A 456,470-nucleotide genomic window follows, 5' to 3' on the forward strand; every position below is an offset into this window, starting at 1 on the left:
GGTGGTCAGCCCGCTGTCGACCAGGTGGTCGCGCAGCAGGCGGAACTTGTCCATCGGGAAGCGATGGTCCGGCGGGAATTCAGGGCTGTAGTCGTCGTGGTAGATCAGCGGCAGGGGCATGGCGGTTTCGTGAGGTGGGCCTGTGCCGATCTTGCCAGTTTTGTATTGGCAATGTGGGCCCAATCGCCGGCAAGCCGGCTCCCACAAGCATCAGTGCAGCCCTGTGGGAGCCGGCTTGCCGGCGATTGGGCCTGAAAATTCAATGCATCACTTACCGGAGGACGCCAACACCCGCTGCCAGTCCGGCTCGTTCATGCGCCCGAGGATCCTGGCCTTGCCCTCGCCGTTCACCGACACGAACAGCGCACTGGCATACCCGCTCTCGCGCTCCCCTCCCGCGACGCGTTGCTGGCGGGCGAAGTGGTCGATGCAGCCATTGTGGGTGACCAGCACCAGGTTGTGGCCGCTGCGCTTGCGTGCCAGAGCTTCGTCGGCGAACTGCTTGTCACAGGTTTCCAGCCAGTCCTGGGTGGCAGCGTCCTGGCCCAGCAGGAAGTGCGAAGTCTGCCGGGTGCGCAGCTTCGGGCTGCTGTACACGTCCGCCCCGGCCAGGCCCAGTTGCCGCAGGCCCTGGCCCACCCGGCCAGCCGCTTCGCTGCCGGCAACGGTGATACCGGTGGGGTCGTCCAGGCATGGCCCGGGGGCGCTGTCGCAGCGTTCGGCATGGCGGATCATCACCAGCACCGCGCCATCTTTCCATTGCTGCAACAGGCCGCTTTCGCTCAGCTGTTGCTCGTTGCCAAGGTCCACGATGTGCGTCCTCGTCGCCAGCCAGGTACCTACGCCGGCCACGGCCATCAACAGGCCGATGGCGGCACTGATCAGCTTGCGCGAACGTCGGCGCTTGAGGCGGGCCGCAAGGGCAGGGTCGTGCAAGGTCGTGCTGGAAAGCATGTGTCACTCCGATGGCAGTGCGGCGTCGACTGTGGCCGCTGTAATGCCAGGCATTGTGCGAAGCGGCCTGTCGGAGGCCGGTGAAGTGGATGTGAAAAAAACATCCGGCAGCGGCGGCCTGGATGAAACTTCATTCGGCGGCCTACGCTGTAAACTGCCAGACCGCGATTCCGGAGCCCCCCGATGCCCCCCATCCTCGAACTGGAAAGCGCCCGCCTGGTGTTGCGCCAATGGCAGGACGACGACCTGCGTGAGTTCGCCGCGCTGTGCGCCGACCCCCAGGTGATGCGCTATTTCCCGGCACCGATGACCCGCCTGGAGGCCGCCGCGCTGATCGGCCGGGTGCGTGGCCATTTCAATGAATTCGGCTTTGGCCTGTGGGCGCTGGAGCGCAAGGACAGCGGCGCCTTCATCGGCATGACCGGGCTGCTCAACGTCAATTTCGAGGCCCCGTTCGGCCCGGCGGTGGAGATCGGCTGGCGCCTGGCTCGGCGCCACTGGGGCCTGGGGTTCGCCAGCGAGGCGGCCTGGACCTGCCTGCGCTGTGCTTTCGCCCAATTGCACCTGGAGGAGGTGGTGTCGTTCACTACCGAGGGCAATCTGCCGTCGCAGAAAGTCATGCAGGCCATCGGCATGCAGCAGGACCTGGACGGCAGCTTCGAACACCCCCGTCTGCCCGCTGGCCACCCGCTGCGCCCCCACGTGCTGTACCGCATCGACCGGGCCCGATGGCAGGACACCCTGCGTGGCTGACGGGGATGCCCCTCGACGGGGCCGCCGACAAACCCTGTATCATTTGCCGGTATAACCGCGCCGTAATGCCTTGCCAGGAGAACCTTCCATGAGTCACGTACTGGACGACCTTGTCGACCTGTTGAGCCTAGAGTCCATCGAGGAGAACCTGTTCCGTGGCCGCAGCCAGGACCTGGGCTTCCGCCAGCTGTACGGCGGCCAGGTGCTCGGCCAGTCGCTGTCGGCGGCCAGCCAGACGGTCGAGGACGCCCGCCACGTGCATTCGCTGCACGGCTATTTCCTGCGCCCCGGTGACGCCAGCATGCCGGTGGTCTACTCGGTGGACCGCGTGCGTGACGGCGGCAGCTTCAGCACCCGGCGGGTGACGGCGATCCAGAAGGGCCAGCCGATCTTCACCTGCAGCGCGTCGTTCCAGTACGACGAAGAAGGCTTTGAACACCAGGTGCAGATGCCCGACGTGGTCGGCCCGGAGAACCTGCCCAGCGAAGTCGAACTGGCCAGCGCCATGGCCGACCAGTTGCCTGAGCGCATTCGCGACAAGGTGCTGTGCGCCAAGCCGATCGAAATCCGCCCGGTCACCGAGCGCGACCCGTTCAACCCCAAGCCGGGCGACCCGGTCAAGTACGCCTGGTTCCGCGCCGACGGCAACCTGGCGGACACCCCCGCGCTGCACAAGTACCTGCTGGCCTACGCCTCGGACTTCGGCCTGCTGACCACCGCGTTGCTGCCCCATGGCAAGTCGGTGTGGCAGAAGGACATGCAGATCGCCAGCCTCGACCACTCGCTGTGGTTCCACCGCAACCTGCGCGCCGACGAGTGGCTGCTGTACGCCACCGACAGCCCCTGGGCCGGCAATGCCCGTGGCTTCTGCCGTGGCAGCATCTTCAACCGCGCCGGGCAATTGGTGGCCTCGTCGACCCAGGAAGGCCTGATCCGTCACCGCAAGGACTGGGCATGAGCCTCGGCGATATCCGCCACTGGGTGTTCGACATGGACGGCACCCTGACCGTCGCGGTGCATGACTTTGCGGCCATTCGCGAGGCGCTCGACATCCCGGCCGAGCACGACATCCTCACCCACCTGGCCGCACTGCCGGCTACGGAGGCGCAGGCCAAGCATGCCTGGTTGCTGGAGCATGAGCGCGACCTGGCGATTGCCTCGCAAGCCTCTGAAGGCGCGGTGGAGCTGGTGCGCGAACTGGCTGGGCGCGGTTGCCGCCTGGCGATCCTGACCCGCAACGCCCGCGAGCTGGCCCATGTCACCCTGGAAGCCATCGGCCTGGCCGACTGCTTCCCGATCGAGCATGTGCTTGGCCGTGACGAGGCGACGCCCAAGCCCGACCCGGACGGGTTGTTGCAGATTGCCCGGGCATGGGCGGTGGCACCGGGCGAGATGGTGATGGTCGGCGACTATCGCTTTGACCTGGATTGCGGGCGAGCCGCCGGGACCAGGACCGTGCTGGTCAACCTGCCGGACAACCCCTGGCCGGAGCTGGCCGACTGGCATGCGGCGGATTGCCGGGCGCTGAGGGCGTTGCTGGGCTGACACCGCACCGCCCTCATCGCCGGCAAGCCGGCTCCCACAGGTGCAGCGGAGCGCGGTCATTGTGGGAGCCGGCTTGCCGGCGATAGGGCCACATTGGCCTGAAGATCTGTCTAAGCTGCTCTGCACCTTTCCCCTCGATGGAGACCCCTCGAATGAGCAGCAAGGCGATCTACGTCCTCCCCGGCGGCGGCTACGACAAGGTCCAGGTCGGCACCTGCGAGGCCGCCGCGCCCAGCGCCGGCGAAATCACCGTGCGCCTGCACGCCAGTTCCCTCAACTACCACGACTTCGCCGTGGTCAGCGGCATGTGGGGCCCGAGCGAGCGGCGCATCCCCATGGCCGATGGCGCCGGCGAGGTGACCGCGGTCGGTGCCGGGGTCACTGAGTTCAAGGTCGGCGATGCGGTGGTCAGCACCTTCTTCCCCGACTGGCTCGCCGGCCAGGCCCAGGTCGAAGGCTTCGCCAGCGTGCCCGGTGACGGCATCGACGGCTATGCCCGCGAGCAGGTGACCGCCCGCGCCACGTCCTTCACCCACGCCCCCAAAGGCTACAGCCACGCCGAGGCGGCCACCCTGACCACCGCCGGCCTCACCGCCTGGCGCGCGCTGATGAGCGACGACCACCTCAAGCCCGGCGATACCGTGCTGGTGCAGGGCACCGGCGGCGTTTCGATCTTCGCCCTGCAGTTCGCCAAGCTGGCCGGCGCCACGGTGATCGCCACCTCGTCCAGCGATGCCAAGCTCGAGCGGCTCAAGGCGCTGGGTGCTGACCACCTGATCAATTACAAGACCACCCCGGCGTGGGGCGAGCAGGTGCGCAAGCTCACCGACAACCGTGGTGTCGATCATGTGATCGAGGTGGGCGGCCCGGCCACGCTCGAGCAATCGATGATTGCCGCGCGTATTGGTGGCCATGTGTCGTTGATCGGCATTCTCACTGGCGTGGCCGGGCAGTTGCCGCTGGTTCAGGCGCTGGTGCGGCAGATTCGCCTGCAAGGGGTGCTGGTGGGCTGCCGCGAGCAGCAGCAGGCGATGGTTCGCGCTATCGATGCCAATGGCTTGCGGCCGGTTGTGGATAAGCACTTTGAGCTGGAGCAGATCGTCGAGGCGTTCAGGTATCAGGAGAGCAACAAGCATTTTGGGAAGATTTGCTTGAGTTGGTGAGCTGCAGGTCAGGGCTTTTGAGGCGGGGGCCATGTAGGTGTTCGTCATGTGATCGCATTTGGGCGAACAGGTGCAAGGCGATGGATTTGCAGCGCCCTTGAGATCGAGCGCCGCCCGCGCGGCGCATCGCTGGCAAGCCAGCTCCCACATTTGTTTCGGGCCAATTATGCCTGTGAGGGTACCGCTGCCCGCCTTGGTGCATGTCTCAAGTCAGGCGAGGCGCCAGTGGTGCCCACCTCAATACCGCGTCGTGCCAACAAGGCGTACAGCGATGAAACAACAGGAGTAACTGGCCCGAAACAGATGTGGGAGCTGGCTTGCCAGCGATGCGCCGCGCGGGCGGCGCTCGATCTCACAGGCGCTGCAGTCCTGTCGACAAACACCAGCACCCCATCACCGCCCCCAACCCTTCATGCCCCACACACCCGAGGCAAATCCACAGTAACCAGCAACCCACCCCCCAGCCGCGCCCCCAGCGTCAGCGAACCCCCATGGGCATTGGCGATACCGGCAGCAATGCTCAGCCCCAGGCCATGCCCGCCACCACTGCGCGACGGGTCAACCTGATAAAACGGCTCCAGCACCTGGCCCAGGTGCTCGCTGTCGATACCCGGCCCACGGTCACCCACCTGGATACGCAAGCGTTCCGGGCTATCGTGCACCTCGATATCCACAGGCCCCGGCGCATGCCGGTGGGCGTTGTCCAGCAGGTTCTGCAGGCAGCGGCGCAGGCCGCTGGCATAGGCGTTGAGCGGGCGGGCCTGGCCGTGCAGGCACAGTTCGCCACCGAGGTCTTCGAAGTCGGCCTGCAGGGCGCGCAGCAGCGCGTCGATATCCACAGGCTCGCGGGCATTTTCCAGCTCGCCGCTGCGCAGGAAGTCCAGGCTGGCGGCCACCATGTCCTCCATCTGCTGCAGGTCAGCGCGAAAGCGCTGGCGCAAGTTCTCCTGCCCCAGCAGTTCGGTGCGCAGGCGCAGGCGGGTGATTGGCGTACGCAGGTCGTGGGACACGGCGGCAAAGAAACGGGTGCGCTCGGCGATGCTGTCGATCAGCCGTTGCTGCATGGCGTTGAACGCCTGGGCCGCCTGGCGCACTTCCTGGGGGCCGTCGAGGTTCAGCGGCGGGCGGTGGATGTCCTGGCCCAGGGCTTCGGCGGCGGCGGCCATCTGCCTGAGCGGGCGCAGGGCGATACGCACCGCGATCAAGGCCAGCAGCACCACTACCACGGTGCGCAGCAAGTAGATGCGGAACAGGAAATCGAACACCAGCGAGCCGATCGAGGCGCTGCGCCAACCTTGGTCTTCGGTGCTTTGCAGGTACAGCACCTGGCCGTCGGGCAGGGTCAGCTCGACAACGCTGCGCACACTGGCCGGCGCCCCGCGCATCAGCAGGCCGGCGCCACCGGGCTGGTTGTCGGGGGCGAGCAGTTGCAGGTGCAGCAGGCGCAGGGGCGCCGGCGCGCCGGTGCGTTCGCTGAGCAGCCGGCGCAGCAGGGCGTCCTGCTCGGGCGGCGCCGGTGCGAACCCGGTCGGCGCTGCGGGCAATTGCTGCCAGCGCGACGATGCCATGCCTTCGAGCAACGCCGGCAACTGCGCCGGCCGCTCGCGGGCCACCTGCAACAGGTCGGCCAGGCGCCCGGCGAGCAGGCGCAGGGGGATCTCCAGCACCTGGGTCTGGCGCACTTCGTACCAGATGCTGCTGGTGAGCAGCTGCGAGGCGAGCATGCCACCGACCAGGATCAGCACCAGGCGGCCATGCAGCGAACGTGGCCAGCCGCGCTTCATTCGCTGGCCACGTCATTGGCCGTTAGCATGTAGCCCTCGTTGCGCACGGTGCGGATCAGCGCCGGGTTGCGCGGGTGGTCACCCAGGTGCTGGCGCAGGCGGCTGACGCACACATCGATGCTGCGGTCGAAGGGTTCGCGTTCGCGGTCGAACACATGGTTGAGCAAAAAATCCCGGCTCAGGGCGCGGTTGGGGTGCTGCAGGAACAGCCGCAGCAAGCGGTAGTCGGAGCTGCCCAGGCTGACCACCAGGCCAGCAGGCGAGCGCAGCTGGCGGGTGGCGGTGTCCAGGCGCCAGCCGGCGAAGCGCAGCTGGCTGGCTTCGTCCACACGGGCGCGCTCGGGGAAGCTCTGGGTACGGCGCAGCACCACCTTGATCCGCGCCAGCAGCTCGCGCGGGTCGAACGGCTTGGCCAGGTAGTCGTCGGCGCCCATCTCCAGGCCGACGATGCGGTCCACCAGGGTGCCGCGGGCGGTCAGCATGATCACCGGGATATTGCTCTGCACCCGCAGCTCGCGGCACAGAGTCAGGCCGTCTTCGCCGGGCAGCATCAGGTCCAGCACCACCAGGTCGACCAGGCGCTCGGCCAGGCAGCGGCGCATGTCGCGGCCATGGGCCGCCACCGACGTGCGCAGGCCGGCTTCTTCCAGGTAGAGGGACAGCAGCTGGCGGATCTCGGGGTCGTCATCGACGATCAGGATGTGGTCGGGCTTGGACATGGGCGGGCCTGTAGGTTGGAAGCGCAGGGCACCTTACACCGCGCTTGCTTCAGCGAATGTAACGGAATGTTTTGGGCGACCGAAGGCCTGCCGGGCCGTACATTTGCGCACACAAGATGGCGTGGGGCCGTCTTTAGAATTGCGCCACTCAAATGCGACTGATTTTCTTTAAGGACTTCACATGCCCCACGCATCCTCCCCGCGCCTCCCGGCGACCCTGGCGCCGGCCTTCGGCCTGATGCTGGGCGCCTGCGCCTTGCCAGCCCTGGCCGATACGCTCGACCTGCCCGCCACCCGGGTGGACGGCAAGCAGGACCGCTACAAGGTCGACACGGTGACCTCGAGCAAGATCACCACGCCCTTGCTGGATGCGCCGCAGAGCATCAGCGTGGTGCCGCGGGCGGTGCTGGAGGAGCAGAACGCGCAGAGCCTGCAGGAAGTGTTGCGCAATGTGCCGGGCATCACCTTCATGTCGGGTGAGGGCAACCTGGGTTGGGGCGACCTGTTCTCCATTCGCGGTTTCGCCGCCGAACAGAGCATGACCGTCGATGGCGTGCGCGACGCCGGCATGGCCAGCCGCAACGACACCTTCAACCTGGAGCAGGCCGAAGTCTACAAGGGCACCGGCTCCGTGGAGTCGGGCGTGTCGGCCGTGGGCGGCAGCGTCAACCTGGTCAGCAAGCGCGCGCACCTGGGCGATGCCGGCAAGCTCTCGGCGGGCATCGGCACAGACAACTACAAGCGCCTGACCGCCGACGTCAACCGCCAGCTCAATGACACCAGCGCCGTGCGCGTCAACCTGATGAAGCACTACAACGCGGTGGCCGAGCGCGACGAGGTGGACTACGACCGCTGGGGCCTGGCCACCTCGTTCGGTTTCGGCCTGGGCACCGACACCCGGCTGTGGCTCGACGCGTTCTACCAGAAAGACCGCAACACCCCCGATGGCGGCGTACCGATCCAGCGCGGCACCGATGGCAAGCGCATGCCGGGCGTCGACCGCGACGCCTGGTACGGCGATTCGAGCCTGTATACCCAACGCAGCGAAACCCGCTCGCTGACCGGCCTGTTCGAGCACGACTTCAGCGACGACCTGACCCTGCGCAACCAACTGCGCTGGCAGCAGACCGACAACTGGGCGGTGCTGTCGCCGGCCCGTTTCGTCGCCGCCAACGCCGATGGCAGCCGCACCTGCACCGGCACCCGCTGCGCCAGCCTGGGCTATGTCGGGCTGGGGCCGCGCAGCTCGATCAACGGCATCAGCGCCTATACCGACTACGCCAACAGTGCCAGTGGCTACGGCTACCTGCGCGGCAGCGACTTCGGCCTGTCCAAGCGCTACGAGATCGTCGACAACCAGACCGACCTGCGCTTCAACCTCGACACCGGTGGCATTCACCACGAGGCCGTGACGGGTGTCGAGCTGTACCGCGAAACCTACGGCGGCCTGCACAAGAGCATGAAGGTGCCGGACGGCTCGATGTTCTTCAACCTGTCCGACCCGGCCCACAGCTTTGCCTCGACCCGCACCGACAAGGGCTACGGCGACCCGCGCAGCGTCGTGAAGGACGCGGCCCTGTACGCCTCCGACACCCTCACCCTGGACCCGCAATGGCAACTGCTGCTGGCCCTGCGGTACGACCACTGGCAGGTCGACAGCGAGCGCTCCACCGGCAGCAGCAGTAGCCGCGACGATGCCTTTGGCGGGCGTGCGGGGGTGGTCTACAAGCCGCTGCCCAATGGCAGCATCTACCTGTCCTACAGCCAGGCCGCGCAGCCGTCGGCGGTGGGGGCCAGCACCAACAACCAGATCTACGGCGCGGCCAGCACCGAGGCCTACAAACCGGCGGTGTCGAAAACCTACGAGCTGGGCACCAAGTGGGAACTGCTCGACGAGCGCCTGAACCTGACTGCCGCGCTGTTCCGCACCGAGCTCGAAGACAGCTGGGAATACAGCGAAGGCGAGACCTCGCCGGTGCGTGCGCTGCCGGCCAAGCGGGTCGATGGCCTCGAGCTGGGCCTGCAGGGGCAGCTCAGCCAGCGCTGGTCGGCCTATGCCGGTTTCGCCGCGATGAAGAGCCGCCAGACCAAGGGCGCCAACAAGGGCGAGGAAGCCAAGAACGTCCCCGACCTGACCGCCAACCTGTGGACCACCTACGACCTCACCGACCAGCTCAGCGTGAGCTACGGGGCCGACTACGTGGGGCGGCGCCGCTACAGCGACAACAAGTACGTCGGTGGGCTGAACAACAACAGCAGCTACGCCAATGGGCCGAGCGGGGTCTACACGGTCTACACCCGCGACCATGAGAAGGCGCCGTCCTACTGGTTGCACAGCCTGGCGGCGCGCTACAAGGTCGACCGCCAGACCACGCTCAACCTGAACGTGTCGAACCTGTTCAACACCTTCTACTACAGCCGCGTCGGCGCCTCGCTCGACGGCTTCCAGCTGTACGGCGTGCCGGGGGCCGGGCGCACCCTGACCGCCAGCGTGGATTACAGCTTCTGATGCTGGTGCAGATCGAAAACCTGTTCAGCGCCGACGAACTGCGCGAACTGCGCCAGCAATTGCTGGCGCAGCCCTGGGTCGATGGCAAGGCCACGGCCGGCGTGCAGTCGGCCCAGGCCAAGCACAACCGCCAGCTGGACGAGGACGACCCGGTCGCCCGCCAGTTGGGCGGGCTGATCCTGCAGCGGCTGTCGGACAACCCGCTGTTCATGTCCGCCGCCCTGCCCAAGCGCATCTACCCGCCGCTGTTCAATCGCTACGCGGCGGGCGAGGGGTTCGGCTTTCACATCGACAACGCCATCCGCGGCATCAAGGGCGTGCGCGAGCGGGTGCGTACCGACCTGTCGGCGACCTTGTTCCTGGCTGAACCGGACAGCTACGACGGCGGTGAACTGGTGATCCGCGACACCTTCGGCGAGCGCCAGGTCAAGCTGCCGGCCGGGCACCTGGTGCTGTATCCGGGCAGCAGTGTGCACCGGGTAGCGCCTGTGACCCGGGGCGAGCGCCTGGCGGCGTTTTTCTGGATCGAAAGCCTGGTGCGCGAGGACAGCCAGCGCAGCCTGCTGCTGGACATGGACGTGGCGATCCAGCGCCTGACGGCACAACAGGCCGACGCCGGTTCGTTGCTGGAACTGACCGGCGTGTACCACAACCTGCTCCGTCGCTGGGGCGACACCTGACCTTGGGAGGTCACCCATGTTTCAAACATCTTCCTGGCGGCGCCTGCTGGCGCTGCCCTTGATGCTCGGTGCCTGGCTTGGCCTGGCGCAACCGGCCAGCGCGGTGCAGGTCACCGATGTGCTGGGGCGCACGGTCACGGTCGCGCAAACGCCGCAGCGTATCGTGCTTGGCGAGGGCCGGCTGTTCTTCGCCCTGGCCTTGCTCGACCGCGACAACCCCTTCGGGCGGGTGGTCGGCTGGCAGAACGACATGCGCCTGCTCGACCCGCACACCTATGAGGCGTACGCCAGGCGCTATCCGCAGATCGGCAAACTGCCGTTGATCGGCCAGGCCTCGGAGCAGAGCGTCAGCGCCGAGCAGATCCTGGCCTTGAAGCCGGACCTGGCGGTGTTCAGCATCGCCGGTGAGGGCCCGACCCAGCACAGCCCGGTGGCCGACCTGCTGGCCAAGGCCGGGGTCCCGGTAGTGTTCATCGACTTTCGCGTGCACCCGATCGAGAACACCCGGGTCAGCCTGCGTGCGCTCGGCACACTGCTCGACCGTGAGCAGCAGGCCGAGCAATACCTGAGCCTGTATGACCGGCACCTGAAGCAGGTCATCGACGCGGTGGCCGGGCTGCCCGACAGCCAGCGGCCGAAGGTGTTCCTCGAACTGCTGGCCGGGGTCTGGCAGGCGCCGGGGCACACCACCGGCAAGAGCGGGCTGGGCAGCCTGGTGGCGGCCGTCGGCGGGCATAACATCGGCGCCGATGTGGTCCCCGGTGCAGTGGGCGACGTGAGTGTCGAGTACGTGCTGCAGGCCGACCCCGACGTGTACATCGCCACCGGCAACCGCGCACCGGGTGTGCTGCTGGGGGCCGGCGTGGCCACCGACACCGCGCGCCAGAGCCTGGCGCGGATTACCGCCCGGCCCGAGTTCGCGCCGCTGCGGCCGATCCAGGCCGGGCAGGCTCATGGCTTGTGGCATGACTTCTACAACTCACCGTTCAACATCCTCGCCATCGAAGCCATGGCGCGCTGGATTCACCCTGAGCGCTTCAAGGACCTCGACCCGCAGGCCACCCTGGCCGAGATCAATCGCCTGTTGAACATCGGCCTGGACGGCCAGTACTGGGTCGACGCCCGGTGACCGCGTTGGCGCAGGATGGCGCAGCCCTGGCGGCCGGGCGCTACCGGCGCCTGCTGTGGCGGCGCAGCGGGCTGGTGCTGGGGTTGGCGGCGCTGTTGCTGCTGTCGGTGTTGCTGGACCTGGCCAGTGGTGCCTCGGGCATGGGCCTGGGGCAACTGCTGCACGGACTGCTCGACCCCGCGACCCTGAGCGGCACCGAGCGGGTGATCATCTGGAACGTGCGCCTGCCCTATTCGCTGATGGCGGTGTTGGTGGGGGCTGCGTTGGCCCTGGCCGGGGCCGAGATGCAGGCGATCCTCGACAACCCGCTGGCCAGCCCGTTCACCCTGGGCGTGTCGTCGGCGGCGGCACTCGGCGCGTCGCTGGCCATCGCTTATCCGCTGGGCGTGGCCTGGCTGGCGCCGGGCGTGCAGGTGACGCTGATGGCGTTCGTCTTCGCCTGCCTGTCGGTGGTGTTGCTGCAGGCCATGGCGCGGCTGCGCGGCGCCGGCGTCGAGAGCCTGGTGCTGTTCGGCATTGCCCTGGTGTTCAGCTGCAATGCGCTGGTGTCGCTGCTGCAATTGCTGGCGACCGAGGACGTGCTGCAGCAGCTGGTGTTCTGGACCCTGGGCAGCGTGGCCAGGGCCGACTGGCAGAAGCTCGGCATCCTCGCCTTGGTGCTGGCCGTGTTGTTGCCCTTCTCGCTGCGCGCAGCGCCGGCCATGACCCTGCTGCGCATGGGCGAGGAGCGGGCGCGTAGTTTTGGTGTCGACACTCGGCGCCTGCGTTTTGCCTCGCTGGTGCGCATCAGCCTGCTGTCGGCCACTGCCGTGGCCTTCGTCGGCACCATCGGTTTCGTCGGCCTGGTGGGGCCGCATATCGCCCGTTTGCTGGTGGGCGAGGATCAGCGCTTCCTGCTGCCGGCGAGCGCGCTGGTGGGTGCACTGCTGCTGTCGCTGTCGTCGATTGCCAGCAAGCTGATCCTGCCCGGGGTGATCGTGCCGGTGGGCATCGTCACCGCGCTGGTGGGGGTGCCGGTGTTCGTGGTGCTGGTGTTCCGCCGGGGGAGAAACCTGTGAGCCTGTTGATCGATCAATTGTCGGTGGCGTATGGCGCACGGCAGGTACTGCACCAGGTGACCTTGCCTGAGTTACCGGCCGGCAGCCTGGTGGCGCTGGTGGGGCCGAACGGCGCGGGCAAGTCGACCTTGCTGCGGGCGTTGGCGGGGCTTGAACCTATGCAGGGTTCGCTGACGCTGGACGGTGATCAGGTGACCCGGCTGGGCGTTGCCGAGCGCTCACGGCGGCTGGCTTACATGCCTCAGCAACTGCCCCCGGGGATCGCCCTCGGGGTGCTGGAAAGCATCATCGTCGGTTTGCGCGTGAGCGGGGCCGACAACCCGCTGGGTACGGCGTTCGAGGCGCTGCGCCGGTTGGGTATCGAGCACCTGGCCGAGCAGCCGTTGGCCAGCCTGTCCGGGGGGCAGCGGCAACTGGTGGCCCTGGCCCAGCTGCTGGCGCGCAACCCGCGAGTATTGCTGCTGGATGAGCCCACCAGCGCGCTGGACCTGCATTACCAGTTGCGGGTGATGGATGCGGTGCGTGAGCGGGTTGTCGCCCATCGCTTGTTGGCGGTGGCGGTGCTGCACGATATCAACCTGGCGGCCAGCCATGCCGACTGGCTGGTGGTGCTCAGTGCGGGGCGGGTGGTGGCCTGCGGTGCACCGGAGCAGGTGCTGGTGCCGGGGTTGCTGGCTGAGGTGTATGGCGTCGAGGCGCGGGTGGAGCGCTGTTCGCGGGGGCGTTTGCAGGTGTTGGTGGATCGGGCGTTGGGGTGAGCTGTGCGGGCCCTATCGCGGGGCAAGCCCGCTCCCACGCCATTGTGTGTGCTGGCGTGGGAGCGGGCTTGCCCCGCGATAGGGCCCGAACGGACTACACCGGTGCCTGATCCGGCACCAACCGATCCCGGCTGTTGGACAGGTGCAAACACACCGCCGCCCGCGCGGCGTCCGGGTCCTGGCGGCGGATGGCATTGAGGATCGCCTCGTGCTCCAGGTTGGCCAGGTACGCCTGCCGCGCCAGCCTGGCCCCGGCGCGGTCGGCCTGGGCCAGGCGGTTGCGCGGGATCAGCGCGCTGCCCAGGTGCGCCATCATCTCGCCGAAGTACAGGTTGCCGGTGGCCTCGGCGATCAGCAGGTGGAAGCGCCGGTCGGCCTCGATGCAACTGTCGCCGGCGGCGGCCAGGTCTTGATAGTCGTCCAGGGCCTGGCGCATCTGCGCCAGGTGCCGATCGGTGCGGCGCAAGGCGGCCAGCGCGGCAGCCTGGCCTTCCAGGCCGATGCGCAGCTCCAGCAGGTCACGCACGCTGGCGGCGCTTTCGGCGCCTACCCGCAGGCCGGCCTGGGCCTGGCGTTCGATGACGAAGGTGCCGATGCCGTGGCGCGGCTCCACCAGGCCCGAGGCCTGCAACTTGGACAGGGCTTCACGGACCACGGTGCGGCTGATGCCGTGTTCACGCACCAGAGTGTTTTCCGAGGGCAAGCGGTCGCCGGGCCTGAAGGTGCCCAGCAGGATCTGCTGGGTCAGGCTGGAGACCAGGTCGTGGGCGCGGCTGTGGCCGCGTTTGCGCGGGGTGTCTTGGGTGTCCATGCGGAGCTCGCTGATGCGCCGGCACAAGTGGCTGGCCGATCCGCCGAGCCTAGCAGGCTTGCTTGTACGACAAGTTAAAAAAATGAAAATAATTTACCCCATTAACCAGCCGCCGTTATTTGCGTGTGGGTGACTTGTTTTTATCTTTTCGCTGCTTTTAGGCGTTTTATCTACTTGTATTTTGCTTTTTGCTGCCTGTTTTCGATCTTGTCGTACAACTTTGCGGCGCCTATGATTCGCTCACCTGGATGTCAGACAACAGGGTGTTTGCCCAACGCCTGGACCTCCATCGACCCGCACAAAAACAATTAGTGGGAGATACACCTGTGAACCACACCCTCGATCCGTCCGCCGGGCGCGATGCCGTGCTGAGCAGTGCGGTGGCCAAGGTCAAGCGCCACGTCCTGCCGCTGTTCGTCATCATGTTCATCGTCAACTATCTGGACCGTGTAAATATCGGCTTCGTCCGCCCGCACCTGGAGAGTGACCTGGGTATCAGCGCGGCGGCCTATGGCTTTGGCGCCGGGCTGTTCTTCATCGGTTACGCGCTGTTCGAAGTGCCCTCGAACATGCTGCTGCAGAAGGTCGGCGCGCGCCTGTGGCTGACCCGCATCATGTTCACCTGGGGCCTGGTGGCCACGGCCATGGCCTTCGTGCAGAACGAAACCCAGTTCTACGTGCTGCGCTTTCTGCTGGGGGTCGCCGAGGCCGGGTTCTTCCCCGGGGTGATCTACTACTTCACCCGCTGGCTGCCGGCCGCAGAACGCGGCAAGGCCATCGCCATCTTCCTCAGTGGCTCGGCCGTGGCCTCGTTGATTTCGGGGCCGTTGGCCGGGGCGCTGATGCAGATCCAGGGCATGGGCCTGCACGGCTGGCAATGGATGCTGTTCATCGAAGGCATGGCCTCGGTGGCGCTGTGCTTCTTCGTGTTCTTCTGGCTCGACTCCAAACCCCATGACGCCAAGTGGCTGAGCCGCGAAGAGCAGGACGCGCTGGTGGCGGCCATCGACCAGGAACAGCGTGAGCGCGAGGCGGGCGGGGTGGTCAAGGCGTCGTCCTGGAGCCTGCTCAAGGACCGCCAGATCCTGCTGTTCTGCCTGATCTACTTCTGCATCCAGCTGACCATCTATGCCGCGACCTTCTGGCTGCCGAGCATCATCAAGCGCATGGGCGACCTCAGCGACCTGCAGGTGGGCTTCTTCAACTCCATCCCCTGGCTGATCTCGATCATCGCCATGTACAGCTTCGCTGCCTGCGCCCGGCGCTGGCGCTTCCAGCAGGCCTGGGTGGCGGCGGCGCTGCTGGTGGCGGCTACCGGCATGTTCATGTCCACCACCGGCGGGCCGGTGTTCGCCTTCGTCGCCGTGTGCTTTGCGGCCATCGGTTTCAAGGCGGCCTCGTCGCTGTTCTGGCCAATCCCCCAGGGCTACCTGGATGCACGGATCGCCGCGGCGGTGATCGCCCTGATCAACTCGGTGGGCAACCTCGGCGGCTTCGTCGCCCCCACCACCTTCGGCTTGCTGGAGCAGCAGACGGGGTCGATCCAGGGCGGGTTGTACGCCTTGGCGGTGACCTCGGTAGTGGCCGCCATTGCGGTGTTCTTCGTCCGTACCCGCGCCAAGGGCGCGCCTGCCCAAGACCTCAAGGCCGCCTCGGCCAACTGATTGCGAGAGAGACCTCATGAACATGCACAGCACCCTACAGGTTCAACACGACACCCCGGTAGTCACCGACCTGCGCGTGGTCCCGGTGGCCGGCCACGACAGCATGCTGCTCAACCTCAGCGGCGCCCATGGCCCGTACTTCACCCGCAACGTGGTGATCCTGCGCGACAGTGCCGGCAACACCGGCCTGGGCGAAGTGCCTGGCGGCGAAGCCATTCGCCAGACCCTGGAAGACGCCCGCGCGCTGGTGGTCGGCCAGCCCATCGGCCACTACCAGCGCGTGCTCAACGCCATGCGCCAGACCTTCGCCGGGCGCGATGCCGGCGGGCGTGGCCTGCAGACCTTCGACTTGCGCATCACCGTGCATGCGGTGACTGCCATCGAGTCGGCGCTGCTCGACCTGCTCGGCCAGCACCTGGGCGTGCCCATGGCCGCGCTGCTCGGCGAAGGGCAGCAACGCGAAGCGGTGAAGATGCTCGGCTATCTGTTCTACGTCGGTGACCGCAACCGGACCGACCTGGCCTATCGCAACGAGGCCGACGCCGATGACGACTGGCTGCGCCTGCGCCATGAACAGGCCATGACCCCGGAGGCGGTGGTGCGCCTGGCCGAAGCCGCCAAGGCCCGCTATGGCTTCAACGACTTCAAGCTCAAGGGCGGGGTGCTGCGCGGCGAGGAGGAGATGGAAGCCGTCACCGCACTGGCCGAACGCTTCCCCGAGGCGCGTATCACCCTCGACCCCAACGGTGCCTGGTCGCTGAAAGAGGCCATCGCTTTGTGCCGCGACAAGCACGCTGTGCTGGCCTATGCCGAAGACCCCTGTGGCGCCGAGAACGGCTACTCCGGCCGAGAGGTGATGGCCGAGTTCCGCCGTGCCACCGGCCTGCCCACCGCCACCAACATGATCGCCACCGACTGGCGGCAGATGGGCCATGCGATCCAGTCGCAGGCGGTGGACATCCCCCTGGCCGACCCGCACTTCTGGACCCTGCAGGGCTCGGTGCGGGTGGCGCAGATGTGCCACGACTGGGGCCTGACCTGGGGCTCGCATTCCAACAACCACTTCGATATTTCGCTGGCCATGTTCACCCAGGTGGCCGCCGCCGCGCCGGGCGAGATCACCGCCATCGACACCCACTGGATCTGGCAGGACGGCCAGCGCCTGACCCGCGAGCCACTGCGCATCGTCGACGGCCATGTGCGGGTGCCGGAGCGTCCGGGGTTGGGTGTGCAGCTGGATGAAGATCAGCTGGCCAAGGCCCATGAGTGCTACCGCAACATGGGGCTGGGGGCGCGTGATGACAGCGTGGCGATGCAGTACCTGGTGCCGGGGTGGGCGTTCGACAACAAGCGGCCTTGCCTGGTGCGTTGATTTCTGTGCGGGCCTCATCGCCGGCAAGCCGGCTCCCACAGGGTTTGCGCTGAACCTGTGGGAGCCGGCTTGCCGGCGATGAGGCCAGACATGACCACACAACAGTTCCCTGCTGCCATCCGACACACCGCGTGTCGATCAGGCGTAGGCAGACGCCTGTGCAGCACAGCCCCGGGAGACCGGGGCTTTTTTGTGGGCGCCTGGCCCATGTCGTTTCCAGACAAGCCAATCACGACATCTGACGGGATCGGGCACGGGGTGTCGTGATCGCGAACCTGCGGGACGTTCTCGAACAATTTCCCCGGGCCCCGCGCGGCTTAAATAACTCCCCGGATCGTTCGGTGCGTGGCTCTGCAAAAGCGTGAAGAAGTTCAACAACAGCGCCTGAGCGACGTGTCATTCTTATTGTTTTTCAAGGAGATGCTTTTTCGCCTGTACCTGCCCGTCCCTTCCTTGTGTCAGCAAAAAGAGAACAAGATCAATGAGCACCGTGGGATCTGATGGCAACCTTGCACAAGGTTTCAAGCCGCGTCATGTAACGATGCTGTCCATCGCCGGCATCATCGGCGCCGGGCTTTTCGTAGGTTCCGGGCACGCCATCGCGGCGGCCGGGCCCGCCACCATACTTTCTTATTTCGTCGCCGGCACCCTGGTGGTGCTGGTGATGCGCATGCTCGGCGAAATGGCCGTGGCACACCCCGACACTGGGTCGTTCTCCACCTACGCCGACCAGGCCATCGGCCGCTGGGCCGGCTACACCATCGGCTGGCTGTACTGGTGGTTCTGGGTGCTGGTGATCCCCATCGAGGCCCTGGCCGCGGGGCATGTGCTCAACGCCTGGTTCCCCCAGGTGGACAGCTGGATCTTCGCCCTGGCCTCGGTGCTGCTGCTGGCCTGCACCAACCTGTTCAGCGTGGCCAAGTACGGCGAGTTCGAGTTCTGGTTCGCGATCCTCAAGGTCACGGCGATCCTCGGCTTCATCGGCCTGGGCTTCGCCGCGCTGATGGGCTGGCTGCCCAACCGCGAAGTCAGCGGCTTGAGCACGTTGATGGCCGAGCATGGCGGCTTCACGCCCAAGGGCTGGTCGGCGGTGATCGGCGCCTTCATCACCGTGATGTTCAGCTTCATCGGCACCGAGGCGGTGACCATTGCCGCGTCCGAATCCAGCGACCCTGCGCGCAACATCGCCAAGGCCACCCGCTCGGTGATCTGGCGCATCAGCACCTTCTATATCCTGTCGATCTTCGTGATCATCTCGGTGGTGCCGTGGAACGACCCGCAGCTGGCGGTGGTGGGTTCGTACCAGCGTGCGCTGGAAATCATGAACATCCCCAACGCTGCGTTGATGGTCGATTTCGTGGTGCTGATCGCGGTGACCAGCTGCATGAACTCGTCGATCTACATCGCCTCGCGGATGATGTACTCGCTGGCCAAGCGCGGCGATGCCCCGGCGTTTCTCAAGGAAACCTCCAAGGTGGGCGTGCCGCGTGCGGCGGTGTTCGGCAGCACCCTGATCGGTGCGGCCATCGCCATCCTCAACTACTTCGCACCCAAGGGCGTGTTCGAGTTCCTGCTGGCCAGCTCCGGCGCCATCGCCTTGCTGGTGTACCTGGTGATCGCCATTTCGCAGCTGCGCATGCGTGGCCGCCTGGAGCGTGAAAACGCCAACCTCAAGTTCAAGATGTGGCTGTTCCCATGGCTGACCTGGGCGGTGATCATCTTCATCAGCTGTGCGCTGGGAGTGATGATGTTCACCGAGGAGCACCGGGCCGAGGTGAGCGCAACGCTGGGGCTGGCAATCGTGATTTCGTTCCTGGGGATCGTGACCACGCGGGGGCATGCGCGGGTGGTCGGGGCGCGGTCGATGGGCTGATGGCTTTGTCGTGAACGAGAGGGCGCCACTGGGCGCCCTCTTTGCGTTTTGCAACAGTTTCACCTGCGGGCGCGGGTGAGGGGCGGGGGTAGACTCTGGCGGGTTTTCACTCTTTGCCATGGAGTCGTTGCATGAATATTGAAGTCATGGGCGCGCCTGCGCCCGCTGCCAGGGATGAGCGTTTCGATGAGGTGCTGACACTGATCAAGTCGGCCCGCCAGCGCGCGGTGCAGGCCGTGAACACTCAACTGATCGAGCTCTATTGGCAGGTGGGGGCTTTCATCAGCCACAAACTGGAACGGGCCGAGTGGGGCGATGGGGTGGTCAGCCAGTTGGCAGAACATCTGGCGTTGACTCAGCCAGGCTTGCGGGGGTTCACCCGCGTCAATCTGTTCCGCATGCGGCAGTTTTACGAGGCTTACCGGGGTGACGAAATAGTCTCCCCACTGGTGAGACAATTGCCGTGGAGCCACAACATGATCGTTGTGGGGCAGTGCAAGGGGGCTGAAGAGCGGCTGTTCTACCTGCGCATGGCCATCCAGGAGAAATGGTCCAAGCGTGAACTGGAACGCCAACTCAAGGCCGCGCTGTTCGAGCGCAGCGTGACGCAACCGGCCAAGGCATCGGCCGCGCTCACCCAGGCCCATCCGGCGGCTCTGGAGGTGTTCCGCGATGCCTACATGATCGAGTTCCTCGGCCTGCCGGGCGGGCACGCCGAGGCCGACCTGCACCAGGGGTTGCTCGGCCGCCTCAAGGACTTCCTGGTGGAACTGGGCCGCGACTTCTGCTTCGTCGGCTCGCACTACCCGTTGCAAGTGGGCGGCCGTGACTTCGCCCTCGACCTGTTGTTCTTCCACCGTGGCCTCAACTGCCTGGTGGCCATTGAACTGAAGGTGGGGCGCTTTGAACCCGAGTACCTGGGCAAGCTGGATTTCTATCTCGAATCCCTCGACCGCAACGAACGCAAAGCCCACGAGAACCCCGCCATCGGCGTGCTGCTGTGCGCCAGCAAGGACGATGAGGTGGTCGAGTACGCACTGAACCGCAGCCTGTCCCCTGCGTTGATCGCCGAGTACCAGACCCGCCTGCCGGACAAGGCCCTGCTGCAGGCCAAGCTGCAGGAGTTCTACGCGCTGGATGCCGAGCGCACCGCCTCGATATAGCGGGCGACCGCCGGTGACTTCTCGAAGCGCCGGTGCAACAGGCTCAACCACGAGCTCGCCCGGCAATCCTCCACAGGCCGGTAGTTCACCTGCGGCAAGTTGATCCGCCGCACGACTGATTCCGGCACCAGCGCAACGCCCTGGCCTAGCGATACCAGGGTGATCACCGCCACCAGGCTGCCCGGCTGTGGGCCCAGGCGTGGGACGAAACCACCCTGTGCGGCGACCTCCAGGGTGCCGGAGATCTGCTCGGGGAGGATGAAGGTTTCATTGGCCAGGCGCTTGGCCGGGAGCTGCTTGAGCTCGTTCAGGCGCGAGCCGGCGGGCAGCGCCAGGACGAAGCCTTCTTCATGCAGGGGAATCGCCTCCAGCCCGTCCGGCAGTTCCATCGGCGAGCGTACGTAGGCCAGGTCCAGCTGGCCGTCGAGCACCTGCGTGGGCAGCGCATCCATGGGCGCCTCGCGGATATTCAGATGCACCCCGGGGTGGGCGTCACTGAAGCGGGTCACTTGCTGCTGCAAGGTGCCGGAGTAGGCCGCCGAAGCCACATAGCCCAGCTCGATGCGCCCACTGTCGCCACGTGCGGCGCGCTGCGCGCTGAGTTGCGCGGCGTCGAACTGGCGCACCGCCTGCTCGGCTTCCACCCGCAATGCTTCGCCCGCGGCGGTCAGGCGCACCTCGCGCTGGCTGCGCTGGAACAGCAGCACACCCAGCGCTTTCTCCATGTCCTGGATCTGCCGGCTGAGGGTGGGCGGGGCGATGCCCAGTTGCTCGGCGGCACGGGTGAAGTGGCCGTGGCGAGCGACGCTGAGAAAGTAGCGGAAGTGGCGGATTTCCATGGGGCCTCGTTAGCCGGGGGCTAATGACGCAGGACGTGGCGGCTAACAAGCCCGGCGCCCGGCGGCGTTATGGTGAGGGCAACACTACAAGGCTGGCGTCGCGGCGGCAAAGCCCGATGACCGGCCGAGCCTCAAAGCCATCGCCGGGCATCTCGTGGCCCGCGATGGCGCCCCCTGGAGCCTTGCCATGTCCACCCCCGCCTCTGCGCGTTTCACCCTGTTCACCGCCTCGGCCGTGTGCGCCCTGATCATCCTCGACACCAACATCGTCGCCGTCAGCCTGCCCAGCATCGCCCGCGACCTGTCCGGCTCATTCGCCGACATCGAATGGGTGGTCAGCGCCTACCTGCTGGCCTTCGCCGCCTGCCTGTTGCCCGCCGGCAGCCTGGCCGACCGCTTTGGCCGACGGCGCATGCTGCTGCTTGGGCTGGCACTGTTCGGCCTGGCTTCCCTGGCCTGCGGTGCTGCGCCGAACCTGCTGTGGCTTGACCTAGCCCGCGCCGGCAAAGGCGTGGGCGCCGCGCTGTTGCTCACCGCCGCCTTGGCCGCCATCGGCCACCGCTTCCATGAGCCACAGGAGCGCTTGCGCGCTTGGGCCTTCTGGGGCGCCTGCATGGGCGGGACCATCACCTTCGCACCGCTGCTTGGCGGGCTGATCGCCAGCACCTTGGGCTGGCGCTGGATCTTCTACATCAACTTGCCGCTGGTGGCGGTGCTGGCATTGATGGTACTGCGCAGTGTTGAAGAGTCCCGCGACAGCGCGGCCGCCCGGCTTGATCCGCTGGGCAGCCTGACCTTCGCTGGCAGCCTGGGCTACCTGATCTGGGCGTTGATCGACGCCAACCGGGTCGGCTGGGACAGCGCGCCTACCTTGGGGCGGTTGGTGATTGCAGCCTTTTTGTTTGGCCTGTTCGTGATGGTAGAGCGCAGCCAGGCTCGGCCTATGATCGATCTGCAATTGATGCGCAGCGGGCGGTTCATCGGCGCCTTGTTGGGCATGTTCGCTTACGCCGCTTGTGCCCAGGTGATGATGACCTTGTTGCCGCTGTACCTGCAGAACGGGTTGCAACTGTCGGCGCTTGAAGCGGGGGCGGGGATGTTGCCGTTTGCCGTCGCGATGCTGCTTACGCCGCGGTTGGGGATGCGCCTGGCGGCGAGGTTGAGTGCGGCGCAGGTGTTTGCGTTGGGGTTGGTGTTGGTGGGGGTGGGGAACCTGGCTTGTGCCTGGGCGGTTGGGGAGGGGGGGTATGGGGCTTTTGCCCTGGCCAGCTTGGTGCTGGGGGCGGGGGCAGGGTTGCTTAATGGTGATACGCAGAAAAACATCATGGCTTGCGTGCCACGTGAGCGGACTGGGATGGCATCGGGGTTGAGTACTACTACACGGTTTGGGGCGATTGTGCTGGCGATTGGGATTCTTGGTGGGGTGCTGGCGGCGCGTAGTGGGCAGTTGTTGCGTGAGGCCATGGCTGGGGTGGCGCCGGAGGCGTTGGGGAAGGTTGGGGAGATGGCGACGCGGGTGGCGGCGGGGGATTTGCAGGCGGCGTTGGCGATGCTTGAGCCGGGGGTGCGTGAGGTGGCGGCGCCGCTGGCGCGGGGGGCGTTTGTGGGTGGGTTTGAGGCGGTGTTGCTGGTTGCTGGGTGGGCGGGGTTGGGGTTTGCAGTGATTGTGGGGGTGTTGCTTGGTAGGCCGCTACCGAGTGTGGCTGTGAGATTGGCTGCAGAGTGAACTGAGGGGGCGGACCGTTCGGAGTCGTTGTCATCTTTGATGACGACTTAGGCCCGACTTAGTCCCAACTTGGTCCCGAGAGATGCCCGTTTTCCACTTGAGATCCGTGAGGAACTCTCGGTAAGTGAATTTTGACTTATTGAGTCGGCGCCGGGGTAATTTGAACTAGGTTAGTAACATTTTGATTAATCGTGAAAATTCCGGTTTATATTTTGAGCTGGAATACCGATTGGAATACTGCGAAAAGTATACTTGGCCTACCGATGGACAGATCGGTCGCCAGTTGTCGGGCGACCCCTGTTCCAAGCACAGCGGGACTGTCAGTTTTTTTGTGTTCGGGCCGGTAATGGCCTGCCGCTAGGCAGGCCCTGATTTTCACCAGGCAGGCCTGATGAACCGATCTCCGTACAGAATCGCAAATTGATTCATCGCGCTTTTCCAGTCATGGGCCGGTTTTCCCCAATTGGCTGTTATGTTGCGCAATCCCAGCCAAATCAGTTTGGTCGCTGCATCATCATTCGGGAAATGCCCGCGAGTCTTGATCACCTTACGTAGCTGGGCGTTGATGCTCTCAATGGCGTTGGTGGTGTAAATCACCTTCCTAATGGCCGGAGGGAAGACGAAAAATGGAATCACTCGATCCCAGGCGCGCCTCCAAGCAGCCACCACCGTCGGATATTTCTCGCCCCATGGCCCGTTCTCAAACTCATCGAGTGCTTGCTCAGCCGCTTCGGCATTGATGGCTTGGTAAATCGGTTTCAGCTCCTTTGCCAGAGCTCGCCGCTTGTCCCAGGCTGCGAAGTCCAGGCTGTTGCGGATCAGGTGCACAATGCACGTCTGCAACGTCGTTTCTGGAAACACGGCACTGAGGGCCTCCGGCATGCCTTTGAGGCCATCGGTCACGGCAATCAGAACATCCTCGACGCCACGTGTCTTGAGATCGTTAAACACCTTCATCCAGAACTTTGCACCCTCAGTGTTCTCGATCCAGATGCCCAAGATATCGCGCGTCCCATCGGGGAGAACGCCCAATGCCAAGTAAATGGCCTTGTTGCGCACCAAGCCTTCTTCGCGAATCTTCACTCGCAGTGCATCAAAGAAAATGACCGGGTACATCGGCTCCAGTGGCCGCTGTTGCCACGCGCCAATCTCTTCCATGACCTCGTCTGTCACCGAGCTGATGAAATCGGGTGAAACGTCGGTTCCATACTGCTCGGACAGGAAGGCCCGGATCTCTCTGACCGTCATTCCACGGGCGTACATGGCGATGATTTTGTCATCGAATCCGGTGTAACGGCGCTCATGCTTGGGGATCAGGATGGGCGAAAAACTGCCGTTACGGTCCCGAGGGATATCCAGCCGTAGCGGGCCATCGCCTGTCAGTACAGTCTTGCCACTCGTGCCATTGCGCTGGTTGGTCTCATCCTCTGGGCGCTGCGCGCCCGGTGGATAGCCCAGGTGATGACCAAGTTCGGCGTTCAGGGCTCGCTCGATCAGTGCTTTCTTGAAGGCGGCAGAGGCCTCTTCGATAGCCTCTGCGGTCATCAGTGGGGTCGCGGAAAACTGTTCAAGCAGCTCTTTCGGGACCTTCGGTAACTCTCGAAGCGGTTTCTTTTTGGTTGGCATACATGCACCTCTTACTCATGGTATGCCCGAACACAAAATTTCTGACACCCTCAGCACAGCCACTGAGCTGAAGCACTAAGCGTGCCGAGCAGGTTGACGCAGTCTCGCAGTTTATTTCGGTTGACGCTGCGAGGAGCTAAGTATTAGTACTTCATCAACCACGGCTGCAGTTCCTGGAGGTTGCTCACCACCAGTTGCTGGGCCTCAGGCAGTATTGCCATGTTGCGATGGTCGATCTGATACCGCTGCAGCACATACTTCACCAGTGCCCGGCGGCTGGAGACCACCAATTGTCCCTGCGTCATTCCGAAGTCGGTTTCGATAATTGCCTTCTGCGCCGCGTTCAACCGCCAATCAGGCTCGAAGATGATTGGCACCTCTATATTCCAATCTTCGTCCTGCTCGCGGGTGTTTGGCGACGCGTCCAGCAAGTCTGGCTGCCCCCGCAGGCGGCTTAGGACAAAGTCCCGGTACTGGCCGTTCTTTTCGCAGTAGGCCCGCACGTGCCAGCGCATTCCCGTGTACACCAGTGTGTGCGGTGCGATCAGGCGCACTTCGACGTTGGGCGTGTTGAAGGACACGTATTCGGTTTCCAGACGCAGGCCTTCACGGCAGGCCTTGAGCAAGGGGCGCAGCACCTCTGGTCGAATGGGGCGATCAGGCACTTCCAGCACCCGGGTGTGCGCATAAGCCAGTGCCAGCCCGTCGATGTGCGGGGCGCGCTCATTGTTCTGGTACAGCAGGTGCAAGTAGGCGCTAGCGCTGTTGTCGATGAACAGCGGCTCGAACTGCTCGCTCGGTACATAGCCCTTGATCTGCTTGTCATACGTCAAGTTTTTGGGCGCATGTTCGGTGATGTAGGTATTGATGTCCTTCGACGCCTGCTGGCGGCTGATGCCAAAGCTCTGCATCAGGTGGCCCGTCGTCAGCCGGCCCTCCCACCAGGTAACGGTTTCGATTAGGCGATAGCGAAGTGCCAGGTCCCAACGTACCTGCTCGATGGATTGCTTGCGTTTCATACCCTCTCCATGTGCGCGATTACTTTACCTGTATAAGTCTACATTATGGACATGTAATTTTGCATTACATATCTTTGGCTGGTCTTCGGAATACATCGAGGGCAGCAAAGGATATGAGCATGACTGTTCCGGAAGTGGTTGCGACGGGTGCATTGGTAGCGATGGGGGTCATCCTGCTGGTGCTGATTCACCAAGGGTTGAAGCTCGGCGAACTTGGGAAAAAGGTGGAGCATTGCCAGCGGGATTTGCGCTGGTTGCAGATTTGGGAGATGGAGAACCGTGAGCTGCGCTCTGCGTTGCGGGCGGAGCGGGAGCATGTTGCGCAGTTGCGGCGAAAGGTGGAGCTGCTGCAGGGGTTGGTACCGGTTGTGGAGTAATGGGGAGAGCAACGATCTATGCGTGCAAAGCTGGCCGCTGTATTTTGCGGCAGGCGCTTGAAGCGGGTCAGTTCTACCTTATGATGTTGTATCGATGAAAGGCACCGGCGCCCTGCGCTCAGTGCCTTTCTCACCTAACGGCGTATCCGAAGTCGAAGAAACTCTTCAGGTTCTGCGCCCTTGCTGAGCGCTTCATCAACGCTTTGCAAGGCATTTTGAGCCGCCTGCTTGAGTTTTTGACGAAGGGCTTCGCATTCAACTACTAACTGCTCAAGTCCCGAGATGTCAAACATCTGTTCTGATATCGGGAAGGCCCTTTCGATACGATCATGCAAGGGCGTGCCGCCAATTTCCAGCGCGTCCATTTTGAAGTCGTTGAATTCCTTCTTACGGCCTTTCAATTGCGCAATATCAGTTTTGATCGCGCGCTTGTAGGCATCGAATACTGCGTCGAGCTTAATGGACGTTTTCCCTACCACGTCCACTTTTCGGTTAATAGACCGGAGAAACTTTTCAAACGTCCGCCCTGTGGTTGGGTAGGTTCTTTGGCGCGCAGTGGATGAGTAGGCGCACATACCCGCGTACTCGATACCCGCGAACTCAAGGTCGTCGGCTACCTGCTCCATGATCTGCTCGATATCGTCCTCAGACTTAACATCAGCCTTGTTCAGCACGATGTACAACGCGTCTCCACGGAAGGGTGTGGACTCGATGAACTCAATATCGGACTGGTCGATGGTCCCGGCGGGATCAAGGCCGATGACCCATACCAGCGCAGTTGCCTGATTGACTAGAGAGGCTGCGGTGCTCCGATCAGCAGCTGAGGCACCACCCGATGTACCGGGATTGTAGCCCGGTGTATCAATGATGCACAGGTTGCCGAACAGCTGCGGATCCATGGGCACCTTGACGCTGATGAAAGGTAGGATGCGGCGAAGATCGAAGCCGAAGGCTTTGACGTATTCGTGGGACATGGATGCATACAGGCTTGGCTCCAGGTCGATGGCGCCGCCGTTGTACGAATAGCCTTTGATCTTGGTTTCTTCAGAGCACACGACATAGCTGGGTACTACGGTCACTGGGTTGATGCCGGTCGCCAGGCGCACGCTCGAGTCTTTGATGAAGCTGTTGATGAACGCAGACTTGCCGCTGCTGAAGCCTCCCGCAATGCTCAGGATGGTTTTGCCCGCAATGCTTGGGAAGTTGTTCAGCATGCGCAGTTCGGCGAGAATCGCCTGCATGTCGAGCACGGCTTGGGCTTCGCCTGCCAGCGACGACTCACGGGCTGCGAACGCCATGTAATCGTGGTTGATCAGCTCGGCGAATCGGTCCAGCTCCTCATTGACGGGAGGCTGCTGAGCTAGAACCCTACTTACCAGGGAAAACTTTTCAGTGAGCGACAGGTGTTGCTGGTTAATGTCTGCGTAGTGGTTTTCGAGGTGCTGTTTGGACGCCTTCAGTTCCTCTGTGAAGCTCTCCAGCAATTCGACATTCTGCTCTTGGGCCGACAGTTGGGCTTTGTGTTCATCCAGATAGGTCTCAAGCTCACTGATTCGCGCAAGGGTCTGCCCCCTGCGCTCTTCCAGCTCTGCAACATTGGCCTGTTCAGTATGCAACTGGGTCGACAATGACGCATTGTGCTCCACAAGCTCGCAGATGTGTGAGGTCTGCCCGGCACATTGGTCGGTCAGCGACAGGTTGGCCTCATTCACCTGTTCGAGATGCTTCTGGGTCTCGGCCATCCTGCGCTCTAGGTCCGCAAAGTCTTCCTCTTTGGCCGTCAACTCTCGGTTGAGCTCGGCCAGCCGCCTTTCAAGATTGGCGATCTCATCAACGACCTGGGCCTCTCGCTGTGCCAGATCTTCAGCCTCGGCCGTCTTCGCTTGCAGCTCATCAGTGAGCGCCTGTCTGCGTGTCTGCAGAGCGCTGATCTGTTCTGCCTGTTCCGCGCACTGAGCGGTCAACGATTGTTTGAGGCTTTCGAGCGCTTCGAGCTGCTTACGGACATCGGCCAGCGTTTGCTCAAGGTCGAGGATGTGCTGTTCTTTGTCGGCCAGCAGTTGTTTGTGCGCTGCTAGGTCTTGCTCCAGGCCGCTGATTGTAGCCAGTGCTTGTGCCTGGCGCTCTTCGAGCTCCTTGGTGTAGACCTTGGCTTGTGCCAGCGCGAGCATTGCCTTCTGTAGCTTGGCGCTTTCCTGCTCGAGCGCCCTGGTGCTAGAGACGAGCTTGCCTGTCTCGGCCTGTAGCGCTTCAGTGAGCGCGTCATTGCGCTGATTCAGGTCGTGAATGCTGTCCCTCTGGCTTGCAGATAGCCTGGACAGCGCCTGATGGCTGCTGAACAACGTGTCTAGCTGGCGTTGGGCATCTTCAAGATAGCCTTGAAGTTCCAACGCCAGTTTTTTGCGTTTGAATTGCCAGAATCGAGCGAGCGACTCCACGGCTGGTTGCGCCCGTTCATTGATGTGTGGCGGGTTGCTCACAGGGTTACCTCTTCAGCCTTGCGTATCATGCGTTCAAGCCGATCGATCGTTTGGGCGGCATTGTCGACCTGCGCTTTGAGGACATTGATCCGGTGCTGTACTTCATCAACGAAGGTGCCAGAGATCGTGCCAGGTGTATTACGCTCTACCTGCTTGAGGAATGAGCTGATCTTTGTTTTGACCTTGCTGCCGAGCGAGCCAACAAAATCATCTGCGGCATCTTTGAACTGCTCAGCTTCGTATCCCTTGAGGGTGCCTTTGCTTTTCAGGTCGTCAGGTAGGGGGATGTCCAAGTCGAAGTCGTCTTTTGGAATGGACTGGATGATGGACAGGATGGCGAGTTTGATCATCTGTGGATTGGCATCGTGCTCCAGAACGCCACGGATTTTCGGCGTCAGTGCTCTGGCTAGCGCTTCATTCAAGCCTTGGTGGGAATGGCTTACTGTGGCGCTCAATTCGTCCTGAACATCAGTCATGTAGTCTTTGAGCGTGGATACAACCTGGCTGCTGATGATCTTTGCGCGGACTTCGGTTTTTTCCGTTGTACCGCCAACCCCCAGCTTGCGCGCGAGCCAACCCAAGGCGCCGTCATTATCGACGGTATAGGTATGGCTGTAGGAGCCTTCGGCATCATCGATAGCCAACTTCGTCTCTCGAAGCAGTTGGGAAGCCTTCTTACGCATGCCTTCACGCAGGTTCTGGCGATAGTCGTCCATGGTGAACTTGAAACTGCCATCCAGCTCCAAGGCGAGATCCAGTCGCTTTGACTCCAATGACGCAAGTTGCTCGTTAAGTTCGCCGACGTTAGTACTTTTGATCTGCAACACTTGGTTTTTTGCAAGCATGATGATGTATTGCTTGAACTCATCAAGGCTCTTCTGCTTGGTCGCCAGGCGGTTGTTGATTATGTCAGTGGTGATCTTGGCTTTTTCAGTACGGACCTCTGCAAGGACGGCCTCGACCGCATGGATATTGGCCAAACTTTCCAGGCTGCCCAGGGTCAGTTCCCGATTGTCGCGGGAGAAGTAATCTGGGTAATCGATGCTCAGGTTTTCCCACGTCACCTGCTCATTCGAGTCCCAGCTTTCGGGTGCGTCGAGGCGGCGATTGAGGCTGTGGCACAAGCCCGAGCTGTGCAGGAGGTTGTGGTGCACCGAACTGATCAGTTTGTCGAACACCGAACCCACTTCGGGGCTGCTCTGCTTCATGTCCGACAGGGTACTTTGTGCCCGCGCAGAAAGCTGGGTGCGAATGGCTTCCACGGCATCGCTCAGGCGAGCGCGCTTTTCACTGCCATAGAGCTGTGTATCAATTTGGCTGGCCACTAGCACCAGCTTCTGAATGCCTTCTTTTTTAGTGATTCGGCCCATAACCTCCAGGTCTTGCTCATTGAGAAACTGGCCGGCTGGGCTGACGATGAAGACTACATCGCACGTCTTCAGCAGCTCGACCGTTCGCTCCTCGCGTGACTGTACCGGGTCGTTCATGCCAGGCGTGTCGATGATGCAGATATCCCGCAGCTCTTCCAGCGGCATGAAGACATGCACCGTCTTGGTGAACGGCATGTAAGTGCCGTTGGCTCCGACGTAATCGTGCAACCGCTGCGCCAGCTCCTTTGGGTTGCTGGCGCTGATTTCGCTTTGCGACTGTAGCGTTTTGCTATTGATGCCGGAGGCCGTCATGCGCTTGAACTGGTCGTTGGCTGCAAACAAGCCTTCTTCTCGCTGCAACTCAGTTAGCGCCCGTTTCTCTGCCATCTGTGTCAGTTGTTGCATGTCGATCGGCGTGCCCGGCGTTTGGGCGCTGCGCCGTTTCACCAGTTCTTCGAGGCAGGCATCCTTGCGCGTTGCGAGCCGCTGTTCGTACTGGTCGGACTTGAACTTGATCGACTTTATGTCAGCTTCACTGTAGAACTCGACCTTGGCGTGGAACACTTCTCCCCAGGTGATCGTGGTCAGCGCCGCCGTCATAGGCGTAGCGGCCTTTGGCAGGATCGGCTCACCGTCGAAGATCAGGGCATTGAGCAAGGATGATTTGCCAGCCTTGACGCGGCCGACGATACCAATGTTCATCAGCCGATTCTGGTCCTGCAATACTTGAAAGGACTGGGCAAGCTGTTGCGGTTCGTCGATGGCGTTCATGCGCTTGAACTGCTCGATTTCTCGCCCAAAAAGGTCCTGACTGCTCCCTGCCAGTGCATAAAGGCTTTCGCTGAACTCAACGAGTTTTTGGTAGTTCATCGGGTTGTCCGCCTTACTTGTACAGGTGTTCGTTTGCAGCCGCTTTCACGGTGCTGGCCAGGTTCTCCAAGGCTGCGGTATTCTGACCGATCTCGGCTTCGCGCTGCAGGTTTTCCTCAGCAATGGTGTCGACGACGTGCTTCTGTTTAGTGATCTGCTCTTCGAAACCGTCTCCAATCTTCTTCAGCATGGCGTTGAGTTGCTCATCAATGATCGACGGGATTTTCCCGCGCAGCTCGGCCTTGATATTCGGGAACACTTCACCGGTGAGTTTCTGGCGGAACTTCTCGCGCTCATTGCCTCCACCGTTGAGCATCCTTAGGATTTCCGGCAGGAAGATGATCGCCAGCTCGACCAACGGGTTGACCACCGATGTGGTCACGGCAAGCACGGTGGAAAGGCTGCGATAAAGCGCGACCCCTCCGGGTTTGTCGGCTTCGGCACGCGCACTCAGTCGCGTGGACCAGTCACTGAGCAGTTCGGTAGTGCGCTCCAGCGACACCTTGACCTTACCCGTCAGCTCTTCGCTCCAGTTGCCATTGATGTCCAACACGGCCATTTGGCCATTGGTAGCGTTCAAGTTGCTGGCAATGCGGTCCACCATATTGCTGGAGATATCCTGCACTTCAGATTTGATAGTGCTGGCTAGGGTGCATCGGATGATGTCGGAGATCGCGTTCGACATGGCTCCTGGGTTTTTGCTGCTACCCAGCGTCACGAGCTCTTCCAAGGCGTTATTCAGGGCGTTATCGAGGCTGCGCAGGCTTCGGTCGAGCATTTTCCCGGAGTAGCGATCCTTGAGGTCCGACTCTACATCCTTACGCTGCTCCAGCAATTTTTGCAGGGCTTGTTCAAGCGCCCGGGCAGCTTGCTCGCTTTCAGCCTTGTCTTTCTTCAACAGACTGAGCGCCAGATTTATTTGTGCCAGAATCTCGAAGTTCTGGTCTTTGAGAATATCGATGAACAGACGGGAGAACAGCGCGTCAGGCTGCAAGGCACTCAGCGCATTTTGCAGCGCTTCGCCATCGTGGTTGCCGACGGTGAGGCTACGGTGGTGATCACCGAAATACACACCCAGCTGGTCATCGACATACGCCTGCACTTCCTCCACCTGATCGGCAGCGCGCAGGTTGCATTTGCTGAGCAGGAAGGTGAAATCGGTGTTGTAGGTTTTCAGTTCGTCGAGCTTGCGCAGCATTGACTGGGTGATATTGCCGTCTTCGATGCTGGTCAGCACGACGAAGTGCACACCCCGTGGCAGGTAGTAAGCGATCGCCTTGTTGTGGTTTTCCAGCGAAGAGCCGAACCCTGGCATGTCGACCAAAACTAGCGGTGCAATGGCTTTCAAGGCATCGCTGTCCAGGTAAAGGCGCAAGTGAGAGAACTCGCTGGAGCGACGGTTGATCGAGCTCAGCGCTTCGACGGGCAGGCGCTCCTGAGCGCCGTCGGGCTTGATGGCCAGCAAGTAAGGTTCGCTTGCGTAACGCAGCTCGGTTGCCAGCTCGGTCTCTGGTGCGATACCAACGGGCAGTACTTGTTGACCCATCAATGCGTTTAACAGTGAGCTTTTGCCCGCGCTGAATGCACCGATTACCGGCACCACCAGCTCGGTCTCCATCACTTTAGGCAGCAAGGTTTGGTCGAAGGTGAAGGCCTGACCCTCGAGCAACCCCTGCATTTTTTTCAAGTACGAGGCAAAGGCTTTCTGGCTTTCGAGCATGGTGATAATCCTTTAAGTGCTGGGCTTGTTCGGAAGAGCAGGGCTAGCGCAAGGCGCTTAATGCTTGCGGATGTTCAGATGTCGGGCGGCTTTTGCCAGCAGGCTGGCAATGGCGCCGGCCCGAGATACTTTCAGTTTGGGATTGCCACATTTAGGGCAGCTGTGATGCCAGTCTCCAGGGCCCAGCGCGTCGCTAGCTGGGGCTACTGTCATGCTCCAGTTGCATTGATCACAGTGGAAGGTCATGGGACACGGAGGGATAGGCATTCACACGTCCTGTATGAGTCAGAGTGGGCGCATGATGGCACTCTGATTTCTCTTCGTAAACTGTCAATAAAACGCACTGTTTTGAGTTGAAACATGGGCTGAGAGCGGCTTTTTTGACGAGTTTCCCTAGATTATATGAGCGGATGATTTACCTGTTTATTTAGCCAGCTTTTGACTGGGCTCGTTGTTGTTGAGATTTGAAGTCACCGAAGGTGAGCTTTGCGACCCGCGCCCGCCTGGTCCTGAGTCGCCTCTGTTTATGTCTGCGACCGAGGAGCGCAAGCGGTGGCTCGAGGGCAATACATCGTCGTTTATGAGGAGATTGACGACGGTACCTGTTCGACCTCCCGAGGCAGTAGTCCATTAGTCGTTGCGAGCTTTACGACGGTTGCGGCTCAGGCTAAGGTGCTGGCATAAGGACATTATTCTCTACCATTTTGTCCACGGAAGGTTCTTGGGTCGCTGTGATACGCCCATTCCACTCCGAATTTTTAGTGCCCCAAAACTTGCTCGGCAAGGTGCTGTCGCTGTCCCCCTGTGGGATAGGTGATTGGCGCTTTCGTGTGGGTAATGCGGTCTTGCTGAACATCAAAAAATGCTCAATTGAAGGCGGAAGGTATGGATTTTTCGACGCTGCGGCACCTATGGGATGGTGCGAGCTCCGAGCAGTTGATCGCACCCTTAATGGTTGCTGGGTTTGTCGCCATTTTGTGCACCTTTTATTTTTTCCACTATTTCTACAAATCTTTCGGTCTTAGCGCCCAGCTGAAGCGTTTGATCAAAAGCTTGGAGAACGCAAAAACAGCTCTCCCGTCAGATCGGCGATCAGAGCTGGAGCGACTGTTCAAAGGCACCAATCTGGAGCATTCGTGGCGCGAATATGCGGAAACGCTGCACGACCAATACGAGTTCAAGGAAGGCGAACAGGTAATTGGCCGATCGCGAGCCACCGCAGCAGCTGCACACTTCTTTTCACCGCAAAGTGTGGTTGATACCCCGCTGGGGACCGAATTCTATAAACATCTGCCTGGCATTTTGACCGGGATCGGTATTGTCGGAACCTTCTTCGGCTTGATGCTAGGCCTCCAGCACTTTGACCCGAGCACACCCGAACAGGTTAACGCCAGCGTCGATAAACTATTGAAAGACGTGTTGTTCGCTTTCTTTGGCTCCTTCATTTCAATCATGGCCTCTATCGGTGTCACGCTCACTGAAAAGTGGCGCCTGGGACAATGCTACAAACTGCTTGAGGCACTCAACGAAACAATCGACGGCCTTTTCGACAGTGGAGTCGGTGAGGAATACTTGGCTGAGCTGGTTCGCTCCAGTGCTGAAAGCTCGGTGCAAACCCGTCAGCTGAAGGACAGCCTGGTTACTGATCTACGGGAAATGCTACAGAACCTGGTTGATACCCAGGTCCGTGAAAGCCTCAAATTGGCAGATACCTTGTCGACGACCTACCGTGACTCTGGGCAGCTGCTGGCCGACCAGGTGAGCGGCGCAATTGAGAATAGCCTCAAGTCGCCGCTTGAAGCCATCGCGGGGGCCGTGCAGGCCGCCAGTGGCGATCAGTCCGGGCAGGTACAGAACCTGCTTCAGGATGTTCTGGTGGCGTTTATGAACAAGCTGGAAGGTACATTCGGCCAGCAGTTCAATGGCCTGCACGAGTTGATGGGCCAGTCGGTTGCCGCCATGCAGTCGATGCAGCAGGGCTTCTCGACGCTGATCCAGGACATGCGTTCGGCTAGCGAGTCCTCGAATCAAAGCAGTTCGACCATGATTGCCCAGCTACTGGCCGATATGCAGGCCGGACAAAACGCCATGCAAGCGGGGATGAACGAGATGCTCGCCAATCTTCAGGCTTCGGTTGCCCGTATCGGCAACGAAGGGGAGGGGGCTGGCGCCCGAATGGCCGAGCAACTGGAGAAGCTGTTCGCTCAAAGCGAGGCTCGCCAACAGGCAATGGCTGAGAATCTCCAGGCCTTTGTCGAGTCGATCAAGCAGAGCATCGGCCAAGGCCAACAGGAAACCATGGCCAAGATTGCAGGCTCTGTTGAGGTGCTGGGTGAGCAGCTCTCTGCAGTCTTCAAGCAATTGGAACAGGGCCAGCAGCAGATGGATCAATCCACCCGCGCTGCCCAAGCAGACCTGCACCAAGGTACCCGCGATCTGGTGGGTGGCCTCGACGAGCAGGTCAAGGCATTGCTGCAGACGGTTTCCGAGCAACAGAAATCTGCCCAGGACACTGTCAATGCATTGAGCGCCCAGACAGAGCAGCATCTGCACAGCATGCAGCTAGGTGCGGACAAGATGCGGGCGGCGGCTGAACGATTTGAAACTGCCGGGCAAAGCGTTGTGCGAGCCAGTGAAACGACTGCAGGGTTGATGGGTACAGTCCAGGGCGCAGGGGCTGAACTTGCACAGGCTTCGCGAGAGCTGAATACCGTTGTCGCGGACTACCGGAACAATCGTGAAGCGCTCGCGAAAACGCTCGCTGTCATCGAAGGGGTAGTTGCCAGTGCGCAAGGGGAAGCCAGCGGTCGCAGCCAGTATCTTCAGGACCTGAAGGTTCAAAGCGAGCGGATGCAGGCGCTCAATCGCGAAGTGTATGAATACCTCGAAAACATTAGTGGTGTGCTGGGTAACGGCTTCAAGGAATTCGGTGAAGGCATGGACCGGGCGTTGAGACAAACCCTGGGCAGCCTCGACACCGAGCTCGATAAAGCAGTCAAGAGCCTCGCTGGCGGTGTGGAAGGGGTCAAGGAAAGTCTCGAAGATTTCGGCGACATCATGGAACGTATCAGGCGGTAACGGAGGCTAGTCGATGTTTGGTAAGCAAATGCCTTCGGCTGCCCGTTCAAAGGACGAGGGAGAGAAGCCTTTCTGGATTTCCTTCGCTGATTTGATGACCGCGATGATGATTCTGTTTCTCGTGGTCATGGTGGCGGCTTTGAGTTCTGTGACGCAGCGTATCAATCAGGCGGAGCAGGGGGAGAAGCAGCGTAGCAAGGACATCAGTCAGATTTGCGAGCACCTGAGCCTCAAGGCGAAGACTGCCAGCAAGACCATCGTCGTGGACTGCAAGGACAACCGGATTAGCTTCGGCGATGCTGGTCGCTTTGGGCACAACCAGTACGCGCTGAGCAACGATGGCCAATCGGCACTTCAGGAGGTCGTGCCGATGATTCTGGACGCGGCCAACAGTGAAGAGGGGCGCAAGTGGTTCAAACAGGTCGTGATCGAGGGGTCGACCGACACCGACGGTTCCTACCTCTATAACTTGCACCTGTCATTGCAGCGCTCGGAGTGGGTGATGTGCAGCCTGCTCGATAGTCGCAGCCCGCTTCAGGTCGGATTGTCGCCGGAGCACCAACAGCAGATCAGATCGATGTTTCTGGCGGGCGGCGTGTCGTTCAACAATGCAAAGGACACCAAGGAAGAAAGCCGGCGAGTGGAGTTGCGCATGCAGTTTTTTGGCTTGAAGGAGAAAGAGGGCAATCTCAAGCCTGATGTGCCGGTGTTCACTAATACTGATGTGGAAAAATGTCAGTTGGCGATGAACCGATGACAAGTTCGATCGCGAGGCTTTCCGCCGCCATTAGCCAAAGCCTGTCAGCTCATCGCACGGTGCAGGCTCCAGAACCGTTGGAGCGATTTCCCCGTCTGGCTGCTGCGGGAGTCGATCTTTACGAGCGATTCGAGCGCGCTGAAAAGGCCTTACCGCCACCCGAAGAAAAGCGCCGCGCTGCGATAAGCAAGTTTCGCAATGTACTGCCACTCAACGCTTCGGAATGGCGCCTGGTGTTCGCCGGCCTCTCAGACAAGAGTGAGCGCGTGGGGCCGATACTGGAAGATGATCAGCTTTACGCCCGGGTGCACGAAGAAGTGCATCAGCGTATCGAAAGACGAAGGCTGAGCCGCCGGGATTGGTTGGCGCTTTGCTTCAGCTACTTTGGCTACGACGCCGCCAAGCCAGCGCAGAATGCCAATTGGTGCCTGTTGCGCGAAGATGTTCAGCTCGGTTTCGAATGTGTCAGAGACCAGCAAACGCGTGTGAAGGAATGGGTGCAGATCGTTCAGCAGCATCAGGAGCTTTTTTCCGAGCAGGCAGGTGCCACGCTGGGTGACCAGATGTTCAAGGGCGAGATCAGCGACCTTTCTGCCCTGCAGACGATTGCGCAGATCCCCGACAGCAGCTGGCTGTGGCGCAGGATTTTTACCGTGCTGATTTCTCGCATTTTCATGCTGGATGACGCCGAGTTTTCTCAGCGCTTGGCCGACCTGGTCGACATCGGCCGGCAGCACCCGCGGTACATGAACGACATTCTGAGTGCATGCCTGTCGCGCTACCACTTGGCGGCTTATCGGGAGAAGCCATCGTCGCTGCTCAAACAGCTCGCGCTCGACAATTGGGGTAGTCCGCAGATCCGCTCCAGACAAAACAGCTGGCTGCAGTATGTCGATAAAGATGTCTGTGCGATGGTTGTGGCGTGGTTTGCGAAGGAGGATCTAGAGCACTTCTTCAACCTGCTCAAAGGGGAGGCAGAAGTCGATCAATCTCGGCTGCATTATTGGCTGCGTTTTGCCAACCAGATGAGTTACACCCGGATTGTCATGGGTTCGGATGCCTGGCATGACAGCGGGCGAGACTTCGTCCACTTCCGAGAGAAGAACAAGGGGCGCCTCAGCCGACTGGTAGGCGGGCCCGGCCATAACAATGCCGTCATCATGCAGATCGGAAACTACTTTTTCGTGGAATTCTCCGGTACGGGTAATGCCTGCTATGTGTATCAAGCAGACAAGTCGCCTTTCAACCCAGACAAGATGCAGCTCGAATTGGCGAGCGAGCTGAAGCAGCCTAATCGTGCACTGGATCGAATGCGGCATTCACCTGCACCCAGCCGCCCGGACCGCATAGAGGGTTGGCTCAGCAAATTCGATTATGCCCTTGAGCAATGGGGCATTCGTGTACAGAGTCAGGCCGCAGCGGCAGGTTCAGCCAAGCCGTTACCTTTTGAAGACCAGGTCCGTGACGCTCTAAAGTCGGTCAAACACAAGGTCTATGATCAGCGCGAACGCGGCGGTGCATTTCAGGTCCAGCTTGATGATCATGACCTGGCGGCAGTAACTGCACTGCAGCGCCTGGGCTTCAGGCCCGTCAATAACCAGTCACTCCGGTTCTGGAGACAGTAATGCTCAAGCGTTTTCTCAAAGGCATCGGCCTGCAGCCGAACTCGACAGCAGAAAATACTGAGCCGGTTTTTTCCATTGAAGAGCAGGGCATCTGTTATCCCCTGAGCTTGGCGGAGAGCACGGAGTCCTGGTCGCTGGCGAGTTATCTTGATCAGCTGGAAGAAGAGGAGTTCGTCTCCCAGTTGAGCGATCGCTGGCTCTTGACGTGGGATGAGCTCTACCGGCTGCTGGATGAGCCAGAGCACGAAACAAGCCTGCCACTATTGGGGTTGCCGCCGCAGACAGCCCTCATCCCTCAATTGAGCAGCCAGGGCAGCCTTGCCTCCGACGATTTCAAGGTCTCCATCAGTGGTTGGCGTGATCCGCAGTCCAATGCCAATGTGCAGGTGCAGCGAATGGGGGCCATCGTTCAACATCAGGGAGCCACAGAAATGCTGCCTGAGGCGTCCTGGAAACTGACTGGTGCTGTACGACAGCTTTATCTGGCACAACAAAATGAGCCCGGTGAAGTAACCAACCAGATCGGCTGGGCCAGCATCAGAAAGCTGGCGCGCAAGGCTGGCGCTGGTATGGATGGCTTCTTGGATAAGACCGTCGTTATCAAACCCGAGAAACTGCGGCTCAACCCACGAAAGTCGACGCTTGGCGACACACCAGTTATCGAGTTGCAACCGAGCTTTGATGGCCAGCCGGCCAACTGGCTTGAGAGCTTTGACGGTGCCAAGCAGGTTCAGGATCGGTACCGGATAACGGGTGACGATGGCTCGCTGACTCATGTTCTGATTGAGCCTGAAGTCAAATCGGTACTGGACTACGTGCGTTCGTTACCCGGGCGTCGGGTTGCTGGTGACGATGCCCTTTCATTCGTCCGTAACCCTTACAGCTCACTCGGCGAAAGTGCCGCACACGTGCTGGATGCCGAAGCCTATGAAGACGAGCTCGCGGAGGCCGGTATTTTCTTTCATCGCTTCCATCTGGAACCCAAACTGGATGAAGCGGGCCAGCGTATTGAGCAGGTAACACTGACGCTCGAGCCGATTTCTCCAACCCCGCAGGCGCCTATCGAAATTGAGTTCAAAGCGGCCCATGAATTCGCGCCGCTTGTGCATGAACTGCACCTGAAGTTGGCCGCCGGCATGCCTGCAGGCTTCTGGCAGGGCTATGAGCTGGAACTCAGCGATTTTGATTTGCGCCAGTTGGCAGGCATCAATGACCTGCTCAAGCGTTGGCAAAACGAAGCGGCCGGAATCGAGTTTGAATCGGTCCTGGACCTTTCTCTCTACGGCGACCGTGTGACAGGCATTGGTGAGGCGGAAAGAATTACTTCGCCTTTCCTGGTCAAAGAGGCGACCGAGAACTGGTTGCCGAAAGATGTGGCAGCGCTGGGCATCGACGCAGAAATCCTGGGTCGGTGGGATCCTTCCGATCGTACTCAATTTGAAGCGTTTGGGCAGCGGCTGGATGAAGCACGCGCTGCCGGTGATGACACGGTCTGTTTGCCAGAGTCCGAAACACCACTCTCGATTGCCGCAGCAGAACAACTGTTAGATGCCTGGTCGAAGAAGATTGCACCTGTCGAGGCCGGCCAAGTTGAGCAACGGGAGAAAGTTGGCCGCGCCGTACTACAAATCGGCCACAACATTGACGAGCCGACTTACGTACAGGTACGTCAAGCAGCGTTACGCGCCGCTTTGGATGCAACGCCAGAGTTGCCTGGTTTGCTCAAGCCTGAGGTCGTTCTGCGTGACCATCAGCTGCAAGGCGTGGCGTGGTTGCAGCATTTGTTCCGCTTGTCCCCCACGGACGTATCGGGTTGCTTGCTCGCTGATGACATGGGGCTTGGGAAAACGATCCAGTTGCTCACCTTCCTGGCCTGGTACTTGGAACAGTACCCAAACGATCAGCCAACACTGATCGTCGCTCCGGTTTCGTTGCTCGATAACTGGGAGCGAGAGCTTCACCGTTTCTTCTTTGCTGACGCGCTGCCTGTATTGAAGCTGTACGGCTCAGCCTTGAGTGCAGTGAAGTTCAAGAAAGATGAAATCCCAGCGGACTTGAAAGCCAAAGGCATCAAGAACCTGCTGCGTCCAGGTTGGATGGGCGATGCCCGAATCGTCCTGACGACTTACGAGACACTGCGCGATCAGGAATTTTCCCTAGCGCGCCAGCAATGGTCCATCGTCGTGTGTGACGAAGCTCAGAAGCTGAAGAACCCGGCGGCACTGGTGACTCAAGCGATCAAAGCTATCCCTGCACGCTTCCGAGTGGCGTGTACTGGTACACCAGTCGAAAATACCTTGATCGATCTCTGGTGTCTGTTCGACTTCATTCAGCCAGGATTTCTGGGCGGCTTGAACCAGTTCGGTCGCGACTATCAGCGCCCCATCGAAGCCGCACTGGAGCGTGATACGGATGCGCTGGAACGCCTGCGTGGGCTTATCGAACCGCAGACTTTGCGGCGGACCAAGCAGGACATCGCGAAGGACCTGCCGGCCAAAATCGAAGACGCAGCATGCCGTTCACTTGGCATGCATACCCTGCAGCGTAACCTGTATCTGTCCGAAATTTCCGCATACAGCCAGAAGCAGCAGATCGAAGAGCAGCTCGATCAGAAGACCTCCGGCATGCTGGGCTTGCTGCACAAGCTCAAGCTGATTTGTGCTCATCCTTACAGCGTTCAGCCAGACACGCGGTTGCGCGACAACTCGCCGAAGCTGCAGTGGTTGATGCAGACGCTCGAGTCGATCAAAAGGGCTGGCAACGGCGACAAGGTCATCCTCTTTACCGAGTTGCGAGATATTCAGCGGGAACTGCAGCACGCGATTCAGCAGCATTTCGGGTTTCGGGCGACGGTCATCAATGGTGATACCAGTACCAGCAGTCAGAGCGCCAATAGCCGGCAGAGGCTGATCGATCAATTCCAGGAGCTGCCAGGTTTCGCCGTCATCATCCTGTCCACCATCGCCGTCGGATTCGGGGTGAACGTGCAGGCCGCCAACCACGTCATTCACTTCACGCGCTGCTGGAACCCGGCCAAGGAAGATCAGGCGACCGATCGGGCCTATCGGATTGGGCAGCAGAAGGATGTGTATGTGTACTATCCGACGGTTCGAGATGCAGCGATGCCGACGTTTGAGGCGACGCTGGATGAACTTTTGAGTAAGCGACGGGCGTTGGCGCGGGATATGTTGAGTGGGGCTTCGGAGCTTCAGGCTTCGGATTTTGAGGGATTGCTGGGGGCGCGGTGAAGGCTAAGCCTTTAATTAATCAAAATCACAATCGAATTAGAACGGTGACGGCCAGCCTCGACACACTGTTAATGCCTGCCTCCCTATGCGGGGTTACTTAGCTATGTGTCAATTATGGGTGCAGGTTGTTCATTACTGCATTGGCAATTGCGGAGCTTTCAGCCGCCTGAGGGGTTTCTAACGCAGTATCGCCAGCGAGGCCTGCCTGGATTGTTTACCTGTGAGCTTGTCCAGTCTTGGCGCCGGCAGCTCAATGGCCTACGGTGCGCTGAAGTTCGCATCGTAGGTCGCATACGTCGAAGCAGCTGTGGTGTCCATGATGCCGAGTAGGTTGAGCGAAGAGCTATCCGCCTCGGACTCAGCATCGCATTCTTCGTGACGGCGGCATCGATAGCCTATTGGATTACTCGCATCCGCTGTTCTGTGGGCCCAACTGCCTTTGCTTTCTCACCGTGGGCAGCCTCCGGCAGCTTCAGGACAGACGGAAGATTGGGGTGATCCAGCGGCGTGATCCAATCGCACGGGGGAATGTGCATTTCGCCATGCGCTGGCGTCACAACGCCGCGCGAGTAGCTTGAGTGGAATACTGGTTTTACCTCTGTGCAAAAAAGCCGCGTGTTGATAGGGCGCGAGCTTTACCCATGCTGGCTGGATAGATATTGTGACGTCGTTCGCACACAGTTAGGTCAAAGAGCCATCAGGGACGTAATCAAGGGTTCTAGCGTACACTTTTACGCCGTCCCAATAATCGCCTCGCCAACCAGATATGCGAGGTCAATTCAGTTCAACGGGACGGATACATGGACAAGAATTCACTGACTGAGCGCGACATCTGCAGCAAATACATCACGCCGGCCATCACCGCAGCGGGCTGGGATTTGCACAAGCAGGTCCGTGAGGAAGTCAGCTTTACCAAGGGCCGCATCATCGTCCGTGGCAAGCTGCACAGCCGGGGCGAATCGCGCCGCGCAGACTACATCCTGTATCACCAGGCCAACCTGCCGCTGGCGGTTATCGAAGCCAAGGACAATAAGCACTCCCTCGGCGCCGGCATGCAGCAGGCGCTCGGTTATGCCGAGGCGCTGGATGTGCCGTTCGTGTTCTCCAGCAACGGTGACGGTTTTCTTTTCCATGATCGCAGTGGCACCGGCGCGCAGAAGGAAACCGAGCTGAGCCTGGAGCAGTTCCCCAGCCCCGAGGAGTTGTGGCAGCGCTACTGCCAGTGGAAGGGCCTGAGTGGCGAAAGCCAGCAGAAAGCCGAAGCCCCGTATTACGACGACGGCTCCGGGCGCATGCCGCGCTACTACCAGATGAATGCCATCAACCGCACCGTTGAGGCCGTGGCGCGTGGGCAGGATCGCATCCTGTTGGTCATGGCCACCGGCACCGGCAAGACCTACACGGCCTTCCAGATCATCTGGCGCTTGTGGAAGTCCGGGCAGAAGAAACGCATCCTCTTCCTCGCCGACCGCAACATCCTCGTCGACCAGACCAAGAACAACGACTTCAAGCCCTTCGGCCAGGCGATGACCAAGATTGCCAAACGGCAGATCGAAAAGTCCTACGAAATTTACCTGTCGCTCTATCAGGCCGTGACCGGCAACGAAGAAGAGAAGAATGTCTACAAGCAGTTTTCCCGCGACTTCTTCGACCTCGTGGTGATCGACGAATGCCACCGAGGCAGCGCCTCCGAAGACTCGGCCTGGCGCGAGATTCTCGACTACTTCTCCGGTGCCACCCACATCGGCCTAACCGCTACGCCGAAGGAGACCAAAGAGGTTTCCAGCATCACCTACTTCGGTGAGCCGGTGTACAGCTACACCCTCAAGCAAGGCATCGAAGATGGCTTCCTCGCCCCGTACAAAGTGGTGCGCATCGACTTCGACAAAGACCTGCAAGGCTGGCGCCCGCCCAAGGGCACGCGCGACAAGAACGGTGAGCTGATCGAAGATCGCGTCTATGACCTCAAGGACATGGACCGCGACCTGGTGATCGAAGCGCGCACCCAGTTGGTCGCCCGCAAGGTGACCGAATACCTGACCGCCACCGACCCCTTCCAGAAAACCATCATCTTCTGCGACGACATTGACCACGCCGAGCGCATGCGCCAGGCCCTGGTCAACCTCAACCCCAAGCGCGTTGAGGAAAACCGCAAATACGTGATGCGCATTACCGGCGACGACAAGGAAGGCAAGGCTGAGCTGGACAACTTCATCAACCCCGAGTCGCGCTACCCGGTGATCGCCACCACCAGCAAACTCATGACCACCGGCGTTGATGCCCAGACCTGCAAACTGGTGGTGCTCGACCAGCACATCAAATCCATGACCGAGTTCAAGCAAATCATCGGTCGTGGCACCCGTATCAACGAGGATTACGGCAAGTACTGGTTCACCATCATGGACTTCAAGAAAGCCACCGAACTGTTTGCCGACCCGGCCTTCGACGGTGAGCCGGTGGTGATCTACAACCCCGAGGGCGACTCCTCACCAGTGCCGCCGGAAGAAACCGAGGGCGAAGAGGGTGACGTGACCGACGGTGGTGCTGGGGCAACCGAAGGTGACGAAACCACTGGCGGCGCTGACGACGATGGCGGCAAGAAGCGCGTCAAATACGTGATCAACAACGTCGCTGTGCAAGTCATTGCAGAGCGCGTGCAGTACTATGGCCCGGACGGCAAGCTGATCACCGAATCGCTACGCGACTACACACGTACCTGCGTTAAGAAACAGTTTGCCTCGCTGGATGACTTCCTGCGCCACTGGAGCGATGCCGAACAGAAGAAGGTCATCATCGATGAGCTGGCCGCTCAAGGTGTGATGTGGGAAGCGCTGGACGACGAAGTCTCAGCCAAGCGCGGCCAGCCGCTCGATCCGTTCGACCTGATCTGCCATATCGCCTTCGACCAGCCGCCGCTCACCCGCAAGGAGCGCGCCGAGCAGGTGAAAAAGCGCAACTACTTCGCCAAATACTCCGGCGCCGCCCGCCAGGTACTGGAAGCCCTGCTCGACAAATACGCCGACACCGGCGTCGAGCACATCGAAGACATCAAGATCCTTCAGCTGGCTCCATTCAGCCAGATCGGTGCGCCGATTGAGCTGGTCAAGGCCTTTGGCGGCAAACCGGGCTATCAGCAGGCCATTCAGGAGCTTGAGCGACAGCTCTACGGATAACCGATGCCCAAACTTAATTCATTTGAAATCGCAGCTGCGCTCATCCGTAAGGGCTTTGTTCAGACCGTCAAAAATCAACATGCTAACGGGTATGAGCATCCTGATTTTAACGGTCGTGTATTCGTCAAAATGAGCAAAACGGGTGCTTCTGTTGCCAAGCAGCCCTTCCTCATTCATCCAGAACATGTCACCGCAGGTAAATGGGACTACATCAAGGCACTTTCCCCTTCGTTACCAAATACCGGGTATCGAAACACCAACATGACGGGTTATCCCGCCGTAGCTGGCTCTGACAGTAAACTAGCAATTGCATTGGATATCGCTACAGAGGCCGATCTTCATCAACTGCTTGATCTACTCGGTTATACATCCTCTGTTTCTGCCCTCCAGTCCGCGGCTGCTAAATCTTCGGTCTCAACAGAGGAATTTCTAAACGAACCCAACCTCACCGACACCGAACGCGATGCGCTGATGAAAGCGCGCATCGGCCAGAGCGGCTACCGCGACGACCTGCTTGCCTACTGGGGCGGCTGTGCGATTACTGACTGCTGCGTACCGGAGTTGTTGCGGGCCTCGCATATAAAACCCTGGCATGCTGCCAGCCCGACCGAACGGCTTGATCCGTTCAATGGGCTGTTGCTCACCCCCAATCTTGATCTGGCCTTCGACCGTGGCCTGATCAGCTTTGATGATCAGGGGCAGATTCTCCTCGGCGAGGATCTCGACCCCGACAGCGCCCGTGCGCTCAACATCACCCCTTGTCTGCGCTTGCGCCAGATCAAGCCGCAGCATCGCGGTTATCTGGCCTGGCACCGTGAACACCTTTTCAGGAAGTAAGCATGTCCATCAGCAGCACCATTAAATCCATCCAGGACATCATGCGCAAAGACGTCGGAGTCGACGGTGATGCGCAGCGTATCGGCCAGCTTGTGTGGATATTGTTCCTGAAAATTTTCGACGACCGCGAGCAGGAGTGGGAGCTGCTGGATGACGACTACCGCTCGCCGATTCCGGAGAGCTGCCGCTGGCGCACCTGGGCGGCCAACCCGGAGGGCATCACCGGTGATGCACTGAAGGATTTCATCGACAACAACCTGTTCCCGCAGCTGCAGAACCTCCACGAATACAGCACCACGCCGGCCACCTATGTGGTGCGTGGCGTGTTCGAGGATGCCTACAACTACATGAAGTCTGGCCAGTTGATCCGCCAGGTCATCAACAAGATTCAGGAAGGGGTGGACTTCAACAAGGCGCAGGAGCGCCACGCCTTTGGCGACATGTATGAGCAACTGCTGCGCGACCTGCAGAACGCCGGCAATGCTGGTGAGTTCTACACCCCGCGCCCAGTCACCGAATTCATGGTGCGCATGGTCGACCCCAAGCTGGACGAAAAGGTCTTGGACCCGGCCTGCGGCACTGGCGGCTTCCTCACCTGCAGCATCGAGCACAAGCGCAAGCGTTATGTGCAAACCGCCGAAGACGAGCGCATCCTGCAGGCGAGCATCTTCGGCGTGGAGAAAAAACCGCTGCCGCACCTGCTGGCCACCACCAACATGATCCTGCACGGCATTGAGGTGCCTAACCAGATCAAGCATGACAACACCCTGGGGCGCCCGCTGATCAGTTGGGGCCCAGCAGAGCGGGTCGACTGCATCGTCGCCAACCCGCCGTTCGGCGGCATGGAAGAAGACGGCATCGAAACCAACTTCCCGACTACTTTCCGTACCCGCGAAACCGCCGACCTGTTCCTGGTGCTGATCATGCACCTGCTCAAGGACGGCGGCCGCGCCGCCGTGGTTCTGCCCGACGGCTTCCTCTTTGGTGAAGGCATCAAGAGCCGCATCAAGGAAAAGCTGCTCACAGAATGCAACCTGCACACCATCGTCCGCCTGCCCAACGGCGTGTTCAACCCTTACACCAGCATTAAGACCAACCTGCTGTTCTTCACCAAGGGCACACCGACCAAGGACGTATGGTTCTACGAGCACCAGTACCCGGCCGGTTACAAAAGCTACACCAAGACCAGACCTATGCGCGTCGAGGAGTTCGCCGTCGAAGAAGCCTGGTGGGGCAGCGAGGCCGATGGCTTTGTCGCACGCCAGGAGAACGAGTTCGCCTGGAAAGTCAGCTTTGACGAGTTGCAAAACCGCAACTGGAACCTCGACTGCAAGAACCCTCACGTCGGCGAGCAGATTAGCCACGACCCGGACGAACTGCTGCGTGACTATGCCGCGCTGCAAGGCGAGATTGGCGTACTGCGCGACCAGCTCAAGGCCGTGCTGGCCGAGGCCTTTGCCGCACAGGCGGCGGAGCGTGAAGTATGAGCGCAGTACTGACTGACAACCTGCCGCTGCTGGCCGGCGCGCCCAATGGCATCAAAAAGCTGCGCGAACTGATTCTGGAGCTGGCGGTGCGCGGCAAGCTGGTGCCGCAAGATCCGAGTGATGAGCCGGCCAGTGAGCTGCTAAAGCGGATTGCCGAGGAAAAGGCGCGGTTGGTCGCTGAGGGGAAGATCAATAAGCAAAAGCTGCTGGCAGCGATTACTGAGGAAGAAATACCATACGATCTGCCAGATACCTGGGCGTGTGTAAGACTTCCAGAGGTCTATTACTTGGTATCGGTCAGCGGTAATAAGCTGCTGTCCTCCCAAATTAGTGAGAAAGGAATATTTCCTGTCGTCGACCAAGGGAAACGGTTTGTTGCTGGCTACACCGACGACGAGTCCCTATTGATTCGACTCCCCGGCCCAGTTGTTGTGTTTGGTGACCACACGACGGAGCGAAAATACGTTGACTTTGATTTTGTTGCTGGGGCTGATGGCGTCAAAATTCTCAGACCAGTTTTGCTAAATGAGAAGTTCTTCTGGTGGCATCTGGTTGGTTTAAAGCTAGAAGCCAGAGGGTATGCGCGGCACTTCAAGGTTTTGAATGATGCTTTCTTTGCGCTGCCTCCCAAGGCCGAACAGTCGCGCATTGTCGCCAAAGTCGATGAGCTGATGGCCCTGTGCGACCGGCTGGAAGCCCGGCAAGGCGATGCCGATAGTGCCCATGCCCAACTGGTGCAGGCGCTGCTGAACAGCCTGACTCAGTCCCGCGATGCCGGGGACTTTGCGCAAAGCTGGCAGCGCCTGGCCGAGCACTTCCACACCCTGTTCATCACCGAATCCAGCATCGACGCCCTAACGCAAACTCTGCTGCAACTGGCGGTGATGGGCAAGCTGGTGCCGCAAGATCCTGGTGATGAGCCGGCGCGGGAGTTGTGTAAGCGGATTGACGTCGCGAAACAACGCGTATTGATTGAAACCAAAGCAAGAAAACAAAAAGAGCTAGCTGTCGATACACTGTCAGTGCTCCCTTATAGCGTCCCGAATGGCTGGGAGTGGAAGACTCTAGATTCAGTTTTATATGTGACTGGTGGCGTCACGCTCGGACGTAAACTTGCAGGGCGAAAGCTGGTAATCAAGCCATATCTTCGTGTCGCGAATGTCCAGAGGGGGCACCTTGTCCTTGATCAGATCAAAGAGGTGGAAATTCCAGAGGATGAGCTCGAAAAATATCTCCTGTCGAATGGTGATTTGCTTATTACCGAAGGTGGTGATTGGGACAAGGTCGGACGCACTGCTATTTGGCGTGGAGAAATTTCGGAGTGCTTACACCAAAATCATGTGTTCCGAGCCAGAGCAGTGACAACGGAGTGGGAACCGCGCTGGGCCGAAATTTATCTGAACTCAGCTACAGCTAGAGAGTATTTCGCAGGATCGTCAAAGCAGACAACGAACCTCGCGTCGATCAACATGGCTCAGCTTCGAGCATGCGCTTTTCCGCTACCCCCTCTAGCCGAACAATACCGTATCGTCGCCAAAGTAGATCAACTGATGGCCCTCTGCGACCAACTCAAAGCCCGTCTTAACCAGGCCCGGCAGGTGCACGAGCATCTGGCCAGTGCGCTGGTCGAGCAGGCCGTGGCCTGATTTATCAAGACCACGATAAGGACATCCTATGCGTCCCGACAAGAAAGCCGTCACCGACCTGTTTACCGAGCGCGCGCAGTACCTGATCCCCTTGTTCCAGCGCGGTTACGTGTGGACGCTGAACGAGCAGGTGCAGCCACTGTGGGAAGACTTCGTTGATCGCCTGGAGGCTATCGTCCAGCATCAGGCCGATGCAGCCATGGTCGGAGCTGGCCGGCTCAGGCCGCTACGTCGGCACTTCCTCGGCACCGTGGTGATCGGGAGCCTCAAGGGCGGCAGCAGTGATGCTGTGGGCAACCGCGATGTGATCGACGGCCAGCAGCGTATCACCACCCTGCAGATTCTGTTGCTGGCGTTTCGCGACCTAGTCGCGCCGCTGAAGGACGAAGCGCTGATCTATGACCTCAAGCCGCTAACGCAGAATATCGGCCGCTACCGCCTTGCCAGCGATACCCTCAAGGTACTCCCGACCAATGTCGGTCGCGATGTGATGCAGGCACTGGCCGAGCTGGGCAGCGCCGAAAAGATCTGCGAGCGCTTCCCGGCCAAGGTCGGTCGGCAGTATCAGGAGCGTCCGGCCATGGTGCGCGCCTATCTGTTCTTCCACGCCATGCTGGCCTGCTACCTGCGCGGCCTGCGCTACGATGACGTGTTGCCGGACGCGGCTGCAGATGAAGAGCGCACTGTGGCCCATTCGGTGATTCGCTCCATCGACGCGGATATCTATCTGAAACTGCCTGGCGCCGACCTACCGCTGCAGGTTGAGCGCGCCCATGCGCTGCTGGTCACCCTGCGCGAAGGCTTCCAGATCATGTCACTGGAGCTGGAGGACGAGGACGACCCGCAGATTATCTTCGAAACCCTCAATGCCCGGGGCGCGCCGCTGTTGCCGAGTGACCTGATCCGCAACTTCATCTTCCTCCACGCCACCCGCAACGGCGAGGACGTAGATGAGCTGTATCGCCAGGGCTGGCAGCATTTCGACGAGACGGTAGACACCAGCACTGGCAAGGGCGCCAAGTTCTGGAAGCAGCAGGAGCGGCAGGGCCGCCTGAAGAACTCGCGACTGGACCTGCTGCTTTACCACTACGTGGGCATGCGCAAGTGCGAGGATCTGAAGGTGGCCCACGTATTCAACGAGTTTAAGGACTGGTGGCAGGATGAGTCGCGCGACACTCAGCGCGAGCTGGCGCGCATCACGCACCTGGCGGGGTATTTCCAGACCTTTATAGTGCCGGGGCAGGCGAGTCGCCTCGATCTGTTCTGCCGGCGTCTGAAGCTGTTGGATGTATCCACGGTGACGCCGCTTGTGCTTTATCTACTGGAGCACCATAAGCCGGATTCAGCGGAGTTCCTGCAGGCCATTGGTGATCTGGAGTCTTACTTGGTGCGCCGCTTTATCTGTGGCTACACCACCAAGAGCTACAACCGCACCTTCCTCAACCGCTTGCTGGCGGAGATGGTGCGCGAGCAGAAGACCGATGCCGCGACCCTGCGCGACAAGCTGCTGTCCCTGCAGGGCGACAGCCAATGCTGGCCGGATGACGAGGCCTTCGCTCGTAACTGGTGCCATCGCGCACTTTACCAAGGCCGCAACACTAGCAAGGTCCGTGCGGTTCTCGAGGCGCTGGAACTGTCCATGCGCGGTAGCAAGCAGGAGAGCCTGGTGCTACCTGATGGCCTGACCGTGGAGCATGTGTTGCCGCAGAAATGGCAAACGAACTGGCCGCTGGCCGAGGACACACCAGAGAACCAGGAAAGGCGCCGTCGTCTGCTGCACAGTATCGGCAACCTCACACTGGTGACCCAGGCCTTCAACTCCGCCCTGAGCAACGAACCCTTTGCCATGAAGCGGCAGGAGATCGTGACCACCAGCCTGCTGATGCTCAATATGCACTTCCAGGCGTTTGGTGAGAACGATGCCTGGGAAGAAGCACAAATCGTGTCGCGCTCCGACAAGCTGTTTTCCTATGCCCTGAGCCTCTGGCCTAGACCCTAATCCCCTCAACGTTGAGTTTTTATAGTTACGTCTTGGAGGACTTGAAATGTTGGATCTTCTAACGCTTCTCTGGCCGGATTTTTCGTTGCTGTTCTCAGCAGAAACCAATGGCGTCAGTGCCTGGTTCTGGATTACTACGGCAGCTATCTTCGCTATTTCTGTGATATTTGTCGGGCTTCACGTAGTGTCTTGGAGGCGCGATAAGCTGCTGGTCACAAAAAACGGATGGCGATCGGCACCAATTCTTTAGCATTTCGTCTTCCTTGCTGACGGCATTTTGCCCTTATGTCATTAAGGTTGAAAGAGTGGATTTTGAACAGGTTCACTCAGCAAGAGAATGTCCACGCTAAGATAGTTATAGTTGGAGGCGGACAAGAGAGCCTGGTGGACTGCCTACCCTCGATGCGAGCGTCAGATCAGCAATCCTCGGTCGCTCCCTAATCGCTTCCAGATCAATAGGGCGGTGAGTCGATAGTAATACCGGGTGGCGTCGGAATGGTCTTTCAGGTGCTGAGTGAGAAACCAGCGCACATGCTTGAGCTGCCAGTTCCAGGGATTATCGCGTTGCCATCGCTGTTGAATGGCCGCTTGCATGACTCGTGCTTGACGTAGGTGACGTTGCTGCGTGGCCTTCGAACCGGTCAATACGCCGCTCAGGAACAGCGTCATATCGAAGGGTTTGCTCATGTTCTCCCGCCAATGTAGGCCGACACCACATCGATCCGGTTATGCCCGAGCTCTAGGCTGATTTGTTGGCGCGCCTGTTGATCAAGTTCACGGTCAATGCGATAGCACTGGCCGCCATTGACCGGTGCGGCGTGGCCCGTGAGCTGCTCGTACCGTTCGCAGGCGTAGGCTGCGCGCAGTTCATGAAAACCCTTCAGTCCGTATGCATGCAGCGTTTCGCGGGCGGGGAGCACGGTTTGGTGCAGAAATATGGCGTAGCTTTCGTCTCGGGCTAGCAAGTTGCGGCTGCCGGTCGGCGATGCCTGACGAACCAACTGCATGGCCGCTTTCACTGCTTCATTGGCCACGACCCATCGCGGCGCTGATGAGCCTGAACGGCCGCCTTTGGTGCCGTCTTGGATGTTGATGCGGCCTAAGCGTTCGGCTTCGCGGTGTAAGCGTGGCAGGTCAGCCAGGATCGCTTCGCGCAGGCGCATGCCGGTTGCTCGAGCTAAAAGGACTATGGCGGCCACCCGATCGTGTTGCAGTTCGCCAAGCAGCTCAGCCAGTCGCCGCACTTGTTGGTGATCTTGGCCATCCGGCGCGCGAGTGCGTACGCTCGAGCGCCGCTGTCCCAAAGCCTGACTCGGGCTGGCGATTCTCACATCCTGATCACCGCGCAGCGCAGCAAGGGTGCGGTTGACGCTGCTCAGGCGGTTCTGCGCGGTGGCGATGCAGAGTGCATCTTGCTGGATCTGATGGCGCAGATACTCGGTGTAGTCTTGTAGCGTCTGTCTATTGATCTGGCGCGCATCGTTGTAACCGGGGCCGTGGTCTGACCGGCACCAGCGTACAAAGGCTTGCCAGCGATCGCTATGCGCTTTGACTGTGGCGAAGTGGCCGCCGCCAAACAGATCTTCCAGTGCCTGCCGCCCGGCATAGCTCAGTTGGCGACCGTAGCCAAAGTTGCGACCGTCACGCCGACCGACCAGTGCCATTGTCTTCACCTTGAACGTTGGTTTGTAGAAACCGCAGCAGGACTTTCCAGTGGGCGCTGACGCTGTCCAACTGTCCCCAGTGTGCTGGGCGGAAGAAAAGGGCATTTTCGCTGTGCAGCAGCAGAGCCCCTTCCTCTTGCAACTGCTCGATGAGCTGAGCCAGGTCGATGGGCTCAGGTGTTGCACTGGCGACAGCGGCGACACTGGCGACAACCCCTGTCGTATCTGGAATGGCACGTGGCGACAAAGTGGGGGCGGTTGTGGCGACACACCGTAGCTCAGTCGGTGAGCGATGTTGCGCTTGGTAGCGGCGCACGGCGTCATTGAGGCGGAACATGGCGCACCTCGAACATCTTTCCGTCGGTTTTCAGCCACCGATGATCAATCAATACCACCAGCAACGCGGCGGTGTGTGGGGTGCTTTTACGGGCAAAGCGAGGACCGTTGCGTGTGAGGTCGCGGATGTTGAACGGAGGCCAATTCTTCTGTACCAACCAGCGCAACAGGCAATCTGCCTCTGCGCGAAGCTTATTCAGCGGTTCCTGTTCAGTCAGTCGTTGGGTCTCGGCCAGGTAGTAATCCATCAACGTAGAGGCGCGCTGAATGTGCACCTCTTCCAACACAGTCGATTCCTCAACCAGCGCCATCACACCAGCCATGCGTAGAACGTTCGCGGCGGCTTTGCCCGCAGCAGCCTGCACATTGACCAGCTCGCCGAACTCCCCTGACTCGCATTCAATGGTGTCGTGAATGGCAATCCAGGCCTCGCGAGCGCGGGGGCTCAACTCCAGGGTTGCAGGGTTGAGGCCGCCGTCTTTATGACGTGACCAAGGCTTCTGCATCAACGCGGCAATGCGCTGCTGGTACAGGTGCACCTTTGGATCTCGGGTCAGGTCAATGGCTTTATACAGCCGCTGTCCAACCAGACGCTCTGGCCAACTGATCAGACAGCGTCCCAGGATGCCCTGGTCTCTGATATCAGCGTCCTGCAGCAAGCGGTCTGCCAGGCGGGGTTGAAGCATCAAGTGCATGCTGAGTCGGCGATCATAGGCGCGCAGACTTTCCCCAGCCATCGCGCGCGATCGATCAATCGGGCTACCGTCCCACAGCGTCGACAAGTGAGTGATCGCCTTGATCATGTTGTCCTTGCTCATGGTGCTGCCGCCCAAAAACTGTCCGCCCTCATCGCTGAACAGCCCCATGCTGGGCAAGCCGTGGCACAGGCTTTTGACCAGGCCCTCAATGGTCGGCTCAGCAGTGAGCAGTCTTGGTTGGACAGGTTCAGGTTGCGCGTCCAGCGCTAGCTGTGCTGACTTTTTCGAGGTCGGTGACTTCGCGGTGAGGCTCATTGCAGCTCGGTGCGCATTGAGCTGTTCGCCATAGGCGATCCACTGCTGTCTTTCCCAGTCGCGTACGGCCTGCAGCGCAATATGGTCCACCGCACTTTTGCGGTCACCTGAGCAAGCCACCGTCAGCAAGTACAGCGACAACGGATAGATTCGGCCATCGAGGTGAACATTGGCGTGCGCCTGGCTCGCCAAAGCTGCTGTGGCCAGCACGGATTGCGCGGCCATGGCGCAGGGCACGCCGATCACATCGGCCATGCGTTCCACGGCAGGCCCCAATAGATCGCCCAGCGCCTCGACCGGGTAGGGTAGGGGCCTAATCTGCTGTTCCAACAAGGGGCGTGGTGGCCCTTGTACTTCGCGCAGTTGCATAGCCGTCCTCCATAAATTACCAATCTCTCCCCCACGTCATCCCGCCAAGAATGCTGAGTGTTATCAGGGATCAAGGCCCCTGCGACCTGTGAGGGTGTCCACTGACGCGGGACTGGCGGCTCTTTACGACCAGGAGCAAGGGCATCTCATGATCTGGCCTCCTGAGCACCGTTACCGGTGGGCGGGTGGAGGCTGCACTGGCTGACGAGACCAGCGCCGCGAGATCCTGAGCCACAAGCAAGCAGCAATGCGATGACCGGGGCATGCCTGACTGTCAGTTAGGTGCAGTCCATTCCTTGGGCTGCGGCACCATCATCTACAGCGCTGTTGCTGGTGACATCGGCGTTTGTCACGCCGATTGTCACGAGGGGGATTGCCGCAAAGCCATGTGCGATCGGGGCTGCAGCAGTGTCAGGAGCGCCCGTCTCTTTTCTGGAAAAAGAGACGGGCGAACGGTTGGCGCAAAACGTTGGCCGAGCAGGTTCGTTGCTGCAGGGCTAAAGGGTTAGCGGGCAGCCGCACTAGGCGGATTGTTTAGAGGGCGTCCATCATTCTGGCGAATGACCGTGCGAGCCTCCGGGCGCGAATCGCACTTTGGGATGAACCACCGGGTTAGCGGCATGACCTTGAAGGCTCTGGTCATCTGGGGTGCTGCCTAAGGCAGCGCTTTGAATCTTCGTTCTATCGGTCACCGCGGCACGGGTCAATTGGTGAAGGGCACATGGAAATGCGCCAGATTCCACCTCTGGCGTGCTTTGGAAGTCGGTGGGAGTCAGTGGCAAAGTGGCCGTTTGTCGCTTTTCTAGTGTTAGCCCGTGAGCATGGGGATGCGAAGCCTCCCCATGCTCACGGGCTTAGCCGGAGAAACCAAAATCGAGGCGAGTTGGCGACTGTCGCCATCCGTTCAGACGGCAAGGATGTAGATGGCACGGGGTCTGTCGCCAGTGTCGCCGTTGTCGCCGCCCTATCGGATGGGTATTACGTTCCGATCCCTGGCCACATTCATCGCGCTGGCTGAGAGATTGCCCGTCGACGCCTTCAGAATGTGCTCGCTCCACCAAGCCATCATCGGCCGCCGTCGCTCGATGTAGTCGGCTCGATTGTAGGCACTGCGCACCTCATCCTTGTCGACGTGCGCCAACGCTACTTCGATGAGCTCCGGGTCCCACCCATGTTCATTCAATATGGTGCTGGCCATCGAGCGCATGCCGTGGCTGACCAAGCGGTCCTGGAAGCCCATGCGTTTCAATGCCATGTTGGCGGTCTGGCTATTGGCATGAGTACGAGGGTTTCGGTCTGCCGGGAAGACGTATTCCCGATGACCACTGTGGGACTTCAGTATCTCCAGCAATGACATGGCTTGATCGCTCAAGGGGATGCTGTGCGGGCGGCGCTTCTTCATCCGCTCCGGTGGGATAGTCCAGACTCGCCTTTCAAAGTCGATGTCTACCCAGCGAGTAGTTGCCGCCTCGGCGGGGCGAGTCATCGTGTGCAACTGCCACTCGATCAGGCAGCGGGTCGTGCGCTTGATACTGGCATTCGCTATTTCCAGCATGAGCTCAGGAAGCTCCTCGGGTGGTAGCGCCGCCATATTTTCTTTCTTCGGTTTCTTGAATACCGCCCGAATCCCGCTGAGCGGGTTCGCGAAAATCATTCCCGAATTGACCCCGTAGGTCATGATCTCGTTGAGGCGCTGGCTAAGCCGCTTCACCGTTTCCAAGCTGCCTTTGGCTTCGATAGGGCGAAGGATCTTTATCACCATCGGTGCGCTGACTTCCGAGATCGGAGTCGATTTCATGCTCGGGAAAACGTGCAGCGTGAGTGAGCGCCAGATGTCCTCGGCATAGGCCGGCGTAACAGAGTCCTTTTTCAGCTCGAACCAGGCGCTAGCTACTTTCTCGAACGTATGTTCCGTCTCGGCTAGCTTGGCCTGCGCGAGATCATTGCGCTGAGCTTTTGGGTCGATCCCCTGCGCAAGTACTTCCCTAGCCTCAACCGCTTTCCGCCGAGCTTGCGCCAGAGAGACCTCAGGGTAGGAGCCGAGCGCCATGTTGATTCGATTTTTGGTGACTGGATGCCTGTAGTTGAAATTCCACTGCATCGAGCGATTGACCCGGACTCGGAGCTGGAGGCCGTCGCCGTCCGTGAGGACATAGTCTTTGTCTTTGGGCTTGACCGTCTTGAGCTGGCGGTCGGAGAGGCGAGCTGTTTGAGCGCACATGGGAGAAGCTCCATGACACCTTTTGGTATTCCCAAGATTAGCCCCAGGTAGGCTGGAATACCACTGGGAATACCGGGACGGCTGGAACTCAAAAAACCGTTGTGGCCCTCAAAAGAGCAGTAAACCCTTGATTTCACTTACTTCCAGGCACAAAAAAAGACGTCCGTGGACGTCTTTGATTGATCATTTGGTGGAGCCGGGGGGATTTGAACCCCCGTCCGCCAGTACTCCGCTGTCGGTACTACATGCTTAGCCGTGTCTACTGATTTAATCCGCAGCCGCCCGACGGGCAGGGTGCTTTGGATGAGTTGGGTAAGTTTTAGTCGCTTCGCCCCCAACGTGCTGCACGACGATCCTGTTCTGTATGACAATCATTTCGGGTTTACAGGCATCCCCTGATGATTGCTGGAGCCGAAGCTACCAGGAGAGCGGGCTCAGCTGCTTACGCAGCGAGAGCGTAGCCCTCGTAGTTTTCGTCATTGGCAACTATAGAAAGTTGCAACAGTGGATTTACGAGTTCTGTTACCAACTCGGCATGCACCTAGAGTTTCGCTACCGGCGTCGAATCCTAATCGGCCCCACACTCAGCTCTAGCTGACCGTACCTTTCGGCACGTGGGACGGAGTATACGCCCTTGAGCGGGCGGCGTCGACTGTCGCCGCCCTTCGCTGGGCTCAGGCACCGCTGCCGCTGGCACCGCCACCGCCTTTTTCGGTTTTTTCCAGGCGCTCTAGCACCTTGCTGGTGATGGCGATGCATTCCTTGGTATCGCCCGAGGCCTGGGCGGCCTTGGCTTTGTCGACGTGTTCGGTGACGGCTTTGTCCATGCCTTCGGAGGTGGCGCCGGCGGTGGCCATGGCGTCGTCGATTTTCTGGAGGTTGAGGGCGCACAGGTCATCGGCGGCGAATACGGGCGAGGCCAGCAGGGTGGCGGCCGCGAACAGGGCGGATAGCGCAGTACCTTTCATGGGTGTCTCCTCGTGAGGCCTCGGGAAGGTGGGCCTGTTGGGTGGACTGTGCATGAATGAGCAGGGTTCAATCGGTTTGATAGTCAGCCATCGCGGGGCAAGCCCGCTCCCACGTTCAGGTTTGGGGGCGGGCTTGGGGCGTGGTTAGTTGCTGTGGCCCATGCCGATTTCCATGTCGTCGATCAGGGCCTTGGCCATGGCGCTGAGGATGCGGGCGGTGCCGCCGGCGATCAGGTCGCCTTCCATTTCGGCTTCGCAGGTTAGGTGGCGGATGCAGCCTAGCAATACCGACAGTTCGCTGAAGGCATGCTGGAAGGGGATGCCGGGCTGGATGCGGTAGAGCTCCAGGCAGGTGGTGGTGCCTGAGGTGGTCCAGTGGTTGGTGGGCTCGGTCATGGCTGCGCTCCTGTTTCGTGGCGGATCAGGGGGTAGAGCAGCTGGTTGAGGTAGATGCAGGTGTTCAGCAGGGTATGGCGCTGTTCTTCGCTGTTGGTGTCGAAGTACATGTCGAGGACTTCGCGCAGGCAGGCCATCAGGGAGGTGGCTTCGGCGCGGGCGGCTTCGGGGGTGAGGTCGGGGGAGATGGACAGGTAAGGGAAGAAACGGGGTGGGTCGGGGACGATCTTTTTCATGGTTAACACTCCTGCGCAATTCAAGAATGCTGCCATCCAGGCCTTTCTCACGGGACAAAGGGTGGCAGCCGTGCACGGGGTGAGAAACCGAGGCGCAAGAGAAACTCGGCCAGACCGAAGTCTGCCCGGGCACGGCTGCCATAACTGGAACGCCGACAATTACGCTACGGGTTCTCACACCCGGTCACCAAATATGGCGACCGGGTGAAGTTAGCCCTGAGGGATTTCCCCGACAACGCAGCAACTTCCGGCAGGTGCGTAGGATAGTTCCCAAGCCTTTTGGGCTGAAGCATTTGGTTGCAGGTTCGGAAATATCTTACGAGGTTGACGGCCTCATCGCGGGGCAAGCCCGCTCCCACGCTCGCAGGTGCCCGCCCAGGCAGGCGTGGGAGCGGGCTTGCCCCGCGATGGGTATTTAAATGCTGCGCGCCCGCGTCACCCGATCCACCAGATACACCAAGCCGTGATAGTCGATCCCACTATGGCTCGACAGCCCAATCTCACAGGTACGGCTGGTAGAAATCCCTTCACTGCAATACTGCACCGCATCCTTGAGCGTACGCAGCGAGTGGGCATTGAGCTCTGGCGTGGTGAATCCCTTGTCGCCAGCAAACCCACAGCAATGTATCCCTTCAGGAATAACCACATTCTTGCTGCACCGCCGCGCCAAATCGATCAGTGCCTGGCTCTCACCCAGGTGCTGGGTGCTGCAGGTCACATGCACGGCCACCGGTTCATCCTGGGGGATGAACTCCAGCTTGTTGACCAGGTGGGTACGAATGAACCGCACCGGGTCATACAGATCCAGCCGGGTTTCACCCAGGTCCTGCACCAGGCGCAAGGTGCAGGGGCTGGTGTCGCAGTAGATCGGATCAAGCCCGCCGCGGCTGGCGTGCAGCAGGGCGGTGATCAGCTCCTGGCGTTTGTGCTCGGCCTGCTCGGGGTAGCCCTTGGAGGCGAACGGCTGGCCGCAGCACAGGCTGTCGGCGTTGTCGGGGAACACCACCTGGTAACCGGCCTTTTCCAGCAGGGCGCGGGTCTTGTCCAGCAGCGAGCTTTGTTCGCGGTCGGCGTAGGCGGGGCCCATCACGCGGGAGACGCAGGCAGCCAGGTAGACGACCCGGGGGCGGGCGTCGTTGCTCGGTGCGTTGAGCGCGATGGCGCGCAGGGGCTGCGGCATGGCCGGGGTCCACTGCGGCAGGCGGCCTTTGCTGGCTTTGCTCAGGCTGGCGCTGAGGCGGGCCATGCGTGGCGCGCCCAGCAGCTTGCGGGCGCCGTTGGCGGCGGCCAGGGTCAGGCGGGCGCCGCGCAGGGTGGTGTGGAAGTGCTCGGCCAGCCAGTCGGCGGCCTTGACGTGCTCGGCAGCCTCGCCGCGCAGCTTCTTCACCAGCTCGCCAGTGTTGATGCCCACCGGGCAGCGTTGGGCGCACAGGCCGGTGGCGGCGCAAGTGTCGATGCCCTGGTACTGGTAAGTGTGCAGCAGCTCGCGGGTGTCGACACCGGCGCGCTTCTTCGCCTGGATATCGCGCCACATGACGATGCGCTGGCGGGGGCTGAGGGTGAGGCCTTTGGACGGGCACACTGGTTCGCAGAAACCGCACTCGATGCACTTGTCGACGATCTCGTCGGCGGCGGGCAGCGGCTTGAGGTTCTTCAGGTGGATGTCCGGGTCTTCGCTCAGCACCACGTCGGGGTTGAGGATGCCGTTGGGGTCGAGCAGGCGCTTGAGTTGCCACATCAGCTGGTAGGCGTCCTTGCCCCATTCCAGCTCGACGAAGGGCGCCATGTTGCGCCCGGTGCCGTGCTCGGCCTTGAGCGAGCCGCCGAACTCCACCGCCACCAGTTGCGCCACGTCGTCCATGAAGGCCTGGTAGCGGGCCACTTCCTCGGCGCTGTTGAAGCCCTGGGTGAAGACGAAGTGCAGGTTGCCTTCCAGGGCGTGGCCGAAAATGATCGCCTCGTCGTAGCGGTGCTTGTCGAACAGCTGGATCAGGCGGTTGACGCCCTCGGCCAGTTGCTCGATGGGGAAGGTGACGTCTTCGATGATCACGGTGGTGCCGGTCTGGCGCACGGCGCCGACGGCGGGGAAGGTGTCCTTGCGGATCTTCCACAGCTGGTTGTACACCGCTGGGTTTTCGCTGAACTCGACCTTCTGTTCCAGCGGGTAGTCGGCAATCGACGCCATCACCTGTTGCAGCTGCTCGTGCAGCAGGCTCTGGCTCGCGGCCCGGCACTCGATCAGCAGGGCGCATGCGTTGGCCGAGAGGTCCTTGACCCACGCCGGCATGCCCGGCATTTCCTGCACCGAGCGCAGGCTGCGGCGGTCGAGCAGTTCGACGGCGGATACCGGTTGGCGCTTGAGCACGGTCACGGCGCGGCAGCAGCTTTCCACGGTGGGGAACACCAGCAGGGCGCTGGCCTTGTGCGGGTGGTCGGGCACGGTGTCGTAGGTGACGGCGCTGATGAAGCCGAGGGTGCCTTCGGAACCGACCAGCAGGTGCTGGAGGATATCCAGCGGTTGGTCGTAGTCCACCAGGGCGTTGAGCGATAGACCGGTCGTGTTTTTCAGCCGGTACTTGTGGCGGATGCGGTCGGCCAGTTCGGTGTTGGCGCGAGTCTCGCGGCCCAGGCGAGCGAGTTCGTCGAGCAGGCTGGCGTGGCTTTGTTCGAAGGCGGCGACGCTGGCCGGGTCTTCGCTGTCCAGGCGGGTGCCGTCGGCCAGCACCAGGCGCAGGCCGGCCAGGGTGTGGTAGGTGTTCTGCGCGGTGCCGCAGCACATGCCGCTGGCGTTGTTGGCGACGATGCCGCCGATCTTGCAGGCGTTGATCGAGGCCGGGTCGGGGCCGATCTTGCGCCCGTAAGGGGCCAGCCAGGCGTTGGCCTGGGCGCCGATGACGCCGGGTTGCAGGCGGATCTGCTCGCCCTGGCCGCGAATCTCGCGGCCATTCCAGCTATCGCCGAGCACGATCAGCACCGAGTCGCTGATGGCCTGGCCAGACAGGCTGGTGCCGGCGGCGCGGAAGGTAACCGGCACGCGTTCGCGCTGGGCCAGCTTAAGCAGGCCGACCACTTCGTCTTCGGACTCCACGCGTACCACCAGCTTGGGGATCAGCCGGTAGAAGCTGGCGTCGGTGCCGAAGGCCAGGGTCGAGGTGGGGTCGTCGAAGCGGCGTTCGGCGGGGATCAGGCGCTCGGCATCACGCAGGAACGCGGCGGGCAGGCTCATGCAGTCTCCTCGCGGGGCCGCGGCGTCTGGCGCGCGGCGTGCCCCGGGTTTTCAGGCGGTAGCGGGCGCTCAGGCGCCCAGTTCGCGGACCAGCGAGTCGCGGGTGATCTCGCTGATGGACTTGGCGCCGGTCAACACCATGGCCACGCGCATTTCCTTCTCGAACAGCTCCAGCAGGTTCTTCACCCCGGCCTCGCCGTGGGTGGCCAGGGCATAGAGGAAGGCGCGGCCGATCAGCACGGTGTCGGCGCCCAGGGCAATCATGCGCACCACGTCGAGGCCGCTGCGGATACCGGAGTCGGCGAGGATCTTGATATCGCCCTTCACCGCGTCGGCGATGGCCGGCAGCGCGCGGGCGCTGGACAGCACGCCGTCGAGCTGGCGGCCGCCGTGGTTGGAGACGACGATGCCGTCGGCGCCGAACTTGACCGCGTCGCGGGCGTCATCGGCGTCGAGGATGCCCTTGATGATCATCGGGCCGTCCCAGAATTCGCGGATCCACTCCAGGTCTTTCCAGGAGATGGACGGGTCGAAGTTGTTGCCCAGCCAGCCGATGTAGTCGGCAAGGCCGGTGGGGTTGCCACGGTAGGTGGAGATGTTGCCCAGGTCGTGGGGGCGGCCCATCACGCCGACGTCCCAGGCCCATTGCGGGTGGGTCATGGCTTGCAGCACGCGGCGCAGCGGGCCGTTGGCGCCGCTCATGCCGGAGTGGGCGTCGCGGTAGCGGGCGCCGGGCACGGGCATGTCGACGGTGAACACCAGGGTTTTCACGCCGGCGGCCTTGGCGCGCTCCAGGGCGTTGCGCATGAAGCCGCGGTCCTTGAGCACGTACAGCTGGAACCACATGGGCCGGTCGATGGCCGGGGCCACTTCTTCGATCGGGCATACCGACACGGTGGACATGGTGAAGGGGATGCCGTGGGCGGCGGCGGCGCGGGCGGCCTGCACTTCGCCGCGGCGGGCGTACATGCCGGTGAGGCCGACGGGGGCCAGGGCCACGGGCATGCTCAGGGTTTCGTTGAACAGCTTGGTCTCGAGGCTGAGCTCGGACATGTTGTTCAGCACGCGCTGGCGCAGGGCGATGCTGGCCAGGTCCGAGACGTTGTGGCGCAGGGTGTGTTCGGCGTAGGCGCCGCCGTCGGCGTAGTGGAACAGGAAGGGGGGCAGCTTGCGTTGGGCCGCGGCGCGATAGTCGGTGGAGGCGGAAATGATCATGGATTCTCGCAGCGTGGGTTGAAGGAGATGCCGGGCGCTGTGGCGCGCCCGGCCCCTTTCACTTTAGTGATGAACCAGCATGCCGGTCAGCCAGTAGGCCTGGACCAGGGTGATCAGGCCGACGATGGTGGCGAAGAACAGGCTGTGCTTGACGGTGAAGCGGAACAGGTCGGATTCCTTGCCCACCAGGCCAGTGGCGGCGCAGGCCACGGCGATCGACTGCGGCGAGATCATCTTGCCGGTCACGCCGCCGCTGGTGTTGGCGGCTACCAGCAGGGTGTCGTTGACGCCGATCTGGTGCGCGGTGGTGGCCTGCAGCGAGCTGAACAGGGCGTTGGACGAGGTGTCGGAGCCGGTCAGGAACACGCCCAGCCAGCCGAGGAACGGCGAGAAGAACGGGAACGCGGCGCCGGTGCCGGCCAGTACCAGGGCCATGGTCGAAGACATGCCCGAATAGTTGGTGACGAAGGCGAAGGCCAGCACCATGCCGATGGACAGGATCGGCCAGCGCAGCTCCCAGAAGGTCTCTTTAAAAGTGGTCAGACCAGTTTTGAAGTTGATCTTCAGCACGGCCATGGAGATCAGCGCGGAGAGGAAGATCGCGGTGCCGGTGGCGGAGATCGGGTCGAGCTTGAACACCGCGGGCATGGCGGTGGGCGCGGCGACGATCGGCGCGGTCTTGATCACCAGTTGGTCGAGGTGCGGGATGGCGAAGTTGAACACGAAGTTGTACATCGCGCCGCCCGGGGCGAACGCAGCCTTGAACGGCTTGAGGGTCCAGATGGTCACCAGTACGGTGAGGATCAGGAACGGCGACCAGGCCTTGAAGATCTCGCCGAAGCTGTATGGGCTCGGCTGGCTGCCGCTCGACTGCACCACGGCGGCGCCGACGCTGCCCTTGGCTTCGCTGAACGAGCGCTTGGGCTGCCAGACCTTGAGGAACAGGGTCAGGGCGATCAGGCTGGCCAGGGCCGAGGTGATGTCGGGCAGCTCTGGGCCGATGAAGTTGGAGGTGAAGTACTGGGTGACGGCGAAGCTCAGGCCGGCGACCAGGGCGGCAGGCCAGGTTTCCTTCACGCCGCGCAGGCCGTCCATCATGAACACCAGCCAGAACGGCACGAACAGCGACAGCAGCGGCAGCTGGCGGCCGGTCATGGCGCCGATGTGGAAGGCGTCGATGCCGGTCACTTGGCCTGCGACGATGATCGGGATGCCGAGGGCGCCGAAGGCCACCGGGGCGGTGTTGGCGATCAGGCACAGGCCGGCGGCGTACAGCGGGTTGAAGCCCAGGCCCACCAGCAGCGCGGCAGTGATGGCCACGGGGGCGCCGAAGCCGGCGGCGCCTTCGAGGAAGGCACCGAAGCAGAAACCGATCAGCAGCACTTGCAGGCGCTGGTCATCGGTGATCGACAGCACCGAGCTGCGGATCACTTCGAACTGGCCGCTCTTGACCGTGAGTTTGTAGAGGAACACCGCGGCAACGATGATCCAGGCAATCGGCCAGAGGCCGTAGAGGAAGCCATAACCTGCGGCGGCGAAGGCCATGTCGACAGGCATCTGGAAGGCGAAGATCGCCACCAGGATCGACAGCGCGAGGGTGATGCTGCCGGCGACGTGGCCTTTGAGGCGGAACACGGCGAGGGCAAGGAAGAAGAACACGATAGGGATGACCGCCGCCAGTGCGGACAGACCAAGACTACCAAGCGGGCTATAGAGTTGTTGCCAGGTTTGCATATGGGGTGGCCCCTAATTTTTGTTGGTAAGGCACTGGCATTGGATAATTGGTAAGACCAATTTACAATGGCTGGTCGCTAGGTTAAAAGCGCCATTGCGGGTGTGTCAATTTGTCCCGTGCAAAACTTTGGTCGGATGCCGATGAGCGGGCGCCTGATGGGTGGCTAAAATCGCCGGCTGATGGGTGTTGGCACGGGCCGGATAGGCGCAGAATAGGCGCCCCCGGGATCCGCACGCCGGGGTTTGTGGAGAGCATGTAGATGGTTTTTGATCAGGTCCGCCAACGGCGCCTGTCCGACGACATCGTCGATCGGTTGGAAGGGATGATTCTGGAAGGCACGCTGACTTCGGGGCAGCGGCTGCCGGCCGAGCGCGCGCTGGCCGAGCAGTTCGGTGTGTCCCGCCCGTCGTTGCGCGAGGCTATCCAGAAGCTGGTGGCCAAGGGGTTGCTGGTCAGTCGCCAGGGTGGTGGCAACTATGTGGCTGAGTCGCTGGGTTCGACCTTCAGCGACCCTTTGCTGAAGCTGCTCGAAGGCAGCCCTGAGGCGCAGCGTGACCTGTTGGAGTTCCGTCACACGCTGGAGGCTTCATGCGCTTACTACGCGGCGCAGCGTGCCACAGGGCCTGACCGTGAGCGGCTGAAGGTGGCATTCGATGCCTTGCAGGATTGCTATAACCGGGTCGGTGAAGTCGACCGGGCAGAGGAGGGCGCGGCCGATGCGCGGTTCCATCTGGCGATCGCCGAGGCCAGCCACAATGCTGTGTTGCTGCATACCATCCGTGGGCTGTTCGACCTGCTCAAACGCAACGTGGTGACCAATATCGGCGGTATGTACCAGCAGCGCAGCGAGACGCGCGACATGTTGATCGGCCAGCACCGTGAGTTGTACGAGGCGATTGTCGAGGGGCGGGCCGAGGATGCGCGGGAGGTTTCCAGCCGGCACATTCTGTATGTGCAAGAGGTGCTGGAAGAGGCGCAGGAAGAGGCCCAGCGGGTGGCGCGGGCGGAGCGGCGCAGCGGGCGCTGACACCTGGGCGCCGTGGGAGCGGGCTTGCCCCGCGATTGCGCCAGCAGGGGCAACAGTGCTGCCTGGCCTGGCGCTATCGCGGGGCAAGCCCGCTCCCACGGGGTAGGTAGAGTTTTACTCTTCCTTGCCCTTGTTGCGCATGGTGCGCTGCAGCTCGCGGTTGGAATCGCGTTCGCGCACGGTGTCGCGCTTGTCGAATTCCTTCTTGCCCTTGCCGAGTGCGATCTCGCACTTGATCAGGTGCTTGCTCCAGTACAGCGACATCGCCACGCAGGTATAGCCCTTCTGCGCCACGGCCGCTTCGAGGCGCTCAAGCTCGCGCTTGTTCAGCAGCAGCTTGCGCGTGCGGATCGGGTCGGCGATGACGTGGGTGCTGGCGGTGGTCAGCGGGGTGATGTGGCTGCCGAACAGCCAGGCTTCGCCATCCTTGAGCAGCACGTAGCTGTCGGTCAGGTGCGCCTTGCCGGCCCGCAGGCTCTTTACTTCCCAACCGGACAGGACCAGCCCGGCCTCGAACTTGTGTTCGATGAAGTAATCGTGTCGCGCCTTTTTGTTTTGCGCGATGGTCCCGGTCGGATGTTTCTTTTGCTTAGCCATAGGGGCGGCATTATAGGGAGTCGCCGCGTCCTCGGCTATGGGGTTTAGGTGCGCTTGAGCCTGTTGTGTGAATCCCGGACAATACTGCCCTTGCTCTGATCAACAGAATCGTATTCGAGGCGCTATGTAGCGCTGCCGTCCCGTTTGGAAGTGACGCCTGGATGACTACCCATATTCAACGCTCCGCCCTGCTGCCTTACCCTGCCCAGGCGCTCTACGACCTGGTCAACGATGTGGCCAGCTACCCGGCGTTTTTGCCTTGGTGCTCGGCCTCGACGGTGATCGAGAGCAGCGACACGCACATGCGCGCCAGGCTGGAGGTGGCCAAAGGTGGCATCAGCCAGCACTTCGTCACGCGCAATGTGCTGGTGCCGGGGCAGTCGATCGAAATGAACCTTGAAGAGGGCCCGTTCTCCCAGTTGCATGGCTTGTGGGTGTTCAAGCCGCTTGGCGAGAAGGCCTGCAAGATCAGCCTCGATCTGTCGTTCGACTATGCCGGTGCGTTGGTGCGCGCAACCTTGGGGCCGCTGTTCAATCAGGCTGCCAATACCATGGTTGATGCGTTCTGCGAGCGTGCCAAGCAACTGAATGCCTAAGGCGTCGGCAGTCACTTAAGCCTGCCAGGCGGTCGCCCAATAAAAAGCCCGGACAGTGTCCGGGCTTTTTCGTTGTCGCCTGCGGTTATTGCGGCGAGGTGTCCAGCGGTGCTGGCGTCGGGACCGGGGTGGTCTCGATGGTGTCGATCTCTTTTTGCAGTGTCTCTTCCAGCGAGCCTGGTTTGGCCGGTTTTTCCGGTTGCTGGCTTGGCTGGTGCGCCGGGCTGACCGTGGTATCGCCGCTGCCGCCAAGGATTTCCTGGTCGCGGCTGACGCCTGGCATGAAGTCGCCGGCCAGGCTGACCAGTTGGTCGCTCTCGTTGAAGAAAATGCTCATGCGCTCTTGCTGGCGCTGACCGCCACCAGGCTGCAGGCTGTACAGGTAGTCCCACCGATTGGTGTGGAAGGGGTCCTGGATCAGCGGGTTGCCCATGATAAACCTTACTTGCCGGCGGGTCATTCCCGGGCGTAATTGGTCTATCATGTCCTGCGTGACGACATTGCCCTGCTGGATGTCGATTTTGTAAACCCCGGGAAACGAGCAACCGGCGAGTGCGAGCAGTCCCACTAGGGTGAGGCTGGTTAGCAAGAGCTTGGTGTTTTGCATCGGTGGGCGACTTCCACTATCTTGGCTGGACAACGTAAACCCCGATCATACCCGTATTAAGAGAAGCTGCGAAGCAGCATCGGCGAGAAAGCTGACCATGGTTGAAAATAGCGAATTGCGCAAAGCGGGCCTCAAGGTAACCCTGCCTCGAGTCAAGATTCTTCAGATGCTCGACTCCGCCGAGCAGCGTCACATGAGTGCGGAGGATGTCTACAAGGCACTGATGGAAGCTGGCGAAGATGTCGGCCTGGCGACCGTGTACCGCGTGCTGACTCAGTTCGAAGCGGCTGGCCTGGTGGAGCGTCACAACTTCGATGGCGGCCATGCAGTGTTCGAGTTGGCGGATGGCAAGCACCACGACCACATGGTCAACGTGGACAGCGGTGAAGTCATTGAATTCTTCGATGCCGAAATTGAGAAGCGCCAGAAAGAGATCGTTGCCGAGCACGGCTTCGAGCTGGTGGACCACAATCTGGTCCTCTATGTGCGTAAAAAGAAGTAACGATTTAGCTCGTTACTGACGACAAAGGCGACCTTCGGGTCGCCTTTGTGCTTTCTAAGAAGTGGTTGAGGGGGCGTGGGAGCAACTGTCTTATGCTGTCAGTGCTGGCCTCATCGCTGGCAAGCCAGCTCCCACAGGTACGATGCTTGCCTCGAGGTTAGCGCGGTCCATGTGGGAGCGGGCTTGCCCCGCGATGGCGTCAACTCGGCACTGTATGTTGTTCTTGCTGGCGCTATCGCGGGGCAAGCCCGCTCCCACGGATCACGCGACCTCAAGTTTTGCTGGTCACTACCATCTTGCGTGCATGAGCCAGCGATTCTTTGGTCAGGTCGATGCCGCCGAGCATCCGCGCCACTTCCTCGACCCGCTCGCGCTTGGCCAGGCTGGCCACGGCGGTGTGGGTGGTGTCGCTGTTGCGCACCTTGTGCACGAACAGGTGGTGGTGCCCCTGCGCCGCTACCTGCGGCAGGTGGGTCACGGTCAGTACCTGGCCGCGTTCACCCAGGCGGCGCAGCAACTGGCCGACGATCTCGGCGGTGGGGCCGCCGATGCCGACGTCCACTTCGTCGAACACCAGCGTGGGGATGCGCGAGGTCTGTGCGGTGATCACCTGGATCGCCAGGCTGATGCGCGACAGCTCGCCGCCCGAGGCCACCTTGGCCAAGGCTTTGAGCGGCTGCCCCGGGTTGGCGCTGACCAGCAGTTCGATCTGCTCCAGCCCGTGGGGTGAGAGGTCACCATTGTCGAAGGGGGTAAGCGCGATGCTGAAGCGCCCGCCCGGCATGCCCAAGCGTTGGATTTCCTGCTCCACAGCGGTGGCAAGCTGTTTGGCGGCCTGTTCACGCAGGGCGCTCAGTTCGCGGGCCCGCTCTTTATAGTGTTGGGCAAAGGCTGCCAGCTCTTCGCCGAGGCGTTCGATCGATTCATCGCTGGCATTCAGGCCTTCGATCTCTTCCATCAGGCGCTGCTGCAGCTGCGGCAGCTCGGTGGGGTGCACGCGGTGCTTGCGGGCGAGGGTATAGATAGTGTCGAGCCGCTCTTCGAGTGCCTGCAGGCGCAGTGGGTCGGCATCGAAGTTGTCGAGGAAGCGGTTCAGTTCACCGACGGCTTCTTCCACCTGGATTTGTGCGCTGGCGATCAGGTTGACCGCCTCGCCCAGGGCTCTGGGTGCATTGCTGACTGCGGTGAGGCGGTTGAGGCTGACGGTCAGGGCGCTGAGTACGTTGCCCGAGTCGCTTTCGCTGCACTGGTCGATAACCTGGCGGCAGATGCCGAACAGTGCCTCGGCGTTGGTCAGGTTCTTGTGTTCCTGCTCCAGCAGCTCCAGCTCGTTTTCGCCGAGCCCGAGGTTGTCCAGTTCTTCGAGCTGGTAGCTCAGCAGCTGGTGGCGTGCGCGCTGCTCGTCGCCGGAGTTGCTCAGGCGCTCGAGCTCCTGGCGGGTCTGGTTCCAGCGCTTGGCTGCAAGCTGTACCTGGCGAGCGAGGTCGATGGCGCCGGCATACTCGTCCACCAGGCGGCGGTGGGTGTCGGTTTTGAGCAGGGACTGATGTTCGTGCTGGCTGTGGATGTCGATCAGCAGCTCGCCCAGGGCCTTGAGGTCACCGAGCGGGCAGGGCGTGCCATTGATGTAGCCGCGGCTGCGGCCCTCGGCGGTGATCACTCGGCGCAGGATGCAGGGCCCGTCGCTCTCGAGGTCGCGTTCGGCGAGCCAGCCATGGGCCTCGGGGATGTCCACCAGGTCGAAGGTGGCGAGGATGTCCGCCTTATCTGCGCCTGGGCGTACCACGCCACTATCGGCACGATCGCCCAGCGCCAGGCCGAGGGCGTCGAGCATGATCGATTTGCCGGCCCCGGTTTCGCCAGTGATGACGGACATGCCGCGGGCGAGTTCGAGGTCGAGGTGTTCGACGATGGCGTAGTTGTGAATGGACAGGTGCACCAGCATGTGGGCGGCTCCCGAAGATGTTGTCTGGATATTTATACAGTGCTTTTTGCTGGTCTGACAATGCCCGGCTGATGAATGTGGATTTCCCGCGCAGCCCTTGAACCTGGTTTTTCCGACCCCATATAGCCGGCAAGACAAGGCGAGCCTGGCTCGCACAACAGAAATTGTGGAGGAGATACCCAATGGCTGACGAACAGCTGGATGAAAAGAACCTGAACCCCGAAGAGGCCGTTGCAGCTACCGCCGACGCCCGCGTTCTGGAGCTCGAGGAGCAGCTGGCCGCCGCCAAGGATCAATCCCTTCGCGTCGCTGCAGAAGCGCAGAACAGCGTTCGTCGCGCTGAGCAGGAAGTCGACAAGGCCCGCAAGTTCGCCCTGGAGAAGTTCGCCGGCGACCTGTTGCCGATCATCGACAGCCTGGAGCGTGGCCTGGAGCTGTCCAGCGCCGACGACGAGGCCATCAAGCCAATGCGCGATGGCATCGAGCTGACCCTGAAGATGTTCCAGGACACCCTCAAGCGCTACAACCTCGAAGCCATCGACCCGCACGGCCAGCCGTTCAACGCCGAGCACCATCAGGCGATGGCCATGCAGGAAAGCGCCGAGGTCGAGCCGAACAGCGTGCTGAACGTGTTCCAGAAGGGTTACCTGCTCAACGGCCGTCTGCTGCGCCCCGCCATGGTGGTGGTCAGCAAGGCGCCGGCGGCAGCTCAGCCATCTATCAACGAGAAGGCTTGAAATCCTGCTGGGCATCCCCATCTAGGTGTCAAGCACTCAAGTATTTCCGCAGTCGTCTTGTGTAGTCGCTGCGACCAAATTCAAGTTTCGGGAGAGTTAACATGGGCAAAATCATCGGTATCGACCTGGGGACCACCAACTCCTGCGTCTCCGTGCTGGAAAACGGCACCGCCAAAGTCATCGAGAACGCTGAAGGCGCGCGTACCACGCCTTCGATCATCGCCTACGCCAACGACGGCGAGATCCTGGTTGGTCAGTCGGCCAAGCGCCAGGCAGTCACCAACCCGCACAACACCCTGTTCGCGGTGAAGCGCCTGATCGGCCGCCGTTTCGACGAAGAGGTAGTACAGAAAGACATCAAGCTGGTGCCTTACAAGATCGTCAAGGCCGGCAACGGTGACGCCTGGGTTGAGGCCGCCGACAAGCAGATGGCTCCGCCGCAGATCAGCGCCGAAGTCCTGAAGAAGATGAAGAAGACCGCCGAAGACTACCTCGGCGAGGCAGTCACCGAAGCGGTCATCACCGTGCCGGCCTACTTCAACGACAGCCAGCGCCAGGCGACCAAAGACGCCGGCCGCATCGCTGGCCTGGACGTGAAACGCATCATCAACGAACCGACCGCCGCCGCGCTGGCTTATGGCATGGACAAGGCCAAGGGCGACCACACCGTCATCGTCTATGACCTGGGTGGTGGTACCTTCGACGTGTCGGTCATCGAAATCGCCGAAGTCGACGGTGAGCACCAGTTCGAAGTACTGGCCACCAACGGCGACACCTTCCTGGGTGGCGAAGACTTCGACATGCGCCTGATCGACTACCTCGTCGACGAGTTCAAGAAAGAGTCCGGCATGGACCTGAAGAACGATCCGCTGGCCCTGCAGCGCCTGAAAGAAGCCGCTGAAAAGGCCAAGATCGAGCTGTCCTCGGCTCAGTCGACCGACGTCAACCTGCCGTACATCACTGCAGATGCCACCGGTCCTAAGCACCTGAACGTGAAGATCTCCCGCGCCAAGCTGGAGTCGCTGGTCGAAGACCTGGTCAACCGTACCATCGAGCCATGCCGCATCGCTCTGAAAGACGCCGGCATCGATGCCAGCAAGATCGACGACGTGATCCTGGTCGGTGGCCAGACCCGTATGCCGATGGTGCAGAAGGCCGTTGCCGACTTCTTCGGTAAAGAAGCGCGTAAAGACGTCAACCCTGACGAAGCCGTGGCCATGGGTGCTGCCATCCAGGGCGCCGTACTGGCCGGTGACGTCAAAGACGTACTGCTGCTGGACGTCAGCCCGCTGACCCTGGGTATCGAAACCATGGGTGGCGTGATGACTGCGCTGATCGAGAAGAACACCACCATCCCGACCAAGAAGTCGCAGGTGTTCTCGACCGCCGACGACAACCAGGGCGCCGTGACCATCCACGTGCTGCAGGGTGAGCGCAAGCAAGCTTCGCAGAACAAGTCGCTGGGCAAGTTCGACCTGGCTGACATTCCGCCAGCACCACGCGGCGTGCCACAAATTGAAGTGACCTTCGACATCGACGCCAACGGCATCCTGCACGTCGGCGCCAAAGACAAGGCCACCGGCAAGGCTCAGTCGATCGTGATCAAGGCCAACTCCGGCCTGTCCGACGAAGAGATCGAGAAAATGGTGCGTGACGCCGAGGCCAATGCCGAGGAAGACCGCAAGTTCGAAGAGCTGGCCGCAGCCCGTAACCAGGGTGACGCGCTGGTTCACTCGACCCGCAAGATGGTCAATGAGGCTGGTGACAAGGTCACTGCCGAAGAGAAGACTGCCATCGAGGCTGCCGTGGTTGCCCTGGAAGCCGCCGTCAAAGGCGACGACAAGGCTGCCATCGACGCCAAGGTCGAGGAGCTGTCCAAGGTTTCCGCGCCGGTTGCTCAGAAGATGTACGCAGAGCAGGCCGAGCAGCCGCAGGGCGGCGCCCAGCAGCAGGCCGAGCCAGAAGCCAAGCACGATGACGTGGTTGACGCCGAGTTCGAAGAAGTAAAAGACAACAACAAGCAGTAATGCCTGCATGTTGTCGGCCAGCTCAGCGGCGTTTGCCGGTGAGCTGGTAGGATGTCGCCGCGCGGGGGCTTGCTCCCGCGTTGGCGTGTCTGGAACACGAGAATTATTTACAGCATCTGTCTGGGCGCATTCGCGTATGGCGGCAGGTGCTGACGGCACGACGCAATGATTGCGCACCGTGTGCCGAACGCCCACAAGAGTGCAAATGACCTATGGCAAAGCGTGATTTTTATGAGGTCCTGGGTGTCGAGCGAGGCGCCAGCGAAGGTGATCTCAAGAAGGCCTATCGCCGCCTGGCGATGAAGTACCACCCGGACCGCAACCCCGGTGATAAGGCGTCGGAAGACAGCTTCAAGGAGGCCAACGAGGCCTACGAAGTGTTGTCTGATGCCAGCAAGCGCGCGGCGTACGACCAGTACGGCCACGCCGGCGTCGACCCGAGCATGGGTGGCGGTGGTGCGGGCTTCGGCGGCGCCAACTTCTCCGACATCTTCGGCGATGTCTTCAGTGACTTCTTTGGTGGCGGCCGTGGTGGCTCGCGTGGCGGCGCTCAGCGCGGCAGCGACCTGCGCTACACCCTTGAGCTGAATCTTGAGGAAGCGGTGCGTGGCACCACGGTCAGCATTCGCGTGCCTACCCTTGTCAACTGCGCGCCGTGCGACGGTTCGGGCGCCAAGAAGGGCTCGACCCCGTCGACCTGCCCGACCTGTGGCGGTATCGGCCAGGTGCGCATGCAGCAGGGCTTCTTCTCGGTGCAGCAGACCTGCCCGCGCTGCCATGGCCAGGGCAAGATCATCACCGACCCTTGCAATTCCTGCCATGGCGAAGGCCGTGTCGAGGAATACAAGACCTTGTCGGTCAAGGTGCCGGCTGGCGTCGATACCGGCGACCGCATTCGCCTGTCCGGCGAAGGCGAGGCGGGGGCTCATGGCGGCCCGACCGGCGACCTGTACGTGGTGGTCAGCGTGCGTGAGCACGGCATCTTCCAGCGCGACGGCAAGCACCTGTACTGCGAAGTGCCGATCAGCTACACCGACGCAGCCCTGGGCGGCGAGCTGGAAGTGCCGACCCTGGACGGCCGCGTGAAGCTGAAAATCCCGGAAGGCACCCAGACCGGCAAGCAGTTCCGCCTACGCGGTAAAGGTGTGGCGCCGGTGCGTGGCGGTGCGGCGGGTGACCTGCTGTGCCGCGTGGCGGTGGAAACCCCGGTCAATCTCAGTCGTCGCCAGCGCGAGCTGCTCGAAGAGCTGCGTGCCTCCCTCGAGGGCGACAGCTCCCACTCGCCCAAGGCCAGTGGCTGGTTCGAAGGCGTGAAGCGCTTCTTCGGCGATCTCTGACAAGGAACAGGCTATGCGACGTATTGCAGTGATGGGCGCGGCAGGGCGGATGGGCAAGACCCTCGTCGAGGCGGTGCAGCAACAGGCGCCACAGGCCGGCCTGACGGCGGCGATCGATCGTCCCGACAGCTCGCTGGTCGGGGCTGATGCCGGTGAGCTGGCGGCCCTGGGCCGGATCGGCGTGACGATCTGCGACGACCTGGCCAAGGTGGTCGACGAATTCGATGTGCTGATCGACTTCACCCACCCTTCGGTGACCCTGAAGAACCTGGCGTTCTGCCGCAAGGCGGGCAAGGCCATGGTCATCGGTACCACCGGTTTCACGCCTGAAGAGAAAGAGCAACTGGCCGAGGCGGGCAGGGAGATCCCGATCGTCTTCGCCGCCAACTTCAGCGTGGGCGTCAACCTGAGCCTCAAGCTGCTGGACATGGCAGCTCGGGTGCTGGGTGATGACGTGGATATCGAGATCATCGAGGCGCACCACCGGCACAAGGTCGATGCACCTTCGGGTACTGCGCTGCGCATGGGTGAAGTGGTCGCCAATGCACTGGGGCGTGACCTGCAGGAAGTCGCGGTCTATGGTCGTGAAGGCCAGACCGGCGCCCGTGACCGCAAGACCATCGGTTTTGCCACGGTGCGTGCCGGCGACGTGGTCGGTGATCACACCGTGCTGTTCGCCGCCGAAGGTGAGCGCCTGGAGATCACCCACAAGGCGTCGAGTCGCATGACCTTCGCCAAGGGTGCGGTACGTGCCGCGCTGTGGCTGGATGGGCGTGAGCCTGGGCTGTACGACATGCAGGATGTGCTCGAGCTGCGTTGAGCCGTTAGCGCGGCATTGGTTTCTTCGCGGGTAAACCCGCTCCCACAGAGATGGCGCAGGGCTGAAGGTGCGCGGTCCCTGTGGGAGCGGGTTTACCCGCGAAGAGGTCGCCGCCGAAGTCAGCCTGTCGCATTCATGTGTTTTAGAGGCACATCTGCGGTAGACCCAAAACGCACTTTTCTGTAAGCTACAGCTTTAGTGTGTCCACTAAAAGCGCGCAGCGAATTGAATTCAGCACATGAAAGCGGGGTGACGTGTCCATACGTCACTCCGCTTTTTTGCAACCTGCGATCGCCCTTTCATGCTTGATCTACGGGAGGTCTTCTTGACAAAGCCAGCCATACTCGCCCTTGCCGACGGCAGTATTTTTCGCGGTGAAGCCATCGGTGCCGACGGTCAGACCGTTGGTGAGGTGGTGTTCAACACTGCTATGACCGGCTACCAGGAAATCCTTACAGACCCTTCCTATGCCCAGCAAATCGTTACCCTGACCTACCCGCACATCGGCAACACCGGCACCACGCCGGAAGACGCCGAGTCGAACCGCGTCTGGTCCGCCGGCCTGGTCATCCGTGACCTGCCGCTGCTGGCCAGCAACTGGCGTAACACCCAGTCGCTGCCTGACTACCTCAAGGCCAACAATGTCGTCGCCATCGCTGGCATCGACACCCGTCGCCTGACCCGTATCCTGCGTGAAAAAGGCGCTCAGAACGGCTGCATCCTCGCTGGTGACAACATCACCGAAGAGCAGGCCATCGCCGCTGCCCGCGCCTTCCCGGGCCTGAAGGGCATGGACCTGGCCAAGGTCGTTTCCACCAAAGAGCGCTACGAGTGGCGCTCCAGCGTGTGGGAGCTGAAAACCGACAGCCACCCGACCCTCGAAGCCGCCGACCTGCCGTACCACGTGGTCGCCTTCGACTACGGCGTCAAGCTGAACATCCTGCGCATGCTGGTTGCTCGCGGCTGCCGCGTGACCGTGGTGCCGGCGCAAACCCCGGCCAGCGAAGTGCTCGCGCTCAACCCCGATGGCGTGTTCCTGTCCAACGGCCCTGGCGATCCCGAGCCATGCGACTACGCCATCCAGGCGATCAAAGAGATCCTCGACACCGAGATCCCGGTGTTCGGCATCTGCCTCGGCCACCAGCTGCTGGCCCTGGCCTCCGGCGCCAAGACCGTGAAGATGGGCCACGGCCACCACGGTGCCAACCACCCGGTCCAGGACCTGGACACCGGCGTGGTCATGATCACCAGCCAGAACCACGGTTTCGCCGTTGACGAAGCCACGCTGCCGGCTAACGTACGCGCCATCCACAAGTCGCTGTTCGACGGCACCCTGCAGGGTATCGAGCGCACCGACAAGAGCGCGTTCAGCTTCCAGGGCCACCCTGAAGCGAGCCCAGGCCCGACCGACGTCGCGCCACTGTTCGATCGTTTCATCGATGCCATGGCCAAGCGCCGCTGAGCATCCTGCTGCAAGGCCCCGGGGCGGCGTGTGCCGCGCCCGGAAGCGCCTGACCCAGATTGTTCAAGACGGCTTGCCGACTGACCCGCGGATTTGAGTGACAACCATGCCAAAACGTACAGACATCAAAAGCATCCTGATTCTCGGCGCTGGCCCGATCGTGATCGGCCAGGCCTGCGAATTCGACTACTCCGGCGCCCAGGCCTGTAAGGCCCTGCGCGAGGAAGGTTTCCGCGTCATCCTGGTGAACTCCAACCCGGCCACCATCATGACCGACCCGGCCATGGCCGACGCTACCTACATCGAGCCGATCAAATGGCAGTCGGTGGCCAAGATCATCGAGAAAGAGCGCCCGGACGCGGTGCTGCCGACCATGGGTGGCCAGACTGCACTGAACTGCGCCCTGGACCTGGAGCGCCACGGCGTTCTGGAGAAGTTCGGCGTGGAGATGATCGGTGCCAACGCCGACACCATCGACAAGGCTGAAGACCGTTCGCGCTTCGACAAGGCCATGAAAGACATCGGCCTGGAGTGCCCGCGCTCCGGTATCGCCCACAGCATGGAAGAGGCCAACGCGGTGCTCGAGAAGCTTGGCTTCCCGTGCATCATTCGCCCGTCCTTCACCATGGGTGGCACCGGCGGCGGTATCGCCTACAACCGTGAAGAGTTCGAAGAAATCTGCACCCGCGGTCTGGACCTGTCGCCGACCAAAGAGCTGCTGATCGACGAATCGCTGATCGGCTGGAAAGAGTACGAGATGGAAGTGGTCCGCGACAAAAAGGACAACTGCATCATCGTCTGCTCGATCGAAAACTTCGACCCGATGGGCGTGCACACCGGTGACTCGATCACCGTTGCTCCAGCGCAGACCCTGACCGACAAGGAATACCAGATCATGCGCAACGCCTCGCTGGCGGTGCTGCGTGAGATCGGTGTTGAAACCGGCGGTTCCAACGTGCAGTTCGGTATCTGCCCGAACACTGGCCGCATGGTCGTGATCGAGATGAACCCGCGCGTATCGCGTTCGTCTGCCCTGGCTTCCAAGGCCACCGGCTTCCCGATCGCCAAGATCGCCGCCAAGCTGGCCATTGGTTACACCCTCGACGAACTGCAGAACGACATCACCGGCGGCCGCACCCCGGCTTCCTTCGAGCCGTCGATCGACTACGTCGTCACCAAGCTGCCACGCTTCGCCTTCGAGAAATTCCCGAAAGCCGACGCCCGCCTGACCACCCAGATGAAATCCGTGGGTGAAGTCATGGCCATCGGCCGTACCTTCCAGGAATCCCTGCAGAAAGCCCTGCGCGGCCTGGAAGTAGGCGCCTGCGGCCTCGACCCGAAAGTCGACCTGGCCAGCCCTGAGGCTGCCAGCATCCTCAAGCGCGAGCTGACCGTGCCGGGCGCCGAGCGTATCTGGTACGTGGCCGACGCCATGCGTTCGGGCATGACCTGCGAAGAAATCTTTGCCCTGACCGGCATCGACATGTGGTTCCTGGTGCAGATGGAAGATCTGATCAAGGAAGAAGAGAAGGTCAAGACCCTGGCCCTGTCGGCGATCGACAAGGACTACATGCTGCGCCTCAAGCGCAAGGGCTTCTCGGATCAGCGTCTGGCCGTGCTGCTGGGCATCACCGACAAGAACCTGCGCCGTCACCGCCACAAGCTGGAAGTGTTCCCGGTGTACAAGCGCGTCGACACCTGCGCCGCCGAGTTCGCCACCGACACCGCCTACCTGTACTCGACCTATGAGGAAGAGTGCGAGGCCAACCCGTCGACCCGTGACAAGATCATGATCCTCGGTGGTGGCCCTAACCGTATCGGCCAGGGCATCGAGTTCGACTACTGCTGCGTGCACGCGGCACTGGCCCTGCGTGAAGACGGTTACGAGACCATCATGGTCAACTGCAACCCGGAAACCGTCTCCACCGACTACGACACCTCCGACCGCCTGTACTTCGAGCCGCTGACCCTGGAAGACGTGCTGGAAGTCTGCCGCGTCGAGAAGCCGAAGGGCGTCATCGTCCACTACGGCGGCCAGACCCCGCTGAAACTGGCTCGCGCCCTGGAAGAAGCTGGCGTGCCGATCATCGGTACCAGCCCTGACGCCATCGACCGCGCCGAAGACCGCGAGCGCTTCCAGCAGATGGTTCAGCGCCTGAGCCTGCTGCAGCCGCCAAACGCCACCGTGCGCAGCGAAGACGAAGCCATCGTTGCCGCTGGCAAGATCGGTTACCCGCTGGTGGTGCGTCCGTCCTACGTACTGGGCGGCCGTGCCATGGAAATCGTCTACGAGCTGGACGAGCTGAAACGCTACCTGCGTGAAGCGGTGCAGGTGTCCAACGACAGCCCGGTACTGCTCGACCACTTCCTCAACTGCGCCATCGAGATGGACGTGGATGCGGTGTGCGACGGCACCGACGTGGTAATCGGCGCGATCATGCAGCACATCGAGCAGGCCGGCGTTCACTCCGGTGACTCGGCGTGCTCGCTGCCGCCGTACTCGCTGAGCCAGGACGTGCAGGACCAGGTTCGCGACCAGGTCAAGAAGATGGCCCTGGAGCTGGGCGTGGTTGGCCTGATGAACGTGCAGCTGGCCCTGCAGGGCGACAAGATCTACGTGATCGAAGTCAACCCGCGCGCTTCGCGTACCGTGCCGTTCGTTTCCAAGTGCATCGGCACTTCGCTGGCGATGATCGCCGCCCGTGTCATGGCCGGCAAAACCCTGAAAGAGCTGGGCTTCACCCAGGAAATTATCCCGAACTTCTACAGCGTCAAGGAAGCGGTATTCCCGTTCGCCAAGTTCCCAGGGGTTGACCCGATCCTCGGCCCTGAGATGAAATCGACCGGTGAAGTGATGGGCGTCGGTGACAGCTTCGGTGAAGCCTTCGCCAAGGCCCAGATGGGCGCCAGCGAAGTGCTGCCGACCGGCGGTACCGCGTTCATCAGCGTGCGTGACGACGACAAGCCACAAGTGGCTGGCGTTGCCCGCGACCTGATCGCCCTGGGCTTCGAAGTGGTCGCCACTGCTGGCACCGCGAAGATCATCGAGGCTGCTGGCCTGAAGGTGCGTCGCGTTAACAAGGTGACCGAAGGTCGTCCGCACGTGGTCGACATGATCAAGAACGACGAAGTGTCGCTGATCATCAACACCACCGAAGGCCGCCAGTCGATCGCCGACTCGTACTCGATTCGTCGCAATGCGCTGCAGCACAAGATTTACTGCACCACTACCATTGCGGCCGGTGAAGCCATCTGCGAAGCGCTGAAATTCGGCCCTGAAAAGACCGTTCGTCGCTTGCAGGATCTGCATGCAGGACTTAAAGCATGAGCATTACCAAGTACCCGATGACCGTCCAGGGCGCTCGCGCCCTGGAAGAGGAGCACCTGTTCCTGAGCAAGACCGAGCGCCCGCGCCTGAGCCAGGCGATCGGTGAAGCCCGTGAGCTGGGTGACCTCAAGGAAAACGCCGAATACCACGCCGCCCGCGAAGAGCAAGGCATGGTCGAGGCGCGTATCCGTGATATCGAAGGCCGCCTGCAGAACTCGGTGGTGATCGACGTGACCACTATCGCTCACACCGGCAAGGTGATTTTCGGGACCACCGTGGACCTGGAAAACACCGAGACCGGCGATCAGGTGACCTACCAGATCGTCGGCGAGGACGAAGCCGACATCAAGAAGGGCAAGCTCTCGGCGGGTGCGCCAATTGCCCGTGCCATCATCGGCAAGGAAGAAGGTGACATCGTCGTCGTCAAGACGCCAAGTGGCACGGTCGAGTACGAGATTGTCGAAGTCAAGCACATCTGACCGGCGCCTGCGGGCGCCATCCCTCGAGGGGATCCTCTGGCAACTGGCCCAGGTATTCTGGGTCGGTGGCCTGTGGGTTTTCCATGTGGGGCTGGTGCCGGCGCTCAAGGTCAGTGGCCTTGCGCCGCTGCTGGTGCATGATGTGGCCGGGCAGATCGACCGCTGGTTGATCGGCGTGGCGATGCTCGGGCTGTTGACCCAGCTGGCGGTATTGGCGAGGGTGGACGGCCTGGCGGCCTGGTGGCGGCAGTTCCGTGGGCAGATGTTGCTGCTTGGCTTTGCTGCCTGTGTCAGCTACTACACGCTGCGCTACGGTATTTCCGTGGGTGAACGCTGGCAGATGTTCTGCTTCTTGGTGCTGGGTTTTTCCGGCATCGTGCTGGTGGCCCAGCCAGTTCCGGTCAGGGCGCGCAAGGCGCGCCACTGATCGGCTCCACCCTTACTTGAAGCGGTGGATGTTGGACAGCTGCTTGTTCGGCTGTGGGTTCTTGCGGTAGATCAGCGCTTTCTTGCCGATGGTCTGCACCAGCTCGGCGCGGCCGACCTTGCACAGTTCGGCGATCGCGGCGGCGCGCTCTTCACGGTCTTCCGAACGGATTTCGACCTTGATCAGCTCGTGATCGGCCAGGGCGCGCTCCAGTTCGGCGGCGACGCCTTCGTTCACACCGTTGCCAGCAACGATCAGGACCGGCTTCAGGTCATGACCAATGGACTTGTATTGCTTCTTCTGCTCGTTATTGAGCGGCATAATCTGACCCTTTTCGTCTGATTCTGTAAAATTGACGGGCATTTTACCCGAGGGCCCCTGGCTCCGCCCAGTCAAACACGACGCATATCATCGAGGTGCCCCGTGGTACAACGTTCCAAAAGCAGCGCAAACTGGCTGCGCGAGCATTTCAACGACCCTTTTGTGAAACAGGCGCAGAAGGATGGCTACCGCTCGCGTGCGAGCTACAAACTGCTGGAGATCCAGGAGAAAGACCGCCTGATCCGTCCCGGCATGAGCGTGATCGACCTCGGGGCAGCGCCAGGTGGCTGGTCGCAGGTGACCAGTCGTCTGATTGGTGGCCAAGGGCGGTTGATCGCTTCGGACATCCTGGAAATGGACTCGATCCCGGACGTGACCTTCATCCAGGGTGACTTCACCCAGGACGAAGTGCTGCAGCAAATCCTGCAAGCGGTCGGCGATTCGCACGTAGACCTTGTGATTTCCGATATGGCCCCCAATATGAGTGGTACGCCCGCGGTGGACATGCCGCGCGCCATGTTCCTCTGTGAGCTGGCCCTGGATCTGGCAACCCGCGTGCTCAAGCCAGGCGGGGATTTCCTGATCAAGATCTTCCAGGGCGAAGGTTTCGACATGTACCTGAAGGACGTGCGCAGCAAGTTCGACAAGGTGCAGATGCGCAAGCCATCGTCCTCGCGGGATCGCTCCCGCGAACAGTACCTGTTGGGCAAGGGTTTCAAAGGGGCATGAAAGGCGTGCTGCGGGGTGGCCGATAGTTAATTCCAATCAGCCGCCCCGTCTGGATTGTCCGAACTTCGTGTAGTCTAGCTTTCACAAAGGGTTACAGACGGTGCCTGCGGTTGCGTAGGTAATGTAGTAAGTTAGGGCGATGAATATCATGCGAGGCACGGCTGCGTCGTGCGCCGGCCTCAGAGGGTAGCGAATTGAACGACATGGCAAAGAATCTGATCCTGTGGTTGATCATCGCCGCCGTCCTGGTGACGGTGATGAACAACTTCTCCAGCCCTAACGAGCCGCAGACCCTCAACTATTCCGACTTCATCCAGCAGGTCAAGGATGGCAAGGTCGAGCGCGTGACCGTCGACGGCTACATCATTACCGGCAAGCGCACCGACGGCGACAACTTCAAGACCGTGCGTCCGGCCATCACCGACAACGGCCTGATCGGCGATCTGGTCGACAACCACGTGACCGTCGAGGGCAAGCAGCCCGAGCAGCAGAGCATCTGGACTCAGTTGCTGGTGGCGAGCTTCCCGATCCTGGTGATCATCGCCGTGTTCATGTTCTTCATGCGCCAGATGCAGGGCGGTGCCGGCGGTAAAGGCGGCCCGATGAGCTTTGGCAAGAGCAAGGCGCGCCTGCTCTCCGAAGACCAGGTCAAGACCACGCTGGCTGACGTCGCGGGTTGCGACGAGGCCAAGGAAGAGGTCGGCGAGCTGGTCGAGTTCCTGCGCGACCCGGGCAAGTTCCAGCGCCTGGGTGGCCGTATCCCGCGTGGCGTGCTGATGGTGGGCCCACCTGGTACCGGTAAGACCCTGCTGGCCAAGGCCATCGCCGGTGAAGCCAAAGTGCCGTTCTTCACTATCTCGGGTTCCGACTTCGTTGAAATGTTCGTCGGTGTCGGTGCCAGCCGTGTGCGCGACATGTTCGAGCAGGCGAAGAAGCACGCCCCCTGCATCATCTTCATCGACGAAATCGATGCCGTCGGTCGCCACCGTGGCGCCGGCATGGGCGGCGGTCACGACGAGCGTGAGCAGACCCTCAACCAGCTGCTGGTCGAGATGGATGGCTTCGAGATGAACGATGGCATCATCGTCATCGCCGCGACCAACCGTCCGGACGTACTCGACCCGGCGCTGCTGCGCCCGGGCCGCTTCGACCGCCAGGTGGTGGTCGGCCTGCCGGACATCCGTGGCCGTGAGCAGATCCTCAAGGTCCACATGCGCAAGGTGCCGATTGGCGAGAACGTCAACCCGGCGGTCATTGCTCGCGGCACCCCTGGTTTCTCCGGTGCCGACCTGGCCAACCTGGTCAACGAGGCGTCGCTGTTCGCCGCCCGCGCCAGCAAGCGCGTGGTCGAGATGAAGGAGTTCGAGCTGGCCAAGGACAAGATCATGATGGGCGCCGAGCGCAAGACCATGGTCATGTCCGAGAAAGAGAAGCAGAACACCGCTTATCACGAAGCCGGTCACGCCATCGTTGGTCGCGTGGTACCTGAGCATGATCCTGTCTACAAAGTGTCGATCATCCCGCGTGGTCGCGCGCTGGGTGTGACCATGTTCCTGCCGGAAGAGGACCGCTACAGCCTGTCCAAGCGCGCCCTGATCAGCCAGATCTGCTCGCTGTACGGTGGCCGTATCGCCGAAGAAATGACCCTGGGCTTCGATGGCGTCACCACCGGTGCCTCCAACGACATCATGCGTGCCAGCCAGATTGCCCGGAACATGGTCACCAAGTGGGGCCTGTCCGAGAAGCTCGGGCCGCTGATGTACGCGGAAGAAGAGGGCGAAGTGTTCCTCGGCCGCAGCGCCGGCAGCCAGCACGCCAGCGTGTCGGGCGAGACCGCCAAGATGATCGACTCGGAAGTGCGCGCGATCATCGATCAGTGCTACGCCACGGCCAAGCAGATCCTCACCGACAACCGTGACAAGCTCGACGCCATGGCCGAAGCATTGATGAAGTACGAAACCATCGATGCCGACCAGATCGACGACATCATGGCGGGCCGCACTCCGCGTGAACCGCGTGACTGGGACAATGATGCCGGCACTTCCGGCAACCAGGCCTCCCAGGGTGATCGTCCGGAGTCGCCGATCGGCGGCCCAGCGGCTCAACACTAAGGGTAGCCATGAGTTCACAGCAGTACCCGACCCGGTTGCCTTGCGGCAACCGGGTTCTTGATTTGTCCCGTACCCATGTCATGGGTATCCTCAATATCACCCCCGATTCCTTCTCCGACGGCGGGCGCTTCAGCCAGCGCGACGCGGCGCTGCGTCACGCCGAGGCAATGGTGGCCGCAGGCGCGACCCTGGTCGATGTCGGCGGCGAGTCCACGCGCCCCGGTGCCCGGGCTGTTTCGCCCCTCGAGGAGCTGGAGCGCGTGGCGCCCATCGTTGAAGCGATCAGCAGCCGCCTTGATGTGATCATCTCCGTGGATACCTCGACGCCCGCAGTCATGCGCGAGTCGGCACGCGTTGGTGCCGGCCTGATCAACGACGTGCGCGCCCTGGAGCGCGACGGTGCGCTTGATGCCGCTGCCGCTACAGGGTTGCCGGTGTGCCTGATGCACATGCGCGGCGAGCCGGGCAACATGCAGGACAATCCGCATTACGAGGATGTGACCGCCGACGTCACGCGCTACCTTGAGCAGCGCATGGCGGCCTGTGCGGCGGTCGGCATCGACGCCGATCGTATCGTCCTCGATCCCGGGTTTGGGTTTGCCAAGACCCTCGAGCACAACCTGAGCCTGTTCAAACACATGGAAGCGCTTTACCGCCTCGGGCGGCCACTGTTGGTGGGCGTCTCGCGCAAGAGCATGATTGGCCTCACGCTGGATCGCCCGGTAGGTGAGCGGCTCTACGGCAGCCTGGCGCTGGCGGCACTGGCCATGACCAAGGGCGCGAGCATCCTGCGCGTTCATGATGTCGCCGAAACGGTCGATGTAGTGCGCATGATCGCCGCCGTGCAGAGCGCCGAATAAGAAAACTGGAGTCCCTATGAGCAGAAAATACTTTGGTACCGATGGTATCCGTGGTCGCGTTGGCCAGTTCCCCATCACCCCGGACTTCATGCTGAAACTCGGCTGGGCCGCGGGCATGGCCTTCCGCAAGCAGGGTCACTGCCGTGTGCTGGTCGGCAAGGACACCCGTATCTCCGGCTACATGTTCGAGTCGGCGCTCGAGGCTGGCCTTTCTGCCGCCGGTGCCGATGTGATGCTGCTCGGGCCGATGCCGACCCCGGCGATCGCCTACCTTACCCGCACCTTCCACGCCGAAGCCGGTATCGTCATCAGTGCGTCGCACAACCCGCACGACGACAATGGCATCAAGTTCTTCTCGGGCAATGGCACCAAGCTGCCGGACGAAGTCGAGTTGATGATCGAGGAGTTGCTCGACCAGCCGATGACCGTCGTCGATTCGGGCAAGCTGGGCAAGGTTTCGCGCATCAACGATGCGGCCGGCCGCTACATCGAGTTCTGCAAGAGCAGCGTGCCTACCAGCACCAGTTTCGAAGGCCTCAAGGTCGTGGTGGACTGCGCCCACGGCGCCACCTACAAAGTTGCCCCCAGCGTGTTCCGTGAGCTGGGCGCCGATGTGACGGTGCTGCATGCCGCACCGGATGGCCTGAACATCAACGAAGGCTGCGGTTCGACGCACATCGAGTCGTTGCAGGCTGCGGTACTGGTTGGGCATGCCGACCTGGGTATCGCCTTTGACGGCGATGGTGACCGGGTGCTGATGGTCGATCACACCGGCGCCATCGTCGACGGTGATGAGCTGCTGTACATCATCGGCCGCGACCTGCACGAGCGCGGCAAGCTGCAGGGTGGCGTGGTGGGTACCTTGATGAGCAACCTTGGCCTGGAGCTGGCGTTCAAGGAACTGGACATTCCGTTCGTGCGGGCGAAAGTCGGCGACCGCTATGTCATGGCCGAACTGATTGAACGCGAGTGGCTGCTGGGGGGTGAAAACTCCGGGCATGTCGTGTGCTGCAACCACACCACCACCGGTGATGCGATCATCGCCGCGCTGCAGGTGCTGATGGCCCTCAAGCGTCGCGGCGAAACCCTTGCCCAGGCGCGCCAAGGCGTGCGCAAGTGCCCTCAGGTATTGATCAATGTGCGCTTCGAAGCAGGCAAGAGCGACCCGTTGAAAAACCCGCTGGTGAAAGCCGCAAGCGACAAGGCTACCGAAGACATGGCGGGCCGCGGGCGCGTGCTGTTGCGCAAGTCCGGCACCGAGCCACTGGTGCGCGTGATGGTCGAAGGCGACGACGAAAACCAGGTGCGTGGCCATGCCGAAGCCCTGGCCAAGCTGGTCGCTGAAGTTTGTGCCTGAAGAGGCTTGCCAGCGCAGATCGGGTTGGGTAAGATCTGCGCCCACTTTGACCGACGAGGTAAAGCATGCGTCGCCCCATGGTAGCTGGTAACTGGAAGATGCACGGTACCCGCGCCAGCGTCGCTGAGCTGACTCAGGGCTTGGGCAATCTGCCCCTGCCAAGCGGTGTGGAAGTCGCGGTGTTTCCGCCATCCCTGTTCATTGATCAAGTGATCAAGGGCCTGGAAGGAAAGGGGATCACCGTCGGCGCACAGAATTCTGCTGTACAGCCTGAACAAGGCGCGCTGACCGGCGAAGTTGCACCGAGTCAGTTGGCTGAAGTTGGTTGCAAATATGTTCTGGTCGGGCATTCCGAGCGTCGCCAAATTATTGGTGAAACTAACGAAGTGCTGAATCAAAAGTTTGCAGCTGCTCAGAAAAGTGGTTTGACGCCAGTGCTCTGTATAGGGGAAACTCTCGAAGAGCGCGAGGCAGGCAAGACGCTTGAAGTTGTAGGGCGTCAACTAAGCAGTGTTATCGACGCGTTCGGTATTGCCGCTTTTGCCAACGCAGTAATTGCCTATGAGCCTGTATGGGCCATCGGTACTGGTTTGACGGCCTCGCCACAGCAAGCCCAGGATGTGCATGCAGCCATCCGTAAGCAGTTGGCGGCGAAGGACGCCGAAGTTGCAGCTAACGTGCAGCTTCTCTACGGCGGCAGCGTGAAGGCGGCCAATGCGGCCGAACTGTTCGGCATGCCGGATATCGATGGGGGGCTCATTGGTGGAGCGTCCCTGAATGCAGACGAATTCGGTGCAATTTGTCGCGCCGCAGGAAACTGAACAATGCTGGAAACAGTCGTAGTTGTTTTTCATCTGTTGGCGGCGTTGGCACTGGTAGTAATGGTGCTGCTGCAACAGGGTAAAGGTGCGGAAGCAGGTGCATCTTTCGGCGCAGGTGCTTCAAATACTGTGTTCGGAAGCCAAGGTTCCGCTACCTTTTTGAGTAAAGTTACTGCTATACTTGCCGCCACTTTCTTTTTGACTGCACTTGGGTTAGGATACTTCGCCAAGCAGCAGGCTCACCAGCTGACTCAAGCTGGTCTGCCAGATCCAGCAGTGCTGGAAGTCAAAGAGCAAAAGCCGGCAGTCAACGATGATGTACCGGTGCTCCAGCAGCAGAAGAGCGAAACCACCAACTCTGGTGATGTACCTCCTCCGGCGAAAGAGCAGCAGTAACGGGTTTCAAATGTAGTATTGCCGAGGTGGTGGAATTGGTAGACACGCAACCTTGAGGTGGTTGTGCCCATAGGGTGTAGGGGTTCGAGTCCCCTTCTCGGTACCAATTGAAGCAAGAGAGCCCGCTTTAAGCGGGCTTTCTTGTAGGTGGAGGTTGGATTGACCCTCAAGGGGGTTCGGTCTTATACTTTCGCCCCAGCTTTGTCGCGGGGTGGAGCAGCTTGGTAGCTCGTCGGGCTCATAACCCGAAGGTCGTTGGTTCAAATCCAGCCCCCGCAACCAGCTTCAGCGGAGCCCCTTTTCAGGGGCTTTTTGCTAGCCAACAGTTTTCGGCGTCGTTGTCCTACGGCGCTTTCAGGGATGGGCGCTTCGCCCATTTTTTATTTGCACAGCATGCACGAGGGGGTTCAGGTGTCGAGCAAGCTAGAACAGTTGCAGGCCTTGTTGGCCCCAGTGGTCGAGGGGCTGGGCTATCAGTGCTGGGGGATCGAATACGTCTCCCAAGGTAAGCATTCGGTACTGCGTATCTACATCGACAAGGAAGGCGGCATTCTGGTGGAGGACTGCGAAGCGGTCAGCCGTCAGGCCAGCGCCATCCTGGATGTGGAAGACCCGATCAGCAGTGAATACACCCTCGAGGTTTCCTCTCCAGGCATGGATCGCCCGCTGTTCACTCTGGAACAGTTTGCCTCGCATGCCGGCGAGCAAGTGAAGATCAAGCTGCGTACGCCCTTTGAAGGTCGTCGTAACTTCCAGGGCCTTCTCCGCGGTGTGGAGGAGCAGGATGTGGTGGTCCAGGTGGATAACCATGAGTTCCTGCTGCCGATCGACTCGATCGACAAGGCCAATATTATTCCCAGTTTTGACTGAGACGTGCCGGGCCCGGCGGAAATTTACGGGCCCAATGGCTTGCGCAAGGCGAGGCGTACGATGAGCAAAGAAGTACTGCTGGTTGTTGAATCGGTATCCAACGAAAAGGGTGTACCGCCCGGCGTCATTTTCGAGGCGCTGGAAGTGGCTCTGGCCACTGCAACCAAAAAGCGTTTTGAGGACGAAGTCGACCTGCGTGTGGAAATCAACCGCCACACCGGTAGCTACGAAACGTTCCGTCGTTGGACGGTCGTCGAGGAAGCGGATCTGGATGATCCGGCAATCGAGGTCTGGCCAGCAAAAATTCAGGAAAGTCATCCTGAAGCCAAAGTTGGCGACGTGATCGAAGAGAAGATCGAATCGATCGAGTTCGGTCGCATTGCTGCGCAAACCGCCAAGCAAGTCATCGTGCAGAAGGTTCGCGAAGCTGAGCGCGCCCAGGTGGTCGACGCCTACCGCGAACGCGTTGGCGAGATCATCTCCGGTACCGTGAAGAAGGTCACCCGCGACAACGTCATCGTCGACCTGGGCAACAACGCCGAAGCGCTGCTGGCCCGTGAAGACATCATCCCCCGTGAGACCTTCCGGGTCGGTGTGCGCCTGCGTGCACTGCTCAAGGAAATCCGCACCGAGAACCGTGGCCCGCAGCTGATCCTGTCGCGCACCGCGCCGCAGATGCTGATCGAGCTGTTCCGCATCGAAGTGCCGGAAATCGCCGAAGGCCTCATCGAAGTCATGGCCGCCTCCCGTGATCCGGGATCGCGTGCCAAGATCGCCGTCCGCTCCAAGGACAAGCGCATCGACCCACAAGGTGCCTGTATCGGCATGCGTGGTTCGCGCGTCCAAGCCGTATCCGGCGAGTTGGGTGGCGAGCGTGTGGATATCGTCCTCTGGGACGAGAACCCGGCGCAGTTCGTCATCAACGCCATGTCGCCGGCAGAGGTTGCCGCGATCATCGTTGACGAAGACGCCCATGCGATGGATATCGCCGTTGGTGCCGACAACCTGGCTCAGGCCATTGGTCGTGGCGGTCAGAACGTTCGTCTGGCCAGTCAGCTGACCGGCTGGACCCTGAACGTGATGACCGAGTCGGACATCCAGGCCAAGCAACAGGCTGAAACCGGCGACATCCTGCGTAATTTTGTTGAGGAACTGGAAGTCGACGAAGAACTGGCACAAGTGCTGGTCGACGAAGGCTTCACCAACCTTGAAGAAATTGCCTACGTACCGTTGGAAGAAATGCTCAACATCGATGGCTTTGACGAAGAAATCGTCAATGAGCTCCGCGCTCGAGCCAAGGACCGTTTGTTGACCAAGGCCATCGCTACCGAAGAAAAACTGGCAGACGCCCATCCGGCCGAAGACCTGCTCTCCCTCGAGGGCATGGACAAGGACCTGGCGGCCGAACTGGCGGTGCGCGGCGTGGTTAACCGCGAAGACCTGGCCGAGCAGTCGATCGACGATCTGCTCGACATCGACGGCATCGACGAAGAGCGTGCCGGCAAGTTGATCATGGCCGCCCGAGCCCACTGGTTCGAGTAATTAGGCGCGGCCTGAGGAGAGAAGTGCATGACGCAAGTCACGGTGAAAGAACTGGCCCAAGAGGTCGAGGCACCGGTAGAGCGCCTGCTGCAGCAGATGCGTGAGGCAGGTCTGCCGCACACCGACGCCGGTCAGGTAGTGACCGACAATGAGAAGCAGACCCTGCTGACTCATTTGAAAAGCAGCCACAAGAGCAAGGCGGAAGAGCCGCGCAAGATTACCTTGCAGCGCAAAACCACCAGCACCCTGCGTGTCGCCGGTAGCAAGAGCATCAGCGTAGAAGTACGCAAGAAGAAAGTATTCGTGCAGCGCAGCCCGGAAGAGATCCAGGCTGAGCAGAAGCGCGAGCAGGAAGAGCGCCGCGCGGCTGAAAACGCCGCTCGCGAGAAGGTCGAAGCCGAAGTGCGTCAGCGCAACGAGGAGCAGGCACGCCGTCAGGCCGCCGAAGCCCCGGCCGCTGCCCCGGTAGCCAAGGCCGAGCCTGCCGCTGTTGCTGCCCCGGTAGTGGCCAATGCGCCGGTGTCCGAAGACGCCGCCGCGCGTGCTGCCGAGCGCAAGAAAGACGAGACCCGTCGCAACGAAAGCCGCAGCCGTGATGACGATCGTCGTGGTGGTGGCCCAGCTGCTGCCGGCCGTGGCGAAGCGCCGCGCATGTCGGTCAAGGTCAAGGTCAAGGAGAAGGAAAAGGCTCCGACTCCACGCGCCGCGCCACGTACCACCGAAGAAGAAAGCGATGGTTTCCGTCGTGGCCGCGGTGGCAAGAGCAAAGGCAAGAAGCGCAACCAGCATGGCTTCCAGAGCCCGTCCGGCCCCGTCATCCGTGACGTGACCATTGGCGAGACCATCACGGTTTCGGACCTGGCCCAGCGCATGTCGGTCAAAGGTGCTGAAGTCGTCAAGTTCATGTTCAAGATGGGCACTCCGGTCACCATCAACCAGGTGCTCGACCAGGAAACCGCTCAGCTGGTAGCAGAAGAGCTGGGTCACAAGGTCACCCTGGTCAGCGATACCGCCCTGGAAGACTCCCTGGCCGAATCGCTGAAGTTCGAAGGTGAAGTCGAATCGCGCGCGCCGGTCGTTACCGTCATGGGTCACGTTGACCATGGTAAGACCTCGCTGCTCGACTACATCCGTCGTGCCAAGGTTGCTGCTGGCGAAGCCGGTGGCATCACCCAGCACATCGGTGCCTACCACGTCGAAACCGACCGTGGCATGGTCACCTTCCTCGACACCCCAGGCCACGCTGCGTTTACTCAGATGCGTGCCCGTGGTGCCAAGGCCACCGACATCGTCATCCTGGTGGTGGCGGCGGACGACGGCGTGATGCCGCAGACCCGCGAAGCCGTTCAGCATGCCAAGGCTGCTGGCGTGCCGCTGGTGGTTGCCGTGAACAAGATCGACAAGCCGGGTGCCGACCTCGATCGCATCCGCAACGAGCTGGCCGTCGAAGGCGTCACCTCCGAGGACTGGGGTGGTGACACGCCGTTCGTCAAGGTGTCGGCGAAGATGGGTACCGGTGTCGACGAACTGCTCGAAGCCGTACTGCTGCAGGCCGAGATTCTCGAACTGACCGCCACCCCGACGGCTCCAGGTCGCGGTGTCGTGGTTGAATCGCGTCTGGACAAAGGCCGTGGCCCGGTTGCCACCATCCTGGTTCAGGACGGCACCCTGCGTCAGGGCGACATGGTCCTGGTCGGCTCCAACTATGGCCGCGTGCGTGCCATGCTCGACGAGAACGGCAAGCCTGTGAAGGAAGCTGGCCCGTCGATCCCGGTCGAGATCCTCGGCCTGGATGGCACTCCGGACGCCGGTGACGAAATGTCCGTGGTGGCCGACGAGAAGAAAGCCCGTGAAGTTGCCCTGTTCCGTCAAGGCAAGTTCCGTGAGGTCAAGCTGGCTCGTGCTCACGCCGGCAAGCTGGAAAACATCTTCGAGACCATGGGTCAGGAAGAGAAGAAGACCCTCAACATCGTCCTCAAGACCGATGTGCGTGGCTCCCTGGAAGCGCTGCAGGGCTCGCTCGGCGGCCTGGGCAACGACGAAGTTCAGGTGCGTGTGATCGGTGGCGGCGTCGGTGGTATCACCGAGAGCGACGCCAACCTGGCACTGGCCTCGAACGCGGTGCTGTTCGGCTTCAACGTGCGTGCCGATGCCGGTGCGCGCCGGATCGTCGAGCAGGAAGGTCTGGATATGCGTTACTACAACGTGATCTACGACATCATCGAAGACGTCAAGAAAGCCCTGACCGGCATGCTCGGCAGCGATGTTCGCGAGAACATCCTGGGTGTCGCCGAAGTGCGTGACGTGTTCCGTTCGCCGAAGTTCGGCGCCATCGCTGGCTGTATGGTCATCGAGGGTACCGTGTACCGCAACCGTCCGATCCGCGTACTGCGCGACGACGTTGTGATCTTCGAAGGCGAGCTGGAATCGCTGCGTCGCTTCAAGGACGATGCTTCCGAAGTGCGTAACGGCATGGAGTGCGGTATTGGCGTCAAGAGCTACAACGACGTCAAGGTCGGCGACAAGATCGAAGTCTTCGAGAAAGTCCAGGTGGCTCGTACCCTTTAAGGGCGAGCCCGCTGCCAACCCCCGTCGTACGGCGGTTGGCAGCGCCTCTGCAGGTAGCGCCCGGTCAGGCTTGTGTCTGAACCGGGCGTTTGCCGCTTTAGAAACAGGTAGCAAAAATGGCAAAAGAATACAGCCGTACCCAACGTATCGGCGATCAGATGCAGCGCGAGCTGGCCGAACTGATCCGCCGCGAAGTCAAGGACCCACGCGTGGGCCTGGTGACCATCACCGCCGTCGACGTCAGCCGCGACGTGGGCCATGCCAAGGTCTTCATCACCGTCATGGGTGAAGAAACCCCGGACGCCGTGCAGCAGTCGCTCAAGGCCCTCAACAGTGCCGCCAGCTTCCTGCGCCTGCACCTGGGCCGCTCGATGCAGCTGCGCAGCGTGCCGCAACTGCATTTCCACTTCGATGAAAGCGTCAGCCGTGGCGTGCACCTGTCGGCACTGATCGAGCGGGCGGTCGCCGAAGACCGTCTGCACAAGGATGCCGACGAGCCGGGCGCCAAGGAGTAAGCGGTGGCCCAGGTCAAACGTATCCGCCGCAACGTCAGCGGCATCATCCTGCTCGACAAGCCGCTGGGGTTCACCTCCAACGCCGCGTTGCAGAAGGTCCGCTGGTTGCTCAATGCCGAGAAGGCCGGCCACACCGGCAGCCTCGACCCACTGGCCAGCGGCGTGCTGCCGCTGTGCTTCGGTGAAGCGACCAAGTTCTCGCAGTACCTGCTCGAGTCCGACAAGGGCTACGAAACGGTCATGCAGATGGGGCAGACTACCAACACCGGTGATGCCGAGGGCGAAGTCCTGCAGACCCGTGAGGTGACCGTCGGTCGCGCCGACATCGAGGCAGTGCTGCCGCGTTTTCGCGGCCCGATCAGCCAGATACCGCCGATGTACTCGGCGCTCAAGCGTGACGGCCAGCCGCTTTACAAGCTGGCACGTGCAGGAGAGGTAGTGGAGCGCGAGGCGCGTTCTGTTACTATTGGCCGCTTGGAGTTGCTCGAGTGCGAAGGCACCCGTGCACGGCTGAGCGTAGGATGCAGCAAAGGCACCTATATCCGTACCCTGGTGGAGGATATTGGCGAGGCACTTGGCTGTGGCGCCTATGTCGCCGAACTGCGCAGGACCCAGGCCGGGCCCTTTGCACTGGCACAGACCGTGACCCTCGAGGAGCTCGAACAGGCCCACGCCGAAGGTGGCAACGAAGCGCTCGATCGCTTCCTCATGCCGTCCGACAGCGGGCTGCAGGACTGGCCGCTGTTGAGCCTTTCCGAGCACAGTGCGTTCTACTGGCTGCACGGCCAGGCCGTACGTGCTCCGGATGCGCCGCAGTTCGGCATGGTCCGCGTACAGGATCACAACGGTCGCTTCATCGGTATCGGTGAAGTGAGCGAAGACGGGCGCGTGGCGCCGCGTCGGTTGATTCGGTCGGAATGACCGGAACCGCAGGCCCAGGCTTCGGCTAAAGCCTGCGGATACAAGGGTGGCTGTCAGTAGGCACGGTCACACCTTTTTTATTAATACAGGGATCAAGTCCCTGGCCTATTGGACCCCGCTTGCGGGATCCGTTTATCAGGAGAAGCCACATGGCCCTCAGCGTTGAAGAAAAAGCTCAAATCGTTGCCGACTACCAGCAAGCTGCTGGCGATACTGGTAGCCCGGAAGTTCAGGTTGCTCTGCTGACCGCGAACATCAACAAGCTGCAAGGCCACTTCAAGGCCAACGGCAAAGACCACCACTCGCGTCGTGGCCTGATCCGTATGGTTAACCAGCGTCGTAAGCTGCTGGACTACCTGAAGGGCAAAGACACCACTCGTTACAGCGCCCTGATCGGTCGCCTGGGCCTGCGTCGCTAATAGCGGCCTGGTCAGTGGTGTGCATGGCGGACTCATCGGCAACGCTGCCTGGCAGCGTTTCCGTTGGGCACGCCATGCGTATCTTCGAGGTTGGCAGCCTGGCAATGCCGAGCGGGATTTCCGCTCGGCGCCAGGCTCCCAGCCTCGTGTTGTATCTGGACGGTCAACGGGGCCGATTCCCTGTTCTGCCCAAGAATTCGCAAGAAACCAGTTCCCCCAGAGCCACTGAAAAAGGTAGGAAACCGTGAACCCGGTAATCAAGCAATTCCAGTTCGGTCAATCGACCGTTACCCTCGAAACGGGCCGCATTGCCCGTCAGGCCACCGGCGCTGTGCTGGTCACCGTCGACAACGATGTCACCGTGCTGGTGACCGTGGTCGGTGCCAAGCAGGCAGACCCGAGCAAGGGCTTCTTCCCGCTGTCCGTGCACTACCAGGAAAAGACCTACGCCGCTGGCAAGATCCCAGGTGGTTTCTTCAAGCGTGAAGGCCGCCCATCCGAAAAAGAAACCCTGACTTCGCGCCTGATCGACCGCCCGATCCGCCCGCTGTTCCCAGAAGGTTTCATGAACGAAGTGCAGGTCGTCTGCACCGTGGTTTCCACCAGCAAGAAGACCGATCCGGACATCGCTGCGATGATCGGTACCTCGGCTGCCCTGGCCATTTCCGGCATTCCGTTCGAAGGCCCGATCGGCGCCGCCCGCGTTGCCTTCCACGAAAGCACCGGCTACCTGCTGAACCCGACCTACGAGCAGCAGGCCGCTTCGAGCCTGGACATGGTCGTAGCCGGTACCGCCGATGCCGTACTGATGGTTGAATCGGAAGCCAAAGAGCTGACCGAAGACCAGATGCTGGGCGCCGTGCTGTTCGCCCACGACGAATTCCAGGCCGTGATCAAGGCTGTCAAAGAGCTGGCTGCCGAAGCCGCCAAGCCGACCTGGGACTGGAAACCGGCCGTTGCCAACACCGCGCTGTTCGACGCCATCCGCGCCGAGTTCGGCGAGGCGGTCTCCCAGGGCTACACCATCACCGTCAAGGCCGACCGTTACGCGCGCCTGGGCGAGCTGCGCGACCAGGCGGTTGCCAAGTTCTCCGGTGAAGAAGGCCAGCCATCGGCCGGCGAAGTCAAAGACATCTTCGGCGAGATCGAATACCGCACCGTTCGCGAAAACATCGTCAACGGCAAGCCACGTATCGACGGCCGCGACACCAAGACCGTGCGCCCGCTGAACATCGAAGTCGGCGTACTGCCGAAGACCCACGGTTCGGCCCTGTTCACCCGTGGCGAAACCCAGGCCCTGGTGGTTGCCACCCTCGGCACCGCGCGTGACGCCCAGCTGCTGGACACCCTCGAAGGCGAGAAGAAAGACCCCTTCATGCTGCACTACAACTTCCCACCGTTCTCGGTAGGCGAGTGTGGCCGCATGGGCGGTGCTGGCCGTCGCGAAATCGGTCACGGCCGTCTGGCCCGTCGTTCGGTCCAGGCCATGCTGCCGGCCGCTGACGTGTTCCCGTACACCATCCGCGTCGTATCGGAAATCACCGAGTCCAACGGCTCCAGCTCCATGGCTTCGGTCTGTGGCGCTTCCCTGGCCCTGATGGACGCTGGTGTGCCGATGAAAGCACCGGTGGCCGGTATCGCCATGGGCCTGGTCAAGGAAGGCGAGAAGTTCGCCATTCTGACCGACATCCTGGGTGACGAAGACCACCTGGGCGACATGGACTTCAAGGTAGCCGGTACCGCCAAAGGTGTTACCGCGCTGCAGATGGACATCAAGATCAACGGCATCACCGAAGAGATCATGGAAATCGCCCTGGGCCAGGCCCTGGAAGCGCGCCTGAACATCCTCGGCCAGATGAACCAGATCATTGGCCAGTCGCGCACCGAGCTGTCGGCCAACGCACCGACCATGATCGCGATGAAGATCGACACCGACAAGATCCGTGACGTCATCGGTAAAGGCGGCGCCACCATCCGCGGCATCTGTGAAGAAACCAAGGCTTCGATCGACATCGAAGACGACGGTTCGATCAAGATCTTCGGCGAAACCAAGGAAGCGGCTGAAGCTGCCAAGCAGCGCATCCTGGGCATTACCGCAGAAGCCGAAATCGGCAAGATCTATGTCGGTAAGGTCGAGCGTATCGTCGACTTCGGCGCCTTCGTCAACATCCTGCCGGGCAAGGACGGCCTGGTGCACATCTCCATGCTCAGCGATGCGCGTGTAGAGAAGGTCACCGACATCCTGAAGGAAGGCCAGGAAGTCGAAGTTCTGGTACTGGACGTGGACAACCGCGGCCGTATCAAGCTGTCGATCAAAGACGTTGCCGCTGCCAAGGCATCGGGCGTCTAAGCATTTCGATGCTGGAAAGAAGGACCCTTCGGGGTCCTTTTTTTATGGGTGTCGATCATGCCCGTCGAACTGCTGGAGGCTGGGCACAGCCTCTGCGGGCGAGCTTGCAAGTTGCACTCAACAATATCCCCATACTTGCAAATTGCACGATCAACCATGTCGAACGTTTTTTCTAACTAATTGATTTATAAGGATTAATTAAAATACAAAAACCTGGCACAGCCCCTGCAACATCACTCCTACCTGACGCCAGGAACCACGGCGCAGACCTTTCGAAAAACAGGAGTGACCCTCATGAAGAAGTTCGCCATTGCTGCCGCTACTGCTACCGCTCTGACCCTGACCATGGCTAACGCGGCGTTTGCTGCCCAGTCCACCCAGGCCCCGATGACGCTTGCGGCCGGTGAGGTGACCAAAGCCAAGGAAGCTACCTCCGATACCTGGATCACCACCAAGGTGAAGGCTGACCTGATGACCGAGAAAGGCGTGCCGGGCAGCGATATCAAGGTCGAAACCAACAAAGGCGTTGTGTCGTTGTCGTCCGAGACGGCAATTACCGATGCGCAAAAAGAGATGGCGATCGCCATCGCCAAGAAAATCAAGGGTGTACAGGCCGTCTCGGCTGATGGCCTGAAGTCCGAATAAGGGATGTCCCGTCGGCCAAAGGGAATTGGCCACCTTTCACGCAAAAGCCCCGGCACCTGCCGGGGCTTTTGCTTATGCATCAGACCCCGGGATTACGGGCGATCACATCACTCTCGAAGCACACCTGTTCCAGGATCAACGGCTCCACCAATGGCCGGCTGTCGCGAAAGTGCGCGGTCTGGGTATGGGCCTCGTAGGCCGCGTCGTCGTTGTAGATCTCGTACAGGTAGATCACCTGCGGGTCTTCGCGGTCCACCGACACATCGAACACCAGGCAGCCTGGCTCGGTAGCGACCGAGGCAGCCGCATTGGCTTTGATGGCGCTGAGAAAGGCTTCGGTCGTACCGGGCTTCACGCGCGTCTTGATAAACAGGCTATACACAGGCGCTTCCTTTTGTTTTAAATTCGCACTCGAATTGTATACAAAAATGGAGTCCTGACCATGACCGATCTACCTGCCCGCCCGGGCCGACTCAACGGCCTGCGCCACATTGCCCTGCTGGTGCCCAATCTGGAGGAGTGCGAGCGCTTCTATGTCGATGTGCTGGGTATGGAAGTACTCAATCGCGCCAACGAGGACCTGGTCTATCTCACCTGCGGTAACGACAACCTCTCGTTGGGGCGCGGCGCAGGCGCTGCCAATGGCCTGCAAACCCTGGATCACTATGGCTTCATCGTCGACAGCGTGGAGGAGCTGGAGGCCTGGTACCAGTACTTCAAGGCCCAAGGCGTGACCTTGCTTGACCGCCCGTTCAACCATGGCGACGGTGCGCGCAGCTTCCATTTGCTGGACCCGGCGGGGAACAAGGTACAGCCGCTGTATCACCCTTCGGTGTCGGGGCAGCGGTTGGTTTGAGTGTTTGATTTATGGCGATCGCAGGTGTGGCTGATCCTGCGCCGCTGGGAGCGACTTACCTGTGCTGTGGCTGTCGGCCTCATCGTCGGCAAGCCGGCTCCCACAGGTACGGCGCTGACCTTGACGATCACGCGATCCCTGTGGGAGCTGGCTTGTCGTGGCGACGAACCGCAGCGATGAGCTCAGCACAGGCCTCATCAAGCGGTATGGGCGTATGCCAAGTTACTCGGCATCCAGATGCAGCGGCGTTACCACCCGGCCATCGCTCTCGGCCTGGCCGAGGGATGCGTCGATGAAGTACACCCGGTCATCTTCGAGCTGCCCTTTGTCCACCAGGTAGTCCTTGATGCTGCTGGCCCGTTCCTGGCCGAGGGTACGCAGCAGCGGGGCACTCTCGGCCCAGGACTTGATCACCGCCTCGCGCAGCTTGGTGGTGCGCTCTTCACGACCGAGCTTTTCCCACTCGGCGGGCGGTTGCTGCTTCAGCCGGGTGCGGTAGATACCTTCGAGCATGGGCGGCTTGTCGCTGTCATCAACCACCAGCAGGGACGGGTTGGCCGGCACCTTGTCGCCACGGCGCTGCAGTACCTTGTACCAGGTGGCCTGGTATTCGCGCTCCAGGCGCTGCTGGGCGATCAGCGGGCCATCGCTGCCCTGGGCGGCGGTACCTTCGATCTCCAGGCGCAGCTCCGGGCGCGACTTGAGCGCAGAGGCCAGTTTGTCCAGCGAGGCCTGGGCGTCGCTGCTGAGCTCGCTTGAACCTGCGGCGAACGAGACATTGCCCAGATCTTCCGCACCACCGCCAGAGACCAACCCGCCGATGAACTTGAACGGCGCCTGGGCGGCGCGCAGCACCAGGTTGCGCAGGGTCTGCCAGACGATCGGCATCACGCTGAACTGCGGGTTGTTGAGGTCGCCGGAGATCGGCAGTTCGATGGAGATCTTGCCCTCGGTATCCTTGAGCAGCGCCACTGCCAGGCGGATCGGCAGGTCCACCGCGTCCGGGCTGTCGACCTTCTCGCCCAGTTGCAGTTGCTCGACCACCAGCTTGTTCTCGGCTTTCAGCTGGCCGTTGGTGATCAGGTAATGCAGGTCAAGGTTCAGGCGCCCCTTGCGGATGCGGAAGCCCGCGAACTTGCCCGAGTAGGGGGTCAGGGTGGTCAGTTCGACGCGCTTGAAGCTGGTGGCGATATCCAGGCTGGCCAGCGGGTTGAACGGGTTGAGCGCGCCCTTGATGGTCACCGGCGCGTAACGGTCGACCTTGCCTTTGATGTCCACCTTGGCCGGTTGCGGCTTGCGGTTGTCGAGGGTGCCGACCTGGCCGTTGAGCTGTTGCACGGCGGTGGCGAAGTTGGGGGTCAGGGTCAGGTCGGCGAAGTTGGCCGAGCCGTCGTTGATGCTGATCTGGCCGATGCGGATGCCCAGCGGCTTGCTGCTGCCGGCAGTGGCAGGCTTGCTCTGGGAAGCCGCAGGTGCCCCAGCGGGTTGCGGGATCAGCAGGTCACTGACGTTGGTGGTGCGGTCTTCGTTGATGATGAAGCGCGCATAGGGTTGCAGCAGGGTCACCTTGTCGATCGACAGGGCGTCGCCATGCACATAGGACAGGCCATCGACGTTGACCTGCTGCCATTTGACGAAGTCACGGTTCTTGATGGTGTCCAGGGTGTGCAGCTGGTTGACCTGGGCCTTGCCGCCAACGTCGAACGCCAGCGGCTCGGTGCTCTTCAGGTTCACTTTTAGGTCGCTGGACAACATGCCGCTGCGCAGTTCCAGGCGAATGAACGGGCTGATATAGGCCTGGGCCACGCGCAGGTCGATGTCGCGGGTGGCCACATCGAGCTTGGCGGTGATCGGTGCAAGGTTGACCTCGCCTGCGGCCTGCAGTTTGCCCTGCTTGCCCACGCCGGTATCGAGCTTGAGGGTGAAGGGCGACTGGTTGAGGCTGTCGAAGTTCTGCAGGTCGAGGTTGAGCGGGCCGACGTCCAGGGCCACAGGTTCCTTCTGGCTGCGGTCGGCCAGATGGATCATGTAGTTGCGCGCCTGTACGTCCTTGAGCAATACCTGCCAGGGCTTGCTCGGCGCCTTGGCGGCCTTTTCCTTGTCGGTGGGTTCGGCGGCAGCAGGCTCGGCTTTTTCCTTGGGGGTAGCCTTGGCCGGCTGGCTGGCGAACAGCTTCTGCCAGTCGAGCTGGCCATCCTTCTCCAGCGCCGCCCAGGTTTCGAGTTTTTCGCTGCGGATCTTGCCGACGGTCACCAACTGCTTGGCCAGGTCGATGGACGTTTCGCTGACCTCCAGGCTGGCCAGGCGCGCCAGCGGTCGGCCGTCGGGGGCCTTGATGGCGAACGGCGCAATGCGCACGGCGGTCTGGTCCAGCAACAGCTCGGTCTCTTTGGCCAGGCTGAGCTTGTAATGGGTGTCGAGGTTGATGACGCCATCTTCCAGCACCAGGGGCACAGCGTCGCGTACGTAGGGCCAGAACGCTTTCATCTTGCCGTCGGTGACTTTCAGCGTGCCTTCGGAGGCGATCGGCGCGAGGCTCAGGGTACCGCTCCAATCGATGCGCCCGCCGTTGGGGCCGTTGGCCACCAGGGTCATGTCGGCGTTGTCGTCAGGCAGGGTACTGAGGTTCTTGAGCTCCAGGTTCATCGAGTCGTAGATGAACTCGATCGGCTCGCTGGGGCGCTGGTCCTCGAAGTGCAGGTAGCCTTCGCTGAGCTTGATGCTGCCGATGCGCAGCGGGAATGGGTCGCTGGGTGGCTCTTCGGCTTTTGGCTCACTGGGTGGCAGCTTGAACAGCTGGGTCAGGTTGAGGCTGCCATCCTTGGCGAACAGCAGCTCGGTGCGCGGCTTGTCCAGCTCAACGGCTTCCAGGTGCAGGGCCTTGGTCCACAGGCTGTCGAGTGCCAGGTTGGCGTACAGCCGTTCGAAACCGACCTGCTCCTTGCCGGGCTCACCAATCTGCAGGCCCCACAGCGTCAGCTCGAGGCTGAACGGGTTGAGTTCGATGCGCTGCAGGTGCGCCGGCACGGTGGCGTGCTGCGCCAACTGCTGGTTGGCAATGCGCAGTGCGATGCCGGGGAGAATAAGGAAGCCGAGCAGGCTGTACAGGGCCACCAGGGCCAGCAATGCGCCGAAGGCGCGAGTCAATCCTTTGTGCATGTGTCGCTTCGTCTGTAGCAGGCTGGAGTGCTTGGAGTATGGCACGTTCAACAGGTTCCGCCGGGGTCGGAAAACACCTCATTCAATCCCCATGCGCCGCCTTGCGCGGTGCGCCGAACCGTCGCGCATGGCCCAGCGCAGCACCGGGGCGGTGTTGGCCAGGCCCAGGCGGATCAGGCGCCTGGCCAGCAGGCCTTGCTGCAGGCCTAGCATCTGCTGGGCCCAGCCTGGCAGCAGGTCCGCTCCCGCTTTAAGCATCAGTTTGCCCACCGGCTCGGCCATGCGGCTGGGTGCCGGCGCCTTGAACAGGATGTCGATCACTTCCAGGCTGCGGGCATCACAGAGCAGCTGTGGGCGCATGCGTTGCAGGTAGTCCTCGACCTGGCTGCAGGAGCGCGGCACGTCGCGGGCGCCCAGGCGCTCGGCGATCAGGGCGATCTCGTTGTAGTAGGCGTCCTGATCGGCACGGGGCAGGTCGGGGTTGCGGTAGCGCAGATGGGCGGCGAGAAAGCTGCTCACTTCGGCCACATGCACCCAGGTCAACAGGTCGGGGTCGCTGGCGGCATAAGGGCGCCCGTCCGCGGCGGTGCCGACCACCTTGAGATGGATGGTGCGTACCTTGTCGATGAGCCACTCGGCGTCGCGGGTCGAGCCGAACGTGGTGCCGGAGATGAACTGGCTGGTACGGCGCAGGCGGCCGAGCAGGTCTTCGCGAAAGTTCGAATGGTCCCACACGCCAGCCAGTGCCAGTGGGTGCAGCAACTGCAACATCAACGCACTGATGCCACCCACCAGCATGCTCGGGAAGTCGCCGTGCACCTGCCAGCTGATGCTCTGAGGGCCGAACAGCCCTGGGTCGCCTTTGGGCGATTCCAGGTCGAGCTGGCCGAGGGCCAGCCCGGTAAGGCTCATGACCTGGGTTTCGATGCGGCGGCGTAGGGCTTCCATGGCGACCTTGCGGGCAGGGCAGCCCTGCCCGGGCCGCGGGTTACTGGTTGAGACGCTTGTCGATCAGGCCCTGGACCACGCTCGGGTCGGCGAGGGTGGAGGTATCTCCCAGGTTGTCCAGTTCGTTGCAGGCGATCTTGCGCAGTATACGCCGCATGATCTTGCCTGAGCGGGTCTTGGGCAGGGCCGGGGCCCACTGGATCAACTCCGGCTTGGCGAAACTGCCGATCTCCTTGCTGACCAGCGCCAGTAACTCGGCCTTGAGCGCATCGTCCGGGGTGACACCGTTCATGGGGGTGACGAAGGCATACACGCCCTGGCCTTTGAGGTCGTGGGGGTAACCCACCACCGCAGCTTCGGCGACACTGTCGTGCAGCACCAGCGCGCTCTCGACCTCGGCGGTGCCGATGCGGTGGCCGGAAACATTGATCACATCGTCGATGCGCCCGGTGATCCAGTAGTCGCCATCGGCGTCGCGGCGGGCGCCGTCGCCGGTGAAGTAATAGCCGGGCAGGGGTTTGAAGTAGGTGTCGACCATGCGCTGATGGTCGCCATAGACACTGCGGATCTGCCCTGGCCAACTGGCCTTGATCGCCAGCAGCCCGGCGCCGGGGCCTTCGATGAGCTTGCCTTTTTCGTCCAGTAATACAGGTTGCACGCCGAACATGGGCTGGGTGGCGCAGCCGGGCTTGAGGCGCTGGGTGCCGGGGAGAGGGGTGAGCATGATGCCGCCAGTCTCGGTCTGCCACCAGGTGTCGACGATGGGGCAGCGCTGCTGCCCGACCGCCTCGAAATACCACTCCCAGGCTTCGGGGTTGATCGGTTCGCCGACGCTGCCGAGCAGGCGCAGGCTCTGGCGCGAGGTGCCTTGCAAGGGGCCTGAGCCTTCGCGCATCAAGGCGCGCAGGGCGGTGGGCGCGGTATAGAAGATATTCACCCGGTGCTTGTCCACCACCTGCCAGAAGCGCGAGGTGTCGGGGTAGTTGGGCACGCCCTCGAACATCAGCGAGATCGCCCCGTTGGCCAGCGGGCCGTAGACGATGTAGCTGTGGCCGGTTACCCAGCCGACATCGGCGGTGCACCAGAACACCTCGCCGTCGCGGTAATCGAACACCAGCTTGAAGGTCATCGTGGCCTGCAGCAGGTAGCCGGCGGTGCTGTGCAGCACGCCCTTGGGTTTGCCGGTGCTGCCGGAGGTGTAGAGGATGAACAGCGGGTCTTCGGCCGTCATGGGTTCGGGCGGGCAGTCATCGCCGGCCTTTTCGGTGGCCTCGTGGTACCAGAGGTCGCGGCCGTCGCTCCAGGCCACATCGCCCCCGGTGCGGCGCACCACCAGCACGCTGCTGACATTGGGGCAGTTGGCCAGGGCTTTGTCGACGTTCTGTTTGAGCGGTATGCGTTTGCCGCCACGCACCCCTTCGTCGGCCGTGATCACGGTGCGGCAGTCGGCGTCGAGGATGCGGTCACGCAGGGCGTCGGGCGAGAAACCGCCGAACACCACCGAGTGGATGGCGCCGATGCGTGTGCAGGCGAGCATGGCGTAGGCGGCTTCGGGGATCATCGGCATGTACAGGCACACGCGGTCGCCTTTCTTTACCCCGCGTGCTTTGAGCGCATTGGCCAGGCGGCAAACCTGGCGGTGCAGTTCGCGGTAGCTGATGGCCTTGCTGTCGTTCGGGTCGTCGCCTTCCCACAGCAAAGCCGTCTGCTCGCCGCGCTGGGCCAGGTGGCGATCGATGCAGTTGTAGGAGACGTTGAGCTGGCCGCCGTCGAACCAGCGCGCCGTGCCGGTTTTCAGGTCGCATTGCTGCACGCTGGCCCAGGGCTTGATCCAGTCCAGGCGTTTGGCCTGTTCGGCCCAGAAAGTGTCGGGGTTTTCCACCGACTGGCGGTAGAGGCGGCGGTAGTCGTCGTCGGTCAATTCGGCGGCCTGGCAGACGGCCAGGGCCTGGGGGTAGTTGCGGATATCGAACATGGCGGGTGGTCCTGCTCTTGTTGGGGAGTGGGACTGCGGCGGCTATTCGATGGACAGTGTAGAAGGTGGGGGTGTTCCTGGAGGCGCGGAAATCGTGCGATCTGTGGGAGCGGCTTTAGCCGCGAAGCAGGCGGCGCGGTGGATGGCACCGGCTTCGCCGGTGTTCGCGGCTGAAGCCGCTCCCACAGGCCCGTGCAAATCCGCGAGTTATTTGCAGGCCTGTGAGAGCGGTCGTATATCAGCTAGACATCAACCGCGATGACGGCCGCGGAAGTAGTTGATCAGACCCTGGGTAGAGCCATCCTCGGCGCTTTCTTCGAGGCTGCCGACCAGGCGCTGATACACGCCCTTGCCCAGCTCCTTGCCCAGCTCCACGCCCCACTGGTCGAAGGCGTTGATACCCCAGATCACGCTCTGCACGAAGACCTTGTGCTCGTACATGGCCACCAGCGCGCCAAGCCGGCGCGGGCTGATGCGCTCGACCACCAGGGTATTGCTCGGGCGGTTGCCCGGGATCACCTTGTGCGGGGCGAGCTTGGCGATGTCGGCTTCGTTGAGGCCCTTGGCGCGCAGTTCGGCTTCGGCTTCCTCGCGGGTCTTGCCGAGCATCAGCGCCTGGCTCTGCGACAGGCAGTTGGCATACAGCCACTGGTGATGGTCGGCCACCGGATTGAAGCTCACCACCGGCACGATGAAGTCGGCCGGGATCATCTGGGTGCCCTGGTGCAGCAACTGGTGGTAGGCGTGCTGGCCGTTGCAGCCCACGCCGCCCCAGATCACCGGGCCGGTATCGGTTTTCACCGGGGTGCCGTCGGTCAGCACGCTCTTGCCGTTGGACTCCATGTCCAGCTGCTGCAGGTGCTTGGTGATGTTGCGCAGGTAGTGGTCGTACGGCAGGATCGCGTGGCTCTTGGCGCCCCAGAAGTTGCCGTACCACACGCCCAGCAGGGCCAGCAGCACCGGCATGTTCTTGTCGAACGGCGCGGTCTGGAAGTGCTGGTCCATGGTGTAGGCGCCGGACAGCAGCTCCTTGAAGTTGGCGGTGCCGATGGCCAGGGCAATCGGCAGGCCGATGGCCGACCACAGCGAGTAACGCCCGCCGACCCAGTCCCACATCGGGAAGATGTTCTCTTCGCGGATGCCAAAGGCCACGGCGGCGGCCTTGTTGCTCGACACGGCGATGAAGTGGCGGTAAAGCTCGGCTTCCGAACCACCCTGGGCCAGGTACCAGGTGCGGGCGGCCATGGCGTTCTTCAGGGTTTCGAGGGTGTTGAACGACTTCGACGAGACGATGAACAGGGTGGTTTCGGCGCGCAGGTTGGCCGACAGTTCATGGAATTCGCTGCCGTCGATGTTGGCCAGGTAGTGGCAACGGACACCGCGCTGGGCATAGGGCAGCAGGGCTTCGGAGACCAGTTCCGGGCCGAGGAACGAGCCGCCGATGCCGATGTTGACCACGTCGGTGATCGGTTTTTCGCTGTAGCCGCGCCACAGGCCGTCGTGGATGCGGCCGACCAGCTCGGTGATCTGGTTCAGCACTTTGTGCACTTCCGGCATCACGTTGGCGCCGTTGACGCTGAGCTTGTCACCGACCGGGCGGCGCAGCGCGGTGTGCAGCACCGGGCGGCCTTCCGAGCCGTTGATGATTTCGCCGCTGAACATCGACTTGATGGCGTCGCCCAGTTCGACTTCGTTGGCCAGGTTCACCAGCAGTTCGCGGGTCTGCTCGTTGATGAGGTTCTTCGAGTAGTCGAGGAACAACCCGCAACAGCTCAGGGAAAACTGTTCGAAGCGCTTGCCGTCGGCGGCGAAGGCTTCGCGCATGCTGAAGCCCTGCATGGCGTCGCGGTGTTGCTGAAGCGCCTGCCAGGCGGGCAGCGCCGTCACATCGTGGGGAGTACGGTAATACGCCATTGCGGATGGTTTCCTTGGTGCATGGTCAGGCTATGACACTGGCGATCTTTGCCAGTTGCAAGCTGCTCATTATAGGCATTGGTCGCAAAGCGGGAATGGGGGGGCGGGGGGCGGTGAATGAAATATTCTGGTTCCGTGGGAGCGGGCTTGCCCCGCGATACCGGCGCAGCCGGTGCCATCCATCGCGGGGCAAGCCCGCTCCCACGGAACCTCTATAAATCAATTGGTTAAAGCTGGGTCAGGCGGTCGTCGCTTCCAGGTGCAGGTACAGGTTGTCGATCAACCGGGTGTTACCCATGTACGCCGCCGCAATCACTACCAGGTCACGGTCATCGACCTGTGCCGGGCGCAGGGTCAGTGCATGGCGTACTTCCAGGTAGTCCTTACGGAACCCCGCCGCTTCGAGTTGCGCCTGCCCTTCAGCGATCAGCGCCGCGAAATCACGCTGGCCACGGCGAATGGCCTCTGCCATGCCGCTAAGGGTGCGATACAGCGCAGGTGCCGCCGCGCGCTGCTCGGCGCTGAGGTAACCATTGCGCGACGACAGCGCCAGGCCATCCTCGGCGCGCACGGTCGGCTCGCCAAGGATCTGGATCGGCATGTTCAGGTCGCGAACCATGGCGCGGATCACCGCCAGTTGCTGGAAGTCCTTCTCACCGAATACGGCAAGGTCGGGCTGGACCATGTTGAACAGCTTGCTGACCACGGTCGCCACGCCTTCGAAGTGCCCGGGGCGGCTGGCACCGCACAGGCCTTCGGACAACTGCGGCACGCTGACCCGGGTCTGCACGGCCATGCCATCGGGGTACATCTCCTCGACGGTGGGGGTGAACAGCAGGTGGCAGCCCGCTTGGAGCAGTTTTTCCTGATCGGCGGCGAGGGTGCGGGGGTATTTGTCCAGGTCTTCGCCGGCACCGAACTGCAGTGGGTTGACGAAGATGCTGGCAACCACGAAGTCGGCGCGCTGGGCGGCCTTGGTCACCAGCGCGGCGTGGCCGCTGTGCAGGTTGCCCATGGTCGGCACGAACGCGATGCGCTTGCCCTCGCCACGGGCACGGGCCACGGCGGCGCGCAGTTCAAGGACGGTCTTGACGGTATTCATGCGCTGAACCCATGTTCACTGGCGGGGAAACTGACATCTTTCACGGCTTGCACATAGGCTTTGAACGCGCTGTCGATGTCCGGCTGGCCGGCCATGAAGTTCTTCACGAACTTCGGCACGCGGCCGCTGAGGGACAGGCCGAGCATGTCGTGCAGCACCAGCACCTGGCCATCGGTGGCGCTACCGGCACCGATACCGATCACCGGAATGGCCACTGCCTGGGTGATCTCTGCGGCCAGCTCGCTGGGCACGCACTCGAGCAGCAGCATGGCGGCGCCGGCTTGCTCCAGGGCGATGGCATCGGCGCGCATCTGCCGCGCCTGGGCTTCCTGGCGGCCTTGGACCTTGTAGCCGCCGAGCACGTTGACGGTCTGTGGCGTGAGGCCCATGTGCGCGCACACCGGCACGCCGCGTTCGGCCAGCAGGCGGATGGTCTCGGCCAGCCAGGCGGCGCCTTCGATCTTGACCATGTGGGCGCCGGCGCGCATCAACTGGGCGGCGTTGCTGAACGCCAGCTCAGGGGTGGCATGGGCCATGAAGGGCAGGTCGCTGAGGATCAGCGCGCCGTCGTTGCCGCGTTTGACGCAGGCGGTGTGGTAGGCCATGTCGTCGTTGCTGACGGGCAGGGTGCTGTCATGCCCTTGCAGGACCATTCCCAGGGAGTCGCCCACCAGCAGGATTTCCACGCCGGCCTGGCTTGCGGCCTTGGCGAAGGTTGCGTCATAGCAGGTCAGCATGGTGATTTTTTCACCCTTGGCCTTCAGGCCATGCAGGGTGGTCAGGGTTACTTCAGGCATGTAGGGGCATCCTCGTTCAGGCGCTGTGAAAGACAACTGCGTACAACGCGTGTATTCATCAAGCGGAGCGGCACATCATCGTCTGTGATGTTCGGGCACAGGTCCGTCCGGGCCTAAATGGGTGATTGCGGCATAGTGGCGCCGCGGGACGCCTATAGTCGTGAGCGGGGTGGGGGAAGTCAATGACCCGTGTTACCGCATTGTTACGCGGTGGGTGTTACTGGCGTTACCGCCGTCTGAAACGCCCGTTTTACAGGCGTTCCAGGCCGACGAACGGGCAATCCTGAAGCATTTGCTGCAGGCTGCGGCCATCGGCGAGGCGGAAGTCGGCGTCGACCAGCTCGGCGAGCGGGTAGAGCACGAAGGGGCGGGCGTGCATGTGGTAATGCGGTACTTTCAGGCGCGGCACGTCGATGAGCTGGTCACCGAACAGCAGCACGTCCAGGTCGAGGGTGCGCGGCCCCCAGCGTTCCTGGCGGACCCGGCCCTGGTCGTTCTCGATGGCTTGCAGGGCGTCGAGCAGGTCAAGCGGCGCCAGCCGGGTATCGATGGCCGCCACGGCATTGGTGTAGCGCGGCTGGCCGGGCAGCAGCGAGTCGCTGGTGTACAGCGCCGAAGCCGCTGCCAGGCGAGTGTCGGCCAGCACATCCAGCGCCTGCAGGGCGCTGCGCAGCTGCTCGGCGGGCTCGTCGAGGTTGCTGCCCAGGCCGATGTAGGCGCGGGTATTCATGCTCAGTCCCACGCCTGGTCGTCGTCACGCTTGCGTTTGCTGGGGCTGCGCTTGCGTTTGCGCGGGCCTGCGCCTGTGCTGGCACCGTCGTCGCGGTTGCCCAGTTCGCGAATCATGTCGCGGCGCTGGCTGTCATTGGCGTCCTGGTAGTCGGTCCACCATTGGCCCAGGTCATCGGTTTCCTCGCCTGCGCTTTCACGCAGCAGCAGGAAATCGTAGCCGGCGCGGAAACGCGGGTTGTCGAGCAGCATGTCGGCGCGTTTGCCGCTACGCCGTGGCAAGCGCTCCTGCATGTCCCAGATCTCGCGGATCGGCAGGGTGAAACGCTTGGGGATGGCAATGCGTTGGCACTGCTCGGCGATCAGGTCGTGGGCCGCGCCATTCATGGCTGGGATCGGCGGCACGCCTTGGCTCTGCAGGTGCAGCGCGCGGCCTGGCAGGGCTGGCCAGAGCAGGGCGGCGAAGAGGAACGCAGGCGTGACCGGCTTGCCCTGCTTGACGCGCAGGTCGGTGTTGGCCAGGGCCTGGCTGATCAGTGTGTGGGTGTAGGTCGGGCGCTCTTCCAGGGCATGGGCACTGGCAGGGAACAACGGCTCGAACAACTCCAGGTCGACCAGCATCTCGAAGGCCAATGCGCCCTGGCCGTTGAGGAACAGCTTGAGGGTTTCTTCGAACAAACGTGCCGGCGGGATCTCGCGCAGCAGCTTGGCCAGCTGGCGGATCGGTTGCACGGTGTGCTTTTCGATGCCGAAGTTCAGCTTGGCGGCGAAGCGCACGGCGCGCAGCATGCGCACCGGGTCTTCCTGGTAGCGGTGCGTTGGGTCGCCGATCAGGCGCAGCAGGCGGTTGCGCACATCGTGCACGCCGTTGGCGTAATCGAGCACGCGCTCGTTGACCGGGTCGTAGTACAGGGCGTTGATGGTGAAGTCGCGGCGTTGCGCGTCTTCCTCAAGGGTGCCGTACACGTTGTCGCGCAGGATGCGGCCGCTGGCATTGTGCGAGGAGCGGTGGCTGTCGGCCTGGTCCTCGTCCGAGTGCGGGGCACGGAAGGTGGCGACTTCGATGATCTCGCGACCGAAATGCACGTGAACCAGCTTGAAGCGCCGGCCAATGATGCGGGCGTTGCGGAACTCGGCGCGCACCTGTTCGGGGGTGGCGCTGGTGGCGACGTCGAAGTCCTTGGGCGTGATGCCCAGCATCAGGTCGCGCACGCAGCCACCGACCAGATAGGCCTGGTAGCCGGCCGCCTGCAGGCGCTCGACGATGCTCACGGCATGGCGGCTGAACTGGCTGCGCTGCAGCGAGTGCTGGCTCTTGTTGATCACTTCAGGCGTGGTGCGCCTGTGGTGCTGGCCGGGGACCGGCGGGCGGAACGACTGGAACAGCTTCTTCAGCATGGGATGCACTGTTTGAAGGAATGTTCGGCCAAGGATAGGAGAATGGCCGCATGATGGGCGGGGATTCTAGCATTTACTGGGGGAATGGTGTAGGCGGCGTGCCAAGGGGCGTGGCAGACGCCCAGAAACGACAATGGGGAGCCGAAGCTCCCCACCAAGTCGTTGTGTGCTCTTATTGTTTTTTTGCTGGGCTTCTTGTTTTTGTTGAGTGCCCTGTTCACAAATCTCGAAGCTTGTGAACGACCCCTAAACCAGGGGTGAAGAGCAAACGGATTGCTTTGGTCGCCGAGTTGATGCTGATCTTTCGATCCAATCAGTTCAGGTGCTGCTTTTGAGTGCAGTTTTTGTTGTTCTCTGTCTGATCGTGGGGCAAGCCCCAAACACAGCTCCTCTCCAAAAGAATCAGTTAGCTGCGCCTCCGCCGTCTTGTTTTTATTGTGCGTGAGCCGTTTCGTCTTGTTCTTATTCTGAGTTGCAGTGCTTGTTATTGTTCTTGTACCAGACATATAGCAGATGCCGTGCCAACTTTTGAAAAGCCAATGAATCCGGGGTTTTTGGCCATTTCGACGGCTGTCCGCGCCGGGCAAATGTGGAAATTTCGTTACCGTACGCCTCGTGGGCTGTTACGCCGAAGGGCAGAGGTAACAGATTTTTGCGGGAACTGATCTGTTACCGCGCTTCCCTCAAAAGCATCGCGGGCGGTGCGGCGGTCCGACAAGCCCGCTCCCACGCCAGCTGCTCCAGATGGGGCGTCAAGCGTGGGAGCGGGCTTGTCGGGACGCCGCACCGCCCGCGATAGGTATGACGGTGTATCAGTTGTCGCTGGTGGCGTTGCTCTTGCGCCGCGGAATGCCCAGGCGCTGGCGACGCTCCCACAGGCACTTGCGGCTGACGCCCAGCTTGCGCGCCAGTTCCGTCTCGGTCATGTGGTCCTGGTGTTCAAGGACGAAGTGCTGGAAGTAGTCCTCCAGCGACAGGTCTTCGGTGGGCTCGTGGCTGGCGTTGCTGGCGGCGTTGCTGACCAGGGAGGGCAGGTGGGCCAGGCCATCGACCTCTTCGAGGTCGCTGAGCTCGATGTCGATGCCCAGCAGGTCTGCGGAAATCTCCGCGCTCTCGCTCAGGATCACCGCGCGCTCCACGGCGTTCTCCAGCTCGCGCACGTTGCCCGGCCAGCTGTAGTGACGGATGGCCTGTTCGGCTTCGTGGGAGAAGTGCAGGTCGTCGCGGCCGATGCGCGCGCTCTGGCGGGCGAGGAAGGTGTCGGCGATTTCGTTGACGTCGCTGCCGCGCTCGCGCAGGGCGGGCAGCTTGAGCGCAATCACGTGCAGGCGGTAATACAGGTCTTCACGGAACTGGCCGGCCTTGGCCAGGTTCTTCAGGTCACGGTGGGTCGCTGCGATCAGGCGCACATCGACTTTTTGCGACTGTACCGAGCCGACCCGGCGGATCTCGCCTTCCTGCAGCACACGCAGCAGACGGGCTTGTGCCTCAAGCGGCAGCTCACCGATCTCGTCGAGGAACAGGGTGCCACCATCGGCCGCTTCGACCAGGCCGGCACGGCCGGCGCTGGCACCGGTGAACGCGCCTTTTTCGTGGCCGAACAGTTCGGATTCGATCAGGGTTTCCGGGATCGCCGCGCAGTTCACCGAGATCATCGGTGCCTTGGCCCGGCGCGAAAGATTGTGCAGGGCGCGGGCGACCAGCTCCTTGCCGGTGCCCGACTCGCCCTGGATCAGCACGTTGGAGTCGGTGGGCGCGACCTTGCGGATCTTGACGAACAGGTCTTGCATGGGCGCGCAGGAACCGATGATGCCGATTTCGCCATTGGCGGCTGCGGGGCTGGACTTGTCCGCGCCGGCCTTGCCATTGGTGGGCCGCGGTTCGGCGAGCGCCGCTGCGGCTGGCGCGTTCTGCCGGTCGCGCAGGATGCGCGCGACGGCTTGCAGCATTTCGTCGTGGTCGAAGGGCTTGGCGATGTAGTCCACCGCGCCCATTTTCATCGAGTCCACCGCCGAGCGCAGGCTGGCGTAGCTGGTCATGATCAGCACCGGCGTGCCCTGGCCAAGCTTGATCAGCTCGGTGCCCGGGGCACCGGGCAGGCGCAGGTCGCTGACGATCAGGTCAAAGGTGGCGATGCTGAAGCGTTCCTGGGCTTCCTGCACCGAGCCGGCTTCGCTGACCTGGTACTGGTTGCGTTCGAGCAGGCGGCGCAGGGCCGAACGGATGATGGTTTCGTCTTCGACGATCAGAATGTGCGGCATTGATTCAATTCTCTCGACGGTCTCGAATTACAGGGGACGTCGCTACGACATGCCGGGGCAGGGTCACGCGGATCCGGGTACCACGTTGGCGCTCGATGTCGGCCGGGCTGTCGATGGTGATTTGCCCATAATGCTCTTCCACGATGGAATAGACCAGAGCGAGCCCCAGTCCGGTTCCCTCGCCTGGGTCCTTGGTGGTGAAGAAGGGTTCGAACAGGCGATCCATGATGCTTTTCGGGATGCCGCTGCCCTCGTCCTCGACGATCAGGTCGACGGTGTGATCGCTGACTTCGCTGCGCACGCGTACGGCACTGCCGGCCGGGGAGGCGTCGCGGGCGTTGGACAGCAGGTTGATCAGCACCTGGGCCAGGCGCTGCGGGTCGCCCTCGGCCCAGTGGTCGGGGTCGCACAGGTTGAAGAACTGTACTTCGAAATTGCGCCGGTTCAGCGCCAGCAGACCAATGGCGTCCTGCGCCACTTCGGCGAGGCACACCGGCTCGTCGCTGTTCTGCTGGCTGCCGCCGGCATGGGCGAAGCTCATCAGCGACTGGACGATGCGCGACACGCGCTTGGTCTGTTCGAGGATCTGGCTGGACAGCTCGATGATCTCGCCATCGCCCTCGCGCTCTTCACGCAGGTTCTGCGCAAGGCAGGCGATGCCGGTGATCGGGTTGCCGATTTCGTGGGCAACGCCTGCGGCCAGGCGGCCGATGCTGGCAAGGCGCTCGGAGTGCACCAGCTTGTCTTCCAGGGCCTGGGTTTCGGTGAGGTCCTCGACCAGCAGCACCAGGCCGCTGTTGCCCGGTGCCAGTGGCTCGTCGATGGCCGCCTTGTGCAGGTTGAGCCAGCGTGGCTGGCCATCGAGGGCCAGGCGCTGCTTGTGCAGGTGCTCGTCGGGTACGTTGATGAACCCCTGCAAAAGGCCGCGCCAAGGTTCGCCAATGGTCACCAGGCGCGAGCCGACCACGTGCTTGGCGGCGATGCCTGTGAGTTCTTCCATCGCCTTGTTCCACATCAGGATTTCCTGGTCCTTGGCCAGCGAGCAGACGCCCATGGGCAGCTCCTGCAAGGTCTGGCGGTGGTAGCGGCGCAGGGCGTCGAGCTCGGCGGCGAGGCCGGTCAGGCGCGAGTGGTAGTCCTCGAGGCGGCTCTCTATGAAGTGGATGTCTTCGGTGACGTAGTTTTCGTTGCCGGACTTGTACGGCAGGAAGGTCTCGACCATGTCCTGGGCCACGCTCGGGCCCATCAGGCCGGAGAGGTTGGCCTCGATGCGGTCGCGCAGGCGACGCAGGGCGTAGGGGCGGCGCTCGTCGAACGGCAGGTAAAGGTCACGCAGGGCTTGCTCGACTTCCTTCTGTGCGGCCTTGGCGCCCAGTGGCTTGGCAAGCTGGGTGGCGAACTCCTGGGGCGAGGCAGCGTGCAGCTCGCGGCGTTGCGGGCGACGCACGTTGTCCACCGCGCAGGCTTCGGCGGCACTGACCTCTTCGCTGCTGGCATTGGTGAACAGCGAAATCAGGGTGAACAGCAGGACGTTGGCCGCCAACGAGGCGATGGCCGCCATGTGCCAGCTGGTGTCGTCCAGCACGTAGATCATGTCCAGCAACGGAATGTAGAAGCCCTGCAGGTTACCCAGCAGCGGCAGGAGCATGGTCACCATCCACACCAGCATGCCGGCCAGCAGGCCGGCGATGAAACCGCGGCGGTTGGCGGTCGGCCAGTACAGCACCGAAAGCACGCCGGGCAGGAACTGCAGGGTGGCGACGAAGGCGACGATGCCGAGGTTAGCCAGGCTCTGGTGGTTGTTCTGGGTCAGGTAGAAGACGAAACCTGCGGTGATGATGGCGACGATCAGCGCCCGGCGGGTCCACTTCAGCCAGCGGTAGATGTTGCCTTCGGCCGGTGGCTGGTACAGCGGCAGCACCAGGTGGTTGAGGGCCATGCCCGACAGCGCCAGGGTGGTGACGATGATCAGCCCGCTGGCGGCCGACAGCCCGCCGACGTAGGCCAGCAAGGCCAGGGCCTGGTTGTTGGCGGCGATGCCCAGCCCCAGGGTGAAGTACTCCGGATTGGTGCTGGCGCCCAGGCGCAGGCCGGCCCACAGCACCAGCGGCACGGCCAGGCTCATCAGCAGCAGGAACAGCGGCAGGCCCCAGCTGGCGCTGACCAGCGAGCGAGGGCTGAGGTTCTCGGTGAAGGCCATGTGGTACATGTGCGGCATCACGATCGCCGAGGCGAAGAACACCAGCAGCAGGGTTCGCCACGGGCCTTCCTGCAGCGGCGTGTGCAGGGCGGCGAGGGCGGTCTGGTTCTGCAGCAGCCACACTTCCAGCCCGTGCGGGCCGCCGAACACGCCGTACAGCGCGTAGAGGCCGATGCCGCCCAGGGCCAGCAGCTTGATCACCGACTCGAAGGCGATGGCGAACACCAGGCCCTCGTGCTTCTCGCGGGTGGCGATATGACGCGAGCCGAAGAAAATGGTGAAGAGGGTGATCAGCGCACAGAAGGCGAATGCCACCCGCGCCTTGACCGGCTCGCCAGTGAGGATGCTGATGGAGTCGGCCACCGCCTGGATTTGCAGGGCCAGCAATGGCAGCACGCCGATCAGCATGAAGATGGTGGTCAGCGCGCCGGCCCAGGTGCTGCGGAAGCGGAATGCCAGCAGGTCGGCCAGCGACGAGAGCTGGTAGGTGCGGGTGATCTTGAGGATCGGGTAGAGCAGCACCGGTGCCAGCAGGAACGCGCCGGACACCCCCAGGTAACAGGCGAGGAACCCATAGCCATACTGGTAAGCCAGCCCCACCGAGCCATAGAAGGCCCAGGCGCTGGCATAGACGCCCAGCGACAGGGTGTAGGTCAGCGGGTGGCGGATGACCGAGCGCGGGATCAGCCCGCGTTCGCTGATCCAGGCCACGCCGAACAGCACCAGCAGGTAGGCGGCGCTGATCAGGATCATCTGGGTCAGGCTAAAGCTCATCGGCATCTCGTTGGCTCTGCAGGATGAAAGTGACGACGATGAGGATCAGCCAGAGCAGGTAGGGGCGGTACCAGGCTCCGGTCGGTTCGATCCACCAGTCCATGATGGCCGGGGAGAACAGGTAGATCCCCACGACCAGAAGCAGGACCAAACGATAGATGTACATGCTGGCCTCGAGGGTTGGGCGCTGCGGGTTTGGACTTATTATTGGTGAAAATGGCGCAGGCGATGCTAGCGGGTATCGGTAGGGTTAGCCAAGGGTTTGAATTTGTTGGGCTTTTGAACTTGGTTTCGCTTGTTCTGGCCTATCGCGGGGCAAGCCCGCTCCCACGCTAGTTATCTGCGTGGGAGCGGGCTTGCCCCGCGATGACCTCACTGTATATCGGCTTCAGGCACCGTCATCTGCCGCGCAATTTGTTCCGGCCGCCACTGAGTTCGCGCCACCGCCAGCACCTCAGCCGGGCTGGCACCCAACAACGCCGGGTCGGTCTGCTGGCCCAGCGCGCGCAATGCTCGCAGCAGCAGCGGCGTGGCCTGGTCCGGCTCGAGCGGCGGCGAGCGGTACGACTTGCCCAGCTTGTGCCCGTCGGGTTGGACGATCAGTGGGATATGCAGGTAGCGCGGCTGCGAGAAGCCCAGCAGCTCCTGCAGGTAGAGCTGGCGCGGTGTGTTGTCCAGCAGGTCGGCGCCGCGCACGACATCGGTCACCCCCTGCCAGGCATCGTCCAGCACGACGGCCAGCTGGTAGGCGTAGAGCCCATCGCGGCGCTGGATGACGAAATCGCCCACTTCGCGCCCCAGGTGCTGCTCGAACCGGCCTTGCACCCGGTCATCGAAGCGGTAGATCAGCTCGGGCACCCGCAGGCGTATCGCCGCGCCTTCGCGGGCATGCCCGGCATTGCGGCAAAAGCCCGGGTAGATGCCGTGATGCCCCTCCAGTTGCTTGCGCGAGCAGGTGCAGGCATAGGCCAGGCCCATATTGAACAGCCGGTCGACGACTGCAGCATAGGCGTCGTGGCGTTGGCTCTGGCAAACCACCTCGCCATCCCACTCCAGCCCGTAACGTTCAAGGGTCTGCAGGATGGCGTCACGGGCACCGGGCATCTCGCGCGGCGGGTCGGTATCCTCCATGCGCAGCAGCCAGCGGCCGTTGGCGGCGCGGGCGTCGAGCCAGGAGGCGAGGGCGGCGACCAGCGAGCCGAAGTGCAGGTAACCGCTGGGCGTGGGGGCGAAGCGTCCGATGTAGGGGGCTGGGGTCATGGGCTGTGCGAGCTATATAAATGAAAACGGGGCGTATCTGATGTGGGAAGGGGCAAGCCCGCTCCCACAACCAGTACGCCCCGTCTTTTCGGGATTCGGATCAGCCTTTGCCGACCGTCTTTTCCTTTTTCTCGGCGATTTCCTTGCAGTCGAAGCACAGGTCCGCAGTCGGACGGGCTTCCAGGCGACGCAGGCCGATTTCAATACCGCAGGATTCGCACCAGCCGTAGTCTTCGTCCTGGATCAGTTGCAAGGTCTTGTCGATTTTCTTGATCAGCTTGCGCTCGCGATCGCGGTTGCGCAGTTCCAGGGCGAACTCTTCTTCCTGGCTGGCGCGGTCGGCTGGGTCGGGGAAGTTGGCTGCCTCGTCCTTCATGTGGTCCATGGTTTTGTCGACACTGGCCATGAGCTCTTGCTTCCAGCCGTTCAGAAGCTTGGTGAAGTGGGCCCGCATTGGGGCACCCATGTATTCTTCACCCTTGGTTTCCTTGTACGGCTCGACGCCATAGAGCGTTTGACTGGCTTTTTGCTTTTCTAGGGTGGACATGAATAGACCGCCTCTCACTCATCTGATCCAATGCGCAGGATACTTCCATCTCCGGCGACCGCCGGCCCTGCGACTGCGAGCCGCCGAACTTACCAGATAGATACGGGGTGCGCTACCCCGCCCTATGCCTGCTATTGACAGCGGCGCGGGCGGCACGTTCGCTGGTATGTACAGGTGGAATCACCAGTTTAGACCCAATTGAGAGAAGGCCCATGGCTCAGCCACACAGTGCGCGCAGTCGCGCCATCGAACCCTTCCACGTCATGGCCTTGCTGGCCCGTGCCAACGAACTGCAAGCCGCCGGCCACGACGTGATTCACCTGGAGATCGGCGAGCCGGACTTCACCACCGCCGCCCCCATCGTTGCCGCCGGCCAGGCGGCCCTGGCCGCGGGGCATACCCGCTACACTGCCGCCCGTGGCCTGCCGCAGTTGCGCGAGGCGATTGCCGGCTTCTATGGCCAGCGCTACGGCGTAGACCTCGACCCCGAGCGCGTGCTCATCACCCCAGGCGGCTCGGGCGCATTGCTGCTGGCCAGCAGCCTGTTGGTCGACCCTGGCAAGCACTGGCTGCTGGCCGACCCGGGCTACCCGTGCAACCGCCACTTCCTGCGCCTGGTCGAAGGCGGCGCGCAGTTGGTGCCGGTCGGGCCGGAGGTGAACTATCAGCTGACCGCCGACCTGGTCGAGCGCTACTGGGACAAGGACACCGTCGGCGCGCTGGTGGCTTCGCCAGCCAACCCGACCGGCACGGTGCTCGACCGTGACCAGTTGGCCAGCCTGTCCAGGGCGAGCCGCGAGCGCAATGGCCACCTGGTGGTGGACGAGATCTATCACGGCCTCACCTATGGCATGGATGCGCCGAGCGTGCTGGAAGTGGACGATGAGGCCTTCGTTCTGAATAGCTTTTCCAAATATTTCGGCATGACCGGCTGGCGCCTTGGCTGGCTGGTGGCTCCGCCGTCGGCGGTGGCTGACCTGGAAAAACTGGCACAGAACCTCTACATCAGTGCCCCGAGCATGGCCCAGCATGCGGCGTTGGCGTGCTTCGAGCCACAGACACTGGCGATTCTCGAAGAGCGCCGTGCCGAGTTCGCCCGTCGCCGTGACTACCTGTTGCCGGCCCTGCGCGAGCTGGGCTTCGGTATTGCCGTCGAGCCCCAGGGCGCCTTCTATCTGTATGCCGACATCAGTGCCTTCGGTGGCGATGCCTTCGCCTTCTGCCGGCACTTCCTCGAAACCGAACACCTGGCCTTCACGCCGGGCCTGGACTTTGGTCGCCACCAGGCCGGCCACCATGTGCGTTTCGCATACACCCAGAGCTTGCCGCGCCTGGAAGAGGCTGTGCAGCGCATCGCCCGGGGCCTGCGGAGCTGGCAAGGCTGATGGCGCATTTTCCCGAACTGGAAGAGGCGCGCCTGCTGCGCCGCTACAAGCGCTTCCTGGCCGACATCGAGCTGACCAGTGGCGAGCAGATGACCATCCACTGCCCCAACACCGGCTCGATGCTCAACTGTATGAGTGAAGGCGGGCGGGTCTGGTTCAGCCGCTCCAACGACCCGAAGCGCAAGCTGCCCGGCACCTGGGAAATCAGCGAAACGCCCCAGGGCCGGCTGGCTTGTGTCAACACCGGGCGGGCCAACGCACTGGTGGAAGAAGCGCTGCGTGCGGGCACCATCACCGAACTGGCCGGTTTCACCACGCTCAAGCGCGAGGTGGCCTACGGTGAGGAGCGCAGCCGCATCGACTTCTATCTGGAGTATGCCGATGGCAGCAAGGCTTACGTCGAGGTCAAGAGCGTGACCCTCGGTTACCCGGACACCCCGGTGGCGGCCTTCCCCGATGCCGTGACCCAGCGCGGTGCCAAGCACCTGCGCGAGCTGGCGGGGTTGGCGCGCCAGGGTGTTCGCGCGGTGCAGTTGTATTGTGTGAACCTCACCGGCATCGAGGCCGTGCGCCCGGCGGAAGAAATCGACGCCGGCTATGCCCAGGCCCTGCGCGCGGCGGTGGCGGATGGGGTAGAGGTGCTGGCCTACGGCACCCGGCTGGACGCACAGCAGATCGTGGTCGACCGGCCGCTGCCGGTGCTGCTCACTCGCTAAGCCAGATGCCCTGGCTGTCTTCCAGGCAGTCCAGGGCTTCCAGCCACTCGCCCGCGCACGGGCCGGCCACGCATTCGCCGCTCTCGATCAGGAACTGCGCGCCATGATGGGCGCACTGGATCAGGCTGGCGCTTTCGTCGAGGAAGCTGTCTGGCGCCCAGTTGAGGGTGATGCCGCGATGGGGGCAGCGGTTGCGGTAGATGAATACCTGGCCATGGCGACGTACGCCTAGCAGTGGCACGCCGGCTACGCTGAAGGCGCGGCTTTGGCCTTCGCTGAGGTCGGTGGAGGCGCAGAGAAAATGCATGATGGGGTGTGTTTTCAGTTAAGCCGTGTGACAAGGGATGGCTTGACGCTTCAATGCGAATAATTATCAAATTGCCCGCATTCGCCGCGCTAGGCTGCCTATGGTGCGCAGTTCCACCGCCCGCCACAAGGCGCGCGGCCCGCCTTCAAGCAAAGGAATTCGATGATGCGCCGTCCCGCTGCCCTGATCGCCCTGTGTGCCGGTCTGCTTTTATCTACCCCGACGCTGGCCGGCGAACTGCCGCAGCGCTGGGTCAGTGCCGGTGGCGCGCTGAGCGAATGGATCAGCGCGCTGGGTGGGGAGCAGCGGCTGGTCGGCGTGGACACCACCAGCCAGCACCCCGAGTCGCTCAAGGCATTGCCCAGCATCGGCTACCAGCGCCAGCTTTCGGCAGAAGGCATCCTCAGCCTGCGCCCGGATGTGCTGGTGGGGACCGAGGAAATGGGCCCGCCACCGGTGCTGGCGCAGATCCGCAAGGCCGGCGTGCGGGTCGAGCTGTTCTCCAGCAAGGCCGAGCTGGCGGCGGTGGACGAGAACCTCGAGCACCTGGGGGCACTGCTGGGCAGCGAGCAGCAGGCGGCAACCCTGGCCAGTGACTACCACCGCCAGTTGCAAGGGCTGCAGGACAAGATCAAGCAGGCCCAGGCCAGCCAGAAAGCACCGGGCGTGCTGCTGCTGGTCGGGCACGCCGGGGCCAAGCCACTGATCGCCGGGCTTGGCACTTCCGGCGACTGGCTGCTGCGCCAGGCCGGGGCGCGCAACCTGGCCGACCATCAGGGCTACAAGAACTTCTCGGTGGAGGCCCTGGCCGCGCTGGACCCGGACGTGGTGGTGTTCTCCGATCGGGCTCTGGCAGGCGAGGCCGCCCTGCAGGCGCTGATCAAGCAAAACCCGGCCCTGGCCGGCTCGCGTGCGGTGCGCGAAAAGCGCCTGCTGTCGCTTGACCCGACGCTGCTGGTCGGTGGTCTCGGCCCGCGCCTGCCCGCTACCCTGCATGAGCTGGCCGCCAGCTTCTACCCGGCCGCCAAGGCCAGCCTCACCCCATGAGGCAGCGGGTCCAGCCACGCACGCTGTTCACTGGCCTTGCGCTGTTGTGCCTGCTGGCGGTCTGGCTGTCGCTGGCGCTGGGGCCGGTCAGCCTGCCGCTGTTCGATACCCTGCGCGCAGGCTTGCGCCTGATCGGCGTGCCGATCAGCGGTGCGGGGCTCGAGCAAGCCGAAATGATCCTCGGCCAGATCCGCCTGCCGCGCACCTTGCTGGGGCTGGCGGTGGGCGGGGTGCTGGCGCTGTCGGGGGTGGCCATGCAGGGCCTGTTTCGCAACCCGCTGGCTGATCCTGGGTTGGTGGGGGTCGCCAGTGGTGCCGCCCTGGGGGCGGCGGTGGCGATCGTGGGGGGCAGTTGGCTGGGCGGCATAGCCGAGTGGTTCGCGCCCTACCTGCTGTCGTTGTGTGCCTTCATCGGCGGCCTGGGGGTGACGGCGATGGTCTATCGCCTTGGCCGGCGTGACGGCCAGACCAACGTGGCGACCATGCTGCTGGCCGGTATCGCCATGACCGCCTTGGGCGGCTCGGCGGTCGGGTTGTTCACCTATCTGGCAGATGACGCGACCTTGCGCACCCTGACGTTCTGGAACCTTGGCAGCCTCAACGGCGCCAGCTATGAACGCCTCTGGCCGCTGCTGCTGGTGGCGGTAGCCGTGGCGCTGTGGTTGCCGCGGCGGGCACAGGCGCTCAATGCCTTGCTGCTGGGCGAGTCAGAGGCCCGCCATCTCGGTGTTGAAGTGGAGGCGCTGAAACGTGAGCTGGTGTTCTGCACCGCGCTGGGTGTCGGCGCGGCGGTGGCGGCGGCAGGCCTGATCGGTTTCATCGGCCTGGTGGTGCCGCACCTGGTGCGCCTGCTGGCGGGGCCGGACCACCGTGTGTTGTTGCCGGCGTCGCTGCTGGCCGGTGGCACCCTGTTGCTGTTCGCCGACCTGATCGCGCGCCTGGCCCTGGCGCCGGCAGAGCTGCCGATCGGCATCGTCACGGCCTTCATCGGGGCACCGTTCTTCCTGTTCTTGCTGGTCAAGGGGCGCAACTGATGCTCGATGTCGAAGGCCTGTCGCTCAAGCGCGGCAGCAGCGAGGTGCTGCACGATATCCATCTGCAACTTCACCCAGGGCAGATCCTCGGCGTGCTGGGCCCCAACGGAGCCGGCAAGAGCAGCCTGCTTGGCGCCCTGTGCGGTGAGCTGGCGCCCAGTGCCGGGCGAGTGCGTCTGGACGGGCGGGTGCTGGAGGACTGGCCCGGGCAGGAGCGGGCACGGCGGCTGGCGGTGTTGCCGCAGGTGTCCAGCCTGGGCTTCGGCTTCAGTGTCGAAGAGGTGGTCGGCCTGGGCCGGCTGCCCCATGCCAGTGGCCGGCAGCGCGATCGGGAGATCGTCGACGCGGCATTGCAGGCGGCAGATGCCGGGCACCTGGGCGAGCGCAGCTATCTTGCGCTCTCCGGGGGGGAGCGCCAGCGAGTGCACCTGGCCCGGGTGCTGGCCCAGCTGTGGCCGGGTGAGGCCGGCACCACGCTGTTGCTCGACGAGCCGACATCCATGCTCGACCCGCTGCACCAGCACACCACGCTGCAGGCGGTACGCAGTTTTGCCGACCGTGGCGCAGCGGTGCTGGTGATCCTGCATGATCTGAACCTGGCGGCCCGCTACTGTGACCATATCCTGCTGCTGGAGCAGGGGCGCTGCCATGCTCTGGATACGCCGCAGGCGGTACTGACCCCAGTGGCTCTGAAGGCGGTGTTCGGCATCGATGTGCTGGTGCAGGCGCATCCGGAGAGGGGCCATCCGTTGATCATCACTCGATAGGAGCTTCAGCCATGCGTCACCTCTTGTCGGTCTGCCTGGTACTGGCATTGGCGGGGTGCCAGGCCAGCCTGCCGCCACTGCCGGCCTGGCAAAGCAGCGAGGGCCGTGACAGCGCGCAGTTGGGCCAGATCCGCGACCTGGCCAGCGGCCGGTTGATCAGCCCGGAGCAACTGGTCGAGCATCTCGCCAACGCTCCTCGGGTGCTGGTCGGCGAGCAGCACGACAACCCTGACCACCATGCGCTACAGCTCTGGTTGCTGCGCGCTATGGAGAGCCGCCGCCAGCAAGGCAGCCTGCTGCTGGAAATGCTCCAGCCCGAACAGCAGCCGCTGGTCGATGCCTTGCAGCACGGCGGGCCACTGCCACAAGACCTGCCCAAGGCCCTCGCCTGGCAGGATGGCTGGGACTGGGAGTTGTACGGGCCGATCCTGAGGGAAGCCTTGGCGCAACCTTATCCGCTGCTGTCGGCCAATTTGTCCCCCGGAGAGATTCGCCAGGCTTATCGCCAGCCAGTGAACCCGCCTGGCGCGCGCAGCAATGCGGCGAATGTTTTGCAGGCATTGCGCGAGCAGGTCCGTGCCGGGCATTGCAACCTGCTGCCGGACAGCCAGCTACCGGCAATGCTCGCCGTCCAGCAACAGCGCGACCGGCGCATTGCCGAGCGCCTGCTGAGCGCGCCGCAACCTGCGCTGCTGTTCGCCGGCAGCTATCACGCACGCAAGGACTTGGGCGTGCCCCTGCACCTGGCAGACCTGGGGGCCAAAGGCGACAGCAAGGTGTTGCTGCTGGCGCAAGTGGGGGAGGCGGTCGAGCCGGGCATGGCTGATTTCGTCTGGTACACCGCGGCACTGCCCGAGCAGGATTATTGCGCCCAGCTGCGCAAAGGGCAGTAAATCGCGGGCAAAAAAAGACCCGGCAAAGTGCCGGGTCAATAACCGTGATTAGCCTGATGAGGAGATAATCTGAGAGTCCGAACCAGGGGCTTTCAGGTTACCCAACCAGTCTCGCGACCAGTTGTGATAATCATAACGATTCTCATTACCGAGTCAATGGCTTTCAGCAATTTATTTTTCCATCTTCTGTGCCGGGCTCTTCGCGTCGAGCTGCTGGTTCAGCGCCTCTTTGCGTTCAACCGGCAAATCGTTCCAGTGCATGTCCAGCAAGGCGCCCTCTATGGCGTACAACAACACCTTGGAAGCCCGGAAACCCCGCGTTCTTACGGCTTGATAGGCACCCACCGCGCCCAGGCGACGAAGGTCCGATGCACTGTGGATACCGACGGCGTGCAGCCATTGCGCGGAGGTCTTGCCAAGATTTTTCAGGTGCTGCAATTCATCGTTCATCGAGCCTCCTTGCGATGGCTGAACGGGTCTTGGGGATAAATCGCGAGCAGGTCAGAGAGGAGTGTAGCGGGGCTTGGGAAATGCGCGGCCTTTTGCCATCGGGGCCCGACCGGTAGCCGCCCCGGGGTGCGGGGCGGTGCCTGGCCGAGGGTCAGCGCGCGGTTCGATAGCGCAGGCGCGTACCGAATTTCAGTGACATGAGTATTTCGTCAGCGCTCAGCTCGCTGGGGAAGTAGGTTCCGGAGATCTGCGCATGGGCGATGCTCGCGCCTTCCAGGCCGGTTTCCCGCAGGTCCAGGCCGCGCAGGTCGGCGGCGCGAAAGTATGCATCGGTGAAGTCGATGCCACGCACGTCGAGGTTGCGCAGGTCCAGGCCACGAAAATCACCGCCGCGAAAATCGATGGGGGCGTCCGTTGGCTTTTCGCGGTTGAAGGTCGCGATCTTCTCGTCGCGGACCAGGGCGTACAGGACGTTGTCCAGCTGCCGGGGTTGGTTCATGGAGGCGCCTCCTCGTGGGGTGTGATGCCATTGTAATGACATCACTGAAGAGGCGCCGGACTTCAGGCGTGAACTGTCGACTGCTTCACGCCTGGAGGGTCAAAGGCCGGGCAGGTGCTGACGGATCTGGTCGATCAGTTGGTCCATGCTGGCGCTTTCCTGGGTATCGACGCGCTTGCTGTGCTTCTGTTCTTCGCCATCGAGCGGTTCGCGGCTGGCTTGCTGGGCCTTGACGACTTCAAGGGTGGCATCCGAAGGGTCGGCATTATCGGCCTGGCGCTGCGCCAGCCAGCTCTCGATGACGGCCTCGGGGGCTTGGCAGTCGAGAATCAGGAAGGGCGCGCCGGTCTCGCTGGCGACCTGTGCCGCGGCCTTGCGCTGGTCGTGCTTGAGGTAAGTGGCGTCCAGCACTACCGGGAAGCCGGCACGCAGGATGATTTCTGCAAGCGCATGCAGGCGCTGGTAGGTCGCGGCGCTGGACTGCTGGTCATAGATCCCTGCCTGCAACTGGCCGGCTTGGGCCTGCTGCTGCTCACCGAACAGGCGCTTGCGTTCTACATCGGAGCGCACGCGCACCGCGCCCAGCGCTTCGACCAGGCGCATGGCCACATGGCTTTTGCCCACCGCCGAAACACCGTGGGTGATCGCCAGCAGGCGCGACGGGATGGCGCTGTAGCTTTCGGCCAGGTTGGCGTAGTTGCGGTAGGTGCGCAGGGTGGTGGCACGCTGCACGCCATCGGCGTCGGCCGGCATGCTGAACAGCGCGACCTTGGCCCGTACCAGGGCGCGGTAAGCCTTGTAGAAGTTCAGCAGCTCCAGGCCCTGGTAGTCGCCGGTCAGCTCCAGGTACTGGCTGATGAAGCGTCGCGACAGGCACTTGAGGCCGCGGTCTTCGAGGTCCATGGCGAGGAAGCCAATATCGGCGTAGACATCGGTCAGGCGGAACGGCTCGTTGAACTCGATGCAGTCGAAGATCACCACCTTGCCGTCGATCAGGGTGGCGTTGCCCAGGTGGATGTCACCGTGGCATTCGCGGATGAAACCGTCGGCCTTACGCGCCTCGAGCAGGCCGCGCAGGCGTTTGAAGTTGTCCTGGGCCCAGGCTTGCAGGTTGTCGAGCTGCTGCAGGTCGGCCTTGTCGCTGAGGAACGGGCGAATCTGCTCGAAGTTCTGCTCCACTGGGGCCATGACGGCCTCTGGCGTACCCAGCGGATGCTCGACGGCGACTTTCGGTGCCTGCAGGTGGAACTCGGCAATCTGCCGGGCCATCTGGTCGATGTGGTCGGCGTTCAGCTCACCGTTGGCCTGCAGGGTGCTGAGCATCTGGCCCTGGGGGAACTGGCGCATTTTCAGCGCGTACTCGATCGGCGTGCCTGCGCCGCCCAGTTGCGGGGCTTCGGCGCTGCCAGTAATTGGCAGCACTTCCAGGTACAGGCCTTCGGTCAGGCGCTGGTTCAGGCGCAGTTCTTCGTTGCAGAAATGCCCACGCTGATCCAGGCCGGTGAAGTCGAGGAAGCCGAAGTTCATGGGCTTCTTGATCTTGTAGGCGAACTCACCGGTGAGCAGGACCCAGGAAATGTGCGTTTCGATGAGCTGGAAGCCCTCGACAGGGTGCGGATAAAGTGCAGGGTTCTGCAGCGCGCTGATCAGGGCTTGGCTCACAAGTGATCCTTTCGGGGTCAGGGAATTCGAAGGCGCCATTATGGTCAATGGTGACGTCCCTGCAAACCGCCTGTGGGCGCCTGCCTCCCCTTTTGAAAGTGCGTATACTCCGCCGCCATGACTCGTACCCGAAATTCCCGCCCCCCTAAAAAGCAGCCGACCGGCCGTGCGCGCGCCTGGTTGGGCTGGGCTCTCAAGCTCAGCCTGGTCGGCCTTGTCCTGATCGCCGGTTTTGCGGTCTACCTCGATGCGACTGTGCAGGAGAAGTTTTCCGGCAAGCGCTGGACCATCCCGGCCAAGGTGTACGCCCGGCCGCTGGAGCTGTTCGTCGGCCAGAAGCTGAGCAAGAACGACTTCCTCACCGAGCTCGATGCCCTCGGCTACCGTCGCGAGAGCGCGGCCAATGGCCCGGGCGCGGCGTCGATCAATGGTAACAACGTCGACCTCAATACCCGTGGCTTCCAGTTCTATGAAGGTATGGAGCCGGCGCAGTTCGTGCGTGTACGGTTCTCCGGTGACTACGTTGCAGGGCTCAGCGGTGCCAACGGCGGCAAGCTCGACGTGGTGCGCCTGGAGCCTCTGATGATTGGCGGTATCTACCCGAAGAATCTTGAAGACCGCATCCTGATCAAGATCGACCAGGTGCCGCCGTACCTGCTGGAGACCCTGATCGCCACGGAAGACCGCGATTTCTACAGCCACTTCGGCGTATCGCCCAAGTCCATTGCCCGGGCCATCTGGGTGAACACCTCCTCGGGCGCCATGCGTCAGGGCGGCAGCACCCTGACCCAGCAGCTGGTGAAGAACTTCTTCCTCACCAACGAGCGCAGCCTCAGCCGCAAGCTGACCGAGGCCATGATGGCCGTGCTGCTGGAGATGCACTACGACAAGCGCGAGATCCTCGAGGCGTACCTGAACGAAGTCTTCGTCGGCCAGGACGGCCAGCGCGCGGTGCATGGTTTCGGCCTGGCCAGCCAGTTCTTCTTCAGCCAGCCGCTGCAGGAACTCAAGCTGCACCAGATTGCCTTGCTGGTGGGCATGGTCAAGGGACCGTCCTACTACAACCCGCGTCGTTACCCCGAGCGTGCCCTGCAGCGCCGCAACCTGGTGCTCGACCTGCTGGCCGAGCAGGGCGTGGCCAGCCAGGAAGTGATCGATGCTGCGAAGAAGATGCCGCTGGGCGTGACCAAGCGCGGCAGCCTGGCCGACAGCTCGTTCCCGGCGTTCCTCGACCTGGTCAAGCGCCAGCTGCGCCAGGACTACCGCGACGAAGACTTGACCGAAGAAGGCCTGCGCATCTTCACCAGTTTCGACCCGATCCTGCAGATGAAGGCCGAAACCGCCATGAGCGAGACGTTCAAGCGCTTGGCCGGGCGCAAGGGCGCCGACGAGGTGGAGTCGGCGATGGTCGTCACCAACCCGGAAACCGGCGAGGTGCAGGCGCTGATCGGCAGCCGTCAGTCGGGCTTTGCCGGCTTTAACCGTGCCATCGACGCCGTGCGGCCGATCGGCTCGCTGGTCAAGCCGGCGGTCTACCTCACCGCGCTTGAGCAACCGAGCAAGTACAGCCTGACCACTCGGGTGCAGGACGAGCCGTTCTCGGTCAAAGGTGCCGACGGCCAGGTGTGGCGCCCGCAGAACTACGATCGCCGCCCGCATGGCACCATCTACCTGTACCAGGGCCTGGCCAACTCCTACAACCTGTCGACCGCCAAGCTCGGCCTGGAAGTGGGCGTGCCGAACGTGATCAAGACCATCGGTCGCTTGGGTGTGCAGGTCGACTGGCCGGCGTTCCCGTCGATGCTGCTGGGCGCTGGCGGCATGTCGCCGATGCAGGTTGCGACCATGTACCAGACCATCGCCAACGGTGGCTTCAATACACCGATGCGTGGCATTCGCAGCGTGCTCACCGCCGAAGGCGAGCCGCTCAAGCGCTACCCGTTCCAGATCCAGCAAACCTTTGACCCCGGTGCCATCTATCTGGTGCAGAACGCCATGCAGCGGGTAATGCGTGAAGGTACCGGGCGTTCGGTGTATAGCGTGCTGCCCAGCTCGCTGACGCTGGCGGGCAAGACCGGCACCAGTAACGACTCGCGCGACAGTTGGTTCTCCGGCTTCAGCCAGGACCTGCTGGCAGTGGTCTGGCTGGGCCGCGACGACAACGGCAAGACGCCGTTCACCGGCGCCACCGGCGCGCTGCAGGTGTGGACCAGCTTCATGAAGAAGGCCGACCCGTTGCCGCTGGACATGCCGCTACCCGACAACGTGGTGCAGGCCTGGATCGACCCTTACAGCGGCCAGGGTTCCGACGGTAGCTGTCCGGGAGCCGTGCAGATGCCGTATATTCGCGGCAGCGAACCGCCCGCTGGCGCCACCTGTGGTGGCGAACAGAACCCGGCCGAATCGGTCATGGACTGGGTCAAGGGGTGGATGAATTGAGCACGAGCTTTTGAAGAGGGTGTGAAGTGAAGAAGTGGTGGATTCCTGTCTTGACTGCGGTAACCGTGCTGCAAGGCTGCTCCAGCGTCCAGCGTGGCAACATCCCGGTGGTGGATTCGAGCACCCGGGTCTCCAACAGTGAGCGGGTCCAGGCCAAGCGCACCTCGGCCTACCCGACCAGTGGCGGCAGCAGCCAGGCGCAGTCGTTGCCCGAAGAAGGCGGCGTCACCGTGATGATCCCGCAGGGCACCGGCGGCGCGCCGATCAGCACCGGGCCGATTACTCCCGGCCCGGTCAGCAGCGGCCCGATCACCCCGGGCCCGATCAGCACTGGCCCCATCACCAGCAACCCCAACCCGGTGGCTGATGAGCCGTTCGACATCGCCTCGATGAGCAACCCTCCGGCCGTCACCCAGGCGCCGACCGGCATCCCGCGCGCCAACACCGGCGGCTTGTCCGCCGACGAGCAACTCGATGGCCCGGTGCTGGCGCTGCTGACCACCGCCCAGCAGCAGCAGGGCAGTGGTGACTTCAACGGCGCCGCTTCGAGCCTGGAGCGTGCCCAGCGCATCGCCCCGCGCGAGCCGCAGGTGCTGTTCCGCCTGGCCCAGGTGCGCCTGTCGCAAGGTGACGCGGCGCAATCCGAGCAACTGGCCCGTCGCGCGCTGACCTACGCCAACGGCCGTCCAGACCTTCAGGCCCAGCTGTGGAACACCATCGCCCAGGCCCGCGAGAAGCAAGGCGACAGCGCCGGTGCCGCACTGGCGCGGCAGAAGGCGCGGGTCAACCTGTGATGGAACAGCGCATACTCGATATCGCCGACCATCTGCTGCTGATCGAGCAAGAGCTCAAGGTCCAGGGCTGGTGGAGCGCTGATACGCCCAGCGACGAGATGCTGGCCAGCACGGTGCCGTTCGCGGTGGACAGCATGAGCTTCGAGCAGTGGCTGCAGTGGATCTTCCTGCCACGCATGAAGCTGATCCTCGAGCACGGGCTGGCGTTGCCGAATGCCTCGGGCATCCTGGTGATGGCCGAGACGGTGTTTGTCGATCGCCCGGAACAAAGCCGCGTGTTACGGCGCCTGTTGGCAGAATTCGATCAATTGATCGCGCCTTCCGCCTGATTTCTTCTCTTTTTCCTTTAAGGGCCGCAGATTGTGGCCCTTTTTTATGGAAATCTTTATTGTTCTGCTGCTGCGCGCCTTTTTAGTGGTGCTGGCGATTCATCTTGCGGAAAAATTGGCAATAATTTTTCTTGACTTGTTGGCGCCAAATCACAAGAATCCAGATTCCGCTGTAGAGGGACTGCCAGAAGCAGACCCGCTAAGCAGATCATGAGGCGCACACCCGCGCCGACTTGTAACACCCCGCAACGCGTTACCTCGCGCTGGGTGGGAAAGCCCGCAACACACCAGGGCATTCCCAATACTTGCTCAGTCAGTGCTGACGTTCGCTCATGCTCTGCTTGGCAGTAAACCTAATAAGACCCGTCCAGTGAGGACGGTATTCTGGCGTTTTAGAGGTGAACAACGTGGAGCTTTTATCTGGCGCTGAGATGGTCGTCCGCTTCTTGCGTGACGAGGGCGTTAAGCACATCTACGGGTACCCTGGCGGTGCTCTCCTTCATGTTTACGATGCTCTGTTCAAGGAACCGGAAGTCCAGCACATCCTGGTCCGTCACGAACAGGCTGCCACCCATATGGCGGACGGTTACGCCCGTGCCACCGGCAAGGCCGGCGTGGTACTGGTGACTTCCGGCCCAGGTGCGACCAATGCCATCACCGGCATTGCCACCGCTTACATGGATTCCATTCCGATGGTCATCCTGTCTGGCCAGGTGCCCAGCACCATGGTCGGCACCGATGCCTTCCAGGAAACCGACATGATCGGTATTTCCCGGCCGATCGTGAAGCACAGCTTCATGGTCAAGCATGCTTCGGAAATCCCGGAAGTTCTGAAAAAAGCTTTCTATCTTGCGCAATCCGGCCGTCCCGGCCCGGTCGTGGTCGACATTCCAAAAGATATGACCAACCCGGCTGAGAAGTTCGAGTACATCTACCCGAAAAAGGTCAAGCTGCGTTCGTATAGCCCGGCTGTACGTGGTCACTCCGGCCAGATCCGCAAGGCAGCCGAAATGCTCCTGGCGGCCAAGCGCCCGGTCGTCTACTCCGGCGGTGGCGTCATCCTCGGTGGTGGCTCCGAAGCCCTCACCGAAATCGCCAAGTCGCTGAACCTGCCGGTCACCAACACCCTCATGGGCCTCGGTGGCTTCCCGGGTACCGACCGCCAGTTCCTCGGCATGCTCGGCATGCACGGCAGCTACACCGCCAACCTGGCGATGCACAATGCCGATGTGATCTTCGCTGTCGGCGTGCGTTTCGACGACCGCGTGGTCAACGGCCCGGCCAAGTTCTGCCCGAACGCCAAGATCATCCATATCGACATCGACCCGGCGTCGATCTCGAAGATGATCAAGGCCGACGTGCCGATCGTCGGCCCGGTCGAAAGCGTGCTCAACGAAATGCTCGGCATTCTCAAGGAAATCGGCGAGCAGCCTGACAAGGCGGCGTTGGATGCCTGGTGGAAGCAGATCGACGAATGGCGTGGCGACGGTGGCCTGTTCCCTTACGACAAGGGCGACGGCAACGTCATCAAGCCGCAGCAGGTCATCGAGACGCTGTGCGAAGTGACCAAGGGCGATGCCTTCGTCACCTCCGACGTGGGCCAGCACCAGATGTTCGCGGCGCAGTACTACCGCTTCAACAAACCCAACCGCTGGATCAACTCCGGTGGCCTGGGCACCATGGGCTTCGGTTTCCCGGCGGCCATGGGCATCAAGCTCAACTTCCCGGATCATGACGTGGCCTGCGTCACTGGCGAAGGCAGCATCCAGATGAACATCCAGGAGCTGTCCACCTGCATGCAGTACGGCCTGCCGGTGAAGATCGTCAACATGAACAACGGTGTGTTGGGCATGGTCCGCCAGTGGCAGGACATGGCTTACAACGGCCGCCACTCGCATTCCTATGTCGAGTCGCTGCCTGACTTCGTCAAGTTGGCCGAGGCCTATGGTCATGTGGGTATCCGCATCACCAGCCTGAAGGACCTCAAGCCGAAGCTGGAAGAAGCGTTTGCCATGAAGGACCGCCTGGTCTTCATCGACATCGCGATCGACCGTACCGAGCACGTCTATCCGATGCAGATCAAGGATGGCTCGATGCGTGACATGTGGCTGAGCAAGACGGAGCGTACCTGATATGCGGCACATCATTTCCCTGCTGCTGGAAAACGAACCCGGTGCCTTGTCTCGCGTGGTCGGCCTGTTCTCCCAGCGCAACTACAACATCGAAAGCCTGACCGTGGCACCGACCGAAGACCCGACCCTGTCGCGTCTGACGTTGACCACCGTCGGCCATGATGAAGTGATCGAACAGATCACCAAGAACCTGAACAAGCTGGTCGAAGTGGTCAAGCTGGTCGACCTGTCGGAAAGCGCTCACATCGAGCGCGAACTGATGCTGGTCAAGGTCAAGGCCACCGGTGCCCAGCGCGCCGAGATCAAGCGCACCACGGATATCTTCCGCGGCCAGATCGTCGACGTGACTGCCAGCGTGTACACCGTACAGCTGAGCGGTACCAGCGACAAACTGGACAGCTTCATCCAGGCCATCGGCACCGCATCGATTCTCGAAACCGTGCGCAGTGGCGTCACCGGCATTGCCCGTGGCGACAAAGTGCTCAGCATCTAACTTCAAAAATTAGCTATGGCTCCGCAGGGGCCGAGATATAACCAGGGGTATTTCATGAAAGTTTTCTACGATAAAGACTGCGACCTTTCCATCATCCAGGGCAAGAAAGTCGCCATCATCGGTTACGGCTCCCAGGGCCACGCTCAGGCGTGCAACCTGAAGGACTCCGGTGTAGACGTTACCGTCGGTCTGCGTAAAGGCTCGGCCACCGTTGCCAAGGCAGAAGCCCACGGCCTGAAAGTAGCCGACGTGGCCACCGCCGTCGCTGCCGCCGACCTGGTCATGATCCTCACCCCGGACGAGTTCCAGGGCCAGCTGTACAAGAACGAGATCGAGCCGAACATCAAGAAAGGCGCCACCCTGGCCTTCTCCCACGGCTTCTCGATCCACTACAACCAGGTCGTTCCGCGTGCCGACCTCGACGTGATCATGATCGCACCGAAGGCCCCGGGCCACACCGTGCGCTCCGAGTTCGTCAAAGGCGGCGGCATCCCTGACCTGATCGCTATCTACCAGGACGCTTCGGGCAATGCCAAGAACGTCGCCCTGTCCTACGCCGCAGGCGTCGGTGGCGGCCGTACCGGCATTATCGAAACCACCTTCAAGGACGAGACCGAAACCGACCTGTTCGGTGAGCAGGCGGTTCTGTGCGGCGGTACCGTCGAGCTGGTCAAAGCTGGTTTCGAAACCCTGGTCGAAGCTGGCTACGCGCCAGAAATGGCCTACTTCGAGTGCCTGCACGAACTGAAGCTGATCGTTGACCTCATGTACGAAGGCGGTATCGCCAACATGAACTACTCGATCTCCAACAACGCCGAGTACGGTGAGTACGTCACCGGCCCTGAAGTCATCAACGAAGAATCCCGCAAGGCCATGCGCAACGCTCTGAAGCGCATCCAGGACGGCGAATACGCGAAGATGTTCATCAGCGAAGGTGCCACCAACTACCCATCGATGACCGCCAAGCGCCGTAACAACGCCGCCCATGGTATCGAAATCATCGGCGAGCAACTGCGTTCGATGATGCCGTGGATCTCGGCCAACAAGATCGTCGACAAGAGCAAGAACTAAGTCTTGCTTGGCTAAATGAAAAACGCGGCTTCGGCCGCGTTTTTTCGTTTGCGCGGCCGGCTTCTGGTATAAAGCGACCAGTGGCTCGCCGTCAGAACCCGTTTCGCGAGCCCGTGTCGAACATATTCCACCCCCGTTGCAAGGTACTTTTCATGAGCGAACGTCCCGAAGAGCCGAACAAGCCCTCCGACGCCGAAAGCCTGCTACCGATCGATGAGCATGTCGAAGAAGGGCATGACGCCGAAGGCCGCAAGGTCCGTCACCGCGGCATCTACCTGCTGCCCAACCTGTTCACCACTGCCAACCTGTTTGCCGGCTTCTATTCCATCATCAGTTCGATGAGCGCGCAGAGCGCCCTGAGCGCTGGTGATCCGCGCGAAGCGAGCAAGTATTTCGCCTTCGCCGCCATCGCGATCTTCGTCGCCATGGTTCTCGACGGCCTCGATGGCCGTGTTGCGCGCATGACCAACACCCAGAGCGCCTTCGGTGCCGAGTACGACTCGCTGTCGGACATGGTCGCCTTTGGTGTGGCGCCGGCCTTGCTGGCCTTCGGCTGGGCACTGGGCGATATGGGCAAGGTCGGCTGGATGGTCGCCTTCATCTATGTGGCCGGTGCCGCACTGCGCCTGGCGCGTTTCAACACCCAGGTCGGTACGGCCGACAAACGCTACTTCATCGGCCTGGCCAGCCCAGCCGCGGCTGGCGTTGTGGCTGGCACTGTGTGGGCGTTCAGCGATTTCGGTATCCAGGGTTCCAAGTTGTCGTTCCTGGTGGCATTGCTGGTAGCTGCTGCCGGCATGCTGATGGTCAGCAACATCAAGTACAACAGCTTCAAGGAGCTGGATCTCAAGGGGCGTGTGCCTTTTGTTGCGATCCTGGCCGTGGTGCTGGTGTTCGCCGTAGTGTTCAGCGACCCGCCCCGCATCCTGCTGCTGATCTTCCTCGCTTATGCGGTTTCCGGCCCGCTGCAGTACCTGCTGCGCGGTCGTCGTAAAACCTCATGAAGATTTAATCGTGGAATAACCTGCCGGCTCCATAGTCTTACGGGTACATCAGTTGCCCGTACTGTGGAGCCGTCATGCTCATCAAACTCCCCCGATCATCCGACTGCACGTCGGCACAGATCACCCCTGAACACCTCTACCTTTCCCGTCGCAGCATGCTGGGTGGCACCTTGGCAGGCATGGCCCTGGGCGCTTTGCCGCGTTTGGGTGTGGCCGCAGAGCCATCGCGCTATGCCGATGCCGCAGGCGGAGCGGCGCCTGCGTGGTTCACCGAAAAGCTGGGTGCCACGCGCTGGCAGGCAGTCACCGTGAAGGATGAGGCCATCACGCCGTTCAAGGACGCCACTCACTACAACAACTTCTATGAGTTCGGGCCCGACAAGGGCGACCCTGCAGCCAATGCGGGCAGCCTGAAGACCGAGCCTTGGAGCCTGGTGGTCGATGGGGAAGTGGCAAAGCCCGGGCGCTATGCGCTGGAGGACTTCGTCAAACCCTATCAGCTCGAGGAGCGCATTTATCGGCTGCGCTGCGTAGAGGCCTGGTCGATGGTCATTCCGTGGTTGGGCTTTCCGCTGGCGCAAGTGCTCAAGCAGGTCGAGCCTACTTCCAAGGCGCGTTATGTTCGTTTCGAAACGCTGCAAGACCCAAAGAGCATGCCCGGGCAACGCTCCGGTTTTGCCCTGATCGACTGGCCTTATGTAGAAGGGCTGCGCCTGGACGAAGCGATGAACCCGTTGGCGATCCTGGCTGTGGGCATGTATGGCCGGGAGTTGGCAAACCAGAACGGCGCGCCACTGCGTCTGGTGGTGCCATGGAAGTATGGCTTCAAGAGCATCAAGTCGATCGTGCGCATCAGCCTGGTGGCGGAGCAGCCGCATACCACCTGGCAAGGGCTGGCGCCGGATGAATATGGTTTCTATGCCAACGTCAACCCGACGGTCGATCATCCGCGCTGGACCCAGGCTCGCGAGCGGCGCTTGCCCAGTGGGCTGTTCAGCCCCAATGTGCGGGAGACGCAGATGTTCAACGGTTATGCCGATGAGGTAGCGTCGTTGTACACCGGGCTCGATCTGCGGAAGAACTATTGATGCGTTATCCCTGGTTGCGATTGGCGATCTTTGTGCTCGGCTGCCTGTTTCCGGCCTGGTGGCTGTATCAGGCGGCGACGGGGCAGCTCGACCCAGATCCGGGCAAGATCCTGGTGGATCGGCTTGGGCTGGGGGCGTTGGTCTTTCTATTGATTACCCTGAGCATGACGCCGCTGCAGAAATTGACAGGGTGGTCGGGCTGGGTCGTGGTGCGCCGGCAGCTGGGGTTGTGGTGCTTTGCTTATATAGTGCTGCACATGACTTCTTATATGGTTTTCATCCTGGGCCTGGATTGGGGGCAGCTGGGGGTTGAGCTGCGCAAGCGGCCGTACATCATTGTCGGCGCGTTGGGTTTCCTTGGGTTGCTGGCGTTGGCGGTCACCTCCAATCGCTACAGTCAGCGACGGCTAGGGGCGCGTTGGAAGAAGCTGCACAAGCTGGTGTATGTAATTCTTGGGTTGGGGTTGCTGCATTTCTTGTGGATCGTGCGTTCGGATTTGAAGGAGTGGGTCATCTATGCAGGGGTAGGGGCGTTGCTGATGGTGCTGCGAATTCCGGCGGTGGCGAAGCGAGTGCCCAGGTTTGCGGGAGGGCGTAAGAGGGCGGCCTGAGCGTGGGTTGCGTGTCTTGCCGTCTTTATCCGGTCGTTCTCCCATATTTCTGTTTCTTGAAATTAAAGGTTGACGGGGTTTCAGATCCCCTTATAATGCGCCCCACTTCCAGCGACAACGGAACGCAAAACTCCTTGAAATTCAATGAGTTAAGCGAATCGAAAGCTCCGGAAGCGTTTCGGTCTCACGATCGGCAGCGGTGAAAAAAGGTGGTTGACAGCAGGTTGTAACGCTGTATGATTCGCCTCCCGCTACGAGAGATCGCAGCGAGTTAAGCGGTTGAAGCTAAACGAGTTTCTCGGAAAGAACTTCAAAATAAACGCTTGACAGCCAATGAGGAAAGCGTAGAATGCGCGCCTCGGTTGAGACGAAAAGCTCTTAACCAAACGCTCTTTAACAAATTGAATCAAGCAATTCGTGTGGGTGCTTGTGAGTACGGACTGATAGTCAAAAAGATTATCAGCATCACAAGTGGCCATGCGAGAAATCACATAGTCATTTGAGATTGCTGAGCCAAGTTTAGGGTTTCTTAAAAACCCAAGCAGTATTGAACTGAAGAGTTTGATCATGGCTCAGATTGAACGCTGGCGGCAGGCCTAACACATGCAAGTCGAGCGGATGAGAAGAGCTTGCTCTTCGATTCAGCGGCGGACGGGTGAGTAATGCCTAGGAATCTGCCTGGTAGTGGGGGACAACGTTTCGAAAGGAACGCTAATACCGCATACGTCCTACGGGAGAAAGCAGGGGACCTTCGGGCCTTGCGCTATCAGATGAGCCTAGGTCGGATTAGCTAGTTGGTGAGGTAATGGCTCACCAAGGCGACGATCCGTAACTGGTCTGAGAGGATGATCAGTCACACTGGAACTGAGACACGGTCCAGACTCCTACGGGAGGCAGCAGTGGGGAATATTGGACAATGGGCGAAAGCCTGATCCAGCCATGCCGCGTGTGTGAAGAAGGTCTTCGGATTGTAAAGCACTTTAAGTTGGGAGGAAGGGCAGTAAGTTAATACCTTGCTGTTTTGACGTTACCGACAGAATAAGCACCGGCTAACTCTGTGCCAGCAGCCGCGGTAATACAGAGGGTGCAAGCGTTAATCGGAATTACTGGGCGTAAAGCGCGCGTAGGTGGTTCGTTAAGTTGGATGTGAAAGCCCCGGGCTCAACCTGGGAACTGCATCCAAAACTGGCGAGCTAGAGTATGGTAGAGGGTGGTGGAATTTCCTGTGTAGCGGTGAAATGCGTAGATATAGGAAGGAACACCAGTGGCGAAGGCGACCACCTGGACTGATACTGACACTGAGGTGCGAAAGCGTGGGGAGCAAACAGGATTAGATACCCTGGTAGTCCACGCCGTAAACGATGTCAACTAGCCGTTGGAATCCTTGAGATTTTAGTGGCGCAGCTAACGCATTAAGTTGACCGCCTGGGGAGTACGGCCGCAAGGTTAAAACTCAAATGAATTGACGGGGGCCCGCACAAGCGGTGGAGCATGTGGTTTAATTCGAAGCAACGCGAAGAACCTTACCAGGCCTTGACATGCAGAGAACTTTCCAGAGATGGATTGGTGCCTTCGGGAACTCTGACACAGGTGCTGCATGGCTGTCGTCAGCTCGTGTCGTGAGATGTTGGGTTAAGTCCCGTAACGAGCGCAACCCTTGTCCTTAGTTACCAGCACGTTATGGTGGGCACTCTAAGGAGACTGCCGGTGACAAACCGGAGGAAGGTGGGGATGACGTCAAGTCATCATGGCCCTTACGGCCTGGGCTACACACGTGCTACAATGGTCGGTACAGAGGGTTGCCAAGCCGCGAGGTGGAGCTAATCTCACAAAACCGATCGTAGTCCGGATCGCAGTCTGCAACTCGACTGCGTGAAGTCGGAATCGCTAGTAATCGCAAATCAGAATGTTGCGGTGAATACGTTCCCGGGCCTTGTACACACCGCCCGTCACACCATGGGAGTGGGTTGCACCAGAAGTAGCTAGTCTAACCTTCGGGAGGACGGTTACCACGGTGTGATTCATGACTGGGGTGAAGTCGTAACAAGGTAGCCGTAGGGGAACCTGCGGCTGGATCACCTCCTTAATCGACGACATCAGCCTGCTGATGAGCTCCCACACGAATTGCTTGATTCATTGTGTAAAGACGATGCTGTAACGCGACCCTGTATAGGTCTGTAGCTCAGTTGGTTAGAGCGCACCCCTGATAAGGGTGAGGTCGGCAGTTCAAATCTGCCCAGACCTACCAATTACTTGGTGCGGCTGGTCAAATGGGGCCATAGCTCAGCTGGGAGAGCGCCTGCCTTGCACGCAGGAGGTCAGCGGTTCGATCCCGCTTGGCTCCACCACTCTTTCAGGTTTCGCAGCACTGCTCAGAACTTAGAAATGAACATTCGGCAATGAATGTTGATTTCTGACTTTTGTCAGATCGTTCTTTAAAAATTCGGATATGTGATAGATAGACTGACACGCACTTTCACTGGTGTGTGATCAGGCTAAGGTAAAATTTGTGAGTTCTGCTCTTAACTGAGCGAAATGCGAATTTTCGGCGAATGTCGTCTTCACAGTATAACCAGATTGCTTGGGGTTATATGGTCAAGTGAAGAAGCGCATACGGTGGATGCCTTGGCAGTCAGAGGCGATGAAAGACGTGGTAGCCTGCGATAAGCTTTGGGGAGTCGGCAAACAGACTGTGATCCAGAGATCTCTGAATGGGGGAACCCAGCCAGCATAAGCTGGTTATCTTGTACTGAATACATAGGTGCAAGAGGCGAACCAGGGGAACTGAAACATCTAAGTACCCTGAGGAAAAGAAATCAACCGAGATTCCCTTAGTAGTGGCGAGCGAACGGGGACCAGCCCTTAAGTTGGTTTGAGATTAGTGGAACGCTCTGGAAAGTGCGGCCATAGTGGGTGATAGCCCCGTACACGAAAATCTCTTATCAATGAAATCGAGTAGGACGGAGCACGAGAAACTTTGTCTGAATATGGGGGGACCATCCTCCAAGGCTAAATACTACTGACTGACCGATAGTGAACCAGTACCGTGAGGGAAAGGCGAAAAGAACCCCGGAGAGGGGAGTGAAATAGAACCTGAAACCGTATGCGTACAAGCAGTGGGAGCCTACTTTGTTAGGTGACTGCGTACCTTTTGTATAATGGGTCAGCGACTTATATTCAGTGGCGAGCTTAACCGAATAGGGGAGGCGTAGCGAAAGCGAGTCTTAATAGGGCGCTTTAGTCGCTGGGTATAGACCCGAAACCGGGCGATCTATCCATGGGCAGGTTGAAGGTTAGGTAACACTGACTGGAGGACCGAACCGACTACCGTTGAAAAGTTAGCGGATGACCTGTGGATCGGAGTGAAAGGCTAATCAAGCTCGGAGATAGCTGGTTCTCCTCGAAAGCTATTTAGGTAGCGCCTCATGTATCACTGTAGGGGGTAGAGCACTGTTTCGGCTAGGGGGTCATCCCGACTTACCAAACCGATGCAAACTCCGAATACCTACAAGTGCCGAGCATGGGAGACACACGGCGGGTGCTAACGTCCGTCGTGAAAAGGGAAACAACCCAGACCGTCAGCTAAGGTCCCAAAGTCATGGTTAAGTGGGAAACGATGTGGGAAGGCTTAGACAGCTAGGAGGTTGGCTTAGAAGCAGCCACCCTTTAAAGAAAGCGTAATAGCTCACTAGTCGAGTCGGCCTGCGCGGAAGATGTAACGGGGCTCAAACCATGCACCGAAGCTACGGGTATCACCTTTTGGTGATGCGGTAGAGGAGCGTTCTGTAAGCCTGTGAAGGTGAGTTGAGAAGCTTGCTGGAGGTATCAGAAGTGCGAATGCTGACATGAGTAACGACAATGGGAGTGAAAAACTCCCACGCCGAAAGACCAAGGTTTCCTGCGCAACGTTAATCGACGCAGGGTTAGTCGGTCCCTAAGGCGAGGCTGAAAAGCGTAGTCGATGGAAAACAGGTTAATATTCCTGTACTTCCAGTTATTGCGAATGGAGGGACGGAGAAGGCTAGGCCCAGCTTTGGCGTTGGTTGTCCAAGTTTAAGGTGGTAGGCTGAGATTCTTAGGCAAATCCGGGATCTCAAGGCCGAGAGCTGATGACGAGTGCTCTTTAGAGCGCGAAGTGGTTGATGCCATGCTTCCAAGAAAAGCTCCTAAAGCTTCAGATAACTGGGAACCGTACCCCAAACCGACACAGGTGGTTAGGTAGAGAATACCAAGGCGCTTGAGAGAACTCGGGTGAAGGAACTAGGCAAAATGGCACCGTAACTTCGGGAGAAGGTGCCGCCGGCGAGGGTGAAGGACTTGCTCCGTAAGCCCATGCCGGTCGAAGATACCAGGCCGCTGCGACCTGTTTATTAAAAACACAGCAACTCTGCAAACACGAAAGTGGACGTATAGGGTGTGACGCCTGCCCGGTGCCGGAAGGTTAATTGATGGGGTTAGCGCAAGCGAAGCTCTTGATCGAAGCCCCGGTAAACGGCGGCCGTAACTATAACGGTCCTAAGGTAGCGAAATTCCTTGTCGGGTAAGTTCCGACCTGCACGAATGGCGTAACGATGGCGGCGCTGTCTCCACCCGAGACTCAGTGAAATTGAAATCGCTGTGAAGATGCAGTGTATCCGCGGCTAGACGGAAAGACCCCGTGAACCTTTACTATAGCTTTGCACTGGACTTTGAGCTTGCTTGTGTAGGATAGGTGGGAGGCTTTGAAGTGGGGACGCCAGTTCTCATGGAGCCATCCTTGAAATACCACCCTGGCAACCTTGAGGTTCTAACTCAGGTCCGTTATCCGGATCGAGGACAGTGTATGGTGGGTAGTTTGACTGGGGCGGTCTCCTCCCAAAGAGTAACGGAGGAGTACGAAGGTGCGCTCAGACCGGTCGGAAATCGGTCGTAGAGTATAAAGGCAAAAGCGCGCTTGACTGCGAGACAAACACGTCGAGCAGGTACGAAAGTAGGTCTTAGTGATCCGGTGGTTCTGTATGGAAGGGCCATCGCTCAACGGATAAAAGGTACTCCGGGGATAACAGGCTGATACCGCCCAAGAGTTCATATCGACGGCGGTGTTTGGCACCTCGATGTCGGCTCATCACATCCTGGGGCTGAAGCCGGTCCCAAGGGTATGGCTGTTCGCCATTTAAAGTGGTACGCGAGCTGGGTTTAGAACGTCGTGAGACAGTTCGGTCCCTATCTGCCGTGGACGTTTGAGATTTGAGAGGGGCTGCTCCTAGTACGAGAGGACCGGAGTGGACGAACCTCTGGTGTTCCGGTTGTCACGCCAGTGGCATTGCCGGGTAGCTATGTTCGGAAGAGATAACCGCTGAAAGCATCTAAGCGGGAAACTTGCCTCAAGATGAGATCTCACTGGGATCTTGAATCCCCTGAAGGGCCGTCGAAGACTACGACGTTGATAGGTTGGGTGTGTAAGCGCTGTGAGGCGTTGAGCTAACCAATACTAATTGCCCGTGAGGCTTGACCATATAACACCCAAGCAATTTGCGCGTAAGCCGAATTGTGGTGGTGAAGACGAAAGACCCGAAAGTTCGCAACATCACAAATCACATATCTGAATTAGCCAAGAGTGTTCACAAGACATTCTAGGCAACCGAATTTCTTGACGACCATAGAGCATTGGAACCACCTGATCCCATCCCGAACTCAGTAGTGAAACGATGCATCGCCGATGGTAGTGTGGGGTTTCCCCATGTGAGAGTAGGTCATCGTCAAGATTCATTCCGCAAAACCCCTATCTGCGCATGCAGGTAGGGGTTTTGTCTTTTCCGCCAGGACGAAATCAGCGCTCCTGGACAGTGAGCAGCGCCACCCGCAGGTGCTGGCATACAGTCCCTCACAATAGTCGTCTCCCACAATTCGAGTCAGAACACTAGAATAGAGCCGACGCATCCATTCAGAACCCTCTTATGCCCAACCCTGTCGATACGCAAGCGCTCGCACAGTTACCCCTGGACGAACTCGTAGCCTGCCACGAGTGCGACCTGCTGATGCGCAAGACGACGCTGCAAAACGACGAGAAAGCCCATTGCCCGCGCTGTGGCTACGAGCTTTATGCCCATCGGCATAACGTCGTTCCTCGCAGCCTGGCACTGGTCCTTACCGCCTTGCTGCTCTATGTGCCCGCCAACTTCCTGCCGATCATGCAGCTGCATCTGCTTGGCCAAACCTCGGACGACACCGTCTGGAGCGGCGTACTCGGCTTGTACAACTCCGAAATGCGCGGCGTCGCCGTGGTGGTGTTCCTGTGCAGCATGGCCGTCCCGCTGCTCAAATTGTTGTGCCAATTGCTGGTACTGCTGAGCATCCGTTTTGACGTCGGTCGCAGTTACGGTTTGCTGATCTATCGTATTTATCACCACTTGCGCGAGTGGGGCATGCTCGAGGTGTACTTCATGGGTGTGCTGGTTGCCATCGTCAAGCTGGTCGACCTGGCTGAACTGAGTATCGGCCTCGGCCTGTTCTGCTTCATCAGCCTGTTGCTGGTGCAGGTGTGGCTGGAAGTGGTGATGTCGCCGCACCAGATCTGGGTGGCCTTGTCCGGGGAGGATGTCCATGCGGGCGATTGATGCAGGCATTCTGGTCTGCGGTGAATGCCATGAGCTCAACCGCCGCGAAGCAGATACCACGTCGCAGACGTGCACCCGTTGCGGGGCCATTGTCCATGAGCGACGCCCTAACAGCATCGTGCGCACCTGGGCGCTGCTGATCACTGCGATGGTGCTCTACATCCCTGCCAACGTGTTGCCGATCATGACGGTCAGCGCGCTGGGGCAGGGCAGCCCCGACACCATCATGTCGGGGGTTATCACCCTGCTCAAGCACGGCATGTTGCCGATCGCCGCCGTGGTGTTCATCGCCAGCATCCTGGTGCCCACGTTCAAGCTGGTGGGCATTGCCCTGCTGCTGTACTCGGTGCAGCGCCACCAGCCGCTGTCGGCGCGCCAGCGCATTCTGATGTACCGCTTCATCGAGTTCATCGGGCGCTGGTCCATGCTGGATATCTTTGTCATTGCCATCCTGGTGGCGGTGGTGAATTTTGGCCGCATTGCCAGTGTCGAAGCCAACCTGGGCGCTGTCGCCTTCGCCAGTGTGGTGATCCTGACGATGCTCGCCGCCTTAACTTTCGATCCCCGACTGATCTGGGACAACACGGAGTCGGATGACGACCATGAGTGACTTGCCTACGGCTAAAACCCGCCCTGCTTCGAACTGGTCGGCCATCTGGATCCTGCCGCTGATCGCTCTGGCCATCGGTGGTTGGCTGGCTTGGCAGGCCTACCGTGACGCCGGTATCGAAATCCAGGTGCGCTTCGAAACCGGCGAGGGCATCGTCGCCAACAAGACCGAGGTCATTTTCAAGGGCATGTCGATCGGCAAGGTGACGGGCCTGGTGCTGGATAACAAGGGCGACAATCGAGGCGTGATCGCCACCATCGAAATGAACAAGGCGGCCGGGCCACATTTGACCAAAGGCACGCGCTTCTGGCTGGTAAAGCCCAGCGTCAGCCTGGCTGGTATCTCCGGGCTTGAAACCCTTGTCTCAGGCAATTACATCGCCGTGGAGCCAGGAGAGGGCGAACCGACCAAGCGCTTTACCGCGCTCAAGGAAGCCCCACCGTTGTCCGATGCCGAGCCCGGTTTGCACCTGACCCTCAAGGCCGAGCGCCTGGGTTCGCTCAACCGTGACAGCCCGGTGTTCTACAAGCAGATCCAGGTGGGCCGAGTGAAAAGCTATCGCCTGTCCGAGGATCAGGGCACTGTGGAGATCAAGGTCTTCATCGCGCCCGCGTATGCCAGCCTGGTGCGCAAGCACACGCGTTTCTGGAACGCCAGTGGCGTCAGCATCGATGCCGACCTGTCCGGCGTGAAGGTGCGCACCGAATCGCTTTCCAGCATCGTCGCCGGCGGTATCGCTTTCGCCACGCCAGAAAATCGCCAGGACAGCCCGCCCACTGACCCAAGCCTGCCGTTCCGGCTGTACGAGGATTTCGACGCCGCTCAGGCGGGTATCCGGGTGAAGGTCAAATTGAGTGATTTCGAGGGGCTGCAGAAGGGCCGTACCCCGGTGCTGTACAAGGGTATCCAGGTAGGCTCGCTCAAGGACCTGAAGATCGAGGGTGACCTGTCCAGCGCAATGGCGGAATTGACCCTGGACCCGCTGGCAGAGGATTACCTGGTCGAAGGGACCCAGTTCTGGGTGGTCAAGCCGTCCATCTCGCTCGCCGGTATCACTGGGCTGGAGGCGCTGGTAAAGGGTAACTACATCGCTGTTCGCCCGGGTGAGCCCGGTGCCAAGCCCTTGCGTGAGTTCGAGGCGCGGCCCAAGGCGCCGCCGCTTGATCTCAAGGCACCAGGCTTGCACATGGTGCTGTTCGCCGAAACCCTCGGCTCGCTGGAAGTGGGCAGCCCGGTGATGTACCGCCAGGTGCGCGTGGGCAGCGTGCAGAGCTATCAGTTCGCCCGCAACAGCAAACGCATCCTGATCGGCGTACACATCGAGAAGGAGTACGCCAATCTGGTCAACGGCTCCACGCGCTTCTGGAATGCCAGCGGTATCACCCTGACCGGCGGCCTCTCGGGGATTCAGGTCAAGAGTGAGTCGCTGCAGACCCTCATGGCCGGCGGTATCTCTTTCGACACACCCAAACCCGATGTACCGCTCAAACGGCGTATCCCGCGTTTCCGTCTGCATGAGAGCCAGGAGGCCGCCAACCGTGCCGGCACCCTGGTGACCATTCGCGTGGAGCGTGCCGATGGGCTGAAGCCGGGGACCTCGATCCGCTTCCGCGGGCTGGACGTGGGCAGTGTCGAGAGTGTGGACCTGACCAGCGACCTGCAGGGCGTACTGCTCAGGGCGCGTATTACCCAGGCCGCAGATCGCATTGCGCGGGTGGGGACACAGTTCTGGGTGGTCAAGCCGGCCCTCGGCCTGGTGCGCACCGAGAACCTCGATACCTTGGTGGGAGGGCAGTACCTGGAAGTGTTGCCGGCGCTCAAGGACAAGGGGCCGCAGCGTGATTTCATCGCCTTGGCCGATGCGCCGGAGGTGCAGGGTGAGGAAGTCGGCCTGCCGCTGACCCTGAGTGCGCCGCGGCGTGGCTCGATCAAGCCCGGGGTGCCGGTCACCTACCGTGAAGTCGCGGTGGGCAAGGTGGTCGGCTTCGAGCTGGGCCAGACTGCCGACCGGGTACTTATCCACATCCTTATCGAGCCGCGTTATGCAGGCCTGGTACGCGGCGGCAGCCGCTTCTGGAACAGCAGTGGGTTCGGTTTCGACTGGGGGCTGTTCAAGGGCGCCACGGTGCGCACCGAGTCGGTGGAGACCCTGATTGAAGGTGGTATTGCCTTTGCCACGCCGGATGGCGAGCAGATGGGCAACCCGGCACGGCCGCAGCAGACCTTCGCCCTGTTCGACAAGCCGGAAGATGCCTGGCTGCAGTGGGCGCCGAAGCTGCAGATCGGCAAGTGATGAAGGGCAGGGCCGTCATGCGGCCCTGCCCCTGTAGGAGCGGCTTTAGCCGCGAACACCCGCGCAGCGGGTGCCATCCATTGAGTTGCTTGCTGGCCCAGCAAATCGCAGGCATAAAAAAACCGACCCTAGGGTCGGTTTTTTCGACAAGAACGTCGCTTAGGCAGCTGCAGCTTCTTTCAGTGCCTTGATGTGGCCATTCAGACGGCCTTTGTGGCGAGCAGCCTTGTTCTTGTGGATGATGCCCTTGTCGGCCATACGGTCGATTACAGGCACAGCCAGAACGTAAGCGGCTTGCGCTTTTTCAGCGTCTTTTGCGTCAATGGCTTTGACTACATTCTTGATGTAGGTGCGAACCATGGAACGCAGGCTGGCGTTGTGGCTGCGACGCTTCTCAGCCTGTTTTGCACGTTTCTTGGCGGAAGGTGTGTTGGCCACCGTCGAGCTCCTCGAAAGACTTTAGGTAAATAGCAAACAAAATAGGCCGCGAATCATGCCGACGAGTCGAACGGATGTCAAGGCCACCTGCAAGGTTCCGCCGAGTGGTGGGTCAACAGCCAGGAAAGATTCCTTTCTGCTACGCGACCTGTAAACTCGGGAATTTTTGGCTCCCCTGCGAAGGCGCGGGAGTATCGCACATTCGGATGCCAACTGGCAGCGTCCTCCGTCCTCTGGCGTGAATCTTTTCGATGAACCTGCTCAAATCCCTGGCTGCGGTCAGCTCCATCACCATGATTTCCCGGGTGCTCGGCTTCGTGCGCGACACCATCCTGGCGCGGATTTTCGGCGCTGGCGTGGCCACCGACGCCTTTTTCATCGCCTTCAAACTGCCTAACCTGCTGCGGCGGATCTTTGCCGAAGGCGCGTTTTCGCAAGCCTTCGTGCCGATCCTGGCCGAGTACAAGACCCAGCAAGGCGAGGAGGCCACCCGAACCTTCATTGCCTATGTCAGCGGCCTGCTTACCCTGGTTCTGGCGCTGGTGACAGTCATCGGCATTCTTGCCGCGCCCTGGGTGGTCTGGGCCACGGCGCCAGGGTTTGTCGACAATGCCGAGAAATACGAGCTGACCACTTCGCTGCTGCGGGTGACCTTTCCTTATATATTGCTGATCTCGCTGTCGTCGCTGGCAGGCGCAATCCTCAATACCTGGAACCGCTTCAGCGTTCCGGCCTTCACCCCGACCCTGCTCAACGTGGCGATGATCGCCTTCGCCGTCCTGCTCACACCGTACTTCGACCCGCCGATCATGGCCCTGGGCTGGGGTGTGCTGGCCGGCGGCCTGGCGCAACTGCTATACCAGCTGCCCGCGCTGAAGAAGATCGGCATGCTCGTGCTGCCGCGCCTGAACCTGCGCGACGCCGGCGTGTGGCGGGTGCTCAAGCAGATGCTGCCGGCCATCCTCGGGGTATCGGTGAGCCAGATTTCGCTGATCATCAACACCATTTTCGCCTCCTTCCTGGTGGCCGGCTCGGTGTCCTGGATGTATTACGCCGACCGGCTGATGGAGCTGCCTTCGGGGGTGCTGGGCGTAGCCCTGGGCACCATCCTGTTGCCGACCCTGGCCAAGACCTACGCCAACAAGGACCGTGAAGAGTACTCACGGATTCTCGACTGGGGCCTGCGCCTGTGCTTCCTGCTGGTGTTGCCGTGCACCCTGGCCCTGGCGATTCTTGCCGAACCACTGACCGTGGCGCTGTTCCAGTACGGCAAGTTCACCGCCTTCGACGCGGCCATGACCCAGCGTGCCCTGATCGCCTATTCGGTGGGCCTGCTGGCGATCATCCTGGTCAAGGTGCTGGCTCCAGGCTTCTATGCCCAGCAGAATATCCGCACGCCGGTAAAGATCGCGGTGTTCACCCTGGTCTGCACCCAGTTGCTCAACCTGGCTCTGGTCGGCCCGCTGGCCCATGCCGGGTTGGCCCTGGCGATCAGCCTGGGGGCCTGCCTGAATGCCGGCCTGCTGTACTGGAAGCTGCGCAGCCAACAGCTGTACACGCCGCAAGCCGGCTGGCTGCTGTTCCTGCTCAAGCTTCTGTTGGCGGTGGGGCTGATGTCGGGCGTGCTGCTGTTGGGCATGCACTACCTGCCGGCCTGGGCGCAGGGCGATATGCTGGCGCGTTTCCTGCGCCTGGGCGGCCTGATCGCGGCAGGTGTGGTTACTTACTTCGGTTGCCTGTACCTGTGTGGTTTCCGCCCGCGGCATTTCGCCCGCAAAGCGCTGCACTGAGGCGCAAAAGGGTCAGGCGTCGGTTTTTCACATTCCACACACCCGGGTGGCGCTGCTGCCTGTCGTCAGCGCCCGGGTGTGGTTATAATCGGCCACTTTATGAGCAAGAAGCGCGTTATGCAGCTGGTTCGAGGTCTTCACAACCTGCGCCCCGAGCACCGGGGCTGTGTCGCCACCATTGGCAACTTCGACGGGGTCCACCGGGGTCACCAGGCGATCCTCGCGCGTCTGCGCGAGCGCGGCCAGGCACTCGGCATTCCCACCTGCGTGGTGATCTTCGAGCCGCAGCCGCGCGAATACTTCGCCCCCGACACCGCCCCGGCCCGCCTGGCGCGCCTGCGCGACAAGGTCGAGCTGCTGGCTGGCGAAGGTATCGACCGGGTGTTGTGCCTGGCCTTCAACCAGCGCCTGAGCAAGCTCAGCGCCGATGAGTTCGTCAAGGCGATCCTGGTCGATGGCCTGGGTGTGCGTCACCTCGAAGTGGGTGACGACTTCCGCTTCGGCTGCGACCGCGCCGGCGACTTCGATTTCCTGGTCGATGCAGGCGTGCGCTACGGCTTTACCGTCGAAGCCGCCAACACCGTGATCCAGGACGGCCTGCGGGTCAGCAGCACCGAAGTGCGCAAGGCCCTCAGCGAAGGCAACTTCGAACTGGCCGCGCACCTGCTGGGCCGCCCTTACCGCATTACCGGGCGTGTGCTGCACGGCCAGAAACTGGCCCGCCAGCTCGGCACGCCCACCGCCAACATCCAGCTCAAGCGCCGCCGCGTACCGCTGTCCGGGGTCTACCTGGCCAGCATCGAGATCGACGGCCAGCAGTGGCCGGGTGTCGGCAATATCGGAGTACGCCCCACCGTCGCCGGTGACGGGCGTCCCCACCTGGAGATTCATCTTCTGGACTACGCCGGTGACCTCTACGGCCGGCGTCTGACGGTGGAGTTCCACCACAAGCTGCGTGAAGAGCAGCGTTTCGCCTCCCTGGAGGCGCTGAAGTCGGCGATCGACGCGGACATCGCCGCCGCACGTGCCCACTGGCACGCTCAACCGCTAACGAAGAGCCTGAAATGACCGACTACAAAGCCACGCTAAACCTTCCGGACACCGCCTTCCCGATGAAGGCCGGCCTGCCTCAGCGCGAACCGCAGATTCTGCAGCGCTGGGACAGCATTGGCCTGTACCAGAAGCTGCGCGAAATTGGCAAGGATCGTCCGAAGTTCGTCCTGCACGACGGCCCGCCCTATGCCAACGGCAAGATCCATATCGGTCATGCACTGAACAAGATTCTCAAGGACATGATCGTCCGCTCGAAAACCCTGTCGGGCTTCGATGCGCCCTACGTGCCGGGCTGGGACTGCCACGGCCTGCCGATCGAGCACAAGGTCGAAGTCACCCACGGCAAGCACCTGACCGCCGACCGCACCCGCGAGCTGTGCCGCGAGTACGCCGCCGAGCAGATCGAAGGGCAGAAGACCGAGTTCATCCGCCTGGGCGTGCTGGGTGACTGGGACAACCCCTACAAGACCATGAACTTCGCCAACGAGGCCGGTGAAATCCGCGCCCTGGCCGAGATGGTCAAGCAAGGCTTCGTGTTCAAGGGCCTCAAGCCCGTGAACTGGTGCTTCGATTGCGGTTCGGCCCTGGCCGAAGCCGAAGTCGAATACGCCGACAAGAAATCCCAGACCATCGACGTGGCCTTCCCGGTCGCCGACGACGCCAAGCTGGCCGCCGCCTTCGGCCTGGCCTCGCTGGCCAAGCCGGCGGCCATCGTGATCTGGACCACCACCCCGTGGACCATCCCGGCCAACCAGGCGCTGAACATCCACCCCGAGTTCAAGTACGCCCTGGTCGATACCGGCGAGCGCCTGCTGGTGCTGGCCGAAGAGCTGGCCGAGTCGTGCCTCAAGCGTTACAACCTTGAAGGTTCGGTCATCGCCACCGCGCAAGGTTCGGCGCTGGAACTGATCAACTTCCGTCACCCGTTCTACGACCGCCTGTCGCCGATCTACCTGGCCGACTACGTCGAGCTGGGCGCCGGTACCGGCGTGGTGCACTCGTCGCCTGCCTACGGTGAAGACGACTTCGTCACCTGCAAGCGCTACGGCATGGTCAACGACGACATCCTCACCCCGGTGCAAAGCAACGGCGTGTACGTCGAGTCGCTGCCGTTCTTCGGCGGCCAGTTCATCTGGAAGGCCAACCCGGCCATCGTCGACAAGCTGAGCGAAGTCGGTGCGCTGATGCACACCGAAACCATCAGCCACAGCTACATGCACTGCTGGCGCCACAAGACCCCGCTGATCTACCGCGCCACCGCGCAGTGGTTCGTCGGCATGGACAAGCAGCCATCCACTGGCGAGCCGCTGCGTGAACGCGCGCTCAAGGCCATCGAAGACACCAAGTTCGTCCCGGCCTGGGGCCAGGCGCGCCTGCACTCGATGATCGCCAACCGCCCGGACTGGTGCATCTCGCGTCAGCGCAACTGGGGCGTACCGATCCCGTTCTTCCTCGACAAACAAACCGGCGAGCTGCACCCGCGCACCGTCGAACTGATGGAAGAAGTGGCCAAGCGCGTCGAGCAAGAAGGCATCGAAGCCTGGTTCAAGATGGACGCCGCCGAACTGCTCGGTGACGAAGCCGGCCAGTACGACAAGATCACCGACACCCTCGACGTCTGGTTCGACTCCGGCACCACCCACTGGCATGTGCTGCGTGGCTCGCACGACATCGGCCACGCCACCGGCCCGCGCGCCGACCTGTACCTGGAAGGTTCCGACCAGCACCGCGGCTGGTTCCACTCGTCGCTGCTGACCGGCTGCGCCATCGACAACCACGCGCCGTACCGCGAGCTGCTGACCCACGGCTTCACCGTGGACGAGAACGGCCGCAAGATGTCCAAGTCGCTGGGCAACACCATCGAGCCTGAGAAGGTCAACAACACCCTGGGTGCCGACATCCTGCGCCTGTGGGTCTCGGCCACCGACTACTCCGGTGAGATGGCGGTTTCCGAGCAGATCCTGCAGCGCAGCGCCGACGCCTACCGCCGCATCCGCAACACCGCGCGCTTCCTGCTCTCCAACCTGTCCGGCTTCGACCCGGCCCGCGACCTGCTGCCGGCCGAAGACATGCTGGCGCTGGACCGCTGGGCGGTGGACCGTACCCTGCTGCTGCAGCGCGAGCTGGAAGAGCACTACGGCGAATACCGCTTCTGGAACGTCTACTCGAAGATCCACAACTTCTGCGTGCAGGAGCTGGGCGGCTTCTACCTCGACATCATCAAGGACCGCCAGTACACCACCGGCGCCAACAGTGTCGCCCGCCGTTCCTGCCAGACCGCGCTGTACCACATCAGCGAGGCGCTGGTGCGCTGGATCGCGCCGATCCTGGCCTTCACCGCCGACGAAATCTGGCAGTACCTGCCAGGTGAGCGTAACGAGTCGGTGATGCTCAACGGCTGGTACCAGGGCCTGAGCGAACTGCCGGCCGACGCCGAGCTGGACCGCGCCTACTGGGACCGCGTGATGGCCGTCAAGGCAGCCGTCAACAAGGAACTGGAGAACCAGCGCAGCGCCAAGGTCATCGGCGGCAACCTGCAGGCCGAAGTCACCCTGTTCGCCGAAGAGGGCCTGACTGCCGACCTGAACAAGCTCGGCGACGAGCTGCGCTTCGTGCTGATCACCTCCGCCGCCAGCGTGGTGCCGTTCGTCCAGGCCCCGGCCGATGCCGTGACAACCGAAGTCGAAGGCCTCAAGCTGAAGATCGTCAAGTCCGGCCATGCCAAGTGCGGCCGTTGCTGGCACTTCCGCGCCGACGTCGGCAGCCACCCGGAGCACCCGGAAATCTGCGCCCGTTGCGTCGACAACCTGAGCGGTGAAGGCGAGGTGCGCCACTATGCCTAACGCAGCTGGGCGCTTCGGGCGCCTTGCCTGGCTCTGGCTGAGCCTGGTGGTACTGGTCGTCGACCAGGCCACCAAGGTCTACTTCGAAGGGGCGTTGAGCCTGTATCAGCAGATCGTGGTCATCCCCGACTACTTCAGCTGGACCCTGGCCTACAACACCGGCGCGGCCTTCAGCTTCCTCGCCGACAGCTCCGGCTGGCAGCGCTGGTTGTTCGCCCTGATCGCCTTGGTGGTCAGTGCCGTGCTGGTGGTCTGGCTCAAGCGCCTGGGGCGCAACGAGACCTGGCTTGCCGTGGCCCTGGCCCTGGTGCTGGGTGGCGCGCTGGGCAACCTGTACGACCGCGTGGTGCTTGGCCATGTGGTCGACTTCATCCTGGTGCACTGGCGCAACACCCATTACTTCCCGGCCTTCAACGTGGCCGACAGCGCCATCACCGTGGGTGCGGTGATGCTGGCGCTGGATATGTTCAAGAGCAAGAAGTCCGAGGAGCCTGTCCATGACTGAGACACGTATTGGCCAGAACACCGAAGTGACCCTGCACTTCGCCCTGCACCTGGAAAACGGCGACACCGTCGACAGCACCTTCGACAAGGCCCCGGCCACCTTCAAGGTCGGCGACGGCAACCTGCTGCCAGGCTTCGAAAGCGCCCTGTTCGGTTTCAAGGCCGGTGACCAGCGCAAGCTGAGCATCGCCCCAGAGAACGCCTTCGGCCAGCACAACCCGCAGAACGTGCAGGTAATGCCGCGCTCGCAGTTCGAAGGCATGGAGCTGTCCGACGGGCTGCTGGTGATCTTCAACGATGCCGCCAACACCGAGCTGCCGGGTGTGGTCAAAGCGTTCGACGACAACCAGGTGACCATCGACTTCAACCATCCACTGGCTGGCAAGACCCTCAACTTCGAGGTGCAGATCCTCGACGTGAAGGCCCTGTGAGCCTGGAGCCGAGCATGCAAATCAAACTCGCCAACCCGCGCGGCTTCTGCGCGGGGGTCGACCGGGCGATCGAGATCGTCAACCGCGCCCTGGAAGTCTTCGGCCCACCGATCTACGTGCGCCACGAAGTGGTGCACAACAAGTTCGTCGTCGAAGACCTGCGCAGCCGTGGCGCGATTTTCGTCGAAGAACTGGACCAGGTGCCGGACGACGTCATCGTCATCTTCAGCGCCCATGGTGTATCGCAAGCGGTGCGCCAGGAGGCCGCCGGCCGTGGCCTGAAAGTCTTCGACGCCACCTGCCCACTGGTGACCAAGGTGCACATCGAGGTTGCCAAGTACAGCCGCGACGGCCGTGAGTGCATCCTGATCGGCCACGCCGGGCACCCGGAAGTCGAAGGCACCATGGGGCAGTACGATGCCAGCAATGGCGGCGCCATCTACCTCGTCGAAGACGAGAAGGACGTCGCCGCGCTGCAGGTGCGCAACCCCGAGCACCTGGCTTTCGTCACCCAGACCACCCTGTCGATGGATGACACCAGCCGGGTCATCGACGCCCTGCGCGCACGCTTCCCGAGCATCGGTGGGCCGCGCAAGGACGACATCTGCTACGCCACCCAGAACCGCCAGGACGCCGTCAAGCAACTGGCCGACGAGTGCGACGTGGTGCTGGTGGTCGGCAGCCCCAACAGCTCCAACTCCAACCGCTTGCGTGAGCTGGCCGAGCGCATGAGCACCCCGGCCTACCTGATCGACGGTGCCGAGGACCTGCAGCGCAGCTGGTTCGACGGTGTCGAGCGGATCGGCATCACCGCCGGTGCTTCGGCCCCCGAAGTGTTGGTGCGTGGCGTGATCGAACAGCTCAAGGCCTGGGGCGCGACCGGCGCCGAAGAACTCGATGGCCGCGAGGAGAACATCACCTTCTCCATGCCCAAAGAGCTGCGGGTTCGCTCGCTGATCTGATCAGTCGCCTGCGCAGCGACGTTTCTCGTCGCTGAGCAGGCGCACTCTTCCACTGGGGCTCAGCACCACCTGATACAGGCTGACCCGGGTATTGCGCTGGCAGACCTGCAAGGTGATGCCACCGAAGCCAGACCCCAATGGCGCGCCGCGCCCGCTGAACCTCATTTCCCGTGAATCGCTGGCGACAATCCACAGTGGCCTGTCGAGGCGATGTTCGCGCAGCAACTGGCCGTCGTGCTGCAGCGACAGGCGCCAACCCTTGCCCCAGTCTCCCTCTACTGGCAGTACCAGCACCGCCTGTTGGCGCAGCAGCGCCTGGTTGCGCGCGTCACGCAGCGCCTGTGCCAGCTCCCGCGCAGTCGCAGACTGATACAGCTGTTCACTGAACTTGCTGTAAGCCGATACCCCCAGGTGCATCAGAAGGCCGGCCACTGCCAGCGCGCACATCATTTGTATCAGTGTTACGCCTTGTTGCCTCACCGTGCATTCCTCCCTGCAAGTGCTTCGCTGAAGCTTCACGGTCGCTTGGCAGGTATGCCAGTCGGCCACTTCAGGTAGTGGGTGGGGAAAGATCCCAGGAGGGGGCGCAATGTGGGCCAGGGAAGGTGGCATGACGTTGTTGGAAGTGCTGGTGGCCATGATGGTGCTGGCCTTGGGCGTGTTCATGGCAGCGGCGCTGCAGGTGCGTGGTTTGCAGGCAAGCGACAACGCTCGGCGTGAAGGCCAGGCGCTGCAACTGTTGCAAGGCATGCTGGAGCGGGTGAGGGCGGCGGGTGCGCTATCGGCTGCCGACCAGGCGGCCTGGCAGATACAGGTACCTGCCGTGCTGGGCGCTTCGGCTGAGGGCAGGGTCAGCCACAGCGCTGGCTGGCTGATGTTGGAGGTGCACTGGTCAGTGGGAGCTGAGCGGCAGATGCTTGGCTTGCAGGGCAGGGCGCTGCCATGACGCGCCGGCAAACAGGCGTCGGCCTGACCGAAACCATGCTCGCGCTGGCGCTCGGGCTGATGCTGCTGGCAGCGGCAAGCCAAGTGTTCGGCTCGGCCTACCAGGCCTGGCGCCTGCAAGGCGTGACCGCGCGGATGCAGGATGACGCCCGGCTGGTCCTGCAGCGCATGGCCGAGGATATCCGCATGGCCGGCATGTTCGGCTGCTTGCGTCTTGAGCCCGAGGACTTCCGCGTGTCCGACGCAGCCCAGGCCTTTGCCAACCCGATCCAGATCACCCCTGGCAACATCATCCTGGTCGGTGCCGCGCTACCCGGCCTGTCTGGCCCGTCGGATTGGACAGTGCTCAGCGATTGCCGCAGTTGGGCGCACGTGGTGGGCAGCCAGCATGTGTCGGCGGGCGATCTGTTCGCCTTGCCGGTGCGTCGGCTGGTCTACCAATTGCGCGATGGCAGCCTGTTGCTCCTCACCAAAACCCAGAACGCCAGGCTGATCGACAATGTGCGGGCGCTGGAGCTGTCCAGGGTGGGCCAGCGTGTAGATATCCGCCTCACCCTGTACGACCGCCAGCACCAGCTTGAGCAGCATCACCAGATAAGCGTGGCCGTGCGCAACCCGCAGGGTGACGCATGAGGCGCCAGCGCGGCGTCGTCCTGCTGTTGGCGTTGAGCCTGAGCTTGCTGCTGGGTTTGCTGGCGGCCCAGGGCCTGCGTGAGGCACTGCTGCAGCAGCGGCTGCTGAGTGAGCAACTGGCGGGAGTACGCGCTTTCGAGCAGGCAGAGGCCAGCCTGATCGAGGGGGCGGCGTTGCTGTCGACGCACTTGCCCGAGCTGTGTTCGGCATGCCTGCCGCCGGGGCTTCCCGGCGACGAACCGGCCCCGCCATGGCAAGCCACCGACAGCGGCTACGTGTTTTTGCAGAACCTTGGCCAGAGTAGCCGGGCGGCTGGCATGCCGGTTGGCGAGCAGGTGACGCTGGTCCGGGTGACGGCCATCAGCCGTCAGGTACGCGGCCGTCGGGTACTTGAAGCTGTGCATGCGCTGGATGACGCGGCAGTGCTGCGGCGCATCAGCTGGCGCCAACGCCTGGAGGACGACTGACATGCAGCGTGGCCTGAGCCTTATCGAGTTGTTGATTGTCGTGGCACTGATCGGCATGCTGGCAGCCATTGCCTACCCCAGTTACAGCGAACAGCTACGGCGCGCCGCGCGCAGCGAAGTGGTCGGCCTGCTGCAGGATGCGGCCCTGCGCCTCGCGCGCCACCACACCCGTGTCGGCGGCTACGCCGACAACGAACAGCTGGTGACGCCATTGCCCATGGGTAACCGCTACTACCGCCTACAGGCTCGCCGCGAGACTGACAGTTTCACGCTGCTGGCCGTGCGCCTGCCCGACGGGATCATGGCGCAAGACCGCTGTGGCGACTTCCAGCTCGACCAGGCAGGTGTGCGCAGCAATCCAGGTGCTGGCGACAATGCCGAGCTGTGCTGGGGAAGCTGAAGATCAGAAGGTGCCACGGCACCGTGGAATTACTTCAGGTGTTGGATCGAACGATGAGCAAGCAAGTAGTGATTGTCGGCGGTGGCGTCATCGGCCTGCTGACGGCGTTCAACCTGGCGGCCGAGGTCGACCGGGTGGTGCTGTGCGACCAGGGCGAGGTCGGCCGCGAGTCGTCGTGGGCGGGGGGCGGTATCGTCTCGCCGCTGTACCCGTGGCGCTACAGCACCGCAGTGACGGCGCTGGCGCATTGGTCACAGGACTTTTATCCACAGCTGGGCGAGCGCCTGTTCGCCAGCACCGGCGTCGACCCTGAGGTGCACACCACCGGCCTGTACTGGCTGGACCTGGACGATGAAGCCGAGGCCCTGGCCTGGGCTGCGCGCGAACAGCGCCCGCTGAGTGCGGTGGATATCTCGGCGGCCTACGACGCCGTGCCGGTGCTGGGCGCGGGCTACCGCCACGCGATCTACATGGCCGGTGTGGCCAACGTGCGCAACCCGCGCCTGGTCAAGTCGCTCAAGGCCGCGCTGCTGGCGCTGCCCAACGTCACCCTGCGCGAGCACTGCCAAGTCACCGGTTTCGCCGAGGAAGGCGGGCGCATCGTCGGTGTGCAGACCAACGACGGCGTGCTGGCCGCCGATGATGTGGTGCTCAGCGCCGGTGCCTGGAGCGGCGACCTGTTGCAGACACTGGGCCTGGCATTGCCGGTGGAGCCGGTCAAAGGCCAGATGATCCTGTTCAAGTGCGCCGAAGATTTCTTGCCGAGCATGGTCCTGGCCAAGGGGCGCTACGCGATCCCGCGCCGCGACGGGCACATCCTGGTGGGCAGTACCCTGGAGCACGAAGGCTACGACAAAACCCCTACAGCCGAAGCACTGGCCAGCCTCAAGGCCTCGGCCATCGAGCTGTTGCCGGCATTGGCCGATGCCGAAGTCGTTGGACACTGGGCGGGGTTGCGTCCGGGCTCGCCGGAAGGCATCCCGTACATCGGTGCGGTACCGGGCCATGAAGGGCTATGGCTGAACTGCGGCCATTACCGCAATGGCCTGGTGCTGGCGCCGGCGTCATGCCAGTTGTTCAGCGACCTGCTGCTGGGGCGTGAGCCGATCATCGACCCGGCGCCGTATGCGCCTGAAGGCCGTCTGGCCTGAAGGCGCCGGAGGAACGCGCTCTGTGGGAGCGGCTTTAGCCGCGAAGCAGGCACCGCGGTGCCTGGCACCAGCCTTGCTGGTGATCGCGGGTAAACCCGCTCCCACAGGGGCATACCTGGACGGGATTCATGGGGTCAGCCCTGCCGGCCTGGCCCTTGCTGCAAATGCTGTTGGCTGCAATACCACTCCTTGCCCTGCTGCAACGCCCGGTCATTCGGCAGGTGCACGCCGCAGTGGGCGCAGCGCACCATCCTCAGCGGGTCGTCGAGGCGCGGCTCGGCGGGGGATTGCTGACTGGTCTTGAACTTGCGCCACAGCCAGAACGCGGCGGCGATCAGGGCGATCCAGAAAAGTAGGCGAACCATGGTGTCCAGCTTGTCGAGAGAAGAAGGCGACAGTCTAGGATGCGGCCAATAAAAAAGGGAGGCCTTGGGCCTCCCTTCTTTGTCACGCGCAGGATCAGTCGAACATGCCGAAGGTCATGTAGCTGAACCACGAGCGGTCTTTCTCGGCTTCTTTCGGGCCTTCCGGCAGGATCGGGTCGCCGTTTTCGTCCTTGGGCAGCAGGTCTTCCGGCATCTCGGAGCGGGCGTCCTGGAACTGGCGCACCACGTCCTGGTTGGCGCGGGTCTCGCCCGGTGGCAGCGGCGTTTCGGTCTCGATCAGGCCCAGGGTGGCCTTGGACAGCCAGGAGCGGTTGCCGTTTTCATCCTGGGTGGCGACGAACTGGCCATCGACCAGGCTCGGGTGGTTCGGGTAGTTGAGCTTGAGGGTTTCCAGGCTGGTAGCGGCCAGTTCGTCCAGGTGCATGTGCTGGTACGACTCGACCATCACCGCCAGGCCGTCGCCGACCGATGGGGTTTCCTGGAAGTTCTCGACCACGTAGCGACCACGGTTGGCGGCGGCCACGTAGGCCTCGCGGCTCAGGTAGTAGTTGGCCACGTGGATTTCGTAGCTGGCCAGCAGGTTGCGCAGGTAGATCATGCGCTGCTTGGCGTCTGGCGAGTAACGGCTGTTGGGGAAGCGGCTGGTCAGCTGGGCGAACTCGTTGTACGAGTCACGGGCGGCGCCAGGGTCACGCTTGGTCATGTCCAGCGGCAGGAAGCGCGCCAACAGGCCACGGTCCTGGTCGAAGGAGGTCAGGCCTTTCAGGTAATAGGCGTAGTCGACGTTCGGGTGCTGCGGGTGCAGGCGGATGAAGCGCTCGGCGGCGGACTTGGCGGCCTCGGGCTCGGAGTTCTTGTAGTTGGCGTAGATCAGCTCGAGCTGCGCCTGGTCGGCGTAGCGGCCGAACGGATAGCGCGATTCCAGGGCCTTGAGCTTGTTCACGGCGCTGGTGTAGCTGGAGTTGTCCAGATCAGCCTGAGCCTGCTGGTACAGCTCGGCCTCGCTGAGGTTCTCGTCAATGACTTCCTTGTTCGAGGAACAGGCAGCGGTGAGCCCGAGGATGGCGATCAGCAGCAGGTGTTTCACTTGCATGGCGGCTTGCGTCCCTTTGACGGCCGCTGTCTTGGGCGGAGCCGTCCTGTTATGATGAGCGCCCCCGGCCAAACCCCGGGGCAAAAGAAGCCGTATTTAACCACAAGCACGCAGCCGAAACCAAAGGCTGTACGCCCGCCGAATTGAGCATGTCCGAGATCATTCAACTTAGCGCAGAGGTCCCGTCCGAACTGGGCGGCCAACGCCTCGACCAGGTCGCCGCCCAACTGTTCGCCGAGTACTCGCGTTCGCGCCTTACTTCGTGGATCAAGGATGGTCGCCTGACCGTCAATGACGCGGTACTGCGGCCGCGCGACACCGTTCACAGTGGCGACATCCTGGCCCTCGAGGCCGAACAGGAAGCCCAGGGTGAATGGGTGGCCCAGGATATCGAGCTGGACATCGTCTATGAAGACGACCAGATCCTGGTGATCAACAAGCCTGCCGGGCTGGTGGTCCACCCGGCGGCCGGCCATGCCGATGGCACCTTGCTCAATGCCCTGCTGCACCATGTGCCGGACATCATCAATGTGCCGCGCGCAGGTATCGTGCATCGCCTGGACAAGGACACCACCGGCCTGATGGTGGTGGCCAAGACCCTGCAGGCGCAGACCAAGCTGGTCGAGCAGCTGCAGAGCCGCAGCGTCAGCCGCATCTATGAATGCATCGTGGTGGGCGTGGTGATTGCCGGCGGCAAGATCGACGCGCCGATCGGCCGTCACGGCGGCCTGCGCCAGCGCATGGCGGTCACCGACGGTGGCAAGCCGGCGGTCAGCCACTACCGGGTACTCAAGCGCTTCCGTTCGCACACCCATGTGCGGGTCAAGCTGGAAACCGGCCGTACCCACCAGATCCGTGTGCACATGGCGCATGTCGGCTACCCGTTGGTCGGCGACCAGACTTACGGCGTGCGTTTCCGCATTCCACCGGCCGCCAGCGTGACCATGGTCGAGGCGGTGAAAAACTTCCCTCGTCAGGCCCTGCACGCACGCTTCCTGGCCCTGGATCACCCGACTACCGGTGAACGTATGGAGTGGAAGTCCGAGCTGCCGGATGACTTCAAGTGGCTGCTGTCGCTGCTCGAACAGGACCGCGAGAGCTTCATCGGATGAGTGGCCTGACGCAGTCGCTGATCCTCCCCGACTGGCCGGCCCCGGCCTCGGTACGCGCCTGTGTCACCACCCGCGAGGGCGGCGTCAGCCTGCCGCCCTATGCCACCTTCAATCTTGGCGACCATGTGGGCGATGAGCCGCTGGCCGTTGCCGAGAACCGTCGTCGCCTCAGTGATGAATTCGCCATCCAGCCCGCCTGGCTCAAGCAAGTGCATGGGCTGGTGGTGGCTGACGCCAACCCGGCGCTGGTTGCCGAGGCCGATGCCAGCTGGACCGACCAGCCCGGCATTGCCTGCACCGTGATGACCGCCGACTGCCTGCCCGCGCTGTTCTGCGACCGCTCCGGCACCCGTGTGGCCGCCGCCCATGCCGGCTGGCGCGGGCTGGCTGGTGGCGTGCTGGAAGCTACCCTGGACCGCCTGGCCGTGCCGCCTGAAGACGTGCTGGTATGGCTGGGGCCGGCAATTGGCCCGCAGGCCTTTGAAGTGGGCCTGGAAGTGCGTGATGCGTTCACGGCGGTGCACCCCGAGGCGGCTGCAGCCTTTGTCGACGGCGAACGGCCGGGCAAGCTGATGGCCGACATCTATGCGCTGGCGCGGATCCGCCTGGCCGCACGCGGTGTGACGGCTGTTTACGGCGGTGGGTTCTGCACGGTCAGCGATCAACGCTTCTTCTCTTATCGCCGCACCCCGCAGGGTGGGCGCTTTGCTTCGCTGGTGTGGCTCAGCCCTCGCTAAGCCTGGGGCAGCTTCGCGGCCCAATCGCTGGCAAGCCAGCTCCCACATGCCAAGGTTTGTACTGCTCCTGTGGGAGCCGGCTTGCCGGCTATTGGGCTGCGCAGCAGCCCCGGCAATCTCAATCCACCACTCTCCCTGCTGACCTCGATCAACCCCGCTACGCTTGAATCTTCCAGAATCACCCATATCTATTGGTCATCTCAGGCAGGTTCTTCATACAGGTGCTGTCCATCGCTCCGCCTGCCCTTTATAGGAAGGTATCCCCATGCGAATAGACCGACTGACCAGCAAGCTGCAACTCGCGTTATCCGATTCCCAATCCCTGGCCGTGGGCATGGACCACCCGGCCATCGAGCCCCTGCACCTGCTGCAGGCGCTTGTCGACCAGCAGGGCGGCTCGATCAAGCCGTTGCTGATGCAGGTGGGCTTCGACATCAACAGCCTGAAAAAGGCGTTGACCAAGGAGCTCGACCAGCTGCCGAAAATCCAGAACCCCACCGGCGACGTGAACATGTCCCAGGACCTGGCGCGCCTGCTCAACCAGGCCGACCGCCTGGCCCAGCAGAAGGGCGACCAGTTCATTTCCAGCGAACTGGTGCTGCTCGCCGCCATGGACGAGAACAGCAAGGTCGGCAAGTTGCTGCTCGGCCAGGGCGTGACCAAGAAGGCCCTGGAAAATGCCATCAACAACCTGCGCGGTGGCGCGGCGGTGAATGACGCCAATGCCGAAGAGTCGCGCCAGGCCCTGGACAAGTACACCGTCGACCTCACCAAGCGTGCCGAGGAAGGCAAGCTCGACCCGGTGATCGGCCGTGACGATGAAATCCGCCGCACCGTGCAGGTGCTGCAGCGCCGTACCAAGAACAACCCGGTGCTGATCGGCGAGCCCGGCGTGGGCAAGACCGCCATCGCCGAAGGCCTGGCCCAGCGCATCATCAACGGTGAAGTGCCCGATGGCCTCAAAGGCAAGCGCCTGCTGGCGCTGGACATGGGCGCGCTGATCGCTGGCGCCAAGTACCGCGGTGAATTCGAAGAGCGCCTCAAAGGCCTGCTCAACGAGCTGTCCAAGCAGGAAGGCCAGATCATCCTGTTCATCGACGAACTGCACACCATGGTCGGCGCCGGCAAGGGCGAGGGCGCCATGGACGCCGGCAACATGCTCAAGCCGGCCCTGGCCCGTGGCGAGCTGCACTGCGTAGGTGCCACCACGCTCAACGAGTACCGCCAGTTCATCGAGAAGGACGCCGCCCTCGAGCGCCGCTTCCAGAAGGTGCTGGTCGAAGAGCCGAGCGAGGAAGACACCATCGCCATCCTGCGCGGCCTGAAAGAGCGCTATGAAGTGCACCACAAGGTGGCCATCACCGATGGCGCGATCATCGCCGCGGCCAAGCTCAGCCACCGCTACATCACCGACCGTCAGCTGCCGGACAAGGCCATTGACCTGATCGACGAAGCCGCCAGCCGCATCCGCATGGAGATCGACTCCAAGCCGGAGGTGCTTGACCGCCTCGACCGCCGTCTGATCCAGCTGAAGGTGGAATCCCAGGCGCTGAAGAAAGAAGAAGACGAAGCGGCGAAGAAACGTCTGGAGAAACTGACCGAAGAAATCGAGCGGCTGGAGCGCGAGTACTCCGACCTCGAAGAAATCTGGGCCTCCGAGAAAGCCGAGGTGCAGGGTTCGGCGCAGATCCAGCAGAAGATCGAGCAATCCCGCCAGGAGCTCGAAGCCGCCCGCCGCAAAGGCGACCTCAGCCGCATGGCCGAGCTGCAGTACGGGGTCATCCCGGACCTGGAGCGCAGCCTGCAGATGGTCGACCAGCACGGCAAGAGCGAGAACCAGCTGCTGCGCAACAAGGTGACCGAGGAAGAGATTGCCGAAGTGGTCTCCAAGTGGACCGGCATCCCGGTGGCCAAGATGCTCGAAGGCGAGCGCGAGAAGCTGCTGAAGATGGAAGAGCTGCTGCACCAGCGGGTGATCGGCCAGCACGAAGCGGTCACCGCCGTGGCCAACGCCGTGCGCCGTTCCCGCGCCGGGCTGTCCGACCCGAACCGCCCCAGCGGCTCGTTCCTGTTCCTCGGCCCGACCGGCGTGGGCAAGACCGAGCTGTGCAAGGCCTTGGCCGAGTTCCTGTTCGACACCGAAGAGGCCATGGTGCGCATCGACATGTCCGAGTTCATGGAGAAACACTCCGTGGCGCGTCTGATCGGTGCCCCACCAGGGTATGTAGGTTATGAAGAGGGCGGTTACCTGACCGAGGCCGTGCGCCGCAAGCCGTACTCGGTGGTGTTGCTGGACGAGGTGGAGAAAGCTCATCCGGATGTGTTCAACGTGCTGCTGCAGGTGCTTGAAGACGGCCGTCTGACCGACAGCCACGGCCGCACCGTGGACTTCCGCAACACGGTGATCGTGATGACCTCCAACCTGGGCTCGGCGCAGATCCAGGAACTGGTGGGTGACCGCGAGGCGCAGCGTGCGGCGGTGATGGATGCGGTGGGCGCGCACTTCAGGCCCGAGTTCATCAACCGTATCGACGAAGTGGTAGTGTTCGAGCCACTGGGCCGCGAGCAGATCGCCGGTATCACCGAGATCCAGCTGGGCCGCCTGCGCAGCCGCCTGCTGGAGCGCGAGCTGAGCCTGAGCCTCAGCCCAGAGGCCTTGGACAAGCTGATCGCGGTGGGTTACGACCCGGTGTATGGCGCACGGCCGCTCAAGCGTGCGATCCAGCGCTGGATCGAAAACCCACTGGCGCAGTTGATTCTCGGTGGGCAGTTCCTGCCAGGTGCGGCGATCACGGCCAAGGTGGAAGGCGACGAAATCGTCTTTGCCTGATCACTGTTGAAATGCAGAGCCCCGCGAAAGCGGGGCTTTTTTTTGTGCTTGGGTCGACACCATCGCGGGGCAAGCCCGCTCCCACGCACAGTGTCCAGCCTTCGTGGGAGCGGGCTTGCCCCGCGATGGGGTGGGCGCCGGCCCAGCAAAATCGGGTCTTTCCGAGTTTTTTTCATAACTTGCTGAAATTTTTGAAAAAAACGCTTGCCAGGATAAGAGAGTGCCCCTAATATACGCCGCGTTGTCAGCCACTAAGCGAATCACCAGCAACACCGGTGACCGCAAAACAACTTACAAATCAGTAAGTTGAATGAAAAAAAGGGGTTGACAAGCAAAACGAAGAATGTAGAATAGCCGGCCTCAGCAGCGACAAAGCGAAAGCGGCGAAGCTAAAGAGTCCGAAGCGAACACAGCCTTCGGAGTAGCACTGAAGTAAGTTGTACCGAAGTTCAGTTCCGCGATAGCTCAGTCGGTAGAGCAAATGACTGTTAATCATTGGGTCCCTGGTTCGAGTCCAGGTCGCGGAGCCAATCTCGGGGTGTAGCGCAGTCCGGTAGCGCGCCTGCTTTGGGAGCAGGATGTCAGGAGTTCGAATCCCCTCACCCCGACCATTTTCAGGGTCGTTAGCTCAGTTGGTAGAGCAGTTGGCTTTTAACCAATTGGTCGTAGGTTCGAATCCTACACGACCCACCATGTAAAGAGGGCATCTCGAAAGAGATGCCCTTTTTCTTTTGCCCGCGATTTATATTCCCGCCCTTGCTACCCTGTGCGCCTTGCCCGCAGGAGCGCCGCGCCATGCCTTTGAAAACCAGTGTGTTCATCGCCACCAGCCTGGATGGCTTCATCGCCCGTGAAGACGGCGGCCTCGACTGGCTGATGGGGGCGACCGAATCTGCCGATGATCATGGTTATGCGGGGTTCATGGCCGGTGTCGATACCTTGGTGATGGGGCGCGGCACCTTCGACAAGGTGATGACCTTCGGCCAGTGGCCTTACCCGGATACCCGCGTGGTGGTGGTCAGCGCCAGCCTTGGGAAGTTACCGGCGGGCGCGCCGGAGCAAATCGAGCTGCATCCAGGGCCGATCCCGGAGTTGCTGGAGCACCTGCAGGCCACGGGCGCGAAAAGCCTGTACCTGGATGGCGGCAAGTTGATTCAGGGGTTCTTGCGCGAGGGGCTGGTGAACGAGCTGACCATTACCCGCATTCCCGTGCTGCTGGGGCAGGGGATACCGCTGTTTGGCGAGTTGGCGAAGGATGTGCTGCTGCAGCACATCAAGACGACCAGTTACGAGAGTGGGTTCGTGCAGAGCACGTATCGCGTGGTCCGTTAACGTCGCCGATTGGCCATGTGGATCTTGTGGGAGCGGGCTTGCCCCGCGATGGCGTCAGGCGTTACAACGATGGCGCCTGAGCTGACGTCATCGCGGGGCAAGCCCGCTCCCACTAGATCTTCGTCTTTACCTTGAACCGCGCTGCGGCTGTCAGTGCAGCTTCAGGCGAGGCTCGGTCCCGCGCCCAATCTTGCTACCCAGCATCAGCATCGCCGTGCGGAAGAACCCATACAACGCCATCTGGTGCATGCGGTACAGCGACACATAGAACATCCGCGCCAGCCAGCCTTCCAGCTTCACGCTGCCCATCAGGTTACCCATCAGGTTGCCCACCGCCGAGAAGCGCGACAGCGACACCAGCGAGCCGTAATCCTTGTACTCGTAGGTCGGCAGCGCCTTGTTCTCCAGCCGCGCCTTCAGGCTCCTGGCCAGCAGCGACGCCTGCTGGTGCGCGGCCTGGGCCCGTGGCGGCACGTTGCGGTCGCTGCCCGGTTGCGGGCAGGCGGCGCAATCGCCGAAGGCGAAGATATTGTCGTCGCGGGTGGTCTGCAGGGTCGGGCGCACCACCAGCTGGTTGATGCGGTTGGTTTCCAGGCCGTCGATGTCCTTGAGGAAGCCCGGCGCACGAATACCCGCCGCCCACACCTTAAGGCTGGCCTGGATCACTTCGCCGGACGCCGTTTTCAGGCCATCTTCGGTCACTTCACTGACCGAGGCGTTGGTCATCACCGTCACCCCGAGTTTTTCCAGGGTCTTGTGCACCGGCACGCTGATGCGCTCGGGCAGCGCCGGCAGTACGCGCGGGCCAGCCTCGATCAGGGTGATGTGCATGTCCTTGGGCTGGATCTTGTCCAGGCCGTAGGCCGCCAGTTCATGGGCGGCGTTGTGCAGTTCGGCCGCCAGCTCAACACCGGTGGCACCGGCGCCGACGATGGCCACGCTGATCTTCTCGCTGGCCACATCGCCGGCATGGGCGCGCAGGTAGTGGTTGAGCAGCTGCTGGTGGAAGCGCTCGGCCTGCTTGCGGCTGTCGAGGAACAGACAGTGCTGCGCCGCGCCCAGGGTGCCGAAGTCGTTGGTGTTGCTGCCTACTGCAATCACCAGGGTGTCGTAACCCAGGGTGCGCGCAGGCAGCAGCTCGCGGCCTTCGTCGTCGAGGGTAGCGGCCAGCTGGATCTGTTTGCTTTCGCGGTCCAGGCCGCTCATGCGGCCCATCTGGAAGTTGAAGTGGTTCCACTTGGCCTGAGCCACGTAGTTCAGTTCATCTTCCGAGGAGTTCAGCGAACCGGCCGCCACTTCGTGCAGCAGTGGTTTCCAGATGTGCGTCAGGTTGGCATCAACCAGGGTGATCTCGGCCTGTTTGCGCTTGCCCAGGCTTTTACCCAGGCGGGTCGCCAGTTCCAGGCCGCCGGCGCCGCCGCCGACAATCACGATGCGATGAGTCATAGGGATATCTCACAAGTTTTACGGAATTCGTGGGCACAAGGCCCGGCCGCAACGCAGCAGAGGGGAGGGCGAGCGCAAGGCAGCTCATAGCACCAGTCCACTCAACAGGCGGCTCAACAGGCCCAGACCGATGGTCACGGCCACCACCAGCAACAGGAGCAGCAACGGCCGGAAAGGCCTGCGCTCGACACGATGCTGGGGGGCACTCAAGTACTCATCGACGCGACGCTGATCTTCAGGATTCAGGCGGCTGGTCATGGTGGGCCTCGTAGATAGACGTTTGTGACTGCGTGTACGCCACAGCGTTCACGCAAACGCGTGGAACGAATGATAATGCGTTCTATCTCTGGCGCCGAGTGTACGTGATCGCAAAGACTCTCGGCACTGGATCAAAGACTGATGCCCACATCGAACACGATGCTGCGCCCCAGGTTGGCACGCAAGAAATCCGGCGCATCCGGGTGGGCGAACAGCACCCGGGCAAAGGTCGGCCCCACCAGCGACAGCGAACGCCAGCCCTGGCGCAGGTATTCGGTGGGTGGCGGGAAATGGCTGTTGAGGTCGAGCACCTCGCGCTTGAGGCTGGCGAAGGCGATGATGTCCAGCTCGCTCAAGTCCAGCCCGCGCTCCCGGTAGTTATGCGCCTTCTTGCGCAAGGTCGGCGCCAGGCGCGCCAGCAGCTCCTGGGCAGGGATGCGCCGCGGCCGTGCTTCGCGACGCACCAGCTGGCTCAGGGAAAACGCGCTGCGCCGGCGTTGCAGCTCCTCGCGCCATTCATCGTTGAGGCGCCGACCCTCGTCGAGCACGAAGAACACCTCGAACGCCGCATCGCGGAACAGCACATCCGGCGGCTCCTGCCCGGCCGGGGTGAAGTCCTCGCTGCGGTAGGCGATGTTCAACCCTTGCAGCAGGCGCTGGCACACCCAACGCTCGCGCTCCCATTTGCGCGCATTGGAGAGAAAGGCATTGGCTTGTTCGGCCTGGATGGTTAGCAGGCGCAAGTAGTCGGAGTCATCCATGGGGACAAGCTTAGTCGCTAAACGATGACGGTAAGATGCTGTTTGTGCGTGGGAATCAGCCCAGCATCAACCATTGCTGAACCACCCCGAGCAAATGCAGCAGCCCGCCCCCCAGGCAGATCACCGAACTGACCGCGATAAACCGCCGAGTCCGCCCCGTGCCGGCCAGCAGTACCGGGCCCAGCAGGCCGCGAGCCAGGTACACCAGGGTGATCAGGCAGATCACCGGCAGCAGGAAGGGCAACGGTTTGATCAGCCCGGCAGCAGACAGCGCATAGGCCGACCAGGCCAGCAACACCAGCGCAATGGCCGTGGTGACCAGTGCCGGGTAGTGGCGCCCTTGCTCGGCGGCCCTGGCCATGCGCTCGCCCGCGCCGAACAAGCGGTACCAGCGCGGCCCGACCAGGATGATCGCCAGGTGCAGCAGGCCCGCGACCGCGCTGAATACCGCGCCCAACAGCAGTGGCAGATTGAGCCCTTCAGGCATAGCGGACGCTTCCTGCATCGAATGGAGCTGCCAGCCTATAGCAACCAGGCGAAAGGGAGAATGGGTGTAGACTCAGGCTTGTCCACATGGCCGACAGGGATATTGCTCAGGTGATCAGCGCACAGGTCTTGTCCAGCACCAGCCTCACCCTTGGCTGGCTCGGTTACGTGCCCCTGCTGGTCTGGGCCATCAGCCGCACCCGCTGGGTCGAGCTGCTCACCGATACTCGCCGCCAGCACCTGCTGTTCGGCACCGTGTTCGGCTTGTTTGCCCTGTGGCTGGTGCGTCGCGACTTCGACACTGGCGTGTCCTATCACTTCATCGGCATGACCGCCGTGACCCTTTTGCTGGACTGGCCGCTGGCGGTGCTTGGCGGCTTTCTTGCCCAGCTCGGTTTGCTGCTGCTTGGCCGCCAGGACCTGGCCGCGATCGGCGTCAACGGCCTGCTGATCGTAGGCCTGCCGGTGCTGGTCACCGAGGTGTGCGCAATCCTGGTCGAACGCGCGCAGCCGCGTAACCTGTTCGTCTATATCTTCTGTTGCGGTTTCTTCCCCGCCGCCCTGACGGTGCTGGTGTGCCTGATGGCCGGGCTGGGGCTGCTGTGGATGGACGAACGCTTCGCCATGCCGGAGTGGCTGAGCGACTTCGTCGGCTACCTGTGGCTGATGATGTTCCCCGAGGCGTTCATCAACGGCATGGTGATCAGTGCGCTGGTGGTGTTCAGCCCGGAGTGGCTGGAGACGTTCAACCGCACCCGCTACCTGCAGGCGCCGTGGAAGGATGATGAGCGGTGATGTTTTCTGGGGCTGCTCTGCAGCCCTTTCGCGACACAAGGCCGCTCCTACAGGAGATCGCAATTCCCTGTAGGAGCGGCCTTGTGCCGCGAAAGGGCCGCAAATCGGCCCCCAACAACTAAAACTGCCAATCACAAATCCCACAGTTCCAAGCCTGACCTGGTAGCTGTGGGAGCTGGCTTGCCAGCGATGAGGCCGGCACAGCCAACCCAAAATCCAGGCTCAGTGCCGAGGCTCCAGATCCCCCGAATACAACTCATCCTCGGACTCATCAGAGCCGGCAATCTTATGCTCCTCAGCCGCCCAAGCCCCCAGGTCGATCAACTTGCAACGGTCGGAACAGAACGGCCGAAACGGGCTCTGCTCCCCCCATTCCACGGGCGCGCCACAGGTCGGGCAATCAACGGTCATCGGCTGGCTCATGGCTGGCCTCCTCGCAAAGTCAGGTAAAAGTGGTGCAGGCGGTCGATCTCGTCGTGCAGCGTTTGCAGGTCACGATCGTTGACCACCACATCATGTGCGTGGCGCAGGCGCTCTTCCCGGGCCAACTGGGCCTTGAGAATCGCCTGCACCTGTTCGGGGCTGGTGTTGTCGCGCTGCAGGGTGCGCTGCACCTGCAACTCGGTAGGGGCATCGACCACCAGGATGCGTTGCACCTTGTTGAACTGCCCCGACTCGATCAGCAGCGGCGAGACATACACCGCATAGGGCGACTCGGCCTTGGCCAGGTAGCTGAAAATTTCCTGGCCGATCAGCGGGTGCAGCAATTGCTCCAGCCACTGCCGCTGCGCAGGGTCGGCGAAGATCAGCTGGCGCAGGGCGGTGCGGTCGAGCTGGCCGTCTGCTTGCAATACACCAGGGCCGAAGCGCTCGACGATACGGGCCAGGGCAGGGCGGCCGGGTTCGACGACCCAACGCGCGGCCTGGTCTGCATCGACCAGGTGCACGCCCAACGCGACGAAGCGCTCGGCGGCGGCGCTCTTGCCGCTGCCGATGCCGCCGGTCAAACCGAGAATCCAGGGGGTGAAGGGCGCTGTGCTCATCAGGTTCCAAGCAGTTGCAGGTAAGAGGCGACTATTTCATCACCCCAGAGCACTGCGATCCAGCCCGCAATGGCCAGATAAGGCCCGAAGGGCAGCGCAACGCCCATCTGCGCCCGGCGCAGGCGCACCAGAATCAGCCCGATCAGCGCCCCGGCCAACGACCCGAGCATCAGCGTCAGCGGCAGGATCTGCCAGCCGCCCCAGGCGCCGAGCATCGCCAGCAGCTTGAAGTCGCCCTGGCCAATGCCGTCCTTGCCGGTCAAAAGCTTGAACACCCAGAACACCGACCACAGGCTCAGGTAACCCGCCACCGCGCCCCATACTGCATCGGCCAGCGGCACCAGCAGCCCGAAGGCATTGACCACCAGGCCCAGCCAGAGCAGCGGCAGCACCAGCACATCCGGCAGCAACTGGTGTTCGGCATCGATCAGGCTCAAAGCGATCAGGCCCCAGGTCAGCACCATCACCAGCAAGGCTTCGATGCCCGGCCCGAAATGCCACGCCACCAGCAGCGAAAGCAGGGCACACCCAAGCTCCACCAAGGGATAGCGTGCACTGATCCGCCCCTTGCATGCCGAGCAGCGCCCGCGCAACACCAGGTAACTCACCAGCGGAATGTTCTCCCACGCACGAATCCGGTGCTGGCAATGGGGGCAGCGAGAGGCCGGCAAGTACAGGTCGAAGCGCTCGTGCGCGGCCCCAGGCAGCCCCAGCACCTCCTGCGCCTCCCGCTGCCACTGGCGCTCGAGCATGATCGGCAGCCGGTACGCCAGCACATTCAGAAAACTGCCCACCAACAACCCCAGCACCACGGCCAGGCTGTAGAAAAACGCAGGATATTCGACGACCAAGGCCCAGGCATTCATTTTCAGATCAGGCTGCCCAACTGGAAAATGGGTAGATACATCGCCACTACCAGGCCCCCCACCAGCAGCCCGAGAATCAGCACGATGGCCGGCTCCAGCAGCGTGGTCAACTGCTCCAGCCCCTGGCTCACCTGCTCCTCATAATGTAGCGCGGCTTTGTCCAGCATCAGGTCCAGCGTGCCGCTGGCCTCGCCGACTGCCACCAGCTGGCGCAACAACGGCGGGAACAGCGCGTTCGCCTCCATCGCCTGGTGCAGGCCCAGCCCGTTCGCCACGCCCTGGCGCAGGGCCAGGATCGCCCGCTCGTGCAGGCTGTCACCACTCACCGGCGCCACCGTCTGCAACGCATCCAACAACGCCACCCCCGCCGCATAGGAGGTCGCCAGGCAACGGGCGAACCGCGCCAACGCCGCATGGCCCAGCAAGCGCCCGACCACCGGCACCCGTAATATCAGCCGCAACATCCACAAGCGCGCAGGTATATGCCGCCGATACAGCTCGCGCGTGCCCAGCCCCAATGCCGCCATCAGCACCGCCAGCCACACCGCGTGATTGCCCAGCGCTGTGGATAAGTCGATCACCCACTGGGTAAAGGCCGGCAAAGCCTTGTCGAAACTGGCGAACAGGCTATGGAACCGCGGCACCACCTCCAGCAGCAACAACGCCGCCACCCCCAGCCCGGTCAACAGCAGCAGCGCCGGATACAACATCGCCTTGCGCACCTTCTGCCGAAGCGCCTGGCGTTTCTCCAGCATCGTCGCCATCTGTTCCAGTTGCCGGTCCAGCGTGCCGGAGTGCTCACCCACCCGCACCAGGTTGCAATACAGCGCATCGAACCACGCCGGGTGGCGTTGCAAGGCATCCGCCAGCCCCAGCCCCGCCGCCACATCCTGTTTCAACCGCGCCAGCAGCCCACTCATGCCGCTGCCCGTGTTGCTGCGCGCCATCACCTCGAACGCCTGCAGCAGCGGTACCCCCGCCGTCAGCAAGGTCGCCAGCTGCCGGCTGAACCCCGGCGCATCCGTTTTGCCTTCGCGCTGCGGCCAACGCCATCGCCAGCCCCCCGCCGGCTGCACCCGTGTAGCACGAATGCCCTGGCGCTGCAGCCACGCCCGCACGAACGCCGGGCTGCGCCCAGGCTGCTGGCCCTGTTGACGAACCCCGGCGGCATCGATGCCCTCCCAGGCGTAGAGGCGGGTAGACGGTGGCATGCAAAGTCCTTTGCAGTGAAGCGACAAGCCCCGTAACAGCTTGCCGGGCCCGACAGCGGGCGCGATCCCATGACGGTCACTAGAGTAGTTCAGCACCAAGCCCGCCCCGCCAGCCAGGGGTGACAAAAGGTGTCGGTTCAGGCCTACTGCGCGCCTGCCGGCAGGGCCCCCGCGCCCCCGCGCCTCCACGCATTACGAAGGAATACCGCCTATGAAAGGGCAACGCGGCATCACCCTGATCGAACTGATGATCGTCGTCGCGATCATCGGCATCCTGGCGACCATCGCCATCCCGATGTACACCAACCACCAGGCCCGCGCGAAAACCGCGGCCGCCCTGCTGGAAATCTCCGCCCTCAAGACCCCGATGGACATCCGCCTGAACGACGGCAAGAACGTCCCCGACGTCGCCAGCCTCGGCGGCCAGGCCGCCACCGCCCATTGCGCCATCACCGCCACCGGCACCGCTGCCGACGGCACCGGCAGCATCGTCTGCACCCTGGCCGAAGCCCCCGCCAACGTGCTTGGCAAAACCCTCACGCTCACCCGCACCCAGGCCGGCTGGAGCTGCGCCACCACGGTCGAGGAAGACCTCGCCCCGAATGGCTGCAAGGTGCAGTGAAAGTGAGGTGAAACAGGGGTTTGCGTAACACACACGGCAGTGGTACGTTGCGCAACACGCCGGTGTAGCTCAGTCGGTAGAGCAGCGCACTCGTAACGCGAAGGTCGCAGGTTCGATTCCTGTCTCCGGCACCAGAGACCAGATTCTAGAAGTCTATGACTGTCTACGAAACACCCCGCAAAGCCCGCCTAGCGCGGGCTTTGTTGTTTCCGCCTGTCTCGTTTTGTCTCTGGGCATCTACGCGATTTAGGGATATGGTTGGGGATATCTCGGTTCGACAAGGAAACGTATCCCTATGGCGCGCACAGTGGTGCCTCTCACCGATCCCAAATGTGATGCGGCCAAGCCTCGGGAGAAGGACTACAAGCTTTTCGATGGCAAAGGCCTCTACCTGCTGGTGAAGCCTTCAGGCGTCAAGACTTGGCGTATGAAGTACACCAAACCTGATGGCCGTGATGGTTTAGCAACGTTTGGCAACTATCCGGCGCTCGGCTTGAAGGCTGCCAGGGAGCGACGCGCCCAGGCGCTTGAGCTTCTTGCTGCGGGGAAAGACCCCATCGAGCAGGCGCGCTTGGACAAACAGGAGGCGGTAAACGCCCGGTCGAATACTTTCCGTTTGCTTGCACAGGAATGGCATGCGGCCTGCGCTCGTAAGTGGACACCTGGTCATGCCTCCACCGTTTGGCGACGCATCGAATCCCACCTGTTGCCCACTCTCGGTGATCGTCCGGTCGCGGAGCTGAAAACACGGGATCTGCTTGTTCCACTGAAAGCGGCAGAGAAGCGGGATACCTTGGATACGGCTGCACGCTTACGCCAGTACATGACGGGCATCCTCCGCATGGCGGTTCAGCATGGCCATCTGGATTTCAACCCTGCGATCGATCTGCAAGGCGCTACGGCTACCCGCAAAACAGCGCACCGGCCTGCTTTGCCATTCGAGCGCTTACCTGAGCTTCTCCAGCGAATAGATGCCGACAGCGGGCGCGGCCTGACTAAGCTCGCGGTGCAGCTGACCTTGCTGGTGTTTATCCGCTCCAGTGAGCTCCGATTCGCTCGCTGGGGAGAGATCGACATGGGAAGGTTGATGTGGGAAATCCCTGGTGAGCGAGCGCCTATCGAGGGCGTAAAGAACTCCCATCGCGGTTCGAAGATGAGCACACCACACCTGGTACCGCTCAGTCGCCAGTCAGTTAGTGTCCTGGAGCGAATCCGTGATCTCACCGGTCGATTCGACTTGGTCTTTGCAGGTGATCACCATCACTGGAAACCCATGAGCGAAAACACCGTCAATAAGGCCCTTCGACGCATGGGGTATGACACGAAGTCAGAGGTGTGCGGCCACGGCTTCAGGACGATGGCTTGTTCAGCACTGGTTGAGTCGGGGTTGTGGAGTAAAGACGCCGTCGAACGACAGATGAGCCATCAGGAGCGAAACACGGTGCGCGCAGCGTATATCCACAAAGCAGAACACATTCAGGAGCGAAGGCTCATGGTTCAGTGGTGGGCAGATTATTTGGACGCCAATCGAATGGAAGCGATCACCCCCTACGACTTTGCCCACCGAGATGCTGTAGCGTGCGACGTTTGAGACTTCAAGAAACGCATAAGGCATCGAGACCCAGCGATGCGTTACGGTCGTCACCGCTCGAGGATCGTAGCCACCAATCGCGGTGTTTCATGTGTGACTCGTGTTTCGGGGGCGGTGGAGCCGTTGAAGATCCTGGCCTCCGGACTGGAAACACATCGCTGCTCCACGCGGACAAGCAGGTGTATCAACGCTATATGGTGTATCGCACCATTGATACCTCTCGGCCCTGTCGGCAACTTAACGATCATCTATCGCGCAGGCTCAGTTTTCGATCAGGGGGGCGTGGGGTGTGATTTGGTCCGAAAATGAGGTGGAGCAATTCACGTTCGAGCTTGCGAATGCTGATATCAGTAGCCTGCTCGATGAGATCCAGATGATGGAAGATGCTGTAGCGGAAGCTGCACTTTTCCCTGAGTTCCGTGAGCACTTTCGCCAGGCATTCGATGTGGTAAACGAGGCAGCTTCATATTGGCTCGAAGAAGGCTTGGGGTATTCCAGCCAAGCAAGGCGGGTAATCCATGAGACGTTCAGGCAGCGTGATCGCATTTACGAGCGATTGTGCTATGCCCAGTCGTTTTCGCTGCCGGATGTAGTGCGTGAGGTGCTAGGTCAAGTTGAAGCTATTCCTAGCTCTCGAATGGCGGCGAGCTACGCTTTCGCGCAAGCGCTGGACGCTGTCCAGATGCTGGCTGATTGGCTGCTGAATGTTGAGCTCAATGTGTACGACATCAACCCTGACTTAGCCGAGTGCCTAAGGCTGAATGATCCCGAGTTTTTCCAAACCTTGGTTGAGCGCCAACGTCGTACCCAACCGGGCAGGGAAGCTGAGGTGAGAGAGACCTTTGCCCAGTGGGTGGCTGAGTCGGAAAAGGTGTTGATGCTTGCTGACCTTTATCGCCAGTCGGAAGTCGCGTTGAACTCTGGGACGCTTCAGCCAGGTAGTTTTTTTCCGACGATGATCGACAAAATCTACACCGTGAAAAGCTCCGAGAGGGCTCGCTTGGCAGGCAAGGGGAACAGTCGGCCAGGTACCGCTACTCAAGATGGAAAGATGAAGAAGCGGGAGCTCACCCGGGCCGCCGTTGAGCGTATCAAGAGGTCTTATCCTGAAATTGAACCTAAGGCACTGCTGTCCAGGCTGGTCGGTGTAGAGGGAATCGGAACACGGGACACGATTAGGGAAAATCTCAGAGAGCTGGGAGAGTACGGCCCTAGGAAAAAAAGAAAAACGAGCGGACCGTGTTGATTCGTTTTTGAGTTTTTAGTCTGTGCCTGTCTCTGTAGATATAGGCATGACTATGACCACTTTCTCCGCAGCAACCTCCCTCCACTCTGGGCGCGACCCTCAGACCACTCTGATACGCATCACTGAAGTGATGGCTATCGTAGGGTTGGCCCGTCCCACGATCTACAAGCTGATGCAGCAGGCCGAGAGTGGCTTCCCGCTGCCTGTGAAGCTGAGCAACAGCACCGCCCGGGGCGCCCCAGTAGCCTGGGTTCTTTCCGAGGTTCAAGCATGGACGCGTAGCCGCATTCAGGCTCGTGACCGGGTGGCGGCATGAGCGTGCGTCGTTATCACTTCACTGGCCCATTCCATGATCCATATGGCGCAGCGTTCTGCCTCTACAAGCCTGGGGATATCAACTGGCGCCACAGGACCATTGCAGGGGTGAGTTGGAACGGCCAGTCCCAAGAGGCATTCTTTTTCAACCCAGATGGGCTAGCCATTCCACTCCGCGCAAACCCGTGGGAAATGCCCGCGTTCATGCGGAAGCATGGAATCCGCCGCGAGTTCTCTACCATCGTGGGAGAAGGGCCGTTCGCAATGGACAAACAGCGGCGTTTGGGCCTCACAGCAATTCAACTGGCTGAATGGGTAACCTACTGGTTCACCGATGAGAGTTATCTCTTTTCGAATGACGCTGAGGTTTGGGCTCGCTGGGTAGCGAACGATCTGGAGGAAGAGCAGGCCACCAGCGAACAAAGCCATGCGTTTGGACGAGATCAGACAGACCTGGATACCTTCGTGGCTGAGAGCGTTGCAAAACGTGAAGAGTGGCTCGCTGAGGAGTACCGTCGCCGGTGCAGGGAAGACGCGAGGATCTTTGCCTGGTTGAAAGGCGAAGCGCACCCACCGACCTCTGGCAACTGACAGCACCTGCCCGCACTGCTCGAACGAAAACGCCCCCGGCGGCTACCGAGGGCGTTGAGGTAATTCTTCATGCCTGCTCAATCTAATCCTCCATCTGCGCTTGTGCAAGTAAGCGCACCTGTTGCGCTTCTGCTCGCTCACGATTACTCTGTAACAGTCGCTGCAAATTCAGTGACCGACCTTGGCCGGTCGAACAACTCAAGGCGCACAAGCGCCCACCATACGATTGCAGGCGCTTTTTTTGTGCCCGCAGTTTCGTGTTATGGCGGCTGTGCGTGGGACACCTTCGGGTGTGCCGGGTGCCTTGAGTCCCGGTCGGCCAACCCGCGTACAGCCGTCACCATTTCTTGCTTGGCCGCAAGCGGTGATGGCTCCTCAACTCAAGGAGCAACACCCAATGCACGCCCTCAATCCGTCCAAAACTCGCGCCGCTGCCCATCGGGCAATGGCTCTCGCCGCTCTGCGCACCGACTCCAGCCTTCGAACCCGCCTCACTCGCTACAACGACCATATGGCCAAAGCTCGCGCCTTGGAAAATACCGGGGGTGCGCAATGAGCATTTCGCTGAGCATGGCCCTTCCTGAAGATCTGCTCTGTGTTCCAAACCAAGCAGATGCGGGTATTCCCATTGATGCCATCACCTGCGCAGTTGAACGTGCCAGCGCCGTTCTGCTGTTGCTAGAGGACCAGTTTGAATGTGACACACCCCGCTTGGCGAACCACGTCATTGCCGCTGCCCTGTGGGACGTCCGCGGGACGCTGGGGCTGATCCGCACCCTCGCTATCCATGGTGACCAATCGACCCGTCGCTCGATGACTAGAGGTGCACAATGAAGACCCTCCTTCAGATCAACACCGCCGGTGGCGCGACCTTTGCTAAATGCAACTCCCAGAACGCGCCACTGTTTCGTGTAAACGCCGGCATATCCTGTGAGGAGGCACTGGAGCAGGCCTCGCTGCTGATGGATTGCATTAACAAGCTCACGCTTCGGGGAGGCATGGAAGACAATAGTGAAACCGTGGCGTGGGCAGCTCACTACCTCGGTGAGATGGCGAAGGCGATCATTGATGACGTTGCCACAGGGCTGCAACTTGCCCAAGGCGGTGACGCATGAGCGTAGTCAAGAACAAAACTCGTCGCCCCACCTTCGCCCAGGTCAAGGCTGAGGCGCTGCGACAGATCGATCAGGTGCTCTCGCATTGGCTACCCAGCGGCAAGCGAGTGGACGGTGGGAAGGAATACACCGCACCTAACCCAACGAGAAATGACAAGCACGCCGGCTCGTTGAAAATCAGCCTGAGCAAAGGTACTTGGGCGGACTTTGCTACGGGCGATAAAGGCGGCGACCTGATCGACCTGGTGCGCTACCTCGAGGGTGGAACCGATGTCGATGCTTGCCAGAAGCTCGTGGACCTTCTGCGCATTGATGCCGGTGTGGCCATGCCACCTCAGCCGGCCAAAAAGCCAGCTGCTGCTGAATGGCAGGCCGTGCTGCCGATTCCCGCCGAAGCCATGACGAAGTGCCCCAGCAAGCATCGACAGCATGGTGTTCCGTCCAAGGTCTGGTGCTACCGCAACGCCAAGGGCGAGCCATTGATGGTGCTCTATCGCTTCGATGAACAACGCGCCGAAGGTGAGCCCAGCAAAAAGGTGTTCGCGCCACTGACTTGGTGCATGCGTGGCGATCGCGGGCTGGCCCAATGGCGCTGGCAGGGGCTCGCGGAGCCTCGTCCTTTGCTACGGCTGGAAGAGCTGAGTGAGCGTCCTGATGCGCCGGTAGTGGTGTGCGAGGGCGAAAAGGCCGCCGATGCGGCAGCCTTATTACTGCCCGGGCATGTGGCCACCTGCTGGCCGAACGGTTCCAACTCCTGGCACAAGGCGGACTTCACCCCGCTGCAGGGGCGTGGAGTGCTGCTGTGGCCGGACAACGATGACAGCGGCGCGAAATGCATGCAGGCCGTGGCAGCCAGGCTGGCTGATTTGGAATGCACGGTGCAGACCGTCGACCTTGCAGCTTTCAAGCGCAAACCCGTGCTCAAAGGTGGCGCTCCCCACTTCGCTAAAGGTGGACGCTGGCTTGATGGTGATGACGCTGCCGATGCACTGGAAAGGGGGTGGACTGCCGAACACCTGGTATTGCTGGCTGAGAGCGGTGAACTATTCTCAGCTAAAGTTCAGAGCGATCCGCCGACGGTCGAGCCAGCCGATACGAAGTCCGGCAAGGCAGCCAAGCCTAAGTCCCGCCCCAACCGTGACCTGCTCCCGACCGGTTTTCGCCTCACAGAAGACGGTGTGTTTTATGCGACCGAGGATGGTGAGGCGCGCCCGGTGTGCTCGCCCTTAGAGATTCTCGCCCGGACCCGTGACGAGAAGGGTCACAACTGGGGGCTGCTCGTTGAATTCGATGACCCCGATGGCGAGAAGAAGCGCTGGAACATTCCGGCACGCACCATGACGGGCGACTTCGGCAAAGATGTGTTGGGCCCATTGGTCGATATGGGGTTGCGCTTGGCAGGTTCGAGGTCGGGCCGGCATGCGCGCAATGATCTGCAGAGTTATCTGCAGGGCTTCGACAGTACCCAGCGGGCGCGACTAGTCACCCGTCTGGGCTGGCATAACAACGCCTTCTTACTGCCGGATCGTCAGGTTGGCCAGCATGGTGAACACCTGCACTTTTATGACGCTGGCACTCAACTTCCTCCGATCCACGAGTCGGGCACGCTGGCGCAGTGGCAAAGCCAGATCGGTGCCTTGTGCATCGGCAATCATCGCTTGGCGTTTGTGGTCAGTACGGCCTTTGCTGGTCCATTGCTTCACCTACTGGGGCACGAGTCAGGCGGTTTTCACTTCTACGGCGACAGCTCTGGTGGTAAGACCACGCACCTGCAGGTGGCCGCGTCGGTGTACGGCGGGCCGCGATTGGTACGTTCCTGGCGATCGACCGATAACGCCCTGGAGTCGATCGCGGCAGCGCACTCCGATGGACTGCTGATCCTCGACGAGATCGGTATGTGCGACGCCCGCATCATTGGCGAGACGGTCTATATGCTTGGCAACGGTACCGGCAAAGCCCGGGCGAATGATCGCGGGCAAGCAGGCCGGTCCGTACAGGAATGGCGCCTGCTGTTTCTTTCGACTGGAGAGAAAACCCTGGCGCAGCACATGGCCGAGGCCAACAAGGAGCTCAAGGCCGGTATGGAAGTGCGCATGCTGGCGGTGCCGGCGAACGCCAGTAAAGGGTTAGGCATGTTCGACACGCTGTGCGGATTTGAGGATGCAGCAGCACTCTCCGACGCCCTTAAGCTGCGAGTGAGCAAGTTCTACGGGACGCCGCTCACGGCCTTCCTGGAGGCCTTGTGTGCTCCTGGCAAGCTCCCCGGTTGGGTCAGCATCATGCGCCGCAGCGTCGAACAATTTATCGCACAGAATCTCCCCGCTTCGGCGAGTGGACAGGTGCAGCGCGCAGCGTTGCGTTTCGGCCTGGCAGGTGCCGCTGGCGAGCTGGCCACCGCCCTGGGCGTAACAGGCTGGCCGGATGGCGTGGCACTCACCGCGGCACGCGTTTGCCTGCATGCCTGGCTGGCTGAACGCGGCGGTGCAGGAAACATGGAAGGCGAAGCCATCATGGCGCGTTTGCGTCAAGTCATCGAGCGCTTTGGTGAAAGCCGATTCACGCGGTGGGAGTCCACCGCCGCGAAAATCGATGAACACGGTCCACGCACAATTGACCGCTTGGGCTTCCGCAAAACGATGGAGCACGGCATGGGCGACACTATGCACACCACCATCACCTACTACGTACTCCCAGAAGCGTGGCGATCGGAGGTGTTCCGTGGAATGAATATCACCGCCGTGAACCGCGAGTTGATAGAGCGAGGCGTTCTACTGAGCGGCAAGGACGGAAAAGCGTCCTGCACCGTGCGCCTTCCCGGTATGGGCATGCAGCGCTGTTATGTAGTGTTGAGCGAACCCAACACCGAGGCCCCGCTGGCAGAGGCTGTGGCGGCCTGACGGCTGCCAGCCCACATGAGGCATGCGCCGGCGCGTCCGGCCTCGCCAGCCGCTCAACTCACACCTCACTTCTATGGATGACTAAGCAATGCAAAGCCTTGAAAAATTGAACACCGAACGCACCCAACACCAAGCAGAACTTAAGGAACTCAATGGGCAAATCTCCCAATACGAAGAGCACCTGAGTGACCCAAACTATGCTGAAACGCCAGCAGGTAACGAGCTTCAGATCCGCCTGCGGGAAGTGAAATCGAAGGTCGGAACCATCGAGCACAAAGTCTCCCTTATTGATCGAGACATTGCATGGTGGGACCGCAAAGCCAATAGCTCCGAGCTGATGGCAGAGTACAAAACAACCATGAGCAACTGGGCAACTGACAAGGTCGACCTGGAAGGCAAGCGCAAGGTGCTGAGCAAGCGCTTGGCGGAAACAAAGAGGCAGTCCGAGAAAATGATTGCTGATGCTCGACAGGCTGAGGAGGAGGCCGCGCGGGCCTACGCCCAGGCGGTTGCCTGGAGCGACGTAGAGGGCGAGAAAAAAGCTGCCGATGATGCGCAAAAAGCGGCGAAGGCTTTGGGCTCGGCGATGGAGCATCAGCGCCGCCAAGGCTTGATGATCGCTGCCATGGAGGAGGAAATTGAAACCATCGACGCGCACATTGAGGAAGCGGCTGAGGAGATTCTCAAGGCGGAGCGCTCTGCAGTTGTAGTGGCCCTTGAGCGCCTGGAAGAGCTGTGGGATGCATCAATAAATGAGCTTCTCGATTTGGGAGGAAAACTGTATGCCGCGAAGCGTTACATGGGGCGTGAAGGAATGGCATTTGACCGCTTTCACGTGAGTAGTCAAACGGAGAGCTACACCCATTGGAATGACAGAGACTTAGCTCAGATGAGTTATAAGTACTCCCCCTCGCAGATTATCGACATTGAGCTTCCCATTAAAAGCCAGATAAATATAGCCGCTTGATTAACTACCAAACGCATCACGTTCTCTTTGAGTCGTGATGCGTTTGATCCCGATATGCCATTTATCTATCGCTCACAGCCAGCGCTAAACACATCAGCAATTATCGAAGCCCTTGCAAAACGCTGGAATTTCTCCGGTATGTTAGAAGCGCCATACTAAATTGTAAGAGAGCGCGGCGATGCTGTCTGTGCGTGCCTGTGATAGAGCTGGAGTCCACTCAGTCAAGCCATGAAGCTCAGCAGGTATGTCATAGCCACTTTTCTCCAAAATCGAAAGCTTTTCGGAGATCTCCTTGGTTTTCAGAGAGCCATTTAGTTTTTGATCTAAAAATATCAGGTTTCCGAGCTGCCCGACATTTGTTTCCGTCCAGTCATTCGCAAAAACCGACTGTGGATGCAGATGCTCTATGGTTAGATCATCCATGTCGCACGGGTATTTGTAATTGTTGTGCTCGGATACTTTGCGGAGAATGTATCGCACCAAATTCTTTTGCTTTGAATTAGTGTTTGTGTAAGCGATTTCTCGGAATGCTACAACGAACTCATCAAACGAGGGGCGGCGAGCTCTAAGTTTGCTAATCAACTCATTGATTTCATCTCCGGCTTCTTGAGATGTTTCGGACTCAAATAGCCTTCTCGCAAAAGAAGAGTACATTGCAGATATTCCACCAGAAGATCGAGATGATGTAACCGCTGTAAATAGAAAGTGAAACTTTTCAATTGCGCTAATCGTGTCTCTAAATTTCCCGTACTTAATTTTTTCGTCCTTGTAGGCTCTCGTTAGGGATAGAATGGCAGGGGTTGGTTGCGATACTTTAAATAGCTGTAGTGCACTTAGGGATCTCGCGGCCTCAATTTCGTTTTTCGTCCATTCATACGCTGGCTCGTGAATGGAGCGATAAAGTTTGGCGTCAGATACAAGTGAATCCAAGTACTCTTTCGTTGTTTCCTTGGTGATCCTTTTTTTTATGACTGGGAACAGTTTTTTTAGAGGGACCGCCTCATGCCGCGAAGCCCAGTAATGGTAAATGAACATGTCAGTTGACAGGTCGGCGGATGAGTTATGAATAGTTTCCAGCACCGAGCCCCACTTGAGCTTTGCTACATCTACGGTGCCGCGCGCCTTTAAATTTTTTGTAAAGTGGTTTTTGACTAGGTCGCTAACGGAGAGATCTTTACCCCTAGTGTTTAGGGTTTCAAAAATCAGATATGCATCATCTTCGCTGTCGAGAACTACAAATATTAAGTTGAGGTTTAGAATGGTGTCGCGTAATTCGGTAAGTTTGTCGAATTTTGCTTTTTCTTTTAGCGAGTCAAGAATTGTTGGGTCGCTATCTACCGAGCCTAAAGCGTCATTTACCAAGTTGGTGAATATTTGGTGAGCCCTTTTTAGGTTTTGCTCTTCTGCAAGTATTTCTGTGTCAAACTCAGGCTCCCCGAATTTTTGAATGTGCTCTTGGAAATAGGGGAATGACGTTTCAGTTTTTAGTACGAATTCATTTCTATTATCTCGGTCTTTTCTCTCAATCAATTGATGCAGTCCGATCGCGGAGTCAGGATGCCCAAGTTCGTTGAAAGCGTCTCTTAAAACGCAAAGCAAGATAGTGGTTGTTGTAAGTCTTTGCTGGCCGTCCACAACCCCGAATGATTGCTTGGCTCGTTTGTATACTACCATTGAGCCGATAAAGTAGTCGTCGCCCTTGTTGGCGATTAGGTCGTTCCAAAAGTCATTGATGTTGTCGTCGTCCCACGAGTAAGGCCGTTGAAAACGAGGGATGTGAAAATAGCTCCCGTCCAGCAAGCTCTCAATATCCGTATCTTTTGATTCGATCTTCATTTGGTCACCAGTTAACTAGGGCCGCTATTTTTCGAAACGTAGAAGATAGCAGCAGCTCGAAGGCGGTGAAAGGGGGGGCGAATTGAAAGACGGCACTTTAATGCTCCATTCAGATCGCGTACCACGGGGCAAAAAAGGGGCTGTCCAGCCGTGCGCCAGGGTGCACCACACTCTGCGTGGTGCCGGACTCGTTCCGGGCTGCGGGCACCTCCAGCCTCGATAATTTCCTTGAGGGTTTGCTTCACACCGTCTTGCACCAATCTGTTGGTACAGGATTATAAGACCCTCGCCCATGAAAACATTTAGCTGATACGGCTGCTATCGATCCAAAGTTGGCTTCTTGGCGGAGGGCAGCCAACGGCGAAAAGCGGCCGTTGACGAGTCATGGCCTCTATGGTTTTGGGGGCCTACGAAATCCGGGATGATTCACAGGGCTGCTAGAAGCTCTCCTTTCTGAGATTGGCTTCTATATCTTCACGTTTTCCATGGCGTTCGTAGCCTTTAGCGATTTCCTCCAGCATTGTTGCTACAACGGGGTGAGAGTGTTGAACTCGCCTCGCCTGATCACGGAAGTATGTTGCCAACGCCCGCTCTTGCCCCCCTCCATCCAAGGGTAATCGGCTGGTCACTCCCCGCTTATTCGATGTGCCAATGCAGAAACCGATCCTCATTTCCTCTAGTTCAGGATTATCGAGTAGCTCTCTCACGGGGGTAAAAGGCCAGGTACCATCGTCATCTGCGGGGGCATGAGCAAGGATTTGTCCCAGAGTTTGATCACACATGGTTGGTCGATCAGCAAGACTGCACAAGTCACGGGTTTCATTGATGAATTTGTTAAAAATATCTCCTCTAATGCTCCCATCTGACTGAGTTCCCGGTAGACGCTTGCAAGAGTGCAGAATACTCCATGCACGTTCTGCAGCCGCCTTAGATCCTTCAGTCGGTTCTTCTCTGTCTCCATGTTCTGGTTTGTACAATAAACAAATTAATTCCTTGAAGAGCTCTGGCTGTGACATGACGCCTTCGTACAAGGCATTGGCCTTGACTTCGCGCCCGTATCGGAGTAGCGGAAATAGTCCAAACTCAAGATGTATTAGTGCCATCTTGTCAATTTCGTCAGACTCCTCCAGTCTTACTATCATTTTTTCGAGATGCCAAGATTCTAGTTTTAGGCCATCCTCCACTTCTCCATGTAATAGCTGCTGTAGAGCCGAAAAAAGCTGGGTAGGGTCGGTTTGTTCGAGGGAATATTGGCAGTATAGAAGTGCGCTCAGTGGTCGTTTAGCCACCAAGAGACGCTCCAATACAAACTCCAGATCCTTGTCGTTGCTTCGGTTATAAAGTCGCACGCCTTGCCAATAGGCTGCAGAAACTTCCGGGCCACATGCTTCGACCAGCTGCCAGGTCTCTTGATTTGGTGTCGCCAGAGTCAACGCCCGGGCCAGCTTTTCAGGCCGCCATGCGTCCTTTTTACTTATCCCAATTACCGCTTGAAGAAGCTCGCCCGAAGCCGGTGTGGGGAGTGTCTGCAGGAAGCCTGCAATACACAGACTCAAAGGCATACCAATAGAGAAGTCCTCGCCCTTCGTGGTGATCCACTCAGGCCAGAAAACATCGTTCCAGACAACCCGAGCCAATGTGGCTCCGACAGTGCTCGGCTCGGCGCACACCCTGATTAGATTCTCAATGCCGTCCATGCATTGGACTTGATAAATCTCGGTTAGTGCCGAAATTCGCTTTTGGGTTATGGCATTACCACGCTCCCAAGAGTCGTCATCACGTTCTCGGATAGGTAGCTCCAGCCAATGGCTGTCGAAAAGCCAGCGATGGCGAGTTACCAAGTCCTGTGGGGCAAGCTGGTCATAGTATGCCTCTGCAGGCGACAACCATTCATTCAGCTCGTTAGCTGGTGCGTCATCGTAGTTACGATGCCAATGAATAATCTGTCGTAGCGCAACTCGAATAGTTTCCCGATCTTCATCTTGCGCTGCTGACAGGGTGAAGGGCTCAATCAGGGCCAGCATCCTGGGTAGCTCCTCTCTATCTCTAAATGTGGTTTCTTGCAGCAAAGAGACGATTCGTGGAGCCTTACCTTCACTCAGTTGAAGTAGTTTTTCCCTAGCGAAATCCAACATTTCATGCATTTCATCGTAGGTAACGCCACGGCCGGCCCCTGCATCGTCTTCACGCCACTTTGGTCGGTGGGCAGGGAAGGCCGTCTGTTGGCCGACTGCCACAATCTTTCGCAAAATTCCAAAAGCGGCTTCATCATCCCTATCAATCAGTAAGTTGAGAACTTTGATACGCTCCGGCAAGCTAGCCGCGGTCTGTGGCAGCCAGGAGCGAAAGAGGCCGAACAAACTTCCGCTAGGCTTATTGCCCCAGTTCCCTTTCATTGGTACATGGCTGAGCTGAGCTAAGATGAGGGCTACAGGAGCCAAGCGTCGCGGAGCCCAGCCGAGCGTTTCCAATGCCCAAAGCAAGCCGGAGTGCCAGCAGCGTCCCGCCAAACCAGAATTACTGCTTTCGGAAATAAGCCTTGTCACAGGTGCATCCGACATCCGCAAACTGCGCTGTACGACACGAAGAAACTCATCTGGGGCGGCCTCTGCTAGGGTGGGCAAGTAGGACGCCAAAGAAAGCCAGCGTTGACCATCTGCCTTATCGAGCAATTCATGGATCAACCTTGATACGCGCTCTTCTATGTCTAGTGCTTGGATTCCCACTTGTTCTGAGCCACGCACAGCCAGTTTCATGAGTGAGTCGCAGATCGACTCAAACAGCAGTCCCGAATGGGGATGAACCTTGCCATGGACTTGCGCCATCCACCGATCGTCTTCCGGTAACTCCAGCTGAGGATCGGGTGTCGAGAGCATCTCCCGAGCAATGGCGAAAAAACGATCCAGTTGACCGCTAGTGATTCGGTCTCCACATTGGTCAAGCAGCTCCAATGGCGATTTGGCTTTCCATACCGCGCCGATATTCAGCACTGGGGCATCGTCAAGTCGGGCTAGCTGGCGTAAATCGCGCTCGATTTCTTCATAGGGCCGAGCAGCCAGTCGCTCGACCACTTGTCGATCTGCAGCAGTGTCTGCATACCAAGCTCCAAGCAGGCAAAGTAGAGGCAGGCTGGCTGATTGTGGGGTAAGCAACCAAGGGGGCTGTTGGATGGCAGGGTTTATGGCTCTTTGCCGGCGAAGGACGGTCCAGGAGCGTCCAGTGGTTAGGGCATAACGTTTGGCATCGGATTCCTCCATGCCGATGGTGATGAGGGCTTTCTCGAACTCGTAGATGTTCGGACGCTCCAATGCCAGTTCATCTCCCTCCGGTTTGCCGACCAAATCACCTGTGGCGTGGGGCACGATCACATGTAAATGTTCGCGCAATATCGGATTAAGGGCTATTTCAGTCCTTGCCGCTATGACAATCCGCAGTTGCGGATTCGCTTCCACATAGCGCCATCCCTGAGGCTCGGTCACGACCATGGCATGATCTTGCAGGTCACGGGAGGTCATTACCATCGCCACCGTAAAGGCTACGGCTTCTTCCACGCTGTCAGCACGTATAACCAACGGCTGAATCGAACTCGACGAGGTATTTGTCGTCTGGATTTTTTCAACCAGAGCATCAAACACCTGGGTGCGGTCCATGAATAGGGCTTCGGGAGTGATGGGCGGTCTGCATTGACGTGCCCACGAATCCCAGTATCGAGATAGGCTTACAACACCCCAGCCACTTAAACCCAGCTCTTCGGCAAACTGCAAAGCCACTGCCGGGTTTTGCTCGAGCCATTGCTCCAGGTCATCGGCATCATAGGCCCGGACCCCCGCCCATTCGCCTTTGCTGCACTGTTCCGCCACCCAGTCGAGTTTTTTTACCCAGCGCCGAGGAGTGACAAAAACAAAGGTGCATGCTGAACGTTCTGCCTCGCTTATTTGCTCCGTCCGTTTTTGGTAGTCGCCGTTAGCTTTACCAAGCACATTTTGATCGCATCCGATTTCCCAGCGGGATGCTCCTGAAGGCACCCAGGCATTACCCCTCTCACTGAAAAGGGTACCGTCCCACCCAGGGACATAGGTGGAGTCACCCGCAGGGAATGAAAGTTGGCGGGTCGTTTGGGGGTCGAAGCAAAGCCGCCTCACCCAGCGCGGTAGATCAGTTTGCGCTTCCTTGGCTTGAGTGCTTGCCCAGTTGACGATGTGGGAGGATGTAACTCGCATACTTCACCTCAGAAAAATGGAGCTCCGTCATCCCAACCGACTCCTGATTGGGGAATGTGTAATTGATGGCCCATTTATGGAATAAAAGTGCTGTAAAAATCAACTCACGGCTAGCTAGCCTAGGCCCGTTATTGCCCTTATTGAAACGTCACCGGAACCTTCTTAAATGGTGGCAACGCCGGCCTCGACAAGCTGCGCAAATGTCAATACTAAGAACGACTTCGTAACACCGTTACACACCCCCGTTTAGTTGTCACACATAATTTGGCATCGCTCCGATTTTTAAAAATCTATATAAATCAACTGGTTGCAATTGCGAAACACCTGATACACCTGAAACCTTACGCCAGCTCTGCTACATGTCTAACCCGCGCCCAGCCATCAATAAAACCTTCAGCGAGCGTCGGTTACGCGCTGCAAATCGTGTGGGCTTTGCCGGGGGACCCTGAGGAGAACGACATGACACGGGGCAGGAAACCCGCGGCGTTTTGTTAGCGGAACATCTGCCAGCTTAGTGAACTGGTTGACCAAGGTGAACCAGGTGAAATGTGTGTTTTCCTGATCATGACTTGCGACCCTTACCGTTTCTGTAAAGATTGGTACAGCCATACCTCAGCAGTGGGCTGACGCCCACGAACAACAACCCTTCAGACTCTTCCTCTGCTACTGATCCCGCCTAGGTGCCCCAACGCTTTCGCATCGGAACGTTTCCTTTATCCCGGCATCCCTTTAGTCTCCCGTCTCTGAAGGTCAGAACTCACGAGGCGCTATGTTCTACACCGACGACTTTATGTATGAGGTAATGGGGATCGAAAGACTGCCCGAGAGGTTGTATCACTACACCTCCGTAGACACCTTGGGGCTCATTCTGGCCAATCAGACACTCCGCTTCGCCCGCCTCGATGGGGTGAACGATCCCGAGGAGGCGATGGCCGAGGATCTTCCCTTAGCTTCTACGCTGGTTTTCACATCCTCTTGGACGGCTCAGACCAAAGAGTCGCTGCCAATGTGGAGTATGTACACCGGCCTGGCCGGTGTTCGGATCGCACTCCCTATCAACCCTTTTCGCGGGCGGCGTGCGCCCACTGTGTACGAGAAGGGTGGGGCCATGCAGACTTTTGATGGGCGGGTCTCGCTGACACGAGAAGGTGACTCTTGGCACTCTTCCTCTTCGATGGTCTTCGGTCCTAACAAGATCTATTACACGGATGAACTTCCGTACAGAAACGGATCCTGCCTGTTGGCCGACCGTGGAACCTGGTCTGTTCAATTACACGATTTGGGTATGGTGAAGAACACCCACTGGTCCTACGAGGAGGAATGGCGATTCAAAGTCATCGCAGCACCTTTCGAAGTCCAGCTGAAGGAGCCCGATCCCCCTCTCGCATCCTTTTTACGACCTTAAGCAGTATCCGGTCAGGGAAAAATGGGTAGACCTGCCGTTAGATCCTTCGTGTCTAGCCGAGATCGAGGTAGTGCTTGGGCCCAAAATCAGCGAAGAGCAGGCGTGGCGGGTAGAGGCCATGCTTGCCGCCCACGCACCTGGAGGTCGCATATTGCGAAGCACGATCAAGATCCGTTGATGGGGGGCGACGTGCCTATGGCGATTGCTCATCGAAGGGGGTGGATTTGTGAATAGGGATACATTTAGGGATACGGCTGAGATAACTAATCAGCTGATCGCCGTAACCATTGGGTGATATGGGTGTCATTCGATTCCTGTCTCCGGCACCATTCAGTAGGTCTGATACAGCGTCCCACGCTGTTGGCCTTCTCCAAAAAAGCCCGCACTTTGCGGGCTTTTTTGTCTCCGTCCCTATCGTTTCCAGCTGATCAGGCCAGCTCCATCCTATGGCTGGGTTCGAGTTAGTGGTTAGCCACATTCCACTTACGGTTGCATGGCTTTTGAGATAGTGCTTATCTGATGATTGGCTTTTGCCCAGCATTTACGGGCGTTTGTGCGAAATTTTTCAAGATAATGCTTTTGCCGCTCAGAGATAATTTTCAGATGGCCGGATTTGCCCACCATGATCTCCAGTTGCTGAACCCGTCCTTCGACTCGCCTTTGGTAGACGTGCTGAGCGAGCTTGAATTCCTGCGCAGGATGAGGCTTGAGGAGGACACTACACCGCAGGTTTTCTTTCAGCTCCATACCCTAGAGAGCTTGAGATCTGCCCGAATCGAGGGGAGCCTGCCACCTTGGCGGACTACATCGAGTGCAAGGTCGACTCGTAATTATCGTCAGTCTAGGTCTTCAGTCTCAAATATCTCTTTTTGCTCAGTGATGACATCAAGGGCGCGATAAAGCATTTTGTGAATTTTCATGTGCTCAACTCGTTTGACTTCACCCTTGGTAACTGAAGCTTGGTCAACGTAGGACCAGATATATGTCTCCATTGCCCCGGTTTTCGCCCCGATAGCGCCTACCCTATATAGGCAGGAGAGCAGGCTTGATAGGACTTCAGACTCTTTAATTCCTTGGCTGTCATAGTATTTTTTAACAGTCACTACGCATGGGTCAGAGGTGTCATTGTTGTAGAGTGTCAGCATGACATCTTCCAATCTCGCGTCCTTGATCATCGAGCGAGTGAAAGTAGCTTTTAAGCCACGGAGAATTTCCACCGTGTCTTCAAAGGATGGATAAACCTCACTCCATTCTTCCTTCAGAGATTTTAACCGTTTTTCTGAGTATTGCGCTTCAGCCGCAAACAGGGATCTCCAAGAAATGCGCTCGCGATCAGCAGCAATAACAAAGCTCTCGTTCACAAATTGTAGAATGTCGCGTGGCCGACGTAATGTGCGCTCAATGATAAATTCCATTGCGGTTTGTCCTCCTCCTTTGCGGGGCTTAGGAAATACATCATCAAACTGTACTAGTTGTTTCGTGTACTGGCTTTTAAATACTTCATTAATGCGTAGCTCTATTAGTCGTGCCAGTTCCTCTGGTGACCATCTCAGCTCAAGGAGGTATGATTCATATTTCTCCTCCTGGAAGCCCGAATCTCGGGTCATGTCAAATACCAGGACCAGTAAATCCTTCCGCAGCGCGGCAATAATTTTGGTCTGGCGAACTCTCCGGAATGTTTTGATTTCCTCTATCAGGGCTCGGATGAAGCGAACCCTGGTTTCCGTGCTGGCCCATTCTTCATCTAGCTGGTCAATTAGAATGTAAAATCTTTTCTGAGGGTCGTCAAACGAATGCTCAGCCAATAGATCTAGAACTTCATTAAGCTTACGTATCTGTAAGCCATTGACTACAAGGCTTGCGCGTTGTTTTATTTCAACTCTGTCTTCATCAGATAGCTTTTTTGCCCCCTCTAGCGAAAGAGCTATACCGGAATATTTTGCGCCGATAGAGTTTTTAGTGTCAGTTTCTAGCTTGTTAGTTATTATCCGAAGCTGCTCATCGGTGTCTAACCAGAAGCGGTCTCCCCATTCGCCAAAGTACTCTAGTGCCTTTTTTTTGGTTGCATCCCTGTTGAACGTGCTGACTAGGCTGTCAATAAAGCTTTTGCTTTGAAGCTCATTTCTAATATCATATCTGAGCTTCAGGAACTCAATGGTAAGTACATGGCGCCATAGAAGTCTATAAAAAAGATCAAGATTTATATTTAGCGCGCAAAAAAACTGAATAATATCTGAGTATTCTAGAAAGCGAACAGAGACATCGTTGGGGTCAAGCTTGACAACTTTCTGAGCCGTGGACTGAATTTTATAAAGTAAAGCGCTTTTTCCTGATCCAGTACGCCCCAGAATGATTGACTCTGGAGAGTCTACGTCCATCAGCCTATTCAAATAACCGTTGTCGACGAAGCATCGGTTAAGTAGTTCGGCGTCTCCTTCCGCATCCAGAGCGCCAACTTTCAAATTTCGAGTGATTTTCAGGCCTTTTTCGTCCATTTAAAACCTTTAAAATTTTTATATGGGTTTGATTTTTGGGCTGAACGGAGCGACACAGATGAAATCAAGGTAGCCTTGAGGATAGCATTCGGTGCGCAAATAGCGCCTAAAGCATAGTTTTTTGCTTGAATTGGAAGCTAGAAACCGGTGTTTCTCCAGCTGCTCTACTCATCATCAACATTTAAGACCCACCGCTGGGTATCAGTTATCCGGAAAGAGTACTGTCCCATGGCTGCGTCAGGTATCTGGACCGGGTGTGAAGCGGGACCGATTCAGCTGTGATAAGGCAGCGTACATAAGAGACCATCTGGTCTGCCGGGTTATCTTTTCCCCGCTTCGTCAATCTGCGTAAAGCTGCCACCCTCACCACTCATCCATATCGAGCACGCCCCCATCATGGCGACAGTAAGTGGGACATCTCCCGTGTGCCGGTTCCTTTCACCCCGGTCGGCTAACCCATGTACCGTCGCCTCCCGGCACCTTTTCGCAAGCCATTTCCTACGCTTTTCCAAGCCATTTCCTAGTCCCAAGAACCTTGCCCTAGCAAGCCCCAGAGAATAAATTCCCCTCCAGTCGCGGCAAATTCCGCGACCGGGTTTGGCGACCCGGGTAAACTTGGCGCAGCAGCGCCCCACACGATTGCAGGCGCTTTTTTTGTGCCTGCAGCCTCGTGCCATGGTGGCTGTGCGCGGGAGACCTTCGGGTCTGCCGGGTTCCAAGTTCCCGGTTCGCCAACCTGCGTACAGCTGCCACCCATTGTTTGGCGACAGTGCGTGGTGGTTCCAACCTAACTTGGAGTCTCATGCATGACTTTCACACGTCTGTACAGGATCCTCGCATCCGCTCTCCGCCGCCCAACCCCCGCGGCCACTCCATCCCCAACCTTCTACCCAATCGACAGCCAGTCCCTCGCCACCCGTGAGGTGCCCCATGACTGACCACGAGCGCCTGTCCACCATCCAAAGCTACGCCTGGACCCTCGAACTGCTAGGCGAAGCCCTGGTCCAGCACGACGAAATGCTGGAATGCGAACACAACCCGCAACTGAGCTTCCGCAACACGGCGGGGATCCACCAGGCAATCCGGATCATCAGCCGGTTGGCCAGCGAGCAGGTCGGCAAGCTGGAGGCGATGAGAGAAGAGGGGATATGAACGGCTGATGCTACGCGTCACAGGGGCCGCTTTGCGGCCCTCTCGCGTGGCCTTTATCGGCTGGCCCCATCAAAACCACCCACCCCGCGAAAGCTCCTGCTCACAGCTGCGATACTGCGCCCCAAACACCTCCGCCCGCGCCTGAACCTTCTGCGAGACGTTCAGCAACCAGGGCTTGGCGTCATAGCTGCGGTTGCGGTAGCCGCCCCAGCCTTCGTGGTAATTCAGGTACTGGCCGTAGGCGTCCCACTTGGACACGCCATTCACCCGCTGGCTCTTCTGCATGTACCAGCCCATGAAGTCGACGGCGTCGGCGAAGTCGTCGCGGCTGGCGCCCCAGCCGCCGGCTTCGCGCTTGTAGTCGGCCCAGGTCTCGTCCTTGGCCTGGGCGTAGCCGTAGGCGGTGCTGACCCGGCCCCAGGGGATGATGCCGAGGAAGTAATAACGCGGCGGCAGGGCGTCGTGCTTGAACGAGGATTCCTGGTACATCATCGCCATCGGCACCTGCACCGGCGCACCCCAGCGCGCCTGCATCTTCAGCGCCGCCTCGTGCCATTTCGGCTTCTCGCGGAAGATCTCGCAGAGGTTGTCGGGGTTGGCGGGGGGCTTGGTGGCACAGCCGGCAAGCGCCAGGAGCAGGGCTGGCATCGAGAGCCGAAGCATGGAGGGGGTTCCTTTTTGCAGACGTCGGGATCGCAGGTCGCGGGCGCTTTATACAGGCTTTGCAGGCGCATATGAACCAGCGGCCGGTCGCGCGATCCCTGGCTGCGGCCAGTACGGCCGTCGCCCATGCCTCGACGGTCAGGCTTATCGGGTTTATATTTCTCGAATATTTTTAGTATTCGTAAACCGAGGGAGACAGCCGATGATCGGCGAGCGGCTCAAACGTGCCCGCGCTGCTGCTGGCCTGTCGATGCAGGCGCTAGGCGATCTGGTTGGCGTGAGCGCCAACATGATCAAAAAGTACGAACATGACCAGAGCATGCCCAGCTCCGGCGTGCTCGTGCGTTTGTGCAAGGCGCTGTCGGTGCGCGCCGAGTATTTCTTCCGCCCGGCCAAGGTCGAGCTGGCGGGGGTCGAGTATCGCAAGCGTTGCAGCACCCCCAAGGCAATCCTGAAACGCATCGAGGCCGATGTGCTGGATCAGGCGGAGCGCTGGCAAGAGCTGATCAACCTATGGCCGGCCTATCCCGTGCAGTCGTTCAGCGTGCCGGCAGGCCTGCCTGATGAGGTTGCCTCACTGCAGGCGGTCGACAGCCTGGCCGACCAGGTGCGGCAGCTGTGGGGCCTCGGTTCGAGCCCCATCCCAGACTTGATCGACGTGCTGGAGACACACGGGATTCTGGTGATCATCACCCAGGTCGATGCACAGGCGAAGTTCGACGGTTTGCAGGCCAGCGTGGCTGGGCAGCCGGTCATTGTGGTGTCGGCGGACTGGCCGGGCGATCGTCAGCGCTTCACCCTGGCCCACGAACTTGGCCACCTGTTGATGCACGGTCGGTTGGCCGAAGCGCTGGATGAGGAAAAGGCCTGTAACCGTTTTGCCTCGGCATTGCTGGTGCCTGCCAGCGCCATGCGGCAGCATCTGGGCGATACCCGCCACAGGCTGGAGGTTCGCGAGTTGTACCTGCTCAAGGCTGAATATGGCCTCAGCATGCAGGGTTGCCTGTACCGCGCTGGGGACCTGGAGATCATCCCGCACGCCGTGCGCGAGCGGTTGTTCCTGGTGTTCGCCAAACAGGGCTGGCGCAAACAGGAGCCTGGTGCGGCGTACCGGCCAGAAACCACGCGGCTGTTCCAGCAACTGGTCTACCGCGCGCTGGGGGAGGGGATTATCGGCGAGTCCAAGGCGGCGGAGCTGCTGGGCATGACGGTGTACCAGTTCCACCAGGCGCGCAAACTGGAGTTACTGGATGCAGCTACTCATCAGTGATGCCAACATCCTGATCGACCTTGAAGAGGGCGAGCTACTGGCTCAACTCTTCACGCTGCCTTACCAGTTCACAGTGCCGGACATCCTCTATTTCGATGAGCTCGAAGCGCAGCATGCCCATCTGTTGCGCCTGGGGCTTGAGCTGGCTTAGCTGAGCCCATCCACCCTGCTGTATGCCATGGAACTGATAGGCCGAGTCAGCGGGCCTGGCCGCAACGACTGCTTCGCGTTGGCGCTGGCAAGGCAGGAAAAGTGTCCGCTGTTATCCGGGGACGAAGCGCTGCGCAAAGCGGCCGTGCAAGAAGCTGTCGAGGTGAAAGGCACGCTCTGGGTGGTCGAGGAGCTTGTTCGAAACGCTGTCATCACTGTCGATCAGGCCCATGAGGCTTATCGTCGGATGCGGGCGAATGCACGACGCCTGCCTTGGTCGATTGCCCATCAGCGGTTAGATGACTTTTATCCTTAGAGGCGGGTTTACCAGGCCGGGGGTTGTCTTCTGGATAACGGTTGCGCAGAGTCTGCCTACCTTGCCAGGAGACGCCCATGCCGCAAGCCATTTTCGCCGCCGCCCAGTGCGCCATTCGCGATGGCGATATCACCGCCAACCTGGCCTTGCACCTGGCTTTCATGCGCCACGCCCATAAGCACGGCGTAACGCTGCTGCTCTTCCCCGAGCTGTCCCTCACCGGCTACGCACTCAAGACGGCCAGTGCCCTGGCCCAGGGCCTGGACACGCCACTGCTGGCGCCGCTGCGCCAGTTCGCCCAAGAGGCGGGCATGACCACGGTGGTCGGCATGCCGCTCAAGGTGCCGGGCCAGGACAAGCCCCGCATCGCGGCGTGCATCCTCCACCCGGATGGCTCGATTACCGCCTACACCAAGCAACATCTGCATACCGGCGAAGACGTGTTCTTCGGCGCGGGGAGCGGGGGCGAGTTGCTGTCTGTCGCCGGCGTGCCCGTGGCCTTGTCGGTGTGCGCCGATTTCACCCATCCCGAGCATGCCGCTCATGCGGCGCAGCGTGGCGCGCAGGTGTACGCGACCGGCGTGCTCATTGGCGAAACGGGTTATCCAGCGGATAGCGCTTTGTTGCAAAGTTATGCACAGCGGCATGCCATGGTGGTGCTCATGGCCAACCATGGCGGCATTACTGGAGGCTGGGCTGCGGCTGGGCGTAGCGCGTTCTGGGATGAGCAGGGGCGGTCTGTCGCGGCTGCTTCAGGTGCTGGCAATCGGCTGTTGGTTGTTTCAGAACGGGGAGGGGAGTGGACGGGGCGCGAGATCTCTATGGCGATGGATGCCGCTGAATTGGCCTGAAGGCAGGGCGATCCTGTTAAGTGTTTTTTTGAGCTGTAAGTGCCGATGGTTTACAGCTAAAAAGCAGGTTTACAGGTACATATCGTGCGCTGATATCGATCCGGGTTCAGCGGCTTGAGTCACTCGCTCAATCGCTCCGCCGCCTTGCGGTAAACCTGGTCTCGCTCCCGTTTATCCACGCTGATCACGAACACTACGACCTCATGGTCGATGACTTGGTAGACCAATCGATAGCCACTGCTTCGCAACTTGATCTTGTAGCAGTCCGGGAAGCCGTGCAGGCGGTTCGCTTCAACCCTTGGATTGAGCAATATCGTTGCCAGTTTCTTCTTGAACTGTTGTCGAAGGGTGTCGCCGAGTTTCTGCCATTCCTTAAGTGCGCGCGCATCGAATTCGAGGTTATAGGTCATCCAGCGTTACCTTCACCCTCTGAGGGGCGGCCAGACGTTCGCGCACGGTGGCGAGCAAGGCTTCGTCGTCTTCGGTCAACAACACAGGCTTGAAAGGCAGTTGCCCACGCTCAGCGACATACTGCAACGCCTGGCGCATCAGTTCGGAAGGGGTTACGCCCAGCTTTTCCAGTTCACGGTAGGCACGCACCTTGAGGTCGTCGTCGATCCGCACATTGATGGACGCCATGGTTTTGGCCTCATTTGTAATGACATTGGTCTGTACAATGAGCCAATGCTGCCTGCGGAGCAAGGGGGCCGGTGAGATTACCGACGGGCGTGGCAGAGGCGCATTACTCGTTGAACTCTGGAGCGACGTCAGGCAGTTGGGAGGGAGACCTCAAGGTAGTAGCCTCGAACCACACCGGCCACGAACTGCGATGTCGGTCCTGCACCTGCACACAGGGGATCAACCGCTCGCGCAACACCTCGTCCCGCCCCACACTCACCGCCAGCCGGTACTTGGCACTGTGCACGCACTCGCGGTCGCCAAACTCGCAGCGGTCCAGGCGGGTCCCGCCGCATGGCCCGTTCGCCAGCCCTTTGGGGCAGGTCTCGGGGCAGATGTACAGGGTGTCCTCCAGCCGGCAACTGCCGCAGGTATCGCAGCCCACCATCGGCCGTTTGATGCGCCGTTCCAGCTGGTGCAGCCATTGCGCTGCCGCCGGGGTGCGCCATAGCGGCCGGGACACGGCCCAGCCGAAGGCTTTGCTCAGCGGCGTGGTGCGGCTGAACAGTTGATGGTGCATCGCTGCCAGCAGGTGGTAACGGGCTTTCTCTTTTTTCGACGCGGTGATCTGCCGTTGCCCCAGGCGCCAGGCATGCCCGGGCGGGTGGAAGGTCACGGCTGGCAAGCCAGGCTCCTGCCAGGCCGCATGCCAGGCGGGCGTCCAATCCTGGAGCGTCGTGAACAGCGGTTGCAGTTCAGTGATGGCCTGCTCCAGCGCTTCGAACTGGGCGACATCATGAATGCCGGACAGGTGCACGCCGGCATAGCCCATCAACTTCAGGCCGATCACTTGCAAGGCCAGGCGCTGGTTGGCGCGGTCTTTGGCGTATTGCTTGGACACCGCGGTTTCTGCCGCCAGCAATGCGCGCATCGACGGCGTAACGGTCACCCCGGCGACGTGATCGAGCATGCCGGCGCGGCCTTCGGTCAGCGCCATGATGCAGGCCATCAGCGGTTTCGGGTGGGGCTGGCGCTGCATCCAGTCGTAGGCTTCCTGATGTTTTTCGATGTCGAAACCCAGCTGCAGGATGAACAGGTCGGCACCTGCGGCCAGTTTCTTCTCGGCCTTGAAATACTGCGCGCCGCCCTCGGCTTCCTGGTACTTGAACGGGTTGAGCGCGGCGGCCAACAGCCAGTGCGGGCGGGCCTGGCGCACGATCTGTAGCGCGGCGACAGACTCGAGGTAGCGCACCGGGCGCTGGCCTGGGGTGTGGCCGGGCAGGCGGTCGCCGGTGAGCACCAGCAACTGGTCCAGGCCGGCGGCGTCCATGCGTTGCAGCTGGGCGAGCAGGTCGCGGCGTTCGCGGTCCTTGCCCGAGAAGTGCAGCAGGGCGGGGACGGGTTCGGCCAGGCTGGCGAAGGCGTCCAGCGGCGACATGTCCAGGGCACTGCCGACGCGGTCGCCGATGGCCACGGTCAGGGGCCAGCCGCACAGCTGGGTGCGGGCCATGAGGGTGTCCAGCGTGGCGAAACGCTCGGCGGAAGGCTTGGGGACGAACTCGAGGATGCAGGCGAAGGCGTTGGCGTCCAGGGTCGTTTTCAGCAGGCTCATGGTGTGCGGGCTACCGGGTTTGGGCAGGGTGGCAGTGTGAAGCAGATTGGCGCGCTGGGCATGTCTGGTTGCGCGGGGGAGTGTGTTGTTTGAGACATCCACAGGCTTCCACGACACCGCGCAGATCTTTGTAGGAGCGGCCTTGTGTCGCGAAAGGGCTGCGTAGCAGCCCCAGGATTTCTGTGTTGGCACAACGATCGCCGGGGCCGCTTTGCGGCCGGGACTGTCAGATTTTTTGTGTGCGGGCCGGTAATGGCCTGCCGCTAGGCAGGCCCTGATTCTCACCAGGTTGGCCTGATGAACCGATCTCCATACAGAATCGCAAATTGATTCATCGCGCTTTTCCAGTCATGGGCCGGTTTTCCCCAATTGGCTGTGATGTTGCGCAATCCCAGCCAAATCAGTTTGGTCGCTGCATCATCATTCGGGAAATGTCCGCGAGTCTTGATGACCTTGCGTAGCTGGGCATTGATGCTCTCGATGGCGTTGGTGGTATAGATCACCTTTCGGATGGCGGGCGGGAAAACAAAGAATGGAATCACGCGATCCCAAGCCCGTCGCCAAGCAGCCACCACCGTCGGATATTTCTCGCCCCACGGCCCGTTCTCAAACTCATCGAGTGCTTGCTCAGCCGCTTCGGCATTGATGGCTTGGTAAATCGGCTTCAGCTCCTTGGCCAGAGCCCGCCGCTTGTCCCAGGCCGCGTAGTCGAGGCTGTTGCGGATCAGGTGCACGATGCACGTTTGCAACGTCGTCTCTGGAAACACGGCACTGAGAGCCTCTGGCATACCTTTGAGGCCATCGGTCACGGCAATCAGCACATCTTCAACACCGCGCGTCTTGAGATCGTTAAAGACCTTCATCCAAAACTTCGCACCCTCGGTGTTCTCGATCCAGATGCCCAGGATATCGCGCGTACCGTCGGGGAGAACGCCCAGGGCCAAGTAAATGGCCTTGTTGCGAACCAGGCCTTCTTCGCGGATCTTCACCCGCAGTGCATCGAAGAAAATGACCGGGTACATCGGCTCCAGTGGCCGCTGTTGCCACGCGCCAATCTCTTCCATGACCTCGTCTGTCACAGAGCTGATGAAATCGGGTGAAACGTCGGTTCCATACTGCTCGGACAGGAAGGCCCGGATCTCTCTGACCGTCATTCCACGGGCGTACATGGCGATGATTTTGTCATCGAATCCGGTGTAACGGCGCTCATGCTTGGGGATCAGAATGGGCGAGAAGCTGCCGTCACGGTCCCGAGGGATATCCAGCCGTAGCGGGCCATCGCCTGTCAGCACTGTCTTGCCACTCGTGCCATTGCGCTGGTTGGTCTCATCCTCTGGGCGCTGCGCGCCCGGAGGATAGCCCAGGTGATGGCCAAGTTCGGCGTTCAGGGCCCGCTCGATCAGCGCTTTCTTGAAGGCGGCAGAGGCCTCTTCGATAGCCTCTGCGGTCATCAGTGGGATTGCGGAAAACTGTTCAAGCAGCTCTTTCGGGACCTTCGGTAACTCTCGAAGCGGTTTCTTTTTGGTTGGCATGCATGCACCTCTTACTCATGGTATGCCCGAACACAAAATTTCTGACACCCTCTTGCGGCCCTTTCGCGACACAAGGCCGCTCCTACAAGGGGCTCTGCGAAGTTTTCGATCATGAGCAAATCTTGATTTCATCTCAAATTTTATGAGTTTGTCTCACTTCTTCAGCCCCAGCAGAATGCCCACATTCAATTTCAAGCATCTAGGGACACGAACATGGCACTGGCACACAACCTGGGTTTCTCCTGCATCGGTCGCGACCCTGAGTTGAAGCAAGCCCAGGCGGCGTTCTGCAAGGGCGAGCTGGACGAGGCTGGTCTGCGTGCCGTGGGTCGTGGCCTGCGCGCCGAGCATTGGCAGGCGCAGAAGGCTGCCGGTATCGAGCTGCTGCCGGTCGGCGACTTTGCCTGGCGTGACCAGGTGCTGACCCACTCGCTGACCTTCGGCGTGATCAAGGCCAAGGACGGTGCCAAGCCGACGCTGCAAACCCTGTTCGCCGTAGCCCAGGATGCGACCCAGTGGTTCGACACCAACGAGCACTACCTGGCCCCCGAATTCACCGCCGACCAGCAGTTCGCCCTGAGCTGGGAGCAGTTGTTCGAGGAAGTCGAAGAAGCCAAGGCCCTGGGCCATGCGGTCAAGCCGGTGGTGATCGGCCCGCTGACCTACCTGTGGCTGGGCAAGGCCAAGGGCGAGCAATTCGACAAGCTGGACCTGCTCGACCGCCTGCTGCCGATCTACGACCAGGTCTTGAACCGCCTGGCGGCACAGGGTGTGGAATGGGTGCAAATCGACGAGCCGATCCTGGCCCTGGAGCTGCCGCAGGACTGGAAGAACGCCTACGAGCGAACCTACAACATCCTCCAGCGCGCCCCGCTGAAAAAGCTGATCGCCACCTACTTCGGTGGCCTGGACGCCAACCTCGGTCTGGCCGCCAACCTGCCGGTCGATGGCCTGCACGTCGACCTGGTGCGCGCCCCGGACCAGCTCCCGGCCCTTCTCGACCGGCTGCCGGCCTACAAGGTGCTGTCGCTGGGCGTGGTCGACGGCCACCAGGCTGGGCGCAGCGAGCTGGAGCAGGCGCTGGATGTGCTGCGCCATGCCCACGAGCGCCTGGGGGATCGGCTGTGGGTCGCGCCGTCGTGTGCGTTGCTGCACAGCTCGGTGGAACACGATGATGAACTGAACAGCGGGCTGGCCTTCGCGGTGCAGAAGTGCGAAGACGTAGTCATGCTGGCCAAAGCCCTTGACCAGCTCGAAGCCACCCGGCTGTGCGCTGCGTAGCAGCCCCGCGACCGTTCAGGCAACATCGCAGGTTCCACCGCGACCAGAACGGCCTGCCATGAAGCCCACCCACCTGACCCTGATCTGCCACGCCCGCACCGAAGCGCAGCGGGTAGGGCGCTTTGCCCTGGATGACGAGCCCCTGCGTGAAGCACCAGGGCCGCTGGGCGAGTTATCCACAACCGCCCGCTACCTGAGTGCACCCGAGCTACGCGCCCGGCAGACTGCCGAGGGCCTGGCCGCGACAGTTGATGAAGGTTTGCGCGACTGCGATCTGGGCAGCTGGAAAGGCATGCCGCTCAAGCAACTGGACGAGCAGGCGCTGCAACTGTGGCTCATCGACCCCCAGGCGGCGCCCCATGGTGGCGAGTCGATCGCCGCGCTGTGCCAACGCGTCGCCCAGTGGATGGACAGTGCCCTGGCCGAGGGTGAGTGGGTCGCCATCACCCATCCCTTTGTCATCCGCGCCGCGATGTTGCATGCCTTGGGGGCGCCGTTGGCGTCCTTTCAGCGCATTGATGTACCGCCCTTGGCCCGTGTGCGCTTCAGTCATTACGGGCAGTGGCGGCTACAACTGAGTTGACGGTTACTAACGCTGGGGCCGCTTCGCAGCCCTTTCGCGACACAAGGCCGCTCCTACAGATGACCGCGATCTCCTGTAGGAGCGGCCTTGTGTCGCGAAAGGGGCGCGAAGCGGCCCCAGCGACCTCGAATTGAGCAGAGTTGTTGGCCCTACCGCCGCACCAACACCGGCACCACGCGGATATAAATCAGCTCACTGACCAACTCCACCAGCGTCTGGGTAATCACCGCCGCCGCCGCCAGCGCACGGATCGGCTCCGGCAGCGCCAACGCCAACGGCAACACCACCAACGAATTTCGCGTGGCGGCACTGAAGGTCACCGCCCGCGCCTCGCCTGTGGATAACCGCAGCAGCCGCGCCGCCGCCCACCCCAGCACCGGTGCCAGCAATGCAAAGCCGACATACACCGGCAGCACCGGCAGCAACTCATCCAGCCGCTCGACCACCACGCCAATCTGCGAACCGATCACTGCGATCAGCACCAACGCCATGGCCGGCACCGGCAGCCAGGCCCAGGCGTCGTTCCAGCGCGCAATCAGCGGCGAGCGCCGGGCCCCGCTGCTGGTGGCCACGGCCAGCAACAGCGGCAGCACGATCAGCAGCACGAAGGCTTCCACGAACGGCGCCACAGAAATATCCACCTGCTGGGCGTCACCGAGCATCAGCGCCAGGTACAACGGCAGCAGCGCCAGTTGCACCAGCAACAGCACCGGCGTGGCGGCCAGGGTCAGGCGCGACTCGCCCTTGCCCAGGTGGGTGAACACCACCACGTAGTCGATGCAGGGTGTCAGCAGCACCAGCAGCGCGCCGACCAGCACGGCGGGGTGGTCGACCAAGCCACGGGTACCGGCCCACACCAGCAGCGGCACCAGCACGAAGTTGGCCAGCAGCAGTGCGCCCATGAAGCGCCGGTTGCCAAGCCCGGCGCGTAGGTCGAGAAAGGGAATCTGCAGGAACATCGCGTACATCAGCACGGCGATGGCCGGGGTCACCAACAGCTCCAGGGGTCGAGACGCCGCAGGCGCCAACAGGCCGACGGCGGCGGCCAGCACCACGGCGATGAAGTAAACGGGGATCTGCTGGCGTTCGAGTTGTTCTCTGTCCACGGGCGTCCTGGCATTTGCGACTGAATTACGGGGTGGGGCAGGGTACTATCTGGCGCAAACCATAGGGAGTGATTCGATGCGAATTCTAGTGGTGGGTGCGAGCAAGGGATTGGGCAAGGCACTGGTCGAGGGCCTGGGCCAGGCGGGCGATACGCTGATCGGCGTGTCGCGTACACGGCCTGAAGCGCTGCCGGCGGCGGTACGCTGGATCGAGGCCGACCTCGGCCAGCCGCGCCAGGCTGCGGCGGCGATCCACGAGGCGGTCGCCGGGGAGGGGCTGGACGTATTGGTGTACAACGTCGGGATCTGGGAAACGCTGGCGTTCGAGGACGGCTACAGCTTCCTCGACGATGACGACGGGCAGATCGAACGCATGGTCGCCACCAACCTCACGGCGCCGTTGCTGTTGATCAAACGTTTGTTGCCGGTGCTGCTTAACAGCGCGCGGCCACGGATCATCCTCACGGGGTCGACCTCGGCGTTGCCGGGGAGTGGGCGGCCGGAGGTCACCTTCGGTGCCAGCAAGTTTGGCTTGCGCGGTATTGCCGAAACCTTGCGCGAAGGCTTCCGCGAGCAGGGGTTGGGGGTGAGTTGCCTGAACCTGGGCTACCTCAATACAGAGGACGGGCTGGATGTGCCGCTGGCCCAGGCCGAGCAGCGCGGTGAAGGTTCGCTGATCCCGCTGCACGATGTGGTGCAGGTATGCCGGATGATGCTGAGCCTGTCCGCCGCCAGCTATGTGCGTGACATCACCTTGCCGGCGCTGCGCGACGAGCGCTTCTGAATGGCGATGTGCGCTGCTTGTCTGTAGGAGCGGCCTTGTGTCGCGAAAGGGCCGCAACGCGGCCCCAGGATTTCAGCGTGAGAGCAGAAATCGCGGGGCTGCTGCGCAGCCCTTTCGCGACACAAGGCCGCTCCTACAGTGGACGTACAAGGCGCCAATAGGCGGGCTTACCGCTCGATCGCCAGCGCCACACCCTGCCCACCACCGATACACAGGGTGGCCAGGCCTTTCTTGGCATCGCGCTTGATCATTTCATGCAGCAAGGTCACCAGTACCCGGCAGCCCGACGCACCGATCGGGTGGCCCAGGGCAATGGCGCCGCCATTGACGTTGACCTTGGCCGCATCCCACTCCAGCTGCTTGCCCACCGCCAGCGCCTGGGCGGCAAAGGCTTCGTTGGCCTCGATCAGGTCCAGCTCGCCCAGCTGCCAGCCGGCCTTAGCCAGGCAGCGCTGGGTGGCCGACACCGGGCCGATGCCCATGATCGCCGGGTCCACGCCGGCACTGGCGTAGGCAGCAATTTTGGCCAGCACCGGCAGGCCCAGGGCCTTGGCTTTGCTGGCGCTCATCAGCAGCACCGCGGCGGCGCCGTCGTTGAGGCTGGAGGCGTTGCCGGCGGTGACGCTGCCGTCTTTCTTGAACGCGGCGCGCAGCTTGCCGAGGGACTCGGCGGTAGTGCCGGCGCGGGGTTGCTCGTCGGTGTCGAACACCAGCGGCTCGCCTTTTTTCTGCGGGATCTGGATCGGGGTGATCTCATCCTTGAAGCGCCCGGCCTCGATGGCGGCCGCGGCCTTGCGCTGCGACTCGGCGGCGAAGGCGTCCTGCTGCTCGCGGGTGAGGCCGTACTTGTCCACCAGGTTCTCGGCGGTGATGCCCATGTGGTAGTCGTTGAAGGCATCCCACAGGCCGTCGGTGATCATGCTGTCGACCAGTTGGCCATGGCCCATGCGTTGGCCGGTGCGGGCCGAGGGCAGCACGTAGGGCGCCAGGCTCATGTTCTCCTGGCCGCCGGCGATCACCACTTCAGCATCGCCGCAGCGGATGGCCTGGGCGGCCAGGTGCAGGGCCTTGAGGCCCGAGCCGCAGACTTTGTTCAGGGTCAGTGCCGGCACTTCATAGGGCAGGCCGGCCTTGACCGCGGCCTGGCGGGCGGGGTTCTGCCCGGCGCCGGCGGTGAGCACCTGGCCGAGGATCACTTCGTCGACCTGGGCCGGGTCCAGCTGGGTCTGGGCCAACAACTGGCGGATCACCGCAGCGCCCAGTTCGACGGCGGACAGGTTGGCCAGCGCCCCCTGGAAACTGCCGATGGCAGTGCGGGTGGCGGCGACAATGACGACTTCGTTCATTGTTGTTCTCCGGGGTACGCTCATGATCGCCACAGCATCCCTGCCGGGCGCTGATTTGGGAAGTTTGTTTTTCTTTGCCATTGATCCGAAATTCAAATGAATAAACGGCGGCGGGCCACGCCTGCGCGGCGCCGCAACTAAGCTTGGCGTCAGCTTCGGGGGGAGCGTTTACCAACCACCAGAGCGGAGCTTCTTGCCATGCGCTACTCAGTGATTGCCATCACCCTGCTGCTCGCCAGCGCCAACACCTTTGCCAAGACCGAATGCACCACGGCCGACCGCAGCACCTGGCAGGATGCCGACAAGTTCCAGGCCCAGCTCAAGGAGCAGGGCTACAAGATCAACAAGTTCCAGATCACCAAGGGCAACTGCTACGAGATCTACGGTTTCGACAAGGATGGGCGCAAGGTCGAGATCTACCACGACCCGGTCACCGGCAAGGCGGTCAAGAGCGAGGTGCATGAGTGACCGCCAGCGTGCGCCTGTGGGACCCGTTGCTGAGGTTGTGCCACTGGTCCCTGGCGCTGGTGTTCTTTGCCGATTACTTCTTCAACGAGGCCGGTGACGACTGGCACCAGTGGCTGGGCTACTACGCCGGTGCCTGCCTGGTGTTGCGCATTGGCTGGGGTTTTGTCGGGCCGCGCAGCGCCCGCTGGACGGACTTCTGGCCCACGCGGGCGCGGTTGAAGGTGCATGCGCTGGCGCTTTGGCGCGGTGAGCGCTTTCACCGCATGGGGCATACGCCGATCGGCGCGCTGGTGATGGTGCTGATGATGACTGGCATCGCCAGCCTGGGCGTGACCGGCTGGATGATGCTGGAGGTGGATGCCCTGTGGGGCGCCGAATGGCTGGAGACGCTGCACAGCTGGCTGGCCGACGCGGTGCTGGCGCTGGTTGGCGTGCACCTGCTGGCGGCGCTGGTGGAGAGTGTGCGCTTGAGGGAGAACCTGCCGTTGTCGATGGTGACCGGGCGGCGACGGTCTTCCGACGAGCCGTGAAAGGCTGAAGGGCCATCGCGGGGAATCACTCGGACCTGTAGGAGCGGCCTTGTGTCGCGAAAGGGCCGCAACGCGGCCCCAGGATTTCCGCGTAAGAGCAGAAATCGCGGGGCTGCTACGCAGCCCTCTCGCGACACAAGGCCGCTCCTACAGTGGATGTGCAAGTTCATTGTTTGGCCGGCTTGCCGGCGAAAGGGCGTATCTACACCGCCGGGCACTGGTTGGTCACGCAGTGGATGCCTCCGCCACCCGCGGCAATCGCATCGATGTCCAGCTGCACCACCGTGCGCCCCGGATACAACTGCACCAGCAACGCCCGGGCCTTCTCATCGGCACTGCGATCACCAAACTGCGGCGCGATCACCGCGCCATTGATCACGAAGTAATTGATGTACCCCGCGGCAAAGTCCGGGTTGCCTTTGCTGAACTTGTTGCTGCGCGGTTTCATCGGCGGCGACAGGGTATGCACCTGCAGCTTGCGCCCATCGGCGTCGGTGGCGTTCTGCAGAATCTCCAGGTGCTTGCGGGTCACCGCGTGGTCGTAGGAGTCCGGGTCGTTGTCCAGGTTCGCCACCACCACGCCGGGCGCCGCGAAGCGCGCATAAAAGTCCACGTGGGCATCGGTGATGTCCTTGCCCTTGATGCCCGGCAGCCAGATGATCTTGCGCAGCCCCAGGCGCGCCTTCAGTTCCTCTTCGACCTCGGCCTTGCTCCAGTCGGGGTTGCGGTTGCGGTTGATCCAGCTGCTCTCGGTCATGATCCCGGTGCCGTGGCCGTCCACCTCGATGCCGCCGCCTTCGCCCACCAGCTCGCTGCGCTGGTATTGGGCTCCGGCCAGCTTGGCCACGCGCGCCGCCAGCTTGGCGTCGTAGCGGTGCTGCTGCTTGCCGCCCCAACCGTTGAAGTTGAAGTTCACCGCACCCAGCGCGCCATCGTCGTCCAGCACCAGGTTGGCGCCGATGTCACGCATCCAGATGTCGTCCAGCTTGGTTTCGACATAGGTGATGTTATGGCTGCCGCATTCTTCCTCGGCGATATCGCGTTCGCTGGCGCGGCAGAACACCGTCACCGGCTGGTAGGCGGCGATGGCCCGGGCGATACGGCCCAGCGCGGCCTGCACGTCTTCGGTGAAGTCTTTCCAGATGGCGTCCTGGGCGCCGAAGGCGATATAGGCGCACTGCTGTTTTTCACCCTCGTCGGGCATGAACCAGCGGCCGGCCTCGGCAGCACGGGCGCTGCCCAGGGGCAGGCCGAAGCTGGCGGCGGCGCTGACGCCTGCGACCACGCTCAGTTGTTGAAGGAAGGTGCGGCGAGTGGGCATGGGGTCAGTCCTGTGCAGTCTTGAAACGGGTCCAGACGCGCATGCGCGCACGCATGTCGGCCTGGGGGATGTCTTTGCCGGGGATCAGCCGGGCGTAGGCGGCGTCGTCCAGATAGATATCGGGGTTGTCGCGCAGCCGGGCGTCCACCAGTGGGCGCGCCTTGGCGCTGGAGGTGGGGTAGCCGGTGGTGCTGCTGATCGCGGCCATGTTTTCCGGGCGCATGACGAAGTTGATGAAACGATAGGCGTACTCGGGGTGCTTGGCGTCGGCAGGGATGGCCATGGTGTCCATCCACACCGTGGTGCCTTCGCGGGGCACCCGGTACTGGAAGTCGATGGCCTTGCCGGCGGCTTCGGCGGTGCGCTGGGCCTGGATCACGTCGCCGCTGTAGCCCAGCGACAGGCAGATGTTTTGGTTGACCAGCTCGGTCACCGGTTGCGACTGCAGCTTCTTCACATAGGGGCGGATGCCCTTGAGCAGTTCGCTGGCGGCGGCCAGGTCTTCGCGTTTGGCGCTGCGCGGTTCGCGGCCCAGGTAGTGCAGCACCACGGCCAGCACTTCGTCGGGCGAGTCGATCATCGAGATGCCGCAATCGGCGAACTTGGCTGCCAGCTCTGGCTTGAACAGCAGGTCGAGGCTGTTCAGCGGGGCGTCGGGCATGCGCTCGCGGATCTTCTTCGCGTCCATGGTCAGGCCGATGGTGCCCCAGGTGTAGGGCACGGTGGCCTGGCTGGCCTTGGGGTACTGGTCGTGCAACTTGCGCAGGCTGGGGTCGATGTCGTCCAGCGCGGTCAGCTGGCTGCGGTCCAGTTTCTGCAGGCTGCCGGCGCGCATCAGTCGTTCGGCCACGGTGTCGCCGGGGAACACCAGGTCGTAGCCGCTGCGCCCGGACATCAGCTTGGCCTCCAGCACCTCGCTGCCGTCCATGACGTCGTAGATCACCGGGATACCGGTTTCGGCGGTGAAGCGCTTGAGCGTGTCTTCGGCGAAATAGTCGGCCCAGTTGTACAGGCGCAAGGCGTCCTGCTCGGCCTGGGCGATACCGGCGCAGGCCAGCAGCGCGGCGATGGCCAGCAGTTGTGATGGACGGCGTGGCATGCTCAAGCCCTCTCGGTGTCTGGTGTGCGGCCGTCGAGGGTCATCAACGGCGCGTACAGGTCGGGGCGGCGGTCGCGGTACACGCCCCAGCTCAGGCGGTCCTCGCGCATCTGCGCCAGGTCCAGGTCGTGCAGCCACACGCCACTGCTGGCGCGGTCGGCTTCGGCGAGCAGGGCGCCCTTGTGGTCGCAGATGAACGACGAGCCGTAGAAGCGCATCGACAGGCTGCTGTCACTCTTGGCCACTTCCTCGCCGACCCGGTTGGCGGCCACCACCGGCAGCAGGTTGGCGGCGGCGTGGCCGCGCATGGCGATTTGCCAATGATCGCGCGAATCCAGCCCGGCGGCGCCGGGCTCGGAGCCGATGGCGGTGGGGAACAGCAGCACTTCGGCGCCCATCAGCGCCAGGCAGCGGGCGGTCTCGGGGAACCACTGGTCCCAGCAGATGCCGATGCCCAGGCGGCCGAAGGCGGTGTCCCAGACCTTGAAACCGGTGTCGCCGGGGCTGAAGTATTCCTTCTCCTGGTAACCGATGGCGTTGGGGATATGGCTCTTGCGGTACACCCCCAGCAGCGTGCCGTCGGCGTCGGCCACGGTCAGCGAGTTGAAGAAGGCATTGCCGGCGCGCTCGTACCAGCTCAGCGGCAGCACCACGCCCAGCTCCTTGGCCAGGGCGGCGAAGCGGCGCAGCAGCGGGCTGTCGTGGTAGTCCTCGGCCAGGGCCTGGTGGCTGTGGCACTGCTCGATGCAGAAGTACGGCGTGGCGAACAGCTCCTGCAACAGGATCACCTGGGCGCCATCTGCGGCGGCTTGGCGTACCAGTTGCTCGGCACGGTCGAGGTTGCCGGGCACATCCCAGCTGCAGGCCATCTGGGTGGTGGCGATGCGCAGGGTGCTCATGGGCGTTCTCCTTGCAGCGGCCAGGCCGGCTGCTGCTGGGTGATGCAGTGGATGCCGCCACCGCCGTGGGCGATATGGTCGATGCGCACCGGCACCACTTCGCGGCCGGGGAAGGCATGGGCGAGCTGATCGGCGGCGGCCTGGTCGGCGTCGATGCCGTAGGCCGGCATGATCACCGCGCCATTGGCCAGGTAGAAGTTGGTGTAGGAGGCGCAGAACACTTCGGCGTCGGTGTCCACGGCCGCGGTGGCCTCGTACAGGTCGAGCAGCTCGAACTTACGGCCTTGGGCGTCGCTGGCCAGCTCCAGCGCACGGCGGTTTTCGCGGACCACTTCGGCGTACACCGAATCCTGGTCATGGGTGGCATCCACCAGCAGCACGCCGGGGCGGGCGAAGGCGCACACGCCGTCGACATGGCCGTCGGTCATGTCACCGGTCACGTACTGCGGGTCACCCGGCAGCCAGATGGTCTTGCGGATGCCCAGCAGGCGGGCGAAGCAATCCTCGAACTCGGCCTTGCTCAGGCCTGGGTTGCGGTTGGGGTTGAGCAGCACCGATTCGGTGGTGATCAGGGTGCCTTCACCGTCCACATGGATGGCGCCGCCTTCGTTGCACAGCGGGGTGCTGAAGCCTTCTAGGCCGAGCTGGTCGAGGATGCGCCGGGCCAGGCTGCGGTCCTTGCCGTGTTCGGACTTGTTGCCCCAGGCGTTGAAGCGCCAGCTCAGGCCGGCCACGCCTTGCTGCGGGTGCAGCAGGAAGCTTGGCCCGCTGTCGCGGCACCAGCTGTCGTCGACGGCCAGTTCGATCAGCTCGATGCCGGCGCCGCACAGCTCGCGGGCGGTGGCCATGGCGGACGGGTCCACCACCATTTTCACCGGCTCGAAGCGGGCGATGGCGGCGGCCACCCGGGCGTAGTCGCGCTGCACGTCGGCCAGGGTCACGCCCCAGCCCGATTCCCACAGTGGTTGGTTGTGCGGCCAGATCATCCAGGTGGCGGCGTGGCGGGCCCATTCGGCAGGCATGCGCCAGCCGCTGTCGTGGGACAGGGTCATAGTGAACTCCGATCTATTAGGGATTGTTATCAACGAAGCCCGCCGTCGCGGGTGTTGGTGTCAATGCTATGGCTATGAAGCGGGGGCGACAAACGATAGATTTAGCGTATTTCTGATCAGTCAGGCTTATCAGCATGCTCAAACACTGGCCCCCGCTCAACGCCCTGCGCGGTTTCGAAGCCGCTGCCCGCCTGGGCAGTTTCCACAAGGCCGCCGAGGCCCTGAACCTCACCCAGTCGGCGATCAGCCAGCAGATTCGCAGCCTGGAAAGCTACCTGGAGCAACCGCTGTTCCACCGCACCGGGCGCAGCGTCAGCCTTACCGATGCCGGGCATGATCTGCTCAGCACCACCCAGACCTTGCTGCAGCAACTGGCGGTGGGCATCCGCCGGCTGGACCAGTACCGCAAGCCCAACCAGCTGGTGGTCAACACCACCCCGGCGTTCGCCCGGCACTGGCTGCTGCCGCGCCTGGCGGACTTTCACCAGCGCTATCCGGAGGTGGACCTGTGGCTGTTCACCAGCTTCGAAGTGCCGGACATGGCCAGCGAGACCATCGACCTGGCGATCCGCGATGACATTGGCGCCCAGGCTGAATGCAGCTTCAGTGTGCTGCACCAGGACCTGCTGTACCCGGCCTGCCACCCGGACCTGCCCGAGCAGGGGCGTACCACCTTGCATGGCGAGCGGGAAATGGACTGGAGCCACTGGCAGGTCGAAGGCGGCGAGGATGTCGGGCAGCAGGGCAAGGGGCTGAATTTTTCCGACCCGGGGTTGCTGCTGGAGGCGGCGGGCGAGGGCTTGGGGATTGCCCTGGTCAGCCAACTGCTGGCACAGCGGTTGGTGGCGCAGGGGCAGTTGCAGGCGTTGTCTGCCCAGCGCGTGCGTGGGCCGGCGTGGAGTTGCCTGGTGCATCGCGACAGCCAGGATGATCCGCAGGCGCGGCGGTTTCTGGAGTGGTTGAAGGTGGTACTCGCTCAGGATTGATGGCCCTATCGCGGGGCAAGCCCGCTCCCACGCCGCTCGCGCATTTGCACATACAGCGTGGGAGCGGGCTTGCCCCGCGATAGGGCCGCTGGTGTTTTGCATCACCCCGATCACCCCGTAATATGTGTCGGATGACATGCGAGGGTAGTCTCACCCTCTAGATCAAACGGAACCGCCCCCTTTTTGCCGGGGCGCTTCCCCAGCCTAAACCTGACGAGGTACAGACATTGGCCATCATTCATCCCAAGGTTCGCGGTTTCATCTGCACCACGACTCACCCAAAGGGCTGCGAGCTCAACGTCCGTGACCAGATCGAAGCCACCCGCAAGCTGGGCGTGCGCGAGGATGGTCCGAAGAAAGTCCTGGTGATCGGCGCCTCCAGCGGCTACGGCCTGGCCGCCCGCATCACCGCGGCATTCGGCTTCAAGGCCGACACCCTGGGCGTGTTCTTCGAAAAGCCGGGCACCGAGACCAAGGCCGGCACCGCCGGCTGGTACAACGCCGCCGCCTTCGACAAGTTCGCCAAGGCCGAGGGCCTGTACAGCAAGTCGATCAACGGTGACGCCTTCTCCGACGAAGCCCGCGCCAAGGTTATCGAGCTGATCAAGAACGAAATGGGCGGCCAGGTCGACCTGGTCATCTACTCGCTGGCCTCGCCGGTGCGCAAGCTGCCGCAGACCGGTGAAGTGATCCGCTCGGCGCTCAAGCCGATCGGCCAGCCGTACAAGTCGACCGCCATCGACACCAACAAGGACACCATCATCGAGGCCAGCATCGAGCCGGCCACCGAGCAGGAAATCGCCGATACCGTCACCGTGATGGGCGGCCAGGACTGGGAGCTGTGGATCGATGCCCTGAACGCCGCCGGCGTGCTGGCGCCTCAGGCCCGTACCGTGGCCTTCAGCTACATCGGCTCCGACATCACCTGGCCGATCTACTGGGACGGCGCCTTGGGCAAGGCCAAGCAGGACCTGGACGAAACCGCCCAGCGCCTGGGCAAAAAAGTCGGCGGCAGTGCCAACGTTGCGGTGCTGAAGTCGGTGGTTACCCAGGCCAGCTCGGCTATCCCGGTGATGCCGCTGTACCTGTCGATGGTCTTCAAGATCATGCAGGAGAAGGGTATCCACGAAGGTACCCAGCACCAGCTGGACCGTATGTTCCGTGACCGCATGTACCGTGAGGACGGTGCGCCGGCTGCACTGGACGAGGAAGGCCGTCTGCGTCTGGACGACTGGGAACTGCGTGATGATGTGCAGGACGCCTGCCGTGCCATGTGGCCGAAGGTGACCACCGAGAACCTGTTCGAGCTGACCGACTACGCCGGCTACAAGAAGCAGTTCCTCAACCTGTTCGGTTTCGAGCGCGCTGACGTCAACTACGACGAAGACGTGGCCACCGATGTGAAGTTCGACTGCATCGAGCTGTAATCGCTTCAGGCCTGTACCGGCCTCTTCGCGGGTAAACCCGCTCCCACAAGATCTCCACAACATTCAAAACTGTGGTGATCCTGTGGGAGCGGGTTTACCCGCGAAAGGGCCGGCACAGGTATAGGATTTTTGCTAGCGTTGGCGCACAACAACACAGAAGCGCGCCATGAGCAGCCTTACCCAGCCCGCCACCGCCTTTCGCCACAACGCCCCCGACGGCTACAGCCTCGGAGGTTTCCGCTGGCGCCACGCCACCCTCGCAAGCCAGCGCCCGCTGGTGATCATCAACGCCGCCACTTCGGTGCGTTGCCGTTACTACTCGCGTTTTGCCGACTACCTGTTCGCCCAAGGCTTCGATGTCCTGAGCTACGACTACCGTGGCATCGGTGAATCGCGCCCGGCCTCGCTGCGCGGTTTCCAGGCCTCGTGGAGCGACTGGGGCCGACTGGATTTCGAGGCCATGCTGCAACTGGCTGGCGCCGAACATCCGGGGCAACCGGTGCATGTGGTGGGGCACAGTTTCGGCGGCTGGGCGCTGGGGCTGGCGCCTTCGGCGGCGCAGGTGCAGCATGCGGTGCTGGTGGGTGCGCAGTTCGCCTACTGGCGCGACTATGCGGCGGACCAGCGCTGGCAGCTGTATGGCAAATGGCATGTGCTGATGCCATTGCTGACCCGAGTGTTCGGCTACTTTCCCGGCAAGCGCCTGGGGTGGCTGGAGGACACGCCGGCCGGGGTGGTGCACGACTGGAGCACGCCGACGCCACGCTACGAGCACCGGCCCAGCGGGCGGTTGCTGCAAGCCTTGCCGTTCGCTCACGTCAGCGCCTCGACCTTGGCGATCAGCCTGACCGACGATCCGTTCGGCACGGTGGCGGCCACCGAGCGGTTATTGGGTTATCTGGATGAGCGCGGGCGCAAGCACCTGCGGGTGGCGCCTGTGGATATCGGCGTCGAGGAGATTGGCCACTTTGCGTTCTTCCATGACCGCTTTCGCCAGAGCCTTTGGCCGATTGCGCTGGGGTGGTTGCAGGCGGGGCGGTTGGCGGTAGATGTGCCCGGTCAGATCGTCAGTTGAGGACGCTTGTACCGGCCCAATCGCTGGCAAGCCAGCTCCCACAGTGTCGGCGCTATGCGGTCAGGGTGGGAGCCGGCTTGCCGGCGAAAGGGCCGCAAAGCGGCCCCGGCGGTCTCAAGCCTTGCGCGCCAAAGGCAGCTCGGCAAACTTCACCCCAGCCAGCCCATGCTTGATCAACGCACGGATATTGCCATGGTCGCTGCCCTCGGGCGTGGCCACCACATCACGGTAGTGCTCGCCAAACGCCAGCAGCGCTTCCTGGTCGCTCAACCCTTCCAGCAAGGCCAGGCCCAGGGTCTTGCACGAACCTTCGTTCTGCCCGGCGGCGTTGTGCACATCACCGTTGTCGAAGGCTTGTGGCTGGTAGCTGTAGTTCGCGGCGATGAACGCCAGGGTGTCGGCGAAAACGTGTTCGCCGCTGGCGAGGCTGCTGCGCAGGGTGTTCAGGTCAGTCACGGGGTTTTCCTTGTTCGAACGCCGCCTGTTGTTCGGCGCTGGCTTCTTTCTGGTATTGGGCTTTCCACTCGGCGTAGGGCATGCCGTACACCGCTTCACGGGCGTCATCCATGCTCAGGTCGACCTGGCGCTCGTCGGCGGCGGCCTTGTACCACTTGGACAGGCAGTTGCGGCAGAAGCCGGAGAGGTTCATCAGGTCGATGTTCTGCACGTCGGTGCGTTTTTGCAGATGGTCGACCAGGCGCCGGAACGCGGCGGCTTCGAGTTCGAGCTGTTGTTGGGGAGTCATGGCGGTCTCTCAGGTCATGCGGTTCTTCAGATGGCGGCCACCGTTGATGACCACCTGGCTGCCGGTGCTGTACTGGCTGTGCAGCAGGAACAGCACGGCGTCGATCAGCGGGCGGGCGCCGGGTTCGAACTCCAGCAGGGCTTTTTTCAGCGTCTGCTGGCGATAGTGCTCGTCGCCACCCTCTTTGAGGATCAGCAGGCCCGGCAGGATACCGTTGACGCGCACCGTGGGCGCGTACTTTTCGGCGAACGACAGCACCATGTTCTGCAGCGCGGCCTTGGTCGCGGCATAGCCGATATGGCTCTTGCTGCCGCGCGAAGAGGTCTCGTCGCAGATATGGATGATGTCGGCCTTGTCTACCTTGCCCAGCAGCTCACCCAACGCCAGGTTGAGGTGGTAGGGCGCCTCGACGTGCAGGCGGAACATGGTGTCGAGGTTGTCCAGGCCGTCGTCGAGCCACAGCGAGGCGTTGTGGATGATCGCGCGCAAGCCGTCGTAATGCTTGTGCAGGTGGTCGATCAGGGCCTGGCGGTCGTCGGCGTTGGTGAGGTCGGCCTGGAACTGCTGGATGTTCGGGTGCGCCGCGTGTGCATTGAGGCTGCGGCTGGCGCTGACCACCGTATGGCCGGCCTGGGCCAGCTCCAGCGCCAGGGCCAGCCCGACACGCTGGCTGGCACCGGTAATGAGGATAGGGCTGTTCATGTTCGGGGCGGTCTGCCGTCTGTCCGTGCGTGATGCCCCAGCATACCCGAACTGCACCGCCTTGCGAGCCCGTGCCTCAGCGGCTGCGCAGGCCTTCGGCGCGGTCTGTGGCCGAGCGCGGCGGCGGGTTCAGCCAGCCGGCCAGCAGGCGCGTCGACAGGGGGATGAACAGGTACACCATGAGCGGCGTCAGGGCCAGGGTGCTGAGCAACACCCGCGGTAGCAGATCGAGCGGCGCCAGCCAGTGGCCGAACAGCAGGTTGAACAGCAACGAGACCGGGAAGAACGCCAGCCAGATAGCCGTGGCCTGCTTCCAGCGCGGCGGTTTTTGCACCATGTTGGTGCCGAACCAGTCGTCGATGCCGCTGACGCGCCTCTCTTTGGGGCGTTCGAACAGGCCGTCACCGCGCTGCAACCAGGTGCGACGCGAGGCTGAATATTCCCAGGCGTGCAGGGTTTGCTCATTGGTGAAGCGGAAGATGATCTGGAAGTCATCGCCTTCGGCAGGCGGGGCGAGGATGCCTGAGCCCAGGTAGCCGGGGAAGTCGGTGGCCAGCTGTTCGCCTTCGTGCAGCCAGGCCAGCAGGTCCTGGTAGCGGCCATGGGCGGCGCGGCGCGACACCATCAGGGTGACGGGGTGGGTAGACATCGTGTATCTCCTGGCGACGGGGCTGGCGGGTAGCCGGCCCCTTGGCATGCGGCCCGGGGTGGTGGGCGGCGCAGGCATGCTTGCAAGAATCGGGCGCGGATTATCGCCGATCGATCATGACCCGTCAGTTTCAACGGGCGGGCGGTCGTCAGAAGTTCGCTTGCGCGTGCAACTCTGGATGGGCCTGGCGGTGGGCCTGAAGAATGTACTCGCGCAGGCGCTCGATCTCTTCGGCCGGCGTGTGCGACAGGTCGTAGGCCGCCAGCCTGGGGCCGATGCGCCGGCGCAACACACCGTGCAGGCCGATCGGCGGGATGTCCTCGGCGGCGAAGTGCAGCTCGAAATGCGCCGGTGCCTTGCTCTGCCCGTGGATTTCCACCAGCACGCCCTTGAACGAAATATCCCGTACCCACAGGTCGCTGGGCTGGTGGTGGTCGTCGAGCAATGCCGCCGGTTGCGCCAGCGACAGGCGCCACGGGCGCAGCATGGGGCCGTCTTCGTAGATGTCCGGTGAACCCAGTTGCAGGTGCAGGGCGTGGAACTCGTCTTCGACCAGTTGCAGGGGGAAGCTCAGCTGCTGGTTGTTGAAGCTGGCCTGCAGCGTGACCTGTTCATTGGCCACCAGGCGGGTGAGCAGGTCCTTCAGACGACGGTCGCCATTGACCAGCAGGCTCGACATGGGGTCGGCCAGGTTCAACTGCGGCGAGTGCTGCATGTTCTGGATGAAATCCAGCTCGTCCTGGGAGAGAAGGGCGTCTGCTTGCATGGTCGAACTCGAGGAAACGATCGATTACGTCAAGGGGTGGACAGTAGTGTATGGGTTTGGTTCAGGTCACTGGTCGGATTGTTTGCGCGGCTGTGACTTTAGGGGGAGGCGGCCTTTTGCCACTGTCGGGTGCTAGTATCCTACGCTTTCACTCAGTTTCGGAATCCTCACCTGATGAAAGTCGCCATTATTTCCGGTTCGGTCTATGGCACCGCCGATGAAGTCGCCCGTCATGCGGTGGCGCTGCTCAACGCTGCCGGCCATGAAGCCTGGCATGCAGGCCGTGCCACCCTGCAGGATATCGAGGGCTTTGCCCCGCAGGCCTTGCTGGCGGTGACCTCGACCACCGGCATGGGCGAACTGCCCGACAACCTGATGCCGTTGTACAGCGTCATTCGCGATGTACTGCCCGCGGCCTGGCGTGGCTTGCCGGGTGCCGTGATCGGCCTGGGCGACTCCAGCTACGGCGATACTTACTGCGGTGGTGGCGAGCAGCTGCGCGAGCTGTTTGGCGAGCTGGGCGTGCGTGAGGTGCTGCCGATGCTGCGCCTGGATGCCAGCGAGACCGTGACCCCGGAGGCCGACGCCGAGCCGTGGCTGGCGGAGTTTGCCGCAGCCATTCAGGGCTGACACCCCGTCGCGGGGCAAGTCGCATCGGCGCACCGCCGCTCCCACACCCTGTGGGAGCGGGTTCACCCGCGAACACGGGCATAGCCCGTGCCAGGTACCGAGTTGTCATCTTCGCGGGTAAATCGCAGCGGCGAACCGCCGCTCCCACAGGCAGAGTGCAGGTCTTGAGCTCGGCGCGCTCAGGTGTGCTCGCGCAACAACGCCAACCACGCCTGCGCTGCCCGTGACAGGTACGCCCCGCGCCGCCAGATGAAGGCGATGTCCCACCTCAGGTCGCCCGGCGCGCGCAATGGCAAGCGCACCACCCCGGGCCGCTCCAGGGCCCGCGCGACCACCCTCGGCAGCAACACCACCCCTTGGCCCGCCGCCACCAACGAGGCAAGAAAGTCCGCCTGGCCGCTGCGCCCGCCTTCCTTCGGGGTAAAACCCACCTGCTGGCAGGCGCTGAGCAGGCGGTCATTGAGCATGAAACTGCGTTGGTACAGCAGGAACGGCGTATCGGCCAATTGCGCCAGGTCGACTTCTGCCTGGCCCGCCAGGGCATGCTCGGCGGGCAGCAGGGCATCCAGCGGCTCATTGCAGAAGGGTTGGTAGTCGAACGCCGGGTCGCTCGGCGTCAGGCTGCCGCCCAGCTCCAGCTCGCCACTCTTCACCGCCTGCTCGACCATACGGCTGCCGCCTTCGAGCAGTTGCACCGAAATCTGCGGGTAGCGCCGCCGGTACTCAGCGAACAACCCGGCGAAGAGTGCATCACTGCCCAGCAACGGCAGGCCCAGGCGCAGCTCGCCACGGGCCATCTGGCCAAGATCGTCCAGTTCGTTGAGCAGTTCCTGGCGCTGGCGCAGCAACACTTCGCCACGCTCCAGCACGATGCGCCCGGCGGCGGTCAGCAGCAGCTGCGAACCCTGGCGCTCGAGCAATGGCTGGCCGATGGCCTGTTCCAGCTGGGCGACCTGCTTGCTCACTGCCGACTGGCTGACGTGCAGGGTGCCCGCGGCCTGGGTGAAGCCACCACGGTGAACGACTTCGATGAAGCTGCGCAGCTGTTTGAATTCCATGCCATGAATTCCATTATGGAATGGCGAGCAGTCTAACAATTCGCTTTTGGCCTTTGCGACCGACTTTTACACTGGGCACGTTGTCGAGGACCGTGCCCATGAACCCTGCATTACTGAAAAGAACCTGCCGCCTGCTCGCTGAGCTGGCGGTGCTGCTGGCCCTGTTTTTGATCGGCGGCCAGCTCGCGACCTGGCTGGGCTGGCCGATACCCGGCGGGGTGATGGGCCTGGCGCTGCTGCTCATGCTGTTCGCCACAGGCCTGCTCAAGCCCGCCACCCTGCAATTGGGTGCCGGATGGCTGATGGCCGAGATGCTGCTGTTCTTCATCCCCGCGCTGATGAGCCTGCTGGACTACGGCAGCCTGTTGCGCAGCGAAGGCTGGCGCATCCTGCTGGTGATCGCGGTGAGTACCCTGCTGGTGATGGTGGTCACCGCCGCGACGGTCGAGCTGGTGTGCCGCTGGCGGTTGCGCCATGAACCTTGAACCCAAGTCATTGTTCTGGCTCGCGCTCACCCTGGCCGCCTATGTGGGCAGCCGCTGGCTGTACCGGCGCAGTGGGCGCTACCTGCTGTCGCCGCTGATCCTGGTGCCGGCACTGTTGCTGGCGGTGGCCGTGCCGCTGCACACCGCCTACGCCGAATATGCGCGCAACACCCATTGGCTGATGGGCGTGCTGGGCCCGGTGACTGTGGCCTTCGCCGTGCCGATCTGGCAGCAGCGGGCATTGTTGGCGAGGCACTGGCCGGCGTTGCTGGTGGGCATGCTGGCCGGCAGCGTCGCCTCGATCGGCAGTTCCTGGGGGCTGGCGCACCTGCTGGCGCTGGACGAGTCGGTCAGCCTGTCGTTGCTGCCGCGCTCCATCACCACCCCGTTTGCCATGCCGGTGGCCCAGGACCTGGGGGGGGTGCCGGAACTGACCGCAGTGTTCGTTATGTTCACCGGCGTGCTGGGGGCGGTGTTTGGCGGCGTTCTGCTGCGCTGGCTGCCGCTGCGCACACCGCTGGCGCGGGGCGCGCTGTTCGGTGTCGGCGCCCATGGCGCGGGCGTGAGCCGGGCCCAGGAAGTGGGCCGCGAAGAGGGCTCGGTGGCCGGTCTGGTCATGGTCCTCACCGGGCTGCTCAACCTGTTTGCCGCGCCATTGCTGGTCATGTTGTTCTGACCGTTCGTGCCACTGACTCGCACGGTCATCAGGCTGGCTGCCAAGGCGACTTAACACCTTCGTATTGGCTTCTAGACTGAGCCTCGACATAGAGAGCACATGTATGTGCCGAGGTAACTTGCAATGAACGCAGCCTTGCCCTATTCCGACACTCAAACACCAATACCGGGACGACCCTGATGCCTCTGGCCGAGATTCCATTGTGCGTCTGGCGCACCCGGAGCCAGGGTTTCACCTTCCGGGGCCAGAGCATCCGCTACTGGACGGCAGGGCAAGGAGAGCCTCTGCTATTGCTACACGGTTTCCCCACCGCCAGCTGGGATTGGCACTACCTGTGGGTACCGCTCACCCAACGCTTTCGCGTAGTGGCCTGCGACATGCTCGGCTTCGGCGATTCGGCCAAGCCCGCAGACCACGACTACAGCCTGCTGGAGCAGGCCGACCTGCAGCAGGCGCTGCTGGAGCACCTGAAGATCGATCAGCCGGTGCACTTGCTGGCCCATGACTATGGCGGCAGTGTCGCCCAGGAACTGCTGGCCCGGCACCACGAGCAACGCCTGCAGGTCGCCAGCTGCGTGTTCCTCAACAGCGGCCTGTTCCCCGAGAGCTGCCGCGTGCTGCTGATCCAGAAACTGCTGCTCAGCCGCCTTGGCTGGCTGGTGGGGCGCTCGTTTGGGCGCGACGATCTGGTGCGTAATGTCACCCAGGTCTACGGGCCCTGCACCCACCCCAGCGAAAGTGCGCTGGACGACTGCTGGAGCCTGATCGCCGCCAACGGTGGCCAGCGCATCCTGCACAAGCTGATCAACTTCATGCCCGAGCGCCGGGCGCAACGCGAGCGCTGGGTCGGTGCCCTGCAGCGCGAAGGCGTGCGGCTGCGCTTCATCAATGGTGCGGTCGATCCGTTGTCCGGCGCGCATATGGTCGAACGCTACCGGCAAGTGGTGCCCGAGCCGGACACCGTGGTATTGCAGGGCATCGGCCACTACCCGCACACCGAAGCGCCGGTGCAAGTGCTGCGCCACTACCTGGCCTTTCGTGAACAACCGCTGAGCTACGTGCCACAGAAAGTCGCCTGGTCGTGACCGGGCGATCATCGCCATGGGTTATCCCCCGGCATTCGCCGGGGCGCGCTTGATTGTCGGGCGGCGAGGGCTGGCCGACACTGCGCGCATCCTTCATCTGCCTGGAGCCTTGAGCATGAGCGAACCGGTAAGTCTGCAAGATCGCGTGGTGATCGTCACAGGGGCTGGCGGCGGCCTGGGCCGGGCCCATGCACTGTTGTTCGCCAGGCACGGGGCGAAGGTGGTGGTCAACGACCTGGGTGGCAGCAGCCACGGCGAGGGCGCCAACGTGTCGGCGGCTGACCGGGTGGTGGAAGAAATCCGCGCTGCCGGCGGCACGGCGGTGGCCAACCACGACTCGGTGACCGATGGTGCGCGTATCGTCGAACAGGCCCTGGACAGCTTTGGCCGGGTCGATGTGCTGGTGAACAACGCCGGCATCCTGCGCGACAAGACGTTCCACAAGATGGAAGACAGCGATTGGGAGCTGGTTTACCGGGTGCATGTCGAGGGCGCCTACAAAGTCACCCACGCCGCCTGGCCGCACCTGCGCGGGCAAAACTGGGGGCGGGTGATCTTCACCTCGTCCACCTCGGGCATCTACGGCAATTTCGGCCAGGCCAACTACGGCATGGCCAAGCTTGGCCTGTACGGCCTGACCCGTACCCTGGCCATCGAGGGGCGCAAGCACGGCATCCTGGTCAATGCCATCGCCCCTACCGGCGGTACCCGCATGACCGAGGGGCTGATCCCGCCTCAGGTGTTCGAGCAGCTCAAGCCCGAATTGATCAGCCCGTTGGTGGTGTTTCTCGGCAGCGAGCAATGCCAGGACAGCGGCCAGCTGTTCGAGGTGGGCGGTGGCTGGGTGGGCAAGGTGCGCTGGGAGCGCAGCCAGGGCGTGGGCTTCGATCCGCGCGAGGGCTTCACGCCGGAGCAGGTGGCGGCCAACTGGGGGCGGATCGGTGATTTCGAAGGCGCGAGCCACCCGCAGGACAGTTTTCAGGCACTGCAGCAGATGATGGCGAATCTGCAGAAGTATCCATTGGCGTGAAGACCGTTGGGGCCGCCCTGCGGCCCTTTCGCTGGCAAGCCGGCTCCCACCCCGACTGCAACGACCTCAAACCATGCGTAATCTCTGTGGGAGCCGGCTTGCCGGCGATGAGGCCGCTGCAAGCAAAACAAGACAGCCGGACCCACCTTGATTCGGCGATTCTTGCACAAATAAAAAAGGCCGCTGCAAAGGCAGCGGCCAATCGAGACGTTAGATCAAGGAGCTTCAAAATCAACGTCGGTGAACCTGGGCAGGCCTGAAAGGCGGGGGGAGAGCCCTTCGTGCCGGCCAGTGAGGTAAGAATAAGCGCTTGTTCCCATGGGAAAAATAGTCGCTTCTGACATTCTCTGTTACGTCCTCCGAGATAATAGTTCTATTCCTACTCGGTCTCTCACCGCCTGGTCCTTGGTTGTAGGCTCATCATGTACGAAGTCGTTACTCGTGATGGCGGAATTGCTTCCCGATTCAGGTGGCATGCCTGCAACCTCAATCTTGAGCTTCATTCATTCAGATGGAGTTCGAGATGTTTTCCGACGCGTTATTTCCCAACCTTTCGTTATTGCATAAGGAGGGCTCACCCACCTCCGTTCAGGAATTGCTTGTGCAGGTGTCGATGCTGGCCCTGGCTGTGCAAACGCATTTTGCCGAGTCGCCCCGTTTCACGGCCGAACCTGTGGAGGAAAATGCCCAGGAGTCATGGTTCAGCGCTGACGAGATCGGTGCGCTCTTACCCGATTGGCACGAACTGATGCAAAAGTGGTGGGTCGAGCAAGAACAATACCATCGGGACCTGTCCACACTGCGTATGAGCCTCTATCCACTAATGGAGCTTGAAGTGGCAATCCTGGCGATGGCCGAGCCAGCAATCAAGCACAGGATCGAAGCGTTGTTCGCGGCAGGTGTTGACACTTACGTGGGCCAGGTGACGGTTCAGGCGGGTGATTACAGCGGGCGTCTCCCCGGGTGCTTTGTCGTCACCCGCGACCTGGAAAGGGCGACCGAGGGAGATGAAGACTTCGTGCTTTACGGCTTGAGTTGGGGCGCATGGTTCGACGATCAGCCTGTCAGCGCGGCGCAGCGGCTGGAGCAGGTACTGAACAGCGGCCAGCCATGGACGAACATGCTGCCGCAAGCGCTGCGCCAAGCCATAAGTGAAGGCGCCCAGTTGGCATTGAGTTTCGATGAGACCGCGTACTCCGTATCGAGGCAGCTGGTAAGGGATCTGAAGACGCTGCAGGACAGCCTTCTCGCAGAGCTTCAGGCAAGGGCCGAGGAAGAACCCATCTCTGCGGGCATGCTCAATGCAGCCACTCGTCTGGATGGATGGGTGGGTGGGTTAAAAGAGCGGATAGCCGATCACCTTGCAGCCTATCGGTTGGCATCCAGGCCGCGCTGGCTGCGCCGGTTGAATGGTGAAGCGTTGGAGACCTACCTGGCACTGCAAGCGTCGCGGGACCAGGCCTCGCGACGCATTACCGAACACCTGGGCCACCTGAGTGACTATCGCAGCTTCGCCGAGCAAGGCATCCGCAACTGGCTGGACGAACACGCCAATGGGCTGTGGATTTCACCGAGCAAAACCAGGTTGAGCGTTCGCAGTGTTTTCCCTGATGCGCGCGGCCAGCGCGAGTGCAGCCTGCTGGACTGGGTACTCACAGGTGGGTATCGCGGATACAACCTATTTATCGAGGCTGTCGAGCCAGCGTTTCGGGACACGCTTACCCAGGGCTTCATGCAGCTCATGATCAATGGGCTTGGGCTACATCTGGGCTACCGTGAACAGGCATCTGCGATGTATCAGCAGCCGGATACTCAGGAGCTGTTAGGTGGACTTGTCACTGCCGAGCTGGCGTTCTCAGCTTCGGCTGCCCGTTATGCCAATGAAATCCCAGAACACGTTCACGCCTTCCTCACAGCTTCGCTGGAGGGTGAGCAGGCCGCTGAAGGTATCGAACTCAAGCAGGTACATCTGCAGCGACAGCCGCTACTCGGTGTGGTCTGCCTGGTCGAGGACGATGCATTCACTTTGTATGCGCCGGGGGCGCCCTTTGGTGCGCTACGACGTTTCGCGACCGAACTGGACCTGCAACGCGCGCTCGTCGACATGGTACGCACTCCGGTTGGCGTGGCTTATATCCTTGAGCGTTCAGAGCTGGATGTACGTGAGTCTCAGCAGGTAGCGATAGGCCAAGGAAGGCTGCCACTGGGCGCGTTCCGCCTGGTACCGCTGCGCAAAGGCTTCCTTGCCCAGATGCTCGACGACATGACTACGGGCTTGCTGGACAATGTGCTTGAGGCTACCCCGCAATGGTCTATCGATGCGAGTCCGGAAGACCGGGAGCGCCTGGCTTCGCTCGACAATGAGTTGTTGGCGATTCAGCCAGCCTATCTTGCAAGTAATCAGATGCCGACACTGCTCGGTTTTGCCCAGCAGAGGGCCACCGCCAGGCTCAATGAATTCCCTGGCAACAAGGGGGGCTGGATCGATGCGGATACGGTGATTTTCGAGACGCCCGAAGGGGAACTGACGTTCACTCAGTTGATGGCCTGGGGATATCCTTCGGACAGCAACTTCGTGGGTTTCACAAGTATGCGCTCCAGTGTCGGGCAAGATCTTTCGCACTTGGACATACGCTTGCTCGCCAGTGCCATCCGAGTTTCCAGTAGCTCTATTCGCGACTCGTATGTCTCAGTCATCGAGAGCCACTACGCTTCGGACGATAGCCCTGAACATGCGCGACGCCTGCGACTGCACGGATTGGTGATGGGGCTGAAGGTGCGACGCGATTTTCTGGTCGCATCTCTCGACGGGCACCTCGACGAGTCGCGCACCAGCTGGTTGCGAGAGATAGCGCTGACGCCGAGTCAAGAAGACGTGCTCGAGCATCACAATTTTCGTCGGTTCGCTTTCAATCGGGGAAGACTTCGTTTCATTGACGGGGTTTATGCGGTAGATGCCCCCGATGACGAGCGATTCGTCTACCTGAGTGATGCGGAGGGGGGCAGAGCTGTGCGTTCGTTCCGTGAGATTGCCGCGCGATGGACGCTGGAAAACCTCGGAGCCTATTTCCTCCCTCGAGTCATCCATTCGGACAAGGCGGCGATGAGAGCGATGGATAAGGATCGAGAAAAAAATGGCGAGCGAGTGGTGCTCAACGCCTACGCATACTCTCCTCCCCGCCTTGTTCATTGGGACGAGGATTTCGAACGCCGTGCTCTGCACCTGATCCTTGATGCGAAGTCCCAGACCATCACCGTGTTCGAACGCTATATCGAGACTTTGGATCGGGTCCTGAGCCCGGTTGTCAGTGTGTTGACCATGCCTTTCCCTCCTTTAGCCGCAGTAGTCAGCCTGTTCCAGGCACAACGATCTTTCCGCAAGGCCGCCACCGCGTGGTGGGATGGTAAAACAGGGGCAGCTGTGTTTTACATGGCCCTCGGTATATTCAGTGTGGCTTCCGCCACAGGTTTGAACTCTGCTGTGGGTAATGTGATTTCTTCCGCGTGGAACAAGCTGTTTCCGAACCCGTCAGGCCCCTTAGGACAGCTATTGAAGGAGCTATTCAGTGAGGTGGTGTTGAAGTCGGCAAGCCCGGCCCTGGGTGGGGTCGGCAGAGTCATGGATGAAGAATTTGTGGCGCTTGGCAGGCTGTTGCTAGAACAAGCCGATTCAAGATTCAGGTAGGCCGTTCATTATTGATGCCCCATGCGCCTGCTGACAGCCTGCACGGCTGCCAGCAGGCTTTGCGCCGCCGGACCCTGCTCGTCGGCATGGAAGATCGAGGTCGGACCGACCACGGTCATTACCGCGGCGATCTGGCCCATGGCGTTGAACACCGGGGCGGACAAAGCGTCCACCCCGGGCATCAGCAGGCCGTGCACATGGTGCAGGCCGCGTTGGCGGATTTGTGCCAGCAGCGGCACATAGTCATCGCTGCTCTGGTTCAGGGCTGCCAACTCGCGGTCGCGCAGTTCGACGGTCTCGCGCTCAGGCAGGTGCGCGGCGAACACGAGGCCGGTGGACGAACTGAGCAGCGGCAGCACCGAGCCAATCTGGGTTACCACCGTCACCGCGCGCACTGCCGGCTCGATGCTCACCACGGTCGCGCCCTGGTTACCCCATACGGCGATGAAACAGCTTTCGTTGAGCTCGTCGCGCAGTTGCGACAGCGGCAGGGCCGCGACTTTCAGCACATCGATGCTGCCCAGCGCCGCCATCCCCACCCGCAAGGCCTCGCGGCCCAGCCCGTAATGGTTGGTGGCCGCGTCCTGTTCGGCGAATCCGCTTGAAATCAGGGCCTGCAGGTAGCGGTGGACCTTGCTCGCCGGCATCTGCACATGTTCGGCAAGGCGCGAAAGCGAGGTGGAAGGGGAGAGTTCGGCCAGGGCCTTGAGGATGTCGGTGCCGACTTCCGCCGAGCGGACCTTCTGTTTGCCGTTGTCGGTGCTGCTGGCTTTGGCCATGGGGGACACATCTATCCAGATTTTACGGGGTGGCGCCTTTATAGCTTGACGCCTGCACGGGAGCAAATTACGTTATTCGTAATCTGATTACGAAAATAACAATGCAGACGCGCTGCCGCCCCAGGTGCCGGTTTCAGGATCGGGCTTCGCAGCCAACTGCCCATGACGGCTCTGAGCAGCCCGGAGGCACCGAGATGACCCGCGACACCTCACCTGAACTTGAGTACCTGAGCGGTTTCGGCAACGAATTCGCCAGCGAAGCCTTGCCCGGCGCGCTGCCGGTCGGGCAGAACTCGCCGCAGAAGGCGCCCTACGGGCTGTACGCCGAGCTGTTGTCGGGCACCGCGTTCACCATGGCCCGCAGCGAACTGCGCCGCACCTGGCTGTACCGCATTCGCCCGTCGGCATTGCACCCACGCTTCGAGCGCCTGGAGCGCCAGCCGCTGGCCGGCGCCCTGGGCGCCATCACCCCCAATCGCCTGCGCTGGAACCCCCAGCCGATTCCGTCCGAAGCCACCGACTTCATCGACGGCTGGTTGCCGATGGTGGCCAACTCGGCGGCGGAAAAGCCGGCCGGCGTGAGCATCTACATCTACCGCGCCAACCGTTCCATGGAGCGGGTGTTCTTCAACGCCGACGGTGAGCTGCTGCTGGTGCCCGAACAGGGCCGCCTGCGCATCGCCACCGAGCTGGGCGTGCTGGACGTGGCGCCGCTGGAGATTGCGGTCATCCCGCGTGGCATGAAATTCCGGGTCGAACTGCTCGATGCCCAGGCCCGCGGCTACATCGCCGAAAACCACGGCGCGCCGCTGCGCATCCCGGACCTCGGCCCGATCGGCAGCAACGGCCTGGCCAACCCGCGTGACTTCCTCACCCCGGTGGCCCACTACGAAGAAACCAGCGGGCCGGTGCAACTGGTGCAGAAATTCCTCGGCGAACACTGGGCCTGTGAGCTCTCCCACTCGCCGCTGGACGTGGTCGCCTGGCACGGCACCAACGTGCCATACAAGTACGACCTGCGCCGCTTCAACACCATCGGCACGGTCAGCTTCGACCACCCCGACCCGTCGATCTTCACCGTGCTGACCTCGCCCACCAGCGTGCATGGCATGGCCAACATGGACTTCGTGATTTTCCCGCCGCGCTGGATGGTGGCCGAGAACACCTTCCGTCCGCCATGGTTCCACCGCAACCTGATGAACGAATTCATGGGCCTGATCCAGGGAGCCTACGACGCCAAGGCCGAAGGCTTCCTGCCAGGCGGCGCTTCGCTGCATGGCGTGATGAGCGCCCACGGGCCGGACGCCGAGACCTGCGACAAAGCCATCGCCGCAGACCTTGCGCCGCACAAGATCGACGACACCATGGCCTTCATGTTCGAGACCAGCCAGGTGCTGCGCCCGAGCCGTCAGGCCCTCGACAGCCCGCAATTGCAGGCCGACTACGATAGTTGCTGGGCCACCTTGCCGAGCACCTTCAACCCGAACCGGAGATAACCGATGAACCACACCGCCATTGCCCGTAGCTGGGTCGAGCACGCCAACGGGCACAGCGATTTCCCGCTGCAGAACCTGCCGCTGGGCATCTTCAGCCGCCCGGGGCAGGCGCCGCGTTGCGGCGTGGCCATCGGCGACGCCATCCTCGACCTTGAGGCCGTGCTGGCTGCCGGGTTGTTCGACGGTGAGGCCAAGGCCGCAGTCGAGGCCACCATAGGCGGCGCACTGAATGCCTTCTTTGCCCTCGGCCGCCCGGCGCGGGTCGCCCTGCGCGAGCGCCTGCTGGTGCTGTTGGGGGAAGGGAGCGAACACCAGGCCGCGCTTAGCGCTGCCTTGTACCCAGCCAGCACCTGCCAGTTGCACCTGCCGGCGAAGATCGGCGACTACACCGATTTCTACGTGGGCATCGAGCATGCCAAGAACGTCGGCAAGCTGTTCCGCCCGGACAACCCGCTGCTGCCCAACTACAAGCACGTGCCGATCGGCTACCACGGCCGCGCCTCGACCATTCGCCCCTCCGGTGCCGATGTACGCCGGCCCAAGGGCCAGACCCTGCCGGCCGGGCAGACCGAGCCAAGTTTCGGCCCCTGCGCGCGCCTGGACTACGAGCTGGAGCTGGGCATCTGGATCGGCCAGGGCAATGACCTGGGCCAGCCGATCCCGATTGGCGATGCCGCCGAGCACGTGGCCGGCTTCTGCCTGCTCAACGATTGGTCGGCTCGCGATATCCAGGCTTGGGAGTACCAGCCGCTGGGGCCGTTCCTGTCCAAGAGCTTCATCAGCACCGTGTCGCCCTGGGTAGTGACCGCCGAAGCGCTCGAGCCGTTCCGCTGCGCCCAGCCGGCGCGCCCGGAGGGTGACCCGCAGCCGCTCTCGTACCTGCTGGACAGCCGTGACCAGGCCGGCGGTGCCTTTGATATCGAGCTCGAGGTGCTGCTGCTGACCGAGCGCATGCGCGAGCAGAACCTGCCGGCCCATCGCCTGACCCTGAGCAGCACCCGCAGCATGTACTGGACCGTGGCACAGATGGTTGCCCACCACAGCGTCAACGGTTGCCAGCTGCAGCCGGGCGACCTGTTCGGTTCGGGTACCCTGTCGGGCGCCACGCCAGGCTCGTTCGGCAGCCTGCTGGAGATTACCGAGGGCGGCAAGCACCCGGTGGAGCTGGCCAGTGGCGAGGTGCGCAAGTTCCTCGAGGACGGTGATGAGGTCATCCTGCGGGCCCGTTGCGTGCGCGATGGCGTAGCCAGCATCGGCTTCGGCGAGTGCCGCGGCACCATCGTCGCGGCCAACTGAGGGGGCAGGGCGATGGAGCTGTTTACCTACTATCGGTCCACTTCGTCGTACCGGGTGCGCATCGCCCTGGCGCTCAAGGGCCTGGACTACCAGGCCCTGCCGGTCAACCTGCTCAAGGGCGAGCAGCGCGGCGATGACTATCTGGCGCTCAACCCGCAAGGCCGGGTGCCCGCCCTGCGCACCGACGGCGGCGAGCTGTTGGTGCAGTCGCCGGCGATCATCGAGTACCTGGAGGAGGCTCATCCGCAGCCGGCGCTGCTGCCGGCCGCTGCCGAGGCGCGTGCCAAGGTGCGCGGTGTGGCGGCGATCATCGGTTGCGACGTGCACCCGTTGCACAACGTCAGTGTGCTCAACCAGTTGCGCCAGCTGGGGCACGATGAGACGCAGGTCAATCAGTGGATCGCCCACTGGATCGGCCAAGGGCTGGCGGCGGTGGAGCAATTGATTGGCGATGAGGGCTTCTGCTTCGGTGCCACGCCGGGGCTGGCCGATGTCTACCTGATCCCGCAGCTGTACGCGGCCGAGCGCTTCAACATCGACTTGGGCGGCTACCCGCGCATTCGTAGAGTAGCGGAGCTGGCCGAGGCGCATCCGGCGTTTGCCAAGGCCCACCCGGCACGCCAGGTGGACACGCCGGCTCAGTGAATCGAGCGCTTGGTCGACGGTAGTTGGCCGAGCCGTTCGCTCAGTTTCAGGCGCTGGATCGGGTCGTCGGTCAGCAGCAGCGCGTGCTCCAGGTCGAAGCGTTCGGCCTGGGGGCACTCAAGGTGCTGGTAGAGCGTGGCCCGGGCCAGGTAGTCGCTGACCTGCACCGGGCCCAGTTGCATCACCCGTTCGGCATCGATGAGTGCGGCAAGGTCGTTGTCGTTGCTGCTGTGCAGCTGGCGCAGGTTGCGCGACAGGCGCTGGAGCATCTGCATCGGTGAAGCGCTGCGCAGGTGTTCGGCACTCAACGGCATCTGTGCACCGAACTGGCGGGCGAGCAGTTCGCGGCAGTCGTTGGGGTAGAGGCGGCGCCCGCCACAGGGGTCGAGCAGGTGATCGGCCCCGGGCACGCGCAACAGGAAGTGGCCGGGGAAGTTGACCCCTTCGAGCGGGATCGACAGGTGCCGGGCCAGTTCCAGGGCGAGTATGGCCAGCAGCAGCGGCTGGCCACGGCGGCGCTGCAGCACCTTGTCCATCAGCGCTACGTGCGGGCGCAGCGGGTGGTACTCATCCTGCTGGAAGCCCAGGGCGTTGAGCTGGCGCAGCAGCGGCTGGGCCAGTTCGTTCAGGGGCAGCATCGGCAGATGGCTACTGACCTCGCACTGCAGCTCGTGCACGCGCGCCAGGCCGATCGAGGGGTCGACGCTGTGATCGTGTTCGGCGGCTATCCACAGGGCGGCTTCCAGCAGGGCGGCCGGTTCGCGTTGCAGGCAGGCCAGGCAGGCTTGGCGTGGGTTCATGGGGACTCTCCATAACGCTTGTACTATTAGCCCTGGCACCGGCTTTCGTCCAGTGGTCCGCCCGCGCGGCGGCTCTTATGCACCTGCCTATACTGGTAGGAGCACCTCTCGGGGGAGCCCGTCGATGTTCGCCCTCATGCAAAGTACCCGCACCCAGTCACTGCACCTGTTCATCGACCCGCCCACGGGGCTCAAGGCCGTGGTGGCTATTCACAGCGAACACCTGGGGCCGGCCATGGGCGGTTGCCGCTACCTGCCCTATGCCGATGACGAAAGCGCCATGACCGATGCCATCCGCCTGGCCCAGGGCATGAGCTTCAAGGCCGCCCTGGCGGGGTTGCCAATGGGCGGCGGCAAGGCGGTGATCGTGCGTAACCCGCATGTGGAGAACCGTGCGGCATTGTTCGAAGCTTTCGGCCGTTTCGTCGACACCCTTCAAGGCCACTTCATCACTGCCGTGGACAGCGGCACCTCGACCCTCGACATGGACTGCATCGCCCAGTCCACACCCCATGTTACCAGTACCACCGCATCAGGCGATCCCTCGCCCCATGCAGCGATGGGGGTGTTTGCCGGTATCCGCGCAACGTCCATGGCCCGTCTGGGTAGCGACAATCTGGAAGGGTTGCGGGTGGCGGTGCAGGGCCTGGGCAATGTGGGCTACGCGTTGGCCGAGCAACTGCATGCGGCGGGTGCCGAGTTGCTGGTCAGTGACCTGGATGCGGGCAAGGTGCGCCTGGCGGTGGAGCAGCTCAATGCACACCCGGTGACCAATGATGCCTTGATCAGCACCCCCTGCGACATCTTCGCGCCCTGCGGGGTAGGGCCGGTGCTGAACGGGCAGAGCGTGATGCAACTGCGCTGCGCAGCGGTGGCGGGCTCGGCCAACAACCAGCTGACCACCTTGCAGGTGGCCGACCAGTTGGAGAACCGCGGGATACTGTATGCGCCGGATTATGTGATCAATGCCGGTGGGTTGATCTACGTGGCGTTGAAGCATAGTGGTAAAGACTTGGGCACCATCACCGCGCACCTGGCGCGGATACCCACACGGTTGACCGAAGTGTTTGCCCATGCCCAGGCCGAAAAACGCTCACCGGCCCGGGTGGCGCAGATGCTGGCGGAAAGGTTGCTCTACGGCTGAGAAGGCTTGCGCTAGCCCTCCAGGTTGCGCTGGTGCGACGAGCGCATGGGTTTAGCGTGGGAGCGGGCTTGCCCCGCGATTGCGCTATCCGGTTACATGGCACCGGCTTCGCCGGTGTTCGCGGGGCAAGCCCGCTCCCACGCTGCGCTCTAAACAACAAGGTTTCAAGCCATGGTGCCATGGGCAAGCGGCGCCGATTCTACTCGGCAGCCCCACCTTCGAGCAGTTCCGCCAGCGCATCCGGCTGGCTCTTGAACGCGCGGGCGAACACATCGCGGTTCTTGGCCATGTAGATACCGGCTTCCTCGACCTGCTGCTCGCTCAGCGACGGCACTGCTTTGTGCAGCACTTCAGCCAGGCGCTCGGCCAGTTCGAGCATCTTGTCGTGACGATCTGCTTCGGCCTTATCCATGAACAAGCGCTCCGGGTCGCGGCTGCTGCGGTACACCACTTCGACGGCCATTCATCACCTCTATGCCTTTTTGCTGGTTGGGGTATTAACTGTATTTTTATACAGTACAGGTGAAGGGCTGTTCACTGCAACCACAGTGATGGCCATTCGCGAGCAAAAAGCCTAGCGCACAAGTGCCCTGCGGCAATCCACCACCTTCCAAGACAGGGTGCCTGGCCCTTTAACTGCATGGCACAACAAATGTCACAGGCGTGACGCACCATCCTTCAGCCGTATCGGGGAATCGAACATCGTGAACACCAAATGGGCAGACAAGCTGCGCAAGGGCCTGCATGGCTCCGCCGACTCACTGGGCAACCTGTGCGTGGAGGCATTCCACTACCTGGCACTGTTCGGCATCGGCGCGATCACCGCCTATGCGGCGGTAGTGACCTTCCTGGACATGCTGGGCAAGGGCGGGGTCAGCGTCGATGACATCCTGCTGCTGTTCATCTATCTGGAGCTGGGGGCGATGGTGGGGATCTACTTCAAGACCAACCACATGCCCATCCGCTTCCTGCTGTACGTGGCAATCACCGCGCTGACCCGTTTGCTGATCGGCGATGTGTCGCACCACAAGGCGCCGGATGTCGGGCTGCTGTACGTGTGTGGCGGCATCCTGCTGCTGGCGTTCGCCATCCTGGTGGTGCGCTACGCCTCCTACCGCTACCCGTCGACCAAGGTGCTGGACGCCAACGGCAAGGAAGTGGACGAGAGCAAATAGCCCTCAGTTGGCCAGGCAGGAGGCCGGGTGGTGATGATCGCGGGTCAGTGCGGCCAGCACTTGCAGCGGGTTCTGGCCAAGCTCGATGGCCAGGCCCAGGCGGATGCTGTCGATGACCCGCTGCAGGCGCACCGGGTCGTTGCGCTGGGCCGCGCTGACCAGGCGCCTGGCCACCACGCCGCTGTCATCGGAGAGGGTCAGCATGATGCTGCCATCGAGGCGCTCGATGCTCAGGTTGACCCGGTATTCGGGGGCGAACGCAGCGCTGATTTGGTCGAAGGGGTTGTTCATGGTCGAGGCCTGCATTGAATGACTGCACAAGTTGACCGGGGCGTGCCGGGGTTGGTTCAGGCCCGCTGATCGGTGCAAATGAAAACGCCCGGCGCAAGGCCGGGCGTTTTTACTGACGCGGTTGGATCAGGCGTCCGGGTCACTCAGTTCAAGCACGCCACGTTTACTGCGCAGTTTGCCGTAGAAATGCTCCAGTGCGTGGTTGAGCTTGTTGGCGGCGCCATCGACCGCCTGGTCCAGCGAAGTGGCGGTATGGGTCACGGAAATCGGTTGGTGGCCTTTGGGGCGAGCCTCCATCTGGCAGCGTTTGTCGTGCGGTCCGGGCTTGGCGCCGTTCTCGTCGCGCAAATGGACTTCGATGCGGGTTAGGTCTTCTTCGTAGCGCTCGAGGCTGCTGTGCAGCGTGGCGCGGACCCACTCGTCGAGACGGTTGTTGCCTTCGAAATGGTTGCTGCTGTTGACCTGGATTTGCATGACTTCAATCCTTATTCAGCTTGCTCGCGGGAGGCACTTTCAAGCCACTGAGGGCGTTGGTCTTTTTGCGCCTCTTGACTCTAAGGTCAGGCATCCGCGCGACGAATTCAACCCCCTGCGCAAGAAAAATTTCCTGTTGCAAAAAGCCCGGCGATCGCCGGGCTTTTGTTGTCGTCGGTCAGAACTCAACTGAGGTCTGCAGGTATAGAGTACGGGGTTCGCCCACGTACTTGCCCTTGTTGTTGTCGTCGAACGAGCGGGTGTAGTACTCGCGGTTGAACAGGTTCTTCACCCCCACCGCCACCTTCAGGTTGGAAAGCGCAGGGCCGAAGTCATAGCCGGCACGGCTGCTCACCAGCATGTAGCCGGGGATACGCCCGGTACTGCCGTCGGCGCTCTCGCTGCCGGTGTTGGCGTTGTCTGCGTACTGGCTGCTCTGGAAGCTGCTGTCCAGGTTCAACTGCCACGGGCCGTCGGTGTAACCCACCCCCAGGGTGCCTTTTTGGCGCGACGAGAACGGCACCTGGTTACCCTTGTTCGGCCCGTCCTCACGGATGGTGGCATCGACGAAGGCGTAGCCGGCATGCACGTCGAAACCGGCCAGTGCCGGGCTCAGGCCATCGAGGGCGTAGCGCACGCTGGTCTCGATGCCCTGGTGGCGGGTTTCGCCGCGGGCGATCACCGAATCGTTGGTCTGGTTGCTTTCATACTGGTTGTCGAAATTGATCAGAAATACGCCGATCTCCGCCTGCAGGTCGCCATTGTCGTAACGGGTGCCAAGTTCCCAGGTACGTGCTTTCTCCGGTTTTACCTCGCCACTGCTGACCCGGTTGGGCATCTGGCTGTACTGCACGCTGCCGAACGAACCTTCGGTGTTGGCGTACAGGTTCCAGGTGTCGGTGAGGTGGTACATCACGTTGAGTGCCGGCAGGGCGGTGTTATAGCTGCCCTGGTAGCGCTGGCCGCTGAGTTTGTTGCTCTGCTCGGAGTCGATCATCTCGTAGCGCACGCCTGGGGTGATGGTCCAGCGGCCGATGTCGATGCGGTCGTCCAGGTAGATCGCATGGGCCTCGGTGCTGCCACGGGTGTCGCGGTCGTTGCGGCTGTCGGTGGTGGGCAGCAGGTTGCTGCGGGTCGGCTCGCGGTAGCGCAGTTCGTGGCCGGCTTCGTTGATGTAGCGGTAGCCGATGCCCAGTTCGTGCCAGCTGTCACCCAGCGCCACGCCCTGGGAGAAGCGCGTCTCGATGCCGCGCACCCAGTATTCGCGTGGCGACAGCGAAACGAAGTTGCCCTGGTCCAGGTAGCCGCTGCGCAGGGTCTTGGTGAAGAAGCCGTTGACGCTGAACTGGCGGTCGTCCTGCTTGTAGTCGTAGCCGAAGTTGAACAGCGTGCGGCGGCCCCAGAACTTGTCCTTCAGGCGGGTCGACTGGTAGGGATCATCGTCGAACGCCGCGGCACTCAGCCCGCCCGGCATCTCGGCCTCGCCCTCGTAGTACTGGGCCATGGCATGCAGGCTGTTGGCTTCGTCGAGCTGCAGCTTGCCCTTGAGCATCAGGTCGTCGATCTGCGTGTCGCTGTGTTCGCGCCAGTCGCTACCCCGGGTGCCGGAGTACAGCAGGGCGCCCCCCAGGCCGTTGGCGTTGGTGCCGCCGATCAGCAGGTTGGCGTTGTTCTTCAAGCCATCCTGGCTGGACGACGGGCTGATCTGGTTCTGCATCGCTGCCTTGAATGTCGCCTCTTCGGGGATGGCACGGGTGACGAAGTTGACGATGCCACCGACGTTTTGCGGCCCGTAGCGCACCGCGCCGCCGCCGCGCACCACGTCCACCGCGTCCATGTTGCCCAGGCTGATCGGCGCCAGCGACAGCTGTGGTTGACCGTACGGGGCGAACGGCACCGGGATGCCGTCCATCAGCACGGTGGAGCGCGACGCCAGGCGTGGGTTGAGGCCACGGATGCCGAAGTTAAGCGCCAGGTCGTGGCTGCCGGTACCGTTGTTCTCCGGTGCGTTCACCCCGGGGATGCGGTTGAGCACTTCACGGGCGCTGCTGGCGCCGCTGCGCTCGAACTCCTCGCGGCGTACCACGTCACGGGCGCCGGGGTGCTCGAAGACGTTGTCCTGGCGCGCGTCGGCCAGCCAGTCACCGACCACGGTCGAGGCCCCCAGCTCCACGGCCGCGCCGCTGTTGCCCGCCTGTAGCGGTTGCAGGCTGTAGGCGTTGTCGGCTTCCTGACGGGCCTGCAGGCCGCTGCCGCGCAGCAAGGCATCCAGGCCCTGGCCGACCTCGTACTGGCCGTCCAGGCCGGGGCTGCTCAAGCCTTGGGTCAGCGCCGAGCCGAACGAGATCAACGCGCCGCTTTCGCGACCGAACTGGTTGAGCGCGTCTTCCAGGCTGCCGGAGGCGATGTGGTAGCTGCGGGTTTCGGCGGCCAGGGTGGCGGGCACGGCGCCGCCCAGGCTGATGGCGAGCAGCAGGGCGTGGGCGAGGGGGCTTGGGCGCAGAAGCATGGGGCGGTGGTCCTGTGAGAAGGGGGTTCTGCCTTCTCTGTCACGCGAGGTCGGGGAAATGGCTCAGGTTGATTCAAATTTTTTTGAGGCTTCACCGGCCTCATCGCTGGCAAGCCAGCTCCCACCTGCCCCTGTGGGAGCCGGCTTGCCGGCGATAGGGCCGCCACAGGCTCAACCCGTAGCCGCCTCGACCGACACCCAGTACCGGGTAAACCGTCGCACCTTCACCGGCAACGCCACCTCCAGCATGGCCAGGATCCGCTCGCTGTCGTCCAGCGGATACGACCCGGAAATCCGCAAGTCGGCCACCCGCTCGCTGCAACCCAATTGCCCAAGCCGGTAGCGCGAAAGCTCGGCAACAAAGTCGCCGAGACGCATCTGCGACACCACCAGCATGCCGTCCACCCAGGCTGCGCGGTTCGGGTCCAGAGGCGCGATCGCCTGCCACCCATCCCGGGCGAAACGCGCCTGGTGCCCGGCCAGCAGGCTTTGCCCGGCCACGCTGGCGCTGCCGCTGAACACCGTGACCAGGCTGAACCCCTCGAACTGGCGCACATTGAAACGCCCGCGGTCCAGCAGCAGCTCGCCTTCGCCGGTGCGTAGCCGCATTGGCCGCGCATCGTTGGCCGTCTCCAGCAACAGTTCACCCTCCTGCAGGCGCACCAGCCGCTGCTGGCCATCGAAGCGCACATCGGCGGCGCTGCGGGTATTCAGGTGCAACTGGCTGCCATCGTCGAGGGTCAGCCGCCGGCGCTGGCCCACCGGGCTGCGATAGTCGGCCATCAGCCCCGGCAACGGGTTGTGCTGCTGCAGACCAAGCCCGGTGGCACTGGCCACACCAACCAGCAACAGTGCCTTGAGCGCCCGGCGCCGGGCCGGGGAGGGCGGCGCCTGCAGGGTCGCGTGCACCACCGGCGAGGCCACGCCGCGCAGGCGCTGGTTGACCTGCTGGATGTGCGCCCAGGCGCGCTGGTGCTCATGGTCGGCTGCCAGCCAGCGCTCCAGCGCCAGGTGCTGGTCGAAGCCCTCTGCCTGGGATTCGATCAGCCAATGCACGGCCTGCTCGGCGACGCGGGGGGCGAACGTGGTGTTCATTGGGCGAAGTAGCAGCGCAGGGCTGCCTTGTGCAGGTAGCGCTTGACCGTCGCCAGCGAGATGCCCAGCTCCCGGGCGATCTCGCCCTGGCCCAGGCCGTCGACCTGGGCCAGCAGGAACGCGCGCTTGACCAGCGGCGGCAGGCCATCGAGCAGGCGGTCGAGCTCCAGCAGGGTCTCGAAGATGATCGCCTTTTCTTCTTCGCTCGGCGCCACCTGCTCGGGCACCAGGGCCAGCGCCTCGAGGTAGGCGCGCTCCAGTTCCTGGCGGCGGAAGTGGTTGCACAGCACGCGCTTGGCCACGGTGGCGAGGAAGGCGCGGGGCTCTACCAGTTGCGGCGTTTCACGGGCCTGGAGCAGGCGCACGTAGGTGTCCTGGGCCAGGTCCGCGGCGCTTTGCGGGCAACCCAGGCGCCGCCGCAACCAGCCGGTAAGCCAGCTGTGGTGGTTGAGGTACAGACCTTCGACGGTGGAGGAGAGGGCGCTGGGCACCGATGCGACTCCGGCGCTCTGTGGCGCAACTGGAAGTAAGAATTGTTCGCATTGTATTCAGGCCTCGATCTTTCGGCAATCGGTGACTGGGGCCGCAGTTCATCCCCGACTCTTTGCTTATGAGAATTGAAATCATTACTATTGCACCCCCATATCCCCGGACCACCGCGATGAAGAGCAAAGCCGCCGGCCTCCCCTTGAGCTATCGCCTGGCCGTGGCCTCACGCAGCCTGGCGGCACTGCTGGGCGGCTACCTGCTGGCGTCGCTGGCCAGCGTGTGCATCACCCTGCTCACGCCCATGGCCCAAGTCGATGCCGCGCTCACCGGCATGATGCTGTCGTTCGTGGTCTACCTGCTGGCCTTCATCTGGTGCTTCGCCTGCCGCAGCGCCTGGCGCGCCTGGTTGGGCGTGCTGCTGCCCAGCCTGGTGCTGGGGCTGATCGCCGGGCTTGCCTACTGGATGAAAAACGGATGAAAGAGGGCTTTCGCCAGGCCATGGCCTGGTTGCACACCTGGACCGGGCTGATCTTCGGCTGGCTGCTGTTCGCCATTTTCCTCACCGGGACGCTGTCGTACTTCAAGGACGAGATCAACCACTGGAGCACCCCCGAAGTCCACAGCCACCCGCTGGATCCTGTGGCTAGCCTGGCACTGGCGCAGCGCTATCTGCAAAGCAACGCCAGCCACGCCAACAGCTGGTTCATCCGCCTGCCCAGCGAGCGCGAGTCGGCGCTCAGCGTCAGTTGGCGCGACCCGGATGCAGGTGGGCGACGCGGCATGGTCAGGAAGGACCTGGACGCCGTCAGCGGCCAGGAAGTGGTGGGCCGCGACAGCCGTGGCGGCGAGTTTTTCTACCGTTTCCACTTCGAGCTGCAGATGCCCTATCCGTGGGGGCGCTGGTTGGCGACCTTCTGCGCCTTCATCATGCTGCTGGGCCTGGTGACCGGGATCATCACCCACAAGAAGATCTTCAAGGAGTTCTTCACCTTCCGCCCCGGCAAGGGCCAGCGCTCCTGGCTCGACGGCCATAACGCCATCGGCGTGCTGGTGCTGCCGTTCCACCTGATGATCAGCTACAGCAGCCTGGTGATCTTCATGTACATGGTGATGCCGGCCAGCATCTTGGCCAGCTATGGCGACAGCGGCGACTATTTCAACGATCTGTTCGGCCGTGACCAAACCCCGGCGCTGGCAGGCGTGGCGGCACCCTTGGCGCCATTGCCGGAGTTGTACGCCAAGGTGCAGGAGCTGGCGCCGGGCGCGCGCATGGGCTTCATCCAGGTGCAGAACCCTGGCGACGCCAATGCCCGGGTCACCTTCAGCCGCGCCTCGGCCGACAGCGTGGCCTACAAGCGCAGCGCCAACTGGACCTTCGACGGTGTCAGCGGCGCCCTGCTTACCCAAGGCGCGCCGGAGAGCGCGGCGATGATGACCTCGTTTACCTTCGTCGGCCTGCACATGGGCAATTTCGCCGGGCCGTGGCTGCGCTGGCTGTATTTCGCCTTCGGCGTGGCCGGCACGGCGGTGATCGGCACGGGCCTGGTGATGTGGCTGGGCAAGCGTCAGCTCAAGCATGCCAAGAGCGGGCATATGCCGGTCGAGCTGCGCCTGGTCGAGGTGCTCAACATCGCCAGCATGAGCGGCCTGCTGCTCGGCGTGGCGGCGTTCTTCTGGGCCAACCGCCTGCTGCCGGTGGCGTTGCAGGGGCGTGCCGACTGGGAGATCAACGCCTTCTTCCTGGCCTGGGCCCTGGCGCTGGCCCATGCCGTGCTGCGCCCCGGGCGCCGGGCCTGGGGCGAGCAACTGGCGCTGGGCGCGCTGGCCTTCGCCCTGTTGCCGCTGCTCAACGCCCTGACCACCGGCCAGGGGTTGAACCACTCCATTGCCGTCGGTGACTGGGCCATGGCTGGGTTCGACCTGACTGCACTGGGTACCGGGCTGTTCCTCGCCTGGGCTGCCGGCAAGATGCTGCGCGCGCCCAAGGTTGTGGCCAAGCGCGCGCCCAAGGTCGCCAAAGCCGTGGAGGTGAGCTGATGCTGAGCGTCGCGCTGCTCGGTTTCGCCGGTTTCGCCGGCCTGTGCCTGGCCATGGAAAAACACTTCAACGACCTGCTCGGGCGCAAGCCCACGGCCAGTCAGCTCAAGGGCCTGCGCATCGGTGGCTGGTCACTGTTGCTGCTGTCGCTGGTGCTGGCCGTGCACGTGCAGGGCTTGGCCTTCGGCCTGGTGGAGTGGATCGCCGTGCTGATGGCCGGGGTGACGCTGTGGGTGTTCGGCCTGCCGTACCAGCCTCGCTTGCTGCTGGGCCTGGCAGCGGCCAGCCTGGTGCTTGGGCCGTTGCTGGCCGTGCTGGCGGTGTAAGGCATTGCGCGAGCCGGGGGAGGTGATCGACGCCGACGCCGAGGCCAGCCGTGGCCGGGCGCGCTTCGTCCAGGTGTTCCTCGCCCAGCGTGCGCGCATGGAGGCGCTGGTCAACCGGCGCATCGGCTGCCGCGCCACCGCCGCCGACCTGGTGCAGGAACTGTTCCTGCGCTTCTGGCGCCGCCCCGAGGTCAAGGTCGAGGCCCTCGATACTTACCTGCTGCGCAGCGCCAGCAACCTGGCCATCGACTACCTGCGCAGCGAAGGCAGCCGCGACCGCGTGGCCGAAGGCTTGCAGCACACCGACGACGAAGCCTTCGCCCAGGCGCCCGAACAGGCCCTGGAGGTCGACCATGACCTGCAGCGCATCGAGGCGGCGCTGCGCGCCTTGCCCGAGCGCACCCGGCAGATCTTCCTGCTCAATCGCATCCACGGCTGCACCTATGGCGAGATCGCCAAAGCCATGCAGCTGTCCCAGAGCGCCGTGGAAAAGCATATGATGCGCGCCCTCGAAGCGTGCAAGGCGAGTGTCGCCGAAGCCGCCCCCCCACCGCGCCGGCCAGGGAGCGCCCGTCGATGAGCCTCGAACCGCCGATTACTGCCGAACAGTCCCAGGCCGCCCTGGGCTGGCTGATGCGCATCCAGCAGCAGCCGGAGCAGGCCGAAAGCGCCGCATTCAAGCGCTGGTTGCTGCAGGCCCCGGCCCATCGCCAAGCCTACGCCCAGGCCCAGGCATTGTGGCGCCAGACCGAGGCCCCGGCCGCGCGTCTGGCCGCTGAAGACCAGGCAGGCCTGCAGCAGTACCTCGAAGCCATGCGCCGGCCTGCCCGCAAACCCCATTGGCAGCGCTTCGCCGTGGCCGCTTGCCTGGTGCTGGTGCTGGGTGGCGTGGCCGGCTGGCAGCCGCAGCATTGGTTGCAGGACCTGCGCGCTGACTACACCAGCGCCGAGCAGGTGCGCCAGGTGACCTTGGCCGATGGTTCGCAACTGACACTGGACGCCGGCACCGCAATCGGCGTGGACTTCGACCAGGGTGAGCGCCGTGTGCGCCTGCTGCGCGGTGCCGCATTCTTCCAAGTGACCCACACCGGCGCGCCGTTCCTGGTCGACGCCAACGGCGGGCAGGTGCGCGTGCTCGGCACCCAGTTCGAAGTGCGCGAGCAGGCCGAGGGTGCCCAGGTCACGGTGCGCAGCGGCCGGGTGGCGGTGACGCCTGCCCAGGGCCAGCCGGCGCGCGAGCTGACCGCCAATCAACAGCTGGCCTATGCCACCGGCAGCGCGGGCGCGGTCGAGGCGGTGGACAGCGACAGCCGCCTGGCCTGGCGCCAGGGCTGGCTGAATTATTACCAGGTGCCGCTGGGGCAGGTGGTCGAGGACCTGGGGCGTTACTACCCCGGGCGGATCGTGCTGCTCGACGGCGAGCTGGCGCAGCGCAAGGTCAGCGGCAGCTTCCCGGTGGCCGAGCCGCTGCTGGCGCTGGACTCGCTGGGCAAGGTGCTGGGGTTCTCGCGGCAGACGCTGTTGGGGCGGATCACTGTCCTGCGCTAGGTGTTAGTTACAACTGGCCCAATCGCCGGCAAGCCGGCTCCCACAGAGGACCGCGCCGCCCCTGTGGGAGCCGGCTTGCCGGCGATTGGGCCGGTGCAGGCGCAGGCGAGCTCAACTTTTTTCACCAGGACGGTGAGGTATCCGTTCACGGCATCCGTGTAGTGAGTGGAAGTGCGATTCATTCGCAAAAGATCATCCCTCTCACAGGTCAGCGTCCATGAAGTTCACCCCGCGTTGCGTCCCGCTCTGGTTCGGCCTCAGCACCCTGTCGGTGCTGGCCGTGGTCCCTCAGGCGATGGCCGAGCAGCAGAGCCAGGCCTATGCCTTCGCCCTGCCGAGCCAGCCGCTGGCCCAGGCGCTCAACGCCTTCAGCCGCACCACCGGGCAGAGCGTGGTCTACACCCTGGCGCTGCCCGATCTGCAGGCGCCGGCCTTGCACGGCACGTTCAGCGCCGAGCAGGCCCTGCAGCAGCTGCTGGGCAGCTCCGGCCTGGCCTGGCGCCGCGTCGATGGCCGCACCCTGACCCTCGATCCGGCCGACACCACAGGGGCCGTGAACCTGCAAGCCACCACCGTCACATCCCAGGCCGACGACTACAGCTACCAGCCCCCGGCCAGCGCCTCGATCATGCGCGGCCAGGGCCCGACCCAGGACATCCCTCAGGCGATCAACGTGGTGCCCGCGCAGGTGATCCGCGACCAGGCGCCGCGCAACCTCGACGATGCGTTGTACAACGTCAGCGGCATCACCCAGGGCAACAACTTCGGCGGCACCGCCGACACCGTGATGAAGCGCGGCTTCGGCGACAACCGCGACGGCTCGATCATGCGCGACGGCATGCCCATCGTGCAGGGCCGCGCCCTCAACGCCAGCACCGAGCGGGTCGAGGTGCTCAAAGGCCCCGCCTCGCTGCTGTACGGCATCCAGGACCCGGGCGGGGTGATCAACGTGGTCAGCAAGCGCCCGCAGCTTGAGCAGTACAACGCCGTCACCCTGCGCGGCTCCAGCTACGGCAGTGGCAAGAACGGCAGCGGCGGCGGCCTGGACAGCACCGGCGCGCTGGGCGACAGCAACTTCGCCTATCGGCTGATCGTCGACCATGAAGACGAAGACTACTGGCGCAATTTCGGCGTGCACCGCGAGTCGCTGGTGGCGCCGTCGTTCGCCTGGCTGGGCGAAGCCACCCAGGTGGTGCTGGCCTACGAGCACCGTGAGTTCAGCTACCCGTTCGACCGCGGCACCGCCTTCGGCAGTGACGGGCACCCGCTGAACATTCCCGCCAGCCGCCGTCTCGACGAGCCGTTCAACGACATGGAAGGCCGCTCCGACCTGTACCGCCTGGAGGTCGATCACCAGCTGAGCGACGACTGGAAAGCCCACTTCGGCTACAGCTTCAACCGCGAAACCTACGATGCCAGCCAGGTCCGGGTGACCGGCGTCAACGAGCAGAAAGGCACCCTGACACGCAGCATCGACGGCACCCAGGGCGCCATGAGCCGCGACCAGTTCGCCACCTTCAGCCTCAACGGCAACGTCGAGCTGGCCGGCCAGCGCCACGACCTGCTGGTCGGTGTCGATCACGAAGACCGCAAGATCTACCGCGCCGACCTGATCCGCCAGAACAGCCGTTCGACCTTCAGCTACCTCAACCCGGTCTATGGCCGCGAAGTGGAAGGCACCAGCGTGCGCGCCAGCGACAGCGACCAGACCGACGAACTGCGCAGCGATTCGCTGTTCCTGCAGGATGCCTGGCACCTGGACGATCACTGGATCCTGGTTGCCGGCGGGCGCTTCCAGCAGTTCGACCAGTACGCCGGCCGTGGCCGCCCGTTCAAGGTCAACACCGACAACAGCGGCCAGACCTGGGTGCCCCATGCGGGCCTGGTGTACAAGCTCGACGAGCAACTGTCGTTCTATGGCAGCTACAGCGAGTCGTTCAAACCCAACTCGACCATCGCGCCGCTGAGCATCGGCGGTGGCCAGACCCTCACCCTCGACTCCGGCATCGAGCCGGAGCAAGGCAAGTCGTGGGAACTGGGCGCCAAGCTGGATATCCCCGGCCGGTTGACCGGCACCCTGGCGCTGTTCGATATCAACAAGCGCAATGTGCTGGTGGCCGACGGCGACACTCAGCCCGGCACGATCATCTACAGCAATGCCGGTGAAGTGCGCTCCCGCGGCGTCGAACTGGACCTGACCGGCCAGCTCAGCGAGCGCTGGAGCCTGATCGGCGCCTACGCCTTCACCGATGCCGAAGTGACCAAAGACCCGGACCTCAAGGGCAATCGCCTGCAGAACGTCGCTCGCCACAGTGGATCGCTGTCGGCGGTGTATGACTACGGCAGCCTGTTCGGCGGCGACCGCCTGCGTGTAGGGGCGGGCGCCCGCTATGTAGGGGAACGTGCCGGCAATGCGACCAATGACTTCGACCTGCCGGCGTATACCGTGGCCGATGCCTTTGCCAGCTACGAGACCAAGCTCGACGAGCACAAGGTTCTACTGCAACTGAACGTGAAGAACCTGTTCGACAAGGTGTACTACACCTCGGCGGTGAACCGGTACTTCGTCGCGGTGGGGGATGCGCGGCAGGTGAGCCTGTCGAGTACGTTCGAGTTCTAAAAACGGGGACCGCTTTGCGGTCCATCGCTGGCAAGCCAGCTCCCACACGGGCCCTGTGGGAGCTGGCTTGCCAGCGATGAGGGCCCACGGTCAGCCGTTGAAGGCTGCCCTATATTCCCCCGGCGTCGCCCCCAACGCCTGCCTGAACCGGTTGCTGAAATGGCTGGCACTGGCAAACCCGCACAGCAACGCCACCTGCCCCAGCGGTAGTTGCCCCAGGCGCAACAGCTCGCACGCCCGGTGCAGGCGCCGGGCCAGCAGGTACTGATGCGGCGGCAAACCGAAGCTCGCCCGGAACATCCGCGCAAAGTGGTATTCGGACAGGTTGCAGCGCAGCGCCAGCTCACCCAGCGTCAGCGGCTGGTCGAGGTTGGCCTCGATGTACTCGACCAACTGCCGGCGTTGGTGCGGCGCCAGCCCGCCCTTGAGTTTCAGCCCCTGGCGCAGCCCCGCCTGGTGCAGCACGGCATGGTCGATGATGGCGTGCCCCAGGCTGCTGGCCAGCAGCCGTTCGCCGGGCTCGGCCCAGTCCAGCTGGATCAGCTGGCGAAAGCGCGCGGCCTGCAAAGGGTCTTCAAGGAAGGTCGCCTCGCGCAGTTGCATCTCCCGTGGCTCACGGTCGAGCAGGCGGGTGCAGCCCAGGGCGAATTGCGCCTCGCTGATGTACAGGTGGGCCAGGCGGATCGAGCCGTTGACCACCCAGTTCGACTCGTGGCCGGCGGGCATGATGCACAGCTTGCCAGGCGACCCTTTGTCCGACGGGCGCTGGCGGCGGAAGGTGCCGGTACCGTCGGCGATGTAGCAGGACAGGGTGTGGTGGCTGGGGGCCTGATAGTCGCGGGCATCGTCACGGTTGCTCCACAACGCCGCCGCCAGCCCGTCGCCCAGGTGCGCGCTCAGCTCCAGGCGGGCGTGGGGGGAGGCGTGCATGGCGTTGAAGACTTGCAGGTGATCGAGTGCGGGCATGGGCGGGTCCTCTGGTGGCCATCGTACTGCGATGGCGAGGGGCTGGCAGCTACCTGGCGAGGAAAAGCGCAAGTTTGTGCAAGCGGGGCAGGGGACGCAGGCCTGAGACTGGTTTCCTGTGATGTCCATCGCGGGGCAAGCCCGCTCCCACGCTGTCCTCGTGGGAGCGGGCGTGCCCCGCGATGGGCCTGATGCCCTGGGAGTTCACCATGAACCTGTCGCTCTACCTGCTCACCGTCCTGATCTGGGGCACTACCTGGATAGCCCTGAAACTGCAACTGGGCGTAGTCGCCATCCCGGTGTCGATCGTCTACCGCTTCGCCCTGGCCGGGCTGATCCTGTTCGCCATCCTGCTACTTACCCGGCGCCTGCAACCGATGGACAGGCGCGGCCATCTGGTGTGCCTGGCCCAGGGCTTCTGTTTGTTCTGCGTCAACTTCATGTGCTTCCTCACCGCCAGCCAGTGGATCGCCAGTGGCCTGATCGCCGTGGTGTTTTCCACCGCCACCCTGTGGAATGCCCTCAATGCGCGGATCTTCTTCGGCCAGAAGGTTGCCGCCAACGTGCTCGGCGGCGGGGCCATGGGCCTGCTCGGTCTGGGGCTGCTGTTCTGGCCGGAGCTTTCGCACCACGCCGCCAGCCGCGAAACCCTCTACGGCCTGGGCCTGGCGCTGCTCGGCACCTTGTGTTTCTCGGCCGGCAACATGCTCTCCAGCGTGCAGCAGCGGGCCGGGCTCAAGCCCATGACCACCAATGCCTGGGGCATGCTCTATGGCGCGTCGATGCTGGCGGTGTATTGCCTGGTCAGCGGCATCCCGTTCGAGATGGAGTGGAACACGCGCTATATCGGTTCGCTGCTGTACCTGGTGATCCCGGGCTCGGTGATCGGTTTCACCGCCTACCTCACCCTGGTCGGGCGCATGGGGCCGGAGCGCGCGGCCTACTGCACGGTACTGTTCCCGCTGGTGGCGCTGAATGTGTCGGCGTTCGCCGAAGGCTACCAGTGGACGCCGCCGGCGCTGCTGGGGCTGGTGGTGGTGATGGCGGGGAATGTGCTGGTGTTTCGCAAGCCGAAAGTGAAGCCGGTCGAAGGCGTACTGGCAGTGAAATGAGGGTTGGCCCTATCGCTGGCAAGCCAGCTCCCACAGCGATCACTGAGACCTTGTGGGAGCCGGCTTGCCGGCGATAGCGCCAGCCCAGTCAGTAAGCGGCTATCAGCCTTTCCACACCTGCGGATTCACCAGATCCCGTGGCCGCTCACCCAGCAGCGCCGCGCGCAGGTTGTCGATCGCCCGGTTGGCCATGGCCTCGCGGGTTTCGGCGGTGGCCGAGCCGACGTGGGGCAGGGTCAGGGCGTTGGGCAGCTTGAACAGCGGCGAGTCGGCCAGTGGCTCTTTCTCGTACACATCCAGCCCGGCGCCACGGATGGTGCCGTTTTGCAGCGCCTCGATCAGCGCCGCCTCATCCACCACCGGCCCGCGCGCGATGTTGATCAGGAACGCGCTGGGCTTCATCAGCTTCAATTCCCGTGCGCCGATCAACTTGCGGGTGGCCTCGGACAGCGGCACCACGATACAGACGAAGTCGGCCTCGGCCAGCAGTTCATCCAGGCTCCGGAATTGTGCGCCGAGCTCCTGCTCCAGCGCCGCCTTGCGGCTGTTGCCGGCGTACAGCACCTGCATGTTGAAGCCGAAGCGGCCACGGCGGGCGATGGCCGCGCCGATGTTGCCCATGCCGACGATCCCCAGGGTCTTGCCATGCACGTCGCTGCCGAAGTGCGCCGGGCCCACGGTGGCCTGCCACTGGCCGGCCTTGGTCCAGGCATCGAGCTCGGCGGTACGGCGGGCGCAGCCCATGACCAGAGCGAAGCCCAGGTCGGCAGTGCTTTCGGTGAGCACATCGGGGGTATTGGTCAGGGCGATGCCGCGCTCGTTGAGGTAGGCCAGGTCGTAGTTGTCGTAGCCGACCGAGACGCTCGATACCACCTCAAGCTTGCCCGCGCCTTCGAGCTGCGCGCGGCCGAGCTTGCGGCCCACGCCGATCAGGCCATGGGCCTCGGGCAGGGCTTCGTTGAACTGCGCGGCGATGTCGCCCAGTTTCGGGTTGGGCAGGATCACGTTGAAGTCTTGCTGCAGGCGTTCGGCCATGGCTGGGGTAATGCGGCTGAAGGCCAGGACGGTCTTTTTCATCGGGCTTCTCCTGGGAAAAGCTACAAGCTACAAGCTGCAAGTCATAAGCAAAAGCGGGATATGTGTAGTTACGCTTCTTCTTGCAGCTTGCAGCTTGCAGCTTGCAGCTTGCAGCTTGCAGCTTGCAGCTTGCAGCTGCCCATTCAGTTGGCGATCAGCACCTGGTGGGTCTTCAGGTCCGCCTCATGGGCCGCCAGGATCTCCGGCAATGAGTTGCGCAGGTACTCGACCCAGGTCTTGATCTTGGCATCCAGGTACTGGCGCGACGGGTAGATCGCGTACAGGTTGAGCTCCTGCAGGCGGTAGTCGGGCATGATCCGCACGATGCTGCCGTCACGCAGGGCATCGATGGCCGAATAGATCGGCAGCACGCCAACCCCCATGCTGCTGCGGATCGCGGTCTTCATCGCATCGGCCGAGTTCACCTGGAACGGTGAGGTGGTGATGTTGACCAGCTCCTGGCCTTCGGGGCCGTCGAACAGCCACTTCTCCAGCGGGATCACCGGGCTGACCATGCGCAGGCACGAATGCTTGAGCAGGTCGGCCGGCTTGTGCGCGGTGCCGTGGCGTGCCACGTATTCGGGCGAGGCGCAGACGATGCTGTAGGTAATGCCCAGGCGTTGCGAGACGAAGCCCGAGTCCGGCAGCTCGGTGGCGAGCACGATGGACACGTCGTAGCCCTCGTCGAGCAAGTCGGGCACACGGTTGGCCATGGTCAGGTCGAAGGTCACGTCCGGGTGCGACTCGCGGTAACGGGCGATGGCATCGACCACGAAATGCTGGCCCACGCCGGTCATCGAATGCACCTTCAGCTGCCCGGCAGGGCGGGCGTGGGCATCGCTGGCTTCGGCTTCGGCCTCCTCGACGTAACTGAGGATCTGTTCGCAGCGCATCAGGTAGCGCTTGCCTGCTTCGGTCAGCGCGATGCGCCGGGTGGTGCGGTTGAGCAGGCGGGTTTGCAGATGGGCTTCCAGGTTGGAGACCGCGCGCGAGACGTTCGCGGTGGTCGTATCAAGCTGCACGGCGGCGGCAGTGAAACTGCCGAGCTGGGCCACACAACTGAAAGCACGCATGTTTTGCAGGGTGTCCATGGGTCACTCTCGGGTTAGAGGACAAAATTGTGACATGAAGTAACGTGAATGCACGTTCGACCAAAGCCGGATTATCGCTGTTTTGGTAACAAAGATTCGCAGGAATATGCGCTTATCGCCAATGAAAGCCACCCCTAGAATGGCCCAGCCCCTCCACCTCTTCCTCGGGAAATCGCAGCTGTGCCGCGTCGCCACATCGGAGCGCTCCGAGCGCTCAGTGCCTGTGCCCTTAGCTTGTCCTTGAGCGGCTGTATCGGAACCTGGGGCATTGCCCCGCAAAGCAAGACAATCCAAGCCAACCAACTGACCACCGACGCCGCCATTGGCGAGGCGGCGCGTGATGCCCATTGGCCGGCCCAGCAGTGGTGGCGCGCCTATGGCGACCCCCAATTGAACGCCTGGGTAGCGCTGGCCCTGCAGGGCAGCCCGAGCATGGCCATGGCCGCCGCACGGGTGCGTGAAGCCAAGGCCATGGCCGGTGTGGTCGAGTCGGCCGAGCAGTTCCAGGCCAACGGCCAGGCCTCGCTCAAGCGCCACAATTGGCCCGAGGATCAGTTCTACGGCCCCGGCGCGTTGTCCGGCGCCAACACCTGGGACAACAACGCCGCCATCGGTTTCAGCTACGCGCTGGACCTGTGGGGCCGTGAACGCAATGCCAGCGAGCAGGCCGTGGACCAGGCCCACATGAGCGTCGCCGAGGCGCGCCAGGCCCAGCTGGAGCTGGAAAACAACGTGGTGCGCAGCTACATCCAGCTCAGCCTGCAGTTTGCCCGGCGCGATATCGTCCAGGCCGAGCTGGCCCAGCAGGAGCAGATCGTCGCCCTGGCCAAGCGTCGCCTCGACGGTGGCATCGGCACCCATTTCGAGCTCAGCCAGGCCGAAGCGCCGCTGCCCGAGACCCACCGCCAGATCGACAGCCTCAACGAAGCAATCGCCCTGACCCGCAATCAGCTGGCGGCCCTGGCCGGCAAGGGCCCGGGGGAGGGCGGCAAGCTGCAGCGGCCAAGCCTGACCCTCGGCGCGCCGCTCAAGCTGCCGTCGAACCTGCCCGCCGAACTGGTCGGCCAGCGCCCCGACGTGGTCGCCAGCCGCTGGCAGGTCGCCGCCCAGGCGCGCGGCATCGATGTGGCTCATGCCGGCTTCTTCCCCAATGTCGACCTGGTGGGCAGCCTCGGCTTCATGGCCACCGGCGGCGGCCCGCTGGAATTCCTCACCGGGCGCAAGTTCAACTACAACGTCGGGCCGGCGATTACCTTGCCGATCTTCGACGGTGGCCGCTTGCGTTCGCAGCTGGGCGTGGCCTCGGCCGGCTATGACGTGGCCGTGGCGCGCTACAACCAGACGGTGATTGGCGCGCTGAAGAATATCTCCGACCAGTTGATCCGCCGCGAATCGATGCAGGAGCAGGCGCACTTCGCCGCCGAATCCGTGGCCGCCGCGCAGAAGACCTACGACATCGCCACCGTGGCCTTCCAACGCGGCCTCACCGACTACCTCAACGTGCTCAACGCCCAGACCCTGCTGTTCCGCCAGCAACAGGTGCAACAGCAAGTGCAGGCCGCGCGCCTGATCGCCCATGCCGAACTGGTCACCGCCCTGGGTGGTGGCCTGGAAGCCGGCAAGGACGTGCCGGATGAACAGCGCCAGGCCGCACCGAAGACCCCCGCCGCCTTGACGCTGGTCGACAAACTCCTCGACCACGCGGACCACGCCCAATGAGCGCACTGAGCTTGCCCCTGCGCTGGCTGCAGAGCCTGGAATGGCGCCGGGGCTTCTTCGCCTGGGCGCGCACCGACGGCGTTACTTGGGTGTACATCTTCAAGGTCCTGGCCGCTGCCTTCATCACCCTGTGGCTGGCCATGCGCCTGGAGCTGCCGCAGCCGCGCACGGCGATGATCACCGTGTTCATCGTCATGCAGCCGCAAAGCGGCCATGTGTTCGCCAAGAGCTTCTACCGGGTGCTCGGCACCCTGGCCGGCTCGGCGATGATGGTTGCGCTGATCGCGATCTTCCCGCAGAACACCGAGTTGTTCCTGCCCAGCCTGGCCCTGTGGGTGGGCCTGTGCTCGGCCGGTGCCATGCGCTACCGCACCTTCCGCGCCTACGGTTTCGTGCTGGCCGGCTACACCGCGGCGATGATCGGCCTGCCGGTGCTGGAACACCCCGACCAGGCGTTCATGGCCGCGGTGTGGCGGGTGCTGGAAATCGCCTTGGGCATCCTGGTGTCGACCTTCGTCAGCGCCGCGATCCTGCCGCAGTCGGCCAGCGCCGCCATGCGTAACGCCCTGTACCAGCGCTTCGGCACCTTCGCCGGGGTGGTGGTCGAAGCGCTGCGCGGCGACAGCCAGCGCGACCGCTACGAGACCAGCAACGTGCGCTTCGTCGCCGAAGCGGTGGGGCTTGAGAGCCTGCGCAACGTCACCGCCTTCGAAGACCCGCACATGCGCCGCCGCTCTGGCCGGCTGGTCCGCATGAACAGTGAGTTCATGGCCATCACCACCCGCTTCAACGCCCTGCACCGGCTGCTGGAGCGCCTGCGTGCCCGTGGCCCGCTGCAGATCGTCGGCGCCATCGAGCCGGGCCTTGAGACACTGGCCGAGCTGTTGCAGCCCTATGTGGGGCGTGCGCTGACCGACGCCGATGCGCTGCGCCTGGCGCTCGAACTGGGCACTTATAAAGAAGGCCTGCAAGCCCAAGTCCGCGGGCTGCGGGCGGACTACCTGGAAACCGACCCCAGCGAGTCCGACCTGCTCGATTTCCACACGGCCTTCGAGCTGCTCTACCGCTTCGTCGACGAGATGTACAGCTACGCCGAGACCCACGCCTCGCTGGCCGTGCATAGCCACGAGCGCGAGCAATGGGACGAGCCTTACGTGGCCCAGACCAGCTGGCTGGTGTCGGCGGCCGCTGGCGTGCGCGCCTCGGCGGTGCTGTTGCTGCTGGGCAGCTACTGGCTGCTCAGCGACTGGCCCAGCGGCGCCATGATGACCCTGATCGCCACCGTCACCGTGGGCCTGTCGGCGGCCTCGCCGAACCCCAAGCGCATGTCGTTCCAGATGGCCTGCGGCACGGCGATCGGTGCCTTCATCGGCTTCTTCGAAACCTTCTTCGTGTTCCCCTGGATCGATGGCTTCCCCTTGCTGTGCATGGTGCTGGCGCCGGTCTTCGTGCTCGGTGCGTTCCTCGCCTCACGCCCGGCCTACGCCGGCTATGGCCTGGGCTTGCTGGTGTTCTTCGCCATCGGCTCGGTGCCCAACAACCTCACCGTCTACAACCCCTACACCTTCATCAACGACTACATCGGCATGGTCATCGGCATGTTCGTCTGCGCCGCGGCCGGGGCGATCATCCTGCCGCCCAACAGCCGCTGGCTGTGGAGCCGCCTGGAGCAGGAGCTGCGCGAGCAGGTGCTGTTCGCCATCAGCGGGCGCCTGCGCGGCCTGGGCTCGGCCTTCGAAAGCCGCACCCGCGACCTGCTGCACCAGGCCTATGGCCTGGCCGCCGGCAAGCCGCAGGTGCAAAGCCAACTGATGGGCTGGATGTTCACGGTGCTGGAGATCGGCCACGCCGTCATCGAACTGCGCAAGGAGCAGGCCCGCGCGCCGGTGCACCCGGCCTATGCCGAGTCGCAGCCCTGGCGCCAGGCCATCCGCGTCATGGGCCGGGCGTTGGCGCGGCTGTTCCTGCAACCCAGCGCCAGCAACCACGAACGCGCCCTGGTGGCAGTGGACCATGCCATCAGCCGGGTGCAGGCCACCGACGAGCCCTTCGCCCGGCACTTCGACACCTCGGTGCTGCGCCGGGCGCAGAGCTACCTGCACTTCATCCGAACCTCCCTGCTCGACCCACAGTCGCCGTTGGCTCCGGCGAAAGGATTGCACGATGCCCCGTGAGATCGCCTTCCATGGCGTGTACATGCCCACCATGACCTTGATGTTCCTGTTCGCCCTGGGCCTGGCCTGGGGGCTCGACCGGTTCATTGCAAGCGTTGATGGCTACCGCTTCTTCTGGCACCCGGCGCTGCTGCGCCTTTCCCTGTTCGTCTGCCTGTTCGGCGCCCTGGCGCTGTCGCTCTACTGGTGAGAAACCTTCGATGAAAAAGTTCTTCAGCCTGATCGCCACCCTGCTGGTGCTGACCGCTGCCGTGGTGATCGGTCGCCAGTTGTGGCTGCACTACATGACCACGCCCTGGACCCGCGACGGCCGGGTGCGCGCCGACATCATCAACGTCGCCGCCGACGCGCCGGGCTATGTGGTGGATGTACCGGTCAAGGACAACCAGCGGGTGAAGAAGGGCGATGTGCTGATCCGCATCGACCCTGAGCACTACCAGCTGGCGGTGGACCAGGCCAAGGCGCTGGTCGCTTCGCGCAAGGCCACCTGGGAAATGCGCAAGGTCAACGCCAAGCGCCGTGCCGACATGGACAACCTGGTGATCTCCAAGGAGAACCGCGACGACGCCAGCAACATCGCCAACTCGGCGCTGGCCGACTACCAGCAGGCCCAGGCCCAGCTGGCGGCGGCCGAGCTGAACCTCAAGCGTACGCAGATCGTCGCCACCGTCGATGGCTACGTGACCAACCTGAATATCCACAAGGGCGACTACGCCCGCACCGGCGAGGCGGTGATGGCGGTGGTGGATGAAAACTCGTTCTGGGTGTACGGCTTCTTCGAGGAGACCAAGTTGCCCCATGTGAAGGTGGGCGACGTGGCCGAGTTGCAGATGATGAGCGGCGAGCGCCTGCGCGGGCATGTGGAGAGCATCGCCCGGGGTATCTACGACCGCGACAACCCGCAGAGCCGCGAGTTGATCGCCGATGTGAACCCCACGTTCAACTGGGTAAGGCTGGCGCAGCGGGTGCCGGTGCGGATTCATATCGATGAGGTGCCGCAGGGGTACCTGCTGGCGGCGGGGACCACGTGCACCGTGGTGGTAAAACCGAGCGGGGAGTGATCCGAGGACGTCATCGCGGGGCAAGCCCGCTCCCACGAGATGGACTGTCCCCAGGAAAACAGGGCAGTTCAAGCTCAACACCGTGGGAGCGGGCTTGCCCCGCGATGGCGTCGGCGAAACCACTACAGATCCGGGCTAATCCACGTTCACGCCCCTGTCGCTACACCTACCAGCACCGGCACCTGTACCCGGTCGATCACCTTGGCGCTGATCGACGGATCCAGCAGTCGCCCAAACCGCGACAGATGCCGGTGCCCCATGATGATCAGCTCGCACTCCAACTCCCGGGCCTTGGCGACGATGACGTCCTCCGGCTGGCCGGCCTCCATGCAGCCCAGGCTGTCGAACCCGGCTTCGCGCAGGGTCTTCACGGCGTTGCTCACGGCATGTTCAGCCAACTGCTGCTCGTCGCAGGCGGCGGGATATTCCTCCAGCTCCTGCTCGGTGTAGGTCGTGCGCTGGTCATGCACGGCGAAGGTCGCGTCGATGGCCAGCAGCACGTGCAGGGTGTGTTCGCCCGGGCGGCAGTAGCGGCGGGCGAGGTCGAGCAGGGCATGGCTGGCGGGGGACGCGTCGATGGCGATCAGGACCGGGTGGGGCATGGGCAATCCTTGGGAGAATGGATGGCAGTGCTGGCCTCATCGCCGGCAAGCCGGCTCCCACAGGGAGATGCGCTGCCTGTGGGAGCCGGCTTGCCGGCGATGAGTTCACACCATTCTCGGTTCATTCACCCACACGGATAAATGGCCCCCCACGCACGGTGCCATTGCGCCTGACGCAATCCACCAACCTGATACCATCGCGTTTCCCACAGCTGTCACGGACAACGGCCATGCAACTCCCGGACATGAACCTGCTCGTCGCCCTCGACGCCCTGCTCGACGAAGGCAGCGTGGTCGGCGCCGCCCAGCGCATGAACCTGAGCCCGGCGGCCATGAGCCGAACCCTGGGGCGCATCCGCGAGGCCATGGGCGATCCGATCCTGGTGCGTGCCGGCCGTGGCCTGGTGCCGACGCCCCGGGCGCTGGCCCTGCGCGACCAGGTTCGGGCGCTGGTGGAGCAGGCCGGGTTGGTGTTTCGCAGTGGCGACGAGGTCGACCTGGCGAACCTCGACCGGGCCTTCAACATCCGCACCAACGACCTGTTCATCGCCCTCTACGGCGCGCGCCTGCTGCACATGATGCTCGAACAGGCGCCCAACACTGTGCTGCGCTTCGTCCCCGAGCATCAGGGCGACGACGACCTGGTGCTGCGCCACGGGCAGATCGACCTGGTGGTCAGCTCGAGCATCGACATGGGGCCGGAGATCAAAGTACAGAGCCTGTTCGACACCTGGTTCGTCGGGCTGGCGCGGGCCGACCACCCGATCTTCGACGCCGAGATCACCCCGGAGCGCTTTGCCCGCTACCCGCAGATCAGCGTATCGCGACGCGGGCGGGCCAACGGCCCGATCGATGTGGAGTTGGGCGCCCATGGCGTGCAGCGCAGGGTAGCGCTGATCACGCCGAGCTTTCATTCGGCGATGTTCTCGTTGCCGGAGTCGGACCTGATCCTGCCGATGCCGGCGAACATCCTCGGCAGCGTGGCCAAGTTCGGCCTGCCGTTGCGTTCGTTCGATATCCCGGTGCCGCTGGAAAAGGTGCGGGTGATGCAGGCCTGGCATCCACGATTCGACAACGACCCGGCGCATCGGTGGTTGCGCCGGACCATGCGGGCCTGCTGCGCGGGCGAGCCGTAAAACCGAGTCGCCTGCTTCGCGGGTAAATCGCAGCGGCGAAGCAGGCGCCGCCGATCTCAAAGCTGGATTGCGTTTGGCGCAACATAAACCTGCCAACAAGTCAGTTTTCGTCAGCATTCGACCTTCTTAGACTTCCCCCAGCCCTGAATTTGTTGCTGGAGATGTCATTCCATGAGTTCCCTGACCGCGCCCTCTGCCGCGCTGGCCGCCGCTCCCGCGCCGGCCGCCCCTGTGCAGGCGGCGTTCGGCCTGCGGGTAGTGGTGGGGCTGTTCGGCGTGTTGCTGGCGGTGCTGTGCGCCGGGCTCAACGAGTCGGTGACCAAGATTTCCCTGAGCGACATCCGTGGCGCCATGGGCATCGGTGCCGACGAAGGCGCCTGGTTGCTGGCGGTGTACAGCGCCGCCTCGGTGTCGGCCATGGCCTTCGCCCCGTGGCTGGCCACCACCTTTTCGCTGCGCCGCTTCACCATGTCCGCCGTCGGCCTGTTCGCCGTGCTTGGCCTGATCCAACCCTTCGCGCCCAACCTGCACAGCCTGATGTTGCTGCGCATTCTGCAAGGCTTCGCCTCCGGTGCCCTGCCACCGATGCTGATGAGCGTGGCGCTGCGCTTCCTGCCGCCGGGCATCAAGGTCTACGGCCTGGCCTGCTACGCCCTGACCGCCACCTTCGGGCCCAATCTGGGCACACCCCTGGCGGGCCTGTGGACCGAATACGTCGGCTGGCAGTGGGCGTTCTGGCAGATCATCCTGCCCTCCTTGCTGGCCATCGCCTGCGTGGGCTGGGGCCTGCCCCAGGACCCGCTGCGCCTGGAGCGCTTCAAGCAGTTCGACTGGCGCGGCGTGCTGCTCGGCCTGCCGGCGATCAGCAGCATCGTCCTTGGCCTGTCGCTGGGCGATCGCTGGGGCTGGTTCGATTCGCCGCTGATCTGCTGGCTGCTCGGCGGCGGCCTGCTGTTGCTGGTGCTGTTCATGTACAACGAATGGTCCGAGCCGCTGCCGTTCTTCCAGCTGCGCATGCTGTCGCGGCGCAACCTGAGCTTCGCTCTGGTGACACTGGCAGGGGTGCTGATCGTGCTCTCTGGCGTGGGCAGCATTCCGTCTGCGTACCTGGCGCAAATCCAGGGCTATCGCCCGGCGCAGACCAGCCCGCTGATGATGCTGGTGGCCATGCCGCAACTCATTGCCCTGCCGTTGACGGCGGCGCTGTGCAACATCCGCGCGGTGGACTGCCGCTGGGTGCTGGCGCTCGGGCTGGCCATGCTGGCGGCGTCGTGCGTGGGCAGCAGCCTGCTCACTTCGCAGTGGATCCGCGGCGACTTCTACCCCTTCTACTTGCTGCAGGTGTTCGGCCAGCCGATGGCGGTGCTGCCGCTGCTGATGCTCTCGACCAACGGCATGACCCCGCAGGAAGGCCCGTTCGCCTCCAGCTGGTTCAACACGGTCAAGGGCCTGTCGGCGGTAATCGCCGGTGGCCTGCTCGATGCGCTGGGCACCCTGCGCCGGCATTTCCATTCCAACCACCTGGTCGACCGCCTGGGCAATGCGCCACTGATCGACGACAACACCGCCGGCCTGGCCAAGCGCATTCATGACCAGGCCCTGGTGCTGACCTCGGCCGACCTTTACCTGGTGATGGCGGGCTTCGCCGTCGCCCTGATCTGCCTGATCCCCTTCGTGCCTACCCGCATCTATCCACCGCGTGCGGTGGCCTGAGCCTGTGGATGAATTCGAGACATTGAAATGACCAACAATCGCAAAACCCTGTTCATTGGCTCGGTGCTGGCCGTGGCCGTGCTGGCTGGCATCGTCGGCCCCTGGATGTTTGGCAGCGACCACCGCCAGAGCACCAACGATGCCTACATCACCGCCGACTACACCGTGGTCGCGCCCAAGGTGGCGGGCTTCATCAAGGAGGTGCTGGTAGAGGACAACCAGCAAGTCACCGCCGGCCAGTTATTGGCGACCATCGACCCGCGTGACTACCAGGCCGCCCTCGATGCTGCCCAGGCCCAATTGCTGGTGGCCAAGGCCCAGAGCCTGGATGCCCGCGCCACCCTGGAACGTCAGGCTGCCGTGATTGCCCAGGCCGAGGCGGCGGTGAAAGCGGCCCAGGCCGAAGCCGCCTTCGCCGACCACGAAGTCACCCGCTACAGCCGCCTGGCCGAGCAGGGCGCTGGCACCGTGCAGAATGCTCAGCAGGCGCGCAGCCGGGTCGATCAGGCCCGGGCACGGCTGGCCAACGTACAAGCGGCGCTGGTGGCCACGCGCAAGCAGGTGGACATCCTCAGCGCCCAGGTGGCCAGCGCCGATGGCCAGCTCAAGCGTGCCGAAGCGGGGCTGGAGAAAGCCCAGCTGGACCTGTCCTACACCCGTATCACCGCGCCGGTGGACGGCATGGTCGGCGAGCGCGCCCTGCGCGTGGGGGCCTACGTGAATCCGGGGGCGCGGTTGCTCTCGGTGGTGCCGTTGGAGCGCGCCTATGTCGTCGGCAATTTCCAGGAAACCCAGCTGACCCACGTGCAGCCGGGCCAGCCGGTGAGCATCAGCGTCGATACCTTCTCCGGTGAAAAGCTGCACGGTCATGTCGAAAGCATCGCCCCGGCCACTGGGGTGACCTTCGCGGCGGTCAAGCCGGACAACGCCACCGGCAACTTCACCAAGGTGGTGCAGCGCATCCCGGTGAAGATCGTCTTCGATGACGGCCAGCCGCTGCTTGCACGCCTGCGGGTGGGCATGTCGGTGGAGGCGACCATCTATACCCAGGGGGACCGGCTCGACGGCAAAGAGGTGACTGCGCGATGAGTGGGCAGGTTGAATTTTTCGCGGCCGATGGGGCTGCTGCGCAGCCCTTTCGCGGCGCAAGGCCGCTCCTACAAGGGATCGCGGTCGCCTGTAGGAGCGGCCTTGTGCCGCGAAAGGGGCGCGCAGCGGCCCCCGTGCTGCTAGCCATGCTGCTGGCCGGCTGCACCCTGGGCCCGGATTTCCAGCGCCCGAGCAGCGAAGCGCCAAAGGAGTGGGCCGCCCTGCAAGGCGAGGCTGCGGCCAGCCAACCAGTGGCTGAGCCGTTGGAGCTGCGTTGGTGGGACAGTTTCCATGATGCGCAGTTGAGTGCGCTGATCCAGAAGGTCGCCGAGCGCAACCTCGACCTGCAGATGGCCAGCGCGCGCCTGCTGCAAAGCCGCGCCCTGCGCAGCACCGTGGCCGCCGACGAAATGCCTTCGGTGGACGTGAATGCCGGCTACAGCCGTGCGCGCAACAGCGCCGAAGGTTTGAGCGATCCGTCGGGCAAGGCGGGCAAATCGGCCTTCAACCTCTGGCAGGGCGACCTGGTCGCCGGCTGGGAGCTGGACCTGTGGGGCCGTGTGCGGCGCCAGGTCGAGGCGGCCGATGCCAGTGTCGAAGTGGCTGAGAACGACCGCCGTGGGGTGCTGCTGGCCTTGCTGTCGGAAACCGCCGGCAACTACATCCAACTGCGCGCCGTGCAGCACACCCTTGAGGTGACCCAGGACAACCTCAAGGTTGCCCGTCACAGCCTGAAACTGTCCGAAGACCGCCAGGCCGAGGGTGTTGCCACGCGCCTTGATGTGGCCCAGGCCAGCGCTCAGGTGGCGTCGATCGAGTCGCGCCTGCCCAGCCTGGAAGCCCGCCGCGACGACCTGATCAACGCCCTCAGCCTGCTCGCCGCCGAACCGCCGCGCAGCTTGCAGGCCGAGTTGCTGCAGGGCGGCGAACTGCCCACGCCGCAGCAGAAGTTTGCCATCGGCTTGCCGTCCGAACTGGCCGAGCGCCGCCCGGACATCCGCCAGGCCGAAGCTCGCCTGCATGCGGCCACCGCCAGCATCGGCGTGGCCAAGGCCGACTTCTACCCGAGCATTCGCCTGTCGGGCAGTGTCGGTTTCCAGGCCATGCAGTTGTCCGATTTCGGCGCCTGGGATTCACGCCGTTTTGCCTTTGGGCCGCAGCTGTCGCTGCCGATTTTCGAGGGTGGGCGGCTCAAGGGCACGCTGGAGCTGCGCGAAGCCCAGCAACAGGAAGCGGCGCTGAACTACCGCAAGGTGGTGCTGGGCGCCTGGCATGAGATCGACGACGTGCTGCGCCTGTACAACGCCAGCCAACTGCGCCGCGACCACTTGGCCGAGGCGGTGCGGCAGAACCGCATCGCTTTGGAGACTGCGCAGCGCCAGTACGTGGAAGGGGCGGTGGACTTTCTCAATGTGCTGACCGTGCAGGGTGCGCTGCTGGCCAGCGAAGAGCAGTGGATCGACAGCTCGGCGGCGGTGTCGCAGGCGCTGGTGGGGTTGTACAAGGCCCTGGGTGGCGGCTGGCAGGCGTTCGACCAGGAACTGTGTTCGCCAGCGCGCCACATACCCTGTGGGAGCGGCTTTAGCCGCGAAGCAGGCGGCGCGGTGGATGGCACCGGCTCTGCCGGTGTTCGCGGCTAAAGCCGCTCCCACAGTTCGATGAGGGGCGGCTTGCCCCGCGATGACGTCAGAGCGGTCGCAACAATCCGAACCGCTTGCGCAGCACCCAATCCAGCAGCCTCTGCGGCAGCACCCGCGCCATCAACGGCAACGCCGTGCTGCCATTGCCGATACGCACCAGCGCCGGCACTGGCGACTTGCGCGTAGCGGCCAGCAAGCGCTGGGCAAACACCGCCGCCGAAGTCGGTCGATCCTGCGAAGCCCGCGCCCGGGCCTGCACCTGCTCACGCAACGGCCACCACGGTGAATCGCTCGCCAGCACCTGTTCTGCCTGTTGCTGGGCATTGCTGGCGAACTGCGAGGCAATCGCCCCCGGCTGCACTTCCATCACCCGGATACCGAACGGCGCCAGCTCCAGGCGCAGCGCGTCGGTCAGCCCATGCACCGCCGCCTTCGAGGCGCAGTAGGCACCGGCGAATGGCGTGACCAGCACGCCCGAGACACTGCCGATGTTCACCACCAGCCCACGCGAACGGCGCAGCAGCGGGAACAGCGCACGGGTCACGCCCACCAGGGCGAAGACGTTGGTTTCGAACTGTTGGCGCATGGCCTCGACACCGCCGTCGAGCAGTGGGCCCATGGCGCCGTAGCCGGCGTTGTTGATGAGGATGTCGAGGCCGCCGTGGCGGTCTTCCAGCTCGTCGGCCAGGCGGGTCAGTGCCTCGCTGTCATTCACATCCAGTTGCCGTGCGGCGAAGCCGGCGGCGAGCAGGGTGTCGACATCGTCGAGCTTGCGGGCGGTGGCCCAGACTTCGTGGCCGGCATCGCGGAAGGCGTCGGCCAGGGCGCGGCCGATGCCGCTGGAACAGCCGGTGATGAGGACGGTGGTCATCTTTGAGGCCTTTCATGAAGGGAGGTTTGTGTTGGCTGTTCTGGCCTCTTCGCGGGTAAACCCGCTCCCACAGGTATCGCACAGGCCTTGAATACTGTGGGGTACCTGTGGGAGCGGGTTCACCCGCGAAGAGGCCGGTACAGGCAAAGCATCAATTGGCGAATGTACCCTGCAGATGCTCGGCGCGAAACTCCAGGGTCTGCGGCCGATACCCCGAACGCAGCGGCGGCAACGGCAGACAGTCGCTCCACTCGCTGCCCGGCTGCAATTCGCCCGGGCCGCGATAGCGCGGTGCTGCATAGGTGTTCTCGGCAAGGTTCACGGTATCGCCCGGGGCATAGGCGCCCACGCGCCAGCGCAGCTCTGACAGGGGGACGTTGTTGCCGTTCTTCATGCGCACCTGCAGGGCGCGGTCGGCGGGGCATTGATCGGGGGCGTAACTCAGACGCAGATCGAGGCGCGCCAGTTGCGACGCTTCGCGGTTGTCTTGCCAGGCGACGCCCAGTGCCACCAGCCCCAGGCCGCACACGGCCGCCAGGGAAATCGGCAGGGCCTTGGCCGGGTAGCGCAGCAGCAGGACCAGCCAGGTGAGGACGAGCAGGGCGCCGATGATCATGGTGGAGCAGGCCTTGGTGGCGGGGGTTTGACCATCTTGAAGCGGCAAGCTGCAAGCTACAAGCGGCAAGAAAGAGCGGAGCGGCGGTGAATCGGAAATCGTCGACTCAACGCAGCCCTGCTTTTTCTTGCCGCTTGCCGCTTGCCGCTCTTACTGCGCGATGGTCTTCACCGATACCCCACGCTCCACCGGCGTGGAAGTACGCCCATACACATCCTCGAAGCGCTCGATATCATCCTCGCCCAGGTAGCTCCCGGACTGCACTTCGATGATCTCCAGCGGGATCTTGCCTGGGTTGCGCAGGCGGTGCACCGAGGCGATCGGAATGTACGTGGACTGGTTCTCGGTCAGCAGGAACACGTTCTCGTCACAGGTCACCTCGGCGGTGCCGGACACCACGATCCAGTGCTCGGCGCGGTGGTGGTGCATCTGCAGCGACAGCGCGGCGCCCGGCTTGACGGTGATGTGCTTGACCTGGAAGCGCCCGCCCATGTCCACCGAATCGTACGAGCCCCACGGGCGGTACACCTCGAGGTGGTTCTGGGTCTCGCTGCGGCCCTGGGCATCGAGGGTGTTGACCAGTTGCTTGACCCCCTGAACCTTGTCCTTGTGGGCGATCATCATGGCGTCCTTGGTTTCCACCACCACGATGTTCTCAAGGCCGATCACCGACACCAGCTTGCCGTTGCCGTGGATCATGCAGTTGTGGCTGTCCTGCACCACCACGTCGCCCTTGGTGACGTTGCCGTTGTCGTCTTTTTCGTGCACGTCCCACAGCGACGACCAGCAGCCCACGTCGCTCCAGCCGGCCGATAGCGGCACCACGCAGGCGCGCTGGGTCTTTTCCATCACTGCGTAGTCGATGGAGTTGTCCGGGCAGCAGGCAAAGGTGGCTTCGTCGATGCTCAGCACATCGGCCTCTTCGTCACTGCGCTCCAGGGCCAGCAGGCAGGTGTCGTAGATGTCCGGGTCGTGTTTCTTCAGCTCTTCGAGGAAACGGCTGGCGCGGAACAGGAACATGCCGCTGTTCCAGAAGTAGCCGCCGGCGCGGACGAACTCGGCGGCGCGTTTCTCGTCGGGTTTTTCGACGAACTGCGCCACCCGGGCCACGCCTTCGGGCAGCAGCGCATCCTGGCTTGAGCGGATGTAGCCGTAGCCGGTCTCGGGCTTGGTCGCCGGCACGCCGAACAGCACCATCTCGCCGCGCTCGGCGGCCACGGTGGCCAGGGCCAGGGCGCGTTGCAGGGCCTTCTGGTCCTCGATCACGTGGTCGGCCGGGAGCACCAGCATCAGTTCGTCACGGCCTTCGTTGACCAGCTTCATGGCGGTCATCGCCACCGCCGGTGCGGTGTTGCGGCCGAAGGGCTCCATGAGGATGGCCTGGGTTTGCAGCTTCAGCGCGCCCAACTGCTCCTGGACGATGAACTTATGGTCCTTGTTGCAGACCACGATGGGCGTGTCCATGCCGTCGAACACCAGGCGCTGGATGGTCTGCTGGAACAGCGTGTGCTCGCCGGTCAGGGCCAGGAACTGCTTGGGGAACTGCTTGCGCGACAAAGGCCACAGACGCGAACCGCTACCACCAGAAAGAATTACCGGGATCATGTTGTTTCTCCAATAAGGTCGTTAAGAGGCAGGGATCAGTTAGTGGACACTGGGCGGGTGACCCAGACCGGCGACAGGCTGCTGCCGGAGCCGGTGACATACAGCACGGCCGCTTCGCCGCGCTCCAGGGCGACGGGTTTGACGTCGCCGACTTTCTTGTCGCCTGCATACAGCGCGAGGTTGACCTTCACCGGGTTGATCTCGCGCTCGCCACGGCCCTTGGCCGCCACCGGCTTGACCACTTCGGTCTTGCCGTCGGCGGTTTTCAGGGTCAGTTGCTGGTCGCTGAGGTTCTGCACGCGGACCAGGGCTTTCTGCTTGTTCTTGAACGGCGGCTCTTCGATCAGCTGCGGGTTGCCGCTGGCGTTGTTGACCAGGGTGTAGTACTTGTCGGCGGCCAGCTTGACCGGGACGTTCTTGCCGCCGACCTGGGCGGTGTAGTCACCGCCGGGCAGGAAGCTGAAGTCGCTGCTGGCCTGGGCGCCGACCTGCTTGATCTGGGTATTGCCCACGCTTGCCGCAGTAGGGGCGCTGGTGGCGTTGTACAGGCGCACGAAGGTCGAGCCTTTCGGCGCACTCGGGCCGTACAGGGCGGCGTCGGCACCGGCGAAGGCCTGCATCGAGGCCAGGCTCAGGCCGGCAGCGAGGGTGAGGGCTTTGGCAATGGAAGTCTTGGTGGTCATGTGCGTGTTCCTCTCTATCTTCAGTGGTCCGTCCGGTTGGACGACAGGGCCAGGTTTTCTTCGGATTTGCGGGAGTTCTTCAGCTGCGCGATCCACTGCGGATCGAAGGCGCTGAGGTCGTTCTTCATTGGCAGATATCGTTCGGGGAATTCCCACACCACAACCTGTGGCGGGGCGTTCTTGAAGGCGTCGCTTTGCAGGTACTTGAGCATCGGCAGCAGTGGGCCGTGGCCGTCTTCGGCGTAGTTGGCGACGTCGCTGCGCAGGGCTTGCTGCAGTGCGCCGAGGAAGTTCCAGTGCGGGTTGGCGCTGTAGCTGGTGCCCACCAACGCCACCGGGATCTGGCTGTCGTCGAACAGCGCGTCGTCGCCGCTTTGGCCTTCGGCCTGCACCGGTTGGGTCTTGCGCTGCTGCAGGGTGTCCGGGGTGGGCAGCAGGTTGCTGAACAGCGGGTCCAGCGGCAGGAAATTGGTCAAATCACCTTTGTACGGCGCGCTGGCGCCGGCCTCGGTGATGTACGCCTGGGGTTCGCCGCTGAGCAGGCCCTGGCGGTTGACGGCTTCGGCCAGGGATTGCGCGACCACCTCGGCGCCCAGCGGCGTCCAGTGGGTGTCGGTGCGCAGGAACACCTGGCCACGGGCCTTGGCTTGCTCCAGCGGGGCCAGCAGGTCGGGGGCGAACACATTGGCCTGGCGCACCTGGGCGTGGAACTGGTTGAACAGGTCATCGTGCAGGCTGGCCGGGGTCTCCTTGCCGAGGTACTCGGCATACAGGCGGGCCTTGGCCGGGACGATCGCCAGCACCAGTTGCACGCCCTGGCGCTGCAAGGTGTCGCGGATGCCGCGCACCAGCGCCAGGTTGTCCTGCATCTGCCGTTGCGCGTCGACGGCGGGCTTGAACTCTTCGTCGCTGAACAGCCATTGGTCGCGGCCCAGCACCACGCCGGGGCGGCCTTCATTGAACAGCTTGAAGTCCAGCGCGGCCCACAGGTTGGTGCCCAGGCGCTTGATCGGGAACTGCTCGTCGTAGTGGGTTTCGGCGGCTTTGGCCAGCTTGCCGTCGAGCAGGGTCATCTGCCCGGTGCGGGTGAAGCTGTCCAGGCCACCGACCGACCAGGCGCCCAGCCCGACCAACAGGCCCATGAACGACAGCGAGTAAGTGATGCGAAGTGTCCGGTTCATGTGTCGGGCCTCAGAACTGGAAGTACAGGAAGGGTGAGTAGCTCTGCGCCGAGAGCTTGAGCACCGAGGCGACGAACAGCAGTAGCACCAGGGCGCGGGTCATGATCCGCGTCCAGTCCAGGCCGACCGAGCCATCGGCGTTGATCTGCACCGGGGTGGCCTTGGGGGCAGGCGCGGCATTGCGGTAGAAGTCGCGCAGGCCGAAGAACGCCAGGCTCAGGTAGGCCACGACCAGGGTCGCGACTTGCAGGCCGGTGAGGTTGGCGCGGTTGAGTTCCGACAACTGCCAGTCGCCGAAGCTGAACATGGCGCTGTACATGCGGCCGGCCACGTGCAGGTTCTCGGCGCGGAAGATCACCCAGCCGACCACCACCAGCAGGAAAGTGAAGGCCCATTTCACCGGGTTGAAGCGCTGTGGGTTGGTGTCCAGGCCCAGTGCGCGTTCGATGGCCAGCCACAGGCCGTGCCAGGCGCCCCAGATGATGTAGGTGAAGTTGGCGCCGTGCCACAGCCCGCCCAGCAGCATGGTCAGGAACAGGTTGCGGTAGGTGTTGAAGGTGCCTTTGCGGTTGCCGCCCAGGGTGATGTACAGGTAGTCGCGCAGCCAGGTGGACAGGCTAATGTGCCAGCGCCGCCAGAACTCGGTGATCGACTGGCTGATGTAGGGCTGCTTGAAGTTCTCCATGAAGCGGAAGCCCATCATCAGGCCCAGGCCGATGGCCATGTCGCTGTAGCCACTGAAGTCGAAGTACAGCTGCGCGGTGTAGGCCAGCGCACCGAGCCAGGCATCGCCGGTGGTGGGGTTCTGCAGGGCGAAGCAGTGGTCGGCGACCACCGCCAGGGTGTCGGCGATGAACACCTTCTTGATGAAGCCCTGCATGAAGCGGGTGCAGCCTTCGGAGAACTTGTCCAGGGTGTGGGTGCGGTTGTTGAACTGGTCGACCAGGTCCTTGAAGCGCAGCACCGGGCCGGCGATCAGGTGCGGGAAGATCGCCACGAACGCGGCGAAGTCGATCAGGTTGCGGGTGGCCGGGGTGTCGCCGCGGTACACGTCGATGATGTAGCTGATCGACTCGAAGATGTAGAACGAGATGCCGATCGGCAGCAGCACGTGGGTGAGGATGAACGGCTCCAGGCCCATCGAGGTCATGATCGCGTTGAGGCTGTCGACCCCGAAGTTGGCGTACTTGAAGTAGCCGAGGATGCACAGGTCGACGCCCACGCCCAGCAGCAGCCAGCGCTGGGCGGGCTTGGTGCGTACGCCAGCGGCGCCCACCTTGAGGCCGATCCAGTAGTTCCACAGGGTCACGCCGGCGAACAGGGCGAGGAAGTCCACCCGCCACCAGGCATAGAAGATGTAGCTGGCAACCAGCAGCAGCAGGTTGCGATAGCGGTTCCCGCTCACGTAGTACAAGCCGAGGAAGACCGGCAGGAACAGGAACAGGAACACGTTGGACGAGAAGACCATCCCGGTTCTCCTAGTTATGCACAGCACCTGGGGCACAGCGCCCCCCAAACCCCCCAGCCGTGGACCGGGGAGCAACTTATTACTCTGTGGGAGCGGGTTTACCCGCGAAGCAGCCACCGAGGTGCCTGGCAAGGGCTTCGCCCTTGTTCGCGGGTAAACCCGCTCCCACAGGGATCTCCTATTTCTTTTGCTCTGCGCTCGGGTCGTAGACCCGGGTCAAATCACCGCCCAGCCTGAAGCTGTTGAACGGCTGCATGCCGTGCTTGCGCTTGAGGGTCTGGGCGTCGCAGCGGTACAGCTGGCACCAGGGTTCGAGCCAGGCGTACTTGCTGTCGATCTTCAGGTCGCCCATGTCCTGCTTCTCGCCGTTGCGGGTCTTGAACGCGCTGGGGTCTTTCGAGCCGTTCAGCACCTTCTCGCCCAGGCGGCGCAGGGCGTTGTTGTTCTCGCCGCGCACATCCACGCCATTGGCCTGGGCGAAGCTGGCGATCATCGCCAGCGGCGGCAGGGCGTAGTTGTGGTAGGCCAGGGCGCGCTGCTTGCGCTTGAGCTCGTTGGGCAAAAAGCCCTGGGCATCGACCTGGTTGGCGCCGACCCGGTATTCCTTCACGGCCCAGTCGAACAGGTCGCGCCGGTCGGTGGCCACGGCGGTGGCCATCACCGACCAGGCCGCCCAGTAGCTGTGGTTGTTGATCTTCTCCAGCGGCAGGTCGCTCCAGTCGCGCACGGTTTGCGAGGCCAGGCGGCCCAGCCATTTTTCGATGGCTTCGGCTTCGGCCTGGTGCGCGGCCAGCGGCTGCGAGTTGGAGAATTTCAGGCGCAACCACGAACCGCTCATGCTGCCCAGCGCCCATTTGCGCATGGACTTGCCGGTGTGGTTGTAGTCGGTGGACATCAGCGCGTCGGCGCGGGCCCAGCTGCCGAGCCAGTCCAGGGCGCAGTCGAGCTGGGCCGGGCGGCCGTCGCGCATGTACTGGCCGATCATCTTGCTCACGCCCTTCTCAAGGGTGGTGATGTCCTTGGTCGAGTCACGGAAGGCTTTTTCCGAGACGACATTGAGTGTCGCCCGGGCCTTGTCGGAACCCTCGTACTTGCTGCGAAACTGCAGCGAGCCGGTGTAGGGCCTGGGCGCCGCTTCGCAGCGGAAGTTGCCGTCGCCGGTCTTGAGCTTTTCGATGCCCTCGTAGTACCCCTGGGGCGGTACCAGCGCGGCCTGCGCCGCACCGCCGAACAGGGCGAGGGCGAGCAGGGCGGGAGCGGTCTTGTGGCTGATGGATGTCATGGTCGCCTCACTGGCCAGCTTGCGCGGTGTGTTGCGCAGGGCTGGCGAAGTTGTTGCGTTTGCACAGTTTCGCTTCGACTTTCTGGGTGCCGCTTTCCGGCCCCTGGACTTCCAGGGCCAGCAGGTTCTGCCCGGCCCAGTCTTCGTCCTCGCGCATCTGGAAGACGAAGCGGCCGTCGGTGTCGGAGGTCGAGGGCTTCTCGATCTTGATGTCCTCGTGGCGGCCATTGAGGTACCACAGGGTGGCCTGCAGCACTTTCACCGAGCTGTCCTCGAACTTGATGTCGAGCTGGTGGTTGCGGTTGACCAGGTCCTTGATCACGCCATTCCTGCCGTTGACCATCAGCTCGTTCTTGCCGGGCTTGAGGGTGGCGCTGGCGCTCATCTGCGCAGGGCGGCCGTCGCAGCCGTCGTCGAGCAGGCCGAGGATCTGCCGCCAGATGGTTTCCTGGTCCAGGCGGTACAGCGGGGAGAACTCCCAGATCAGGATCTTCGGTGGGTTGTTCTGGAACTCTTCGCTGCCCAGGTACTGGATCATCGAGCCCTCCAGGCCACCGCCGGGGAAGGCGACGTTGAGCACGTCGGCACCGATGTACTGCTCCAGAAAGCCCGAGAAGTTGTAGTTCTTGCCGCTGTGGCTGGTGCCCACCAGGGTGATCTGCGCGTTGCCCGAGTCGCCGAACAGGTCGTCGCCGCCGCTGGCGCCCTTGGGCTCGGTGGCGAACTGGTCCATGTACTGCACCGCGTAGCTGGTGCCGCAGAGCTGGCCGGCGACGTTGTGCAGGGTGCCGGTCTTGCCCATGCGCCCGGATTTTTTGGTCTCGAACTCTTTGCGCGGGATGCCTTCGAAGGCCGGCATGTGGTGCACGGTATCGGCCACGATCTTTGCCGCGCGCTCGGCACCGTAGGGCGTCCAGTGCTGGTCGCCACGGAAGTAGAAGTCCTTGCCCTGGTCGGCGGCGGCCAGTTGTTCGTTGGTCAGCGGCGACAGGTCGGGCACGTTGTAGCCCATCTTGGCGAAGCGGGCGAGCATGGCCTGGTAGTTGTGCAGGGCCTTCTGATAATTGAACGCGGCCTTCTCTTCAGGCTTGAGCATGTTGCGGTTCACCAGGCCACGGGTGGGCTGGTACACCACCACCAGCTCGACGCCGCGCTTCTTGAACGCGTCGTGCACCTGCTGCAGGCGCTTGTAGCCGCCGGGGGTGGTGTCGAATTCGGTGCGCAGGTCTTCACGGGTGCGGAACAGCCAGTCGCCCTGGGCTTGCACCAGGGTGGTGAAGTTCTGTTGGTAGCGCGTGGTGTAGCGGCTGGCGTCATGGGCCTCGGGGCACAATTGGCAGCAGGGTTCGGCGCTGAAGGTCGGCGCCTTGACGTCCTCGGCGCGCACGCCCTGGCTGATGGCCAGGAGGGCGGCGGACAGGCCGAGCAGTTTGATCAGGTGTGGGGTCATGGTCTGGGCTTCCTTAATCGATCATTTCGGTCTGGCGTTCGACCGGGTCGATCAGCACGGCCTTCTGCTGGCGCACCAGCAGGTCGAGGATTTCGTCCTGGCGCTCGCCCAGCACACCGTTGAAGCTGATGCCGTTGGCCTTGCGCGGCATCAGCATCGACACCTTGTACAGCTCCACCGACAGCGGCGAGTCGATCGACAAGGGGCCGGAGCCGTTGGCCGCCAGCTCGCCGCCGACCACGATCAGCGACACCTTGGTGTCGAATGGGTCGAGGGCGATGTCGCGGTCGGTGTCGGAGAGGTCCTTGATGTGCCCGTACACGCCCACCAGGCCATTGGCCATGGCGACGTTCTCGTACAGGCGGATGTTCACGCTGTTGCGCACGCGGATGCCGTGGCGGCGGTTGTTGATCAGCTTGTTGCCCCAGATCAGGTTGTCGCCGCTTTCGTACAAGGTGATGCCGTCAGTGTGGTTGCGGTAGATCTCGTTGTAGGCAATCAGGTTGTTGACGCTGTTACGGTCGATCACCACGCCCGAGAGCTTGTTGTCGTAGCTCTTGTTGTTGATGATCCAGCTGTCGTTGACCTCGCGGGAGACGATGATCCCGTGTTTCTTCTTGGTGCCGTACACGGTATTGCCGGCGATGATCAGGCGGTGCGAGCGGTCGTGGGGGTCGATGCCGTAGACGATGTTGTCGCGGTAGGTGCTGTCCTTGACCACGAAGTCGCTGGTCTCGTAGCAGTAGAAGCCGTACCACATGTCGCTGAACTCGGAGCCTAAGATCCAGCCGGTGGGTTCCGGGCGGCCCATCTGCTTGGCCATGTTCGGCGTGTACTGCGAGATGCTCACACCATATGACTTGGACTTGGCGTAACCGAAGCTGGCCATCTTGCTGTTGACGATGTAGGTCTCGGTGCCGCCCCAGCTGAGCAGGAACGGGCGGAACTCATCGGGCTTGCGGAAGGTTGCCGGGCCATTGGCCTGTTCACGCCAGCCGGTCACCTGGGTGTCGCTGACGAACAGCTTGCCGTCGTTGACGATGAACGCGCCGCCCTCTTCGGACAGGCGCAGCTCCTTGACCTTGCCGTCGATCTCCAGCACGCCCTTGCGCCCGACCACGATCGGCAGGCGCGCCAGGTAGACACCCGGCGCGGTTTCGCGCAGGTACTGGTTGGGGACCTTCTTGCTCAGTTCCACCAGGTCGACATGCCCGTCGTCGATGAAGATCGCCTGGGGGATGCCGTGCTGGCGGCGCACCCATTCGGCGCCTTTGTTGTCGCCGCCGATGAACTCCTTGAGGGTGTCCTCCTGGAGCATGCGGCGCACGCTGACCTTGCCCTTGTGCGCGCGGTCGATCTTTTGCTGCACGGCGGCGGCGGTGTAGCCGGACAGGTCGGGCAGCTTGGGCGGGTCCATCAGCAGCGGCTCGATCGGCGCGCTGGCAACGGTGTAGGTCTTGGCCTGTTGCAGCCCCTTGGCCATTTCCGGCTCGGCGGCCTGGGCCAGGCCTGCGGCCAGCAGCAGGGCGCTGGCCAGCAGGCTATGGCGAAGGTTCGGGTGCAGGTTCATGTCAAATCCTCTCCCGGCCTCAGAAGCGCCAGATCACGTCGACGAAGGCGCGGTGCATGTACGAGTCGGCTTCCTTGCCATAGGCGTCGCCTGGCTTGAACACACCGGCGCGCAGGCGCACCAGGGCTGAAGGCTCGTCGATCGACTGGCTGAGCGAGGCCGGCAGCAGGCCTTGCTTGAAGTACTTGGTCACGACCACGTCCATTTCCTGGCCGAGGTCTTTCTCGCCGTTGACCAGCGGGCGGTTCACGCCGCCGTCGTCGACCACTGCGTTGATGCCGCTGGAGCCGATGTTCTGCTTGCCGTCGACACGCCAGAACTTGTGGTAGATGAGGCTGGCGTCGTAGTCGTCGCGCAGCTGCCAGGAGGTGAACAGGGTGGCCGCCTGCAGGTTGCCCAGCTCGCCGCGGAAGGCCTCGCCGAAGCGGTGCACGCGCGAGCGGGTGCCGGTGAAGTTGGAGCGGTTGCTCTCAAGGCCGGTCTGCTCGAAGTTGTTCGAGCCGTCGCTGCCCCCGCCGCCGCTGCCTCGGGCGTAGGCCGCGCCGACCTGCCAGTTGGGGTCCAGGCGCAGGCGGATGCCAAGGTCGGTGGCCCAGGCATTGACGTCGCCGCTCTGCTTGCCGGTGGCGACCTGGTCGTTGCCCACTGCCTGGCTGCTGAGGGTGTCGCGGTCGCCGGTCAGCCAGGTGAGGCTGCCCCAGTAGTTGACGGTGTGGTCGTTGCGCCAGTTGTAGGCGTCGCTGTTGGCTTCCAGGCCCAGCCAGGTGAGATCGCCCGTGCGGGTCTTGTCGAGGGCGTCGACGGTTTCGCCGGGGCTCTTCAGGCTGCCGCTGTCGTGGGTGTGGTGGGCGCGCACGCCGACCCAATGGCCGGGCGTCCACTGGGTGGCGACGTTGCCGAAAATGTGCGTGCGGTCCTTGTCTTCCGGGGCCAGCTCGGTGAGGTCGGTGCGGTATTCGCTGAAGCGCTGGGCCACGCCCAGGTCGGCCTTGAGCAGGGTGGTGTCGAAGGTCCAGTTCAGTGCTTCGATGTTGGTGTCGCGCCACATGCCATCGTCGCTGCGCAGGCGCTGGCGGCCCAGGCGCAGTTGCTCGCCGGGGTAGGCGGTGAGGCCGCTGTAGCCGACCCAGAACTCGCGCATGGCCAGGTAGCTTTTGTCCGGCTTGCGGCTGTCGTCGCCATTGTCGGTGGTGCTGCCGTCGTCGTTCTGGCGCAGGGTGTCGGTTTCGATGATGTCGGTGGCGGTGACCGCCTGGCCCATGGCGAAGGCGCTCCAGTTGCCACGCTCGCCGTACACCCAGGGGCGCAGGTCGAGGCCGAGGCCGTTGACGTCGCCGCCTGCGCGGGTGCCCAGGTCGCGGTCGTCCTCGGACTGGCCGGTGATCTTCACATCCAGGCCGAAGTTCTTCTGTGCGGTTTCGGCTGCCAGGGTCGGCATCGACCACAACAGGGCGAAACTCAGGCCGATGCCGGCTTTCACGAAGGGGTTGAGCGTCATAGCGAATCCTCGGCGTCTACGGCTGTTTCGTCGTCTTGCAGGGCCTCGATGGCCAGGGTGCTGTTGGCGCCCTGGAACAGGCTGCTGCGCGCCTGTTTTTCCTGTGCCAGCAGTTGCTGGGCCTGGCTGCGCTGCTCGGACGTGAGCTGCTGGTCGAGCTGCTGCAACAGCTCGCTCGACTGCGGCGTGGGGTTGGCCTGCGACAGCTGGGCGAACACCCAGGCATTGGTGGGCGCGGGGCGGATGCCATGGCCTTCGCTGAACAGCTGGGCGAGGGCGTAGTCGGCGCTGTTCTGCCCGCCACGGGCAGCGCTGAGCAGGTGGTCGACGGCTTTCTGCGGCGCCACGCTGCCCAGGTAGCCACGGCGGTAGAGCTGGCCGAGGTAGTAGTCGGCGCTGACTTCACCGGCGTCGGCGGCGGCCTGCAGGTGCTGCTCGGCCTTGGCGGCATCGGCCGGCACGGTCTTGCCTTCGTAGTAGAGGCGGCCCAGCAGCAGCTCGGCGCGCGGCTGTTCGGCTTCGCGGCCCTTGTCGATGTAGGCCAGCAACTGGTCGGTGTCGCCCAGTTCGGGGAAGTCGTAGAGCAGCTGCGCCAGGCTTACCCAGGACGCCGGGTTGGCCGGGGCGACTTGCTCCAGCAGGGCCTTGGCGGTCTTCTCGTCGGTCTGGCCGAGGCTGCGGTCGGCCAGCACGCGGGCGACGCTGTCGACCCGGGTGGCCGGCACCGTGCCACGGGCGTAGGCGGCCTTGAGCTGCTCGAGCAGGGCGGCCTGTTGTTCGGGCTGGGCGCGTTTCTGGTAGACGGTGGCCAGTTCGACGTAGCAGATGTCGGTGGTGGCCAGCGCGGCCTTGCAGATTTTTTCCACCTCGCCCAGGTGCTGGTCGTAGCTGCCCTGGGTGCGGTACAGCAGGACCTGGGCCAGGCCCGCCTCGGGGTTGCCGGCGGCGCGCCACTGGTCGATCTGCTGTTGGGCGTTGACCTTGGGGAAGCTCTGCGGGTACTGCAGGTAGAGCATCGCCAGCGGGATCAGGGTGTTGCCTTCGCCTTGCAGCGCGGCCTGTTTGAGCAGGCGCTCGGCCTCCTCGCGCTCGGCCTGGGTGCTGTCGGGCTTGGCCACCAGCAGGCGGCCAAGGCGGGCCTGGGCGCGGGGCGAGGTGGCGGCTGCCGCGCGGTAAGTGGCCTCGGCCTGCTTGAGCTTGGCCGGTTCGCGGGTGGCCACCTGGATATCGGCCAGGCCCACTTGCGCGTCGCTGTAGCCCAGGTCGGCCAGGGCCTTGTAGTTGCGCTCGGCGGTGGCGGTGTCGCCGCGCTTGAGCGCTTCGTTGGCCAGGCGCTGGTCGGGCAGGCCGGCGCAGCCGGCCAGGGTGATGGCCAGGGCCAGGGTGCATAGCCCGAGGCTGATGCAATCACTGTGGGAGCCGGCTTGCCGGCGATTGGCCAGTGCAGGCGCTACATCCGTTGGGCGAGTGCTGCGCACTCGATCGCCGGCAAGCCGGCTCCCACAGGTATCGGGGTGTCTGCTGGTCATCGGCATGATCCTCTTACAGCCCGCGGGCCACGGCCTTGTCGATCAGCCAGTTCAGCGACGGGCCACGGTCGCTGTTGACTGCGGCCGGGCGGCCGGCAAGTTCGGCCGGCAGGCCGTCGTCGGGCTTGATCTGCACGCGGATATCCGAGGCCAGGTTGTCGGTGTCCAGGCTGGTGCTGCCGACGATGCGGCCGCTACGCACCTCGTCTTCGCCGGCGATCTGGAAGTTGACTCGGGTGCCCGGCTTCACTTCGTCGAACTGGCGGTAGCTGAAGCGCGCTTCGACCATCGGGTTGCTGGTCCGCGGGATCAGCGCGAACACCGGCTGGCCTTTGCTGGCGTACTGGCCGTCATCCACCAGCTGGCGCGACACCACGCAGTCGCACGGGCTGGTGAGGGTGCCGGAAAGCTGCTTGCCGAACAGTTCCTCGACCTTGGCCGGCTCCAGCTGCGCGTCGTCCAGGTGGCCCTTGAGCAGGTCGAGCATGCTGGTGTTGAAGGTCGCCAGCGGTGCGCCCTTGGCCACCGGGGTGCCGTTCTCGACCAGGCTCTGCACGCTGCCGTCACGGGGCATGGTCACGGTGGTGGTGGGGACCGCGACCACGCCGGCTTCGGCATGGCTGACGAAGTACAGGCCGTACAGCGACTTGGCGACGAAACCGAAGGCCACCAGGCCGACCACGAATACGCCGGCGGTGACGGTGACCGCCCGCAGGCGACCGAAGGCCGAGAGGCCGGAGCCTGTGTTGTTCTGCTTGCGCGCCTTGGTGAAGTTGTCGCGTTGCAGGGTGCTGAGCACGTCGCCGACGCTGATCAGTTCACCGGACAGGTGGCTGGTGATGATGTGGCGCAGGGTGGCGATGTCGCGCGGCTCCAGGTTCTGGAACTCGGTGCCGGTGCGGCCGCTGTCGCGGCTGCTGGTGCGCACCAGCAGCTCGACGTCCATCGACAGCCCCAGGTTGTCGACCACGAACTGCAGACGCCCGCGCAGCACTTCGCCTTCGGCGAGGGGTTTCTTGGCGTGGAAGGACAGGCCCCCGGCGGAAAGATCGTCCACCTTCACATCGTGCGGCTCGCGGTTGCCGTCCAGGTAGCGCAGCTTGGCGGGGATGCGGACCCGGGCGTGCTGGCGCTGCGCTTCGGACTCATGCACGACATTGACGTTCACGGCGGTATTCATGGCGATTTCGTTCCTGTTATCCGATCCGGGTTGGGCTCACACGACCATGAACAGCACGGCGACGAAGATGCTCGCGGCCGAGAAGGTCATGGTCCGCGAGGACCAGGTGTTGAACCATTGTTGAAAGCTGGCGAGGTCGCGCTTGAGGGCAGTGGGCTGGCGGGTCCAGGACTGCCTGTCGAGGCGGAAGAACACGTAGATCTTCATCAGCGCGCCGACGATCTGGTTGTAATAGAGAATCAGCGGGTAGGCGGGGCCGACGCTGTGGCCCGAGCACAGCAGCATGATCGTCAGGATCAGGCGGGTGATGCCGATCCACAGCAGGTACACCAGCAGGAACTGCAGGCCGAACTTGAAGCTGGCGATCACGGCCACGGTCAGGCCCAGCAGGCTGGTCCACATCGACACGCGCTGGTCGAACAGCACGATGCTGGTGAACAGCCCCAGGCGCTTGAGGCCCAGGCCGAGGGCGCGGGAGTTCTGCCGCAGGTTGTTGCCGTACCAGCGGTACATCAGCTTGCGGCTGGCCTTGACGAAGCTCTTCTCCGGCGGGTGCTCGACCGTGTTGATCGCCGCGTCCGGCACGTAGAAGGTGTCGTAGCCCAGGCGCATCAGGCTGAACCAGCTCGACTTGTCGTCGCCGGTGAGGAACTTGAAGCGGCCCAGGCGCCAGTGCATCAGCGAGTCGCTTTCCACATCGGCGATGAACTCGGGGTCGGTCACTACGCTGGCGCGGAACATCGACATGCGCCCGGTCATGGTCAGCACGCGCTTGGAGAGGGCCATCGAGCACATGTTGATGTGGCGCTGGGCGAAGCGCAGCTTGTGCCACTCGCTCATGATGTAGCCGCCGCGCACTTCGCAGAATTCGTTGGTGGTCAGGCCGCCGACGTTGGGGTAGAGCTTGAACCAGGGCACGGTCTTGCGGACCACGCCCTCGCCGAGCACGGTGTCACCGTCGATCACCGCCACCACGGCGTGGTCGTCGGGCAGCATCCGCGAGATGGCGCGAAAACCGTAGGCCAGGCCGTCGCGCTTGCCGGTGCCGGCGATGCGCACGATGTCCAGGGCGACGTGGGCGGGCGGGTTGTACTTGGCCCACAGGCTCTTCACCAGCAGTTCGTCGGACTTTTCCACCAGCGAGCAGACCACGGTGGTGGGGAAGCCGCAGTCGATCGCCTCGCGGATCACCGAGCTGTACACCTGGGCGGTGGTCAGGGCGTCGATGCGAAAGCTGGTGACCATCAGGTACACGTGCGACGGGTCGGCCGCGGAGCCCAGCTTCTGCACCTTGCGGCGCAGGTAGGGGTAGACGATGTACAGGAAGATCATGCCGCGGATGAAATGGGTGGCGCCCATGGAGTAGCGCCAGATGCCGACAGCACCGACCAGGAAGATGAAGTGCTTCGACTGCGAATCGAAGATATCGCTGGGCAGGGCCAGGGCGATCAGCATGAGCAGGCTCATGTAGAGCAGCCAGCCGGCGCACTGCAACAGCACTGTCTGGAACCTTTGCATGTTCGGCATCCGTCGAGAATTCGGGGGTGGACGGGCGGCGCGCTGGGGAGGGACGCGCCGCCCGGCCGGGGTTACCAGCAGATACCTTCGGTACGGCTGGTGGTGCAGGTTGGCTTGCTCATGAACCCGACCAGGTCGATCACTTGCTTGCCTTCCGGCGCTTGCTGGGCGAGGGCGCGGAACTGCTCGTCACGGTTGCCCAGGACGATGATCTCGGCGTCGTTGACCACCTGCTCGAAGTTGGCGTTGAGCAGCGAGGAAACGTGGGGGATCTTCGACTCGATGTAGTCCTTGTTGGCGCCGTGCACTCGGGCGTACTCGACGTTCTGGTCGTAGATGTCGAGCTGGTAGCCCTTGCCGATCAGGCGCTCGGCCAGTTCGACCAGCGGGCTTTCGCGCAGGTCGTCGGTACCGGCCTTGAAGCTCAGGCCGAGCAGGGCGACCTTGCGCTTGTCGTGGCTTTCGATGATGTCGAAGGCGTTCTGTACCTGGGATTCGTTGCTGCGCATCAGCGAGTCGAGCAGCGGTGCCTTCACATCCAGGCTTGCGGCGCGGTAGGTGAGGGCGCGCACGTCCTTGGGCAGGCACGAGCCGCCGAAGGCGAAGCCCGGGCGCATGTAGTACTGGGACAGGTTGAGCACCTTGTCCTGGCAGACCACGTCCATCACGTCGCGGCCGTCGACGCCCACGGCCTTGGCGATGTTGCCGATCTCGTTGGCGAAGGTGACCTTGGTGGCGTGCCACACGTTGCAGGTGTACTTGATCATCTCGGCCACTTCGATCGGCTTGCGGATCACCGGGGCGTCGAGTTCTTCGTACAGTGCTTGCAGCACGTCGCCGCTGGCGCTGTCCAGTTCGCCGATGACGGTCATCGGTGGCTGGTCGTAGTCCTTGATCGCGGTGCTTTCACGCAGGAACTCGGGGTTGACCGCGACGCCGAAGTCGACGCCGGCCTTCTTGCCCGAGCAGTCTTCGAGGATCGGGATCACCACGTTCTTGACGGTGCCCGGCAGCACGGTGCTGCGCACCACGATGGTGTGGCGGCGGCTGGTGTCGCGCAGTACGTAGCCGATTTCGCGGCACACCGACTCGATGTACTCCAGGCCCAGGTCGCCGTTTTTCTTGCTCGGGGTACCGACGCAGATCATCGACACGTCGCTGGCACGGATGGCTTCGGCGAAATCGGTGGTGCCACGCAGGCGGCCATTGGCCACGCCCTGTTGCAGCAGTGCTTCCAGGCCCGGCTCGACGATGGGCGACTTGCCCCGGTTGATCAGGTCGATCTTGGTGCTGGACACGTCCACACCAATTACTTCATGGCCGCGTGCCGACAGGCAACCGGCACAGACTGCACCCACATAACCCAAACCAAAGATGCTGATACGCATCGTATTCACCTCGTGTGTTTATCACGCCAGCCCTTCTTCGAAAGAGCCAGCCGGGTTGATTGACCAGCAGTTTTCGGGCGCACGGCTCCCTGGCGAATTGACACTTCACCGTGCGCAGGCATGAATAAATCCGGAGCGCAGAAAGTTATGCACTCAACGTTGGCAAGCTAAGGCCAGTATTAAAATGGCGTGCCCTGAAATGCAGCCGTCTTTATTGCAGTTCGCCGTATGCGTACTGCTGTGCTTGTTCTTTCAAGTGGATAAATCCTTTGAAATCAACCACTAGGACGTATGTTATGGGCGCTTCTCTCCTGCATGGATAATGGCTTTTGGCACTTCCTGTACCGCCTTTGAAGTTTGTTGGTTGTGCGCGATAGCGGCACTTTGTCATCTGTAAGTCATCTCTCACGCTGCGGCGCTTGAAACTTGTTACGGGTGCTATGAGCCATGCGGCGCGGTAGAAGTTCCTGGCCGGGTTCGGCGCGGATGAAAGATTTCTAAATATTTTTTCAGTGGCAAATACTTTCACTTTGATGGCACGCGCTAGTTTCACCCCCGTCTATAAAGGGCGAAAACCAAGCGGGATGGTTATATGCCAGCATTCGAAAATATTTTTCAAAATTCGTCAAAAAAGTACGAACGGTCTTATGGCGTTTTGCGATAAAGGTATTGGTGGTGGTTTTTTGGCGTCTGTTGTTTGGCGTTTCAGATGGGGAATGTGCCCCGTTGCAGGGCAGCACAGGGGCTGCTTTGCAGCCCTTTCGCGGCACAAGGCCGCTCCTACAGAAACGGCGCGGTCCCTGTAGGAGCGGCCTTGTGCCGCGAAAGGGCCGCGAAGCGGCCCCAAGGCCATCAGCCTTCGGCGTGATCGCGCAGGAACACCAGGTGATCGGGCTTGGACTGCTCGGTGCTGTAGTAGTAGCCCTGCACATCGAAGCGCTTGAGCTGCTCGGGATCGTTGATGCGCTGCTCGATCACGAAGCGGCTCATCATCCCGCGGGCCTTCTTGGCGTAGAAGCTGATGATCTTGTACTGGCCGTTCTTCAGGTCCTTGAAGTCGACATTGATCACCCGCGCCTTCAAGGCGCTCTTCTTCACCGCGCTGAAGTATTCGTTGCTGGCCAGGTTGAGCAACACGTCGTCACCCTGTTCGGCCAGGGCCTGGTTCAGCCACTCGCTGATGCGCGTGCCCCAGAAGGCATACAGGTCCTTGCCGCGGGCATTGGCCAGCTTGGTGCCCATTTCCAGACGGTAGGGCTGCATCAGGTCCAGCGGGCGCAGCAGGCCGTACAGGCCGGAGAGCATGCGCAGGTGGTCCTGGGCATAGCTGAAGTCGTCTTCGCCGAGGCTTTCGGCGTCCAGGCCGGTGTACACGTCACCCTTGAACGCCAGCAGCGCCTGCTTGGCGTTGGCCGGGGTGAAATCCGGAGTCCAACTGCCGAAGCGCGCGGCATTGAGGCCGGCGAGCTTGTCGGAGAGGTGCATCAGTTCGCTGATCTGGGCCGGCGACAGCTCGCGCAACTGCAGGATCAACGCCTGGGAGTCGTCCAGGTACTGGGGCAGGGTGTAGCGCTGGGTTACCGGCGGGGTGTCGTAGTCGAGGGTCTTGGCGGGGGAAATCACCGTCAGCATCGGGTCGGCTCCTGGAATCAATCGGCGGATTCTACGGGGCTGGCGGGGCAACGCCAAACTATGGCGACGATAGCCTGGGCACATGGCCACGGAGTTTCGCCGGGTGTCGCGCTATAGTGCGCGGCATGCCTTCATGGAGACCGTTCATCGTGCGTATCGCTATTGCCCTGCTGGCCGGGCTGCTGAGCCTGGGCGCGCAGGCCGCCCCTGCAGATTTCGTCAGCTTCGAGCGCAGCCTGTGGCCCGAGAAACTCGACAGCCCGGCGTTGTTCGACGTGGCGTCGCGCGCCGAGATCCTTTCGTTTGCCCGGGTGCTGCATGAAAGCGAGATGCTCGATGAACAGGCATTGGCGGAGCGCCTGGGCTTGCGCCAGGTCAACCTGCCGGTGATCCGTGCGCTGCGGGCGCGCATGTGGCAGCGGCTGTGGACCAATTATCAGCAGGCGCAGCAGAGTTGCGAGCAGGATGCGTCGTTTTGCTATCCGCTGGAGTCAATGGCTGATTTACGCACTAAGTCGGCTACATTCGCCACAGAAGTCGGCAAGTTCTACGCAACTTGGATCGAGCCCAGTCACCAGTTCCACACCCGCTACCTGGACGAGCTGCTGCGCAAGGCGGCGGTGTTCCCGCAGACTTCCAGCGAGGTGGAAAAGCTGTCCGCGCGCGAGCGAAACGGCGATGAGCTCAACGACCGCATGTTCCTCCTCAGCTTCGTCGGCGGCCCCGGCCCAGTGGGCGGCAACACCGATGGCCTGGCCGACTATCTGCGCCGGCAGAAGCTCGACGGCATCTTCTTCGTGCTGGGCAATCGGCTGCAGCAGCGTCGTGACAGTGGGGCGCTGGCCGGGCTGTATGCAGGGCAGTGCGTGGGCATCCAGGGCTGGGAGTACCGCTCCCATGCCCAGTGGCAGGGCTGGCAGGACTCGCTGCGGCGCAGTCAGGCGCGGGTTCAGGCGGACCTGCCAGCGCAATATGTGCCGTTGTTCCGCCCGCCCTATGGGCAGCGGCGTGGGGATGGCGAAGCGTTCATGGCCAGCCAGCGGTTGCGGGTGTCGTTGTGGGATATCGATGCCCAGGATGACGGGCCGTTGACCGCCGAGGCTTCGGCGCAGCGGGTGATGACCTTGATGCTGCTGTGGCGCAAGGGGGTGATCCAGTTCCGTGACCACCTGCCCAAGGCGCAGCCGGCGCTGGAGTGGCTGTTGCAGCATACGGCGCAGAGTGGGATTGGTTGGGAGGGGTGTCGGGAGTATGGGGTGGGGGAGTAGGTTTGGCTGTTGATGGCGTGATGGCGTGATGGCGTGATGGCGTGATGGCGGCTAGGTGTAGGGCGATGGATTTGCAGCGCCTATGAGATCGAGCGCCGCCCGCGCGGCGCTTCGCGGGTAAACCCGCTCCCACAGTTTGTTTCGGGCCAATTATGCCTGTGAGGGTACCGCTGCCCGCCTTGGCGCATGCCTTGAGTCATGTGGGGCGGCAACAACGCCCACGCTGAAATTGTGTCGAGCCAACAAGGCGGACAAGGTAATGGCACAGAAGAGACTGGCCCAAAACAGACTGTGGGAGCGGGTTTACCCGCGAAGCGCCGCGCGGGCGGCGCTCGATCTCATAGGCGCTGCAATGTCCGAACGGATCACCAAAAAATCCAGCCCAAACACCGCATTTGATCTCTGAGCGTAGTCCTACCAAACCCTCACGCCAAGCCCTGTTCGTCAATCGGAAAAATAAACTTCATCTGTGCGTAAAAAGACTTTTTACCGTCATGGTTTTTGCGGTATCAAGGAACCAGACAGCCGAAACCTGCAGCACAGGTGGCGTCATCCACGCCAGCCTTGCCAGGTGAAATCCCCGCCCGTAACAACGCGGATACGGGGGAAACGGCAGTCACTTTGCGGCGCAGCCGTATGCGCCGTGTGGCTTTCACATAAGGTGACCGAGTATGGATGACCAAGGACGCAACCCTTCCTCCAACCAGCCAATCCTGTATGTGCTCGATACCAACGTCCTGATTCACGACCCTAACGCCCTGCTCAACTTCGAGGAGCACCACGTCGCCTTGCCGATGACGGTGCTGGAGGAACTCGACAAGCTCAAGACCGGTAAACACACCATCGCCGCCGAATGTCGCCAGGCCATCCGCCTGATCGACCAGACCCTGGGCGACGCCTCGCCCAGCGATGTCGAGAAGGGTGTCCCGATCCAGCGCGGCAAGAGCGGGCCCAAGGGCTTCCTGTCCATCCTCATGAGCACGCGCAACGAGCCGAACCGCCTGCTCCCCGAAAACCTTGCCGACAACATCATCATCAACCAGTTGCTGGACCTGCGCGCCAAGCGCCCGGACCTGGACGTGGTGCTGGTCACCAAAGACATCAACATGCGCCTGAAGGCGCGCGCCTGCGGGATTGCCGCCGAGGACTACAGCACCGACCAGCTGGTCGACGACGTGTCCTTGCTGTCCAAGGGCTACCACTCGGTCACCGGCTCCTTCTGGGACCGGGTCAGCAAGGTCGACACCCGTCAGGAGCGGGGCCGCACCTGGCACCGGGTACAGATGATCGACAACCTGCCGGCTGTGCACATCAACGAGTTCATCATCGATGAGCAGGGCTTCGTCGGTTGGGTCAAGGGCATCCGCGACAGCGAACTGCTGCTGCTCGACCTGCACCAGGAGCCGCTGCTGCACCAGGAGGCCTGGGGCCTGAAACCGCGCGACATCCATCAGAGCCTGGCACTGTTCGCCTTGCTCGACCCGGATATCCACCTGGTCAACCTGACCGGCGCCGCCGGTTCCGGCAAGACCATCCTGGCACTGGCCGCGGCCATCGAGCAGACCATGGTCAGCAAGCGCTACCGGCGCATCATCGCCACCCGCAGCGTGCAGGGGCTGGACCAGGAGATCGGCTTCCTGCCGGGCACCGAGGCGGAGAAGATGGAACCTTGGCTGGGCGCCATCACCGACAACCTCGAAGCCTTGCACATGGATGACGAGAGTACCCACGGCAGCGTCGAGTACATCCTCGAAAGGGTCCCGCTGCAGTTCAAGTCGATGAACTACATCCGCGGGCGCAGCTTCCAGCAGAGCCTGATCCTGATCGACGAGTGCCAGAACCTCACCCCGCACCAGATGAAAACCATCATCACCCGTGCCGGTGCAGGTTCCAAGGTGGTCTGCCTGGGCAACCTGGCGCAGATCGACACCCCCTACCTGTCGGCCACCAGTTCCGGGCTGACCTACCTGACCGAACGCTTCAAGGACTTCCCCCACGGCGTGCACATCACCCTGCAGGGGGTGCCGCGCTCGGTACTGGCCGAGTACGCCGAGTCGCATCTGTAACACTTCGCGGGGCAAGTCGCATCGGCATACCGTCGATGCGACTTGCCCCGCGATGCCCTCTGCTCAAACCTGACCCACGGGTTTACACTCTGCTTTCCCTTCACAGGAGCAGAGCTGTGCTGACTCATCTTGATTCCCAGGGGCGCGCCAACATGGTCGACGTCACTGAAAAAGCCGTGACCGCACGCGAGGCGTTGGCCGAGGCGCGGGTGCGCATGTTGCCGGCCACCTTGCGCATGATCGTCGATGGCGAACACCCCAAGGGCGACGTGTTCGCCGTGGCGCGTATCGCTGGCATCCAGGCGGCGAAGAAGACCAGTGACCTGATCCCGCTGTGCCACCCGTTGATGCTCACCAGCGTCAAGGTCGAGCTGGCGGCCGAGGGCGAGGACGTGGTGCATATCGTCGCGCGCTGCAAGCTGGCCGGGCAGACCGGGGTCGAGATGGAGGCGCTGACTGCGGCCAGTGTCGCCGCGTTGACCATTTACGACATGTGCAAGGCGGTGGACAAAGGCATGGTCATCGAGCAGGTGCGCCTGCTGGAGAAGGTCGGCGGCAAGAGCGGCCACTACAAGGTGGAGGGGTGATGAAGGTCAAGGTCATGTATTTCGCCCGCTATCGCGAATTGCTGGGCGTCGATGTCGAGCGGGTGGAGGGCACCTTCAAGGTGCTGGACGATGTGCGCCAGGCCCTGGTGGCCAAGGGCGGGCAGTACGCCGTGCTGGCCGAGCAGAACCTGATGTGCGCGCGCAACGAAGAGCTGTGCAGGCTCGATGAGCCGCTGGAGGAGGGCGACGAAGTCGCGTTCTTCCCGCCGGTGACCGGAGGCTGAGCATGGCCGTACGTGTGCAGGAGACGGCGTTCGACCCGGGGCTTGAGGTCAACGCCATGCACGCCGCCAACGTCGGCGTGGGTGCGGTGGTCGGCTTTGTCGGCTATGTGCGCGATTTCAACGATGGCCAGGACGTGGCGGGGATGTTCCTCGAACACTACCCGGGCATGACCGAGAAGGCCCTGGCCAAGATAGTGGTCGAGGCCGAGCAGCGCTGGCCGCTGCTCAAGGTCGAGGTGTTGCACCGCATCGGTGCGCTGGAGCCGGGCGAGCCGATCGTGTTCGTCGGGGTGGCCAGCGCACACCGCCAGGCGGCATTCGACGCCTGCAATTTCATCATGGATTACCTCAAGACCCGGGCGCCGTTCTGGAAGAAAGAACAGACCGGCGACGGCCCGCGCTGGGTCGAGGGCAAGCAGAGCGATGAGGACGCTGCCCGGCGCTGGTGAGTCAGCTTTTTCGGGGCGTGCATTTCGTCTCGGAGGTGGTTGAGTTTCAAGACACAAAAGTCCAGTATGGAATCATAAGTACAAAATGATTCCATACGGCCTTGCGGCCTTTGTCTTTACCTCTGTCTTGCACCACAACCTCCAATAATGAGCGAGCGAGATTCCGATGAAGAAAATCACCCTGATCAGTGGTCTGGCCTTGGGCCTGTTGGCCGGCAGCAATCTGTTCGCCGCCGAGCCGGTGCTGCGTATTGGCATCGAGGCTGCCTACCCGCCGTTTGCCTCGAAGAACGACAAGGGCGAAATCGTCGGTTTCGACTATGACATCGGCAACGCCCTGTGCGCGCAGCTGAAGGTCAAGTGCGTGTGGAACGAGGTCGAGTTCGACGGGCTGATCCCGTCGCTGAAGGTGAAGAAGATCGACGCCGCCCTGTCGTCGATGACCATCACCGACGAGCGCAAGAAGTCCGTGGACTTCACCCACAAGTACTACTTCACCTCGTCACGGCTGGTGATGAAGAAGGGCGCGGCGGTCGATGACCAGTACCAGAGCCTGGTCGGCAAGACCATCGGTGTGCAGCGCGCTACCACCACCGACCGCTACGCCACCGAGGTGCTCGAGCCCAAGGGCGTCAAGGTCAAGCGCTATAGCAACAACGAAGAGATCTACATGGACCTGGCATCGGGGCGGGTGGATGCGATCTTCGCCGACACCATCCCGCTGGATGACTTCCTGTCGATGCCCCGCGGCGCCGACTACGCCTTCGTCGGCCCGGAGCTGAAGGACCCGAAATACGTTGGCGAAGGTGCCGGCATTGCCGTGCGCAAGGGCAACGGCGAGTTGGTCAGCCAGCTCAACGGCGCCATCGACGCACTACGGGCCAGTGGCGAGTACCAGAAGATCCAGGGCAAGTACTTCAAGTCGGACATCTACGGCGACTGAGCCGCTCTGGGTTCAAGGCCTGAGCCGTTTCAGGCCTTGAGCTCCTTCAGGTGCTTGTACACCGTCGCCCGCCCCATCCCCAGCACATTGGCCACGTAGTTGGCCGCACTCTTGCCTTTGAACGCGCCCTCGGCATGCAGGGCCAGCACCAGCTCGCGCTTGTGGTCGCGGTTGAGCACGCTCAGGCTCAGCTGGTGCTCGCGCAGCCAGCCATTGAGGAAGGTGTTGATGCGCTCCTGCCAGTCGTCGCGGAACAGCGCATCGGGCTGAGGAATCAGCCGGCTCGGCGAGAGGAACAGGTCCAGCGCCGCCCGGGCGTTTTCGAACAGCGAGATATTCAGGTTGATGCACAGCACCGCCAGCGGCTTGCCTGCACTGTCGCGCAGCACGGTGCTCAGCGAACGGATCTTCTGCCCGTCCCAGTTGAGCTTCTCGTAGGGGCCGATGTTGGTTTCGTCGGTGCCGGGCTCAAGCAGGTCTTCCAGGGCGGCATCGTCGCCGATCTCGCGTTTGGACAGGTTGTTGGCGATGTAGTCGATTTTCTGGCTGCGCAGGTCGTGCAGCACCACCTCGGCATGGGGGAAGAACAGGGTGGCGATCGCGTCGGCGATGGCCCGGTAGTTGTCCAGGGCCGGGTCGGGGCTAGGTGAAGGCATCGGGGCAGGCTCCATGGGGTATCAGCGCCCTTGTGCCAAGGGCGCTGGGAGTGTGCCGCAATCACGGCGGCGCGTCATCCGTGCGGGCCTCAGCTGGCCTGTTGCAGGCGATACAGGGCATTGGCCAGGGCGATGTCCTCCAGGCCAAGGCCAATGGAGCGGAAGAAGGCGTGGCGCTGGTAGCTCGGCACGGGCGCCTGGCCGCTGAGCAGTTGCGCAAGGTCGCCGATGATCGCCTCGGGCCGCCAGCCGGTCTGCTCGGCGGCGATCAGCATTTCGCCGGCGCTGCCTGGGGTGGTTACCCGGTAATCGCAGTACACATCCATATGCTGCAGGCTGGCCGGGGGCACCTCATGGGCACGCACGGCATTGGTGCTGATCGAGGTGATCAGTGCCGGCTTGCTCAACTGGCCGGGGTCGATCACCGGGCCGGCCGAGGAGGTGCACAGCATGATCACGTCGGCATCGGCCAGCGCCTGCTCCAGGCTGTCGGCCAGTTGCAGGCGATCGTCCAGGTCGGTCAGTTGCTGGCGTTGCGCGGCGCTTTGCTGGGCGAGGCTTGGTGAGAACAGGCGGATGTCCTGCCATTGGCGCAGGCCACGCACGTAGTGCAGGTGGGCACGGGCAATGGCGCCGCTGCCGATCACGGTCAGGCGCCGGGCCTGGGGCGGGGCCAGGGCATCGACGGCCACGGCGGTGGTGGCGGCAGTGCGCGCGGTGGTCAGCTCGCCGGCGTCGCACAGCAGCAGCGGCTGGCCGCTGTCCATCGACATCAGCAGGGTCCAGGCTGTCACCAGCGGGCCCTGCTCGCGGACGATATAGGGTGAAGTCTTGATTCCGTAGACGCGCTCCTCGGCCAGCACCCCGCCATAGTTGATGAAGTCGCCGCGCCCGGCGGGGAACTCCACCAGTTGCTGAGGGGGCTGCACCGCTTCGCCTGCGGCCAGGTCGCGGAACAGCTTGCGCAGGATCTGCGGCACGTCCAGCTGGCCGAGCAGGTGGCGGGCGTGTTGTTGATCGATGACGAGGGGCGTGGGCATGGACGGCTCCTGATAAACAATTTCGTCCATTATGGACTTTTTGTTCTATGGAGCAATATCGCGGGTTCAGGCAGTAGGGTCAAGCAAAGCAATTGGGGCCGCCCTGCGGCCCTTCGCGGGTCAAGCCCGCTCCCACAGGTACTGCGCATCTCTCAAGAGTTGCGCGATTCCTGTAGGAGCGGGCTTGACCCGCGAAGGGCTGCAGAGCAGCCCCAATAAGTGTGACAGTCGCTGGTCGCGCTCTGCCTCAGTGCCCTTTGCGCGGCACCGGCTTGAGCAGCTCGTCCGGGGGCATTTCGCACTTGATCTTGCGCCCCAGCAGTTCCTCGATCGCCGGCAACTGGTAGGAGTCGTCCTCACCGGCGAAGCTGATCGACACACCCTCGGCACCCGCGCGGCCAGTCCGGCCAATGCGGTGCACGTAGTCGTCCGGGTCTTCCGGCAGGGTGAAGTTGATCACATGGCTGATGCCGTCGATGTGGATGCCACGGCCGGCCACATCGGTGGCCACCAGCACGGTGATGCGCCCTTCGCGGAAGTTTTCCAGGGTACGTATGCGCTTGTGCTGCGGGACGTCGCCGGAAAGCTGGGCGGCGTTGATGCCGTCGCGCACCAGTTTTTCCTCGATGCGCCGCACTTCGTCCTTGCGGTTGGCGAACACCATCACCCGTTCCCATTTGTGCTGGGTGACCAGGTTGTACAGCAGCTTGTACTTGTCGCTGCCGGCTACCGCGTAGACGTGCTGCTCGACGGTTTCGCTGGCGACGTTCTCCGGCTCGATCTCGACGATGGCCGGGTTGGTGGTCCACTGCTTGGCCAGGTTCATCACGTCGTCGGTGAAGGTGGCGGAGAACAGCAGGGTCTGGCGCTCGCTCTTCGGCGGGGTCTGGCGGATGATCTGCCGTACCTGGGGGATGAAGCCCATGTCGAGCATGCGGTCGGCTTCGTCCAGCACCATCACCTCGACCATGTCCAGGTGCACTTCGCCACGCTGCTGGAAGTCCAGCAGGCGGCCCGGAGTGGCCACCAGGATGTCGCAGTGGCGGGCCTCGAGGGCCTTGAGCTGCTTGTCGAAGTCCATGCCGCCGACGAAGCTCATCACGTTCAGGCCGCTGTACTTGGTCAGGGCCACGGCGTCCTTGGCGATCTGCACCACCAGCTCGCGGGTCGGGGCGATGATCAGCGCGCGCGGTTCGCCCATGTAGCGCTCTTTGGGCGGCGGGGTCTGCTGAAGCTGCGAGATGATCGAGATCAGGAACGCGGCGGTCTTGCCGGTGCCGGTCTGGGCCCGACCAATGGCGTCCTGGCCACGCAGGGTGTAGCCCAGTACGCCGGCCTGGATCGGCGTGCAATACGGGAAACCGAGGTCGTGGATGGCGTGCATCAGCTCGTTGGAGAGCTTGAAATCGTGGAAGCGGGTCTTGCCTTCCTGCGGCTCGACTACGAAGTCTTCGGGCTTCCACAGGCTGGCCTGGGGTTTGGGCTTGCGCTCGCGCCGCGGCTTTGGCGTGGCGGGCTGCTGCGTGGGGGCGGGCTCGGTGGCTGGCTTGTCGGCGGCGGCCGGCGCGGCTTTGGGCTTGGCGCTGGCGCGCGGCGCTGTATTTTCTGCGGCCGGTTGCGGTGCCGGCGCTGGCGGGGTCACGGCGACGGGCTCGGCGGCTGGCGGCGCGGCGTCTCCCTTGGCGAATATTTTCTTGAGTGCCTTGAGCACGATCGTCTCGTCAATTGATTAAGGAATGTACGCCGGGCAGTGTAATGCAAGAATCGGGCGCGGCGTAGTGCAATGCTCGGGCGGCTACAGGCTCACTGCAACTGGCGGCTCAGCCAGTCGTGGATATCGTTCAGCTCGGCAACCGCCACCTCGTGTTCCATCGGGTATTCGTGCCATTGCGCGGCCACACCCCAGGTATTGAGGTACTCGAACGCCGTGCGGCCCATCGATGGGATCACTACCGGGTCATGCACGCCGTGCAGGCACAGCGCGGGCGTGCGCTGCTGGCAGGCGCTCAGTTGCTGGCTGTCGGTGAAGGTCGGGGCGTAGGTGGACAGGGCGATCACCCCGCCCAGGGCTTCCTGCCACTTTATATAGGCGGTGTGCAGCACCACGGCGCCACCCTGGGAAAAGCCCGCCAGGATGATCCGCGACAGGTTGATGCCCTTGGCCTGTTCGGCCTTGATCAGCGCGATGATCTGCCCGGCCGACTCCTCAAGCTGCGCTTCGTCGATGGCCCGTGCCGGGGTCATGGCCTTGATGTCGTACCAGCTGGGCATTTCATAGCCGCCGTTGATGGTCACCGGGCGGGTAGGGGCCTGGGGCATGACGAAGCGGGTGCTGAGCAGTCGCTCCTGGAGAAACTCGGCCACCGGTAGGAAGTCGTAACGGTCGGCCCCCAGGCCGTGCAACCAGATCACACAGGCGTCGGCGGTGTTCTGGGGTTCGAGAATCAGCGGGTTGGTCATGACTGCTCCGAAAAAGTGCGTGCGTACGTAATGAGTGCGTAAAAAGAAGGCGATGGAGGTTAATGCCAGAAAAAGATGTCGCAACTCTACAACTTTTCCTACTTGACGCCCGCTTAATCGCTTAAGCCAGCAACTGTGGTACGCCCTTTGCTATGACCTTGTCATGCGAAGGAGTGGGCCAGTCACGGTAACACCCCTCGTGTGGATATAAAGGCTGTCATAGAACAGCTCATTGCGCCAATTGACCCAAAAACAAGCCAACACGGGGTCGGATGCGCCTCATAAGGGTGCGGTGCAATTCCGGCTCGTACAACAAGAGCGATTTGGAGGTTGTTGATGAAGATGTTGAAAACCACCCTGGCAGTCCTGACCGCCGCCGCTGCGCTGGGCGCCACCAGCTTCGCCCAGGCCGGCGCTACCCTCGATGCGGTGAATAAGAAGGGCTTCGTCCAGTGTGGCGTGAGCGATGGTCTCCCAGGTTTCTCGGTCCCTGACGCCAAAGGCAACATCGTCGGTATCGATGCTGATGTCTGCCGCGCCGTGGCCGCCGCCGTGTTCGGCGACGCCAAGAAGGTCAAGTTCAGCCAGCTCAACGCCAAGGAACGCTTCACTGCGCTGCAGTCCGGCGAAGTCGACGTGCTGTCGCGCAACACCACCTGGACCAGCTCGCGCGATGCCGGCATGGGCCTGGTGTTCGCCGGCGTCACCTACTACGACGGCATCGGCTTCCTGGTGAACAAGAAGCTCGGCGTTTCCAGCGCCAAGGAGCTCGACGGCGCCACCATCTGCATCCAGGCCGGTACCACCACCGAGCTGAACGTCTCCGACTACTTCCGCGCCAATGGCCTGAAGTACACCCCGATCACCTTCGACACCTCCGACGAGAGCGCCAAGTCGCTGGAGTCGGGCCGTTGCGACGTGCTGACCTCCGACAAGTCGCAGCTCTACGCACAGCGCTCCAAGCTGGCCGCGCCGACCGACTACGTGGTACTGCCGGAAACCATCTCCAAGGAGCCGCTGGGCCCGGTGGTGCGCAAAGGCGACGAAGAGTGGTTCAGCATCGTCAAGTGGACCCTGTTCGCCATGCTCAATGCCGAAGAGATGGGCATCACCTCGAAGAACGTCGAGGCCGAAGCCAAGGCCACCAAGAACCCTGACGTCGCCCGTATGCTCGGCGCCGACGGTGAGTACGGCAAGGACCTGAAGCTGCCGAAGGACTGGGTGGTACAGATCGTCAAGCAGGTCGGCAACTACGGTGAAGTGTTCGAGAAGAACCTGGGCAAGGAAACCCCGCTGCAGATCGACCGCGGCCTGAACGCCCTGTGGAACAACGGCGGCATCCAGTACGCACCGCCAGTGCGCTGATGCCTGCACCCTGCGGCGGCATCCAGCCGCCGCAGGTCGTTCGACTCCCTTCTTTTCGGGGCACTTCATGCAAAATCAAATCGGCGCACGGAAAGGGATTTCCCTTAGTGATCCACGTGTGCGCGCGTGGCTGTTCCAGATCGTCACGGTGGTCTTCGTGGCCGGCCTGGGCTGGTACCTGTTCCACAACACCCAGACCAACCTGCAGCACCGGGGCATCACCTCAGGCTTCGACTTCCTCGAGCGCAGTGCCGGCTTCGGCATTGCCCAGCACCTGATCCCCTATGTGGAATCGGACAGCTATGCCCGGGTGTTCGTCATCGGCCTGCTCAATACCCTGCTGGTGACCTTCATCGGCATCATCCTGGCGACGCTGCTGGGCTTCATCATCGGCGTGGCACGGCTATCGCAGAACTGGATGATCAACAAGCTGGCGACGGTGTACGTGGAGACCTTCCGCAACATCCCGCCGCTGCTGCAGATCCTGTTCTGGTACTTCGCGGTGTTCCTCACCCTTCCGGGGCCGCGGGGCAGCATCAATATCGACGACACCTTCTTCATCAGCAACCGTGGCCTGAACATGCCCGGTGCCTCGATGGCCGAGGGCTTCTGGCCGTTCGCGGCGGCGCTGGTGCTGGCAATCGTCGCCATCGTGCTGATGGTGCGCCATGCCAACAAGCGCTTCGACGAGACCGGCCAGCCGCTCCACAAGTTCTGGGTCGGCCTGCTGCTGCTGGTCGGCATCCCTGGTGTTTGCGCGCTGCTGTTCGGCAGCCCGGTGCACTGGGAAGTGCCGCAGCTCAAGGGCTTCAACTTCGTCGGTGGCTGGGTGCTGATCCCCGAGCTGCTGGCGTTGACCCTGGCGCTGACGATCTATACCGCAGCGTTCATCGCTGAAATCGTGCGCTCCGGCATTCGCTCGGTCAGCCATGGCCAGACCGAAGCGGCCCGCTCGCTCGGCCTGCGCGAAGGCCCGACGCTGCGCAAGGTGATCATCCCCCAGGCGCTGCGGGTGATCATTCCGCCGCTGACCAGCCAGTACCTGAACCTGGCGAAGAACTCGTCGCTGGCTGCCGGCATCGGCTACCCGGAGATGGTCTCGCTGTTCGCCGGTACCGTGCTCAACCAGACCGGCCAGGCCATCGAGGTGATCGCCATCACCATGAGCGTCTATCTCGCCATCAGCATCAGCATTTCGCTGTTGATGAACTGGTACAACAAGCGCATTGCGCTGATCGAACGGTGAGGGTACTTCCGTGACAGCTCATGTTTTCAAACCTGACATGCCGCCACCGGTGAAGACCATCGGCGTGCTCGCCTGGATGCGGGCCAACCTGTTCTCCAGCTGGCTGAACACCTTGCTGACGCTGTTCGCCCTGTACCTGGTGTGGCTGATCGTGCCGCCCTTGCTGCAATGGGCGTTCATCGATGCCAACTGGGTCGGCACCACCCGTGCCGACTGCACCAAGGACGGCGCCTGCTGGGTGTTCATCCAGCAGCGTTTCGGCCAGTTCATGTATGGCTACTACCCCAGCGAGCTGCGCTGGCGCGTCGACTTGACCGTCTGGCTCGCGGTGCTCGGCGCCGCACCGTTGTTCATCAAGCGCTTCCCACGCAAGGCCGTGTACGGGCTGGGCTTCCTGATGCTGTACCCGGTGCTGGCCTACACCCTGCTGCATGGCGGCTACCTGGGCCTGGCCAACGTACCCACCAACCAGTGGGGCGGCCTGATGCTCACCCTGGTGATCGCCACGGTCGGCATCGTCGGTGCGCTGCCGCTGGGTATCCTGCTGGCCCTGGGGCGCCGTTCGAACATGCCGGCGGTCAAGGTGGTCTGTGTCACCTTCATCGAGTTCTGGCGCGGCGTGCCGCTGATCACCGTGTTGTTCATGTCCTCGGTGATGCTGCCGCTGTTCTTGCCCGAGGGCATGAGCTTCGACAAGCTGCTGCGGGCGATGATCGGCGTGATCCTGTTCCAGTCGGCGTACATCGCCGAGGTGGTGCGCGGTGGTCTGCAGGCCATCCCCAAGGGCCAGTACGAAGCTGCCGCGGCCATGGGCCTGGGTTACTGGCGGGCGATGGGTCTGGTGATCCTGCCCCAGGCGCTCAAGCTGGTGATCCCCGGCATCGTCAACACCTTCATTGCCCTGTTCAAGGACACCAGCCTGGTGATCATCATCGGCCTGTTCGACTTGCTCAACAGCGTCAAGCAGGCGGCTGCCGACCCTGCCTGGCTGGGCATGGCGACCGAGGGCTACGTGTTCGCCGCCCTGGTGTTCTGGATTTTCTGTTTCGGTATGTCCCGCTACTCCATGCACCTGGAGCGCAAGCTGGACACTGGCCACAAGCGTTAGGAGTTTCAAAATGAGTGAAGCGATCAAGCAGCCTGCCGGCCCCGAAGGCATCATCCAGATGCAGGGCGTGAACAAGTGGTACGGCCAGTTCCATGTGCTCAAGGACATCAACCTGAACGTGCGCCAGGGTGAGCGCATCGTGTTGTGCGGGCCGTCCGGCTCGGGCAAGTCGACCACCATCCGCTGCCTCAACCGCCTGGAAGAGCACCAGCAGGGGCGCATTGTCGTCGACGGTGTGGAGCTGACCAACGACCTCAAGCAGATCGAGGCGATCCGCCGCGAGGTGGGCATGGTGTTCCAGCACTTCAACCTGTTCCCGCACCTGAGCATCCTCGAGAACTGCACCCTGGCGCCCATGTGGGTACGCAAGATGCCGCGGCGCAAGGCCGAGGAAATCGCCATGCACTACCTGGAGCGCGTGCGTATTCCAGAGCAGGCGCACAAGTATCCGGGGCAGTTGTCCGGTGGTCAGCAGCAGCGCGTGGCGATTGCCCGGGCGCTGTGCATGAAGCCGAAGATCATGCTGTTCGACGAACCGACATCGGCGCTGGACCCGGAGATGGTGAAAGAAGTGCTCGACACCATGGTCAGCCTGGCCGAGGACGGCATGACCATGCTCTGCGTGACCCACGAGATGGGCTTTGCCCGCACCGTGGCGAACCGGGTGATCTTCATGGACAAGGGCGAGATCGTCGAGCAGGCGGCGCCGGACGAGTTCTTCGACCGGCCGCGCAGTGACCGGACCAAGTTGTTCTTGAGCCAGATCCTGCATTGATGCAGTTGGGGCCGCTTCGCGGCCCTTTCGCCGGCAAGCCGGCTCCCACAGGGAACCAACCTCAACGCTGTGGGAGCCGGCTTGCCGGCGAAAGGGCTGCGCAGCAGCCCCCGTCGAGCGAACTCAGTTCTCTTCTTTTGCGGCCACCGGCGCCGGTGGTGGCCGCAGCCCCACCTCGGCGATCAGCTTCAGTTGCTGACCATTGCGCACCACTTCGATGGTGATCTTCTCGGTAGGCTTGATTCGCGCCACCTGGTTCATCGACTTGCGGCCATCGCCGGCCGGCTCGCCGTTGATGCTGAGGATCACATCCCCCAACTGCAGCCCCGCACGTGCCGCCGGGCCATCGCGGAAAATCCCCGCCACGACAATGCCCGGGCGCCCCTGCATGCCGAACGACTCGGCCAGCTCCTGGCTCAGCGGCTGCACTTCGATGCCCAGCCAGCCACGGATCACCTGGCCGTGCTCGACGATCGATTTCATCACCTCCAGCGCCAGCTTGACCGGAATGGCGAAGCCGATGCCTTGCGAGCCGCCGGACTTGGAGAAAATTGCCGTGTTGATGCCCACCAGGTTGCCGTTGGCATCGACCAGCGCGCCGCCAGAGTTGCCCGGGTTGATCGCCGCGTCGGTCTGGATGAAGTCTTCGTAGTTGTTCAGGCCCAGCTGGTTGCGGCCGGTGGCGCTGATGATGCCCATGGTCACGGTCTGACCGACGCCGAAGGGGTTGCCGATGGCCAGGGTGACGTCGCCGATGTGGATGTTGTCCGAACGGCCGATGGTGATCGCCGGCAGGTTCTTGAGGTCGATCTTCAGTACCGCGAGGTCGGTTTCCGGGTCACTGCCGATGACCCGGGCCAGGGTTTCGCGGCCATCCTTGAGCGCCACGACGATCTGGTCGGCACCACTGGTGACGTGGTTGTTGGTCAGCAGGTAGCCCTCGGGGCTCATGATCACCGCCGAACCCAGGCTCGACTCCCAGCGCCGCTGCTTGGGCAGGTTGTCGCCGAAGAAGCGCCGGAACTGCGGGTCTTCGAACAGCGGGTGGGCGCTCTTGTTGACCACCTTGGTGGTGTACAGGTTGACCACCGCCGGGGCGGCCAGGGTCACGGCATCGGCATAGGAGACCGGGCCCTGCATGATCCGGGTAGTCTGCGGGGCCTGCTGCAGGTTGACGTCCTGGCTGGGCAGGCCGACCCATTGCGGGAAACGCTGGATAACCAGCAAGGCGATCAATACGCCGGTGAGCAGGGGCCAGCCGAAATAACGCAGAGCCTTGAGCATGAATCAATCCTGGGAGTAGGGCGGGGGCCACATCGGTGCGGCCCAGGGTGCGAGCGCGCGCGATCATACACGTGAACAAGTCGATCGGCACGGTTGAAACCGCAGTGACTGCTTCGCGGGTAAACCCGCTTCCACAGAGATCACACCAACCCTGTGGGAGCGGGTTTACCCGCGAAGGGCAGCACCGCAGGCTTGCCCCCAAGCACTTGTCGCCGGTTTCCCCTGCGCCGGCAACGGCCCATAATGGCGGCCATTATAGGGCTTCGTACCCTGGTGCAATGTCGATTTCGAGGAGATTTTTCATGGCCGTCGCCCTCAATACCCTGGTCGAGGAAGCCGAGCGCTACCTGGCCAGTGCAAAAATTCAGGATTACTGCCCCAACGGCCTGCAGGTCGAGGGCCGTCCGCAGGTCAGCCGCATCGTTACGGGGGTCACCGCCAGCCAGGCACTGCTCGATGCCGCCGTCGAGGCCGAGGCCGACCTGGTGCTGGTCCACCACGGTTACTTCTGGAAAGGTGAAAACCCTTGCATCACCGGCATGAAGCAGCGCCGCCTGAAGACCTTGCTCAAGCACGACATCAGCCTGCTGGCCTACCACCTGCCGCTGGACCTGCACCCCGAAGTAGGCAACAACGTGCAGTTGGCGCGCCAGCTGGACATCACCGTCGAAGGCCCGCTGGACCCGAACAACCCCAAGGTGGTGGGCCTGGTCGGCTCGTTGGCCGAGCCTGTGTCGGCGCGTGATTTCGCCCGTCGGGTGCAGGAGGTCATGGGCCGTGAGCCGCTGGTGATCGAGGGTGAGCAGATGATCCGCCGGGTCGGCTGGTGCACCGGCGGCGGTCAGGGCTACATCGATACCGCCATCGCGGCGGGGGTGGACCTGTTCCTCAGCGGCGAGGCGTCCGAGCAGACCTTCCACAGTGCACGGGAGAACGGCATCAGTTTCATCGCCGCCGGGCACCATGCCACCGAGCGCTATGGCGTGCAGGCATTGGGTGATTACCTGGCCCGGCGGTTTGCGGTCGAGCACCTGTTCATCGATTGCCCGAATCCGATCTGATGGTCCTTTCGCGGGGCAAGCCCGCTCCCACGCCAGCAAAAGACGGCGTGGGAGCGGGCTTGCCCCGCGATGCTTTTTGGCCCAAACCCCCAGTCATATCGTTAGATTGTTTCGATCTAGGCGGCCTCCTAAATAGAATCAGGTGCTGTGATAAAGTGGCTCGCTCGAACACGGCCCGCAGGCCGTCCATAAGATCGTTTTTCGTGAGTAGCCATGGTCGACAATCTGACGCACTTGAAACAGCTGGAGGCGGAGAGCATCCACATCATCCGCGAGGTGGCCGCCGAGTTCGACAACCCGGTGATGCTGTACTCGATCGGCAAGGATTCCGCGGTCATGCTGCACCTGGCGCGCAAGGCCTTCTTCCCGGGCAAGCTGCCGTTCCCGGTGATGCACGTCGACACCCAGTGGAAGTTCCAGGAGATGTACAGCTTCCGCGACAAGATGGTCGAGGAGATGGGCCTGGAGCTGATCACCCACGTCAACCCCGAGGGTGTGGCGCAGGGCATCAACCCGTTCACCCATGGCAGCTCCAAGCACACCGACATCATGAAGACCCAGGGCCTGAAACAGGCGCTGGACAAGCATGGTTTCGACGCCGCCTTCGGTGGCGCGCGCCGCGACGAAGAGAAGTCTCGCGCGAAAGAGCGCGTGTATTCGTTCCGCGACAGCAAGCACCGCTGGGACCCGAAGAACCAGCGCCCGGAGCTGTGGAACATCTACAACGGCAAGGTCAACAAGGGCGAGTCGATCCGTGTGTTCCCGCTGTCCAACTGGACCGAGCTGGACATCTGGCAGTACATCTACCTCGAAGGCATCCCGATCGTGCCGCTGTACTTCGCCGCCGAGCGTGAAGTGATCGAGAAGAACGGCACCCTGATCATGATCGACGACGAACGCATCCTCGAGCACCTCTCCGAGGAAGAGAAGGCGCGCATCGTCAAGAAGAAAGTGCGTTTCCGTACCCTGGGCTGCTACCCGTTGACGGGTGCGGTCGAGTCCGAAGCCGAGACCCTGACGGACATCATTCAGGAGATGCTCCTGACCCGCACGTCCGAGCGCCAGGGCCGCGTCATCGACCACGATGGTGCAGGCTCGATGGAAGACAAAAAACGCCAAGGCTATTTCTAAGCTTCAAGTTACAAGCGGCAAGCTGCAAGACAGAAGCAGAACGCGTAGCTTCTGAAATTTGTGGTTTGTCGCCTGCTCTGCGGGCCGGGAGCGCTCGCAGTGGATTTTGAGAAGTTGATGGTTTGGCAGAGAAGCAAGGATCTTGCGGTTGGGATGTATCAGGCTTTTGCCGATTGCCGAGACTTTGCGTTCAAGTCTCAAATCACGCGTTCTGCAGTCTCGGTACCTTCCAACATTGCGGAGGGCATGGAGCGGCAGTCATGTCGAGAAAAGGTCTGGTTCCTAAACGTAGCAAAAGCATCCTGTGCGCAATTGCGTACGCAATTGATCATCGCTGGTGAAATTGGATACGTGCCTGCTGAATCGGCTAACGACTGGATTAATGAAACCCGTGAGCTCTCCAGGATGCTTGCAGGGTTGATCAACAAAATTTCTAACTAGCTGTACGCCGACAAGCTTGCTGCTTGAAGCTTACAGCTTGGAGCTTGAATGCAATGAGTCACCAATCTGATCTGATCAGCGAGGACATCCTCGCCTACCTGGCCCAGCATGAGCGTAAAGAGCTGCTGCGCTTCCTCACCTGCGGCAACGTGGACGACGGCAAGAGCACCCTGATCGGGCGCCTGCTGCACGACTCCAAGATGATCTACGAGGACCACCTCGAGGCCATCACCCGCGACTCGAAGAAATCCGGCACCACCGGCGAGGAAGTCGACCTGGCGCTGCTGGTGGATGGCCTGCAGGCCGAGCGCGAGCAGGGCATCACCATCGATGTCGCCTACCGCTACTTCTCCACCGCCAAGCGCAAGTTCATCATCGCCGACACCCCGGGCCACGAGCAGTACACCCGCAACATGGCCACCGGCGCCTCGACCTGCGACCTGGCGATCATCCTGGTCGATGCCCGCTACGGCGTGCAGACCCAGACCCGCCGGCACAGCTACATCGCCTCGTTGCTGGGCATCAAGCACATCGTCGTCGCGGTCAACAAGATGGACCTCAAGGGCTTCGACGAGCAGGTCTTCGAGTCGATCAAGGCCGACTACCTGAAGTTCGCCGAGAGCATCAACCTCAAGCCATCGAGCCTGCACTTCGTGCCGATGTCGGCGCTCAAGGGCGACAACGTGGTCAACCGCAGCGAGCAATCGCCGTGGTACACCGGCCCGGTGCTGATGGAAATCCTCGAGTCCGTCGAGATCGCCGCCGACCGCAATGTCACCGACCTGCGCTTCCCGGTGCAGTACGTCAACCGCCCGAACCTGAACTTCCGCGGCTTTGCCGGCACCATCGCCGGTGGCGTGGTGCACAAGGGCGACGAGATCGTCGTGCTGCCGTCGGGCAAGAGCAGCCGGGTCAAGTCCATCGTCACCTTCGAAGGTGAGCTGGAGAACGCCGGCCCTGGCCAGGCAGTGACCTTGACCATGGAAGACGAGATCGACATCTCCCGTGGCGACCTGCTGGTGCATGCCGACAACGTGCCGCAGGTGACCGACCAGTTCGACGCCATGCTGGTGTGGATGGCCGAGGAGCCGATGCTCCCGGGCAAGAAATACGACATCAAGCGCGCCACCAGCTACGTGCCGGGCTCGATTGCCAGCATCACCCACAAGGTCGATGTGAACACCCTCGAGCAGGGCGCCGCCAGCGCGCTGCAGCTGAACGAGATCGGTCGCGTCAAGGTCGCCCTGGACAGCGCCATCGCCCTGGATGGTTATGACAGCAACCGCACCACTGGTGCGTTCATCGTCATCGACCGCCTGACCAACGGCACCGTCGGCGCCGGCATGATCATCGCGCCGCCGGTACTGCCCCACGGCAGCGCCGGCCAGCATGGCAAGCTGGCCCACGTGGCCACCGAAGAGCGCGCCCTACGCTTTGGCCAGCAGCCGGCCACCGTGCTGTTCAGCGGCCTCTCCGGCGCCGGCAAGAGCACCCTGGCCTATGCGGTGGAGCGCAAGCTGTTCGACATGGGTCGTGCTGTCTACGTGCTCGATGGCCAGAACCTGCGTCACGACCTGAACAAGGGCCTGCCGCAAGACCGCGCCGGCCGCACCGAGAACTGGCGCCGCGCCGCCCATGTGGCGCGCCAGTTCAACGAAGCCGGCCTGCTGACCCTGGCCGCCTTCGTTGCCCCGGACGCCGAAGGCCGCGAACAGGCCAAGGCGCTGATCGGCAAGGAGCGCCTGGTGACCGTCTACGTCCAGGCCTCGCCGCTGGCCTGCCGCGAGCGTGACCCGCAGGGCCTGTATGCCGCCGGTGGCGACAACATCCCGGGCGAGAGCTTCCCGTACGACGTGCCGCTGGATGCGGACCTGGTGATCGACACCCAGTCGGTCAGTGTCGATGAAGGCGTGAAGCTGGTGCTGGATGTGCTGCGTCAGCGTGGGGCGATCTGATCCGTCGTCGTGCATGAAAAACCCGCTTCGGCGGGTTTTTTCTTTTGTGGACGGTGTGCCTGTGGGAGCGGGTTTTGAGTTCGGCGCGGTCCTGTGGGAGCGGGCTTGCCCCGCGATCATGGACGAAGTCCATGCCATGCGAAGCGGTTGCCTGGGCTGGCTTTATCGCGGGGCAAGCCCGCTCCCACGCTCTAGATATGCTTTTCCGTAACGGGGATGACTCTGCGCTCCTTCACCGCCTTGTACGAAAAACTCGAATAGATCTCTTTCACCCCTGGCAACCGCTGCAGCACCTCCCGGGTGAATTCGCCGAACGACTCCAGATCGCGCGCCAGGATCTCCAGCAAGAAGTCATAGCGCCCGGAAATGTTGTGGCAGGCGACGATCTCGGGGATTTCCATCAGCCGCCTCTCGAACGCCAGGGCGATCTCCTTGGTGTGCGAGTCCATCATGATGCTGACGAAGGCGGTGACCCCAAAACCCAGCGATTTGGGCGACAGAATGGCCTGGTAGCCGGTGATGTAGCCGTTGTCCTCCAGCAACTTGACCCGCCGCCAGCACGGCGAAGTGGTCAGGGCGACCTGGTCGGCAAGTTCGGAGACGGTCAGGCGCGCGTTATCCTGCAGGGCGGAGAGCAGGGCGCGGTCGGTGCGGTCGAGGGTCGAAGGCATGATTTGCCCTCCTGGTTAACCATTTATTGTTTTTATTCCAATACTGGCCCGATTGCGTGGGCAACTTTGGAAAAATTGCAGCAGCTCGGTGGCATAAGCTTATAACAAACCACACGAGGCTGTTGCCATGCGCGACTCCAATAACAACACCGGTTTTTCCACGCGAGCGATCCACTACGGCTACGATCCGCTGTCCCATGGCGGCGCCCTGGTGCCGCCGGTCTACCAGACCGCCACCTTCGCTTTTCCGACCGTCGAATACGGTGCTGCCTGCTTTGCCGGCGAAGAGGGTGGGCACTTCTACAGCCGAATCTCCAACCCGACACTGGCCTTGCTGGAGCAGCGCATGGCGTCGCTCGAAGGCGGCGAGGCCGGGCTGGCGCTGGCTTCGGGCATGGGCGCCATCACCTCCACCTTGTGGACCTTGCTACGCCCGGGGGATGAACTGATCGTCGGCCGCACCCTGTATGGCTGCACCTTTGCCTACTTGCACCACGGCATCGGTGAGTTCGGTGTGAAGATCCAGCATGTCGACCTCAACGACCCGCAGGCGCTAAAAGCCGCGATCACCGCGAAAACCCGGATGATCTACTTCGAGACCCCGGCCAACCCCAACATGCAGTTGGTGGATATCGCCGCCGTGGCCGAGGCCGTGCGTGGCCACGACATCAGCATCGTGGTCGACAATACTTACTGCACCCCTTATCTGCAGCGCCCTCTGGAACTGGGCGCTGACCTAGTGGTGCACTCGGCGACCAAATACCTGTCCGGCCACGGCGACATCACCGCCGGCCTGGTGGTCGGGCGCAAGGCCTTGGTCGACCGCATTCGCCTGCAAGGGCTCAAGGACATGACCGGCGCGGTGCTGTCGCCCCATGACGCTTCGCTGCTGATGCGTGGCATGAAGACCCTGGCCCTGCGCCTGGACCGCCATTGCGCCAATGCCCAGCGGTTGGCCGAGCACCTTGCCCGCCAGCCACAGGTCGAGCTGATTCATTACCCAGGCCTGCCGTCGTTCCCTCAGTACGCATTGGCGCAACGGCAGATGCGCCTGCCGGGTGGGATGATCGCCTTCGAGCTCAAGGGTGGCATCGAGGCCGGGCGCCGATTCATGAATGCATTGCAGCTGTTCAGCCGGGCGGTGAGCCTGGGTGACGCCGAGTCGCTGGCCCAGCACCCGGCGAGCATGACCCACTCCAGCTACACCCCCGAGGAGCGGGCGCACCATGGTATTTCCGAGGGGCTGGTGCGGTTGTCGGTGGGGCTCGAAGACATCGACGACTTGCTGGCCGATATCGACCAGGCCCTGAAGGCCTGTGCCTGAACTGCCACGGAAGAGGCTTGCGCGATGGTAGCGATGATGAACCCGAACGCGCCGTTTACGGCCCACGATGCTGCGTTGGACAGCGACCCGGCGGAAACCGCCGAATGGTGCCAGGCCCTGGAATCCAGCCTGGCCCATTGCGGCCCGGCGCGGGCGCGCTACCTGCTGCAGCGCCTGCAGGCCCATGCCCTGGAGCTGGGCCTTGAGCGCGAGGCCCAGGCGTTTTCCGCCTACCGCAATACCTTGCCGGTGGAGCAGCAGGGGGCCTACCCCGGCGACCTGGAGCTGGACGAGCGGATCACCGCTATCCTGCGCTGGAACGCCCTGGCCATGGTGGTGCGGGCCAACCATGCCTATGGCGAACTGGGCGGGCATATCGCCAGCTACGCCTCGGCGGCGGAGATCTTCGAGGTCGGTTTCCAGCACTTCTTCCGCGGCGAAAGCGGCGGCGAGGGGCGCACGGGCGACCTGGTGTTCTTCCAGCCGCACTCGGCGCCGGGCATTTATGCCCGGGCGTTTCTCGAGGGGCGTTTGAGCGAACAGCAACTGGCCAACTACCGCCAGGAGGTCGCGGGCAATGGCCTGTGCTCTTATCCACACCCCTGGCTGATGCCCGACTTCTGGCAATTCCCCACCGGCTCCATGGGCATCGGCCCGCTCAGTGCGATCTACCAGGCGCGCTTCATGCGCTACCTGCAGCATCGTGGCCTGCTGGACACCTCGGCGCGGCATGTGTGGGGCGTGTTCGGTGACGGCGAGATGGACGAGCCGGAGTCCATCGCCGGCCTGACCTTGGCTGCCCGTGAAGAGCTGGACAACCTGACCTTCATCGTCAACTGCAACCTGCAGCGCCTGGATGGCCCGGTGCGTGGCAACGGCCAGATCGTCCAGGAGCTGGAAGCGCTGTTCAGCGGTGCCGGCTGGAATGTGATCAAGGTGCTGTGGGGCTCGGAGTGGGACGCGCTGTTCGCCCGCGACCACGAGCACGCGTTGCTGCGCCAGCTGGCGGCAACACCCGATGGCCAGTTCCAGAACCTGGGCGCCAAGGATGGCAGCTACAACCTCGAGCATTTCTTCAACCAGGACCCGGCCTTGCAGCGCCTGGTGGCGCATATGAGCAGCGAGCAGATCAACGCCCTCAAGCGCGGCGGCCATGACTTTCGCAAGCTGCACGCGGCCTATGCCGCCGCCAAGGCGTGCAAGGGCCGACCGACGGTGATCCTGGCCAAGACCAAGAAGGGCTACGGCATGAGCAGCGCCGGTGAGTCACGGATGACTGCGCACCAGGCCAAGAAGCTGGATGTGCAGGCGCTGTTGGCATTCCGCGATCGTTTCCACCTGCCACTGTCGGACGATGCGGTGGAGCAACTGCGCTTCTATCGCCCCGCCGAGGACAGCCCGGAGATGGTCTACCTGCGCCAGCGCCGGGCAGCTCTTGGCGGCCCTCTGCCGATGCGCCGCAGCGACTGTGCCACGCTGCCACTGCCGGCGCTCGATGCCTTCGCAGGTTTCGCCCTGCAGGCCGACGGCAAGGAAATGTCCACCACCATGGCCGCCGTGCGCCTGCTCGGCCACTGGCTCAAGGCGCCGGGGCTGGGGCCGCGTGTGGTGCCGATCGTCGCCGATGAGGCGCGAACCTTCGGCATGGCCAGCCTGTTCCGCCAGATTGGTATCTACTCACCGGCGGGGCAGTGCTACGAGCCTGAGGATGCCGGTTCGCTGCTGACGTACAAGGAGGCGCGCGACGGGCAGTTGCTGGAGGAGGGCATTACCGAAGCCGGGGCGATTTCGTCCTGGGTCGCGGCCGCCACTTCGTATGCGGTGCACGGCGAGCCGATGTTGCCGGTGTACATCTATTACTCGATGTTCGGTTTCCAGCGTGTCGGCGACCTGATCTGGGCCGCCGCCGACCAGCGCGCCCGTGGCCTGTTGCTGGGCGCCACTGCCGGGCGCACCACGCTCGGCGGCGAGGGGTTGCAACACCAGGATGGCTCGAGCCTGGTCATGGCTTCGATGGTGCCCAACTGCCGGGCCTGGGATCCGTGCTTCGCCGGGGAGCTGGCGGTGATCCTCGACCATGCCGCACGGCGCATGCTGGTGGAACAATGCGATGAGTTCCATTACGTGGCGGTCATGAACGAAAACTATCCACAGCCATCGCTACCGCCTGGCGTGCACGGCGATGTGTTGCGCGGCATGTACCTGCACGCACGGCAGCAATCAGTGAAGCCGCGAGCCCAGGTGCGGCTGCTGGGTTCGGGGGCGATCCTGCGTGAGGTGATCAAAGCCAGTGAACTGCTGGCGACCGAATGGCAGGTCGACAGCGAGGTGTTCAGTGTCACCAGCTTCAGTGAGCTGGCCCGGGAGGCCAGGGATCAGCGTCGGGCGGCGATAGCTGGAGATGAGGAGGGCAGCCATGTGCGGCGCTGCCTCGAAGGCGATGCGCCGGTGATTGCCGCCAGTGACTATGTACGCGCCTGGCCGCAGTTGATCGCCGAGTATGTCGATGCGCCTTACATCACCCTGGGCACCGATGGCTTCGGCCGCAGCGATAACCGTCAGCACCTGCGGCGGTTCTTCGAGGTGGATCGGTTTGCGGTGGTGATGGCGGCGTTGTATGGGCTGGTGCGGCAGGGGCGGTTGCCAAGAGAAGTGTTGGGGCAGGCCAGGGCGCGGTACGCGATCGTGGATGATGAGGCAGCCTGGTACCGCTGATGTATTGCCGGTGCTGGCCAGATCGCGGGGCAAGCCCGCTCCCACGCCATGCCCTGTCGGCGTGGGAGCGGGCTTGCCCCGCGATGGTGAGCGCGACTCCCACAAAAAAGGCCTCTTTCGAGGCCTTCTTCATGTCATCCGATCAACGCTTGAGGCCGTAGCTCTCATCCAGCATGCCCGGCGAGTTAGGTGCCTTGGGCGCATAGTCACGCGGCACTTCGGCGGTGTCTTTCGGTGGCGTGAGGCGGTCACGTGGTGCTTGCGCCGCTTCCGAATGCAGGGCGGCCAGCAGGCGCTGGCGGGTCAGCTCGTCGAGTGCCAGGCGATTGGCGCCGTCGGCCAGGTGGTCCTGCACGTCCTGGTAGCTTTGCGTGAGCTTCTGCACCAGCGAGGCGGTGCTGTTGAAGTGGGTGACCACTTCGTTCTGATAGGTGTCGAAACGCTGCTGGATGTCATCCAGTTGGCGTTGAGTATTGCTGGGCGCCGCATTGGGCAGCAGGCGGGCCAGCGCGAAACCTGCAACGACACCGATGACCAGGGCCAGGGTCGGCAGCAACCAAACAAGGAGCGAGTGTTCCACGAGTCCTTCCTCTATAAACGGCTTTGCTTTACGTTAACGGCTCAGACCTGCGCTGTATACCGCGAGCAATCGCAAATCAGAACAGAATTCCTTTGCTAGACGAGTCGACCCTCCCCGAGGTCACGGAGTAGTGCCTTGCTTATCCGCGAAACACCCTTGTTCATCGATGGCCCGTGCGGCCAGTTGGAAGCCTTGTACCTGGACGTGGCCGAGGCCCGTGGCGCGGTGCTGATCTGCCACCCCAACCCGGTCCAGGGCGGCACCATGCTCAACAAGGTGGTCTCGACTCTGCAACGTACTGCCCGGGACGCCGGCTACGTCACCCTGCGCTTCAACTACCGCGGTGTCGGCCAGAGCGCCGGCAGCCATGACATGGGGGCCGGTGAAGTGGCCGACGCCCAGGCTGCCGCGGCCTGGCTGCGCGAGCAGCACCCGCAACTGCCGTTGGTGCTGATGGGCTTCTCCTTCGGTGGCTTCGTCGCCGCCAGTCTGGCCGGGCGCCTGGAAGCCGACGGCATCGCGTTGCAGCAGCTGTTCATGATCGCCCCGGCGGTGATGCGCCTGAGCGAGCAGTTCCCGATGCCTGAGCGGGTCACACTGACGGTCGTGCAGCCGGACACCGACGAAGTGGTCGAGCCGCAGCTGGTTTACGATTGGTCCGCCGCCCTGTCGCGCCCCCATGAGCTGCTGAAAGTGGCAGAATGCGGACACTTCTTCCATGGCAAGCTGACCGATCTGAAGGATCTGCTGCTGCCGCGCCTTTCGAACTGAGCAAGCCTGAACAAGCGAACACCCATGACTACGCGCATCCTCACCGGTATCACCACCACCGGCACCCCGCACCTGGGCAACTACGCCGGCGCCATCCGCCCGGCTATCCTCGCCAGCCAGCAGCCCGGTGCCGACTCGTTCTATTTCCTGGCCGACTACCACGCCCTGATCAAGTGCGACGACCCGCTGCGCATCCAGCGTTCGCGCCTGGAGATCGCCGCCACCTGGCTGGCCGGCGGCCTGGACCCGGACAAGGTGACTTTCTACCGTCAGTCCGACATCCCCGAGATCCCCGAACTGACCTGGCTGCTGACCTGCGTTGCCGCCAAGGGCCTGCTCAACCGCGCCCACGCCTACAAGGCGTCGGTGGACAAGAACGTCGAAAACGGTGAAGACCCGGACGCCGGCGTGACCATGGGGCTGTTCAGCTACCCGGTGCTGATGGCTGCCGACATCCTGATGTTCAACGCGCACAAGGTGCCGGTCGGCCGCGACCAGATCCAGCACGTGGAGATGGCCCGCGACATCGGCCAGCGCTTCAACCACCTGTTCGGCCAGGGCAAGGACTTCTTCGCCTTGCCGGAGGCGGTGATCGAGGAAAGCGTGGCCACCTTGCCGGGCCTGGACGGGCGCAAGATGTCCAAGAGCTACGACAACACCATCCCGCTGTTCACCAGCGCCAAGGACATGAAGGACGCGATCTCGCGCATCGTCACCGACTCGCGCGCCCCGGGCGAAGCCAAAGACCCGGACAATTCGCACCTGTTCACCCTGTTCCAGGCCTTCTCGACGCCGGCGCAATGCGCCGAGTTCCGCGAAGAGCTGCTCCAGGGCCTGGGCTGGGGCGAGGCCAAGCAGCGCCTGTTCCAGCTGCTTGACGGCCAGCTGGCCGAGAAGCGTGATCACTATCATCAGTTGATCTCGCGCCCGTCGGACCTGGAAGACATCCTGCTGGCCGGTGCCGCCAAGGCGCGCAAGAGCGCCACGCCGTTCCTCGAGCAGCTGCGCGAGGCGGTGGGCTTGCGTTCGTTCCGTACCAGCGTGCAGACCAACACCGAAGTGAAGAAAAAGGCCGCCAAGAGCGCGCGTTTCGTCAGCTTCCGTGACGAAGACGGCAGCTTCCGCTTCCGCTTGCTGGCCGCCGATGGCGAGCAACTGCTGCTGTCGCGTCGCTTTGCCGATGGCAAGAGCGCAGGTGCGGTAAGCAAGCAGCTGCAGCAAGGTGGCGAGGCCGATGTGCGGGTCGAGGGCTTGAGCTTCAGCCTGTGGCTGGAAGGCGAGCAGGTGGCCGAGGGGCCGCAGTTCGACAGCGCCGAGGCCCGTGACGCGGCGGTCCAGAGCCTGCGCGAAGCGCTGCAACCCGCCCAGGAGTAAGGGCTTTCGTGGGAGCGGGCTTGCCCCGCGATCTGCGTTGGAGCATGCAACGATGCTTAGTTTTCCGACGCTATCGCGGGGCAAGCCCGCTCCCACGAGGTTGATTCCTGCGCGCATTGGTCGCATGTATCATTGCCATTAAGCGGGCCGGTCGCTACAGTGACGGCCCGTTTTTTGTTGCCTCGCTAACGAATTATGACTCCCTTAGAACGCTATCAAGCCGATCTGAAACGCCCCGACTTCTTCCATGACGCGGCACAGGAAACTGCGGTGCGTCACCTGCAGCGTCTGTACGACGATCTGGTACACGCGCAGAACAACAAGCCGGGCGTGTTCGGCAAGCTGTTCGGCAAGAAGGAGCAGACCCCGGTCAAGGGCCTGTACTTCTGGGGTGGGGTAGGGCGAGGCAAGACTTACCTGGTCGACACCTTCTACGAGGCGCTGCCGTTCAAGCAGAAGATGCGCACGCACTTCCACCGCTTCATGAAGCGTGTGCACGAGGAGATGAAAACCCTCAAGGGCGAGAAGAACCCGCTGACCATCATCGCCAAGCGTTTCAGCGATGAAGCCCGGGTAATCTGCTTCGACGAATTCTTCGTCTCGGACATCACCGATGCGATGATCCTCGGCACCCTGATGGAAGAGCTGTTCAAGAACGGCGTGTCGCTGGTGGCCACCTCCAACATCGTCCCGGACGGCCTGTACAAGGACGGCTTGCAGCGTGCGCGCTTCCTGCCGGCCATCGCCATGATCAAGCAGTACACCGATGTGGTGAACGTCGACAGTGGTGTGGACTATCGTCTGCGCCACCTTGAGCAGGCCGAACTGTTCCACTACCCGCTCAACGATGCCGCCCACCAGAGCCTGCGTGCGAGCTTCAAGGCGTTGACGCCGGAGTGCACCCAGGCGGTCGAGAACGACGTGCTGATGATCGAGAACCGCCCGATCACCGCCCTGCGTACCTGCGACGACGTGGCCTGGTTCGACTTCCGCGCCCTGTGCGACGGCCCGCGCAGCCAGAACGACTACATCGAACTGGGCAAGATCTTCCATGCCGTGCTGCTGAGCAACGTCGAGCAGATGGGGGTGGCGACCGATGACATCGCCCGGCGCTTCATCAACATGGTCGACGAGTTCTACGACCGGAACGTGAAGCTGATCATCTCGGCTGAGGTGGAGCTCAAGGACCTGTATACCGGCGGGCGCCTGAGCTTCGAGTTCCAGCGCACCCTGAGCCGCTTGCTGGAGATGCAGTCCCACGAGTTCCTGGCGCGGGCGCACAAGCCCTGAAGGCAGCGGCAAGCTTCAAGCTGCAAGCTGCAAGCCACAAGAAAAAGCCAGAGCAGATCGCATACTGCTCTGGCTTTTTTGCTTTTTCTTGCAGCTTGCAGCTTGAAACTTGCCGCTGCAGGAGGCCTTCAGGCCTCCTGCATGAACTGCTGGCGATACTGGTTCGGCGACAGTTCGGTGTGCTGGCGGAACAGCCGCGCGAAGAAGCTCGCGTCGTCGTACCCCACCTCATAGCTGATGGTCTTGATGCTCTTGCGCGAGCTCGACAGCAAGCCCTTGGCCGTCTCGATGCGCAGGCGCTGCAGGTAGTGCAGCGGCTTGTCACCGGTGGCGCTCTGGAAGCGGCGCATGAAGTTGCGGATGCTCATGCCGTGGTTGCGGGCCACGTCCTCGAAGCGGAACTTGTCGGCGAAGTGCTCTTCGAGCCAGTGCTGGATCTGCAGGATGATCAGGTCCTGGTGCAGTTTCTGCCCACCGAAGCCCATGCGCCCGGGCGTGTAGCTGCGCTGCACTTCGTAGAGGATGTCGCGGGCCACTGCACGGGCCACGTTGGCGCCGCAGAAACGCTCGATCAGGTAGATATACAGGTCGCAGGCCGAGGTGGTGCCACCGGCGCAGTAGAGGTTGTCGGCGTCGGTCAGGTGCTTGTCCTGATTCAGCCGCACCTTGGGGAAGCGCTCCTCGAAGCTGCCGAAGAACCGCCAGTAGGTGGTCGCCTCCTTGCCGTCCAGCAGCCCGGATTCGGCCAGCCAGAACACGCCGCTGGCCTCGGCACACAGCACTGCGCCGCGGGCGTGCTGCGCGCGTAGCCAGGGCAAGACCTGAGGGTAGCGTTGCAGCAGGTTGTCGAAATCGTCCCAGAAGGCCGGGAGGATGATCACATCGGCATCGTTCAGGCCGCTGTCGACCGGCAGCTGCACATTGCTGAAACTGTCCACGGGCAGGCCGTCCGGGCTCACCAGGGCGATCTCGAACATCGGCTGCAGGCCGAGGCCCAGTTGCTTGCTGTAGCGCAGGCTGGCCAGATGGAAGAAGTCCTTGGCCTGCATCAGTGTCGAAGCGAACACTTTATCAATGGCCAGGATGCTGACGCGCCGCAGCGACGCGGGGGGTTGGGTAAACATCATTGTCATTGTTCTTATAGGGTAGAGTGGTCAATCACCGGCTGGATCGTCTTATGTTTTGGGGCGAGCTGCAAGCTTCAAGCTGCAAGCCACAAGAAAAAGCCAATCAATACGCGATCTGCGCTTTTTCTTGTGGCTTGCAGCTTGAAGCTTGCAGCTGCTTTCACGGCGCTGGATTCGGCTGCTCCTGATGGATTGCCTCGATTGCCGCCAGCAGTTCATCGCTCAGATTCAGGCCCTGGCTATCAATGTTGCTCTGCAACTGCTCGAGGTTGGTCGCACCGATGATATTGCTGGTCACGAAGGGTTGCCGGGTGACGAACGCCAGGGCCATCTGCGCCGGGTCCAGGCCGTGGTCGCGGGCCAGCTGCACATAGCGGCTGCAGGCCGCCACGGTCTGCGGATTGGAGTAACGGGCGAAGCGGCTGAACAGGGTCAGGCGGGCGTTTTCCGGGCGGGTGCCGTTTTCGTACTTGCCCGAGAGCATGCCGAAGGCCAGCGGTGAGTAGGCCAGCAGGCCGCACTGCTCGCGGATCGCCACTTCCGCCAGGCCCACTTCGAAGCTGCGGTTGAGCAGGTTGTAGGGGTTCTGGATCGACACCGCCCGCGGCCAGCCACGGGCCTCGGCCAGTTGCAGGAACTTCATGGTGCCCCACGGGGTTTCATTGGACAGGCCGATATGGCGGATCTTGCCGGCGCTCACCTGTTCGTCGAGCACTTCGAGGGTTTCTTCGAGGGGCGTGAACATGTCGTTGGGCAGGTGCTGGTAGCCCAGCTTGCCGAAGAAGTTGGTGCTGCGTTCGGGCCAGTGCAACTGGTACAGGTCGATGCGGTCGGTTTGCAGGCGCGCAAGGCTTGCATCGAGTGCGGCAACGATGTGCTGGCGGTTGTGCTTGAGCTGGCCGTCGCGGATGTGGCTGATGCCATTGCCGGGGCCGGCGACCTTGCTGGCCAGCAGCCAGTCGTCGCGGTCGCCATGCTTGGCGAACCAGTTGCCGATGATGCGTTCGGTGGCGGCATAGGTTTCCGGGCGCGGCGGCACCGGGTACATCTCGGCGGTGTCGATGAAGTTGATGCCGGCGGCCTTGGCCAGCTTGATCTGGGCGAAGGCGTCATCCTGGGTGTTCTGCTCGCCCCAGGTCATGGTGCCCAGGCAAAGGGCGCTGACGTTGAGGTCGGTACGACCGAGCTTGCGGTATTCCATCGAAAGGACGCTCCAGGCAAAGAAGCCCATAAAAGCAGGTTGAAATTTTTCGCGCAATCTGGATAATTCTGCAGCTCTTCGCGTGGCGGAAGTGATGCACCACCACGAATGAAGAACCTTTGTCGAACATTGGCGTGCCCGACCCGAGCCCCCAAAAGCGTCAGCGTTCGGCTGCGCGTTTGCCCTTGGCAAGCCGTGCACTATCCAGTAAGATTCGCCGTCTATTTTTCGCTGGGCGGCCTCTGAGGCTTTAGAGAATGAAAACTTTTACTGCTAAACCGGAAACAGTAAAGCGCGAGTGGTTCGTAGTCGACGCCGCTGGTCAGACCCTGGGTCGTCTGGCTACCGAAATCGCTAGCCGCCTGCGTGGCAAGCACAAGCCAGAATACACCCCTCACGTTGACACCGGCGACTACATCGTCGTCATCAACGCCGAGCAGATTCGTGTGACTGGTGCCAAGTCTTCCGACAAGATGTACTACTCCCACTCCGGCTTCCCGGGCGGTATCAAGGAAATCAACTTCGAGAAGTTGATCGCCAAGGCCCCTGAGCGTGTCATCGAAACCGCGGTCAAAGGCATGCTGCCGAAGAACCCGCTGGGTCGCGACATGTACCGCAAGCTGAAAGTGTACGCGGGTGCTGCTCACCCTCACACTGCTCAGCAGCCTCAAGAACTGAAGATCTAACGGGATAGTTCATTATGTCGGCGACTCAAAACTACGGCACTGGCCGTCGCAAGACCGCAACCGCTCGCGTTTTCCTGCGTCCTGGTACCGGTAACATCTCCATCAACAACCGTTCCCTGGACGTGTTCTTCGGCCGCGAAACCGCTCGCATGGTTGTTCGCCAGCCGCTGGAACTGACCGAGACCGTTGAGAAGTTCGACATCTACGTCACCGTTTCCGGTGGTGGTGTCAGCGGTCAGGCCGGTGCGATCCGCCACGGTATCACCCGCGCCCTGATGGAATACGACGAAACCCTGCGTGGCGCTCTGCGTCGTGCTGGCTACGTCACCCGCGACGCTCGTGAAGTCGAGCGTAAGAAAGTGGGTCTGCGTAAAGCGCGTAAGCGTCCTCAGTACTCCAAGCGTTAATTTCGCTTCGGCAGTCGAAGAAGCCCGGTTCCTTTGGAACCGGGCTTTTTTTATGGCTTGAACTAACCTGTCAGCAGTCGGTGGGCACTTGTCGTATAGACGCAGATCAAGCAAAGCGAGGGTTGTAGCCCGACGAGCGGGTAATCACCTTGTCAGTGTGTGGATTTGTTTCTTACCATGACGGCCAATTTTTAGTGCCACAGACGTACCTAAGTAGATGCCTGTTCAAACAGGCCAAGCAAGCTGATGGGAGAGGACTGAATGAGCAATGACGGCGTCAACGCAGGCCGGCGCCGCTTCCTCGTAGCCGCGACATCCGTGGTCGGGGCAGCGGGGGCAGTGGGGGCTGCGGTACCGTTCGTGGGGTCATGGTTTCCCAGTGCCAAGGCGAAAGCCGCAGGGGCACCGGTGAAGGTCAATATCGCCAAGGTCGAGCCAGGCCAGCAAATGGTGGCTGAATGGCGTGGTCAGCCGGTCTTCATCGTGCGCCGAACGGATGAAATCCTCGGCAACCTGAAAAAGCTCACCGCCGAGCTCTCCGATCCTGAATCCAAGGCGTCGGTGCAGCCCACCTACGTTGATCCGCAGAATCGCTCGATCAAGCCCGAAATCCTCATTCTGGTTGGCTTGTGCACCCATCTGGGGTGCTCGCCGACGTTCCGTCCCGAAGTCGCTCCGGCCGACCTTGGGCCGAAGTGGGTCGGTGGCTATTTCTGCCCTTGTCACGGTTCGCACTACGACCTGGCCGGTCGTGTCTACAAAGCCCAGCCGGCGCCTCTGAACCTGCCAGTGCCACCGCACTCGTACGAGTCTGACGACCTTGTCGTCATCGGCATCGATCAGGAGAAAGCATGATGAGCAAGTTCATGGAGTGGATCGATGCGCGCTTCCCCGCCACGAAGATGTGGGAAGACCATCTGAGCAAGTATTACGCGCCCAAGAACTTCAACTTCCTGTACTTCTTCGGCTCGCTGGCGCTGCTGGTGCTGGTCAACCAGATCGTAACCGGCGTGTGGCTGACCATGAGTTTCACCCCCTCGGCGGAAGAGGCCTTCGCCTCGGTCGAGTACATCATGCGTGACGTCGAGTACGGCTGGATCCTGCGCTACCTGCACTCCACCGGCGCCTCGGCGTTCTTCATCGTGGTCTACCTGCACATGTTCCGCGGCCTGCTCTACGGCTCCTACCAGAAGCCGCGCGAGCTGGTCTGGCTGTTCGGCATGCTGATCTACCTGGCGCTGATGGCCGAGGCCTTCATGGGCTACCTGCTGCCATGGGGGCAGATGTCGTACTGGGGCGCCCAGGTGATCATTTCGCTGTTCGGCGCGATTCCGGTGATCGGTGGTGACCTCACCCAGTGGATCCGCGGCGACTACCTGATCTCGGGTATCACCCTGAACCGCTTCTTCGCCCTGCACGTTGTGGCCTTGCCGATCGTGATTCTCGGCCTGGTCGTGCTGCACATCCTGGCGCTGCACGAAGTGGGTTCGAACAACCCCGATGGTGTGGACATCAAGAAGAAAAAGGACGAGAACGGTATCCCGCTGGACGGCATTCCCTTCCACCCGTACTACACCGTCAAGGATATCGTCGGCGTGGTGGTGTTCCTCTTCGTGTTCTGCGCTGTGGTGTTCTTCTTCCCGGAAATGGGCGGGTACTTCCTGGAAAAACCGAACTTCGAGCAGGCAAACGCCTTCAAGACCCCTGAGCATATCGCCCCGGTGTGGTACTTCACGCCGTTCTACGCGATCTTGCGTGCGGTACCCGACAAGCTGTTCGGGGTGATCGCCATGGGCGCCGCGATCGCTGTGCTGTTCGTGTTGCCCTGGCTTGACCGCAGCCCGGTGCGCTCCATGCGCTACAAGGGTTGGCTGAGCAAGGTCTGGCTGCTGGTGTTCTGCGTGGCCTTCGTCATCCTCGGTGTGCTGGGCGTGCTGGCACCGACCCCGGGGCGTACCTTGCTGTCGCAGGTGTGTACGGTGCTGTACTTCGCCTACTTCCTGCTGATGCCGTTCTACACAAGGCTCGAGAAGACCAAACCGGTTCCGGAAAGGGTGACTGGCTGATGAAAAAGTTGATTGCAGTATGTTTGCTGGCACTGATGCCTGGCCTTTCGTTTGCCGCCGAGCACAGCCTGGAACTGGACAAGGTCGATGTCGACCTCACTGACAAAGCCGCACTGCAGGACGGTGCGCGGACCTTCGCCAACTATTGCATGGGCTGCCACAGCGCCAAGTTCCAGCGTTATGAGCGGGTGGCCGACGACCTGGGGATTCCGCACGAGCTGATGCTCGAGAACCTGGTGTTCACCGGTGCCAAGATCGGTGATCACATGAAGATCGGCATGCAGCCAAACGATGCCAAGACCTGGTTCGGCGCGGCGCCTCCCGACCTCACCCTGGTTGCCCGGGTACGTGGCAATGACTGGCTGTACACCTACCTGCGCAGCTTCTACGAGGACCCTGCGCGGCCTTATCGGGTGAACAACAAGGTCTTCCCCAATGTGGGGATGCCCAACGTGCTGGTCGGCTTGCAGGGTAATCAGGTGATCGGTTGCAAGCAGGTGCAGACCGTGGTCGACGGCAAGAAGCAGTTCGACCCGCTGACCGGCAGCCCGCTGACCCATGAAGCGTGCGACCAGCTGACCGTCGAGGAGAAATCCGGTACCCTGACGCCCGAGCAGTTCGACGAGAAGGTCAAGAACCTGGTGACCTTCCTGGCCTATTCGGCCAACCCGGTCAAACTGGAAAGCCAGCGCATCGGTACCTACGTGTTGCTGTACCTGGCTTTCTTCTTCGTGTTCGCCTACTTGCTCAAGCGCGAATACTGGAAGGACGTGCACTGATCACGCAGTAGTTTCTGGTTGTTGAACGCGCCCGGGGCGCCCTGGCAGAAATGCCAGGGCGCCCCGGGCGCGTTTTCATTTACAGTTTTACAAGCATCCCGTGCGAGGAGGCGCTACATGGGCGCAACCAACAGGTTAGCCTGCTATTCCGACCCCGCTGATCATTACTCTCATCGGGTACGCCTGGTGCTCGCCGAGAAAGGCATCGCCGTGCAGATCATCGACGTCGACGCCAAACGCCTGCCGCCCAAGCTGGTCGAAGTGAATCCTTATGGCAGCCTGCCGACGCTGGTCGATCGTGACCTGGCGCTGTATGAGTCGACCGTGGTGATGGAGTATCTCGACGAGCGTTATCCTCATCCGCCACTGATGCCGGTTTACCCGGTGGCGCGTGGCAACAGTCGATTGCTGATGCACCGTATCCAGCGCGACTGGTGCGCCCTGGCCGATACCGTGCTCGACCCGCGCAGCAGCGAGGCGGCACGCACCCAGGCGCGCAAGGAGCTGCGTGAGAGCCTGACCGGCGTAGCGCCGCTGTTTGGCGAGATGCCCTGTTTCATGAGCGAGGAGCAAAGCCTCGTCGACTGTTGTCTATTGCCCATGCTCTGGCGCTTGCCGGTGATGGGTATTGAATTGCCACGGCAGGCCAAGCCGCTGCTGGATTACATGGAGCGACAGTTCGCCCGCGAGCCTTTCCAGGCGAGCCTGTCTGCTGCCGAACGTGAAATGCGCAAGGTTTAAGAGGAACCGTTGATGAACTCCAGTCGCCCCTATCTGGTTCGTGCGCTGTACGAGTGGATCGTCGACAACGATTGCACGCCCCATATGCTGGTCAATGCCGAGTATCCGGCGGTCCAGGTGCCTCAGGGTTTTGCCAGCGATGGCCAGATCGTCCTGAATATCTCGCCCAGCGCCGTGCGTAACCTGCACATGGACAACGACGCGGTGAGCTTCGAGGGGCGCTTCGGTGGTGTGTCCCACTCGCTCTTTGTGCCGGCCGGCGCGATCCTGGGTATTTATGCCCGTGAGAACGGCCAGGGCATGGTCTTTGAGCTGGATCCGCCGCTCGATGATGAAGACGACCTGCACGATGAGGGTGTCGAGCCGGATGACGATGGCCCGCCGGAAGGGGGGAGCCAGCCTCCACGCCCCAGCGGCCGACCCAGCCTCAAGGTGGTCAAGTAACAAAAAAGGCGATCCTTCGTGGATCGCCTTTTTTGTGCCTGACGCTTGCGCTTACAGGTCCTTGATGCTCTGCACCTGGTCCTTGTTGACGCGGTTCTGCTTGCCGTCGAGTTGTTTGAACTCATAGAAGCCGGAGTCGCGATCGAAGTGCGGGGTGTCGAGGGTCTGCAGTTCGCGGCCGTCGTTGAGGGTGATCACGCTCGGCGAAGAGCAGCCGGCCAGGGTGGCGAAGGTGCCAATCAGCAGGGCGGGCAGCAGGTACTTCTTCATGGGGTACTTCCTGGATCTGGGTTGAAAGGCGAGGGGCGGGTTTCGCCCTCGCGGGGGGTCAGTCGATGTATTCGAACAGTTTGACGATCTTCTGCACGCCCGAGACGCCCTGTACCACGTTGGTGGCAGCGTTGGCCTCTTGCTGGGTGACCAGGCCGAGCAGGTAAACGATACCGTTCTCGGTGATTACCTTGATGCGCGAGCCGGGGACGCTGGCGTCCGTCAGCATCTGGGTCTTGATCTTGGTGGTGAGCCAGGCGTCGTTATTGCGCGCCAGGATCGAGGACGGCTGGATAACCTGCAGCTCGTTGTGGACCTTCTTGACCCGCTGGACCTGGCTGGCGGTCTGCTCGGCCAGCGACTTGAGGTCTGCGCGCGGCGTCTGGCCGGCCAACAGGACAACGCCGTTGTAGCTGCTGACGACGATGTGCGAGCCCTGGTCCAGGTCTGGGTTGGCCTTGGCGATATTGACCGCAACCTTGGTCTCGATCAGTGAGTCGTCGATCTTGCTGCCGATGGTGCGAGTGCCGCGGTCATCCTCGATGGGCGAGTTGCGCGCCGAGGTCAGTACCGAGCTGCAGCCTGTGACGCTCAGGCACAGGGTGAGGGCCATCAGGCCGAGGTGCTTGGGGATCATTCTTCACTCCCGAACAGTTGGCTGTCGATCAGGTCGCACAGACAGTGGATCGCCAGCAGGTGGACTTCCTGGATGCGTGCGGTGACGGTCGAAGGTACGCGGATCTCCACGTCCTCGGGCAGCAGCAGCGAGGCCATGCCGCCGCCGTCGCGACCGGTCAAGGCTACGACAATCATTTCGCGGTCATGTGCGGCCTGGATCGCCTGGATCACGTTGGCCGAGTTGCCGCTGGTGGAGATCGCCAGCAAAACGTCGCCGGGCTGGCCCAGGGCGCGAATCTGCTTGGAGAAGATCTCGTTGTAGCTGTAGTCGTTGGCAATCGAGGTGAGTGTCGAGCTGTCGGTGGTCAGGGCAATGGCCGGCAGGCTCGGGCGCTCGCGTTCGAAGCGGTTGAGCAATTCGGACGAGAAATGCTGGGCGTCGCCGGCCGAACCGCCGTTGCCGCAGGCGAGCATCTTGCCGTCGCTGAGCAGGGCGTTGACCATGACCAGGCTGGCCTGCTCGATGTGAGGTGCCAGGATGTCCATTGCCTGTTGCTTGGTGTCGATGCTGGCCTGGAACAGCCGGCGAATTCGGGATTGCATGTCCATCTGGTGACCTTAAATGGGGCGGTGGCCGGCGCGGCGCGCGCCAGGGATCCGCCCGCGAAACATAGAGCGAAAAATTCGGTACAGGTTCAGCACTCGAAGGCGTTTTTCAGCCAAAGAAGCGGTTGCCCGGCATGGCCTTGGCCCTGCAGGGCGACAACGTCGAAGCGGCAGGGTTGAGCGGCCCAGCGGGGTTCATCGTGCAGGAATAAGTTGGCGGCCAGCGCCAGTCGCTTCTGCTTGCGCCCGTCGATACTGCCGAGCGCGCCGCCGAAGTCCGCGTGTAGCCGGTAGCGGACTTCGACGAATACTACTGTATCGGCATCGAGCATGACCAGATCGAGCTCGCCGCCCTTGCATCGCCAGTTGCGCGTCAGCAGCTGCAGACCTTGCCCTCGGAGGTAGTCGAGGGCCTGGTCTTCGGCAGCCTGGCCTGCGTGGCTGGGCGATGCGCCGGGCATCAGCGCGGCGTGTCCGGCAGGCGTTTGACCTGGCCGCCGGAGAACTCGGCCCATGGCAGCTGACGTTCGATACGCTGAGCCGGGTTCATGCTCAGGCTGCCAGACAGACCTTCGACGCGGTTGTCCGGCAGTGCCTTGAGCTGGCTCAGGCGTGGCGCCAGGCTGTAGGCGTCGACGCCCATGGCGTAGAGGCGGCCGAGGCTGCCAGCCGCTTGCGGCCACTGCTGCACCACCTGCTGGCGCAGGCTATTGGTGGTGTCGAGCAGCCACGGCGTTTCGCAGAAGCGGATGCCGTTCATGTCGTTGTACTGGTTGATGTCGCCGCTGGCGCTGTACAGGTTGGACGTGGCGTACACCGGCACGTCACCGGCGTACTGGAAGTTCAGCGTCGGCTTGATCTGCTGGGCCTGTTGCGGGGTGGCGGCCAGGAAGATGAAATCGATGTCCTGGCGGCGCGACGGCTGGGCGGCGATGTCGCTGCCGACCGTGCTTTGCAGGCTCTTGGCGCGGCCTTCGCTCTGGCGCAGCTGGAACAGGTCGGCGATCTGTTGAGCGAGGGCGACTGGCTGGGCGATGCGCTCGGCGGCCAGCAGGGTACCGCCATTGCTTTCCCAGTCCTTGCGGAAGGCTGCGAGCACGCGGTCGCCCCATTCGCCGCGCGGTACCAGCGCGACCGCACGAACCTTGCCGTCGGCACGGGCGCGGCGAGCGACTTCGCGGGCTTCGTCCTCGGCCGCAAGGCCGAACTGGAACAGTTGAGGCGGGGCTGATTGGCCGGCGTCGGCGTAGTTCAGGGCCAGGGTGGTGATGGGCAGCTGCGGGTAGGCCGCGAGTTTTTTCACCAGCGGTTTTTCCAGCGGGCCGACCACCAGTTGCACGCCGGCGGCCTGGGCCTGGCGGTAGAAGTCATCGAGCGAGGTGATGCGCGAGCTGTCGAACACCTGCACGGCAGGGGCCGGCTGGCCGCCTTGCTGGGCCTGGAAGTGTGCGGCCATGAAGCCGTCGCGCAGGGCACGGGCGACACCTGCCAGTGGCCCTTCCTGGGGCAGCAGCAGGGCGATCTTGGTCAGTGGCTGGCTAGCCAGTTCCTTGAGCTTGACCAGGGCGACCGGCAGTTGCTTGGCGGCCGGGTGGTCAGGGTGTTGGCCTTTCCAGGTGTCGATCGCGGCCTGTTGTTGCTCCAGGGTGCCTGCGCGCTTCACGGCGAGGGCCAGGCTGGTCCAGCCGGCCAGTGTTTCGTTGTTGGCCGGTTGTTGCAGTTGTTCGGCTGGCAGCGAGGCGACCAGGGCCCAGATGGCGTCGTTGTTGGCGCTTGCCGCCTGGCCGCTGAGCAGTGGCGTCAGCAGCACCCGCTGTTGGGCGGCGGCCAGGGCCTGGCCGTCGGCCTCGAGGGCGGCGGCGTGAACGCTGTAGGTGCGCGCTTGCTGTTGTTCCGGTAGTTCGCCGACGCGCTGCAGGCTTGGGTGGGCAAGTGCTGCCAGGGCTGCCTTGGGCTGGTTGCGGGTCATGGCCAGCTCCGCCGTCAGCGTGCTGGCGAAGACCTGCTGGGCCGGCTTGAGCGAGTCCAGCGGGACCTGCTCGAGGATGCGCGCCGAGCGTGGGTAGTCTTTCTGCTTGTAGGCCAGGTCGGCGGCGCTCAGTCGCAGCAGGGCTGCATCCTCGGCGGACTTGCTGGTGGCTGCCTTCTCGAGCAGCTGTTCGATGCTGGCATCCGGGGTGCGTGGCAGTTCGCCCAGGCTGGATGAGGGCGAGCTGGCGCAGGCTGCCAGCAGGGCAGCGAGGCAGAGGGCTGTGAACAGCCGCAGACAAGCGATCATGTAAAGGTCCTGTTACTCGATCAAGTTGGCCGGCGATTGTACCCAAGCAATGGGCGTGGCGCGATCATCGCCGATGATGATCCTTCACTATAGGTGGCTGCGAGCGTGAGGGAGGCGAAGTTCTTTGCGCTCTGTTGCCGGTGCTCGGGCTACAATGGCGGCTTTGATCCGGTATGCAGGTGTGCGCAGTGACTGATGTTGCAGGGGCTTCGAAATCCACGATGGGAACGCTGTATGTGGTTGCCACGCCCATCGGCAACCTTGACGACATGAGTGCGCGGGCACTGAAGGTGCTCGCGAACGTGAGCCTCATCGCTGCGGAAGACACTCGCCATTCGGTGCGTCTGCTCCAGCATTTCGGCATTGATACGCCGCTGGCGGCCTGTCATGAGCACAACGAGCGTGATGAGGGTGGGCGCTTCATCACTCGGCTGCTGGCGGGTGACGACGTGGCGCTGGTGTCCGATGCCGGTACGCCGCTGATCTCCGATCCGGGCTATCACCTGGTGCGCCAGGCCCGTGCTGCGGGTGTGCAGGTGGTGCCGGTGCCGGGAGCCTGCGCCTTGATCGCTGCATTGTCCGCTGCAGGTCTGCCGTCCGATCGCTTCATTTTCGAAGGCTTCCTGCCGGCCAAGACGGCAGGGCGGCGCGCGCGACTGGAACAGGTCAGGGAAGAGCCGCGCACCCTGATCTTCTATGAGGCGCCCCATCGCATCCTGGAATGCCTGCAAGACATGGAGGCGGTGTTCGGTGGTGAGCGCCCGGCATTGCTCGCGCGCGAGATCACCAAGACGTTCGAAACGCTCAAGGGCCTGCCGCTGGCCGAGCTGCGTGCATTCGTACAGGGCGACAGCAATCAGCAGCGCGGCGAGTGTGTAGTGCTGGTGGCCGGTTGGGTCGCGCCCGAAGATGAGCAGGCGATCAGTGTCGAAGCGCAGCGGGTGCTCGATCTGCTGCTGGCGGAATTGCCGCTCAAACGTGCGGCGGCGTTGGCGGCGGAAATTACCGGGGTGCGCAAGAATCTGCTCTATCAACTGGCGCTGGAAAAACAGCAACGCGACTGATATCAAACTGATATTATTTGTCGTCTCGCTTGTTCTTGAGCGCCGCTGCCGGTAACCTTGTCTGCGGAGAGTCGATCGGACAGTCGCTGCCGTCTTTTGTTCCGCAAAAGGCGGGGGAGGAAAGTCCGGGCTCCGCAGGGCAGAGTGCCAGGTAACGCCTGGGAGGCGCGAGCCTACGGAAAGTGCCACAGAAAATAACCGCCTAAGCACTTCGGTGCCGGTAAGGGTGAAAAGGTGCGGTAAGAGCGCACCGCACGGCTGGCAACAGTTCGTGGCTAGGTAAACCCCACTCGGAGCAAGACCAAATAGGGTTCCATACGGCGTGGCCCGCGTCGGAACCGGGTAGGTTGCTAGAGGCGTCCAGTGATGGCCGTCGTAGAGGAATGACTGTCCTCGACAAAACCCGGCTTACAGATCGACTCTCCACCCCTCCTTCCTCTGCTTGTTTCGATAGCAGATGCCTCTGGTAATACCAAAAAGATCTTACTCTTAATAAATCACTTTAACTCCGAGCTCTATCCGTCTGAGTTCGCTTGATTTTTCCCGTCATTTTTCTTCGTGAGTAATCCTTTCCCTTCCCTTTGTTGCGCTAAATCCACGTCCTATAAGGGTTTTCCTTATGAACGCGCCTTGACGGTGTGGCGGGCGGATTCCTATAGTGTGCGCAAGTGGCAGAAAGTGGGATGAAGTGGGTTTTCTGGCACAAAAAAGCTAACATTGTGGGGAATCGCAGCCGTGTTCCGCGGAGCCAACGCCGTCAGCCTCGATGCCAAGGGCCGTCTCGCCATGCCGAGCCGGTACCGTGACGAGCTCGATTCGCGTTGCAATGGTCAATTGATCGTGACCATCGACGCGGTGGATCCCTGCCTGTGTGTTTACCCCCTCGATGAGTGGGAACAGATTGAAGCCAAGTTGCGCGCCTTGCCGTCGTTGCGTGAGGAAAACCGCCGCCTGCAGCGTTTGCTGATCGGTAACGCGGTTGACCTGGAGCTCGATGGCAGTGGGCGTTTCCTGGTACCGCCCCGTTTACGTGAATACGCCAAGCTCGACAAGAAGGCGATGCTGGTGGGGCAACTGAACAAATTCCAGTTGTGGGATGAGGATGCCTGGAACGTGGTTTCGGCAGCCGACCTTGCAGCTATTCAACAACCGGGCGCCATGCCCGATGAACTGCGTGACCTGATCCTGTGACCATAGATAGCGGCTTCAACCACATCACCGTCCTGCTCGACGAAGCTGTCGAGGCATTGGCCCTGCGCGCCGACGGTCGCTATCTGGACGGCACCTTCGGGCGTGGCGGGCACAGCCGCCTGATCCTCAGCAAGCTTGGGCCGCAGGGCCAGTTGCTGGGGTTCGACAAGGATCCTCAAGCGATTGCCACCGGGCAAGCGCTGGCGGCCGAAGACGGCCGCTTTGTCATTGTGCAGCGCAGCTTTGCCGAGCTGGGCGACGAGGTGCGCGCGCGTGCCCTGGACGGCAAGGTCAGTGGCGTATTGCTCGACCTGGGCGTGTCCTCGCCGCAGCTGGACGATCCCGAGCGTGGCTTCAGTTTCCTCAACGACGGCCCGCTGGACATGCGCATGAACCCTGACAAGGGTGTGAGCGCCGCCGAATTCATCGCCACCGCGCCGGTGGAAGAGATCGCCCGGGTATTCAAGGAATACGGTGAGGAGCGTTTCGCCGGCCGCATGGCCCGTGCGGTGGTCGAGCGTCGCGAAAAGCAGCCTTTCACCCGAACCGGTGATCTGGCCGAGGTGCTCAAGGTCGCCAACCCTGCCTGGGAAAAGGGCAAGAACCCGGCCACCCGTGCGTTCCAGGGTTTGCGTATCCACGTCAACAATGAGCTGGGCGACCTGGAGGCTGGCCTTGAGGCCGCCCTGGAGTCCCTGGAGATCGGTGGTCGCCTGGTGGTGATCAGCTTCCATTCGCTGGAAGACCGCATCGTCAAGCTGTTCATGCGCAAGCTGGTCAAGGGCGAGGCCGACAATCTGCCGCGTAACCTGCCGGTGCAGCACAAGGTCTTTGAACCGAAGATCAAGCTCATCGGCAAGGCGCAGTTCGCCTCTGCCGAAGAGCTCAAGGCCAACCCGCGGTCGCGCAGCGCCGTGATGCGGGTGGCGGAGAAGCTTCGGTGAGCCGGCTATTTGCCAAACCTTTGCCAGGCGGAAGCTTCCTGATGCTTCTGCTGTTCGTGGGCGTGCTCGTTTCGGCCATTGCCGTGTCTTACAGCGCCCACTGGAACCGCCAACTGCTCAACACCCTGTACGGCGAGTTGAACGAGCGGGACAAGGCTCAGGCCGAGTGGGGGCGTCTGATTCTGGAGCAGAGCACCTGGACCGCCCACAGCCGTATCGAGAACCTCGCCAGCGAGCAGCTGAAGATGCGTGTGCCGGCCGCTGACGAAGTGCGGATGGTGGCGCCATGATGAAGCTCGAAGGTGCACTCTACCCCTGGCGCTTCCGTGTGGTCATCGGCCTGTTGGCGTTGATGGCCGGTGCCATCTGCTGGCGCATCATCGACCTGCAGGTGGTCGACCGCGACTTCCTCAAAGGCCAGGGCGATGCCCGCAGCCTGCGCCATATTCCTATCCCGGCGCACCGTGGCCTGATCACCGACCGTAACGGCGAACCCCTGGCGGTCAGTACGCCGGTCACCACCTTGTGGGCCAACCCCAAGGAAATGCAGGTTGCCAAGGACCGTTGGCCGCAACTGGCCGCAGCCCTTGGGCAGAACCCCCAGCAATTGACCGAGCGCCTCACCCAGCAGGCCAGCAAGGAGTTCATCTACCTGGTTCGTGGCCTGACCCCGGAGCAGGGGCAGCATGTGCTCGACCTGAAAGTGCCCGGCGTCTACGGGCTTGAAGAGTTCCGCCGCTTCTACCCGGCGGGCGACGTCACCGCCCATATGGTCGGCTTCACCGACCTTGACGACCACGGTCGTGAAGGGGTGGAGCTGGCTTACGACGAATGGCTCGCCGGGGTGCCTGGCAAACGGCAGGTGATCAAGGATCGGCGCGGCCGGCTGATCAAGGACATCCAGGTAACCAAGAACGCCAAGGCCGGGAAGACCTTGGCGTTGTCGATTGACCTGCGCCTGCAATACCTGGCCACCCGTGAATTGCGTAATGCCATCGCCGAGCAGGAAGCCAAGGCTGGCAGTCTGGTGATCATGGACGTCAAGACCGGTGAAGTACTGGCCATGGTCAATCAGCCCACCTACAACCCGAACAACCGCCGCAGCATGTTCCCTGCTGCCATGCGCAACCGGGCGATCATCGACGTGTTCGAGCCGGGCTCGACGGTCAAGCCGATCTCGATGAGCGCTGCGCTGCAGAGCGGCCGCTGGAAACCCACCGACAAGGTCGAGGTGTATCCGGGCAGCCTGCAGATCGGCCGCTACACCATCAAGGACGTGTCCAAGAGCGAAGGCCCGATCCTCGACCTCACCGGCATCCTGATCAACTCCAGTAACGTGGGCATGAGCAAGATCGCCTTCGATATCGGCGGCGAGGCCATCTACCGGGTGATGTCCCAGGTGGGTCTTGGTCAGTACACCGGCCTGGGCTTCCCGGGTGAGCGCGTCGGCAACCTGCCCAACCACCGCGAGTGGCGCAAGGCCGAGACCGCGACCCTGTCGTATGGCTACGGTGTGTCGGTGACCGCGCTGCAACTGGTGCATGCCTACGCGGCCTTGGCCAACGACGGCAAGATGGTGCCGCTGTCGATCCTCAAGGTCGACAAGGCGCCGGAAGCCGTGCAGGCGATCCCCAAGGAAACCGCCGAAACCGTGCAGGCCATGCTGCAGCAGGTGATCGAGGCGCCGCGCGGGGTGTTCCGTGCGCAGGTGCCGTTCTATCACGTGGGCGGCAAGTCGGGTACCGCCCGTAAAGCCACGGTCGGTTCCAAGGGCTACACCGAAAACGCCTACCGTTCGCTGTTCGCCGGCTTCGGCCCGATGAGCGACCCGCGCTACGCCATCGTCGTGGTCATCGACGAGCCGAGCAAAGGCGGCTACTTCGGTGGCCTGGTATCGGCGCCGGTATTCAGCAAGGTCATGTCCGGCACCCTGCGCCTGATGAACGTGCCGCCAGACAACCTGCCGCCGCCCACCGAACAACAGCAAGTCAGTGCAGTACCCGCCAAGGGAGGGCGTGGATGATGACGATGCCATTGAGCAAGCTATTCGCCAACGCCAGCCGCGACCCGTTGATTCGGGAACTGACCCTGGACAGCCGCGCCGTACGCCCGGGCGACCTGTTCCTCGCCGTGCCCGGCGCCAAGGTCGATGGCCGTGACCATATCGCCGATGCCCTGGCCCGTGGCGCCGCCGCGGTGGCCTACGAAGAGCAAGGTGCCAGCGTACTGCCGATCACCGACGCGCCGCTGATCCCGGTCAAGGGTTTGATCGGCCAGCTGTCGCAGATTGCCGGGCGCTTCTATGGCGAGCCGAGCCGCCAGCTGAACCTGGTGGGCGTCACTGGTACCAATGGCAAGACCAGTGTCACCCAGCTGCTGGCCCAGGCCCTCGATGCCCTCGGTCAGCGTTGTGGCCTGATCGGCACCCTGGGCACCGGCTTCTATGGCGAGCTGCAGAGTGGCCGCTTGACCACTCCGGATCCGATTGCCGTGCAGGCGACGCTCAACGACCTGAAGAAGGGCGGCGCCAAGGCCGTGGCCATGGAAGTGTCCTCCCATGCCCTGGAGCAGGGGCGCGTCGCTGCGCTCGAGTTCGACATCGCGGTGATGACCAACCTGTCTCGCGACCACCTCGACTACCACGGCAGCATGGAGGCCTACGAGGCCGCCAAGGCCAAGCTGTTCGCCTGGCCGAGCCTGCGTTGCCAGGTGGTCAACCTGGACGATGCGTTTGGCCGCCGCCTGGCCGATGATTTTGCCCGTCGCCCCAGCAGCGATCACAGCGAGACCCGGCTGCTCAGCTATAGCCTGGAAAACCCGGACGCCTCGCTGTTCTGTCGCGAAGCCAGCTTCAATGACGATGGCGTGCGCGCCACTCTGGTCACCGCCCAGGGCGAGCGCACCCTGCGCAGTCAGCTGCTGGGTCGCTTCAACCTGAGCAACATGCTCGCCGCCGTGGCAGCGCTGCTGGCGCTGGATTATTCGCTGGACGAGATCCTCAAGGTCACCCCGCAACTGCAGGGCCCGGTGGGCCGCATGCAGCGCCTGGGTGGCGGCGACAAACCATTGGTGGTGGTCGATTACGCGCACACGCCAGATGCGCTGGATAAAGTTCTCGAAGCCTTGCGCCCGCATGCCCACGGCCAGTTGCTGTGCCTGTTCGGCTGTGGCGGCGACCGCGATCGCGGCAAGCGCCCGCTGATGGCCGAAGTGGCCGAGCGCCTGGCCGACCGCGTGCTGGTTACCGACGACAACCCGCGCACTGAAGATCCGCAGCGGATCTTCGACGATATTCGCCCCGGTTTCGCCAAGCCCGCCAGCGTCGAGTTCGTCGCCGGCCGTGGCAAGGCCATCGCCCACCTGATCGCCAGCGCCAGCGCCAACGACGTGATCGTCCTGGCCGGCAAGGGACACGAGGATTACCAGGAGATCAATGGCGAACGCCATGACTTCTCCGACCTGGTCGAGGCCGAGAAGGCCCTGGCCGCCTGGGAGGCTCCGCATGCTTAAGCCCATGACCCTCAGCCAGCTGACCACAGCACTGAGTGCGCGAGTGGTCGGCAGCGACGCCAGCTTCACCGGCGTCAGCATCGACAGTCGCAGCGTGGGTGCCGGTCAACTGTTCGTCGCCCTCACCGGGCCGCGTTTCGATGGTCACGACTACCTGGCTGACGTGAAGGCCAAAGGTGCGGTCGCGGCCCTGGTCGAGCGGGAAATCGCCGACGTCGACCTGCCGCAGTTGCTGGTCGCCGACTGCCGTGTGGCCCTCGGCCAGCTCGGTGCACTGAACCGTGCCGGCTACGACAAGCCCGTGGTCGCCATTACCGGCTCCAGTGGCAAGACCACCGTCAAGGAAATGCTGGCCGCGATCCTGCGTACCCAGGGCCTGGTCCATGCCACCCGCGGCAACCTGAACAACGACCTCGGCGCGCCGCTGACGCTGCTGGAGATCGCCCCCGAGCACAGCGCCGCGGTGATCGAACTGGGCGCTTCGCGCATCGGCGAGATCCGCTACACCGTTGGCCTCACCCAGCCGCAGGTGGTGATCATCAACAACGCCGGCACTGCCCATGTGGGCGAGTTCGGCGGCCCGGAGAAAATCGTCGAGGCCAAGGGCGAGATCCTCGAAGGCCTGGGCGAGGGCGGTACCGCCATTCTCAACCTGGCCGACAAAGCCTTCGAAATCTGGCGCAAGCGTGCCGGTGCTCATCGCATCCTGAGCTTCGCCCTGGACAACCTGCAGGCCGACTTCTATGCCAGCGGCATCGGTCGCGATGCCCGTGGCTGCCCGTCGTTCACCCTGCATGGGCCTGATGGCAACGTGCCGGTGCAATTGAACCTGCTCGGCACTCATAACGTCAGCAATGCCCTGGCCGCCGCCGCCGCCGCCCATGCCGTTGGTCTGAGCCTGAGCGGTATCAAAGCTGGCCTCGAGGCCGTGCAACCGGTCAAGGGCCGCACCGTGGCGCAGATCGCGCCGAACGGTGTGCGGGTGATCGACGACAGCTACAACGCAAATCCCACCTCGATGTGTGCGGCCATTGATATACTCGCCGGCTTTTCCGGGCGCACCGTTCTGGTGCTCGGGGATATCGGCGAACTGGGGCAATGGGCCGAGGAAGGCCATCGCCAGGTAGGTGACTACGCCCGCGGCAAGGTCGATGCGCTCTACGCGGTGGGTGCCAACATGGCCCATGCGGTAGAGGCTTTCGGCGCCAATGGCCGCCATTTCGCTACACAAGCTGAGCTGATCGATGCCGTCCGCGTCGAGACCGCCAGCGACACCACTATCTTGATCAAGGGCTCGCGCAGCGCTGCGATGGAAAACGTCGTGGCTGCACTGTGCGAAACCGGCGGGGAGAAACATTAATGCTGCTGCTGTTGGCTGAGTATCTGCAACAGTTCTACAAGGGCTTCGCGGTCTTCCAGTACCTCTCGCTGCGCGGGATCCTGGGTGTACTGACCGCGCTGACCCTGGCCCTGTGCCTGGGCCCGTGGATGATCCGTACCCTGCAGATCCGCCAGATCGGTCAGGCCGTGCGTAACGACGGCCCGCAATCGCACCTGTCCAAGTCCGGCACCCCGACCATGGGCGGCGCGCTGATTCTTTCCGCCATCGCCATCAGCACCCTGCTGTGGGCCGACCTGACCAACCGCTACGTCTGGGTGGTACTGATCGTCACCCTGGCGTTCGGCGCCATCGGTTGGGTCGACGACTACCGCAAGGTGATCGAGAAGAATTCGCGCGGCCTGCCTAGCCGCTGGAAGTATTTCTGGCAGTCGGTGTTCGGCCTGGCTGCGGCGATCTTCCTCTACAAGACCGCGCCGACCAGCGTCGAGACCACGCTGATCATCCCGATGCTCAAGGACCTCACCATTCCGCTGGGTGTCGGCTTCATCGTGCTCACCTACTTCGTCATCGTCGGTTCGAGCAACGCGGTCAACCTGACCGACGGCCTCGATGGCCTGGCGATCATGCCGACGGTGATGGTCGGCGGCGCCCTGGGCATCTTCTGCTACCTGTCGGGCAACGTGAAGTTCGCCGAATACCTGTTGATCCCTTACGTACCGGGTTCCGGCGAGCTGATCGTGTTCTGCGGCGCGCTGATCGGTGCCGGCCTGGGCTTCCTGTGGTTCAACACCTACCCGGCCCAGGTGTTCATGGGCGACGTCGGTGCACTGGCGCTGGGCGCCGCACTGGGCACCATCGCCGTGATCGTCCGCCAGGAAATCGTGCTGTTCATCATGGGCGGTGTGTTCGTGATGGAAACCCTGTCGGTGGTGATCCAGGTCGCTTCCTTCAAGTTGACCGGCAAGCGCGTGTTCCGCATGGCGCCGATCCATCACCACTTTGAACTCAAGGGCTGGCCCGAGCCACGGGTGATCGTCCGTTTCTGGATCATCACCGTGATTCTGGTGCTGATCGGCCTTGCCACCCTGAAACTGAGGTAAACGAGCGTGTCACTGATCGCTTCCGACCAATTCCGCATCGTTGTCGGCCTCGGCAAGAGCGGCATGTCCCTGGTTCGCTTCCTGGCGAGCCGGGGCATTGCCTTTGCGGTCGCCGACACCCGCGAGCAACCGCCGGAACTGGACACCCTGCGCCGTGATTACCCGCAGGTGGAAGTGCGCTGTGGCGAGCTGGATGTGGACTTCCTGTGCCGCGCCAGCACGCTGTACGTGAGCCCCGGCCTGGCCCTGGCGACCCCGGCGCTGCAGCAGGCAGCGGCACGTGGCGTGACGCTGTCCGGTGACATCGAGCTGTTCGCCCGTCACGCCAAGGCGCCGATCGTGGCCATCAGTGGTTCCAACGCCAAGAGCACGGTCACCACCCTGGTCGGTGAAATGGCCGCCAAGGCGGGCAAGCGTGTGGCGGTCGGCGGCAACCTCGGCACGCCGGCGCTGGACCTGCTCGATGACAGCGTGGAGCTCTACGTGATGGAGCTGTCGAGCTTCCAGCTGGAAACCACCGACCAGCTCAATGCCGAAGTGGCCACGGTGCTGAACATCAGCGAAGACCACATGGACCGCTACAGCGGCCTGCCGGCCTACCATCTGGCCAAGCACCGCATCTTCCGCGGCGCCCGGCAGGTGGTGGTGAACCGCCAGGACGCGCTGAGCCGCCCATTGCCGGTGGAGGGCCTGCCGTGCTGGACCTTCGGCCTCAATACGCCGGACTTCAAGGCCTTTGGCCTGCGCGAAGTCGACGGCGAAAAATACCTGGCCTTCGAATTCCAGACGCTCATGCCGGTGCGCGAGCTGAAGATTCGCGGTGCCCACAACCAGAGCAACGCCCTGGCGGCCCTGGCCCTCGGCCATGCCGCCGGGCTGCCGTTCGCGCCCATGCTCGAAGCCCTGCGCGAGTTCAAGGGCCTGGCCCATCGCTGCCAGTGGATCCGCGAGCGCAACGGCGTGAACTGGTACGACGATTCCAAGGCCACCAACGTCGGTGCCGCACTGGCTGCTATCGAAGGCCTGGGGGCCGATATCGAAGGCAAGCTGGTACTGATTGCCGGCGGTGACGGCAAGGGTGCTGACTTCGCCGCCCTGCGCGCGCCGGTGGTGCAGCATTGCCGCGCGGTGGTGCTGCTGGGCCGCGATGCCGAGCGCTTGGCGCAAACCCTTGGCGATGACGTGCTGCAGGTGCGAGTGAAAACCCTCGATGAAGCTGTGCAGCGCTGCGCCGAGCTGGCCCAGCCCGGCGATGCCGTGCTGCTGTCGCCGGCCTGCGCCAGCCTCGACATGTTCAAGAACTTCGAAGAACGCGGGCGCCTGTTCGCCCAGGCGGCGGAGGGGCTGGCATGATCTTCGGCATCCTCAAGCCGTACCCGTCGCCGCTGATCAGCGGCCGTGGCATCGACCTCGACTTCCCATTGCTGGCCGGCTGCCTGGCGCTGCTCGGCCTGGGCCTGGTGATGATCACCTCGGCGTCCTCGGAAGTGGCCGCGGTGCAGTCGGGCAACCCGCTCTATCACATGTTCCGCCACCTGGTGTACGTGGTCCTCGGCCTGGGCGCCGGGGTGATGACCATGATGGTGCCGATCGCCACCTGGCAGCGCATGGGCTTCATGATGCTGATCGGCGCCTTCGGCCTGCTGGTGATGGTGCTGGTGCCCGGTATCGGCCGCGAAGTGAACGGTTCGATGCGCTGGATCGGCTTCAGCTTCTTCAACGTCCAGCCGTCCGAGATCGCCAAGGTCTTCGTGGTCATCTACCTGGCCGGCTACCTGGTGCGCCGACAGACCGAAGTTCGCGAAACCTGGATGGGCTTCTTCAAGCCGTTCATCGTGCTGCTGCCGATGGCCGTCCTGCTGCTGATGGAGCCGGACTTCGGCGCCACCGTGGTGATGATGGGCGCCGCTGCGGCCATGTTGTTCCTGGGCGGGGTGGGGTTGTTCCGCTTCTCGCTGATGGTGGTGCTGGCGGTGGTGTCGGTGGTGGTGCTGGTCCAGGCCCAGCCGTATCGGATGGCGCGCCTGATCACCTTTACCGACCCGTGGTCCGACCAGTTCGGCTCCGGCTACCAGCTGACCCAGGCGTTGATCGCCTTTGGCCGCGGCGAGTGGCTGGGCGTGGGCCTGGGCAACAGCGTGCAGAAGCAGTTCTACCTGCCCGAAGCGCACACCGACTTCGTGTTCTCGGTGCTGGCTGAAGAGCTGGGCGTGGTCGGCTCGCTGCTGACCGTCGCGCTGTTCGTCTTCGTCACGGTGCGCGCCCTGTACATCGGCCTGTGGGCCGAGAAGGCCAAGCAGTTCTTCGCCGCCTACATGGCGTTCGGCCTGGCCTTCCTGTGGATCGGCCAGTTCCTGATCAACATTGGCGTGAACGTCGGCCTGCTGCCAACCAAGGGCCTGACGCTGCCGTTCCTCAGTTACGGGGGCAGTTCGCTGGTGATCTGCTGCGCCTGCGTAGGGTTGTTATTACGCATCGAGTGGGAGAGCCGCACGCACCTGGGCAGCGAGGAACACGAGTTCAACGAACACGATTTTGCCGAGGAGACCAATCATGGCCGCTGACGGCAAGAACGTATTGATCATGGCCGGCGGTACCGGCGGCCATGTGTTCCCGGCATTGGCCTGTGCCCGCGAGTTCCAGGCCCGTGGCTACAGCGTGCACTGGCTGGGCACCCCGCGCGGCATCGAGAACGAGCTGGTGCCCCAGGCCGGCTTGCCCCTGCACCTGATCCAGGTCAGCGGCCTGCGCGGCAAAGGCAAGCTGTCGCTGCTCAAGGCGCCGTTCACCCTGGTCAAGGCCGTGCTGCAGGCACGGCGTATCGTCCGTGAGCTCAAACCGGTCTGCGTGATCGGCTTCGGCGGCTATGTGACCGGCCCTGGCGGTGTGGCCGCGCGACTGTGCGGCGTGCCCCTGGTGATCCACGAACAGAACGCCCGCGCCGGTACCGCCAATCGTCTGCTCGTGCCGCTGTCGGCGCGGGTGTGCGAGGCGTTCCCGGGCACCTTCGCCGCCAGCGACAAGCTGCGCACCACCGGCAACCCGGTGCGTGCCGAGCTGTTCATGGATGCGCAGCGAGCGCCCTTGGCCGATCGTCGCGCGCGCCTGTTGGTCATGGGCGGCAGCCTGGGTGCGGAACCATTGAATAAATTGTTGCCTAAGGCCCTGTCCGAGGTGCCCGCGAACCTGCGGCCCGAGGTGTTCCACCAGGCCGGCAAGCACCATGCGCCGATCACCGCCGAGCGTTATCAGGAGGCGGGGGTCGAGGCGCAGGTAGAACCGTTCATCAAGGACATGGCCCACGCCTATGGCTGGGCCGACATGGTGGTCTGCCGGGCCGGTGCCCTGACCGTCAGCGAACTCGCGGCGGCAGGCCTGCCTTCGATGCTGGTGCCCTTGCCCCACGCCATCGACGACCACCAGACCCACAACGCCAACTATCTGGCTCGTGAAGGCGCTGCCTTCCTGATGCCGCAAGCGACAACTGGCGCAGCGCAGCTCGCTGAACGCCTGAACGAGGTGCTGATGCAACCCGAGAAACTCAACACCATGGCCGGCACCGCGCGTCGCCTGGCCAAACCTGCCGCAACCAGCACCGTGGTCGATATCTGCCTGGAGGTGGCCCATGGTTGAAAGCCAGAAAGCCATGCCGCAGCCCAAGATGGGCCGTATCCGCCGTATCCACTTCGTCGGTATCGGCGGCGTGGGCATGTGCGGTATCGCCGAAGTGCTGCTGAACCTGGGCTATGAAGTGTCCGGTTCCGACCTCAAGACCTCGCCGGTCACCGAACGCCTGGAATCGTTCGGCGCCGAGATCTTCGTCGGCCACCGCGCCGAGAACGCCGCCAGCGCCGATGTGCTGGTGGTGTCCAGCGCGATCAACCCGGCCAACCCGGAAGTCGCCACTGCGCTCGAACGCCGCATCCCGGTGGTGCCGCGTGCCGAGATGCTCGCCGAGCTGATGCGCTATCGCCACGGTATCGCCGTGGCCGGCACCCACGGCAAGACCACCACCACCAGCCTGCTGGCCTCGGTGTTCGCCGCCGGTGGCCTGGACCCGACCTTCGTCATCGGTGGCCGATTGACCGCCGCCGGCACCAATGCGCAGCTGGGCACCAGCCGCTACCTGATCGCCGAAGCCGACGAAAGCGATGCCAGCTTCCTGCACCTGCAGCCGATGGTTGCCGTGGTCACCAACATCGACGCCGACCACATGGCGACCTACGAAGGTGACTTCAACAAGCTGAAGAAGACCTTCGTCGAGTTCCTGCACAACCTGCCGTTCTACGGCCTGGCCGTGATGTGCCTGGACGACCCGGTGGTGCGCGAGATCCTGCCGCAGGTCAAGCGCCCGACGGTCACCTACGGTTTCAGCGAAGAGGCCGACATCCGCGCCATCAACGTGCGCCAGCAGGGCATGCAGACCCACTTCACCGTGCTGCGCCGCGACTGCGAGCCGCTCGAGGTGTCGGTGAACATGCCGGGCAACCACAACGTGCTCAATGCCCTGGCCACCATCGCCATCGCCACTGACGAAGGCATCAGCGACGAGGCCATCGTCCAGGGCCTGTCCGGCTTCCAGGGCGTCGGCCGACGCTTCCAGGTGTACGGCGAGCTGCCGGTCGAAGGCGGCAGCGTGATGCTGGTCGACGATTACGGCCACCACCCGACCGAAGTTGCCGCGGTGATCAAGGCCGTGCGTGGCGGCTGGCCGAGCCGCCGTCTGGTGATTGTCTACCAGCCGCACCGCTACAGCCGTACCCGCGACCTGTACGACGACTTCGTGCAGGTGCTGGGCGACGCCAACGTGTTGCTGCTGATGGAGGTCTACCCGGCCGGCGAAGAGCCGATCCCGGGCGCCGACAGCCGTCAGCTGTGCCACAGCATCCGCCAGCGCGGCAAGCTGGACCCGATCTACATCGAACGTGGCGCCGAGCTGGCGCCGCTGGTGCAGCCGCTGCTGCGCGCCGGCGACATCCTGCTGTGCCAGGGTGCCGGTGATGTCGGCGGCCTGGCCCCGCAACTGATGAAAAGCCCGCTGTTCGCTGGCGCCAAGCAGGAGAAGTCGAAATGACCAGCGCCTACGACACGCTGCATTCCACCCTCGACGTCACAGCCTTCGGCCGCGTCGCCGTGCTGTACGGCGGCAAGAGCGCCGAGCGCGAGGTGTCGCTCAAGTCCGGCGCCGCGGTGATCGAGGCGCTGACCAGCGCCGGTGTCGACGTGGTCGGCATCGACGTGGGCGATGACCTGCTGACGCGGCTGCAGAACGAGAAGATCGACCGCGCCTTCATCATCCTCCACGGCCGTGGTGGTGAAGACGGCAGCATGCAAGGCCTGCTCGAGTGCCTGGGCATCCCCTACACCGGCAGCGGCATCCTCGCTTCGGCCCTGGCCATGGACAAGCTGCGCACCAAGCAGGTGTGGCAGAGCCTGGGGATTCCAACCCCGCGCCACGCCGTGCTGGCCAGTGAGCAGGATTGTGTTGCCGCCAGTGCGGAACTGGGCTTCCCGCTGATCGTCAAACCTGCCCATGAAGGTTCGAGCATCGGCATGGCCAAGGTGAACAGCGAGCAGGAACTGATCGCCGCCTGGCAAGACGCCGCCAAATACGATTCGCAAGTACTGGTCGAGCAATGGATTCACGGCCCGGAGTTCACCATCGCCGTGCTGCGTGGCCAGGTGCTGCCGCCGATCGCGCTGGGCACCCCCCACGTGTTCTACGACTACGACGCCAAGTACATCGCCAATGACACCCAGTACCGCATCCCGTGCGGCCTGGACAGCGTCAAGGAACAAGAGCTGATCGACCTGACCGCGCGTGCCTGCGATGCCATCGGCATCGAAGGCTGGGGCCGGCTGGACGTGATGCAGGACGAGCAGGGCCGGTTCTGGCTGCTCGAAGTCAACACCGCACCTGGCATGACCGATCATAGCCTGGTGCCCATGGCGGCCCGCGCGGCCGGCCTGGACTTCCAGCAACTGGTGCTGGCGATCCTGGCCGACAGCGTAGCGACGCGAGGTTAACAGCCATGCAAGGCGCGATGATACGTCAGCAGCAACCCGTCCCCGGCCGCAGCAAGCCGGTGCCGCGTGGTGCCAGCCGACTGGTGGCTGACGAGCCCGTATCGGCGCGCCTGCCCCGTCCCAGCTTCGGCGGCCTCAAGCGCCTGTTGTGGCCGGTGCTGCTGGTGGCTGCAGGCTTTGGCGCCTATGAAGGCGCCATCCGCCTGATGCCGTACGCCGATCGGCCGATCACCAAGATCGCCGTGCAGGGCGACCTCAGCTACATCAGCCAGCAGGCGGTGCAGCAGCGTATCGCGCCCTACGTGGCGGCGAGCTTCTTCACCGTAGACCTGACGGCCATGCGCGTCGAGCTGGAACAGATGCCGTGGATCGCCCACGCCGAAGTGCGCAGGGTCTGGCCGGATGAAGTGGTGATCCGCCTGGAAGAACAGTTGCCGGTGGCGCGCTGGGGTGACGAGGCCCTGCTCAACAACCAGGGCCAGGCCTTCACCCCGCGCGAGCTGGCCAACTACGAGCACCTGCCGCAGCTGTTCGGGCCGCAGCGGGCTCAGCAACAAGTCATGCAGCAGTATCAGGTATTGAGCCAGATGCTGCGCCCCATGGGCTTTTCCATCGCTCGCCTGGAGCTGCGCGAGCGAGGCAGCTGGTTCCTGACCACTGGCGCGGGCAGCGCCGGGCCAGGCATCGAACTGCTGTTGGGGCGCGACCATCTGGTGGAGAAAATGCGCCGTTTCATTGCCATTTACGACAAAACGCTTAAAGACCAGATCACCACTATCGCCCGCATCGATCTGCGTTACGCCAACGGTCTGGCCGTTGGTTGGCGGGAACCGATTGCACCGACGACGGCCCAACCCGCCGTTGCGAAGAATTAGAGAGAGGCAGGACCATGGCAAACGCGCATAGCGGCAAAATGATCGTCGGGCTGGACATTGGCACCTCCAAGGTGGTGGCGCTGGTGGGTGAAGTCGGCGAAGACGGTACCCTGGAAATCGTCGGTATCGGTACTCACCCGTCCCGCGGCCTGAAGAAGGGCGTGGTGGTGAACATCGAGTCCACCGTGCAGTCGATCCAGCGCGCCGTGGAAGAGGCCCAACTGATGGCCGGTTGCCGTATCCACTCGGCATTCGTCGGCGTGGCCGGCAACCACATCCGCAGCCTGAACTCCCACGGCATCGTCGCCATCCGCGATCGCGAAGTCAGCACCGCCGACCTTGAGCGCGTACTCGACGCGGCCCAGGCCGTGGCGATTCCGGCCGACCAGCGCGTGTTGCACACCCTGCCGCAGGACTACGTGATCGACAACCAGGAAGGCGTGCGCGAGCCACTGGGCATGTCCGGCGTACGTCTGGAGGCCAAGGTCCACGTGGTCACCTGCGCGGTCAACGCCGCGCAGAACATCGAGAAGTGCGTGCGCCGCTGTGGCCTTGAGATCGACGACATCATCCTCGAGCAGCTGGCCTCGGCGTACTCGGTGCTGACCGACGACGAGAAAGAGCTGGGCGTGTGCCTGGTGGACATCGGTGGTGGCACCACCGACATCGCCATCTTCACCGAAGGCGCGATCCGCCACACCGCGGTGATCCCGATCGCCGGCGACCAGGTCACCAACGACATTGCCATGGCCCTGCGCACACCTACGCAGTACGCCGAGGAAATCAAGATCCGCTACGCCTGCGCCCTGGCCAAACTGGCTGGCGCCGGCGAGACCATCAAGGTACCGAGCGTGGGCGACCGCCCACCGCGCGAGCTGTCGCGCCAGGCCCTGGCCGAGGTCGTCGAGCCCCGTTACGACGAGCTCTTCACCCTGATCCAGGCCGAGCTGCGCCGCAGCGGCTACGAGGATCTGGTGCCGGCTGGCATCGTCCTCACCGGCGGTACCGCGAAAATGGAAGGCGCCGTGGAACTGGCCGAGGAAATCTTCCACATGCCGGTACGCCTGGGCGTACCGCACAGCGTTCGGGGGCTGAGCGACGTGGTGCGCAACCCGATCTATTCCACCGGCGTGGGCCTGCTCACCTACGGGCTGCAAAAGCAGTCCGAGGACCTGTCCCTGACCGGCATCAGCAACAGCAGCAACAACAGCTATGGCGATGAACCGAAGGCCCCGGTGCTTGAACGACTCAAGCGTTGGGTCCAGGGCAACTTCTAAGTTTCAAAGCAGTAGTGGTAGGCGCAATAACTAGAGAACTGTAAGGAGAGGGAAAATGTTCGAGCTCGTAGACAACGTCCCGCAAAGCCCGGTCATCAAGGTGATCGGTGTGGGCGGTGGCGGCGGCAACGCCGTTAACCACATGGTCAAAAGCAACATTGAAGGCGTCGAGTTCATCTGCGCCAACACCGATGCCCAGGCGCTGAAAAACATCGGCGCGCGCACCATTCTGCAACTGGGTACCGGCGTGACCAAGGGCCTGGGCGCAGGTGCCAATCCGGAAGTCGGCCGTCAGGCCGCGCTGGAAGACCGTGAGCGCATCGCCGAAGTGCTGCAGGGCACCAACATGGTGTTCATTACCACCGGCATGGGTGGTGGTACCGGTACCGGTGCTGCGCCGATCATCGCCGAAGTGGCCAAGGAAATGGGCATCCTCACCGTTGCGGTGGTGACCCGTCCGTTCCCGTTCGAAGGCCGCAAGCGCATGCAGATCGCCGACGAAGGCATCCGCATGTTGGCTGACAGCGTCGACTCGCTGATCACCATCCCCAACGAAAAGCTGCTGACCATCCTGGGCAAGGATGCAAGCCTGCTGTCCGCCTTCGCCAAGGCCGACGACGTGCTGGCCGGCGCCGTGCGCGGCATCTCCGACATCATCAAGCGCCCTGGCATGATCAACGTCGACTTTGCCGACGTGCGCACCGTGATGAGCGAAATGGGCATGGCCATGATGGGTACCGGTTGCGCCAGCGGCCCGAACCGCGCCCGCGAAGCCACCGAGGCGGCGATCCGCAACCCGCTGCTCGAAGACGTCAACCTGCAGGGCGCCCGCGGCATCCTGGTGAACATCACCGCAGGCCCGGACCTGTCGCTGGGTGAGTACTCCGACGTGGGTAGCATCATCGAAGCCTTCGCCTCCGACCACGCCATGGTCAAGGTGGGTACCGTGATCGATCCGGACATGCGCGACGAACTGCACGTGACCGTGGTCGCTACTGGCCTGGGTGCGCGCATCGAGAAGCCGGTCAAGGTGGTCGACAACACCCTGCAGACCGCTCAGCAGGTTTACGAGTCCTCCAACCCGGCCCCGGTTCGCCAGGAGCAGCCAGCCGTCAACTATCGTGACCTGGAGCGCCCGACTGTCATGCGCAACCAGGCCCATGCAGGTGCCGCGGCGGCCGCTAAACTCAACCCTCAGGACGATCTGGACTACCTGGATATCCCTGCGTTCCTGCGTCGTCAGGCCGATTGATGGAATTTATCAGGGGTATAAGGGTGATTGGTGTTCAGCAAAGGCCGGGTCTGTTATCATCCCCAGCCTTTGTTGATACCTGTTCGCATTATTTGCGCTGAAGCGGCCAATGCCATGATTAGACAACGCACCCTGAAGAATACCATCCGTGCCACGGGCGTCGGCCTGCACTCCGGGGAGAAGGTCTACCTGACCCTCAAGCCTGCGCCTGTCGACACCGGCATCGTCTTCCGCCGCGCCGACCTCGACCCTGTGGTCGAAATCCCGGCGCGCGCGGCCAACGTCGGCGAGACCACCATGTCTACGACGCTGGTCAACGGTGACGTCAAAGTCGATACGGTCGAGCACCTGCTCTCCGCCATGGCGGGCCTGGGCATCGATAACGCCTACGTCGAGCTCTCCGCCTCGGAAGTGCCGATCATGGATGGCAGCGCCGGACCTTTCGTATTCCTGATCCAATCGGCCGGCCTGGAAGAACAGGACGCACCGAAGAAGTTCATTCGCATCCTGCGCGAAGTGACAGTGGAAGAGGGCGACAAGCGCGCCACTTTCCTGCCGTTCGACGGGTTCAAGGTGAGCTTCGAGATCGACTTCGATCACCCGGTCCTCAAGGGCCAGACCCAAAGCGCGTCTGTAGATTTCTCCAGCACTTCGTTCGTGAAGGAAGTCAGCCGCGCGCGGACCTTCGGGTTCATGCGTGACATCGAGTACCTGCGCAAGCACAACCTTGCGCTGGGCGGCAGTGTCGAGAACGCCATCGTGGTCGATGAGACCGGCGTACTCAACGAAGACGGCCTTCGCTCCGAAGACGAATTCGTCAAGCACAAGATCCTCGATGCCATCGGCGACCTTTACCTGCTGGGCAACAGCCTGATCGGCGAGTTCAAGGGCTACAAGTCCGGCCACTCGTTGAACAACCAGCTGCTGCGCAAGCTGATTGCTGAAACCGACGCCTGGGAAGTGGTGTTCTTCGAAGATGCCAGCACGGCACCGATCTCGTACATGCGCCCTGTTGCGGCTGTGTAAGTTCGAACACTCTCTAGTTGTTGATCAAGGCCACCTTCGGGTGGCCTTTTTTATTTTCGCATTCAGTCGCTGCGCAGCTTCTGTGGGAGCAACTGTCTTGCCCACAAATTAAGTACCTGGCGCTACCCTGTGGGAACGGGTTTACCCGCGAACACCGGCGCAGCCCGTGCCATCCACCGCAGCGCATGCTTCGCGGGTAAACCCGCTCCTACAGGCCGCAGTCAGTTCGGACGTGTTCAGTCTTTGTTCTGGGCGTGCGCGGCCAGCCGTTCCAGCGCGGCCTTGAGCTTCGGATCGCTGATGCCTTCGGCTGAGCCGCGGATACTTTCTGCGGCAGTTTCCGAAAGCTCCGGCCCCTGACCCTCGCGTTTGGCCGCGACCAGCGGCGGCTGCACTTTGAACAGGATCCGCGTCAGGTTGGCAAAGGCTTCCAGCGCCAGCAACTGACGCTGCAGGCGCTTCTGCTGGTAGCGCAGGCGGGTGGCCCAGTGGCCGTCGGTGACCACCAGCAACAAGGTGCCCTCTTTCCACGACGCCACATGGCAATGCTCGCGGGCGGCCGGTTGCAGCTGGCTTTCCAGCAGGCGCTGCAGATGCTCCAGGCGCTCGGCCTGGTTGAGCAACAGGCGCAGCGGCCGGGCCTTGCGCAGCAGGTCGGCGGGGGGGCGGGCGGGGGAGGGTTTGTAGGCCATCTAAAGTTTCGCCGCAGGTTACAAGGTCGGCAGTCTAACAGATGCGGGATTTGCCCCGGCCTCTTCGCGGGTAAACCCGCTCCCACAGGTTCGTAACCGCTTCGAGGCTTGAGGAAGTCCTGTGGGAGCGGGTTTACCCGCGAAGAGGCCCACACAGGCTAATCAGGCCGAAATTGATGCAAGTCATTCTCGATACGTTTCATCTTCCGCCACCTTGAACTTGGCGAAAAAGCCCTTATGTTAGGCAGGCCCCATACATACGCTGTGCCAGTATCGTGGAAATCCACCACTTTCCTCACAATCGTTTCCGGGTAGAATGCTCGTTCGCATGCGGCCTCTGGGCTGCACGGGCGACTCATGGGGCCGCCCTCCATCCCTACGTGTGGAAGATCCTGCCGATATGTTTGCGCCTTTGTTAAAGAAACTTTTTGGAAGCAAGAACGAGCGCGAGATCAAACGCCTGCTCAAGACGGTGAGCACCGTCAATGCCTTCGAAGAGAAGATGGTGGCCCTCTCCGACGAACAGCTGCGGGGCAAGACCGCAGAGTTCAAAGAGCGCCTGGCCAAAGGCGAAACCCTCGACCAGCTGTTGCCTGAAGCCTTCGCCGTGGCCCGTGAGGCCGGCAAGCGCGTGATGGGCATGCGTCACTTCGACGTTCAGCTGATCGGCGGTATGACCCTGCACGAAGGCATGATCGCAGAAATGCGTACCGGTGAAGGCAAGACCTTGGTCGGTACTCTGGCCGTGTACCTCAACGCGCTGTCCGGCAAGGGCGTGCACGTGGTCACGGTCAACGACTACCTGGCCCGCCGCGACGCCAACTGGATGCGCCCGCTGTACGAATTCCTCGGCCTGACCGTGGGTATCGTTTCGGCATTCCAGCCGCCGGAAGAAAAACGCGCCGCCTACGCCGCCGACATCACCTACGGCACCAACAACGAATTCGGCTTCGACTACCTGCGCGACAACATGGCGTTCAGCGTCGACGAGAAGTTCCAGCGTGAGCTGAACTTCGCCGTGATCGACGAAGTCGACTCCATCCTCATCGACGAAGCGCGTACCCCGCTGATCATCTCCGGTCAGGCCGAAGACAGCTCCAAGCTGTACATCGAGATCAACCGCCTGATCCCGCGCCTCACCCAGCACATCGAGGAAGTCGAAGGCCAGGTGACCCAAGAGGGCCACTACAGCATCGACGAGAAGAGCCGCCAGGTCGAACTCAACGAGGCCGGCCACCAGTTCATCGAGGACATGCTCACCCAGTCCGGCCTGCTGGCCGAGGGCGAGAGCCTGTACTCCGCGCATAACCTGGGCCTGCTGACCCACGTCTACGCCGGCCTGCGCGCGCACAAGCTGTTCCACCGCAACGTCGAGTACATCGTCCAGGAAGGCCAGATCCTCCTGATCGACGAGCACACCGGCCGTACCATGCCGGGCCGTCGCCTGTCCGAAGGCCTGCACCAGGCCATCGAAGCGAAGGAAAACCTGAACATTCAGGCCGAAAGCCAGACCCTGGCTTCCACCACCTTCCAGAACTACTTCCGCCTCTACACCAAGCTGTCCGGCATGACCGGTACCGCCGACACCGAAGCGTTCGAGTTCGCCCAGATCTACAACCTCAACGTGATGGTCATCCCACCGAACAAGCCGTTGGCCCGTAAGGACTTCAACGACCTGGTGTACCTGACCGCCGATGAGAAGTACGCCGCGATCATCGCCGACATCAAGGAAAGCATGGCCCAGGGCCGCCCTGTGCTGGTCGGTACCGCGACCATCGAAACCTCCGAGCACATGTCCAACCTGCTCAAGAAGGAAGGCATCGATCACAAGGTCCTGAACGCCAAGTACCACGAAAAAGAGGCCGAGATCATCGCCCAGGCCGGTGCTCCGGGCGCGCTGACCATCGCCACCAACATGGCCGGCCGTGGTACCGACATCCTGCTCGGCGGTAACTGGGAGGCCGAAGTCGCCGCCCTGGACAACCCGAGCGCCGAGCAGATCGCCAAGATCAAGGCCGACTGGCAGAAGCGTCACCAGCAGGTCCTGGAAGCCGGTGGCCTGCACGTGATCGCCTCCGAACGCCACGAATCGCGCCGTATCGACAACCAGCTGCGGGGCCGTGCCGGCCGCCAGGGTGACGCCGGCTCCAGCCGCTTCTACCTGTCGCTGGAAGACAGCCTGATGCGCATCTTCGCCTCCGACCGGGTGAAGAACTTCATGAAGGCCCTGGGCATGCAGTCCGGTGAAGCCATCGAGCACCGAATGGTCACCAACGCCATTGAAAAAGCCCAGCGCAAGGTCGAAGGCCGCAACTTCGATATTCGTAAGCAACTGCTTGAATACGATGACGTGGCCAACGAACAGCGCAAGGTGATCTACCACATGCGCAACAGCCTGCTGGCCGCCGAAAACATCGGCGACACCATCGCCGAGTTCCGCCAGGAAGTGCTCGATGCCACCATCAGCCAGCACATTCCGCCGCAGTCGCTGCCTGAGCAGTGGGACGTTGCCGGCCTCGAGGCTTCGCTGGCCAGCGATTTCGCCATCAAGCTGCCGATCCAGCAGTGGCTCGACGAGGACGATCACCTCTACGAAGAAACGCTGCGCGAGAAGCTGATCACCGAGATCACCAGCGCCTACAACGAGAAAGAGGACCAGGCTGGCGAAGACGCGCTGCGTACCTTCGAGAAGCAGATCCTGCTGCGTGTACTGGACGACCTTTGGAAAGACCACCTGTCGACCATGGACCACCTGCGTCACGGCATTCACCTGCGTGGTTATGCGCAGAAGAACCCGAAGCAGGAGTACAAGCGCGAGTCGTTCACCCTGTTCCAGGAACTGCTGGACTCGATCAAGCGCGACACCATCCGCGTGCTTTCGCACGTTCAGGTACGCCGCGAAGACCCGGTCGAAGAAGAAGCCCGCCTGCGCCGCGAAGCAGAGGAGCTGGCCAGCCGCATGCAGTTCCAGCACGCTGCCGCCCCTGGCCTGGAAAGCGAGCAACTGGCTGAAGAAGGCGCCGAAGTGGCTGTGGCCGCCGCGCCTGTGCGTAACGACCTCAAGCTGGGCCGCAACGAGCCGTGCTGGTGTGGTTCGGGCAAGAAATTCAAGCACTGCCATGGTCAGATCGAGTGATCTGATCTCACCATTGGCTTGAGATCCCGGGGCTGCGTCGCAGCCCATCGCGACACAAGGCCGCTCCTACAGGAATCGCAACAACCCTGTAGGAGCGGCCTTGTGTCGCGAAAGGGGCGCAAAGCGCCCCCCAATTCCCCAAAATTTCTAGGAGCGCTCTAATGGCTGTTGGTCTTGGTCCTTTGCCCACCCTGCACCCGGTTCCCGGTTTCGAACTCGGCATCGCCTCGGCGGGCATCAAGCGCCCCGGGCGCAAGGATGTGGTGGTGATGCGCTGTGCCGAAGGCTCCAGCGTTGCCGGCGTGTTCACCCTCAACGCGTTCTGCGCGGCACCGGTGATCCTCTCCAAGCAGCGCGTGCAGGGCACCGTGCGCTACCTGCTGACCAACACCGGCAATGCCAACGCCGGCACCGGCGCCCCAGGCCTGGCCGCCGCTGAGCGCACCTGCGCCAAACTGGCCGAACTGACCGGCGTGCCTGCCGAGTCGGTACTGCCATTCTCCACCGGCGTGATCGGTGAGCCGCTGCCGGTCGAGAAGATCGAAGGCGCGTTGCAGGCAGCCCTCGACAACCTGTCCGAGAACCACTGGGCCGAAGCCGCCACCGGCATCATGACCACCGACACCCTGCCCAAGGGTGCCAGCCGCCAGTTCCAGTTCGACGGCAAGACCATCACCGTCACCGGTATCAGCAAAGGCGCCGGCATGATCCGCCCGAACATGGCCACCATGCTCGGCTACATCGCCACCGACGCCAAGGTCGCACCGCAGGTGCTCAAAGACCTGATGCTCGACGGCGCCAACAAGTCGTTCAACCGCATCACCATCGACGGCGATACCTCGACCAACGACTGCTGCATGCTGATCGCCACCGGCAAGGCCGACGTACCGGAAGTGACCGAGGCCCGCGGCGAGCTGTTCGAGGCGCTGAAAAAGGCCGTGTTCGAAGTGTGCATGGACGTGGCCCAGGCCATCGTGCGTGACGGCGAAGGCGCCACCAAGTTCGTCACCGTGCAAGTCAACGGCGGCGGCAACCACCAGGAATGCCTGGACGTCGGCTACGCCGTGGCCCACTCGCCGCTGATCAAGACTGCGCTGTTCGCCTCCGACCCGAACTGGGGCCGCATCCTCGCCGCGGTAGGCCGTGCCGGCGTGCCAGAGCTGGATGTCAGCCTGATCGACGTCTACCTCGACAACGTCTGCATCGCCAGCCAGGGCGGCCGCAGCCCGAGCTACACCGAGGCGCAGGGTTCTGCCGTGATGGCCCAGGAAGAGATCACCATCCGCATCGAACTGGGCCGTGGCCAGTGCAGCGAAACCATCTGGACCACCGACCTGTCCCACGAGTACGTGAAGATCAACGCCGAATACCGCACCTGATCCAACCCATCGCGGGGCAAGCCCGCTCCCACGATTTTCGGCGTGGGAGCGGGCTTGCCCCGCGATGCTCCCTCTGCCATGAAACATGGAGCCGCCCCATGAGCTATCACCTGATCATCGGCGACAAGCTGTATTCCTCCTGGTCGCTGCGCGGCGCCCTGGCCCTCGAACTGGCCGGCGCGCCCTACCAAGAAACCCTGGTCAAACTCAACCAGCCCGACACCCGCCAACGCCTGCTGGCGTTCTCGGCCACCGGCAAGGTACCGCTGCTCAAGACCGAGCACGGCGTGATCGCCGACTCCCTGGCCATCGCCGAGTACCTCAACGAACAGCATCCTGACGCCAGGCTCTGGCCTGAAGACGTCGCCAGCCGCGCCCAGGCGCGCTCGGCCTGCGCGCAGATGCACAGCGGCTTCTTCGCCCTGCGCGGTGCCATGCCGTTCGACCTGTCCCGCGACCAGGCGCTGGAGAACATGCCGCTGGACGTGCAAGTCGATATCGACCGCATCGTCGCCCTGTGGTCCGAGTGCCGCCTGCTGGCCAAGGACCAAGGCCCATTCCTGTTCGGCCGGCCGACCCTGGCCGATGCCTTCTTCGCCCCGGTGGCCGTGCGCCTGCGCACCTACCGCGTTGCAGTGCCCGCCGAAGCTGCGGCCTATATCGAAACCATTTACCAGTGGCCGGCCTTCCAGGCCTGGCAGCAGGCTGGCCTGGCGGAGCGTGCAGGGTGAAGCGGATTCATGTAGTTGCCGCCGTCATCCGAGGCGCCGACGGGCGCATCCTGATCGCCCGCCGTGCCGACACCCAGCACCAGGGCGGCCTGTGGGAGTTCCCCGGCGGCAAGCTGGAGGAGGGCGAGGGCGTCGAGGCGGCACTGGCCCGTGAGCTGCGCGAAGAGCTGGGTATCGAGGTCAGCCGTTCGCGGCCGCTGATCAAGGTCAGCCACGACTACCCGGACAAGCAGGTGCTGCTGGATGTGCGCGAGGTGGATGCCTTCACCGGCGAGCCCCATGGCGCGGAAGGCCAGCCGTTGGCCTGGGTGGCGCCCCGCGACCTGGGCCAGTACGACTTCCCTGAAGCCAACAAGCCGATCGTCGCCGCCGCGCGCTTGCCGGATCAATACCTGATCACGCCGGACGGGCTTGAGGTGCCGGAGCTGCTCAAGGGCATCCAGAAGGCGGTGGCCAATGGGATCAAGCTGATCCAGCTGCGCGCCCCGGACATGTACGACCCCAAGTACCGCGACGTTGCCGTGGATGCGGTCGGGCTGTGCGCCGGCAAGGCACAACTGATGCTCAAGGGGCCGTTGGAGTGGCTGGGCGACTTTCCGGCGGCCGGTTGGCACCTCACGGCGGCGCAGCTGCGCAAGTACGCCGCCAAAGGCCGCCCGTTCCCCGAGAACCGCTGGCTGGCGGCGTCCTGCCACAGCGCCGAAGAGTTGGCGCTGGCCGAGCAGATGGGCGTGGATTTCGTCACCCTGTCGCCGGTACAGGCGACCCAGACGCATCCGGATGCCACACCGCTCGGTTGGGATGAGGCGCAGCGCTTGATCGGCACGATCAGCCGCCCGGTGTTCCTGTTGGGTGGGGTCGGGCCGGGTGAGCGGGAGCAGGCCTGGGATGCCGGGGCACAAGGTGTTGCCGGGATTCGGGCGTTCTGGCCTGAGATCTGAGTGCGCTGGCAATCGCGGGGCAAGCCCGCTCCCACGCTAGAGTGTGTAACTGGCGTGGGAGCGGGCTTGCCCCGCGATGCTTTTCAGGCCGGCTTTGTGGCTGCCTGCCACAGCACTTCGGCTACGCCCTGCCGCCGCCCGATAATCCGCGCGGCCACGAACAACAGATCCGACAACCGGTTGATATACGCCAACCCCACCCCCTCCAGTGGCTCAACGGCATTCAGCTGCTGACACCGCCGCTCCGCCGCCCGCGCCTGGCTGCGGCACACATGGGCCTGTGCCACCAGCGCCGAACCACCCGGCAGGATGAAGTTCTTCAACGGCCCCAGCTCATCGTTCCAACGATCGATGGCCGCTTCGAGGCGCTCGACCTCGGCAGCGGTCAATGCTTGATAGCTGGGCATGGCCAGCTCGCCACCCAAGTCGAACAAGCGGTGCTGACACGGCGCCAGTACCTCGACCAGCTCTTGCAGGCCGGCCTCGGCCAATCCGGCAAGCAATACTCCAAGCTGGCTGTTGAGGCTGTCCACCTCGCCGATCGCCTCGATCCGCGGATGGTCCTTGGGCACCCGGCGGCCATCGCCCAGGCCGGTTTCACCCTTGTCGCCGGTGCGGGTGTAGATCTTCGACAGGCGATAGCCCATGTCACGTCTCCGTTTTGGTGGTGGCCGGCAGGCCGAGGGGCAGGCGCAGGGTGAAGCAGGTACCCTGGCCGGGCGTGGAGTGCACTTCCATCTGCCCTTTGTGGTTGTTGGTAATGATGAAGTACGAGACCGACAGCCCAAGGCCGGTGCCCTGGCCGATCTCCTTGGTGGTGAAGAATGGCTCGAAGGTGCGCTTGCGCACGGTCTCGGGCATGCCCACGCCATTGTCCTCCACCTGGATTTCCGCCCAAGGCGGGTTGAGCCGGGTGCGCAGGGTGATTCGCCCCGGCTCGCTGGGCTGCGGGCGCTGGTGGATGGCCTGGGCGGCGTTCTTCAGCAGGTTGAGCAGCACCTGCTCCAGCTCGTTGGCGGTGCCGGGCACCGCCCCGAGCTGCGGGTCGAACTGGCGGACGATGGCCTGGCCCTTGAAGTCGAAGCCGATGGCCAGGTCGAAGTCGTTGCCGGCGATTTCCACCGCCTGGTCGATCAGCGCCGGCAGGTCGCAGGGCGCCAGCTGACGGTTGCTGAGGCGGCTGAAACTGAGCATGTGGGTGACGATCTTCGCCGCCCGGGCGCCGGCCTGCTGAATGCCGTCGAGCAGTTGCGGCACTTCGCGGCTGTCCAGGTAGCGGTTGACGGCCGGCAGGTCCAGACCTAGCTCGGTGGCCTGTTCCTGGTTGCGTGGCAGCTCCGGCGACAGGCGCCGGCGGATGTTCTGCACGTTGTGCAGGATCGCTCCCAGCGGGTTGTTGATCTCATGGGCCATGCCTGCAGCCAGGCCACCGACCGAGAGCATCTTTTCCGACTGCACCATCATTTCTTCCAGCGACAGGCGCTGGGTGATGTCGTCGATACGGATCACCACGCCACGGCCGCCGCCGCCGGTCAGCGGGTAGAAGGTCAGGGCGTAGTGGCGCAGGTCGTCGCCCTTGGGCCAGGTGACCCGCTCGATTTTTGCCACCCGGTGCTTCTCGACGCTTTCCTTGAGCTGCGGCAAAAACGGCTTGAGCGGCGCGAAGGCCAGGAAGATCGGCTGGTTCAGCGCCTCGTCCAGCGGTGTGCCGGAAAGCACCGTGGCTTCGTGGTTCCACTGGGTGACGTAAAGCTGCTCGTCGAGGGCGATCAGCGCCGAAGGCATGGAGTCGATGATGCTGTTCAGGTAGTTCTGGAAACCCGTGAGTTTCTTTTCGATCTTGCTGCGCACCTGGACTTCCAGCTCCAGCTTGCGGTTGGTGTGGCGGGTTTCTTCCGCCAGGCCCTGGGCCTGGTCGTAGGCCTGCTGGAACTCGTCGCGGGCGCCCTTGAGCTGCTGCTCGCGGGCTTCGATGCGCGACAGCATGGTGTTGAACGCATCGGCCAGGCTGCCGATCTCGTCATCGTTGCCGCGCTGGGCCCGCAGGGCGTAGCTCTCTTCCCGGGTGACCTGGCGCGACAGTTCTTCGAGGTTGTTGATCGGCAGGGTGATCAAGCGCTTGATCTGCCGGGCGATGACCAGCCACAGCAGGATGCTGAATATCAGGATCGCCAGGCTGGCGGAGAGGGTGCCGGTGTAGAACGCCATCGGCAGCTCGCTGCTGGCCACCAGCAGCAGGTGCGCGGGCGGGTTGGCGTTGCGCGGCAGGCGGATCAGCTGGGTGCTGCGAAACTCCATCAGGCGCCAGCCGTCGATGTTGCGATAACGCTTGGGCAGGGTGAGGGCGTCGCCGTGCTGGAGCTGGGCGAGCATCTGCCCATCGCCACCGTAGATGGCCGCCGCGCGCAACGGCGAGTAGCTGTCGAGCTCCTTGAGCAGGGCGCTGGCGGTCTCCGGGGAGTCGCCGGCCCGGGAGGACAGCTGCGGATTGGACACCAGCTTGCCGATGGTCTGCAGCGCCTGGGGCGCCATGCTCTCCTGGGTGATCCAGTAGGCGGCGCTGATGAACGCCAGGTTGGCGACCAGCAGGATGGTGACCAGCAGCACCAGCAGGGCCGCCAGCAGTTTCTGCCCGACCGGGAGGTTTTCCAGGCGTTGGCGCAGGCTCATGAGTCAGGGGGTGTCCATGTCCGGTGGATGGGCCAGTCAGTCGCTGGGCAGGCCGCGGGCCTTCAGGCTATCGACCAGGCGCCGTTGCAGGTGTTCCAGCCGTGGCGCGCTTGCCCCGTGCCGGGCGGCGGCGCGGCAGGCGTGACCGAGCAGGTAATGGACCTCGGTGCGCCGGCCATGACGGACATCCTGGTACATGGAAGAGTAGTTGGCGGCGGTGGCGAGGATCACCCGTTGCACTTCTTCCTTCAGGTCGTTGGCGGCCTCGGGCTGGCCGCAGCGCAGCAGCAGGTTGGCCAACTCGTCGCACAGCTGGTCGACTTCGGTCAGGTGCCCGAGCAGCCCGCCGTTGTGGCAGTCGTGCAGCACGGTCAACGGGTTGATGGCGCAGTTGAGCGCCAGTTTGCGCCACAACCGCGAAAGGATGTCGACGCTCCACTGGGCGGGAATACCGGCGTCGTGGAGGTCGTCGAACCACGCTGGCACGGCGGGGTTGAGCGGGTTGCCCAGCCAGTTGAAGCCATGGCCGGCGAAGCGCACCTGCCAGTCCGCCTCGCGGAACGCGCCCTCGGTGCTGGAGGCGAAGATGCAATGGGCATGGGGCACCTGGTCGGCCACCTCATCCTGGCTGCCCAGGCCGTTCTGCAGCAGTACCAGTTCGGCACCCTCGGCCAGCCGTGGGGCCAGGCGCGCCACGGCGGGGGCCGCGTCATAGGCCTTGCAGGCCACCAGTAAACGGTGGATCGGGCCGGTGGCATCGTGGGTTTCGCCGGGGATCGCGTAGAGGCTGCGCTGGTCCTGTTCGACCAGGGTCAGCCCGCCGACGGCCTGATAGGCCGCCAGGCGCTGCTCGTCTCGCAGGATCAGGCGGACCGCCTTGCCGGCGCGGGCCAGGCGGCAGGCCCAGAGGCTGCCGAGGCTACCGGCGCCGAGAATATGCCAGGTGCTGCTCATCTGCGTTTCGCAACCCGTTATAATGAGCCCGCATTTTAACCCCCTAACCCTGACGCGCTCCATCTTCAAGCTGAGCGCGCTGTTTTTTTATGGAGAACCGCCATGCCTTCGTTCGACGTGGTATCGGAACTGGACAAGCACGAAGTCACCAACGCCGTGGACAACGCGGTGAAGGAACTGGACCGCCGCTATGACCTCAAGGGCAAGGGCAGCATCGAGTTCAAGGACAAGGAGCAGACCGTGCTGCTGACCGCCGAGGCCGAGTTCCAGCTCGAGGCGATGGTCGAAATCCTGCGTCTGGCCTTGGTCAAGCGCAAGATCGACGTCAAGTGCCTGGAAGTGAAGGACGCCTACCCATCCGGCAAGGAGATGAAGCAGGAAGCCAAGTTCCGCGAAGGCATCGACAAAGACCTGGCGAAAAAGATCGTTGCCCACATCAAGGACGCCAAGCTCAAGGTCCAGGCTTCGATCCAGGGTGAGCAGGTACGCGTCACCGGCAAGAAGCGTGACGACCTTCAGGAGGCGATTGCTGCGTTGCGCGCCAAGGAATTCGACATGCCGCTGCAGTTCAACAACTTCCGCGACTGATCGAGGCAGGGCAGGAACCTTGATGGCTCAATGATGTCCATCGGTTCCTGCGGTCGCTGCATGCTGTGCGGCCCGTTTCAATGTGTTTTTTGCCGCTTGGCATCAGGAGAGCAAGACGATGGATTTGAATGCAGAGGTCGACCAGCTGGTTCGCCAGTCGCAGACTTGGGTACCGCTGATCATGGAATACGGCAGCCGCCTGCTGCTGGCCTTGCTGACGCTGGCGATCGGCTGGTGGATCATCAGCAGGGTCAGTGCTCGGCTGGGCAAACTGGTTGGCCTGAAGGCCGACGCGGCGTTGCAGGGCTTCATCAGCACCCTGGCCAACATCGTGCTGAAAGTACTGTTGATGGTCAGCGTGGCGTCGATGATCGGCATCGAGACCACCTCGTTCGTCGCCGCCATCGGTGCCGCCGGCCTGGCCATCGGCCTGGCCTTGCAGGGCAGCCTGGCGAACTTCGCCGGGGGCGTGCTGATCCTGATGTTCCGCCCGTTCCGCATCGGCGACTGGATCGAAGCCCAGGGCGTGGCAGGCACCGTGGACAGTATCCAGATCTTCCACACCGTGCTGCGTACCGGTGATAACAAGACGGTCATCATGCCCAACGGCAGCCTGTCCAACGGCATCATCACCAACACCAACCGTCAGCCGACCCGCAAGGTGGTGTTCGACGTGGGTGTCGACTATGACGCCGACCTGCAGAAGGCCCGCAATGTGCTGCTGGAGCTGGCCCAGGACCCGCGTGTGCTGCAGGACCCGGCGCCGCAGGCGGTGGTGTCGACCCTGGGTGACAGTTCGATCACCGTGTCGCTGCGCATCTGGACCAAGACGGCCGACTACTGGGACGTGATGTTCATGCTCAACGAGCATGCCCGTGACCGGCTCAAGGCCGAAGGGATCGACATTCCCTTTCCGCAGCGGGTGATCCGTGTGGTGCAGGAGACTGCCCTGCAATAAACCTGCTTCGACAGTCGGGGCCGCTGCGCGCCCCTTCGCGGGTAAACCCGCTCCCACAGGGTTCACGCTTAACCTGTGGGAGCGGGTTTACCCGCGAAGGGGCGCGCAGCGGCCCCGGCTTTTTCTGCCCCTTACACTTGCTCACAGCAATCTGCCGTCATTTCTGGCATATAGCCTGACCCCACCCGTCCCCACCTGATATTGATCATGAAACCACTGCTGTACATCACCCCCCTGCGAGCCTTGCTGTTCGGCCTGACCCTGGCGCTGTTCGAGCTGCTGACCTACCTGGCCAGCGATGCCGTGATGCCCGCCATGCCGGTCGTAGTCGGCGACCTGGACGCCAGCCCGGAATTCATCCCCCACGCCCTCAACCTGTACCTGCTGGGCGGGGTGGTGCTGCAATGGCTGATCGGCCCGCTCGCCGACCGTTACGGCCGGCGCCCGCTGCTGCTGACGGGCTGCCTGTTCTTCGGCGTGGCTTGCCTGGCGACGTTCTGGGTACATGACATCGGCCTGTTCAACCTGCTGCGCCTGCTGCAGGGCATCGGCCTGGGCTTCGTGGTCACGGTCAGCTACCCGGCCCTCAACGAGGCGTACAGCGAGGCCGACGCGGTGCGCATGATGGCGTTGCTGGCCAACATCGCCCTGCTGTCGCCGTTGCTCGGGCCGCTGGTGGGCACCTTGATGCTGCAGTGGCTGGACTGGCGCTGGCTGTTCGTGGCGTTCGCGGTCGGTGCGGTGCTGTGCTGGCTGCTGCTGTACCGCTTGATGCCGGAAACCCTGGGGGTGGAACGCCGCGACGGCTCACGCCTGCCGTTCACGCCGATCCACCTGCTGCCGCTGTTGGCCGGCTATGGTCAGTTGCTGGCCAACCGCCGGTTTGTCGCGGGCAGCGCGGCGCTGGGCCTGGTCGGGTTGCCGCTGATCGGCTGGATCGGCCTGTCGCCGGTGCTGCTGATCCACGACGAAGGCCTGAGCACGATGGACTACGCACTGTGGCAGTTGCCGGTGTTCGCCGGGCTGATCCTCGGCAATCTGATCATCAACCGCATCGCCGATCGCTATCCGCTGCCGGCACTGGTGCGCGGGGCCCTTTGGCCTTACCTGGCGGGCCTGTCGTTGATGGTCGCGGCGACCTGGTACTGGCCGACAGTTACCAGCGTGGTGGCCGGCATGTCGCTGTACGCGCTGGGGTTGGGTGTGGCCAACGCGGTGCTGTACCGCATGACGCTGTTCGCCAGCGAACAGAGCAAGGGGCTGGTGTCGGCGATGCTGGGGATGATCACCATTGCCTTGCTGGGGCTGGGGGGCGCTGTGTTGGCGATGCTCGGAGCGGGTGCCAGCCTGATGCACTTCGCCGTGGCGGCAGGCATTGCCGGGGCGCTGGCGCTGTGGCCGTTGTGGTTCGTGGTGGGCAGGCGCTCCGGGGAAGGGGCCGTGGCACAGTAGAAGCATCGCGGGGCAAGTCGCAGCGGCGGTGCGCCGCTGCGACTTGCCCCGCGATGAGGCCCTTGAAGGCCTAATTCTGTTCAGCTGCCGGACTCTCCACCGGCACCGGCTTTCCCCGACCGGCTTCCTGTCGCCACTGCAGGGCGATCAGGATCAAGGTCGGCACGCCCAGCAGGGCGGTGATCAGGAAGAAGTCGTGGTAGCCGAACTTCTCCACCATCACCCCTGAATAGCCGCCGATCAGGCGCGGCAGCAGCAGCATGATCGAGCTGAGCAGGGCATATTGCGTGGCCGAGAACTTCAGGTTGGTCAGGCTCGACAGGTAGGCGACGAACGCCGAGGTGGCCAGGCCCGAGCTGAAGTTGTCCAGCGAGATGGTCACCACCAGCATTTCCAGGTTCGGCCCCATGTCGGCCAGCATCAGGAACAGGATGTTGGTTGCCGCCGACGCCGCGCCGCCGATGAACAGGATCGGCAGGATGCCGAAGCGCACGATCAGCAGGCCGCCGGCACCGGCACCGACCAGGGTCATGATCAGGCCGAAGATCTTGCTGACGCTGGCGATCTGGTCCTTGGTAAAGCCCATGTCGATGTAGAACACGTTGGCCATCACGCCCATCACCGTGTCGGACATGCGGTAGGTAGCGATCAACCCGAGCAGCAGCAGGGCCTGCCAGCGGTAGCGGCTGATGAAGTCGTTGACCGGGGTGAGCACCGGGGCCAGGCCGCGACGGCCGAGGGACGACAGGCACGCCCAGCTCAGCAGTGCATAGAGCAGCAGGCGCAGGAAGGCGCGGTCTTCGAGCAGCAGGTCGAGCGGGGTGGCGTCGCCGAACAGCACGCTGGCCCAGTCGGTGTTGAACATCTGGGTGAAACTGGCAGGTACCGAAACCAGCAGGATGATCAGGACGAACACCGACGCCAGTTGGTGCATCAGCCCGTAGCGCGCCGCCGACAGTTGGGTACGCAGCGGTACCGGGGGTTCACGCATGATCAGCGTGGTGAACACCGCCGGCAGCATCAGCACGCCGAACAGCACGTAAGTGCCGGTCCAGGCCTGATGCAGGTAGCTGAAACCGGTGGAACCGAACCACTCGGCGAAGAACAGTGCGCCGGCCGTGGCCAGCAGCGCGGCGACCCGGTAGCCGGCCATGTAGCTGGCGGCCAACGCAGCCTGGCGCTGGTCGTCGGCGATTTCCAGGCGATAGGCATCGACGGCGATGTCCTGGGTAGCCGAGGCAAAGGCTACCAGCACTGCTAGCGCGACCAGCCATGACAGGTGTTTCTGCGGGTCGCAGAAGCCCATGCCGACCAGGCCCAGCACCACCAGCACCTGCGACAGCAGCAACCAGGAGCGGCGGCGGCCCATGCCGCCGAGCAGCGGCAGGCGCCATTGGTCGAGCAGGGGTGACCACACCCACTTGAAGGCATACGCCAGGCCGATCAGGCTGGCGTAACCGATGGTTTCGCGCGCCACACCCGCTTCGCGCAACCAGACCGACAGGGTCGAGAACACCAGCATGTACGGCAGGCCGGCGGCGAATCCGAGCAGCAGAAGTACCAAGGTTGACGGGCTGGCATAGGCAGCGAGCGCAGCGCGCCAGGTTTTACGGGGCATGGGCCAACATCTGCCTCAAGTTTGCGAAAACAAAGCGCGCACTCTAACCGCTGTGCTCCATCGGGCGCCAGCCATGGCGCGCCATATCCACACGATTATTGGCTACATTCACGCCTTCTGCGCGCAGACGAGCGCGCTGTTCGTCGCCGGATGGGGTGCCCAGGGCAAGGCTCAGGCGCCCCCCTGCGCCGAGCACGCGGTGCCACGGCAGGCGGGTGTCCGCAGGCAGTTGCCCGAGGGTACGGCCAACCCAGCGGGCCGCGCGGCCAAGGCCCGCCAGCTCGGCGAGCTGGCCGTAGCTGACCACCTTGCCCGGCGGGACTTGGCCGAGCACCGAATACAACGCCATTCGTCGGGCTTCGGCATCTTCCGGTGGTGGAGCAGAGATGGCAGACATCAGAGCCCCCTTGGCCTGTAGATGAAACCGGACGGATGGCAACGGCAAATAAGAGTGGAACTCATCGGCATGGTCTGGGTCTGTCCTTGCTCATGGCGTGGGCATCCGGATAATGCCCGGCTTTTTTCGGCAAATCGAATCCGTAGTCCACTTATGTACTCAAGAATCCTGCTCTGCTTCTTCGCTGTATCGCTTTGCACCTCGGCGCTGGCCGATACCGTGTGGATGAAGAACGGCGATCGACTCACTGGCAAGATCACCGTCTTCGATGGCGGCAAGTTGCTGCTGGAGACCTCGTACGGTGGTTCAATCGCCCTGGACTGGAAACAGGTCAAGACCCTTGAGAGCGACCAGGAACTGCTGGTCAAGCAGGACGCCTACAGCGGCGAGAAGGCCAAGTCACTCAAGGCTGCCGAACCGGGCAAGGTGACCTTGGCCAACGGTGATGCGCCCAAGACCGTGGAACTGGCCAGCATCGAGCAGATCATGAAGCCTCGGCCGCTGGTCGAGGACTTTCTGTGGAAGGGCAATGTCGACGTGGCGCTGGACTACAAGCGCGCCGAGAACGACACCGACGACTACGACGTCAGCTTCAAGACCTCCGCGCGCCACGGTCGCTGGCGGCACAACGCCGAAGGCGAATACAACCGCGAGAGCAAGGACGATGTCACCACCGCCAACAACTGGAGCGCGGAATATGCGCTCGACCGTTTCATCACCGAGAAATGGTTCTGGCAGGGGCGCCTGGAGTACAAGCGCGACCAGATCGAAGAGCTGGCGCGCCAGCGCACTATCGGTACCGGCCCGGGCTACCAGTTCTGGGATGACGAGCTGGGGGCGTTCTCGTTGGGCTCGCTGATCAACCGCACCGATTACCAGTACCGTGACGGCGGCAAGGACAACTTCTACGCCGCGGCCGTGAAGTGGGACTACACCCGTTACCTGATCGGCAAGAAAGTGCAGTTCTTCACCAATGGCGAGGTGGGCAAGCCGTTTGGCGGCGTCGCCGACTACGCCCTGGATGCGGAAATGGGGCTGCGCTACAAGGTCACCGACTGGGCTTCGCTCAACCTCAAGGCGGAAAAGGACCTGATCAAGGGCACCGATGATCGCGATCTCGACAAGACTCGCTACACCGCTGGTTTCGGCGTGACCTGGTGAGGGCAGTTGCAAGTATCAAGCAAGCTTCAAGAAGAACTGCGTCATCGAAATTGATTCGGACCTTGCTTTTTCTTGTTGCTTGTAGCTTATGACTTGCAACTGATCATCATTTGCCGAGGACCTCGCTGTGAGTTCTAATGCCCTTCGCCCAGCCCGGGAACTGCTGCTCAAGGAGTACCGTGGCGTTCTCTCCACCCATTCCAAGTCGATGCCGGGCTTCCCGTTCGGCTCGGTGGTCCCCTACTGCCTGGACGCCGATGGGCACCCGGTCATTCTTATCAGCCGTATCGCCCAGCACACCCACAACTTGCAGAAGGACCCCAAGTGTTCACTGCTGGTGGGCGAACGTGAGGCTGAGGACGTGCAGGCAGTAGGGCGCCTGACGGTGATGGCCGAGGCGCACAAGCTCAGCGACGAGGCGGCCATCGAAGCTGCCGCCGCGCGCTACTACCGCTACTTCCCTGAGTCGGCGAACTACCACAAGGCCCACGATTTCGACTTCTGGGTACTGCTGCCGGTGCGCCACCGCTACATCGGTGGTTTCGGCGCGATCCACTGGCTCGACCAGGTCACCCTGGCCAACCCCTTTGCCGGCGCTGGCGAAGCGAGCATGATCGAACACATGAACAGCGACCATGCCAATGCGATCGCCCACTATGTCGCGCTGAGCGGCCTGCCGAGCACGACAGCGGCTGAAATGGTCGGCATCGACAGCGAAGGCATGCACCTGCGCATCGGCCAGGCGGTGTACTGGCTGGCCTTCCCAACAACTTGTAATACCCCGACACAAGTCCGTGAAGCCCTGGTGCTGCTGGCCCGTGCCGAACAGTGGCCGACGGTGGCGCGTGCAGAGGGTTGAAAAAACGCCTGCACGCATCCATCTGATGCTCCTACAGGAAGATGTTCTTCCGTCGAGGAATGAGTGATGCGTGCCTTTTTACTGCTGTTTCTCCTTTTCCCTGTGCTGGAGCTGTTCGTCTTCGTCAAGGTCAGCGCGGCCATCGGTTTCTTCCCGGCGCTGCTGTTGATCATTGCCGGCTCCGCACTGGGGGTATTGGTGATGCGCGTAGCTGGCCTCGCGACCGCCCTGCGTGCCCGTGAGAGCCTGCAGCGTGGCGAGTTGCCCGCCGAAGAAATGTTCCAGGGGCTGATGATGGCGGTGGGTGGTGGCCTGCTGCTGCTGCCGGGCTTCATCAGTGACGTGCTGGGCCTGCTGTGCCTGCTGCCGTTCACCCGCCGCCTGGTGGCTGGCAAGCTGCGCCGCCGTGCCGAAGAGCAGGCCCTGCGCCAGCGGGCGTTCCAGGACGACCCGTTCCAGGGCCAGCCCCGTGATCCCGGCCATCGCCCCAATGTGATCGAAGGCGAGTACGAGCGCCGCGACAAGTAATTGCAATACCTCTGTATGAGCGGCCTTGTGTCGCGAAAGGGCTGCGCAGCGGCCCCAGGATTTCGGCGTTGACGCAAAGATTGCTGGGGCCGCTACGCGGCCCTTTCGCGACACAAGGCCGCTCCTACAGGAACCTGCCGATTCAGGGGGCAGGGAGAGGCAGGTCCAATGAATCCCCTGATGAAAAAATTTCCGTATCAAGCCTTGTAATCGAATAAGGCGGCCTCATGTATGTGGTCACCGCAAGGTTTCTGGTGGTGACACCAGACATGACACAGGTGGTTCGCCCTTCGCGGGCCACCCCCGGCAACGCCGGACCGCATCAACCCGCCGGTGCTGACACCGGCCGATGAAAACCACTATTTGGGAGAGATCGACAATGAAGCTTCGTCCTCTGCATGACCGCGTCGTCATCCGTCGCAGCGAAGAAGAATCGAAAACCGCTGGCGGTATCGTCCTGCCGGGTTCGGCCGCTGAAAAACCGAACCGCGGCGAAGTCGTCGCCGTCGGCACCGGTCGCATCCTGGACAACGGCGAAGTTCGCGCGCTGGCCGTGAAAGTGGGTGACAAAGTGGTTTTCGGCCCTTACTCGGGCAGCAACACCGTGAAAGTCGATGGCGAAGACCTGCTGGTCATGGCCGAAAACGAAATCCTGGCCGTTGTCGAAGGCTGATTTCCCCGACTTCCCGTTACTCCAAAGAATTCCAAGGATTAAACGATCATGGCTGCTAAAGACGTAAAATTCGGCGATTCCGCCCGTAAGAAAATGCTGGTTGGTGTCAACGTTCTGGCTGACGCGGTAAAAGCGACCCTGGGCCCGAAAGGCCGCAACGTGGTCCTGGCCAAGAGCTTCGGCGCGCCGACCATCACCAAGGACGGCGTTTCCGTCGCCAAAGAAATCGAGCTGAAAGACGCCTTCGAAAACATGGGCGCCCAGCTGGTCAAGGAAGTTGCTTCCAAGGCCAACGACGCTGCCGGTGACGGCACCACCACCGCTACTGTCCTGGCTCAGGCCATCGTCAACGAAGGCCTGAAAGCCGTCGCTGCCGGCATGAACCCGATGGACCTCAAGCGCGGCATCGACAAGGCCACCGCCGCTGTTGTTGCTGAGCTGAAGAACCTGTCCAAGCCATGCGCCGATTCCAAGGCCATCGCCCAGGTCGGTACCATCTCCGCCAACTCCGACAACTCCATCGGTGAAATCATCGCCGAAGCCATGGAAAAAGTCGGCAAAGAAGGCGTGATCACCGTTGAAGAAGGCTCGGGCCTGGAAAACGAACTGTCCGTCGTAGAAGGCATGCAGTTCGACCGCGGCTACCTGTCGCCGTACTTCATCAACAAGCCGGACACCATGGTTGCCGAGCTGGAAGGCCCGCTGCTGCTGCTGGTCGACAAGAAGATCTCCAACATCCGCGAACTGCTGCCAGTACTGGAAGCCGTTGCCAAGTCCGGCCGTCCGCTGCTGATCGTTGCCGAAGACGTTGAAGGCGAAGCCCTGGCTACCCTGGTCGTCAACAACATGCGCGGCATCGTCAAGGTTGCTGCGGTCAAGGCACCAGGCTTCGGCGACCGCCGCAAGGCCATGCTGCAGGACATCGCCGTCCTGACCGGCGGCCAGGTCATCTCCGAAGAAATCGGCCTGTCCCTGGAAACCGCCACCCTGGAGCACCTGGGTAACGCCAAGCGCGTCATCCTGTCCAAGGAAAACACCACCATCATCGATGGTGCTGGCGCTGACACTGAGATCGAAGCCCGCGTCAAACAGATCCGTGCCCAGATCGAAGAAACCTCTTCGGACTACGACCGTGAGAAGCTGCAAGAGCGTCTGGCCAAACTGGCTGGCGGTGTTGCCGTGATCAAGGTCGGTGCAGGCACCGAAGTTGAAATGAAAGAGAAGAAAGCCCGCGTTGAAGACGCCCTGCACGCAACCCGCGCAGCCGTCGAAGAAGGCGTGGTGCCTGGCGGTGGTGTTGCCCTGGTGCGTGCCCTGTCGGCCATTGCTGACCTCAAAGGCGACAACGAAGACCAGAACGTCGGTATCGCCCTGCTGCGTCGCGCTGTCGAAGCCCCGCTGCGTCAGATCACTGCCAACGCCGGCGACGAGCCAAGCGTTGTCGCTGACAAGGTCAAGCAAGGTTCGGGCAACTACGGCTACAACGCCGCTACCGGCGAATACGGCGACATGATCGAGATGGGCATCCTGGACCCAGCCAAGGTTACCCGTTCGGCCCTGCAAGCTGCTGCTTCGATTGGCGGTCTGATGATCACCACCGAAGCCATGGTTGCCGACCTGCCGGAAGACAAGCCAGCTGCTGGCATGCCTGACATGGGCGGCATGGGTGGCATGGGCGGCATGATGTAAGCCAGCCTTACCCCCAGCTGTAATGAAAAGCCCCGCCTAGTGCGGGGCTTTTTGTTGCCGGTGGTGGCCTTATCGCGGGGCAAACCACCCACAAGAGGCCCCTGTGGCTGGGGCAGCGAGGTCGAGGTGGGAGCAACGGTCTTTGTAGGAGCGGCCTTGGGTCGCGAAAGGGCCGCAACGCGGCCCCAGGATTTCACCGTGAAAGCAGAAATCGCCGGGGCTGCTCTGCAGCCCTTTCGCGACCCAAGGCCGCTCCTACAGTGGACGTGCAAGTCCACAATGGCCGCGATGGGCCATCAAGCAACGCTGCGCTCGGCCACCGGTGCCGTCGCCATCCCCCGGCGATACAGCACCAGGTAGTAACAGCCCAACCCGATCAGCCAGCAGAACACCGCTGTCCAGATGTTGTGCGAGAGAAAGTGCGCACCCTGCATCATCCTGCCCACCGACAGCACCGACCCGGCCACGAACGCCAGCCCCAGCGCCGCCTTGGCCAGGCGCGGCCGGCGATCGCGCAGCACGAAGAACAGCGCGAACAGGCAGAACCCGGTCGCCGCATGGCCGCCCGGCCAGCACAGGCCAGCCTTGTCGGTAGCCGGGCGTGGCTCGAGCAGCTTGCTGTAGGTTTCGCTGCCGCCGAACTGGCTCAGGCTCCACGGGCACTGTACCTGGGTCAGTTGCTTGAGCGGGGTGACGAAGGCCGTGGACAGGCCCAGTGCCAGCACCAGGCAGCCCAGTTCACGACGCCAGCCGAACAGGCGTTGCCAGAAGAAGCTGGCGATGAACGCTGCGACCGCCACCAGGCTCAAGGCGATCACCACCTGCTTGACCCGGTCGTGCAGGATGGTCTCCAGCACGTAGCTGTGGCGCCCGATGAACTCCCCGGCAGCCCGGTCGAAGAACAGGTTGGCCAGGTCCATGTCTACCGATGTCCATTCCAGCAGGATCAACGCAACGATGGTAACGAAAGGGATGCCCAGGTAGAGCCACGGATTGATCGGGCGTGGGCGAATGGTTTCCTGCATGACAGCTCCAGGGGTGGAAAAAGACCGGGCATTGTCGGGTGCCCGCTATCCTGTGTCCGTGAAGGTTCGGTGAAAAAACTGTAAAGCTTGGTGAATTTTCCCGAGGGCTGGCACAGCGCGGGCGATGGCCTTAAGCTGCCGTCGAGCGAAGCGCGGTACAGGAGACCCCGATGCGTATTCTTTTGGTTGAAGACAACCGCGACATTCTTGCCAACCTGGCCGACTACCTGGGCATGAAAGGCTACACGGTGGACTGCGCCCAGGATGGCCTGTCGGGCCTGCACCTGGCCGCTACCGAGCATTACGATCTGATCGTGCTCGACATCATGCTCCCCGGCATCGACGGCTACACGCTGTGCAAGCGCCTGCGCGAGGATGCCCGCCGCGATACCCCGGTGATCATGCTGACCGCCCGCGACCAGCTGGATGATCGTCTGCAAGGCTTCCGCTCCGGTGCCGATGATTACCTGCTCAAGCCATTCGCCTTGTCCGAACTGGCCGCGCGCATCGAAGCGGTGCTGCGCCGGGCCCAGGGCGGCGGTCGCCGTACCTTGCAGGTGGCCGACCTGAGCTATGACCTCGACACGCTCGAAGTGACCCGCCAGGGCCGCCTGCTCAAGCTCAACCCGGTGGGCCTCAAGCTGCTCGCCGTGCTGATGCAGAAGAGCCCCCACGTGCTGCGCCGCGAAGTGCTGGAGGAGGCCCTGTGGGGCGATGATTGCCCCGACAGCGACAGCCTGCGCAGCCACGTCCATCAGCTGCGCCAGGTGATCGACAAACCGTTCGACAAACCCCTGCTGCATACCGTCCATGGCGTCGGCTATCGCCTCGCCGAGGGCCGCGATGGAGTTTAAGCAGAGCCTTGCCCAGCGCATCATCATCGCCTTTGCGTTGATGAGCGCGTTGGTGGCCGGGGCCTTTGCCTTTGGCATTGTCGCCACCGTGCATCTGGTCGAGGAGCGCTTGATTTCCTCGGTGCTCGGCGGCGACCTGCAGCGTCTGTTGCGCATGGACAGCGTCAGCGACTGGAGCCACCGGCCGCGCCCGGACCAACTGTTCTACTTCAGCGGCGGGCGTGATGATTTCGAGCTGCCCAAGGACTTGCGGCATCTGGAACCAGGCTTCCATGAGGTGTTCCGCGACCAGTTGTCGTATCACGCGATGGTCGAGATCGTCGATGGCCGGCGCTATGTGCTGCTGCAGGACCAGAGCGATTTCGAGGAGCGTGAGCGGGTGCTGTTCGCCGTGGTGGTGGTGGGCTTCGTGCTCAGCCTGGCACTGGCGGTGATCCTCGGTTGGGTGTTGGCGCGACGAGTGATGGCGCCGGTGATCCGCCTGGCTCGCCAGGTGCGTCATCGCGACCAGTTGCTCGGCCTGGCGCCACCGCTGGCGCCGGATTACGCGGCGGACGAGGTAGGGCAGCTGGCGGTGGCCTTCGACGATACCCTGGGCCGGTTGCGTGATGCGCTGACCCGTGAACGGCTGTTTACCAGCGACGTCAGCCATGAGCTACGTACACCGTTGATGGTGCTGGCCACTTCGTGCGAGCTGCTGATTGAAAACCCTAACCTGGACAGCCGTGCGCGCAGCCAGGTCGAGCGCATCGCACGGGCCACCGAGGAGATGCGTGAGCTGGTCAAGACGTTCCTCATGCTGGCTCGCGCGCAACGTGATGAAGGCGCAATCGCCGCCCAGGCGACCTTGCGTGAAGTGGGTGATGATCTGACCGCCGTATGGCGTGACACCATCGAACAGAAGGGCCTGGCGCTTTACTACGATGGCCGGGTGAGCGCCGGCCCTACGCTGTACAACGCCACCTTCCTGCAATCGGTGATGGGCAACCTGTTGCGCAACGCCGCCCACTACACCGATGGTGGCTATATCCGCCTGAGCCTGGAGCCCAACGGGTTCAGTGTCGAGGATAGCGGGGTGGGTATCCCGGAGGAGCAGCGCGAAGCGATGTTCCGCCCGTTCGTGCGCGGTGACGAGCGCCGTGGCGAGGGGCTGGGCCTGGGGCTGTCGTTGGTGCAGCGGATCTGCGATGACCAGGGCTGGCGCGTCACCCTGAGCACCACGCAGCCCCACGGATGCCGTTTCCAGGTAGACCTGAGCCAGGGTAACAAGATGGTCGGTGAGGATCAGGACGGGCAGTAAGGTTCTGGATCCAAGTTAACGTCTTGTAACACCTGTTCTGTTTGATCACGGTTTTTTCACATCTGCATAACCTGATTCCTACGCGCACTTACCTAACGTGAGCGCATTGGAGTCAGGAGATGCTCGATGCGTAGCCCCATCAAACTCGAATTTTCCGAAAAGTACGATCGGGATCATGCCCGCGACTACTTCCTCAAACACCAGGATGGCTTGGCCAGGCGGCTGTCGCACAAGCGTGACGAGCAGATGGCCCGGCATGCCCTGGCCTTGGCCGGCGAGCCGGGCCTGGTCCTTGACCTGCCCTGCGGTGCCGGGCGCTTCTGGCCGCTGCTGGCGGAAAAGCCCAACCGTGTGATCATCGGCGCCGACAATTCCGCAGCGATGATAGAGACAGCCTGTGCCGCACAACCGCCAGAGGTGGTGGCACGGGTACGCCCTTTGCAAACTTCGGCCTTTGCCATTGACCTACCTGACAACGCGGTGGATAGCATCTTTTGCATGCGCCTGTTCCACCACATCGGTGACCCGGCCCACCGCAAGACGATTCTTTCAGAATTTCAAAGGGTTAGCCGCGACAGTGTGATTCTGTCACTGTGGGTGGATGGCAACTTCAAGGCATGGCGGCGCAAGAAACTTGAAGCACGGCGCAGTGTCAGAGCCCAGCAGGACAGCTACCAGAACCGCTTTGTGTTACCGGCGGCTACAGTTGAAGAAGAATTTACGGCTGCAGGTTTCAGAATTCAGGAACGGCTCGACTTCTTGCCGTTCTACGCGATGTGGCGCGTATACGTTTTACGTAAGGGGTAGTGATTGATGGCGGCAGTGCAGAAAGCGTCAGGGCAGTTCGACTTCTACTGGCAGCAGCAGGGTGAATGGGTCGAGGAACCCAATCAGCGGCGTGGCGGCGAAAGCGGCGTGCAACGCCTGTGCGATGCCAGCGGCCAACTGCTGTATGCCAAACGCCAGGTTGGCCACATCTACCGCAGCCTGCTGCATCCGTTCGGTCGGCCCACGGTCTTGCGCGAACTCGATGCCTTGAACAGTTTCGAGCAGTTGGGTGTGCGTGTACCGCGTATCGTGTTTGCCGGTGCTGAGCGCGATGCCGATCACCAGTGGCGTGCGCTGTTGGTAAGCGAAGCGTTGGACGGTTTTGTCGACCTGGATACCTGGTACAGCGAAGGCGCTCGTGAACGTTATCCCCAGGCAGTCCATGAGCGGATGTTCAAGGACCTTGCCGACAACCTGGCGCGGATGCATCTGGGGCACTGGCAGCATGGCTGTCTCTACGGCAAGCATGTGTTCGTCAAGGTGATCGGGACCGGTGAGCAGGCCCGGGCTGAAGTGGCTTTGCTCGATCTGGAGAAGTGCCGGCGGCGAATCAGCTGCCAACGTGCGGCGTACAACGATTTGCGTCAGCTGCGGCGCCATTCGTCGATCACTGACGCGGAATGGCAGACCTTGCTCTATTTTTACCAGATGGCGTTTGGCAGCGCGGTCAAAGGGTTAGAGCAATGAAACTAGAAATCGCTCGAGCTTTGTTTCTTGTTGGGGCATTGGCGGTGACCACGGTGGCTGCGGCTGCCTGGGAGCAGCCGGGGCTGACGGTGTTCAGCAAAGCCGAGGTGGGTGGTTTGTGCCCGCTGCCGCGGGAGGCGAAGGTCGAGCAGGTGTCCGTTAAACCGGATCATGATTTTCTGCTGTTTCTGTTTGGGATGAGGCAGGGGCTGCGGCCGTTTGGTTGATAGGTTGTTTGGTTGTTTGATTTAGGCGCCAGAAGTTTATGTGGACTTCTGGCGTTTTGGTGTTAGGTGTTAGGTGTTTGTGTTTGTGTTGAAAGTTGTATGCGCATTCATTTTTGATGTCGACGCGTAGTCACCTTTCCGCCCTTACGGCGGGTTACTTTTTTTCTTGGAAAAAAGTAACCAAAAACCGCTCGCTCCATTCATACGGCCCTCCGCTGCGCTCCGGGTCCCTTCGCTCCGGCGTCCTCCGGGCCCGCGCGGCCTCCGACTTGCTGCGCAAGTCTACATCTCGCGCCTTCGGCTAACGCCGAAGGGTGCTGCGCACCAGGGCCCTCCAGACGCCTACGCTCAGCCTCCTGAAGTCGCGAAGTTAGGGGCGGCGCCTGGGCTGGCGTTAGCTGTCGCTAGTTGGATTGGTTGGGAACTCAGGATTGCAATCGCTCGCAAGCCAACTCCCACAAGTTAGAACGAAACTTTCAGGCTTGCGCAGTACCTGTAGGAGCGGCCTTGTGTCGCGAAAGGGCCGCAAAGCGGCCCCAGCGTTACAACATAGATTGCCGGGGCCGCTGCGCAGCCCTTTCGCGACACAAGGCCGCTCCTACAGTGAACGTGCAAGCTCATTGAATTCGAACAAACAACATATAAACAACAGCCAAATATATATAGCCGTATTACTGCTCTTGATCTGCTCTTGATCTGCTCTTGATCTGCTCTTGATCTGCTCTTGATCTGCTCTTGATCTGCTCTTGATCTGCTCTTGATCTGCTCTTGATCTGCTCTTGATCTGTTTTTGCTTTTGCTTCTAAGCGCGCGATAGTCCAGGCAACACAAATTGCGACTTCAGGAGGCCGAGTGGAGGTGACTGGAGGGCCCTGGTGCGCAGCACCCTTCGGCGTAAGCCGAAGGCGCGAGATGTAGACTTGCGCAGCAAGTCGGAGGCCGCGCGGGCCCGGAAGGCACCGGAGCGAGGGGACCCCGAAGCGCAGCGCAGGGGCCGTATGATGGGAGCAGGCGGTTTTGCCTACTTTTTCCAAGAAAAAAGTAGGCCGCCGTAAGGGCGGAAAGGTGACTAAAAGTCGACATCGCCGCTGAATGCGCATGCATCTGTCAAAACAAATACTTTGACACCCGAACCCGAACCCAAAAACAAAAACTCACCCAGCCAACCCCCGCCCCTTATGCGCCAACACCGTATAAATGCAAGGCAACACAAACAACGTAAACAACGTCCCAATCGACATCCCCGTAGCAATCACCAGCCCGATATCAAACCGGCTGACCGCCCCAGCCCCGGTCGCCAGAATCAACGGCACCATGCCAAACACCATGGCCGCCGTGGTCATCAGCACCGGCCGCAGGCGAATCGCCGCCGCCTCCTCGATCGCCTCACGCACCCCCAGGCCCTTTTCCTCCCGCAACTGATTGGCAAACTCGACGATCAGGATGCCGTGCTTGGTAATCAGCCCGATCAAGGTCACCAGTCCCACCTGGGTGTAGATGTTCATGCTCGACACCCCAAGGAACAGCGGCAACAACGCCCCACAGATCGACAACGGCACCGTCACCAAAATCACCAACGGATCACGGAAACTCTCGAACTGCGCCGCCAGCACCAGGAAGATGATCGCCAGGGCCAGGCCAAAGGTCATCCACAGCGCGCTGCCTTCCTGCACGAACTGCCGCGCCGTACCGGCATAGTCGACCGAGAAGCCTTCAGGCGCTTCCTCGCGGGCGATGGCCCGCACGGTGTCCAGCGCCTCGCCCATGCTCACCATAGGCACCCCCTGGATGATCGCCGAATTGAGCTGCTGGAACTGGTTGAGCTGGCGCGGCCGGGCGCGGTCGCTGAGGGTGATCAGGGTCGACAGCGGCAACAATTGGCCATGGTCGTTCTTCACGTAGTAATTGTTCAGCCAGCCCGGGTTGGCGCGGTAGGGCCGTTCTACCTGGGCGATCACCTTGTAGCTGCGGCCTTCGAGGGTGAAGCGATTGATCTCTGCTTCGCCGAGCAAGGTGGCAAGCGTGCCGCCCAGGGCGTCCATCGACACGCCCATCTGTGCTGCCTTGGCGCGGTCGATGTCGATCAGCACTTCAGGCTTGTCGAAGGCCAGGTCGATATCGAGGAACGCGAACTTGCCCGAGGCCTCGGCGCGGGCCTTGATGCGCTGCGCCACATCGAGCAGGGCAGGGTAGTCACCGGCGGTGTTGATCACGAACTGGAACGGCAACCCTTCACCGGTGCCGGGCAGCGAGGGCAGGTTGAAGCCGAAGATCTGCAGGCCGCCGATCTGTGAAAGCTCGGCCTGCACCAGCGGCAGCAACGCCATCTGCGTGCGTTCGCGTTCGCTCCACGGCTTGAGCAAAAAGCCGCCAATACCGGTTTGCACGCCATTGAAACCGTTGATCTGGAACGACGAGTAATACTCGGGGAAGGTCCTGAACAACGGCGTGAACTTGTCGGTGTAGGCATTGAGGTAGTCGAGGTTGGCGGTCTGCGGCGAGCTGCTCATCATGAAGATCACCCCCTGGTCCTCGTCCGGCGCCAGTTCGTTGCGGGTGAACATCAGCAGCACCGGGATCAGGCACAGGATCAGCACGGCGAACACCAGCACCACCGGGCGGCTGTCGAGGGTGCCATGCAGCAGGTGCTGGTAACGCAGCTTGAGGCTCTCGAAGATCAGGTCCAGGCGATGGGCCAGGCCAGTGGGATTCTGCTCGTGGCGCAACAGCAGGGCGCACATCATCGGCGACAGGGTCAGGGCGACGATCCCGGAAATGATCACCGCATCCGCCAGCGTAAGGGCGAACTCCTTGAACAAGGCACCGGTCAAGCCAGTGAGAAAACCGATCGGTGCGTACACGGCCGCCAGGGTGATGGTCATCGACACCACCGGCAAGGCGATCTCCCGCGCGCCTTCCAGTGCCGCCTCGAACGGGGTCTTGCCTTCTTCGATATGGCGGTGGATGTTCTCCACCACCACGATGGCGTCGTCCACCACCAGGCCGATGGCCAGGACCATGGCCAGCAGTGTCAGCAGGTTCAGCGAGTAGCCCATCATCTGCATGAAGAACAGCACGCCGATCATCGACAGCGGGATGGTCACCACCGGGATCACCACCGAGCGCAGGGCGCCGAGGAACAGGAACACCACGACAATGACGATCAGCACCGCCTCGCCCAGGGTCTTGATCACTTCATTGATCGAGGCCTGGATGAACAGCGTGGCGTCGTAGGCGATCGACACCTTGAGGCTCGACGGCAGTTCTTCCTCCAGCTGCGGCATCAGCTTGCGCACTTCCTTGATCACGTCCAGCGGGTTGGCCGCCGGGGTGGCCTTGATGCCGATGTACACCGACGGCGTGCCGTCGAACGAACTGACCGTGTCGTAGTTCTCGGCGCCCATCTCGATGCGCGCCACATCGCCCAGCAGTACCCGGCTGTCGCCGGCGGTCTTGACCGGCAGGGCGGCGAAGGCCTCGGCAGTCTTGAGTTCGGTGCTGGCGTTGATGCTGGTCACCACGTACTCGCCCTTCACCTCACCGGCGGCGGCGAGGAAGTTGTAACGGCGCACCGCACTGGTCACGTCCACCGCCGACAGGCCGAAGCCGGCCAGCTTCACCGGGTCGATCCAGATGCGCATGGCGAACACCTGGTTGCCGAGGATCTGCGCTTCGGCCATGCCAGGCAGGGTGGCCAGCTTGGGCTGGATCACCCGCGACAGGTAGTCGGTGATCTGCGGGTTGCTCATCTGGGTGCTGTAGAAGCTGATGTACATCAGCGCCGAGGCGTCGGCGGCTTCCTTGCTCAGCACCGGGTCTTCCGAGTCCTGCGGCAGCTTGTTGCGCACCTCGTTGGCCTTGGCCAGCAGCTGGGTGAACAGGCGGTCGGTGTCGGCACCGATGCGTGCGTAGACCGAGATCACCGAGAAGTTCTGCCGGCTCACCGAGGTCATGTAGTCGATGCCGTCGGCGCTGGCCAGGCTCTGTTGCAGCGGTTGGGTGATGTAGCCCTGGATGGTCTCGGCGTTGGCCCCGGGGTAGGCGGTGGTCACCGTGATCAGGGCGTTTTCCATGGCTGGGTACTGGCGGATCTGCAGCTTGTTCCAGGCTTGCAGGCCCAGCAGCAGGATCAGCAGGCTGACCACGCTGGCCAATACCGGGCGACGGATGAACGGGTCGGTGAATGCCATGGCCGCCTCCCGTTCAGTTCGCGCCGGGCGCGGCAGGTTTCAGGGCCTGGTCGTCGCTGATACGGATGGCTGCGCCGGGGCTCAGCTTGAGCTGGCCGGCGGTCACCACCTGGTCGCCGGCCTGCAGGCCCTTGCTCACCACCACCCAGCCATCGCGCCGTTCGCCGGTCTGCACGGTGCGCTGTTCGGCAATCAACTGCGGTTGGCCGTCGGCACCGGGCACTGGCTGGCCCTCTTCGGTCTTCTTCGGGCTGATTACATAGACCGAGTTGCCATACAGCGTGAAGGTGATGGCGTTTTCCGGCACCACCACTTGCGGCTGCGGGTTGGGCAGCAGCAGTTGCAGGCTGGCGAACATACCCGGCAGCAGCTTGCCGTCGGGGTTGGCCAGCGTGGCGCGGGCCAGCAGGTTGCGTGTGCTTTCCTCGACCTTTGGGTTGATCGCACTGAGGCTGGCGGGGAAGGTCTGGCCCGGGTAGGCCGCCACCTGCACCAGCACCTGTTGGCCCAGGCTCAGGTGCGGCAGCGCCTGCTCGGGCACGTTGAAGTCGACGTAGAGGCTGGACAGGTCCTGCAGGGTGGCGATCACCGTGCCACTGGCGAGGTAGGCGCCGACATCCACCTGGCGAATGCCGATGGTGCCGCTGAACGGCGCGCTGATGCTTTTTTTCGCCAGCGACGCCTTGAGTTGATCGACCACCGCCTGGTTGCGTCGGTACTGGGTGGTCAGGCGGTCGTATTCACCGCGGGAAATGGCCGAGTCGCCGACCAGCTGGCTGCCGCGGCCGAAGTCGACCTTGGCCAGGTTGAGGTCGGCCTGGGCGGTGCCGAGCAGCGCGGTTTCCTGGTCGTGGTCCAGTTGCAGCAGCAGTTGCCCGGCCTTGACCTGCTGGCCCGACTCGAAGTGCAGCGACTTGACCGTGCCGGCCACCTCCAGGCTCAGCTCCACGCCCTGGTAGGCCTTGAGGCTGCCGACCGCCGGCAGGCGCTGCTGCCACTGGCGCAGTTCGGCCTGGGCCGCGGCAACGCTGACCGGCGGCTTGGGTTGGCTGAACATCTGCACCTGTTTATAGATGGAGAAGGCCTTGATGCCCCCCAGGATCAGCACGATCAGCAAGACAACGGCCAACATGATCAGCATGCGGCGGCGCAACATGGTCCGGTTCCCTGGATGCGAGGTTGTTATGGATTACGCGCGACCACGGGCGATCCTGCCCACGTGCGATGGGGCAAGTATTGTCGAGAATTGAGAAAAGAGGAGGTTGTCGCGCTGCCTGGCAGTGCCTCATCGCCGGCAAGCCGGCTCCCACAGGGACAGCGCATAGCTTCTTGTGGGAGCCGGCTTTTGTCGAGAATTGGGAAAAGGGGAGGTTGCCGTGTTGCCTGGCAGTGCCTCATCGCCGGCAAGCCGGCTCCCACAGGAGCAGCGCATGGCTTCTTGTGGGAGCCGGCTTGCCGGCGATAGGGCCGAACAATCAGGCCAGGTGCAGGTGATTGTCCCAGAACCCGGACGGCAGGTTCATCGGTTGCCCGATCAGCTCTGCCTTGCGGCAGTCGTAGAAGCGGCAACGCCCCTGCCCGGAGGTCACGACGAAACCATCCTGCACCGCACCCACCCCGGCGCAATCGGGCATCGGCGCATCGAGCTTCACCGCGCCGCTGTCCAGGTCCCAGATGAACAAGCGGTTTGCCCGTGGCGCGGTCAGCGCCACCAGGCGCAGGTCGCTGTGGATGGCGACACTGGCGGTGTACTGGGCCATCGACTGCAGCTGCCGCTCGGGCACCGGGAAGGCCTTGAACGGCTCGCCGGGGCGTTTGATCGCCAGCAGCTCGGCAGTCTCCTCCGAGCTGCCCATGAACTGCTGGCAGGCGGCGATGGTGCCGTCGTCGCCCACCGCCAGGTGGCGCACGCTGTTCATCTGCTGGGCCAGGGTTTCCTTGCTCAGCAGAGTGCCGTCGCGCTGCATCAGCACCAGGCTCGGCTGCATGGCGTCGAGGTTCATCTCTACTCGGCTTTCGGCCTCGGTGCGGATGCCGCCGTTGGCCACCACCAGCGTCTCGCCGTCGGGCAGCCAGGCCACTTCGTGGGGGCCGATGCCGTGGGTCGAGAGCTCGCCGGTGTGCACCAGGCGCTCACCTTCGAAGCGGTACACACCCAGCACGCCACGGCCAGGGTCGGTGGTGTCGTTCTCGGTGGTGTACAGCCATTCGCCGCCCTTGTGAATCACCGCATGGCCGTAGAAGTGGCGGTGCGGCTGCGAGGTGACGGTTTGCAGCAGGCGCCCGTCGCGCAGGTCGATCAGGTAGCTTTCGGTGCCGGGCCGGCGGGCAACGAACAGGGCGATGGGCAGTTCGGGGTGGTTGATGATCGCGTGGCAACGCTGGGCCACCTGGGTGCTGAACACCTGGGTGCCGTCCAGGCGGAAGCCGACGGCGTAGTGCTTGCCGTCGCCATCGTCGCGCGCCGAGAGCAGCAAGGGCTCGCTGCCTTTGTTGCGCAGCAGGCTCCAGCCGCCCAGGGTCAGGGCGCTGAGCAGTACGCTACCGAGTTTGATCGCCTGGCGTCGCAGCATGATCAGTCACCGTCGTTGGCGTTGAAGCCCAGCTGAATGTTGAGCGCCTTGGCCAGGTCGCCTTCATGCAAGCGATGGAGGACGTTCAGGCTGTCGTAGATCTGGTTCAGCGCCTGCTGCCCGGCTTCGTCGGCCAGCAGCTCGCCGAGGGTCTTCTGGTTGTCGGCCAGCAGCTTGAGGGTGGCTGCGTAGGCGTCGTCGATCTTCTGTGCCAGCGCCGCCTGGTCTTTGCCCAGCAGGCCGCGCAGGCCTTGGTTGTCGACCCCGGACCAGACGGTCTGGGCGGCCTTGAGCGAAGCTTCCAGGCTCTTGAGCGAAGAATGGCTGCGCCAGGCTTCGGCCTGCAGCGGTTGTGGGATGCCCTTGCTCTGGCGGCCCATTGGCGCCCCGAGTTTCTTCTTCAGGGTGTCCAGGCCGGTGACCTGGGCGCGCAGCAGGTCGGCGATCGCTTCGTGGGAGTCGGCGTAGCGCTGGTTGGGGAACTTGGTCATCTGCGACAGCATGCCGTCGGTGCTGTTCCAGGTCTTGAGGATGTCCTCGGCCAGGACCTTCTGGTGTTCGCCGATCGCCACCAGCAGCGGGCAGTAGCGCGCCTTCTGTTCGGCCGTGGCCATGTCCGGCTTGCTGTCGAACAGGATGTACTCGTAGGCGGACAGGCCGCGCACCACGACGCTGGCCTTGCTCAGTGCCTCGGCATCGACTGGCTTGTCGCCATTGACCAGTTGCTCGACCTGGCGGCCCACCAGGTTCTTCTTGTCTGGCCAGAACTGCACCTGCCAGGCGCGGTTGCCTTCGGCCAGCGGGCCGACCAGCAGCGGTTGCAGTTCGGCCCAGGCTTTCTGCGCGTTGAGGAAGTCGGCGCGGGCGCTGTCCAGCGAGGTCTTGCCTTCGCAGTAGGCCAGGGCGCTGGCGGCCAGCACGCGGTCGGCCTCGACCCAGCGGCTGTAGGTCGGCAGGATCACTTGCTTGGCGATGGCGGCGGAGGTCACGGCTTGCGGGTCCTGCGGGGAGCAGGCGCCGAGGGCGAGTGCGGCGAGGCTGGTGAACAACAGTTTGGGTCGGAACATGCCCGGCTCCTTAGCGCGTTTAAAGTGAATTCAGGAAGGCCAGCAGCGCGGCGCGCTGCTCGGCATTGAACGTCAGTACCTGGTCGCGCGCCGCCTGGGCTTCGCCGCCGTGCCAGAGCACGGCTTCGAGCAGGTCGCGGGCACGGCCATCGTGGAGGAAGCGGGCGTCGCTGCTGACGGTCTGGCTCAGGCCGATACCCCACAGGGGCGGGGTGCGCCAGTCCTGGCCGTTGGCGGCGAACTCGGTGCGCTCGTCGCTCAGGCCCGGGCCCATGTCGTGCAGCAGCAGGTCGCTGTAAGGGCGTATCACCTGGTTGGCCAGCTCGGGCTCGGCGGCATTGGCGGCGGTGGTGAACTGCGGGGTGTGGCAGCTTTGGCAACCGGCCTGGTAGAACAGGTTCTTGCCGGCCAGTACCTGCGGGGCCGCGACGTTGCGGCGGGCCGGTACGCCCAGGTTGCGGGTGTAGAAGGTGACCAGGCGCAGGAGGTTGTCGCTGACCTCTTTTTCGCCATCGGCACCATCGCCATTGGGCGCGGCCAGGCAGTCGACCTGGGTCGGGGTGCAGTCGTCCTTGGGCAGCAGCGTGCTGGTCAGGCCCATGTCACCGGCGAAGGCATGCACATTCTGCTGGTTGACGTTGGGTTGCCCGGCCTTCCAGCCGAAGCGGCCGACCACCGTCTTGCCCTGGGCGTCGTCCCAGACCCGGTTGGCACGGCCGCGGATGCCGTCGTGGTTGCGGTCATCCGGGTCTTCGTTGGCCAGGATATCGGCTTCGGCGATGGCTTCGAGCAGGCCGAGGCCGATCATCGGTGGGGCGATGCGGGCCGAGAAGCGGGTATCGGGATGCATCGGGCCGTAGCCGAGCTGGGTGATCTGCAGGGTGGGGCGGCGCAACTCGACCTGGTGGCCGTCCTTGAAGGTGACGGTCTGGCTGTCGTAGCTCACCCGTACCTTGCCCTCCGGCGCCACGCCGGGCACGGCCATGTCCTGCAGCTGGGTGCCATACACCGGCTCAGGCACCACGCCCAGGCGTTCGATAACCTGGGCGTAGTAGGGCTGATCGGGGATCGACAGGCGTACCAGCATCGACACCGCGTTGCTGTCGCCGGGCTCCGGCGGGTGGCCGCGGCCGTCACGCACGTGGCAGTTCTGGCAGGCGTTGGTGTTGAACAGTGGGCCCAGGCCATCACGGGCGGTGGTGGTGGACGGGGCGATCACCCAGGGGCTGCGAAAAAAGCTGTTGCCCACGGCGAAGTCCAGGCGCCGCTCGGGGCTGAGGTTGGCCGAGGGCAGGGAGAAGGCGTTGCGGTCACTGCGCTGCACCGTTGCCTGGCCGCCGGAGAGGGCTTCACCGGGCTCGGCCTGGGTGAAACGCGGGGCGTCGTCACAGGCGGCAAGGGTGAAGGCCAGCAGCAGGGGGCTTAGGCGGAGCAAGGACATCGACAATCCTGGGCGTGGGCGAAAAACCGGCGTGCAAGCTTATCAGGCCGGCTGTTTTTGAATAAGAGCAATTTGCAATTGCTGGATGAAATCGCGGACATGTCGTGCACCCTGTGGGAGCGGGTTTACCCGCGAACACCGGCGTAGCCGGTGCCAGGTACCGAGTCGCCTGATTCGCGGGTAAACCCGCTCCCACAGGGATTTGTGTGGGTGAAACATGTAAAAAAAGGCGACCCGAAGGCCGCCTCTTTGCATCAACCGTCAACGCGTCGATCAGAACTCGTGATCAGCGGTGTCCGGGTTCAGGTTGTCGATGCCCAGCTTGCCTGCGGCCTGCTCGATTGCGCCGGTCTGCTTGACCAGCGACGCGATGGCGTCACGTACGATCTGGTTGCCGGCAGCGTTGTCGGCGGCGATCAACTGGTCGTAGTGCTCGCCTTTGAGCGCGTGGTCGACGATCACCTGCAGCTTGGCTTCGGTGGCTTCCAGGTCGGCCTTGAGGGTGGCGTCGGCGGCCGGGTCGGCCTTGGCCACCAGCGACGACAGGCTCGGGCCGCTCAGCTTGGTGCCGTCGGCGCGGGTGTACTCGCCCAGGTAGACGTTGCGGATGCCCTTGGCGTCATAGAAGTGCGAGTAGTGGGTGTTGTCGCTGAAGCAGTCCTGCTCGTCTTCCGGCGAGTTGGCTTCCAGCGAGACCTTCATGCGTTCGCCGGCCAGTTCGCCCAGCGACAGGCTGCCCATGCCGAACAGCATCTTGCGCAGGCCGTCGTTGACCGGCTCGGCTTCCAGGGTGGCGCGGTAGTTGTCGGCAACGTTCGGTGCCCAGTTGCCGACCATCTCTTCGAGGTCTTTGACCAGCAGTTGGGTGACCGATTTCAGGTAGGCACGGCGGCGGTCGTTGTGGCCGCCGGTGGCGCCTTTGCCTTCCAGGTAGTCCGACGCTGGGCGGTTACCGGCGCCAGGGCCGGTACCGTTGAGGTCCTGGCCCCAGAGCAGGAATTCGATGGCGTGGTAGCCAGTGGCGACGTTGGCTTCGGAACCGCCCAGCTCGTTCAGGCTGGCCAGCTTCTCGGGGGTGATGTCCTTGACGTCGACCTTGTCTTCGCCAACCTGGATTTCGGTGTTGGCGATGATGTTGGCGCCGGCAGCCGGGTTGCCCAGGGCGTGCTCGTAGCTCTTGTCGACGTAGTCGATCAGGCCTTCGTCCAGGGGCCAGGCGTTCACCTGGCCTTCCCAGTCGTCGATGATGGTGTTGCCAAAGCGGAACGCCTCGCTCTGCAGGTACGGTACGCGGGCGGCGGCCCAGGCTTCTTTAGCGGCCTTCAGGGTCTGGTCGTTGGGGCTGGCGAGGAACGCGTCCACAGCGGTTTGCAGCTGCTTGGCGGTGCTCAGCGAGTCGCTGTACACGGCGTAGACCATCTCGGTGTAATGCTTGACCACGGCCTTGCCGGCAGCTTCGTCGACAGCGCCCGGTGCGGCGGCGGTGGTGCTGGCGGCGGCAGGTGCCTGGGCTTGCGGCGCGGCGGCCTTGTCGTTCTTGCCTTCGCCGCAACCGGCGAGGGCGATGGCGATGGCCAGCAGACTGGCGGAGGCCAGAGGCATACGAATCATTATTGGTTTCCTGCGTCGTGTGGTTGGACCGTGCGGCGTGGCACGCGAAACCGCAACATCATGCGAAAGATTTGCATTTGCTGTAAAGGGGCGGGCGCGCATTTCATGCAAACGCCCGTTTGCGGTGCATCGGTATGTGTGGCGGGGGTTACAGCACCGATACCTGGTTGCGCTGAGCCTGCTTGAGGAACGCGGTGAGCTCGCGCGACGACAGCGGCTTGCTGTAGTGGTAGCCCTGACCTTCGTGGCAGCCCTGGGCGATGATGTAGCTCTCCTGCTCGGCGGTTTCCACGCCTTCGGCGATGACCTGCATCCCCAGGCTTTTGCCCAGTTGGATGATGGCCCGGACGATGGTGGCGTCGTCGTCGTCGTCGAGCAGGTCCTGGACGAAGCTCTTGTCGATCTTGATCTTGTCCAGCGGCAGCGACTTCAGGTAGCTGAGCGAGGAATAGCCGGTGCCGAAGTCGTCGATGGCGATCAGCGCGCCGGAGCGGCGCAGGCTGAGCAGGTGCTGGGCGGCGGTGCTGATGTCTTCCATCAGGCCGGTCTCGGTGACCTCCAGCTCCAGGCTGCGCGGTGGTAGGCGGTAGGCCTGCAGCAGGTTGTTGACCACCCGCGGCAGCTCGTTATGGTGCAACTGCACGGTGGACAGGTTGACCGCCATGCGCAGTTCGCTGAAGCCCAGGTCGTGCCACTCGCGCAGCTGGCGGCAGGCTTGGTCGAGTACCCATTCGCCAATGGTGATGATGTTGCCGTTCTGTTCGGCCAGCGGGATGAACTGGTCCGGCGGTACCATGCCCAGCTCCGGGTGCTGCCAGCGCAGCAGTGCTTCGACGCCGACCACACGGTGGTCGCGGTAGCTGATCTGCGGTTGGTAGACCAGGTACAACTGGTTGCGCGGCAGGGCTTCGCGCAGGTCCTTTTCCAGTTCGCGGCGCCGGCGCATCTCGCTGTCGACGCTGGCGATGTAGAACTGGTAGCGGTTGCGCGAGCGGGCCTTGGCCAGGGTCATGGTCTGTTCGGCTTTTTGCAGCAGCTTCTCGGTACTGTCACCGTCCTCGGGGAACAGGGTGATGCCGATGGTGGCGCGCAGGCGGATCTGCTGGTGATCGAGGTCGAACGGCGCCTCGAGGTCGTCGAGGATACTCTGGGCCAGCTCGGCGGCTTCGTAGGGTTGTTCGATATTGGCCTGGACCAGGGCGAACTGGTCGCCCCCCAGGCGGGCCAGGGCGCCCAGGCGGCCGCTGTGGGCGCGCAGGCGGTCGGCCAGGGCCAATAGCAACTGGTCGCCGACCTGGTAGCTGAACTGCTCGTTGATGCCCTTGAAGTCGTCCAGGCCCACGCACAGCACGGCCACGCGCCGTTGCAGGCGGCCGCCGTCGTCGAGAATCTTGTCCAGCTGCTGCTGCAACTGCTGGCGGTTGGGCAGGCCGGTGAGGAAGTCGTACTGGGCCATGCGTTGCAGGCTGTTCTCGGCTTCGTGGCGCAGGTGGGTGTTGCGCTCGATGGACGCCAGCAACTGGTTGGCGGTGTTGACCCAGATGCCCAGTTCGTTCTTCTCGTGGCCCTTGAGCAGCGGAATCTGGTGCTGGCTGGGGCGGTCGGGGTTGATCTGGGTAAGGTGCTCGATGATCTTCGACAGCGGCTTGGTCAGCAGCCAGTGATACACCAGGTACAGCACCAGGCCCATGGCCAGGGCGCGCAATACCCCGGAAATGAAGATGATCACGGCGTTGATCAGGAAGCCTTCGCCGTAGCTGGAGGTGTCGAGGGTGATGCTCAGGTCGCCGTAGTATTCGCTGTACGGGCCGCGGCCGACCAGTTGCGTGGTGTAGGTGCGTTCCTGGCCAAGGATCGGGTCGGTCAGCCAGCGCATGGACATGTCCTGCAGCGGCCTGGATTTTTCCGCGAGCATGGTTTCGTTGGGGTGGCCGATGGAGGCCATGCGCACCGATTCGTCCTGGAACAGGCCTTCCATCACCTGCATGCCCATTTCCCGGTCGAGGCTGTACACCGCCTGGGTGGAAGGGTCGCGGAACATGTCGAGAATGCGCTGGGCGCCACTGTTCACGGCCTGGCGGGTCTTGTAGACGTCATAGACGATCTGCGCGCAGCTGAGCACGACACCGACCGCCAACGCCGAGAGCAGCACAACCCTGAGCAACTTCACCGACAAGCTGTTGCGAAATTCCAGCTTCAAAGGGGTTTCCTTAATCCATGCGCATGCCATTATTTTGCCATCAATCCTGGCAATAAGACTATCGACCGATTGCCCGCCCATCGACGGAATTGCCCTTGGCTCTATATCGGTTGAACGGCCATGCGACTTGAGTGCGCTGCATCAACTTTCCAGAAAATTGATGTTAGCGCGCTCTGCGTGCTGAGCAAGAGCACAAAGGCAGACAACGCGCGAAAAAAAGGCGAAAAAAAACCCGGCGGCTGCCGGGTTTTTTCAATGCCTGGTTGATCAGGCGGTGAAGACCTTGCCTTCGAACTGCTCGGCAACGAACTTCCAGTTGACCAGGTTCCAGAACGCCTCGACGTACTTCGGACGCAGGTTGCGGTAGTCGATGTAGTAGGCGTGTTCCCAGACGTCGCAGGTCAGCAGCGGGGTGTCGCCGCTGGTCAGCGGGCAGCCGGCGCCGATGGTGCTGGCCAGGGCCAGGGAACCGTCAGCCTTCTTCACCAGCCAGCCCCAGCCGGAACCGAAGGTGCCGACCGAAGTCTTGGTGAACTCTTCCTTGAACTTGTCGAAGGAACCGAAAGCGGCGGTGATGGCATCAGCCAGGGCGCCGGTCGGCTGGCCGCCGCCGTTTGGCGACAGGCATTCCCAGTAGAAGGAGTGGTTCCAGATCTGAGCGGCGTTGTTGAAGATGCCACCCGAAGAGGTCTTGACGATCTCTTCCAGGGTCTTGCCTTCGAATTCGGTGCCTGGGACCAGGTTGTTCAGGTTCACGACATAGGTGTTGTGGTGCTTGTCGTGGTGAAACTCCAGGGTTTCCTTGGAGATGTGCGGCTGCAGGGCATCGTGGGCGTACGGCAGCGGCGGCAATTCAAAAGCCATGGTGGATCTCCTGATTCAGGTCTGTTCGCGGTTTGCGCAAGGCCGATCACGGGCGGCCCGGTGAGCGTCGGCGAGTTTGTACTCTTTGCGACGCAAGGGCTGGATCATAGCACCCGGTCTTGCGCATAACCACGCAACAACTATAGGGAATAGAGGTTCCAGAGCGGTTGGCGCGGCTGACCGGCGGGCTGTGGGGTCATTGTCGATGTGTACACGTGGGAGCGGGTTTACCCGCGAATGCGATGTTGCAGCAACCGCCGCATTCGCGAGTAAACCCGCTCCCACACTGTGTATCGTCAGTTGAAAACCAGCTGAGCGGCCACCGCGAACATCATCACCGCCACCATCAGGTCCAGCATCCGCCAGGTCGCCGGCCGTGCCAGCCATGGCGCCAGCCACGCAGCGCCCACTGCCAGGGTGGTGAACCACAGCAGCGACGCGCTGGCGGCACCGGCCACGTAGGCGCCAGGCACGGTCTGCTGGGCGCCGAGCGAGCCGATCAGCAGCACCGTATCCAGGTAGACGTGCGGGTTGAGCAAGGTCACCGCCAGCGCGCTGAGCAGCACCGCGCGGCGCGAGCGCACGCCCTGGCCCTGCTGATGCTGCAGGCTCTGCTTGGAGCAGGCGCTGCGCAAGGCCTTGGCGCCGTACCAGATCAAGAACACCGCGCCGCCCCAGCGGGCCACTGCCAGCAGCGTCGGGTTATGCGCCAGCACCGTGGCCAGGCCGAACACCCCGGCGGCCACCAGCAGCGCATCGCAGACGATACACAGCGCCGCCACCGGCAGGTGATGTTCGCGACGCAGGCTCTGGGCCAGGACGAAGGCGTTCTGCGCGCCGATGGCCATGATCAGGCCGAAGGCCACCAGCATGCCGTTCAGATAGCTTTGCCACATAGCGCCAACACTCCACTGACACCGACGCAGAGGCCGGTGTTGATTGCCAAGAAAGATGTGGCCATTGTGGCGCCCTCGGCTGTATAAGAAAAACAAATAGAGCTGATCACTCATTAGAGAAATCGATGTTCGACTATAAGCTGCTCGCCGCCCTCGCCGCGGTGATCGAACAAGCGGGCTTCGAGCGCGCCGCCCAAGTGTTGGGGCTGTCGCAATCGGCCATCTCCCAGCGCATCAAGCTGCTCGAGGCCAGGGTCGGGCAACCGGTGCTGGTGCGGGCCACGCCGCCCAGCCCCACCGAGGTCGGCCGCCAGTTGCTCAACCATGTGCAGCAGGTGCGCCTGCTGGAGCGCGACTTGCAACGCCAGGTGCCGGCGCTGGACGAGGAGGGCATGCCTGAGCGCCTGCGCATCGCGCTCAATGCCGACAGCCTGGCGACCTGGTGGGCGGGGGCCGTGGGGGCGTTCTGTGCCGAGCAGCAGGTGCTGCTGGACCTGGTGGTGGAAGACCAGGATGTCGGCCTCAAGCGCATGCGCGCCGGTGAAGTGGCGGCCTGCCTGTGCGGCAGCGAGCGGCCGGTGGCCGGGGCGCGGAGCATGCCGCTGGGGGCGATGCGCTACCGGGCGCTGGCCAGCCCCGCGTTCATGGCGCGTTACTTCCCCAACGGCTTCGAGGTGGCACGGCTGGCGCGCACGCCGGCGGTGGTGTTCGGCCCGGACGATTTCCTGCAGCATCGCTACCTGGCATCGCTGGGGATCCAGGACGGTTTCCTCCACCACCTGTGCCCCTCGTCTGAAGGTTTCCTGCGCATGACCGAGGCGGGCCTGGGCTGGGGGCTGGTGCCGGAGCGCCAGGTGGCCGAGCTGTTGGGCCGTGGCGAACTGGTGGAAATCTGCAGCGATACCCCCATCGACGTGCCGCTGTACTGGCATCATTGGCGCAACGGCGGGCAACTGCTCGCCCAGCTGACCGAGCACCTGCGTCATTCGGCGCGGGACTGGCTGGTGCCCTTGTAGGCCTGGCCGGCGTCTGCTGCATCTGAAATCTGGCAAGGCGGAGTGTTACATGCGAATTCTGGTCACCGGCGCGAGCGGCTTCATCGGCGGGCGCTTTGCGCGCTTTGCCCTGGAGCAGGGCCTGGAGGTACGGGTCAATGGCCGGCGGGCGGAGGGTGTGGAACACCTGGTCAAGCGCGGCGCGCAGTTCATCCCCGGCGACCTGGGGGACGCCGAATTGGCCCGGCGGCTGTGCCAGGGCGTCGATGCGGTGGTGCACTGCGCCGGCGCGGTGGGCAACTGGGGGCGTTACCAGGACTTCTACCAGGGCAACGTGGTGCTCACCGAGAACGTGGTCGAAGGTTGCATCAAGGAGCATGTGCGGCGCCTGGTGCACCTGTCGTCGCCGTCGATCTACTTCAATGGCCGTTCCCAGCGTGATATCCGCGAGGAGCAGGTGCCACGGCGCTTTCACGATCACTACGGACTGACCAAGCACCTGGCCGAGCAGAAGGTATTCGGTGCCCAGGAATTCGGCCTGGAGGTACTGGCCCTGCGGCCTCGCTTCGTCACCGGGGCTGGCGATGCCAGCATTTTCCCGCGGCTGATGCGCATGCAGCGCAAGGGGCGTGTGGCGATCATCGGCAATGGCCTGAACAAGGTCGATTTCACCAGCGTGCACAACCTCAACGAAGCGTTGCTCAGTGCGCTGTTTGCCGAGGCGCCGGCGCTGGGGCAGGCCTATAACATCAGCAACGGCCACCCATTGCCGTTGTGGGATGTGGTGAACTACGTCATGCGCCAGATGCAGCTGCCGCAGGTCACCCGCTATCGCAGTTTCGGCCTGGCCTACAGCCTGGCGGCGGTCAACGAGGCCGCCTGCCTGCTTTGGCCAGGGCGCCCGCAGCCGACCCTGACGCGTTCCGCGATGCAGGTGATGAGCAAGGACTTCACCCTCGACATCAGCCGCGCCCGCCAGTACCTGGACTACCGCCCGAAGACCGACACCTGGGCCGCGCTGGATGAATTCTGTCATTGGTGGAAAGCGCAACCGGGCAACCAGTGAACCTGCTGCCGGGATGATGGTCTGCAGTGCGCCGCCTTGGCGGTTTATACTCATGCCTCTTTGCTACCACAGTGGTTGAATGCACCCATGCGTAACGACGCCCACGACGATTTCGACGACGTGCCCGCCCTGCGCGCCGGCACCCAGGATGACGATGAGCTGTTGCCCGCCCATGTCGCGCGCAGCCGCCAGAAGGCCGCGCAGCCGCGCAGCAATGGCCCGCTATGGGCGTTGCTGGGCGCCTCGTTCATTGGCCTGGCCGGGCTGGGCTGGTGGAGTTTTCAGCAGATCTCGCTGTTGGAGCAGCAACTGGTGGCCACCCAGGAAAGCTTTGCCCGTATCAGTGAAGAAGCGGCCGGGCGCCTGCAGGCGATCAGCGGCAAGGTCGACGCCAGCGAGTCGACCAGCACGACCGGCAGCGAAGCGTTGAAACTGCAGATCCGCCAGTTGCAGGCCAATTTGGCCGAGCAGGGCAAGCAGCAGCAGGGCGTTGCCGGCCAGGCAGGCGACCTGGGCAAGCGCCTGGAGCAGGTACTGGCGGATACCCGTGAGCAGCAGAAAGCCGTGACCGAGCTGCAGGGGCAACTGCAAGCGCAATTGAAGGCGGTGAATACGGAACTGGCGGCATTGAAGTCGGGCCAGCTCGACGGTGGCAAGCTCGATGGTCAGCTGAAGAGCCTGAGCAGCGAGGTGGAGGCCCTGAAGAAGCGCAACCCGAGCGCGGCGATCGAGAGCCTGGAACAGGATGTGCTGGTGCTCAAGAGCCAGGCAGATAACCGCTCGGCGCAATCGGCCGGGGGCGCCTCGGTGCAGGAGTTCGATGCGTTCCGCGGGCAGACCACCCGCAACTTCAATACCCTGCAGAGCCAGATCCAGAACCTGCAGCAGCAGATCAACGCTCGCCCCTGATACTTGTGCTGCCGGGCGCTTGCCCCGCGATTGGACCATAAAAAAAGGCGCCCGAAGGCGCCTTTTTTCATGACCACGGTGTTCAGCTCATGGCTTTGATAGCAAGCCAGAACAGGCCGGCGGACAGGCCCACCGTCGCCGGCAGGGTCAGTACCCAGGCCAGCAGGATGGTCTTCACGGTACCGCCTTGCAGGCCGCTCTTGTTGGCGACCATGGTACCGGCCACGCCTGACGACAGTACGTGGGTCGTCGATACCGGCAGGCTGAAGATGTTGGCCATGCCGATGGCGCAGGCGGCGGTGATCTGTGCCGACATGCCCTGGGCATAGGTCATGCCCTGCTTGCCGATCTTCTCGCCGACGGTCAGTACCACGCGCTTCCAGCCGACCATGGTACCCAGGCCCAGGGCCAGGGCGACGGCGACGATCACCCAGAACGGCGCGTACTCGGTGGTGGCGGTGAGGTCTTTGCGCAGCTTCTCGAGGTCGGCCTTTTCGCGCGGCTCGAGGCCTGGCAGTTTGCCGACCTTCTTCGCCGTGTCGTCCAGGCACAGCAGGTAGCGGCGTACTTCAACGCGCTTTTCGGCGCTCAGTGCGCGGTAGTCGGTCACACCTTGCAACGACGATTGCAGCGCGGCGATGGTCGGTTCGGTCTGCTGCGGGTTGCAGCTGAACTGCTCCGGCAGGTCGGCCGACTTGGCCTTGCCCAAGGCCAGGTACTCGCCCAGCGTCGCTGCATTGCGCTCGTAGAACTGGCTCAAGTGCATGGTGGCGTCGCGGGTGCGTTCGATCTGGTAGGTGGTGCTGTTCAGGTCGAGCACGAACTTGGCCGGAACGATACCGATCAGTACCAGCATGATCAGGCCGATGCCTTTCTGGCCGTCGTTGGAGCCGTGCACGAAGCTCACGCCCATGGCCGAGATCACCAGCACCAGGCGGTTCCAGAACGGCGGGTGCTTCTTGTCGTCGAGCTTGCGGCGCTGATCCGGGGTCTTGTGCATCTTCGACAGCGGGCGCCACCATTTCAGGCCCAGCAGCACCAGTGCGGCAACGGCGAAGCCGGCCATGGGCGAAAGCACCAGCGACATGCCGATATCGATCGCTTTCTGCCAGTTGACGCCATCGCCCAGCGGGATATCGCTGATCAGCGCATTGGCCAGGCCCACGCCGAGGATCGAACCGATCAGGGTGTGCGAGCTGGACGCGGGGATGCCGAAGTACCAGGTGCCCAGGTTCCAGGTGATGGCCGCGGCCAGCAACGAGAAGACCATGGCCAGGCCGTGGCCGGTGTTCACGTTGATCAGCAGCTCCACCGGCAACAGGTGGACGATGGCATAGGCCACGCCGACGCCGCCGAGCAGCACCCCGAGGAAGTTGAACACCCCGGAGAAGAATACGGCCAGGTGCGGTGGCATGGCTTTGGTATAGATGACAGTGGCTACCGCGTTGGCGGTGTCATGAAAGCCATTGATGAACTCGAAGGCGAGAACGAAGGTCAGAGCGAGCATCAGGCTCACGACGACCCAGGCATCCAGTCCGCTGAATAAATCGATCATGAAGGTTGTCTGGCGGTCTTTAGGGGGGCGGGATTATGCCAGAAAACCCTGCAAATCGATGCACCTGCCACAGATCGATGACGGATGACCGCAGGTTCAGGGCCGTGTTCGTTTGCTGGTTGCTAGCCGCGAACAGGCAGGAAAAAATCGCCAAATTCCCTAAAAATCAACGATTTGAGTGGAAATCGTTGTGTAAGATTTCGCTCAAACGGCCGTATGAAATTTGTGAAAATCCATTTCACCCACGGTGTTTCGGTAAAGATGCTGCCGCGCCGACGGTCGCTGACTGATGGCGCGGTGATGTCGCTCAGCTGCGTTCGCCGTCGCTGTGCAGATCCTTTTCCATCTTTTCCAGCTCTTGGGCGAACGCCTGGTCGCGAATGCTTGCGCGCTTGCGCCAGGGTTTACGTTCCGGGTCGGGTTGTGCGGCATAGGTGGTGACTTCGCCACCGTATACATCCTTGTAACGTTCAGCCTGTCGCTCGAGTTCCGCGCGCAGTTCTTCTTTCGTCACAGTCATACCTGAAGAGTTTGAAGTTTGGCATTGGCAGAGAGCTGCACATTGGATGTGCCGGCGTAGGCGGCCAACGCGAAATATCCGTCGCAGCGATGCCGGGGGTGGCAAGTTCAAGGCACGCTGAAAGTGCCGTTGTTCAACACCGGGCAAGCCAGACCAGGGCGGTGGCTTGAAGGTCATCAAGCGACGAAAGTTAGCTGATGGATCCACTTAACTGGCGGACAATCAACAGTAGCGATTATAGCAACAGCCCGAACGAAGACCATCGTTCTTTTCCGCCCGCCGACAATGGCCTGCAAGTTGTTATCGTCAGCGCCATATGAGTCTGTGGGCAGGGACTATAAGTTCAACCCGCCGGGTTGGAAGTTCAGCTCAGGACGGTTGAAATAAAAACGGCCTCGCGGGTGGGCGAGGCCGTTGCCTGAGACTTCTACGGTGGGTACCTGACCAGTCTCTCCAAAGAAGCCACATGTGGCAGGGGAAAGGTATAAGCAAAAGTGTCAGCGGTCAATTGCGATTATCGGCCGTTCGTTCGATAATCGCACGAACCAGCGTTTTTATGAGGTAGCTCCATGAGCGATGAAACCAGCGGCCCGGTGGCCAACGACCCCGCGCGCAGCACCACGCCGGCCATGGCCCCGCCAATCGTGGCGTCGGCGGCCAAGCGCATCCAGGCTTTCACCGGTGACCCGGACTTCATGACCTCTCTGGCCCGTGGCCTGGCGGTGATCCAGGCGTTCCAGGAACGCAAGCGCCACCTCACCATCGCCCAGATCAGCCACCGTACGGAAATCCCCCGCGCTGCCGTGCGCCGTTGCCTGCATACCCTGATGAAGCTCGGCTATGCGACGACCGACGGTCGTACCTATTCACTGCTGCCCAAGGTGCTCACCCTCGGCCACGCCTATTTATCCTCGACGCCGCTGGCGGTTTCGGCGCAGCCCTACCTGGACCGCATCAGCGACCAACTGCACGAAGCGGCGAACATGGCCACCCTCGAAGGCGACGACATTCTTTACATCGCACGCTCGGCCACCGTCGAGCGGCTGATTTCGGTCGACCTATCGGTTGGCGGGCGCCTGCCGGCCTACTGCACCTCGATGGGGCGCATTCTCCTGGCCGCGCTGGACGATGCCAGCCTGCACGAGTATCTGGACCGCGCCGACCTCAAGGCCCGCACCAGCCGTACCCTGCACGATGCGCAGTCGCTGTTCGCCTGTATCCAGCAGGTGCGCGAACAGGGCTGGTGCGTGGTCGACCAGGAGCTGGAGCAAGGCCTGCGTTCGATTGCCGTGCCTATCTATGACGCCTCCGGCCAGGTCCTGGCGGCGCTGAACGTCAGTACCCATGTCGGGCGGGTCAGCCGCAGTGAACTGGAACAGCGCTTCCTGCCGATCTTGCTGGCGGCCAGCCGGGATCTTTGCCATCAGCTGTTTGGCTGAGTGCGCAGTCATCCGTGGGAGTGGCGCAACGCCGCTCCCACAGCAAGCCTTGCGAATGCACCAGAATCGAACAGTACGAAAGTTTCCTGTGCGATAAACGCACAATGTCGTCTTCGACGAATTGCGCAGGCCCGGCCCGCTGATTAATGTCTGTCGCACAAGTCGGCTGTGCCGACCTGACAATAACAACAGGCCAAAAGGGCTCCTTCGATGAATACGCATCTTTTGCTGTCGCGGCCGCACCCGCGCACGCTACCGCTCAACTCCGGCTGAACCCAGTCCGCTGTTTCCCTGCGAAACTTATCGTTCCTGCGCTTTGCTGTACGCAGTAGCCTGCCTGCGCCTATCTTCCGGATAACAACAATGAACAAACCGCAATCAACCGTCGGCAACTGCCTCGACGTTCAGTCGTTCATCAACGACCAGCCACTGTCCCGGTATCAATGGCGCGTGGTGATTCTGTGCTTCTTGATTGTCTTCCTCGACGGCCTGGACACTGCCGCGATGGGCTTCATTGCCCCGGCACTGTCCCAGGAGTGGGGGATCGACCGCGCCAGCCTCGGCCCGGTCATGAGTGCCGCGCTGATCGGCATGGTGTTCGGTGCACTGGGCTCCGGGCCGCTGGCTGACCGTTTCGGGCGCAAGGGCGTGCTGGTAGGCGCGGTGCTGGTATTCGGTGGCTTCAGCCTGGCCTCGGCCTACGCAACCAATGTTGATCAGTTGCTGGTGCTGCGTTTCCTCACCGGCCTGGGCCTGGGTGCGGGCATGCCCAACGCCACTACACTGCTCTCCGAGTACACCCCCGAGCGCCTCAAGTCGTTGTTGGTGACCAGCATGTTCTGCGGCTTCAACCTGGGCATGGCCGGCGGTGGCTTCATCTCCGCCAAGCTGATCCCGGCCTACGGCTGGCACAGCCTGCTGGTGATCGGTGGCGTGCTGCCGCTGTTGTTGGCCGTGGTGCTGTTGGTCTGGCTGCCGGAGTCGGCGCGGTTCCTGGTCGTGCGCAACCGTGGTACCGACAAAGTGCGCAAGACCCTGGCGCCGATCGCCCCCCAGGTGGTTGCCCAGGCGGCGAGCTTCAGTGTGCCGGAGCAAAAGGCGGTGGCAGCACGTAACGTGTTCGCGGTGATCTTCTCCGGCACTTACGGCCTGGGCACCGTGCTGCTGTGGCTGACCTATTTCATGGGCCTGGTGATCGTCTACCTGCTGACCAGCTGGCTGCCGACGCTGATGCGCGACAGCGGCGCGAGCATGGAGCAGGCCGCGTTCATCGGCGCGCTGTTCCAGTTCGGTGGCGTGCTCAGCGCGGTGGGCGTAGGTTGGGCCATGGACCGTTTCAACCCGCACAAGGTGATCGGCATCTTCTACCTGCTGGCCGGCGTGTTCGCCTACGCGGTGGGGCAGAGCCTGGGCAACATCACCCTGTTGGCGACCCTGGTGCTGGTGGCGGGCATGTGCGTCAACGGTGCGCAGTCGGCCATGCCATCGCTGGCGGCGCGTTTCTACCCCACCCAAGGGCGTGCCACCGGCGTGTCGTGGATGCTCGGCATCGGCCGTTTCGGCGCAATCCTCGGCGCCTGGAGCGGGGCGACCTTGCTGGGGCTGGGCTGGAACTTCGAGCAGGTGCTCACTGCACTGCTGGTGCCGGCGGCGTTGGCGACTGTGGGGGTTGTGGTCAAGGGGCTGGTGAGCCACGCCGACGCCACCTGAATACCCCTGTGGGAGCCGGCTTGCCGGCGATGGCGTCAGGCCTGCAATCGGTATTCCCCTGTCAGGCCCAATCGCCGGCAAGCCGGCTCCCACAGGGGAGGGGCAGGCCTGGCATAGATGAGTAGCTGGACAACAAATGGTTCGATAATCGCACAAAAGTGCGATTATCGGATTGTAACCGCCCCGCCAGTCTCCTTAATCTGGGCCCATCGCAGCGACGCATGGGCCCGCTGCTCACCGACCCGGCTCGTCCTGACCAGGAGTCTCCAATGGCAGCAATCCTCTCGCTTCACGATGCCGTGAAGCAGTTCATCCAGGATGGCGACAGCGTCGCCCTCGAAGGCTTCACCCACCTGATCCCGACCGCCGCCGGTCACGAGATCATCCGCCAGGGCAAGCGCGACCTGACTCTGGTGCGCATGACCCCGGACCTGATCTACGACCAGCTGATCGGTGCCGGCTGCGCGCGCAAGTTGATCTTCTCCTGGGGCGGCAACCCGGGGGTGGGTTCGCTGCACCGCCTGCGCGATGCGGTGGAAAAGCAGTGGCCGCATGCCATCGAGATCGAAGAGCACAGCCACGCTGACCTGGCCAACGCCTATGTCGCCGGCGCTTCCGGCCTGCCGTTCGCAGTGCTGCGCGCCTACGCCGGCTCCGACCTGCCCAAGGTCAACCCGTTGATCAAGAGTGTCACTTGCCCGTTCACCGGCGAAGTGCTCGCCGCCGTGCCGTCGGTACGCCCGGACGTCACCGTGATCCACGCGCAAAAGGCCGACCGCAAGGGCAACGTGCTGCTGTGGGGCATCCTGGGCGTGCAGAAGGAAGCGGCCCTGGCGGCCAAGCGCTGCATCGTCACCGTCGAAGAGATCGTCGATGACCTCAACGCACCGATGAACGCCTGCGTGTTGCCGACCTGGGCCTTGAGCGCGGTGTGCCTGGTACCGGGCGGCGCCCACCCGTCCTATGCCCACGGTTACTACGAACGCGACAACCGCTTCTACCAGGCCTGGGACCCGATTGCCCGCAACCGCGAAACCTTCAGCGCCTGGATCGACACTTACATCCGTGGCACCACCGACTTCACCGAATTCAAGGCCAAGCTGGCCAGCACCGCGGAGGCCGCGCAATGAGCTACTCCACTTCCGAAATGATGACCGTCGCCGCCGCCCGGCGCCTGCGCAACGGTGCTGTCTGCTTCGTCGGCATCGGCCTGCCGTCCAAGGCCGCCAACCTGGCGCGCCTGACCTCGTCGCCCGACGTGGTGCTGATCTACGAGTCTGGCCCGATCGGAGCCAAGCCCAGCGTGCTGCCACTGTCGATCGGTGACGGTGAGCTGGCGGAAACCGCCGATACCGTGGTGCCGACCGGCGAAATCTTCCGCTACTGGCTGCAGGGCGGGCGCATCGACGTGGGCTTCCTCGGCGCCGCCCAGGTCGACCGCTTCGGCAACATCAACACCACAGTGGTGGGTGACTACCACGCGCCGAAAACCCGCCTGCCGGGTGCCGGCGGTGCGCCGGAGATCGCCGGTTCCGCCAAGCAGGTGCTGATCATCCTCAAACAGTCGCCACGGGCGTTCGTCGACAAGCTCGACTTCATCACCTCGGTCGGCCACGGCGAAGGCGGCGACTCGCGCAAGCGCCTGGGCCTGCCGGGCGAAGGGCCGGTCGGCATCATCACCGACCTGTGCATCATGGAGCCGGAAGCCGGTACTCATGAGTTTGTCGTGACCTCGATTCACCCGGGCGTGACCCGCGAGCAGATCATCAACGCCACCGGCTGGGCGATCCGCTTCGCCGACAATGCCCAGGAAACGGCGGCGCCGAGCGAGCTCGAGCTGACCGCGCTGCGCGACCTCGAAGCCCGCACCGCCGCCGCCCATGGGCAAGTGGCAGGAGAAGCCTGATGCGTGAGGTATTCATCTGTGACGCCATCCGCACCCCCATCGGCCGTTTTGGCGGTGCCCTGGCCGGCGTGCGCGCCGATGACCTGGCGGCGGTGCCGCTCAAGGCGCTGATCGAGCGTAACCCGAGCGTGCAGTGGGACCAGCTCGACGAAGTGTTCTTCGGTTGTGCCAACCAGGCCGGTGAAGACAACCGCAACGTCGCACGCATGGCCCTGTTGCTGGCCGGCTTGCCGCAGAGCGTGCCGGGCGTGACCCTCAACCGCCTGTGCGCTTCTGGCATGGATGCCATCGGCACCGCCTTCCGCGCCATCGCCAGCGGCGAGATGGAGCTGGCCATCGCCGGCGGCGTCGAGTCGATGTCGCGTGCGCCGTTCGTCATGGGCAAGGCCGAGAGCGGTTACTCGCGCAACATGAAACTGGAAGACACCACCATCGGCTGGCGCTTCATCAACCCGCTGATGAAAGCCCAGTACGGCGTCGACGCCATGCCCGAGACGGCCGACAACGTCGCCGACGATTATCAGGTTTCACGCGCCGACCAGGACGCCTTCGCCCTGCGCAGCCAGCAGAAGGCGTGTGCTGCACAAGCCGCCGGCTTCTTCGCCGAAGAGATCGTGCCGGTGCGCATTGCCCATAAAAAGGGCGAGACCGTGGTCGAGCATGACGAGCACCTGCGCCCGGACACCACGCTTGAAGCGCTGACCCGGCTCAAGCCGGTCAATGGCCCGGACAAGACCGTCACCGCTGGTAATGCCTCGGGCGTCAACGACGGTGCCGCCGCGCTGATCCTCGCCTCGGCCGAAGCCGTGAAGAAGCACGGCCTGACCCCACGTGCCCGGGTGCTGGGCATGGCCAGCGCCGGTGTGGCGCCACGGGTGATGGGCATCGGCCCGGTGCCGGCGGTGCGCAAGCTGACCGAGCGCCTGGGCGTGGCCGTGGCCGACTTCGACGTCATCGAGCTCAACGAAGCCTTCGCCAGCCAGGGCCTGGCGGTGCTGCGCGAACTGGGTGTGGCGGATGATGCGCCGCAGGTGAACCCCAATGGCGGCGCCATCGCCCTCGGCCACCCGCTGGGCATGAGTGGCGCGCGGCTGGTGCTGACGGCGTTGCATCAGTTGGAGAAGACTGGCGGGCGTAAAGGCCTGGCGACCATGTGTGTGGGGGTTGGGCAGGGGTTGGCGCTGGCCATCGAGCGGGTTTGACCTGTACCGGCCCTATCGCCGGCAAGCCGGCTCCCACAGGGACCACGCCATCCTGTGGGAGCCGGCTTGCCGGCGATAGGGCCGGTAGCCATGACCCACGGCCAAAGGCGGAACGAGTGTGTAACCAGGTATGTCTAGAATTACCTGTGACCCTCCAGGAGTAAACGCACCATGACCTCAACCTATTACACCGGCGAAGAACGCAGCAAACGCATCTTCGCCATCGTCGGTGCCTCGTCGGGCAACCTGGTGGAATGGTTCGACTTCTATGTCTACGCCTTTTGCGCCATCTATTTTGCCCCGGCCTTCTTCCCCTCCGACGACCCCACGGTGCAGTTGCTCAACACCGCCGGGGTGTTCGCCGCAGGCTTCCTGATGCGGCCCATCGGCGGCTGGATCTTCGGCCGCCTGGCCGACCGTCACGGGCGCAAGAATTCGTTGATGACCTCGGTGCTGATGATGTGTTTCGGCTCCTTGATCATTGCCTGCCTGCCGACCTATGCCAGCATCGGTGCCTGGGCGCCGGCGCTGCTGCTGTTGGCGCGGCTGATCCAGGGCTTGTCGGTGGGCGGCGAGTACGGCACCACCGCCACCTATATGAGCGAAGTGGCCCTGCGCGGCCAACGCGGCTTCTTTGCCTCGTTCCAGTACGTCACCCTGATCGGCGGCCAGTTGCTGGCGGTGCTGGTGGTGGTGATCCTGCAGCAGTTGCTGAGCGAAGAAGAACTGCGCGCCTACGGCTGGCGCATCCCGTTCGTGGTCGGTGCGGTTGCCGCGCTGATCTCGCTGGTGCTGCGCCGCTCCCTGGAAGAAACCAGCAGCGCCGAGACCCGCCAGGACAAGGACGCCGGCTCGGTCAGTGGCCTGCTGCGCAATCACGCCGCCGCCTTCATCACCGTGCTGGGGTACACCGCCGGCGGCTCGCTGATCTTCTACACCTTCACCACCTATATGCAGAAGTACCTGGTCAACACCGCTGGCATGAACGCCAAGAGCGCCAGTTTCGTGATGACCGGCGCGCTGTTCCTGTTCATGATCCTGCAGCCGGTGTTCGGCATGCTCTCCGACCGCATCGGCCGGCGTAACTCGATGCTGCTGTTCGGCGCCCTGGGCACGCTGTTCACCGTACCGCTGCTGATGGCGTTGAAGACCGTGAGCAGCCCGTTCATGGCCTTCGTGCTGGTGACCCTGGCACTGTGCATCGTCAGTTTCTACACCTCGATCAGCGGCCTGGTGAAGGCCGAGATGTTCCCGCCGCAGGTGCGGGCGCTGGGGGTGGGGCTGGCCTATGCGATCGCCAACGCGGTGTTCGGCGGTTCGGCCGAGTACGTGGCCCTGGGCTTGAAGACCCTGGGCATGGAGAACACCTTCTACTGGTACGTGACCGCCATGATGGCGGTGGCCTTCCTGTTCAGCCTGCGCCTGCCCAAGCAGGCGCAGTACCTGCACGATGATCACTAAGGACGTTGCATGAGCAACCAACTGTTCGACGCCTACTTCACCGCCCCGGCGATGCGCGAGGTTTTTTCCGACCGGGGCCGGCTGCAGGGCATGCTCGATTTCGAGGCGGCCCTGGCCCGTGCCGAAGCCGCCGCCGGGCTGGTGCCACATGCCGTGGTGCCGGCGATCGAGGCCGCCTGCAAGGCCGAGCGCTACGACGTGCGGGCATTGGCCGATGCCATCGCCACTGCCGGTAACTCGGCGATCCCGCTGGTCAAGGCATTGGGCAAGGTCATCGCCAGTGGCGTGGCCGAGGCCGAGCGCTATGTGCACCTGGGCGCCACCAGCCAGGACGCGATGGACACTGGCCTGGTGCTGCAACTGCGTGCGGCGCTGGCGCTGATCGAAAGCGACCTCGACAGCTTGGCCGACACCTTGGCCCGCCAGGCCCTGCAGCATGCCGACACGCCACTGGTGGGCCGTACCTGGCTGCAGCACGCCACGCCGGTGACCCTGGGGATGAAGCTGGCAGGTGTGCTCGGCGCCCTGACCCGTCATCGCCAGCGCTTGAAGGAACTGCGCCCGCGCTTGCTGGTGCTGCAGTTCGGCGGTGCCTCCGGCAGCCTCGCGGCGCTGGGCAGCAAGGCGTTGCCGGTGGCCGAAGCCTTGGCCGAACAGTTGCAACTGACATTGCCCGAGCAGCCCTGGCACACCCAGCGCGATCGCCTGGTGGAGTTTGCCTCGGTGCTGGGCCTGATCGCCGGCAGCCTGGGCAAGTTCGGCCGTGATGTCAGCCTGTTGATGCAGACCGAGGCGGGCGAGCTGTTCGAACCCTCAGCGCCAGGCAAAGGCGGCTCCTCGACCATGCCGCACAAGCGCAACCCGGTGGGGGCGGCGGTGCTGATCGGCGCCGCCACCCGTGTGCCGGGGCTGGTTTCGACGCTGTTCAGCGCCATGCCCCAGGAGCACGAACGCAGCCTGGGCCTGTGGCACGCCGAATGGGAAACCCTGCCGGAAATCTGCTGCCTGGTGTCCGGCGCCCTGCGCCAGGCCCAGGTGATCGCCGAGGGCATGGAAGTGGACGCCCCACGCATGCGCCGCAACCTCGACCTGACCCAGGGGCTGGTGCTGGCCGAAGCCGTCAGCATCGTCCTGGCCCAGCGCCTGGGCCGCGATCACGCCCATCATCTGCTGGAGCACTGCTGCCAGCGCGCGGTGGCCGAGCAACGCCACCTGCGCGCCGTGCTCGGTGACGAGCCCCAGGTCAGCGCCGAGTTGTCCGCCGACGAACTCGACCGCCTGCTCGACCCTGCCCATTACCTCGGCCAGGCCCGTGTCTGGGTGGCGCGTGCCGTGGCCGAACATCAACGTTTCATTGCCTGAAGGAGACCGCTGTGGCGCACGTGCAACTGGCCGATGGCGTACTGCATTACCAACTCGACGGCCCGGCGCATGCCCCGGTGCTGGTGTTGTCCAACTCGCTGGGTACTGACCTTGGCATGTGGGACACGCAGATCCCGGCATGGAGCGAACACTTTCGCGTGCTGCGTTACGACACCCGTGGTCACGGTGCCTCGGTGGTCAGCGAAGGCCCCTACAGCATCGAACAGCTGGGTAACGATGTGCTGGCGCTGCTCGACGCGCTGGATATCCCCAAGGCCCACTTCGTCGGCTTGTCCATGGGCGGCCTGATCGGCCAGTGGCTGGGTATCAACGCAGGTGCCCGCCTGCTCAGCCTGACCCTGTGCAACACGGCGGCGAAAATCGCCAATGACGAGGTGTGGAACACCCGCATCGACACCGTGCTCAAGGGCGGTCAGCAGGCCATGCGTGACCTGCGTGATGCCTCCATTGCGCGCTGGTTCACCCCGGCGTTCGCCGCGGCCGAGCCGGCGATTGCCCAACGCATAACCGAGATGCTGGCGCACACCTCGCCTGCCGGTTACGCCGGCAACTGCGCCGCTGTGCGGGATGCCGATTTCCGTGACCAGCTCGAGCACATCCAGGTGCCGACCCTGGTCGTCGCCGGTAGCGCCGATGTGGTCACCACGCCGGAGCATGGCCGGTTCATGCAGGCTGGCATCCCGGGTGCCGATTACGCCGAGTTCCCGGCGGCGCACCTGTCCAACGTCGAGGTCGGTGCGCCGTTCAGTGACCGCGTGCTCGATTTTTTGCTGGCTCGCTGAGGACATACGCCATGGATGAGAAACAACGCTACGACGCCGGCATGCAGGTGCGCCGCGCGGTGCTGGGCGATGCCCATGTCGACCGCAGCCTGGAGAAGCTCAACGACTTCAACGGCGAGTTCCAGGAAATGATCACCCGCCATGCCTGGGGCGATATCTGGACCCGCCCGGGGCTGCCACGGCATACCCGCAGCCTGATCACCATCGCCATGCTGATCGGCATGAACCGCAACGACGAGCTCAAGCTGCACCTGCGCGCGGCGGCCAACAACGGCGTGACGCGCGAAGAGATCAAGGAAGTGATCATGCAGAGTGCGATCTACTGCGGCATCCCGGCGGCCAATGCCACCTTCCACCTGGCGGAGTCGGTGTGGGATGAGTTGGGGGTTGAGTCGCGGCAGTGAGGTGAATCGGTGTCGCCGTCATCGCCGGCAAGCCGGCTCCCACAGGGGCCGGCATCTGCTGCACCTGTGGGAGCTGGCTTGCCAGCGATGAAGCCCACGTAATGCCATCGTCAGACTGCGGCTTTCTTCTGGCGGATGGCCACCGGCCCGGCATTGGCCTCCACGGCCTTCTTCAGGTCGCCACACAATCCGGCCATGAACGCCAGCTCCGCCACCACGAACAACGGCCCGATGATCAGCCCGCTGACATCATCGACAAACGCCGGCTTGCGCCCTTCGTAAGCATGCCCGACAAACTGGATGATCCAGCCCACCACAAACGCCCCCAGCCCGGCGCTCAGCCACAGCCCGGTGGCCTGTACGGCCAGTGCTTGGCCAGCCCACAGGCACAGCCCCAGCAGCAGCCCCATCACCAGGCCGAAACGCAGGTCCAGGCGCAGGTAGAACCACACCGACCAGGTGGCCAGCAGCAATGCCGGTGACAGCCACAAACCTGCCACGTCCCAGCCGGGCCGCGACAGCAGGATGCTCACTGCCAGCACGATCAACGGAATACCGACGAAGTGCGTGGTGATATTGCGCGGGTCGCGATGATAGGCGGCGTATTGACTCAGGTGTTCGACGAGGTTTTTCATTGTTGTTCCTCCATCAGGGGTAGGCGCAGCTTGCCCCGTCCATTCGTTGTCGTCTGTCGCCTGGCCGACAGAGTCCGCTTTGCGAGGTGCCATGCACGATCTGCGTACCCATTTGCTGCACGGCCAATGGTTCCGGCAGTTGCCCACCAAGGTTCAGGATAGCCTGCTGGCCCTGGCGCGAACCCGCGAGCTGGCGCCAGGGCAATGCCTGTTCCAGCGTGGCGATGCGCCGTGCGGGCTGTATGCGGTGCTCGACGGGGCGATGCGGGTGGGGGCGGTGAGCAGCGAGGGCAAGGAGGCGCTGTTGACCTTGGTCGAAGCGCCGTACTGGTTCGGCGAGATCAGCCTGTTCGATGGCCAGCCACGCACCCATGACGCCTTCGCGGAAGGGGCTACACGATTGCTGTGGCTGCCCCAGGCGCCTTTGCTCGAGTGGTTGGCCCGTGAACCGCAGCACTGGCGCGAGTTGGCGTTGCTGATGAGCCACAAGTTGCGCTGGGTATTCGTCGCCCTGGAGCAGCAGAGCCTGCTGGCCGCAGCGCCCCGGGTCGCCCACCGCCTGCTGCAGATCGCCGAGGGCTATGGCGAGCGCGATATCGCCCAGTGGCGCCTGCAACTGTCCCAGGAGCAGCTGGCGCTGATGCTGTCGCTGTCGCGCCAGACCATCAACCAGATCCTCAGGAACCTCGAACAGTCCGGCGTGCTACGCCTGGGCTATGGCGAGGTGGAGATTGTCGATGCGCCGCGGCTGCGGGCAATGGCTCAGCATCCAGGCTGACCAGGGTCTCGATCATCGCCCGCGCCGCCGGCGACAGGCGATAGCCGCTGCGGCTGACCACCCCGCAACGCACGCTCAGCACCTCCAGCCCCGGCGGCAGGTTGCGCCAGTGCAGGCGCACCAGGGTGCCGGCGGCCAGGTCCTCGGCCACCGCTTCTTCGCTGGCGCTGCCGACCGCGTCGCTGGCCAGCACCACGCTGCGCAGCACCGCCAGGTGCTCGGTTTGCAGGTGCGGGGTGAAGTCGTTGCGCCCGCTGAGGTTGGCCAGGCGCTTGCGTACCCCGGGGGCGAGCAGGGCGCAGGCCAAGGGGTAGGCGAACAGGTCGTTGGTCGACAGGCTGTCCTTGGCCAGCAGCGGGTGCCCGGGGCGGCAGAAGAACAGGCCGGGGCGTGGGTTGAGCGGTTCGGTGTGAAAGTTCGGGTCGGCCTCGAACGGGCGGATGTCATCGACGAAGAACTCGATCTGCTCGCGGCGCAGGGCCTGGCCCAGGCGCTCGGCGTTGTCCACCAGCAGTTGCGTGCGGATGCCGGGGTGGCGTTCGATGAACTGCTGCAAGGCCGCGGGCACCAGGCGCACCGCCAGGGCCGGGCCACTGCCGAAGTGCAGTTCGCCGGCGTCGAGCTTGGTCATCTGCGACACCTCGTTGTTCAACTGGGCGGCGCCTTGCACCAGGCGGCGGGCGTGTTGCAGCACCACCTGGCCTTCGGGGGTGGGGGGCAGGGCTTTGTTGCCACGGTCGACCAGGGTGCAGCCGAGGGTCTGCTCGAGGTTCTGGATGGCCCGGCTGAATGCCGGTTGGGTGATGCCCATGGCTTCGGCGGCGCGGACGAAACTGCGGTACTCGGTGAGGGCGATGAAATAGCGCAGTTGGCGGAGGTCCATGCTCGGGCTCTGGTGCGGGGATCAGGGCTCGGTTTTAGCTTTTGTTACATATAACGTCAAAGAATGTTATTTGATTTACTTATTCTTTTTTGTTGTTTGTTGCGGCGACTGACGCTATCGCGGGGCAAGCCCGCTCCCACGACCTGCAAAATCTTGCGTGGGAGCGGGCTTGCCCCGCGATGGGTTTCACAGCAGATTCAGCGGATAGCTCACGATCAACCGGTTCTCATCGAATGCATTGGTGCTGTAGTCCCTGCGCATGGTGGAGTTGCGCCATTTCACCGACAGATCCTTGAGCGCACCGGACTGCACCACATAAGCCAGCTCGGTCTCCCGCGCCCATTCCTTGCCGTCGTTCACCGCGCTGGTGTGCACGTTGTCACCCTTGATATAGCGGTTCATCAAGGTCAGCCCAGGGACACCGACGCTGACGAAATTGAAGTCGTGACGCACCTGCCAGGAGCGTTCCTTGGCGTTGTCGAAGCTTGAGTTGTAGCTGTCGTTGGCCAGGGTGCCGCCGCTGGTGCCGTTGACCCGCATCCAGGCGTCGTCGCCGCTGACCTTTTGCAGGCCGACGTAGAAGGTATGCCCCTTGTAGCGTGCCGAGAGCAGGGCCGAAGCGGTGCGGTTGTCCAGTTCGCCGGCGCGTTCGCTGCCATCTTCCTTGCCGATGAAGTAACCGAGGTTAGCGCCCAGGGTCCAGTCACCCAATGGCTGGCTGTGCACCAGGTTGAGGTACTGCTGGCGGTAGATGTCTTTGAGTTGCGCATCCCACAGCCCGATCATCGTGCGCTTGTCGTTGAAGGTGTATTCACCGCCAGCGAAGTTGAAGCGGTCGGAGGTAGCGGCGGCGCGGCCCTGCATGAACATGTCTTCCATGCTCGCGTCGTTGCGCGGGCTGTTGCCACGGAACTGGCCGCCATACAAGGTGAGGCCATCGATCTCTTTGGAGGTGAGCTGGCCGCCACGGAAGGTCTGGGGCAGCGAGCGGCCATCGTCGGAACGCAGGATCGGCAGCACCGGCATCCATTCGCCGACCTTCAGTTCGGTCTGCGACAGGCGCGCCTTGAACGCCACGCCCAGGCGGCCGAAGTCATCGGCCGGGCGGCCATCGTCGTGCACCGGCAACAGTTGGGTGCCGGCGGTGCCTTTGCCGCCGTCGAGCTTCTGCGAATACAGGCCCAGCACATCCAGGCCGAAACCGACGGTGCCCTGGGTGAAGCCGGAGCGGGCGTCGAGGATGAAGCTCTGGGTCCATTCCTCGGCCTTGCCCTGGGGGTTGGCCGGGTCGACGAAGTTGCGGTTGATGTAGAAGTTGCGCAGGTTGAGGCTGGCCTTGGCGTCCTCGAAAAAGCCGCTTTCGGCGGCCAGGGCGGGCAGGGCGCAGGACATGGCCAACAGGCCGGGCAGCAGCTGGCGTGCGGGGTGCAAAGTGCTCATCTGTCGTGGATCTCTTGTTTTTATTGGGCGAGCCGGGGCGCTGCGGGTGCGGGCCGCAGGGGACGGGCGTCTTTGTGAGAACTTGTGCAACGTTGCGTGGGCGATGGTGCGGGGGAGGGCGGGGGCGAGGCAATTCGCCGCAAGCGGAATGGGGCGATTATCGAACGTAATGTTCGGGCATCAGGCCTCATCGCCGGCAAGCCGGCTCCCACCCCGACCGCACCAAACTCAAGCCATGCGCTGCTCCTGTGGGAGCCGGCTTGCCGGCGAAAAGCCGGTAGCAACTCCCGGCAAACAAAAAGCCCACCGCGAGGGTGGGCTTGATGCTGTTGCCGGCGTGATCAGCCTTTTGGCGACTGTACCGACGCTTGCTGGTTGGTCTGCTCGTACCAGCCGCCACCGAGGGCCTTGTACAGGTTGACCTCGCTGACCAGCTGCGACAGACGATCGCCGATCAGCGACTGCTGGGCGCTGAACAGGTTGCGCTGGGCATCGAGGAAGGTCAGGTTGCTGTCGATGCCGATGCGGTAACGGCGCTCGGCCAGGCGGTAGTAATCCTGGTTGGCGGCCACCAGGTCACGTTGCGCCTGCAACTGCTCTTCGAACGTCTTGCGTGCGGCCAGGCCATCAGCGACTTCCTGGAAGGCGGTCTGGATGGTCTTTTCGTACTTGGCGACGTTGATGTCCTTCTGGATCTTCGAGTAGTCCAGGCTCGCCTTCAGGCTGCCGGCGTTGAAGATCGGCAGGTTGATCTGCGGCTGGAACAGCCAGGTGCCAGAGCCACCCTTGAACAGGCCGCCCATGTCCGGGCTCAGGGTCCCGGCGTTGGCGGTCAGGCTGATGCTCGGGAAGAACGCAGCGCGGGCGGCGCCGATGTTGGCGTTGGCGGCCTTGAGCAGGTGCTCGGCTTCCTGGATGTCCGGGCGGCGCTGAAGAATGTCGGACGGCAGGCCGGCCGGCACTTCGGCCAGCTGGTCGGCGTTGAGCTCCAGCGGCTGGGGCAGGTTGGCCGGCACGCCGGTACCCACCAGCACGGTCAGGCTGTTGAGGTCCTGGGCGACCAGGCGCTGGTACTGCGCGTACTTGACCCGGGCGCCTTCCACGGCGGTGCGTGCCTGGCTGACGTCGAGCGCCGACGCCACACCCACCTCGTTGCTGCGGCGGGTGAGGTTGTAGCTCTCTTCGTAGGTTTTCAGGGTTTCCTGGGTCAGCTTGAGCAGCGCCTGGTCGGCCTGCCAGGTGTAATAGGCGTTGGCCACGCTGGCCACCAGGCTGATCTGTGTGGAGCGGCGCGCCTGTTCGCTGGACAGGTAGGTTTCCAGGGCCTGCTGGCTCAGGCTGCGCACGCGGCCGAACAGGTCCAGCTCGTAGGCACTGACGCCGATCGTTGCCGAGTACTGGCTGGTGATGTCTGCCTCACCGGTTTGCGACACGTTCCCCGGTACCCGCTGACGGCTGCCGCTGCCATTGGCAGAAACAGCCGGGTACAGGTCGGCACGGGCGATGCGGTACTGGGCGCGGTAGGCATCGATGTTCAACGCCGCCACGCGCAGGTCGCGGTTGTTTTCCAGCGAGCTCTGGATCAGCTGCTGCAGCGCCGGGTCGTGGAAGAACTGGCGCCAGCCCTGTTCGGCAGCGGCGACGTTGGCGGTTTCGGTCGGCGAGTACGCAGGGCCTTGCGGCCACTGCGCGGCGACCGGCGCTTCCGGCGTCTGGTAGTCAGGGATCAGCGAGCAGCCGCCGAGAATGAAGGCGGTAACCGCCAGGGACAGCAAAGACTTGGTCATTGCCCAGCCTCATAACGTGGAGTTTCAGGGGTGGCGTCGGTTTTCGGCTCTTTACTGCCGAACAGCGACGACACTGCTACGAAGAACAGCGGTACCCAGAAGATGGCCAGCACGGTCGCACTGATCATGCCGCCGATCACCCCGGTGCCGATGGCATGCTGGCTGCCGGCGCCCGCGCCACTGGCGATGGTCAACGGTACCACGCCGAGGATGAACGCCAGGGAGGTCATGATGATAGGGCGCAGACGCATGCGGCACGCCTCGATGGCGGCGTCGTACAGGCTGCGGCCCTGCTCGTGCAGTTCCTTGGCGAATTCGACGATCAGGATCGCGTTCTTGGCCGCCAGGCCGATGGTCGTCAACAGGCCGACCAGGAAGTACACGTCGTTGGACAGCCCGCGCATGCTGGTGGCGATCAGCGCACCGATGATGCCCAGGGGAACCACCAGGACCACGGCGATCGGGATCGACCAGCTTTCGTACAGCGCTGCCAGGCAGAGGAACACGAACAGGACCGAGAGGGCGAACAGCGCCGGCATTTGCGAGCCGGAGAGTTTTTCCTCGTAGGACATGCCGGTCCAGGAGTAGCCGATACCGGCTGGCAGTTCGCCGGCGATGCGCTCGACTTCGGCCATGGCTTCACCGGTGGAGTAGCCCGGGGCCGGGGCACCGAGGATCTCGACCGCTTCAACGCCGTTGTAGCGCGACAGTTTCGGCGAGCCGTAGGCCCATTCGCCCTTGGCGAACGAGGAGAACGGCACCATCTCGCCGGCGCCATTGCGCACGTACCATTTCTGCAGGTCTTCCGGGCTCATCCGCGCGTTGGGCGCGCCCTGGATGTAGACCTTCTTGACCCGGCCACGGTCGATGAAGTCGTTGACGTAGTTGCCGCCGAGGGCGATCGACAGGGTGCTGTTGATGTCGGCGATGGTCACGCCCAGGGCGCTGGCACGTTCGTCATCAATGGTCAGCTGGTACTGCGGTTCGTCGTTCAGGCCGTTCGGGCGCACAGCGCTGAGGATCTTGCTCTGCGCGGCCTTGGCCAGGAACTGGTTGCGCGCTTCCATCAGCTTGGCGTGGCCGACACCGGCGCGGTCCTGCAGGAACACGTCGAAGCCGGTGGCGTTACCCAGCTCCAGCACCGCAGGCGGGGCGAAGGCGAACACCATCGCGTCACGGAAGCTGAAGAAGTGCTGCTGGGCGCGTTGCGACAGCTTGAACACACTGTTCTCGGCCGAACGTTCGCCCCACGGCTTGAGCATGATGAAGGCCATGCCCGAGCTCTGGCCGCGGCCGGCGAAGTTGAAGCCGTTCACGGTGAACACCGAGGCCACGGTGTCGGCTTCTTCCTTGAGCAGGTATTCGCGCATCTGGTCGACCACCACCTGGGTGCGCTCGGCACTGGAGCCGGCCGGGGTCTGCACCTGGGCGAACAGCACGCCCTGGTCTTCCTCGGGCAGGAACGCGGTGGGGATGCGGGCGAACAGCCAGATCATGCCGACCACGATCAGCGCGTAGGCCAGCAGGAACGGCACCTTGTTGCGCAGGATGGCACCGACGCTGCGCTCGTAGCCGACCACGCTGCGGTCGAAGTTGCGGTTGAACCAGCCGAAGAAACCGCGCTTGGCCACATGGTGCTCGCCCTTCTTCAGCGGCTTGAGCATGGTGGCGCACAGGGCCGGGGTGAAGATCAGCGCGACCAGTACCGACAGGCCCATGGCCGAGACGATGGTGATCGAGAACTGACGGTAGATCACACCGGTGGAGCCGCCGAAGAAGGCCATGGGCAGCAGTACCGCCGACAGCACCAGGGCAATACCCACCAGCGCGCCCTGGATCTGCTCCATCGAGCGCTTGGTCGCCTCCTTGGGCGGCAAGCCCTCCTCGGACATGACTCGCTCGACGTTCTCCACCACGACGATGGCATCGTCCACCAGCAAGCCGATGGCCAAGACCATGGCGAACATGGTCAGGGTGTTGATGCTGAAGCCGGCCGCCGCCAGGATGCCGAAGGTACCCAGCAACACCACGGGTACGGTCATGGTGGTGATGATGGTGGCGCGGAAGTTCTGCAGGAACAGGTACATCACCAGGAACACCAGGACCACGGCCTCGATCAGGGTGTGGATAACCCCGCTGATCGATTCGGTGACCACCGGGGTGGTGTCATACGGGAACACCGCCTTCACGCCAGGCGGGAAGAAGGGTTCCAGGTCGCTGATGGTCTTGCGCAGTGCCTTGGCGGTATCCAGGGCGTTGGCGCCGGTGGCCAGCTTCACGGCAAGGCCCGAGGCGGGCTTGCCGTTGAACTGGGCGCTGACGGCGTAGTTCTCGCCGCCCAGCCCGACTTGTGCGACGTCTCTCAGGCGTACCTGGGAGCCGTCGCTGTTGACCTTGAGCAGGATCTTTTCGAACTGCTCGGCGGTCTGCAGGCGGGTCTTGCCGATGATGGTGGCGTTGAGCTGGGTACCCGGCAGGGCCGGCAGGCCGCCGAGCTGGCCGGACGACACCTGCACGTTCTGCGCGGCAACCGCGGTGCGCACGTCGACCGGGGTCAGCTGGAACTTGTTGAGCTTGGCCGGATCGAGCCAGATACGCATGGCGTACTGTGCACCGAACACCTGGAAGTCACCCACGCCAGCGGTCCGCGAGATCGGGTCCTGCATGTTGGAGACAATGTAGTTGGCCAGGTCGTCCTTGGTCATGCCGCCGTCTTCGGACACCAGGCCGATCACCAGCAGGAAGTTCTTCACAGCCTTGGTGACGCGGATACCTTGCTGCTGCACTTCCTGCGGCAGCAGCGGGGTGGCCAGGTTGAGCTTGTTCTGCACCTGCACCTGCGCGGTGTCGGCGTTGGTGCCCTGCTCGAAGGTGGCAGTAATGGTCATGCTGCCGTCGGAGTTACTTTCCGACGACACATAACGCAGGTTGTCGATACCGTTGAGCTGCTGCTCGATCACCTGCACCACCGTGTCCTGCACCGTCTGCGCCGAGGCGCCCGGGTAGGTCACGGCGATGGCGATGGCCGGCGGCGCGATGCTCGGGTACTGGTTGATCGGCAGCTTCAGGATCGACAAGGCGCCGACCAGCATGATCACCAGGGCGATCACCCAGGCGAAGATCGGGCGATCGATAAAGAACTTCGACATGGTTTACTCCGCTTTGGCGTCTGCTTTCGCCGCGTTGGCCTGATCGGGGCCGGCCGGCTTCTTGACGTTGGTGGCTTCGCTGACCTTGACCTCGACGCCTGGGCGTACGTATTGCAGGCCTTCGGTAATCAGGCGGTCACCCGGGTTCAGGCCTTCCTCGATCAGCCAGTCGCTGCCCAGGGTACGGCTGGCCTTGAGCTGGCGCAGTTCGACCTTGTTTTCCTGGTTGACCACCAGTGCGGTCGGCGCGCCCTTGAGGTCGCGGGTCACGCCCTGTTGCGGGACCAGGATGGCGTTGGCATTGACCCCGGCCTTGAGGCGGGCGTGCACGAACATGCCCGGCAGCAGGGTGTGGTCGGGGTTGGGGAAGATCGCGCGCAGGGTCACGGAACCGGTGGTTTCGTCGACCGCGACCTCCGAGAACTCCAGGCGGCCTTGCTGTTTGAACAGGCTGCCGTCTTCGAGCACCAGCTGCACTTGCGCGGCGTTGTCACCGGCCTTCTGCAACTGGCCGCTTTCCAGGTCACGGCGCAGCTTGAGCAGCTCGGCGGTGGACTGGGTGACGTCGACGTAGACCGGGTCGAGTTGCTGGATGGTGGCCATGGCGTTGGTCTGGCCATTGCTCACCAGCGCGCCTTCGGTGACCGAGGAACGGCCGACGCGACCGCTGATCGGTGCCAGCACCTTGGTGTAGCGCAGGTCGATCTGGGCGCTCTTGAGCGCTGCCTCGGCCTGCAATCGTTTGGCATTGGCGTCGTCGTATTCCTGCTTGGAGACGGCCTGCTCGTCGATCAGCTGCTTGTAGCGTTCGGCCAGCGAGCGGGTAGCCTGCAGGTTGGCCTGGGCGTTGGCCAGGTTGGCCTCGTAGACGGCGGGGTCGATCTGGTAGAGCTGCTGCCCTTCCTTGACGTCGCTGCCTTCCTTGAACAGGCGCTTGAGGATGATGCCATTGACCTGCGGGCGGACTTCGGCGATGCGGTAGGCCGTGGTGCGCCCCGGCAGTTCCGAGGTCAGGGTGAAGGACTGGGGTTGAACGGTGACGACGCCGACCAGAGGAGCCTGCGGCGCAGGCGCGGCTTCTTCTTTCTTACAGCCACTGAGCAGGGTTGCCAGGGCCACGGCGGAAACCAGGGCGGTTACGGCTGGCTTGAATTGCATGAGGATCCTCGGGTCGCTGGAGCAAGGGAGCTCAAGAATAGTGGAAGTGTCTTGTCAGAAAAACGCTATCCGGTGGATTAATAGCTTGCTACCGAATATACTTACATTCATGCTTGTTTGTAAACACCGCCGGTGGATTGCATCCCCCCACCGCGAACCGCTCAATTACCCCGGGAACGGCCCCTGAAGAGGCGACCCCGGCCTGATTCCCGCCCGCCAGAAGTGCGTGCGGGGCCTGAAGAGGTTGTGTTGCCATGGTCCGTCGAACCAAAGAAGAAGCCCAGGAAACCCGCGCCCAGATCATCGAGGCGGCGGAAAAGGCCTTCTACAAGCGCGGGGTTGCGCGAACCACACTGGCCGATATCGCTGAGCTCGCGGGGGTGACCCGTGGCGCGATCTACTGGCATTTCAGCAACAAGGCCGATCTGGTCCAGGCGCTGCTCGACTGCCTGCACGAAACCCACGACCACCTGGCCCGGGCCAGTGAGAGCGAGGATGAACTCGACCCGCTGGGTTGCATGCGCAAATTGTTACTGCAAGTGTTCAACGAGCTGGTGCTTGACGCCCGAACCCGGCGTATCAATGAAATCCTGCATCACAAGTGCGAATTCACCGACGACATGTGTGAGATTCGCCAGCAACGCCAAAGCGCGGTACTCGACTGCCATGTAGGCATCGCCCTGACCCTGACCAATGCCGTGAGACGCGGGCAATTGCCTGCCGACCTCGATTGCGATCGTGCTGCCGTGGCGATGTTTGCCTACGTCGATGGCCTGATCGGGCGCTGGTTGCTGCTGCCGGACAGTTTCGACCTGCTGCGCGATGCCGAAAAGTGGGTGGACACCGGGCTGGATATGCTGCGCTTGAGCCCAAGCCTGCGCAAATGACACTTTGTGAAGGATTGTGAGGAAGTCTTTTTCCCATGGATTAAAGTGGGATTAACAGTGGGGCCGCGTTGCGGCCCTATCGCTGGCAAGCCAGCTCCCACAGGGTCGGTGCAATCTCTGTGGGAGCTGGCTTGCCAGCGATAGGGGTGCGAAGCGCCACCGGCGATCTTACCGCCCGCGCAACTGCCGATCCGGCAACGCCAGCGCCGCCAGCAATCCAAGCAGCGCAGCCCCTGCACTGGCCAGCAACAGATTCCTGAACGTTTCCAGCAACCGCGCCTGGGTCTCAGGATCCGCCTCGCCTGCCTTGAGGCTACCCAGCAGGGGATTGCCCAGCAGCTCGAAACCACCCTGTTGCAACAACGCCAGCAGCAGGCTGGACATGCACGCCACCCCCATGGCCCCACCCAGCGAACGGAACAGGTTGGTGGTGCTGGTGGCCACGCCGATGTCCTTCGCCTCCACTGCACTCTGGGTACCCACCAGCGAGGTGGGGAACTGCAACCCGCAGGCGATCCCGGTCAGCAGCATGAACAGCGCGCTGAGCCAACCCGATTGCGGTGGTGTCAGGGCCATGGCGGCGATGGCAACCGGCATCAGCAGCGCGCCGGTCAGGATCTGCGGCTTGAAGCGCCCGGTGCGGCTGGTCATGCGCCCACCGGTGAACGCGCCGATAGGCAGCCCCATGGCCAGTGGCAGCAGGTGCAGTGCGGCGCTGTCGGCGCCGGCCCCGGTGATGCCCTGGTAACGCAGGGGCATGAGCATGGTCAGCGATATCGACTGGAAGCTGGCGAAGAAGATCACGCACCAGCACAGCACCGCGACCCGGTTGCCGAACAGGCTCATCGGCAGCAGTGGCTCACGGCAACGCCGCTCGTGGGTGACGAACACCAGCAGCCCGAGCAGCGCGCAGCCCAGCAGTAACAGTACCGGTGTCGACTGCCAGGCATGCCCCTGGCCGACCAGGGTGATGCCCAGCAGCAGGCAGCCCAGGCCAATGATCATCAATACCGCGCCCAGGTAGTCCACCTGTACCTCGCGGCGCTTCACCGACAACCCGTCGAGGGCACGGTGGATCGCCCACAGCGCTACCAGCCCCAGCGGCAGGTTGATCCAGAACACCCAGCGCCACGACAGGTACTCGGTCAGCCACCCGCCCAGCACCGGCCCGGCGACACTGGCCAGGGCGTACATGCTGCTGAAATAGCCTTGGTAGCGGCCGCGTTCGCGCGGCGGCACGAAGTCGCCGATGATCGCCTGGCTCACCGACACCATGCCGCCTGCGCCGATGCCCTGCAGCACCCGCGCCAGCACCAGCTGCGGCATGTCCTGGGCCAGGCCGCAGGCGATCGAGGCGAGGGTGAACAGCGCGGTGCCGGTGAGGATCATGCGCCGCCGGCCATACAGGTCGCCGAGCTTGCCGTAGATCGGCACGGCGATGGTCATGGCCACCATGTAGCCGGAGATGACCCAGGCCAGCAGGCCGACATCGTTGAACTGGGCGGAAATCGCCGGCAGCGACACGGCGACGATGGTCTGGTCGAGGGCGCCGAGGAAGATCGCCAGCATCAGGGCGGTCAGTACGCTGCGCAGAACGGTAGGGGGCAGGGCGGCGGTCACGGTGGCTACCTGGTGGTGATCAGCTCATTCGGAGTGGCCAGATTGTAACCTGAGTTGAGTAGCTTCCTATGTACTCTGTGCATCCCCTATGCAAGATCGGCATTGGCGCATTCATCCAGTGCTGCATGGCTGCGTGATATCGTGCAAAGGCCGCAGAGGCTGAAATCCGGGGCCTGCACCAGCATGGTGCAGCGTTTTGCCGCAGGGTTTCGCGTTGCTGTATTTCCACACCTTTTATTCCTCTGCCTGCATGACGAGCATGACCGCACCGATGGCGACGGTTGGATCAGTCAGGTAGACCCGATACAGGGGTCGGTTGTCAGCCGTTCAACATTTCTTATTACAAGCGGAGTGATCATGCCCAAGGCTTCCCACCACGATCTGCGTTTTGCCTTCCGCGAACTGCTCGCTTCAGGTTCGTGCTATCACACCGCTTCGGTCTTCGACCCCATGTCTGCGCGCATCGCCGCCGACCTTGGCTTTGAAGTCGGCATTCTCGGCGGTTCGGTTGCCTCGTTGCAGGTACTGGCTGCGCCGGACTTTGCCCTGATCACCCTCAGCGAGTTCGTCGAGCAAGCCACCCGTATCGGCCGCGTTGCCCAACTGCCGGTACTCGCCGATGCCGACCATGGCTACGGCAATGCCCTCAACGTCATGCGCACGGTGATCGAACTGGAGCGTGCCGGGGTTGCCGCCCTGACCATCGAGGATACCTTGCTGCCGGCTCAGTTCGGCCGCAAGTCCACTGACCTGATCCCGGTGGAAGAGGGCGTCGGCAAGATCCGCGCTGCCCTGGAGGCCCGCGTCGACTCGGCCATGGCGATCATCGCCCGGACCAACGCCGGGGTGCTGAGCACCGAAGAAATCATCGTGCGCACCCAGAGCTACCAGAAGGCCGGCGCCGATGGCATCTGCATGGTGGGGGTCAAGGACTTCGAGCAATTGGAGCAGATCGCCGAGCACCTGAACGTGCCGTTGATGTTGGTCACCTACGGCAACCCGAACCTGCGTGACGACGAGCGCCTGGCGCGCCTGGGCGTGCGTATCGTGGTCGACGGCCACGCCGCCTACTTCGCCGCGATCAAGGCCACCTACGACTGCCTGCGCCTGCAGCGTGGCCAGCAGCACAAGTCGGACAGCCTCACCGCCACCGAGCTCTCGCACACCTACACCCAGCCGGAGGACTACATCCGTTGGGCCAAGGAATACATGAGCGTCGAGGAGTGACCGGCGCGCGGCGCCGTCGCTTTATCTGACGGCACTCAAGGTTGCGGTGTGGGGCACGCAGTGTTCCTGCGCGCAACTGGCTGCGGTGTTGGGTTGGCTGCGCAGCAGCTCCACCCGCCAACAGGCCGAACCGTAGAGCCCTACGACGGCGGCCAAGGCGAAGACCAGCGCGCAACGCCTGGACTTGATACTCATGGTGCTTACCTCCTGTTGTTGTAACAGGTGATAACGGTAAGCATAGGCCCGGCTTGGATATCTGCACTGGCATCATTGCCGGTGGGACCGCGTGCTGGCGGGGTGAACCGTTCACGATTTGCAGCGCCTATGAGATCGAGCGCCGCCCGCGCGGCGCTTCGCGGGTAAACCCGCTCCCACAGTTTGTTTCGGGCCAGTCTCTCCTGTGCCATTGCCTGGTCCGCCTTGTTTGCTCGGCACAATTTCAGCGTGGGCGCCTAGGCTGCCTCACAGGGCTCAAGACATACACCAAAGCGGGCAGCGGTACTTTCACAGGACTCATTGGCCCAAAACAAACTGTGGGAGCGGGTTTACCCGCGAAGCGCCGCGCGGGCGGCGCTCGATCTGATAGACGCTGCAAGGCTATCGCCCCACACCTGGCACCCACCCACCCCTAAAGCCCCAACCCCCGATCCCACTCCGGCTCATCCCCAAACCGCTCCACCAGAAAATCCAGCATGCTGCGCAAGGTCGCCGGCATGTGCTTGCGCGACGTGTACACCGCGTTCAGGTTCAGCTCCCGTGGCCGTGCCTCGGGCAACAGGCGCACCAGTTCGCCGCTGCGCAGCGCACTGGCCGCCTGGTAGGTGGGCAGCATGGCGATACCGGCGCTGGCCAGCGCAGCCTTCTGCAGGGTCATGGCCTCGTTGGCGCTGATATTGCCCTGTACCGGCACGGCGACACTCTGCCCGCCCACCTCGAAATGCCACAGGCTATGGCCGAAATAGGCATGGGTCAGACAGTTGTGCCCGCTCAGATCCTCCACCCGCGCAGGTGTTCCGTGTTCGCGCAGGTACGCGGGGCTGGCGCAGACCACCGAGCGACACACGCTCAGGCGCCGGGCGATCAGGTTGGGGTCGACGTCGTTGCTGGTGCGGATCGCCAGGTCGATGCGTTCGTCCACCAGGTTGACGGTGCGATCGAGCATCTGCAGCTCCACCTTCACCCCGGGGTAGCGCTTGACGTAGGCCGCCAGCGCATCCACCAGCTGAGCCTGGCCGAACGAGGTGCTGACGCTGATGCGCAGCTCGCCGCGGGGGGCATCATCGGGCTGGCGCACGGCGTGTTGCAGGTCGCCGGCCAGTTCCAGCAATTGCCGGCAGCGCGGCAATGTCTCCTGCCCGGCGGCGGTCAGGCTGAGCTTGCGCGTGGTGCGCTGCATCAGCCGGGCGCCGACCCAGTCCTCCAGCTCCGCCAGGTAGCGCGACACCACTGGCCGGGAAAGCTCCAGGTGATCCGCCGCCGCAGACTGGCTGCCCAGGTCGACGACGGTGACGAATACGCGCATGGCGTTCAGACGGTCCATGATTTGCCCGATTTCAGAAATGAACTATGTCGCAGCATCGCATTTTTTGTATTGAATCGGGCAACTAAGCTGTGCTCCATCGACTCACTCATCAGGAAGCAACGATGTCACTGTTCACGCCCCTGCGCGGCCTGCTGCTGGCCTGCGTCACCCTCGCTGGCCAGGCCATGGCTGGCGAACCGCTCAAGCTCGATGTCTACAACCCTGGCCACGACGCCATCTTCCCAGTCAGTTCGGTGATCGTCAGTGGCGAACACGACGCGATCCTGGTCGATGCGCAATTCGGCAAGAGCCAGGCCGAGCAGGTGGTCGAGCGCCTGCGCAAGAGCGGCAAGCAGCTGACCACCATCTATATCAGCCACGGCGACCCGGACTACTACTTCGGCCTGGACACGCTCACCCAGGCGTTCCCCAAGGCCCGAGTGGTCGCGTCGGCCGCCACGGTTGCCCATATCCGCAAAACCATGGATGCCAAGCTCGCCTACTGGGGCCCGCAAATGGGCGCCGACAAACCGGCCAAGCTGGTCGTGCCACAAGTGCTCGACGGCAATCAGCTGAAGCTTGAAGGCCAGGCACTGGAAGTCGTTGGCCTGGACGGCCCGCAGCCGGACCGCAGCTTCGTCTGGATCCCGTCGATCAAGGCCGTGGTGGGGGGTGTGGTGGTGTCCGAGCACATCCATGTGTGGATGGCCGACACCCAGACCGCGCAATCCCACGCCGACTGGCTGGGGACCCTGGCCAGGATCGAGCAACTGGCGCCGCGTACCGTGGTCCCCGGGCACTACCTGGGCGACAGCAGCCGTTCGCTGGAGGCCGTGCGCTTCACCGCCAACTACATTCGTGACTTCGATACCGAAACCGCCAAGGCCGGCAACGCCGACGCACTGATCGCGGCGATGAAAAAGCGCTACCCGAACCTGGCCGACGAAAGCTCCCTGGAACTAGGGGCCAAGGTCGCCAAGGGCGAGATGAAGTGGTAATCCCATTCAACCTGTTGGAGTGTTTCCCATGAGCAAGATCGCAATCATCGGCGCCACCGGGCGTGCCGGCAGCCAACTGCTAGAAGAAGCCCTGCGCCGTGGCCACAGCGTGGTCGCCATCGCCCGTGATCCATCGAAGCTGCAAGGCCGGGAAGGCGTCACCGTCAAGGCGTTGGACGCCAAGGACAGCGCTGCCCTGCAGGCGGCGATCAGCGGCTGCGACGCGGTGCTGAGCGCCGCGCATTTCTCCACCCTTGAACCCCAGGCCGTCATCGAGCCGGTCAAGCGCGCCGGCGTGAAGCGCTTGCTGGTGGTGGGCGGTGCCGGTAGCCTGCTGCTGCCGTCCGGGCAGCGGGTGATCGACAGCCCGGATTTCCCCGAGGCCTACAAGGCTGAGGCCAATGGCGGCGTGCGCTTCCTCGATGCCTTGCGCCAGGAATCGGCACTGGACTGGACCTTCCTGTCGCCGTCGGCGGAGTTCGTCGAGGGGGAGCGCAGCGGGCACTACAAACTGGGCAAGGATCACCTGTTGATCGGTGCCGAGGGCAAGAGCTGGATCACCTTTGCCGACTATGCGATCGCGATGATCGATGAGCTGGAGAAGCCGGCGCACTCGAAGACGCGGTTCACCGTCGGTTACTGAGTCGCCTGTATTGGCCCTATCGCCGGCAAGCCGGCTCCCACAGGTACAGTGCCGGCCTTGAGAGGCACACGATCCATGTGGGAGCCGGCTTGCCGGCGATGAGGTCAGAGCAAGCAGCACAAGGCTCATGTTCCTACTCGTGGCAGCGGGGGCGCAACGCGCCCCTGGTGTTCTAGTGCCTGGCACGCTCCTGCAGCCACTCCATCAATTCGACCAACCCCGCCGCCATGGTCTTCGACGGGCTCACCAGGTAATACCCTTTCCCGGTCGTCACCTTCAGCCCGAACGGCATGCACAGCCGCCCGCTGCGCAGGTCATCGCCGATCAGCGCCCAATCGCCGATGGCGATCCCCGTGCCCTGCGAAGCCATGGCCATCGCCATGTCCAGGGTCTCGAAGTGCTGCTTCGGCCCTTGCGGCTCGAACCCGGCTCCCGCCGCCTGCAACCACAACCGCCAGTCATGTTCGTCCCGCGAGGGGTGCAGCAGCATGTGCCGCGACAGGTCCTGCAACTGCTGCAACGGCAATGGCCCGTTCAGCAGCGAGGGCGCGCAGACCGGCGTGAGTTGTTCATCGAACAGTTTGCGCACCTGCAGCCCATGGTTCGGCACGGCGCCATACACCACGGCGGCATCGAAACCTTCATGGCGGAAGTCCACCCCGTGCTGCACCGTGGTGGTCAGCTCCACCGGCACGTCCGGGCGCAAGGCCTGCCACTCCATCAGGCGTGGCAACAGCCAGCGCATCACGCAGGTTGGCGCCTTGAGCTGCAACGTGCTGCTGCGCCCGCCCACCTCGCGCACGCCTTGCTCGACCAGGGCGAAGATCTGTTGCACCCGCGGCAGCCAGTCCTGCCCTTCGCGGGTCAGTGCCAGGCCACGCGCCTGGCGCTGGAACAACGGGTAGCCCAGGTGCTCCTCGAGCCCGGCGACCTGCCTGCTGACCGCACCCTGGGTGATGTGCAGTTGCTGCGCGGCGCGGGTGAAGTTGCAGTGCTGGGCGGTAACCAGGAAGGTATGCAGGGCGGGCAGGGGCGGTAGCCGTTTCATCGTGGTAAGCCATGATGTGAAGTCATGGCTAGTATGTGTTTTTTTGCATTGTGGCGGTAGCCGCAGATTGGTTCCATGAACACCGATTTCAACAAGATTCGGGTATTCGATCATGGCAACCTGCGGCGAAGTGTTGGTCAAACTCCTCGAAGATTATGGCGTTGACCATGTCTTCGGTATTCCCGGTGTGCATACCGTGGAGCTGTACCGTGGCCTGGCGGCGTCATCTATCCGCCACATCACCCCGCGCCACGAGCAAGGCGCCGGGTTCATGGCCGACGGCTACTCGCGCACACGCGGCAAACCGGGGGTGTGCTTCATCATCACCGGCCCAGGCATGACCAATATCACCACCGCCATGGGCCAGGCCTATGCCGACTCGATCCCGATGCTGGTGATCTCCAGCGTGCAGTCGCGCAGCCAGCTCGGCGGTGGGCGCGGCAAGTTGCATGAGCTGCCCAACCAGTCCGCCCTGGTCGCCGGCGTGGCAGCCTTCTCGCAAACGCTGATGAGCGCCGATGACCTGCCCCAGGTGTTGGCCCGGGCCTTTGCCGTGTTCGATGGCGCGCGGCCACGCCCGGTGCATATCGAGATTCCGTTGGACGTGCTGGTCGAGCCTGCCGATCACCTGCTGGCGGCACGCCCCGTGCGCACCAGCCGCGCGGGCGCTGCGCCGCAGGCGGTGCGGCAGATGGCCGAGCGCCTGGCCAAGGCGCGTCGGCCACTGATTCTCGCCGGCGGTGGTGCGTTGGCCGCCGGCGCGGCGCTGGCCCGTCTGGCCGAGCACTTGCAGGCGCCAGTGGCGCTGACCATCAATGCCAAGGGGCTGCTGCCGGCGAACCACCCATTGCAGATCGGTTCGACCCAGACGCTGCCGGCTACCCGCGCGCTGGTCGCCGAGGCCGATGTGGTGCTGGCCATCGGCACCGAGCTGGCTGAGACCGATTACGACGTGACCTTCAAGGGCGGCTTTGAGATCCCCGGCAGCCTGCTGCGCATCGATATCGACCCGGACCAGACCGTGCGTAACTACCTGCCCGAGCTGGCGCTGGTGGCCGATGCCGAGCAGGCCGCCGAGGCGCTGCTCGCTGCCCTGCAAGCGCAACCGCAGCCACCCCGCGACAGCGAGTGGGGCGCCGCGCGTGCCGCGCGTCTGCGCCAGGACAATGCGGCGACCTGGGACCCAGTGACACTGAGCCAGACGCGCCTGCTGACCGGCATCCTGGAAACCTTGCCCAATGCCATCCTGGTCGGTGATTCGACCCAGCCGGTGTACACCGGCAACCTGACCCTGGACATGGCTCAGCCACGCCGCTGGTTCAATGCGTCGACCGGCTACGGCACCCTCGGCTATGCCTTGCCTGCCGCCATGGGCGCCTGGCTGGGCAGTGCCGAAGTGCCCGCTCGGCGAGCACCGGCGGTGTGCCTGATCGGTGACGGCGGCCTGCAGTTCACCCTGCCGGAACTGGCCAGCGCGGTGGAAGCGCAGGTGCCGCTGATCGTGCTGCTGTGGAACAACCAGGGGTATGAGGAAATCAAGAAGTACATGGTCAACCGGGATATCGAGCCCGTGGGCGTGGATATCCACACCCCTGACTTCGTCGGTGTGGCGCGGGCGTTGGGGGCTGAGGCAGAGAACGTGGGTGATGTCGCGCAGCTGCAGGCGGCGCTGGGTCGGGCGGTGGAGCGCCGGGGGCCGACGCTGATCCAGGTGGATCAGGCGCAGTGGCAGGCTGCAGTGGTGGGATAAGCCGTTGAGAGCCATCGCGGGGCAAGCCCGCTCCCACGATTCGGAAAGCACCAGATCGTGGGAGCGGGCTTGCCCCGCGATGGATTCACTCAGCCAGCGCTGGCACGCAACCGCGCCACATCTCTGATCGGCGGCGCGCCATACAGCCGGCTGTATTCACGGCTGAACTGCGACGGGCTCTCATACCCCACCCGATACCCCGCCACCGCCGCTTCCAGCCCGTCATTGAGCATCAGCCGCCGCGCCTCTTGCAGGCGCAACTGCTTCTGGTACTGCAACGGGCTCATCGAAGTCACCGCCTTGAAGCGGTGGTGCAGGGTCGAGGTGCAGAGGTTCACTTCGCGCGCCAGGTCTTCGATGCGCAGCGGTTGCTGGTAATGCTGGTTGAGCCAGCTGATTGCCTGGCACACCCGGTGGGTCTGGCTGTTGGACAGGGCGATCTCGTACAGGCGGTGGCCCTGCGGCCCGCGCAGCAGGCGGTAGAGAATCTCGCGGCGGATCAGCGGCGCGAGGATCGGGATATCGCGCGGCGTATCCAGCAGGCGGATCAGGCGCAGCAGGGCATCCAGCAGCTGCGGGTCGCTTTTTTCGACGAACAGGCCGCGGCCGGAAGGCAGGTTGGGCACCACCATCGGGCTGCTTTCGGCGATCAGCTGGCTGATCTGCGCCGGGTCGATGTCCAGCCGCAGGCCGAGGGCCGGGTGTTCCGGGCTGGCCTTGAGCAGCGCGCCGCTGATCGGCAGGGTCACCGACACCACCATGTAGTTCAGTGGGTCGTAGGCATAGTGCTCATCGCCCAGGATCAGGGTCTTGCTGCCCTGGGCCAGGACGCACAGGGCCGGCTGGGCCAGGGCGGGCATGCCGCGAATATCCTCGCGGTAGCAGGTGAGGTAGAGGTCATCGATGGGCGAGGCCGGGCCATAGGGTTCACCGGCATGGCGCAGGATCAGCCCGGCCAGCTCCTGGCGCTGCTGTTCCAGGGAGGGTTCAAGGGGCGGGGGAGTGGTCATGGCGGGTTTCCTCTGCTGACCGACGCAGCATAGGTTTGGGCAATGCCGGGCGCTAGTCGGATGCTGCAGATCGATTGCCTGATCCTGCAGCGCTGCAGGATCAGGCAATCGGCCGGCAGTAATGGCCTAACGTCGCGCGAGGGGTGGCCCCTAACCTTGGCAGCCTGTTTCTCGCCCCTGGCTTCAAGGAGATCGTTCATGACCCTTCAGCAACCGGTCACTCATTTGGCGTTCATCCGCGCCAGCAACGGTCGTTCCGCGGAACTCGGCGTACGCCTGCGCGACTTGCTCGAGCCTACGCGGCGCGCGCCGGGTTGCCTGGCGTTCAGTGTGCAACGCTCGCAAGTCGATGCCGACCTGTGGCTGCTCAGCGGCAGCTGGTGCGACCAGCAGGCGATGAGTGGCTATTTCGCTTCGCCGACGCTGAACGTGTTCGGTGAGCTGGTGCAGGCGCAAGTGGTCAGCAGCCTGGACCTGCATACCTTTGCCTGATCTTGCGGCCCTGTCGCCGGTAAGGCCGCATGTGGGAGCCGGCTTGCCGGCGATGGGGCCGGAACAGGCAACCCTGTCAGGTGTACAATGCCGCCCCTCGATCACACAGGCGCAGAGCAGCATGGCACGTAAAGAATTCCCTCACTTCGAAGCGGTTTCGGCGATGGTCCCGGTGGAAGGCGGCGGCTACAACGCGGCGATTGCCGTGAAGGCCCTGAACATGGGCGGTGCGCCGCGCTTCCACAAGGTCCTCGAGGGCCAGGTGTTCACCTCCGCCATCGCCGCCGACGCGGCGGCCTGCGCCGAACTCGAACGCCTGCAGGGCGTGGGTGAGGAAGGCGAGCTGATCTTCTGATCAGACCTGCGGGCGGCTCATCTTGAACAGCTCGCCCAATGCGAAGTAATCCGCCGGGCCGCCGCCACGCAGGATCGGTTCGGCGGCAGCGGTGTCGTAGATGCCATCCTTGAGCAGGTGTTCGGCAATGTGCACGGCCACCACTTCGCCAAGAATCAGCCAACTGGGCACCATTTCCTGGTCGGCCCGCTTGAGCTGGACGATCTGGCTCACCTTGCATTCGAAACTCACCGGGCTCTCGCCCACCCGTGGCACCTTGACCACCTTCGAGGCAGCTGGCGTAAGGCGGCTGAGGACGAACTCGTCGACCTCCGCCGCCACGGCGGCGCAGCTCTGGTTCATTTGATCGGCCAATGGCCGGGTGGCCAGGTTCCAGACGAACTCGCCGGTCTGCTCGATGTTGTTCAGGCTGTCTTTGCGCCCGACGCTGCAGAAACCGATGATCGGCGGGATGTAGTTGAAGGCGTTGAAGAAACTGTAGGGCGCCAGGTTAAGGCGGCCTTCGCGGTCGTGGCTGGAGATCCAGCCGATGGGCCGGGGGCCGACGATGGCGTTGAACGGGTCGTGGGGCAGGCCGTGGCCTTTGGCGGGTTCGTAGTAGTACATCTGCGCTAGGCCGCGAGGCCCTTCCTGGTTGGGAACGAGGCGCCTAGTGTGCCAAGGCTTTGCCTGGCTGGAAATGATCAAGCCCGGCCGAAGCCGGGCTGGTTGCACGCTGTCAGCGATCAGCTGAAGCGGTGGGCGTTGGTGCGGTCGAAGCCGTTTTCGGCGAAGCGTTGGCCGTTGGTGCGGTCGAAGCCGTCTTCGGCGAAGCGTTGGCCGTTGGTGCGGTCGAAGCCGTCTTCGGCGAAGCGTTGGCCGTTGGTGCGGTCGAAGCCGTCTTCGGCGAAGCGTTGGCCATTGGTGCGGTCAAAGCCGTCTTCAGCGAAGCGTTGGCCACCGGTGCGATCAGAACCATCTTCTGCGTAGCTGTTCGACTGGCTCTGGACGGCGGCGAAGATGTGGGCACTGGTACGGTCGAAACCGTCTTCGGCGAAAGCGCCAGTGGTCAGAACCGAGAGGGTCAGGGCGAGGATCAGTTTGTTTTTCATGGTCGTTGCTCCGGTGGATCAGTGGGTTGTTTGTTTCTATGGGTTCAATGCTACGCCGATTAAATTGATTAAAAAGCGCAAAAAATAACGCTAAATAATCGATTAAGCCGATTGTTATGGGCGTGGCTGCCCCTCGCCGAAAGCAGTACCTGGCCTTGTCAGGCCATGGGAGCGATGCGGCTTTTTCAGTTGGCCAAGCATGGCGGGTGGGAATTAATGCCGAATTAACAGCTCACGAGCGTTCGTCGTACGCGACCAACGCTTTTTTCATACAACTCCAACCGTTTTTTCAGACAGCGCTCTTCACCATCGCCGCACTTAAAAACTGGAGCGGCACAACGATGAACAAACTCCCGCAAATCACCCTGGCCTTCTGGGTCATGAAGATCTGCGCTACCACACTCGGCGAGACGGCGGGCGACCTGCTGTCCATGACCCTGAACATTGGTTATGCGATGAGCTCGCTGTTGCTGATCAGCGTGTTTCTGCTGACCCTGGTTACCCAGCTCTACTCGCGCCGCTACAACCCGATGCTCTATTGGCTGGTGATCCTCTCCACCAGCACTGCCGGCACCACCATGTCCGACTTCATGGACCGCACCCTGGGGCTGGGTTATGCAACAGGCTCGGCGCTGCTGATCGGCATCCTGCTGCTGACCTTCGCGGTGTGGCGTCTGAGCGGCAACCCGCTGGATGTCACCCGTATCAAGAACCGCAGCGGCGAGCTGTTCTACTGGGTGGCGATCCTGTTCTCCAACACCCTCGGCACGGCGCTGGGCGACTACCTGGCCGACGATTCGGGCCTGGGCTTCGCCGGCGGTGCGCTGCTGATCGGCTCGGCAATCGCCGTGGTGGCGGCTGCCCGCTACTGGACCAAGATCTCCGGCGTGGTGCTGTTCTGGATCGCCTTCGTGCTCACTCGCCCATTCGGTGCGACCCTGGGCGACGTGCTGACCAAGACCCACGAGAAGGGCGGCCTGGACTTCGGTACCGTGGGTTCGTCGATGGTGCTGGGCGGGGTGCTGCTGGTACTGGTGCTGGCGGCCACCTACTACCAGCGTCGTGAGCCGTTGCCGGTGCTGGAGCGCTCCTGAGCCTGGGCTGCCTGACTCAGATGCCTTGCGTTTTGACGGTGTAGCGGGTGCTGCGTCCTCCACCCGGCAGGCGAGTCAGGCAGCCATTGTCCAGCAGATCGGCCAGATGGCGTGTGGCGGTGGCCTTGGAAACCTTGGCCACTGCCTGGTACTGGCTGGCGCTGATGCCTTCTTCGAAACCGCTGGGACCGCCATCGAGCAGACGGTTGAGTACTTTGATCTGCTCCGGCGACAGGCCGTCGCCCCGGTGCGCCTGCCAGAAGCGTGCCTTGATCAGTACCCGGTCGATGCGCAGCAGTGCCTGTTCCAGGCTTCGCAGCAGCGTGACGAGAAACCAGTGCAGCCATTCGGTAATGTCCAGGCTGCCTTTCTGGCAGCGTTCCAGCACGGCGTAGTAGCCAGCACGATCGTCCAGGATGCTGGCAGACATGGCGTAGAAACGAATGGCTTGCTGTTCGCCTTGCGCCAAGGCCAGGTCGGTCAGTGCCCGAGTAAGGCGGCCGTTGCCGTCGGCGAATGGGTGCAGGGTAACGAACCAGAAATGGGCTATGCCTGCTCGCAGCAGCGGATCGAGCTGGTGTTCATTGCGGCTGGTTTCGAACCAGTCGAGAAATGCCTGCAACTGAACTTCCAGGCCCGCGCGAGGCGGCGCTTGGAAATGTACCCTGGGTTTGTCGATGCGCCCGGATATCACCTGCATGGGGGCCTCATCGCGCAGTACGCCCACGGGCAGGGCAGTGGTGAGCCCACCAGTGTTATCGGGGAACAACCACCGGTGCCAGGTGAACAGCCGCTGCGGGTCGAGCGGGCGGTCGTAACCTGCGGTGGCGTCGAGCATCAGCTCGGCCAGGCCTTCGCTGCGGGCGCTGGTCGGCCCGGGCTCATCAATGCCCAGGCGCCGCGCCAGGGAAGAACGTACAGACTCGACATTGAGATGTTCACCTTCGATGGCCGATGAAGTGACGATGTTCTGCAGCAAGGTATCGAGGATGTCGCTGCTGGCTTCCATTGCAGTGACGGCACCGGCTCTGCCCAACAGTTGCCCCTGCGTTTCGACGCAGTGGCGCAGCAGTGTCGTGAGCTGTTGATTGTCCCAGCGAAAGGCTGGCCAGTCCGGCTGCTGCCAGATCCAGAGAGGCGTTGTGGTGTCCATGAGCCGAATAATAGCGTTATTCGGCTCATTTGGTGAGCCGAATAACGCTGCTATTCGGCTCACAGCCAATAAAAAGGGGCGCCCCGTCAGCCGGAGCGCCCCTTGTTCATTGCCGTGCAGCCAATCAGTCGGTGGTGATCCGCGAATGCTGCTTGGTGTCTTTCATGGTTGCGTATACCAGCAGCGAGCAGGCGATGCAGCCGGTGACGTACCAGTAGAAGCCGGTTTCCATGCCGTTGCTCTTGAACCACAGGGCCACGTACTCGGCAGTACCGCCGAAGATCGATACGGTCAGCGCGTACGGCAGGCCAACGCCCAGGGCGCGGATTTCGGTGGGGAACAGCTCGGCTTTGACCACGGCGTTGATCGAGGTGTAGCCGCTGACGATGATCAGCGCAGCCATGATCAGGAAGAACGCGCCCCACCAGGTCTGCACGGTGTGCAGGGTGCTGAGGATCGGTACGGTGAACAGGGTGCCGAGCACGCCGAAGGCGATCAGGATCGGGCGACGGCCGATCTTGTCGGACAGCCCGCCGATGATCGGCTGCAGGCACATGAACAGGAACAGCGTGGCCGCCGAGATGGTGGTCGAGTCGCTGATGCTCATGCCCACGGTGTTGACCAGGTACTTCTGCATGTAGGTGGTGTAGGTGTAGAAGGCCAGGGTGCCGCCCATGGTCAGGCCGACCACGGTCATCAGCTCTTTGGGGTGGCGCATCAGGGTGCGCATCAGGCTCTCTTTGGACTTCTCTTTCTTGGTGAAGGAGGCGGTTTCTTCCATGCCACGGCGCAGGTACAGGGCAACCACCGCGCACAGCGCGCCGATCACGAAGGGTACACGCCAGCCCCAGGCATACAGCTGCTCGGTGGTGAGGGTCTGCTGCAGGATGATCAGCACCGCCAGGGCGATGAGCTGGCCGGAAATCAGGGTCACGTATTGGAAGCTGGAGAAGAAGCCACGGCGTTCCTTGCTGGCCATCTCGCTCAGGTAGGTGGCCGAGGTGCCGTACTCACCGCCCACCGACAGGCCTTGCATCAGGCGCGCGACCACCAGCAGGACCGGTGCGGCAACGCCGATGGTCTCGTAGCCAGGGGTGAGGGCAATGACCAGGGAGCCGGCGCACATCAGCAGCACCGAGGCCATCAGCGCGGCCTTGCGGCCTTTGCGGTCGGCGTAGAGGCCCATCAGCCAGCCACCGATCGGGCGCATCAGGAAGCCCACGGCGAAGATCGCAGCGGTATTGAGCAGTTGTGCGGTGGTGTCGCCGGCGGGGAAGAACGCTTTGGCGAAGTAGAGCGAGAACGCGGCGTAGACGTACCAGTCGTACCATTCGACCATGTTGCCGATGGAGCCACTGAAGATCGATTTGAGGCGGCTGGCGGTGGTTTTTTCCGCGGCGGGCGCGGCGGCGGCCCCGCTGGGCAGGGTGCTGGCGTTATCCATCAGGGATACCTTCTCGTTGTTTTTGTGGAGCGCGCTCGGGGCGCAGCTTGGGAAGGGTTTTGCAGGAGCTGTGCCAAATGGGGGCGGGGTGATCCATTTGGGGGCATCGCGGGGCAAGCCCGCTCCTACGCAGGCCATGTATCACCTGCGTTATAGCGATCACTGTGGGAGCGGGCTTGCCCCGCGATAGGGCCGCAACAAACTTATGGAATGAGCGGTTTTTCGCTCATCGGCGCGAAATGGTAGGCGGAAATCCGCTCATTCGCTGCCGAGAAAGTCCTCACGCACCAGCCCATGCCGCTGCATCTTCTCGTTCAGCGTACGCCGTGGCAGCTGCAACGCCTCCATCACCCCTTTGATCTCGCCCTTGTGCTGGCGCAGCGCAGCGCGCAGGCATTGGGCTTCGAAGGCCTCCATCTGTTCGCCCAGCGACTGCCCGCCTGGCAGGCTCTCAAGGTTCGGCGAATCCAGCCCCAGGGCATGACGCTCGGCAGCATTGGCCAGCTCACGCACATTGCCCGGCCAGTCGTGGGCCAGCAGTTGCGCCAATCGCCCGCCACTGACCGGTGGGGCATGGCGGCCCAGGCGTTCGGCGGCCGTGCGGGCGAAGTGTTCGAATAGCAGCGGGATGTCTTCACGCCGCTCGCGCAGCGGTGCCAGGCGCAGCTCGGCAACGTTGAGGCGGTACGCCAGGTCTTCGCGAAAGCGCCCGGCACGGGCCTCTTCCAGCAGGTCCGGCTTGGTCGCGGCAATGATGCGCAGATCGACGGCGATGCTCTGGTTGGCCCCCAGGCGCTCGAGCTTCTGTTCCTGGATCACCCGCAGCAGCTTGGCTTGCTGGGCCAACGGCATGCTTTCGATTTCGTCGAGGAACACGGTGCCGCCGTTGGCGTACTCCAGCTTGCCGATGCGTTTGCCCTGGGCGCCGGTGAACGCGCCGCTCTCATGGCCGAACAGCTCGGCCTCGAACAGGGTTTCGGGGATCGCCGCGCAATTGAGCGCGACAAAGGGTTTGTCTGCGCGCGGGCCAAAATCGTGCAGGCAGCGCGCCACCCGCTCCTTGCCGCTGCCGGTCTCGCCACGGATCAGCACGTTCACCGGCAGGCTGGCCAGGTCCAGCACCTGCCGGCGCAACTGTTGCAGCCCCTGGGACATGCCGAGCAGGCTGGTTTCGAGCTGCGCCTTGAGGTCGGCCTGCTCATGCAGGCGACGGTTCTCCAGTACCAACCGGCGCTTTTCCAGGGCGCGGCCGAGGCTGCCCAGCAGGTGCTGCGGGGTGAAGGGTTTTTCCAGGAAGTCGTAGGCGCCGTTGCGCATCGCCTCCACCGCCATCGGCACATCACCGTGGCCAGTGAGCAGGATCACCGGCAGGTCGGGGTCATCCTGTTGCAGCCGTTCGAGCAGTTGCATGCCGGAAAGCCCGGGCATGCGCACGTCGCTGAGGATCACCCCGGGGAAGTTGCGCGGCAGCTGCGCCAGGCAGTCTTCGCCACGGGCGAACAGTTGCACGCTGAAGCCCGACAGGCTCAACCACTGTTCCACGGCGGTGCGGATACTGGCTTCGTCATCGACGACGATCACTGAATTCAACATACCGGCTCCAGGTCACGGGGTAGCGTCAGGCTGAAACGCGCGCCGCCTGGCAGGTTCTCGACCTGCAGGCAGCCGCCGGCATCGACCACGATGCCGTAGGAAATCGCTAGGCCCAGGCCCAGCCCTTCACCCACCGGCTTGGTGGTGAAGAATGGGTCGAACACTTTGGCCAGGTCGGCCGGCTCGATGCCGCCACCTGAGTCGAGCACGCTCAGGCGCCACTGGCCATCGTCGAGTTCGATGCGGATCTCCAGGCGTTTGTAGCGCTTGTCGGCCATGGCGTCGAGGGCATTGCGCAGCAGGTTGATCAGCACCTGCTCGAGGCGGATCGCATCGCCGCGGACCCAGGCCGGACGGGCCAGGTACAGCGCCACGTCCACCGCTTCGGCGTGGATGCGCGCATCGAGCAGGTGCAGCGCCTGGTCGACCACCGTGGCCAGGTCCAGGCGCTCGCGCAGCCCGCCGGGGCTATTGCGGGCGAAGGTCTTCAGGTGGCCGGTGAGCGCGGCCATGCGCGTGAGCATCTGCTCCAGCGGCTCCAGGGCCTGGCGCGCCTGGTCGTAACGGCCATGGTCAAGCAGCAGCCGCAGGGTTTCCAGCTGCATGCGCTGGGTGGTCAGCGGCTGGTTGATTTCGTGGGCCAGGGCGGCGGACATCTGCCCCAGCGCCGCCAGCTTGGCCGATTGCACCAGGCCTTCCTGGGCGGTGCGCAGTTCGCGGGTGCGCTCCTCGACCTGGCGCTTGAGCTCTTCGCGGCTGCGCTGGCGCAGGCGGGCCAGGCGCAGGCGCTGGCTGACGAACAGCGCGGCGAACACCAGGGTCAGCCAGATCGCGGCGGCGGCTAGGGCGGCGTTGCGGCCATCCTCGGCGACCTGTGGCTTGCGCAGCAGGTGCAGGGTCCAGCCTTCGGCTTCCAGCGGCAGGCTTTCCCAGAGGTATTCGGCGGCGCCGTCGGGGCCCTGCACGCGGGTCAGGTGGCTGTTGTCGGCGAAGCGGGTCAAGGCCTGGTGTTGCAAAGGCACCAGCGGCTGCTTGTCGTACTGGCGGGTTTCAGCCAGTTCGGCGCGGTCGGCGCCGCTCAGCGGTTGCAGCTCGCGGTAGCGCCAGCCGTCCTGGTTGGCGATGAAGGTGATGCCACGGGCGTCGCTGACCAGCAGGATATCGCTGCCCTGGCGCCACTCGCGTTCAAGCTCGGGGAACTCCAGCTTGACCACCATGGCGCCGAGGAAGCGGCCATGTTCGTCGTTGACCGCGCTGGCCAGGAAGTAGCCCGGCACGCCGCTGGTCACGCCGACCGCGTAGAAGCGGCCGCTGCCCTGGCTGCGGGTCTGTTTGAAATAGGGGCGAAAGCCGTAGTTGGAGCCGACATAGGTGGTCGGCAGGCGCCAGTTGCTGGCCGCGATGGCCAGGCCAGTGCGGTCGAGCAGCTCCAGGGTGGAGGAATTGGCCGCGCCGTTGATGCGCTCGAGCTTGTGATTCAGGGCACTTTGCACCGGGTCGGTGACCGGGCCGCGCAGGGCGTCGATCAGTTCCGGGTCCAGCGCCAGTACCGCAGGCAGGGCGCGGTAACGTTCGATCAGGGTGTGCAGGTTGTTGGCGTACAGGCCCAGCTGTTGGCTGGCCCGCTGCGCGTCGGCCCGCATGGCCTCGCGCTTGGCCTGGTGCATGGCCCAGCCGGCGCTGAGGCCGGTACCGACCAGGATCAGCAGGATGATCAGCCCCAGACGCAGGGCGCGGAAGGAAGAGGGCATGGGGCGGATCCGGGGTGTAGGTTTTCAGGTCCGGCCTCTTCGCGGGTAAACCCGCTCCCACAGGTATCGAGTAGCCTGTGGGAGCGGGTTTACCCGCGAAGAAGCCAAAGCAGGTGTCAGAGCAGTTCGAAGCTCTGCTGCTGCACCGCCTGCGAGTCCAGGCCGATCTGCACATTGAACTGACCCGGCTCGGCCACGCGTTGCAGCTGGCCATTGTAGAACTTCAGGTCTTCTTCACTGATGTCGAAGGTCACGGTACGTGCTTCGCCGGCCTTGAGCATCAGCTTCTGGAAGTTCTTCAGTTCTTTCACCGGGCGGCTCATCGACGCGCTCTGGTCCTGCAGGTACAGCTGCACCACGGTCTCGCCGTCACGTTTGCCGGTGTTCTTCACCGTGATCTTGGCCTTGAGGGTTTCGCCGCGCTTGAGTTCGGTGCGCGACAAGGTCAGGTCGGTCAGGTCGAAGCTGGTGTAGCTCAGGCCGTAGCCGAACGGGTACAGCGGGCCGTTGGGCTCCTCGAAGTACTGCGAGGTGTAGTTGCCCGGCTTGCCGGGGGTGAACGGGCGGCCGATGCGCAGGTGGTTGTAGTACATCGGGATCTGCCCGACCGAGCGCGGGAAGGTGATGGCCAGGCGGCCCGACGGGTTGTAGTCGCCGAACAGCACGTCGGCGATGGCGTTGCCGCCTTCGGTGCCGCTGAACCAGGTTTCGAGCAGCGCATCGGCCTGTTCGCGTTCCCAGGCGATCGACAGTGGGCGGCCGTTCATCAGCACCAGCACCAGCGGTTTGCCGGTGGCCTTGAGCGCCTTGATCAGGTCGCGCTGCACCGCCGGGATTTCCAGGGTGGTGCGGCTCGACGATTCGTGGGACATGCCACGGGACTCACCGACCACGGCCACCACCACGTCGGCCTGCTGGGCGGCCTTGACCGCTTCGTCGATCAGCACGGCGGCCGGGCGCAGGTCGTTGACGATTTCCGGGGCATCGAAGTTGAGGAAGTTGAGGTAGTCGAACATGGCCTTGTCGCCGGTCACGTTCGAGCCTTTGGCGTAGACCAGCTTGGCCTTGCCCTCGACGGCGCGGCGCAGGCCTTCGCGTACGGTGACCGAGTGCTGTGGCTTACCGTCGGCGGCCCAGCTGCCCATCATGTCGATGGGGGCGTCGGCCAGCGGGCCGACCAGGGCGATGGTGCCGGCCTTCTTCAGCGGCAGGGTCTGTTCGCGGTTCTCCAGCAGCACCAGGCTGCGGCGTGCCACGTCGCGGGCGGCGTCGCGGTGCAGGCGGCTGTCGGCGTAGTAATCCTGAAGGTCAGTCTCAGGCTTGCCGATGCGCACGTACGGGTCCTTGAACAGGCCCATGTCGTACTTGGCGCCGAGCACTTCGCGCACCGCCTGGTTCAGCTCGCCCTGGGTCACTTCGCCGGACTTGAGCAGGCCTGGCAGCTCTTCGCCGTACAGGGTGTCGTTCATGCTCATGTCGATGCCGGCCTTGATTGCCAGCTTGGCCGCTTCGCGACCGTCGCGGGCCACGCCATGGCGGATCAGTTCCTGGATGGCGCCGTGGTCGCTGATGGTCACGCCCTTGAAGCCCCACTCCTTGCGCAGCAGGTCGTTCATCAGCCAGGTGTTGGAGGTGGCCGGCACGCCGTTGATCGAGTTCAGCGCCACCATCACACCCCCCGCACCGGCGTCCAGCGCGGCGCGGTAGGGCGGCAGGTATTCGTTGTACATCTTCGGCAGGCTCATATCGACCGTGTTGTAGTCGCGCCCGCCTTCCACCGCGCCATACAGGGCGAAGTGCTTGACGATGGCCATGATGCTGTCGGGCTCGGCCGGGCTCTTGCCCTGGAACGACTTGACCATCACCTGGCCGATCCGCGAGGTGAGGTAGGTGTCTTCGCCGAAGCCTTCACTGGTGCGGCCCCAGCGCGGGTCGCGGGCGATGTCGACCATCGGTGCGAAGGTCATGTCCAGCGAGTCGGCGGCGGCCTCGATGGCCGAGGTGCGGCCGACCTTGGCGATGGCGTCCATGTCCCAGGTCGCGGCCAGGCCCAGGCCGATCGGGAAGATGGTGCGCTCGCCATGGATGGTGTCGTAGGCGAAGAACATCGGGATCTTCAGGCGGCTGCGCATGGCGGCGTCCTGCATCGGCCGGTTCTCGGGGGCGGTGCGCGAGTTGAAGGTGCCGCCGATGCGCCCGGCGGCAATCTCTTCGCGGATCTTCTCGTGGGGCATTTCGGGGCCGATGCTGATCAGGCGCAGTTGGCCGATCTTTTCGGCCTCGGTCATCTGGCTCACCAGATGGTCGATGAATGCCTGCTTGTCTTGCAGGGGCGGGGCGGAGGGGGCGGCAAGGGCCGCCTGACTGGCAAGGCCCATGGCCAGGCCCAGCAAAGACAGTTTCATCATCAATTCCGTTGTTGAGTAGGGCGGTTGGCCGAGAACTTTCGTACGCCTGTTGTTATGAGGTCCGCTGGCGATTTTTTGGATCATTCGTCCATGATCCGACGCAGCCGCGGATTATGCCTTATATGAGGCGCTTGTTGAGATACACTCTCGCCACCCCGATGCCGGGATAACAACGATAAGAACGCTCAAGAGACGATGGCATGACCGAATACGAACAGCGCCAGATCGCCGAGGCGATCGCACGCGTCGAGCGGCGCACCGACGCGGAACTGGTGACCGTGCTGGCGCGCCGCGCCGACGACTACCCCTATCTGCCCCTGCTCTGGGCGGCGCTGCTGGCGCTGATCATCCCGCTGCTGTTGCACCGCTGGCAGGGCGGGATCGGCCTCAACGGCCTGCTACTGGCGCAGATGCTCACCTTTATCGCCCTGTGCCTGTTGCTGCGCCATCCACGCCTGGCTGCCTGGCTGGTGCCGGCGATCCTGCGCCGGCGACGTGCTTCCGGGCTTGCCCGGCAGCAGTTTCTCGAACTCAACCTGCAGCGCACCGCTGGGGCTACCGGGGTGCTGATCTTTGTCAGCGAGGCCGAGCGGCATGTCGAGATCCTGGTCGATGAAGGGATCGCCCGGCACCTGCCGGCCCAGGCCCGCGAAGCGATCGTTGCGCGGTTCACCGAGCAGGTCTGCCAGGGCCATACCCTGCAGGGCTTCGTCGACTGCATCGAGGCGTGCGGCGAACTGCTCAGCGAGCATGTACCGCCCACCCATGCGCGCAACGAGCTGCCCAACCGCCTGGTGATCCTCGATTGAGCCGCGCCCATCGCGAAAACCTTCGCGATGGGCGGCCAGCGACGTAGAATGCGCGGCATTGCGCAACGCGCTCCCCGCATTCCGAGGCACCCGCTCCCCATGTCGTCCACTACTTCCGCCCCCACCGCGCCGGATGCGCGCGCCCAGTTCCTGAGCCTGCTGGGCGACGCCCTGGCCGATGGCAGCCTGGTCAAACTGGTGCTAGCCCGCCACGTGGGGGCCGACCAGACCCTGCAGCGGATCATCGCCAAGCCGGTGCAGCTCAAGGGCGAGGCCTGCCTGCAACTGGTCTACCGCCACCAGACCCGCGACATCACCCGCAACCTGCCATTGGGCCAGGCGCAGGCACTGGTAGTCGAGCTGCTGCCGGAGAGCTTTCGCAACGCTCACCTGTTCACCGGTGCGGGTGAAGTGCAACTGGAGTTCAGCAAGAAGGGCAAGCCGATGCTGCGCCGCCACTTGGCCCAGCAGGCACCCCGGGAAGCGGCGGCAGCTGGGCATGACCGCGAGAAGAAGCGTTACCTGGAACTGTCGCGGCCCTTCCTGCGCGACCTTGGGGTGACCGACGCGCAAGGCGCGTTGATCCCGTCGATGTCGCGCAAGTGGAAGCAGATCAACAAGTTCATCGAGGTCTTCGACCACGCCCTGGCCGGCGCGCCGGTGGCGGCTGATCAGGCCTTGCGGGTGGCCGACTTTGGCTCGGGCAAGGGCTACCTGACGTTCGCCATGCACGACTACCTGCGCAACACCCTCGGGCGCGAGGCACAGGTCACCGGCGTCGAGCTGCGCCCGGACATGGTCGAGCTGTGCAACGCCGCTGCTGCGCGCCTGGAGCACCCGGGGCTGGTGTTCGAGTGCGGTGACGTGCGCAGCGTGGTGCCGGAGGCCATCGAAGTGATGATCGCCCTGCATGCCTGCGACATCGCCACCGACTACGCCATCCACACGGGCATTCGCTGCAATGCGGCGATCATCATGTGCTCGCCGTGCTGCCACAAGCAGATCCGCCCGCAACTGCAGAGCCCAGGGCTGCTGCAGCCGATGCTGCAGTACGGCCTGCACCTCGGGCAGCAGGCCGAGATGCTCACCGATAGCCTGCGCGCGCTGTACCTCGAGGCTTGCGGCTACGAGACCAAGGTCTTCGAGTTCATCTCGCTGGAGCACACCAACAAGAACAAGATGATTCTTGCGGTGAAGCGCAAACAGCCAGTGCCGGCGGGGGCGCTGTTGGAGAAGATTGCGCAGCTCAAGGCGTTTTACGGGGTGCAGGAGCATTGCCTGGAGACGTTGTTGCAGGCGGATGGATTGATCGCCGGGTAAGCACAACGTGTTGGGTGCCATTCCCGAAAGTGTGTAAGACGCCTCCCGAGCGCGTCTGGCGGCCGATATTGGTGTCGAGAGATCTGTAGTGTGGTAGCCATTCATGATCAATGGTTGTCATTTGACAACCATTGATTTAATGACCACACTGGAGAACATTTGATGCCGCGCCCCAGTCACGCCAAAAAAGAGGTCGAGCAGGCCTTGAGGCATGCTGAGTTCCATGGATGGAGAATCGTTGCGGGTGGAGGGCACTGCTGGGGAAAGATGTATTGCCCCTTAAACGATGCTGACTGCCGATGCGGGGAGCTTTGCGTCACCAGCATCTGGAGCACCCCGAAGAACCCAGGCAATTTCGCGCGTCAGCTAAGGCGTGTGGTGGACAATTGCACTGGAACCCGCAATACGGATACCGCAGTGAAGGCGGGTAAGGAGCAGTGACGATGGAATACGAGTTCACCCTCAAGTACCAACTGGTCGATGACGAAGAAATGGATGCACTCCTCGAGCGCCTGGCCGAAGCGGGTTGTGACGATGCCCTGGTCGGGATTGGTCAGCCCGGTCGCCTGTCGCTGGAATTTGTACGGGAGTCCTCCAGTGCCGAGGAGGCGATCGAGACCGCGCTCAGGGATGTTCGCAGCGCAGTGCCTGGCGCACGACTGATAGAGGCGACGCCCGACCTCGTCGGGCTGACCGATGTGGCCCAGATCGTGGGTGTGTCGCGCCAGAACATGCGCAAGTTGATGCTGGCGCACATGCACAGCTTCCCGGCCCCCATGCATGAAGGCAGTACCTCGCTCTGGCATCTCGCCGATGTATTGGCCTGGCTGCAGGCGAGGGGGAGTTATGACATCGGCCAGCAGATGCTGGATCTGGCTCGGGTCGCGATGACCGTCAATGTATCAAGCGCCCATGCACGGGTTTTCAAAGGGACGATGGCTTTGGCCGATTGAAGCTGTGCCGCTGGGGGCCGCTTCAACGGCGCCCTGTCGGTACTTCGATCGCCAACTCCGCCAGCCCCAGGGGATGGGTACTGGCATCGAAGAAATGCAGCGCTGTCCCCGGCAGATCACCGAACCGCTCGACGAAATGCTGCTTCTGATTCAGCACCGACGCCTCGCTCAATGGCCGGATGGCAATCAGAAGATGCGCCGGCCGCGCCTGGCGAATGGCGTCGAGCAGGTGCTGATCGCTGCTGTCCAGATGCTGGCCGAACAGGCAAATCCCCTCGTCCTCGTTGGCCAGTTGCCCCAGGCACCATGACAGGTAATCCGAGTTGCGGATCGCGCGCAGTTTCTCCTCGCTACGGAACTCGTTGACGAACAAGGGCACCTCGCCGGGGATGTTCACGGCAAAACCGTCCAGCAATTCGGCGCACTCGGCGCTGCGCTGGCGGCTGGAGCCGTCAGGCAGTTTGAGCAGGTGCAGGCCGCCATGCAGGTGCATCACCCGGGTGCCTTCGCTGCGGGTGCGGCGCACGTCGAAGAAGCCCTGCTCGTCGAACAGCGCGGCAAAGCCCTGTGGAGCATGCTGCACGGCCCACGGCAGGATCAGGTCGTAGTTGCTGGTGTAGACGCTGCGAAAGCCACGCAAGGCCTGGTTGATCGAGGCCAGGGTAGCCGCCGGCATCAATGGCCACGGCAGGTGCACGGTGCGCACGGCGTGAATCAGCGCTTCCTTGATCGAGTAGTAGCGGTTCAGCGGCGCGGTGGAGTTGATGGCCAGCGCGGCGTTGGCGCGGACGGTGTGGTTGAGGGTGCTCAGCAGCGGTTCGAACAGCTCTGTGCCGAGCGACTTGAACAGCGCCTGGTCACTGACCGCCAGGCCTTTCTTGCGGCCGGCACGCTGGGCTTCTTCGTACAGCGAGAAATAGCCGAACGGTTTCCACAACGCCCGGCTGGCACCGTTGCCCAGCAACAGGGCGGTGCAAGGGTGGCGCTGGTTGAGGTCGGCCCAGGCGGGCAAGTGGGCGTCGAGTGCGGGCATGGGCGGTCCGTTGGGCGTGGCTCAAAACGCGGCGACTTTAGCATGTCATGCAATGTATGCGAGGCATGTCGCGCGCAGAGACCGGCGCAGCAGCTCTGCAGCAATTTTCAATGCGACAAGGCCTTGAGCACGTGATCAGGGTCGTTGTGGATGGCCCGCAGCAGCGCCTTGGCAGGCCCCGTGGGCTCCCGGCGCCCCTGTTCCCAGTTACGCAGCGTAGCGACTTGCACATCGATCATCTCGGCGAAACGTACCTGTGACAAACCGGTGGCCTTACGGATTTCCCGGACTTGAAGGGCGTCGATTTCGAACTGGCGCGAGGGTTGGCGTTTGCCCTGGATGATTTCATCCATTTCTACAACGCTTTCCATCAGTTCGTCGAAGAGGCGGCTCATGGGTATCTCCAGTTTTCGATGACGGACTTCAAAGCCTTGCGCTGTTCGGCGGATAGCTCCGTTTGTTCGTTCTTCGCAAAGATGTAGAGCAAGGTGATATGTGACCTTGCCGTGAAGTGGTAGTAGATGACTCTGGCGCCGCCTCGCTTGCCGTGGCCGTTCGCTGGGGCGCGGATTTTGCGCAGGCCGCCGGTCCCTTCGATGACATCCCCTGCATCGGGGGATATCAAAAGACGAACCTGCAACAACCTGTAGGTTTCGTCGTCGAGCAGCTCTTTTGCGCGCTTGGTAAAGACAGCGGTTTCGGTAAAAAGCATAGCAGGGTATACGCCATTGGCGCAGTCACTTTTCACCAGCGATGCGCGGAGAGTGGAATGCCCGAAAGGCTACCTTCTCGCCGATACGGTACTGCATCGCTCCCCTCTGACAACGATGTAGGTGCCTTCCTCTACTTGTCGGAGGACTCCCTGCTCGTCCTGTTACGCCAAACCCGATACGCCCTGATCCCTGCTCGCACCGAACCAAACAGCAATTTGTCCTCCATTTCCCGCGCCATCCCCGAGCGCACCAGCATGCGCAGGAAAGTGCCGCGGGCGCGGGCGATGGCGAAGTGGATGCCCTGGGCGGTGAGCGTGTCGCGCACCTCGCGCAGGGCGGCGATGCCGCTGACGTCGATACTGGTCACGGCTTCGGCGTCGAAAAGCACCGCCTGGGGCTTGTCCACTCCCTGCACGGCGTCGAGCAGGCGCATTTTGAAGTAGTCGGCGTTGAAGAACAGGATCGCGTCGTCGAAGCGATACACCACCAGGCCTGGCACGGTGCGGGCGTCCTTGTGCTGGCGCACGTCCACCTGCCCCTCGACACCCGGCAGCCAGCCGAGTACCGCGTCGGTAGGTTGGTAGATGCTGTAGAGCAGGCGCAGGATGGCCAGGGTCACGGCAAACACGATACCCGGCAGCACGCCCAGCCCCAGCACGCCGACCGTGGTCAGCAGGCACAACCAGAATTCGAAGCGGCTGAGCTTGCGGATGGTCTTCAGCGACTTGATGTCGATCAGCCCCCAGCCGGCCATCAGCAGTACTGCGCCCAGCGCCGCTTGCGGGATCCAGGCCATGGGGGCGGTGAAGAACAGCAGGATCAGGGCAATCACCAGCGCGGCGATGATGCCCACCAGCTGGCTCTTGCCGCCGACCATGTCGTTGACCGCGGTGCGTGAGTCGGCGCCGCTGATGGCGAAGCCCTGGGAAATACCGGCGGCCAGGTTGCTCACCCCGAGGGCGACGAATTCATGGTTGGCGTTGATCGCGTAGCCATGCCGGGCGGCAAAGCTGCGGGCGGTGAGCATGGCGCTGCAGAAGCTGATGGTGGCGATACCCAGGGCGTCACGCAGGAGGCTCTTGGTTTCCGCCAGGTTGCTTTGTGGCCAGGCCAGCTCCGGGATGCCCGCCGGTACCGGGCCAAGGATCGCCACGCCATAACGGTCCAGGCCGAGCAGCCCGGCCAGGGCGGTGAACACCACCACCGTCACCAGCGCTGCCGGCAGGCGCGGGTAGCGCCGCGGCAACCAGATCAGCAATGCCAGCCCGGCCAGGCCGATCGACAGCGTCAGCCAATGGATCTCGCCCAGCCGCTGCAGGAAGTTGATCAAGCTGAGGATGAAACCGTCGCCCTCGATCTTGAAGCCCACGACTTTGGAGAGTTGCCCGGCGAGCAGGCTGAGGCCGATGCCGTTGAGGTAGCCGATCAGGATCGGCCGCGAGAAAAAGCTGGCGATGAAGCCGGCGCGCGCCACCCCGGCACCGATCAGCATCACGCCCACCAGCACGGTGACGATCACCGACAGCTCGGCGATGCGTTGCGGGTCGCCCATGGCCAACGGGGCCACAGCGCCGCCGATCATCGCGCAAGTGGCGGCATCGGGCCCGACCATCAATTGCCGCGAACTGCCGATCAAGGCGTAGACCATCATCGGCAACACGCAGGCGTACAAGCCGTACTGCGGCGGCAAGCCGACGATCTGGGCATAGGCGATGGCGATGGGGATCTGGATCGCGGCCACCGACAGGCCCGCCTGCAGGTCGGCATGGAACCACTCGCGACGGTAGTGCAGCAGGTTGGCCAGGCCCGGTAGCCAGCGGGAGAGAAACATGCGCAGTCCTTTGGAAATGTTTCAGAAAGCTTAGGTGCTTTTGCGTGCTGGGCAGCACCGGGCATTTAAGCCAATCGGGCGCGGGATGGCCATGGGCCAGATCAATGAAGGGTGCGCAAATGCAGGCGGCAGAAACGAAAAAAGGAGCCAAGGCTCCTTTTTACAGCGATGACGTCACTGGAACGCCATGCGGGGAATGCGATTTGGAGCGGGTAGAGGGAATCGAACCCTCAACTAAAGCTTGGGAAGCTTTCGTTTTGCCACTAAACTATACCCGCGTCTGCGCCCGACTTTCTACCATAACCCCCTGCCAATTAATAGCCCAATGTCATAAAAGGCTGTCGGCAGCCTGCTGCCTGCAGGTAAGCCAGGCATGCAGGCGCCGTTGCGCTCAGATGGCCAGTGCATGCTGCCCCTGCGTGTGGGTGTAGCGTTGACGGGACTCGCGCACGGTCGGCTTGAGGAAACCGAGCATGACCGAGCGGGTATCCTCGCAGGCGCTCTTGTGCTCCATGTCGAGGAAATGGCCGGCGCCATGGATCACGCTGAAGTGGCTTTGCCCCACATGTCTGCTGAACTGCCGCGCATCTTCGACGGTGGTGTATTCGTCACGGTCGCCGTTGATGAACAGCACCGGGATATCGATGTTGCGCGCGGCCTTCAGCGCTCGCTCCAGGTCATGGTCGAGCACCTGGTTGATGTGGAAATGCATCTGCGCGTACTCGTGGCTGTCCAGGCTGCTGACATGCCGGTAGTTGAAGCGCTTGAACAACGACGGCAGGTATTTGCCGATGGTGTCGTTGACCAGGTTGCCCACCTGATAGCGATCGCAGGCGGCGAGGAACTGGCAGCCACGCTCCAGGTAGTCGCGCATCGGTTCGTTGATCACCGGCGAGAACGAACTGACGATGGCCTTCTTCACCAACCGTGGCTGGTGCGCCAGCGCCAGCAGGGCGCAGGCACCGCCCCAGGAGAACGACATCACGTGGTCGGCCTGGAAGTGCTCGATCAGCTCAAGGAGGATATGCGACTCGGTCTCCTTGGTGATCAGCCGTTCCTGGCGGTTGTGGGGCTTGGACTTGCCGGCATAGGGCTGGTCGTACAGCACCACGTTGAATTGCGGGTGCAGGCTGCGCACTGTCTGTGCAAAGGACGCCGTGGTGGCCAATGATCCATTGATCAGGATGATGGTCTTTTCGGCGCCTTCCGCGCGATGGAACTCCGTGTAAACCCGGTACTGACCTTGGATATCAAGTACAGCAATTTCTGGCCTCATGTCATCGACTCCTGGCGCAAAAAAGGGTATTCGCGTCACCTGTTGGTCTGTGTGGCTGGTTCGTGAACTCGCGTTCGAATCAACCGCGCAGGCCGTTAGGGTGCACGTGCTTTATGACAGGTAGGCATTTGCCTGGAAGAAAACCGGTGGGCCCTTGTGTCGATCCCTGACGCGCGTGTCGACGGTATTGTTGTAGCGGGCGATTTGCCGTGCCCCAAGGTGTCGAGACCCTGGGTGGCCGGCAAAAAGGTGTCTTGGACTGCATCCGTGACTGGTAAGTCACAGGCAGACCGACAAGTTGGCAGTCAAGCAGCGCAGGGCCGATCGCGCAAGTGAGTTTCTGGGGATATTTTGCAGCGAACCGCTGGGCGGTCGGTGTAGTGGAAAACTGCCAGGGCTACCCAATCGTTTGCGCGAAAAACGCCCGCGCAGAGCCTTCGCAGCCGCTCAGAAACAGGCGATTTCTGCGGCCGAAAGGTCCCTGTACTGGCCCGGCAACAAGGCCGGATCCAGCTCGATCATCCCCATGCTTTCGCGGTGCAGTTGCAGCACCTTGTTCTGAAAGTGGCCGAACATGCGCTTGACCTGGTGATAGCGGCCTTCGACGATCGCCAGCCGCGCTTCGCGGGGGCCGAGAATATCCAGCTGCGCAGGCTGGGTGGTCAGGTCTTCGAAGGCGAAATAGAAGCCTTGGCGAAACTTTTCGACGTAGTGGGCGCCGATCTCGTCCTCGGTCTGTACGTGGTAAACCTTGGCCAGCTTGGTCTGTGGCTGGGTCAGGCGGCGCGACCACTGGCCGTCGTTGGTCAGGATCAGCAGCCCGGTGGTGTTGTAGTCCAGGCGCCCGGCAATATGCAGGTCGTCGCGCCATGCAGGCGGCAGCAGGTCGAGCACGGTGCGGTGCTGCGGGTCGCTGGTGGCGCTGACGCAGCCCATGGGCTTGTGCAGCATCAGGTAGCGCGCCGGGCGGCCGGCCTGCAGCAGCTGTTCGTCCACCTCGACACGGCTGAACTCGCGTACCTCGTGCAGCGGGTCGGCGGTGATCACGCCATCCACGCGCACACGCCGCTGCACCAGCAGCAGGCGCACTTGCTGGCGGTTGAAACAGGGCAGGTTGGCGAGGAAACGGTCGAGGCGCATGGCGGCAGGTGGCGACAGATCGGCGCGCAGTCTAGCGAATCGCGGGCGATTGCGCTGCCTTGAGTTGCTCGTCCACTTTCGCGCACTGCGGGCACAGGCAGGCCTGGTTGCGCAGTTCGGCAGGCAGGGCTTCGATGATCGCCGGGTCGATGCTCACCGCGAAGCACCAGCACCCTTGGGTGGCGCTGGCCGGGTTGGCCAGGCCGCACTGGTTGGCGGCGCCGCAGGCAGGGCAGTGCTGGTTACTGGTCATGGTCGGGTCCGGACATCTGGCTGCAGACGCGGTTGCGTCCGCCTTGTTTGGCACGATAAAGCGCGTGGTCGGCGCGGCTCAGCAGGCTGTGCAGGGTGTCGTCACGCTGCAGGCCGGCGAGGCCGATGCTGACGGTCAGGCGCAGCGGTTGGTCGGCGTAACTGAAGATCAGTTGCTCGGTGCGCCGGCGGATCTTTTCGGCCACTTCGACGGCCTGGCGCCCTTCGGTTTCGCGCAGCAGCACGATGAACTCCTCGCCGCCCCAGCGGCAGAGTATATCGGACTGTCGCAGGCTGCCCTGCAGCACGTTGGCGAACTGGCGCAGCACTTCGTCGCCGGCCAGGTGGCCGTGGGTGTCGTTGAGTGCCTTGAAGTGGTCGAGGTCGATCAACAGGGCGACCAGCGGTGCACTGATGCGCTGCGCCTCGACCAGCGCCTGGCCGGCCAGCAGGTCGAAGCTGCGCCGGTTGGGCAGGCCGGTGAGGCTGTCGAGGGTGGCCAGGGCCTCGGCGTTGTCCTGATGGCGCTTGATCATGGCGTTGAGCAGTGACAGCACCACCAGGGTGATCATGGCGCAGATCGCCAGGTTCAGGTACAGCGACTGGCGGATGCGGTCCAGGGCACTGGTCTCGCGCTTGTCCACCAGCAGGTACCAGTCCAGCTCGGGCAGCGGGCGCACGTTGAGGAAGTGGCTGTGGCCGTCGTTATCGTAATACTCGTGGCTGCCGGCGGCAGGGGTCGGCATGCGCGCCAGCAGGTCTTTCCACTGGCTGCTGTCACTCAACTGCTGGCCTGCGCGAAGGCCGTGGGGGCCACCGTCGGAGCCGGTCAGCAGCACCTTGCCCTGGGCATCGGTGAACAGCACCGAGCGATGGTAGCGGCGCTGGTAGTCATCGATCAGGCGTACCACCGACTCGACGCTCAACCCCACCCCCACGGCACCGATGAAGCGCTGCTGGTAGTCGAGCACGCGGTAGTTGATGAATACCGTGAGCTTGTCCTGGTTGGCCATGTCCACGTCGACATTGATCTCGTAGGGCACGCTGGCCTCGCGCAGGCGGAAGTACCAGGCATCGCGCCAGGCATCGGCCTTGACCTGCTTGAGTACACCTTTGGCCTGGTAATAGGTGCGGCTACGTTCGGAGACCAGGAAACTGGTGAAGGTGCCCTGGCCGCCCATCACTTCGCCCAGGTAGCGGGTAATGCGCGTGGGGTCCTGTTCGCCGCCCAGCAGCCAGTCCCGCAGGAAGGTGTCCTGAGCCATCATCGACGAGATCAGCACCGGGCGGATCAGGTCTTTCTGGATTTCCGAATAGACGGTGTCGGAGGTCAGTGGCAGCTCGGTGTTGACGATGCCGTCGCGGATTGCCCCGCGCGAGGCGTAGTAGCTCAGCAGCGAGGTGGCGAGGAAACCGCAGCCCAGCAACAGCAGCAGGGTGAAGATCAGCGAGCGTTGCGAGAACAGGGCGGAAGGCGAGGGCATGATCGTCCCATGATGTGTGCCGGTGGCGACATTCTAGTGAGATGACCGAAAAATGACTGCATGTTTTTCAGGGTTATAGGGGATGTTTCAATTTGTTGCAGAAATGGCACTGAACCCTGGCCGGACTGTCTTATGCAGTGTCGATCAACGCATCGTCGTCGACGCTCGCCAGCGCCGCTGTGTCGGGCACCCCTGCGGTCCAGGAGGCCGCCATGTACCCACGAATCCTGATCATTGTCCTGCTCGGACTGCTGACTTCTGCCTGCGCCCCCTACTACGAGAGCGACGGCTATTACCGCAGTGATTACTACACCAGCGACCGCTACGTGTACCCCGGCTATTACCGCCAGGACCGCTACTATGTAGCCCCGCAACCGCGCTACTACTACCAGAGCGCGCCGCGTTACTACCAGCCTGCACCGCGCTATTACCGGCCGGCACCGGTACCGCATTATCGGCCCTATCCGGCACCCGGCATGCAGCCCAGCTGGCACGGCAACCCGCGTAACGACTATGGCAACCGGCAGCGTTATGACTATGGGCGGGACCGCGATCGGCAGGACTACCGCAACGACAATCGTGGCGGGCGCGGGGATCGCTGGCATTCCAATGGGCAGGGCCATGGTGACCGCGGCCAGGACGGCGGGCGGGGAGGGGATCGCAACTGGCAGCGTTGAGGGCAAATGAGCCATCACAGGGCAAGTCGGCGTGCCGTACCGACTTGCCCTGTACTGTTTCTACGCCAGATCAGCCAGCGGGTGCCGACCTTCCCAGGCCTTGCTGAAATGCGCCGCCACCACTGCTGCGGGCACCTGCGCCACGTCCGGCCAGTGCCAGTGCGGCGTGTTGTCCTTGTCCAGCAATCTGGCCCGCACCCCTTCGCTGAACTCGGGGTGACGGCAACAGTTGAGGCTCAGGGTGTATTCCATCTGGAATACCTGCGCCAGCGACAGGTGGCGGGCCCGGCGGATCTGCTCCCACACCAGGTGCGCGGTCAGCGGGCAGCCCTCGTGCAGGCGCTGACCTGCCGCGGCCAGTAAAGGGTCGGCATGCCGAGCCAGGCCGGCCAGCGCACGCCAGGCCGCTACCGGGTCGGCCACATCGAGTACTTCGTCGATCACTGCCCGGCGCGCCAGCCATTGGCCCTCGGGCAGTTCGGCGCACGCTCGGTGCTGTTCGGCCTTGAGCAGGCTGTTGAGCTGCAGGGCGGTCTGTTCCTGCCAGTTCAGTTGCAGCAGCTCCTCCACCAGCGCTTCTTGTTGATGCTCGCCAAAGAAACGGTCGGCCAGGCCCAGGTCCAGGGCGTCACGGGCATTGATCGGCGCGCCGGTGAGGCCGAGGAACAGGCCGAGCTTGCCGGGCAGGCGGGACAGGAACCAGCTGGCGCCCACGTCCGGATACAGGCCGATGCTGATCTCGGGCATGGCCAGGCGGCTGCTGGGGGTGACGATACGCACCGCCGCGCCCTGCAACAGCCCCATGCCACCACCGAGCACATGGCCATGGCCCCAGCACAGCAGGGGCTTGGGGTAGGTGTGCAGGCGGTGGTCGAGGCGGTATTCGCTGGCGAAGAAGGTGGCGGCCAGCGGCGGTATGCTGCCGGGATGCTCGCGGCAGGCTTGTACCAGTGCACGCACGTCGCCCCCGGCACAGAAGGCTTTAGGCCCGTTGCCGCGCAGCAGTACGCAGACGATGCCGGGGTCGTGAGCCCAGGCGTGCAGGCGCTCGTCGAGCACCTCGATCATCGGCAGGGTCAGCGCATTGAGCGCCTTGGGTGCATCCAGGCTGGCGATGCCGATGCGGGCGCCATCGGCGCCGGTGAGTACCTCGCATTGAATGGACATGGACTACCTCGCGCAAGTCATCCCACCAGTATGGCCCGCGCTGCTGAAGCTGCCGGTCGTCGGTCGGATCGATTGACAAGCCGGCGCGGCTTTCCTAGTGTCGCGCCACTTTGCTTCTGGATGGCCCCATGACCGACGACGACCGCATCAAACTCGAACCCAGCTGGAAGGCCGCGTTGCGCGCCGAGTTCGACCAGCCCTACATGCATCAGCTGCGTGAGTTCCTGCAGGGTGAATACGCCGCCGGCAAGGAGATCTACCCGCCGGGGCCGCTGATCTTCAATGCGTTGAACTCAACGCCGCTGGAGCAGGTGAAAGTGGTGATCCTCGGCCAGGACCCGTACCACGGCCCCGGCCAGGCCCATGGCCTGTGCTTCTCGGTGCAGCCGGGCGTGCCTACGCCGCCGTCGCTGGTCAACATCTACAAAGAACTGCAACGCGACCTCAACCTGCCGATCCCCAACCACGGCTACTTGCAGAGCTGGGCCGAGCAGGGGGTGCTGCTGCTCAACACCACCATGACCGTGGAGCGGGCCAATGCCGCCTCGCATGCCAAGAAGGGCTGGGAGTTCTTTACCGACCGGGTCATCCAGGTGGTCAGCGAGCAGTGTCCGAACGTGGTGTTCCTGCTGTGGGGGGCGCATGCCCAGAGCAAGCAGAAGCTGATCGACGCCAGCAAGCACCTGGTGCTCAAGTCGGTGCACCCGTCGCCGTTGTCGGCCTATCGCGGGTTCTTCGGCTGCGGGCATTTCAGCCGGGCCAACGGCTTCCTCGAGCAGCGCGGGATGGCGCCGATCAACTGGGCGTTGCCGCCGCTCTGATAGATCGCGTCGCCTGCTTCGCGGGTAAACCCGCTCCCACAGGTACTGCGCATTCCCTGTGGGAGCGGCGGTGCGCCGATGCGATTTACCCGCGAAGAAGCCAGCACATCATTCCTGGCTGGCGTTCCAGCGCCTGAACAGCGGCTCGGCCAGAAACAACACGAACAACAACCGCATCACCTGCAACGCCGTCACCAGCGGCACCGACAGTTGCAGGGTCTCGGCCGTCAGGCTCATCTCGGCAATCCCCCCCGGCATCATCCCCAGGGTCAGCGAACGCAGGTCCAGGTGGGTGAGCAGGCTCAAACCCCAGGCCGCGCCTGCGGCAACCAGCATGCACAGTGCCGTGGCCAGCAAGGTCCGGCCGAGGAACGACGGCGCCCGGCGGAAAAACGCGCGATTGAAGTGACAGGCCAGGCCGCTGCCGATCAGCCACTGGCCGATCTGGCTGGCGCCATTGGGCAAACCGATCTGCAGGTTGCCGGCCAGGCTCACGCTCGCCGCCACCAGCAACGGCCCGAACAACCACGGATTGGGCTGGCGCAACCGTTGCCAGATCAGCGCGACCACCACGGCCAGCGGGGCGATCAGGGCCAGCCAGCCCCAACTGACGCTACCGGCATGGTTCAGCGGCACCCCATCACCGAGCAACAGCTTGAACAGCGCCGGCACGCACAGCACCACCGCCAGCACTCGCAAGCTCTGAGCGGCTGCCACCTGGCTGAGCACCGCGCCATTGCGCGCGCCGAGGTTGACCATTTCTCCAGAGCCGCCCGGCATGCTGGCAAAAAACGCCGTGGCTCGGTCTTCGCCGGTACGCCGCAGCAGCCACACGCTGATCACGCTGGATAGCGTGGTGAACAAGGCGCCGAAGAAGATCAGCGCGAAGTGCTCGGCAACCTGCTCGATGACCGCCGGGGTGAAGTGCAGGCCGATACCGATACCGATGATCCACTGCCCGCACTTGCGACCATTGGGTATTTCGCTCAGTTGCCAGGGGGTCAGGCAGCGCACCAGGATGATCGCCAGCAACGCGCCGACCATCCACGGCAAAGGCCAGCCGACCTTGCTGGCGGCAAAACCGCCAGCAAGACCGACCAGCCCGGTGGCCCAGAACAGGGGGAGACCGCGGTCAGGCATCCGCCATCGCCCGGCGTTGTTGCGCGCGTTTGCGCCAGATGCGCAGCAACGGCAGGGTCAGCATCAACACCGTCAGCACCCAGACCGACATGCTGATCGGGCTCGACCAGAGGATGCCCAGCTCGCCGTTGGAGATCGACAGCGCGCGGCGCAGGTTCTGCTCCATCAGCCCACCGAGGATGAAGCCCAGCAGGATCGGCGACAGCGGGAAGTCCAGCTTGCGCAGGATGTAGCCCATGATGCCGATGCCGACCATCAGGAACAGGTCGAAGGTGGTGGCATGCACGGCGTACACGCCGATCGCGGTGATGATCGCGATCACCGGTACCAGCGCCCAGTTCGGTACGGCGAGGATGCGGGTGAAGATGCGGATCATCGGGATGTTCAGGATCACCAGCATGATGTTGGCGATGAACAGCGAGGCGATCAGGCCCCAGACGATGTCCGGCTGCTGTTCGAACAGCAGCGGGCCCGGGGTGATGTTGTACAGGGTCAGCGCGCCGATCATCACGGCAGTAGTGCCCGAACCCGGTACACCCAGGGTCAGCATCGGCACCAGGGCGCCACAGCAGGAGGCGCCGATGGCGGTTTCCGGGGCGGCCAGGCCACGGGCGTCACCCTTGCCGAACTTGCCTTTTTCACCCGCCATGCGTTTTTCGGTCATGTACGCCACGGCACTGGCCAGGGTCGCGCCGGCACCCGGCAGTACGCCCATGAAGAAGCCCAGCAGGCCGCAGCGGATGTTCACGGCGAACACCGACGCCGCTTCCTTGAGGTTGAACAGCATGCGCCCGGTGGCCTTGACCGCCACGTGGCCATGGTGGGTCTTCTCCAGCAGCAGGAGGATCTCGCTGATCGAGAACAGCCCCAGCACCAGCACCACGAACTGGATACCGTCGGCCAGGTGCACGCTGTCGCCGGTGAAGCGGTACACGCCGCTGTTGGCGTCGATACCCACCGCCGACAGGAACAGGCCGATCAACGCGGCAATGAAGGTCTTCAACGGCTTGTCGCCGGCCATGCCGCCGAGGGCGACGATGGCGAACACCATCAGCACGAAGTACTCCGCCGGGCCGAAGGCGATCGCCCATTTCGCCAGCAGCGGGGCGAACAGCACCATGCCGCAGGTGGCGATGAAGGCGCCGATGAACGAACTCCAGGCCGACAGCGACAGTGCCACACCGGCCAGGCCCTGGCGGGCCATGGGGTAGCCGTCGAGGGTGGTCATCACGGTGGAGGCTTCGCCGGGGATGTTCAGCAGGATCGAACTGATGCGCCCGCCGTATTCGCAGCCCAGATAAACGGCGGCCAGCAGGATCAAGGCCGACTCCGGCGGCAGGCCGAGGGCGAAGGCGATAGGGATCAGCAGGGCCACGCCGTTGATCGGGCCCAGGCCCGGCAGCAGGCCGACCACGGTGCCGATCAGGGTGCCGGTGAGGGCGGTGACCAGGTTGTACGGGCTCAGCGCGACGCCGAAGCCCTGGCCGAGATAGCTCAAGGTATCCATGTGTCAGTTCTCCAGTACGCTCAGCAGGCCAAGGGGCAGGGGCACGTCCATCACGCGGTCGAACAGCCAGTACAGCAGCAGGCTCATGCCCACCACCACGAGGGCGCTGTGCAGCCAGCGGCCGCCGTACAGGCGGGCCATGGGGATGCCCACCAGCACGGCGCTGAGGATGAAGCCCAGGGCCTCGAAGGTGCTGGCGAAGACGATCAAGAGGCCGACGCAGGTGGCGATCTTGATCAGGGTTTCGCGGTCCAGTTCGGGCTCGTCGTCCTTGCGTACGATGGGCGTGGGGCGGATGGCCAGGTACAGCAGGCCCAGGCCCATCAGGCCGAGCATCAGCAGCGGGTAGGCGCGCGGGCCCACCGGTTCATAGGAAAACGCGGCCTGGTAGGGCCAGGCCATCACGGCCAGGGCGGCGCACACTGCCAGCAAAAGCAGGGCGAAGAGGCGTTGCAGGATCATGGGAGAAATCCTCTAAAAGGATTGCCGAAGCACAACTCGGGATCTGTGCTGGCCGCATCGCTGGCAAGCCCGCTCCCACAAGACATCCGCCGCTTCGGGATTTGGCGCAGACCATGTGGGAGCCGGCTTGCCGGCGATGAGGCCAGTACAGGCTGCGTGGCTTACTGGATCAGCCCGAACTCACGGGCCAGTGCCTTGTAATCGGCCACCTGCTTCTTCACATAGCCGTCCAGCTCTTCGCCGGTCATGGCGAAGGGGAACAGCTCGCGCTGGTCGCGCAGCTTGGCGAAGTCTTCCGAGGCGAGCATCTTGTCGAACGAGGCTTTCCACCAGGCGTAGTCTTCGTCGCTGACCTTTGGCCCCAGGTAGAAACCGCGCACCACCGGCCAGACGATGTCGTAGCCCTGCTCCTTGGCGGTGGGGATGTCTTTCATTTCCGGCTCGTCCAGGCGCTTCTCGGAGAACACCGCGAGGATGCGCATGTTGCCGCTCTGGATGTGCGGCATGGAGTCGGAGATATCGGTGGAGCCGACCTGGATATGGCCGCCGAGCAGCGCGGTGGCGATCTCGCCGCCGCCTTCCAGGGCCACGTAGCGCAGGTCGCGCGGGTTGATGCCAGCGGCCTTGGCGATCAAGGCGGTCTGCATCCAGTCCTGGCTGCCGACGGTGCCGCCGGAGCCGATCACCACTTTGCTCGGGTCTTTCTTCAGGGCCGCGACCAGGTCGTCGAGGGTCTTGTAGGGCGAGTCGCTCTTCACCGCGATGGCGCCATAGCTGGTGCCCACGGCTGCCAGCCATTTCACCGCGTTCTCGTCAAAGCGGCCGAATTTGCCTTGGGCCAGGTTCAGCAGCGAGCCGCTGGACCAGGCCACCAGGGTGCCGGCGTCGCCTGGCCGCTGGGCAACCACGGCGTTGTAGGCCACCGCGCCGACACCGCCGGGCATGTAGGTCACGCGCATCGGTTTGCTGAGGATCTTTTCCTCCACCAGGGCGCTCTGTACCAGCTTGCAGGTCAGGTCGAAACCGCCGCCGGGCGAAGCCGGGGCGATGCATTCGGGGCGTTTCGGTTCGGCGGCCAGGGCATTGCCTGCCAGCAGCAGGCAGCCGGTTGCGAGGGCGAGGCGGCGCAGTGAAAAGGTCATCGTCTATCTCCGTGAGCGTTGTTGTTATGAGTTACCACAGAGCTACGCTGTAGCTCACCAGCAGCCGTACCTCGTCCGCGTCGCGGGCGATGTTGGAGCGGAAGGTGGCGTTGCGCAGGCGCACGGCGACGTTTTTCAACGGGCCGCTTTGTACCACGTACTTGAGTTCGGTGTTGCGTTCCCACTCCTTGCCCTCGCCACCGGCGGCGCGGCTGACGTTGTCGCCATTGATGTAGCGGGTCATGAAGGTCAACCCGGGCACGCCCAGGGCTGCGAAGTTGTAGTCGTAGCGCGCCTGCCAGGAGCGCTCGTCGGCACCTGCGAAGTCGTTGATCTGCACGAAGTTGACGAGGTAGGGGTCGGCGCCGTCGACATAGGGGAAGGCGCTGTCGCCGCTCAGTTGCTGCCAGCCGGCGCTGAGCTTGTGCCCGCCCAGGCCATAGCTGAGGATGCCGCTGAAGGTGGTGTTGTCGATGCGCCCGGCCTTGGCCTGGCCGGCTTCGTCGCTCACCGCCAGGCGCAGGTCGGCGCCGAAGGTGCCCGGGCCCCAGGGCTGGGTGGCGAGCATGCCGATGAAGTGCTGGCGGTAGATATCGTCGAGCTGGGCGAAGTGGTAGCTGCCGGTGATGCGGTCGGTGAACTTGTAGTCCAGGCCTGCCAGGTCGAGGTTGTCGGCGCTGAAGCTGCCACCGAAGCGGCCGTTCTTGTTGTTCAGCGCCAGGTCTTCCCAGTTGGTGTCGTTGCGGTCCTTGGCCTTGTCCAGGCGCCCGCCGGTGAAGGTCAGGCCCTTGATCTCGTTGGAGGTGACCAGGCCACCTTCGAAGGTTTGCGGCAGGATGCGCCCGTCGTTGGGCTGCAAGGTGGGCAGTTCGGGGATCAGGGTACCGACTTTCAGTTCGGTCTGGGACACCTTCACCTTGCCGGTCAGGCCGAGCTTGGAGTACTCGTCGGCCGCCTTGCCGTCGTCATGGGTGGGCAGCAGGCCGGTGTCGGTGCGGTCGGGGCTGGAGTCGAGCTTCACACCGAGCATGCCCAGGGCATCCAGGCCAAAGCCCACGGTGCCCTCGGTGTAACCGGACTCGAAGTTGAGCATGAAGCCCTGGGCCCATTCATCGCGCTTGGATTGCTGCGCGCTGGTGCCGTCGCGGAAGTCGCGGTTGAAGTACATGTTGCGGGTTTCGAAGGTGGCGGTGCTGTCTTCGAAGAAGGCGGCCTGGCTCAGGGGGGCGACACCGGCAAGGGCGACGGCGCTGGCGAGGGCGCATGGGCGGGCGGCGAACGAACGGGAAGGCGCGAACGCCTGCGGCTGCATGGACAGCATCGTCGGTGACTCCAATTATTGTTCTTATAAATTGCACCTTGCTGGTGCTTTTGGCGGCGCGTGGGGCGACCGTGGTGCGATGCTAGGCAATCAACCTTTCGCTAACCTTTCAGCGTGAAAGGTTTGCTGCTAGGGCTTCACAGGCCCGGTGACGGCGGTACACTCCGCGCAAAAATCCGCGCAAAAAGCCCTACCCGGGCTGGGAGAATCCGATGCGTGTGCTGCTGGTCGAAGACCACCTGCAACTGGCCGAAAGCGTGGCCCAGGCCCTCAAGAGCCAGGGGCTGACCGTGGATGTGCTGCACGACGGCGTGGCCGCCGACCTGGCGTTGGCCAGCGAGGACTACGCCGTGGCGGTGCTCGATGTCGGCCTGCCGCGCATGGACGGCTTCGAAGTGCTGGCGCGTCTGCGCGGGCGCGGCAAGACCGTGCCGGTGCTGATGCTCACCGCGCGCAGCGATGTGAAGGACCGGGTGCATGGCCTGAACCTGGGCGCCGACGATTACCTGGCCAAGCCTTTCGAATTGACCGAACTCGAGGCGCGGGTCAAGGCGTTGCTGCGCCGCAGCGTGCTTGGCGGTGAGCGCCAGCAGCGTTGCGGGCCGCTGGTCTATGACCTCGATACCCGGCGATTTTCCCTCGACAACGAACCACTGACGCTCACCCAGCGCGAGCAGAGCGTGCTCGAAGCCTTGATCGCCCGACCGGGCCGGGTAATGAGCAAGGAGCAGCTGGCGGCCCAGGTCTTTGGCCTGGACGAAGAGGCCAGCCCCGACGCCATCGAGATTTATATCCACCGGCTGCGCAAGAAGCTCGATGGTCACCCGGTGGCCATCGTCACCTTCCGTGGCCTGGGTTACCTGCTCGAGCACCGCGATGCGTGACAACGGCAGCCTGCGCGGGCGCCTGCTGGGCAACCTGGCACTGTTGCTGGTGGTGCTGATGCTGGCCAGCGGCCTGAGCGCCTACTGGAATGGCCGTGAGGCCGCCGACACTGCCTATGACCGCACCCTGCTGGCCTCGGCGCGAACCATTGCCGCCGGGCTTTCGCAACGCGACGGCACGCTCAGCGCCGATGTGCCCTACGTGGCCCTTGATACCTTCGCCTACGACAGCGCCGGGCGCATCTACTACCAGGTGCTGGACATCCACCAGAAGCTGATCTCGGGTTACGAAAACCTGCCGCCACCCCCACCGGGTACGCCGCGCACAGACGACTACCCGGCCCTCGCCCGTTTCTACGACGCCACTTACCAGGGCCAGGATGTACGGGTGGTCAGCCTGCTCAAGGCGGTCAGCGAACCGAACATGAATGGCATGGCCGAGATCCGCGTGGCCGAAACCGAAGAGGCGCGGGTACGCATGGCCCGTGGCCTGATGGCCGACACCCTGCTGCGCCTGGGCATGCTGGCGCTGGGCGCGCTGGTGCTGGTGTGGTTCGCGGTCAGCGCCGCGCTGCGCCCGCTGGAACGCCTGCGTGGCGCGGTGGAAGAGCGCCAGCCGGACGATCTGCGGGCCTTGCCGGTGGTGCAGGTGCAGCGTGAACTCGGGCCGCTGGTGCGTGCGCTCAACCACTTCACCGAGCGCTTGCGTGGGCAGTTCGAGCGCCAGGCGCAGTTCATCGCCGATGCCGCCCATGAGCTGCGCACCCCGCTGGCGGCGCTCAAGGCGCGGATCGAACTGGGCCTGCGCTCGAAGAATCCCGAGGAGTGGCGCCAGACCCTGGACGCCGCCGCCCAAGGCACCGACCGCCTGACCCATCTGGCCAACCAGTTGCTGTCGCTGGCACGGGTGGAAAACGGCGCACGGGCCATTGCCGAAGGCGGCGCCCAGCGCCTGGATCTGAGCCAGTTGGCCCGTGATCTGGGCATGGCCATGGCCCCTCTGGCCCATGCCCGCGGCGTGTCGCTGGCGCTGGAAGCCGAGGCGCCGGTATGGCTCAAGGGCGAGCCGACCTTGCTCAACGAGTTGCTCAGCAACCTGGTGGATAACGCCTTGGCCCATACACCGGTGGGTGGCGATGTGATCCTGCGGGTGCTGGCACCGGCGGTGCTGGAGGTCGAGGACGATGGGCCGGGGATTCCCGAGGAGGAGCGCGAGCGAGTGTTCGAGCGCTTCTACCGGCGCAGCGCGCAGGGCAGCGGGCTGGGGTTGGCCATCGTCGGCGAAATCTGCAGGGCGCACCTGGCGCAGATCAGCCTGCATGATGGCGAGCGGGGCGGGTTGAAGGTGCGGGTGAGTTTTATCGCGGACTAGTGCCTGGCATTTGTGTTGCGTTCACTGGCCAATCGCTGGCAAGCCAGCTCCCACAGGGTTCGAGTAAACATGTGGGAGCTGGCTTGCCAGCGATTGGCCGGGTCAGGCAATTGAAGGTTTGTGCTTCAGCGCAACATGTTCCGCGCTTCCAGCAGCTCATCGACATTCAGCTCGGTCCCGTAGGGCAGCCCCAGGTGCCGGTAGGCGGGCAGCGCCGCCAGCGGCCGGCTGCGCCCGCGCTGGCTGATGCAGCGGGCGACCTGCACCACGTCGATGTAGTCGACCTGGTCGGTGCGCCGGTCCAGGTCCTGGACCTGGCCTGGCAGCTTGACCAGCTGCTCAGGGAATTCCCAGGCACTGAGGATTTTGTCACCCAAGGCTGGCTGGATCTGTTCGATCACGTAATGCAGGCACACCGGGTCCGAGAGCAGTTCGTTGTGCTCCTGGGCATAGATCAGCACCGGCAGTGCGCCGATCTGATGAACCAGGCCGCCAAGCGCGGCCTGATCGGGTTTGAGCTGGGTGTAGCGGCGGCACAGTTCATAACTGATGCCTGCAACTTCAAGGCTGTTGGCCCAGATATCGCGGAGTTTTTGTTCGACCGCCGGGGCGCGGGCGTGGAAGATCTGCTCGATCACCAGGCCAATGGCCAGGTTGCAGCTGTAGTTGATGCCCAGGCGAGTGATGGCGGTGTGCAGGTCGGTGACTTCAACCGCGGCGCGCAGCAGTGGGCTGTTGACCACCTTGATCAGGCGCGCCGACAGGGCGGCGTCGCGGCCGATCACCTTGCTCAGGGCCGAGACGCTGATTTCGCTGTCCTCGGCGGCTTCGCGGATGCTCAGGGCAACCTCCGGAAGCGTCGGCAGGACCAGGTCGTCGTTGTCGATGGCTGTGAGCAATTGCGCTTGGACCATCTCGGCCAGCTTGTTCATGGACTTCTCTACGGCAAAGGTGGTGCGGCCCCGCCCCGTGGGCGGGGCGGGCTGGTCAGCGTTGGATTTCCCGGTCGCGGTCCAGTTCGTAAGGCAGGTCGAGCAGCGCCAGGCGTGGGCCTTCGAGGCTGCCCAGGTGCAGGTTGTCGTCGGCCACTGCGTCGGCGCTGAGCACGGCCAGCAGCTCGACGCCGTTGCCCGCGCTGGCGGCGATCACCACTTCACCGACCGACGAGCCGTGGGTGGGCGAGAAGATCTCGGCGCCTGGCGCCGGCACGTCGGCCTGGGCGAGCGCGAGGCGGTACTGGCGGCGCTTGAGCTTGCCCAGGTACTGCATGCGCGCGACGATTTCCTGGCCGGTGTAGCAGCCTTTCTTGAAGCTCACGCCATCGACTGCCTGCAGGTTGATCATCTGTGGGATGAACAGTTCGCGGGTAGGGCCCATGACCTGGCCGATGCCGGCGCGGATCTGGCCCAGCAGCCAGTCGTTCAGCCTGCCCTCGGGCAGGCTGGCGGCGAGTGTTTCGCGCACTGCCGTGGCCTGTTCGGCGGGCGCCCACAACTCCACCCGGCCAGGCGAGACACGCAGGGCGATCAGGTTGTCATGACGCACGGTCGCACCAGCGGCTTCCGGCACGTTCAGGCCCAGGGCCTGCAGGGCAGCGTCGCCGTGCTGCAGGCCAAAGCGTACCCAGGCAGCGCTTTCGTCGCTCAGGGTGGCCTTGGAGAACACGGCGTACTTTTTCAGGTCGGCCAATTGCGCGTCGAGCAGTTCGCTGGCCATCGCCAGCAGGTAGCCATTACCTTGCGGGAGGATGCGGAAGCTCGACTGCATCCGGCCCTTGACCATGCAGCGAGCGCCGAGGCCGGCGTGTTCATCGCTGAGGTAGTTGAGGTTGCAGGTCAGTTGGCCTTGCAGGAACTTGCCGGCGTCGGACCCGCGCACGGCGAGGATGCCCTCGTGGGCGAGCGTACAGAAAAAAGCGGAATCGGCCATGGGTCATCGCGGTAGCTAGAGACTGGCGGCCATCATAGAACGCCAGTAACAAAATAGGTAGGTGACTAGACCAACGCCCGGTGTCGCTTCGTGCGCCGCACGGTATACTGCCCGACCATTCGAGGAGGGCCCCATGGTCGAACAAACTGAACTCAATCGGCTTTTCTGGCACAGCCGCCGTGGCATGCTGGAACTGGACGTGCTGCTGGTACCTTTCACCCAGGAGGTCTACCCCAGCCTGAGCGAAGCCGACCGTGAACTCTACGTGCGCCTGCTGAGCTGCGAAGACCAGGACATGTTCGGCTGGTTCATGGAGCGCAACGAGTCCGAAGACCCGGAGCTGCAGCGCATGGTCCGCATCATCCTGGACCGTGTCCAACCCAAGTGACCGTTTCGAGTGCCGTTGGCAGGGCTCACGCCTGCTGCTGACGGCCTACCTCGCCAGCCAGGCGCTGGCGATCATCACCTTGGCCGTCATCGCACTGCCGTTCTGGCTGCGCGGCCTGGCGTTTCTCGTCTGCCTGGCGCATGTCTGCTGGGCCATTCCCCGCCGTATCCTGCTCACGCACCCCCATGCGATCACCGGCTTGCGCCGCGACCCGCGTGGCTGGCATTTATACAGCCGTGCCCGTGGCTGGCAGGCGGTGCGATTGTGCCGCGACAGTATTGCCCAGCCAGGTTTGGTGGTGTTGCGCTTCGTGCGCAAGGGCCGCTGGCTCAGTGAGAGCCAGTGCGTCGTGAGCGATGCACTGACCCCTGAGGCGCATCGGCGCTTGCGCGTGCGGCTGAAGTTCAGCCGGCGAAGGTGGGCGGCTGCAGGATAGTGTCGTGGGCCTCGGGCAACATGCCCGGGTAGTCGAGGGTGTAGTGCAGGCCACGGCTCTCTTTGCGCTGCATCGCCGAATGGATCATCAGCTCGGCGACCTGGGCCAGGTTGCGCAGCTCGATCAGGTCGCGGCTGACCTTGTAGTTGCTGTAGAACTCGTCGATTTCGTCCAGCAGCATGCGCACGCGGTGCTCGGCGCGCTGCAGGCGTTTGCTGGTGCGCACGATGCCGACATAGTCCCACATGAAGCGCCGCAGTTCGTCCCAGTTGTGCGCGATGATCACGTCCTCGTCAGAGTCGGTGACCTGGCTTGCGTCCCAGCAGGGCAGGGCGCGGGGCATGCTCACCTGGTCGAGGTGCGCCTCGATGTCGGCGGCGGCGGCGCGGCCGTAGACGAAACATTCGAGCAGCGAGTTGCTGGCCATGCGGTTGGCGCCGTGCAGGCCGGTGAAGCTGGTTTCGCCGATGGCGTAAAGGCCGGGTACGTCGGTGTGGCCGCGATCATCGACCACGACCCCGCCGCAGGTGTAGTGGGCCGCTGGCACCACCGGGATCGGCTGGCGGGTGATGTCGATGCCGAAGGTGAGGCAGCGCTCGTAGACGGTGGGGAAGTGGCTCTTGATGAACTCGGCCGGCTTGTGGCTGATGTCCAGGTACACGCAATCCACGCCCAGGCGCTTCATCTCGTGGTCGATGGCGCGGGCGACGATGTCCCGTGGTGCCAGCTCTTCGCGTGGGTCGAAGCGGGGCATGAAGCGCTCGCCATTGGGCAGGCGCAGCAGAGCGCCCTCGCCGCGCAGGGCTTCGGTCACCAGGAAGCTCTTGGCTTGCGGGTGATACAGGCAAGTGGGGTGGAACTGGTTGAACTCCAGGTTCGCCACCCGGCAACCAGCCCGCCAGGCCATGGCGATACCGTCGCCACAGGCGCCGTCGGGGTTGCTGGTGTACAGGTACACCTTGGCCGCGCCGCCCGTGGCCAGCACGGTGAAGCGGGCGCCGAAGGTGTCGACCTCGCCGGTGTTGCGGTCCAATACATAGGCGCCCAGGCAACGGTCGCCGGCGAGGCCCAGGCGGCGCTCGGTAATCAGGTCGACCGCGACGCGCTGCTCCAGAAGCTCGATGTTCGGCCGCTGGCGCGCCTGGTCGAGCAAGGTTTTGAAGATCGCCGCACCGGTGGCGTCGGCGGCATGGATGATGCGCCGGTGGCTGTGGCCGCCCTCGCGGGTGAGGTGGAACTCGAAACCACCGTCGTCGACGCTGTAGTGCTCGTCACGGGTGAACGGCACGCCTTGCTCGATCAGCCATTCGATTGCTTCGCGGCTGTGTTCGACGGTGAACCGCACCGCGTCTTCGTGGCACAGGCCGCCGCCGGCATTGAGGGTGTCCTCGACGTGCGACTGCACGGTATCGGTGTTGTCGAGCACTGCGGCCACGCCGCCCTGGGCCCAGAAGGTAGAGCCGTTGGCCAGGTCGCCTTTGCTGAGTACGGCGATGCGCAGGTGGCCGGGGAGGTTCAGTGCCAGGCTCAGACCAGCCGCACCACTGCCGATCACCAGGACATCATGTTGGAATTGTTGGCTCATGTCGGGACACTAGTAATCTTCGAAGGGGGCACGGCACAATAGTCAAGCGCAGATGGCATTGTGAAACTATCGTGAAACCGGGCCGGGATGCCTTTATAGCAGCCCCGGGGGCCTGATTTCCAATGGCGCTTGCGGGGCAAAGACGATCTTTTCGGGAACTTTCCTCTACCCCAGGAAATCCTAAGAAGGCTGTACGCACGCCACATTTTGCCGCGGCGACGCAGGGCGGCGGCCCTTTGCTTGGGCTCAGACCTGCGTACTGAAACCTGATTATCGACGCAGCCGGCCGTGACCGCGCTGCGCCTTTCGTGCGAGCCGACCAAGGGCCGCAGGAAACTTGCTTGGAGGGGAGAACTTTTGCGTAAAGCCCGAGTCTATGGTTGCAAGCCTGAACGATGCTTGTCGCAACGCTCCTTCGAGTTCACTGAGGAGTGTTCATGCTAACCCAGGAAGAGGATCAGCAGCTTGTCGAGCGCGTGCAGCGCGGCGACAGGCGAGCGTTCGATCTGTTGGTGCTGAAGTATCAGCACAAGATTCTCGGGTTGATCGTGCGTTTCGTACACGACACCCATGAAGCGCAGGACGTGGCGCAGGAAGCCTTCATCAAGGCATACCGGGCGCTGGGGAATTTTCGCGGTGACAGCGCGTTCTACACGTGGCTTTACCGCATCGCCATCAACACGGCGAAAAACTATCTGGTGTCCCGTGGAAGACGGCCGCCAGACAGTGATGTGAGCTCCGAGGATGCGGAGTTTTACGACGGCGATCATGGTCTCAAGGATCTCGAGTCCCCAGAACGCGCTTTGTTGCGGGATGAAATCGAAGGCACAGTCCATCGCACCATCCAGCAACTGCCGGAAGACCTGCGCACGGCGTTGACGCTGCGCGAGTTCGATGGTCTGAGTTACGAGGACATTGCCAGTGTCATGCAATGTCCGGTGGGTACCGTGCGCTCCCGGATTTTCCGCGCTCGGGAGGCCATAGACAAAGCCCTGCAACCGCTGTTGCAGGAAACCTGAGACAGCGGCGACAGCCAAGAGAGGAACCGCCATGAGTCGTGAAGCTTTGCAGGAATCGCTGTCCGCGGTAATGGATAACGAAGCGGACGAACTGGAACTGCGTCGAGTGCTCAATGCCGTCGACGATTCCGAAACCCGCGCCACCTGGTCGCGCTACCAGGTCGCTCGCGCAGCGATGCACAAGGAACTGCTGTTGCCCAAGCTGGATATCGCCTCGGCGGTTTCCGCAGCATTGGCCGACGAGGCGGTGCCTGCCAAGGTCAAGCAAGGCCCGTGGCGCAGCATTGGCCGCCTGGCCGTGGCTGCCTCGGTGACTGTTGCAGTGCTGGCTGGCGTGCGTTTCTACAACCAGGACGAGATTACTGGTGCCGAATTGGCGTCCCAGCAGCCTGCCCAGCAGGGGCTGAGCATGCCGCAGGCACAAGGCCCCGCCGTTTTGGCAGGCTATAGTGAAAGCAGCGAACAACCGACCGGGCCGATGGCCAACGGTGTGCTGCAGAACCAGGCTGGCTGGGATCAGCGTCTGCCAGGTTACCTGCGCCAGCATGCTCAGGAGTCCGCGCTCAAAGGCACCGAGACCGCTCTGCCTTACGCACGCGCTGCCAGCCTGGAAAACCGCTAGTAAGGAGGATCATGCGCGCGCTACCTCTCCTGTCGCTGCTGCTCGGCAGCAGCCTGACGGTGCAGGCCTACGCGGCCAACTCCACGCCCGAGGCGAGCGAGTGGCTGAACAAGCTGGCACAGGCTGAACAAAGGCAGAGTTACCAGGGGTCGTTCGTCTACGAGCGCAATGGCAGCTTCTCCACACACGATATCTGGCATCGCGTCCAGGACGGCAAGGTCAGCGAGCGGTTACTCCAGCTCGATGGCGCTGCCCAGGAAATCGTGCGTGTCGATGGCAAGGTGCAATGTGTCAGTGGCGCCTTGGTCAGCGGTGTGACCGCTCCGCCCGACGCCGCCCCGCGCATGCTCGACCCCTTGAAGCTGATGAGCTGGTACGACCTGAGCGTGGCAGGCAAGTCACGCGTCGCCGGGCGCGACGCGGTGATTGTGACCCTCACCCCGCGTGATCAGCATCGCTACGCCTTCGAGCTTCACCTGGACCGCCAAACCGGCTTGCCGCTGCGCTCGTTGATGCTCAACGAAAAGGGGCAGCTGCTCGAACGCTTCCAGATGACCCGCCTCGACACCGATGACCTGCCGAGTGACGCCGACCTCAGTGCCAGTGCCGCCTGCAAGCCGATCGAGCGGGTGGTCGCCAGTACTCCGCAGGCCGTTGCCGGTTGGCGCTCGGACTGGCTGCCGCCAGGCTTCGAGCTGATCAACAGCAGTGTGCGCCGTGATCCGGACCGCAAAAGTACCATCAGCAGCCTGATGTATGACGATGGCCTGACGCGCTTCTCGGTGTTCCTCGAGCCGATCAGCGACAATTCAGGCACCGATACCCGCACTCAGCTCGGCCCGACCGTCGCGGTCTCGCGCCATCTCAACACGCCCAAGGGCAAAGTGATGGTCACCGTGGTCGGCGAGATTCCACTGGGTACCGCCGAGCGTGTGGCGTTGTCGATGCGGGCCCAGGATGCTCAGGCGCGTCAGTAACGGCGCTTCATGAAAGCTTCTGTTACACAGTGCTGACAGGAAATTAACCCATTGTCATTTGCAATCCAGCCATAAATTTTCTATAGGTCAGGCTCTTCTGGGAGTCTGGCCTTTTCTGCGTCTGCTGGGCCTAACTGCTAACTACGCTCGTTGTAACGGGAGCCGTATGTCAATACCACGCTTGAAACCCTACCTATCGATGTTCGCCGCTGTGCTGATGCTCGGCCAGGTGCTCACCGCCCAAGCCCAGGAAGCCCTGCCCGACTTCACGACCCTGGTCGAGCAGGCCTCGCCGGCGGTGGTCAACATCAGTACCAAGCAGAAACTGCCGGACCGCCGTATCGCCGCCGGGCAGATGCCCGACCTCGAAGGCCTGCCGCCGATGTTCCGCGAGTTCTTCGAGCGCAACATGCCACAGCAGCCGCGTTCGCCTCGGGGTGATCGCCAGCGCGAAGCGCAGTCGCTGGGCTCGGGCTTCATCATTTCCAGCGATGGCTATGTGCTGACCAACAACCATGTGGTCGCCGACGCCGACGAAATCATCGTTCGCCTCTCCGACCGCAGCGAGCTGCAGGCCAAGCTGGTCGGCACCGATCCGCGTACCGACGTGGCCCTGCTCAAGGTCGAAGGCAAGAACCTGCCGACCGTCAAACTGGGCGATTCGGAAAAGCTCAAGGTGGGTGAGTGGGTGCTGGCCATCGGTTCGCCGTTCGGCTTCGACCATTCGGTAACCAAGGGCATCGTCAGTGCCAAGGGCCGTACCCTGCCCAACGACACCTATGTGCCGTTCATCCAGACCGACGTGGCGATCAACCCGGGCAACTCCGGCGGCCCGCTGTTCAACATGAATGGCGAGGTGGTCGGTATCAACTCGCAGATCTTCACCCGTTCCGGCGGGTTCATGGGCCTGTCCTTCGCCATCCCGATCGACGTGGCGATCGACGTTTCCAACCAACTGAAGAAAGACGGCAAGGTCAGCCGCGGCTGGCTGGGCGTGGTGATCCAGGAGGTCAACAAGGACCTGGCTGAATCCTTCGGCCTCGACAAGCCGGCTGGCGCCCTGGTAGCCCAGGTGCTGGAAGACGGCCCGGCGGCCAAGGGTGGCCTGCAGGTGGGCGACGTGATCCTGAGCATGAATGGCCAGCCGATCGTCATGTCGGCCGACCTGCCGCACCTGGTTGGCAGCCTCAAGGATGGCGCCAAGGCCAAGCTTGAGATCATCCGCAATGGCAAGCGCCAGAACCTCGATGTCACCGTCGGCGCCCTGCCGGATGAAGAGGCTGACATCGGCACCGGTGCCCAGGGCAGCGTCGAGCGCAGCAGCAACCGTCTGGGTGTGTCCGTGACCGACCTGACCGCCGAGCAGAAAAAATCCCTGGAGCTCAAGGGCGGCGTGGTGATCAAGGAGGTCCAGGACGGCCCGGCAGCATTGATCGGCCTGCGTCCGGGCGATGTCATCAGCCACCTGAACAACCAGGCCATCGGCTCGGCCAAGGAATTCACCGAAATTGCCAAGGACCTGCCGAAGAACCGTTCGGTGTCGATGCGCGTGCTGCGTCAGGGGCGCGCAAGCTTCATCACCTTCAAGCTGGCTGAATAAGCGGATTGTGGGGTAGGAAAAGGGCAGCTTCGGCTGCCCTTTTTACGTAGCAGTCAGTATCACAAAGCTCTACATGGGAGCGGGCTTGCCCCGCGATGAGGCCCAATCAGGCAGTGCGAGTGCCTGATCGGGCCTCATCGCGGGGCAAGCCCACTCCCACAAGGGATGTAGGCAGGCCGATAGAGGAATCTCCCATATCCCTGCGGCTTGAGGTACAATTCCCGGCTATTTTTCGGCGGGCGTCCGGCTCGCAGCCTTTTCGAGTGTTGACCCGTGAGTGATTTGAGTCATATCCGCAATTTCTCCATCATCGCCCACATCGACCATGGCAAGTCGACGCTGGCCGACCGTTTCATCCAGATGTGCGGTGGCCTGACGGCGCGCGAAATGGAGGCCCAGGTCCTCGATTCCATGGACCTGGAGCGCGAGCGCGGGATCACCATCAAGGCCCACAGCGTCACCCTGCACTACAAGGCGCAGGACGGTAAAACCTACCAGCTGAACTTCATCGACACCCCCGGCCACGTTGACTTCACCTATGAAGTTTCGCGTTCGCTGGCAGCGTGCGAGGGTGCACTGCTGGTGGTGGATGCTGGCCAGGGCGTAGAAGCCCAGTCCGTCGCCAACTGCTACACCGCCATCGAGCAAGGCCTCGAGGTAATGCCGGTTCTGAACAAGATGGACCTGCCCCAGGCCGACCCGGACCGCGTCAAGGACGAGATCGAGAAGATCATCGGCATCGACGCCACCGACGCCGTGGCCTGCAGCGCCAAGAGCGGCATGGGCGTGGACGAGGTGCTCGAGCGCCTGGTGCAGACCATCCCCGCGCCGCAAGGCGAGATCGACGCGCCGCTGCAGGCGCTGATCATCGACTCCTGGTTCGACAACTACCTGGGCGTTGTCTCGTTGGTGCGCGTGCGCCAGGGCCGCGTCAAGAAAGGCGACAAGATCCTGGTCAAGTCCACCGGCAAGGTGCACCTGGTCGACAGCGTCGGCGTGTTCACGCCCAAGCACACCCAGACCGCCGACCTCAAAGCCGGTGAAGTGGGCTTCATCATCGCCAGCATCAAGGACATCCATGGTGCGCCAGTCGGTGACACCCTGACCCTGTCCTCGACCCCAGAGGTCGAAGTGCTCGCAGGCTTCAAGAAAATCCAGCCACAGGTCTACGCCGGCCTGTTCCCGGTCAGCTCCGACGATTTCGAAGACTTCCGTGACGCGCTGCAGAAGCTCACCCTGAACGACTCGTCGCTGCAATACATGCCGGAAAGCTCCGACGCCCTGGGCTTCGGCTTCCGTTGCGGCTTCCTCGGCATGCTGCACATGGAGATCATCCAGGAGCGCCTGGAGCGCGAATACGACCTGGACCTGATCACCACCGCGCCAAGCGTGATCTACGAGCTGGAGCTCAAGACCGGCGAAACCATCGTTGTCGACAACCCGTCGAAGTTGCCGGACGTGTCGTCGGTCGCCGATTTCCGCGAACCGATCGTCACCGCCACCATCCTGGTACCCCAGGAACACCTGGGCAACGTCATCACCCTGTGCATCGAGAAGCGTGGCGTGCAGCGCGACATGCAGTTCCTCGGCAGCCAGGTGCAGGTGCGCTACGACCTGCCGATGAACGAAGTGGTGCTGGACTTCTTCGACCGCCTCAAGTCCACCAGCCGCGGCTACGCCTCGCTGGACTATCATTTCGACCGCTACCAGTCGGCCAACCTGGTCAAGCTGGACGTGCTGATCAACGGTGACAAGGTCGATGCCCTGGCACTGATCGTGCACCGCGACAACGCCGCCTACAAAGGCCGTGCGTTGACCGAGAAGATGAAGGAGCTGATCCCTCGGCAGATGTTCGACGTGGCGATCCAGGCAGCCATTGGCGGCCAGATCATTGCGCGGACAACCGTCAAGGCGCTCAGAAAGAACGTACTGGCCAAGTGCTACGGTGGCGACGTGAGCCGTAAGAAGAAGCTGCTGGAGAAGCAGAAGGCCGGTAAGAAACGCATGAAACAGGTCGGTAACGTGGAAATTCCACAGGAAGCCTTCCTCGCCGTGCTCAGGTTGGATAGCTAGGTCCTATGTCGCTAAATTTCCCGCTGTTGCTCGTCATCGCCGTTGCCGTCTGCGGCCTGTTGGGTCTGATCGACCTGCTGTTCCTGGCCCCGCGCCGGCGTGCGGCGATCGCCAACTACCAGGGCAGCGTCAGCCAGCCAGAAATGGCCGTGGTCGAACGCCTGAACAAGGAGCCGTTGCTGGTCGAGTACGGCAAGTCGTTCTTCCCGGTGCTGTTCATCGTGCTGGTGCTGCGCTCGTTCCTGGTTGAGCCGTTCCAGATCCCGTCGGGTTCGATGAAACCGACCCTGGAAGTGGGCGACTTCATCCTGGTGAACAAGTTCTCCTACGGCATCCGCCTGCCGGTGATCGACAAGAAAGTCATCGAAGTCGGTGACCCGCAGCGCGGCGATGTCATGGTGTTCCGCTACCCCAGCGACCCGAACGTCAACTACATCAAGCGGGTGATCGGCCTGCCGGGCGACCAGATCCGCTACACCAACGACAAGCGCCTGTTCGTCAATGGCCAGGCGGTTGCCGAGCAACTGGTCGGCAGCGAGCCGGGGACCTTGGGCAGCGCCGAGCTGTACAAGGAAAAACTCGGTGAAGTCGAGCACCTGATCCGCAAGGAAATGACCCGCTACCGCATGCCGCCGGACCAGCAATGGACCGTGCCGGCCGGGCATTACTTCATGATGGGTGACAACCGCGACAACTCCAACGACAGCCGCTACTGGGATGATCCGAACATCCCCAAAGAGCTGCACGGCATGGTCCCTGACCGGAACATCGTCGGCAAGGCATTCGCCGTTTGGATGAGCTGGCCTGAGCCGAAACTCAGCCACCTGCCCAACCTGTCGCGGGTCGGCCTGATCCACTAAGTATCGACGGCGCTGTCTGCGGACAGCGCCGATTGCTTTTCTGACATAGGCTGTGTTCTCAGGGAATGAGAGGTTTCGCCATTTTGATGCCGGACCACAGCCAAACCGTCTTTCAGGATGTTGATTTGAACAACGCGTTGAACATTGTACGGGTGGCCCCATGAGTGCTTCCCTTGCCCGCCTGGAGCGCAAGCTCGGCTACACCTTCAAGGATCAGGACCAGATGCTGCTGGCCCTGACCCATCGCAGTTATGCCGGGCGCAACAACGAGCGCCTGGAATTCCTTGGCGATGCCATTCTCAACTTCGTGGTCGGCGAAGCGCTGTTCGAGCGCTTCCCGCAGGCCCGGGAAGGCCAGCTGTCGCGCCTGCGAGCGCGCCTGGTCAAGGGTGAAACCCTGGCCCGCCTGGCCCGTGGCTTCGACCTTGGCGAGTACCTGCGCCTGGGCTCTGGCGAGCTCAAGAGCGGCGGTTTCCG

The 456,470-nt window shown here is 62.9% G+C and carries 397 protein-coding genes, 9 tRNA genes, 3 rRNA genes, 2 other RNA genes and 5 pseudogenes (2 of these 416 only partly in view); 244 read left to right on the top strand and 172 right to left on the bottom strand.

Annotated features, from left to right (window positions below):
• Positions 1-120 carry the 5' portion of a histone deacetylase family protein gene (locus EJA05_RS03535; protein WP_125857329.1) on the bottom strand. 795 nt of this gene lie to the left of the window's left edge, so 120 of the gene's 915 nt are visible here — the first part of the coding sequence; it begins with the start codon at positions 118-120; the stop codon falls past the left edge of the window.
• A gap of 147 nt (positions 121-267) precedes the next feature.
• Positions 268-954, bottom strand: a complete 687-nt coding sequence (gene pmrG, locus EJA05_RS03540; RefSeq protein ID WP_125857330.1) for a lipopolysaccharide core heptose(II)-phosphate phosphatase PmrG — start codon at positions 952-954, stop codon at positions 268-270.
• A 183-nt stretch (positions 955-1,137) separates the two neighbouring features.
• Here pmrG and EJA05_RS03545 point away from each other — a divergent pair, with 183 nt between their 5' ends.
• From EJA05_RS03545 to EJA05_RS03560, 4 genes are all read left to right on the top strand, one after another.
• Positions 1,138-1,707 (top strand): GNAT family N-acetyltransferase, encoded by a 570-nt coding sequence (locus EJA05_RS03545; RefSeq protein WP_125857331.1) that lies wholly within the window; start codon positions 1,138-1,140, stop codon positions 1,705-1,707.
• A gap of 88 nt (positions 1,708-1,795) precedes the next feature.
• Positions 1,796-2,665 (top strand): acyl-CoA thioesterase II, encoded by an 870-nt coding sequence (gene tesB / locus EJA05_RS03550; protein ID WP_125857332.1) that lies wholly within the window; start codon positions 1,796-1,798, stop codon positions 2,663-2,665.
• On the top strand, positions 2,662-3,252 hold the full coding sequence (locus EJA05_RS03555; RefSeq protein WP_125857333.1) for an HAD family hydrolase: 591 nt from the start codon (positions 2,662-2,664) through the stop codon (positions 3,250-3,252). Before tesB ends, EJA05_RS03555 begins: the two co-directional genes overlap by 4 nt.
• 152 nt (positions 3,253-3,404) lie before the next feature.
• Positions 3,405-4,415, top strand: coding sequence for a zinc-dependent alcohol dehydrogenase family protein (locus EJA05_RS03560; protein ID WP_125857334.1), 1,011 nt, complete (start codon positions 3,405-3,407; stop codon positions 4,413-4,415).
• A 410-nt stretch (positions 4,416-4,825) separates the two neighbouring features.
• Here the strand turns inward: EJA05_RS03560 and EJA05_RS03570 are convergent, their stop codons facing one another.
• Together EJA05_RS03570 and EJA05_RS03575 are read right to left on the bottom strand one after the other, a co-directional pair.
• A complete protein-coding gene (locus tag EJA05_RS03570; RefSeq protein WP_125857335.1) occupies positions 4,826-6,199 on the bottom strand; it encodes an ATP-binding protein in 1,374 nt (457 codons plus the stop codon).
• A complete protein-coding gene (locus EJA05_RS03575; protein ID WP_125857336.1) occupies positions 6,196-6,918 on the bottom strand; it encodes a response regulator in 723 nt (240 codons plus the stop codon). Before EJA05_RS03575 ends, EJA05_RS03570 begins: the two co-directional genes overlap by 4 nt.
• Positions 6,919-7,099: 181 nt before the next feature.
• On the opposite strand from EJA05_RS03575, the gene EJA05_RS03580 reads away from it, so the two are divergent.
• Genes EJA05_RS03580 through EJA05_RS03600 form a run of 5 tightly spaced genes read left to right on the top strand, consistent with a single transcriptional unit; the run spans position 7,100 to position 13,052 of the window.
• Positions 7,100-9,427, top strand: coding sequence for a TonB-dependent receptor (locus EJA05_RS03580; RefSeq protein WP_125857337.1), 2,328 nt, complete (start codon positions 7,100-7,102; stop codon positions 9,425-9,427).
• Positions 9,427-10,107 (top strand): Fe2+-dependent dioxygenase, encoded by a 681-nt coding sequence (locus EJA05_RS03585; protein WP_125462512.1) that lies wholly within the window; start codon positions 9,427-9,429, stop codon positions 10,105-10,107. Before EJA05_RS03580 ends, EJA05_RS03585 begins: the two co-directional genes overlap by 1 nt.
• A 16-nt stretch (positions 10,108-10,123) precedes the next feature.
• On the top strand, positions 10,124-11,236 hold the full coding sequence (locus EJA05_RS03590) for an ABC transporter substrate-binding protein (RefSeq protein ID WP_125857338.1): 1,113 nt from the start codon (positions 10,124-10,126) through the stop codon (positions 11,234-11,236).
• Positions 11,233-12,294, top strand: coding sequence for a FecCD family ABC transporter permease (locus tag EJA05_RS03595; protein WP_125857340.1), 1,062 nt, complete (start codon positions 11,233-11,235; stop codon positions 12,292-12,294). Before EJA05_RS03590 ends, EJA05_RS03595 begins: the two co-directional genes overlap by 4 nt.
• Complete coding sequence (locus EJA05_RS03600; RefSeq protein WP_125857341.1) at positions 12,291-13,052, top strand: ABC transporter ATP-binding protein; 762 nt, start codon at positions 12,291-12,293, stop codon at positions 13,050-13,052. Before EJA05_RS03595 ends, EJA05_RS03600 begins: the two co-directional genes overlap by 4 nt.
• Before the next feature lie 94 nt (positions 13,053-13,146).
• Here the strand turns inward: EJA05_RS03600 and EJA05_RS03605 are convergent, their stop codons facing one another.
• On the bottom strand, positions 13,147-13,863 hold the full coding sequence (locus EJA05_RS03605; RefSeq protein ID WP_125857343.1) for a FadR/GntR family transcriptional regulator: 717 nt from the start codon (positions 13,861-13,863) through the stop codon (positions 13,147-13,149).
• 326 nt (positions 13,864-14,189) lie between these two features.
• On the opposite strand from EJA05_RS03605, the gene EJA05_RS03610 reads away from it, so the two are divergent.
• The 4 genes from EJA05_RS03610 to EJA05_RS03625 all read left to right on the top strand — a co-directional run bounded on the left by EJA05_RS03610 (position 14,190) and on the right by EJA05_RS03625 (position 19,935).
• A complete protein-coding gene (locus EJA05_RS03610) occupies positions 14,190-15,527 on the top strand; it encodes an MFS transporter (RefSeq protein WP_125857345.1) in 1,338 nt (445 codons plus the stop codon).
• 22 nt (positions 15,528-15,549) lie between these two features.
• Positions 15,550-16,899: a glucarate dehydratase gene (gene gudD / locus EJA05_RS03615; RefSeq protein ID WP_125861241.1), complete on the top strand. Its 1,350-nt coding sequence runs from the start codon at positions 15,550-15,552 to the stop codon at positions 16,897-16,899.
• Between the two features lie 481 nt (positions 16,900-17,380).
• Entirely contained in the window at positions 17,381-18,772 is a 1,392-nt protein-coding gene (gabP, locus tag EJA05_RS03620) for a GABA permease (protein ID WP_125857347.1), read from the top strand.
• A 131-nt stretch (positions 18,773-18,903) separates the two neighbouring features.
• A complete protein-coding gene (locus EJA05_RS03625; RefSeq protein ID WP_223811886.1) occupies positions 18,904-19,935 on the top strand; it encodes a PDDEXK nuclease domain-containing protein in 1,032 nt (343 codons plus the stop codon).
• Here the strand turns inward: EJA05_RS03625 and EJA05_RS03630 are convergent.
• The gene (locus EJA05_RS03630; protein ID WP_125462521.1) at positions 19,899-20,774 is read right to left on the bottom strand and encodes a LysR family transcriptional regulator; all 876 of its coding nucleotides are present in this window, start codon (positions 20,772-20,774) and stop codon (positions 19,899-19,901) included. The two genes, EJA05_RS03625 and EJA05_RS03630, sit on opposite strands and share 37 nt — an antisense overlap.
• A gap of 118 nt (positions 20,775-20,892) precedes the next feature.
• Between EJA05_RS03630 and EJA05_RS03635 the strand changes: the two are divergent.
• Positions 20,893-22,500, top strand: a pseudogene (locus EJA05_RS03635) (MFS transporter); the annotation flags it as partial.
• Positions 22,501-22,875: 375 nt separating this feature from the next.
• Here EJA05_RS03635 and EJA05_RS03640 read toward each other — a convergent pair.
• Both EJA05_RS03640 and EJA05_RS03645 read right to left on the bottom strand, forming a co-directional pair.
• The gene (locus tag EJA05_RS03640) at positions 22,876-24,126 is read right to left on the bottom strand and encodes an IS256 family transposase (RefSeq protein WP_125857349.1); all 1,251 of its coding nucleotides are present in this window, start codon (positions 24,124-24,126) and stop codon (positions 22,876-22,878) included.
• A gap of 143 nt (positions 24,127-24,269) precedes the next feature.
• Positions 24,270-25,145, bottom strand: a complete 876-nt coding sequence (locus EJA05_RS03645; RefSeq protein ID WP_125857351.1) for a WYL domain-containing protein — start codon at positions 25,143-25,145, stop codon at positions 24,270-24,272.
• A gap of 119 nt (positions 25,146-25,264) precedes the next feature.
• On the opposite strand from EJA05_RS03645, the gene EJA05_RS03650 reads away from it, so the two are divergent.
• Positions 25,265-25,522 carry a hypothetical protein gene (locus EJA05_RS03650; protein WP_125857352.1) on the top strand — a complete coding sequence of 86 codons (258 nt, stop codon included), beginning with the start codon at positions 25,265-25,267 and terminating at the stop codon, positions 25,520-25,522.
• 134 nt (positions 25,523-25,656) lie between these two features.
• On the opposite strand, the gene EJA05_RS03655 is transcribed toward EJA05_RS03650, so the two are convergent.
• From EJA05_RS03655 to EJA05_RS03665, 3 genes are read right to left on the bottom strand one after another with little or no spacing between them, the layout of a single operon-like run.
• Positions 25,657-28,002, bottom strand: coding sequence for a dynamin family protein (locus EJA05_RS03655; RefSeq protein WP_125857354.1), 2,346 nt, complete (start codon positions 28,000-28,002; stop codon positions 25,657-25,659).
• On the bottom strand, positions 27,999-30,242 hold the full coding sequence (locus tag EJA05_RS03660) for a dynamin family protein (RefSeq protein WP_125857356.1): 2,244 nt from the start codon (positions 30,240-30,242) through the stop codon (positions 27,999-28,001). The genes EJA05_RS03655 and EJA05_RS03660 overlap by 4 nt, the downstream gene beginning before the upstream one ends.
• A gap of 13 nt (positions 30,243-30,255) precedes the next feature.
• Complete coding sequence (locus EJA05_RS03665; RefSeq protein WP_125857358.1) at positions 30,256-31,962, bottom strand: dynamin family protein; 1,707 nt, start codon at positions 31,960-31,962, stop codon at positions 30,256-30,258.
• Positions 31,963-32,847: 885 nt separating this feature from the next.
• Between EJA05_RS03665 and zorA1 the strand changes: the two genes are divergently transcribed.
• From zorA1 to EJA05_RS03720, 9 genes and pseudogenes are all read left to right on the top strand, one after another.
• A complete protein-coding gene (gene zorA1 / locus EJA05_RS03675) occupies positions 32,848-35,040 on the top strand; it encodes a type I Zorya anti-phage system protein ZorA1 (protein ID WP_125857360.1) in 2,193 nt (730 codons plus the stop codon).
• 13 nt (positions 35,041-35,053) lie between these two features.
• Entirely contained in the window at positions 35,054-35,797 is a 744-nt protein-coding gene (gene zorB1, locus EJA05_RS03680) for a type I Zorya anti-phage system protein ZorB1 (RefSeq protein ID WP_110639689.1), read from the top strand.
• Complete coding sequence (zorC, locus tag EJA05_RS03685; protein ID WP_125857362.1) at positions 35,794-37,422, top strand: type I Zorya anti-phage system protein ZorC; 1,629 nt, start codon at positions 35,794-35,796, stop codon at positions 37,420-37,422. The genes zorB1 and zorC overlap by 4 nt, the downstream gene beginning before the upstream one ends.
• Positions 37,422-40,670 carry a type I Zorya anti-phage system protein ZorD gene (gene zorD, locus EJA05_RS03690; protein WP_125857364.1) on the top strand — a complete coding sequence of 1,083 codons (3,249 nt, stop codon included), beginning with the start codon at positions 37,422-37,424 and terminating at the stop codon, positions 40,668-40,670. The genes zorC and zorD overlap by 1 nt, the downstream gene beginning before the upstream one ends.
• A gap of 800 nt (positions 40,671-41,470) precedes the next feature.
• Positions 41,471-43,843 carry an EcoAI/FtnUII family type I restriction enzme subunit R gene (gene hsdR, locus EJA05_RS03695; protein WP_125857366.1) on the top strand — a complete coding sequence of 791 codons (2,373 nt, stop codon included), beginning with the start codon at positions 41,471-41,473 and terminating at the stop codon, positions 43,841-43,843.
• A gap of 444 nt (positions 43,844-44,287) precedes the next feature.
• Positions 44,288-44,680: pseudogene (locus EJA05_RS28700) on the top strand (HNH endonuclease); the annotation flags it as partial.
• Between the two features lie 2 nt (positions 44,681-44,682).
• Positions 44,683-46,167 carry a type I restriction-modification system subunit M gene (locus EJA05_RS03705; protein WP_125857368.1) on the top strand — a complete coding sequence of 495 codons (1,485 nt, stop codon included), beginning with the start codon at positions 44,683-44,685 and terminating at the stop codon, positions 46,165-46,167.
• Positions 46,164-47,813, top strand: coding sequence for a restriction endonuclease subunit S (locus EJA05_RS28330; protein WP_223811887.1), 1,650 nt, complete (start codon positions 46,164-46,166; stop codon positions 47,811-47,813). The genes EJA05_RS03705 and EJA05_RS28330 overlap by 4 nt, the downstream gene beginning before the upstream one ends.
• 28 nt (positions 47,814-47,841) lie before the next feature.
• Positions 47,842-49,812, top strand: a complete 1,971-nt coding sequence (locus EJA05_RS03720; RefSeq protein ID WP_125857370.1) for a DUF262 domain-containing protein — start codon at positions 47,842-47,844, stop codon at positions 49,810-49,812.
• 411 nt (positions 49,813-50,223) lie between these two features.
• Here the strand turns inward: EJA05_RS03720 and EJA05_RS03725 are convergent, their stop codons facing one another.
• From EJA05_RS03725 to EJA05_RS03780, 12 genes are all read right to left on the bottom strand, one after another.
• Positions 50,224-50,499 (bottom strand): hypothetical protein, encoded by a 276-nt coding sequence (locus EJA05_RS03725; RefSeq protein WP_125857372.1) that lies wholly within the window; start codon positions 50,497-50,499, stop codon positions 50,224-50,226.
• Entirely contained in the window at positions 50,496-51,476 is a 981-nt protein-coding gene (locus EJA05_RS03730; RefSeq protein ID WP_125857373.1) for an integrase domain-containing protein, read from the bottom strand. The genes EJA05_RS03725 and EJA05_RS03730 overlap by 4 nt, the downstream gene beginning before the upstream one ends.
• Complete coding sequence (locus tag EJA05_RS03735) at positions 51,454-51,813, bottom strand: hypothetical protein (protein ID WP_125857375.1); 360 nt, start codon at positions 51,811-51,813, stop codon at positions 51,454-51,456. Before EJA05_RS03735 ends, EJA05_RS03730 begins: the two co-directional genes overlap by 23 nt.
• The gene (locus EJA05_RS03740) at positions 51,797-53,194 is read right to left on the bottom strand and encodes a YfjI family protein (protein WP_125857377.1); all 1,398 of its coding nucleotides are present in this window, start codon (positions 53,192-53,194) and stop codon (positions 51,797-51,799) included. The genes EJA05_RS03735 and EJA05_RS03740 overlap by 17 nt, the downstream gene beginning before the upstream one ends.
• Positions 53,195-54,158: 964 nt before the next feature.
• Complete coding sequence (locus tag EJA05_RS03745; protein WP_125857378.1) at positions 54,159-55,415, bottom strand: integrase domain-containing protein; 1,257 nt, start codon at positions 55,413-55,415, stop codon at positions 54,159-54,161.
• 188 nt (positions 55,416-55,603) lie between these two features.
• Positions 55,604-55,995, bottom strand: a transfer-messenger RNA (tmRNA) gene (gene ssrA / locus EJA05_RS03750).
• A 94-nt stretch (positions 55,996-56,089) separates the two neighbouring features.
• Entirely contained in the window at positions 56,090-56,383 is a 294-nt protein-coding gene (locus EJA05_RS03755; RefSeq protein WP_125462523.1) for a hypothetical protein, read from the bottom strand.
• 144 nt (positions 56,384-56,527) lie between these two features.
• Positions 56,528-56,779 carry a DUF3077 domain-containing protein gene (locus tag EJA05_RS03760; protein ID WP_125857380.1) on the bottom strand — a complete coding sequence of 84 codons (252 nt, stop codon included), beginning with the start codon at positions 56,777-56,779 and terminating at the stop codon, positions 56,528-56,530.
• The gene (locus EJA05_RS03765) at positions 56,776-57,015 is read right to left on the bottom strand and encodes a hypothetical protein (RefSeq protein WP_125857381.1); all 240 of its coding nucleotides are present in this window, start codon (positions 57,013-57,015) and stop codon (positions 56,776-56,778) included. The genes EJA05_RS03760 and EJA05_RS03765 overlap by 4 nt, the downstream gene beginning before the upstream one ends.
• Before the next feature lie 415 nt (positions 57,016-57,430).
• On the bottom strand, positions 57,431-60,241 hold the full coding sequence (locus EJA05_RS03770; protein WP_125857383.1) for an FAD-binding and (Fe-S)-binding domain-containing protein: 2,811 nt from the start codon (positions 60,239-60,241) through the stop codon (positions 57,431-57,433).
• A gap of 69 nt (positions 60,242-60,310) precedes the next feature.
• Positions 60,311-61,456, bottom strand: a complete 1,146-nt coding sequence (gene lldD / locus EJA05_RS03775; protein WP_125857384.1) for an FMN-dependent L-lactate dehydrogenase LldD — start codon at positions 61,454-61,456, stop codon at positions 60,311-60,313.
• 63 nt (positions 61,457-61,519) lie between these two features.
• On the bottom strand, positions 61,520-63,190 hold the full coding sequence (locus EJA05_RS03780; RefSeq protein WP_110995191.1) for a lactate permease LctP family transporter: 1,671 nt from the start codon (positions 63,188-63,190) through the stop codon (positions 61,520-61,522).
• A gap of 260 nt (positions 63,191-63,450) precedes the next feature.
• Here EJA05_RS03780 and EJA05_RS03785 point away from each other — a divergent pair, with 260 nt between their 5' ends.
• Positions 63,451-64,218, top strand: coding sequence for an FCD domain-containing protein (locus EJA05_RS03785; protein WP_110995192.1), 768 nt, complete (start codon positions 63,451-63,453; stop codon positions 64,216-64,218).
• Positions 64,219-64,332: 114 nt separating this feature from the next.
• On the opposite strand, the gene smpB is transcribed toward EJA05_RS03785, so the two are convergent.
• Positions 64,333-64,815 carry an SsrA-binding protein SmpB gene (smpB, locus tag EJA05_RS03790; RefSeq protein WP_011532120.1) on the bottom strand — a complete coding sequence of 161 codons (483 nt, stop codon included), beginning with the start codon at positions 64,813-64,815 and terminating at the stop codon, positions 64,333-64,335.
• 161 nt (positions 64,816-64,976) lie between these two features.
• Between smpB and EJA05_RS03795 the strand changes: the two genes are divergently transcribed.
• Positions 64,977-65,411 (top strand): type II toxin-antitoxin system RatA family toxin, encoded by a 435-nt coding sequence (locus EJA05_RS03795; protein WP_110995193.1) that lies wholly within the window; start codon positions 64,977-64,979, stop codon positions 65,409-65,411.
• Between the two features lie 85 nt (positions 65,412-65,496).
• On the opposite strand, the gene EJA05_RS03800 is transcribed toward EJA05_RS03795, so the two are convergent.
• Positions 65,497-66,018: an outer membrane protein assembly factor BamE gene (locus EJA05_RS03800; protein WP_110995194.1), complete on the bottom strand. Its 522-nt coding sequence runs from the start codon at positions 66,016-66,018 to the stop codon at positions 65,497-65,499.
• 97 nt (positions 66,019-66,115) lie between these two features.
• On the opposite strand from EJA05_RS03800, the gene fur reads away from it, so the two are divergent.
• Positions 66,116-66,520, top strand: a complete 405-nt coding sequence (gene fur, locus EJA05_RS03805; RefSeq protein ID WP_028691268.1) for a ferric iron uptake transcriptional regulator — start codon at positions 66,116-66,118, stop codon at positions 66,518-66,520.
• A gap of 271 nt (positions 66,521-66,791) precedes the next feature.
• Here fur and recN read toward each other — a convergent pair whose 3' ends face one another.
• Entirely contained in the window at positions 66,792-68,465 is a 1,674-nt protein-coding gene (recN, locus tag EJA05_RS03810) for a DNA repair protein RecN (RefSeq protein WP_125857386.1), read from the bottom strand.
• 182 nt (positions 68,466-68,647) lie between these two features.
• On the opposite strand from recN, the gene grpE reads away from it, so the two are divergent.
• From grpE to EJA05_RS03850, 8 genes are all read left to right on the top strand, one after another.
• On the top strand, positions 68,648-69,202 hold the full coding sequence (grpE, locus tag EJA05_RS03815; protein ID WP_125857388.1) for a nucleotide exchange factor GrpE: 555 nt from the start codon (positions 68,648-68,650) through the stop codon (positions 69,200-69,202).
• A gap of 101 nt (positions 69,203-69,303) precedes the next feature.
• Complete coding sequence (dnaK, locus tag EJA05_RS03820) at positions 69,304-71,229, top strand: molecular chaperone DnaK (RefSeq protein WP_125857389.1); 1,926 nt, start codon at positions 69,304-69,306, stop codon at positions 71,227-71,229.
• 212 nt (positions 71,230-71,441) lie between these two features.
• The gene (gene dnaJ / locus EJA05_RS03825) at positions 71,442-72,566 is read left to right on the top strand and encodes a molecular chaperone DnaJ (protein ID WP_125857391.1); all 1,125 of its coding nucleotides are present in this window, start codon (positions 71,442-71,444) and stop codon (positions 72,564-72,566) included.
• Positions 72,567-72,579: 13 nt separating this feature from the next.
• Positions 72,580-73,386, top strand: a complete 807-nt coding sequence (dapB, locus tag EJA05_RS03830; protein ID WP_125462533.1) for a 4-hydroxy-tetrahydrodipicolinate reductase — start codon at positions 72,580-72,582, stop codon at positions 73,384-73,386.
• Positions 73,387-73,711: 325 nt separating this feature from the next.
• Positions 73,712-74,848, top strand: coding sequence for a glutamine-hydrolyzing carbamoyl-phosphate synthase small subunit (carA, locus tag EJA05_RS03835; protein WP_125857392.1), 1,137 nt, complete (start codon positions 73,712-73,714; stop codon positions 74,846-74,848).
• 106 nt (positions 74,849-74,954) lie between these two features.
• Complete coding sequence (gene carB / locus EJA05_RS03840) at positions 74,955-78,176, top strand: carbamoyl-phosphate synthase large subunit (RefSeq protein ID WP_125857394.1); 3,222 nt, start codon at positions 74,955-74,957, stop codon at positions 78,174-78,176.
• Positions 78,173-78,655 carry a transcription elongation factor GreA gene (gene greA, locus EJA05_RS03845; RefSeq protein ID WP_189654514.1) on the top strand — a complete coding sequence of 161 codons (483 nt, stop codon included), beginning with the start codon at positions 78,173-78,175 and terminating at the stop codon, positions 78,653-78,655. The genes carB and greA overlap by 4 nt, the downstream gene beginning before the upstream one ends.
• Positions 78,633-79,082 carry an MFS transporter gene (locus EJA05_RS03850; RefSeq protein ID WP_110995202.1) on the top strand — a complete coding sequence of 150 codons (450 nt, stop codon included), beginning with the start codon at positions 78,633-78,635 and terminating at the stop codon, positions 79,080-79,082. Before greA ends, EJA05_RS03850 begins: the two co-directional genes overlap by 23 nt.
• Positions 79,083-79,094: 12 nt before the next feature.
• Here the strand turns inward: EJA05_RS03850 and EJA05_RS03855 are convergent, their stop codons facing one another.
• Positions 79,095-79,403 carry a YhbY family RNA-binding protein gene (locus tag EJA05_RS03855; RefSeq protein ID WP_027595032.1) on the bottom strand — a complete coding sequence of 103 codons (309 nt, stop codon included), beginning with the start codon at positions 79,401-79,403 and terminating at the stop codon, positions 79,095-79,097.
• Positions 79,404-79,505: 102 nt separating this feature from the next.
• Here EJA05_RS03855 and rlmE point away from each other — a divergent pair, with 102 nt between their 5' ends.
• The 16 genes from rlmE (at position 79,506) to EJA05_RS03935 (ending at position 95,507) form a co-directional block, all read left to right on the top strand.
• Positions 79,506-80,132 (top strand): 23S rRNA (uridine(2552)-2'-O)-methyltransferase RlmE, encoded by a 627-nt coding sequence (gene rlmE / locus EJA05_RS03860; protein ID WP_011532133.1) that lies wholly within the window; start codon positions 79,506-79,508, stop codon positions 80,130-80,132.
• A 203-nt stretch (positions 80,133-80,335) separates the two neighbouring features.
• Complete coding sequence (ftsH, locus tag EJA05_RS03865) at positions 80,336-82,243, top strand: ATP-dependent zinc metalloprotease FtsH (RefSeq protein ID WP_110995204.1); 1,908 nt, start codon at positions 80,336-80,338, stop codon at positions 82,241-82,243.
• Positions 82,244-82,251: 8 nt separating this feature from the next.
• Positions 82,252-83,103, top strand: a complete 852-nt coding sequence (gene folP, locus EJA05_RS03870) for a dihydropteroate synthase (RefSeq protein WP_125857395.1) — start codon at positions 82,252-82,254, stop codon at positions 83,101-83,103.
• Between the two features lie 16 nt (positions 83,104-83,119).
• Complete coding sequence (gene glmM / locus EJA05_RS03875; RefSeq protein ID WP_125462538.1) at positions 83,120-84,460, top strand: phosphoglucosamine mutase; 1,341 nt, start codon at positions 83,120-83,122, stop codon at positions 84,458-84,460.
• 65 nt (positions 84,461-84,525) lie between these two features.
• Positions 84,526-85,281 (top strand): triose-phosphate isomerase, encoded by a 756-nt coding sequence (tpiA, locus tag EJA05_RS03880; protein ID WP_125857396.1) that lies wholly within the window; start codon positions 84,526-84,528, stop codon positions 85,279-85,281.
• A 3-nt stretch (positions 85,282-85,284) separates the two neighbouring features.
• Positions 85,285-85,677, top strand: coding sequence for a preprotein translocase subunit SecG (gene secG, locus EJA05_RS03885; RefSeq protein ID WP_011532138.1), 393 nt, complete (start codon positions 85,285-85,287; stop codon positions 85,675-85,677).
• Between the two features lie 20 nt (positions 85,678-85,697).
• A tRNA-Leu gene (locus EJA05_RS03890) sits at positions 85,698-85,783 on the top strand.
• A 99-nt stretch (positions 85,784-85,882) separates the two neighbouring features.
• Positions 85,883-85,959, top strand: a tRNA-Met gene (locus tag EJA05_RS03895).
• A gap of 129 nt (positions 85,960-86,088) precedes the next feature.
• Positions 86,089-86,547, top strand: a complete 459-nt coding sequence (rimP, locus tag EJA05_RS03900) for a ribosome maturation factor RimP (RefSeq protein WP_016391791.1) — start codon at positions 86,089-86,091, stop codon at positions 86,545-86,547.
• Positions 86,548-86,607: 60 nt separating this feature from the next.
• A complete protein-coding gene (gene nusA, locus EJA05_RS03905; protein WP_125462540.1) occupies positions 86,608-88,089 on the top strand; it encodes a transcription termination factor NusA in 1,482 nt (493 codons plus the stop codon).
• Between the two features lie 27 nt (positions 88,090-88,116).
• Positions 88,117-90,657: a translation initiation factor IF-2 gene (gene infB / locus EJA05_RS03910; protein ID WP_125857397.1), complete on the top strand. Its 2,541-nt coding sequence runs from the start codon at positions 88,117-88,119 to the stop codon at positions 90,655-90,657.
• Positions 90,658-90,773: 116 nt separating this feature from the next.
• The gene (rbfA, locus tag EJA05_RS03915) at positions 90,774-91,172 is read left to right on the top strand and encodes a 30S ribosome-binding factor RbfA (RefSeq protein WP_110995210.1); all 399 of its coding nucleotides are present in this window, start codon (positions 90,774-90,776) and stop codon (positions 91,170-91,172) included.
• 3 nt (positions 91,173-91,175) lie between these two features.
• Positions 91,176-92,093: a tRNA pseudouridine(55) synthase TruB gene (gene truB / locus EJA05_RS03920; RefSeq protein ID WP_125462542.1), complete on the top strand. Its 918-nt coding sequence runs from the start codon at positions 91,176-91,178 to the stop codon at positions 92,091-92,093.
• A gap of 149 nt (positions 92,094-92,242) precedes the next feature.
• Complete coding sequence (gene rpsO / locus EJA05_RS03925) at positions 92,243-92,512, top strand: 30S ribosomal protein S15 (protein ID WP_009404303.1); 270 nt, start codon at positions 92,243-92,245, stop codon at positions 92,510-92,512.
• Positions 92,513-92,756: 244 nt separating this feature from the next.
• Positions 92,757-94,862 (top strand): polyribonucleotide nucleotidyltransferase, encoded by a 2,106-nt coding sequence (pnp, locus tag EJA05_RS03930; RefSeq protein ID WP_125857399.1) that lies wholly within the window; start codon positions 92,757-92,759, stop codon positions 94,860-94,862.
• A 294-nt stretch (positions 94,863-95,156) separates the two neighbouring features.
• Positions 95,157-95,507, top strand: a complete 351-nt coding sequence (locus EJA05_RS03935; protein WP_125462544.1) for a BON domain-containing protein — start codon at positions 95,157-95,159, stop codon at positions 95,505-95,507.
• 79 nt (positions 95,508-95,586) lie between these two features.
• Here the strand turns inward: EJA05_RS03935 and EJA05_RS03940 are convergent, their stop codons facing one another.
• The gene (locus EJA05_RS03940) at positions 95,587-95,889 is read right to left on the bottom strand and encodes a putative quinol monooxygenase (protein WP_125857400.1); all 303 of its coding nucleotides are present in this window, start codon (positions 95,887-95,889) and stop codon (positions 95,587-95,589) included.
• Between the two features lie 60 nt (positions 95,890-95,949).
• Here EJA05_RS03940 and EJA05_RS03945 point away from each other — a divergent pair, with 60 nt between their 5' ends.
• Positions 95,950-96,363 carry a VOC family protein gene (locus EJA05_RS03945; protein WP_125857402.1) on the top strand — a complete coding sequence of 138 codons (414 nt, stop codon included), beginning with the start codon at positions 95,950-95,952 and terminating at the stop codon, positions 96,361-96,363.
• A 222-nt stretch (positions 96,364-96,585) separates the two neighbouring features.
• On the opposite strand, the gene EJA05_RS03950 is transcribed toward EJA05_RS03945, so the two are convergent.
• The 13 genes from EJA05_RS03950 to dksA form a co-directional block, all read right to left on the bottom strand.
• The gene (locus EJA05_RS03950; protein ID WP_125857403.1) at positions 96,586-99,522 is read right to left on the bottom strand and encodes a DUF748 domain-containing protein; all 2,937 of its coding nucleotides are present in this window, start codon (positions 99,520-99,522) and stop codon (positions 96,586-96,588) included.
• Positions 99,523-99,600: 78 nt separating this feature from the next.
• Complete coding sequence (locus tag EJA05_RS03955; RefSeq protein WP_125857405.1) at positions 99,601-100,470, bottom strand: oxygenase MpaB family protein; 870 nt, start codon at positions 100,468-100,470, stop codon at positions 99,601-99,603.
• Positions 100,471-100,510: 40 nt separating this feature from the next.
• Complete coding sequence (gene acs / locus EJA05_RS03960) at positions 100,511-102,445, bottom strand: acetate--CoA ligase (protein ID WP_125857406.1); 1,935 nt, start codon at positions 102,443-102,445, stop codon at positions 100,511-100,513.
• Positions 102,446-102,694: 249 nt separating this feature from the next.
• On the bottom strand, positions 102,695-104,359 hold the full coding sequence (gene pgi / locus EJA05_RS03970; RefSeq protein ID WP_110995991.1) for a glucose-6-phosphate isomerase: 1,665 nt from the start codon (positions 104,357-104,359) through the stop codon (positions 102,695-102,697).
• Between the two features lie 238 nt (positions 104,360-104,597).
• Positions 104,598-105,461, bottom strand: a complete 864-nt coding sequence (gene panC, locus EJA05_RS03975; RefSeq protein WP_125857410.1) for a pantoate--beta-alanine ligase — start codon at positions 105,459-105,461, stop codon at positions 104,598-104,600.
• Positions 105,458-106,258, bottom strand: coding sequence for a 3-methyl-2-oxobutanoate hydroxymethyltransferase (gene panB, locus EJA05_RS03980; RefSeq protein ID WP_125462551.1), 801 nt, complete (start codon positions 106,256-106,258; stop codon positions 105,458-105,460). Before panB ends, panC begins: the two co-directional genes overlap by 4 nt.
• A gap of 250 nt (positions 106,259-106,508) precedes the next feature.
• Positions 106,509-106,988 (bottom strand): 2-amino-4-hydroxy-6-hydroxymethyldihydropteridine diphosphokinase, encoded by a 480-nt coding sequence (folK, locus tag EJA05_RS03985; RefSeq protein WP_125462552.1) that lies wholly within the window; start codon positions 106,986-106,988, stop codon positions 106,509-106,511.
• 2 nt (positions 106,989-106,990) lie between these two features.
• Positions 106,991-108,385, bottom strand: a complete 1,395-nt coding sequence (locus EJA05_RS03990) for a polynucleotide adenylyltransferase PcnB (protein WP_125857412.1) — start codon at positions 108,383-108,385, stop codon at positions 106,991-106,993.
• A gap of 812 nt (positions 108,386-109,197) precedes the next feature.
• Positions 109,198-110,646 (bottom strand): sigma-54-dependent transcriptional regulator, encoded by a 1,449-nt coding sequence (locus tag EJA05_RS04000; protein WP_125857413.1) that lies wholly within the window; start codon positions 110,644-110,646, stop codon positions 109,198-109,200.
• Positions 110,647-110,650: 4 nt separating this feature from the next.
• Positions 110,651-113,626 carry a sensor histidine kinase gene (locus tag EJA05_RS04005; RefSeq protein WP_190306032.1) on the bottom strand — a complete coding sequence of 992 codons (2,976 nt, stop codon included), beginning with the start codon at positions 113,624-113,626 and terminating at the stop codon, positions 110,651-110,653.
• Entirely contained in the window at positions 113,610-113,786 is a 177-nt protein-coding gene (locus EJA05_RS04010) for a hypothetical protein (RefSeq protein WP_003250005.1), read from the bottom strand. The genes EJA05_RS04005 and EJA05_RS04010 overlap by 17 nt, the downstream gene beginning before the upstream one ends.
• Positions 113,787-113,992: 206 nt before the next feature.
• Positions 113,993-114,880, bottom strand: a complete 888-nt coding sequence (gluQRS, locus tag EJA05_RS04015; RefSeq protein ID WP_125857417.1) for a tRNA glutamyl-Q(34) synthetase GluQRS — start codon at positions 114,878-114,880, stop codon at positions 113,993-113,995.
• 100 nt (positions 114,881-114,980) lie between these two features.
• Complete coding sequence (gene dksA / locus EJA05_RS04020) at positions 114,981-115,427, bottom strand: RNA polymerase-binding protein DksA (RefSeq protein WP_125462558.1); 447 nt, start codon at positions 115,425-115,427, stop codon at positions 114,981-114,983.
• A gap of 212 nt (positions 115,428-115,639) precedes the next feature.
• Here dksA and EJA05_RS04025 point away from each other — a divergent pair, with 212 nt between their 5' ends.
• Positions 115,640-116,812 carry a pyridoxal phosphate-dependent aminotransferase gene (locus EJA05_RS04025; RefSeq protein ID WP_125462559.1) on the top strand — a complete coding sequence of 391 codons (1,173 nt, stop codon included), beginning with the start codon at positions 115,640-115,642 and terminating at the stop codon, positions 116,810-116,812.
• Positions 116,812-117,528 (top strand): DNA/RNA nuclease SfsA, encoded by a 717-nt coding sequence (gene sfsA / locus EJA05_RS04030; RefSeq protein WP_125857418.1) that lies wholly within the window; start codon positions 116,812-116,814, stop codon positions 117,526-117,528. Before EJA05_RS04025 ends, sfsA begins: the two co-directional genes overlap by 1 nt.
• Here the strand turns inward: sfsA and EJA05_RS04035 are convergent.
• Positions 117,518-117,835, bottom strand: a complete 318-nt coding sequence (locus EJA05_RS04035; protein WP_125462561.1) for a Rieske (2Fe-2S) protein — start codon at positions 117,833-117,835, stop codon at positions 117,518-117,520. The genes sfsA and EJA05_RS04035 overlap by 11 nt on opposite strands.
• A gap of 162 nt (positions 117,836-117,997) precedes the next feature.
• On the opposite strand from EJA05_RS04035, the gene EJA05_RS04040 reads away from it, so the two are divergent.
• From EJA05_RS04040 to EJA05_RS04055, 4 genes are read left to right on the top strand one after another with little or no spacing between them, the layout of a single operon-like run.
• Positions 117,998-118,882 carry a heme/hemin ABC transporter substrate-binding protein gene (locus tag EJA05_RS04040; RefSeq protein ID WP_125857420.1) on the top strand — a complete coding sequence of 295 codons (885 nt, stop codon included), beginning with the start codon at positions 117,998-118,000 and terminating at the stop codon, positions 118,880-118,882.
• Positions 118,883-118,932: 50 nt separating this feature from the next.
• A complete protein-coding gene (locus EJA05_RS04045; RefSeq protein WP_190306074.1) occupies positions 118,933-119,916 on the top strand; it encodes a FecCD family ABC transporter permease in 984 nt (327 codons plus the stop codon).
• The gene (locus EJA05_RS04050; protein ID WP_125857423.1) at positions 119,916-120,683 is read left to right on the top strand and encodes a heme ABC transporter ATP-binding protein; all 768 of its coding nucleotides are present in this window, start codon (positions 119,916-119,918) and stop codon (positions 120,681-120,683) included. Before EJA05_RS04045 ends, EJA05_RS04050 begins: the two co-directional genes overlap by 1 nt.
• Positions 120,684-120,694: 11 nt before the next feature.
• A complete protein-coding gene (locus EJA05_RS04055) occupies positions 120,695-121,576 on the top strand; it encodes a ChaN family lipoprotein (protein WP_125857425.1) in 882 nt (293 codons plus the stop codon).
• Between the two features lie 171 nt (positions 121,577-121,747).
• On the opposite strand, the gene EJA05_RS04060 is transcribed toward EJA05_RS04055, so the two are convergent.
• The 3 genes from EJA05_RS04060 to EJA05_RS04070 form a co-directional block, all read right to left on the bottom strand.
• Complete coding sequence (locus EJA05_RS04060) at positions 121,748-122,026, bottom strand: TfoX/Sxy family protein (protein ID WP_110995975.1); 279 nt, start codon at positions 122,024-122,026, stop codon at positions 121,748-121,750.
• Between the two features lie 151 nt (positions 122,027-122,177).
• On the bottom strand, positions 122,178-122,525 hold the full coding sequence (locus tag EJA05_RS04065) for a pentapeptide repeat-containing protein (RefSeq protein WP_110995974.1): 348 nt from the start codon (positions 122,523-122,525) through the stop codon (positions 122,178-122,180).
• 99 nt (positions 122,526-122,624) lie between these two features.
• Positions 122,625-124,187, bottom strand: a complete 1,563-nt coding sequence (locus EJA05_RS04070; protein WP_125857426.1) for a bifunctional aminoglycoside phosphotransferase/ATP-binding protein — start codon at positions 124,185-124,187, stop codon at positions 122,625-122,627.
• Positions 124,188-124,304: 117 nt separating this feature from the next.
• Between EJA05_RS04070 and mrcB the strand changes: the two genes are divergently transcribed.
• The 18 genes from mrcB to EJA05_RS04160 all read left to right on the top strand — a co-directional run bounded on the left by mrcB (position 124,305) and on the right by EJA05_RS04160 (position 143,647).
• A complete protein-coding gene (gene mrcB / locus EJA05_RS04075) occupies positions 124,305-126,626 on the top strand; it encodes a penicillin-binding protein 1B (protein WP_125462567.1) in 2,322 nt (773 codons plus the stop codon).
• A 26-nt stretch (positions 126,627-126,652) separates the two neighbouring features.
• Positions 126,653-127,420, top strand: coding sequence for a tetratricopeptide repeat protein (locus tag EJA05_RS04080; RefSeq protein ID WP_125462568.1), 768 nt, complete (start codon positions 126,653-126,655; stop codon positions 127,418-127,420).
• Positions 127,417-127,749, top strand: coding sequence for a YqcC family protein (locus tag EJA05_RS04085; RefSeq protein ID WP_125462569.1), 333 nt, complete (start codon positions 127,417-127,419; stop codon positions 127,747-127,749). Before EJA05_RS04080 ends, EJA05_RS04085 begins: the two co-directional genes overlap by 4 nt.
• Before the next feature lie 46 nt (positions 127,750-127,795).
• Positions 127,796-127,963 (top strand): hypothetical protein, encoded by a 168-nt coding sequence (locus EJA05_RS28130; protein ID WP_189654516.1) that lies wholly within the window; start codon positions 127,796-127,798, stop codon positions 127,961-127,963.
• 193 nt (positions 127,964-128,156) lie between these two features.
• Positions 128,157-129,881, top strand: a complete 1,725-nt coding sequence (locus EJA05_RS04090; protein ID WP_125462570.1) for an acetolactate synthase 3 large subunit — start codon at positions 128,157-128,159, stop codon at positions 129,879-129,881.
• A gap of 1 nt (position 129,882) precedes the next feature.
• Positions 129,883-130,374: an acetolactate synthase small subunit gene (gene ilvN, locus EJA05_RS04095; protein WP_003250040.1), complete on the top strand. Its 492-nt coding sequence runs from the start codon at positions 129,883-129,885 to the stop codon at positions 130,372-130,374.
• Between the two features lie 54 nt (positions 130,375-130,428).
• Positions 130,429-131,445, top strand: a complete 1,017-nt coding sequence (gene ilvC, locus EJA05_RS04100) for a ketol-acid reductoisomerase (RefSeq protein ID WP_125462571.1) — start codon at positions 130,429-130,431, stop codon at positions 131,443-131,445.
• A 152-nt stretch (positions 131,446-131,597) separates the two neighbouring features.
• Positions 131,598-132,449 carry a CDP-diacylglycerol--serine O-phosphatidyltransferase gene (pssA, locus tag EJA05_RS04105; protein WP_110995968.1) on the top strand — a complete coding sequence of 284 codons (852 nt, stop codon included), beginning with the start codon at positions 131,598-131,600 and terminating at the stop codon, positions 132,447-132,449.
• Positions 132,450-132,523: 74 nt separating this feature from the next.
• Positions 132,524-133,537 carry a protein-methionine-sulfoxide reductase catalytic subunit MsrP gene (gene msrP / locus EJA05_RS04110; protein ID WP_125857428.1) on the top strand — a complete coding sequence of 338 codons (1,014 nt, stop codon included), beginning with the start codon at positions 132,524-132,526 and terminating at the stop codon, positions 133,535-133,537.
• Entirely contained in the window at positions 133,537-134,148 is a 612-nt protein-coding gene (gene msrQ, locus EJA05_RS04115) for a protein-methionine-sulfoxide reductase heme-binding subunit MsrQ (RefSeq protein WP_125857429.1), read from the top strand. Before msrP ends, msrQ begins: the two co-directional genes overlap by 1 nt.
• Before the next feature lie 549 nt (positions 134,149-134,697).
• Positions 134,698-136,234 (top strand): 16S ribosomal RNA (locus EJA05_RS04125).
• Between the two features lie 85 nt (positions 136,235-136,319).
• Positions 136,320-136,396, top strand: a tRNA-Ile gene (locus EJA05_RS04130).
• Positions 136,397-136,420: 24 nt separating this feature from the next.
• Positions 136,421-136,496 (top strand) — tRNA-Ala (locus EJA05_RS04135).
• Positions 136,497-136,741: 245 nt separating this feature from the next.
• Positions 136,742-139,643 (top strand): 23S ribosomal RNA (locus tag EJA05_RS04140).
• 133 nt (positions 139,644-139,776) lie between these two features.
• Positions 139,777-139,892 (top strand): 5S ribosomal RNA (rrf, locus tag EJA05_RS04145).
• The 16S, 23S and 5S rRNA genes sit together here with 2 tRNA genes alongside, the layout of an rRNA operon.
• 192 nt (positions 139,893-140,084) lie before the next feature.
• Positions 140,085-140,744 (top strand): paraquat-inducible protein A, encoded by a 660-nt coding sequence (locus tag EJA05_RS04150; RefSeq protein ID WP_125857431.1) that lies wholly within the window; start codon positions 140,085-140,087, stop codon positions 140,742-140,744.
• Positions 140,731-141,354 carry a paraquat-inducible protein A gene (locus EJA05_RS04155; protein WP_125462576.1) on the top strand — a complete coding sequence of 208 codons (624 nt, stop codon included), beginning with the start codon at positions 140,731-140,733 and terminating at the stop codon, positions 141,352-141,354. The genes EJA05_RS04150 and EJA05_RS04155 overlap by 14 nt, the downstream gene beginning before the upstream one ends.
• A complete protein-coding gene (locus EJA05_RS04160) occupies positions 141,347-143,647 on the top strand; it encodes a PqiB family protein (RefSeq protein ID WP_125462577.1) in 2,301 nt (766 codons plus the stop codon). The genes EJA05_RS04155 and EJA05_RS04160 overlap by 8 nt, the downstream gene beginning before the upstream one ends.
• Before the next feature lie 159 nt (positions 143,648-143,806).
• On the opposite strand, the gene rpsT is transcribed toward EJA05_RS04160, so the two are convergent.
• Positions 143,807-144,085: a 30S ribosomal protein S20 gene (rpsT, locus tag EJA05_RS04165; RefSeq protein ID WP_003247625.1), complete on the bottom strand. Its 279-nt coding sequence runs from the start codon at positions 144,083-144,085 to the stop codon at positions 143,807-143,809.
• A gap of 251 nt (positions 144,086-144,336) precedes the next feature.
• On the opposite strand from rpsT, the gene murJ reads away from it, so the two are divergent.
• From murJ to ispH, 6 genes are all read left to right on the top strand, one after another.
• Positions 144,337-145,875 carry a murein biosynthesis integral membrane protein MurJ gene (gene murJ / locus EJA05_RS04170; protein WP_125462578.1) on the top strand — a complete coding sequence of 513 codons (1,539 nt, stop codon included), beginning with the start codon at positions 144,337-144,339 and terminating at the stop codon, positions 145,873-145,875.
• Between the two features lie 117 nt (positions 145,876-145,992).
• Entirely contained in the window at positions 145,993-146,943 is a 951-nt protein-coding gene (gene ribF / locus EJA05_RS04175; RefSeq protein WP_125857433.1) for a bifunctional riboflavin kinase/FAD synthetase, read from the top strand.
• Positions 146,940-149,771 carry an isoleucine--tRNA ligase gene (gene ileS / locus EJA05_RS04180; protein ID WP_125857434.1) on the top strand — a complete coding sequence of 944 codons (2,832 nt, stop codon included), beginning with the start codon at positions 146,940-146,942 and terminating at the stop codon, positions 149,769-149,771. Before ribF ends, ileS begins: the two co-directional genes overlap by 4 nt.
• The gene (gene lspA, locus EJA05_RS04185; protein ID WP_125462581.1) at positions 149,764-150,276 is read left to right on the top strand and encodes a signal peptidase II; all 513 of its coding nucleotides are present in this window, start codon (positions 149,764-149,766) and stop codon (positions 150,274-150,276) included. Before ileS ends, lspA begins: the two co-directional genes overlap by 8 nt.
• Positions 150,269-150,706, top strand: coding sequence for an FKBP-type peptidyl-prolyl cis-trans isomerase (locus tag EJA05_RS04190; protein ID WP_110991776.1), 438 nt, complete (start codon positions 150,269-150,271; stop codon positions 150,704-150,706). Before lspA ends, EJA05_RS04190 begins: the two co-directional genes overlap by 8 nt.
• Positions 150,707-150,720: 14 nt before the next feature.
• Positions 150,721-151,668: a 4-hydroxy-3-methylbut-2-enyl diphosphate reductase gene (ispH, locus tag EJA05_RS04195; RefSeq protein ID WP_125462582.1), complete on the top strand. Its 948-nt coding sequence runs from the start codon at positions 150,721-150,723 to the stop codon at positions 151,666-151,668.
• Here the strand turns inward: ispH and EJA05_RS04200 are convergent, their stop codons facing one another.
• Positions 151,669-152,100: a GspH/FimT family protein gene (locus tag EJA05_RS04200; protein ID WP_394366650.1), complete on the bottom strand. Its 432-nt coding sequence runs from the start codon at positions 152,098-152,100 to the stop codon at positions 151,669-151,671.
• 157 nt (positions 152,101-152,257) lie between these two features.
• Here EJA05_RS04200 and pilV point away from each other — a divergent pair, with 157 nt between their 5' ends.
• Genes pilV through thiO form a run of 5 tightly spaced genes read left to right on the top strand, consistent with a single transcriptional unit; the run spans position 152,258 to position 155,264 of the window.
• Positions 152,258-152,614 carry a type IV pilus modification protein PilV gene (gene pilV / locus EJA05_RS04205; protein WP_125857435.1) on the top strand — a complete coding sequence of 119 codons (357 nt, stop codon included), beginning with the start codon at positions 152,258-152,260 and terminating at the stop codon, positions 152,612-152,614.
• Positions 152,611-153,246 carry a PilW family protein gene (locus tag EJA05_RS04210; RefSeq protein ID WP_125462585.1) on the top strand — a complete coding sequence of 212 codons (636 nt, stop codon included), beginning with the start codon at positions 152,611-152,613 and terminating at the stop codon, positions 153,244-153,246. The genes pilV and EJA05_RS04210 overlap by 4 nt, the downstream gene beginning before the upstream one ends.
• Entirely contained in the window at positions 153,243-153,713 is a 471-nt protein-coding gene (locus EJA05_RS04215; protein ID WP_125857436.1) for a hypothetical protein, read from the top strand. The genes EJA05_RS04210 and EJA05_RS04215 overlap by 4 nt, the downstream gene beginning before the upstream one ends.
• Before the next feature lies 1 nt (position 153,714).
• Positions 153,715-154,113, top strand: coding sequence for a type IV pilin protein (locus EJA05_RS04220; RefSeq protein ID WP_125857437.1), 399 nt, complete (start codon positions 153,715-153,717; stop codon positions 154,111-154,113).
• A 53-nt stretch (positions 154,114-154,166) separates the two neighbouring features.
• Entirely contained in the window at positions 154,167-155,264 is a 1,098-nt protein-coding gene (gene thiO / locus EJA05_RS04225; RefSeq protein ID WP_125857438.1) for a glycine oxidase ThiO, read from the top strand.
• A 134-nt stretch (positions 155,265-155,398) separates the two neighbouring features.
• Here the strand turns inward: thiO and EJA05_RS04230 are convergent, their stop codons facing one another.
• Complete coding sequence (locus EJA05_RS04230; RefSeq protein ID WP_110991768.1) at positions 155,399-155,629, bottom strand: PP0621 family protein; 231 nt, start codon at positions 155,627-155,629, stop codon at positions 155,399-155,401.
• A 94-nt stretch (positions 155,630-155,723) separates the two neighbouring features.
• A complete protein-coding gene (locus tag EJA05_RS04235; protein WP_110991767.1) occupies positions 155,724-156,743 on the bottom strand; it encodes an outer membrane protein assembly factor BamD in 1,020 nt (339 codons plus the stop codon).
• 149 nt (positions 156,744-156,892) lie between these two features.
• On the opposite strand from EJA05_RS04235, the gene rluD reads away from it, so the two are divergent.
• From rluD to EJA05_RS04270, 7 genes are all read left to right on the top strand, one after another.
• On the top strand, positions 156,893-157,855 hold the full coding sequence (gene rluD / locus EJA05_RS04240; RefSeq protein WP_125462591.1) for a 23S rRNA pseudouridine(1911/1915/1917) synthase RluD: 963 nt from the start codon (positions 156,893-156,895) through the stop codon (positions 157,853-157,855).
• Entirely contained in the window at positions 157,852-158,592 is a 741-nt protein-coding gene (gene pgeF / locus EJA05_RS04245; RefSeq protein WP_125857439.1) for a peptidoglycan editing factor PgeF, read from the top strand. The genes rluD and pgeF overlap by 4 nt, the downstream gene beginning before the upstream one ends.
• 265 nt (positions 158,593-158,857) lie before the next feature.
• Entirely contained in the window at positions 158,858-161,422 is a 2,565-nt protein-coding gene (gene clpB / locus EJA05_RS04250; RefSeq protein WP_125462593.1) for an ATP-dependent chaperone ClpB, read from the top strand.
• 454 nt (positions 161,423-161,876) lie between these two features.
• Positions 161,877-161,952: transfer RNA gene (locus EJA05_RS04255), tRNA-Asn, on the top strand.
• Positions 161,953-161,956: 4 nt separating this feature from the next.
• Positions 161,957-162,033 (top strand) — tRNA-Pro (locus EJA05_RS04260).
• Positions 162,034-162,039: 6 nt separating this feature from the next.
• Positions 162,040-162,115: transfer RNA gene (locus EJA05_RS04265), tRNA-Lys, on the top strand.
• A gap of 102 nt (positions 162,116-162,217) precedes the next feature.
• Complete coding sequence (locus EJA05_RS04270) at positions 162,218-162,754, top strand: dihydrofolate reductase family protein (protein ID WP_125857440.1); 537 nt, start codon at positions 162,218-162,220, stop codon at positions 162,752-162,754.
• A gap of 150 nt (positions 162,755-162,904) precedes the next feature.
• On the opposite strand, the gene EJA05_RS04275 is transcribed toward EJA05_RS04270, so the two are convergent.
• The 4 genes from EJA05_RS04275 to EJA05_RS04290 all read right to left on the bottom strand — a co-directional run bounded on the left by EJA05_RS04275 (position 162,905) and on the right by EJA05_RS04290 (position 165,706).
• Positions 162,905-164,200, bottom strand: a complete 1,296-nt coding sequence (locus EJA05_RS04275; RefSeq protein ID WP_125857441.1) for an NAD(P)/FAD-dependent oxidoreductase — start codon at positions 164,198-164,200, stop codon at positions 162,905-162,907.
• An 84-nt stretch (positions 164,201-164,284) separates the two neighbouring features.
• Positions 164,285-164,458 (bottom strand): DUF3094 family protein, encoded by a 174-nt coding sequence (locus tag EJA05_RS04280; protein ID WP_110991747.1) that lies wholly within the window; start codon positions 164,456-164,458, stop codon positions 164,285-164,287.
• A 131-nt stretch (positions 164,459-164,589) separates the two neighbouring features.
• On the bottom strand, positions 164,590-165,219 hold the full coding sequence (locus tag EJA05_RS04285) for a DUF1780 domain-containing protein (protein ID WP_125462595.1): 630 nt from the start codon (positions 165,217-165,219) through the stop codon (positions 164,590-164,592).
• Positions 165,220-165,274: 55 nt separating this feature from the next.
• Positions 165,275-165,706 (bottom strand): hypothetical protein, encoded by a 432-nt coding sequence (locus EJA05_RS04290; protein WP_125857442.1) that lies wholly within the window; start codon positions 165,704-165,706, stop codon positions 165,275-165,277.
• Positions 165,707-165,792: 86 nt separating this feature from the next.
• Between EJA05_RS04290 and EJA05_RS04295 the strand changes: the two genes are divergently transcribed.
• Complete coding sequence (locus tag EJA05_RS04295) at positions 165,793-166,500, top strand: energy-coupling factor ABC transporter permease (protein ID WP_125857443.1); 708 nt, start codon at positions 165,793-165,795, stop codon at positions 166,498-166,500.
• Between the two features lie 222 nt (positions 166,501-166,722).
• Here EJA05_RS04295 and yacG read toward each other — a convergent pair whose 3' ends face one another.
• From yacG to EJA05_RS04315, 4 genes are read right to left on the bottom strand one after another with little or no spacing between them, the layout of a single operon-like run.
• On the bottom strand, positions 166,723-166,923 hold the full coding sequence (gene yacG / locus EJA05_RS04300; RefSeq protein ID WP_110991743.1) for a DNA gyrase inhibitor YacG: 201 nt from the start codon (positions 166,921-166,923) through the stop codon (positions 166,723-166,725).
• Entirely contained in the window at positions 166,920-167,543 is a 624-nt protein-coding gene (coaE, locus tag EJA05_RS04305; RefSeq protein WP_125857444.1) for a dephospho-CoA kinase, read from the bottom strand. The genes yacG and coaE overlap by 4 nt, the downstream gene beginning before the upstream one ends.
• Complete coding sequence (locus EJA05_RS04310) at positions 167,543-168,409, bottom strand: prepilin peptidase (RefSeq protein ID WP_125857445.1); 867 nt, start codon at positions 168,407-168,409, stop codon at positions 167,543-167,545. The genes coaE and EJA05_RS04310 overlap by 1 nt, the downstream gene beginning before the upstream one ends.
• A gap of 2 nt (positions 168,410-168,411) precedes the next feature.
• On the bottom strand, positions 168,412-169,620 hold the full coding sequence (locus EJA05_RS04315; protein ID WP_125857446.1) for a type II secretion system F family protein: 1,209 nt from the start codon (positions 169,618-169,620) through the stop codon (positions 168,412-168,414).
• 211 nt (positions 169,621-169,831) lie between these two features.
• Between EJA05_RS04315 and EJA05_RS04320 the strand changes: the two genes are divergently transcribed.
• The 10 genes from EJA05_RS04320 (at position 169,832) to EJA05_RS04365 (ending at position 178,964) form a co-directional block, all read left to right on the top strand.
• Positions 169,832-170,242, top strand: coding sequence for a pilin (locus EJA05_RS04320; RefSeq protein WP_125857447.1), 411 nt, complete (start codon positions 169,832-169,834; stop codon positions 170,240-170,242).
• A gap of 58 nt (positions 170,243-170,300) precedes the next feature.
• Positions 170,301-170,376 (top strand) — tRNA-Thr (locus EJA05_RS04325).
• 161 nt (positions 170,377-170,537) lie between these two features.
• Positions 170,538-171,833, top strand: coding sequence for a tyrosine-type recombinase/integrase (locus EJA05_RS04330; protein ID WP_125857448.1), 1,296 nt, complete (start codon positions 170,538-170,540; stop codon positions 171,831-171,833).
• Positions 171,834-172,122: 289 nt separating this feature from the next.
• A complete protein-coding gene (locus EJA05_RS04335) occupies positions 172,123-173,079 on the top strand; it encodes a hypothetical protein (RefSeq protein WP_125857449.1) in 957 nt (318 codons plus the stop codon).
• 46 nt (positions 173,080-173,125) lie between these two features.
• Positions 173,126-173,395 (top strand): helix-turn-helix transcriptional regulator, encoded by a 270-nt coding sequence (locus EJA05_RS04340; RefSeq protein WP_371316857.1) that lies wholly within the window; start codon positions 173,126-173,128, stop codon positions 173,393-173,395.
• Positions 173,392-173,985, top strand: a complete 594-nt coding sequence (locus tag EJA05_RS04345; RefSeq protein ID WP_125857450.1) for a hypothetical protein — start codon at positions 173,392-173,394, stop codon at positions 173,983-173,985. The genes EJA05_RS04340 and EJA05_RS04345 overlap by 4 nt, the downstream gene beginning before the upstream one ends.
• A 552-nt stretch (positions 173,986-174,537) precedes the next feature.
• Positions 174,538-174,819 carry a hypothetical protein gene (locus EJA05_RS04350; protein WP_125857451.1) on the top strand — a complete coding sequence of 94 codons (282 nt, stop codon included), beginning with the start codon at positions 174,538-174,540 and terminating at the stop codon, positions 174,817-174,819.
• Positions 174,816-175,100, top strand: a complete 285-nt coding sequence (locus EJA05_RS04355) for a DUF3077 domain-containing protein (RefSeq protein ID WP_125857452.1) — start codon at positions 174,816-174,818, stop codon at positions 175,098-175,100. The genes EJA05_RS04350 and EJA05_RS04355 overlap by 4 nt, the downstream gene beginning before the upstream one ends.
• The gene (locus tag EJA05_RS04360) at positions 175,097-177,997 is read left to right on the top strand and encodes a DUF927 domain-containing protein (protein WP_125857453.1); all 2,901 of its coding nucleotides are present in this window, start codon (positions 175,097-175,099) and stop codon (positions 177,995-177,997) included. The genes EJA05_RS04355 and EJA05_RS04360 overlap by 4 nt, the downstream gene beginning before the upstream one ends.
• An 88-nt stretch (positions 177,998-178,085) precedes the next feature.
• Positions 178,086-178,964: a hypothetical protein gene (locus EJA05_RS04365; RefSeq protein WP_125857454.1), complete on the top strand. Its 879-nt coding sequence runs from the start codon at positions 178,086-178,088 to the stop codon at positions 178,962-178,964.
• Between the two features lie 141 nt (positions 178,965-179,105).
• On the opposite strand, the gene EJA05_RS04370 is transcribed toward EJA05_RS04365, so the two are convergent.
• Both EJA05_RS04370 and EJA05_RS04375 read right to left on the bottom strand, forming a co-directional pair.
• Complete coding sequence (locus tag EJA05_RS04370) at positions 179,106-180,800, bottom strand: DUF262 domain-containing protein (RefSeq protein WP_125857455.1); 1,695 nt, start codon at positions 180,798-180,800, stop codon at positions 179,106-179,108.
• A gap of 437 nt (positions 180,801-181,237) precedes the next feature.
• Positions 181,238-185,020: a hypothetical protein gene (locus tag EJA05_RS04375; protein WP_125857456.1), complete on the bottom strand. Its 3,783-nt coding sequence runs from the start codon at positions 185,018-185,020 to the stop codon at positions 181,238-181,240.
• Between the two features lie 769 nt (positions 185,021-185,789).
• Between EJA05_RS04375 and EJA05_RS04380 the strand changes: the two genes are divergently transcribed.
• Positions 185,790-186,425 carry a DUF2971 domain-containing protein gene (locus EJA05_RS04380; RefSeq protein WP_125857457.1) on the top strand — a complete coding sequence of 212 codons (636 nt, stop codon included), beginning with the start codon at positions 185,790-185,792 and terminating at the stop codon, positions 186,423-186,425.
• 660 nt (positions 186,426-187,085) lie between these two features.
• Positions 187,086-187,249, top strand: a pseudogene (locus tag EJA05_RS28335) (Fic family protein); the annotation flags it as partial.
• A 12-nt stretch (positions 187,250-187,261) separates the two neighbouring features.
• Here EJA05_RS28335 and EJA05_RS04390 read toward each other — a convergent pair.
• Entirely contained in the window at positions 187,262-188,920 is a 1,659-nt protein-coding gene (locus EJA05_RS04390; RefSeq protein WP_125857458.1) for a P-loop ATPase, Sll1717 family, read from the bottom strand.
• 930 nt (positions 188,921-189,850) lie between these two features.
• Here EJA05_RS04390 and EJA05_RS04395 point away from each other — a divergent pair.
• On the top strand, positions 189,851-190,072 hold the full coding sequence (locus tag EJA05_RS04395; protein ID WP_125857459.1) for a hypothetical protein: 222 nt from the start codon (positions 189,851-189,853) through the stop codon (positions 190,070-190,072).
• Positions 190,073-190,141: 69 nt separating this feature from the next.
• On the opposite strand, the gene EJA05_RS04400 is transcribed toward EJA05_RS04395, so the two are convergent.
• A complete protein-coding gene (locus EJA05_RS04400) occupies positions 190,142-190,735 on the bottom strand; it encodes a transglycosylase SLT domain-containing protein (RefSeq protein WP_125857460.1) in 594 nt (197 codons plus the stop codon).
• Positions 190,736-190,937: 202 nt separating this feature from the next.
• Between EJA05_RS04400 and EJA05_RS04405 the strand changes: the two genes are divergently transcribed.
• The 3 genes from EJA05_RS04405 (at position 190,938) to EJA05_RS04415 (ending at position 193,322) form a co-directional block, all read left to right on the top strand.
• The gene (locus tag EJA05_RS04405; protein ID WP_125857461.1) at positions 190,938-192,005 is read left to right on the top strand and encodes a helix-turn-helix domain-containing protein; all 1,068 of its coding nucleotides are present in this window, start codon (positions 190,938-190,940) and stop codon (positions 192,003-192,005) included.
• Complete coding sequence (locus EJA05_RS28340) at positions 191,986-192,156, top strand: PIN domain-containing protein (protein WP_223811888.1); 171 nt, start codon at positions 191,986-191,988, stop codon at positions 192,154-192,156. The genes EJA05_RS04405 and EJA05_RS28340 overlap by 20 nt, the downstream gene beginning before the upstream one ends.
• Positions 192,157-192,548: 392 nt before the next feature.
• Positions 192,549-193,322: a carbon-nitrogen hydrolase family protein gene (locus EJA05_RS04415; RefSeq protein WP_125857462.1), complete on the top strand. Its 774-nt coding sequence runs from the start codon at positions 192,549-192,551 to the stop codon at positions 193,320-193,322.
• 119 nt (positions 193,323-193,441) lie between these two features.
• On the opposite strand, the gene EJA05_RS04420 is transcribed toward EJA05_RS04415, so the two are convergent.
• The 4 genes from EJA05_RS04420 to EJA05_RS04435 all read right to left on the bottom strand — a co-directional run bounded on the left by EJA05_RS04420 (position 193,442) and on the right by EJA05_RS04435 (position 197,084).
• Entirely contained in the window at positions 193,442-193,732 is a 291-nt protein-coding gene (locus EJA05_RS04420) for a type II toxin-antitoxin system RelE family toxin (protein ID WP_125857463.1), read from the bottom strand.
• Positions 193,722-193,961 carry a type II toxin-antitoxin system RelB/DinJ family antitoxin gene (locus tag EJA05_RS04425; protein ID WP_125462610.1) on the bottom strand — a complete coding sequence of 80 codons (240 nt, stop codon included), beginning with the start codon at positions 193,959-193,961 and terminating at the stop codon, positions 193,722-193,724. Before EJA05_RS04425 ends, EJA05_RS04420 begins: the two co-directional genes overlap by 11 nt.
• A 103-nt stretch (positions 193,962-194,064) precedes the next feature.
• Positions 194,065-195,552, bottom strand: a complete 1,488-nt coding sequence (locus tag EJA05_RS04430; RefSeq protein ID WP_125857464.1) for a methylenetetrahydrofolate reductase C-terminal domain-containing protein — start codon at positions 195,550-195,552, stop codon at positions 194,065-194,067.
• Positions 195,553-195,833: 281 nt separating this feature from the next.
• The gene (locus EJA05_RS04435) at positions 195,834-197,084 is read right to left on the bottom strand and encodes an IS256 family transposase (protein ID WP_125857465.1); all 1,251 of its coding nucleotides are present in this window, start codon (positions 197,082-197,084) and stop codon (positions 195,834-195,836) included.
• Positions 197,085-197,297: 213 nt separating this feature from the next.
• Between EJA05_RS04435 and EJA05_RS04440 the strand changes: the two are divergent.
• Positions 197,298-198,492 (top strand): annotated as a pseudogene (locus tag EJA05_RS04440) (5-methyltetrahydropteroyltriglutamate--homocysteine S-methyltransferase); the annotation flags it as partial.
• A 108-nt stretch (positions 198,493-198,600) separates the two neighbouring features.
• Positions 198,601-198,948, top strand: a complete 348-nt coding sequence (locus tag EJA05_RS04445; RefSeq protein WP_407692094.1) for a histidine phosphatase family protein — start codon at positions 198,601-198,603, stop codon at positions 198,946-198,948.
• A gap of 149 nt (positions 198,949-199,097) precedes the next feature.
• Here the strand turns inward: EJA05_RS04445 and EJA05_RS04450 are convergent, their stop codons facing one another.
• A complete protein-coding gene (locus EJA05_RS04450) occupies positions 199,098-200,054 on the bottom strand; it encodes an arsenic resistance protein (protein WP_125857467.1) in 957 nt (318 codons plus the stop codon).
• Between the two features lie 76 nt (positions 200,055-200,130).
• Between EJA05_RS04450 and EJA05_RS04455 the strand changes: the two genes are divergently transcribed.
• Entirely contained in the window at positions 200,131-200,838 is a 708-nt protein-coding gene (locus tag EJA05_RS04455; RefSeq protein WP_125462614.1) for an SDR family oxidoreductase, read from the top strand.
• Between the two features lie 167 nt (positions 200,839-201,005).
• On the opposite strand, the gene EJA05_RS04460 is transcribed toward EJA05_RS04455, so the two are convergent.
• Entirely contained in the window at positions 201,006-202,184 is a 1,179-nt protein-coding gene (locus EJA05_RS04460; RefSeq protein WP_125857468.1) for an acetyl-CoA C-acetyltransferase, read from the bottom strand.
• Between the two features lie 198 nt (positions 202,185-202,382).
• Between EJA05_RS04460 and EJA05_RS04465 the strand changes: the two genes are divergently transcribed.
• Both EJA05_RS04465 and EJA05_RS04470 read left to right on the top strand, forming a co-directional pair.
• Positions 202,383-202,652 carry a PepSY domain-containing protein gene (locus EJA05_RS04465; RefSeq protein ID WP_125462616.1) on the top strand — a complete coding sequence of 90 codons (270 nt, stop codon included), beginning with the start codon at positions 202,383-202,385 and terminating at the stop codon, positions 202,650-202,652.
• Positions 202,649-203,182, top strand: a complete 534-nt coding sequence (locus EJA05_RS04470) for a cytochrome b/b6 domain-containing protein (RefSeq protein WP_125857469.1) — start codon at positions 202,649-202,651, stop codon at positions 203,180-203,182. Before EJA05_RS04465 ends, EJA05_RS04470 begins: the two co-directional genes overlap by 4 nt.
• A 202-nt stretch (positions 203,183-203,384) precedes the next feature.
• On the opposite strand, the gene EJA05_RS04475 is transcribed toward EJA05_RS04470, so the two are convergent.
• The 4 genes from EJA05_RS04475 to EJA05_RS04490 are packed head-to-tail and all read right to left on the bottom strand — an operon-like array spanning position 203,385 to position 207,553.
• Positions 203,385-204,503 (bottom strand): agmatine deiminase family protein, encoded by a 1,119-nt coding sequence (locus EJA05_RS04475; RefSeq protein WP_125857470.1) that lies wholly within the window; start codon positions 204,501-204,503, stop codon positions 203,385-203,387.
• A gap of 4 nt (positions 204,504-204,507) precedes the next feature.
• Positions 204,508-205,602 carry an extracellular solute-binding protein gene (locus EJA05_RS04480; protein WP_125857471.1) on the bottom strand — a complete coding sequence of 365 codons (1,095 nt, stop codon included), beginning with the start codon at positions 205,600-205,602 and terminating at the stop codon, positions 204,508-204,510.
• A 2-nt stretch (positions 205,603-205,604) separates the two neighbouring features.
• The gene (gene aguB, locus EJA05_RS04485) at positions 205,605-206,501 is read right to left on the bottom strand and encodes an N-carbamoylputrescine amidase (RefSeq protein ID WP_125857472.1); all 897 of its coding nucleotides are present in this window, start codon (positions 206,499-206,501) and stop codon (positions 205,605-205,607) included.
• On the bottom strand, positions 206,498-207,553 hold the full coding sequence (locus tag EJA05_RS04490; protein WP_125857473.1) for an agmatine deiminase family protein: 1,056 nt from the start codon (positions 207,551-207,553) through the stop codon (positions 206,498-206,500). Before EJA05_RS04490 ends, aguB begins: the two co-directional genes overlap by 4 nt.
• A 134-nt stretch (positions 207,554-207,687) precedes the next feature.
• Between EJA05_RS04490 and EJA05_RS04495 the strand changes: the two genes are divergently transcribed.
• The 3 genes from EJA05_RS04495 to EJA05_RS04505 all read left to right on the top strand — a co-directional run bounded on the left by EJA05_RS04495 (position 207,688) and on the right by EJA05_RS04505 (position 211,041).
• A complete protein-coding gene (locus EJA05_RS04495; protein ID WP_125857474.1) occupies positions 207,688-208,539 on the top strand; it encodes a LysR substrate-binding domain-containing protein in 852 nt (283 codons plus the stop codon).
• A gap of 227 nt (positions 208,540-208,766) precedes the next feature.
• Positions 208,767-209,966, top strand: coding sequence for an enoyl-ACP reductase FabV (gene fabV, locus EJA05_RS04500; RefSeq protein ID WP_110991718.1), 1,200 nt, complete (start codon positions 208,767-208,769; stop codon positions 209,964-209,966).
• A gap of 166 nt (positions 209,967-210,132) precedes the next feature.
• Complete coding sequence (locus EJA05_RS04505; RefSeq protein WP_125857475.1) at positions 210,133-211,041, top strand: alpha/beta hydrolase family protein; 909 nt, start codon at positions 210,133-210,135, stop codon at positions 211,039-211,041.
• A 114-nt stretch (positions 211,042-211,155) separates the two neighbouring features.
• On the opposite strand, the gene EJA05_RS04510 is transcribed toward EJA05_RS04505, so the two are convergent.
• From EJA05_RS04510 to EJA05_RS04530, 5 genes are all read right to left on the bottom strand, one after another.
• Complete coding sequence (locus tag EJA05_RS04510) at positions 211,156-211,497, bottom strand: HopJ type III effector protein (protein WP_190306034.1); 342 nt, start codon at positions 211,495-211,497, stop codon at positions 211,156-211,158.
• Positions 211,490-211,786 carry a DUF1244 domain-containing protein gene (locus EJA05_RS04515; protein WP_110991715.1) on the bottom strand — a complete coding sequence of 99 codons (297 nt, stop codon included), beginning with the start codon at positions 211,784-211,786 and terminating at the stop codon, positions 211,490-211,492. Before EJA05_RS04515 ends, EJA05_RS04510 begins: the two co-directional genes overlap by 8 nt.
• 9 nt (positions 211,787-211,795) lie before the next feature.
• Positions 211,796-212,488 (bottom strand): dihydromonapterin reductase, encoded by a 693-nt coding sequence (gene folM, locus EJA05_RS04520; protein WP_110991714.1) that lies wholly within the window; start codon positions 212,486-212,488, stop codon positions 211,796-211,798.
• A gap of 76 nt (positions 212,489-212,564) precedes the next feature.
• Positions 212,565-213,137 carry an antibiotic biosynthesis monooxygenase gene (locus EJA05_RS04525; protein ID WP_125857477.1) on the bottom strand — a complete coding sequence of 191 codons (573 nt, stop codon included), beginning with the start codon at positions 213,135-213,137 and terminating at the stop codon, positions 212,565-212,567.
• Positions 213,138-213,285: 148 nt separating this feature from the next.
• Positions 213,286-213,903, bottom strand: a complete 618-nt coding sequence (locus EJA05_RS04530; RefSeq protein WP_125857478.1) for a hypothetical protein — start codon at positions 213,901-213,903, stop codon at positions 213,286-213,288.
• Between the two features lie 174 nt (positions 213,904-214,077).
• On the opposite strand from EJA05_RS04530, the gene EJA05_RS04535 reads away from it, so the two are divergent.
• Positions 214,078-214,533, top strand: a complete 456-nt coding sequence (locus EJA05_RS04535; protein ID WP_125857479.1) for a flavodoxin — start codon at positions 214,078-214,080, stop codon at positions 214,531-214,533.
• Positions 214,534-214,712: 179 nt separating this feature from the next.
• Here the strand turns inward: EJA05_RS04535 and EJA05_RS04545 are convergent, their stop codons facing one another.
• Positions 214,713-215,591, bottom strand: coding sequence for a LysR family transcriptional regulator (locus EJA05_RS04545; protein ID WP_125857480.1), 879 nt, complete (start codon positions 215,589-215,591; stop codon positions 214,713-214,715).
• A 98-nt stretch (positions 215,592-215,689) separates the two neighbouring features.
• On the opposite strand from EJA05_RS04545, the gene EJA05_RS04550 reads away from it, so the two are divergent.
• The 5 genes from EJA05_RS04550 (at position 215,690) to EJA05_RS04570 (ending at position 222,552) form a co-directional block, all read left to right on the top strand.
• On the top strand, positions 215,690-216,076 hold the full coding sequence (locus EJA05_RS04550) for a CidA/LrgA family protein (protein ID WP_125462628.1): 387 nt from the start codon (positions 215,690-215,692) through the stop codon (positions 216,074-216,076).
• Positions 216,066-216,752 (top strand): LrgB family protein, encoded by a 687-nt coding sequence (locus tag EJA05_RS04555; RefSeq protein ID WP_110991708.1) that lies wholly within the window; start codon positions 216,066-216,068, stop codon positions 216,750-216,752. The genes EJA05_RS04550 and EJA05_RS04555 overlap by 11 nt, the downstream gene beginning before the upstream one ends.
• 179 nt (positions 216,753-216,931) lie before the next feature.
• Complete coding sequence (locus EJA05_RS04560) at positions 216,932-217,837, top strand: alpha/beta fold hydrolase (protein WP_125857481.1); 906 nt, start codon at positions 216,932-216,934, stop codon at positions 217,835-217,837.
• A 115-nt stretch (positions 217,838-217,952) separates the two neighbouring features.
• Positions 217,953-218,867 (top strand): SDR family oxidoreductase, encoded by a 915-nt coding sequence (locus tag EJA05_RS04565; RefSeq protein WP_125857482.1) that lies wholly within the window; start codon positions 217,953-217,955, stop codon positions 218,865-218,867.
• A 523-nt stretch (positions 218,868-219,390) separates the two neighbouring features.
• Positions 219,391-222,552, top strand: coding sequence for a hypothetical protein (locus EJA05_RS04570; protein ID WP_125857483.1), 3,162 nt, complete (start codon positions 219,391-219,393; stop codon positions 222,550-222,552).
• Between the two features lie 8 nt (positions 222,553-222,560).
• On the opposite strand, the gene EJA05_RS04575 is transcribed toward EJA05_RS04570, so the two are convergent.
• Positions 222,561-223,331 carry an IclR family transcriptional regulator gene (locus EJA05_RS04575; RefSeq protein ID WP_125462632.1) on the bottom strand — a complete coding sequence of 257 codons (771 nt, stop codon included), beginning with the start codon at positions 223,329-223,331 and terminating at the stop codon, positions 222,561-222,563.
• A 194-nt stretch (positions 223,332-223,525) separates the two neighbouring features.
• Between EJA05_RS04575 and hmgA the strand changes: the two genes are divergently transcribed.
• From hmgA to maiA, 3 genes are read left to right on the top strand one after another with little or no spacing between them, the layout of a single operon-like run.
• Positions 223,526-224,827, top strand: coding sequence for a homogentisate 1,2-dioxygenase (gene hmgA / locus EJA05_RS04580; RefSeq protein WP_125857484.1), 1,302 nt, complete (start codon positions 223,526-223,528; stop codon positions 224,825-224,827).
• A 3-nt stretch (positions 224,828-224,830) separates the two neighbouring features.
• Positions 224,831-226,123, top strand: a complete 1,293-nt coding sequence (fahA, locus tag EJA05_RS04585) for a fumarylacetoacetase (RefSeq protein WP_125857485.1) — start codon at positions 224,831-224,833, stop codon at positions 226,121-226,123.
• A gap of 12 nt (positions 226,124-226,135) precedes the next feature.
• On the top strand, positions 226,136-226,768 hold the full coding sequence (maiA, locus tag EJA05_RS04590; protein ID WP_125857486.1) for a maleylacetoacetate isomerase: 633 nt from the start codon (positions 226,136-226,138) through the stop codon (positions 226,766-226,768).
• Here maiA and EJA05_RS04595 read toward each other — a convergent pair.
• Positions 226,762-227,568, bottom strand: coding sequence for a SirB1 family protein (locus EJA05_RS04595; protein ID WP_125462636.1), 807 nt, complete (start codon positions 227,566-227,568; stop codon positions 226,762-226,764). The two genes, maiA and EJA05_RS04595, sit on opposite strands and share 7 nt — an antisense overlap.
• A gap of 124 nt (positions 227,569-227,692) precedes the next feature.
• On the opposite strand from EJA05_RS04595, the gene EJA05_RS04600 reads away from it, so the two are divergent.
• A complete protein-coding gene (locus EJA05_RS04600; RefSeq protein ID WP_125857487.1) occupies positions 227,693-228,712 on the top strand; it encodes a Leu/Phe/Val dehydrogenase in 1,020 nt (339 codons plus the stop codon).
• A 199-nt stretch (positions 228,713-228,911) separates the two neighbouring features.
• Here the strand turns inward: EJA05_RS04600 and EJA05_RS04605 are convergent, their stop codons facing one another.
• A complete protein-coding gene (locus tag EJA05_RS04605) occupies positions 228,912-229,175 on the bottom strand; it encodes a YebG family protein (protein ID WP_012274138.1) in 264 nt (87 codons plus the stop codon).
• Between the two features lie 241 nt (positions 229,176-229,416).
• Between EJA05_RS04605 and EJA05_RS04610 the strand changes: the two genes are divergently transcribed.
• A complete protein-coding gene (locus EJA05_RS04610; RefSeq protein ID WP_125462638.1) occupies positions 229,417-229,887 on the top strand; it encodes a phosphate-starvation-inducible protein PsiE in 471 nt (156 codons plus the stop codon).
• A 3-nt stretch (positions 229,888-229,890) separates the two neighbouring features.
• Here EJA05_RS04610 and EJA05_RS04615 read toward each other — a convergent pair whose 3' ends face one another.
• The 5 genes from EJA05_RS04615 to EJA05_RS04635 form a co-directional block, all read right to left on the bottom strand.
• Complete coding sequence (locus EJA05_RS04615) at positions 229,891-230,178, bottom strand: DUF3509 domain-containing protein (RefSeq protein WP_125857488.1); 288 nt, start codon at positions 230,176-230,178, stop codon at positions 229,891-229,893.
• Between the two features lie 126 nt (positions 230,179-230,304).
• Positions 230,305-230,652: an HPF/RaiA family ribosome-associated protein gene (locus EJA05_RS04620; protein ID WP_110991697.1), complete on the bottom strand. Its 348-nt coding sequence runs from the start codon at positions 230,650-230,652 to the stop codon at positions 230,305-230,307.
• Between the two features lie 178 nt (positions 230,653-230,830).
• Complete coding sequence (gene fecA / locus EJA05_RS04625) at positions 230,831-233,161, bottom strand: TonB-dependent Fe(3+) dicitrate receptor FecA (RefSeq protein ID WP_125857489.1); 2,331 nt, start codon at positions 233,159-233,161, stop codon at positions 230,831-230,833.
• A gap of 171 nt (positions 233,162-233,332) precedes the next feature.
• On the bottom strand, positions 233,333-234,256 hold the full coding sequence (locus tag EJA05_RS04630; RefSeq protein ID WP_125857490.1) for a FecR domain-containing protein: 924 nt from the start codon (positions 234,254-234,256) through the stop codon (positions 233,333-233,335).
• Entirely contained in the window at positions 234,253-234,747 is a 495-nt protein-coding gene (locus EJA05_RS04635) for a sigma-70 family RNA polymerase sigma factor (RefSeq protein ID WP_125857491.1), read from the bottom strand. The genes EJA05_RS04630 and EJA05_RS04635 overlap by 4 nt, the downstream gene beginning before the upstream one ends.
• Before the next feature lie 170 nt (positions 234,748-234,917).
• Here EJA05_RS04635 and EJA05_RS04640 point away from each other — a divergent pair, with 170 nt between their 5' ends.
• The 6 genes from EJA05_RS04640 to EJA05_RS04665 all read left to right on the top strand — a co-directional run bounded on the left by EJA05_RS04640 (position 234,918) and on the right by EJA05_RS04665 (position 241,276).
• Entirely contained in the window at positions 234,918-235,223 is a 306-nt protein-coding gene (locus tag EJA05_RS04640; RefSeq protein ID WP_125462643.1) for a DUF3649 domain-containing protein, read from the top strand.
• The gene (locus EJA05_RS04645) at positions 235,220-236,782 is read left to right on the top strand and encodes a PepSY-associated TM helix domain-containing protein (protein WP_125857492.1); all 1,563 of its coding nucleotides are present in this window, start codon (positions 235,220-235,222) and stop codon (positions 236,780-236,782) included. The genes EJA05_RS04640 and EJA05_RS04645 overlap by 4 nt, the downstream gene beginning before the upstream one ends.
• The gene (locus EJA05_RS04650) at positions 236,782-237,108 is read left to right on the top strand and encodes a DUF3325 domain-containing protein (protein WP_125857493.1); all 327 of its coding nucleotides are present in this window, start codon (positions 236,782-236,784) and stop codon (positions 237,106-237,108) included. The genes EJA05_RS04645 and EJA05_RS04650 overlap by 1 nt, the downstream gene beginning before the upstream one ends.
• Before the next feature lie 4 nt (positions 237,109-237,112).
• Positions 237,113-237,688 (top strand): RNA polymerase sigma factor, encoded by a 576-nt coding sequence (locus tag EJA05_RS04655; RefSeq protein ID WP_125462646.1) that lies wholly within the window; start codon positions 237,113-237,115, stop codon positions 237,686-237,688.
• The gene (locus EJA05_RS04660) at positions 237,685-238,656 is read left to right on the top strand and encodes a FecR family protein (RefSeq protein WP_125857494.1); all 972 of its coding nucleotides are present in this window, start codon (positions 237,685-237,687) and stop codon (positions 238,654-238,656) included. The genes EJA05_RS04655 and EJA05_RS04660 overlap by 4 nt, the downstream gene beginning before the upstream one ends.
• A gap of 217 nt (positions 238,657-238,873) precedes the next feature.
• Positions 238,874-241,276 carry a TonB-dependent siderophore receptor gene (locus tag EJA05_RS04665; protein ID WP_125857495.1) on the top strand — a complete coding sequence of 801 codons (2,403 nt, stop codon included), beginning with the start codon at positions 238,874-238,876 and terminating at the stop codon, positions 241,274-241,276.
• A gap of 90 nt (positions 241,277-241,366) precedes the next feature.
• Here EJA05_RS04665 and EJA05_RS04670 read toward each other — a convergent pair whose 3' ends face one another.
• Complete coding sequence (locus EJA05_RS04670) at positions 241,367-242,242, bottom strand: helix-turn-helix domain-containing protein (protein WP_125857496.1); 876 nt, start codon at positions 242,240-242,242, stop codon at positions 241,367-241,369.
• A 209-nt stretch (positions 242,243-242,451) separates the two neighbouring features.
• On the opposite strand from EJA05_RS04670, the gene EJA05_RS04675 reads away from it, so the two are divergent.
• Complete coding sequence (locus EJA05_RS04675; protein WP_125857497.1) at positions 242,452-243,354, top strand: DMT family transporter; 903 nt, start codon at positions 242,452-242,454, stop codon at positions 243,352-243,354.
• Between the two features lie 102 nt (positions 243,355-243,456).
• On the opposite strand, the gene EJA05_RS04680 is transcribed toward EJA05_RS04675, so the two are convergent.
• Entirely contained in the window at positions 243,457-244,431 is a 975-nt protein-coding gene (locus EJA05_RS04680) for a 2-hydroxyacid dehydrogenase (RefSeq protein ID WP_125462651.1), read from the bottom strand.
• A 143-nt stretch (positions 244,432-244,574) separates the two neighbouring features.
• On the bottom strand, positions 244,575-245,522 hold the full coding sequence (locus tag EJA05_RS04685) for a LysR family transcriptional regulator (protein ID WP_125462652.1): 948 nt from the start codon (positions 245,520-245,522) through the stop codon (positions 244,575-244,577).
• A 180-nt stretch (positions 245,523-245,702) separates the two neighbouring features.
• Between EJA05_RS04685 and EJA05_RS04690 the strand changes: the two genes are divergently transcribed.
• The 4 genes from EJA05_RS04690 to EJA05_RS04705 are packed head-to-tail and all read left to right on the top strand — an operon-like array spanning position 245,703 to position 250,476.
• On the top strand, positions 245,703-247,241 hold the full coding sequence (locus EJA05_RS04690) for an efflux transporter outer membrane subunit (protein ID WP_125857498.1): 1,539 nt from the start codon (positions 245,703-245,705) through the stop codon (positions 247,239-247,241).
• Entirely contained in the window at positions 247,238-249,415 is a 2,178-nt protein-coding gene (locus tag EJA05_RS04695; protein ID WP_125462654.1) for an FUSC family protein, read from the top strand. Before EJA05_RS04690 ends, EJA05_RS04695 begins: the two co-directional genes overlap by 4 nt.
• A complete protein-coding gene (locus EJA05_RS04700; RefSeq protein WP_028689551.1) occupies positions 249,405-249,605 on the top strand; it encodes a DUF1656 domain-containing protein in 201 nt (66 codons plus the stop codon). The genes EJA05_RS04695 and EJA05_RS04700 overlap by 11 nt, the downstream gene beginning before the upstream one ends.
• 10 nt (positions 249,606-249,615) lie before the next feature.
• Positions 249,616-250,476, top strand: a complete 861-nt coding sequence (locus EJA05_RS04705; RefSeq protein WP_125857499.1) for an efflux RND transporter periplasmic adaptor subunit — start codon at positions 249,616-249,618, stop codon at positions 250,474-250,476.
• A 146-nt stretch (positions 250,477-250,622) separates the two neighbouring features.
• Here EJA05_RS04705 and EJA05_RS04710 read toward each other — a convergent pair whose 3' ends face one another.
• Positions 250,623-251,078: a universal stress protein gene (locus EJA05_RS04710; RefSeq protein WP_125857500.1), complete on the bottom strand. Its 456-nt coding sequence runs from the start codon at positions 251,076-251,078 to the stop codon at positions 250,623-250,625.
• A 230-nt stretch (positions 251,079-251,308) separates the two neighbouring features.
• Here EJA05_RS04710 and EJA05_RS04715 point away from each other — a divergent pair, with 230 nt between their 5' ends.
• The 4 genes and pseudogenes from EJA05_RS04715 to EJA05_RS04730 all read left to right on the top strand — a co-directional run.
• Complete coding sequence (locus tag EJA05_RS04715; RefSeq protein ID WP_125857501.1) at positions 251,309-252,214, top strand: LysR family transcriptional regulator; 906 nt, start codon at positions 251,309-251,311, stop codon at positions 252,212-252,214.
• 171 nt (positions 252,215-252,385) lie between these two features.
• Entirely contained in the window at positions 252,386-253,927 is a 1,542-nt protein-coding gene (locus EJA05_RS04720) for an MFS transporter (protein ID WP_125857502.1), read from the top strand.
• A 27-nt stretch (positions 253,928-253,954) separates the two neighbouring features.
• Entirely contained in the window at positions 253,955-255,016 is a 1,062-nt protein-coding gene (locus EJA05_RS04725) for an HlyD family secretion protein (protein WP_125857503.1), read from the top strand.
• 146 nt (positions 255,017-255,162) lie between these two features.
• A pseudogene (locus EJA05_RS04730) lies at positions 255,163-256,557 on the top strand (efflux transporter outer membrane subunit); the annotation flags it as partial.
• Between the two features lie 145 nt (positions 256,558-256,702).
• On the opposite strand, the gene EJA05_RS04735 reads toward EJA05_RS04730, so the two are convergent.
• The 15 genes from EJA05_RS04735 to yaaA all read right to left on the bottom strand — a co-directional run bounded on the left by EJA05_RS04735 (position 256,703) and on the right by yaaA (position 276,127).
• Positions 256,703-257,527, bottom strand: coding sequence for an SDR family oxidoreductase (locus EJA05_RS04735; RefSeq protein ID WP_125857504.1), 825 nt, complete (start codon positions 257,525-257,527; stop codon positions 256,703-256,705).
• A gap of 151 nt (positions 257,528-257,678) precedes the next feature.
• Positions 257,679-258,143 carry a multidrug transporter gene (locus EJA05_RS04740; protein WP_125857505.1) on the bottom strand — a complete coding sequence of 155 codons (465 nt, stop codon included), beginning with the start codon at positions 258,141-258,143 and terminating at the stop codon, positions 257,679-257,681.
• 150 nt (positions 258,144-258,293) lie between these two features.
• The gene (locus EJA05_RS04745) at positions 258,294-259,748 is read right to left on the bottom strand and encodes a mannose-1-phosphate guanylyltransferase/mannose-6-phosphate isomerase (RefSeq protein WP_125857506.1); all 1,455 of its coding nucleotides are present in this window, start codon (positions 259,746-259,748) and stop codon (positions 258,294-258,296) included.
• A gap of 35 nt (positions 259,749-259,783) precedes the next feature.
• On the bottom strand, positions 259,784-260,431 hold the full coding sequence (locus EJA05_RS04750; protein ID WP_125857507.1) for an alginate O-acetyltransferase AlgF: 648 nt from the start codon (positions 260,429-260,431) through the stop codon (positions 259,784-259,786).
• A 20-nt stretch (positions 260,432-260,451) separates the two neighbouring features.
• On the bottom strand, positions 260,452-261,612 hold the full coding sequence (locus EJA05_RS04755) for an alginate O-acetyltransferase (protein ID WP_125857508.1): 1,161 nt from the start codon (positions 261,610-261,612) through the stop codon (positions 260,452-260,454).
• 10 nt (positions 261,613-261,622) lie between these two features.
• A complete protein-coding gene (locus EJA05_RS04760) occupies positions 261,623-263,080 on the bottom strand; it encodes an MBOAT family O-acyltransferase (protein WP_125857509.1) in 1,458 nt (485 codons plus the stop codon).
• A gap of 178 nt (positions 263,081-263,258) precedes the next feature.
• The gene (locus tag EJA05_RS04765) at positions 263,259-264,362 is read right to left on the bottom strand and encodes a mannuronate-specific alginate lyase (RefSeq protein ID WP_125857510.1); all 1,104 of its coding nucleotides are present in this window, start codon (positions 264,360-264,362) and stop codon (positions 263,259-263,261) included.
• Positions 264,363-264,369: 7 nt separating this feature from the next.
• A complete protein-coding gene (locus tag EJA05_RS04770; RefSeq protein ID WP_125857511.1) occupies positions 264,370-265,812 on the bottom strand; it encodes an alginate O-acetyltransferase in 1,443 nt (480 codons plus the stop codon).
• Positions 265,813-265,825: 13 nt separating this feature from the next.
• The gene (algG, locus tag EJA05_RS04775) at positions 265,826-267,382 is read right to left on the bottom strand and encodes a mannuronan 5-epimerase AlgG (protein WP_125857512.1); all 1,557 of its coding nucleotides are present in this window, start codon (positions 267,380-267,382) and stop codon (positions 265,826-265,828) included.
• Positions 267,383-267,401: 19 nt separating this feature from the next.
• Positions 267,402-268,880, bottom strand: a complete 1,479-nt coding sequence (locus EJA05_RS04780; protein WP_125857513.1) for an alginate export family protein — start codon at positions 268,878-268,880, stop codon at positions 267,402-267,404.
• Positions 268,877-270,415 (bottom strand): alginate biosynthesis TPR repeat lipoprotein AlgK, encoded by a 1,539-nt coding sequence (algK, locus tag EJA05_RS04785; RefSeq protein ID WP_407692091.1) that lies wholly within the window; start codon positions 270,413-270,415, stop codon positions 268,877-268,879. Before algK ends, EJA05_RS04780 begins: the two co-directional genes overlap by 4 nt.
• A gap of 7 nt (positions 270,416-270,422) precedes the next feature.
• On the bottom strand, positions 270,423-271,589 hold the full coding sequence (locus tag EJA05_RS04790) for an alginate biosynthesis protein Alg44 (RefSeq protein WP_125857514.1): 1,167 nt from the start codon (positions 271,587-271,589) through the stop codon (positions 270,423-270,425).
• 36 nt (positions 271,590-271,625) lie between these two features.
• Complete coding sequence (gene alg8, locus EJA05_RS04795; RefSeq protein WP_125462673.1) at positions 271,626-273,107, bottom strand: mannuronan synthase; 1,482 nt, start codon at positions 273,105-273,107, stop codon at positions 271,626-271,628.
• Between the two features lie 71 nt (positions 273,108-273,178).
• Complete coding sequence (locus tag EJA05_RS04800) at positions 273,179-274,495, bottom strand: nucleotide sugar dehydrogenase (protein WP_125462674.1); 1,317 nt, start codon at positions 274,493-274,495, stop codon at positions 273,179-273,181.
• Between the two features lie 852 nt (positions 274,496-275,347).
• Entirely contained in the window at positions 275,348-276,127 is a 780-nt protein-coding gene (yaaA, locus tag EJA05_RS04805; RefSeq protein ID WP_125857515.1) for a peroxide stress protein YaaA, read from the bottom strand.
• Positions 276,128-276,276: 149 nt separating this feature from the next.
• On the opposite strand from yaaA, the gene EJA05_RS04810 reads away from it, so the two are divergent.
• The 6 genes from EJA05_RS04810 to EJA05_RS04840 all read left to right on the top strand — a co-directional run bounded on the left by EJA05_RS04810 (position 276,277) and on the right by EJA05_RS04840 (position 281,685).
• Positions 276,277-277,395 carry a polysaccharide deacetylase family protein gene (locus EJA05_RS04810; RefSeq protein ID WP_125861249.1) on the top strand — a complete coding sequence of 373 codons (1,119 nt, stop codon included), beginning with the start codon at positions 276,277-276,279 and terminating at the stop codon, positions 277,393-277,395.
• A 671-nt stretch (positions 277,396-278,066) separates the two neighbouring features.
• Positions 278,067-279,461: a PhoH family protein gene (locus EJA05_RS04820; RefSeq protein WP_110991660.1), complete on the top strand. Its 1,395-nt coding sequence runs from the start codon at positions 278,067-278,069 to the stop codon at positions 279,459-279,461.
• Between the two features lie 116 nt (positions 279,462-279,577).
• Entirely contained in the window at positions 279,578-280,048 is a 471-nt protein-coding gene (moaC, locus tag EJA05_RS04825) for a cyclic pyranopterin monophosphate synthase MoaC (RefSeq protein ID WP_125462676.1), read from the top strand.
• Entirely contained in the window at positions 280,048-280,293 is a 246-nt protein-coding gene (locus EJA05_RS04830) for a MoaD/ThiS family protein (protein WP_125857517.1), read from the top strand. Before moaC ends, EJA05_RS04830 begins: the two co-directional genes overlap by 1 nt.
• Before the next feature lie 2 nt (positions 280,294-280,295).
• Positions 280,296-280,742: a molybdopterin synthase catalytic subunit MoaE gene (moaE, locus tag EJA05_RS04835; RefSeq protein WP_125462678.1), complete on the top strand. Its 447-nt coding sequence runs from the start codon at positions 280,296-280,298 to the stop codon at positions 280,740-280,742.
• 166 nt (positions 280,743-280,908) lie between these two features.
• Entirely contained in the window at positions 280,909-281,685 is a 777-nt protein-coding gene (locus tag EJA05_RS04840; protein ID WP_125857518.1) for an ABC transporter substrate-binding protein, read from the top strand.
• Between the two features lie 29 nt (positions 281,686-281,714).
• Here the strand turns inward: EJA05_RS04840 and EJA05_RS04845 are convergent, their stop codons facing one another.
• The 4 genes from EJA05_RS04845 to EJA05_RS04860 form a co-directional block, all read right to left on the bottom strand.
• Positions 281,715-282,341 carry a helix-turn-helix transcriptional regulator gene (locus tag EJA05_RS04845; protein WP_125462680.1) on the bottom strand — a complete coding sequence of 209 codons (627 nt, stop codon included), beginning with the start codon at positions 282,339-282,341 and terminating at the stop codon, positions 281,715-281,717.
• Between the two features lie 89 nt (positions 282,342-282,430).
• The gene (locus tag EJA05_RS04850) at positions 282,431-283,381 is read right to left on the bottom strand and encodes an ornithine cyclodeaminase family protein (RefSeq protein WP_223811890.1); all 951 of its coding nucleotides are present in this window, start codon (positions 283,379-283,381) and stop codon (positions 282,431-282,433) included.
• Positions 283,382-283,628: 247 nt separating this feature from the next.
• Positions 283,629-285,092 (bottom strand): ATP-dependent RNA helicase RhlB, encoded by a 1,464-nt coding sequence (gene rhlB / locus EJA05_RS04855; protein ID WP_125857520.1) that lies wholly within the window; start codon positions 285,090-285,092, stop codon positions 283,629-283,631.
• A 92-nt stretch (positions 285,093-285,184) separates the two neighbouring features.
• Positions 285,185-285,841, bottom strand: a complete 657-nt coding sequence (locus tag EJA05_RS04860; protein WP_125462683.1) for an alpha/beta hydrolase — start codon at positions 285,839-285,841, stop codon at positions 285,185-285,187.
• A gap of 336 nt (positions 285,842-286,177) precedes the next feature.
• Here EJA05_RS04860 and EJA05_RS04865 point away from each other — a divergent pair, with 336 nt between their 5' ends.
• The 4 genes from EJA05_RS04865 (at position 286,178) to EJA05_RS04880 (ending at position 290,335) form a co-directional block, all read left to right on the top strand.
• Positions 286,178-287,206, top strand: coding sequence for an amino acid ABC transporter substrate-binding protein (locus EJA05_RS04865; RefSeq protein WP_125857521.1), 1,029 nt, complete (start codon positions 286,178-286,180; stop codon positions 287,204-287,206).
• Between the two features lie 67 nt (positions 287,207-287,273).
• The gene (locus tag EJA05_RS04870) at positions 287,274-288,452 is read left to right on the top strand and encodes an amino acid ABC transporter permease (RefSeq protein ID WP_125857522.1); all 1,179 of its coding nucleotides are present in this window, start codon (positions 287,274-287,276) and stop codon (positions 288,450-288,452) included.
• Positions 288,453-288,462: 10 nt separating this feature from the next.
• Positions 288,463-289,560 carry an amino acid ABC transporter permease gene (locus EJA05_RS04875; protein WP_125857523.1) on the top strand — a complete coding sequence of 366 codons (1,098 nt, stop codon included), beginning with the start codon at positions 288,463-288,465 and terminating at the stop codon, positions 289,558-289,560.
• Between the two features lie 10 nt (positions 289,561-289,570).
• On the top strand, positions 289,571-290,335 hold the full coding sequence (locus EJA05_RS04880) for an amino acid ABC transporter ATP-binding protein (RefSeq protein ID WP_125462688.1): 765 nt from the start codon (positions 289,571-289,573) through the stop codon (positions 290,333-290,335).
• Between the two features lie 123 nt (positions 290,336-290,458).
• Here EJA05_RS04880 and algW read toward each other — a convergent pair whose 3' ends face one another.
• Complete coding sequence (gene algW / locus EJA05_RS04885) at positions 290,459-291,619, bottom strand: Do family serine endopeptidase AlgW (protein ID WP_125462690.1); 1,161 nt, start codon at positions 291,617-291,619, stop codon at positions 290,459-290,461.
• Between the two features lie 302 nt (positions 291,620-291,921).
• On the opposite strand from algW, the gene EJA05_RS04890 reads away from it, so the two are divergent.
• The 4 genes from EJA05_RS04890 (at position 291,922) to cysN (ending at position 296,207) form a co-directional block, all read left to right on the top strand.
• On the top strand, positions 291,922-292,680 hold the full coding sequence (locus tag EJA05_RS04890; protein WP_125857524.1) for a Nif3-like dinuclear metal center hexameric protein: 759 nt from the start codon (positions 291,922-291,924) through the stop codon (positions 292,678-292,680).
• Positions 292,681-292,893: 213 nt separating this feature from the next.
• The gene (cysD, locus tag EJA05_RS04895) at positions 292,894-293,811 is read left to right on the top strand and encodes a sulfate adenylyltransferase subunit CysD (RefSeq protein WP_110991645.1); all 918 of its coding nucleotides are present in this window, start codon (positions 292,894-292,896) and stop codon (positions 293,809-293,811) included.
• A gap of 99 nt (positions 293,812-293,910) precedes the next feature.
• Positions 293,911-294,252, top strand: coding sequence for a four helix bundle protein (locus EJA05_RS04900; RefSeq protein WP_125857525.1), 342 nt, complete (start codon positions 293,911-293,913; stop codon positions 294,250-294,252).
• A gap of 53 nt (positions 294,253-294,305) precedes the next feature.
• Positions 294,306-296,207, top strand: coding sequence for a sulfate adenylyltransferase subunit CysN (gene cysN, locus EJA05_RS04905; RefSeq protein WP_125462691.1), 1,902 nt, complete (start codon positions 294,306-294,308; stop codon positions 296,205-296,207).
• A gap of 191 nt (positions 296,208-296,398) precedes the next feature.
• On the opposite strand, the gene EJA05_RS04910 is transcribed toward cysN, so the two are convergent.
• Positions 296,399-296,878, bottom strand: a complete 480-nt coding sequence (locus EJA05_RS04910; protein WP_125857526.1) for an Lrp/AsnC family transcriptional regulator — start codon at positions 296,876-296,878, stop codon at positions 296,399-296,401.
• Between the two features lie 127 nt (positions 296,879-297,005).
• On the opposite strand from EJA05_RS04910, the gene EJA05_RS04915 reads away from it, so the two are divergent.
• Complete coding sequence (locus EJA05_RS04915; RefSeq protein ID WP_110991642.1) at positions 297,006-298,202, top strand: methionine gamma-lyase; 1,197 nt, start codon at positions 297,006-297,008, stop codon at positions 298,200-298,202.
• Between the two features lie 24 nt (positions 298,203-298,226).
• Positions 298,227-300,917 carry an alpha-ketoglutarate dehydrogenase gene (mdeB, locus tag EJA05_RS04920; RefSeq protein WP_125857527.1) on the top strand — a complete coding sequence of 897 codons (2,691 nt, stop codon included), beginning with the start codon at positions 298,227-298,229 and terminating at the stop codon, positions 300,915-300,917.
• 142 nt (positions 300,918-301,059) lie between these two features.
• Here the strand turns inward: mdeB and EJA05_RS04925 are convergent, their stop codons facing one another.
• Positions 301,060-301,497, bottom strand: a complete 438-nt coding sequence (locus EJA05_RS04925) for a YhcB family protein (RefSeq protein WP_110991640.1) — start codon at positions 301,495-301,497, stop codon at positions 301,060-301,062.
• Positions 301,498-301,632: 135 nt separating this feature from the next.
• Here EJA05_RS04925 and EJA05_RS04930 point away from each other — a divergent pair, with 135 nt between their 5' ends.
• The 3 genes from EJA05_RS04930 (at position 301,633) to zapE (ending at position 304,932) form a co-directional block, all read left to right on the top strand.
• The gene (locus EJA05_RS04930; protein ID WP_125462708.1) at positions 301,633-302,268 is read left to right on the top strand and encodes an alpha/beta hydrolase; all 636 of its coding nucleotides are present in this window, start codon (positions 301,633-301,635) and stop codon (positions 302,266-302,268) included.
• A 24-nt stretch (positions 302,269-302,292) separates the two neighbouring features.
• A complete protein-coding gene (locus EJA05_RS04935; protein WP_125857528.1) occupies positions 302,293-303,642 on the top strand; it encodes a tryptophan--tRNA ligase in 1,350 nt (449 codons plus the stop codon).
• 195 nt (positions 303,643-303,837) lie between these two features.
• A complete protein-coding gene (gene zapE / locus EJA05_RS04940) occupies positions 303,838-304,932 on the top strand; it encodes a cell division protein ZapE (protein WP_110991637.1) in 1,095 nt (364 codons plus the stop codon).
• Between the two features lie 128 nt (positions 304,933-305,060).
• Here the strand turns inward: zapE and EJA05_RS04945 are convergent, their stop codons facing one another.
• Together EJA05_RS04945 and EJA05_RS04950 are read right to left on the bottom strand one after the other, a co-directional pair.
• Positions 305,061-305,957 (bottom strand): GlxA family transcriptional regulator, encoded by an 897-nt coding sequence (locus EJA05_RS04945; protein WP_178125866.1) that lies wholly within the window; start codon positions 305,955-305,957, stop codon positions 305,061-305,063.
• A gap of 262 nt (positions 305,958-306,219) precedes the next feature.
• Entirely contained in the window at positions 306,220-307,260 is a 1,041-nt protein-coding gene (locus EJA05_RS04950) for an NADP(H)-dependent aldo-keto reductase (RefSeq protein WP_125857529.1), read from the bottom strand.
• A 257-nt stretch (positions 307,261-307,517) separates the two neighbouring features.
• Between EJA05_RS04950 and rplM the strand changes: the two genes are divergently transcribed.
• The 7 genes from rplM to EJA05_RS04985 all read left to right on the top strand — a co-directional run bounded on the left by rplM (position 307,518) and on the right by EJA05_RS04985 (position 312,383).
• Entirely contained in the window at positions 307,518-307,946 is a 429-nt protein-coding gene (gene rplM / locus EJA05_RS04955; RefSeq protein WP_008097538.1) for a 50S ribosomal protein L13, read from the top strand.
• 14 nt (positions 307,947-307,960) lie between these two features.
• Positions 307,961-308,353, top strand: a complete 393-nt coding sequence (gene rpsI / locus EJA05_RS04960) for a 30S ribosomal protein S9 (protein WP_003260797.1) — start codon at positions 307,961-307,963, stop codon at positions 308,351-308,353.
• Positions 308,354-308,614: 261 nt separating this feature from the next.
• Positions 308,615-309,208: a ubiquinol-cytochrome c reductase iron-sulfur subunit gene (gene petA / locus EJA05_RS04965; RefSeq protein ID WP_125462712.1), complete on the top strand. Its 594-nt coding sequence runs from the start codon at positions 308,615-308,617 to the stop codon at positions 309,206-309,208.
• On the top strand, positions 309,208-310,419 hold the full coding sequence (locus tag EJA05_RS04970; protein ID WP_110991633.1) for a cytochrome b: 1,212 nt from the start codon (positions 309,208-309,210) through the stop codon (positions 310,417-310,419). Before petA ends, EJA05_RS04970 begins: the two co-directional genes overlap by 1 nt.
• Positions 310,419-311,198 (top strand): cytochrome c1, encoded by a 780-nt coding sequence (locus tag EJA05_RS04975; protein WP_125857530.1) that lies wholly within the window; start codon positions 310,419-310,421, stop codon positions 311,196-311,198. The genes EJA05_RS04970 and EJA05_RS04975 overlap by 1 nt, the downstream gene beginning before the upstream one ends.
• A gap of 117 nt (positions 311,199-311,315) precedes the next feature.
• Positions 311,316-311,939, top strand: a complete 624-nt coding sequence (locus tag EJA05_RS04980) for a glutathione S-transferase N-terminal domain-containing protein (protein WP_110991631.1) — start codon at positions 311,316-311,318, stop codon at positions 311,937-311,939.
• Between the two features lie 12 nt (positions 311,940-311,951).
• Positions 311,952-312,383, top strand: a complete 432-nt coding sequence (locus EJA05_RS04985) for a ClpXP protease specificity-enhancing factor (RefSeq protein ID WP_125857531.1) — start codon at positions 311,952-311,954, stop codon at positions 312,381-312,383.
• A 51-nt stretch (positions 312,384-312,434) separates the two neighbouring features.
• On the opposite strand, the gene EJA05_RS04990 is transcribed toward EJA05_RS04985, so the two are convergent.
• The 5 genes from EJA05_RS04990 to EJA05_RS05010 form a co-directional block, all read right to left on the bottom strand.
• On the bottom strand, positions 312,435-312,653 hold the full coding sequence (locus tag EJA05_RS04990; protein ID WP_110991629.1) for a YgdI/YgdR family lipoprotein: 219 nt from the start codon (positions 312,651-312,653) through the stop codon (positions 312,435-312,437).
• 58 nt (positions 312,654-312,711) lie between these two features.
• Positions 312,712-313,290: a BON domain-containing protein gene (locus EJA05_RS04995; RefSeq protein WP_125462715.1), complete on the bottom strand. Its 579-nt coding sequence runs from the start codon at positions 313,288-313,290 to the stop codon at positions 312,712-312,714.
• Positions 313,287-313,880 carry a phosphoheptose isomerase gene (locus EJA05_RS05000; RefSeq protein WP_125857532.1) on the bottom strand — a complete coding sequence of 198 codons (594 nt, stop codon included), beginning with the start codon at positions 313,878-313,880 and terminating at the stop codon, positions 313,287-313,289. Before EJA05_RS05000 ends, EJA05_RS04995 begins: the two co-directional genes overlap by 4 nt.
• Positions 313,881-313,966: 86 nt before the next feature.
• Positions 313,967-314,338: a YraN family protein gene (locus EJA05_RS05005; protein WP_110991627.1), complete on the bottom strand. Its 372-nt coding sequence runs from the start codon at positions 314,336-314,338 to the stop codon at positions 313,967-313,969.
• A complete protein-coding gene (locus EJA05_RS05010) occupies positions 314,338-316,155 on the bottom strand; it encodes a penicillin-binding protein activator (RefSeq protein ID WP_125462716.1) in 1,818 nt (605 codons plus the stop codon). The genes EJA05_RS05005 and EJA05_RS05010 overlap by 1 nt, the downstream gene beginning before the upstream one ends.
• A gap of 221 nt (positions 316,156-316,376) precedes the next feature.
• Here EJA05_RS05010 and rsmI point away from each other — a divergent pair, with 221 nt between their 5' ends.
• From rsmI to lpxC, 18 genes are all read left to right on the top strand, one after another.
• Positions 316,377-317,219: a 16S rRNA (cytidine(1402)-2'-O)-methyltransferase gene (rsmI, locus tag EJA05_RS05015; protein WP_189654555.1), complete on the top strand. Its 843-nt coding sequence runs from the start codon at positions 316,377-316,379 to the stop codon at positions 317,217-317,219.
• Positions 317,220-317,286: 67 nt separating this feature from the next.
• Positions 317,287-317,646, top strand: an RNA gene (gene rnpB / locus EJA05_RS05020) — RNase P RNA component class A.
• A 308-nt stretch (positions 317,647-317,954) separates the two neighbouring features.
• Positions 317,955-318,410 (top strand): division/cell wall cluster transcriptional repressor MraZ, encoded by a 456-nt coding sequence (gene mraZ / locus EJA05_RS05025; protein ID WP_021784148.1) that lies wholly within the window; start codon positions 317,955-317,957, stop codon positions 318,408-318,410.
• On the top strand, positions 318,407-319,354 hold the full coding sequence (rsmH, locus tag EJA05_RS05030; protein ID WP_374046903.1) for a 16S rRNA (cytosine(1402)-N(4))-methyltransferase RsmH: 948 nt from the start codon (positions 318,407-318,409) through the stop codon (positions 319,352-319,354). The genes mraZ and rsmH overlap by 4 nt, the downstream gene beginning before the upstream one ends.
• The gene (ftsL, locus tag EJA05_RS05035) at positions 319,351-319,644 is read left to right on the top strand and encodes a cell division protein FtsL (protein WP_070092339.1); all 294 of its coding nucleotides are present in this window, start codon (positions 319,351-319,353) and stop codon (positions 319,642-319,644) included. Before rsmH ends, ftsL begins: the two co-directional genes overlap by 4 nt.
• Complete coding sequence (locus tag EJA05_RS05040) at positions 319,644-321,377, top strand: peptidoglycan D,D-transpeptidase FtsI family protein (RefSeq protein ID WP_189654556.1); 1,734 nt, start codon at positions 319,644-319,646, stop codon at positions 321,375-321,377. Before ftsL ends, EJA05_RS05040 begins: the two co-directional genes overlap by 1 nt.
• Positions 321,374-322,864: a UDP-N-acetylmuramoyl-L-alanyl-D-glutamate--2,6-diaminopimelate ligase gene (locus EJA05_RS05045; protein WP_374046904.1), complete on the top strand. Its 1,491-nt coding sequence runs from the start codon at positions 321,374-321,376 to the stop codon at positions 322,862-322,864. The genes EJA05_RS05040 and EJA05_RS05045 overlap by 4 nt, the downstream gene beginning before the upstream one ends.
• Positions 322,857-324,224 (top strand): UDP-N-acetylmuramoyl-tripeptide--D-alanyl-D-alanine ligase, encoded by a 1,368-nt coding sequence (locus tag EJA05_RS05050; protein WP_125857533.1) that lies wholly within the window; start codon positions 322,857-322,859, stop codon positions 324,222-324,224. Before EJA05_RS05045 ends, EJA05_RS05050 begins: the two co-directional genes overlap by 8 nt.
• The gene (gene mraY / locus EJA05_RS05055; RefSeq protein ID WP_125857534.1) at positions 324,224-325,306 is read left to right on the top strand and encodes a phospho-N-acetylmuramoyl-pentapeptide-transferase; all 1,083 of its coding nucleotides are present in this window, start codon (positions 324,224-324,226) and stop codon (positions 325,304-325,306) included. The genes EJA05_RS05050 and mraY overlap by 1 nt, the downstream gene beginning before the upstream one ends.
• A gap of 6 nt (positions 325,307-325,312) precedes the next feature.
• Positions 325,313-326,659, top strand: coding sequence for a UDP-N-acetylmuramoyl-L-alanine--D-glutamate ligase (gene murD, locus EJA05_RS05060; protein ID WP_125857535.1), 1,347 nt, complete (start codon positions 325,313-325,315; stop codon positions 326,657-326,659).
• On the top strand, positions 326,656-327,870 hold the full coding sequence (ftsW, locus tag EJA05_RS05065) for a putative lipid II flippase FtsW (protein WP_125857536.1): 1,215 nt from the start codon (positions 326,656-326,658) through the stop codon (positions 327,868-327,870). Before murD ends, ftsW begins: the two co-directional genes overlap by 4 nt.
• A complete protein-coding gene (gene murG / locus EJA05_RS05070; RefSeq protein ID WP_125462722.1) occupies positions 327,860-328,939 on the top strand; it encodes an undecaprenyldiphospho-muramoylpentapeptide beta-N-acetylglucosaminyltransferase in 1,080 nt (359 codons plus the stop codon). Before ftsW ends, murG begins: the two co-directional genes overlap by 11 nt.
• On the top strand, positions 328,932-330,380 hold the full coding sequence (gene murC / locus EJA05_RS05075; RefSeq protein WP_125462723.1) for a UDP-N-acetylmuramate--L-alanine ligase: 1,449 nt from the start codon (positions 328,932-328,934) through the stop codon (positions 330,378-330,380). The genes murG and murC overlap by 8 nt, the downstream gene beginning before the upstream one ends.
• A complete protein-coding gene (locus EJA05_RS05080; protein WP_125857537.1) occupies positions 330,377-331,333 on the top strand; it encodes a D-alanine--D-alanine ligase in 957 nt (318 codons plus the stop codon). The genes murC and EJA05_RS05080 overlap by 4 nt, the downstream gene beginning before the upstream one ends.
• A gap of 5 nt (positions 331,334-331,338) precedes the next feature.
• Positions 331,339-332,208, top strand: a complete 870-nt coding sequence (locus EJA05_RS05085; RefSeq protein ID WP_125462725.1) for a cell division protein FtsQ/DivIB — start codon at positions 331,339-331,341, stop codon at positions 332,206-332,208.
• 14 nt (positions 332,209-332,222) lie between these two features.
• Entirely contained in the window at positions 332,223-333,485 is a 1,263-nt protein-coding gene (gene ftsA / locus EJA05_RS05090) for a cell division protein FtsA (protein ID WP_110991616.1), read from the top strand.
• A gap of 55 nt (positions 333,486-333,540) precedes the next feature.
• Complete coding sequence (gene ftsZ / locus EJA05_RS05095; protein ID WP_110991615.1) at positions 333,541-334,737, top strand: cell division protein FtsZ; 1,197 nt, start codon at positions 333,541-333,543, stop codon at positions 334,735-334,737.
• Between the two features lie 114 nt (positions 334,738-334,851).
• Entirely contained in the window at positions 334,852-335,763 is a 912-nt protein-coding gene (gene lpxC, locus EJA05_RS05100; RefSeq protein WP_110991614.1) for a UDP-3-O-acyl-N-acetylglucosamine deacetylase, read from the top strand.
• A gap of 236 nt (positions 335,764-335,999) precedes the next feature.
• On the opposite strand, the gene EJA05_RS05105 is transcribed toward lpxC, so the two are convergent.
• Positions 336,000-336,455, bottom strand: coding sequence for a DUF721 domain-containing protein (locus tag EJA05_RS05105; protein WP_125462726.1), 456 nt, complete (start codon positions 336,453-336,455; stop codon positions 336,000-336,002).
• A gap of 400 nt (positions 336,456-336,855) precedes the next feature.
• Here EJA05_RS05105 and secA point away from each other — a divergent pair, with 400 nt between their 5' ends.
• The 4 genes from secA to EJA05_RS05130 all read left to right on the top strand — a co-directional run bounded on the left by secA (position 336,856) and on the right by EJA05_RS05130 (position 342,642).
• A complete protein-coding gene (secA, locus tag EJA05_RS05115; RefSeq protein ID WP_125857539.1) occupies positions 336,856-339,591 on the top strand; it encodes a preprotein translocase subunit SecA in 2,736 nt (911 codons plus the stop codon).
• A 161-nt stretch (positions 339,592-339,752) separates the two neighbouring features.
• A complete protein-coding gene (gene argJ / locus EJA05_RS05120) occupies positions 339,753-340,970 on the top strand; it encodes a bifunctional glutamate N-acetyltransferase/amino-acid acetyltransferase ArgJ (RefSeq protein WP_125462728.1) in 1,218 nt (405 codons plus the stop codon).
• A gap of 98 nt (positions 340,971-341,068) precedes the next feature.
• Positions 341,069-341,701 carry a glutathione S-transferase family protein gene (locus tag EJA05_RS05125; RefSeq protein WP_125857540.1) on the top strand — a complete coding sequence of 211 codons (633 nt, stop codon included), beginning with the start codon at positions 341,069-341,071 and terminating at the stop codon, positions 341,699-341,701.
• A complete protein-coding gene (locus EJA05_RS05130) occupies positions 341,698-342,642 on the top strand; it encodes a Nudix family hydrolase (protein WP_125857541.1) in 945 nt (314 codons plus the stop codon). The genes EJA05_RS05125 and EJA05_RS05130 overlap by 4 nt, the downstream gene beginning before the upstream one ends.
• Before the next feature lie 83 nt (positions 342,643-342,725).
• Here EJA05_RS05130 and EJA05_RS05135 read toward each other — a convergent pair whose 3' ends face one another.
• The 3 genes from EJA05_RS05135 to EJA05_RS05145 are packed head-to-tail and all read right to left on the bottom strand — an operon-like array spanning position 342,726 to position 346,266.
• Positions 342,726-343,289 (bottom strand): cob(I)yrinic acid a,c-diamide adenosyltransferase, encoded by a 564-nt coding sequence (locus EJA05_RS05135; protein ID WP_125857542.1) that lies wholly within the window; start codon positions 343,287-343,289, stop codon positions 342,726-342,728.
• Position 343,290: 1 nt separating this feature from the next.
• Positions 343,291-345,312, bottom strand: coding sequence for a sensor histidine kinase (locus EJA05_RS05140; RefSeq protein WP_125857543.1), 2,022 nt, complete (start codon positions 345,310-345,312; stop codon positions 343,291-343,293).
• A 36-nt stretch (positions 345,313-345,348) separates the two neighbouring features.
• Entirely contained in the window at positions 345,349-346,266 is a 918-nt protein-coding gene (locus EJA05_RS05145; protein ID WP_125857544.1) for a putative 2-dehydropantoate 2-reductase, read from the bottom strand.
• A gap of 102 nt (positions 346,267-346,368) precedes the next feature.
• Between EJA05_RS05145 and EJA05_RS05150 the strand changes: the two genes are divergently transcribed.
• The 3 genes from EJA05_RS05150 to EJA05_RS05160 all read left to right on the top strand — a co-directional run bounded on the left by EJA05_RS05150 (position 346,369) and on the right by EJA05_RS05160 (position 349,264).
• Positions 346,369-346,854, top strand: coding sequence for a YajQ family cyclic di-GMP-binding protein (locus tag EJA05_RS05150; RefSeq protein ID WP_125857545.1), 486 nt, complete (start codon positions 346,369-346,371; stop codon positions 346,852-346,854).
• A gap of 118 nt (positions 346,855-346,972) precedes the next feature.
• On the top strand, positions 346,973-347,812 hold the full coding sequence (locus EJA05_RS05155; protein WP_125462735.1) for a mechanosensitive ion channel family protein: 840 nt from the start codon (positions 346,973-346,975) through the stop codon (positions 347,810-347,812).
• Between the two features lie 207 nt (positions 347,813-348,019).
• Positions 348,020-349,264: an MFS transporter gene (locus EJA05_RS05160; protein WP_125857546.1), complete on the top strand. Its 1,245-nt coding sequence runs from the start codon at positions 348,020-348,022 to the stop codon at positions 349,262-349,264.
• Between the two features lie 70 nt (positions 349,265-349,334).
• On the opposite strand, the gene EJA05_RS05165 is transcribed toward EJA05_RS05160, so the two are convergent.
• Together EJA05_RS05165 and EJA05_RS05170 are read right to left on the bottom strand one after the other, a co-directional pair.
• Complete coding sequence (locus tag EJA05_RS05165; protein ID WP_110991601.1) at positions 349,335-350,882, bottom strand: AmpG family muropeptide MFS transporter; 1,548 nt, start codon at positions 350,880-350,882, stop codon at positions 349,335-349,337.
• Positions 350,883-350,925: 43 nt separating this feature from the next.
• Entirely contained in the window at positions 350,926-351,279 is a 354-nt protein-coding gene (locus EJA05_RS05170; protein ID WP_110991600.1) for an MGMT family protein, read from the bottom strand.
• 153 nt (positions 351,280-351,432) lie between these two features.
• Between EJA05_RS05170 and EJA05_RS05175 the strand changes: the two genes are divergently transcribed.
• The 5 genes from EJA05_RS05175 (at position 351,433) to groL (ending at position 356,189) form a co-directional block, all read left to right on the top strand.
• Positions 351,433-352,440, top strand: coding sequence for a DUF481 domain-containing protein (locus EJA05_RS05175; RefSeq protein ID WP_125857547.1), 1,008 nt, complete (start codon positions 351,433-351,435; stop codon positions 352,438-352,440).
• Between the two features lie 127 nt (positions 352,441-352,567).
• The gene (locus EJA05_RS05180; RefSeq protein WP_125857548.1) at positions 352,568-353,299 is read left to right on the top strand and encodes a HugZ family pyridoxamine 5'-phosphate oxidase; all 732 of its coding nucleotides are present in this window, start codon (positions 352,568-352,570) and stop codon (positions 353,297-353,299) included.
• A gap of 66 nt (positions 353,300-353,365) precedes the next feature.
• Positions 353,366-353,827 carry an FxsA family protein gene (locus EJA05_RS05185; RefSeq protein WP_125857549.1) on the top strand — a complete coding sequence of 154 codons (462 nt, stop codon included), beginning with the start codon at positions 353,366-353,368 and terminating at the stop codon, positions 353,825-353,827.
• Positions 353,828-354,206: 379 nt separating this feature from the next.
• Positions 354,207-354,500 (top strand): co-chaperone GroES, encoded by a 294-nt coding sequence (locus tag EJA05_RS05190; protein ID WP_016488938.1) that lies wholly within the window; start codon positions 354,207-354,209, stop codon positions 354,498-354,500.
• Positions 354,501-354,548: 48 nt separating this feature from the next.
• Entirely contained in the window at positions 354,549-356,189 is a 1,641-nt protein-coding gene (gene groL, locus EJA05_RS05195; protein WP_125462739.1) for a chaperonin GroEL, read from the top strand.
• A 296-nt stretch (positions 356,190-356,485) separates the two neighbouring features.
• Here groL and EJA05_RS05200 read toward each other — a convergent pair whose 3' ends face one another.
• The gene (locus tag EJA05_RS05200) at positions 356,486-357,214 is read right to left on the bottom strand and encodes a phosphatase PAP2 family protein (RefSeq protein WP_125462740.1); all 729 of its coding nucleotides are present in this window, start codon (positions 357,212-357,214) and stop codon (positions 356,486-356,488) included.
• A 170-nt stretch (positions 357,215-357,384) separates the two neighbouring features.
• Here EJA05_RS05200 and colR point away from each other — a divergent pair, with 170 nt between their 5' ends.
• From colR to EJA05_RS05225, 5 genes are all read left to right on the top strand, one after another.
• Positions 357,385-358,068, top strand: a complete 684-nt coding sequence (colR, locus tag EJA05_RS05205) for a two-component system response regulator ColR (RefSeq protein ID WP_028689695.1) — start codon at positions 357,385-357,387, stop codon at positions 358,066-358,068.
• Positions 358,058-359,368 carry a sensor histidine kinase gene (locus EJA05_RS05210; RefSeq protein ID WP_125857550.1) on the top strand — a complete coding sequence of 437 codons (1,311 nt, stop codon included), beginning with the start codon at positions 358,058-358,060 and terminating at the stop codon, positions 359,366-359,368. Before colR ends, EJA05_RS05210 begins: the two co-directional genes overlap by 11 nt.
• A gap of 126 nt (positions 359,369-359,494) precedes the next feature.
• Positions 359,495-360,175: a class I SAM-dependent methyltransferase gene (locus EJA05_RS05215; RefSeq protein ID WP_125462742.1), complete on the top strand. Its 681-nt coding sequence runs from the start codon at positions 359,495-359,497 to the stop codon at positions 360,173-360,175.
• A gap of 6 nt (positions 360,176-360,181) precedes the next feature.
• Positions 360,182-360,883 (top strand): lipopolysaccharide kinase InaA family protein, encoded by a 702-nt coding sequence (locus EJA05_RS05220; RefSeq protein WP_125462743.1) that lies wholly within the window; start codon positions 360,182-360,184, stop codon positions 360,881-360,883.
• Positions 360,880-361,110 carry a hypothetical protein gene (locus tag EJA05_RS05225; protein ID WP_125462744.1) on the top strand — a complete coding sequence of 77 codons (231 nt, stop codon included), beginning with the start codon at positions 360,880-360,882 and terminating at the stop codon, positions 361,108-361,110. The genes EJA05_RS05220 and EJA05_RS05225 overlap by 4 nt, the downstream gene beginning before the upstream one ends.
• Before the next feature lie 1,154 nt (positions 361,111-362,264).
• On the opposite strand, the gene EJA05_RS05230 is transcribed toward EJA05_RS05225, so the two are convergent.
• The 9 genes from EJA05_RS05230 to EJA05_RS05275 form a co-directional block, all read right to left on the bottom strand.
• Positions 362,265-365,300: a multidrug efflux RND transporter permease subunit gene (locus tag EJA05_RS05230; protein ID WP_125857551.1), complete on the bottom strand. Its 3,036-nt coding sequence runs from the start codon at positions 365,298-365,300 to the stop codon at positions 362,265-362,267.
• 13 nt (positions 365,301-365,313) lie between these two features.
• Positions 365,314-366,456: an efflux RND transporter periplasmic adaptor subunit gene (locus EJA05_RS05235; protein ID WP_125857552.1), complete on the bottom strand. Its 1,143-nt coding sequence runs from the start codon at positions 366,454-366,456 to the stop codon at positions 365,314-365,316.
• Positions 366,457-366,775: 319 nt separating this feature from the next.
• Entirely contained in the window at positions 366,776-367,873 is a 1,098-nt protein-coding gene (locus EJA05_RS05240; protein WP_125857553.1) for a DUF1513 domain-containing protein, read from the bottom strand.
• 2 nt (positions 367,874-367,875) lie between these two features.
• Positions 367,876-368,940: an imelysin family protein gene (locus tag EJA05_RS05245; protein ID WP_125462748.1), complete on the bottom strand. Its 1,065-nt coding sequence runs from the start codon at positions 368,938-368,940 to the stop codon at positions 367,876-367,878.
• 19 nt (positions 368,941-368,959) lie between these two features.
• Entirely contained in the window at positions 368,960-370,387 is a 1,428-nt protein-coding gene (locus EJA05_RS05250; protein ID WP_125857554.1) for a di-heme oxidoreductase family protein, read from the bottom strand.
• 267 nt (positions 370,388-370,654) lie between these two features.
• Positions 370,655-371,992 carry an imelysin family protein gene (locus EJA05_RS05260; protein ID WP_125857556.1) on the bottom strand — a complete coding sequence of 446 codons (1,338 nt, stop codon included), beginning with the start codon at positions 371,990-371,992 and terminating at the stop codon, positions 370,655-370,657.
• A gap of 148 nt (positions 371,993-372,140) precedes the next feature.
• Positions 372,141-374,192 carry a putative bifunctional diguanylate cyclase/phosphodiesterase gene (locus EJA05_RS05265; RefSeq protein WP_125857557.1) on the bottom strand — a complete coding sequence of 684 codons (2,052 nt, stop codon included), beginning with the start codon at positions 374,190-374,192 and terminating at the stop codon, positions 372,141-372,143.
• A 267-nt stretch (positions 374,193-374,459) separates the two neighbouring features.
• Positions 374,460-375,056, bottom strand: a complete 597-nt coding sequence (locus EJA05_RS05270; protein WP_125857558.1) for a superoxide dismutase — start codon at positions 375,054-375,056, stop codon at positions 374,460-374,462.
• A gap of 296 nt (positions 375,057-375,352) precedes the next feature.
• Entirely contained in the window at positions 375,353-375,952 is a 600-nt protein-coding gene (locus EJA05_RS05275; RefSeq protein ID WP_125857559.1) for a LysE/ArgO family amino acid transporter, read from the bottom strand.
• A gap of 125 nt (positions 375,953-376,077) precedes the next feature.
• On the opposite strand from EJA05_RS05275, the gene EJA05_RS05280 reads away from it, so the two are divergent.
• The 3 genes from EJA05_RS05280 to EJA05_RS05290 all read left to right on the top strand — a co-directional run bounded on the left by EJA05_RS05280 (position 376,078) and on the right by EJA05_RS05290 (position 378,922).
• A complete protein-coding gene (locus tag EJA05_RS05280; RefSeq protein ID WP_125857560.1) occupies positions 376,078-376,968 on the top strand; it encodes a LysR family transcriptional regulator ArgP in 891 nt (296 codons plus the stop codon).
• Between the two features lie 49 nt (positions 376,969-377,017).
• On the top strand, positions 377,018-378,013 hold the full coding sequence (locus tag EJA05_RS05285; RefSeq protein ID WP_125857561.1) for an NAD-dependent epimerase/dehydratase family protein: 996 nt from the start codon (positions 377,018-377,020) through the stop codon (positions 378,011-378,013).
• An 87-nt stretch (positions 378,014-378,100) separates the two neighbouring features.
• The gene (locus EJA05_RS05290; protein WP_125857562.1) at positions 378,101-378,922 is read left to right on the top strand and encodes an ATPase; all 822 of its coding nucleotides are present in this window, start codon (positions 378,101-378,103) and stop codon (positions 378,920-378,922) included.
• 82 nt (positions 378,923-379,004) lie between these two features.
• On the opposite strand, the gene EJA05_RS05295 is transcribed toward EJA05_RS05290, so the two are convergent.
• Both EJA05_RS05295 and EJA05_RS05300 read right to left on the bottom strand, forming a co-directional pair.
• Positions 379,005-380,477 (bottom strand): inorganic phosphate transporter, encoded by a 1,473-nt coding sequence (locus tag EJA05_RS05295; protein ID WP_110993725.1) that lies wholly within the window; start codon positions 380,475-380,477, stop codon positions 379,005-379,007.
• Between the two features lie 307 nt (positions 380,478-380,784).
• Positions 380,785-380,991 carry a hypothetical protein gene (locus tag EJA05_RS05300; RefSeq protein WP_110993726.1) on the bottom strand — a complete coding sequence of 69 codons (207 nt, stop codon included), beginning with the start codon at positions 380,989-380,991 and terminating at the stop codon, positions 380,785-380,787.
• A gap of 575 nt (positions 380,992-381,566) precedes the next feature.
• Here EJA05_RS05300 and pcaR point away from each other — a divergent pair.
• From pcaR to pcaC, 9 genes are all read left to right on the top strand, one after another.
• Positions 381,567-382,436 carry a pca regulon transcriptional regulator PcaR gene (pcaR, locus tag EJA05_RS05305; RefSeq protein WP_125857563.1) on the top strand — a complete coding sequence of 290 codons (870 nt, stop codon included), beginning with the start codon at positions 381,567-381,569 and terminating at the stop codon, positions 382,434-382,436.
• Between the two features lie 363 nt (positions 382,437-382,799).
• On the top strand, positions 382,800-384,146 hold the full coding sequence (locus tag EJA05_RS05310; RefSeq protein WP_110993728.1) for an MFS transporter: 1,347 nt from the start codon (positions 382,800-382,802) through the stop codon (positions 384,144-384,146).
• Between the two features lie 269 nt (positions 384,147-384,415).
• Positions 384,416-385,276, top strand: coding sequence for a CoA transferase subunit A (locus tag EJA05_RS05315; protein WP_125462761.1), 861 nt, complete (start codon positions 384,416-384,418; stop codon positions 385,274-385,276).
• Positions 385,273-386,052: a CoA-transferase subunit beta gene (locus EJA05_RS05320; protein WP_125857564.1), complete on the top strand. Its 780-nt coding sequence runs from the start codon at positions 385,273-385,275 to the stop codon at positions 386,050-386,052. The genes EJA05_RS05315 and EJA05_RS05320 overlap by 4 nt, the downstream gene beginning before the upstream one ends.
• Positions 386,049-387,254, top strand: a complete 1,206-nt coding sequence (gene pcaF, locus EJA05_RS05325) for a 3-oxoadipyl-CoA thiolase (RefSeq protein ID WP_190306076.1) — start codon at positions 386,049-386,051, stop codon at positions 387,252-387,254. The genes EJA05_RS05320 and pcaF overlap by 4 nt, the downstream gene beginning before the upstream one ends.
• A gap of 171 nt (positions 387,255-387,425) precedes the next feature.
• The gene (locus tag EJA05_RS05330; RefSeq protein ID WP_125857566.1) at positions 387,426-388,715 is read left to right on the top strand and encodes an MFS family transporter; all 1,290 of its coding nucleotides are present in this window, start codon (positions 387,426-387,428) and stop codon (positions 388,713-388,715) included.
• Positions 388,716-388,724: 9 nt separating this feature from the next.
• Positions 388,725-390,077, top strand: coding sequence for a 3-carboxy-cis,cis-muconate cycloisomerase (locus EJA05_RS05335; protein WP_125857567.1), 1,353 nt, complete (start codon positions 388,725-388,727; stop codon positions 390,075-390,077).
• An 11-nt stretch (positions 390,078-390,088) separates the two neighbouring features.
• Positions 390,089-390,880 carry a 3-oxoadipate enol-lactonase gene (gene pcaD, locus EJA05_RS05340; RefSeq protein WP_125857568.1) on the top strand — a complete coding sequence of 264 codons (792 nt, stop codon included), beginning with the start codon at positions 390,089-390,091 and terminating at the stop codon, positions 390,878-390,880.
• Positions 390,881-390,891: 11 nt separating this feature from the next.
• A complete protein-coding gene (pcaC, locus tag EJA05_RS05345) occupies positions 390,892-391,284 on the top strand; it encodes a 4-carboxymuconolactone decarboxylase (protein ID WP_070093782.1) in 393 nt (130 codons plus the stop codon).
• Between the two features lie 110 nt (positions 391,285-391,394).
• On the opposite strand, the gene EJA05_RS05350 is transcribed toward pcaC, so the two are convergent.
• Positions 391,395-391,919 carry an Mpo1 family 2-hydroxy fatty acid dioxygenase gene (locus tag EJA05_RS05350; RefSeq protein WP_125857569.1) on the bottom strand — a complete coding sequence of 175 codons (525 nt, stop codon included), beginning with the start codon at positions 391,917-391,919 and terminating at the stop codon, positions 391,395-391,397.
• A 91-nt stretch (positions 391,920-392,010) separates the two neighbouring features.
• Here EJA05_RS05350 and EJA05_RS05355 point away from each other — a divergent pair, with 91 nt between their 5' ends.
• Complete coding sequence (locus EJA05_RS05355) at positions 392,011-392,697, top strand: Crp/Fnr family transcriptional regulator (protein WP_125857570.1); 687 nt, start codon at positions 392,011-392,013, stop codon at positions 392,695-392,697.
• Here EJA05_RS05355 and EJA05_RS05360 read toward each other — a convergent pair.
• The 5 genes from EJA05_RS05360 to ttgA all read right to left on the bottom strand — a co-directional run bounded on the left by EJA05_RS05360 (position 392,597) and on the right by ttgA (position 401,114).
• On the bottom strand, positions 392,597-393,580 hold the full coding sequence (locus tag EJA05_RS05360; RefSeq protein WP_125857571.1) for a LysR family transcriptional regulator: 984 nt from the start codon (positions 393,578-393,580) through the stop codon (positions 392,597-392,599). The two genes, EJA05_RS05355 and EJA05_RS05360, sit on opposite strands and share 101 nt — an antisense overlap.
• A gap of 186 nt (positions 393,581-393,766) precedes the next feature.
• Positions 393,767-395,020, bottom strand: a complete 1,254-nt coding sequence (locus EJA05_RS05365) for an OprD family porin (RefSeq protein ID WP_125857572.1) — start codon at positions 395,018-395,020, stop codon at positions 393,767-393,769.
• A gap of 341 nt (positions 395,021-395,361) precedes the next feature.
• Positions 395,362-396,807 (bottom strand): AdeC/AdeK/OprM family multidrug efflux complex outer membrane factor, encoded by a 1,446-nt coding sequence (locus tag EJA05_RS05370; protein ID WP_125857573.1) that lies wholly within the window; start codon positions 396,805-396,807, stop codon positions 395,362-395,364.
• The gene (gene ttgB / locus EJA05_RS05375; RefSeq protein WP_125857574.1) at positions 396,804-399,956 is read right to left on the bottom strand and encodes a multidrug efflux RND transporter permease subunit TtgB; all 3,153 of its coding nucleotides are present in this window, start codon (positions 399,954-399,956) and stop codon (positions 396,804-396,806) included. The genes EJA05_RS05370 and ttgB overlap by 4 nt, the downstream gene beginning before the upstream one ends.
• A 3-nt stretch (positions 399,957-399,959) precedes the next feature.
• Positions 399,960-401,114 (bottom strand): toluene efflux RND transporter periplasmic adaptor subunit TtgA, encoded by a 1,155-nt coding sequence (gene ttgA / locus EJA05_RS05380; RefSeq protein WP_125857575.1) that lies wholly within the window; start codon positions 401,112-401,114, stop codon positions 399,960-399,962.
• Positions 401,115-401,368: 254 nt separating this feature from the next.
• Here ttgA and EJA05_RS05385 point away from each other — a divergent pair, with 254 nt between their 5' ends.
• Positions 401,369-402,001: a TetR family transcriptional regulator gene (locus EJA05_RS05385; protein WP_125462774.1), complete on the top strand. Its 633-nt coding sequence runs from the start codon at positions 401,369-401,371 to the stop codon at positions 401,999-402,001.
• Positions 402,002-402,169: 168 nt separating this feature from the next.
• On the opposite strand, the gene EJA05_RS05390 is transcribed toward EJA05_RS05385, so the two are convergent.
• Entirely contained in the window at positions 402,170-403,621 is a 1,452-nt protein-coding gene (locus EJA05_RS05390; protein WP_125857576.1) for an MDR family MFS transporter, read from the bottom strand.
• Between the two features lie 357 nt (positions 403,622-403,978).
• On the opposite strand from EJA05_RS05390, the gene EJA05_RS05395 reads away from it, so the two are divergent.
• On the top strand, positions 403,979-404,848 hold the full coding sequence (locus EJA05_RS05395; RefSeq protein ID WP_125462776.1) for an isocitrate lyase/PEP mutase family protein: 870 nt from the start codon (positions 403,979-403,981) through the stop codon (positions 404,846-404,848).
• A gap of 21 nt (positions 404,849-404,869) precedes the next feature.
• Here EJA05_RS05395 and EJA05_RS28140 read toward each other — a convergent pair whose 3' ends face one another.
• Positions 404,870-405,043, bottom strand: coding sequence for a hypothetical protein (locus EJA05_RS28140; protein WP_189654521.1), 174 nt, complete (start codon positions 405,041-405,043; stop codon positions 404,870-404,872).
• Between the two features lie 433 nt (positions 405,044-405,476).
• On the bottom strand, positions 405,477-406,388 hold the full coding sequence (locus tag EJA05_RS05400) for a LysR family transcriptional regulator (RefSeq protein ID WP_125857577.1): 912 nt from the start codon (positions 406,386-406,388) through the stop codon (positions 405,477-405,479).
• A 104-nt stretch (positions 406,389-406,492) separates the two neighbouring features.
• Between EJA05_RS05400 and EJA05_RS05405 the strand changes: the two genes are divergently transcribed.
• Complete coding sequence (locus EJA05_RS05405) at positions 406,493-407,368, top strand: MBL fold metallo-hydrolase (protein ID WP_125857578.1); 876 nt, start codon at positions 406,493-406,495, stop codon at positions 407,366-407,368.
• 28 nt (positions 407,369-407,396) lie between these two features.
• A complete protein-coding gene (locus EJA05_RS05410; protein WP_125857579.1) occupies positions 407,397-408,011 on the top strand; it encodes an NAD(P)-dependent oxidoreductase in 615 nt (204 codons plus the stop codon).
• Positions 408,012-408,183: 172 nt separating this feature from the next.
• Here EJA05_RS05410 and EJA05_RS05415 read toward each other — a convergent pair whose 3' ends face one another.
• Positions 408,184-409,059: a LysR substrate-binding domain-containing protein gene (locus tag EJA05_RS05415; RefSeq protein WP_125857580.1), complete on the bottom strand. Its 876-nt coding sequence runs from the start codon at positions 409,057-409,059 to the stop codon at positions 408,184-408,186.
• 112 nt (positions 409,060-409,171) lie between these two features.
• Here EJA05_RS05415 and EJA05_RS05420 point away from each other — a divergent pair, with 112 nt between their 5' ends.
• Positions 409,172-410,809 (top strand): 5-guanidino-2-oxopentanoate decarboxylase, encoded by a 1,638-nt coding sequence (locus tag EJA05_RS05420; RefSeq protein ID WP_125857581.1) that lies wholly within the window; start codon positions 409,172-409,174, stop codon positions 410,807-410,809.
• Positions 410,810-410,898: 89 nt separating this feature from the next.
• On the opposite strand, the gene EJA05_RS05425 is transcribed toward EJA05_RS05420, so the two are convergent.
• Positions 410,899-411,819, bottom strand: a complete 921-nt coding sequence (locus EJA05_RS05425; RefSeq protein WP_125857582.1) for an AraC family transcriptional regulator — start codon at positions 411,817-411,819, stop codon at positions 410,899-410,901.
• Positions 411,820-412,017: 198 nt separating this feature from the next.
• Between EJA05_RS05425 and EJA05_RS05430 the strand changes: the two genes are divergently transcribed.
• The gene (locus EJA05_RS05430; RefSeq protein ID WP_110993751.1) at positions 412,018-412,311 is read left to right on the top strand and encodes an antibiotic biosynthesis monooxygenase family protein; all 294 of its coding nucleotides are present in this window, start codon (positions 412,018-412,020) and stop codon (positions 412,309-412,311) included.
• A 121-nt stretch (positions 412,312-412,432) separates the two neighbouring features.
• A complete protein-coding gene (locus tag EJA05_RS05435) occupies positions 412,433-412,666 on the top strand; it encodes a hypothetical protein (protein WP_110993798.1) in 234 nt (77 codons plus the stop codon).
• On the opposite strand, the gene EJA05_RS05440 is transcribed toward EJA05_RS05435, so the two are convergent.
• Together EJA05_RS05440 and EJA05_RS05445 are read right to left on the bottom strand one after the other, a co-directional pair.
• Entirely contained in the window at positions 412,667-413,272 is a 606-nt protein-coding gene (locus EJA05_RS05440; protein ID WP_125857583.1) for a flavin reductase family protein, read from the bottom strand.
• A 119-nt stretch (positions 413,273-413,391) separates the two neighbouring features.
• Positions 413,392-413,757: a heme utilization protein gene (locus tag EJA05_RS05445; RefSeq protein ID WP_125857584.1), complete on the bottom strand. Its 366-nt coding sequence runs from the start codon at positions 413,755-413,757 to the stop codon at positions 413,392-413,394.
• Positions 413,758-414,098: 341 nt separating this feature from the next.
• Between EJA05_RS05445 and EJA05_RS05450 the strand changes: the two genes are divergently transcribed.
• Complete coding sequence (locus tag EJA05_RS05450; protein ID WP_125857585.1) at positions 414,099-414,851, top strand: COG4705 family protein; 753 nt, start codon at positions 414,099-414,101, stop codon at positions 414,849-414,851.
• A gap of 16 nt (positions 414,852-414,867) precedes the next feature.
• Here the strand turns inward: EJA05_RS05450 and EJA05_RS05455 are convergent, their stop codons facing one another.
• From EJA05_RS05455 to bglX, 5 genes are all read right to left on the bottom strand, one after another.
• Positions 414,868-416,004: a Fic family protein gene (locus tag EJA05_RS05455; RefSeq protein WP_125857586.1), complete on the bottom strand. Its 1,137-nt coding sequence runs from the start codon at positions 416,002-416,004 to the stop codon at positions 414,868-414,870.
• A 124-nt stretch (positions 416,005-416,128) separates the two neighbouring features.
• Positions 416,129-417,448 carry an MFS transporter gene (locus EJA05_RS05460; RefSeq protein ID WP_110993756.1) on the bottom strand — a complete coding sequence of 440 codons (1,320 nt, stop codon included), beginning with the start codon at positions 417,446-417,448 and terminating at the stop codon, positions 416,129-416,131.
• 258 nt (positions 417,449-417,706) lie between these two features.
• A complete protein-coding gene (locus tag EJA05_RS05465) occupies positions 417,707-419,041 on the bottom strand; it encodes a sigma-54-dependent transcriptional regulator (RefSeq protein WP_125857587.1) in 1,335 nt (444 codons plus the stop codon).
• Complete coding sequence (locus EJA05_RS05470) at positions 419,035-420,792, bottom strand: sensor histidine kinase (protein WP_125857588.1); 1,758 nt, start codon at positions 420,790-420,792, stop codon at positions 419,035-419,037. The genes EJA05_RS05465 and EJA05_RS05470 overlap by 7 nt, the downstream gene beginning before the upstream one ends.
• Positions 420,793-420,908: 116 nt before the next feature.
• Entirely contained in the window at positions 420,909-423,200 is a 2,292-nt protein-coding gene (gene bglX, locus EJA05_RS05475) for a beta-glucosidase BglX (protein ID WP_125857589.1), read from the bottom strand.
• Between the two features lie 200 nt (positions 423,201-423,400).
• On the opposite strand from bglX, the gene EJA05_RS05480 reads away from it, so the two are divergent.
• From EJA05_RS05480 to EJA05_RS05495, 4 genes are all read left to right on the top strand, one after another.
• The gene (locus tag EJA05_RS05480; protein ID WP_125462787.1) at positions 423,401-424,009 is read left to right on the top strand and encodes a TPM domain-containing protein; all 609 of its coding nucleotides are present in this window, start codon (positions 423,401-423,403) and stop codon (positions 424,007-424,009) included.
• 99 nt (positions 424,010-424,108) lie between these two features.
• On the top strand, positions 424,109-425,329 hold the full coding sequence (locus EJA05_RS05485; RefSeq protein ID WP_125857590.1) for a class I SAM-dependent methyltransferase: 1,221 nt from the start codon (positions 424,109-424,111) through the stop codon (positions 425,327-425,329).
• A gap of 204 nt (positions 425,330-425,533) precedes the next feature.
• Entirely contained in the window at positions 425,534-425,770 is a 237-nt protein-coding gene (locus tag EJA05_RS28345; RefSeq protein WP_223811926.1) for a hypothetical protein, read from the top strand.
• 2 nt (positions 425,771-425,772) lie between these two features.
• The gene (locus EJA05_RS05495) at positions 425,773-426,282 is read left to right on the top strand and encodes a helix-turn-helix transcriptional regulator (RefSeq protein ID WP_125857591.1); all 510 of its coding nucleotides are present in this window, start codon (positions 425,773-425,775) and stop codon (positions 426,280-426,282) included.
• Positions 426,283-426,304: 22 nt separating this feature from the next.
• On the opposite strand, the gene EJA05_RS05500 is transcribed toward EJA05_RS05495, so the two are convergent.
• The 9 genes from EJA05_RS05500 to EJA05_RS05540 all read right to left on the bottom strand — a co-directional run bounded on the left by EJA05_RS05500 (position 426,305) and on the right by EJA05_RS05540 (position 434,011).
• Positions 426,305-427,315 carry a DUF4917 family protein gene (locus EJA05_RS05500; protein ID WP_125857592.1) on the bottom strand — a complete coding sequence of 337 codons (1,011 nt, stop codon included), beginning with the start codon at positions 427,313-427,315 and terminating at the stop codon, positions 426,305-426,307.
• A 107-nt stretch (positions 427,316-427,422) separates the two neighbouring features.
• On the bottom strand, positions 427,423-427,710 hold the full coding sequence (gene nadS / locus EJA05_RS05505) for a NadS family protein (protein WP_125462792.1): 288 nt from the start codon (positions 427,708-427,710) through the stop codon (positions 427,423-427,425).
• Entirely contained in the window at positions 427,707-428,027 is a 321-nt protein-coding gene (locus EJA05_RS05510) for a type II toxin-antitoxin system RelE/ParE family toxin (protein ID WP_125462793.1), read from the bottom strand. Before EJA05_RS05510 ends, nadS begins: the two co-directional genes overlap by 4 nt.
• A 131-nt stretch (positions 428,028-428,158) precedes the next feature.
• Entirely contained in the window at positions 428,159-429,859 is a 1,701-nt protein-coding gene (locus EJA05_RS05515; RefSeq protein WP_125857593.1) for a SulP family inorganic anion transporter, read from the bottom strand.
• 204 nt (positions 429,860-430,063) lie between these two features.
• Positions 430,064-430,137: transfer RNA gene (locus tag EJA05_RS05520), tRNA-Gly, on the bottom strand.
• A 113-nt stretch (positions 430,138-430,250) separates the two neighbouring features.
• A complete protein-coding gene (locus EJA05_RS05525; protein ID WP_125462795.1) occupies positions 430,251-431,135 on the bottom strand; it encodes an alpha/beta fold hydrolase in 885 nt (294 codons plus the stop codon).
• A gap of 447 nt (positions 431,136-431,582) precedes the next feature.
• Complete coding sequence (locus EJA05_RS05530) at positions 431,583-432,275, bottom strand: pseudouridine synthase (RefSeq protein WP_125857594.1); 693 nt, start codon at positions 432,273-432,275, stop codon at positions 431,583-431,585.
• A gap of 31 nt (positions 432,276-432,306) precedes the next feature.
• Complete coding sequence (locus EJA05_RS05535) at positions 432,307-432,528, bottom strand: cysteine-rich CWC family protein (protein ID WP_125462797.1); 222 nt, start codon at positions 432,526-432,528, stop codon at positions 432,307-432,309.
• Entirely contained in the window at positions 432,518-434,011 is a 1,494-nt protein-coding gene (locus EJA05_RS05540; protein ID WP_125857595.1) for a sensor domain-containing diguanylate cyclase, read from the bottom strand. Before EJA05_RS05540 ends, EJA05_RS05535 begins: the two co-directional genes overlap by 11 nt.
• Before the next feature lie 212 nt (positions 434,012-434,223).
• Between EJA05_RS05540 and EJA05_RS05545 the strand changes: the two genes are divergently transcribed.
• Positions 434,224-434,688, top strand: coding sequence for a hypothetical protein (locus EJA05_RS05545; RefSeq protein ID WP_125857596.1), 465 nt, complete (start codon positions 434,224-434,226; stop codon positions 434,686-434,688).
• A 60-nt stretch (positions 434,689-434,748) separates the two neighbouring features.
• Here the strand turns inward: EJA05_RS05545 and EJA05_RS05550 are convergent, their stop codons facing one another.
• Complete coding sequence (locus EJA05_RS05550) at positions 434,749-435,855, bottom strand: enoyl-CoA hydratase/isomerase family protein (RefSeq protein WP_125857597.1); 1,107 nt, start codon at positions 435,853-435,855, stop codon at positions 434,749-434,751.
• A 128-nt stretch (positions 435,856-435,983) separates the two neighbouring features.
• On the opposite strand from EJA05_RS05550, the gene ung reads away from it, so the two are divergent.
• Positions 435,984-436,676 carry a uracil-DNA glycosylase gene (gene ung, locus EJA05_RS05555; protein ID WP_110993777.1) on the top strand — a complete coding sequence of 231 codons (693 nt, stop codon included), beginning with the start codon at positions 435,984-435,986 and terminating at the stop codon, positions 436,674-436,676.
• 108 nt (positions 436,677-436,784) lie between these two features.
• Here the strand turns inward: ung and EJA05_RS05560 are convergent, their stop codons facing one another.
• The 5 genes from EJA05_RS05560 to EJA05_RS05580 form a co-directional block, all read right to left on the bottom strand.
• Positions 436,785-437,816 (bottom strand): AbrB family transcriptional regulator, encoded by a 1,032-nt coding sequence (locus EJA05_RS05560; protein ID WP_125857598.1) that lies wholly within the window; start codon positions 437,814-437,816, stop codon positions 436,785-436,787.
• Positions 437,809-439,323 carry a tripartite tricarboxylate transporter permease gene (locus EJA05_RS05565; protein ID WP_110993779.1) on the bottom strand — a complete coding sequence of 505 codons (1,515 nt, stop codon included), beginning with the start codon at positions 439,321-439,323 and terminating at the stop codon, positions 437,809-437,811. The genes EJA05_RS05560 and EJA05_RS05565 overlap by 8 nt, the downstream gene beginning before the upstream one ends.
• Before the next feature lie 3 nt (positions 439,324-439,326).
• Positions 439,327-439,785: a tripartite tricarboxylate transporter TctB family protein gene (locus EJA05_RS05570; RefSeq protein WP_125462803.1), complete on the bottom strand. Its 459-nt coding sequence runs from the start codon at positions 439,783-439,785 to the stop codon at positions 439,327-439,329.
• 161 nt (positions 439,786-439,946) lie between these two features.
• Positions 439,947-440,927, bottom strand: a complete 981-nt coding sequence (locus EJA05_RS05575) for a Bug family tripartite tricarboxylate transporter substrate binding protein (RefSeq protein WP_110993782.1) — start codon at positions 440,925-440,927, stop codon at positions 439,947-439,949.
• 31 nt (positions 440,928-440,958) lie between these two features.
• Positions 440,959-442,248, bottom strand: a complete 1,290-nt coding sequence (locus EJA05_RS05580) for an OprD family porin (RefSeq protein ID WP_125857599.1) — start codon at positions 442,246-442,248, stop codon at positions 440,959-440,961.
• A gap of 212 nt (positions 442,249-442,460) precedes the next feature.
• Here EJA05_RS05580 and EJA05_RS05585 point away from each other — a divergent pair, with 212 nt between their 5' ends.
• A complete protein-coding gene (locus EJA05_RS05585; protein WP_125462806.1) occupies positions 442,461-443,132 on the top strand; it encodes a response regulator in 672 nt (223 codons plus the stop codon).
• Positions 443,125-444,504 carry a sensor histidine kinase gene (locus tag EJA05_RS05590; RefSeq protein WP_125462807.1) on the top strand — a complete coding sequence of 460 codons (1,380 nt, stop codon included), beginning with the start codon at positions 443,125-443,127 and terminating at the stop codon, positions 444,502-444,504. The genes EJA05_RS05585 and EJA05_RS05590 overlap by 8 nt, the downstream gene beginning before the upstream one ends.
• A 125-nt stretch (positions 444,505-444,629) precedes the next feature.
• Here the strand turns inward: EJA05_RS05590 and EJA05_RS05595 are convergent, their stop codons facing one another.
• Together EJA05_RS05595 and ygfZ are read right to left on the bottom strand one after the other, a co-directional pair.
• Positions 444,630-445,436, bottom strand: coding sequence for an HDOD domain-containing protein (locus tag EJA05_RS05595; RefSeq protein WP_125462808.1), 807 nt, complete (start codon positions 445,434-445,436; stop codon positions 444,630-444,632).
• Positions 445,437-445,491: 55 nt separating this feature from the next.
• Positions 445,492-446,433, bottom strand: a complete 942-nt coding sequence (ygfZ, locus tag EJA05_RS05600) for a CAF17-like 4Fe-4S cluster assembly/insertion protein YgfZ (protein ID WP_125857600.1) — start codon at positions 446,431-446,433, stop codon at positions 445,492-445,494.
• A 133-nt stretch (positions 446,434-446,566) separates the two neighbouring features.
• Between ygfZ and EJA05_RS05605 the strand changes: the two genes are divergently transcribed.
• Together EJA05_RS05605 and EJA05_RS05610 are read left to right on the top strand one after the other, a co-directional pair.
• Positions 446,567-446,821: an FAD assembly factor SdhE gene (locus EJA05_RS05605; protein WP_110993788.1), complete on the top strand. Its 255-nt coding sequence runs from the start codon at positions 446,567-446,569 to the stop codon at positions 446,819-446,821.
• Positions 446,805-447,257, top strand: a complete 453-nt coding sequence (locus EJA05_RS05610; protein WP_125857601.1) for a protein YgfX — start codon at positions 446,805-446,807, stop codon at positions 447,255-447,257. The genes EJA05_RS05605 and EJA05_RS05610 overlap by 17 nt, the downstream gene beginning before the upstream one ends.
• Here the strand turns inward: EJA05_RS05610 and nadB are convergent.
• Positions 447,226-448,842, bottom strand: coding sequence for an L-aspartate oxidase (gene nadB / locus EJA05_RS05615; RefSeq protein ID WP_125857602.1), 1,617 nt, complete (start codon positions 448,840-448,842; stop codon positions 447,226-447,228). The two genes, EJA05_RS05610 and nadB, sit on opposite strands and share 32 nt — an antisense overlap.
• A gap of 437 nt (positions 448,843-449,279) precedes the next feature.
• Between nadB and rpoE the strand changes: the two genes are divergently transcribed.
• From rpoE to rnc, 7 genes are all read left to right on the top strand, one after another.
• Complete coding sequence (gene rpoE / locus EJA05_RS05620; protein ID WP_010220971.1) at positions 449,280-449,861, top strand: RNA polymerase sigma factor RpoE; 582 nt, start codon at positions 449,280-449,282, stop codon at positions 449,859-449,861.
• A gap of 31 nt (positions 449,862-449,892) precedes the next feature.
• Positions 449,893-450,483 (top strand): sigma-E factor negative regulatory protein, encoded by a 591-nt coding sequence (locus tag EJA05_RS05625; protein ID WP_110993791.1) that lies wholly within the window; start codon positions 449,893-449,895, stop codon positions 450,481-450,483.
• A gap of 11 nt (positions 450,484-450,494) precedes the next feature.
• Positions 450,495-451,460: a MucB/RseB C-terminal domain-containing protein gene (locus tag EJA05_RS05630; protein ID WP_125462812.1), complete on the top strand. Its 966-nt coding sequence runs from the start codon at positions 450,495-450,497 to the stop codon at positions 451,458-451,460.
• Between the two features lie 199 nt (positions 451,461-451,659).
• Positions 451,660-453,060: a DegQ family serine endoprotease gene (locus EJA05_RS05635; protein ID WP_371923754.1), complete on the top strand. Its 1,401-nt coding sequence runs from the start codon at positions 451,660-451,662 to the stop codon at positions 453,058-453,060.
• Positions 453,061-453,333: 273 nt separating this feature from the next.
• Positions 453,334-455,133: a translation elongation factor 4 gene (lepA, locus tag EJA05_RS05640; RefSeq protein WP_125462814.1), complete on the top strand. Its 1,800-nt coding sequence runs from the start codon at positions 453,334-453,336 to the stop codon at positions 455,131-455,133.
• A gap of 5 nt (positions 455,134-455,138) precedes the next feature.
• The gene (gene lepB / locus EJA05_RS05645) at positions 455,139-455,993 is read left to right on the top strand and encodes a signal peptidase I (protein ID WP_125462815.1); all 855 of its coding nucleotides are present in this window, start codon (positions 455,139-455,141) and stop codon (positions 455,991-455,993) included.
• Between the two features lie 160 nt (positions 455,994-456,153).
• Positions 456,154-456,470 carry the 5' end (the start) of a ribonuclease III gene (gene rnc / locus EJA05_RS05650; RefSeq protein WP_110993796.1) on the top strand. The gene runs 373 nt beyond the window's last position, so only the first 317 of its 690 coding nucleotides appear in the window; its start codon is at positions 456,154-456,156; its stop codon lies beyond the right edge, outside the window.

This window comes from Pseudomonas oryziphila (genome assembly GCF_003940825.1).
In the GTDB taxonomy this organism is placed as follows: Bacteria; Pseudomonadota; Gammaproteobacteria; order Pseudomonadales; family Pseudomonadaceae; genus Aquipseudomonas; species Aquipseudomonas sichuanensis.

Excerpts from the sequence above, each read along its gene's own strand:
- EJA05_RS05045 (WP_374046904.1), top strand. The coding sequence starts at position 321,374 with ATGATGACGATGCCATTGAGCAAGCTATTCGCCAACGCCAGCCGCGAC.
- pgi (WP_110995991.1), bottom strand. The coding sequence starts at position 104,359 with ATGGCGTATTACCGTACTCCCCACGATGTGACGGCGCTGCCCGCCTGG.
- ttgB (WP_125857574.1), bottom strand. The coding sequence starts at position 399,956 with ATGTCGAAGTTCTTTATCGATCGCCCGATCTTCGCCTGGGTGATCGCC.
- EJA05_RS05385 (WP_125462774.1), top strand. The coding sequence starts at position 401,369 with ATGGTCCGTCGAACCAAAGAAGAAGCCCAGGAAACCCGCGCCCAGATC.
- EJA05_RS28130 (WP_189654516.1), top strand. The coding sequence starts at position 127,796 with ATGGAAATCTTTATTGTTCTGCTGCTGCGCGCCTTTTTAGTGGTGCTG.
- cysD (WP_110991645.1), top strand. The coding sequence starts at position 292,894 with ATGGTCGACAATCTGACGCACTTGAAACAGCTGGAGGCGGAGAGCATC.
- msrQ (WP_125857429.1), top strand. The coding sequence starts at position 133,537 with ATGCGTTATCCCTGGTTGCGATTGGCGATCTTTGTGCTCGGCTGCCTG.
- EJA05_RS05320 (WP_125857564.1), top strand. The coding sequence starts at position 385,273 with ATGAGCTACTCCACTTCCGAAATGATGACCGTCGCCGCCGCCCGGCGC.
- EJA05_RS04375 (WP_125857456.1), bottom strand. The coding sequence starts at position 185,020 with ATGCGAGTTACATCCTCCCACATCGTCAACTGGGCAAGCACTCAAGCC.
- msrP (WP_125857428.1), top strand. The coding sequence starts at position 132,524 with ATGCTCATCAAACTCCCCCGATCATCCGACTGCACGTCGGCACAGATC.
- EJA05_RS05635 (WP_371923754.1), top strand. The coding sequence starts at position 451,660 with ATGTTCGCCGCTGTGCTGATGCTCGGCCAGGTGCTCACCGCCCAAGCC.
- EJA05_RS04870 (WP_125857522.1), top strand. The coding sequence starts at position 287,274 with ATGCAAAATCAAATCGGCGCACGGAAAGGGATTTCCCTTAGTGATCCA.
- EJA05_RS04235 (WP_110991767.1), bottom strand. The coding sequence starts at position 156,743 with ATGCAAGTGAAACACCTGCTGCTGATCGCCATCCTCGGGCTCACCGCT.
- secA (WP_125857539.1), top strand. The coding sequence starts at position 336,856 with ATGTTTGCGCCTTTGTTAAAGAAACTTTTTGGAAGCAAGAACGAGCGC.
- EJA05_RS04665 (WP_125857495.1), top strand. The coding sequence starts at position 238,874 with ATGAAGTTCACCCCGCGTTGCGTCCCGCTCTGGTTCGGCCTCAGCACC.
- EJA05_RS05565 (WP_110993779.1), bottom strand. The coding sequence starts at position 439,323 with ATGGATACCTTGAGCTATCTCGGCCAGGGCTTCGGCGTCGCGCTGAGC.
- EJA05_RS05595 (WP_125462808.1), bottom strand. The coding sequence starts at position 445,436 with ATGAACAAGCTGGCCGAGATGGTCCAAGCGCAATTGCTCACAGCCATC.
- EJA05_RS03720 (WP_125857370.1), top strand. The coding sequence starts at position 47,842 with ATGCGTCCCGACAAGAAAGCCGTCACCGACCTGTTTACCGAGCGCGCG.
- EJA05_RS04725 (WP_125857503.1), top strand. The coding sequence starts at position 253,955 with ATGACCAACAATCGCAAAACCCTGTTCATTGGCTCGGTGCTGGCCGTG.
- mdeB (WP_125857527.1), top strand. The coding sequence starts at position 298,227 with ATGGTAGCGATGATGAACCCGAACGCGCCGTTTACGGCCCACGATGCT.
- EJA05_RS04860 (WP_125462683.1), bottom strand. The coding sequence starts at position 285,841 with ATGACCAACCCGCTGATTCTCGAACCCCAGAACACCGCCGACGCCTGT.
- EJA05_RS04695 (WP_125462654.1), top strand. The coding sequence starts at position 247,238 with ATGAGCGCACTGAGCTTGCCCCTGCGCTGGCTGCAGAGCCTGGAATGG.
- EJA05_RS05185 (WP_125857549.1), top strand. The coding sequence starts at position 353,366 with ATGCGTGCCTTTTTACTGCTGTTTCTCCTTTTCCCTGTGCTGGAGCTG.
- EJA05_RS05260 (WP_125857556.1), bottom strand. The coding sequence starts at position 371,992 with ATGATTCGTATGCCTCTGGCCTCCGCCAGTCTGCTGGCCATCGCCATC.
- EJA05_RS05270 (WP_125857558.1), bottom strand. The coding sequence starts at position 375,056 with ATGGCTTTTGAATTGCCGCCGCTGCCGTACGCCCACGATGCCCTGCAG.
- EJA05_RS04285 (WP_125462595.1), bottom strand. The coding sequence starts at position 165,219 with ATGGATGACTCCGACTACTTGCGCCTGCTAACCATCCAGGCCGAACAA.
- EJA05_RS04970 (WP_110991633.1), top strand. The coding sequence starts at position 309,208 with ATGAGCAAGTTCATGGAGTGGATCGATGCGCGCTTCCCCGCCACGAAG.
- yacG (WP_110991743.1), bottom strand. The coding sequence starts at position 166,923 with ATGAGCCAGCCGATGACCGTTGATTGCCCGACCTGTGGCGCGCCCGTG.
- grpE (WP_125857388.1), top strand. The coding sequence starts at position 68,648 with ATGGCTGACGAACAGCTGGATGAAAAGAACCTGAACCCCGAAGAGGCC.
- EJA05_RS05500 (WP_125857592.1), bottom strand. The coding sequence starts at position 427,315 with ATGCCCGCACTCGACGCCCACTTGCCCGCCTGGGCCGACCTCAACCAG.
- EJA05_RS04750 (WP_125857507.1), bottom strand. The coding sequence starts at position 260,431 with ATGACCACCAAGACTTCCATTGCCAAAGCCCTCACCCTCGCTGCCGGC.
- EJA05_RS04745 (WP_125857506.1), bottom strand. The coding sequence starts at position 259,748 with ATGATCCCGGTAATTCTTTCTGGTGGTAGCGGTTCGCGTCTGTGGCCT.
- EJA05_RS05160 (WP_125857546.1), top strand. The coding sequence starts at position 348,020 with ATGAAACCACTGCTGTACATCACCCCCCTGCGAGCCTTGCTGTTCGGC.
- EJA05_RS04530 (WP_125857478.1), bottom strand. The coding sequence starts at position 213,903 with ATGCAAGCAGACGCCCTTCTCTCCCAGGACGAGCTGGATTTCATCCAG.
- EJA05_RS03725 (WP_125857372.1), bottom strand. The coding sequence starts at position 50,499 with ATGAGCAAACCCTTCGATATGACGCTGTTCCTGAGCGGCGTATTGACC.
- rpsI (WP_003260797.1), top strand. The coding sequence starts at position 307,961 with ATGTCGGCGACTCAAAACTACGGCACTGGCCGTCGCAAGACCGCAACC.
- algK (WP_407692091.1), bottom strand. The coding sequence starts at position 270,415 with ATGCCGATGACCAGCAGACACCCCGATACCTGTGGGAGCCGGCTTGCC.
- EJA05_RS03745 (WP_125857378.1), bottom strand. The coding sequence starts at position 55,415 with ATGTGCGCTCAAACAGCTCGCCTCTCCGACCGCCAGCTCAAGACGGTC.
- EJA05_RS05240 (WP_125857553.1), bottom strand. The coding sequence starts at position 367,873 with ATGCTGCGACGCCAGGCGATCAAACTCGGTAGCGTACTGCTCAGCGCC.
- EJA05_RS04365 (WP_125857454.1), top strand. The coding sequence starts at position 178,086 with ATGCAAAGCCTTGAAAAATTGAACACCGAACGCACCCAACACCAAGCA.
- ilvC (WP_125462571.1), top strand. The coding sequence starts at position 130,429 with ATGAAAGTTTTCTACGATAAAGACTGCGACCTTTCCATCATCCAGGGC.
- EJA05_RS05010 (WP_125462716.1), bottom strand. The coding sequence starts at position 316,155 with ATGATCGCTTGTCTGCGGCTGTTCACAGCCCTCTGCCTCGCTGCCCTG.
- EJA05_RS03765 (WP_125857381.1), bottom strand. The coding sequence starts at position 57,015 with ATGAAAAAGATCGTCCCCGACCCACCCCGTTTCTTCCCTTACCTGTCC.
- EJA05_RS03570 (WP_125857335.1), bottom strand. The coding sequence starts at position 6,199 with ATGAAGCGCGGCTGGCCACGTTCGCTGCATGGCCGCCTGGTGCTGATC.
- EJA05_RS04345 (WP_125857450.1), top strand. The coding sequence starts at position 173,392 with ATGAGCGTGCGTCGTTATCACTTCACTGGCCCATTCCATGATCCATAT.
- EJA05_RS05165 (WP_110991601.1), bottom strand. The coding sequence starts at position 350,882 with ATGCCCCGTAAAACCTGGCGCGCTGCGCTCGCTGCCTATGCCAGCCCG.
- EJA05_RS05145 (WP_125857544.1), bottom strand. The coding sequence starts at position 346,266 with ATGAGCAGCACCTGGCATATTCTCGGCGCCGGTAGCCTCGGCAGCCTC.
- EJA05_RS05085 (WP_125462725.1), top strand. The coding sequence starts at position 331,339 with ATGCAAGGCGCGATGATACGTCAGCAGCAACCCGTCCCCGGCCGCAGC.
- EJA05_RS05235 (WP_125857552.1), bottom strand. The coding sequence starts at position 366,456 with ATGTTGCGCCGCCGCATGCTGATCATGTTGGCCGTTGTCTTGCTGATC.
- EJA05_RS04710 (WP_125857500.1), bottom strand. The coding sequence starts at position 251,078 with ATGCCCCACCCGGTCCTGATCGCCATCGACGCGTCCCCCGCCAGCCAT.
- EJA05_RS05360 (WP_125857571.1), bottom strand. The coding sequence starts at position 393,580 with ATGGACCTCCGCCAACTGCGCTATTTCATCGCCCTCACCGAGTACCGC.
- EJA05_RS05125 (WP_125857540.1), top strand. The coding sequence starts at position 341,069 with ATGAGCTATCACCTGATCATCGGCGACAAGCTGTATTCCTCCTGGTCG.
- EJA05_RS05170 (WP_110991600.1), bottom strand. The coding sequence starts at position 351,279 with ATGTCTGCCATCTCTGCTCCACCACCGGAAGATGCCGAAGCCCGACGA.
- EJA05_RS04315 (WP_125857446.1), bottom strand. The coding sequence starts at position 169,620 with ATGCCACCGTCTACCCGCCTCTACGCCTGGGAGGGCATCGATGCCGCC.
- EJA05_RS05580 (WP_125857599.1), bottom strand. The coding sequence starts at position 442,248 with ATGCTGTCCATGCAGCCGCAGGCGTTCGCGCCTTCCCGTTCGTTCGCC.
- smpB (WP_011532120.1), bottom strand. The coding sequence starts at position 64,815 with ATGGCTAAGCAAAAGAAACATCCGACCGGGACCATCGCGCAAAACAAA.
- EJA05_RS05455 (WP_125857586.1), bottom strand. The coding sequence starts at position 416,004 with ATGGACACCACAACGCCTCTCTGGATCTGGCAGCAGCCGGACTGGCCA.
- EJA05_RS05590 (WP_125462807.1), top strand. The coding sequence starts at position 443,125 with ATGCGTGACAACGGCAGCCTGCGCGGGCGCCTGCTGGGCAACCTGGCA.
- EJA05_RS04820 (WP_110991660.1), top strand. The coding sequence starts at position 278,067 with ATGGATGACCAAGGACGCAACCCTTCCTCCAACCAGCCAATCCTGTAT.
- EJA05_RS05405 (WP_125857578.1), top strand. The coding sequence starts at position 406,493 with ATGTCACTGTTCACGCCCCTGCGCGGCCTGCTGCTGGCCTGCGTCACC.
- EJA05_RS05370 (WP_125857573.1), bottom strand. The coding sequence starts at position 396,807 with ATGACCAAGTCTTTGCTGTCCCTGGCGGTTACCGCCTTCATTCTCGGC.
- EJA05_RS05275 (WP_125857559.1), bottom strand. The coding sequence starts at position 375,952 with ATGTGGCAAAGCTATCTGAACGGCATGCTGGTGGCCTTCGGCCTGATC.
- EJA05_RS05365 (WP_125857572.1), bottom strand. The coding sequence starts at position 395,020 with ATGAGCACTTTGCACCCCGCACGCCAGCTGCTGCCCGGCCTGTTGGCC.
- mraY (WP_125857534.1), top strand. The coding sequence starts at position 324,224 with ATGCTGCTGCTGTTGGCTGAGTATCTGCAACAGTTCTACAAGGGCTTC.
- ygfZ (WP_125857600.1), bottom strand. The coding sequence starts at position 446,433 with ATGGCCGATTCCGCTTTTTTCTGTACGCTCGCCCACGAGGGCATCCTC.
- EJA05_RS04010 (WP_003250005.1), bottom strand. The coding sequence starts at position 113,786 with ATGTACATCTATCGTTTGGTCCTGCTTCTGGTCGTGGGGATCTACCTG.
- EJA05_RS05285 (WP_125857561.1), top strand. The coding sequence starts at position 377,018 with ATGCGAATTCTGGTCACCGGCGCGAGCGGCTTCATCGGCGGGCGCTTT.
- EJA05_RS03555 (WP_125857333.1), top strand. The coding sequence starts at position 2,662 with ATGAGCCTCGGCGATATCCGCCACTGGGTGTTCGACATGGACGGCACC.
- EJA05_RS04565 (WP_125857482.1), top strand. The coding sequence starts at position 217,953 with ATGAGCGAACCGGTAAGTCTGCAAGATCGCGTGGTGATCGTCACAGGG.
- greA (WP_189654514.1), top strand. The coding sequence starts at position 78,173 with ATGAGCATTACCAAGTACCCGATGACCGTCCAGGGCGCTCGCGCCCTG.
- EJA05_RS05335 (WP_125857567.1), top strand. The coding sequence starts at position 388,725 with ATGAGCAACCAACTGTTCGACGCCTACTTCACCGCCCCGGCGATGCGC.
- EJA05_RS04765 (WP_125857510.1), bottom strand. The coding sequence starts at position 264,362 with ATGACATCCATCAGCCACAAGACCGCTCCCGCCCTGCTCGCCCTCGCC.
- EJA05_RS05515 (WP_125857593.1), bottom strand. The coding sequence starts at position 429,859 with ATGTTTCTCTCCCGCTGGCTACCGGGCCTGGCCAACCTGCTGCACTAC.
- EJA05_RS05540 (WP_125857595.1), bottom strand. The coding sequence starts at position 434,011 with ATGCCCTCGCCTTCCGCCCTGTTCTCGCAACGCTCGCTGATCTTCACC.
- dnaJ (WP_125857391.1), top strand. The coding sequence starts at position 71,442 with ATGGCAAAGCGTGATTTTTATGAGGTCCTGGGTGTCGAGCGAGGCGCC.
- EJA05_RS04595 (WP_125462636.1), bottom strand. The coding sequence starts at position 227,568 with ATGAACCCACGCCAAGCCTGCCTGGCCTGCCTGCAACGCGAACCGGCC.
- EJA05_RS04400 (WP_125857460.1), bottom strand. The coding sequence starts at position 190,735 with ATGCTTCGGCTCTCGATGCCAGCCCTGCTCCTGGCGCTTGCCGGCTGT.
- EJA05_RS03705 (WP_125857368.1), top strand. The coding sequence starts at position 44,683 with ATGTCCATCAGCAGCACCATTAAATCCATCCAGGACATCATGCGCAAA.
- EJA05_RS03580 (WP_125857337.1), top strand. The coding sequence starts at position 7,100 with ATGCCCCACGCATCCTCCCCGCGCCTCCCGGCGACCCTGGCGCCGGCC.
- EJA05_RS03650 (WP_125857352.1), top strand. The coding sequence starts at position 25,265 with ATGACTGTTCCGGAAGTGGTTGCGACGGGTGCATTGGTAGCGATGGGG.
- EJA05_RS04060 (WP_110995975.1), bottom strand. The coding sequence starts at position 122,026 with ATGAACGATGAATTGCAGCACCTGAAAAATCTTGGCAAGACCTCCGCG.
- EJA05_RS04515 (WP_110991715.1), bottom strand. The coding sequence starts at position 211,786 with ATGACTCCCCAACAACAGCTCGAACTCGAAGCCGCCGCGTTCCGGCGC.
- fahA (WP_125857485.1), top strand. The coding sequence starts at position 224,831 with ATGAACCACACCGCCATTGCCCGTAGCTGGGTCGAGCACGCCAACGGG.
- EJA05_RS04190 (WP_110991776.1), top strand. The coding sequence starts at position 150,269 with ATGACTGAGACACGTATTGGCCAGAACACCGAAGTGACCCTGCACTTC.
- EJA05_RS04630 (WP_125857490.1), bottom strand. The coding sequence starts at position 234,256 with ATGAACACCACGTTCGCCCCCCGCGTCGCCGAGCAGGCCGTGCATTGG.
- EJA05_RS04150 (WP_125857431.1), top strand. The coding sequence starts at position 140,085 with ATGCCCAACCCTGTCGATACGCAAGCGCTCGCACAGTTACCCCTGGAC.
- EJA05_RS03755 (WP_125462523.1), bottom strand. The coding sequence starts at position 56,383 with ATGAAAGGTACTGCGCTATCCGCCCTGTTCGCGGCCGCCACCCTGCTG.
- EJA05_RS04415 (WP_125857462.1), top strand. The coding sequence starts at position 192,549 with ATGCCGCAAGCCATTTTCGCCGCCGCCCAGTGCGCCATTCGCGATGGC.
- EJA05_RS04460 (WP_125857468.1), bottom strand. The coding sequence starts at position 202,184 with ATGAACGAAGTCGTCATTGTCGCCGCCACCCGCACTGCCATCGGCAGT.
- EJA05_RS04455 (WP_125462614.1), top strand. The coding sequence starts at position 200,131 with ATGCGAATTCTAGTGGTGGGTGCGAGCAAGGGATTGGGCAAGGCACTG.
- EJA05_RS05445 (WP_125857584.1), bottom strand. The coding sequence starts at position 413,757 with ATGAAAAACAAACTGATCCTCGCCCTGACCCTCTCGGTTCTGACCACT.
- lpxC (WP_110991614.1), top strand. The coding sequence starts at position 334,852 with ATGATTAGACAACGCACCCTGAAGAATACCATCCGTGCCACGGGCGTC.
- mrcB (WP_125462567.1), top strand. The coding sequence starts at position 124,305 with ATGACTCGTACCCGAAATTCCCGCCCCCCTAAAAAGCAGCCGACCGGC.
- EJA05_RS04405 (WP_125857461.1), top strand. The coding sequence starts at position 190,938 with ATGATCGGCGAGCGGCTCAAACGTGCCCGCGCTGCTGCTGGCCTGTCG.
- yaaA (WP_125857515.1), bottom strand. The coding sequence starts at position 276,127 with ATGCTGACGGTGATTTCCCCCGCCAAGACCCTCGACTACGACACCCCG.
- EJA05_RS03575 (WP_125857336.1), bottom strand. The coding sequence starts at position 6,918 with ATGTCCAAGCCCGACCACATCCTGATCGTCGATGACGACCCCGAGATC.
- EJA05_RS04065 (WP_110995974.1), bottom strand. The coding sequence starts at position 122,525 with ATGAACCAACCCCGGCAGCTGGACAACGTCCTGTACGCCCTGGTCCGC.
- lspA (WP_125462581.1), top strand. The coding sequence starts at position 149,764 with ATGCCTAACGCAGCTGGGCGCTTCGGGCGCCTTGCCTGGCTCTGGCTG.
- EJA05_RS05080 (WP_125857537.1), top strand. The coding sequence starts at position 330,377 with ATGACCAGCGCCTACGACACGCTGCATTCCACCCTCGACGTCACAGCC.
- EJA05_RS05150 (WP_125857545.1), top strand. The coding sequence starts at position 346,369 with ATGCCTTCGTTCGACGTGGTATCGGAACTGGACAAGCACGAAGTCACC.
- EJA05_RS04295 (WP_125857443.1), top strand. The coding sequence starts at position 165,793 with ATGGCCGACAGGGATATTGCTCAGGTGATCAGCGCACAGGTCTTGTCC.
- EJA05_RS04310 (WP_125857445.1), bottom strand. The coding sequence starts at position 168,409 with ATGAATGCCTGGGCCTTGGTCGTCGAATATCCTGCGTTTTTCTACAGC.
- EJA05_RS04360 (WP_125857453.1), top strand. The coding sequence starts at position 175,097 with ATGAGCGTAGTCAAGAACAAAACTCGTCGCCCCACCTTCGCCCAGGTC.
- EJA05_RS05040 (WP_189654556.1), top strand. The coding sequence starts at position 319,644 with ATGAAGCTCGAAGGTGCACTCTACCCCTGGCGCTTCCGTGTGGTCATC.
- EJA05_RS04160 (WP_125462577.1), top strand. The coding sequence starts at position 141,347 with ATGAGTGACTTGCCTACGGCTAAAACCCGCCCTGCTTCGAACTGGTCG.
- EJA05_RS03935 (WP_125462544.1), top strand. The coding sequence starts at position 95,157 with ATGAAGAAGTTCGCCATTGCTGCCGCTACTGCTACCGCTCTGACCCTG.
- infB (WP_125857397.1), top strand. The coding sequence starts at position 88,117 with ATGACGCAAGTCACGGTGAAAGAACTGGCCCAAGAGGTCGAGGCACCG.
- EJA05_RS04435 (WP_125857465.1), bottom strand. The coding sequence starts at position 197,084 with ATGCCAACCAAAAAGAAACCGCTTCGAGAGTTACCGAAGGTCCCGAAA.
- EJA05_RS04720 (WP_125857502.1), top strand. The coding sequence starts at position 252,386 with ATGAGTTCCCTGACCGCGCCCTCTGCCGCGCTGGCCGCCGCTCCCGCG.
- EJA05_RS05280 (WP_125857560.1), top strand. The coding sequence starts at position 376,078 with ATGTTCGACTATAAGCTGCTCGCCGCCCTCGCCGCGGTGATCGAACAA.
- tesB (WP_125857332.1), top strand. The coding sequence starts at position 1,796 with ATGAGTCACGTACTGGACGACCTTGTCGACCTGTTGAGCCTAGAGTCC.
- EJA05_RS05140 (WP_125857543.1), bottom strand. The coding sequence starts at position 345,312 with ATGAGCCTGCGCCAACGCCTGGAAAACCTCCCGGTCGGGCAGAAACTG.
- EJA05_RS04480 (WP_125857471.1), bottom strand. The coding sequence starts at position 205,602 with ATGCCACGCCGTCCATCACAACTGCTGGCCATCGCCGCGCTGCTGGCC.
- zorA1 (WP_125857360.1), top strand. The coding sequence starts at position 32,848 with ATGGATTTTTCGACGCTGCGGCACCTATGGGATGGTGCGAGCTCCGAG.
- nadS (WP_125462792.1), bottom strand. The coding sequence starts at position 427,710 with ATGAGCCGCCTCTTCGACGAACTGATGGAAAGCGTTGTAGAAATGGAT.
- EJA05_RS05350 (WP_125857569.1), bottom strand. The coding sequence starts at position 391,919 with ATGAAAAACCTCGTCGAACACCTGAGTCAATACGCCGCCTATCATCGC.
- EJA05_RS28340 (WP_223811888.1), top strand. The coding sequence starts at position 191,986 with ATGCAGCTACTCATCAGTGATGCCAACATCCTGATCGACCTTGAAGAG.
- EJA05_RS05470 (WP_125857588.1), bottom strand. The coding sequence starts at position 420,792 with ATGCCCTCTTCCTTCCGCGCCCTGCGTCTGGGGCTGATCATCCTGCTG.
- EJA05_RS05525 (WP_125462795.1), bottom strand. The coding sequence starts at position 431,135 with ATGAGGCCAGAAATTGCTGTACTTGATATCCAAGGTCAGTACCGGGTT.
- EJA05_RS05495 (WP_125857591.1), top strand. The coding sequence starts at position 425,773 with ATGGAATACGAGTTCACCCTCAAGTACCAACTGGTCGATGACGAAGAA.
- EJA05_RS04155 (WP_125462576.1), top strand. The coding sequence starts at position 140,731 with ATGCGGGCGATTGATGCAGGCATTCTGGTCTGCGGTGAATGCCATGAG.
- EJA05_RS04350 (WP_125857451.1), top strand. The coding sequence starts at position 174,538 with ATGAGCATTTCGCTGAGCATGGCCCTTCCTGAAGATCTGCTCTGTGTT.
- EJA05_RS04005 (WP_190306032.1), bottom strand. The coding sequence starts at position 113,626 with ATGCCGATGAGCTTTAGCCTGACCCAGATGATCCTGATCAGCGCCGCC.
- ftsW (WP_125857536.1), top strand. The coding sequence starts at position 326,656 with ATGATCTTCGGCATCCTCAAGCCGTACCCGTCGCCGCTGATCAGCGGC.
- EJA05_RS03955 (WP_125857405.1), bottom strand. The coding sequence starts at position 100,470 with ATGGAAGCCCTACGCCGCCGCATCGAAACCCAGGTCATGAGCCTTACC.
- EJA05_RS04555 (WP_110991708.1), top strand. The coding sequence starts at position 216,066 with ATGAACCTTGAACCCAAGTCATTGTTCTGGCTCGCGCTCACCCTGGCC.
- EJA05_RS04570 (WP_125857483.1), top strand. The coding sequence starts at position 219,391 with ATGTTTTCCGACGCGTTATTTCCCAACCTTTCGTTATTGCATAAGGAG.
- EJA05_RS04760 (WP_125857509.1), bottom strand. The coding sequence starts at position 263,080 with ATGGTCTTCTCGTCCAACGTGTTCCTGTTCCTGTTCCTGCCGGTCTTC.
- groL (WP_125462739.1), top strand. The coding sequence starts at position 354,549 with ATGGCTGCTAAAGACGTAAAATTCGGCGATTCCGCCCGTAAGAAAATG.
- EJA05_RS05485 (WP_125857590.1), top strand. The coding sequence starts at position 424,109 with ATGTCGTCCACTACTTCCGCCCCCACCGCGCCGGATGCGCGCGCCCAG.
- EJA05_RS04420 (WP_125857463.1), bottom strand. The coding sequence starts at position 193,732 with ATGACCTATAACCTCGAATTCGATGCGCGCGCACTTAAGGAATGGCAG.
- carB (WP_125857394.1), top strand. The coding sequence starts at position 74,955 with ATGCCAAAACGTACAGACATCAAAAGCATCCTGATTCTCGGCGCTGGC.
- ileS (WP_125857434.1), top strand. The coding sequence starts at position 146,940 with ATGACCGACTACAAAGCCACGCTAAACCTTCCGGACACCGCCTTCCCG.
- gabP (WP_125857347.1), top strand. The coding sequence starts at position 17,381 with ATGAGCACCGTGGGATCTGATGGCAACCTTGCACAAGGTTTCAAGCCG.
- EJA05_RS05050 (WP_125857533.1), top strand. The coding sequence starts at position 322,857 with ATGCTTAAGCCCATGACCCTCAGCCAGCTGACCACAGCACTGAGTGCG.
- EJA05_RS05630 (WP_125462812.1), top strand. The coding sequence starts at position 450,495 with ATGCGCGCGCTACCTCTCCTGTCGCTGCTGCTCGGCAGCAGCCTGACG.
- EJA05_RS04705 (WP_125857499.1), top strand. The coding sequence starts at position 249,616 with ATGAAAAAGTTCTTCAGCCTGATCGCCACCCTGCTGGTGCTGACCGCT.
- bglX (WP_125857589.1), bottom strand. The coding sequence starts at position 423,200 with ATGATGAAACTGTCTTTGCTGGGCCTGGCCATGGGCCTTGCCAGTCAG.
- EJA05_RS04715 (WP_125857501.1), top strand. The coding sequence starts at position 251,309 with ATGCAACTCCCGGACATGAACCTGCTCGTCGCCCTCGACGCCCTGCTC.
- EJA05_RS04935 (WP_125857528.1), top strand. The coding sequence starts at position 302,293 with ATGACTACGCGCATCCTCACCGGTATCACCACCACCGGCACCCCGCAC.
- EJA05_RS04230 (WP_110991768.1), bottom strand. The coding sequence starts at position 155,629 with ATGGTTCGCCTACTTTTCTGGATCGCCCTGATCGCCGCCGCGTTCTGG.
- pmrG (WP_125857330.1), bottom strand. The coding sequence starts at position 954 with ATGCTTTCCAGCACGACCTTGCACGACCCTGCCCTTGCGGCCCGCCTC.
- ftsZ (WP_110991615.1), top strand. The coding sequence starts at position 333,541 with ATGTTCGAGCTCGTAGACAACGTCCCGCAAAGCCCGGTCATCAAGGTG.
- EJA05_RS04675 (WP_125857497.1), top strand. The coding sequence starts at position 242,452 with ATGAACCTGTCGCTCTACCTGCTCACCGTCCTGATCTGGGGCACTACC.
- EJA05_RS04000 (WP_125857413.1), bottom strand. The coding sequence starts at position 110,646 with ATGCCGCACATTCTGATCGTCGAAGACGAAACCATCATCCGTTCGGCC.
- ribF (WP_125857433.1), top strand. The coding sequence starts at position 145,993 with ATGCAGCTGGTTCGAGGTCTTCACAACCTGCGCCCCGAGCACCGGGGC.
- EJA05_RS05395 (WP_125462776.1), top strand. The coding sequence starts at position 403,979 with ATGCCCAAGGCTTCCCACCACGATCTGCGTTTTGCCTTCCGCGAACTG.
- EJA05_RS04865 (WP_125857521.1), top strand. The coding sequence starts at position 286,178 with ATGAAGATGTTGAAAACCACCCTGGCAGTCCTGACCGCCGCCGCTGCG.
- EJA05_RS04880 (WP_125462688.1), top strand. The coding sequence starts at position 289,571 with ATGAGTGAAGCGATCAAGCAGCCTGCCGGCCCCGAAGGCATCATCCAG.
- EJA05_RS05155 (WP_125462735.1), top strand. The coding sequence starts at position 346,973 with ATGGATTTGAATGCAGAGGTCGACCAGCTGGTTCGCCAGTCGCAGACT.
- EJA05_RS05535 (WP_125462797.1), bottom strand. The coding sequence starts at position 432,528 with ATGACCAGTAACCAGCACTGCCCTGCCTGCGGCGCCGCCAACCAGTGC.
- EJA05_RS03605 (WP_125857343.1), bottom strand. The coding sequence starts at position 13,863 with ATGGACACCCAAGACACCCCGCGCAAACGCGGCCACAGCCGCGCCCAC.
- EJA05_RS05410 (WP_125857579.1), top strand. The coding sequence starts at position 407,397 with ATGAGCAAGATCGCAATCATCGGCGCCACCGGGCGTGCCGGCAGCCAA.
- EJA05_RS04215 (WP_125857436.1), top strand. The coding sequence starts at position 153,243 with ATGAGGCGCCAGCGCGGCGTCGTCCTGCTGTTGGCGTTGAGCCTGAGC.
- EJA05_RS03560 (WP_125857334.1), top strand. The coding sequence starts at position 3,405 with ATGAGCAGCAAGGCGATCTACGTCCTCCCCGGCGGCGGCTACGACAAG.
- EJA05_RS05230 (WP_125857551.1), bottom strand. The coding sequence starts at position 365,300 with ATGGCATTCACCGACCCGTTCATCCGTCGCCCGGTATTGGCCAGCGTG.
- EJA05_RS04505 (WP_125857475.1), top strand. The coding sequence starts at position 210,133 with ATGAGCAGCCTTACCCAGCCCGCCACCGCCTTTCGCCACAACGCCCCC.
- EJA05_RS03645 (WP_125857351.1), bottom strand. The coding sequence starts at position 25,145 with ATGAAACGCAAGCAATCCATCGAGCAGGTACGTTGGGACCTGGCACTT.
- EJA05_RS04320 (WP_125857447.1), top strand. The coding sequence starts at position 169,832 with ATGAAAGGGCAACGCGGCATCACCCTGATCGAACTGATGATCGTCGTC.
- EJA05_RS04560 (WP_125857481.1), top strand. The coding sequence starts at position 216,932 with ATGCCTCTGGCCGAGATTCCATTGTGCGTCTGGCGCACCCGGAGCCAG.
- maiA (WP_125857486.1), top strand. The coding sequence starts at position 226,136 with ATGGAGCTGTTTACCTACTATCGGTCCACTTCGTCGTACCGGGTGCGC.
- glmM (WP_125462538.1), top strand. The coding sequence starts at position 83,120 with ATGAGCAGAAAATACTTTGGTACCGATGGTATCCGTGGTCGCGTTGGC.
- hsdR (WP_125857366.1), top strand. The coding sequence starts at position 41,471 with ATGGACAAGAATTCACTGACTGAGCGCGACATCTGCAGCAAATACATC.
- EJA05_RS04985 (WP_125857531.1), top strand. The coding sequence starts at position 311,952 with ATGAACTCCAGTCGCCCCTATCTGGTTCGTGCGCTGTACGAGTGGATC.
- zapE (WP_110991637.1), top strand. The coding sequence starts at position 303,838 with ATGACTCCCTTAGAACGCTATCAAGCCGATCTGAAACGCCCCGACTTC.
- EJA05_RS05425 (WP_125857582.1), bottom strand. The coding sequence starts at position 411,819 with ATGACCACTCCCCCGCCCCTTGAACCCTCCCTGGAACAGCAGCGCCAG.
- panB (WP_125462551.1), bottom strand. The coding sequence starts at position 106,258 with ATGCCTGAAGTAACCCTGACCACCCTGCATGGCCTGAAGGCCAAGGGT.
- EJA05_RS04465 (WP_125462616.1), top strand. The coding sequence starts at position 202,383 with ATGCGCTACTCAGTGATTGCCATCACCCTGCTGCTCGCCAGCGCCAAC.
- pilV (WP_125857435.1), top strand. The coding sequence starts at position 152,258 with ATGTGGGCCAGGGAAGGTGGCATGACGTTGTTGGAAGTGCTGGTGGCC.
- thiO (WP_125857438.1), top strand. The coding sequence starts at position 154,167 with ATGAGCAAGCAAGTAGTGATTGTCGGCGGTGGCGTCATCGGCCTGCTG.
- EJA05_RS04025 (WP_125462559.1), top strand. The coding sequence starts at position 115,640 with ATGGCTCAGCCACACAGTGCGCGCAGTCGCGCCATCGAACCCTTCCAC.
- EJA05_RS04275 (WP_125857441.1), bottom strand. The coding sequence starts at position 164,200 with ATGACTCATCGCATCGTGATTGTCGGCGGCGGCGCCGGCGGCCTGGAA.
- EJA05_RS05220 (WP_125462743.1), top strand. The coding sequence starts at position 360,182 with ATGGCGGCAGTGCAGAAAGCGTCAGGGCAGTTCGACTTCTACTGGCAG.
- gudD (WP_125861241.1), top strand. The coding sequence starts at position 15,550 with ATGCACAGCACCCTACAGGTTCAACACGACACCCCGGTAGTCACCGAC.
- EJA05_RS03760 (WP_125857380.1), bottom strand. The coding sequence starts at position 56,779 with ATGACCGAGCCCACCAACCACTGGACCACCTCAGGCACCACCACCTGC.
- EJA05_RS04755 (WP_125857508.1), bottom strand. The coding sequence starts at position 261,612 with ATGAACCGGACACTTCGCATCACTTACTCGCTGTCGTTCATGGGCCTG.
- folK (WP_125462552.1), bottom strand. The coding sequence starts at position 106,988 with ATGAATACCCGCGCCTACATCGGCCTGGGCAGCAACCTCGACGAGCCC.
- EJA05_RS05210 (WP_125857550.1), top strand. The coding sequence starts at position 358,058 with ATGGAGTTTAAGCAGAGCCTTGCCCAGCGCATCATCATCGCCTTTGCG.
- EJA05_RS05440 (WP_125857583.1), bottom strand. The coding sequence starts at position 413,272 with ATGTACTACTACGAACCCGCCAAAGGCCACGGCCTGCCCCACGACCCG.
- EJA05_RS04035 (WP_125462561.1), bottom strand. The coding sequence starts at position 117,835 with ATGCATTTTCTCTGCGCCTCCACCGACCTCAGCGAAGGCCAAAGCCGC.
- EJA05_RS05315 (WP_125462761.1), top strand. The coding sequence starts at position 384,416 with ATGGCAGCAATCCTCTCGCTTCACGATGCCGTGAAGCAGTTCATCCAG.
- EJA05_RS04915 (WP_110991642.1), top strand. The coding sequence starts at position 297,006 with ATGCGCGACTCCAATAACAACACCGGTTTTTCCACGCGAGCGATCCAC.
- panC (WP_125857410.1), bottom strand. The coding sequence starts at position 105,461 with ATGAATACCGTCAAGACCGTCCTTGAACTGCGCGCCGCCGTGGCCCGT.
- rsmI (WP_189654555.1), top strand. The coding sequence starts at position 316,377 with ATGGGAACGCTGTATGTGGTTGCCACGCCCATCGGCAACCTTGACGAC.
- EJA05_RS04740 (WP_125857505.1), bottom strand. The coding sequence starts at position 258,143 with ATGATCATCGGCGCCCTGCTCGTCCTCACCTGGCTGGTCCTGCTGCTG.
- EJA05_RS04270 (WP_125857440.1), top strand. The coding sequence starts at position 162,218 with ATGCCTTTGAAAACCAGTGTGTTCATCGCCACCAGCCTGGATGGCTTC.
- EJA05_RS03585 (WP_125462512.1), top strand. The coding sequence starts at position 9,427 with ATGCTGGTGCAGATCGAAAACCTGTTCAGCGCCGACGAACTGCGCGAA.
- EJA05_RS05510 (WP_125462793.1), bottom strand. The coding sequence starts at position 428,027 with ATGCTTTTTACCGAAACCGCTGTCTTTACCAAGCGCGCAAAAGAGCTG.
- pcaR (WP_125857563.1), top strand. The coding sequence starts at position 381,567 with ATGAGCGATGAAACCAGCGGCCCGGTGGCCAACGACCCCGCGCGCAGC.
- aguB (WP_125857472.1), bottom strand. The coding sequence starts at position 206,501 with ATGAGCACCCTGCGCATCGCCACCACCCAGATGGCCTGCAGCTGGGAT.
- dnaK (WP_125857389.1), top strand. The coding sequence starts at position 69,304 with ATGGGCAAAATCATCGGTATCGACCTGGGGACCACCAACTCCTGCGTC.
- EJA05_RS05355 (WP_125857570.1), top strand. The coding sequence starts at position 392,011 with ATGCACGATCTGCGTACCCATTTGCTGCACGGCCAATGGTTCCGGCAG.
- EJA05_RS04370 (WP_125857455.1), bottom strand. The coding sequence starts at position 180,800 with ATGAAGATCGAATCAAAAGATACGGATATTGAGAGCTTGCTGGACGGG.
- EJA05_RS04495 (WP_125857474.1), top strand. The coding sequence starts at position 207,688 with ATGCTCAAACACTGGCCCCCGCTCAACGCCCTGCGCGGTTTCGAAGCC.
- EJA05_RS03630 (WP_125462521.1), bottom strand. The coding sequence starts at position 20,774 with ATGGAAATCCGCCACTTCCGCTACTTTCTCAGCGTCGCTCGCCACGGC.
- EJA05_RS04575 (WP_125462632.1), bottom strand. The coding sequence starts at position 223,331 with ATGGCCAAAGCCAGCAGCACCGACAACGGCAAACAGAAGGTCCGCTCG.
- ttgA (WP_125857575.1), bottom strand. The coding sequence starts at position 401,114 with ATGCAATTCAAGCCAGCCGTAACCGCCCTGGTTTCCGCCGTGGCCCTG.
- EJA05_RS04040 (WP_125857420.1), top strand. The coding sequence starts at position 117,998 with ATGATGCGCCGTCCCGCTGCCCTGATCGCCCTGTGTGCCGGTCTGCTT.
- EJA05_RS04605 (WP_012274138.1), bottom strand. The coding sequence starts at position 229,175 with ATGGCCGTCGAAGTGGTGTACCGCAGCAGCCGCGACCCGGAGCGCTTG.
- moaE (WP_125462678.1), top strand. The coding sequence starts at position 280,296 with ATGGCCGTACGTGTGCAGGAGACGGCGTTCGACCCGGGGCTTGAGGTC.
- clpB (WP_125462593.1), top strand. The coding sequence starts at position 158,858 with ATGCGAATAGACCGACTGACCAGCAAGCTGCAACTCGCGTTATCCGAT.
- EJA05_RS03795 (WP_110995193.1), top strand. The coding sequence starts at position 64,977 with ATGACTACCCATATTCAACGCTCCGCCCTGCTGCCTTACCCTGCCCAG.
- acs (WP_125857406.1), bottom strand. The coding sequence starts at position 102,445 with ATGTTCGATATCCGCAACTACCCCCAGGCCCTGGCCGTCTGCCAGGCC.
- EJA05_RS28330 (WP_223811887.1), top strand. The coding sequence starts at position 46,164 with ATGAGCGCAGTACTGACTGACAACCTGCCGCTGCTGGCCGGCGCGCCC.
- EJA05_RS03660 (WP_125857356.1), bottom strand. The coding sequence starts at position 30,242 with ATGAACTACCAAAAACTCGTTGAGTTCAGCGAAAGCCTTTATGCACTG.
- EJA05_RS03545 (WP_125857331.1), top strand. The coding sequence starts at position 1,138 with ATGCCCCCCATCCTCGAACTGGAAAGCGCCCGCCTGGTGTTGCGCCAA.
- EJA05_RS04330 (WP_125857448.1), top strand. The coding sequence starts at position 170,538 with ATGGCGCGCACAGTGGTGCCTCTCACCGATCCCAAATGTGATGCGGCC.
- EJA05_RS05575 (WP_110993782.1), bottom strand. The coding sequence starts at position 440,927 with ATGACCTTTTCACTGCGCCGCCTCGCCCTCGCAACCGGCTGCCTGCTG.
- EJA05_RS05480 (WP_125462787.1), top strand. The coding sequence starts at position 423,401 with ATGACCGAATACGAACAGCGCCAGATCGCCGAGGCGATCGCACGCGTC.
- ispH (WP_125462582.1), top strand. The coding sequence starts at position 150,721 with ATGCAAATCAAACTCGCCAACCCGCGCGGCTTCTGCGCGGGGGTCGAC.
- EJA05_RS05570 (WP_125462803.1), bottom strand. The coding sequence starts at position 439,785 with ATGATCCTGCAACGCCTCTTCGCCCTGCTTTTGCTGGCAGTGTGCGCC.
- alg8 (WP_125462673.1), bottom strand. The coding sequence starts at position 273,107 with ATGCAAAGGTTCCAGACAGTGCTGTTGCAGTGCGCCGGCTGGCTGCTC.
- murJ (WP_125462578.1), top strand. The coding sequence starts at position 144,337 with ATGAACCTGCTCAAATCCCTGGCTGCGGTCAGCTCCATCACCATGATT.
- EJA05_RS04490 (WP_125857473.1), bottom strand. The coding sequence starts at position 207,553 with ATGACCCTGTCCCACGACAGCGGCTGGCGCATGCCTGCCGAATGGGCC.
- zorB1 (WP_110639689.1), top strand. The coding sequence starts at position 35,054 with ATGTTTGGTAAGCAAATGCCTTCGGCTGCCCGTTCAAAGGACGAGGGA.
- EJA05_RS03945 (WP_125857402.1), top strand. The coding sequence starts at position 95,950 with ATGACCGATCTACCTGCCCGCCCGGGCCGACTCAACGGCCTGCGCCAC.
- EJA05_RS04340 (WP_371316857.1), top strand. The coding sequence starts at position 173,126 with ATGACTATGACCACTTTCTCCGCAGCAACCTCCCTCCACTCTGGGCGC.
- rpoE (WP_010220971.1), top strand. The coding sequence starts at position 449,280 with ATGCTAACCCAGGAAGAGGATCAGCAGCTTGTCGAGCGCGTGCAGCGC.
- EJA05_RS05465 (WP_125857587.1), bottom strand. The coding sequence starts at position 419,041 with ATGTTGAATTCAGTGATCGTCGTCGATGACGAAGCCAGTATCCGCACC.
- sfsA (WP_125857418.1), top strand. The coding sequence starts at position 116,812 with ATGGCGCATTTTCCCGAACTGGAAGAGGCGCGCCTGCTGCGCCGCTAC.
- EJA05_RS03730 (WP_125857373.1), bottom strand. The coding sequence starts at position 51,476 with ATGGCACTGGTCGGTCGGCGTGACGGTCGCAACTTTGGCTACGGTCGC.
- EJA05_RS04780 (WP_125857513.1), bottom strand. The coding sequence starts at position 268,880 with ATGACGCTCAACCCCTTCGTGAAAGCCGGCATCGGCCTGAGTTTCGCC.
- coaE (WP_125857444.1), bottom strand. The coding sequence starts at position 167,543 with ATGAGCACAGCGCCCTTCACCCCCTGGATTCTCGGTTTGACCGGCGGC.
- EJA05_RS04680 (WP_125462651.1), bottom strand. The coding sequence starts at position 244,431 with ATGAAAAAGACCGTCCTGGCCTTCAGCCGCATTACCCCAGCCATGGCC.
- EJA05_RS04830 (WP_125857517.1), top strand. The coding sequence starts at position 280,048 with ATGAAGGTCAAGGTCATGTATTTCGCCCGCTATCGCGAATTGCTGGGC.
- pgeF (WP_125857439.1), top strand. The coding sequence starts at position 157,852 with ATGAGTGGCCTGACGCAGTCGCTGATCCTCCCCGACTGGCCGGCCCCG.
- EJA05_RS04535 (WP_125857479.1), top strand. The coding sequence starts at position 214,078 with ATGAAAGTCGCCATTATTTCCGGTTCGGTCTATGGCACCGCCGATGAA.
- EJA05_RS04475 (WP_125857470.1), bottom strand. The coding sequence starts at position 204,503 with ATGCCCACTCGCCGCACCTTCCTTCAACAACTGAGCGTGGTCGCAGGC.
- EJA05_RS03590 (WP_125857338.1), top strand. The coding sequence starts at position 10,124 with ATGTTTCAAACATCTTCCTGGCGGCGCCTGCTGGCGCTGCCCTTGATG.
- dksA (WP_125462558.1), bottom strand. The coding sequence starts at position 115,427 with ATGTCCACCCTAGAAAAGCAAAAAGCCAGTCAAACGCTCTATGGCGTC.
- EJA05_RS04840 (WP_125857518.1), top strand. The coding sequence starts at position 280,909 with ATGAAGAAAATCACCCTGATCAGTGGTCTGGCCTTGGGCCTGTTGGCC.
- EJA05_RS04990 (WP_110991629.1), bottom strand. The coding sequence starts at position 312,653 with ATGAAGAAGTACCTGCTGCCCGCCCTGCTGATTGGCACCTTCGCCACC.
- EJA05_RS04615 (WP_125857488.1), bottom strand. The coding sequence starts at position 230,178 with ATGAACAACCCCTTCGACCAAATCAGCGCTGCGTTCGCCCCCGAATAC.
- EJA05_RS05435 (WP_110993798.1), top strand. The coding sequence starts at position 412,433 with ATGGCACGTAAAGAATTCCCTCACTTCGAAGCGGTTTCGGCGATGGTC.
- petA (WP_125462712.1), top strand. The coding sequence starts at position 308,615 with ATGAGCAATGACGGCGTCAACGCAGGCCGGCGCCGCTTCCTCGTAGCC.
- hmgA (WP_125857484.1), top strand. The coding sequence starts at position 223,526 with ATGACCCGCGACACCTCACCTGAACTTGAGTACCTGAGCGGTTTCGGC.
- pcaC (WP_070093782.1), top strand. The coding sequence starts at position 390,892 with ATGGATGAGAAACAACGCTACGACGCCGGCATGCAGGTGCGCCGCGCG.
- folP (WP_125857395.1), top strand. The coding sequence starts at position 82,252 with ATGAGTTCACAGCAGTACCCGACCCGGTTGCCTTGCGGCAACCGGGTT.
- EJA05_RS03800 (WP_110995194.1), bottom strand. The coding sequence starts at position 66,018 with ATGCAAAACACCAAGCTCTTGCTAACCAGCCTCACCCTAGTGGGACTG.
- EJA05_RS05530 (WP_125857594.1), bottom strand. The coding sequence starts at position 432,275 with ATGCGCCTCGACCGTTTCCTCGCCAACCTGCCCTGTTTCAACCGCCAG.
- EJA05_RS04950 (WP_125857529.1), bottom strand. The coding sequence starts at position 307,260 with ATGGAATACCGCAAGCTCGGTCGTACCGACCTCAACGTCAGCGCCCTT.
- EJA05_RS05430 (WP_110993751.1), top strand. The coding sequence starts at position 412,018 with ATGACCCTTCAGCAACCGGTCACTCATTTGGCGTTCATCCGCGCCAGC.
- argJ (WP_125462728.1), top strand. The coding sequence starts at position 339,753 with ATGGCTGTTGGTCTTGGTCCTTTGCCCACCCTGCACCCGGTTCCCGGT.
- EJA05_RS04850 (WP_223811890.1), bottom strand. The coding sequence starts at position 283,381 with ATGCCCACGCCCCTCGTCATCGATCAACAACACGCCCGCCACCTGCTC.
- algG (WP_125857512.1), bottom strand. The coding sequence starts at position 267,382 with ATGAACCTGCACCCGAACCTTCGCCATAGCCTGCTGGCCAGCGCCCTG.
- ftsH (WP_110995204.1), top strand. The coding sequence starts at position 80,336 with ATGGCAAAGAATCTGATCCTGTGGTTGATCATCGCCGCCGTCCTGGTG.
- EJA05_RS03735 (WP_125857375.1), bottom strand. The coding sequence starts at position 51,813 with ATGTTCCGCCTCAATGACGCCGTGCGCCGCTACCAAGCGCAACATCGC.
- EJA05_RS05560 (WP_125857598.1), bottom strand. The coding sequence starts at position 437,816 with ATGCCTGACCGCGGTCTCCCCCTGTTCTGGGCCACCGGGCTGGTCGGT.
- EJA05_RS03770 (WP_125857383.1), bottom strand. The coding sequence starts at position 60,241 with ATGAGCCTGCCCGCCGCGTTCCTGCGTGATGCCGAGCGCCTGATCCCC.
- EJA05_RS04380 (WP_125857457.1), top strand. The coding sequence starts at position 185,790 with ATGTTCTACACCGACGACTTTATGTATGAGGTAATGGGGATCGAAAGA.
- EJA05_RS04050 (WP_125857423.1), top strand. The coding sequence starts at position 119,916 with ATGCTCGATGTCGAAGGCCTGTCGCTCAAGCGCGGCAGCAGCGAGGTG.
- EJA05_RS04645 (WP_125857492.1), top strand. The coding sequence starts at position 235,220 with ATGAAAGAGGGCTTTCGCCAGGCCATGGCCTGGTTGCACACCTGGACC.
- EJA05_RS05215 (WP_125462742.1), top strand. The coding sequence starts at position 359,495 with ATGCGTAGCCCCATCAAACTCGAATTTTCCGAAAAGTACGATCGGGAT.
- ftsA (WP_110991616.1), top strand. The coding sequence starts at position 332,223 with ATGGCAAACGCGCATAGCGGCAAAATGATCGTCGGGCTGGACATTGGC.
- EJA05_RS04890 (WP_125857524.1), top strand. The coding sequence starts at position 291,922 with ATGGCCGTCGCCCTCAATACCCTGGTCGAGGAAGCCGAGCGCTACCTG.
- EJA05_RS05290 (WP_125857562.1), top strand. The coding sequence starts at position 378,101 with ATGCGTAACGACGCCCACGACGATTTCGACGACGTGCCCGCCCTGCGC.
- EJA05_RS03990 (WP_125857412.1), bottom strand. The coding sequence starts at position 108,385 with ATGCTGAAGAAGCTGTTCCAGTCGTTCCGCCCGCCGGTCCCCGGCCAG.
- EJA05_RS04640 (WP_125462643.1), top strand. The coding sequence starts at position 234,918 with ATGAAGAGCAAAGCCGCCGGCCTCCCCTTGAGCTATCGCCTGGCCGTG.
- EJA05_RS05460 (WP_110993756.1), bottom strand. The coding sequence starts at position 417,448 with ATGGATAACGCCAGCACCCTGCCCAGCGGGGCCGCCGCCGCGCCCGCC.
- EJA05_RS05200 (WP_125462740.1), bottom strand. The coding sequence starts at position 357,214 with ATGCAGGAAACCATTCGCCCACGCCCGATCAATCCGTGGCTCTACCTG.
- nusA (WP_125462540.1), top strand. The coding sequence starts at position 86,608 with ATGAGCAAAGAAGTACTGCTGGTTGTTGAATCGGTATCCAACGAAAAG.
- rplM (WP_008097538.1), top strand. The coding sequence starts at position 307,518 with ATGAAAACTTTTACTGCTAAACCGGAAACAGTAAAGCGCGAGTGGTTC.
- fecA (WP_125857489.1), bottom strand. The coding sequence starts at position 233,161 with ATGCTTCTGCGCCCAAGCCCCCTCGCCCACGCCCTGCTGCTCGCCATC.
- EJA05_RS04770 (WP_125857511.1), bottom strand. The coding sequence starts at position 265,812 with ATGACCCCACACCTGATCAAACTGCTCGGCCTGTCCGCCGCCCTCCTG.
- EJA05_RS04550 (WP_125462628.1), top strand. The coding sequence starts at position 215,690 with ATGAACCCTGCATTACTGAAAAGAACCTGCCGCCTGCTCGCTGAGCTG.
- EJA05_RS04280 (WP_110991747.1), bottom strand. The coding sequence starts at position 164,458 with ATGACCAGCCGCCTGAATCCTGAAGATCAGCGTCGCGTCGATGAGTAC.
- EJA05_RS04620 (WP_110991697.1), bottom strand. The coding sequence starts at position 230,652 with ATGCAAATCCAGGTCAACAGCAGCAACCATTTCGAAGGCAACAACCGT.
- gluQRS (WP_125857417.1), bottom strand. The coding sequence starts at position 114,880 with ATGACCCCAGCCCCCTACATCGGACGCTTCGCCCCCACGCCCAGCGGT.
- EJA05_RS03665 (WP_125857358.1), bottom strand. The coding sequence starts at position 31,962 with ATGCTCGAAAGCCAGAAAGCCTTTGCCTCGTACTTGAAAAAAATGCAG.
- dapB (WP_125462533.1), top strand. The coding sequence starts at position 72,580 with ATGCGACGTATTGCAGTGATGGGCGCGGCAGGGCGGATGGGCAAGACC.
- lepB (WP_125462815.1), top strand. The coding sequence starts at position 455,139 with ATGTCGCTAAATTTCCCGCTGTTGCTCGTCATCGCCGTTGCCGTCTGC.
- EJA05_RS04220 (WP_125857437.1), top strand. The coding sequence starts at position 153,715 with ATGCAGCGTGGCCTGAGCCTTATCGAGTTGTTGATTGTCGTGGCACTG.
- zorD (WP_125857364.1), top strand. The coding sequence starts at position 37,422 with ATGCTCAAGCGTTTTCTCAAAGGCATCGGCCTGCAGCCGAACTCGACA.
- tpiA (WP_125857396.1), top strand. The coding sequence starts at position 84,526 with ATGCGTCGCCCCATGGTAGCTGGTAACTGGAAGATGCACGGTACCCGC.
- zorC (WP_125857362.1), top strand. The coding sequence starts at position 35,794 with ATGACAAGTTCGATCGCGAGGCTTTCCGCCGCCATTAGCCAAAGCCTG.
- EJA05_RS04390 (WP_125857458.1), bottom strand. The coding sequence starts at position 188,920 with ATGGACGAAAAAGGCCTGAAAATCACTCGAAATTTGAAAGTTGGCGCT.
- EJA05_RS04910 (WP_125857526.1), bottom strand. The coding sequence starts at position 296,878 with ATGCCTTCGACCCTCGACCGCACCGACCGCGCCCTGCTCTCCGCCCTG.
- EJA05_RS04995 (WP_125462715.1), bottom strand. The coding sequence starts at position 313,290 with ATGATCCCCAAGCACCTCGGCCTGATGGCCCTCACCCTGTGCCTGAGC.
- EJA05_RS04055 (WP_125857425.1), top strand. The coding sequence starts at position 120,695 with ATGCGTCACCTCTTGTCGGTCTGCCTGGTACTGGCATTGGCGGGGTGC.
- EJA05_RS04600 (WP_125857487.1), top strand. The coding sequence starts at position 227,693 with ATGTTCGCCCTCATGCAAAGTACCCGCACCCAGTCACTGCACCTGTTC.
- EJA05_RS04670 (WP_125857496.1), bottom strand. The coding sequence starts at position 242,242 with ATGCCCGCACTCGATCACCTGCAAGTCTTCAACGCCATGCACGCCTCC.
- EJA05_RS04545 (WP_125857480.1), bottom strand. The coding sequence starts at position 215,591 with ATGGAATTCAAACAGCTGCGCAGCTTCATCGAAGTCGTTCACCGTGGT.
- EJA05_RS05295 (WP_110993725.1), bottom strand. The coding sequence starts at position 380,477 with ATGATCGATTTATTCAGCGGACTGGATGCCTGGGTCGTCGTGAGCCTG.
- fur (WP_028691268.1), top strand. The coding sequence starts at position 66,116 with ATGGTTGAAAATAGCGAATTGCGCAAAGCGGGCCTCAAGGTAACCCTG.
- EJA05_RS04845 (WP_125462680.1), bottom strand. The coding sequence starts at position 282,341 with ATGCCTTCACCTAGCCCCGACCCGGCCCTGGACAACTACCGGGCCATC.
- EJA05_RS03625 (WP_223811886.1), top strand. The coding sequence starts at position 18,904 with ATGAATATTGAAGTCATGGGCGCGCCTGCGCCCGCTGCCAGGGATGAG.
- EJA05_RS03950 (WP_125857403.1), bottom strand. The coding sequence starts at position 99,522 with ATGCACAAAGGATTGACTCGCGCCTTCGGCGCATTGCTGGCCCTGGTG.
- EJA05_RS04700 (WP_028689551.1), top strand. The coding sequence starts at position 249,405 with ATGCCCCGTGAGATCGCCTTCCATGGCGTGTACATGCCCACCATGACC.
- rbfA (WP_110995210.1), top strand. The coding sequence starts at position 90,774 with ATGGCAAAAGAATACAGCCGTACCCAACGTATCGGCGATCAGATGCAG.
- folM (WP_110991714.1), bottom strand. The coding sequence starts at position 212,488 with ATGAACAGCCCTATCCTCATTACCGGTGCCAGCCAGCGTGTCGGGCTG.
- EJA05_RS04650 (WP_125857493.1), top strand. The coding sequence starts at position 236,782 with ATGCTGAGCGTCGCGCTGCTCGGTTTCGCCGGTTTCGCCGGCCTGTGC.
- EJA05_RS05000 (WP_125857532.1), bottom strand. The coding sequence starts at position 313,880 with ATGGACATGCAATCCCGAATTCGCCGGCTGTTCCAGGCCAGCATCGAC.
- algW (WP_125462690.1), bottom strand. The coding sequence starts at position 291,619 with ATGCTCAAGGCTCTGCGTTATTTCGGCTGGCCCCTGCTCACCGGCGTA.
- murG (WP_125462722.1), top strand. The coding sequence starts at position 327,860 with ATGGCCGCTGACGGCAAGAACGTATTGATCATGGCCGGCGGTACCGGC.
- EJA05_RS05310 (WP_110993728.1), top strand. The coding sequence starts at position 382,800 with ATGAACAAACCGCAATCAACCGTCGGCAACTGCCTCGACGTTCAGTCG.
- EJA05_RS05415 (WP_125857580.1), bottom strand. The coding sequence starts at position 409,059 with ATGAAACGGCTACCGCCCCTGCCCGCCCTGCATACCTTCCTGGTTACC.
- rluD (WP_125462591.1), top strand. The coding sequence starts at position 156,893 with ATGTCCGAGATCATTCAACTTAGCGCAGAGGTCCCGTCCGAACTGGGC.
- EJA05_RS05545 (WP_125857596.1), top strand. The coding sequence starts at position 434,224 with ATGTACCCACGAATCCTGATCATTGTCCTGCTCGGACTGCTGACTTCT.
- EJA05_RS04210 (WP_125462585.1), top strand. The coding sequence starts at position 152,611 with ATGACGCGCCGGCAAACAGGCGTCGGCCTGACCGAAACCATGCTCGCG.
- secG (WP_011532138.1), top strand. The coding sequence starts at position 85,285 with ATGCTGGAAACAGTCGTAGTTGTTTTTCATCTGTTGGCGGCGTTGGCA.
- EJA05_RS05625 (WP_110993791.1), top strand. The coding sequence starts at position 449,893 with ATGAGTCGTGAAGCTTTGCAGGAATCGCTGTCCGCGGTAATGGATAAC.
- EJA05_RS04290 (WP_125857442.1), bottom strand. The coding sequence starts at position 165,706 with ATGCCTGAAGGGCTCAATCTGCCACTGCTGTTGGGCGCGGTATTCAGC.
- EJA05_RS04425 (WP_125462610.1), bottom strand. The coding sequence starts at position 193,961 with ATGGCGTCCATCAATGTGCGGATCGACGACGACCTCAAGGTGCGTGCC.
- EJA05_RS03780 (WP_110995191.1), bottom strand. The coding sequence starts at position 63,190 with ATGCAAACCTGGCAACAACTCTATAGCCCGCTTGGTAGTCTTGGTCTG.
- EJA05_RS03785 (WP_110995192.1), top strand. The coding sequence starts at position 63,451 with ATGGTTTTTGATCAGGTCCGCCAACGGCGCCTGTCCGACGACATCGTC.
- EJA05_RS05605 (WP_110993788.1), top strand. The coding sequence starts at position 446,567 with ATGGTCGAACAAACTGAACTCAATCGGCTTTTCTGGCACAGCCGCCGT.
- EJA05_RS05190 (WP_016488938.1), top strand. The coding sequence starts at position 354,207 with ATGAAGCTTCGTCCTCTGCATGACCGCGTCGTCATCCGTCGCAGCGAA.
- colR (WP_028689695.1), top strand. The coding sequence starts at position 357,385 with ATGCGTATTCTTTTGGTTGAAGACAACCGCGACATTCTTGCCAACCTG.
- EJA05_RS05005 (WP_110991627.1), bottom strand. The coding sequence starts at position 314,338 with ATGCCCGGCGCATCGCCCAGCCACGCAGGCCAGGCTGCCGAAGACCAG.
- EJA05_RS04685 (WP_125462652.1), bottom strand. The coding sequence starts at position 245,522 with ATGGACACCCTGCAAAACATGCGTGCTTTCAGTTGTGTGGCCCAGCTC.
- recN (WP_125857386.1), bottom strand. The coding sequence starts at position 68,465 with ATGCTGGTGCACCTGTCCATTCACAACTACGCCATCGTCGAACACCTC.
- EJA05_RS04355 (WP_125857452.1), top strand. The coding sequence starts at position 174,816 with ATGAAGACCCTCCTTCAGATCAACACCGCCGGTGGCGCGACCTTTGCT.
- rpsO (WP_009404303.1), top strand. The coding sequence starts at position 92,243 with ATGGCCCTCAGCGTTGAAGAAAAAGCTCAAATCGTTGCCGACTACCAG.
- ung (WP_110993777.1), top strand. The coding sequence starts at position 435,984 with ATGACCGACGACGACCGCATCAAACTCGAACCCAGCTGGAAGGCCGCG.
- pssA (WP_110995968.1), top strand. The coding sequence starts at position 131,598 with ATGAGCGAACGTCCCGAAGAGCCGAACAAGCCCTCCGACGCCGAAAGC.
- EJA05_RS05135 (WP_125857542.1), bottom strand. The coding sequence starts at position 343,289 with ATGGGCTATCGCCTGTCGAAGATCTACACCCGCACCGGCGACAAGGGT.
- EJA05_RS04975 (WP_125857530.1), top strand. The coding sequence starts at position 310,419 with ATGAAAAAGTTGATTGCAGTATGTTTGCTGGCACTGATGCCTGGCCTT.
- EJA05_RS05330 (WP_125857566.1), top strand. The coding sequence starts at position 387,426 with ATGACCTCAACCTATTACACCGGCGAAGAACGCAGCAAACGCATCTTC.
- EJA05_RS04735 (WP_125857504.1), bottom strand. The coding sequence starts at position 257,527 with ATGACCACCGTCCTCATCACCGGCTGTTCCAGCGGCATCGGCCGCGCC.
- EJA05_RS05450 (WP_125857585.1), top strand. The coding sequence starts at position 414,099 with ATGAACAAACTCCCGCAAATCACCCTGGCCTTCTGGGTCATGAAGATC.
- EJA05_RS05225 (WP_125462744.1), top strand. The coding sequence starts at position 360,880 with ATGAAACTAGAAATCGCTCGAGCTTTGTTTCTTGTTGGGGCATTGGCG.
- EJA05_RS03740 (WP_125857377.1), bottom strand. The coding sequence starts at position 53,194 with ATGCAACTGCGCGAAGTACAAGGGCCACCACGCCCCTTGTTGGAACAG.
- nadB (WP_125857602.1), bottom strand. The coding sequence starts at position 448,842 with ATGAGCCAACAATTCCAACATGATGTCCTGGTGATCGGCAGTGGTGCG.
- EJA05_RS05550 (WP_125857597.1), bottom strand. The coding sequence starts at position 435,855 with ATGTCCATTCAATGCGAGGTACTCACCGGCGCCGATGGCGCCCGCATC.
- EJA05_RS04430 (WP_125857464.1), bottom strand. The coding sequence starts at position 195,552 with ATGAGCCTGCTGAAAACGACCCTGGACGCCAACGCCTTCGCCTGCATC.
- EJA05_RS03855 (WP_027595032.1), bottom strand. The coding sequence starts at position 79,403 with ATGCCGCTCAATAACGAGCAGAAGAAGCAATACAAGTCCATTGGTCAT.
- lldD (WP_125857384.1), bottom strand. The coding sequence starts at position 61,456 with ATGATCATTTCCGCCTCCACCGACTATCGCGCCGCGGCCCAACGCAAG.
- EJA05_RS05420 (WP_125857581.1), top strand. The coding sequence starts at position 409,172 with ATGGCAACCTGCGGCGAAGTGTTGGTCAAACTCCTCGAAGATTATGGC.
- murC (WP_125462723.1), top strand. The coding sequence starts at position 328,932 with ATGGTTGAAAGCCAGAAAGCCATGCCGCAGCCCAAGATGGGCCGTATC.
- EJA05_RS04525 (WP_125857477.1), bottom strand. The coding sequence starts at position 213,137 with ATGTCTACCCACCCCGTCACCCTGATGGTGTCGCGCCGCGCCGCCCAT.
- ilvN (WP_003250040.1), top strand. The coding sequence starts at position 129,883 with ATGCGGCACATCATTTCCCTGCTGCTGGAAAACGAACCCGGTGCCTTG.
- EJA05_RS04980 (WP_110991631.1), top strand. The coding sequence starts at position 311,316 with ATGGGCGCAACCAACAGGTTAGCCTGCTATTCCGACCCCGCTGATCAT.
- EJA05_RS04800 (WP_125462674.1), bottom strand. The coding sequence starts at position 274,495 with ATGCGTATCAGCATCTTTGGTTTGGGTTATGTGGGTGCAGTCTGTGCC.
- cysN (WP_125462691.1), top strand. The coding sequence starts at position 294,306 with ATGAGTCACCAATCTGATCTGATCAGCGAGGACATCCTCGCCTACCTG.
- EJA05_RS05105 (WP_125462726.1), bottom strand. The coding sequence starts at position 336,455 with ATGGCCTACAAACCCTCCCCCGCCCGCCCCCCCGCCGACCTGCTGCGC.
- EJA05_RS04660 (WP_125857494.1), top strand. The coding sequence starts at position 237,685 with ATGAGCCTCGAACCGCCGATTACTGCCGAACAGTCCCAGGCCGCCCTG.
- EJA05_RS04790 (WP_125857514.1), bottom strand. The coding sequence starts at position 271,589 with ATGAATACCGCCGTGAACGTCAATGTCGTGCATGAGTCCGAAGCGCAG.
- EJA05_RS05585 (WP_125462806.1), top strand. The coding sequence starts at position 442,461 with ATGCGTGTGCTGCTGGTCGAAGACCACCTGCAACTGGCCGAAAGCGTG.
- EJA05_RS04395 (WP_125857459.1), top strand. The coding sequence starts at position 189,851 with ATGACTGACCACGAGCGCCTGTCCACCATCCAAAGCTACGCCTGGACC.
- EJA05_RS05245 (WP_125462748.1), bottom strand. The coding sequence starts at position 368,940 with ATGTTCCGACCCAAACTGTTGTTCACCAGCCTCGCCGCACTCGCCCTC.
- EJA05_RS03640 (WP_125857349.1), bottom strand. The coding sequence starts at position 24,126 with ATGCCAACCAAAAAGAAACCGCTTCGAGAGTTACCGAAGGTCCCGAAA.
- EJA05_RS28140 (WP_189654521.1), bottom strand. The coding sequence starts at position 405,043 with ATGAGTATCAAGTCCAGGCGTTGCGCGCTGGTCTTCGCCTTGGCCGCC.
- EJA05_RS05175 (WP_125857547.1), top strand. The coding sequence starts at position 351,433 with ATGTACTCAAGAATCCTGCTCTGCTTCTTCGCTGTATCGCTTTGCACC.
- EJA05_RS05400 (WP_125857577.1), bottom strand. The coding sequence starts at position 406,388 with ATGGACCGTCTGAACGCCATGCGCGTATTCGTCACCGTCGTCGACCTG.